At 71.7% G+C, this 445,344-nt stretch carries 465 protein-coding genes, 6 tRNA genes, 7 pseudogenes and 2 riboswitches (1 of these 480 cut by a window edge); of the genes and pseudogenes, 250 read left to right on the top strand and 228 right to left on the bottom strand.

The genetic code is table 11. From position 1 onward, the window contains the following. Nucleotides 1-703: 703 nt before the first annotated feature. From ML5_RS04815 to ML5_RS04790, 6 genes are all read right to left on the bottom strand, one after another. Nucleotides 704-777 (bottom strand) — tRNA-Ala (locus tag ML5_RS04815). Between the two features lie 179 nt (nucleotides 778-956). Then, nucleotides 957-1,739 (bottom strand): hypothetical protein, encoded by a 783-nt coding sequence (locus tag ML5_RS04810; RefSeq protein WP_187690761.1) that lies wholly within the window; start codon nucleotides 1,737-1,739, stop codon nucleotides 957-959. Nucleotides 1,740-1,907: 168 nt separating this feature from the next. Then, complete coding sequence (locus tag ML5_RS04805) at nucleotides 1,908-2,549, bottom strand: GNAT family N-acetyltransferase (protein ID WP_013283916.1); 642 nt, start codon at nucleotides 2,547-2,549, stop codon at nucleotides 1,908-1,910. Nucleotides 2,550-2,657: 108 nt separating this feature from the next. Continuing rightward, nucleotides 2,658-3,971 (bottom strand): gephyrin-like molybdotransferase Glp, encoded by a 1,314-nt coding sequence (gene glp / locus ML5_RS04800; protein WP_013473918.1) that lies wholly within the window; start codon nucleotides 3,969-3,971, stop codon nucleotides 2,658-2,660. Beyond that, complete coding sequence (locus ML5_RS04795) at nucleotides 3,968-4,957, bottom strand: UTP--glucose-1-phosphate uridylyltransferase (RefSeq protein WP_013283914.1); 990 nt, start codon at nucleotides 4,955-4,957, stop codon at nucleotides 3,968-3,970. The genes glp and ML5_RS04795 overlap by 4 nt, the downstream gene beginning before the upstream one ends. Before the next feature lie 9 nt (nucleotides 4,958-4,966). Further along, complete coding sequence (locus tag ML5_RS04790) at nucleotides 4,967-7,156, bottom strand: diguanylate cyclase (RefSeq protein ID WP_047890752.1); 2,190 nt, start codon at nucleotides 7,154-7,156, stop codon at nucleotides 4,967-4,969. An 82-nt stretch (nucleotides 7,157-7,238) separates the two neighbouring features. On the opposite strand from ML5_RS04790, the gene ML5_RS04785 reads away from it, so the two are divergent. Beyond that, complete coding sequence (locus tag ML5_RS04785) at nucleotides 7,239-7,886, top strand: 5-formyltetrahydrofolate cyclo-ligase (protein WP_013473916.1); 648 nt, start codon at nucleotides 7,239-7,241, stop codon at nucleotides 7,884-7,886. Between the two features lie 27 nt (nucleotides 7,887-7,913). Continuing rightward, a pseudogene (locus ML5_RS33070) lies at nucleotides 7,914-8,042 on the top strand (FmdB family zinc ribbon protein); the annotation flags it as partial. 62 nt (nucleotides 8,043-8,104) lie between these two features. Here ML5_RS33070 and ML5_RS32700 read toward each other — a convergent pair. After that, nucleotides 8,105-8,326: a hypothetical protein gene (locus tag ML5_RS32700; protein WP_041784115.1), complete on the bottom strand. Its 222-nt coding sequence runs from the start codon at nucleotides 8,324-8,326 to the stop codon at nucleotides 8,105-8,107. Between the two features lie 451 nt (nucleotides 8,327-8,777). On the opposite strand from ML5_RS32700, the gene ML5_RS04775 reads away from it, so the two are divergent. Then, nucleotides 8,778-9,254: a hypothetical protein gene (locus ML5_RS04775; RefSeq protein ID WP_013473914.1), complete on the top strand. Its 477-nt coding sequence runs from the start codon at nucleotides 8,778-8,780 to the stop codon at nucleotides 9,252-9,254. 5 nt (nucleotides 9,255-9,259) lie between these two features. On the opposite strand, the gene ML5_RS32530 is transcribed toward ML5_RS04775, so the two are convergent. Further along, a complete protein-coding gene (locus ML5_RS32530) occupies nucleotides 9,260-9,436 on the bottom strand; it encodes a hypothetical protein (RefSeq protein WP_174361685.1) in 177 nt (58 codons plus the stop codon). Between the two features lie 186 nt (nucleotides 9,437-9,622). Here ML5_RS32530 and ML5_RS31160 point away from each other — a divergent pair, with 186 nt between their 5' ends. After that, nucleotides 9,623-10,177, top strand: coding sequence for a hypothetical protein (locus ML5_RS31160; RefSeq protein ID WP_041784109.1), 555 nt, complete (start codon nucleotides 9,623-9,625; stop codon nucleotides 10,175-10,177). A gap of 10 nt (nucleotides 10,178-10,187) precedes the next feature. Here ML5_RS31160 and ML5_RS04760 read toward each other — a convergent pair whose 3' ends face one another. Further along, the gene (locus tag ML5_RS04760) at nucleotides 10,188-10,670 is read right to left on the bottom strand and encodes a DUF2231 domain-containing protein (protein WP_013473913.1); all 483 of its coding nucleotides are present in this window, start codon (nucleotides 10,668-10,670) and stop codon (nucleotides 10,188-10,190) included. A 161-nt stretch (nucleotides 10,671-10,831) separates the two neighbouring features. On the opposite strand from ML5_RS04760, the gene ML5_RS04755 reads away from it, so the two are divergent. Together ML5_RS04755 and ML5_RS04750 are read left to right on the top strand one after the other, a co-directional pair. Beyond that, nucleotides 10,832-11,260, top strand: coding sequence for a Fur family transcriptional regulator (locus ML5_RS04755; RefSeq protein WP_013473912.1), 429 nt, complete (start codon nucleotides 10,832-10,834; stop codon nucleotides 11,258-11,260). An 80-nt stretch (nucleotides 11,261-11,340) separates the two neighbouring features. Continuing rightward, entirely contained in the window at nucleotides 11,341-12,192 is an 852-nt protein-coding gene (locus ML5_RS04750; protein WP_013473911.1) for an oxygenase MpaB family protein, read from the top strand. A gap of 13 nt (nucleotides 12,193-12,205) precedes the next feature. Here the strand turns inward: ML5_RS04750 and ML5_RS04745 are convergent, their stop codons facing one another. The 11 genes from ML5_RS04745 to ML5_RS04700 all read right to left on the bottom strand — a co-directional run bounded on the left by ML5_RS04745 (nucleotide 12,206) and on the right by ML5_RS04700 (nucleotide 20,446). After that, nucleotides 12,206-13,039, bottom strand: coding sequence for a PD-(D/E)XK nuclease family protein (locus ML5_RS04745; protein ID WP_236619426.1), 834 nt, complete (start codon nucleotides 13,037-13,039; stop codon nucleotides 12,206-12,208). A 124-nt stretch (nucleotides 13,040-13,163) separates the two neighbouring features. After that, on the bottom strand, nucleotides 13,164-13,778 hold the full coding sequence (locus ML5_RS04740) for a MarC family protein (RefSeq protein ID WP_013283903.1): 615 nt from the start codon (nucleotides 13,776-13,778) through the stop codon (nucleotides 13,164-13,166). Between the two features lie 31 nt (nucleotides 13,779-13,809). Further along, the gene (locus ML5_RS04735; RefSeq protein WP_013473910.1) at nucleotides 13,810-14,676 is read right to left on the bottom strand and encodes a PHP domain-containing protein; all 867 of its coding nucleotides are present in this window, start codon (nucleotides 14,674-14,676) and stop codon (nucleotides 13,810-13,812) included. Between the two features lie 10 nt (nucleotides 14,677-14,686). Next, nucleotides 14,687-15,904, bottom strand: coding sequence for a hypothetical protein (locus ML5_RS04730; protein ID WP_236619363.1), 1,218 nt, complete (start codon nucleotides 15,902-15,904; stop codon nucleotides 14,687-14,689). Nucleotides 15,905-15,960: 56 nt separating this feature from the next. Next, nucleotides 15,961-16,656 carry a SigE family RNA polymerase sigma factor gene (locus ML5_RS04725; RefSeq protein WP_236619362.1) on the bottom strand — a complete coding sequence of 232 codons (696 nt, stop codon included), beginning with the start codon at nucleotides 16,654-16,656 and terminating at the stop codon, nucleotides 15,961-15,963. Between the two features lie 105 nt (nucleotides 16,657-16,761). Beyond that, nucleotides 16,762-17,613 carry a PH domain-containing protein gene (locus ML5_RS04720; protein WP_013473907.1) on the bottom strand — a complete coding sequence of 284 codons (852 nt, stop codon included), beginning with the start codon at nucleotides 17,611-17,613 and terminating at the stop codon, nucleotides 16,762-16,764. Between the two features lie 6 nt (nucleotides 17,614-17,619). Further along, complete coding sequence (locus ML5_RS32285) at nucleotides 17,620-17,778, bottom strand: hypothetical protein (protein WP_013283898.1); 159 nt, start codon at nucleotides 17,776-17,778, stop codon at nucleotides 17,620-17,622. A 118-nt stretch (nucleotides 17,779-17,896) separates the two neighbouring features. Next, nucleotides 17,897-18,583 (bottom strand): DUF6758 family protein, encoded by a 687-nt coding sequence (locus ML5_RS04715; protein WP_327652719.1) that lies wholly within the window; start codon nucleotides 18,581-18,583, stop codon nucleotides 17,897-17,899. Between the two features lie 102 nt (nucleotides 18,584-18,685). Beyond that, nucleotides 18,686-19,309, bottom strand: coding sequence for an RNA methyltransferase (locus tag ML5_RS04710; RefSeq protein WP_013473905.1), 624 nt, complete (start codon nucleotides 19,307-19,309; stop codon nucleotides 18,686-18,688). 34 nt (nucleotides 19,310-19,343) lie between these two features. Beyond that, the gene (locus tag ML5_RS04705) at nucleotides 19,344-19,835 is read right to left on the bottom strand and encodes a hypothetical protein (RefSeq protein ID WP_013473904.1); all 492 of its coding nucleotides are present in this window, start codon (nucleotides 19,833-19,835) and stop codon (nucleotides 19,344-19,346) included. A gap of 95 nt (nucleotides 19,836-19,930) precedes the next feature. Further along, nucleotides 19,931-20,446: a MaoC family dehydratase gene (locus tag ML5_RS04700; protein WP_013283894.1), complete on the bottom strand. Its 516-nt coding sequence runs from the start codon at nucleotides 20,444-20,446 to the stop codon at nucleotides 19,931-19,933. Between the two features lie 547 nt (nucleotides 20,447-20,993). Between ML5_RS04700 and trxA (ML5_RS04695) the strand changes: the two genes are divergently transcribed. The 3 genes from trxA (ML5_RS04695) (at nucleotide 20,994) to ML5_RS04685 (ending at nucleotide 23,961) form a co-directional block, all read left to right on the top strand. After that, the gene (gene trxA, locus ML5_RS04695; RefSeq protein ID WP_013283893.1) at nucleotides 20,994-21,356 is read left to right on the top strand and encodes a thioredoxin; all 363 of its coding nucleotides are present in this window, start codon (nucleotides 20,994-20,996) and stop codon (nucleotides 21,354-21,356) included. Between the two features lie 101 nt (nucleotides 21,357-21,457). Continuing rightward, the gene (locus ML5_RS04690; RefSeq protein WP_369752103.1) at nucleotides 21,458-23,512 is read left to right on the top strand and encodes an intein-containing Rv2578c family radical SAM protein; all 2,055 of its coding nucleotides are present in this window, start codon (nucleotides 21,458-21,460) and stop codon (nucleotides 23,510-23,512) included. A 41-nt stretch (nucleotides 23,513-23,553) separates the two neighbouring features. After that, a complete protein-coding gene (locus ML5_RS04685) occupies nucleotides 23,554-23,961 on the top strand; it encodes a CoA-binding protein (RefSeq protein WP_013473902.1) in 408 nt (135 codons plus the stop codon). Here the strand turns inward: ML5_RS04685 and ML5_RS04680 are convergent. After that, nucleotides 23,918-24,574, bottom strand: a complete 657-nt coding sequence (locus ML5_RS04680; RefSeq protein ID WP_013473901.1) for a TetR/AcrR family transcriptional regulator — start codon at nucleotides 24,572-24,574, stop codon at nucleotides 23,918-23,920. The genes ML5_RS04685 and ML5_RS04680 overlap by 44 nt on opposite strands. Nucleotides 24,575-24,663: 89 nt before the next feature. Here ML5_RS04680 and ML5_RS04675 point away from each other — a divergent pair, with 89 nt between their 5' ends. Next, nucleotides 24,664-25,317, top strand: coding sequence for a PH domain-containing protein (locus ML5_RS04675; RefSeq protein ID WP_013283886.1), 654 nt, complete (start codon nucleotides 24,664-24,666; stop codon nucleotides 25,315-25,317). Nucleotides 25,318-25,326: 9 nt separating this feature from the next. On the opposite strand, the gene ML5_RS04670 is transcribed toward ML5_RS04675, so the two are convergent. Next, complete coding sequence (locus ML5_RS04670) at nucleotides 25,327-26,523, bottom strand: acyl-CoA dehydrogenase family protein (protein WP_013283885.1); 1,197 nt, start codon at nucleotides 26,521-26,523, stop codon at nucleotides 25,327-25,329. Nucleotides 26,524-26,695: 172 nt separating this feature from the next. On the opposite strand from ML5_RS04670, the gene ML5_RS04665 reads away from it, so the two are divergent. Then, nucleotides 26,696-27,103, top strand: a complete 408-nt coding sequence (locus ML5_RS04665) for a DUF4190 domain-containing protein (protein WP_013283884.1) — start codon at nucleotides 26,696-26,698, stop codon at nucleotides 27,101-27,103. A gap of 3 nt (nucleotides 27,104-27,106) precedes the next feature. Here the strand turns inward: ML5_RS04665 and ML5_RS04660 are convergent, their stop codons facing one another. Continuing rightward, nucleotides 27,107-27,997 carry an SDR family NAD(P)-dependent oxidoreductase gene (locus ML5_RS04660; RefSeq protein ID WP_013283883.1) on the bottom strand — a complete coding sequence of 297 codons (891 nt, stop codon included), beginning with the start codon at nucleotides 27,995-27,997 and terminating at the stop codon, nucleotides 27,107-27,109. Nucleotides 27,998-28,113: 116 nt separating this feature from the next. Here ML5_RS04660 and ML5_RS04655 point away from each other — a divergent pair, with 116 nt between their 5' ends. Next, nucleotides 28,114-28,668: a DUF4190 domain-containing protein gene (locus tag ML5_RS04655; RefSeq protein ID WP_013283882.1), complete on the top strand. Its 555-nt coding sequence runs from the start codon at nucleotides 28,114-28,116 to the stop codon at nucleotides 28,666-28,668. A 42-nt stretch (nucleotides 28,669-28,710) separates the two neighbouring features. On the opposite strand, the gene ML5_RS04650 is transcribed toward ML5_RS04655, so the two are convergent. After that, a complete protein-coding gene (locus ML5_RS04650; RefSeq protein ID WP_013283881.1) occupies nucleotides 28,711-29,667 on the bottom strand; it encodes a CoA ester lyase in 957 nt (318 codons plus the stop codon). 124 nt (nucleotides 29,668-29,791) lie between these two features. Between ML5_RS04650 and ML5_RS04645 the strand changes: the two genes are divergently transcribed. Further along, nucleotides 29,792-30,616: an SDR family NAD(P)-dependent oxidoreductase gene (locus ML5_RS04645; RefSeq protein WP_162881502.1), complete on the top strand. Its 825-nt coding sequence runs from the start codon at nucleotides 29,792-29,794 to the stop codon at nucleotides 30,614-30,616. A gap of 18 nt (nucleotides 30,617-30,634) precedes the next feature. Beyond that, nucleotides 30,635-30,922, top strand: a complete 288-nt coding sequence (locus ML5_RS04640; protein WP_013283879.1) for a hypothetical protein — start codon at nucleotides 30,635-30,637, stop codon at nucleotides 30,920-30,922. A 2-nt stretch (nucleotides 30,923-30,924) separates the two neighbouring features. Here ML5_RS04640 and ML5_RS04635 read toward each other — a convergent pair whose 3' ends face one another. Next, nucleotides 30,925-33,057, bottom strand: a complete 2,133-nt coding sequence (locus tag ML5_RS04635; RefSeq protein WP_236619361.1) for an APC family permease — start codon at nucleotides 33,055-33,057, stop codon at nucleotides 30,925-30,927. 66 nt (nucleotides 33,058-33,123) lie between these two features. Beyond that, nucleotides 33,124-34,080 (bottom strand): DMT family transporter, encoded by a 957-nt coding sequence (locus ML5_RS04630; protein WP_013473898.1) that lies wholly within the window; start codon nucleotides 34,078-34,080, stop codon nucleotides 33,124-33,126. Between the two features lie 106 nt (nucleotides 34,081-34,186). Here ML5_RS04630 and ML5_RS04625 point away from each other — a divergent pair, with 106 nt between their 5' ends. Then, nucleotides 34,187-34,882, top strand: coding sequence for an HAD family hydrolase (locus ML5_RS04625; protein WP_013473897.1), 696 nt, complete (start codon nucleotides 34,187-34,189; stop codon nucleotides 34,880-34,882). A gap of 25 nt (nucleotides 34,883-34,907) precedes the next feature. On the opposite strand, the gene ML5_RS04620 is transcribed toward ML5_RS04625, so the two are convergent. Beyond that, nucleotides 34,908-35,441, bottom strand: coding sequence for a hypothetical protein (locus ML5_RS04620; protein WP_176921705.1), 534 nt, complete (start codon nucleotides 35,439-35,441; stop codon nucleotides 34,908-34,910). 41 nt (nucleotides 35,442-35,482) lie between these two features. Then, nucleotides 35,483-36,352, bottom strand: coding sequence for a PhzF family phenazine biosynthesis protein (locus ML5_RS04615; RefSeq protein WP_013473895.1), 870 nt, complete (start codon nucleotides 36,350-36,352; stop codon nucleotides 35,483-35,485). 33 nt (nucleotides 36,353-36,385) lie between these two features. On the opposite strand from ML5_RS04615, the gene ML5_RS04610 reads away from it, so the two are divergent. The 3 genes from ML5_RS04610 (at nucleotide 36,386) to ML5_RS04600 (ending at nucleotide 39,494) form a co-directional block, all read left to right on the top strand. After that, nucleotides 36,386-37,672: a magnesium transporter MgtE N-terminal domain-containing protein gene (locus ML5_RS04610; protein ID WP_013283873.1), complete on the top strand. Its 1,287-nt coding sequence runs from the start codon at nucleotides 36,386-36,388 to the stop codon at nucleotides 37,670-37,672. Further along, complete coding sequence (locus tag ML5_RS04605; RefSeq protein ID WP_013283872.1) at nucleotides 37,665-38,273, top strand: DUF1003 domain-containing protein; 609 nt, start codon at nucleotides 37,665-37,667, stop codon at nucleotides 38,271-38,273. The genes ML5_RS04610 and ML5_RS04605 overlap by 8 nt, the downstream gene beginning before the upstream one ends. A 72-nt stretch (nucleotides 38,274-38,345) precedes the next feature. Next, nucleotides 38,346-39,494, top strand: a complete 1,149-nt coding sequence (locus ML5_RS04600) for an Mrp/NBP35 family ATP-binding protein (protein ID WP_013473894.1) — start codon at nucleotides 38,346-38,348, stop codon at nucleotides 39,492-39,494. 59 nt (nucleotides 39,495-39,553) lie between these two features. Here the strand turns inward: ML5_RS04600 and ML5_RS04595 are convergent, their stop codons facing one another. Both ML5_RS04595 and ML5_RS04590 read right to left on the bottom strand, forming a co-directional pair. Continuing rightward, a complete protein-coding gene (locus ML5_RS04595; protein ID WP_013283870.1) occupies nucleotides 39,554-39,970 on the bottom strand; it encodes a Sec-independent protein translocase TatB in 417 nt (138 codons plus the stop codon). A gap of 72 nt (nucleotides 39,971-40,042) precedes the next feature. Next, nucleotides 40,043-41,347, bottom strand: a complete 1,305-nt coding sequence (locus tag ML5_RS04590; RefSeq protein ID WP_176739741.1) for a S1C family serine protease — start codon at nucleotides 41,345-41,347, stop codon at nucleotides 40,043-40,045. Nucleotides 41,348-41,559: 212 nt separating this feature from the next. On the opposite strand from ML5_RS04590, the gene ML5_RS04585 reads away from it, so the two are divergent. Beyond that, on the top strand, nucleotides 41,560-42,210 hold the full coding sequence (locus ML5_RS04585; protein WP_083395284.1) for an O-methyltransferase: 651 nt from the start codon (nucleotides 41,560-41,562) through the stop codon (nucleotides 42,208-42,210). A gap of 32 nt (nucleotides 42,211-42,242) precedes the next feature. On the opposite strand, the gene ML5_RS04580 is transcribed toward ML5_RS04585, so the two are convergent. Both ML5_RS04580 and ML5_RS31395 read right to left on the bottom strand, forming a co-directional pair. Continuing rightward, nucleotides 42,243-43,748, bottom strand: a complete 1,506-nt coding sequence (locus ML5_RS04580) for a M17 family metallopeptidase (RefSeq protein WP_013473891.1) — start codon at nucleotides 43,746-43,748, stop codon at nucleotides 42,243-42,245. A gap of 145 nt (nucleotides 43,749-43,893) precedes the next feature. After that, complete coding sequence (locus tag ML5_RS31395) at nucleotides 43,894-44,061, bottom strand: DUF3117 domain-containing protein (protein ID WP_013283866.1); 168 nt, start codon at nucleotides 44,059-44,061, stop codon at nucleotides 43,894-43,896. A gap of 190 nt (nucleotides 44,062-44,251) precedes the next feature. On the opposite strand from ML5_RS31395, the gene ML5_RS04575 reads away from it, so the two are divergent. Together ML5_RS04575 and ML5_RS04570 are read left to right on the top strand one after the other, a co-directional pair. After that, on the top strand, nucleotides 44,252-45,070 hold the full coding sequence (locus ML5_RS04575) for a PaaX family transcriptional regulator C-terminal domain-containing protein (protein ID WP_013283865.1): 819 nt from the start codon (nucleotides 44,252-44,254) through the stop codon (nucleotides 45,068-45,070). A gap of 3 nt (nucleotides 45,071-45,073) precedes the next feature. Then, a complete protein-coding gene (locus ML5_RS04570) occupies nucleotides 45,074-45,865 on the top strand; it encodes an enoyl-CoA hydratase/isomerase family protein (protein ID WP_013283864.1) in 792 nt (263 codons plus the stop codon). Nucleotides 45,866-45,887: 22 nt separating this feature from the next. Here the strand turns inward: ML5_RS04570 and ML5_RS04565 are convergent, their stop codons facing one another. Genes ML5_RS04565 through ML5_RS04550 form a run of 4 tightly spaced genes read right to left on the bottom strand, consistent with a single transcriptional unit; the run spans nucleotide 45,888 to nucleotide 48,325 of the window. Then, on the bottom strand, nucleotides 45,888-46,511 hold the full coding sequence (locus ML5_RS04565; protein WP_013283863.1) for a hypothetical protein: 624 nt from the start codon (nucleotides 46,509-46,511) through the stop codon (nucleotides 45,888-45,890). 36 nt (nucleotides 46,512-46,547) lie between these two features. After that, nucleotides 46,548-47,132, bottom strand: a complete 585-nt coding sequence (locus ML5_RS04560; RefSeq protein WP_041784439.1) for a DNA-3-methyladenine glycosylase I — start codon at nucleotides 47,130-47,132, stop codon at nucleotides 46,548-46,550. Between the two features lie 54 nt (nucleotides 47,133-47,186). Beyond that, nucleotides 47,187-47,687 carry an SRPBCC family protein gene (locus ML5_RS04555; RefSeq protein ID WP_013473889.1) on the bottom strand — a complete coding sequence of 167 codons (501 nt, stop codon included), beginning with the start codon at nucleotides 47,685-47,687 and terminating at the stop codon, nucleotides 47,187-47,189. Beyond that, nucleotides 47,684-48,325 carry a DivIVA domain-containing protein gene (locus ML5_RS04550; protein ID WP_013283860.1) on the bottom strand — a complete coding sequence of 214 codons (642 nt, stop codon included), beginning with the start codon at nucleotides 48,323-48,325 and terminating at the stop codon, nucleotides 47,684-47,686. The genes ML5_RS04555 and ML5_RS04550 overlap by 4 nt, the downstream gene beginning before the upstream one ends. A gap of 152 nt (nucleotides 48,326-48,477) precedes the next feature. Here ML5_RS04550 and folP point away from each other — a divergent pair, with 152 nt between their 5' ends. Continuing rightward, nucleotides 48,478-49,347 (top strand): dihydropteroate synthase, encoded by an 870-nt coding sequence (gene folP, locus ML5_RS04545; protein WP_013283859.1) that lies wholly within the window; start codon nucleotides 48,478-48,480, stop codon nucleotides 49,345-49,347. 17 nt (nucleotides 49,348-49,364) lie between these two features. Here the strand turns inward: folP and ML5_RS04540 are convergent, their stop codons facing one another. Further along, on the bottom strand, nucleotides 49,365-49,742 hold the full coding sequence (locus ML5_RS04540) for an NADH-quinone oxidoreductase subunit A (RefSeq protein ID WP_013473888.1): 378 nt from the start codon (nucleotides 49,740-49,742) through the stop codon (nucleotides 49,365-49,367). A gap of 125 nt (nucleotides 49,743-49,867) precedes the next feature. Between ML5_RS04540 and ML5_RS04535 the strand changes: the two genes are divergently transcribed. The 3 genes from ML5_RS04535 (at nucleotide 49,868) to ML5_RS04525 (ending at nucleotide 54,348) form a co-directional block, all read left to right on the top strand. Continuing rightward, nucleotides 49,868-51,277 carry a hypothetical protein gene (locus ML5_RS04535; protein WP_013473887.1) on the top strand — a complete coding sequence of 470 codons (1,410 nt, stop codon included), beginning with the start codon at nucleotides 49,868-49,870 and terminating at the stop codon, nucleotides 51,275-51,277. Nucleotides 51,278-51,473: 196 nt separating this feature from the next. After that, the gene (locus ML5_RS04530) at nucleotides 51,474-53,321 is read left to right on the top strand and encodes a 2-oxoacid:acceptor oxidoreductase subunit alpha (protein WP_013473886.1); all 1,848 of its coding nucleotides are present in this window, start codon (nucleotides 51,474-51,476) and stop codon (nucleotides 53,319-53,321) included. Beyond that, the gene (locus ML5_RS04525) at nucleotides 53,314-54,348 is read left to right on the top strand and encodes a 2-oxoacid:ferredoxin oxidoreductase subunit beta (protein WP_013473885.1); all 1,035 of its coding nucleotides are present in this window, start codon (nucleotides 53,314-53,316) and stop codon (nucleotides 54,346-54,348) included. Before ML5_RS04530 ends, ML5_RS04525 begins: the two co-directional genes overlap by 8 nt. A gap of 79 nt (nucleotides 54,349-54,427) precedes the next feature. Here ML5_RS04525 and ML5_RS04520 read toward each other — a convergent pair whose 3' ends face one another. Next, a complete protein-coding gene (locus tag ML5_RS04520) occupies nucleotides 54,428-55,075 on the bottom strand; it encodes an FMN-dependent NADH-azoreductase (protein WP_013473884.1) in 648 nt (215 codons plus the stop codon). A gap of 83 nt (nucleotides 55,076-55,158) precedes the next feature. Between ML5_RS04520 and ML5_RS04515 the strand changes: the two genes are divergently transcribed. Then, complete coding sequence (locus ML5_RS04515) at nucleotides 55,159-55,641, top strand: MarR family winged helix-turn-helix transcriptional regulator (RefSeq protein ID WP_174361689.1); 483 nt, start codon at nucleotides 55,159-55,161, stop codon at nucleotides 55,639-55,641. A 24-nt stretch (nucleotides 55,642-55,665) separates the two neighbouring features. Here ML5_RS04515 and ML5_RS04510 read toward each other — a convergent pair whose 3' ends face one another. Beyond that, the gene (locus tag ML5_RS04510; protein WP_013473883.1) at nucleotides 55,666-56,679 is read right to left on the bottom strand and encodes a TrkA family potassium uptake protein; all 1,014 of its coding nucleotides are present in this window, start codon (nucleotides 56,677-56,679) and stop codon (nucleotides 55,666-55,668) included. A 159-nt stretch (nucleotides 56,680-56,838) separates the two neighbouring features. Between ML5_RS04510 and ML5_RS04505 the strand changes: the two genes are divergently transcribed. Both ML5_RS04505 and ML5_RS04500 read left to right on the top strand, forming a co-directional pair. Beyond that, the gene (locus ML5_RS04505) at nucleotides 56,839-57,480 is read left to right on the top strand and encodes a helix-turn-helix domain-containing protein (RefSeq protein ID WP_013473882.1); all 642 of its coding nucleotides are present in this window, start codon (nucleotides 56,839-56,841) and stop codon (nucleotides 57,478-57,480) included. Nucleotides 57,481-57,605: 125 nt separating this feature from the next. After that, nucleotides 57,606-58,196 carry an ATP-dependent Clp protease proteolytic subunit gene (locus ML5_RS04500; RefSeq protein ID WP_013473881.1) on the top strand — a complete coding sequence of 197 codons (591 nt, stop codon included), beginning with the start codon at nucleotides 57,606-57,608 and terminating at the stop codon, nucleotides 58,194-58,196. A gap of 47 nt (nucleotides 58,197-58,243) precedes the next feature. On the opposite strand, the gene ML5_RS04495 is transcribed toward ML5_RS04500, so the two are convergent. Both ML5_RS04495 and ML5_RS04490 read right to left on the bottom strand, forming a co-directional pair. Then, on the bottom strand, nucleotides 58,244-60,043 hold the full coding sequence (locus ML5_RS04495; protein WP_013283849.1) for a hypothetical protein: 1,800 nt from the start codon (nucleotides 60,041-60,043) through the stop codon (nucleotides 58,244-58,246). A gap of 120 nt (nucleotides 60,044-60,163) precedes the next feature. Further along, on the bottom strand, nucleotides 60,164-60,940 hold the full coding sequence (locus ML5_RS04490) for an HAD-IIB family hydrolase (protein ID WP_013473880.1): 777 nt from the start codon (nucleotides 60,938-60,940) through the stop codon (nucleotides 60,164-60,166). Nucleotides 60,941-61,162: 222 nt separating this feature from the next. Here ML5_RS04490 and ML5_RS04485 point away from each other — a divergent pair, with 222 nt between their 5' ends. The 5 genes from ML5_RS04485 (at nucleotide 61,163) to ML5_RS04475 (ending at nucleotide 64,072) form a co-directional block, all read left to right on the top strand. Then, nucleotides 61,163-61,513: a hypothetical protein gene (locus ML5_RS04485; RefSeq protein ID WP_013473879.1), complete on the top strand. Its 351-nt coding sequence runs from the start codon at nucleotides 61,163-61,165 to the stop codon at nucleotides 61,511-61,513. A gap of 316 nt (nucleotides 61,514-61,829) precedes the next feature. Beyond that, nucleotides 61,830-62,003, top strand: coding sequence for a hypothetical protein (locus ML5_RS32280; protein ID WP_013283846.1), 174 nt, complete (start codon nucleotides 61,830-61,832; stop codon nucleotides 62,001-62,003). Between the two features lie 74 nt (nucleotides 62,004-62,077). Next, a complete protein-coding gene (locus tag ML5_RS04480; protein WP_236619360.1) occupies nucleotides 62,078-62,740 on the top strand; it encodes a DUF6882 domain-containing protein in 663 nt (220 codons plus the stop codon). Nucleotides 62,741-62,958: 218 nt separating this feature from the next. Beyond that, the gene (locus ML5_RS31390) at nucleotides 62,959-63,369 is read left to right on the top strand and encodes a hypothetical protein (RefSeq protein ID WP_236619359.1); all 411 of its coding nucleotides are present in this window, start codon (nucleotides 62,959-62,961) and stop codon (nucleotides 63,367-63,369) included. A gap of 313 nt (nucleotides 63,370-63,682) precedes the next feature. Further along, nucleotides 63,683-64,072 (top strand): hypothetical protein, encoded by a 390-nt coding sequence (locus ML5_RS04475; RefSeq protein WP_143766927.1) that lies wholly within the window; start codon nucleotides 63,683-63,685, stop codon nucleotides 64,070-64,072. Between the two features lie 169 nt (nucleotides 64,073-64,241). Here the strand turns inward: ML5_RS04475 and ML5_RS04470 are convergent, their stop codons facing one another. The 3 genes from ML5_RS04470 to ML5_RS04460 form a co-directional block, all read right to left on the bottom strand. Continuing rightward, entirely contained in the window at nucleotides 64,242-64,733 is a 492-nt protein-coding gene (locus ML5_RS04470; RefSeq protein WP_013283843.1) for a hypothetical protein, read from the bottom strand. 270 nt (nucleotides 64,734-65,003) lie between these two features. After that, complete coding sequence (locus ML5_RS04465; RefSeq protein WP_049800092.1) at nucleotides 65,004-65,399, bottom strand: hypothetical protein; 396 nt, start codon at nucleotides 65,397-65,399, stop codon at nucleotides 65,004-65,006. A gap of 560 nt (nucleotides 65,400-65,959) precedes the next feature. Further along, nucleotides 65,960-66,199, bottom strand: coding sequence for a winged helix-turn-helix domain-containing protein (locus ML5_RS04460; RefSeq protein ID WP_013473877.1), 240 nt, complete (start codon nucleotides 66,197-66,199; stop codon nucleotides 65,960-65,962). 137 nt (nucleotides 66,200-66,336) lie between these two features. On the opposite strand from ML5_RS04460, the gene ML5_RS31900 reads away from it, so the two are divergent. The 3 genes from ML5_RS31900 to ML5_RS04445 all read left to right on the top strand — a co-directional run bounded on the left by ML5_RS31900 (nucleotide 66,337) and on the right by ML5_RS04445 (nucleotide 67,761). Next, nucleotides 66,337-66,516 carry a hypothetical protein gene (locus ML5_RS31900; RefSeq protein WP_013473876.1) on the top strand — a complete coding sequence of 60 codons (180 nt, stop codon included), beginning with the start codon at nucleotides 66,337-66,339 and terminating at the stop codon, nucleotides 66,514-66,516. Between the two features lie 172 nt (nucleotides 66,517-66,688). Continuing rightward, complete coding sequence (locus tag ML5_RS04450; RefSeq protein WP_013473874.1) at nucleotides 66,689-66,997, top strand: hypothetical protein; 309 nt, start codon at nucleotides 66,689-66,691, stop codon at nucleotides 66,995-66,997. Between the two features lie 65 nt (nucleotides 66,998-67,062). After that, on the top strand, nucleotides 67,063-67,761 hold the full coding sequence (locus ML5_RS04445) for a hypothetical protein (protein ID WP_013473873.1): 699 nt from the start codon (nucleotides 67,063-67,065) through the stop codon (nucleotides 67,759-67,761). Nucleotides 67,762-67,769: 8 nt separating this feature from the next. Here ML5_RS04445 and ML5_RS04440 read toward each other — a convergent pair whose 3' ends face one another. The 21 genes from ML5_RS04440 to ML5_RS04345 all read right to left on the bottom strand — a co-directional run bounded on the left by ML5_RS04440 (nucleotide 67,770) and on the right by ML5_RS04345 (nucleotide 78,785). After that, entirely contained in the window at nucleotides 67,770-68,480 is a 711-nt protein-coding gene (locus ML5_RS04440; protein WP_013473872.1) for a hypothetical protein, read from the bottom strand. 144 nt (nucleotides 68,481-68,624) lie between these two features. Next, nucleotides 68,625-68,804 (bottom strand): hypothetical protein, encoded by a 180-nt coding sequence (locus tag ML5_RS04435; protein WP_013473871.1) that lies wholly within the window; start codon nucleotides 68,802-68,804, stop codon nucleotides 68,625-68,627. A 12-nt stretch (nucleotides 68,805-68,816) separates the two neighbouring features. After that, nucleotides 68,817-69,548, bottom strand: a complete 732-nt coding sequence (locus ML5_RS04430; protein WP_013473870.1) for a hypothetical protein — start codon at nucleotides 69,546-69,548, stop codon at nucleotides 68,817-68,819. Between the two features lies 1 nt (nucleotide 69,549). After that, on the bottom strand, nucleotides 69,550-69,942 hold the full coding sequence (locus ML5_RS04425) for a SprT-like domain-containing protein (protein WP_013473869.1): 393 nt from the start codon (nucleotides 69,940-69,942) through the stop codon (nucleotides 69,550-69,552). Continuing rightward, the gene (locus ML5_RS31155; protein WP_013473868.1) at nucleotides 69,939-71,213 is read right to left on the bottom strand and encodes a tyrosine-type recombinase/integrase; all 1,275 of its coding nucleotides are present in this window, start codon (nucleotides 71,211-71,213) and stop codon (nucleotides 69,939-69,941) included. Before ML5_RS31155 ends, ML5_RS04425 begins: the two co-directional genes overlap by 4 nt. Further along, on the bottom strand, nucleotides 71,210-71,386 hold the full coding sequence (locus ML5_RS32275; protein WP_013473867.1) for a hypothetical protein: 177 nt from the start codon (nucleotides 71,384-71,386) through the stop codon (nucleotides 71,210-71,212). The genes ML5_RS31155 and ML5_RS32275 overlap by 4 nt, the downstream gene beginning before the upstream one ends. Then, on the bottom strand, nucleotides 71,383-71,562 hold the full coding sequence (locus ML5_RS04415) for a recombinase family protein (RefSeq protein ID WP_013473866.1): 180 nt from the start codon (nucleotides 71,560-71,562) through the stop codon (nucleotides 71,383-71,385). The genes ML5_RS32275 and ML5_RS04415 overlap by 4 nt, the downstream gene beginning before the upstream one ends. After that, a complete protein-coding gene (locus ML5_RS04410) occupies nucleotides 71,559-71,891 on the bottom strand; it encodes a hypothetical protein (protein ID WP_013473865.1) in 333 nt (110 codons plus the stop codon). The genes ML5_RS04415 and ML5_RS04410 overlap by 4 nt, the downstream gene beginning before the upstream one ends. After that, nucleotides 71,888-72,511 (bottom strand): recombinase family protein, encoded by a 624-nt coding sequence (locus ML5_RS04405; RefSeq protein WP_013473864.1) that lies wholly within the window; start codon nucleotides 72,509-72,511, stop codon nucleotides 71,888-71,890. Before ML5_RS04405 ends, ML5_RS04410 begins: the two co-directional genes overlap by 4 nt. A 116-nt stretch (nucleotides 72,512-72,627) precedes the next feature. After that, nucleotides 72,628-72,828, bottom strand: coding sequence for a hypothetical protein (locus ML5_RS04400; RefSeq protein WP_013473863.1), 201 nt, complete (start codon nucleotides 72,826-72,828; stop codon nucleotides 72,628-72,630). A 121-nt stretch (nucleotides 72,829-72,949) separates the two neighbouring features. After that, entirely contained in the window at nucleotides 72,950-73,627 is a 678-nt protein-coding gene (locus ML5_RS04395; protein WP_013473862.1) for a hypothetical protein, read from the bottom strand. A 122-nt stretch (nucleotides 73,628-73,749) separates the two neighbouring features. Next, nucleotides 73,750-75,909, bottom strand: coding sequence for a bifunctional DNA primase/polymerase (locus tag ML5_RS31150; protein WP_013473861.1), 2,160 nt, complete (start codon nucleotides 75,907-75,909; stop codon nucleotides 73,750-73,752). Nucleotides 75,910-76,023: 114 nt separating this feature from the next. Next, nucleotides 76,024-76,335, bottom strand: a complete 312-nt coding sequence (locus ML5_RS04385; RefSeq protein ID WP_013473860.1) for a hypothetical protein — start codon at nucleotides 76,333-76,335, stop codon at nucleotides 76,024-76,026. Beyond that, nucleotides 76,328-76,513: a hypothetical protein gene (locus tag ML5_RS04380; protein WP_013473859.1), complete on the bottom strand. Its 186-nt coding sequence runs from the start codon at nucleotides 76,511-76,513 to the stop codon at nucleotides 76,328-76,330. The genes ML5_RS04385 and ML5_RS04380 overlap by 8 nt, the downstream gene beginning before the upstream one ends. A gap of 126 nt (nucleotides 76,514-76,639) precedes the next feature. Next, nucleotides 76,640-76,819: a hypothetical protein gene (locus ML5_RS04375; RefSeq protein WP_013473858.1), complete on the bottom strand. Its 180-nt coding sequence runs from the start codon at nucleotides 76,817-76,819 to the stop codon at nucleotides 76,640-76,642. Further along, nucleotides 76,819-77,277, bottom strand: coding sequence for a hypothetical protein (locus tag ML5_RS04370; protein WP_013473857.1), 459 nt, complete (start codon nucleotides 77,275-77,277; stop codon nucleotides 76,819-76,821). The genes ML5_RS04375 and ML5_RS04370 overlap by 1 nt, the downstream gene beginning before the upstream one ends. A 61-nt stretch (nucleotides 77,278-77,338) precedes the next feature. Continuing rightward, on the bottom strand, nucleotides 77,339-77,779 hold the full coding sequence (locus ML5_RS04365) for a hypothetical protein (protein ID WP_013473856.1): 441 nt from the start codon (nucleotides 77,777-77,779) through the stop codon (nucleotides 77,339-77,341). Continuing rightward, on the bottom strand, nucleotides 77,776-77,973 hold the full coding sequence (locus tag ML5_RS04360) for a hypothetical protein (RefSeq protein ID WP_013473855.1): 198 nt from the start codon (nucleotides 77,971-77,973) through the stop codon (nucleotides 77,776-77,778). Before ML5_RS04360 ends, ML5_RS04365 begins: the two co-directional genes overlap by 4 nt. Further along, entirely contained in the window at nucleotides 77,970-78,155 is a 186-nt protein-coding gene (locus tag ML5_RS04355; protein ID WP_143766926.1) for a hypothetical protein, read from the bottom strand. The genes ML5_RS04360 and ML5_RS04355 overlap by 4 nt, the downstream gene beginning before the upstream one ends. After that, nucleotides 78,155-78,418, bottom strand: coding sequence for a hypothetical protein (locus ML5_RS04350; RefSeq protein ID WP_013473853.1), 264 nt, complete (start codon nucleotides 78,416-78,418; stop codon nucleotides 78,155-78,157). Before ML5_RS04350 ends, ML5_RS04355 begins: the two co-directional genes overlap by 1 nt. 291 nt (nucleotides 78,419-78,709) lie before the next feature. Next, nucleotides 78,710-78,785: transfer RNA gene (locus ML5_RS04345), tRNA-Arg, on the bottom strand. 262 nt (nucleotides 78,786-79,047) lie between these two features. Here ML5_RS04345 and ML5_RS04340 point away from each other — a divergent pair. Continuing rightward, nucleotides 79,048-79,665, top strand: a complete 618-nt coding sequence (locus ML5_RS04340) for an IS5 family transposase (protein WP_085983661.1) — start codon at nucleotides 79,048-79,050, stop codon at nucleotides 79,663-79,665. Nucleotides 79,666-79,671: 6 nt separating this feature from the next. On the opposite strand, the gene ML5_RS04335 is transcribed toward ML5_RS04340, so the two are convergent. The 12 genes and pseudogenes from ML5_RS04335 to ML5_RS04285 all read right to left on the bottom strand — a co-directional run bounded on the left by ML5_RS04335 (nucleotide 79,672) and on the right by ML5_RS04285 (nucleotide 91,980). Next, nucleotides 79,672-80,931: a nucleotide sugar dehydrogenase gene (locus ML5_RS04335; RefSeq protein WP_013473852.1), complete on the bottom strand. Its 1,260-nt coding sequence runs from the start codon at nucleotides 80,929-80,931 to the stop codon at nucleotides 79,672-79,674. A 436-nt stretch (nucleotides 80,932-81,367) separates the two neighbouring features. Then, nucleotides 81,368-82,066, bottom strand: a complete 699-nt coding sequence (locus ML5_RS32695) for an IS3 family transposase (RefSeq protein WP_083816928.1) — start codon at nucleotides 82,064-82,066, stop codon at nucleotides 81,368-81,370. After that, nucleotides 82,047-82,124 (bottom strand): annotated as a pseudogene (locus tag ML5_RS33065) (hypothetical protein); the annotation flags it as partial. The gene ML5_RS32695 and the pseudogene ML5_RS33065, both read right to left, overlap by 20 nt. 208 nt (nucleotides 82,125-82,332) lie before the next feature. Then, complete coding sequence (locus ML5_RS04325; RefSeq protein ID WP_013473851.1) at nucleotides 82,333-83,418, bottom strand: IS110 family transposase; 1,086 nt, start codon at nucleotides 83,416-83,418, stop codon at nucleotides 82,333-82,335. Nucleotides 83,419-83,634: 216 nt separating this feature from the next. After that, nucleotides 83,635-83,922, bottom strand: a pseudogene (locus tag ML5_RS04320) (transposase); the annotation flags it as partial. 171 nt (nucleotides 83,923-84,093) lie between these two features. Next, nucleotides 84,094-85,086 carry a phosphotransferase gene (locus ML5_RS04315; protein ID WP_013473849.1) on the bottom strand — a complete coding sequence of 331 codons (993 nt, stop codon included), beginning with the start codon at nucleotides 85,084-85,086 and terminating at the stop codon, nucleotides 84,094-84,096. Nucleotides 85,087-85,290: 204 nt separating this feature from the next. Further along, entirely contained in the window at nucleotides 85,291-86,217 is a 927-nt protein-coding gene (locus ML5_RS04310) for a Gfo/Idh/MocA family oxidoreductase (protein WP_013473848.1), read from the bottom strand. Beyond that, the gene (locus ML5_RS04305) at nucleotides 86,217-88,217 is read right to left on the bottom strand and encodes a DegT/DnrJ/EryC1/StrS family aminotransferase (RefSeq protein ID WP_013473847.1); all 2,001 of its coding nucleotides are present in this window, start codon (nucleotides 88,215-88,217) and stop codon (nucleotides 86,217-86,219) included. Before ML5_RS04305 ends, ML5_RS04310 begins: the two co-directional genes overlap by 1 nt. Then, a complete protein-coding gene (locus tag ML5_RS04300; RefSeq protein WP_041784098.1) occupies nucleotides 88,218-88,907 on the bottom strand; it encodes a PIG-L deacetylase family protein in 690 nt (229 codons plus the stop codon). Then, entirely contained in the window at nucleotides 88,900-89,883 is a 984-nt protein-coding gene (locus ML5_RS04295) for an NAD(P)-dependent oxidoreductase (RefSeq protein WP_013473845.1), read from the bottom strand. Before ML5_RS04295 ends, ML5_RS04300 begins: the two co-directional genes overlap by 8 nt. 92 nt (nucleotides 89,884-89,975) lie before the next feature. Continuing rightward, a complete protein-coding gene (locus ML5_RS04290; RefSeq protein ID WP_013473844.1) occupies nucleotides 89,976-91,121 on the bottom strand; it encodes a Gfo/Idh/MocA family protein in 1,146 nt (381 codons plus the stop codon). A 31-nt stretch (nucleotides 91,122-91,152) separates the two neighbouring features. Beyond that, nucleotides 91,153-91,980, bottom strand: a complete 828-nt coding sequence (locus ML5_RS04285; protein ID WP_083816925.1) for an FkbM family methyltransferase — start codon at nucleotides 91,978-91,980, stop codon at nucleotides 91,153-91,155. Between the two features lie 89 nt (nucleotides 91,981-92,069). On the opposite strand from ML5_RS04285, the gene ML5_RS04280 reads away from it, so the two are divergent. Both ML5_RS04280 and ML5_RS04275 read left to right on the top strand, forming a co-directional pair. After that, nucleotides 92,070-93,026 carry an LLM class F420-dependent oxidoreductase gene (locus ML5_RS04280; RefSeq protein WP_013473842.1) on the top strand — a complete coding sequence of 319 codons (957 nt, stop codon included), beginning with the start codon at nucleotides 92,070-92,072 and terminating at the stop codon, nucleotides 93,024-93,026. 7 nt (nucleotides 93,027-93,033) lie between these two features. Further along, nucleotides 93,034-95,472 (top strand): amino acid adenylation domain-containing protein, encoded by a 2,439-nt coding sequence (locus ML5_RS04275; protein ID WP_168168211.1) that lies wholly within the window; start codon nucleotides 93,034-93,036, stop codon nucleotides 95,470-95,472. Here the strand turns inward: ML5_RS04275 and ML5_RS04270 are convergent. Genes ML5_RS04270 through ML5_RS04255 form a run of 4 tightly spaced genes read right to left on the bottom strand, consistent with a single transcriptional unit; the run spans nucleotide 95,469 to nucleotide 100,417 of the window. Further along, nucleotides 95,469-96,947 (bottom strand): FAD-binding protein, encoded by a 1,479-nt coding sequence (locus tag ML5_RS04270; protein ID WP_013473840.1) that lies wholly within the window; start codon nucleotides 96,945-96,947, stop codon nucleotides 95,469-95,471. The two genes, ML5_RS04275 and ML5_RS04270, sit on opposite strands and share 4 nt — an antisense overlap. A gap of 31 nt (nucleotides 96,948-96,978) precedes the next feature. Then, entirely contained in the window at nucleotides 96,979-97,800 is an 822-nt protein-coding gene (locus ML5_RS04265; protein WP_013473839.1) for a phytanoyl-CoA dioxygenase family protein, read from the bottom strand. Next, complete coding sequence (locus ML5_RS04260) at nucleotides 97,800-99,245, bottom strand: glycosyltransferase family 2 protein (protein WP_013473838.1); 1,446 nt, start codon at nucleotides 99,243-99,245, stop codon at nucleotides 97,800-97,802. The genes ML5_RS04265 and ML5_RS04260 overlap by 1 nt, the downstream gene beginning before the upstream one ends. A 20-nt stretch (nucleotides 99,246-99,265) precedes the next feature. Further along, nucleotides 99,266-100,417: a radical SAM protein gene (locus ML5_RS04255; RefSeq protein ID WP_013473837.1), complete on the bottom strand. Its 1,152-nt coding sequence runs from the start codon at nucleotides 100,415-100,417 to the stop codon at nucleotides 99,266-99,268. A gap of 277 nt (nucleotides 100,418-100,694) precedes the next feature. Here ML5_RS04255 and ML5_RS04250 point away from each other — a divergent pair, with 277 nt between their 5' ends. From ML5_RS04250 to ML5_RS04235, 4 genes are read left to right on the top strand one after another with little or no spacing between them, the layout of a single operon-like run. Then, nucleotides 100,695-100,961 carry an acyl carrier protein gene (locus ML5_RS04250; protein WP_041784091.1) on the top strand — a complete coding sequence of 89 codons (267 nt, stop codon included), beginning with the start codon at nucleotides 100,695-100,697 and terminating at the stop codon, nucleotides 100,959-100,961. 48 nt (nucleotides 100,962-101,009) lie between these two features. Then, nucleotides 101,010-102,029, top strand: coding sequence for an ABC transporter ATP-binding protein (locus ML5_RS04245; RefSeq protein WP_013473836.1), 1,020 nt, complete (start codon nucleotides 101,010-101,012; stop codon nucleotides 102,027-102,029). Further along, the gene (locus tag ML5_RS04240) at nucleotides 102,026-102,802 is read left to right on the top strand and encodes an ABC transporter permease (RefSeq protein ID WP_013473835.1); all 777 of its coding nucleotides are present in this window, start codon (nucleotides 102,026-102,028) and stop codon (nucleotides 102,800-102,802) included. Before ML5_RS04245 ends, ML5_RS04240 begins: the two co-directional genes overlap by 4 nt. After that, nucleotides 102,799-103,584 (top strand): ABC transporter permease, encoded by a 786-nt coding sequence (locus ML5_RS04235; protein ID WP_013473834.1) that lies wholly within the window; start codon nucleotides 102,799-102,801, stop codon nucleotides 103,582-103,584. Before ML5_RS04240 ends, ML5_RS04235 begins: the two co-directional genes overlap by 4 nt. Here the strand turns inward: ML5_RS04235 and ML5_RS04230 are convergent. Beyond that, on the bottom strand, nucleotides 103,559-107,587 hold the full coding sequence (locus tag ML5_RS04230; protein ID WP_168168210.1) for a non-ribosomal peptide synthetase: 4,029 nt from the start codon (nucleotides 107,585-107,587) through the stop codon (nucleotides 103,559-103,561). The two genes, ML5_RS04235 and ML5_RS04230, sit on opposite strands and share 26 nt — an antisense overlap. A 364-nt stretch (nucleotides 107,588-107,951) precedes the next feature. Between ML5_RS04230 and ML5_RS33060 the strand changes: the two genes are divergently transcribed. The 3 genes from ML5_RS33060 to ML5_RS04220 are packed head-to-tail and all read left to right on the top strand — an operon-like array spanning nucleotide 107,952 to nucleotide 109,732. Beyond that, nucleotides 107,952-108,077 carry a hypothetical protein gene (locus tag ML5_RS33060; RefSeq protein WP_255348694.1) on the top strand — a complete coding sequence of 42 codons (126 nt, stop codon included), beginning with the start codon at nucleotides 107,952-107,954 and terminating at the stop codon, nucleotides 108,075-108,077. After that, the gene (locus tag ML5_RS31145) at nucleotides 108,070-108,780 is read left to right on the top strand and encodes an HAD family hydrolase (protein ID WP_013473832.1); all 711 of its coding nucleotides are present in this window, start codon (nucleotides 108,070-108,072) and stop codon (nucleotides 108,778-108,780) included. Before ML5_RS33060 ends, ML5_RS31145 begins: the two co-directional genes overlap by 8 nt. Before the next feature lies 1 nt (nucleotide 108,781). Next, nucleotides 108,782-109,732 carry a hypothetical protein gene (locus ML5_RS04220; protein ID WP_013473831.1) on the top strand — a complete coding sequence of 317 codons (951 nt, stop codon included), beginning with the start codon at nucleotides 108,782-108,784 and terminating at the stop codon, nucleotides 109,730-109,732. Here the strand turns inward: ML5_RS04220 and ML5_RS04215 are convergent. Both ML5_RS04215 and ML5_RS31140 read right to left on the bottom strand, forming a co-directional pair. Next, entirely contained in the window at nucleotides 109,723-110,760 is a 1,038-nt protein-coding gene (locus tag ML5_RS04215) for a TRM11 family methyltransferase (protein ID WP_143766925.1), read from the bottom strand. The genes ML5_RS04220 and ML5_RS04215 overlap by 10 nt on opposite strands. Nucleotides 110,761-110,807: 47 nt before the next feature. Next, complete coding sequence (locus ML5_RS31140; protein WP_013473829.1) at nucleotides 110,808-111,590, bottom strand: HAD family hydrolase; 783 nt, start codon at nucleotides 111,588-111,590, stop codon at nucleotides 110,808-110,810. A 168-nt stretch (nucleotides 111,591-111,758) separates the two neighbouring features. Here ML5_RS31140 and ML5_RS04205 point away from each other — a divergent pair, with 168 nt between their 5' ends. After that, nucleotides 111,759-112,109, top strand: a complete 351-nt coding sequence (locus ML5_RS04205) for a hypothetical protein (RefSeq protein ID WP_041784087.1) — start codon at nucleotides 111,759-111,761, stop codon at nucleotides 112,107-112,109. Between the two features lie 120 nt (nucleotides 112,110-112,229). Here the strand turns inward: ML5_RS04205 and ML5_RS32690 are convergent, their stop codons facing one another. Next, the gene (locus ML5_RS32690; RefSeq protein WP_236619358.1) at nucleotides 112,230-112,913 is read right to left on the bottom strand and encodes a 4'-phosphopantetheinyl transferase; all 684 of its coding nucleotides are present in this window, start codon (nucleotides 112,911-112,913) and stop codon (nucleotides 112,230-112,232) included. Nucleotides 112,914-113,971: 1,058 nt separating this feature from the next. On the opposite strand from ML5_RS32690, the gene ML5_RS04195 reads away from it, so the two are divergent. Beyond that, a complete protein-coding gene (locus ML5_RS04195) occupies nucleotides 113,972-114,301 on the top strand; it encodes a hypothetical protein (RefSeq protein ID WP_236619357.1) in 330 nt (109 codons plus the stop codon). 253 nt (nucleotides 114,302-114,554) lie between these two features. Here ML5_RS04195 and ML5_RS04190 read toward each other — a convergent pair whose 3' ends face one another. Then, nucleotides 114,555-115,163 carry a TetR/AcrR family transcriptional regulator gene (locus tag ML5_RS04190; RefSeq protein WP_013473825.1) on the bottom strand — a complete coding sequence of 203 codons (609 nt, stop codon included), beginning with the start codon at nucleotides 115,161-115,163 and terminating at the stop codon, nucleotides 114,555-114,557. Nucleotides 115,164-115,261: 98 nt separating this feature from the next. Here ML5_RS04190 and ML5_RS04185 point away from each other — a divergent pair, with 98 nt between their 5' ends. The 3 genes from ML5_RS04185 to ML5_RS31895 are packed head-to-tail and all read left to right on the top strand — an operon-like array spanning nucleotide 115,262 to nucleotide 117,362. Further along, nucleotides 115,262-115,912, top strand: coding sequence for a hypothetical protein (locus ML5_RS04185; RefSeq protein WP_013473824.1), 651 nt, complete (start codon nucleotides 115,262-115,264; stop codon nucleotides 115,910-115,912). Between the two features lie 21 nt (nucleotides 115,913-115,933). Next, nucleotides 115,934-116,911 (top strand): CPBP family intramembrane glutamic endopeptidase, encoded by a 978-nt coding sequence (locus ML5_RS04180; RefSeq protein ID WP_013473823.1) that lies wholly within the window; start codon nucleotides 115,934-115,936, stop codon nucleotides 116,909-116,911. Nucleotides 116,912-116,930: 19 nt separating this feature from the next. Next, complete coding sequence (locus ML5_RS31895; RefSeq protein WP_143766924.1) at nucleotides 116,931-117,362, top strand: hypothetical protein; 432 nt, start codon at nucleotides 116,931-116,933, stop codon at nucleotides 117,360-117,362. Between the two features lie 99 nt (nucleotides 117,363-117,461). On the opposite strand, the gene ML5_RS32685 is transcribed toward ML5_RS31895, so the two are convergent. Both ML5_RS32685 and ML5_RS32680 read right to left on the bottom strand, forming a co-directional pair. Further along, nucleotides 117,462-117,770 (bottom strand): hypothetical protein, encoded by a 309-nt coding sequence (locus ML5_RS32685; protein WP_041784081.1) that lies wholly within the window; start codon nucleotides 117,768-117,770, stop codon nucleotides 117,462-117,464. 9 nt (nucleotides 117,771-117,779) lie between these two features. Then, nucleotides 117,780-117,950: a hypothetical protein gene (locus ML5_RS32680; RefSeq protein ID WP_236619356.1), complete on the bottom strand. Its 171-nt coding sequence runs from the start codon at nucleotides 117,948-117,950 to the stop codon at nucleotides 117,780-117,782. A gap of 336 nt (nucleotides 117,951-118,286) precedes the next feature. On the opposite strand from ML5_RS32680, the gene ML5_RS04160 reads away from it, so the two are divergent. The 3 genes from ML5_RS04160 (at nucleotide 118,287) to ML5_RS04150 (ending at nucleotide 121,283) form a co-directional block, all read left to right on the top strand. Then, nucleotides 118,287-119,786, top strand: coding sequence for a SulP family inorganic anion transporter (locus ML5_RS04160; protein ID WP_013473822.1), 1,500 nt, complete (start codon nucleotides 118,287-118,289; stop codon nucleotides 119,784-119,786). After that, complete coding sequence (locus ML5_RS04155) at nucleotides 119,786-120,238, top strand: MerR family transcriptional regulator (protein WP_013473821.1); 453 nt, start codon at nucleotides 119,786-119,788, stop codon at nucleotides 120,236-120,238. Before ML5_RS04160 ends, ML5_RS04155 begins: the two co-directional genes overlap by 1 nt. A gap of 262 nt (nucleotides 120,239-120,500) precedes the next feature. Then, on the top strand, nucleotides 120,501-121,283 hold the full coding sequence (locus ML5_RS04150; protein ID WP_013473820.1) for an IS5/IS1182 family transposase: 783 nt from the start codon (nucleotides 120,501-120,503) through the stop codon (nucleotides 121,281-121,283). Nucleotides 121,284-121,300: 17 nt separating this feature from the next. Here ML5_RS04150 and ML5_RS04145 read toward each other — a convergent pair whose 3' ends face one another. Next, nucleotides 121,301-121,504: a cold-shock protein gene (locus ML5_RS04145; protein ID WP_013283833.1), complete on the bottom strand. Its 204-nt coding sequence runs from the start codon at nucleotides 121,502-121,504 to the stop codon at nucleotides 121,301-121,303. A gap of 435 nt (nucleotides 121,505-121,939) precedes the next feature. Here ML5_RS04145 and ML5_RS04140 point away from each other — a divergent pair, with 435 nt between their 5' ends. Beyond that, nucleotides 121,940-123,133 (top strand): PP2C family protein-serine/threonine phosphatase, encoded by a 1,194-nt coding sequence (locus tag ML5_RS04140; protein WP_013473819.1) that lies wholly within the window; start codon nucleotides 121,940-121,942, stop codon nucleotides 123,131-123,133. Nucleotides 123,134-123,204: 71 nt separating this feature from the next. Here the strand turns inward: ML5_RS04140 and ML5_RS04135 are convergent, their stop codons facing one another. From ML5_RS04135 to ML5_RS04125, 3 genes are all read right to left on the bottom strand, one after another. Beyond that, on the bottom strand, nucleotides 123,205-123,552 hold the full coding sequence (locus tag ML5_RS04135; protein ID WP_235437409.1) for an STAS domain-containing protein: 348 nt from the start codon (nucleotides 123,550-123,552) through the stop codon (nucleotides 123,205-123,207). Further along, the gene (locus tag ML5_RS04130; protein WP_013283830.1) at nucleotides 123,549-124,013 is read right to left on the bottom strand and encodes an ATP-binding protein; all 465 of its coding nucleotides are present in this window, start codon (nucleotides 124,011-124,013) and stop codon (nucleotides 123,549-123,551) included. The genes ML5_RS04135 and ML5_RS04130 overlap by 4 nt, the downstream gene beginning before the upstream one ends. Before the next feature lie 248 nt (nucleotides 124,014-124,261). After that, entirely contained in the window at nucleotides 124,262-124,558 is a 297-nt protein-coding gene (locus tag ML5_RS04125) for a helix-turn-helix domain-containing protein (protein ID WP_013283829.1), read from the bottom strand. Nucleotides 124,559-125,217: 659 nt separating this feature from the next. Here ML5_RS04125 and ML5_RS32675 point away from each other — a divergent pair. After that, a pseudogene (locus tag ML5_RS32675) lies at nucleotides 125,218-125,586 on the top strand (transcriptional regulator); the annotation flags it as partial. A 245-nt stretch (nucleotides 125,587-125,831) separates the two neighbouring features. On the opposite strand, the gene ML5_RS04120 reads toward ML5_RS32675, so the two are convergent. Continuing rightward, nucleotides 125,832-126,857: a sporulation protein gene (locus ML5_RS04120; RefSeq protein ID WP_013473817.1), complete on the bottom strand. Its 1,026-nt coding sequence runs from the start codon at nucleotides 126,855-126,857 to the stop codon at nucleotides 125,832-125,834. Nucleotides 126,858-127,257: 400 nt separating this feature from the next. Then, nucleotides 127,258-128,643, bottom strand: a complete 1,386-nt coding sequence (locus ML5_RS04115) for a glycoside hydrolase family 6 protein (protein ID WP_013473816.1) — start codon at nucleotides 128,641-128,643, stop codon at nucleotides 127,258-127,260. Nucleotides 128,644-128,799: 156 nt separating this feature from the next. Between ML5_RS04115 and ML5_RS04110 the strand changes: the two genes are divergently transcribed. Further along, nucleotides 128,800-130,092, top strand: a complete 1,293-nt coding sequence (locus ML5_RS04110) for a GAF domain-containing protein (protein ID WP_013473815.1) — start codon at nucleotides 128,800-128,802, stop codon at nucleotides 130,090-130,092. A 75-nt stretch (nucleotides 130,093-130,167) separates the two neighbouring features. On the opposite strand, the gene ML5_RS04105 is transcribed toward ML5_RS04110, so the two are convergent. The 3 genes from ML5_RS04105 to ML5_RS04095 all read right to left on the bottom strand — a co-directional run bounded on the left by ML5_RS04105 (nucleotide 130,168) and on the right by ML5_RS04095 (nucleotide 132,564). Beyond that, nucleotides 130,168-130,365, bottom strand: coding sequence for a hypothetical protein (locus ML5_RS04105; RefSeq protein ID WP_013283824.1), 198 nt, complete (start codon nucleotides 130,363-130,365; stop codon nucleotides 130,168-130,170). Between the two features lie 138 nt (nucleotides 130,366-130,503). After that, entirely contained in the window at nucleotides 130,504-131,571 is a 1,068-nt protein-coding gene (locus ML5_RS04100) for a DUF2855 family protein (protein WP_013473814.1), read from the bottom strand. Between the two features lie 87 nt (nucleotides 131,572-131,658). After that, on the bottom strand, nucleotides 131,659-132,564 hold the full coding sequence (locus ML5_RS04095; RefSeq protein ID WP_013283822.1) for an oxidoreductase: 906 nt from the start codon (nucleotides 132,562-132,564) through the stop codon (nucleotides 131,659-131,661). Nucleotides 132,565-132,697: 133 nt separating this feature from the next. Here ML5_RS04095 and ML5_RS04090 point away from each other — a divergent pair, with 133 nt between their 5' ends. Further along, a complete protein-coding gene (locus ML5_RS04090; protein ID WP_013473813.1) occupies nucleotides 132,698-133,576 on the top strand; it encodes a helix-turn-helix transcriptional regulator in 879 nt (292 codons plus the stop codon). Between the two features lie 15 nt (nucleotides 133,577-133,591). Here the strand turns inward: ML5_RS04090 and ML5_RS04085 are convergent, their stop codons facing one another. Continuing rightward, complete coding sequence (locus ML5_RS04085; RefSeq protein ID WP_013473812.1) at nucleotides 133,592-134,068, bottom strand: TspO/MBR family protein; 477 nt, start codon at nucleotides 134,066-134,068, stop codon at nucleotides 133,592-133,594. 134 nt (nucleotides 134,069-134,202) lie between these two features. On the opposite strand from ML5_RS04085, the gene ML5_RS04080 reads away from it, so the two are divergent. The 3 genes from ML5_RS04080 (at nucleotide 134,203) to ML5_RS04070 (ending at nucleotide 136,896) form a co-directional block, all read left to right on the top strand. After that, the gene (locus ML5_RS04080) at nucleotides 134,203-135,360 is read left to right on the top strand and encodes a peptidoglycan DD-metalloendopeptidase family protein (protein ID WP_013473811.1); all 1,158 of its coding nucleotides are present in this window, start codon (nucleotides 134,203-134,205) and stop codon (nucleotides 135,358-135,360) included. 175 nt (nucleotides 135,361-135,535) lie between these two features. Further along, nucleotides 135,536-136,333: a trypsin-like serine protease gene (locus ML5_RS04075; RefSeq protein ID WP_013473810.1), complete on the top strand. Its 798-nt coding sequence runs from the start codon at nucleotides 135,536-135,538 to the stop codon at nucleotides 136,331-136,333. A 122-nt stretch (nucleotides 136,334-136,455) separates the two neighbouring features. Next, nucleotides 136,456-136,896: a hypothetical protein gene (locus ML5_RS04070; protein ID WP_013473809.1), complete on the top strand. Its 441-nt coding sequence runs from the start codon at nucleotides 136,456-136,458 to the stop codon at nucleotides 136,894-136,896. Nucleotides 136,897-136,903: 7 nt separating this feature from the next. On the opposite strand, the gene ML5_RS04065 is transcribed toward ML5_RS04070, so the two are convergent. The 5 genes from ML5_RS04065 to ML5_RS04045 are packed head-to-tail and all read right to left on the bottom strand — an operon-like array spanning nucleotide 136,904 to nucleotide 142,034. Beyond that, nucleotides 136,904-137,614, bottom strand: coding sequence for an ABC transporter ATP-binding protein (locus ML5_RS04065; protein ID WP_013473808.1), 711 nt, complete (start codon nucleotides 137,612-137,614; stop codon nucleotides 136,904-136,906). Beyond that, complete coding sequence (locus tag ML5_RS04060; protein WP_013473807.1) at nucleotides 137,611-138,579, bottom strand: ABC transporter ATP-binding protein; 969 nt, start codon at nucleotides 138,577-138,579, stop codon at nucleotides 137,611-137,613. The genes ML5_RS04065 and ML5_RS04060 overlap by 4 nt, the downstream gene beginning before the upstream one ends. Next, nucleotides 138,576-139,442 carry an ABC transporter permease gene (locus tag ML5_RS04055; RefSeq protein ID WP_013283814.1) on the bottom strand — a complete coding sequence of 289 codons (867 nt, stop codon included), beginning with the start codon at nucleotides 139,440-139,442 and terminating at the stop codon, nucleotides 138,576-138,578. Before ML5_RS04055 ends, ML5_RS04060 begins: the two co-directional genes overlap by 4 nt. Next, the gene (locus ML5_RS04050) at nucleotides 139,435-140,439 is read right to left on the bottom strand and encodes an ABC transporter permease (RefSeq protein WP_013473806.1); all 1,005 of its coding nucleotides are present in this window, start codon (nucleotides 140,437-140,439) and stop codon (nucleotides 139,435-139,437) included. Before ML5_RS04050 ends, ML5_RS04055 begins: the two co-directional genes overlap by 8 nt. After that, on the bottom strand, nucleotides 140,436-142,034 hold the full coding sequence (locus ML5_RS04045; RefSeq protein WP_013473805.1) for an ABC transporter substrate-binding protein: 1,599 nt from the start codon (nucleotides 142,032-142,034) through the stop codon (nucleotides 140,436-140,438). Before ML5_RS04045 ends, ML5_RS04050 begins: the two co-directional genes overlap by 4 nt. A 202-nt stretch (nucleotides 142,035-142,236) precedes the next feature. Between ML5_RS04045 and ML5_RS04040 the strand changes: the two genes are divergently transcribed. Further along, nucleotides 142,237-143,508, top strand: coding sequence for a PP2C family protein-serine/threonine phosphatase (locus tag ML5_RS04040; protein WP_049800134.1), 1,272 nt, complete (start codon nucleotides 142,237-142,239; stop codon nucleotides 143,506-143,508). Here ML5_RS04040 and ML5_RS04035 read toward each other — a convergent pair. Beyond that, the gene (locus tag ML5_RS04035; RefSeq protein ID WP_255348693.1) at nucleotides 143,491-143,841 is read right to left on the bottom strand and encodes an STAS domain-containing protein; all 351 of its coding nucleotides are present in this window, start codon (nucleotides 143,839-143,841) and stop codon (nucleotides 143,491-143,493) included. The genes ML5_RS04040 and ML5_RS04035 overlap by 18 nt on opposite strands. Before the next feature lie 271 nt (nucleotides 143,842-144,112). On the opposite strand from ML5_RS04035, the gene ML5_RS04030 reads away from it, so the two are divergent. Next, nucleotides 144,113-145,699, top strand: coding sequence for a mucoidy inhibitor MuiA family protein (locus ML5_RS04030; protein WP_013473802.1), 1,587 nt, complete (start codon nucleotides 144,113-144,115; stop codon nucleotides 145,697-145,699). A gap of 60 nt (nucleotides 145,700-145,759) precedes the next feature. On the opposite strand, the gene ML5_RS04025 is transcribed toward ML5_RS04030, so the two are convergent. The 11 genes from ML5_RS04025 to ML5_RS03975 all read right to left on the bottom strand — a co-directional run bounded on the left by ML5_RS04025 (nucleotide 145,760) and on the right by ML5_RS03975 (nucleotide 157,655). Beyond that, a complete protein-coding gene (locus tag ML5_RS04025) occupies nucleotides 145,760-146,029 on the bottom strand; it encodes a GlsB/YeaQ/YmgE family stress response membrane protein (protein ID WP_013473801.1) in 270 nt (89 codons plus the stop codon). Between the two features lie 111 nt (nucleotides 146,030-146,140). Continuing rightward, on the bottom strand, nucleotides 146,141-147,124 hold the full coding sequence (locus ML5_RS04020) for an ion transporter (protein ID WP_013473800.1): 984 nt from the start codon (nucleotides 147,122-147,124) through the stop codon (nucleotides 146,141-146,143). A 75-nt stretch (nucleotides 147,125-147,199) separates the two neighbouring features. Beyond that, nucleotides 147,200-148,306 (bottom strand): magnesium and cobalt transport protein CorA, encoded by a 1,107-nt coding sequence (locus tag ML5_RS04015; protein ID WP_013473799.1) that lies wholly within the window; start codon nucleotides 148,304-148,306, stop codon nucleotides 147,200-147,202. A gap of 58 nt (nucleotides 148,307-148,364) precedes the next feature. Then, nucleotides 148,365-149,045, bottom strand: coding sequence for a response regulator (locus ML5_RS04010; protein WP_013473798.1), 681 nt, complete (start codon nucleotides 149,043-149,045; stop codon nucleotides 148,365-148,367). Further along, nucleotides 149,042-151,588: a DUF4118 domain-containing protein gene (locus tag ML5_RS04005; RefSeq protein WP_013473797.1), complete on the bottom strand. Its 2,547-nt coding sequence runs from the start codon at nucleotides 151,586-151,588 to the stop codon at nucleotides 149,042-149,044. The genes ML5_RS04010 and ML5_RS04005 overlap by 4 nt, the downstream gene beginning before the upstream one ends. An 80-nt stretch (nucleotides 151,589-151,668) precedes the next feature. Then, a complete protein-coding gene (locus ML5_RS04000; protein ID WP_013473796.1) occupies nucleotides 151,669-152,550 on the bottom strand; it encodes a potassium-transporting ATPase subunit C in 882 nt (293 codons plus the stop codon). Continuing rightward, on the bottom strand, nucleotides 152,550-154,721 hold the full coding sequence (kdpB, locus tag ML5_RS03995; protein WP_013473795.1) for a potassium-transporting ATPase subunit KdpB: 2,172 nt from the start codon (nucleotides 154,719-154,721) through the stop codon (nucleotides 152,550-152,552). Before kdpB ends, ML5_RS04000 begins: the two co-directional genes overlap by 1 nt. Nucleotides 154,722-154,741: 20 nt before the next feature. Beyond that, nucleotides 154,742-156,397: a potassium-transporting ATPase subunit KdpA gene (gene kdpA / locus ML5_RS03990; RefSeq protein ID WP_013473794.1), complete on the bottom strand. Its 1,656-nt coding sequence runs from the start codon at nucleotides 156,395-156,397 to the stop codon at nucleotides 154,742-154,744. Continuing rightward, complete coding sequence (kdpF, locus tag ML5_RS03985; RefSeq protein WP_036311210.1) at nucleotides 156,397-156,486, bottom strand: K(+)-transporting ATPase subunit F; 90 nt, start codon at nucleotides 156,484-156,486, stop codon at nucleotides 156,397-156,399. The genes kdpA and kdpF overlap by 1 nt, the downstream gene beginning before the upstream one ends. Nucleotides 156,487-156,670: 184 nt before the next feature. Then, nucleotides 156,671-156,928 (bottom strand): hypothetical protein, encoded by a 258-nt coding sequence (locus ML5_RS03980; protein WP_013283800.1) that lies wholly within the window; start codon nucleotides 156,926-156,928, stop codon nucleotides 156,671-156,673. Between the two features lie 22 nt (nucleotides 156,929-156,950). Then, a complete protein-coding gene (locus ML5_RS03975) occupies nucleotides 156,951-157,655 on the bottom strand; it encodes a GAF and ANTAR domain-containing protein (RefSeq protein WP_013283799.1) in 705 nt (234 codons plus the stop codon). A 197-nt stretch (nucleotides 157,656-157,852) separates the two neighbouring features. On the opposite strand from ML5_RS03975, the gene ML5_RS03970 reads away from it, so the two are divergent. Both ML5_RS03970 and ML5_RS03965 read left to right on the top strand, forming a co-directional pair. Next, nucleotides 157,853-158,302 (top strand): STAS domain-containing protein, encoded by a 450-nt coding sequence (locus ML5_RS03970; RefSeq protein ID WP_013473793.1) that lies wholly within the window; start codon nucleotides 157,853-157,855, stop codon nucleotides 158,300-158,302. Between the two features lie 179 nt (nucleotides 158,303-158,481). Next, nucleotides 158,482-159,192, top strand: a complete 711-nt coding sequence (locus ML5_RS03965) for a GAF and ANTAR domain-containing protein (protein WP_013283797.1) — start codon at nucleotides 158,482-158,484, stop codon at nucleotides 159,190-159,192. Between the two features lie 8 nt (nucleotides 159,193-159,200). On the opposite strand, the gene ML5_RS03960 is transcribed toward ML5_RS03965, so the two are convergent. After that, complete coding sequence (locus ML5_RS03960) at nucleotides 159,201-159,419, bottom strand: hypothetical protein (RefSeq protein WP_013283796.1); 219 nt, start codon at nucleotides 159,417-159,419, stop codon at nucleotides 159,201-159,203. A gap of 84 nt (nucleotides 159,420-159,503) precedes the next feature. Here ML5_RS03960 and ML5_RS03955 point away from each other — a divergent pair, with 84 nt between their 5' ends. Together ML5_RS03955 and ML5_RS03950 are read left to right on the top strand one after the other, a co-directional pair. Next, nucleotides 159,504-160,259: a cyclopropane-fatty-acyl-phospholipid synthase family protein gene (locus ML5_RS03955; protein ID WP_013473792.1), complete on the top strand. Its 756-nt coding sequence runs from the start codon at nucleotides 159,504-159,506 to the stop codon at nucleotides 160,257-160,259. A 38-nt stretch (nucleotides 160,260-160,297) separates the two neighbouring features. Further along, nucleotides 160,298-160,723 (top strand): ATP-binding protein, encoded by a 426-nt coding sequence (locus tag ML5_RS03950; protein WP_013283794.1) that lies wholly within the window; start codon nucleotides 160,298-160,300, stop codon nucleotides 160,721-160,723. Nucleotides 160,724-160,743: 20 nt separating this feature from the next. Here the strand turns inward: ML5_RS03950 and ML5_RS03945 are convergent, their stop codons facing one another. Then, nucleotides 160,744-161,577: a DUF3152 domain-containing protein gene (locus ML5_RS03945; RefSeq protein ID WP_013473791.1), complete on the bottom strand. Its 834-nt coding sequence runs from the start codon at nucleotides 161,575-161,577 to the stop codon at nucleotides 160,744-160,746. A 139-nt stretch (nucleotides 161,578-161,716) separates the two neighbouring features. Between ML5_RS03945 and ML5_RS03940 the strand changes: the two genes are divergently transcribed. The 3 genes from ML5_RS03940 (at nucleotide 161,717) to ML5_RS03930 (ending at nucleotide 164,627) form a co-directional block, all read left to right on the top strand. After that, nucleotides 161,717-162,907 (top strand): DUF2786 domain-containing protein, encoded by a 1,191-nt coding sequence (locus ML5_RS03940; RefSeq protein WP_013473790.1) that lies wholly within the window; start codon nucleotides 161,717-161,719, stop codon nucleotides 162,905-162,907. A gap of 101 nt (nucleotides 162,908-163,008) precedes the next feature. Further along, a complete protein-coding gene (locus ML5_RS03935) occupies nucleotides 163,009-163,371 on the top strand; it encodes a YciI family protein (RefSeq protein WP_221489463.1) in 363 nt (120 codons plus the stop codon). Then, nucleotides 163,368-164,627, top strand: a complete 1,260-nt coding sequence (locus tag ML5_RS03930) for an RNA polymerase sigma factor (protein ID WP_013473789.1) — start codon at nucleotides 163,368-163,370, stop codon at nucleotides 164,625-164,627. The genes ML5_RS03935 and ML5_RS03930 overlap by 4 nt, the downstream gene beginning before the upstream one ends. 10 nt (nucleotides 164,628-164,637) lie before the next feature. On the opposite strand, the gene ML5_RS03925 is transcribed toward ML5_RS03930, so the two are convergent. From ML5_RS03925 to ML5_RS03885, 9 genes are all read right to left on the bottom strand, one after another. After that, a complete protein-coding gene (locus ML5_RS03925; protein WP_013283789.1) occupies nucleotides 164,638-165,081 on the bottom strand; it encodes a hypothetical protein in 444 nt (147 codons plus the stop codon). A 15-nt stretch (nucleotides 165,082-165,096) separates the two neighbouring features. Continuing rightward, on the bottom strand, nucleotides 165,097-165,576 hold the full coding sequence (locus ML5_RS03920; protein ID WP_013283788.1) for an EndoU domain-containing protein: 480 nt from the start codon (nucleotides 165,574-165,576) through the stop codon (nucleotides 165,097-165,099). Between the two features lie 36 nt (nucleotides 165,577-165,612). Next, nucleotides 165,613-166,107, bottom strand: a complete 495-nt coding sequence (locus tag ML5_RS03915; RefSeq protein WP_013283787.1) for a hypothetical protein — start codon at nucleotides 166,105-166,107, stop codon at nucleotides 165,613-165,615. A 2-nt stretch (nucleotides 166,108-166,109) separates the two neighbouring features. Then, a complete protein-coding gene (locus tag ML5_RS03910) occupies nucleotides 166,110-166,433 on the bottom strand; it encodes a hypothetical protein (RefSeq protein ID WP_013473788.1) in 324 nt (107 codons plus the stop codon). After that, the gene (locus tag ML5_RS03905) at nucleotides 166,433-166,849 is read right to left on the bottom strand and encodes a YbaB/EbfC family nucleoid-associated protein (RefSeq protein ID WP_013473787.1); all 417 of its coding nucleotides are present in this window, start codon (nucleotides 166,847-166,849) and stop codon (nucleotides 166,433-166,435) included. Before ML5_RS03905 ends, ML5_RS03910 begins: the two co-directional genes overlap by 1 nt. A 175-nt stretch (nucleotides 166,850-167,024) precedes the next feature. Continuing rightward, nucleotides 167,025-167,198 carry a CsbD family protein gene (locus ML5_RS03900; protein ID WP_013283784.1) on the bottom strand — a complete coding sequence of 58 codons (174 nt, stop codon included), beginning with the start codon at nucleotides 167,196-167,198 and terminating at the stop codon, nucleotides 167,025-167,027. A 67-nt stretch (nucleotides 167,199-167,265) separates the two neighbouring features. Next, a complete protein-coding gene (locus tag ML5_RS03895) occupies nucleotides 167,266-169,521 on the bottom strand; it encodes a cation-translocating P-type ATPase (RefSeq protein WP_013283783.1) in 2,256 nt (751 codons plus the stop codon). A gap of 17 nt (nucleotides 169,522-169,538) precedes the next feature. After that, entirely contained in the window at nucleotides 169,539-170,519 is a 981-nt protein-coding gene (locus ML5_RS03890; RefSeq protein WP_013473786.1) for a hypothetical protein, read from the bottom strand. Between the two features lie 36 nt (nucleotides 170,520-170,555). After that, nucleotides 170,556-170,762, bottom strand: coding sequence for a heavy-metal-associated domain-containing protein (locus ML5_RS03885; protein WP_013473785.1), 207 nt, complete (start codon nucleotides 170,760-170,762; stop codon nucleotides 170,556-170,558). Between the two features lie 80 nt (nucleotides 170,763-170,842). Here ML5_RS03885 and ML5_RS03880 point away from each other — a divergent pair, with 80 nt between their 5' ends. The 4 genes from ML5_RS03880 to ML5_RS03865 all read left to right on the top strand — a co-directional run bounded on the left by ML5_RS03880 (nucleotide 170,843) and on the right by ML5_RS03865 (nucleotide 174,235). Continuing rightward, nucleotides 170,843-171,142 (top strand): metal-sensitive transcriptional regulator, encoded by a 300-nt coding sequence (locus ML5_RS03880; RefSeq protein WP_013283780.1) that lies wholly within the window; start codon nucleotides 170,843-170,845, stop codon nucleotides 171,140-171,142. A 126-nt stretch (nucleotides 171,143-171,268) separates the two neighbouring features. Then, complete coding sequence (locus ML5_RS03875; protein ID WP_013283779.1) at nucleotides 171,269-171,478, top strand: SHOCT domain-containing protein; 210 nt, start codon at nucleotides 171,269-171,271, stop codon at nucleotides 171,476-171,478. Between the two features lie 164 nt (nucleotides 171,479-171,642). Beyond that, on the top strand, nucleotides 171,643-172,917 hold the full coding sequence (locus tag ML5_RS03870; protein ID WP_013283778.1) for a YibE/F family protein: 1,275 nt from the start codon (nucleotides 171,643-171,645) through the stop codon (nucleotides 172,915-172,917). 154 nt (nucleotides 172,918-173,071) lie between these two features. Continuing rightward, nucleotides 173,072-173,203: riboswitch (cyclic di-AMP (ydaO/yuaA leader) on the top strand. Nucleotides 173,204-173,206: 3 nt separating this feature from the next. Next, nucleotides 173,207-174,235 carry a hypothetical protein gene (locus ML5_RS03865; protein ID WP_013283777.1) on the top strand — a complete coding sequence of 343 codons (1,029 nt, stop codon included), beginning with the start codon at nucleotides 173,207-173,209 and terminating at the stop codon, nucleotides 174,233-174,235. Between the two features lie 57 nt (nucleotides 174,236-174,292). On the opposite strand, the gene ML5_RS03860 is transcribed toward ML5_RS03865, so the two are convergent. Beyond that, complete coding sequence (locus ML5_RS03860) at nucleotides 174,293-174,946, bottom strand: carbonic anhydrase (RefSeq protein WP_013473784.1); 654 nt, start codon at nucleotides 174,944-174,946, stop codon at nucleotides 174,293-174,295. A gap of 167 nt (nucleotides 174,947-175,113) precedes the next feature. Here ML5_RS03860 and ML5_RS03855 point away from each other — a divergent pair, with 167 nt between their 5' ends. Together ML5_RS03855 and mycP are read left to right on the top strand one after the other, a co-directional pair. After that, nucleotides 175,114-175,455 (top strand): helix-turn-helix domain-containing protein, encoded by a 342-nt coding sequence (locus tag ML5_RS03855; RefSeq protein ID WP_013473783.1) that lies wholly within the window; start codon nucleotides 175,114-175,116, stop codon nucleotides 175,453-175,455. A gap of 56 nt (nucleotides 175,456-175,511) precedes the next feature. Further along, entirely contained in the window at nucleotides 175,512-176,750 is a 1,239-nt protein-coding gene (gene mycP, locus ML5_RS03850) for a type VII secretion-associated serine protease mycosin (protein ID WP_225319582.1), read from the top strand. 61 nt (nucleotides 176,751-176,811) lie between these two features. Here mycP and ML5_RS03845 read toward each other — a convergent pair whose 3' ends face one another. The 7 genes from ML5_RS03845 to ML5_RS03815 form a co-directional block, all read right to left on the bottom strand. Then, complete coding sequence (locus ML5_RS03845; protein ID WP_013283773.1) at nucleotides 176,812-177,093, bottom strand: WXG100 family type VII secretion target; 282 nt, start codon at nucleotides 177,091-177,093, stop codon at nucleotides 176,812-176,814. 28 nt (nucleotides 177,094-177,121) lie between these two features. Continuing rightward, nucleotides 177,122-177,430 (bottom strand): WXG100 family type VII secretion target, encoded by a 309-nt coding sequence (locus ML5_RS03840; protein ID WP_013283772.1) that lies wholly within the window; start codon nucleotides 177,428-177,430, stop codon nucleotides 177,122-177,124. A 214-nt stretch (nucleotides 177,431-177,644) separates the two neighbouring features. Next, nucleotides 177,645-177,914: a hypothetical protein gene (locus ML5_RS03835; protein ID WP_013283771.1), complete on the bottom strand. Its 270-nt coding sequence runs from the start codon at nucleotides 177,912-177,914 to the stop codon at nucleotides 177,645-177,647. 12 nt (nucleotides 177,915-177,926) lie between these two features. After that, nucleotides 177,927-178,655, bottom strand: a complete 729-nt coding sequence (locus tag ML5_RS03830) for a hypothetical protein (protein WP_013283770.1) — start codon at nucleotides 178,653-178,655, stop codon at nucleotides 177,927-177,929. Nucleotides 178,656-178,686: 31 nt separating this feature from the next. Beyond that, a complete protein-coding gene (locus ML5_RS03825; protein ID WP_013283769.1) occupies nucleotides 178,687-178,980 on the bottom strand; it encodes a hypothetical protein in 294 nt (97 codons plus the stop codon). Nucleotides 178,981-178,998: 18 nt separating this feature from the next. Further along, nucleotides 178,999-179,409, bottom strand: a complete 411-nt coding sequence (locus ML5_RS03820) for a YbaB/EbfC family nucleoid-associated protein (RefSeq protein ID WP_013283768.1) — start codon at nucleotides 179,407-179,409, stop codon at nucleotides 178,999-179,001. 74 nt (nucleotides 179,410-179,483) lie between these two features. Next, nucleotides 179,484-183,449 carry a type VII secretion protein EccC gene (locus ML5_RS03815; protein WP_013473781.1) on the bottom strand — a complete coding sequence of 1,322 codons (3,966 nt, stop codon included), beginning with the start codon at nucleotides 183,447-183,449 and terminating at the stop codon, nucleotides 179,484-179,486. Between the two features lie 169 nt (nucleotides 183,450-183,618). Between ML5_RS03815 and eccD the strand changes: the two genes are divergently transcribed. Then, nucleotides 183,619-185,016 (top strand): type VII secretion integral membrane protein EccD, encoded by a 1,398-nt coding sequence (gene eccD / locus ML5_RS03810; RefSeq protein WP_013473780.1) that lies wholly within the window; start codon nucleotides 183,619-183,621, stop codon nucleotides 185,014-185,016. Here eccD and ML5_RS03805 read toward each other — a convergent pair. Continuing rightward, the gene (locus ML5_RS03805; RefSeq protein WP_013473779.1) at nucleotides 185,000-186,172 is read right to left on the bottom strand and encodes a type VII secretion protein EccE; all 1,173 of its coding nucleotides are present in this window, start codon (nucleotides 186,170-186,172) and stop codon (nucleotides 185,000-185,002) included. The two genes, eccD and ML5_RS03805, sit on opposite strands and share 17 nt — an antisense overlap. Before the next feature lie 162 nt (nucleotides 186,173-186,334). Between ML5_RS03805 and eccB the strand changes: the two genes are divergently transcribed. The 8 genes from eccB to ML5_RS03765 all read left to right on the top strand — a co-directional run bounded on the left by eccB (nucleotide 186,335) and on the right by ML5_RS03765 (nucleotide 192,840). Next, entirely contained in the window at nucleotides 186,335-187,804 is a 1,470-nt protein-coding gene (gene eccB, locus ML5_RS03800) for a type VII secretion protein EccB (protein ID WP_013473778.1), read from the top strand. A gap of 149 nt (nucleotides 187,805-187,953) precedes the next feature. Beyond that, nucleotides 187,954-188,292, top strand: a complete 339-nt coding sequence (locus ML5_RS03795; RefSeq protein WP_230651192.1) for a hypothetical protein — start codon at nucleotides 187,954-187,956, stop codon at nucleotides 188,290-188,292. Next, nucleotides 188,285-189,571 (top strand): WXG100 family type VII secretion target, encoded by a 1,287-nt coding sequence (locus ML5_RS03790; protein ID WP_013473777.1) that lies wholly within the window; start codon nucleotides 188,285-188,287, stop codon nucleotides 189,569-189,571. The genes ML5_RS03795 and ML5_RS03790 overlap by 8 nt, the downstream gene beginning before the upstream one ends. 159 nt (nucleotides 189,572-189,730) lie before the next feature. Continuing rightward, complete coding sequence (locus tag ML5_RS03785) at nucleotides 189,731-190,138, top strand: hypothetical protein (protein ID WP_013283761.1); 408 nt, start codon at nucleotides 189,731-189,733, stop codon at nucleotides 190,136-190,138. A 158-nt stretch (nucleotides 190,139-190,296) separates the two neighbouring features. Next, nucleotides 190,297-191,130 (top strand): hypothetical protein, encoded by an 834-nt coding sequence (locus tag ML5_RS03780; RefSeq protein WP_013283760.1) that lies wholly within the window; start codon nucleotides 190,297-190,299, stop codon nucleotides 191,128-191,130. Nucleotides 191,131-191,302: 172 nt separating this feature from the next. Then, a complete protein-coding gene (locus tag ML5_RS03775) occupies nucleotides 191,303-191,638 on the top strand; it encodes a YkvA family protein (RefSeq protein ID WP_013283759.1) in 336 nt (111 codons plus the stop codon). Between the two features lie 30 nt (nucleotides 191,639-191,668). After that, entirely contained in the window at nucleotides 191,669-192,082 is a 414-nt protein-coding gene (locus ML5_RS03770) for a pyridoxamine 5'-phosphate oxidase family protein (RefSeq protein WP_013473776.1), read from the top strand. A 146-nt stretch (nucleotides 192,083-192,228) separates the two neighbouring features. Next, the gene (locus ML5_RS03765) at nucleotides 192,229-192,840 is read left to right on the top strand and encodes a C39 family peptidase (protein ID WP_013473775.1); all 612 of its coding nucleotides are present in this window, start codon (nucleotides 192,229-192,231) and stop codon (nucleotides 192,838-192,840) included. 100 nt (nucleotides 192,841-192,940) lie between these two features. Here ML5_RS03765 and ML5_RS03760 read toward each other — a convergent pair whose 3' ends face one another. Further along, nucleotides 192,941-193,123: an antitoxin gene (locus ML5_RS03760; RefSeq protein WP_013283756.1), complete on the bottom strand. Its 183-nt coding sequence runs from the start codon at nucleotides 193,121-193,123 to the stop codon at nucleotides 192,941-192,943. Between the two features lie 130 nt (nucleotides 193,124-193,253). Here ML5_RS03760 and ML5_RS03755 point away from each other — a divergent pair, with 130 nt between their 5' ends. Continuing rightward, complete coding sequence (locus ML5_RS03755) at nucleotides 193,254-194,405, top strand: AI-2E family transporter (protein WP_013473774.1); 1,152 nt, start codon at nucleotides 193,254-193,256, stop codon at nucleotides 194,403-194,405. Nucleotides 194,406-194,417: 12 nt separating this feature from the next. On the opposite strand, the gene ML5_RS03750 is transcribed toward ML5_RS03755, so the two are convergent. Beyond that, complete coding sequence (locus tag ML5_RS03750) at nucleotides 194,418-195,071, bottom strand: dienelactone hydrolase family protein (RefSeq protein ID WP_041784073.1); 654 nt, start codon at nucleotides 195,069-195,071, stop codon at nucleotides 194,418-194,420. Nucleotides 195,072-195,476: 405 nt separating this feature from the next. Here ML5_RS03750 and ML5_RS03745 point away from each other — a divergent pair, with 405 nt between their 5' ends. The 3 genes from ML5_RS03745 to ML5_RS03735 all read left to right on the top strand — a co-directional run bounded on the left by ML5_RS03745 (nucleotide 195,477) and on the right by ML5_RS03735 (nucleotide 196,467). Beyond that, entirely contained in the window at nucleotides 195,477-195,869 is a 393-nt protein-coding gene (locus ML5_RS03745; protein ID WP_013283752.1) for a MerR family transcriptional regulator, read from the top strand. Beyond that, nucleotides 195,839-196,186 carry a thioredoxin gene (gene trxA / locus ML5_RS03740; protein ID WP_013283751.1) on the top strand — a complete coding sequence of 116 codons (348 nt, stop codon included), beginning with the start codon at nucleotides 195,839-195,841 and terminating at the stop codon, nucleotides 196,184-196,186. The genes ML5_RS03745 and trxA (ML5_RS03740) overlap by 31 nt, the downstream gene beginning before the upstream one ends. Nucleotides 196,187-196,287: 101 nt before the next feature. After that, on the top strand, nucleotides 196,288-196,467 hold the full coding sequence (locus tag ML5_RS03735; RefSeq protein ID WP_013283750.1) for a hypothetical protein: 180 nt from the start codon (nucleotides 196,288-196,290) through the stop codon (nucleotides 196,465-196,467). A gap of 42 nt (nucleotides 196,468-196,509) precedes the next feature. Here the strand turns inward: ML5_RS03735 and ML5_RS03730 are convergent, their stop codons facing one another. From ML5_RS03730 to ML5_RS03705, 6 genes are read right to left on the bottom strand one after another with little or no spacing between them, the layout of a single operon-like run. Next, entirely contained in the window at nucleotides 196,510-198,882 is a 2,373-nt protein-coding gene (locus ML5_RS03730; protein WP_013473772.1) for a glycoside hydrolase family 65 protein, read from the bottom strand. Further along, the gene (locus tag ML5_RS03725) at nucleotides 198,879-199,631 is read right to left on the bottom strand and encodes an HAD family phosphatase (protein WP_013473771.1); all 753 of its coding nucleotides are present in this window, start codon (nucleotides 199,629-199,631) and stop codon (nucleotides 198,879-198,881) included. The genes ML5_RS03730 and ML5_RS03725 overlap by 4 nt, the downstream gene beginning before the upstream one ends. Nucleotides 199,632-199,678: 47 nt before the next feature. After that, on the bottom strand, nucleotides 199,679-200,146 hold the full coding sequence (locus tag ML5_RS03720) for a DUF4442 domain-containing protein (protein ID WP_013473770.1): 468 nt from the start codon (nucleotides 200,144-200,146) through the stop codon (nucleotides 199,679-199,681). 48 nt (nucleotides 200,147-200,194) lie between these two features. After that, nucleotides 200,195-201,259 carry an ABC transporter permease gene (locus tag ML5_RS03715; RefSeq protein WP_013473769.1) on the bottom strand — a complete coding sequence of 355 codons (1,065 nt, stop codon included), beginning with the start codon at nucleotides 201,257-201,259 and terminating at the stop codon, nucleotides 200,195-200,197. Further along, the gene (locus tag ML5_RS03710) at nucleotides 201,256-202,164 is read right to left on the bottom strand and encodes an ABC transporter ATP-binding protein (RefSeq protein ID WP_013283745.1); all 909 of its coding nucleotides are present in this window, start codon (nucleotides 202,162-202,164) and stop codon (nucleotides 201,256-201,258) included. The genes ML5_RS03715 and ML5_RS03710 overlap by 4 nt, the downstream gene beginning before the upstream one ends. Beyond that, complete coding sequence (locus ML5_RS03705; protein ID WP_013473768.1) at nucleotides 202,161-202,574, bottom strand: GntR family transcriptional regulator; 414 nt, start codon at nucleotides 202,572-202,574, stop codon at nucleotides 202,161-202,163. The genes ML5_RS03710 and ML5_RS03705 overlap by 4 nt, the downstream gene beginning before the upstream one ends. Nucleotides 202,575-202,683: 109 nt before the next feature. Between ML5_RS03705 and ML5_RS03700 the strand changes: the two genes are divergently transcribed. After that, nucleotides 202,684-203,208: a hypothetical protein gene (locus tag ML5_RS03700; protein WP_013473767.1), complete on the top strand. Its 525-nt coding sequence runs from the start codon at nucleotides 202,684-202,686 to the stop codon at nucleotides 203,206-203,208. An 84-nt stretch (nucleotides 203,209-203,292) separates the two neighbouring features. On the opposite strand, the gene ML5_RS03695 is transcribed toward ML5_RS03700, so the two are convergent. Beyond that, entirely contained in the window at nucleotides 203,293-204,249 is a 957-nt protein-coding gene (locus ML5_RS03695; protein WP_236619352.1) for a sulfotransferase, read from the bottom strand. Here ML5_RS03695 and ML5_RS32270 point away from each other — a divergent pair. Together ML5_RS32270 and ML5_RS32265 are read left to right on the top strand one after the other, a co-directional pair. Next, a pseudogene (locus ML5_RS32270) lies at nucleotides 204,248-204,952 on the top strand (AAA family ATPase); the annotation flags it as partial. The gene ML5_RS03695 and the pseudogene ML5_RS32270 sit on opposite strands and share 2 nt — an antisense overlap. 27 nt (nucleotides 204,953-204,979) lie before the next feature. After that, complete coding sequence (locus ML5_RS32265) at nucleotides 204,980-205,360, top strand: nuclear transport factor 2 family protein (protein WP_168168231.1); 381 nt, start codon at nucleotides 204,980-204,982, stop codon at nucleotides 205,358-205,360. Nucleotides 205,361-205,384: 24 nt separating this feature from the next. Here the strand turns inward: ML5_RS32265 and ML5_RS33155 are convergent. Continuing rightward, nucleotides 205,385-206,849 (bottom strand): annotated as a pseudogene (locus ML5_RS33155) (NF041680 family putative transposase). A gap of 375 nt (nucleotides 206,850-207,224) precedes the next feature. Between ML5_RS33155 and ML5_RS03680 the strand changes: the two are divergent. Further along, nucleotides 207,225-208,379, top strand: coding sequence for a glutathione-independent formaldehyde dehydrogenase (locus tag ML5_RS03680; protein ID WP_013473764.1), 1,155 nt, complete (start codon nucleotides 207,225-207,227; stop codon nucleotides 208,377-208,379). 170 nt (nucleotides 208,380-208,549) lie between these two features. Here ML5_RS03680 and ML5_RS03675 read toward each other — a convergent pair whose 3' ends face one another. Then, nucleotides 208,550-209,443, bottom strand: a complete 894-nt coding sequence (locus ML5_RS03675; RefSeq protein WP_013473763.1) for an IS5 family transposase — start codon at nucleotides 209,441-209,443, stop codon at nucleotides 208,550-208,552. 234 nt (nucleotides 209,444-209,677) lie between these two features. Here ML5_RS03675 and ML5_RS03670 point away from each other — a divergent pair, with 234 nt between their 5' ends. Then, complete coding sequence (locus ML5_RS03670) at nucleotides 209,678-211,141, top strand: NF041680 family putative transposase (protein WP_013473762.1); 1,464 nt, start codon at nucleotides 209,678-209,680, stop codon at nucleotides 211,139-211,141. Between the two features lie 8 nt (nucleotides 211,142-211,149). Here ML5_RS03670 and ML5_RS03665 read toward each other — a convergent pair whose 3' ends face one another. From ML5_RS03665 to ML5_RS03650, 4 genes are all read right to left on the bottom strand, one after another. Next, a complete protein-coding gene (locus tag ML5_RS03665) occupies nucleotides 211,150-212,061 on the bottom strand; it encodes an aminoglycoside phosphotransferase family protein (RefSeq protein ID WP_013473761.1) in 912 nt (303 codons plus the stop codon). Then, complete coding sequence (locus ML5_RS03660) at nucleotides 212,058-212,246, bottom strand: DUF397 domain-containing protein (protein ID WP_013473760.1); 189 nt, start codon at nucleotides 212,244-212,246, stop codon at nucleotides 212,058-212,060. The genes ML5_RS03665 and ML5_RS03660 overlap by 4 nt, the downstream gene beginning before the upstream one ends. An 80-nt stretch (nucleotides 212,247-212,326) precedes the next feature. Further along, on the bottom strand, nucleotides 212,327-212,515 hold the full coding sequence (locus ML5_RS03655; RefSeq protein WP_013473759.1) for a DUF397 domain-containing protein: 189 nt from the start codon (nucleotides 212,513-212,515) through the stop codon (nucleotides 212,327-212,329). Continuing rightward, the gene (locus ML5_RS03650) at nucleotides 212,506-213,306 is read right to left on the bottom strand and encodes a helix-turn-helix transcriptional regulator (RefSeq protein WP_013283738.1); all 801 of its coding nucleotides are present in this window, start codon (nucleotides 213,304-213,306) and stop codon (nucleotides 212,506-212,508) included. The genes ML5_RS03655 and ML5_RS03650 overlap by 10 nt, the downstream gene beginning before the upstream one ends. A 157-nt stretch (nucleotides 213,307-213,463) precedes the next feature. Here ML5_RS03650 and ML5_RS03645 point away from each other — a divergent pair, with 157 nt between their 5' ends. Beyond that, nucleotides 213,464-213,733, top strand: a complete 270-nt coding sequence (locus ML5_RS03645) for a hypothetical protein (RefSeq protein WP_013473758.1) — start codon at nucleotides 213,464-213,466, stop codon at nucleotides 213,731-213,733. After that, nucleotides 213,730-214,077, top strand: coding sequence for a hypothetical protein (locus ML5_RS03640; RefSeq protein WP_013283736.1), 348 nt, complete (start codon nucleotides 213,730-213,732; stop codon nucleotides 214,075-214,077). Before ML5_RS03645 ends, ML5_RS03640 begins: the two co-directional genes overlap by 4 nt. Before the next feature lie 47 nt (nucleotides 214,078-214,124). Here ML5_RS03640 and ML5_RS03635 read toward each other — a convergent pair whose 3' ends face one another. The 6 genes from ML5_RS03635 to ML5_RS03610 all read right to left on the bottom strand — a co-directional run bounded on the left by ML5_RS03635 (nucleotide 214,125) and on the right by ML5_RS03610 (nucleotide 222,702). Further along, complete coding sequence (locus tag ML5_RS03635; RefSeq protein WP_013473757.1) at nucleotides 214,125-215,438, bottom strand: ABC transporter ATP-binding protein; 1,314 nt, start codon at nucleotides 215,436-215,438, stop codon at nucleotides 214,125-214,127. Nucleotides 215,439-215,595: 157 nt separating this feature from the next. Continuing rightward, nucleotides 215,596-217,779 carry a bifunctional glycosyltransferase family 2 protein/CDP-glycerol:glycerophosphate glycerophosphotransferase gene (locus tag ML5_RS03630; protein WP_013473756.1) on the bottom strand — a complete coding sequence of 728 codons (2,184 nt, stop codon included), beginning with the start codon at nucleotides 217,777-217,779 and terminating at the stop codon, nucleotides 215,596-215,598. Nucleotides 217,780-217,795: 16 nt separating this feature from the next. Beyond that, nucleotides 217,796-219,697 (bottom strand): DUF5941 domain-containing protein, encoded by a 1,902-nt coding sequence (locus ML5_RS03625; RefSeq protein ID WP_013473755.1) that lies wholly within the window; start codon nucleotides 219,695-219,697, stop codon nucleotides 217,796-217,798. Further along, nucleotides 219,694-220,437: an ABC transporter ATP-binding protein gene (locus tag ML5_RS03620; RefSeq protein ID WP_013283732.1), complete on the bottom strand. Its 744-nt coding sequence runs from the start codon at nucleotides 220,435-220,437 to the stop codon at nucleotides 219,694-219,696. Before ML5_RS03620 ends, ML5_RS03625 begins: the two co-directional genes overlap by 4 nt. After that, a complete protein-coding gene (locus ML5_RS03615) occupies nucleotides 220,438-221,265 on the bottom strand; it encodes an ABC transporter permease (RefSeq protein ID WP_013473754.1) in 828 nt (275 codons plus the stop codon). It abuts the gene before it with no gap. 66 nt (nucleotides 221,266-221,331) lie between these two features. Further along, the gene (locus ML5_RS03610) at nucleotides 221,332-222,702 is read right to left on the bottom strand and encodes an L-serine ammonia-lyase (protein ID WP_013473753.1); all 1,371 of its coding nucleotides are present in this window, start codon (nucleotides 222,700-222,702) and stop codon (nucleotides 221,332-221,334) included. Nucleotides 222,703-223,541: 839 nt separating this feature from the next. Between ML5_RS03610 and ML5_RS03605 the strand changes: the two genes are divergently transcribed. Then, nucleotides 223,542-223,745 carry a PspC domain-containing protein gene (locus tag ML5_RS03605; RefSeq protein ID WP_013473752.1) on the top strand — a complete coding sequence of 68 codons (204 nt, stop codon included), beginning with the start codon at nucleotides 223,542-223,544 and terminating at the stop codon, nucleotides 223,743-223,745. 80 nt (nucleotides 223,746-223,825) lie between these two features. Here the strand turns inward: ML5_RS03605 and ML5_RS03600 are convergent, their stop codons facing one another. The 7 genes from ML5_RS03600 to pdxH all read right to left on the bottom strand — a co-directional run bounded on the left by ML5_RS03600 (nucleotide 223,826) and on the right by pdxH (nucleotide 229,753). Then, a complete protein-coding gene (locus ML5_RS03600) occupies nucleotides 223,826-224,602 on the bottom strand; it encodes a DUF4230 domain-containing protein (RefSeq protein WP_013283728.1) in 777 nt (258 codons plus the stop codon). 133 nt (nucleotides 224,603-224,735) lie between these two features. Next, nucleotides 224,736-225,896 (bottom strand): acyl-CoA dehydrogenase family protein, encoded by a 1,161-nt coding sequence (locus ML5_RS03595; RefSeq protein ID WP_013473751.1) that lies wholly within the window; start codon nucleotides 225,894-225,896, stop codon nucleotides 224,736-224,738. A 31-nt stretch (nucleotides 225,897-225,927) separates the two neighbouring features. Further along, entirely contained in the window at nucleotides 225,928-226,233 is a 306-nt protein-coding gene (locus tag ML5_RS03590; RefSeq protein ID WP_013283726.1) for a type II toxin-antitoxin system VapB family antitoxin, read from the bottom strand. 53 nt (nucleotides 226,234-226,286) lie between these two features. After that, nucleotides 226,287-226,889 (bottom strand): nitroreductase family protein, encoded by a 603-nt coding sequence (locus tag ML5_RS03585; RefSeq protein ID WP_013283725.1) that lies wholly within the window; start codon nucleotides 226,887-226,889, stop codon nucleotides 226,287-226,289. 2 nt (nucleotides 226,890-226,891) lie between these two features. Continuing rightward, on the bottom strand, nucleotides 226,892-227,818 hold the full coding sequence (locus tag ML5_RS03580) for an aldose 1-epimerase family protein (RefSeq protein WP_013473750.1): 927 nt from the start codon (nucleotides 227,816-227,818) through the stop codon (nucleotides 226,892-226,894). Nucleotides 227,819-227,834: 16 nt separating this feature from the next. Next, nucleotides 227,835-229,127 carry an MFS transporter gene (locus tag ML5_RS03575; protein WP_013473749.1) on the bottom strand — a complete coding sequence of 431 codons (1,293 nt, stop codon included), beginning with the start codon at nucleotides 229,125-229,127 and terminating at the stop codon, nucleotides 227,835-227,837. Further along, nucleotides 229,124-229,753 carry a pyridoxamine 5'-phosphate oxidase gene (pdxH, locus tag ML5_RS03570; RefSeq protein ID WP_047892554.1) on the bottom strand — a complete coding sequence of 210 codons (630 nt, stop codon included), beginning with the start codon at nucleotides 229,751-229,753 and terminating at the stop codon, nucleotides 229,124-229,126. Before pdxH ends, ML5_RS03575 begins: the two co-directional genes overlap by 4 nt. A 273-nt stretch (nucleotides 229,754-230,026) precedes the next feature. Here pdxH and ML5_RS03565 point away from each other — a divergent pair, with 273 nt between their 5' ends. From ML5_RS03565 to ML5_RS03550, 4 genes are all read left to right on the top strand, one after another. After that, nucleotides 230,027-231,133 (top strand): citrate synthase 2, encoded by a 1,107-nt coding sequence (locus ML5_RS03565; protein ID WP_013283721.1) that lies wholly within the window; start codon nucleotides 230,027-230,029, stop codon nucleotides 231,131-231,133. Between the two features lie 282 nt (nucleotides 231,134-231,415). After that, nucleotides 231,416-232,543 (top strand): phosphoserine transaminase, encoded by a 1,128-nt coding sequence (gene serC / locus ML5_RS03560; RefSeq protein ID WP_013283720.1) that lies wholly within the window; start codon nucleotides 231,416-231,418, stop codon nucleotides 232,541-232,543. A 191-nt stretch (nucleotides 232,544-232,734) separates the two neighbouring features. Continuing rightward, a complete protein-coding gene (gene sepH, locus ML5_RS03555; RefSeq protein WP_013283719.1) occupies nucleotides 232,735-233,823 on the top strand; it encodes a septation protein SepH in 1,089 nt (362 codons plus the stop codon). A gap of 63 nt (nucleotides 233,824-233,886) precedes the next feature. Further along, nucleotides 233,887-234,873, top strand: a complete 987-nt coding sequence (locus ML5_RS03550; RefSeq protein ID WP_013473747.1) for an aldo/keto reductase — start codon at nucleotides 233,887-233,889, stop codon at nucleotides 234,871-234,873. A 68-nt stretch (nucleotides 234,874-234,941) separates the two neighbouring features. Here ML5_RS03550 and thpR read toward each other — a convergent pair whose 3' ends face one another. From thpR to ML5_RS03525, 5 genes are all read right to left on the bottom strand, one after another. Then, nucleotides 234,942-235,505 carry an RNA 2',3'-cyclic phosphodiesterase gene (thpR, locus tag ML5_RS03545; RefSeq protein WP_013473746.1) on the bottom strand — a complete coding sequence of 188 codons (564 nt, stop codon included), beginning with the start codon at nucleotides 235,503-235,505 and terminating at the stop codon, nucleotides 234,942-234,944. Nucleotides 235,506-235,509: 4 nt separating this feature from the next. After that, complete coding sequence (locus ML5_RS03540; protein ID WP_013283716.1) at nucleotides 235,510-236,019, bottom strand: hypothetical protein; 510 nt, start codon at nucleotides 236,017-236,019, stop codon at nucleotides 235,510-235,512. Nucleotides 236,020-236,094: 75 nt separating this feature from the next. Then, nucleotides 236,095-237,381, bottom strand: coding sequence for an MFS transporter (locus ML5_RS03535; RefSeq protein ID WP_013283715.1), 1,287 nt, complete (start codon nucleotides 237,379-237,381; stop codon nucleotides 236,095-236,097). Nucleotides 237,382-237,449: 68 nt separating this feature from the next. After that, complete coding sequence (locus ML5_RS03530; protein WP_030274920.1) at nucleotides 237,450-237,899, bottom strand: MarR family winged helix-turn-helix transcriptional regulator; 450 nt, start codon at nucleotides 237,897-237,899, stop codon at nucleotides 237,450-237,452. 61 nt (nucleotides 237,900-237,960) lie between these two features. Next, nucleotides 237,961-239,442 (bottom strand): NCS2 family permease, encoded by a 1,482-nt coding sequence (locus ML5_RS03525; RefSeq protein WP_013473745.1) that lies wholly within the window; start codon nucleotides 239,440-239,442, stop codon nucleotides 237,961-237,963. A gap of 92 nt (nucleotides 239,443-239,534) precedes the next feature. Here ML5_RS03525 and ML5_RS03520 point away from each other — a divergent pair, with 92 nt between their 5' ends. Continuing rightward, nucleotides 239,535-239,798, top strand: a complete 264-nt coding sequence (locus tag ML5_RS03520) for a DUF2530 domain-containing protein (protein WP_013473744.1) — start codon at nucleotides 239,535-239,537, stop codon at nucleotides 239,796-239,798. A 4-nt stretch (nucleotides 239,799-239,802) separates the two neighbouring features. Here ML5_RS03520 and ML5_RS03515 read toward each other — a convergent pair whose 3' ends face one another. Next, nucleotides 239,803-240,642 (bottom strand): DUF3027 domain-containing protein, encoded by an 840-nt coding sequence (locus ML5_RS03515; RefSeq protein WP_013283711.1) that lies wholly within the window; start codon nucleotides 240,640-240,642, stop codon nucleotides 239,803-239,805. Between the two features lie 87 nt (nucleotides 240,643-240,729). On the opposite strand from ML5_RS03515, the gene ML5_RS03510 reads away from it, so the two are divergent. Continuing rightward, complete coding sequence (locus tag ML5_RS03510) at nucleotides 240,730-242,346, top strand: MFS transporter (protein WP_013283710.1); 1,617 nt, start codon at nucleotides 240,730-240,732, stop codon at nucleotides 242,344-242,346. Further along, nucleotides 242,343-243,056, top strand: a complete 714-nt coding sequence (locus tag ML5_RS03505; protein ID WP_013473743.1) for a futalosine hydrolase — start codon at nucleotides 242,343-242,345, stop codon at nucleotides 243,054-243,056. Before ML5_RS03510 ends, ML5_RS03505 begins: the two co-directional genes overlap by 4 nt. A 55-nt stretch (nucleotides 243,057-243,111) precedes the next feature. Here the strand turns inward: ML5_RS03505 and ML5_RS03500 are convergent, their stop codons facing one another. Beyond that, a complete protein-coding gene (locus ML5_RS03500; protein WP_013473742.1) occupies nucleotides 243,112-244,095 on the bottom strand; it encodes an NAD(P)-dependent alcohol dehydrogenase in 984 nt (327 codons plus the stop codon). A 117-nt stretch (nucleotides 244,096-244,212) separates the two neighbouring features. On the opposite strand from ML5_RS03500, the gene ML5_RS03495 reads away from it, so the two are divergent. Together ML5_RS03495 and ML5_RS03490 are read left to right on the top strand one after the other, a co-directional pair. Continuing rightward, on the top strand, nucleotides 244,213-244,923 hold the full coding sequence (locus ML5_RS03495) for a TetR/AcrR family transcriptional regulator (protein ID WP_013473741.1): 711 nt from the start codon (nucleotides 244,213-244,215) through the stop codon (nucleotides 244,921-244,923). 34 nt (nucleotides 244,924-244,957) lie between these two features. Next, nucleotides 244,958-245,788, top strand: coding sequence for a 1,4-dihydroxy-6-naphthoate synthase (locus ML5_RS03490; protein ID WP_013473740.1), 831 nt, complete (start codon nucleotides 244,958-244,960; stop codon nucleotides 245,786-245,788). Here ML5_RS03490 and ML5_RS03485 read toward each other — a convergent pair. Continuing rightward, the gene (locus tag ML5_RS03485; protein WP_030503574.1) at nucleotides 245,749-246,135 is read right to left on the bottom strand and encodes a cold-shock protein; all 387 of its coding nucleotides are present in this window, start codon (nucleotides 246,133-246,135) and stop codon (nucleotides 245,749-245,751) included. The two genes, ML5_RS03490 and ML5_RS03485, sit on opposite strands and share 40 nt — an antisense overlap. A 28-nt stretch (nucleotides 246,136-246,163) precedes the next feature. After that, a complete protein-coding gene (locus ML5_RS03480) occupies nucleotides 246,164-246,787 on the bottom strand; it encodes an HAD family hydrolase (RefSeq protein ID WP_013473738.1) in 624 nt (207 codons plus the stop codon). Nucleotides 246,788-246,824: 37 nt separating this feature from the next. On the opposite strand from ML5_RS03480, the gene ML5_RS03475 reads away from it, so the two are divergent. Continuing rightward, on the top strand, nucleotides 246,825-249,287 hold the full coding sequence (locus tag ML5_RS03475) for a helicase-associated domain-containing protein (RefSeq protein WP_013473737.1): 2,463 nt from the start codon (nucleotides 246,825-246,827) through the stop codon (nucleotides 249,285-249,287). Between the two features lies 1 nt (nucleotide 249,288). Here the strand turns inward: ML5_RS03475 and ML5_RS03470 are convergent, their stop codons facing one another. Next, nucleotides 249,289-249,525, bottom strand: coding sequence for a hypothetical protein (locus tag ML5_RS03470; RefSeq protein ID WP_013283702.1), 237 nt, complete (start codon nucleotides 249,523-249,525; stop codon nucleotides 249,289-249,291). Nucleotides 249,526-249,669: 144 nt separating this feature from the next. After that, a complete protein-coding gene (locus tag ML5_RS03465) occupies nucleotides 249,670-250,545 on the bottom strand; it encodes a L,D-transpeptidase family protein (RefSeq protein ID WP_013473736.1) in 876 nt (291 codons plus the stop codon). 216 nt (nucleotides 250,546-250,761) lie between these two features. Between ML5_RS03465 and ML5_RS03460 the strand changes: the two genes are divergently transcribed. Beyond that, on the top strand, nucleotides 250,762-252,441 hold the full coding sequence (locus ML5_RS03460; RefSeq protein WP_041784416.1) for a DNA repair helicase XPB: 1,680 nt from the start codon (nucleotides 250,762-250,764) through the stop codon (nucleotides 252,439-252,441). A gap of 47 nt (nucleotides 252,442-252,488) precedes the next feature. On the opposite strand, the gene ML5_RS03455 is transcribed toward ML5_RS03460, so the two are convergent. The 6 genes from ML5_RS03455 to ML5_RS03430 form a co-directional block, all read right to left on the bottom strand. Further along, on the bottom strand, nucleotides 252,489-255,395 hold the full coding sequence (locus tag ML5_RS03455; RefSeq protein WP_013473734.1) for a hypothetical protein: 2,907 nt from the start codon (nucleotides 255,393-255,395) through the stop codon (nucleotides 252,489-252,491). A gap of 150 nt (nucleotides 255,396-255,545) precedes the next feature. Then, entirely contained in the window at nucleotides 255,546-256,499 is a 954-nt protein-coding gene (locus ML5_RS03450; protein ID WP_013473733.1) for a zinc metalloprotease, read from the bottom strand. Nucleotides 256,500-256,591: 92 nt separating this feature from the next. Beyond that, the gene (locus tag ML5_RS03445) at nucleotides 256,592-256,915 is read right to left on the bottom strand and encodes a hypothetical protein (RefSeq protein WP_013473732.1); all 324 of its coding nucleotides are present in this window, start codon (nucleotides 256,913-256,915) and stop codon (nucleotides 256,592-256,594) included. Beyond that, nucleotides 256,908-257,765: a GNAT family N-acetyltransferase gene (locus ML5_RS03440; RefSeq protein WP_013473731.1), complete on the bottom strand. Its 858-nt coding sequence runs from the start codon at nucleotides 257,763-257,765 to the stop codon at nucleotides 256,908-256,910. The genes ML5_RS03445 and ML5_RS03440 overlap by 8 nt, the downstream gene beginning before the upstream one ends. A gap of 287 nt (nucleotides 257,766-258,052) precedes the next feature. Then, nucleotides 258,053-259,132, bottom strand: a complete 1,080-nt coding sequence (locus ML5_RS03435) for an IS110 family transposase (protein WP_013473518.1) — start codon at nucleotides 259,130-259,132, stop codon at nucleotides 258,053-258,055. Between the two features lie 386 nt (nucleotides 259,133-259,518). Next, nucleotides 259,519-260,562 carry a glutathione S-transferase family protein gene (locus ML5_RS03430; protein WP_013473730.1) on the bottom strand — a complete coding sequence of 348 codons (1,044 nt, stop codon included), beginning with the start codon at nucleotides 260,560-260,562 and terminating at the stop codon, nucleotides 259,519-259,521. Between the two features lie 94 nt (nucleotides 260,563-260,656). Between ML5_RS03430 and ML5_RS03425 the strand changes: the two genes are divergently transcribed. The 9 genes from ML5_RS03425 to ML5_RS03385 all read left to right on the top strand — a co-directional run bounded on the left by ML5_RS03425 (nucleotide 260,657) and on the right by ML5_RS03385 (nucleotide 269,977). Further along, nucleotides 260,657-261,079, top strand: coding sequence for an ester cyclase (locus ML5_RS03425; RefSeq protein WP_013288670.1), 423 nt, complete (start codon nucleotides 260,657-260,659; stop codon nucleotides 261,077-261,079). 73 nt (nucleotides 261,080-261,152) lie between these two features. Next, the gene (locus ML5_RS03420) at nucleotides 261,153-261,743 is read left to right on the top strand and encodes an NADH-quinone oxidoreductase subunit I (protein WP_013473729.1); all 591 of its coding nucleotides are present in this window, start codon (nucleotides 261,153-261,155) and stop codon (nucleotides 261,741-261,743) included. After that, a complete protein-coding gene (locus ML5_RS03415) occupies nucleotides 261,740-262,288 on the top strand; it encodes an NADH-quinone oxidoreductase subunit J (protein WP_013473728.1) in 549 nt (182 codons plus the stop codon). The genes ML5_RS03420 and ML5_RS03415 overlap by 4 nt, the downstream gene beginning before the upstream one ends. Further along, nucleotides 262,285-262,665 carry an NADH-quinone oxidoreductase subunit NuoK gene (nuoK, locus tag ML5_RS03410; RefSeq protein WP_013473727.1) on the top strand — a complete coding sequence of 127 codons (381 nt, stop codon included), beginning with the start codon at nucleotides 262,285-262,287 and terminating at the stop codon, nucleotides 262,663-262,665. Before ML5_RS03415 ends, nuoK begins: the two co-directional genes overlap by 4 nt. Beyond that, nucleotides 262,662-264,587: an NADH-quinone oxidoreductase subunit L gene (locus tag ML5_RS03405; RefSeq protein ID WP_013473726.1), complete on the top strand. Its 1,926-nt coding sequence runs from the start codon at nucleotides 262,662-262,664 to the stop codon at nucleotides 264,585-264,587. The genes nuoK and ML5_RS03405 overlap by 4 nt, the downstream gene beginning before the upstream one ends. After that, nucleotides 264,584-266,089, top strand: a complete 1,506-nt coding sequence (locus ML5_RS03400; RefSeq protein ID WP_013473725.1) for a NuoM family protein — start codon at nucleotides 264,584-264,586, stop codon at nucleotides 266,087-266,089. Before ML5_RS03405 ends, ML5_RS03400 begins: the two co-directional genes overlap by 4 nt. After that, nucleotides 266,086-267,552, top strand: coding sequence for an NADH-quinone oxidoreductase subunit N (locus tag ML5_RS03395; RefSeq protein ID WP_013473724.1), 1,467 nt, complete (start codon nucleotides 266,086-266,088; stop codon nucleotides 267,550-267,552). The genes ML5_RS03400 and ML5_RS03395 overlap by 4 nt, the downstream gene beginning before the upstream one ends. 149 nt (nucleotides 267,553-267,701) lie before the next feature. Further along, complete coding sequence (gene htpX / locus ML5_RS03390) at nucleotides 267,702-268,580, top strand: zinc metalloprotease HtpX (RefSeq protein WP_013288662.1); 879 nt, start codon at nucleotides 267,702-267,704, stop codon at nucleotides 268,578-268,580. A gap of 137 nt (nucleotides 268,581-268,717) precedes the next feature. Then, complete coding sequence (locus ML5_RS03385; protein ID WP_013288661.1) at nucleotides 268,718-269,977, top strand: MFS transporter; 1,260 nt, start codon at nucleotides 268,718-268,720, stop codon at nucleotides 269,975-269,977. A 4-nt stretch (nucleotides 269,978-269,981) separates the two neighbouring features. Here the strand turns inward: ML5_RS03385 and ML5_RS03380 are convergent, their stop codons facing one another. The 4 genes from ML5_RS03380 to ML5_RS03365 form a co-directional block, all read right to left on the bottom strand. Beyond that, the gene (locus ML5_RS03380; RefSeq protein WP_013473723.1) at nucleotides 269,982-270,497 is read right to left on the bottom strand and encodes a hypothetical protein; all 516 of its coding nucleotides are present in this window, start codon (nucleotides 270,495-270,497) and stop codon (nucleotides 269,982-269,984) included. Beyond that, nucleotides 270,478-270,984: a SigE family RNA polymerase sigma factor gene (locus ML5_RS03375; RefSeq protein WP_013473722.1), complete on the bottom strand. Its 507-nt coding sequence runs from the start codon at nucleotides 270,982-270,984 to the stop codon at nucleotides 270,478-270,480. Before ML5_RS03375 ends, ML5_RS03380 begins: the two co-directional genes overlap by 20 nt. Before the next feature lie 65 nt (nucleotides 270,985-271,049). Continuing rightward, complete coding sequence (locus tag ML5_RS03370; protein WP_013473721.1) at nucleotides 271,050-272,537, bottom strand: MFS transporter; 1,488 nt, start codon at nucleotides 272,535-272,537, stop codon at nucleotides 271,050-271,052. Between the two features lie 178 nt (nucleotides 272,538-272,715). After that, a complete protein-coding gene (locus ML5_RS03365; protein WP_013473720.1) occupies nucleotides 272,716-273,210 on the bottom strand; it encodes a YajQ family cyclic di-GMP-binding protein in 495 nt (164 codons plus the stop codon). Between the two features lie 147 nt (nucleotides 273,211-273,357). On the opposite strand from ML5_RS03365, the gene ML5_RS03360 reads away from it, so the two are divergent. Together ML5_RS03360 and ML5_RS31365 are read left to right on the top strand one after the other, a co-directional pair. Beyond that, nucleotides 273,358-273,441, top strand: a tRNA-Tyr gene (locus tag ML5_RS03360). Nucleotides 273,442-274,253: 812 nt separating this feature from the next. Next, nucleotides 274,254-275,072, top strand: a complete 819-nt coding sequence (locus tag ML5_RS31365) for an abortive infection family protein (protein WP_143766923.1) — start codon at nucleotides 274,254-274,256, stop codon at nucleotides 275,070-275,072. 531 nt (nucleotides 275,073-275,603) lie between these two features. On the opposite strand, the gene ML5_RS31360 is transcribed toward ML5_RS31365, so the two are convergent. After that, nucleotides 275,604-276,469 (bottom strand): IS5 family transposase gene (locus ML5_RS31360; protein WP_143766977.1). Its coding sequence is split into 2 segments (ribosomal slippage): nucleotides 275,604-276,124 and nucleotides 276,124-276,469, totalling 867 coding nucleotides; the frame shifts between segments, so codons are not numbered across the junction. A 275-nt stretch (nucleotides 276,470-276,744) separates the two neighbouring features. Between ML5_RS31360 and ML5_RS03340 the strand changes: the two genes are divergently transcribed. Further along, nucleotides 276,745-277,272, top strand: coding sequence for a hypothetical protein (locus ML5_RS03340; RefSeq protein WP_013473718.1), 528 nt, complete (start codon nucleotides 276,745-276,747; stop codon nucleotides 277,270-277,272). Between the two features lie 465 nt (nucleotides 277,273-277,737). Here ML5_RS03340 and ML5_RS03335 read toward each other — a convergent pair whose 3' ends face one another. Next, a complete protein-coding gene (locus ML5_RS03335) occupies nucleotides 277,738-278,982 on the bottom strand; it encodes an IS256 family transposase (protein WP_013284934.1) in 1,245 nt (414 codons plus the stop codon). A gap of 277 nt (nucleotides 278,983-279,259) precedes the next feature. On the opposite strand from ML5_RS03335, the gene ML5_RS31355 reads away from it, so the two are divergent. After that, nucleotides 279,260-281,029, top strand: coding sequence for an ATP-binding protein (locus tag ML5_RS31355; RefSeq protein WP_085983658.1), 1,770 nt, complete (start codon nucleotides 279,260-279,262; stop codon nucleotides 281,027-281,029). Nucleotides 281,030-281,057: 28 nt separating this feature from the next. On the opposite strand, the gene ML5_RS03330 is transcribed toward ML5_RS31355, so the two are convergent. Next, on the bottom strand, nucleotides 281,058-281,840 hold the full coding sequence (locus ML5_RS03330) for an IS5/IS1182 family transposase (RefSeq protein ID WP_013473716.1): 783 nt from the start codon (nucleotides 281,838-281,840) through the stop codon (nucleotides 281,058-281,060). A 680-nt stretch (nucleotides 281,841-282,520) separates the two neighbouring features. Then, complete coding sequence (locus ML5_RS33220) at nucleotides 282,521-282,943, bottom strand: GntR family transcriptional regulator (RefSeq protein ID WP_168168209.1); 423 nt, start codon at nucleotides 282,941-282,943, stop codon at nucleotides 282,521-282,523. A gap of 673 nt (nucleotides 282,944-283,616) precedes the next feature. Here ML5_RS33220 and ML5_RS03325 point away from each other — a divergent pair. The 4 genes from ML5_RS03325 (at nucleotide 283,617) to ML5_RS03310 (ending at nucleotide 285,898) form a co-directional block, all read left to right on the top strand. Further along, nucleotides 283,617-283,829, top strand: a complete 213-nt coding sequence (locus ML5_RS03325) for a hypothetical protein (RefSeq protein WP_013473715.1) — start codon at nucleotides 283,617-283,619, stop codon at nucleotides 283,827-283,829. A gap of 10 nt (nucleotides 283,830-283,839) precedes the next feature. Further along, complete coding sequence (locus ML5_RS03320) at nucleotides 283,840-284,163, top strand: precorrin-4 C11-methyltransferase (protein WP_236619348.1); 324 nt, start codon at nucleotides 283,840-283,842, stop codon at nucleotides 284,161-284,163. Nucleotides 284,164-284,312: 149 nt separating this feature from the next. Next, nucleotides 284,313-285,134: a GntR family transcriptional regulator gene (locus tag ML5_RS03315; RefSeq protein ID WP_013473713.1), complete on the top strand. Its 822-nt coding sequence runs from the start codon at nucleotides 284,313-284,315 to the stop codon at nucleotides 285,132-285,134. After that, on the top strand, nucleotides 285,122-285,898 hold the full coding sequence (locus ML5_RS03310; RefSeq protein WP_013473712.1) for a glycosyltransferase family 2 protein: 777 nt from the start codon (nucleotides 285,122-285,124) through the stop codon (nucleotides 285,896-285,898). The genes ML5_RS03315 and ML5_RS03310 overlap by 13 nt, the downstream gene beginning before the upstream one ends. On the opposite strand, the gene ML5_RS03305 is transcribed toward ML5_RS03310, so the two are convergent. Next, complete coding sequence (locus ML5_RS03305; protein WP_013473711.1) at nucleotides 285,882-286,328, bottom strand: hypothetical protein; 447 nt, start codon at nucleotides 286,326-286,328, stop codon at nucleotides 285,882-285,884. The two genes, ML5_RS03310 and ML5_RS03305, sit on opposite strands and share 17 nt — an antisense overlap. A gap of 385 nt (nucleotides 286,329-286,713) precedes the next feature. After that, the gene (locus tag ML5_RS32260; protein WP_013473710.1) at nucleotides 286,714-286,881 is read right to left on the bottom strand and encodes a hypothetical protein; all 168 of its coding nucleotides are present in this window, start codon (nucleotides 286,879-286,881) and stop codon (nucleotides 286,714-286,716) included. A 471-nt stretch (nucleotides 286,882-287,352) separates the two neighbouring features. On the opposite strand from ML5_RS32260, the gene ML5_RS03300 reads away from it, so the two are divergent. The 68 genes from ML5_RS03300 to truA all read left to right on the top strand — a co-directional run bounded on the left by ML5_RS03300 (nucleotide 287,353) and on the right by truA (nucleotide 339,123). Then, nucleotides 287,353-287,748 (top strand): hypothetical protein, encoded by a 396-nt coding sequence (locus ML5_RS03300; protein ID WP_013473709.1) that lies wholly within the window; start codon nucleotides 287,353-287,355, stop codon nucleotides 287,746-287,748. Between the two features lie 300 nt (nucleotides 287,749-288,048). Then, entirely contained in the window at nucleotides 288,049-289,638 is a 1,590-nt protein-coding gene (locus ML5_RS03295) for an FtsK/SpoIIIE domain-containing protein (RefSeq protein WP_013473708.1), read from the top strand. Further along, nucleotides 289,635-289,889 carry a hypothetical protein gene (locus tag ML5_RS03290; protein WP_013473707.1) on the top strand — a complete coding sequence of 85 codons (255 nt, stop codon included), beginning with the start codon at nucleotides 289,635-289,637 and terminating at the stop codon, nucleotides 289,887-289,889. The genes ML5_RS03295 and ML5_RS03290 overlap by 4 nt, the downstream gene beginning before the upstream one ends. A 5-nt stretch (nucleotides 289,890-289,894) precedes the next feature. Next, nucleotides 289,895-290,086 (top strand): hypothetical protein, encoded by a 192-nt coding sequence (locus tag ML5_RS03285; protein ID WP_013473706.1) that lies wholly within the window; start codon nucleotides 289,895-289,897, stop codon nucleotides 290,084-290,086. Beyond that, nucleotides 290,083-290,643: a DUF2637 domain-containing protein gene (locus ML5_RS03280; protein WP_013473705.1), complete on the top strand. Its 561-nt coding sequence runs from the start codon at nucleotides 290,083-290,085 to the stop codon at nucleotides 290,641-290,643. Before ML5_RS03285 ends, ML5_RS03280 begins: the two co-directional genes overlap by 4 nt. Next, the gene (locus tag ML5_RS03275) at nucleotides 290,640-292,406 is read left to right on the top strand and encodes a replication initiator (RefSeq protein WP_013473704.1); all 1,767 of its coding nucleotides are present in this window, start codon (nucleotides 290,640-290,642) and stop codon (nucleotides 292,404-292,406) included. The genes ML5_RS03280 and ML5_RS03275 overlap by 4 nt, the downstream gene beginning before the upstream one ends. Before the next feature lie 17 nt (nucleotides 292,407-292,423). Beyond that, nucleotides 292,424-292,588 carry a helix-turn-helix transcriptional regulator gene (locus ML5_RS03270; RefSeq protein WP_369752099.1) on the top strand — a complete coding sequence of 55 codons (165 nt, stop codon included), beginning with the start codon at nucleotides 292,424-292,426 and terminating at the stop codon, nucleotides 292,586-292,588. Continuing rightward, the gene (locus ML5_RS03265) at nucleotides 292,585-294,021 is read left to right on the top strand and encodes a site-specific integrase (protein ID WP_013473702.1); all 1,437 of its coding nucleotides are present in this window, start codon (nucleotides 292,585-292,587) and stop codon (nucleotides 294,019-294,021) included. Before ML5_RS03270 ends, ML5_RS03265 begins: the two co-directional genes overlap by 4 nt. A gap of 58 nt (nucleotides 294,022-294,079) precedes the next feature. Further along, nucleotides 294,080-294,682 (top strand): hypothetical protein, encoded by a 603-nt coding sequence (locus ML5_RS03260; protein WP_201766722.1) that lies wholly within the window; start codon nucleotides 294,080-294,082, stop codon nucleotides 294,680-294,682. Nucleotides 294,683-294,963: 281 nt separating this feature from the next. Continuing rightward, nucleotides 294,964-295,323 carry a hypothetical protein gene (locus ML5_RS03255; RefSeq protein WP_013288656.1) on the top strand — a complete coding sequence of 120 codons (360 nt, stop codon included), beginning with the start codon at nucleotides 294,964-294,966 and terminating at the stop codon, nucleotides 295,321-295,323. Nucleotides 295,324-295,386: 63 nt separating this feature from the next. Next, complete coding sequence (locus ML5_RS03250) at nucleotides 295,387-295,644, top strand: hypothetical protein (protein WP_225319558.1); 258 nt, start codon at nucleotides 295,387-295,389, stop codon at nucleotides 295,642-295,644. A gap of 422 nt (nucleotides 295,645-296,066) precedes the next feature. Then, nucleotides 296,067-296,204: a hypothetical protein gene (locus ML5_RS32255; RefSeq protein ID WP_013288654.1), complete on the top strand. Its 138-nt coding sequence runs from the start codon at nucleotides 296,067-296,069 to the stop codon at nucleotides 296,202-296,204. A 50-nt stretch (nucleotides 296,205-296,254) separates the two neighbouring features. Continuing rightward, nucleotides 296,255-298,777 (top strand): bifunctional diguanylate cyclase/phosphodiesterase, encoded by a 2,523-nt coding sequence (locus tag ML5_RS03245; protein ID WP_013473699.1) that lies wholly within the window; start codon nucleotides 296,255-296,257, stop codon nucleotides 298,775-298,777. Nucleotides 298,778-298,873: 96 nt separating this feature from the next. Then, nucleotides 298,874-298,946, top strand: a tRNA-Thr gene (locus tag ML5_RS03240). 25 nt (nucleotides 298,947-298,971) lie between these two features. Then, nucleotides 298,972-299,044 (top strand) — tRNA-Met (locus tag ML5_RS03235). A 132-nt stretch (nucleotides 299,045-299,176) separates the two neighbouring features. Beyond that, nucleotides 299,177-299,344, top strand: coding sequence for a 50S ribosomal protein L33 (rpmG, locus tag ML5_RS03230; RefSeq protein ID WP_013288652.1), 168 nt, complete (start codon nucleotides 299,177-299,179; stop codon nucleotides 299,342-299,344). Nucleotides 299,345-299,464: 120 nt separating this feature from the next. Next, the gene (locus tag ML5_RS03225; protein WP_013288651.1) at nucleotides 299,465-299,911 is read left to right on the top strand and encodes a MaoC family dehydratase N-terminal domain-containing protein; all 447 of its coding nucleotides are present in this window, start codon (nucleotides 299,465-299,467) and stop codon (nucleotides 299,909-299,911) included. Nucleotides 299,912-299,915: 4 nt separating this feature from the next. Next, nucleotides 299,916-300,308, top strand: coding sequence for a MaoC family dehydratase (locus ML5_RS03220; RefSeq protein ID WP_013473698.1), 393 nt, complete (start codon nucleotides 299,916-299,918; stop codon nucleotides 300,306-300,308). Between the two features lie 127 nt (nucleotides 300,309-300,435). Next, a tRNA-Trp gene (locus ML5_RS03215) sits at nucleotides 300,436-300,508 on the top strand. A 213-nt stretch (nucleotides 300,509-300,721) separates the two neighbouring features. Further along, on the top strand, nucleotides 300,722-301,114 hold the full coding sequence (gene secE / locus ML5_RS03210) for a preprotein translocase subunit SecE (protein ID WP_013288649.1): 393 nt from the start codon (nucleotides 300,722-300,724) through the stop codon (nucleotides 301,112-301,114). Nucleotides 301,115-301,149: 35 nt separating this feature from the next. Continuing rightward, nucleotides 301,150-301,872, top strand: a complete 723-nt coding sequence (nusG, locus tag ML5_RS03205; protein WP_013288648.1) for a transcription termination/antitermination protein NusG — start codon at nucleotides 301,150-301,152, stop codon at nucleotides 301,870-301,872. Nucleotides 301,873-302,059: 187 nt separating this feature from the next. Then, complete coding sequence (gene rplK / locus ML5_RS03200) at nucleotides 302,060-302,491, top strand: 50S ribosomal protein L11 (RefSeq protein ID WP_013288647.1); 432 nt, start codon at nucleotides 302,060-302,062, stop codon at nucleotides 302,489-302,491. An 88-nt stretch (nucleotides 302,492-302,579) separates the two neighbouring features. Beyond that, a complete protein-coding gene (gene rplA, locus ML5_RS03195; RefSeq protein ID WP_013288646.1) occupies nucleotides 302,580-303,296 on the top strand; it encodes a 50S ribosomal protein L1 in 717 nt (238 codons plus the stop codon). A gap of 82 nt (nucleotides 303,297-303,378) precedes the next feature. Continuing rightward, nucleotides 303,379-304,266, top strand: coding sequence for an ATP-binding cassette domain-containing protein (locus ML5_RS03190; RefSeq protein WP_013473697.1), 888 nt, complete (start codon nucleotides 303,379-303,381; stop codon nucleotides 304,264-304,266). Next, nucleotides 304,263-304,952: a hypothetical protein gene (locus ML5_RS03185; RefSeq protein WP_013473696.1), complete on the top strand. Its 690-nt coding sequence runs from the start codon at nucleotides 304,263-304,265 to the stop codon at nucleotides 304,950-304,952. Before ML5_RS03190 ends, ML5_RS03185 begins: the two co-directional genes overlap by 4 nt. A gap of 316 nt (nucleotides 304,953-305,268) precedes the next feature. Next, on the top strand, nucleotides 305,269-305,817 hold the full coding sequence (gene rplJ, locus ML5_RS03180; protein ID WP_013288643.1) for a 50S ribosomal protein L10: 549 nt from the start codon (nucleotides 305,269-305,271) through the stop codon (nucleotides 305,815-305,817). A 54-nt stretch (nucleotides 305,818-305,871) separates the two neighbouring features. Beyond that, complete coding sequence (rplL, locus tag ML5_RS03175) at nucleotides 305,872-306,258, top strand: 50S ribosomal protein L7/L12 (RefSeq protein ID WP_013288642.1); 387 nt, start codon at nucleotides 305,872-305,874, stop codon at nucleotides 306,256-306,258. A gap of 574 nt (nucleotides 306,259-306,832) precedes the next feature. After that, nucleotides 306,833-310,264, top strand: a complete 3,432-nt coding sequence (locus ML5_RS03170; RefSeq protein WP_013288641.1) for a DNA-directed RNA polymerase subunit beta — start codon at nucleotides 306,833-306,835, stop codon at nucleotides 310,262-310,264. 80 nt (nucleotides 310,265-310,344) lie between these two features. Next, nucleotides 310,345-314,232 carry a DNA-directed RNA polymerase subunit beta' gene (locus ML5_RS03165; RefSeq protein WP_013288640.1) on the top strand — a complete coding sequence of 1,296 codons (3,888 nt, stop codon included), beginning with the start codon at nucleotides 310,345-310,347 and terminating at the stop codon, nucleotides 314,230-314,232. 114 nt (nucleotides 314,233-314,346) lie between these two features. Next, nucleotides 314,347-314,715, top strand: a complete 369-nt coding sequence (locus ML5_RS03160) for a hypothetical protein (RefSeq protein WP_041784065.1) — start codon at nucleotides 314,347-314,349, stop codon at nucleotides 314,713-314,715. A 350-nt stretch (nucleotides 314,716-315,065) separates the two neighbouring features. Continuing rightward, a complete protein-coding gene (locus ML5_RS32525) occupies nucleotides 315,066-315,437 on the top strand; it encodes a hypothetical protein (RefSeq protein ID WP_030269326.1) in 372 nt (123 codons plus the stop codon). A 500-nt stretch (nucleotides 315,438-315,937) separates the two neighbouring features. Continuing rightward, on the top strand, nucleotides 315,938-316,312 hold the full coding sequence (gene rpsL / locus ML5_RS03150; RefSeq protein WP_007465318.1) for a 30S ribosomal protein S12: 375 nt from the start codon (nucleotides 315,938-315,940) through the stop codon (nucleotides 316,310-316,312). Between the two features lies 1 nt (nucleotide 316,313). Beyond that, a complete protein-coding gene (gene rpsG / locus ML5_RS03145; protein ID WP_013288637.1) occupies nucleotides 316,314-316,784 on the top strand; it encodes a 30S ribosomal protein S7 in 471 nt (156 codons plus the stop codon). A 75-nt stretch (nucleotides 316,785-316,859) separates the two neighbouring features. Next, nucleotides 316,860-318,956: an elongation factor G gene (fusA, locus tag ML5_RS03140; protein ID WP_013288636.1), complete on the top strand. Its 2,097-nt coding sequence runs from the start codon at nucleotides 316,860-316,862 to the stop codon at nucleotides 318,954-318,956. Nucleotides 318,957-319,179: 223 nt separating this feature from the next. Further along, the gene (gene tuf / locus ML5_RS03135) at nucleotides 319,180-320,373 is read left to right on the top strand and encodes an elongation factor Tu (protein WP_013288635.1); all 1,194 of its coding nucleotides are present in this window, start codon (nucleotides 319,180-319,182) and stop codon (nucleotides 320,371-320,373) included. Nucleotides 320,374-320,728: 355 nt separating this feature from the next. Next, entirely contained in the window at nucleotides 320,729-321,037 is a 309-nt protein-coding gene (gene rpsJ / locus ML5_RS03130) for a 30S ribosomal protein S10 (protein ID WP_007073037.1), read from the top strand. An 11-nt stretch (nucleotides 321,038-321,048) separates the two neighbouring features. Beyond that, the gene (rplC, locus tag ML5_RS03125; protein ID WP_013288634.1) at nucleotides 321,049-321,714 is read left to right on the top strand and encodes a 50S ribosomal protein L3; all 666 of its coding nucleotides are present in this window, start codon (nucleotides 321,049-321,051) and stop codon (nucleotides 321,712-321,714) included. After that, nucleotides 321,711-322,376, top strand: coding sequence for a 50S ribosomal protein L4 (gene rplD / locus ML5_RS03120; protein ID WP_013288633.1), 666 nt, complete (start codon nucleotides 321,711-321,713; stop codon nucleotides 322,374-322,376). Before rplC ends, rplD begins: the two co-directional genes overlap by 4 nt. Then, the gene (gene rplW / locus ML5_RS03115) at nucleotides 322,373-322,675 is read left to right on the top strand and encodes a 50S ribosomal protein L23 (protein ID WP_013288632.1); all 303 of its coding nucleotides are present in this window, start codon (nucleotides 322,373-322,375) and stop codon (nucleotides 322,673-322,675) included. Before rplD ends, rplW begins: the two co-directional genes overlap by 4 nt. Nucleotides 322,676-322,687: 12 nt before the next feature. Then, the gene (gene rplB, locus ML5_RS03110; RefSeq protein ID WP_013288631.1) at nucleotides 322,688-323,527 is read left to right on the top strand and encodes a 50S ribosomal protein L2; all 840 of its coding nucleotides are present in this window, start codon (nucleotides 322,688-322,690) and stop codon (nucleotides 323,525-323,527) included. 12 nt (nucleotides 323,528-323,539) lie between these two features. Then, nucleotides 323,540-323,821, top strand: coding sequence for a 30S ribosomal protein S19 (gene rpsS / locus ML5_RS03105; protein WP_007073032.1), 282 nt, complete (start codon nucleotides 323,540-323,542; stop codon nucleotides 323,819-323,821). Between the two features lie 40 nt (nucleotides 323,822-323,861). After that, nucleotides 323,862-324,311 carry a 50S ribosomal protein L22 gene (gene rplV, locus ML5_RS03100; protein ID WP_013288630.1) on the top strand — a complete coding sequence of 150 codons (450 nt, stop codon included), beginning with the start codon at nucleotides 323,862-323,864 and terminating at the stop codon, nucleotides 324,309-324,311. Then, nucleotides 324,311-325,198, top strand: coding sequence for a 30S ribosomal protein S3 (gene rpsC, locus ML5_RS03095; protein ID WP_013473694.1), 888 nt, complete (start codon nucleotides 324,311-324,313; stop codon nucleotides 325,196-325,198). Before rplV ends, rpsC begins: the two co-directional genes overlap by 1 nt. 3 nt (nucleotides 325,199-325,201) lie before the next feature. Next, a complete protein-coding gene (rplP, locus tag ML5_RS03090) occupies nucleotides 325,202-325,627 on the top strand; it encodes a 50S ribosomal protein L16 (protein ID WP_007465292.1) in 426 nt (141 codons plus the stop codon). After that, nucleotides 325,627-325,863, top strand: coding sequence for a 50S ribosomal protein L29 (gene rpmC / locus ML5_RS03085; RefSeq protein WP_013288628.1), 237 nt, complete (start codon nucleotides 325,627-325,629; stop codon nucleotides 325,861-325,863). Before rplP ends, rpmC begins: the two co-directional genes overlap by 1 nt. Next, entirely contained in the window at nucleotides 325,860-326,135 is a 276-nt protein-coding gene (gene rpsQ / locus ML5_RS03080) for a 30S ribosomal protein S17 (RefSeq protein ID WP_013288627.1), read from the top strand. The genes rpmC and rpsQ overlap by 4 nt, the downstream gene beginning before the upstream one ends. Before the next feature lie 98 nt (nucleotides 326,136-326,233). Next, nucleotides 326,234-326,602 carry a 50S ribosomal protein L14 gene (gene rplN, locus ML5_RS03075; RefSeq protein WP_007073026.1) on the top strand — a complete coding sequence of 123 codons (369 nt, stop codon included), beginning with the start codon at nucleotides 326,234-326,236 and terminating at the stop codon, nucleotides 326,600-326,602. After that, on the top strand, nucleotides 326,599-326,919 hold the full coding sequence (gene rplX, locus ML5_RS03070) for a 50S ribosomal protein L24 (RefSeq protein WP_013288626.1): 321 nt from the start codon (nucleotides 326,599-326,601) through the stop codon (nucleotides 326,917-326,919). Before rplN ends, rplX begins: the two co-directional genes overlap by 4 nt. Beyond that, nucleotides 326,919-327,488: a 50S ribosomal protein L5 gene (rplE, locus tag ML5_RS03065; RefSeq protein WP_013288625.1), complete on the top strand. Its 570-nt coding sequence runs from the start codon at nucleotides 326,919-326,921 to the stop codon at nucleotides 327,486-327,488. Before rplX ends, rplE begins: the two co-directional genes overlap by 1 nt. A 1-nt stretch (nucleotide 327,489) precedes the next feature. Beyond that, the gene (locus ML5_RS03060) at nucleotides 327,490-327,675 is read left to right on the top strand and encodes a type Z 30S ribosomal protein S14 (protein ID WP_007073023.1); all 186 of its coding nucleotides are present in this window, start codon (nucleotides 327,490-327,492) and stop codon (nucleotides 327,673-327,675) included. A gap of 98 nt (nucleotides 327,676-327,773) precedes the next feature. Further along, a complete protein-coding gene (gene rpsH, locus ML5_RS03055; RefSeq protein WP_013288624.1) occupies nucleotides 327,774-328,181 on the top strand; it encodes a 30S ribosomal protein S8 in 408 nt (135 codons plus the stop codon). A 16-nt stretch (nucleotides 328,182-328,197) separates the two neighbouring features. After that, nucleotides 328,198-328,740 carry a 50S ribosomal protein L6 gene (gene rplF / locus ML5_RS03050; RefSeq protein ID WP_013288623.1) on the top strand — a complete coding sequence of 181 codons (543 nt, stop codon included), beginning with the start codon at nucleotides 328,198-328,200 and terminating at the stop codon, nucleotides 328,738-328,740. Beyond that, nucleotides 328,737-329,126, top strand: coding sequence for a 50S ribosomal protein L18 (rplR, locus tag ML5_RS03045; RefSeq protein WP_013288622.1), 390 nt, complete (start codon nucleotides 328,737-328,739; stop codon nucleotides 329,124-329,126). Before rplF ends, rplR begins: the two co-directional genes overlap by 4 nt. Nucleotides 329,127-329,159: 33 nt before the next feature. Next, entirely contained in the window at nucleotides 329,160-329,774 is a 615-nt protein-coding gene (gene rpsE, locus ML5_RS03040; RefSeq protein WP_013288621.1) for a 30S ribosomal protein S5, read from the top strand. Beyond that, entirely contained in the window at nucleotides 329,774-329,956 is a 183-nt protein-coding gene (gene rpmD / locus ML5_RS03035; protein ID WP_013473693.1) for a 50S ribosomal protein L30, read from the top strand. Before rpsE ends, rpmD begins: the two co-directional genes overlap by 1 nt. After that, nucleotides 329,956-330,399, top strand: coding sequence for a 50S ribosomal protein L15 (gene rplO, locus ML5_RS03030; protein ID WP_013288620.1), 444 nt, complete (start codon nucleotides 329,956-329,958; stop codon nucleotides 330,397-330,399). Before rpmD ends, rplO begins: the two co-directional genes overlap by 1 nt. A 238-nt stretch (nucleotides 330,400-330,637) precedes the next feature. Further along, the gene (gene secY, locus ML5_RS03025) at nucleotides 330,638-331,966 is read left to right on the top strand and encodes a preprotein translocase subunit SecY (RefSeq protein ID WP_013288619.1); all 1,329 of its coding nucleotides are present in this window, start codon (nucleotides 330,638-330,640) and stop codon (nucleotides 331,964-331,966) included. Beyond that, complete coding sequence (locus tag ML5_RS03020) at nucleotides 331,967-332,620, top strand: adenylate kinase (RefSeq protein WP_013288618.1); 654 nt, start codon at nucleotides 331,967-331,969, stop codon at nucleotides 332,618-332,620. A 97-nt stretch (nucleotides 332,621-332,717) separates the two neighbouring features. Continuing rightward, on the top strand, nucleotides 332,718-333,569 hold the full coding sequence (gene map / locus ML5_RS03015; protein ID WP_013288617.1) for a type I methionyl aminopeptidase: 852 nt from the start codon (nucleotides 332,718-332,720) through the stop codon (nucleotides 333,567-333,569). Between the two features lie 72 nt (nucleotides 333,570-333,641). Continuing rightward, complete coding sequence (locus ML5_RS03010; protein ID WP_030269335.1) at nucleotides 333,642-334,187, top strand: DUF1707 domain-containing protein; 546 nt, start codon at nucleotides 333,642-333,644, stop codon at nucleotides 334,185-334,187. Between the two features lie 232 nt (nucleotides 334,188-334,419). Further along, entirely contained in the window at nucleotides 334,420-334,641 is a 222-nt protein-coding gene (gene infA, locus ML5_RS03005) for a translation initiation factor IF-1 (protein ID WP_007073013.1), read from the top strand. A gap of 92 nt (nucleotides 334,642-334,733) precedes the next feature. Next, complete coding sequence (gene rpmJ, locus ML5_RS03000) at nucleotides 334,734-334,847, top strand: 50S ribosomal protein L36 (protein ID WP_012184307.1); 114 nt, start codon at nucleotides 334,734-334,736, stop codon at nucleotides 334,845-334,847. A 211-nt stretch (nucleotides 334,848-335,058) separates the two neighbouring features. Then, on the top strand, nucleotides 335,059-335,439 hold the full coding sequence (gene rpsM / locus ML5_RS02995) for a 30S ribosomal protein S13 (protein ID WP_013473691.1): 381 nt from the start codon (nucleotides 335,059-335,061) through the stop codon (nucleotides 335,437-335,439). Between the two features lie 18 nt (nucleotides 335,440-335,457). Beyond that, nucleotides 335,458-335,865, top strand: coding sequence for a 30S ribosomal protein S11 (gene rpsK, locus ML5_RS02990; protein ID WP_013288613.1), 408 nt, complete (start codon nucleotides 335,458-335,460; stop codon nucleotides 335,863-335,865). A gap of 14 nt (nucleotides 335,866-335,879) precedes the next feature. Beyond that, nucleotides 335,880-336,506: a 30S ribosomal protein S4 gene (gene rpsD, locus ML5_RS02985; RefSeq protein ID WP_013288612.1), complete on the top strand. Its 627-nt coding sequence runs from the start codon at nucleotides 335,880-335,882 to the stop codon at nucleotides 336,504-336,506. A gap of 95 nt (nucleotides 336,507-336,601) precedes the next feature. Beyond that, complete coding sequence (locus tag ML5_RS02980) at nucleotides 336,602-337,624, top strand: DNA-directed RNA polymerase subunit alpha (RefSeq protein ID WP_007073009.1); 1,023 nt, start codon at nucleotides 336,602-336,604, stop codon at nucleotides 337,622-337,624. 34 nt (nucleotides 337,625-337,658) lie between these two features. Further along, the gene (gene rplQ / locus ML5_RS02975; protein WP_013288611.1) at nucleotides 337,659-338,219 is read left to right on the top strand and encodes a 50S ribosomal protein L17; all 561 of its coding nucleotides are present in this window, start codon (nucleotides 337,659-337,661) and stop codon (nucleotides 338,217-338,219) included. Between the two features lie 70 nt (nucleotides 338,220-338,289). After that, nucleotides 338,290-339,123, top strand: a complete 834-nt coding sequence (gene truA / locus ML5_RS02970) for a tRNA pseudouridine(38-40) synthase TruA (RefSeq protein WP_013288610.1) — start codon at nucleotides 338,290-338,292, stop codon at nucleotides 339,121-339,123. Nucleotides 339,124-339,130: 7 nt separating this feature from the next. Here truA and ML5_RS02965 read toward each other — a convergent pair whose 3' ends face one another. Further along, nucleotides 339,131-340,336 carry a hypothetical protein gene (locus ML5_RS02965; protein WP_304412284.1) on the bottom strand — a complete coding sequence of 402 codons (1,206 nt, stop codon included), beginning with the start codon at nucleotides 340,334-340,336 and terminating at the stop codon, nucleotides 339,131-339,133. Between the two features lie 125 nt (nucleotides 340,337-340,461). Here ML5_RS02965 and ML5_RS02960 point away from each other — a divergent pair, with 125 nt between their 5' ends. From ML5_RS02960 to ML5_RS02945, 4 genes are read left to right on the top strand one after another with little or no spacing between them, the layout of a single operon-like run. Further along, the gene (locus ML5_RS02960) at nucleotides 340,462-341,067 is read left to right on the top strand and encodes a class I SAM-dependent methyltransferase (RefSeq protein WP_041784062.1); all 606 of its coding nucleotides are present in this window, start codon (nucleotides 340,462-340,464) and stop codon (nucleotides 341,065-341,067) included. A gap of 41 nt (nucleotides 341,068-341,108) precedes the next feature. Continuing rightward, complete coding sequence (locus ML5_RS02955) at nucleotides 341,109-342,788, top strand: ABC-F family ATP-binding cassette domain-containing protein (protein ID WP_013473688.1); 1,680 nt, start codon at nucleotides 341,109-341,111, stop codon at nucleotides 342,786-342,788. After that, complete coding sequence (locus tag ML5_RS02950; RefSeq protein WP_013473687.1) at nucleotides 342,785-343,591, top strand: nucleotidyltransferase family protein; 807 nt, start codon at nucleotides 342,785-342,787, stop codon at nucleotides 343,589-343,591. The genes ML5_RS02955 and ML5_RS02950 overlap by 4 nt, the downstream gene beginning before the upstream one ends. 21 nt (nucleotides 343,592-343,612) lie before the next feature. Further along, nucleotides 343,613-344,575: an aldo/keto reductase gene (locus ML5_RS02945; RefSeq protein ID WP_201766721.1), complete on the top strand. Its 963-nt coding sequence runs from the start codon at nucleotides 343,613-343,615 to the stop codon at nucleotides 344,573-344,575. Between the two features lie 455 nt (nucleotides 344,576-345,030). Here ML5_RS02945 and ML5_RS02940 read toward each other — a convergent pair whose 3' ends face one another. After that, nucleotides 345,031-345,942: a DUF559 domain-containing protein gene (locus ML5_RS02940; RefSeq protein ID WP_013473685.1), complete on the bottom strand. Its 912-nt coding sequence runs from the start codon at nucleotides 345,940-345,942 to the stop codon at nucleotides 345,031-345,033. Between the two features lie 118 nt (nucleotides 345,943-346,060). After that, nucleotides 346,061-346,172: riboswitch (TPP riboswitch) on the top strand. Here ML5_RS02940 and thiE point away from each other — a divergent pair. The 7 genes and pseudogenes from thiE (at nucleotide 346,167) to thiC (ending at nucleotide 352,055) form a co-directional block, all read left to right on the top strand. After that, nucleotides 346,167-346,793: a thiamine phosphate synthase gene (gene thiE / locus ML5_RS02935; protein ID WP_013473684.1), complete on the top strand. Its 627-nt coding sequence runs from the start codon at nucleotides 346,167-346,169 to the stop codon at nucleotides 346,791-346,793. Its footprint overlaps the riboswitch before it by 6 nt. After that, nucleotides 346,787-347,917, top strand: coding sequence for a glycine oxidase ThiO (thiO, locus tag ML5_RS02930; RefSeq protein ID WP_168168208.1), 1,131 nt, complete (start codon nucleotides 346,787-346,789; stop codon nucleotides 347,915-347,917). Before thiE ends, thiO begins: the two co-directional genes overlap by 7 nt. Next, complete coding sequence (gene thiS / locus ML5_RS02925; protein ID WP_013473682.1) at nucleotides 347,908-348,108, top strand: sulfur carrier protein ThiS; 201 nt, start codon at nucleotides 347,908-347,910, stop codon at nucleotides 348,106-348,108. The genes thiO and thiS overlap by 10 nt, the downstream gene beginning before the upstream one ends. Before the next feature lie 4 nt (nucleotides 348,109-348,112). Beyond that, nucleotides 348,113-348,886: a thiazole synthase gene (locus ML5_RS02920; RefSeq protein WP_013473681.1), complete on the top strand. Its 774-nt coding sequence runs from the start codon at nucleotides 348,113-348,115 to the stop codon at nucleotides 348,884-348,886. A 62-nt stretch (nucleotides 348,887-348,948) separates the two neighbouring features. Continuing rightward, nucleotides 348,949-349,626, top strand: a pseudogene (locus ML5_RS31345) (thiamine phosphate synthase); the annotation flags it as partial. A gap of 30 nt (nucleotides 349,627-349,656) precedes the next feature. Next, entirely contained in the window at nucleotides 349,657-350,445 is a 789-nt protein-coding gene (gene thiD, locus ML5_RS02915) for a bifunctional hydroxymethylpyrimidine kinase/phosphomethylpyrimidine kinase (protein ID WP_041784411.1), read from the top strand. Between the two features lie 17 nt (nucleotides 350,446-350,462). Further along, nucleotides 350,463-352,055 (top strand): phosphomethylpyrimidine synthase ThiC, encoded by a 1,593-nt coding sequence (gene thiC, locus ML5_RS02910; RefSeq protein ID WP_013473679.1) that lies wholly within the window; start codon nucleotides 350,463-350,465, stop codon nucleotides 352,053-352,055. Nucleotides 352,056-352,101: 46 nt separating this feature from the next. On the opposite strand, the gene ML5_RS02905 is transcribed toward thiC, so the two are convergent. The 4 genes from ML5_RS02905 to ML5_RS02890 form a co-directional block, all read right to left on the bottom strand. Continuing rightward, nucleotides 352,102-354,771: a hypothetical protein gene (locus ML5_RS02905; protein ID WP_013473678.1), complete on the bottom strand. Its 2,670-nt coding sequence runs from the start codon at nucleotides 354,769-354,771 to the stop codon at nucleotides 352,102-352,104. Nucleotides 354,772-354,845: 74 nt separating this feature from the next. After that, the gene (locus ML5_RS02900) at nucleotides 354,846-355,154 is read right to left on the bottom strand and encodes a cupin (protein ID WP_013288595.1); all 309 of its coding nucleotides are present in this window, start codon (nucleotides 355,152-355,154) and stop codon (nucleotides 354,846-354,848) included. Next, nucleotides 355,151-356,101, bottom strand: a complete 951-nt coding sequence (locus tag ML5_RS02895) for an LLM class F420-dependent oxidoreductase (RefSeq protein ID WP_013473677.1) — start codon at nucleotides 356,099-356,101, stop codon at nucleotides 355,151-355,153. Before ML5_RS02895 ends, ML5_RS02900 begins: the two co-directional genes overlap by 4 nt. Before the next feature lie 2 nt (nucleotides 356,102-356,103). Further along, the gene (locus ML5_RS02890; RefSeq protein ID WP_013288593.1) at nucleotides 356,104-356,886 is read right to left on the bottom strand and encodes an ABC transporter ATP-binding protein; all 783 of its coding nucleotides are present in this window, start codon (nucleotides 356,884-356,886) and stop codon (nucleotides 356,104-356,106) included. A gap of 284 nt (nucleotides 356,887-357,170) precedes the next feature. Here ML5_RS02890 and ML5_RS02885 point away from each other — a divergent pair, with 284 nt between their 5' ends. Both ML5_RS02885 and ML5_RS02880 read left to right on the top strand, forming a co-directional pair. Further along, complete coding sequence (locus tag ML5_RS02885) at nucleotides 357,171-358,199, top strand: ABC transporter substrate-binding protein (protein WP_013288592.1); 1,029 nt, start codon at nucleotides 357,171-357,173, stop codon at nucleotides 358,197-358,199. 163 nt (nucleotides 358,200-358,362) lie between these two features. Then, on the top strand, nucleotides 358,363-359,133 hold the full coding sequence (locus ML5_RS02880) for an ABC transporter permease (RefSeq protein ID WP_225319577.1): 771 nt from the start codon (nucleotides 358,363-358,365) through the stop codon (nucleotides 359,131-359,133). A gap of 167 nt (nucleotides 359,134-359,300) precedes the next feature. Here the strand turns inward: ML5_RS02880 and ML5_RS02875 are convergent, their stop codons facing one another. Continuing rightward, entirely contained in the window at nucleotides 359,301-360,482 is a 1,182-nt protein-coding gene (locus tag ML5_RS02875; protein ID WP_013473675.1) for an ABC transporter substrate-binding protein, read from the bottom strand. 447 nt (nucleotides 360,483-360,929) lie between these two features. Between ML5_RS02875 and ML5_RS02870 the strand changes: the two genes are divergently transcribed. From ML5_RS02870 to ML5_RS02855, 4 genes are all read left to right on the top strand, one after another. Next, the gene (locus ML5_RS02870; protein ID WP_013473674.1) at nucleotides 360,930-363,986 is read left to right on the top strand and encodes a nitrate- and nitrite sensing domain-containing protein; all 3,057 of its coding nucleotides are present in this window, start codon (nucleotides 360,930-360,932) and stop codon (nucleotides 363,984-363,986) included. Beyond that, nucleotides 363,983-364,390 carry a roadblock/LC7 domain-containing protein gene (locus tag ML5_RS02865; protein ID WP_013288588.1) on the top strand — a complete coding sequence of 136 codons (408 nt, stop codon included), beginning with the start codon at nucleotides 363,983-363,985 and terminating at the stop codon, nucleotides 364,388-364,390. The genes ML5_RS02870 and ML5_RS02865 overlap by 4 nt, the downstream gene beginning before the upstream one ends. 62 nt (nucleotides 364,391-364,452) lie before the next feature. Next, nucleotides 364,453-364,815: a DUF742 domain-containing protein gene (locus ML5_RS02860; protein WP_013288587.1), complete on the top strand. Its 363-nt coding sequence runs from the start codon at nucleotides 364,453-364,455 to the stop codon at nucleotides 364,813-364,815. After that, nucleotides 364,796-365,413: an ATP/GTP-binding protein gene (locus ML5_RS02855; protein ID WP_013288586.1), complete on the top strand. Its 618-nt coding sequence runs from the start codon at nucleotides 364,796-364,798 to the stop codon at nucleotides 365,411-365,413. The genes ML5_RS02860 and ML5_RS02855 overlap by 20 nt, the downstream gene beginning before the upstream one ends. Nucleotides 365,414-365,424: 11 nt before the next feature. Here ML5_RS02855 and ML5_RS02850 read toward each other — a convergent pair whose 3' ends face one another. From ML5_RS02850 to ML5_RS02830, 5 genes are read right to left on the bottom strand one after another with little or no spacing between them, the layout of a single operon-like run. Beyond that, nucleotides 365,425-366,513, bottom strand: coding sequence for a uroporphyrinogen-III synthase (locus ML5_RS02850; RefSeq protein WP_013288585.1), 1,089 nt, complete (start codon nucleotides 366,511-366,513; stop codon nucleotides 365,425-365,427). Then, nucleotides 366,513-366,860 (bottom strand): nitrite reductase small subunit NirD, encoded by a 348-nt coding sequence (gene nirD, locus ML5_RS02845; RefSeq protein ID WP_013288584.1) that lies wholly within the window; start codon nucleotides 366,858-366,860, stop codon nucleotides 366,513-366,515. The genes ML5_RS02850 and nirD overlap by 1 nt, the downstream gene beginning before the upstream one ends. Further along, nucleotides 366,857-369,388: a nitrite reductase large subunit NirB gene (gene nirB, locus ML5_RS02840; RefSeq protein ID WP_013473673.1), complete on the bottom strand. Its 2,532-nt coding sequence runs from the start codon at nucleotides 369,386-369,388 to the stop codon at nucleotides 366,857-366,859. Before nirB ends, nirD begins: the two co-directional genes overlap by 4 nt. Then, on the bottom strand, nucleotides 369,385-370,857 hold the full coding sequence (locus ML5_RS02835) for an FAD-dependent oxidoreductase (RefSeq protein WP_013473672.1): 1,473 nt from the start codon (nucleotides 370,855-370,857) through the stop codon (nucleotides 369,385-369,387). Before ML5_RS02835 ends, nirB begins: the two co-directional genes overlap by 4 nt. Then, on the bottom strand, nucleotides 370,854-372,965 hold the full coding sequence (locus ML5_RS02830; RefSeq protein ID WP_013473671.1) for a molybdopterin oxidoreductase family protein: 2,112 nt from the start codon (nucleotides 372,963-372,965) through the stop codon (nucleotides 370,854-370,856). The genes ML5_RS02835 and ML5_RS02830 overlap by 4 nt, the downstream gene beginning before the upstream one ends. Nucleotides 372,966-373,108: 143 nt before the next feature. Between ML5_RS02830 and ML5_RS02825 the strand changes: the two genes are divergently transcribed. Further along, entirely contained in the window at nucleotides 373,109-373,822 is a 714-nt protein-coding gene (locus ML5_RS02825) for a class I SAM-dependent methyltransferase (RefSeq protein ID WP_236619347.1), read from the top strand. Here ML5_RS02825 and ML5_RS02820 read toward each other — a convergent pair. Together ML5_RS02820 and ML5_RS02815 are read right to left on the bottom strand one after the other, a co-directional pair. Continuing rightward, the gene (locus ML5_RS02820; protein ID WP_255348697.1) at nucleotides 373,795-374,262 is read right to left on the bottom strand and encodes a PIN domain-containing protein; all 468 of its coding nucleotides are present in this window, start codon (nucleotides 374,260-374,262) and stop codon (nucleotides 373,795-373,797) included. The genes ML5_RS02825 and ML5_RS02820 overlap by 28 nt on opposite strands. 84 nt (nucleotides 374,263-374,346) lie before the next feature. Next, the gene (locus tag ML5_RS02815; protein WP_013473670.1) at nucleotides 374,347-374,814 is read right to left on the bottom strand and encodes a helix-turn-helix domain-containing protein; all 468 of its coding nucleotides are present in this window, start codon (nucleotides 374,812-374,814) and stop codon (nucleotides 374,347-374,349) included. A gap of 178 nt (nucleotides 374,815-374,992) precedes the next feature. Here ML5_RS02815 and ML5_RS02810 point away from each other — a divergent pair, with 178 nt between their 5' ends. From ML5_RS02810 to glmM, 6 genes are all read left to right on the top strand, one after another. Continuing rightward, nucleotides 374,993-375,250 (top strand): DUF6364 family protein, encoded by a 258-nt coding sequence (locus ML5_RS02810; protein ID WP_030269378.1) that lies wholly within the window; start codon nucleotides 374,993-374,995, stop codon nucleotides 375,248-375,250. Continuing rightward, nucleotides 375,240-375,533, top strand: coding sequence for a type II toxin-antitoxin system PemK/MazF family toxin (locus ML5_RS02805; RefSeq protein WP_013473668.1), 294 nt, complete (start codon nucleotides 375,240-375,242; stop codon nucleotides 375,531-375,533). Before ML5_RS02810 ends, ML5_RS02805 begins: the two co-directional genes overlap by 11 nt. Nucleotides 375,534-375,655: 122 nt before the next feature. Continuing rightward, complete coding sequence (locus ML5_RS02800) at nucleotides 375,656-377,023, top strand: MFS transporter (protein WP_013473667.1); 1,368 nt, start codon at nucleotides 375,656-375,658, stop codon at nucleotides 377,021-377,023. A 209-nt stretch (nucleotides 377,024-377,232) separates the two neighbouring features. Then, nucleotides 377,233-377,676, top strand: coding sequence for a 50S ribosomal protein L13 (gene rplM / locus ML5_RS02795; protein WP_013288574.1), 444 nt, complete (start codon nucleotides 377,233-377,235; stop codon nucleotides 377,674-377,676). Between the two features lie 20 nt (nucleotides 377,677-377,696). Next, nucleotides 377,697-378,161 (top strand): 30S ribosomal protein S9, encoded by a 465-nt coding sequence (rpsI, locus tag ML5_RS02790; protein WP_013288573.1) that lies wholly within the window; start codon nucleotides 377,697-377,699, stop codon nucleotides 378,159-378,161. 116 nt (nucleotides 378,162-378,277) lie between these two features. Further along, nucleotides 378,278-379,633 carry a phosphoglucosamine mutase gene (gene glmM / locus ML5_RS02785; protein WP_013473666.1) on the top strand — a complete coding sequence of 452 codons (1,356 nt, stop codon included), beginning with the start codon at nucleotides 378,278-378,280 and terminating at the stop codon, nucleotides 379,631-379,633. A gap of 57 nt (nucleotides 379,634-379,690) precedes the next feature. On the opposite strand, the gene ML5_RS02780 is transcribed toward glmM, so the two are convergent. The 3 genes from ML5_RS02780 to ML5_RS02770 are packed head-to-tail and all read right to left on the bottom strand — an operon-like array spanning nucleotide 379,691 to nucleotide 382,990. Beyond that, the gene (locus ML5_RS02780) at nucleotides 379,691-380,797 is read right to left on the bottom strand and encodes a low specificity L-threonine aldolase (protein WP_013473665.1); all 1,107 of its coding nucleotides are present in this window, start codon (nucleotides 380,795-380,797) and stop codon (nucleotides 379,691-379,693) included. Continuing rightward, entirely contained in the window at nucleotides 380,794-381,981 is a 1,188-nt protein-coding gene (locus tag ML5_RS02775) for a pyridoxal phosphate-dependent aminotransferase (protein WP_013288570.1), read from the bottom strand. Before ML5_RS02775 ends, ML5_RS02780 begins: the two co-directional genes overlap by 4 nt. A 31-nt stretch (nucleotides 381,982-382,012) precedes the next feature. Then, nucleotides 382,013-382,990, bottom strand: coding sequence for an MmpS family transport accessory protein (locus ML5_RS02770; RefSeq protein WP_013473664.1), 978 nt, complete (start codon nucleotides 382,988-382,990; stop codon nucleotides 382,013-382,015). Nucleotides 382,991-383,262: 272 nt separating this feature from the next. Here ML5_RS02770 and glmS point away from each other — a divergent pair, with 272 nt between their 5' ends. After that, nucleotides 383,263-385,176, top strand: a complete 1,914-nt coding sequence (gene glmS / locus ML5_RS02765) for a glutamine--fructose-6-phosphate transaminase (isomerizing) (protein WP_013288568.1) — start codon at nucleotides 383,263-383,265, stop codon at nucleotides 385,174-385,176. A gap of 119 nt (nucleotides 385,177-385,295) precedes the next feature. On the opposite strand, the gene ML5_RS02760 is transcribed toward glmS, so the two are convergent. Beyond that, the gene (locus ML5_RS02760) at nucleotides 385,296-386,918 is read right to left on the bottom strand and encodes an alpha/beta hydrolase (protein ID WP_013473663.1); all 1,623 of its coding nucleotides are present in this window, start codon (nucleotides 386,916-386,918) and stop codon (nucleotides 385,296-385,298) included. Further along, complete coding sequence (locus ML5_RS02755; protein ID WP_013473662.1) at nucleotides 386,915-387,217, bottom strand: type VII secretion target; 303 nt, start codon at nucleotides 387,215-387,217, stop codon at nucleotides 386,915-386,917. Before ML5_RS02755 ends, ML5_RS02760 begins: the two co-directional genes overlap by 4 nt. A 216-nt stretch (nucleotides 387,218-387,433) precedes the next feature. Here ML5_RS02755 and ML5_RS02750 point away from each other — a divergent pair, with 216 nt between their 5' ends. The 4 genes from ML5_RS02750 (at nucleotide 387,434) to tsaE (ending at nucleotide 391,667) form a co-directional block, all read left to right on the top strand. Then, complete coding sequence (locus ML5_RS02750; protein ID WP_013473661.1) at nucleotides 387,434-388,903, top strand: NAD(P)H-hydrate dehydratase; 1,470 nt, start codon at nucleotides 387,434-387,436, stop codon at nucleotides 388,901-388,903. An 84-nt stretch (nucleotides 388,904-388,987) separates the two neighbouring features. Continuing rightward, on the top strand, nucleotides 388,988-390,106 hold the full coding sequence (alr, locus tag ML5_RS02745; protein ID WP_013473660.1) for an alanine racemase: 1,119 nt from the start codon (nucleotides 388,988-388,990) through the stop codon (nucleotides 390,104-390,106). Continuing rightward, nucleotides 390,103-391,188, top strand: a complete 1,086-nt coding sequence (locus ML5_RS02740; RefSeq protein WP_013473659.1) for an alpha/beta fold hydrolase — start codon at nucleotides 390,103-390,105, stop codon at nucleotides 391,186-391,188. Before alr ends, ML5_RS02740 begins: the two co-directional genes overlap by 4 nt. Next, a complete protein-coding gene (gene tsaE, locus ML5_RS02735; RefSeq protein WP_013473658.1) occupies nucleotides 391,185-391,667 on the top strand; it encodes a tRNA (adenosine(37)-N6)-threonylcarbamoyltransferase complex ATPase subunit type 1 TsaE in 483 nt (160 codons plus the stop codon). The genes ML5_RS02740 and tsaE overlap by 4 nt, the downstream gene beginning before the upstream one ends. Here the strand turns inward: tsaE and ML5_RS02730 are convergent. Further along, nucleotides 391,664-393,046, bottom strand: coding sequence for a lipase family protein (locus ML5_RS02730; RefSeq protein WP_013473657.1), 1,383 nt, complete (start codon nucleotides 393,044-393,046; stop codon nucleotides 391,664-391,666). The two genes, tsaE and ML5_RS02730, sit on opposite strands and share 4 nt — an antisense overlap. Nucleotides 393,047-393,227: 181 nt before the next feature. On the opposite strand from ML5_RS02730, the gene ung reads away from it, so the two are divergent. Further along, complete coding sequence (ung, locus tag ML5_RS02725) at nucleotides 393,228-393,926, top strand: uracil-DNA glycosylase (protein ID WP_013288560.1); 699 nt, start codon at nucleotides 393,228-393,230, stop codon at nucleotides 393,924-393,926. Here the strand turns inward: ung and ML5_RS02720 are convergent. Next, nucleotides 393,915-394,640: a helix-turn-helix domain-containing protein gene (locus ML5_RS02720; RefSeq protein WP_013288559.1), complete on the bottom strand. Its 726-nt coding sequence runs from the start codon at nucleotides 394,638-394,640 to the stop codon at nucleotides 393,915-393,917. The two genes, ung and ML5_RS02720, sit on opposite strands and share 12 nt — an antisense overlap. A 213-nt stretch (nucleotides 394,641-394,853) precedes the next feature. Between ML5_RS02720 and tsaB the strand changes: the two genes are divergently transcribed. The 6 genes from tsaB (at nucleotide 394,854) to ML5_RS02690 (ending at nucleotide 400,838) form a co-directional block, all read left to right on the top strand. Then, nucleotides 394,854-395,531, top strand: coding sequence for a tRNA (adenosine(37)-N6)-threonylcarbamoyltransferase complex dimerization subunit type 1 TsaB (gene tsaB / locus ML5_RS02715; RefSeq protein WP_013473656.1), 678 nt, complete (start codon nucleotides 394,854-394,856; stop codon nucleotides 395,529-395,531). Beyond that, nucleotides 395,528-395,971: a ribosomal protein S18-alanine N-acetyltransferase gene (gene rimI, locus ML5_RS02710; RefSeq protein WP_013473655.1), complete on the top strand. Its 444-nt coding sequence runs from the start codon at nucleotides 395,528-395,530 to the stop codon at nucleotides 395,969-395,971. The genes tsaB and rimI overlap by 4 nt, the downstream gene beginning before the upstream one ends. 5 nt (nucleotides 395,972-395,976) lie before the next feature. Beyond that, nucleotides 395,977-397,023, top strand: coding sequence for a tRNA (adenosine(37)-N6)-threonylcarbamoyltransferase complex transferase subunit TsaD (tsaD, locus tag ML5_RS02705; RefSeq protein WP_013288556.1), 1,047 nt, complete (start codon nucleotides 395,977-395,979; stop codon nucleotides 397,021-397,023). A gap of 17 nt (nucleotides 397,024-397,040) precedes the next feature. Continuing rightward, nucleotides 397,041-397,295, top strand: a complete 255-nt coding sequence (locus ML5_RS02700) for a hypothetical protein (RefSeq protein ID WP_013473654.1) — start codon at nucleotides 397,041-397,043, stop codon at nucleotides 397,293-397,295. A 70-nt stretch (nucleotides 397,296-397,365) separates the two neighbouring features. Next, nucleotides 397,366-399,072, top strand: coding sequence for an ABC transporter ATP-binding protein (locus tag ML5_RS02695; RefSeq protein ID WP_013288554.1), 1,707 nt, complete (start codon nucleotides 397,366-397,368; stop codon nucleotides 399,070-399,072). Then, a complete protein-coding gene (locus ML5_RS02690; protein ID WP_013473653.1) occupies nucleotides 399,069-400,838 on the top strand; it encodes an ABC transporter ATP-binding protein in 1,770 nt (589 codons plus the stop codon). Before ML5_RS02695 ends, ML5_RS02690 begins: the two co-directional genes overlap by 4 nt. 53 nt (nucleotides 400,839-400,891) lie before the next feature. On the opposite strand, the gene ML5_RS02685 is transcribed toward ML5_RS02690, so the two are convergent. The 7 genes from ML5_RS02685 to ML5_RS02655 form a co-directional block, all read right to left on the bottom strand. Further along, entirely contained in the window at nucleotides 400,892-401,629 is a 738-nt protein-coding gene (locus ML5_RS02685) for a DUF4142 domain-containing protein (RefSeq protein WP_013288552.1), read from the bottom strand. 98 nt (nucleotides 401,630-401,727) lie between these two features. Beyond that, nucleotides 401,728-402,903 carry an ROK family protein gene (locus ML5_RS02680; protein WP_030269402.1) on the bottom strand — a complete coding sequence of 392 codons (1,176 nt, stop codon included), beginning with the start codon at nucleotides 402,901-402,903 and terminating at the stop codon, nucleotides 401,728-401,730. Nucleotides 402,904-402,934: 31 nt separating this feature from the next. Beyond that, nucleotides 402,935-404,194 (bottom strand): sugar ABC transporter permease, encoded by a 1,260-nt coding sequence (locus ML5_RS02675; protein ID WP_013473652.1) that lies wholly within the window; start codon nucleotides 404,192-404,194, stop codon nucleotides 402,935-402,937. After that, on the bottom strand, nucleotides 404,191-404,985 hold the full coding sequence (locus ML5_RS02670) for an ATP-binding cassette domain-containing protein (protein WP_201766732.1): 795 nt from the start codon (nucleotides 404,983-404,985) through the stop codon (nucleotides 404,191-404,193). The genes ML5_RS02675 and ML5_RS02670 overlap by 4 nt, the downstream gene beginning before the upstream one ends. A 122-nt stretch (nucleotides 404,986-405,107) precedes the next feature. Continuing rightward, nucleotides 405,108-406,211 (bottom strand): sugar ABC transporter substrate-binding protein, encoded by a 1,104-nt coding sequence (locus ML5_RS02665; RefSeq protein ID WP_013473650.1) that lies wholly within the window; start codon nucleotides 406,209-406,211, stop codon nucleotides 405,108-405,110. 203 nt (nucleotides 406,212-406,414) lie between these two features. Beyond that, the gene (gene ybaK, locus ML5_RS02660) at nucleotides 406,415-406,894 is read right to left on the bottom strand and encodes a Cys-tRNA(Pro) deacylase (protein ID WP_013473649.1); all 480 of its coding nucleotides are present in this window, start codon (nucleotides 406,892-406,894) and stop codon (nucleotides 406,415-406,417) included. A 55-nt stretch (nucleotides 406,895-406,949) separates the two neighbouring features. Then, complete coding sequence (locus ML5_RS02655; RefSeq protein ID WP_013473648.1) at nucleotides 406,950-408,182, bottom strand: methyltransferase domain-containing protein; 1,233 nt, start codon at nucleotides 408,180-408,182, stop codon at nucleotides 406,950-406,952. A gap of 254 nt (nucleotides 408,183-408,436) precedes the next feature. Between ML5_RS02655 and groES the strand changes: the two genes are divergently transcribed. From groES to ML5_RS02640, 3 genes are all read left to right on the top strand, one after another. After that, a complete protein-coding gene (gene groES / locus ML5_RS02650) occupies nucleotides 408,437-408,751 on the top strand; it encodes a co-chaperone GroES (protein WP_018222648.1) in 315 nt (104 codons plus the stop codon). A gap of 70 nt (nucleotides 408,752-408,821) precedes the next feature. Continuing rightward, a complete protein-coding gene (gene groL, locus ML5_RS02645; RefSeq protein WP_013288545.1) occupies nucleotides 408,822-410,465 on the top strand; it encodes a chaperonin GroEL in 1,644 nt (547 codons plus the stop codon). Nucleotides 410,466-410,588: 123 nt separating this feature from the next. After that, nucleotides 410,589-412,235 (top strand): sulfite oxidase, encoded by a 1,647-nt coding sequence (locus ML5_RS02640; RefSeq protein ID WP_041784059.1) that lies wholly within the window; start codon nucleotides 410,589-410,591, stop codon nucleotides 412,233-412,235. Nucleotides 412,236-412,407: 172 nt separating this feature from the next. Here the strand turns inward: ML5_RS02640 and ML5_RS02635 are convergent, their stop codons facing one another. Then, nucleotides 412,408-412,791 (bottom strand): WhiB family transcriptional regulator, encoded by a 384-nt coding sequence (locus ML5_RS02635; RefSeq protein ID WP_013288543.1) that lies wholly within the window; start codon nucleotides 412,789-412,791, stop codon nucleotides 412,408-412,410. Nucleotides 412,792-413,043: 252 nt separating this feature from the next. On the opposite strand from ML5_RS02635, the gene ML5_RS02630 reads away from it, so the two are divergent. Next, entirely contained in the window at nucleotides 413,044-413,862 is an 819-nt protein-coding gene (locus ML5_RS02630) for a response regulator transcription factor (protein WP_013288542.1), read from the top strand. A 12-nt stretch (nucleotides 413,863-413,874) separates the two neighbouring features. On the opposite strand, the gene ML5_RS02625 is transcribed toward ML5_RS02630, so the two are convergent. After that, a complete protein-coding gene (locus ML5_RS02625; protein ID WP_013288541.1) occupies nucleotides 413,875-414,279 on the bottom strand; it encodes a DUF5319 domain-containing protein in 405 nt (134 codons plus the stop codon). Between the two features lie 197 nt (nucleotides 414,280-414,476). Here ML5_RS02625 and guaB point away from each other — a divergent pair, with 197 nt between their 5' ends. From guaB to ML5_RS02605, 4 genes are all read left to right on the top strand, one after another. After that, nucleotides 414,477-416,039, top strand: a complete 1,563-nt coding sequence (guaB, locus tag ML5_RS02620) for an IMP dehydrogenase (protein WP_013288540.1) — start codon at nucleotides 414,477-414,479, stop codon at nucleotides 416,037-416,039. Nucleotides 416,040-416,070: 31 nt separating this feature from the next. After that, the gene (locus ML5_RS02615) at nucleotides 416,071-417,189 is read left to right on the top strand and encodes a GuaB3 family IMP dehydrogenase-related protein (protein WP_013473646.1); all 1,119 of its coding nucleotides are present in this window, start codon (nucleotides 416,071-416,073) and stop codon (nucleotides 417,187-417,189) included. Between the two features lie 88 nt (nucleotides 417,190-417,277). Then, on the top strand, nucleotides 417,278-418,672 hold the full coding sequence (locus tag ML5_RS02610) for a M1 family metallopeptidase (RefSeq protein WP_013473645.1): 1,395 nt from the start codon (nucleotides 417,278-417,280) through the stop codon (nucleotides 418,670-418,672). 89 nt (nucleotides 418,673-418,761) lie between these two features. Beyond that, nucleotides 418,762-420,219 carry a M1 family metallopeptidase gene (locus ML5_RS02605; protein WP_013288537.1) on the top strand — a complete coding sequence of 486 codons (1,458 nt, stop codon included), beginning with the start codon at nucleotides 418,762-418,764 and terminating at the stop codon, nucleotides 420,217-420,219. A gap of 5 nt (nucleotides 420,220-420,224) precedes the next feature. On the opposite strand, the gene ML5_RS02600 is transcribed toward ML5_RS02605, so the two are convergent. Next, entirely contained in the window at nucleotides 420,225-421,325 is a 1,101-nt protein-coding gene (locus ML5_RS02600) for an LCP family protein (RefSeq protein WP_013473644.1), read from the bottom strand. Between the two features lie 141 nt (nucleotides 421,326-421,466). On the opposite strand from ML5_RS02600, the gene ML5_RS02595 reads away from it, so the two are divergent. Both ML5_RS02595 and guaA read left to right on the top strand, forming a co-directional pair. Then, nucleotides 421,467-423,149, top strand: a complete 1,683-nt coding sequence (locus tag ML5_RS02595; RefSeq protein ID WP_013473643.1) for an FAD-dependent oxidoreductase — start codon at nucleotides 421,467-421,469, stop codon at nucleotides 423,147-423,149. A gap of 119 nt (nucleotides 423,150-423,268) precedes the next feature. Beyond that, nucleotides 423,269-424,825 carry a glutamine-hydrolyzing GMP synthase gene (guaA, locus tag ML5_RS02590; protein ID WP_013473642.1) on the top strand — a complete coding sequence of 519 codons (1,557 nt, stop codon included), beginning with the start codon at nucleotides 423,269-423,271 and terminating at the stop codon, nucleotides 424,823-424,825. Nucleotides 424,826-424,831: 6 nt separating this feature from the next. On the opposite strand, the gene ML5_RS02585 is transcribed toward guaA, so the two are convergent. Further along, nucleotides 424,832-425,194 (bottom strand): PspC domain-containing protein, encoded by a 363-nt coding sequence (locus ML5_RS02585; protein WP_013473641.1) that lies wholly within the window; start codon nucleotides 425,192-425,194, stop codon nucleotides 424,832-424,834. A gap of 144 nt (nucleotides 425,195-425,338) precedes the next feature. Between ML5_RS02585 and ML5_RS02580 the strand changes: the two genes are divergently transcribed. The 3 genes from ML5_RS02580 (at nucleotide 425,339) to ML5_RS02570 (ending at nucleotide 428,602) form a co-directional block, all read left to right on the top strand. Next, nucleotides 425,339-426,286: an NUDIX hydrolase gene (locus ML5_RS02580; protein ID WP_013288532.1), complete on the top strand. Its 948-nt coding sequence runs from the start codon at nucleotides 425,339-425,341 to the stop codon at nucleotides 426,284-426,286. Between the two features lie 144 nt (nucleotides 426,287-426,430). After that, a complete protein-coding gene (locus tag ML5_RS02575; RefSeq protein WP_013473640.1) occupies nucleotides 426,431-427,342 on the top strand; it encodes an NUDIX hydrolase in 912 nt (303 codons plus the stop codon). A gap of 345 nt (nucleotides 427,343-427,687) precedes the next feature. Beyond that, nucleotides 427,688-428,602 (top strand): phosphatidylcholine/phosphatidylserine synthase, encoded by a 915-nt coding sequence (locus tag ML5_RS02570; RefSeq protein ID WP_013473639.1) that lies wholly within the window; start codon nucleotides 427,688-427,690, stop codon nucleotides 428,600-428,602. A gap of 58 nt (nucleotides 428,603-428,660) precedes the next feature. On the opposite strand, the gene ML5_RS02565 is transcribed toward ML5_RS02570, so the two are convergent. The 3 genes from ML5_RS02565 to ML5_RS02555 all read right to left on the bottom strand — a co-directional run bounded on the left by ML5_RS02565 (nucleotide 428,661) and on the right by ML5_RS02555 (nucleotide 432,349). Further along, the gene (locus ML5_RS02565) at nucleotides 428,661-429,908 is read right to left on the bottom strand and encodes a phosphatidylserine decarboxylase (protein ID WP_013473638.1); all 1,248 of its coding nucleotides are present in this window, start codon (nucleotides 429,906-429,908) and stop codon (nucleotides 428,661-428,663) included. 156 nt (nucleotides 429,909-430,064) lie between these two features. Then, nucleotides 430,065-430,502 (bottom strand): hypothetical protein, encoded by a 438-nt coding sequence (locus tag ML5_RS02560; RefSeq protein ID WP_013473637.1) that lies wholly within the window; start codon nucleotides 430,500-430,502, stop codon nucleotides 430,065-430,067. Beyond that, nucleotides 430,499-432,349 (bottom strand): PspC domain-containing protein, encoded by a 1,851-nt coding sequence (locus tag ML5_RS02555; protein WP_013473636.1) that lies wholly within the window; start codon nucleotides 432,347-432,349, stop codon nucleotides 430,499-430,501. The genes ML5_RS02560 and ML5_RS02555 overlap by 4 nt, the downstream gene beginning before the upstream one ends. A 176-nt stretch (nucleotides 432,350-432,525) precedes the next feature. On the opposite strand from ML5_RS02555, the gene ML5_RS02550 reads away from it, so the two are divergent. The 7 genes from ML5_RS02550 to ML5_RS02520 all read left to right on the top strand — a co-directional run bounded on the left by ML5_RS02550 (nucleotide 432,526) and on the right by ML5_RS02520 (nucleotide 440,878). After that, nucleotides 432,526-433,776 (top strand): ATP-binding protein, encoded by a 1,251-nt coding sequence (locus ML5_RS02550; RefSeq protein WP_083816918.1) that lies wholly within the window; start codon nucleotides 432,526-432,528, stop codon nucleotides 433,774-433,776. A 1-nt stretch (nucleotide 433,777) separates the two neighbouring features. Continuing rightward, nucleotides 433,778-434,455, top strand: a complete 678-nt coding sequence (locus tag ML5_RS02545) for a response regulator transcription factor (RefSeq protein ID WP_013473634.1) — start codon at nucleotides 433,778-433,780, stop codon at nucleotides 434,453-434,455. 586 nt (nucleotides 434,456-435,041) lie between these two features. Beyond that, nucleotides 435,042-436,685, top strand: coding sequence for an ABC transporter substrate-binding protein (locus tag ML5_RS02540; protein ID WP_013473633.1), 1,644 nt, complete (start codon nucleotides 435,042-435,044; stop codon nucleotides 436,683-436,685). A 144-nt stretch (nucleotides 436,686-436,829) separates the two neighbouring features. Beyond that, entirely contained in the window at nucleotides 436,830-437,756 is a 927-nt protein-coding gene (locus ML5_RS02535) for an ABC transporter permease (RefSeq protein ID WP_013288523.1), read from the top strand. 75 nt (nucleotides 437,757-437,831) lie between these two features. Next, nucleotides 437,832-438,815, top strand: coding sequence for an ABC transporter permease (locus ML5_RS02530; protein WP_013473632.1), 984 nt, complete (start codon nucleotides 437,832-437,834; stop codon nucleotides 438,813-438,815). A 25-nt stretch (nucleotides 438,816-438,840) separates the two neighbouring features. After that, nucleotides 438,841-439,869, top strand: a complete 1,029-nt coding sequence (locus ML5_RS02525) for an ABC transporter ATP-binding protein (protein WP_013473631.1) — start codon at nucleotides 438,841-438,843, stop codon at nucleotides 439,867-439,869. Next, a complete protein-coding gene (locus ML5_RS02520) occupies nucleotides 439,862-440,878 on the top strand; it encodes an ABC transporter ATP-binding protein (RefSeq protein ID WP_013473630.1) in 1,017 nt (338 codons plus the stop codon). Before ML5_RS02525 ends, ML5_RS02520 begins: the two co-directional genes overlap by 8 nt. A gap of 85 nt (nucleotides 440,879-440,963) precedes the next feature. Here ML5_RS02520 and ML5_RS02515 read toward each other — a convergent pair whose 3' ends face one another. Next, nucleotides 440,964-441,317 carry a chorismate mutase gene (locus ML5_RS02515; RefSeq protein ID WP_013288519.1) on the bottom strand — a complete coding sequence of 118 codons (354 nt, stop codon included), beginning with the start codon at nucleotides 441,315-441,317 and terminating at the stop codon, nucleotides 440,964-440,966. Nucleotides 441,318-441,606: 289 nt separating this feature from the next. On the opposite strand from ML5_RS02515, the gene pcrA reads away from it, so the two are divergent. Further along, nucleotides 441,607-444,018, top strand: coding sequence for a DNA helicase PcrA (gene pcrA, locus ML5_RS02510; protein WP_013473629.1), 2,412 nt, complete (start codon nucleotides 441,607-441,609; stop codon nucleotides 444,016-444,018). A 70-nt stretch (nucleotides 444,019-444,088) separates the two neighbouring features. Here the strand turns inward: pcrA and ML5_RS02505 are convergent, their stop codons facing one another. Together ML5_RS02505 and ML5_RS02500 are read right to left on the bottom strand one after the other, a co-directional pair. Next, complete coding sequence (locus ML5_RS02505; RefSeq protein ID WP_013473628.1) at nucleotides 444,089-444,862, bottom strand: M23 family metallopeptidase; 774 nt, start codon at nucleotides 444,860-444,862, stop codon at nucleotides 444,089-444,091. Nucleotides 444,863-445,112: 250 nt separating this feature from the next. Beyond that, nucleotides 445,113-445,344, bottom strand: partial view of a M23 family metallopeptidase gene (locus ML5_RS02500; RefSeq protein ID WP_013473627.1) — the 3' end only. 479 nt of this gene lie beyond the right edge of the window; 232 of the gene's 711 nt are visible here — the last part of the coding sequence; its start codon lies off the right edge, out of view; the stop codon is at nucleotides 445,113-445,115.

The following is a 445,344-nucleotide window of genomic DNA, read 5'->3' as shown; positions in this document are numbered from 1 at the left end:
AGTCAGGAGTGCCGATCGAATCCCGGGGGGCCATTGCCGACAAACTGGATAACCCAAGCATCGGCAACAAGTCATAACATTTTCTTGAATAGCGAAGACTTCCGGTTGTCGCCGTCTCGGACGCTAATGCTCGGCAACAAACGCCCTCATAAACACCGCAAAGGGCGAGCGGCGACGCCGCCGAGCAGGTGGCCCAACCGACCTGGAAGACGGCTCGAGACGGCGCCGGGCACCCGACATCCGGCGCGCTGTTCGCCTGCTGGTCGGTGGCGGGACACAGCAGGTTTCGGGTCCTTCACCCTCGCGGTCGCACTTGACCCGCCCGACTACTGTCGCAGCGGCTGTTCCTGTCGTGTCGGCGTTGACCACTCAGACGTCTATCTCAACAGCTTCATGAGTGTGTCAGGGACTCGTGACGGGTCTTCTCGTAGGCGTCGGGGCTGACGTTACCCAGACGGCCGTGCCGGCGCCGTGGGCCGCAGAAGCCTTCGATGGAAGAGAAGACGACCGTTTCCAGTTCGTGCCGTCACGGCCAGGCGCGGGTGTGGACCAGTTCGGTCGTGAGGGTGGCGAAAGACCGTCTCGGCCATGGCGTGTCGCACCACCGCGGGGTGAGCGCCCACCTCACGATGCGCCCAAGCCACTTGCTGCAGAAGATCAGAAAAGGCCGTCCCCCACCACGGGAGACGGCCTTTGAACTGGGTGGAGCTGAGGGGATTTGAACCCCTGACCCCCTCGATGCGAACGAGGTGCGCTACCGGTCTGCGCCACAGCCCCTCCGCCGGCGAACCAGCGTCGGTCCCACCCGGCTTTCACCGGGCGGGCCGACGACAAGGCTAACAGGTCGCGCCCCCACGACGCGAACCGCCCCGCCGCCCCGTAGATCTTGGAAGGAAAAGGCCCCCGGAGGGGCCCGAACCTTCCAAGATCGCCACCAGCAAGGCGCCGGCACGAGGTCAGGCGCCTCGGCCGGACTGGTAGGGGCGTCCGCGCAGGCCGCCCGCCCGCCGGTAGGACACCGAGCCGCCGCTCGCCGCCGGTGGCAGGTCCGCGGGACGGTCCAGCCCCATCGCCGTACGCCGGACCGCCTCGCGCTGGGCGGCCAGCCGGCGCTGCGCCTCCCGTCGGGCCGCCGCGCGCCGGGCCTGCTCGCGGCGCACCTCGGCCTGGCGGGCGGCCAGCCAGGCCGTCTCCCGGGCGTCCGCGCGCCGCCGCCGGCGCTCGGCCAGGGCGCGCTGCCGCAGGTGTACGACGTACGCGACGAGCAGCGCGCCGGTGACCGAGACACTGATCCAGAACCCGGGTCCGACGAGCACCACGCCGCCCAATTCGACCAGGTTGAGCAGCAGCAGCGCGGCCAGCACCCGGCGCCGACGGTAGATCGCCGGGGTGTGCCGTCGCCGGGGCGGGTGCCGTCGGCGGGACTGGGCCGGCACCGCGGAGACGGGCCGGAGTCGCCCGGAGCGTCGGCGCAGTGGCGGTGCGGAGACCGGACGGGCAAGACTGCCCGTGTCGGAGTCTTCACTGAGGGTCACGACGAGGGAGCGCGGCGGGTGCAGCGGTCGCCGCCCGGGCACGGTGCGCCGTCGACGCCGGCGCTGGAGCACCCGCGCCGTCGACTGCGCCCGCTCCGCCACCAGCCGCTCGGTGGCGTCGTACCGGCGGACCAGCGCCGGAGCGAGGGCGAGCAGACCGGCGGCGGCGAGGACGGCGAGGAGCACCGACGTGGGCACCCTCACCCCTCCCGTCACCAAAGTTCTCCGGCGAGCGCCGCCGCCGCAACTTCTTCCGTCTACCGTCGTTTACGGCGCACTTCGTGCGGGCGGGCAGCGCTTGCCACAGCTTGCAGTTACTTGAGGTTACGGGCCGCCGACCCGGTTCACAGTGCGCCGCGCCGGGCGTTCGCCTCAGCGGCGGTTGTCACGTACGCGGTGCCACCGCGCCAGCAAGCCGCCCTCGGCTACTACTTCCTCGCCCGTCATCGCGTATCCGATGTGGTCCCGCCACGCGCCGTCGATGTGCATGTAGCGCACGTGATAGGCCTCCTCGCGGAAGCCGAGTTTCTCCACCACCCGCCGGGAGGGCATGTTCTCCGGCCGGATGTTCACCTCGATCCGGTGCAGACCGCCCGGTCCGAACGCGTGGTCCACGGCGAGCGCCACAGCGGTCGGGATCACGCCGCGACCGGCCACCCTGGAGTCCACCCAGTAGCCCACGTACCCGGAGCAGAACGCCCGCCGCACGATGCTGCCCACGTTCACGTGGCCGACCAGCCGCTCCTGCCCGTTCTCGCGGAGGCAGACGGCGAACGGCATGCCCTCACCGGTACGCGCGGACTTGCGCTGGTCGGCGTGCACCAGGCGGAACGCGGCGGGCGAGTTCGTCTCGTACCAGCCGCCGGGCACATGGGACTCCCACGGCGCCAGCCACTCGCGGTTCGCGCGCCGGATCTCCGACCAGGCGGCGGCGTCCGAACGCCGGTACGGCCGCAGTACCACCGGACCGTCCACCAGCACCGCCGGCCACCCCGGCGCTCGCCGGAACCTCACCGAGCTTGCCTTCCGCTCGCGACTGCGGGGCTCGCAAGCTCACTCCTCGCGCTCACCGAGCCGGCCTTTCGCTCGCGACTGCGGGGCTCGCAAGCTCACTCCTCGCGCTCACCGGCGCCGGTCCAGCAGGAGCACGTCCACCGTAGACCCGGCAGCCGCAGTGGTGACCCGCTCGCCGAGCACCAGCAGGCCGTTGGCCTCGGCCAGGCCGGAGAGCGTGTACGGGCCACCGGCGAGCGGCTGCACGGTGTACCCGCCGCCGCGCCGCTCGGCCACGTGCGCGGGCCGGAACTCGCGCAGCCCCACCGGGGACGAGACCGTCTCCAGCAGGTGCGCGCGGACGCTCGGCCGGAACACCGGCTCGGCCCCGGCCAGCAGCTGGATGGCCGGGCGGGCCAGCACCTCGAAGCCGATCAGCGCCGCGCCGGGCTCACCGGGAAGACACACCACCGGCACCTCCTCGGCGCCGACCGTACCGAACCCGAGAGCCGTTCCGGGATAGAGGGCCACCTCTGTGAAGGCGACCGGCCCGGCGCGCCCGCCGTCGCGGCGGGACAGGATGCGGCGGACCATGTCGCCGGGACCGGTGCCGGTGCCGCCGGTGGTGATGATCAGGTCGGCGCGCAGCGTCTGGTCCTCCAGCAGGCCGCGCAGCGCCTCCGGGTCGTCGTCGCAGATCCCCACCCGGTACGCGAGCGCGCCCGCCTCCGCCGCCGCCGCGGTCAGCGCGTGCGAGTTGGTGTCCACCACCTGGCCGGGCTGGCTGCCCCGGCCCACGTCCACCAGCTCGTCGCCGGTGGCCACGATGACCACGCGCGGGCTGGGCCGCACCACCACGTGCCCGATGCCGGTGGCGGCGAACACCGCGACCAGGGCCGGTGAGACGTACGCCCCGGCGCGGGCGAGCAGCGTGCCGGCGACCAGTTCATCCCCGGCGCGGCGCAGGCCGTACCCCCGTTTGGGGGCGCGGAAGATCTCGACGGCGGCCATGCCCTGGTCGGTCCACTCCACCGGGACGACCACGTCCGCGCCGATCGGCAGCGGCGCGCCCGCCGCGACCGAGAAGCAGGCGCCGGGGGTGAGCCGCACCGGTCGCCAGCTCGCCGCGCCCAGGTCACCCACCACGTTGAGGCGGATGCTGCGGCCGCCGGGCATACCGGAGGGGGCCGGGACGTAGCCCGGCCCCCGACTCCCACCGGAGATGTCCTCCCAGCGCGCGGCGTACCCGTCCACCGCCGCCTGGTCGAAGGCGGGGTACGAGTGCGGGGCGACCACGTCCTCGGCGAGCACGTTGCCGTACGCCTGGGTCAGGTCGAGGTCGAGTGGAGGCAGCGCGCGTAACCTGCGCAGCACACTGCCCAGGTAGTCGGCGAGCGGCGTCAACTCGTTCGCGGCCGCCTCGGCGTCGGCCGTCGCTGTCATGTATCGGCACCGCCGGACGCGTCGCGGATGCCGTTGAGGACCGCGGCGGTGACCGTCTCGTCGCCGTTGTTGACGAACTCGGTCAGCCACTTGCGGAACTCGGCCCCCAGGTCCTCCCGCTCGGCGGCGATCTGCACCACGGTCTGGAGGTAGCCGAGCGGCATGCCGGTGTCGTAGCGGGTGCCCCGGTAGACGATGGCGTGCACCGGCACCCCCTCGGTACGCAGCAGCTCCATCGCGTCGGTCAGCTGGATCTCGCCGCCGCTGCCCGGTCGGGTACGCCGGATCGCGTCGAAGATCTTCCCGGGGAGCACGTACCGGCCGAGGACGGCGAGGTTGCTGGGGGCGTCCTCCGGGCTGGGCTTCTCCACCATGCCGGTGACCTTGACGACCTCGGCGATGTCGGAGTATTCCGACTCGGCCGGCTCGACCGACGCGATGCCGTAGCGGCTAGTCTCGGCCGGGTCGACCTCGAAGAACGCGAGCACCACGCCGCCGGTGCGGGCCTGGAGTTCCAGCATGGCCGGCAGCAGCGGCTCGGAGGGCTTGACGAACTCGTCGCCGAGCAGCACCGCGAAGGGCGCGTCGCCGACGTGCGACTCGGCATACCCGACGGCGTGACCGAGGCCGAGCTGTTCCGGCTGGCGGACTGTGTAGATCGCTGCGAGTTCCTCGGTGCGCTTGACCTCGGCCAGCAGCTCGGGCTTCTTGGCGAGCCGTTCCTCCAGGTCCGGCCGGCGGTCGAAGTGGTCCACCATCGAGGTCTTGCCGCGACCGGTGATCAGCAGGATGTCGTCGATGCCGGCCTGGGCGGCCTCCTCGACGATGTACTGCAGCACCGGCCGGTCGACGACCGGCAGCAGTTCCTTGGGAACCGCCTTGGTGGCCGGCAGGAACCGGGTGGCCAGGCCGGCGGCCGGGATCACGGCCTTGACCGCGCGGGAGCGACCGGGGGCCGCTGAGGGGTTCGCTGAGTGCTCCGACATGTCGCGAGACTATCGGCCACGGCTCTGCCGCGGCGGGTGAGGACCGGAAGACGCGCCGCCCTGGACGGTGCCCGCCGGGTCCGCCGCGCCGGCCCGGGGCAGCCCGTCCGGCGGGCTGACACCGGCGGCCACCACCGGGATCTCCTGGGTGGGGACCGGATCGGGTGCCGGGGCGAGCCGGTAGCCGTCGCGTCCGGCGGCCTTCGCCGCGTACAACGCGTCGTCGGCGGCGTCGAGCACCTGCTGGCCGCCGGCCGCGTGGTCCGGGTAGACGGCGATGCCGATGGAGACGGTCACCGGCACCCGCACCGGCTCGTCGCCGCTCCCCTCGACCGCCACCGGCTGGTCGCGTACCACCGCGCCGAGCCGCTCGGCGACGATCGTGGCGCCCCGGGCGTCGGTCTCCGGCAGCAGCACCACGAACTCCTCGCCGCCCTGCCGGAACGCCAGGTCCACCTCGCGGATCACGCCGCGTACCCGGCGGGCGAACTCGACCAGCACGGCGTCCCCGGCGGCGTGCCCCCAGGTGTCGTTGACGTTCTTGAAGCGGTCCAGGTCGAGCGCGAGGACGCTGAGCATCCGGCCGAACCGGTTCGCCCGCTCCACCTCGCGGCGGATCGACTCGCGCAGGTAGCGGTAGTTCCACAGCCCGGTCAGCGGGTCGGTGAGGGAGAGCCGTTGCGCCTCCTCGTGCACCCGGACGTTCTCCACGGCGACCGCGGCGTGCCCGGCGAACGTCCGCAGCGTCACCACGTCGTCGTCATGGAACTCGTGCCCGCCGAGCCGGTCGTAGAGCACGAGCACGCCGAGCGCCGCGCAGGCCGAGCCGGGCGGGTCGCCGTCGGCGGGCGGATGGCCGGGCCGGTCCGGGCCGCGCGGTTCGGCGCCGCCGGGGGTGGCGAACGGCACCGCCACGTACGTCTCGCAGGACGGCTCCCCGGTCGGCGTGTCCGGCGGCGCCCACCGTCCGCGCAGCGGTTCGCCGGTGGCGGCCACCGCGCCGAGCACCCCGGCGCCGACCGGCACCCGCAGCGTCGCCGGGTCGGCCGGGTCGCCAGTCGGCCGGCGTCCGGTCAGACCTTCCACGCACCGGCCGACGAGTACGCCGTCGCCGTCGACCAGCAGCACCGCGCCGGCCCGGGCGCCGGTGGCGGCGATCGCGCTGTCCAGGATCACCCGCAGGATGCGTTGCAGGTCGTGCGTGCTGGCGAGCGTGTCGCCGAGCACTGCGAGGTGGTTGCGGAGCTGGTCGCGGCTGCTGGTCAGCGCCGTCACGTAGGTGCCGGTCTCCCGGGTCATCCGGTTGAACGCGCTGGCCAGCCGTCCGATCTCGTCGCGGCTGCGCACCGGCACCCGGGCGCTCAGGTCGCCGCGCGCCACCCGGTCCACCGCGCCGGCCAGCTCACCGAGCGGCCGGGTGGTCACCCGGGCCAGTCGCCAGGCCGCGAGCACTGCGAGCAGGGCGGCGAGCGCGACCGCGGCGATCAGCGCCCCGTACAGGCCGGGCGCACGTTCCCCCGGCACCGACAGCACCAGCGGCAGCGGCTGACCGGGAGAGGGGCCGACCCGGCGCACGTACCGGCCGTCGCCGGTCCCGGTCACCCGGTTCCCGTCCGCCTTGCCGGCGGCGGCCAGCACCGCTGCGCGTACCCCCTGGTCCTCGGTCGTGTGGGTGATGCCGCCGGGGTCGTCGAGGAGGGTGATCCCGACGCCGGTCACGGCGGCGAGCCGCGCCACGAAGGCCCGGTCGACGGGCTGGGCGGCGGCGACCGCGCCCAGGTCGGTGCCGGCCGGGTCGCGGAGCCGGACCTGGGCGGCCAGCGCGGCGACTCCGGTGGCGGGCGCGCCGGCGCAGTCCTGCCAGCGCCCGGCCGGGCCGCCGGGCGTGGTGTAGGTGGTGCGGCCGGCGGCGTCCGCGATCAGCACGGCGGCGGCCAGGCCCCGGGCGACCACCTGGTCGGCCGCGCGCGACCGGACGACCGGGTCGCCGACCAGCGCGACCGCGTCGGCCGCCGCGCGGAGTTGCTGGCAGAGCGCGTCGATCGAGGTACGGACACCGGCCGCGGCCAGGCCCAGCCGCTCGGTGGCGCGGCTGTGGTCGACGGCGCTGAGCGTCGCCCCGACGAAGAACGCGCCGAGCAGGACGGGGCCGAGGACCACCGCGAGGAAAGCCGCCGTCAACCGCCCGCGTAGCGTCAATCTTCCCCCCGGAAGTTCCGCTCCCTTGGTGCGATGCTGACACAGAGCGACCATTAGGCAAGCGTTGCGTCAGGAGTGTTGCGTGCCGGAATTTTCGGATGAAGCGCACGATGCGAAGCGGGAGATGCGCATCGCGCTACTCGCCGCGCGCCGGTCGCTGTCCGCGGCCGACCGCGCGGTGGCGGCGGCCGCCGTCCAGGCCGAGCTGGTGACGTTGGTACGCCGGCTGCGGCCGGCCAGGATGAGCGCGTACGTGCCGGTCGCCTCGGAGCCCGGCGGGGACGACCTGCCGGACGTGCTGCGCGCCGCGCTGCCGCCCGACGCCGAGTTGCTGCTGCCGGTGCTGCGCGAGGACCTGGACCTGGACTGGGCCCCGTACACCGGCCCGGAGTCGTTGCGCGCCGCCGGCCGGGGCCTGCGCGAGCCGACCGCACCGCCCCGGGGGCGTGCCGCGGTGGCCGGAGCCGCCCTGGTCGTGGTGCCGGCGGTCGCGGTGGACCGCCGCGGCATCCGGCTGGGCCGGGGCGGCGGCTCGTACGACCGCGCGCTGGCCCGGGTGCCCGCCACAGTGCCGACAGTGGCGCTGCTGCACGACGGCGAGCTGGTCGCGGCGGTGCCCGCCCTGCCGCACGACCGCCCGGTGCACTGTGTGATCACTCCGGCGGACGGGCTGGTGGCGGTCCCGGGTGTGGGCCCGGGCGCTTCCGCTGGACGAACCCGGGGGTCATGACGCACCATTGGCACTCGAAGTCCACGAGTGCCAGAAGGCCGTGCCGAAGATCCGGAGGAGAACGTGCCCACGTACCAGTACGCCTGCACCGCGTGCGGCCACCAGCTCGAGGCGGTGCAGTCCTTCTCGGACGAGCCGCTGACCGAGTGCCCGGCGTGTGAGGGGCGGCTGCGAAAGCTCTTCAACTCGGTAGGCATCGTGTTCAAGGGCTCCGGCTTCTACCGTACGGACTCCCGTCCGTCCGGCTCCGACAACGGCGCCTCGACGACGAGCAAGCCGGCCAAGTCCGAGTCGTCCTCGTCGTCGTCGGACTCCTCGTCCTCGTCGTCCTCCTCGTCCGGGTCGTCTTCCTCATCCGGTTCGTCTTCTTCGTCCGGATCCGGGTCGACGGCGAGCAAGGCACCGGCGGCGTCCAGCTCGTCCTGACCCGCTGCTCGCACGCGACACGTGGCCGTTCCCGCTCGGGGGCGGCCACGTTCCGTTCGCGGCGGATACTCGCCGGCTCGGCGAGGTTGCTGCTCGACCGGTGGCGGATGCTCGCCGGCTCGGCGAGATTGCTGCTCGGCCGGCGGCGGAAGCTCGCCACCTCGGGGAAGTTGCTGCTCGACCGGTGGCGGATGCTCGCCACCTCGGCGAGGTTGCTGCTCGGCCGGCGGCGGAAGCTCGCCACCTCGGCGAGGCTGCTGCATCCGCCAGCCCGGAAGCAGCAACCTCCCCGAGCTGGCGGTCCCAGCCGTACCGGACGTCCGCTGGTGACGGCGGGCCTCCCCCGGGGGAACGGTTTTCCACAGGGCGGCGGGTTATCCACAGGGGCGGGCGATGGGGCGGCGCGCGCCGGGAGGCCGGGCCTAGCCTGCGGGTCGGACGGTTGACCGGCGGCGGGAGGCAGCGGTGACGGATGGCGAGGCGACGTTGCGTCCGGTCCGCTGGCGCGGGCTGCCCCGGCGCCGGACGCTGCTGCGGGTGACGCTCGTCGCGGTGCTGCTCGGCCTGGCCGCTGCGGTGCTCCGGACGCCGCCGTCCTGCCCACCACCCCGCGTCCTGCCGGCCGCCTCGGCGACGGCGTCGCCGTCCGGCGGCACCCCCGCCCTGCCGGCCGGTGCGGTCGGCGTGCCGATCCGGCTGGCCGAGCCGGCCGCGCTCGCGGTGCTGCGCCCGGGCGCCCGCGTCGACCTGCTCGTCGTGCCGGCCGGCGGTTCGCCCGACCCGACGCTGCTAGCTCCGCGCGCGCTGGTGCTCGACGTGGTCGGCGCCACCGGGGCGGTCGACGGCTCCTCTGCGCTCTACCTGGCGCTGCCGCCGGAGCAGGCCAGGCGGGCGGTCGGGTTGCCGGAGGGCAGCCGCTTCGCCGTGGTGGTACGCGGCTGACGCGATCAGCCCCAGTGCGGGGGGCGTTCGGCGAGCAGCCAGTCGTCGTTGCCGCCGGGGCGCTCGCCCCAGCCGCGGTCGGTGTCGTCGCTGGTCTGCTCGGGCAGCACCACGAAGTCGTCGCTGAGGTCGACCACGCGGTCGTCGTCGTCGCGCGGTGTCCGGATGGCGGGGTCGGTCACGAGCAGCAACGATACCGCCGAACGGGGCGCCGGCTCGATCCCCGGGACCGGCCGGATCGTCCCGAGCCCGGCCGTACCGGGCCGGGAGCCGTCGGAACGCCACACACCGGGCGCGACGGGCCGGGGTGGCGGTGATCGACGCGTCGGGCGGCCGACCGGCCCGGGGCGTTGGTAGCGTCGGACGGCGTGACGACGCCGAGCGGTGGCAGCCCCGACGACGAGACCTGGCGACGCCCGGACCAACCGGCACCCGCCGGGGAGAACGCCCCCGGGGCGGTCCCCCGGGACGGCGCGGACAGCGCGGACGCCCACCCGGCCGGTACTGGAGCCCGGCCCGGTGACGCCGGTGACGCCGGCGGAGACCATGAACCGGACCGCACCGCCGAACCGGCCGGGACCGCCAGCCCGTGGTCACGCGAGGCGGCCACCGACAGCCCGTGGGCCCGGCCGGAGACGGCGGGCGGCTGGACGGTGGCCGGCGGCGCGTGGCCGGGGTCGCCCGGTGGTGGCCCACCGCCCTCGGGGTACGCGGGACCGCCGCCGAGCACGCCTCCGCCGCCCGGCTGGCGGCCACCGGTACACGTGCAGCCGTCACCGCCCCGACGGCTCCCGCCGCAGGACATGGCCGCGATGGACCAGGCGGAGCAGCGCGCGCAGCGGCTCACCTACGGCATCGGGGCAGCCGTCGCAGTGGTGCTGGTGCTGCTCACCTGCCTGCTCTGCTCGCGGGTGCTGTTCTGAGCCGTACCGGTCAGACGACGCCGTCCCAGACCATCTTGGCGCCGCTGTCCCCGGTCAGGTAGACGTACACGATCGCGAAGACCGCGAGCACCGCCACCACGACGGTGAGCACGATCGGGAGCCAGCGGGGCAGGTTCCGGCCCGCGACGAGGCGGCTCGTCGACAGCACGAGCAGCAGCGCCACGACGCCGAGCCCGAGCGCGAACCAGAACAGCGTGTCGCCGTACTCGGCGTGCTCGTGGATCTGCTGGAGCCGGTCCGGCGGATAGCCCTTCGCGCGCAGGGCCTCCTCCAGCTCCTCGCCGGACTCGGTCGCCACCCAGGCGACGATCGGGGTGGCCACGGCGAGCGCCGCGACCGCCCAGCCGAGGCGGGGCCGCCAGCGGGGCAGCACCCCGTACGCGACGGCGAGCAGTGCCAGCAGCGGCACCAGCACCACCGCCGCGTGGATGACGAGCACGTGGACGGGCAGACCGTTGATTTCCCTGAACACCGACACCTCCGGCGAGTGGGTGGTTTGGCGCGCTCAGCGTACGGCGTGACGCCGTCTTCTTCGATACACGCGGGCGCGGCGGTGCCGGTTCACCTGTGGCCCCGGCCACGGGTGAACAACGCTCGCTTGTCGGCCCGCCTGAGCCGTGCTGTCATGGATCCATGTCCACAGGTGAGGAGCTGCTCCGGTCGAGGGGCCTACGGGTCACCCGGCCGCGTCTCGCCGTGCTGGACGTGCTCTCCGCCGGCGGTCACCTGGAGGTCGACGAGATCACCCGGCGGGTCCGCCGGCGGATCGACTCGGTCTCCACCCAGGCCGTCTACGACGTCCTCGGCGCCCTGTCCCGGGCCGGGCTGTCCCGCCGGATCGAGCCGGCCGGCAGTCCCGCGCGGTACGAGGCCCGGGTCGGCGACAACCACCACCACGTGGTGTGCCGGGGCTGCGGGGAGATCGCCGACGTGGACTGCGCGGTCGGCAGCGCCCCCTGCCTGGACCCGAACGTGGCGCACGGCTTCGAGCTGGACGAGGCGGAAGTGACCTTCTGGGGCCTCTGCCCTACCTGCCAGTCCCGCCGCTCCGCCGACGACTGACCGCCGCACCGACGACCGCCGCACGTCGACTGGCCGCCGCACCGAGGACGGCCGACGACGGCGCGTGGCACTCTTGATCGGTGGACACCGAAGACCTCGGCCTCTTCGGTCCGGGATCGGTCACGTGGAAGGTGCACGAGGAACCGATCCTGATCGTCGCCGGCCTGCGCTCGCTCTACCTCCAGGCGCTGCACCCCCGCGCGATGGCCGGCGTCGCCCAGAACAGCAACTACCGCACCGACGCCTGGGGGCGGCTCGTCCGCACGGCGACGTACGTGGGAACGACGATCTACGGCACCACCGCCGAGGCGGAGGCGGCCGGGCGACGGCTGCGTACGCGGCACGCCCGGATGCGCGCCACCGACCCGTTCACCGGTGAGGAGTTCCGCGTCGACGATCCGGAGCTGCTGCGCTGGGTGCACGTCACCGAGGTCGAGTCGTTCGTGAGCACCGCCCGGCGGTCCGGGCTGGCGCTCACCGACGACGAGGTGGACGGCTACTACACCGAGCAGCGCCGGTCGGCGGCCCTGGTCGGGCTGGACCCGGACGACGTGCCGGGTACCGCCGCCGAGGTGGCCGACTACTACCGGGACGTACGCCCCCGGTTGCGGATGACCCGGGAGGCGGCCGAGACCGCGGTGTTCCTGACCGCGCCGCCGATCCCGTGGAAGCTCAGCCTGCCGGCGCGGGTCGGCCTGAACCTGGGTCCGCCGCGCTGGGCGTACTTCGGGATCGCCGCCACCGCGCTGGGGATGCTGCCGCCGTGGGCGTTGCGGCTCTACGGCGGGCTGGGCCTGCCCACCACCGCCCTGTCGGCGGACCTGAGCGCGCGGGCGCTGCGGCTGGCGCTGGCCGCGGTGCCCCGGCGCTACCGGGAGGGCCCGTTGCAGCAGGCCGCCAAGGAACGCGCCGCCCGCCTGACCGCGGCCTGACGGCGTCGCGCACTCACTCCGGGTCGGCGAAACGCTCGACTGCGGACCAAGGCTCCTTGCCCGGGGTCTGCGCGCCGGTCGGGCACGTACGCCGGTAGTCGCACCAGCCGCACCGCGGGCCCGGCTCAGTAGGGAACGCCGCGTCGGGGTCGGCGCCGTCGGCCACCGCGCGCTCGGCGGCCATGATGTCGCGGGCGGTGTCCTCGGCGCGGGTGAGCTGCCGGTTCAGGGACTCCGGCGTGTGCTCGTGCGCGGCGACGGTGCCGGTCGGCAGGTGGTGCAGCTCGACCCGGCGGCACGGCTTGCGGAACACCCGCTCGGCCGCGTACGCGTAGAGCGCGAGCGCCTGCGAGCCGCGCGCGTCGTCGGCGTCGAGCCCGGTGCGGCCGGTCTTGTAGTCGACGATGACCAGCTCGGGCCGCCCGTCCGGGCCGGGACGCGAGTCGATCCGGTCGGTGCGGCCGTTGAACGCGAGCACCGCGGTCTTGACTGCGACCACCCGTTCCACGCCGACCGGCTCGTCGGCCGGGTCGAGGCCCGCCACGTAGCTCTCCAGCCAGGTCAGCGCCCGCCGGAAGGCGTCGCGCTCCTGCTCGTCGTCGCGGTAGCCCTCGCGGACCCAGGTGCCCTTGAGCAGCGTGCCGAGCACCTCGGGGCGGCGGCGGTCGGGGGCCAGCGCGTACCAGTTCTTCAGCGCGGTGTGGACGCTCGCGCCGAGCGAGTTGTGCGCCCACGGCGGGCCCTTGGGCGGCGCGGGCCGGTCCACGTAGGCGTAGCGGTAGCGGCGGGGACAGTCCGCGTACGCGCCGAGTTTGCTCGGTGTGCAGACGAACAGGCGTTCCGGCATGCCCTCGAAGCCGAGCTGCTCGGACTGCTCGGCGCGGGGTCGGGGAGCCTTGGAGCCGCTGGCTGCTGACTGTCGTCGCACGCGGAGAATCCTGCCATCCGCATACGACAGCGGACGGACCCGCTCAGGCGTTGTTGAGGTACTGGGTCACGAACGCGGCGATCGCGTCGGCGATGAGCTGCACCGCGATGGCGGCCAGCAGCAGACCGGCGATCCGGGTCAGCACCTCGATGCCGCCGGGGCGCAGCACCTTGACGATCCCGCCGGAGAAACGCAGCACCACCCAGACGGTGACCATCACCGCGACGATGGCGAGCCCGATGGCGAGGTAGTCGACGGCGCCGCCGGCCTGCTGCACGAACAGCATGGTCGCCACGATGGCGCCCGGCCCGGCCAGCAGCGGGGTGCCGAGCGGCACCAGCGCGATGTTGGAGGTGACCTGGTTGCTCGGGTCGTCCGCCTTGCCGGTCAGCAACTCCAGCGCGACCAGGATCAGCAGCAGGCCGCCCGCCGCCTGGAGGGCGGGCAGGTCGACGTGCAGGTACGCCAGGATCGTCTGCCCCGCCACCGCGAAGATCACGATGACCCCGAGCGCCAGCGCCACGGCCTGCCAGGCGGCCCGGTTCCGGTCACGCGCGGGCAACGGCCCGGTCAGCGCGAGGAAGATGGGCATCATTCCGGGCGGGTCGACGATCACCAGCAGGGTCACGAAGACCTCGCCGAAGAGCTTGAGATCCACGCGGACACGGTAGCCGTGCCGTCGGATCGCTTCAGCTCGAAGCGACAGGGGTCACCCCGCGGGCCTGCGCGACGATCCGCTCGTACGCCTCGGGGTCGGTGGTGTGCGCGCCGAGCCGAACCGTCTTGTGCGTGCCGTGAAAGTCGGACGAGCCGGTGACCAGCAGTCCCAGGTCGGCGGCGAGCCCGCGGACGTGCGCCCGCTCGGCCGGGTCGTGGTCCTCGTGGTCGGCCTCCAGCCCGGCCAGGCCGGCCGCCGCCAGGTCCGCGATCAGCTCGTCCGGCACGATCCGGCCGCGCCTGCTGGCCCTCGGGTGGGCGAAGACGGGCACGCCACCGGCCGCCCGCACCAGCGCCACCGCCTGGAACACCTCGATGTCGTCCTTCGGCAGCCGGTACCGCTCGCCGAGCCAGTCCGGCCCGAACGCCTCGGTGGTGGTGGTGACCAGACCGGCCCGGATCAGCGCCTGCGCGATGTGCGGGCGGCCGACGGTGCCGCCGCCCGCGCCGGCCAGGATCTCCGTCCAGCTCACCGGGATGCCGTCCGCCTGGAGCAGCCGGACGATGCGCTCGCCGCGTTCCTCGCGGGCCCGGCGGACCCGGGCCAGTTCCGCGGCCAGGTGCGGCTCGGCCGGGTCGAACAGGTACGCGAGCAGGTGCAGCGGGATCGCCGGTTCGGCGCCGAACCACCGGCAGGAGATCTCCGCGCCGCGGATCAGGGTGAGTCCGGGCGGCAGGACGGCGACGGCGGGCGCCCAGCCGGCGGTGGTGTCGTGGTCGGTGAGTGCCACCACGTCGAGCCCGGCCTCGGCGGCGGCCCGGACCAGTTCGGCGGGCGTCAGGGTGCCGTCGCTGGCGGTGGAGTGGGTATGCAGGTCGATGCGGGCGGGGACGCTCACCCGCCCGACGCTACGCCCCGTCCGGCACCGTGGGGACGTCGGCCACCACCACCGGGCGGTCCTCCGGCGCCAGCCCTTCGACCTTCGAGGCCGTGGGCCGGTCACCGGCCAGCACCCGCTCGGGCTTGACCCGGACCAGCCCGCCGGTCGCGTCCACGTGCAGCGCCACGCCGCCCCGGGTCCAGGCCACGCCGCCGGCCAGCACCGGGCCGGCCGGGTGGGTGACCGGGCTGGCCGGGTCGCGCAGGTCGACCAGGAGGGCGGTGCGCGACGTGCCGTTCGCGAGCAGCCACCGGCCGTCGAAGGAGACGGCGCCGAGTCCGTCGGTGGCCAGCTTCAGGCCACATCCGGTACGCACCGGGGCGAGGTCCCGGGCCGGGTCGAGCAGGGCCAGGCAGAGCTGCTGATCCCGGCCGGCGGCGACCAGGCCGACCACCCGGCCGTCGGGCCGGGTGCCGTAGACGGTGCGGACGGCCGGGTTCACCGGGCCCGGCTGCCCGCCCAGCGCGCGGTTCCAGACGCTCATCCCGCCGTCGCCGGGCTGCCGGATCAGCACCGCGTCGCCGGTGAAGCCGACCGGCACGGCGCCCTCCGGCGCGGCGATCCGGACCGGCGCGATGAGCTGGCCGGCGACCACACCGGCGGCGATCACGTCCGTGCCGTCCCGCCAGGCGACCTGGCGGCCGTCCGGGGAGATCGCCACCGCGTCCGCGGCGGCGAGCATGACCTGCGGCGCGGCGCCACCGACCGGCACCCACCAGAGGGTACGGCCGGCGACGGTGGCCGCCGAGGTGAGCAGCCAGCCCTCCTGCTCGTGGATCCGCTGCGCCCGTTCGACGCCGCTCACACCGGTCAGCTGCCGCCGTTCGCCGCCGCTGGTGTCCAGCCGGTCACCGACGAGCAGGTCGAGTTCGGCGCGGACCGGCCCGAAGCGGGTGACCGAGGACGGCCCGGAGGGCGCCGGGGACGGGAAGAGGACGGGCGGGTCGCCGAGCACCACTGTGGGCGTGCCGCCGTCGCCGCCCGGTGCGCTGAACTGGACCACTCCGGTGGTGACGACAACGGTGGCGACCCCGGCCAGGGCCAGGCCGGTGAGCGTACGCCGCCGGCCCGTGCGCCGCGCCCGGCGCAGGATCTCCCCGGCCGGGTCGGCGGGCAGCGGGCGGGACGTCTCGACGCGGCGGGACAGGGTCTCCCGCAGCGCCCGCTCCAGCTCGTCGTCGCTCACGGGGAATGGACGCTCCGGGCTGCCCGTCCGGTTGTCACAGTGGTGCCGGGTGCCGCTCATCGGCTCTCCGCCGGGATCGGGACGGCGGGGCGGACCGGAGTCGCGGGTGGGGCCGGTCGGGGCACCCGGGCGGCGGGCCGTCGCGCTGGGGCACGGGTCGGCTCGGCGCCCCGGGCCGGCGGGACGGACCGGCCGGCTGCGGCGGGCGAGGCAGGCGGGGTCGCGGCGGGCGCGTCGGCCGGCGTGGGCAGGCTCAGGGCCGCCTCGGAGCCGAGCCGGCGGCGCAACGTGTTCAGCGCACGGGAGGTCTGGCTCTTGACCGTGCCCGGGGAGATCTCCAGCAGCGCGGCTGTCTGCGCCTCGGACATGTCCTCGTAGAAGCGCAGCACCAGCACGGCGCGCTGCCGGGCCGGCAGCGCCTGGAGGTGCCGCCAGAGCGCGTCCCGGTCGAGTTGCTGCTCGATCTCGTCGACGCCGGCGCGCTCCGGCAGCACCTCGGTGGGGCGCTCGCCGTGCCAGCGGCGCCGCCACCAGCTGGTGGACGTGTTGACCATGACCCGGCGGGCGTACGGCTCGATGGCGTCGATCCCGCCGAGCCGCTTCCAGGCGAGGTAGGTCTTGGTCAGCGCGGTCTGGAGCAGATCCTCGGCGGTGGCCCAGTCACCGGCGAGCAGGTACGCGGTGCGCAGCAGTGCGCCGGACCGGGCCGCGACGAACTCGCGGAACTCCTCCTCCAGCGGATCTCTGCTCACCACCACACTCATCTCCCCCCGTCCTGCCTGGCAGAATGCCACGGCCTGCCCGGTCGGGTCGATGGCGGAAGGTGTGCAGTTCATCCGATGTTCGGACGAAAAGTTTCAGGCTCCGTCGTCGGCCTTGGCCTCGTCGGCTTCCTTGCCCAGCCGCGCCTCGACCGCCTGCGGCTCGTACATCTCCTCGACCACGCGCAGGTAGAGCTCGTTCGGGTTGGGCAGGTTCTTGATCACTCGGAGTGCCTGTTCCTGACCGGCGGACTCCAGCACGAACGTGCCGTAGTTGAGGGCGCGGCCGGTCGGGCTCTGCTCGTACTTCATGTCGGTGACCCGGGTGAGCGGCATCATCGCGACCTGCCGGGTGATGATCCCGTTGACCACCATCACCCGCTTGTTGGTCAGGATGAACCGGTCGTACCACCAGTCGGCGACCTTCCAGGCCACCCAGCCCATCACGGCGAACCAGAGCAGCACGGCGACGGTGGTCAACGCGCCGACGTCCCGCCCGGCGAGGAAGCCGGAGAGGTAGCCGAGCACGAACGTGGCCGCCACGCCGACGATGATCGGGGTGGTGAGGTGGATCCAGTGCCGCTTCCACTCGCCCCGGTAGCGCTCGGTGGGGAAGAGGTAACGCGCCACGAGCGAGCTGGGCTCGTCCTCCAGCGGCAGCACCCGGCGGGGTGCCATGCCGGAGGCGTCGGACCGCAGCCCGGCCAGCTCGTCCTCGGAGATCGGCTGGTCCGGGAAGCCGTCCGGGTCACGCGTCCAGGCCCGGCCGGACCGCCCCTCACCGGTGTAGGCGCTGCCGTAACCGGCGTCGTCCGCGTCCGCGTACGGGCCGGGGCCGTAACCGGCCGGGTCGTCCGGGTCGATCCGGGGGATCGGCTCGGTGTCGCGCTCCCGGCGTGCCCGGTCGGGGTCGTCCGGGTCGAAGGGTGGACCGGAGGGGCTTCCCATGGGCGGCTAGGCGACGAGGTTGGTGAAGAAGTCGCCGAAGCCCTGCGCGATGTCCATGATGCCGCCGCCGAGAGACTTGAAGACGTCGGCGGCGGAGTTGGGCCGGTACGCAACAAAGAAGATCAAGAATGCGATGCCGGCCCAGGTGAGGACCTTCTTGACCATAGCGGGCCATCCTCTCGCGCGGCGCCGGGTCCGTTTACCGCAGCGGCACCCAGAGTATCAGCATGGTGTCTTACCGTGAATATCTGCGTCCGCTCTCCGACTAGCCGTGGCGAGCCGGTCAGGCCCGCCCGTGCAGGTACGGAGATGGTGCGCCGTACACGAGTTCGGGCGGTGTCCACTCGGTGAGGTCGTGCAGCACGACTTCTTCCGCGAGGAGGTGACCCGCACTCGCCGGCCAGGCTATCGCATGGAGCCACATTCCCCGAGCCTCGCCGGCGTACGCGCTTCGATCCGTTTCGGAGCGGACGAGCCACAGTGGAGTCGGATGGCCGCCCACCCGGATCTTCGCGTGCGGCAGGCGCTCGGGATGACCAGGGCCGGGATCGGTGAGCGCCTCCTCCACCTGTGGGCCGGGGTCGGGTCCGGGCAGTCCCGCGAAGCGGGAACCGAGACCGACGCCGGGTTCCTCGGCGACGAAGATCAGGTCGGCCGGCCCACCGTCCAGGGGGGCCGGACCGGCGCAGGCGACGAGCGTGGCCCGTACGCCCGCGCGGTCGTCGCCCGCCCACGCCACGCCGGTGAGCGTCCAGCCCGGCGGGAGCGGCCACGGGCACCACAGCGGCATCCGGAGCCGGCCTGCCGGGTCGGGGTCGGCGGCCATCCGCTCCACCACGCTGGCCATGATCTCGGCACTGATGTGCTCCGGCACGTGCAGCGGCGCGACCGGGCCGCAGCGCACGCACCGGTGCTCGGCGTGCATCAGATCCGGCTCGCGCACCGGGCCCGCGCACTTCGGACAACTCACCGCGACAGTCACACCCTCACCGTCACCCCGGACCCGCGAGGCGTCAAGCGGGGCGGGCCGACGAACGTGGGATTTCCGTCCGGCGGTGGACCCACGCGGCGTTCAGTCCGGCGGCGGCCCGGCGTACGACCGGATCCAGGCGTGCATGGCGATGCCGCTGGCCACGCCCGCGTTGATGGACCGGGTCGAGCCGTACTGGGCGATCGAGAACAGCGCGTCGCACGCCGACCGGGCCACCGCCGACAGACCGGGCCCTTCCTGGCCGAACAGGAGCACGCAGCGGCGCGGCAGCACCGCGGTCTCCATCGGCCGGGAGCCGGGCAGGTTGTCGATCCCGACCACCGGCAACCGCTCGTCGCGCGCCCACGCGACGAACTCCTCGATCGTCGGGTGGTGCCGGACGTGCTGATAGCGGTCGGTCACCATGGCGCCCCGCCGGTTCCACCGCCGCCGCCCGACGATGTGCACCTCGGCGGCGAGGAAGGCGTTGGCGTTGCGGACCACGGTGCCGATGTTGAAGTCGTGCTGCCAGTTCTCGATCGCCACGTGGAAGTCGTGCCGGCGCCGGTCCAGGTCGGCCACCACCGCCTCGCGCCGCCAGTAGCGGTAGCGGTCCACCACGTTGCGCCGGTCCCCGGCGGTGAGCAGCTCCGGGTCGTAGCGCGGGTCCTCCGGCGGGTCACCGGGCCACGGCCCCACACCCACGTCGAGCTGGTCGTCGGTCACGGTTGCCGAGGGTACGGCCCGGCGGCGTCCCCGGTCAGCGCAGGTCGAGCGCGCCGCCCAGCCGGTCGAGGAAGCGTGTGTCGGCGGGGCTCGACGCGGTCTGCCCGGCCCGGCACACCCGGGCGGCGACCGACTCCACCCACTGCCGGTACGCCGCCGAGTCGGCCGGGTCGGCACGGCGGCGCAGCACCCGTACCGCGGCCCGGGCGGCGGCCAGCAGGTCGACCAGGTCGGTGAGGCGCTCGTCCCGCTCGGTGGTCCCGTCGTGGCGGGCGTAGATGGCGGCCACCACGGCGCGGACGAGATCGCTGTCGAAGGCCCGGCCGGCGGCCACCGCGTCCAGGCCGGCCAGACCGGCGGCGACGCCGCGCGGCGGGCGCCCGGGTCCGGGTGAGGCGGCGGCGACGAGGACGCGGCCCGGCAGGTCGGTCAGCAGGTCCCACTCCGCCGCCGAGTAGGCGGCGGTGGTGAGCGGTGCGGCACGGCGACCGGCGGAAGGCGGCTCTCCGGCTACGGAGTGGCTCATGGGAACCTCCAGCCCGAGCATATGCCCCCGGACGAGGTCCGGGCCCCGTCCCCGCCGAACGGAGAACGAGGCCCGGTAGCCGGACGGACGCGAGGTCAGCGCGGCTCGGGGAAGCTGGGACGCTCCGGGTCGACGCCGTCCGGGACGGCGGCGGCCGCGTACTCCTTCTTGGGGACCATGACCTTGCGGCGGAACACACAGACGAGCGTGCCGTCCTGGTTGTAGCCGCGGGTCTCGACCGCGACCACGCCGCGGTCGGGCTTCGAGGCCGACTCCCGCTTGTCCAGCACCGTCGTCTCGCCGTAGATGGTGTCGCCGTGGAACGTGGGTGCGACGTGCCGCAGCGACTCGATCTCCAGGTTGGCGATCGCCTTGCCGCTGACGTCCGGCACGGACATGCCCAGCAGCAGCGAGTAGATGTAGTTGCCGACCACCACGTTGCGCTTGAACTGCGAGGCGGACTCGGCGTAGTGCGCGTCCATGTGCAGCGGGTGGTGGTTCATGGTGAGCAGGCAGAAGAGGTGGTCGTCGTACTCGGTGACCGTCTTGCCCGGCCAGTGCCGGTAGACCGCGCCGACCTCGAACTCCTCGTAGTAGCGGCCGAACTGCATCCTTGTCCCCTTCACGGGCGGCGATGGAGTTCGGCACAGCATGCCTTATCGCTTGTTAAGGCGAGGGGCGGGGCGCTCGCCCGGCGGAAATGTCACACCGGGGGCCACCGAGGTCCGGACGCAATGAGCGGCGGGGCCCTCCCCGGCACCCGCCGCCCACGCTCTGATGCGAAGAATTCTGCCGTACGACCACCCGTCGCCGACAGAGACGGAGGTCACATTTACCCTTTCGTAACACTACTCAAAGTAACCGACACGAGGTCGATAAGCGATCTCCGCAGGCCGGATAGATGCTCGTCAAGCCCGAAGTTACCGAGACGTAGCGGAAACTGAGAGTGATCTCCTTGGAAACGCTCCCATCACGTCCCGTCACGCAAGTGCGGCGTGCATTTGCGTTCCGCACGAACGGAGCGAACAGATGGTGTTCGATGTGCTCAGGGTCACCGTCCCGGCGCTCAGCGTTTCGTCACCCCCGCGGCGGGAATTCGGACGGACTGACCCTGGTTCCACCGGACGTACGACAATCCGCGGTGATCGGAGAGAGCAAATGGCAACGGTTGAGCTGACCACGGCCAACTTTGACGAGGTGACCGGGCGCGACGGGATCGTCCTGCTCGACTTCTGGGCGGACTGGTGCGGCCCGTGCAAGCGCTTCGCCCCGGTCTACGAGCGCTCCTCGGAGAAGCACCCGGACATCGCCTTCGGCAAGGTCGACACCGAGGCGCAGCAGGAGCTGGCGGCGAAGTTCAACATCAGCTCCATCCCGACGATCATGGCGATCCGTGACGGCGTGATCGTCTTCGCCCAGCCGGGCGCGCTGCCGGAGTCGGCGCTGGAGAACCTCATCGAGCAGGTCCAGGCGCTGGACATGGACGACGTCCGCAAGAAGCTGGCCGAGCACAACCACTGACGTTCCACACGCCACCGGCCGGTGCCCTGCTTCGGGCGCCGGCCGGCGGCGTTTCCGTACCGCGGCGGGCTCGCTTGCGCTTTGTTCGAACACGTGTTCGAATGAACCCCATGCGCTGGGACAACCTCTCCGCTCCCCCGGACGAGGGGACTCCCGATCGGGCGGCGCCGGCGGCTCCACCCCTGCCGCTGGCGCTGCCCGGCGCCGTCGCCCGCACGTTCGACACCCCGGGCTTCGCCGGTATGACCTTCTACGAGGTCCACGCCAAGTCGATCATCAACCGGGTGCCCGGCCAGTCACGCGTGCCGTTCGAGTGGACGATCAACCCCTACCGGGGCTGCTCGCACGCCTGCGTCTACTGCCTGGGCGGCGACACTCCGATCCTGATGGCCGACGGCCGCACCAGGGCGATCAGCGAGCTGGAGCCCGGCGACCGCATCTACGGCACCCGGCGGCGCGGCGCCTACCGCCACTACGTCGTCACCACGGTGCTCGACAAGTGGTCCACCGTGAAGCGGGCCTACCGGGTCACCCTCGCCGACGGCACCACGCTCGTCGCCAGCGGCGACCACCGGTTCCTCACCGAACGCGGCTGGAAGCACGTCACCGGGACCATGCGCGGCGGCGGACGCCGTCCGCACCTGACCACCCGTAACCGCCTGCTCGGCACCGGCGGGTTCGTGGTGGCGCCGAAGCGCTCGGCCGACTACCGCCGGGGCTACCTGCACGCTCTGGTCCGCGACGACCACCCCGCCGGTCACCGGCGCGACACCCGGTTCCGGCTGGCCACCGCCGAGGCAGAGGCGCTCGACCGGGCCGAACGCTATCTGGCCGACGCGGGGGTCACCGTCGAGCGGACCACCGTCGTCCGGGTGGGCCGCCGGGCGACGACCACTGTGGTACGCACTTCCGGCCCGGCCGACGTCGTCACCGGGCTGTTCACGCCACCCGACGAGGCGACTGGCGACTGGGCGCTGGGCTACCTGGCCGGCATGTTCGACGCCGCCGGCACCTGCCACCGGGGCGTGTTCCGGGTCAGCGTCGCCGACGACGAGAGCCGGGACCGCGCGGCCGCGGCGCTGGAGCGTTTCGACTTCCGGTGGGCGCTCGACGTGCCGGGCGCCCCCGGTGCGGCGCGGCAGCTCCGGCTGACCGGCGGGCTGCCGGAGCGGCTGCGCTTCTTCCACCTCACCGACCCGGCCGTCACGGCCCGGCGCTCGATCGAGGGCATGGCGCTCAAGTGCGCGGCGCAGCTCCAGGTGACAGCCGTCGAGGACCTCGGCCTGGAGCTTCCGCTGTGGGACATCACCACCGGCACCGGCGACTTCATCGCCAACGGCGTGGTCAGCCACAACTGCTTCGCCCGCAACACCCACACCTACCTCGACCTGGACCCGGGCGCCGACTTCGACCGCAAGGTGATCGTCAAGGTCAACGCCGGTGAGCTGGTCCGCCGCGAACTGGCCGCGCCTCGCTGGCGCGGCGCGCACGTCGCCATGGGCACCAACGTGGACTGTTACCAGCGGGCCGAGGGCCGCTACGGCCTGATGCCGCCGATCATCGAGGCGCTGCGGGACTTCGCGAACCCGTTCTCCATCCTGACGAAGGGCACGCTGCTGCTGCGCGACCTGCCCCTGTTGCTCCAGGCGGCCGAGGTGACACGGGTCGGGCTGTCGTACTCGGTGGGGTTCGTCGACGAGGCGCTCTGGCGGGCGGCCGAGCCTGGTACGCCGAGCCCGCGCCGCCGCCTCGACGCGGTCCGCACCCTCACCGACGCCGGTTTCTCCGTCGGCGTGCTGATGGCGCCGATCCTGCCCGGTCTCAGCGACGACGAGGAGTCGATCGACGCCACTGTCGCGGCAGTCGCTGCCTCCGGGGCGGCGAGCGTGACGCCGCTGCCGCTGCACCTGCGGCCCGGTGCCCGGGAGTGGTACGCCCGCTGGCTGGCCCGGGAGTTCCCCCACCTGGTGCCCCGCTACCGGCAGCTCTACCAGGCCGGCTCGTACGCGCCGCAGGCGTACCAGCGGGAGGTGACAGCGCGGGTGCGGATGGCGGCACGCCGACACGGGCTGAACCGCGGCGAGACCGGCGACAACAGACGGCTGCCCGAGACCCCGCCGCCCGCACCGGCCGCCGAACAGCTCTCCCTGCTCTAGCGACCGGGGGAAACCCGCACCGGCGGGGCTAGTCTCGGGGAATGCGTTCCGCTCAGCAGATCCTCGCCGACTCCGCCGTGATCGCCGTCGTGGGCGCCTCCCGTGATCCGGGCAAGGCCGCGCACCGCGTACCGCTGGAGATGCAGCGGCACGGGTGGCGGATCATCCCGGTCAACCCGACTGTGGACGAGCTGTTCGGCGAGAAGGCGTACCCGACGCTCGCCGACATCCCGCACCCGGTCGACCTGGTCGACGTGTTCCGCCCGGCCCGCGACGCGGTCGACGTGGTGCGGCAGGCGGTGGCGATCGGCGCCCCGGCGGTGTGGTTGCAGCTCGGGATCTTCTCGGACGAGGCGCGCCGGATCGCCGAGGAGGCCGGCCTCGACTACGTCGAGGACAAGTGCCTCATCGTCGAGCGGGCCGCCGCCGGCCTGACCCGTCGCGACTGACGGCTCCGGGCGGGGGTTCGGGCCCGAAGATCAGGTCGAGCTGGGCGTCGAGCGCGGCCAACGCGGTCTCCGGGGGGTAGTGACCGCCGAGCACGTAGATGCCGAGACCCTCCATCACCGCGAGCAGCCCGACCGCGGCCCGTTCCGGGTCCACCCGGCCGTCCGCGACGAACGGTGAGCCGGTGGCGATCTGCCCGGCCACGAAGGCCAGCAGCGCGGCCGTCTCGTCGTGCAGCGCGGCGGCCACGGCCGGCCGGACGGCGGTGTACGCGAGGAACGCCAGGGCCACCCGCCCGTCCGCCCGCCGGTCCTCGTCCAGCGGCAGCAGCTCGGCCAGCATGGCCCGCAGCAGCGCCCGGGGCGCCGGAGTCGCGCCGAGCGGCTCGACCGCCTTCCGGACCCGGGCCTCGTTGCGCTCGCGCACCACGGCGAGCGCGAAGACCATCATCTCGTCCCGGGTGCGGAAGTAGTGCTGCACCATCCCGGTGCTGACCTCGGCGGCGGCGGCCACGTGGCGCAGGCTGACCGCCTCCAGGCCCTGTTCGGCCGCGACCCGCATCAGCGCGTCGGCGATCAGCGCGCGACGCTCCCGGTGGTCGACCCGCTTCGGCATGCCCCCATGGTTTCACAATACGACTGCATTGACACCCCGCCGACACGCGTTTTACATTGCAGTTGTATTGAAGAAGAGGGGGTGCGGTCATGGGACGGGCGATCCGGCTGGCGCGGCGTGCGGTGGCGTACGAGTGGGGCATGTGGCGCAGCCTCACCCGGTGGATCCTGCGCCGCCCGTATCCGGTCGCCCCGGGCGCGGGGACGTACGCCTACGTCGGCGGCGTGCAGCCGATCCTGCTGGCCTTCATCGCCCTGTCCACGATCGAGATCCCGATCCTCGACGTGATCCTGCGGCACACGGTCGACCAGCCGACAGTGCGGCACGCGGCGATCGCGCTCGGCGTCTGGGGTGTGCTGTGGATGATCGGGCTGCTGGCCGCCCTCCGGATCCATCCGCACGTCGTCGACGACGCCGGCCTGCGGGTGCGCAACGGCACCTCGGTCGACGTCACGATCCCGTGGAGCGCGGTCGCCCGGGTGGCGGTCCGCCGCCGGTCGCTGCCGTCCAGCCGGGCCGTCCAGTACGACGCGGACGACCCGGCGGTGCTCAACCTCGGCGTCGGCAGCCAGACGGCGGTCGACGTGGTGCTGCGCGAGCCGCTGTCGGTACGGCTGCCGAAGGGGCCGAGCGAGCCGGTACGGGAGATCCGGCTGTACGCCGACGACCCGACGGCGCTGGCCGAGCACGCGCGGCGGCACCTGCCCGCCGCCGAGCAGGCAGCGCGCCGGCCCGAGCGGTGAGCCGGGCCCCTACTGCTTGTACTGCTTGAGCAGACCGCGCGAGATGATCGTCTTCTGGATCTCCGAGGTGCCCTCGCCGATCAGCAGGAACGGCGCCTCGCGCATCAGGCGCTCGATCTCGTACTCCTTGGAGTAGCCGTAGCCGCCGTGGATCCGGAACGCCTCCTGGACCACCTCGGCGCAGTACTCGGACGCGAGCAGCTTCGCCATGCCCGCCTCGACGTCGTTGCGCTGGCCGGCGTCCTTGAGCCGGGCCGCGTTGACCATGAGCGCGTGCGCGGCCTCGATCTTCGTACCCATCTCGGCGAGCTTGAACGCGACGGCCTGGTGCCTGGCGAGCGGCTGGCCGAAGGTGTGGCGCTGCTGGGCGTACGCGACCGCCAGCTCGAACGCCCGGATCGAGATGCCGCAGGCGCGGGCCGCGACGTTGACGCGGCCGACCTCGATGCCGTCCATCATCTGGTAGAAGCCGCGGCCGACCTTCTCCTCGCCGCCGAGCACGGCGGAGGCGGGCACCGTGACGCCGTCGAGCACCATCTCGGTGGTCTCGACGCCCTTGTAGCCCATCTTGTCGATCTTGCCGGGGATGGTGAGGCCGGGCGCGGTCTCGCCGAAGCCGGGCTCCTTCTCCAGCAGGAAGGTGCTCATGTTGCCGTAGACCGAGTCGGCCCCGGTGTCGGTCTTGACCAGGGTGGCCACCACCGACGAGTACGCCCCGTTGGTCAGCCACATCTTCTGGCCGTTGAGGACGTAGTTGTCGCCGTCGCGGACGGCCTTCGACTTGATCGCCGAGACGTCCGAGCCGCACTCGGGCTCCGACATCGAGAACGCGCCCCGCACCTCGCCGGTGGCCATCCGGGGCAGCAGCCGGGCCTTCTGGTCGGCCGAGCCGTGCTGCGAGATCAGGTACGCCACGATGAAGTGGGTGTTGACGATGCCGGAGATCGACATCCAGCCCCGGGACAGCTCCTCGACCACGAGCGCGTAGGTCAGCAGGGACTCGCCCAGGCCGCCGTACTCCTCGTCGATGGTGAGGCCGAACAGCCCCATCTCGCGCATCCCGTCGAGGATGTCGCTCGGGTACTCGTCGGCGTGCTCCAGCCGCTGCGCGTGCGGGATGATCTCCTTGTCGGCGAACTCCCGGACGGTTTCCAGGATCGACCGCTGCACGTCGGTCAGTCCGGGTGTCTGGGCGAGTCGGGCCATCTCAGCCTCCGGGGTCGGCGCCTTACTCATGGGTAACTGAACGCTCGGTCAGTATCGGTCCCGCGACCGGCCGCGCCAAGGTGACCAGTCCACACAACCGCTGTGAAAAGGTTCACCGCTGCGGGTAGCGTCCGCAAGAGAAAGGGCCGTCGACCTGGGGAAAGGGGCGCCCGTGACCGACGAGCAGCCACCGTCGCCGTACGAGCCGCCGTCGCACGGCCAGCCGTACGGGCAGCCGCAGTACGGCCAGCAGCACCCGCAGTGGGGCCAGCAACCCCCGTACGCACCGCAGCCGCCCTACGGCCAGTACGGCCCGCCCGGTCAGGGGCCGGGACCAGGCCCCCGTGGCACGAACGTGCTCGCCATCCTGTCGCTCGTCTTCGCGTTCGTCTTCGCGCCCGCCGGCATCGTCTGCGGCCACCTGGCCAAGCGGCAGATCCGGCAGACCGGCGAGGACGGCGACCAGCTCGCCAACTGGGGACTGATCCTCAGCTACATCTTCACCGCGATCGGCCTGCTGGTCTGCTGCGGCTGGATCGGGCTGGCGATCTGGGCCAACTCCGACAACGGCACCTACTGACAGTCAGCGGAACTGCGCCTCCCGGACACTGTTGCCGCCGTCGACCACCAGCATCTGCCCGGTGATGTACGACGCGGCCGGCGAGCAGAGGAACGCGATGGCCGCGGCCACCTCGTCCGGCGTGCCGGGACGCCCGACCGGCGTACCCAGGCCCTGCTTGATCTCGGCCATGGTGGACGCCGCGGTGTGGATGATTCCGGGCGCCACCGCGTTCACCGTCACCCCGTCGGCGATCATCTCCATCGCCAGCGCCCGGGTCAGCCCGACCACACCGGCCTTGGCCGCCGCGTAGGCCGCCTCGGTGGGCAGCGCGTTGACCGGCCCGGCGGTGGCGGCCAGGTTGACGATCCGGCCCCAGCCCCGCTCGGCCATGCCGCCGATGAACGCGCGGCTGCACAGGAACGCGGTGGTCAGGTTGCGGTCGATCTCGCCGCGCCACTCGTCGTACGTCAGCTGGGCCACCGGCCGCAGCACCTCCGGGCTGGCCCGGCTCGCCAGGCCCGCGTTGTTCACCAGCACCTCGACGTCGCCGAGCTGCTCGGCCACCGCGTCGGCGAGCGCGCCCACCTCCGACTCGTCGGTGAGGTCGGCGACGAAACCGGTGACGCCCAGCTCGCCCGCGCGTTCGTGGATGCGCCTCGTGGTGGACACGATCGCCACCCGGGCGCCCAGGTCGGACAGCCGGCGCGCGGTCGCGTACCCGATGCCGTCCGGACTGCCCGCGCCGGTCACCAGCGCGACCCGGCCGTCCAGGCGCATGGTGGCCGGTTCCGGCAGCGGCGCCGGCCGTTCGGAGTCGGCGGCGCCGGCCGGCTCGCCGGCGCGCGGGCGCCGCACCGACCCCGGCCGGCTCATGTCCCGTCGCGACCGACCCCCACGCGCGTCAAGTGCCATGCCGAGGATCCTGCCCCGTGCCGACCCCACGGGCAACGCGGTGGCCGGAAAGGGGACGTCCGTGTCGCGCGCAAGGTGGCTACCCTGAGCGCGACCACGTACCTGGAGATGATCAGATGACCTATCCCCCACCGTCCGGTGGCTGGCAGGACCCCTCGGCGGCCGGGCCGCAGTCGAGCCCACCGGCCGATCCGATGGCCGGCAATCCCATCCCGGCCCAGCCCACCTCGGCGGACCCGTACGCGTCCGCCGACCCGTACGCCGGCATGAAGTCCGCCGACCCGTACGCGGCGGCCGGTTACCCGCCGGGCGCCTATCCGCAGCCGGGCGCGTACCCGCCCCCGGGTGGTTATCCCGGATACGGGTACCCCTCCGGACCGAAGCAGAACGGCCTGGCCATCGCCGCGATGGTCATTTCGATCGTCGGCGCGCTCGGCCTCTGCGGTTACGGCCTCGGCGGCTACATCGGCGTGGTGGGCGCGATCCTCGGCCACGTGTCCCGTAAGCAGATCAGGGAGCGCGGCGAGGGCGGCGAGGGCTTCGCCACCGCAGGCATCATCGTCGGCTGGATCGCCACCGTGCTGGCCGTGCTGGCCACCGCCGCCATCGTGATCTTCATTGTCTGGGCGGCCAACCAGGACTCGTCCGGCTACGACAGCACGACCTACTGAACTCGGCGGGCCGCCCCGCGAACTCGGGGCGGCCCGGGCCGGTCACTCCGAGGGCGGGGTGAACGAGGAGGTACGGGACATGCCGGCGGCGCGTCCCTTGGCGGCGATCACCAGCGCCATCTTGCGGGACGCCTCGTCGATCATCTCGTCGCCGAGCATCACCGCGCCGAGCTTCCCGCCCGCCTCCGAGGTGTAGTAGTCGTACGCGTCGAGGATCAGCTCGGCGTGGTCGTAATCGGCCTGCGCCGGGGAGTAGACCTCGTTCGCGGCGTCGATCTGGCCGGGGTGCAGCACCCACTTGCCGTCGAAGCCCAGCGCCGCCGACCGCTTCGCCACCTCGCGGAACGCGTCCACGTCCCGGATCTGCAGGAACGGGCCGTCGATGGCCTGCTTGTCGTGCATCCGCGCGGCCATCAGGATGCGCATGAGGATGTAGTGGTACGGGTCGCCCGGGTAGTCCGGGATCAGCGCGCCGACCACCAGCGACTTCATGTTGATCGAGGCCATGAAGTCGGCCGGGCCGAAGATGATCGTCTCGACCCGGGGCGAGGCGCCGGCGATGGCGTCCACGTTCACCAGCCCGGCCGCGTTCTCGATCTGCGCCTCGATGCCGATCCGGCCCACCTCCAGGCCGAGCGTCTTCTCGATCTGGGTGAGCAGCAGGTCCAGCCAGTGCACCTGCTCGGCGTTCTGCACCTTCGGCAGCATGATGCAGTCCAGGTTCGCCCCGGCGCCCTCGACCACCTCGATGACGTCCCGGTAGGTCCACGGCGTGGTCAGGTCGTTGACCCGGACCACGCGGGTCTTGCCCGCCCAGTCGCCCTCGTTCAGCGCGGCCACGATGTTCTTGCGCGCGTCCGGCTTCGCCAGCGGGGCGACCGCGTCCTCCAGGTCCAGGAAGACCTGGTCGGCGGGGAGGCCCTGGGCCTTGCCGAGCATTTTGACGCTGGAGCCGGGTACCGCCAGGCAGGATCGGCGGGGACGACCGACAGCGGTCATGGATGCGCTCCTTCCAGCGTCCGGCGCGAGTGCCGGCGCAGCGGTGGATTTCGAGAACTTAACGATCCCAAAGGGCGTGGTGACGCCACGGTAACCTCGTGCCGTGACCGGGGTGAATGGACCTGTGGAAGATCTCACTGAGCGTCGGATCGTGGTGCTGACCGGGGCCAGCTCCGGCATCGGGCTGGCTGCCGCGGAGGAACTGGCGCGCCGCGGTGACCAGGTGGTGCTGGTCGGCCGCGACCCGGCCCGGCTGCGCGCCGCGGGCGAACGGGTCCGCGAGTGCTGCGGCGAGCAGCCGGAGCTGTTCCGCGCCGACTTCGCGGTGCTCGACGACGTACGCGGGCTCGCCGAGCGGTTACGCGAGCGGTACGACCGGATCGACGTGCTCGCCAACAACGCCGGCGCGATCGTGCTGGAACCGATCACCACGGTCGACGGGTTCGAGCTGAGCATGCAGGCCAACCACCTCGCCCCGTTCCTGCTCAGCAACCTGCTGCGGGACCGGATCGGGCGGATGGTGGTCACCGGATCGGACGCGCACCGCAGCGGTGTGCTGGACCCGGACGACCTCAACTCCGCGTTGCGCTCCTACCGGCCGTTCCGCGCGTACGGCACCAGCAAGCAGGCGAACATCCTGTTCACCGCCGAGGCGGCGCGACGCTGGCCGGAGGTGCCGGCGCACGTGTTCCACCCCGGCGTGGTGCGTACCCGCTTCGGCAACGAGAGCCGGATCGTGGCGCTCGGCATGCGGCTGCTGCCGTTCCGCAGCCCGGAGAAGGGCGCGGAGACGCTCGTCTGGCTCGCCTGCCAGGATCCGGCCCGGCTGATCGACGGCGGCTACTACGCCGACCGCAAGCCGCACCGGCCCCGGCCCAAGGCCGCCGACCCGGCGCTGGCCGCCCGGCTCTGGACGGCCAGCGCGAAGGCGCTCGGGCTGGACGCCTGACGGAACCGAGAGGAACACATGACCACGGAGCAAGCGGTCCTGCTGGTCGCGCTCGTCGACCTGAGCGCCGACGTGGACGCCGGGCGGCGGTACGAGGACGCGGTGCTGGCGCTGCTCGGCCGGCACGGCGGCGAGTTGGAACGTCGGCTGCGCACCGGGGACGGGGAGACCGAGGTGCACGTGATCCGGTTCGCCGCCCGCGCCGGGCTCGACGCGTTCCTGGTCGACCCGGAGCGCGTCGCGCTGCGCGCCGAGCTGGGCGACGCGGCCCCCGCCACCCGGGTGCTGGAGGTCCACGACGTCTGAGGTCACGACACGTGCACCGGGACGCTCGTGACCACCACGCCGGGCAGCGCGCGCAACGCGACCCGTAGCCGCTGCTCGGCGCGGCTGTGCAGCAGCCGGTACCGCCGCCGGCGCAGCACCACCTCCGGCACGATCACGGTGAGCGTCAGGTCCGGGCTCGCGGCGTGCAACGCCTCCAGGTAGTGCGCCAGCGGCCCGATCACCGACCGGTACGGCGACACGATCGTCTCCAGCCGCAGGTGGTCCCCCCAGGCCCGCCACTGTTCCCGGAACCGGTCCGCCTCGGCCTCCTCGGGAGCGAGGTGCACGGCGAGCGTCGGCCGCCCGAGTGACGTCGCGTACGCCAGCGCGCGCAGCGACGCCCGGTTCAGCCGGGCCACCGGCACGACCACCAGGTGGCGTACCTGCTGGGGCAGTTCGTCGCCCTCGGCGGGCGGCGCGGACGGCGGCGGATGCAGAGCCAGCGCGTGGTGCAGCCGGGCGTAGTGCCTGTGGATCCGGCGGAACAGCAGCACGAGCAGCGGCACGGCGAGCACCACCACCCAGGCGCCCTCGGTGAACTTGGCGACCGCTGCGGTCAGCAGCACCAGCCCGGACAGCGCCGCCCCGGCCGCGTTGACGGCGAGCCGGCGGCGCCATCCCGGCCCCCGGTGGCGCCGCCAGTGCACCACCATCCCGGTCTGGGACAGCGTGAAGGCGAGGAACACGCCCACCGCGTACAGCGGGATCAGCCGCTCGGTGTGCCCGCCGAACGCGACGAACACCGCCGCTGCGGTCAGCGCCAGCGCCACCAGCCCGTTGCTGAACGCCAGCCGGTCACCCATGTGCAGGAAGCGGCGCGGCGCGTGCCCGTCGCGGGCCATGAAGAACAGCAGCCGGGGGAAGTCGTTGAACGCCGTGTTCGCGGCGAGCAGCAGGATCAGCGCGGTGGTGGCCTGGAGGATCGCGTACCCGGGCCCGCTCGGGAACGTCACCCGGCCGAGTTGGGACAGCAGCGTCTCGTCCGCCCGGGGCACCAGGCCGTCGAGGTGGATCAGCCCGACCAGGCCGGCGAACAGCGTGACGAGCATGGCGACCATCCAGCCGAGCGTGGTGCGGGCGTTGCGCCACTCGGTCGGGCGGAACGCGGGCACCGCGTTGGAGACCGCCTCGATGCCGGTCATCGACACCGCGCCGGACGAGAACGCCCGCAGCACCAGCAGTAGGCCCAGGCCCTCGGCGGCGGGCACCGACGGCGGCGGCACCGGTGCGAAACCCCGCGCCGCGGCCTTCGCGTAACCCACAGCCAGCACCGCGAGCAGCACCACCACGAACGCGTACGTGGGCAGCACGAAGATGTTCCCCGCGGTGCGTACGCCGCGCAGGTTGCCGGCGAGCAGCACCGCGATCACCAGCACCCCGAGCGGCACCGCCCACGAGCTGAGCCCGGGTAGCGCCGAGGTGACCGCGTGCACCCCGGCCGCCACCGACACGGACACGGTCAGCACGTAGTCGAGCATCAGCCCGGCCGCGGCGGCGAGTCCCGGCGTACGCCCGAGGTTGTCCCCCGCGACGATGTAGGAGCCGGCGCCGTGCGGATAGGCCGGGATGGTCTGGCGGTAGGAGAGGCCGACGGCGACCATCAGCACCACGAGCACGGCGGCGAGCGGCAGGGCCAGTCCGAGCGCGGCGCTCCCGGCCAGCACCAGCACGGCGAGCATCGCCTCCGGCCCGTACGCCACGGAGCTGAGCAGGTCGGAGGAGAGCACCGGCAGCGCGACGAGTTTGCGCATCCGCTCGTACAGCACCGACGCGCTGGACAGCGGCGGCCCGAGCAGCGCCCGGCGGACCCGGGCGGCGGTCCGGCCGGCCCGGTCGCCGGGCAGGTCGGCCGCACCGGTGGCGACCAGTTCGTCCGGCTGCGCCACGGTGAACATGTCGATCGGCGCCAGCCGGCCGAACCGGGTGGGCGCCGGGTGCCGGTCGTGCCGCCCGAGCGTCGGGTCGACCGGCAGGTCGTCGGCGCGGCGCGGGCCACGCCAGCGCTCGCCGATCCGGCCGAGCGCCGCCCGTTCCTCGTCGCCGAGCGGCGGGAACTCGGCCGAGGGCGTGACGACGGTGCCCGCCTCCGCCGCGTCGTCCCGGTCCGCCCCCACCCTGAGCACTTTCGTGCAAACCGGACGGCCCGGTGGCCGGAACGGCGCGACTTCGCCCCGACCGGCTCAGTCGCCGAGCGGCGTCGGGTCGGCGGGGGCCGCGACCGGCGTGGCGCGACGGCCGGCGCGCGCGCCGCCGAGCACCACCACCGCCACGCCGGCCAGCAGCAGCGCCAGGCCCGGCAGCGCCAGCGGCCGGGGCAACTGCCCCAGCCACACCCAGCCGATGAGCGCCGCGCCGGGCGCCTCCAGCAGGATCAGCACGCTGACTGTGGTCGCGGAGACCCGGTGCAGGGCGTAGTTGAACATCGAGTGGCCGAGCAGCTGGGCGCCCGCCACCAGGCCGAGGATCGCCAGCCAGGTCGCGCCGTCGAAGCCGTGCAGGCGTACGCCGCCGACCAGGCACACCACGAGCAGGATCGCCGCGCAGACGCCGTAGCAGACGGTGGTGTAGGTGGTGGTGCTGATGCTGGCCCGGGCCCGCTCGCCGAACGCGGTGTAGACGGCCGCGAACAGTCCGCCGACCACCGCGAGCAGGTCGCCGGCGAACGCCCGGCCGGAGACGCCGAAGTCGGCGCCGGTGGCGAGCACCGCGCCGAGCACCGCCACCGCGATTCCGGCCCACACCGCCGTCGGCAGCCGCCGCCCCTGCCCGCGGGCGATCAGCCCCTGCCACACCGGCTGCGTCGCCCCGAGCGCGGTCGCGGCCGCCACCGAGGTGAGCTGCGCGCTCGGCATCCAGGTGGCGAAGTGGGCGGCAAGGGCGACCCCGGAGAGTACGCAGTAGAGCCCCTCGCGCCGGCCCGGCCCGACTGTCAGCGCCCGGAGTTCGGCGCGCCTCCTGGTCAACGCGACAGGGCCCAGGACCGCCACCGACAACGCGGTACGCCAGAACGCCACTGCCAGCGCCGACGCGGCGGCGAACGCCACGAGCGGCGCCGAGGACGAGACCGAGGCGACGGCCAGGGCGAGCGCGCCCACCGTCAGCGCGTCGAGCGGCGGGCGATGCGGAACGGTCGGCACGAACGGTAATCCTCACACGGACACCCGACCGACACGGAAAGTCAGCATTCCGTTACGATCATGCGCGTCCCGGCGATCCCCCCTCGACGTCCGGAGGCGTTCCCTCATGCCCGGATTCCAGGCGGTGCTGTTCGACTTCTTCGGCACCCTGACCCATGGCGTGCGGCGCGGAGCCGCCCACCGCGCCACCGCCGACATGCTCGGCTGCTCCACCGAGGCCCTGGTGGAGGTGCTGGACAGCAGCTTCTACGAACGGGCCAGCGGCTCCTTCGGGAACGCCGAGTCGACGATGCGCTGGGTGTGCGCCCGGCTCGGCGTCCGCCCGTCCGACGCGACCGTGCGCGCCGCCGTCGCCACCCGGCACCGGGCAGTACGCGCGGACACCCGGCTACGCGCCGAGGCGGTGCCGGTGCTGGCCGCGTTGCGCCACCGGGGCGTCCGTACCGGGCTGGTCAGCGACTGCACGCACGAACTACCGGCGTTCCTGCCGCAGCTCGCCGTCGCGCCGCTGCTCGACGCCCAGGTCTTCTCGGTACGCCTCGGACGCTGCAAGCCGGACCCGGCGCTCTACCTGGCCGCGTGTTACCGGCTCGGCCAGGCCCCGGCCGACTGCCTCTACGTCGGGGACGGCGACAGCCAGGAGCTGACCGGTGCGGAGCGGGCGGGGCTGAGCGCCGCCCGGTTGGCGGCACCGGATCTCGCCGACCACGTGGTCCTCAACGCCGACCACGGTTTCGACGGGCCGTCGCTGACCTCACTGAGGGGCGTGCTCGACCTGCTCAACCCGGTCCCCGTCGCCTGACCCGGCCCGCCGACGGTTCGCACGGTCAGCGGCGGCGGACGCGGTGCAGGCGGAACGGCTTGCGGACGGCCCGTACCACAGGGGTCGGTCGGGGCTGCTCGCTCAGCGAGCCGTCCGGCAGGTCGGCGCCGGACACCGCGGTGCCGGCGGGCGCGAGCCGGTTCAGCGCGCACCCCTGTGCCGCCCACCGCTCCACCAGCTCGGCGGCGGAGCCGGAGGCGTTGAGCCGCTTCGCCGCGACCAGCGGCGCGACGGTGTCCCACTCCTCGGTGCCCGGTTGCAGCCGGGTCACCCGCGCCGGCCAGCTGACGATCCGCCCGCCGTGGTCGCCGCGCAGCGTCACGTCGGCCGTGTCGCTGTCGGCCAGCCCGGGTGCGGCCTGCTCGCCGGGACCGGTGACCACCAGCAGGGTGCCCTCCAGCGGCAGGCACCACAGCGCGTACGCCGGGCCGCCGGCGGTGCTCACCCAGCAGACCGCGGCCTTCTTCACCGCCTCGTCCACGAGCGGCGGCGTCACCCGCTCGTCCACCTCGTCACTCACCCCGCCATCCTGCCCCATCCCCCGCCCACCCCACCCCGGAGAGGGCCACGGGCGGGCGGTCAGCCGATGAACGGGGGGACGGTGATCTCGCCTCGGGCCACCGGCATGACCTGGCCGGAGACGGTGGCGCCCACCGCCAGCCCGCCGGACGCGGTCACCGTGCAGGCGAGCGTCGACGGACGGTTGATCTCGATGCCCTGCCGGACGGTGTACTCCGCGCGGCCCTCGCCGGGCAGCAGGCCGCTGGCGACCAGCCACACGCCCAGTCCCAGGGCGGCCGAGCCGGTCGCCGGGTCCTCCGGTACGCCGAGCCCCGGCACGAAGACCCGGGCGTGTGCGGTTTGCGAACCGGGCTCCCAGGAGAAGAGGCTGACGTGCTCCACTCCGTACCGCTGCGCCGCCGTCGTGTTCAACCGTGCCCGGGCCACCGCGTCCGGGCGTACCGGAAGATAGGGGAATTCGAGGCCGCACCCGGCGACCCGCGGTGGCGGGCCGACGTGGTCGGGGCCGGTGAGGCCGACCATCTCCAGCAGCGGCTCCGGGTCGAGTTCCGGGCCGAGCGTGGGCGTGCCGCCGGTGAGCGTCGCGCCGGTGGCTGTCACCTCGATCGGCAGGACGCCGGCGCCGCACTCCTGGGTGACCCGGCCCGCGCCGAAGACGCCACGCCGGCTCGCGGTCACCGCGGCGCCGACGCTCGGGTGCCCGGCGAAGGGCAGCTCGTCGGCCGGGGTGAAGATCCGGGCCCGGTAGGTGGCGCCCACCTGCGTCGGCGGCAGCACGAAGACCGTCTCGGACAGGTTGAACTCCAGCGCGAGCGCCTGCATCTGCTCGGTGGCCAGCCCTTCCGCGCCGAACACCACGGCCAGCGGGTTGCCGGCGAACGGGCGGTCGGTGAAGACGTCCACGATCTCGTAGCCCAAGGTCGACATGCTGTTAGAGAGTAGGCCCTTAGGCTGGTGCCCGTGAGCACGCCGAACCGGGTCTACCTCGCTCGACTCGCCGGAGTCGCCGTTTTCGACCCGAACGGCGACCAGGTCGGCCGCGTCCGCGACGCGGTGGCCCGGATGCGGGCGACCCAGCGACCGCCGGAGGTGGTCGGTCTGGTCGCCGAGATGCCGATGCGGCGGCGCATCTTCCTGTCCATCAACCGGATCACCTCCATCGACACGGACGCGGTGGTGCTCGGCAGCGGCACGCTCAACCTGCGCCGGTTCGAGAAGCGCCCGAACGAACTGCTGGTGCTCCAGGAGCTGCTGGACCGCCGGGTCCAGCTCGACAGCGGGCAGGCCGGCTCGGTGGTGGACGTGGCGATGGAGTCCAGCCGCGGCGGCGAGTGGGCGCTGAGCCGCGTCGCCGTGCGCGAGCACACCGGCCGGCTCACCCGCCGCGGCCACCTCCACCAGGTCGACTGGGACCGGGTCCGCGGGCTGGGCGCGGTGGGCGACAACCGGGGTACGGCGAACCTGCTCGCCGTCCTGGAGGACATGCGCCCGGCCGACCTGGCGAACGCCCTCCAGGATCTGCCCGACGCCCGGCGCAACGAGGTGGCCGCCGCGCTCGACGACGAACGCCTGGCCGACGTGCTGAGCGAGCTGCCCGAGCGCGACCAGGTGGAGATCCTGGCCGCGCTGGACCGCCAGCGCGCCGCCGACGTGCTGGAGGAGATGGAGCCGGACGACGCGGCCGACCTGCTCAACGAGCTGCCCCCGCCGGAGCAGGACGTGCTGCTGGACCTCATGGAGCCGGACGAGGCCGACCCGGTACGCCAGCTGCTGCGCTACGCCTCCGGCACTGCCGGCAGCGTGATGACCTCGGAGCCGGTGATCCTGCCGCCGGACGCCACGGTGGCCGAGGCGCTGGCCCGGATCAGGGAGGCGCAGCTGTCCCCCGCGGTGGCGGCCCAGGTCTTCGTGGCCCGTGCCCCGCTGACCACGCCGACCGGCCGCTACCTGGGTATGGTGCACTTCCAGCGGTTGCTCCGCGAACCGCCGGCCGACCTGCTCGGCGGCATCGTGGTGAACGACATCGACCCGCTGCGCACGTCGACCCCGCTGCCCGAGATCACCCGGCGGATGGCCACGTACGACATGGTCGGCATGCCGGTGGTGGACCGGAACAACCGGCTGGTCGGCGCGGTGACAGTGGACGACGTGCTGGACCACTCCCTGCCGCGGGACTGGCGGGACCGGGACGCGGCCCCCACCTCGTCCGCCACCGACGACGGCACCCTGGACGGCGACGATGAGTGACCAGCGACGCGGCGACCGGCTCGACCAGCCGCGCGCCCCGCGGAGCCTGCACCTGCCGCGGATCGACGCGGAGACGTTCGGCCGCTGGGCCGAGGGCATCGCCCGGGGCATGGGTACGGCGAACTTCCTCGTCTACATGACGCTGATCCTGGTGGCCTGGTTCCTGTGGAACACGCTGGCGCCGGCGAGTCTGCGCTTCGACCCGTACACCTTCACGTTCTTGACCTTGATCCTCTCCCTGCAGGCGTCGTACGCGGCGCCGTTGATCCTGCTCGCGCAGAACCGGCAGGCGGACCGGGACCGGATCGCGATGGACGAGGACCGGCGGCGGGCCACGCTCCAGAAGGCCGACACGGAGTACCTGGCCCGGGAGATCGCCGCGCTGCGAATCGCGATGGGTGACGTGGCGACCCGGGACTTCCTGCGCTCGGAGCTGACCCGGCTGGGTGAGGAGCTGGACGAGGCGGCCGAGCGGCGGCGCAGGCGGGAGCGGCGGCAGCAGGAGCGGGAGGGCCGGCGGACGGGCGGCGGCGAGCCGCTGGACGAGCCCCGGGACGAGCTGGACAGCGACTACGCGCGGGACGGCCGGCGCGACGGCTGAGCGGTCATCGAATCGCTCACACCGCCCCCGCCAGCGGCGGGGGCCGATGACCCGCGACGTAGCATTGCGGGCATGTCAGCACCCGTCAGCACCGTCTCCGACGCGATCCAGGCCGCCCTGGCCACCGTCAACGACCCGGAGATCCGCCGGCCGATCACCGAACTCGGCATGGTCCAGTCCGCCGAGCGTGGTGAGGACGGCGTGGTCCGGGTGGAGCTGCTGCTCACCGTGGCCGGCTGCCCGCTGAAGGACAAGCTGCGCAGTGACATCACCGCCGCCGTCGGCGCGGTACCGGGCGTGAGCGGTGTCGAGATCATCTTCGGTGTGATGAGCCCGGAGCAGCGTCAGGAGCTCCAGTCGAAGCTGCGCGGTGGCGGTGCCACCGCCGAGCCGGTGATCCCGTTCGCCCAGCCGGGCTCGCGGACCCGCGTCTACGCGGTCGCCAGCGGCAAGGGCGGTGTCGGCAAGTCCAGCGTCACAGTCAACCTGGCCGCCGCGCTGGCCTCGCGGGGCCTGTCGGTGGGCGTGGTGGACGCGGACATCTACGGCCACTCGGTGCCCCGGATGCTCGGCGCCGACGGCGCGCCGACCCGCGTCGAGGACATGATCATGCCGCCGCAGTCGCACGGCGTGAAGGTCATCTCGATCGGCATGTTCACCCCCGGCAACGCCGCTGTGGTCTGGCGCGGGCCGATGCTGCACCGGGCGCTTCAGCAGTTCCTCGCCGACGTCTACTGGGGTGACCTGGACGTCCTCCTGCTCGACCTGCCGCCGGGCACCGGCGACATCGCGATCTCGGTGGCCCAGTTGCTGCCGAACGCGGAGATCCTTGTGGTCACCACGCCGCAGGCTGCGGCCGCCGAGGTGGCCGAGCGGGCCGGTGCGATCTCGCTGCAGACCCACCAGCGGGTGGTCGGCGTGATCGAGAACATGTCCTGGCTGGAGATGCCGGACGGCTCCCGGATGGAGGTCTTCGGGGCCGGTGGCGGCGCGGCGGTGGCCGAGTCGCTGACCCGCACGATCGGCGCGCAGGTGCCGGTGCTGGGGCAGATCCCGCTGGACACCCGGGTACGCGAGGGCGGCGACGCCGGTCAGCCGATCGTGCTGGCGCAGCCGGACGCCCCTGCCGCGAAGGCGCTGTTCGAGGTCGCCGACCGCCTGGCCGTCCGCCGCGAGTCCCTGCTCGGCAAGCCCTTGGGCCTCAAGCCGGCCGGCCGCTGACCCTCACCCACCGCTCCCTTCCCACCGCCCCTTCCCGCCGCACGCGGGAGGGGGCGCGGTCAGGTGGCGTCGTCGTAGGACGGGCGGGGGGCCGGGGGCGCGGGGGTCGGGGTGCTGGTCGCGACCCTCGGGGTACGCAGGTCGGCGGCCTTTGCCACGTCCTTCAGCTCGTCGTGCACGCCTGTGACGTCCGAGCGCAGGTTGTCGTACATGCTCTGGAGCGGCTTGCGGATCGCCTGCTCGTCGTCCTCGCTGAGCAGGTGCTTGCGGATGAACGCCTTGGGGTGCAGATCCTCCAGCTGGATGTCCGTACCCAGCTCGCGGCTCAGGTCACCGGTCGCGTTGCGCGCCATGTTGCGCAGGTTGCGGACCATCCGGAGGCCGTCGTTGATCACGTTGGGCAGCCGATCGCCGAAGATCAACAGCGCCAGGAGCAGCAGGACGCCGATCTCCCACCAGTTCAGGTTCTCGAACACCGCGGCCTCCTCGTCCGTGTGAGGGCAAGACTACGCACGTCAGGTGACCATCGGGGAGGGGGTGACGGGTCCTCACTTCGCATCCGCGGCGAGCGTCACCGACGCGTTCTGCCGCGACGACCCGCGCCGGTACTCGACTGTCACCACGGAACCGGGCGCGTACTTGCGCACGAGGGCCACCAGGTCGGTCGGATCGGTCATCGGATGGCCGTCCAGCCGGAGCACCACGTCCCCGGTACGCAGTCCGGCCGCCGCCGCCGGGCCGGCCGGCTCGACCGCGTTGAGGCGTACGCCGCCGCCGGTGGCGCCGGTGCCGCCGACCTGGGCGCCGATCACCGTACGCCGGGCCTTGCCGGTGCCGATGATGTCCTCGGTGATCCGCTTCGCCTGGTTGATCGGGATGGCGAAGGCGAGACCGATGTTGCCGGCCTCCTGCCCGTCGGCCACCAGCGACTTGATCGTCGAGTTCACCCCGACCACCCGCCCGGCGCCGTCCACCAGCGGGCCGCCGGAGTTGCCGTGGTTGACAGCGGCGTCGGTCTGGATCGCCGCGTAGTAGCGGGTCGGCCCGCCCGGCTCGCCGGCCTGCATCGTCCGGTCCAGCGCGCTCACGATGCCGGCGGTGACGGTGTTGGCGAGCGACAACGGCGACCCGATGGCGAGCACCGGGTCACCGACGGCGAGCGCGTCGGAGTCGCCGAACTGCACCGGGGTCAGCCCGCTGCGCGAGACCTTGATCACGGCGAGGTCCGACTCCGGATCCTGCCCGACCACGGTGCCGGCGGCGGTGCTGCCGTCGTTGAACACGACAGTGGCCTTGCCGGGGCCATCGGCGACCACGTGGTCGTTGGTGACGATGTGACCCTCGCTGGTCACCACGAAGCCGGAGCCCTCGCTGGTGCCGCCGAGGCTGACCACCCGGATGGTGACCACGCTGGGCAGGACCCGCTCGGCCACCCCGGCCAGCGACTCGGGCTTGCGCTGGGCCAGCGCCGGGGCCTGCCCGGTCTGCGCACCGATCGTCGGCACGTCACCGCCGCGCAGGAAGGCGTACGTCAGGGCGCTGCCGAGAGAACCGGCCAGCAGCGCCGTGACCAGGGAGATCAGCACCACCTGGCGCAGCCCCGGCCGGGTCGGCAGGTCCGGGTCGGTGACCGGCTCCGGCTCCCCCGCACCGGACGCCGGCGCCGCCGGGATCACCACGGCGGCGGGCGCGTACGGATCCCGCCACGGGTCGGCCAGCGCGTCGGACCACCACGGCGACGTCGCCTGACCCGGGGCGTCCTGCGGCGGTCGTCCGGACGCCGGCCCACCCGGTGCCGGCGATCCGCCGGGCCGCCGCCAGTCCCAGCCGTCGGTCACGTCGGTGCCTCCCACTCCGTCCCGCTGGCCCCGCGCCGACGGCCGGCGGAGCCGGACGACAGTGACGCGCGGGACGCATCCAGGATTACACGGATGACGCGAACGGAGTCAGGGGTTGCCGTCCGTGAGCACTCCGCGGCGGACTCGCGGCTGCGCCGGTACCGGCCCGCCTCTACGCTCACAGTGCATACCGCCCCTCGCACCAGTCCGCCCCTCGGAGGTGTCCCATCGCCACGGTCGCCGGTCACGGCAGTTCGACGGCCCAGGCGCTCCACTTCGCCGAGTCTTTCGTCACCGAGGATCTCGTGCTGCGCACGGCCCGCGCCCTCGCCCACGAGGTGGGGGTGGAGGCGGTCACGCCCGGGTCGGGTGCCGCCCTGCGGCTGCTCGCCGCCGCCGGCAACGCCCGGGCCGTGGTGGAGATCGGCACCGGCACCGGGGTGAGCGGCGTGTGGCTGCTGCGCGGCATGCGCCCCGACGGCGTGCTCACCACGATCGACGTCGAGGTCGAATACCAGCGCATCGCCCGGCGGCTGTTCCAGGAGGCGGGCTTCCCGTCGGGGCGTACCCGGATCATCACCGGCCGGGCGCTCGACGTGCTGCCGCGGCTCGCGGACGGTGCCTACGACCTGGTCTTCGTGGACGCGGTGGCGACCGGCTTCGCCGCGTACGTGGACGCGGCGCTGCGGCTGCTGCGCCCCGGCGGCGTGCTCGCGCTCAACGGCGCGCTGGCGGCCGGCCGGATCGGCGACCCGGCCGCGCGGGACGTCGAGACGGTCACCGTACGGGAGACGATCAAGGCGATCCGCGAGTCGGAGAACTGGGTGCCCGCGCTGCTGCCGGTCGGCCACGGTCTGCTCGCCGCCGTCAAGGCCTGACCAGGCTGATCAGGCGTGCCCTGCACGCCTGATCAGCCCAGCGTCGCCAGCCAGCGCAGCAGCCCGCGCACTCCCCAGCCGGTGGCGCCCTTGACCAGTTCGCCGTGCGTGTCGTCGGACCACGACGGCGCGGACATGTCCAGGTGCGCCCACCGGTCCCGCAGGTCGCCGGTGAACTCCCGCAGGAACAGCGCGGCGACCACCGAACCGGCGCCCTGCGCGGGGGAGCTGTGCAGGTCGGCGATCTCGCTGGCCAGGTACTCCACGTAGTCGTCGGCCAGCGGCATCCGCCAGGCCCGCTCACCCGCCGCGGTGATCGCGTCGAGCAGGCCGGCCGCGAGCGCGTCGTTCTCGCTGTAGAGCGCGGCGTGCCGCTTGCCCAGGGCGACGGCGTTCGCGCCGGTCAGCGTCGCCAGGTCGATCAGCAGGTCGGGCTTCAGCTCGCGGACCGCGTACGCCAGCGCGTCGGCGAGCACCAGCCGGCCCTCGGCGTCGGAGTTGGTGCTCTCGCTCGTCAGCCCGCCGTAGTGCCGGATCACGTCGCCGGGGCGGAACGCCGAGCCGCTGACCATGTTCTCGGCGAGCGGGGCGAGCGTGGTGACCCGGACCGGCAGGCGCAGTTCGGCGGCGCCGAGCGTCGCGGCGATCACGGCGGCGGCACCGGCCATGTCCTTGCGCATGAGCTTCATGGCCGGCACCGGCTTGATCGAGATGCCGCCGGTGTCGAACGTGATGCCCTTGCCGACGAGCACCACGTGGGTACGCGCGCCGTCGGGCCGCCAGTCCAGCTCCACCAGGCGCGGGCCGCTCGCGGAGCCGCCGCCGACGGCGAGGAGACCGCCGAAGCCCTCGGCCGCCAGTTCCTCCGGGCCGCGTACCCGCAGGTGCAGGCCGGGGCGCCCGGACGCGGCCTCGGCCACCTGCGCGGCGAACCACTCCGGGTTCTTGGTGGACGAGGGCATGTTGGTCAGGTCCCGGGCGAGCCGGGTCGTCTCGGCGGTGGCCCGGGCGGCGTCGAGCGTGCCGGCGAGAGCGTCCGGGTCGTCGACGAGCACCGACACCTCGGCCAGGACCGGACGCTTGCCGGCCTCGGTGAGACGGAATCGGTACGAGCCGAGCAGCAGCCCTTCGGCGAGGCCACGCAGCGCCGCCGTCGCCTCGCCGGGAAGTGCGATGGTGATCTGCGTCTCATCCTTCGCCGCGCGGGCCAGCGCCGCTCCGGCGGTGCGCCAGTCGCGCTCGTCGCCCTCGCCGACGCCCAGAAGCCACAGCCGCGCCGGGGAGCCACCGGGACGCAGGTGCTCGCGTACCTCGCCGGCCGCGCCGGTGAGCCGGGTGGCGGGCAGGACGGCTGCGGCCTCGGCAGGGACGTCGTCGCCGAGCGGCACGGCGGTCGGGACCAGGCGGGCCGTGGAGGCCGGCGAGACCGTGGGGTCCGGCGAGGCCAGGGAGTCCGGGGAGTCCGGCCCTCCGGGACGGACGGGCAGGACGAGAGCGTCGGGCCCTGCGGGCCCACTCACCAGACGAATGACCAGCACGCTGGACCGTACCTCCGAAATGGGTTGAACGGGCACATTCCCCCACGCAGCCGTCGAGGAAAGACCCTGAGCCACCGGGCATGCCGGTGGCTCAGGGTAGGACGAACCGCCCGCACGGCGGACGCCGTGCGGGACACTCCTCGAATCAGCCCGCGGCCGCCTTCAGCGCGTCACCGAGCGCGGTGGCCTCGTCGGGAGTCATCTCGACGACGAGCCGGCCACCACCCTCCAGCGGGACTCGCATGACGATGCCCCGGCCCTCCTTGGTGACTTCCAGCGGACCGTCGCCCGTCCGCGGCTTCATCGCCGCCATGTTGTCTCCCCTCAGACCTACACCAGGGTCGGTGAGTTGCCCCACAGCCACTTCGCCATCGCCATCCGCAACCATCGCGGAAGGCTCGACCAACGATTTTCCCTGATGAACACCGCCGGACCCAAACCGAAGCAGCATTGATGTAACAGCATCTAGCTTATCTTGGATAGGCCTGTCACAATGTGCGGTCATGCAGGCACGGTCGGCACTCTTCGACCTGTACGGCGACCACCTCCGGGCCCGGGGTGGCCGCGCACCGGTTGCCGCCCTGGTCAAGCTGCTCGCCCCGCTCGGGATCGCCCCACCGGCGGTACGCACCGCGGTCTCCCGGATGGTCCGTCAGGGCTGGCTGGAACCGCTCCGTCTGGCGTCCGGACCGGGATATTCGATCACCCCGAAGGCGGCACGTCGACTCGACGAGGCGGCGTCCCGGATCTACCGGACCGGACGGCACAGCTGGGACGGACGGTTCGATCTCCTGGTGCTCACCGCGCCCTCGTCCCGCCGGGACCGGCAGCGGCTCGCCGCGAACCTCGCCTTCCTCGGCTACGGCACGCTCGACGACTGCACCTGGGTGGCCACCCGCCCGGGTGAGGACGTCGACCTGCTGCTCGACGAGGCGGGCGTGCGCTACGAGCGGTTCACCGCAGCGCACGCGGCCGGCACCCCCGGCGCGATGGGCGTGGTCCGCCGCGCCTGGGACCTGGCCGAGATCGGGCGGGCGTACGAGCGGTTCGTCGCCGAGCAGAAGCCGCTGCTCTCCGGCGTCACCGTGCGCAGCAGCGACGAGGACGCGTACGCGGCCCGATTCCGGCTCGTGCACGCATGGCGTACGTTCCTGTTCCGGGATCCGCAACTGCCCCCGGCACTGCTGCCCGAGCGCTGGCCGGGCACCAGCGCGGCCAGCTTCTTCGACCGGCACGCGGCCCGGCTCCGGCCGGCCGCCGACCGGTACGTCGAGCAGTGCCTCGACACCGGCAACCGCCTCGCCCGACAGAAGGGTCGTTAGAACGTGACCGAGCCGCTGCTCGTCGACCGCACCGACGCCGTCGTCACCCTGACGCTGAACCGCCCGACGGCGATGAACTCGCTCGACGTGGCGCTCAAGGAGGCGCTCCGGGACACGCTGGCCGAGCTGGAGACCGACCGGTCCTGCCGGGCGGTCGTGCTCGCTGGCGCGGGCGGCTCGTTCAGCGCCGGGCAGGACCTGCGCGAGCACGTGCGGACGCTGGAGACCTCGGACGCCGACCCGCTGGCCACGGTCCGGGCGCACTACAACCCGATCGCCGCCCGGCTGGCCAACCTGCCCAAGCCGGTGGTCGCCGCGGTGCGCGGGATGGCCGCCGGGGCCGGCGCCTCGCTGGCGTTCCTGGCCGACTTCCGCATCGGCGGCCCGAAGACCCGGTTCCTGATGGCGTTCGCCGGGGTGGGCCTCGCCGCCGACACCGGCGCCTCCTGGACGCTGCCCCGCCTGGTCGGTCACGCCAAGGCCGTCGAGCTGCTCATGCTCGCCGAGCCGGTCGGCGCCGAGGAGGCCTGCCGGCTGGGCCTGCTGACCAAGCTGGTGGACGACGACGAGCAGGTGCTCCCGACCGCGCAGGAACTGGCCGCCCGGCTCGCCGCCGGCCCGACCGTCGCGTACGGGGCGATCAAGCGTCAGCTCTCCATCGCCGACGCGGGCACGCTCGCCGACGCGCTGGCCGCCGAGGCGCAGGCCCAGGCGATCTGCGGCGCCACCGCCGACCACCGGGCCGCCACGACGGCGTTCGTCGCCAAGCAGAAGCCGGTCTTCGAGGGACGCTGACCGCCCCGGTCGGCCCCGGAGGTCAGTCGTCCTCTTCCGGATCCTGGTTGGCCTCGACGCCGAGCACGAACGCCTGCATGGCCAGCTCGTCGCCGTACGGCGAGACGAACGCCGGCAGCTCCCGCGGGCCCAGCTCCTGCACGTAGGACCAGAAGATCCGCACCGCCTCGGCGCGCGACGCGGCCTCGATCGGCAGGTCCAGGCTGACCAGCCAGGTGCTGCGGGCGGGCGGCGGGCCGAGCCGGTCGGCCAACGACCGCCAGCGGGCCGGGTCGAGCGCCACGACCGGTCCGTCCGGCGCCGGGCCGTCGACCGGCACCGGCTCGTCGAGCACCCGCCGGGTGTACGTGACCACGAGCGACCCGGCCACCGCGTCGGACTGCGGATCGTCCGGGTCCTCCCGGGTCTCGGACGATGCGAGCGCGACCCGGCCGAGCGCGACCAGGCGCAGCGGCTCGTCGACGAGCACTGCCACCCGGTCACCGGGCCGGGGGCGGGCCGCCTCGGACAGCCCGGTCAGCTCCAGCGCGTCGTGGTGCACGAGCCGCTCGGCCTCGAAGCGCTCGGCGGGCAGCAGCACCGCCCAGGCTCCGGTCGTGGTCGCACCGTCTGTCGTCCCGCTCGTACGCGGCTCGGTGTCGGTCATGCCCCAATCCCATCACGCCGGAGGTGGCGCGCTCCGTCACACCCCGGCCCGGTCACCGCTCACGTGGCAGTCGGCCAGGTGGTCGTCGACCATGCCGGTGGCCTGCATCAGCGCGTAGGCGGTCGTGGGGCCGACGAACCGGAAGCCCCGCTTCTTGAGCGCCTTGGCCATCGCCACGGACTCCGGGCTGGTGGCCGGCACCTCGGCGAAGGACCGGGGACGCGCGGCCCGGGGCGGGGGCGCGAAGGACCAGAGCAGCGCGGAGAGGCCCTCGGGCAGCTCCGACGCGGCCCGGGCGTTTGCGATCGCCGCCTCGATCTTGGCCCGGTTGCGGACGATCCCCGCATCGGCCATCAGCCGGGTCACGTCGGCCTCGCCGTAGCGGGCCACCGACTCGATCCGGAAGCCGGCGAAGGCGTCCCGGAACGCCTGCCGTTTGCGCAGGATGGTCAGCCAGGACAGGCCGGACTGGAACGCCTCCAGCGTCAGCCGCTCGTAGAGCGCGTCGTCGCCGCGCAGCGGCCGGCCCCACTCCTCGTCGTGGTAGACGGCGTAGTCGGGGGTGCTCGCCCCCCACGCGCAGCGCGGCAGCCCGTCGGCGCCGGTCACCAGGTCAGTCACGGCGTCCACGATAGGCCGGGCCACCGACAGCCCCGCCGCGCCAACGACCGCCCGTCAGGGCAGGCGGCCCTGCTCGACCAGCCGGGCGAACTTCTTCAGCGCCTGGGTGAGGCTGAACTTCGAGCCGGGCCAGAGCACCGGCCACGCCACCCGGCCGGCCGCCCCGCCCGGCAGGTGGAACCACTCGTGCCAGACCACCTGCGTGCGGTCGCGGTCCATCGGGGTGCAGCGCAGCACGCCGGGGCCGCGCAGCAGTTTGCCGCAGTGCACCACGCCGACCTCGTAGGGCGCGTCGACCCGGACCACACGCATCTCGTCGCGGAGCACGGCCGGACCGAGTGCGGTGACCGCCTCGACCAGGCTCCCCTCGCCGCCGTCGCCCTCGACCACCCGCACCCGGGTCAGCGGGATCCAGTCCGACTGCCGCTCCCACGCGGTGAGCGCGGCGAACACCCGGTCGGCCGGGGCCTCGACGATCACCGTGGCGGTGACCTCGGCGGCACCCCGGCGGGACGCCTCGGCGAAGTCGTCGGCCGGCCGGCCGGCGCCGGTCACGCCGACTCCGAGCGGACCACCGAACCGCGCTCCCGGTCGTCGTCGGCCGGACCGGCCGCGATCCCGTTCGCCGGGGAGACGGTGTCCTCGGTCGCCGCGGCGGCGGGGGCCTCCGCCACGCCCGCCTCGGCCGGGGCGCGTCCGGCCCGGCCGTCGGCGTCGGTGCGGCCCGGCTGCCCGTCGGTGTCGGTCCGGGCCGGCGGCTCGGGCGCGGACAGGTCGATCACCACCGGCTCGGGGGTGGACGGGTCGGGTGCCTGCTCGGTCTCGGGACGGGTCGCGGCGGCCTCCTCGCGCGCCCGGCGCAGCGCGTCGGCGTCCTCGGTACGCCCGTCCCGCAGGGCCGCGTTCTCCGCCTCCAGGACGCCGATCAGCTCGGTCTTGTAGCCGATGTCGTACGCCGCCCGGCGCAGCGCCGCGTCGACCTGGCTCATCCGGTAGCCGCGCAGCGCCGTGTCGAAGCGGACGTCGGACACGTCCGACTCGTCGAGCGGACGGCTGCCGGGCAGGGGCACGGCCCGCCCGTCCGGCTCGGCCGGCGTGAGGCCCGGATCCTTGCCGGAGACGAGCACCGTCACCCCGAACACCACAGCCGCGACGGTCAGCGCGACGACCAAGAGGAGCAGAACCTCACCCATGCACAGATCGTGGCATGCGGGCCGGGATCGGGCGAGCCCTCCGGGACGTCCGGTCGGTAAATGCGTCCGGCGCACGGGACCGGCACGGGCGGCGCGGGCGGGACCGGATAGCGTCGGACCGGCCGGTGCGGTCCGGCGGCGAGGAGGCGGGCATGACCGGGGCGTTGCGGCTGGGCGGACGGGCGTTCGGCCCCGGTGAGCTGGTGGTGATGGCGATCGTCAACCGCACCCCGGACTCGTTCTTCGACCGCGGCGCCACCTTCGCCCAGGACAGCGCGCTGCGCGCGGTGGAACGCGCGGTGGACGAGGGCGCCGAGATCATCGACATCGGCGGGGTGAAGGCCGGGCCGGGCGACGAGGTGGACGTGGCCGAGGAGATCCGCCGGACGGTGGACACCATCGCGGCGGTCCGGTCCGCCTTCCCCGACGTGGTCGTCTCCATCGACACCTGGCGTGCCGAGGTGGCCGTGGAGGCGGTGGCGGCCGGCGCGGACCTGCTCAACGACACCTGGTCGGGGGCGGACCCGGCGCTGGCCCGGGTCGCCGCGGCGACCGGCGCCGGGCTGGTCTGCTCGCACGCGGGAGGGCTCGCCCCGCGTACCCGGCCGCACCGGGCCGCCTTCGACGACGTGGTGGCCGACGTGGTCGGCACCGTGACCGGGCTGGCCGAGCGCGCGGTCGGGCTGGGTGTGCGCCGGGACGGCATCCTGATCGACCCGGCGCACGACTTCGGCAAGAACACCCGGCACTCGCTGGAGATCACCAGGCGGCTGGCGGAGCTGACCGACACCGGCTGGCCGCTGCTGGTGGCCCTGTCGAACAAGGACTTCATCGGCGAGACGCTCGACCTGCCGGTGCCCGAGCGGCTGGAGGGGACGCTCGCCGCCACGGCGGTCTCGGCCTGGCTCGGCGCCCGGGTGTTCCGCGCCCACCAGGTCCGCGAGACCCGCCGGGTGCTGGACATGGTGGCGTCGATCCGGGGCGACCGGCCGCCGGCGGTGACCCGCCGCGGGCTGGCCTGACGGGCCGGTCCGGCGCGTCAGGTCCAGCGCAGGACGCCGCGCCGCCAGGCGTAGAGGATGCCGAGCGCGACGATCGCCACGAAGACGCCCATCTCCACGACTGTGGTGGCGCCGAAGCCGGGCCGGTCGAAGACCAGGGCCCACGGGAACAGGAAGACCGCCTCGACCGCGAAGAGCACGTAGAGATACGCGTAGACGTAGTACCGGATCTGCATCTGGGCCCAGTCGCCGCCGACCGGGTCGAGACCGCACTCGTACGTGGCCCGCTTGCCCCACGGCTCGGCCGGACGGCTCGGACGTAACACCCGGTTCGCGGAGAACGCCGTCACGAAGAAGAGCACGGCGGCGAGCAGCAGCAGACCGAGCGTGGCGTACGAGCCGAGATATCCGGTCACGACCGGAGCGTACCGGTCCCGTCCAGATGTCCCGGACACGTTACGAATTCGTTTCCTCGCAGGACTAGTGCTTGATGGCAAGTATCACCGAATAATGGGATCTCATTGATCGTCCCGGAGGACAGATGGCCCGCCCCCGCGTTGCGCCCGTTCGGCGGGTCGCGCTCCGCCGTACCCTCGCGCTGCTGGCGCCCGCGCTCGTCGCGGCGCTGGTGGCGGTGGCGCCGGCCGGGGCCGACGCCCACCCGGGGCCGGCCGCCGTGCTCCGGCTGATCGAGCCGGTGGAGCCGGGCGGTGAGCCCGGCGGCGAGCCGACCGAGCCCGCGCCCACCGGCGAGCCGACGGCCACCGCGACGGCCCCGCCGCCCACCGAGCCACCGCCGCCTCCGACCACGCCCCCGGCGCCGGTCACCACCTCGCCGGCCCCGCCGACGAGCGCGCCCGCCGAACCGGCGCCGACCACCGCCGCGCCGGCCACCACGGCACCGGCACCCCCGCCGGTCGTGCCGCCGGTCAAGACCCCCCCGCCACCGCCGGCGCAGCCGGCCGGCGGGCCCCTGGGGGTACGCGTGAACACCGACGACGTGGTCCTCCCGCCGGCCTACTGGAACGCCGACGCCACGGTGGCCACGCTGCGGGTGACGGTGACCAACACCGGCGGGCGGGCGGAGCGGATCAGCCTGGGCTACACGCTGCCGCCCGGCCTGACCGACGCGGGCACCCCGGGCTGCGAGCCCTCCGGCGGCGGCAACCACCGCTGCGTCGGGTGGGACGCGGAGCCGGGCGCCCGGTTCAGCGCGACCATCCGGGTCCGGGTCGACGGCGACGCCTGGCGGACCATGCCGCTGGCCGGGTCGGTCCAGGTCACCGCCGTCGCGCCCGGTGTGACCGGCGCGGCGTACGACGACGAGGGCTTCGCGGTGCTGTTCCCGCCCGGGCCGCCGGTGCCCGGCATCTCGCTGCGCGCCGACGAGGTGCTGTTCGACATCAGCGGCGCGCCCAGCACGCTCACCGTCCGGCTGGGCAACACCGGCAAGGTCGACGCGGCGGGCCGGATCGAGGTGCTCCTGCCCGAAGGGGTGACAGTGGCCGGCACCGAGAGCGGCTGCGCCCCGGTGTCGGCCGACCGGACGCGCTGCGAACTGGGCACGCTGGCGGCCGGGCGGACCACGACCGTACGGCTGACGCTGGCGGCCTCGGCGGAGGCGCAGCGACGGGCGCCCCTGTCCGGCGCGGTGATCGGCCGGCTCGACCCGCGTAGCGGGCGCGACCGGCAGGTGCAGATGAGCTTCCGGATCAGCGCGGCGGCGGCGGACGCCGTCCCGCCCGGCGGGGCGCCGGCCCCGACCGGCTCCCAGGGCGTGCTCGTCGCCGCCGGCGAACGGGACGGCGACGACACCTCGGTCCGGGGGACCGCCGTCGCGTTGATCGCCGTGTCCGGTCTCCTGGTCGTGCTCGCACTGACTCTGGCGACCCGTTCGCTGCGCCGCCGCAGCGACATCACCGTGCCGGAGCGTCCGATCACCGACCGGTGATCATGGATATGTGGTGATCTGGGTTACGGGCCCAGGTACTAAACGCTGCAAAGCAGGGCATACAGCGGCCCGATCCAGTCCCATACGTCGGACCTCGACCAAGGTGGCCCTAACGTGGCGACGTAGGCTCTGACGTGAGAATCGGAGCGGGCCGGGCCGGCGAGGGCGACGGCGCTCAGTTAAGCGAGGTGCGGGTGTGACCAAGCAGATCCGTCAGCTGGACCGGGTGGTCATCCGGTTCGCCGGTGACTCCGGCGACGGCATGCAGCTCACCGGCGACCGGTTCACCTCGGAGACGGCACAACTGGGCAACGACATCTCCACGTTGCCCAACTTCCCCGCCGAGATCCGCGCTCCCGCCGGGACTCTGCCCGGCGTGTCGAGCTTCCAGGTGCACTTCGCCGACTACGACATCCTGACCCCGGGTGACGCGCCGAACGTGCTGGTGGCGATGAACCCGGCCGCGCTGAAGGCCAACCTGGCCGACCTGCCGCGCGGGGCCGACATCATCGTCAACACCGACGAGTTCACCCGGCGCAACCTGGCGAAGGTCGGCTACGCGGCCAGCCCGCTCGACGACGACTCGCTCGCCGGGTACGCGGTGCACCCGGTGGCGCTCACCTCGATGACGATCGGCGCGCTGGCCGAGCACGACGTGTCCAAGAAGGACGCCGAGCGGGCCAAGAACATGTTCGCGCTCGGGTTGCTGAGCTGGATGTACTCCCGTCCGTACGAGTCCACGCTGCGCTTCCTGGAGCGCAAGTTCGCGGCCCGCCCCGAGCTGGTGGCGGCGAACGTGGCAGCGTTCCGGGCCGGCTGGAACTTCGGCGAGACCACCGAGGACTTCTCCGTCCGGTACGAGGTCAAGCCGGCCAAGATGCTGCCGGGCGCCTACCGGAACATCACCGGCAACGCGGCGCTGTCGCTGGGCCTGGTGGCCGCCGGGGTGCGCTCCGGGCTGCCGGTGTTCCTCGGCGCGTACCCGATCACGCCGGCCTCGGACATCCTGCACGAGCTGAGCAAGCACAAGAAGTTCGGCGTGGTCACCATGCAGGCCGAGGACGAGATCGCCGCGGTCGGTGCGGCGCTCGGCGCGTCGTACGGCGGCTCACTCGGCGTGACCACCACGAGCGGCCCGGGTGTGGCGCTCAAGAGCGAGACGATCTCCCTGGCGGTGGCGCTGGAACTGCCGCTGGTCATCGTCGACGTGCAGCGGGCCGGCCCGTCCACCGGCATGCCCACCAAGACCGAGCAGGCCGACCTGAACATGGCCCTGTACGGCCGGCACGGCGAGGCGCCGGTCGCGGTGATCGCGCCGAAGTCGCCGTCGGACTGCTTCCACGCGGCGCTGGAGGCGGCCCGGATCGCGCTGACCTACCGCACCCCGGTGATCCTGCTGTCGGACAACTACGTCGCCAACGGCTCCGAGCCGTGGCTGCTGCCCGACGTGGAGTCGCTGCCCGACCTGCGGGTCGAGTTCGCCACCGAGCCCAACGGCGAGGACGGCACCACGTTCCTGCCGTACCTGCGGGATCCGCAGACGCTGGCCCGCCCGTGGGCGGTGCCCGGCACGGCCGGTCTGGAGCACCGGATCGGCGGCCTGGAGAAGGCCGACAAGACCGGCGACATCTCGTACGACCCGGCGAACCACGACTTCATGGTGCGGACCCGGGCGGCCCGCATCGAGACCATCCCGGTGCCGGACGTCGAGGTGGAGGACCCGGACGGCGACGCCCGGGTGCTGGTGCTGGGCTGGGGCTCGACGTACGGGCCGATCGGCGCCGCCTGCCGTGGCCTGCGCCAGCGCGGGCTCTCGGTGGCCCAGGCCCACCTGCGGCACCTGGCCCCGATGCCGGCGAACCTCGGCGAGGTGCTGGGCCGCTACGACAAGGTGGTCGTACCGGAGATGAACCTCGGCCAGCTCGCCCGCGTGATCCGGGCGAAGTACCTGGTCGACGCGATCGGCTACAACCAGGTCCGCGGCCTGCCGTTCACGGCCGCCGAGCTGGAGACGATGCTGGAAGAGGTCCTGAAGAATGCCTGAGCCCGTCGCCCTCAAGCTCACCGCCAAGGACTTCAAGTCCGACCAGGAGGTGCGCTGGTGCCCCGGTTGCGGTGACTACGCCATCCTGGCGGCCGTACAGGGCTTCATGCCGGAGCTGAACATCCCCCGGGAGAACATCGTCTTCGTCTCGGGCATCGGCTGCTCGTCGCGCTTCCCGTACTACATGAACACGTACGGGATGCACTCGATCCACGGCCGCGCCCCGGCGATCGCCACCGGCCTGTCGGTGTCCCGGCCGGACCTGTCGGTCTGGGTGGTCACCGGTGACGGCGACGCGCTCTCCATCGGCGGCAACCACCTGATCCACGCGCTGCGCCGCAACGTGAACCTCAAGATCCTGCTGTTCAACAACCGGATCTACGGGCTGACCAAGGGCCAGTACTCGCCCACCTCCGAGGTCGGCAAGATCACCAAGTCGACGCCGGTCGGGTCGGCGGACGCCCCGTTCAACCCGCTGTCGCTGGCGCTCGGCGCCGAGGCGACGTTCGTGGCCCGGACGATCGACTCGGATCGCAAGCACCTCCAGTCGGTGCTGCGGGCCGCCGCCCAGCACGAGGGTTCGGCGTTCGTGGAGATCTACCAGAACTGCAACATCTTCAACGACGGCGCGTTCGACCCGCTGAAGGAGCCGGCCACCCGGGACGACTTCCTGATCCGGCTGGAGCACGGGCAGCCGATCACGTTCGGCAAGGACGGGCAGTTCTGCGTCGTCCACCCGCCCGGTGGCTTCGGGCTGGAGGTCCGGGAGACCGCGAACACGCCGGCCGAGGAGATCGTCGTGCACGACGCGGGCGTGGCCGACCCCGCGTACGCGTTCGCGCTGTCCCGCCTGCCCGGCCTGGACCTGAGCAACACCCCGATCGGGGTGTTCCGGTCGGTGGACCGTCCCTCCTACGACAGCGTGGTGCAGGAGCAGGTCGCGGCCGCCAAGGCCACCGTCGACCAGACCCCGGAGCAGCAGCTCTCCGCGCTGCTCGGCAGCGGCGACACCTGGACGATCCTCTGATCCGCCGCTGACCCGTCACGCCGAAGGGCGGGCCGTTCCCCCGCGGAACGGCCCGCCCTTCGCGTGTGTGCCAGCCCGGTCAGGCGGCCGCCGAGGCGGGCACCCACAGCTCGTCGACGGCCCGCTCGGCCGCGGCGAGGCTCTGCTCGAACAGCGGGATCAGCTCGGCCATGGCCGGGTTGACCGGGGCCAGGGTCAGCTCGGCGCAGATGAACCGCGGCTCCAGGCCGGTCAGGGAGAGGCCGTGCGGCAGCCACGGCTCGGCGTGGTCCCAGCCCTCCCGCGGGGTGCCCGCGCCGTACCCGCCGCCGCGGCTGACCAGGACGACGAACTGGCGGTCGCCGAGCAGCCCGGCGTTCGTGACCGGGTCGTACGCGATGCCGGGGGCGCTCAGGTGGTCGACCCAGGACTTCACGCTGCTGGGCGGGCCGTAGTTGTAGAGCGGGAGCCCGAGCAGGACCGTGTCGGCCCGCTTCACCTCGGCCACGACCTCCTCGGTCAGCCGCCAGGACGCCTGCTGCTCGGGCGTGTGCTGATCCGGCGGGACCATGCGCGCGAGGCCGCTCGCCGTGTCGAGGTGCGGAAGCGGGTTCTGACCCAGGTCGCGGTAGGTGACGGTGCCGTCCGGATGGGCGGCGCGCCACGCGGCGGCGGCGCGGGCGGTGAGCCGCCGGCTGACCGAACGCTCCCCGGTGATGCTCGAGTCGATGTGCAACAGGTGAGCCATTTCTTCCTCCTCCATCGATCGTTCGTGTAGGACCAACTATTTATAGCAGGTCGATGTTCCCCGGGCCGCGTAAACTGGGTCACATGTCCGCCGCACCGGTCGAGGAGTCCGAGCGCCGCTCCGGGCCTTTGCTCGACCACCTGGCCCGGCGGATGCGGCTGCGCTCGGAGTCGGTGCTCGCCCCGCTGGGCCTGCGCCCCCGCCACCTGGTGGCGCTCACCGTGCTGCGCGACGCCGGCGGAATCAGCCAGCAGGCGCTCGCCGGCACGCTCCAGATCGACAGCACGAACGTGGTCGGCCTGCTCAACGATCTGGAGGCGGACGGCCTGGCCGAGCGCCGCCGCTCCCCGGAGGATCGCCGCCGGCACGAGGTACGCCTCACCGAGGCGGGCACGAAGCGACTGCGCGAGGCGGAGTGCGCGCTCGCCGGGGCGGAGGAGGAGGTCCTCGGCGCGCTGGCTCCGGGCGAGCGGGACCTGCTCTACGACCTGCTGCGACGGGCCACCCAGGGCCGGTCGTCGACCTGCGGCGAAGTGATCGCGGAGGGCGGCCCGGGCGCCTGCTGACCGCTGGCGCTCAGCGGGGCCGGGTCAGATCGCGGTGGTGGCCTGCGGCCGGTCGTCCCGGACGTGGACGAGCATGTCGCCGGTCTCGATCACCGCGCCCGCGCGGTCGTTGAGCGTGACCACCTTGCCCCGGCGGACCAGCGCGATGACCAGCGACTCCAGCTCACGCGGGGAGCGCCCTACCTCGTCGCGCTCGGCCGACCGCATGGCCAGCGCCATGCCCTGACCCGGGGTGAGCAGGTCCTCCACCACGTCGATCAGGGGCGGGGCCGAGGTGGACAGGCCGAGCAGCCGCCCGGCCGTGGCCGACGAGACGATCACGTGGTGCGCGCCGCTCTGCTTGAGCAGCGGCGCGTTCTCCGCCTCCCGGACCGCCGCGATGATGCGTACCTGACCGGCGGTGAGCTGCCGGACCGTGAGCGCCACCAGCACCGACGCGTCGTCGCTGTCCGTCGCGATGATGACCGACTTCGCGGTACGCACGTGCGCCTGCTCCAACACCGACGAGCGGGTCGCCGAACCCTCGATCGTCACCAGCCCGTTGGAGGTGGCCTGCCGCAGCGCCGGCCCGCTCCGCTCGACCACCACGATCTTGGACTTGTCCGTGCCGTTCTCCAGCAGGGCGGAGACCGCGCTGCGGCCCTTGGTGCCGTAGCCGCAGATGATGACGTGGTCCTTCACGGTTCTCCTCCACCGCGACAGGCGACGGCCGGTGCGGTACTGCTCGGTCAGGACTTCCAGGGTGGTGCCGACCAGGATGATCAGGAACAGCACCCGGGCGGGGGTGATGAACAGGACGTTCGCCAGCCGCGCCGACGAACTGACCGGGGTGATGTCGCCGTACCCGGTGGTGGAGAGCGAGACCACCACGTAGTAGAAGCAGTCGAGCAGGCTCAGGCCGCTCTCGTCCACGTCGCGGTAGCCGTCGCGGTCGAGCCAGACCACCGCCACCGTGGCGAAGACCAGGCCGAGGGCGGCGAGCAGGCGCAGACTCAGCGCGCTCAGCGGCCCCCGCCGTTGCGCGGGAAAATGGATCACCGTCGGTCCTGCTCCGCCACCGTCGCCTGCACGCCCACAAGATATCGGGTACGTGGGGATTCGGCCCGCCGGGTGCCGAACGGAACGGCCGGGGCGCTTCCGGGGGCGTGGACGGGGCATGATGGGGACGTCCGGGACGGCGACCGCGAGGAGGCCGGCATGTCGTTGCTGCGACGCGTGATCGGCGGGGTGCTCCGGCGCATCCGCCTGCGCCAGGGCCGCACGCTGCGCGAGGTGGCCCTGGCCGCCGGCGTCTCCCTGCCCTACCTCTCCGAGGTCGAACGCGGCCGCAAGGAGGCCTCCTCCGAGGTGCTGGCCGCGATCTGCCGCGCGCTCGGCATCCACCTCGCCGACCTGCTCGAAGAGGCCCGCGACGAGCTGCGCCGGGAGCGTCCGGCCCCGGTCGGCCCCGGGGTCTCGGCGGCCCGCTTCGACCGGGTGCCGACCGCCCGCACCGGGCCACAGCTGCGGGTCGGGCCGCCGCGGCTGTCCGTCACGCGCCGCCCGGCCGTGTCTCCCCGCCCACCAGTGACCCGCCGGCCCGCCGTCTCGCTCCGGCCGCACGTCGGCCGCCGCCCGGTCACCGCCACGCCGCTGCTGGGCGGCGCGCTGCGGCCCTTCGGCCTGGTGCCGGCGCCGCTCGGTGCGCCCTTCGACGCCGCCACGCCGATCGGGTTCGCCGGCGGCATCCGGATCTGGCCGGCTCCCTCCGCCCCGGCCGTCCGCCCCCGTCCGCGTACCTCCGTCACTGTCGCCCGGCGGCGAGCCCGCGCGGGCCGGCGGCGGCCGGTCGCCGCGTAGCTTCTGCCCAGGGCGAATCTGCCGCCGGCAGAAAGCCTGGGCCGCACGGGTGCGCCCGGCGGACGCTGGAGACCGCCGGGTTCCCGGGCGGTCCCCCGCCCACCGGCGTACGGAGGTGGGCGGCGATGGGTGGCATCTGGATGCTCGACGAGGGGCAGCCGGCGTTCGGCGACCGGGTCTTCGAGCGGCTGCTGAAGGAGCGGATCATCTTCCTCGGCACCGAGGTCACCGACGCGTCGGCCAACCAGATCTGCGCGCAGATCCTGCTCCTCGCGGCCGAGGACGCGGAGCGCGACATCTTCCTCTACATCAACTCGCCGGGTGGTTCGGTCAGCGCCGGCATGGCCGTCTACGACACCATGCGGTACGTCAAGAACGACGTCGCGACGCTGGCGCTCGGGATGGCCGGCTCGATGGGCCAGTTCCTGCTCTGCGCCGGGGCGGCGGGCAAGCGGTTCGCGCTGCCGCACTCGCGGATCATGATGCACCAGCCGTCCGGCGGGATGGGCGGCACCGCCGCGGACATCACCATCCAGGCCGAGAACATGCTGCACGTGAAGCGCACCATGCAGGAGCTGATCGCCCAGCACAGCGGGCGGACGCTGGAGGAGATCCAGCGCGACTGGGACCGCGACCGCTGGTTCACCGCCGAGCAGGCCCGCGAGTACGGCCTCGTCGACCAGGTGCTCACCCGCGTCGACCAGCTCACGGCGTGAGCGGGCGCGGCCCGGCCGGTCCCGCACCGGCCGGGCCGCCCTCGCGGTCAGGGGTAGGTGACCACCGTGCTGGTGCCGTACGACCCGACGACAGGCGTGCCGATCTCGTTGATCGTGCGCTCGATGCCGCCGCTGCCGTCCAGGAACACGGTGATCGCGTCGTGGAACCGCACCCCGGCCCGGCGCGGCGCCTCGATCCCCCGGTCGCAGCGGATGTCCACGCCCTGGTTGAAGTACGAGTACACGCCCAGTCCCCACGCCTCGTGCGTGCGGACGTGGTCGGCCACCTTGTACGACGCCCAGCCGTTGCCGGTCGGGCTGCGCCAGGCCGCCTGGCTCGGCGGGTCGTAGGGCAGTTCGCTCTGGTAGAACACGGTCCGGCCGCGCTCGCCGTTCCAGATCGTCTGCCAGCGCTGGTAGTGCTCGACGAACAGCCCGTACGCGGTCACGTCGTCGCCGTTGACGATCACGCCGGTGGCAGCGGTGTTCACGGTCCAGCCGATCGTGCCGGCCCGGCCGTGGTCGCCGCGCCAGGCCCAGATGTTGTCGATGAGCGTGTGCCGGCTGTGCACCACCAGACTCGTCACCGCCCGCCCGGCGTACGGGCCGCCGATGCGGAAGAAGACGTCCTGCAGCGAGATCGGGTTCGTGGCGTGCGACCGGTGGCAGTGCCGCGTACCGACCTCGACCAGCACCGGCGACTCGACCGGCCCGGCGTCCACGAGCACCCCGGCGATGCGGACCCCGTCCACGTCCTCGATCCGCAGCGCCGCGTCCCCGCGGTCCGGCACCAGGCTCGGCATGCCGAGGCCGAGCACGACGGTGTCCGGGCGGCGTACCCGCAGGGCCCGGTCCAGGTGGTAGACGCCGGGGGTGAGCAGCAGGTGCCGGCCCCGGGCCAGTTCGGCGTTGATGCGCTTGGCCGAGTCGGTGGGCCGGGCCAGGTAGAACGCGGACAGCGGCAGCGACGGCACCGGCGCGCCGCCGGTGGCCCAGGTGGTGCCGGCGGTGTCGCGGCGCAGGCGCGGTACGGCGACCCGCCAGGCCCCGCGGGCGTCGACGAACAGGTACGGCTTCTCCCGGGTGACCGGGCTGGTCGGCAGCGTGGTGTACGGCGGGTCGGGGAAGCCCTGCGCGGGCGCGCCGATGACGCCGGAGAAGACCTGGTTCCACACGCCGTTCGTCCACTCGCCGCCGAGTTCGCTGTCCCGGGTGAGCCACTGCTGCTGGGAACCGTTGATGGTGATGCCGTCCACCTTGGAGTCGGCGATGTAGCCGCCGCTGGAGTAACCGCCGTTGCCGGGTTCCAGCCACAGCACGCCCTTGACGTGCACCCGGCGCATCGGTGACGCCTGCGAGACGGCCCATTGGTTCGACCAGTCGGTCGGGGTGACAGCGAGGTTCTCCGCCGAGCGCCAGAAGTTGGTGAGCGCGGAGATGCCGGCGGGCGAGTTCGGGTCCGGCTGCCCGACCACCCGGACCGCGCCGTGGATCTCCACGTCGTCCGGGTGGGCGCCGAGACCGGCCACAGTCGTGTAGTAGCCGAGCCGGGCGTCCACCTCGTAGCGGCCGGGCTTGAACAGTACGGCGTACCTGTCGAAGCCCATCTCGTTGCGTTCCTGGGCGGTGAACAGCCGGTCCAGCGTGGACTGGATCTCCTCGACCGGCGTGCTGGGGTCGTACACGAAGACGTTCGGGCCGAAGTCGGGCTCGCGACCGGGGCGCGCGGCCGGCGATGCGGCCGGGGACGCAGCCGCGGCGCCGGCCGGGAGGCCGAGGGCGGTGAGCGAGGCCGCGGAGGCGGTGAGCGTGAGGAAACGGCGGCGGGAGGGGTCGGGTGATCGCATCTGCCTGCCTGTTCGGTGATGGGACGGGAGAGCGCTCTCTCGGCTGTTCCTACCTCATCACCGTCGATACCGCCAGAGCCCGCCGGTTCCGGAACCGGCGGGCTCTGCTGCGGGCTGTGCTCAGGCGCGCTCGGCGCGCTGCTGCACCAGGTCGTCGACGAGCTTCTCGACGTAGTCGGCGGTCTCCTCCCAGCGGGTGACCGCGACGCAGCGGATGCCCATCGCCTTGACCGGGTAGTCGTTGCCACCCACGTCCAGGCGGTCACCCACGAAGAGCACGTTGTCGATCTTCAGGTCCAGGTGTTCCAGCAGCTTCCGCATGCCGTACGCCTTGTCGACGCCCTTGCGGGTGACGTCGATCGAGGTCGAGCCCCCGCCACGCACCTCCAGGTCGGGCAGCTTCGCCGCGACCGCGTCCCGCAGCCGCCGCTTCTTGTCGCCGTCCGGATCCCAGCCGTACTTCTCGGCCGGCGGGGCGGACTGCCCCAGCGCGGAGAACGTGATCTGGCTGCCCCGGTCCTCGATGATGTCGCCCCAGGTCTTCGCCTCCCACAGGCCCAGCGCCTGCGCCGACTCGGTGAGCGCGGTGACGACACGGGCCTTGTCGGCCTCGGTCAGATCCTCCGCGTAGACCTGCCGCCAGTCCCCGTCGGACCAGCGGTAGTAGCGGGTGCCGCAGGTCGGCATCAGGTGCAGCCGGTCGCGCTGCTCCTCGGTGAGGTCGAGGTGGGCGAGCACCTGCGACTGGAACTGCTCGAACCGGCCACCGGAGATGACCAGCACGTCCACCTCGGTGAGCAGGTGGCCGAGCAACTCCGCCATCCGACGATCGATCTGGGACTTGGAAATCGCCAGGGTGTCGTCGAGATCGAACGCCACCACTCGAAGATCGTTCACGAATACCTCATGTCGTCGCGGACAGGCCAGGACCTGCCAGGGTACCGACGGGTCCTGGCACCGGCCTGAGGGCCCGGCGGGTGACACGTCCCCTCGACGGAGCGTAACCCGGCAGGTCTCCGGGCAGCCCCGCTTCCCGCTCCCGGCGTCAGCGCTCCCCCCGTCGACGGGATCGTCGGCGTCGATAGCGTTCGGCCGACAAACACCTTCATCGATGGAGGAGTGCCGGTCGCCGCCGCGCCCGCCGACGACATGTCCACGCCGGCGGGTTCGTCCACCTTCCCGCTGGCCGACCCGGACACCCTGCTGGCGAAGGACGGCTCCTACATCACGTACGGCACCAGAGTCGGCGCCGGGACCGGCGCGCGCTGCGGCGCGACCGGCAGGCTGTACGTACTGGTCCTCACCCAGGGCTCCGGCAACAGCGTCGGCATGGTCGACTGTGCCTCGCACGACGCCCTGCCGTCCGGCCCGGGCGCCTGGGCCGTGGCGTGGCACTGGTGGAACGGCTCCACCCGCTTCTCGATGACCGGCGTCCTGACCCGCCCCTCCACCAGCTTCCTCGTCTCGTAGCCGGCGCGCCGCGGGTCGGGCCCGCGGCCTGGCGCGCCTGACGACACCGCTGCTCACCATGCGCTTTTGCGTGGTCACGCTGGGTTGAACTGCTTCACGGAAAATTGCATTTGGCAAGAGATGGCACCGAAATTTTCTCGATGCGATGCATCTGCTTGTCAGGTACCCGACAGTGAATTGCCCACTCTTGTGCTAGCTGTCGGCCGGGAGGATGCTCGAACGGTCGAACGGCACTGCGTCGCCTCACACAGAGGGCGGCGCCCGGCTGCCACCGGACGCCGCATTCGACTCCACCGCTGCAACGGAAGGAGTCACGTTGACTGTAATCCCTCACGGGTCAGACTTCGAGACACCAGAGGACGAGGACGAAACCGTTGCCGAGCCGACCGACCGGCACCGGCTCATCCTGGCGTACATCAAGACGCTCAGTCCGATCATCGCCGCCGTCGTCGCCTGCATCGGGACGCTGGTGGCAGCGCTGGTCCGCTGACCCGCCGGCCCCGCGCTCCGGCTCCGGCCGGACGCGGGGCCGTCCCGCGCTGAATGGTCTGGCACACTGCGGCGATGCCGACGTTTGATCGACTCTTCGCCGAACATGTCGGCACCGGCCTGGCCCGCCAGATGGCGCTGGCCGACCTGCTCGGCGAGCGCGACTGGCAGCTCGACGTGCCCGACGGCATCGCGACGTTCGGGACCGACCTGCGGTACCGCGTCCAGCTCCTCGGCACCGAGAGCCACGACAACGGCACCTGGCTGTGGGCCTGGGCCAACGAGGCCAGCAACCTCCCGCCGGCGCTACTGAATCTGGCCGGCTGGCTGCGCGAGTACGGGCACCGCCAACGGGTCGCCGAACTCACCGAACCCACGTTCCCGCTTCAGCGCGCCGACGGACACCGCCTCGCCCTGCTGGCGTCCGGCCTGAGCGGCCGCTGCTACTACCGCGGGCCGTACGACGGCGGCGCCGTCTTCTTCCACCTCGACGACGCCCCACCGCAGATCACCGCGCCGGTCCGGCCCGAGCGGGCGCTGACCGTCCTGACGCAGGTCCTTCAGTCCTTCCCGGTGGAGCACCGCGTCGCCGTCGAGTCGTTCCTGCACCAGCAGGGGTGGCGGCTGGATCGGGCGCCGATGTCGGTGACGGCGCAGGATCGAGGCGGGTCGGTCCTGCGTGTCGAGTTCGACGCGATGGGTCGGGTCAGCAACCTGTCGGGAACGGTCAGCCCGTAGGCGGAATGTGGTGCCCCCGGCAGGATTCGAACCTGCAACACACGGTTTAGGAACGATTTAGCGGCTACCGGGCCACCTGCCGCCCCACCAGAGGATTCGCGTGGAGGCTCCGCCGTGGTGTGCTTGATCGTTCCGCGTATGTTCCGGACGACTTCCTACCTCGCCCGCCGCCGCGCTCGCCCTTGAAGTTGGCAACCGACGCGGTTACCGTCCCGCGGGTGCTAGATGATCCACTTGATGCAGGCAGGCCGCGCGACGGGCTAGCCCTGGGCCTGCGTGCGGTGCTCATCTGGACCGTCCTCGGGCTGCCAGCGATTGGGGTCAGCTACCTCGTCTGGGATGTGACTGGCGGCTACTGGCTCGGGTATCTGGCGGGCTCCGCCATGCCGGTGGCGGTGACCCTATGGCTCGCCCCGCGGGTTTCCTACCGACGTCGGGATGCACTGATCGCTGTGATCGCGTGGCCGTATATGGCGGGCGTGATCGCATCTCGAATGGCGCTGCTGCCATACCGGGACTGGGCGCCCCGGACAGACGAGGTGCGGCGCTCGCGTTGGCACCACAACCCGCGATACGCCGGCTACTGGTGGATCTCCCAAAACCCGTCACCGTGGCCACCGAAGAAGTGAGACACCCGCGCCCGGTGCGCCGTCAAGTGCGTGTCCACCCTGCGGACAAAGAGCAGCCGCCGGACTCAGACGTTGAAGCGGAACTTAGACGGGCGGACGCGAGCCGAAGCCCTCCGCCGGAGGCGCCCTAACCGCAACCCGCGACCGCCGCCAGCTCGCCGATGTGGCCGGCGTCCGCTCCCCTACGCCGCGCGGGCTCGCGGCCGCGCGGCCCGGCCGGCTGCCGGCCCAACCCTCACCCGTCAACCGGTCTGTCGTTCTGCGGCGGCCCTCCGGGCTCCCCGCTCTCCACGCGTCCCACCAGATGCTTGACATGATCGCGGCGCTCTCAGTGGAGGCCGACCCTTGGCGATCCGTTGAGGTCGGGAACGATGAGGCCGTGGGCATGAGTGTGCAGGTTCATGAGTACAGCGGTGTCGTTGTCGAGCGGCTTACGGACGAAGCGGACGTCGGGCTTCTCTGCTCCTTCGCCGCATCGGAGCCGTCACGTTACCCGTTGCTCTCCGGGGTCGATCCCTACGACGACACCTGCTTCAACCCTCGCCAAAGCGTCAGCCTGGCGGCCGAACTTCGGTCGATCATTGAGCAATCCGAGGATGGCCGGGTGCGAGCGGCTGCCCAGGCGGTGGTTCAGCTCGCATCGCTCCTAGAGGTCGCGCCCCGACGCCCTCATCACAGACGGCTCCTGTTCATCGGCGACTGACTGAGAGAGTTCGCCAAGGCGCACCAGGTCATCTGTCAGCCATGTGCTGGGACGGATTAGTCAAACATGTGGTGGGATAGACACATGTCGTGTCCCGGCTGATGCTTTACACCTGCGTCCCACCAGATGCTTGACATGATCGCCGTGGGCAGCGTTGGCGGCGGGTGAGCTAAGCAGCCAGCGGCTTCCAGCGCTTGATGACAACCGGGTCAGCATGCGGGGCAGGCCATACCTGCAGTCGAAGCCGCTCCATGGTCGCCGGATCGTCGTCGGAATCAATGCCGAGAAGTTCTGCCTGGGCCAAGTTGCTTCTCGCGGCTCGTACGCGAACCGGTCCCGCCGCTACGCGGAACCGTGCGGCCTCCGGCTCGTAGTCGGTGCAGCCCATGACGACGAGTCGGCCCGAGGAAACTTGCAGGCTTGCCTCCACGACGTGGTCGAACTCCGCGCTGTCGTCCTCCGGCGCTGCCTTCAACACCTCCACGGTCACGGCCACGTTGACGTTGACGGTGGTGCCGACCGCCATGGCGTCCGTGTCGACGGCAAGGTTGTCGAGCACCGCCTCTTCGGTCCAGGCGTCGCCAAGATCGGTTACGGACCCGTCATCGAGCAGGTGAACCTGGTAGTAGTCCGCGAAGAGTTCCAGCTCCGTCGAGATCAAGGCACCCTCCCAGTCTTCGTGCCTTGCGAAGTCTCGTCGCAGACCAAGGTCGACTGTCAAGCATCTGGTGGGACGGATTCGTCAAGCATGTGGTGGGACTAGACAAAGATCGCCAAGGGCTAGCCGAGCGGCATCCGAGCGACGACTTGCCATTCGTACATGCGCCGCTCTCGATCTCGATCAGATCGACGTGGCTGATCGACACGGTGGCGGGGTCAGGAGCTACGGACTGCACCGCCTGAACGTAAGGCTCGGATGGGCCGTCGGCGGTCAGGTAGGCAACGCTGACGTGAGGTCGGTATCGGCTGGGGTCCTCGGAGACCTGGTCCTCACCGACGACGCGCCGGATGGCGGTCCGGGTAGCGGCTCGGTCCGGGTAGCGGCTCGTAGCCGTTGGACGGGCAGGGCGGGCATGACGATGGCCTCGTCAGCCACAACGATCGCGCCGAACTCGACAGCGACCGCGGGCAGTTGCGCGAGTTGCTTGCCCGCCTCCTCGATGACTGCGCCCAGTGTCGCGTCGCTTGTTTCGTCGGTGAAGCCGATGCCCTGCACGGTGAGGTGTAGCCACTGGTCCGGGATCAGCGTTGCGGTGGGAGCTGCGGCCACTGCGGACCGGTACGAGTCCGCTAGGCGGTACAGCTCGGGTTGGTCCTCGAAGGTCACATGGAAGGGCGTAAAAGCGGCGCCGCTTCAACCTCGCGGTACGGTCGGCTGGGCTGGTCGACGTGACGCCTCACGACCTACGGGCCACGCACGGGAGCTGGGTCGCGGACTCGCATGGCGTCCTGGTGGCCGCTCGTCGGCTCGGGCACGCCAACGCCAGCGTGACGACCCGCCACTACGCCCGTGCCGTTGACGGCCGCGACGCGGAAGTCGCTCAGCACCTGCACGCGAGCAGGGCGAAGATGGCGAGGCGATCGGGCACGCAAGCCCCGAAAGACGGAACAGTGATCGGTGATCAAGGGCCTGACCTGGTGCCCCCGGCAGGATTCGAACCTGCGACACACGGTTTAGGAAACGTACGACCCACCGAAACGCGCTCGCCTGACGGGTCGAGGTCCCGGCTGGTCCCGGCTCCGTCTTTTGCAGTTTCCGCAGGTCAGGCCGCATTTATGCAAGCGTAGGTCGATCCGTTGCACGCACCCCTACCTGCGCGGACTCTCGCCCAGCTCCGGACGCTCACCGGACGCGCCCGCAAAGGCGCGCAGTACCCGGTAGGGGTATCAGTCGCCCTCTCCGCCGGAGACGTAGGTGCCGCGCTGCGGCACGGTGAAGACCAACCCACGCTCCCGCAGCAGAGCTACGGCCTGCCGGACGGTGCCCCGGCCAACCCCGTACTCCCCGCGTAGCTGGGACTCGCTGGGGATTGGTCGTCGGGGTGCCAGCTTGCCCGTCTCGATCTGCTTAGCGATCAGGTCAGCAAGCTGCACATACATCGGCACCGGCGACAGCGGATCAAGCATGTCATCAATCCTCACCCGACGTCCTGAGACGTTCTGCCTTGAGTACGTCGGGGTACGTGTGGTGACGTGGGGCGACAAGACAGGACGAGTTGGATTACCTTCTGTAGGCGACTGCAAACCCGCTGGCAGGAGGACTCGTGAAGCTCTGGCCCTTCAAGCGTCGTCGCCCCGCCCCGCTCGACCGGACCGGCCCAGCGACCATCTACCACTCCCGGACCGGCGCATACCCGGCGGTTGGTGTCGCGCGAGTCGTCTACCCGCCGGAGCGGCCGTTGCTCACCCTGGCCGGGGAGCACCGGGCGGGGCTGTGGCGATGATCGAGCGGCGGGAGGTGCCGTTTCTGGTCCAGTCGGCGTGGTACTGCCTCGACTACCACCGCCACGCGCGCTGCTGGAAGTGCACCGACACCGGCTCCTGTGTGATGAGGGAAGCCGCACGCAACCGGATCAGGGAGTGGCGCAGGTTCCGTCACCTCTGGGGGTGGCCGCGATGAACCTCAAGGCAGGGGACCTCCTCCACGTCACCCGCGCTGCTAGCGTCCAATTCGGCAAGCCGATCATCTTCCGGCTGATCCGGGTGCTCCCTTACCCGACGTACGACCGGTGGGCCTGGCTCGACGGGTACCAGTTGAACGAGAAGGGTGATGCCGTCGAGCGCCGGGAGATATTCGTGCAGCCGGAAGGGCTACGGAAGCTCGCGGAGGCCAAGCCCTCTCCCGCCCCGCTCGCTCCACGCCTCGCGCCCCGGAAGGCTCCCGCCCAGACCTCGCCCAGGAGGACACGCGCAACGCCCGCCTAGGCCACGAAAGGCGAGGCAGTTGCCGTCGAGTGGTACAACCTCATCGGGGCTGAGGGAGGTATCGCGTGAGCACGTTGGAGGCCATCACGCTGTTGGTTGCGATCATCAGTGCGTTGACTGCGGTCGTGGCCGCCCTCTTCGCCGGGTCGCAGGCAGTGGCCGCAACTCACCAAGCCCGGTACGCCCAGGCGCAACTTTCCCTCGCGGAGCAGGTCCGCAAGGACCAGGCTCAGCCCTACGTCTTCGCGGACCTGCGGCCGGACGAGCAAGACCCGGTCAAGGTCATGCTCGTTGTGCACAACACCGGTTCGACCGTCGCCAAGAACATCCGCGTCACGTTTGACCCGCCGCTCTCCTCCGTCGCCATGCCGGACTTTGCCGCCGAGATGGAGGTGCTGAGGGGTGCCATCGCAACACTGCCTCCCGGGCGTGCGGTGAAGTGGTTCTTTGACATCAGCTTCCAACTCTTCGACACCCCGAACGCGCCCCGCCGGTACACGGTGACGGTCAATGCTGATGGCCCGTTCGGTCCCGTCGAGGAGTTGGTCTACGACATCAACCTGGACGACATCGGGCGTAGCGACGCGAGCAAGCCGCTGCTGAAGAAGGTTGCGGATGAGCTTGAGAAGTCGCGCAAGGCGCTCGACAAGATCGTCGTGCAGCATCAGAAAATTGCCAGCCGTCTCCCCGCTCCGGAGGTCCCGTCACAGCCGAGACGGACGGCAGCCGGCTCCGCCACGTCCGGGGAGCCGGCTGCTGAGTGATGGCGTAGCTACCCGGCCTCCGCGATCCGGCGGAGCGCCGCAGCGACGTTGAGCACCTTCTTGCCACCTACCCGGCTGTTCTTGTGGTCGAACGTCTTGGCGGTGAACCGCAGCTCAACCGGCCCGGTCGGGCACTCGCCGGTGAGCGTCACCCCGCCGTCGCGCTGCTCGCTGATCTTGAAGGCGGTGAGCTGCTGCGCGACCAACTCCGCCTTCTGGCGGCTGGTCATCTTGCGGGTTACGTTCACCTTCATCCCGGCGCGCGAGGTCCCGTAGCGTCCCTTGTAGTCGGCGCTCGCCCGGTTCAACTCCGGGTAGCAGATCCAGCATCCCGCCCGCTCTGCCGCGTCTTCTGGGAGCGCGTCGTGGCCGTGGTCGCTGTGGGCGTTCTCCCACTGCGCCTCCTCGTGGCACGGCACGCACAGCTCGACGGCGCGAGCCGCGTCCCGGTCGGTCGAGTCTCCGGAGCCGGTCCCGACGTTCCGCACGCCGCAGCTCCGGCAGCCCTTGTCCGCCTTCTTGGCCGGAGCGGGCTTGGCCTCGCTGGCCGCCTTCTCCGCCTCCGCCTTGGCAGCGGCCAACTCCTCCGCGTTGCGGCGGGTGACCTCCGCCGTAACGAGCGGCAGCAGGGTCGCCTTGTTCGCGGAGCCCATCCCCTTGATGCCCAGCTCGCGCGCCTGCTTGCGGAGGCCGGTGGTGGTGGTAGCGATCTCGATCATGGCTGCGGTCCCTTCTCAGTGCCAGCCGGTCAAGATCAACTATCCGCCAGTAGAGTGCAAATGGAAACCCTTTCCAACAGATCCCCTCAAAGCCGGCAGCCGGCTCCCGGTGGGTCCGGAGGCCGGCTGCTGGTCAGGCCGGGTCTAGCCGTCGAGCGGCCAGCCGTTGTAGTCGGCGTGGACCGGTGGCCGCTCGTTGACCGGCATCGGCCCGTACTGCCGGGCGTGCTCCCGCGTCAGCTCCTCCGCCCGGCGCTGGTCCGGGGTGATTGCCTCGCCCGGTAGCGCGTCGAACTCGCTGCCCGGCGTCTCCGGCTTGCTCATGTCTGCCTCCTCTCAGAAGGGATTGACGAGAAGCGAGCGGTTCTGGAAGCTCATGTTCTCGCTGTTGAACGCCGACACCTGGTACATCGCCTCGAAGGTGTAGAGGCCGTTGACCACCGGGAACGCGTATTGCGGAACCAGGGCAAAGGAGGAGTTGCTGGCGAAGAAGCTTGCATCTCCGTCGGTGTCCCAGGTCAGGGAGCGCGTGTCGGAGGCGTTGAAGGTCACCTGGCCGTCGGCCTGGTTGATGATCCGGAAAGACATCTTCGCCACCCGGTTGTTGTTTGAGTTCGGCGCGCTGCCCCAGATCATTTGACAGCCGAAGAAGACGGCAGCCTTCTTGCTGGAGCCGATGCGAACGTCAGTAACCCGAGGTCCCTGCCCGTCGGGAGCGGCTACCCACTGCGGGATGCCTCCCACTGACGTGTCATTGACCGTGATGACACTTCCCTGGTCGTCAGCCTTCATCCCAAAGGCCAACTGTGCGAGGTCTACCACCTCGCCCGTGTCGGGGTCACGGGCTGCCAGCCCGTACTGGCCGTCAGCGATCTCTCCGGCGATCACCTTGACCACGCCGTTCTCGTCACAGATCTCCATGCCGACGCGGCCGGTGCCGTCCGGGAGCTGCCCGAACCGGGCCATGACCCGCCCGTTGGGGTAGTAGAACTCCAGCCCGACGCGGGGCGGTTGGTTCTCACCGTCGAGGTATTGCGACAGCGCGACAACTTCTCCGGGTTGAGGCATCTCAAATCCCCTTCAGTAGGTGGGTTGGTGTCGGGTACGGCCAGGTGGTGGCCGTGGTCAGGGTTGGGGCTGGCACCCCGAATCCAAGCCGGGCAACGGCTTCCGCTCCGGTAGCGCAGAAGTCGAGGCCGTGCCCGTCGGAGCCGTTGGCCTGGTAGCAGGCCTGGTGCGTCATCTCGTGCAGCAACGTCCCGAAGAGGTGCTGCGGGTGGTCGAGGAGCGCGCGGTCAACCCCAATCGCCCACGCCTCCGCGTCCCAGGCTCCGGCGAGCCGGCTCCCGTCAGTTCGGCTGAGAATCCACGGCGCGAGCCGAATCAGCACCGGCCGCAGCCGCCCGCCGAAGCAGACCGCGTTGAGCCGGTCGTACAGCTCCGCTACCGCCTCCGGGTTCACTGCGCTCTCCGCAGCGGGCGGACGTTGCTCGACGCGGGAACCGTCGGGCGCGCAGCGAAGATGTGCGGCGCATCGTCGTCCGGCGGGATCAGGTGGGCGTAGAACTTCTGCGTGGTCTCATAGCTCGCATGGCCCATCTGCTCGGACAGGCGGTGGATGTCTCCGCCCGCTGACAGCCACAACGCGGCGAACGTGTGGCGGAGGTCGTGCAGCCGGGTCGCCTCCGGCAGTCCCGCGGCCTGCACAGCCTTCTTGAGGATGTTGCGGTAGAAGGCAGCCGGCTCGACCGGCTCCGCCCAGTTCAGCCGGAAGCCCTCCCGGACCTTCTTGCCCTGAGCGTTGGTCGTGTAGGTCGCGCCCGGCTTCCGGTTCGGGAACAGCGGCGCACCCGGTTCATCCGCCCGCTCGTGGGTGCCGGTCAGATAGGTGTGGAGGTCTTCCGCGAGCCACGGCGGCAGCTCGACGCGGCGAGTGCTCTCCTCGCTCTTGGGGGTGTCCGTGACCCACGCCCCGCCCTCTTTGCGACGGGTGCGGTGCACGTCCACGTACCCGCGCCAGGTGTCCTTGACCTTCCACAGCTTGACGTCGGCCACGTCGAGCCCGGCCAGCTCCGCCGCGCGCAGCCCGGTGTACGCGAGGAACCGGATAACCAGCCCGTACGGCTCCGGCGCTGCCCCGGCAGCCCGCTCGACCTCTCCCGCGTCGAGGAACACCGCTCGGAACTTGGCCTCACGGTTGGGCTTCCGCCCCGGTAGCTTCCGCAGCACGGCCGGGTTGGTCGGTAGGGCGTTGTCCTCCACCGCCAACTCAAGCACCGCCCGGAACGTGTTGTAGGCGTTGCGGACGGAGTTGCCCCGCGTCATCCGCCGTCGCTGCCGCGTCCCCTCCGGCAGGCATCCGCCGTCGGTGAGCTTCGCGCGGAACGCCCGGCAGTCGCTCGTGCGGATCTCCGACACCGGCCGACCCCGGAAGAACTCCCGCGAGTGGAGCAGGGCCGACCGGTACCGCTCGACCGTGCGCGCCTTGACGTTGACGGCCACCTCGGTGAGGTACTGGTCGGCGTAGGCGTCAAAGGTGAGTCGAGCGGCGCGCGGGTCGCGGTTGCTCTCCCCAGCCAGCTCACTGAGGATGAAGCCGTTGGCCTCCGCCTCCGTCGGGAACAAGCGCGCGGGTCGGTGCTCCCGGCCAGCGAGCCGGTACCGCCACCGCACCTCCCACTGACCGTCCGGACGCTGTCGCGGGGCAGGCAGCTTCTTGGGCTTGTGGATCATCGCCCCGCCTCCTCGCGCTTGCGGCTGGAATGACGGGAACGGAAGAGGCTGCGGACGTTCACCGTCCGGTAGTCGGTGCACCGGTAGCACCAGACGATGTCCCCCTTGAACGGGACCGGGTCAAACGAGACTCTGTGGCCGCAGGAGAGCCGCGACTCATGCACGTTGTTCATGCGAGGCCACCCCGCGTCGCGGTCCGGTAGACCCAGCGGATGAACTTCGCATGCCAGGGCCGCCCGTCGGGGCTCAGTAGACCCTCCTCGTTCAAGGCAGCCGCTACGGCGGTGTACGTCGCCCCCGCCCGGCAGTCGCGGACGATGCGGCGGATGAGGTCCGGGTCGAGGCTCATGCCGCCACCTCGAAACCTGGGCAGCGATCCGTCCACTTGTCCCGATGAACACGTATCGCCTTGTCCGGCCCGACGTACAGCTGCGAGCGCTGCCCGGTGACGTCGTGCTCCTCGCGCGGCACCACGAACTCAGTGAGGTGATCGACCAGCTTGGCCCGCGAGGTGAGCGTCACCTTGAGCCCAGGGATGGGGCGAGCCGTCGCCACGAGACACCACATCTCAGCGGTGAAGTACCTGCTCGGGACGCTTTCGACATCGAAACCTTCCGCCGCAAGGCAGTGCTCGATCTCGTGCATGAGTTCCAGCGCCTCGAATGTCCGCTTGGTCATGCTGCGGCCTCCCAGATCCGGGCGACCGTCGAGGCGTACCAGCGCTTGCCGCCTCCGGGAGTGGGGATGCCGTCCGCGTCGAGGCCGGAGGCGACCGCAGCGAAGCTCTTGCCCGCCTCGCGCTCCTGCTTGATCCGGGTCACGGTCGCGTCGTCTGCCTGGCGGGAGCGACCGAACCGCGCTCCTTGAGCCTTGGCCTCCGCCATGCCGTCGGCGGTGCGCTGCCCGATCATCTCGCTCTCCCACTGCGCGACCGCAGCGAGGATGTGGGCCACGAGCCGACCGTTGGGGGAGCCGGTGTCAAGGTCAAAGTCCAGCACCACAACGCTCCAGCCCTGCCGCTGAGACGCGGCGATGAAGGAGGTGAAGTGCTGGACCGACCGGGCGAGCCGGTCAAGCTTGCACACCATCAGCCCGTCTGCCTCACGGCGCTTGAGCCGGCGCAACGCCTCTTGGAGGCCGGGCCGGTTGTCCGTCCGCCCGGAGTACCCGGCATCCGTCACGATCTCCAGGTCATACCCCCGGCGCTCCGCCTCCTCGCGGAGGCGTTCCGTCTGCGCGTCGAGCGAGAAGCCCTCCTTGGCCTGCTCCCGCGTCGACACGCGGACGTAGCCCAGCATCAGCGGCCTACGTGGGGCGTCCGGTGCTCCCGTTCCACGCCTCGTGGGCTGCCGACGCTCGCGGGTCGATCCGGACACCCCCGGCCCTCCGGCAGCGCTACGGCCACGAGAGCCGGTCACCGCCCCGCCCCCGCCCGGCGAGCGCGACCGGTGCACAGCGGCCAGGCCACCTGGTTGATGACGAACAGCACCCCCAGCAGCGCCGCGATGAGGTCTGCGGTGGTGGCGAGGCTCCCTGCCCCAACCAGGATCACCGCAACACCCGCGATGATCGCCAGCTCAGCAAGGGCGACGCTGACGCCCGTCGGTACGGCCATCTCCTCCTCCTTCCGTAGCGTGAAGGGTCCATCACGCTCCGTGACCGACGGTACGCCAGCTCCACAGTGGACAGTTAGGGCAGAGACTCGCCTCTTCTGATTCCCTTGCAGGCCAAGGGGTCTAGCGCAGGCGAGCGCGCCCGTTGGTCGCTCGACGCTGCGGCATCAGCTCCCCTACGTGGACCACCTCCGGTTGCCCGCCCGCCTCCGGCTCCCAGGACAGCCCCAGCCGACTGGCAGACGGGAGAGCGGCCGGAGGCTCCGCCGCGTCGTCGTCTGCGTCGTCCCAGATCCCTTCCAGGACCTCCCGCCACGCCGGGTTGACGCTGACCGCCACATCCACCCCGCCCTTGAATCCCGCTCGCTCCAGCGCCCAGGTGATCGCCTTCAGCCGGTCAGAGGCGGACAGGTCCGCGTCCCGCGCGATCCCCAACAGCAGCTCCATCAGCTCATCCCGCGCTGCCTTCAACTGCTCCTCCGCCTTGAGTCGAGCCGGGGTGCCCTTAGCCGCTCCGTGCATCGGGCAGACGGTCGTCCCGTTCACTGCCCACCGACCGCACTGGTTCCCGGTCCTCTTGCTCTTGGCCTTGCACTTCAACTTCCTAGAGGTCACCGTCACCGAGAGGTGTTTGTCTGCCATCGCCTTCTCCTCCTCCTTGGGTTCGTGCACTTCTTTCAACCTCGCGTCGTACGTCGCCGACCCCCTTAAGGAGGGGTCGGGCCGTACTTGGTACGCCCCCAAGATCGCGTAGTTGGGCCGTAGTTGGCTCACGAAGTTGGGGGCGACCAGGGAAAACACATCAAGATCCGTTAAGCCGTCGTTGGTCCGTCGTTGGTCCGCGAAGTTGGTTTCCGGTCAAGATCCGCGAAGTTGGCCCCGACCAGGGGAAACGCGAAAACCGTCGTTGGTCCGAAGTTGGGTCACCCGTCCGCCTCGCCCGGCTCCCGGACGTACTGGTAGACCGCTGCCGTAGAGCCGGACGGGCCACCCTTCTTGCCAGGGATCTTGACGGCGCGCTCCGCCTTCACCATCGCGTCGAGCTGCCGGCGGATCTTGCCTTCCACCGCCTCCGACTCAACGCGGGCACCGCCGTAGATCCGCTTCACGACCTGCTTCACGGTCATCCCCTCGCGCGGTCCGGCCCGAAGCGCGGTGTCCGCCGTCATCTTGGGCGTGACCGTCTCGGAGCGGCCCAGCGAGTGGGAATGCGAGACCATCAGCGGGCCAACCTTGGCGAGCGGCTGCTTGAGGTGCTTGACCTCGACCTCTTCGGAGCCGGCTTGTCCGTCGAGGAAGACCACCGAGCCAACACCCGCCGTGATCCAGCGGGAGCCGTACACGTCGGACAACTCGTTGGGGGTCTTGTTCTGTCCGTTGGCCTTGCGCTGGTGATGGAGACCGACCCAGTTCATCCCCCGGGCCAAGACCTCCTGCATTGCCATGTTGAGGCCGGAGCCGGTCGCATCATCGGACAGCGACGCGGCCAAGTCCTTGTAGCTGTCCACGTACACGTCGGAGATGCCCTCGCCGAACTCCGCGCGGATCCAGTCCGCCATCGCGGAGGGCGATCCCATGATGTCGACCGGCAGGGGACCGTTCCACACCTCCAGGCGCTCCGCGAGCGTCGGCCGGTCCTCCTCCCGGACCATCCGCCCCAGCGAGCGGGCAGCCTGCGCCGGACGGTCCATCGCCAGGTACAGCCCGCGCCCCTCCAACGGAACCACCGGCAGATCCCAAAGCTCATCCCCAAGCCCAAGCCGCGCAAGGATGAGCTGTTGAAGAGTCGTTGTTTTGCCGACGCCGTCACCGCCGACAATTAGCAGCGCCTCGCCCGTGATCCACAAGACTTTCTGGTCCTCGCCCCAGATCGTCGGCAGACCCTCGCCCAGCTCCGTCAGGAATTCCGCCCCAGTCATCCGACGGCTGCGCTTGGACAGGCTCAGCAGCTCCTTGTACCGCTTGGAATCGAACAGTTTCTTGGCCTGGTGACGGTTCTCCATGTCCTGCACCAGGCGGAGCACCGCTGATCCGGAGTCGTCATCGTCCCCGCTGGGCTCATTAGAGGAGCCGAGCAGCTCGCACCAGTCCTCCTCGACTCGCGCGCCCAACTCGTGGATCGTCTTGGAGACGGCGGGGTTGAGCAGGCGGGTGAACTCCGTCTCCGCCTGGCCGGTGGACTCCCGGCGAGCCTTCCCGGAACCGCCGGTGACCTCCGCCAAGAACTGCTTGCGGAAGATGGCTACCGCCGTCTCCAACCCACGGTGCCCTTGGGCGCTGTCCCGGATGGCCTGCCATAGACCGTCACGGGTGATGTCGTGCGCGCCGGAGGAGCCACGCAAGGCCAGCTCCCCTGCCGTCTTAGTGATGAGCCTCGCCATCTGCGCGCAAGGTTCGGCGGAGTCCTCAGCGATCCACCCGGCAACCTCTGCGTCGGGCAACTCCGGCGCGTCCTCACCGACCACCGGGTCATCCCGCATCAGGTACCGGTCCCACGCCTCCGGGAGCCACGGCAGCTCCTCCGGGTCCGGAGCCTCATCCTCCAGCGCCTCGCCGTCCGGGCTGAACCACACGTACTGCCGGCCTGACGGATGGAGCGACGGGGCACAGATGACGTAGCGGTGGCCGTACTGGACGAACTCGATGCCGCCGCCATCCTCCGGCGCAGGGCTGCCACGCCTACGGCCAGGCCGGCAGCGGAACAGGTAGATGCCCGAGATGCCGTCATCTCGGGAGCTGGAGCGCCACGTAGGCGGAAGGTCGCCAAGGCGTTCCTGCAACACCTTGAAGGTTTCCGCGCCGGGCTTGTCGTCGTACGCGTCAACATCCACGCCGATCAGGCCGTGCCCCAGGCGGAGCGCGATGTTGCCGGCCCTGAGCTTGACGCCGTTCTTGGGGTCGACGGTGAATCGGCCGGAGGTCACCCACTCCTCGACCTGTTCCCGGCTGGGCTGCGGGTTGCTCCACCCCGTTACCGCGTCCGGAACCGGGGACTTCTTGCCAGGGGGCAGTGGGATCGGACGCCAGAAGTTCGGGTCTTCGTCCGCGTACGCCGCAGCGGCAACTTTGTATGGCGTGCCCATCAAGCACCGCCGCAGAGGACAAAGTTGCTGTTAGCGGCAATTCTGTCTTTCACGCTATGGTTCTCCTTGTCTTGGTGTTGCTCTGCCCCGGTTGCCCGCCGGGGCATTGCGCTTTCAGCCGACTCTGCGGACTTCCAGCCCATCGACCGCTTCCCGGCCCATCGCCTCGATGACCAGGAACAACCTGGACAGAACGGTTTGCGAGATGAGGTGGTAATCGCCTTCACCGAGCTTGTTGGAAATGCCAAGGTTCCGGAACCTGATGAGGTACAGGAACGAATCGATGGCCTTCTTATGCGGGTTGTCCGGCTCAACGAGAACAGCCACGAGGCTCCCCGTTGCCGCGCCCAGCTTCTGGCTGGTCCCATCCCACTCCAGACGCGATTCTCTGATCAAGTCCGGACCCATCCAAATTGCCTTAGGCATTGCTGTTCTCCTTCTGCTTGGCGGCGATGCCGGCGGTCAGTAGCTCCCGGATCACCCGCGCGTACGGGCGGTCAGTCCGCTCCGCCTCCGCCTGGATGTACTCCCACTGCTCCGGGGCCATGGGAATCCGCCTGCTCTTGCCGATGACCGGCCTGCCCGGTCCGCGCTTCTCGCTCATGTCAATCCCCCTCAGATAGACAGAAAGGGACCAGCCACTGCGGATTGTTAGCCCGCTAGCGGCTGGTCCCTTCTCGCTGAAACCGAGATTACCGGACCCAGGTGGGTCGCGGTTTTCTACAGAAACTCAGCGCCGTGCAGCTACAGAGGGCCGACGCTTGACCCGCTCGATCTCCGCCAGGACTTCCCACCGGTGCGGCGTGCGCCCCAGCCGCCGGTAGAGGCGGGAAGCCGCCCGGCACCAGGACGAGTGGATGTAGTAGACCCTGGTCTTGCCGTAGACCTTGGTGCACTTGCTGAAGCTCATCACGGCGCAGCCTCGATCTCCGCCGGACCGGCCTCCGCGAGGTCGCAGCCGGCCCCGTGCTCCAACGTGAAGTCGATGGCGCTGCTGTCCTCCGCGTCCTCCGTCGTAACCCACCGGCAACCCGGCTCGCACGGGTAGAGGTCCGCGATGCGGGCGAGGATGGCGGGGGTGTCCGGCAGCCGCACCTCCCAGAACGTGTCGCTGAGCCGCTGCACCAGCTCCCCGACATCGAGCCCGGACTTGTACCAGGAGAGCGGCAGGGGCAGAAGGATGTGCCGCATGGTCTGGGTGCGGTAGTCCTCCGCCCGCCGGTCGTAAGAGCTGGCGGAATCCTCGATGAGCAGGTGGAGCCCGATCAGCTCCGCCCGGAGGTGGTCGACCTCCATCAGGTACAGGACGACGCGGCTGCTGTCAGCCGCAACAACTGAGACGATTCGATAGGTTTGGCCGTACGACATCTCCACCCTCCTCCAGGGGGTTGACGGCCCGGCTGGCTCGCCTCCAGCCGGGCCGCGTCGTTCACAGATTGGGCAGGAACGGGCGCGAATGCGCCATGGCCGGGAGCCGGTCGTACATGCGCTCCGCCTCCGCGATCGGGTCGAGCCCGACCAGCCCGGCAGCCTCCTCGCGCAGCCGCTCGACCTCAGCGGGGATGCCCTGGCGCTGCTCGATGAGCTTCCGGGAAGCCTCGCGGAACGCCGCAGCGCCGATCCGCCCCTGCCGGGCGCGATCCTGGAGCACGCCCCAGGCGTTGCGGATGTTCTCCGCCTGGGCCGCCAGCTCCTCGACGGCGTGGTTGATCGACTGCCGCCGACCGGCGATGAGCTTCTGCCCGGCGGTGCGGTAGTGCTCCTCCGCCTTCCGCTCCAGCGCGTCGAACTCCTTCCACTGCGCCGGGCTGTACTTCCCCTGCGGGGTGTTCTCCTTGTCGGCGCGGTACTGCGCCAGCGTCCGGCTCACAGCGCCTCACCCCCGCCACGGCGGTTCATGCCGGGGAATCGGTCGGCCAGGTCCTCCCTGGGGGCGGTCAGAAGCTTGTCCGCCGCGTCGAGCGCGGGCAGCGCCTCCGTCAGTGCGGTCCGCTCCATGTGGACGATGTTCTCCAGTTGACGGCCGACGCTGTCCAGCGCCGCACCGAACGGGTCAGTGCTCACCTTTCACTCCTCGTGTTGTCGGTGCTCTCTCCGAGCAGCGAGGCCAACCCGGCCTCGATGACTACTCGCTTGGCTTCCTGCATTCCGCGACCGCGCATCGCTGCGACCAGCTCCACGCGGGTCCACGTCTCCTCCGTGACCGGGACCTTGATCGACCGGCCGTACAGCTTGGGCGCGCTCATCAGGACCAGCCCCACTGGCGCTCTCGTGGGTCCCGGTCCAAGATGGCCTGGCCTTCCGGCGTCTCGCTGAGAGCCGCGTCGATCTCCGCCGCGCGACGGGACAGTTGCGCCCGCTCCCCGACGGAGAGCGGAGTGCCCGGCCTGCCGTTGCCGTACAGCGGCCTCCGCGTCGAGCCGGGCTGCCTCCGCGCCGGGAAGGCCGGTGCCGTCTTGGGCGTCTGCCCCGCCTCGCGCAGGATCTCTGACGCTGCGTCGTTGGACATCTCTCCACCTCCCCATCCAGGGGCCCAGATCAGGGGCCCAAGATCAACTTGACCGTACGCTGAGGCGGGGCTGTTGATCTTGAGATGGATGAGCTGGTGAAGCGGTCACGAGACAGTGCTTGAGCCTCGCCCTCTCAAGGGGAAGGCGAGCGAGCCGGAAGGGTGCAGGAGGTCAGCGCTGCAAGCACATACCCGGAGGGGGTACCTGTCTCAGCGGGCAAGCTCCCGCGCTGCAACGGACGTGGAACGGACTTTCGATCTTGGCGAGCGCCGACGATCAAGCCTTTGACCTGGTGCCCCCGGCAGGATTCGAACCTGCGACACACGGTTTAGGAAACCGATGCTCTATCCCCTGAGCTACGAGGGCGCGAGCGCCTAGTCTAGCGACCTTGGGGTTCACCTGGGGTGGCAGGGAGTGGCCCGCGTTCACCCACGTCCCCCGACCCCTGTTCTCCCAGCCCAGGACCACACCCGGAGCACACGGACCCCGGGTTGCGACCGGCGGTCGGCCACGGTGACCCGCGTTTGCACCGGTTCACCCGGGTTGGCACCCGCTGGAGAGCACACACCGCGCACATCATCGAAGATCAACGGTGTTCCGTCCGTAGGGCCCACAGTCGGGGTCCGGGATGACCTGCTGGCGGCGGCTGGAGGAGTGGAACCGGGCCGGGGTGTGGCAGCGACTGCACGAGGTGCTGCTGGCCGAGCTCCAGGCCGCCGGGAAGCTGGACTGGTCCCCGCGCCGTGATCGACCCCTCGCATGTGCGGGCCGCCAGACGCGGCCCAAAAGCGGCCCGAGCCCGGTCGACCGCGCCCGCCCAGGATCGAAGCACCACATCCTGACCGAGGGCGCCGGCATCCCCCTCGCGGTGTCACTGACCGGCGGCAACCGCCACGACGTCACCCAACTGCTGCCGCTGATCGACAAGATCCGGCCCGTGCGTGGCGGCGTGGCCGGCCGGCCCCGCCAGCGCCCCGACCAGCTGTTCGCCGACCGCGCCTACGACCACGACAAGTACCGCAAGGCGGTACGAGGCAAGGGCATCCGCCCGCGCATCGCCCGCCGCGGTCAACCCCACGGCTCCGGTCTCGGCGCCTTCCGCTGGGTGGTCGAGCGCACCGTCGCCTGGTACCACGGCATGAAACGGCTACGCATCCGCTGGGAACGCCGCGACGACATTCACGAAGCCTTCCTCGGCCTGGCCACCTGCATCATCACGTACCGACATGTCGTACCACTTTATTAGGACCTCTTAGAGCCGGTCTGCTATCGCTCCCGAGGTGACTCCCCTTGTGTCGAAGAATCGTTTGGCAATCCCAGCAAGATGGTCGGCGTCGTACTCTCGGTGGTTCTGCACGAGGATCACAAGGTCGGCTGAGGCGATTGCGCCCTCAAGGTCATCTATTTTCGGGAAGTCGACTCCCGCCGCCGTCCAATGCTCGACGTGCGGGTCGTGGTAGCTGATCTTCGCGCCCAGAGCGGCGAGCCGGCGCGCCAGCGGCACCGCTGGAGACTCGCGCTGGTCGGCGATGTTGGGCTTGTATGTCACACCGAGCAGCAGAATGATTGCACCGTTGATGGCCAACCCGGCACCATTGAGGATGTTCTGCGCCCGACTCGCGACGTACGTCGGCATAGTGGCGTTGATTTCCTGCGCCAGTTCGACGAACCGGAACGGGTACCCGAGCTTTGCCCGCACCTTGTGGCTCAGATAGTTCGGGTCGATCGGGATGCAGTGGCCGCCTACGCCGGGACCTGGGTAGAAGGCCTGGAAACCGAACGGTTTGCTCGCGGCGGCGTGTATGGCGTCCCACAAATCGATGTCGAGTTCGTGGCAGAATCTGGCCATCTCGTTGACCAAGGCGATGTTGATATGCCGGTACGTGTTTTCGAGCAGTTTCGCCGTCTCGGCTTCCCGGGTTCCCTTGGTTCGGACGACCGTGTGGATGAACCGGCCGTAGAACGCCACTGCCCGCTCGGTGCTCTGTGTAGTGTCACCTCCGACCACCTTCGGCGTGTTGTGGGTGCCGAAACGCTCGTTTCCCGGGTCGATGCGCTCAGGGGAAAAGGCGAGGAAGAAGTCCACGCCTGCGACGAGACCGGACTGTTCGAGGATGGGGCGGACGATCTCGTCGGTTGTCCCGGGATAGGTCGTTGATTCGAGCACGACTAGCATGCCGGGACGCAGGTTACGAGCCACTGTGTGGGCTGCGGCCTTGACCGCTCCCAGATCGGGGCCGCCGTCCTTGGACAGCGGTGTCGGCACGCAGATGACGACCGTGGCCGCGGTGGCGATCTCCGCATGAGCAGTCGTGGCGCGGAACCCGGATCGGACCATTTCGGAGACGTCGGCGTCCGAAAGATCATCCACGTGTGAGACGCCGCCGTTGAGAGCCTCGACGACCGTCGAGCTGACGTCGAAGCCGAGCACGGACATGCCGGCCCTCAACGCCTGCTGAGCCAGCGGCAGTCCAACGTAACCGAGTCCAAGCACCACAAGATCGACAGACACGTGCCCGCTCCTTTCACACCCCGTGCGGAACGTCGTCAGCCGGTTGATGCTATGCGGCGATGGTGGCCCCGAGAAGATGTACTGCCAACCTGATGTTTCCTTGAGATGTCGACACCCGGTCGTCCCGCGACCTGTGGCAGGGTAGCTGGCTTCCCCCTGATATCGGGACACCCTGGAACTGGACGTTCGTCCAGAGGGAGGGCGCTTGGCTCCGGATGAGCCACGAGACGCTGCGGAACTGATTGCGCGCCGAGGAACCACGATCCCGGATCCGGCCGCTCCACCGGCACCGGATCGGCCTCACTCTGCTGTGGACGCAACCCACGACCTGTCCGGGTAGCTGCGTAAGGGACGGGACGATCCGGTGTATCGGCGGAGCCAGCGGCTCGCGAAAACTCCGCAAGGGCAGTCTGAACCGCCCCGGGTTTGGTAGCGGCTAGATGGGTTGGGTTTCCGGCTGGGTCTGCCGGTGTTCGGTGGGATCGTAGAGGGCTTCGAAGGCGGCTGGTGGTAGGTCCGCGGCTCCGCTGTGCGGGCGGCGGTGGTTGTACCAGTCGACGTACTCCAGGGTGGCGATCTCGACGTGGTCACACGTCCGCCACGGCCCGTGCAGTTTGATCAGTTCGGTCTTGAACAGGCCGATCGTGGATTCGGCCAGAGCGTTGTCGTAGGCGTCGCCGACGGATCCGACGGACGGGTCGACGCCGGCGGCGGCGAGACGTTCGGTGAACGCGATGGAGGTGTACTGGCTGCCCGCGTCGTTGTGGTGCACCAGCCCGGCCAGATCCGTGGCGCCCTGACGGCCGCGGGCCCAGATCGCCATTTCCAGCGCGTCCAGCACGAGGCTGGTCTTCGTCGTGGTGGCGGCCCGCCAGCCGATGATGCGGCGGGAGTAGGCGTCGATGACGAACGCGACGTAGACCATCCCGGACCAAGTAGGCACGTAGGTGAAGTCGGCGACCCACAGCCGGTTCGGCGCTTCGGTGGTGAACCGGCGTTGCACCAGGTCCGCCGGCCGGGGCGGCGTGTTCGTCGGCGATCGTGGTGCGTCGGGTCTTGCCCCGCACCACCCCGCGCAGGCCGAGCTGCCGCATGAGCCGCTCGACGGTGCACCGGGCCACCGGCACCCCTTCACGGTTCAAGCTCAGCCACACCTTCCGAGCCCCGTAGACGCCGTAGTTCGCCGCGTGCACCCGCCGAATCTCCTGCCCAAGCCAGGCGTCGCGGCGCGTGCGGGTGGAGGGTGTGCGCCGGGAGGCGGCCCGGTAGGTGCTGGCGGCGATCTGCCAGCCGTGCTCCGCAAGACCCGGCAGATCGGCTCGACGCCGAACACCTGCTTGTGCTCGTCGATGAACCTCACGAGCGCGGCTGTGGCCGGTCGAGCTCGGCGATGCTCCTATGTCAAGCCGCCGCGGTCATCGCGGTTCTCACCCTGGTAGGAGGCAATGTCGTGACGGTTCTGGTGGGCTGGGAGGTGCCGCGTTCGTCGGCGTTGAGGGCGGTGAAGACCCGGTCGGACAGCCGGCGGCGCAGTAGCCGGAGCGCTTCGGTGCGGGTGTTGCCGACGGCGAGTTGCTTGTCGACGTAGTCCTTACCAGGGCCGACGCCGCGGGCCTGGGTGACGGCGATCATGTGCAGGGCGGTGTTGACGACCCGGTTGCCGCCCCGGTTGAGCCGCACGCGCACGGTGTTACCTGACCAGACGGGGATAGGGGCGGTGCCGTTGAATCGGGCGTAGGCGTGCTTCGAGCGGAATCGGGCCGCGCCGGCGGTCTCGCCCAGGATCATGGCCGCGCCGAGGACACCGCAGCCTGGGACGGCGAGCAGGCTGGGCGCCAGGACGCGGACCAGGTCGCGTAGTTCCCGCTCCAAGCCGTTGATCTGCATCGTCAGCTCGCGGCATCGCACGAGGAGGTCCCGGGCGATCCGAGCGACCGTGCCTTCGGCATCGGAGAGCCGGTCGGTGAGTTCGTCGATGACGCAGTAGCGGCGCAGGCCTCGGGACGGGATCTGCAGGCCCGGGTCGAGTTCGTGTAGATGCCACCGCAGGCGGTTGACCAGCTTGGTCCGCTCCGCGACCAGGTCCCTGCGGTGATCCGACAGGAGCTTGACCTGCCGGGCCGGGCCGTCCAGTTGCGCCACCGGCAGGTCCGGTTCACGCAGCGCCGCATGCGCCACCGCCAAGGCGTCGATCGGGTCGGACTTACCCGCTTGCCGAGAGCTCCGACGCGCCGCGGCCATCAGCCGGGTTGGCACCCGCACCACCTGGTGCCCGGCGCGCAGGAGATCGCCCTCCAGGCGGCGGGTCAGGTGCCGGCAGTCCTCCAGCGCGAACCGGACCTGCGGCCATTGCGCCGCCCACTGCACCGCCTGCAGATGCCCATCGCTGGTCGTTCCGACCGTCCGCTCGCCGAGCTTGCGGCCCAACTCATCCACCGCCACCAGCGTGTGGCTGCGCTTATGCGCATCGACCCCGATCACGACCATATCGCCTCCCCTTGCCCGACCAGCTGGAACCTTCAGCCGGGCGGCGGGGGCACGCCTTCATCGAGCATCGGCACGCACCTATCAAGCCACACCGCGCCCGGCGCAGGTGTCCGACAGGGCCGCACATCGCACGAGAAGCCACCAAACCAGGATGCCGGGGCAGCAAAGAAACGAGCGAACCCCGCCGGACGACGATCAGGCTGGCATGAACGCGAAGAAAGCCGACGCCGCCTTCAGAATCTCGTTCGCCCGACGCAGTTCCGCGTTCTCCCGGCGCAGCCGCTTCAACTCCGCCGACTCGTCCGTGCTCACCCCGGCCCGCTGGCCGGCGTCGACCTCGGCCTGGCGCACCCACTTACGCAGCGTCTCCGCGGTGCCGATGCCCAGCTTGTGCGCCACCGCGCCGATCGCCGCGTACTCCGACTCATAGTTCGGCCGCACCTCAGCGACCATCCGCACCGCTCGCTCACGCAACTCACGGGGATAAGGGGAAGGGCGTGACATGGCTCGATCCTCCACAAGAGGTCGGGCCGCTACCAAACCCGGGGCGGTTCAGTCAGCGCCATGACGTGTGAGCCTGGCTGTCGAGGGCATGGATGGCGGGATTTCGCACCCGCCCCCGATCCGCACGAAGATCTTGGCCGCACCGGGGTCCCGAGGCCGGGGCCGGTCGCGCTAATACCGCTCCCATTCGGCGCTCAGCCCCATCAACGTCGAGGCATCTGGCAGGCCGTGCAGGAACCTGGGGATCTCGGCCGGGTCCAGCCGGTTGGCGCCGTCGAGTGCCGCCAACGCCAGGACGTACAGATAGTTGATGGTTGTCGCCAGGTACATCGAGAGCGCCGGGAGACCTTGCGGTCGGGCCTGGCCACCTGCCTCGCGGTAACGCCGCATGAAGGTGGAGATGGCACCAGCCGCGACGCCCGGATCAGTACCGGTCCAGTTCAGCATGGTGCAGACGAGTTCCCGGTCGCGGTCGGCCGGTCCCGCGTTGTCCCAGTCCACCAGCGTCCGCCGGCCGCTAGCCGTGATCAAGATGTTGGCCGGCTTGACGTCCAGATGGCAGCTGTAACCGGCAGGTGCAGCCGTCGGCACCACCCAACCCGAGAACTCGACCAGGTCCGCCCGGCGGACCCGCAGCGGCTCAGCCCACCGGGATCGGACGGCAGCCAGTCGAGCCAGCAGGGAGTCCCACTCGTCGGCGCTGGGCGTGATCTCGTACCACGGGTCGATGGCCCGATCGGTGCGGTGATCGGTGCCATGCAGGACAGCCAGAATTTCGGCGGCATCGCTCAGGTGGCGAGCGGCCGAACTGATCTGGCTCCCGTCGGCCCATGTGTACAGCCGGCCGTAGGCGACCCCGGGCAGGGCGGACGGTACGACAAAGCCACCATTCCTGGCGGCGATGCTTTGTGGGGCGGCCAGCCCGCGGGCCATCGCCAGTTCGGTGAAGGCCACCTCGGCGGCGACCCTGTCTGGGTCCGGATGGTCGTAGAACATCTTCAGCGCGTACGCGCGACCACCGGAATCGACCCGATACACCCGCCCCATCGAGCCGCGGGCGGCAAACGTGACCCGATCGGCATCGCCGAGCCCGAAGTGGTCACACATGTGGCGGAGGGCGTCGACCTCCGCGACTGTCGCGCGCGGATCCGTAACGCCGATCATGGGCGCTCCACATCAGTTCGGGCGGCATCGGGGGTTCCACGCGGGGCGGCCTGGTATTCCCCACTGCCCGGGAGTTCGCCGCCCGCCCGGAGGCAGCCGGACCTACGAATCACACGGTCTCTGATTCGAAACTTCCCGGCCCACCTGGACCACGTCATTGTGGCTGCGCCGGTCCGCCAGCCCCGCAGCGCACGACCGGCGGTATCAGGACGGACTCAGCGACAGTCGAGCCGCCACGGCAACGTCGATGCGCTGGCACACGCTCTCCGCCGCGACCGCATCCGACCAGGTGGCCAGGCGATCTCGACGACCGGCGATCAGCCCGAGGAAATTGTGGATCTCCTCGACGTACGCTTGCCGAAACCTATCCCGGAAGTCGGCGTAACGCTGTGGCGCCACCATTGACCGGGTCGAGAAGGTGGCCTGCTCACCAATCACCTCGGCGTAGACCTCACATCCGCCACCGCTGGTCCGCTTGCTGACCAAGGAGCAGGCCACTCCACCCGAGTGCCGCAGCGAGGTCAGCAATGTGTCGGCCACCCCGTCGAGATCGACCTGGACGGCGACGACGTCGGCCACCTCGGTCCCGAATGTCCACAGGGCGAGGTCGACGTCATGAATCTGCAGATCGAAGGCGAGGCTTCCACCAGCGACCTGGTAGCCGGTGGGGGGCGGAGCACCATCCAGGCTGGTGTACGTGGCCAGGGTGATCCGCTCGGTCCCGGACCGCACCAGGTCACGTAACGCCAGGTACTCCGGAGCGAACCGCCGCTGGAACCCGATCCGTAGAGCCACCCCGCGCTTCTCGGCCTCCTCGCCGAGCGCCTGGCTCGCCACCGGATCGGCGCTACACGGCTTCTCCAGCAGGATCGGGACGCGGTGCCGAAACAGGGCCCGGACAGACTCCTCATGATTGTCCGTCGGCGTACAGACGACCGCCCCGTCGAGCGCGCCCGGCTCCAGCGCGTCCAAACCGGCAACGGTCGGTAGCCCGAGCCGGTCCGCGACGGCGCGGGCCCGCATCGGATCGGGCTCCACGACGACGACCCGGGCCCGCGCAGCTGCCAGATTTCGCGCGTGCACCTCACCGATTCGCCCACCACCGACCACGGCGATTCGCGGCGCGACCATCAGCCGACCTCGCCATCGCTGGTGGACTCCGGATTCGACATGCCGCCGAGGCGGTACCGCAGCGAGGCCCTCCCGGTGCACCGCACCGGCACGCCGGCCTCCAGCAGCTGCTCGAGAATGATGTCGTCCTCGCCGAGCCGCTCGGCAACCTCTCGCTCGGTACGGGATCGCCCGAATCGCAGCTGGGACAGCAGCACCCGGTCGAACAGCCACTCGCCCATGTCCACCATGCCGGCGTCGGCACGGTCGCGGACCACACTGTCACCCGGCTTCATCACTCCCGCGGCTTCCATCGCGGCGAGCCGTTCGTCAGCTGCCGGCCCGGCCGGCAACCACGGGAACGCGCGTACCGGCGCATCCTTGCCGTCCTCGCCCACCAGGCGCCGCCAGGAGTGCACCGCCGGGAAGCCCGATCGCGCCGCAGCCAGCAGCATTGCCAAGTGGTCGGCGTCCCATACGTTGTCGTCGTCGAGAAACGCCACGAAATCGCCGGTAGCGCGGCCGGCCGCCAGCTGCCGCAGCGCGGAGATGCGCTCGAAGGGCTGCGCCGGAAGGACGCCGCCGCGTGCGCGCAACTCCGCGACGGGCAGGCCGCGTACGGCATCGTCGAGCCACGCCGGCCGCTCACCATCGGCCGCGAGGTCAAGCCATACGGTGATCCGTACATTCGCGTCGACCCGCTGCGCTCGGACGCTGTCCAGGGCGGCGGTCAGACTAGGCCGAGTACCGCCACTGATCACCACTACGTCAACGGTCGGGCGGGCCTGGACCGGTCGAGCCGACACCGGTCGTCCGATCATCGCGTCGGCCAGCCGGTCAATGTTGTCGAGCCCGGCCAGAAACGCGTGGTGCGGGACGACCACGTGCCGCTCGTGCCAGCGGCGGGCCACCGGGGTGGGCGGTGCGTGGTGGGCGATCCGCTCGTACTGCTTGACCGAGAAGGGTCGGAACAGCGGGCCTTCGGGCACCGGCGGATACACCGTGTCCAGCGACAGCCCCGCGTCGGTGACCACCTGCTCGATGAAGGTCTGGCGGTCGCCCCGCGCGTCGGGGACCTCCACCGCCATGCCGTAGAAATTCCCGGTCTTCAGCGCGCTGGCGGCGGCAAACACCCGCCAGCCGGCGTCGGACATCCGATCGACGAACCGGTGCGCGGCGTCGCTTCGGCGGGCAGCCTGGTCATCGAAGCGCTCGAGCTGGTCCAGCAGGAGAGCGGCTGATGCCTCTGACAACGCGTGGTTCGCGCCGTGCATCAGCAGTGCCGGTTCAAGCTCGTTGGTGGCGGTCCGCGCGGTCACCGCCGCCCGGCGCCGGGAATCCATCACCAGGGACTCCATCCGGGCGGCCAGCTCCGGGTCGTCGGTCAGTACGACGCCACCCTCGCCGCAGGCCAAGATCTTGGTGGCCTGCAGGCTCATGATGCTGATGTCGCCCAACGTCCCCACCCGACGACCGTCGTCGACGGCCGAGAAGTGACTGTGCGAGGCGTCCTCGATAAGGATGGCCGACGGGTACGCCGCGCGCAGCGCCCCGACATCGTAGTGCTGTGCATACAGGTGGATGCCCAGCACCGCGGCGGGCGAGACGTCCGGGGCCGCGCCGATCAGGCAGGGCGAGTCCGCCGTGCCGTCGAAGAAGGCAGGCATCGCGCCTACCCGCATGACTGCCGTGGCACAGCTGACCCACGTCGTCGCCGGCATCAGGACCGTATCGCCGGGCCCGATGCCGGCCGCCTGCAACGCGACCACGATCGCGCTGGAGCCGCTGGTGGTGAGGATCGCATGGCGGCGCCCCACGGTGTCGGCGATTCGCTCGGCGGCGGCCACGTTGCGCGACCGCCATCGACTGCGGGCGCCGCTGACCGCGAGTCGGCCGCTGAGGAAGGTCGTGCCGACGCGGCGGATGGTCGAGTCGTCGGTCTCCGGCCAGCGGGGCCAATCTTCCACCGTCACGTACCCACCCTCTCCGGTAATGCCCATGCCTCGATAGTGCTGGCTCATCTACAGAGTCGTCCGGTGCACTTCGAACGCCTCCGCGTAGTGCACCCCGATCTCAGCCCCACGCAGGCAGGCCAGTCCACGCACGGCCTCCTCGCTGCGGATGTGCGGTACTGCGCGATGCTGCGTGGCATAGGCCTGCAACGCGGCCAGCTTGGTGTCGAGCTGGTCGGTGATGTCGACGAATGCAGCCGCCCGCGGCAATGGTTCGGCCGACCACTGGATCTTGGTGATCTCGTAGCTGAACACGTGCGGTACCAGCCAGCGGCCAAACTGCCGGGCGATCGGTCGAGCGGCCGCGAAGCCGGCGGCAAACGTGGCGACATGATCCTGGTCGTAATCGTGCCCGCTGGGGAGCAACAGCAGGTCCGGCTCGAACTCGTCGGCGGCGGACTGGATCAGGTCAACCAGCTCGCGCCGCGGCACCGTGTCCAGTCGCTCGCACATGTCCTTGTCTGGGTAGGCTATGGAGTACTCGAAGCCGAGGATGCCGCGTACGGCTTCGATCTCGGCGACCCGCTCGGCGAAGCCGGCGCGACGGTCCAGGCCGGCGTGATGCATTCCATCCACCGACATGAACAGCACGCGCACGGCGGCGTTCTCGTCACGTAGCCGGGCGAGCAGGCCACCGCAGCCCAGCACCTCGTCGTCGGCGTGCGGTGCCAGGACCAGGACCCGTCGGAAGTCAGGCATGACGCACATCCCTACTCTGCCTGCTGCGGGCATACTCGATTGCATCCAGGATCAGGTTGTCCAGTCCGACCCGGGGCTTCCAACCGAGCTCGGTGGCCAGCGTCAGGTCGGGCATCTTGCGGAACGACTCGGCCTCGAAGTAACGCGGGCCGTGAATCGACTGGGAGTCGACAAGCGCGACCTCCGAGGTGCTGCCAGCCAACTCGCGAACCCGATGCGCCAGGCCCATCATGTCGATCTCGTTGCTGGTGCTGCCGATGTTGACGACGCCGACACCAGCGCCAATTGCCGCATCCATGTGGTGCACCACGAACTCAGCGAGGTCGGTCGGCGAGCAGAACGAACGCAGTTGGGTGCCGGAGGCGAAGACGGTGATCGGCTCCCCGGCCAGCGCCTGCCGGATGAAGGTCGGCAGAACGTGACCACCAGCCCCGGACTGGCGTGCGCCGGCCACGTTGAACGGTCGGATCACCAGCACGTCCAGGCCGCGGTAGCGGCTGTTGAGCGCCATCACCTCGGTCAGGGTCTTGCCGACGGCGTACTCGATCCGCGCGTTGTAGTTGGCCGGTACCCGGATGTCGGCGTCCTCGGCCAGGACGCCGCTGTGGCCATATACCTCGGCCGAGCTGAACACGCACAACTTGGCTTTAGCCCGCAGCGACGCCTCGATCACGGCGGAGGTGGAGACGACCAGGTCACGCCCCAAGGTGCCGGCGTGCTCGAGGATCCCGGCCGGGCCCAGTCGCGCCGCGCAGTGGATGACCCGCTCCGCACCCTGGAAGCCGTCCCCGTTGGCGAGGTACTCCTCCACCGGCGCGCGGACCACCGTCACACGCGGATCGTCGTCGAACAGAGAGTCGACGACCGACGACACACCGGAGTCGATGATCCTGACCTCGGTGCCCTCGGCCAGATACGCCTCCACAATGGTCGAGCCGATGAAACCCAGCCCCCCGGTTACCACAACCTCAGGCACAATCTTCCCCGTTCAACCGTCCGTCGGTCGCCAGGCGGCGATCGGATCCACGGGCGCAACGCATGCCGGATCCGCGAACTGAGCGATCGAGGCTACGTTGCGCCGTCATACAGTGCCTCCGCCGTCGCGATGCCGGCCACCCAGTCCGTCATCGCGCGCGTCGAGCCCGGCCCGTAGGCGGGGTCATACCGATCATCCATGATCGACTCGATGCTGACCTCCCGGCGTTCGACCGCCGACCGGTAGGCGGCCTCGATTGCGGCAACCACGTAGAGGTTGTCGGTGATCGAGCACCAGGGCGCCACACCCTCGGCCAGGGCGTCCTGGAAGTGCCGCATCGACAAGCCGAAGCCCATGGGAAACCAGTCACCGCTGATCATGCGCGGCCGCGTAATGCGATCGATGTTGCGGCGACTGTCCGAGCGCCGGGTCGATACCACCAGATCGCCGTCGGGCCGACAATCGACACCGCCGTCCGGTCCCTGGACCCAGATGAACTCCGAGCCGTGACTCACCTGGTGCGCGCCGTAGTAGGTGCCCGACAGGATGACCAGCGCCTGCATGCCGTTGGCGTACTTCAGGGCCAGGTGTCCGTAACCGTCGTTGCCGGTGACACCCGGCTGGCCGGGCTCGTGACCGATGAGGGCGTAGACGGTCTCCGGCGGCCCCAGCAGGTGGTGGGCGAGCGCCAGGTGGTGCACCCCCACCGCAGCGGTCCACCACCGGGTGTCCCGGCCGTACCAGGGATGGCGGTCCGTGTCGAACTTCGCTTCCGTCCGGATCTGCGCGTACGACGGAGTACCAATCAACCGCTCGACGCATACCAGGTGCTGCAGGCCAAGGAGGTTCGGCGCGAAGCACATGTTCTGGTTGACCATCACCGGCACTCCGAACCGCTCCGCCAGAACGGCGATCTGTTCGGCCTCTGGATAGGACACCGCCAGCGGCTTCTGCACCAACGCCGGCTTTCCGGCTTTCAGCACGGCCTCCAGCAGCTCGGTCCGGAGCCCCTGCTGATGCGGCGCGGCCACGTCCACCACGCCGACCGCGGGGTCGGCAAGCAGGGCGGACAGCTGGTCGTACGCGGCCGCGTCGGGGCGCTCCTCGCGAAAACCGGCCAGCGCGGCGGTGGCGATGTCGTAACCAGCGACTACCGAAAGGCCGAGGGCGTCATAACCTTCACGATGAGTGGCTGCGATGCCACCCACGCCGACCTGCCCGATTCCCAGGCTTTGCATGCGTTCCTCTCCGAGCCGGGCCGCGGCGCGGTCAACGGATCGCTCTCACGATGGCGGTGCCTGTCCCCAGACCCCGAAGGTCGCTGGCCCCATCGCCCATCAGGAGCTGGAAACCGCAGCGTCGAAGGTGATCGAGGGTTGCCTGAACCCGGTCGTCGCCGTCGCCTGACGAGTGCATCTCCAGCACGATGCGCCGTACCTGGACCAGAGCGCCCGCCTCGGCCAGTTCGGCGATGACACCATGCTCGCCGCCTTCGATGTCGACCTTGAGGAGATCGATCGGCCCCGGTATCAGCTCAGACAGCCGGCGCGCCGGAACGTCGACCGCCTCCGGTCCGCCGCGGTGCGCCTCGACGCTGGTGGTCAGCCGACCCGGCTTGGCCGCTCGACGGTACAACGCGACCGAACCACCACGGCCATGGGCAGCCAGGTGGTGGGTGGTCAGGTGGGTGGCCACGACGTTGCGGCGCAGATTGCGGTCCAGCAGTGCGAACACGTCCGGGTCCGCCTCAATGGCGGTAATCGACGCCCGCGGATAGCGGCGACGGAAGTAGAGCGACGCCAGGCCGATGTTGGCTCCCACGTCGACGATCGTGGGGCGGTCGCCCAGATCGCCCATCTCGTAGCAGCCGTCGACGAAGATCTCACGAACCAGGTAGCTCAACGTGTCGAGATTGAACGTCTCCACATCGGCCCCAGCCACCGTGGCCCATACGGGCGCCGACCGGTAGGGCTCGCCCCGACGCAGCCGCCGTCGCAACCACAGAGAGGCCAGGTCAGTACGCGCCCGACGCGACAGTCGTTGCGGCGTCCAGCCCGTAACCATGTCACCCCCGTAGTGCCGACGATCATGCGGCATCGGGCCACCCTACACACATCGTCGAGAGTTGACTATCCCGTGATTCGGGGTCCTTCGCAGCCGGGCCTGATGTGGCATATTGCTGCCCGATGGACGTGCGAATAGTGGCGGAACCGCATCAGGGCGCGACGTACGCGGACGTGCTGCGGGCGGCCCGGGCTGTCGAAGACGGCGGCTTCGGTGGGTTCTTCGTGGCAGATCACCTGATGGCCTTCGGGGACGGCGACGGCGAGCCCGGCCCGGTCGAAGCCTGGGTCACGCTGGCCGGCCTTGCCCGGGAGACCGACCGGATCCGGCTCGGCACGCTGTTGAGCGCCGCGACCTTCCGGCATCCGAGCGTGCTGGCCGTCCAGGTCGCTCAGGTCGACCGCATGTCCGGCGGTCGGGTGGAACTCGGGCTCGGCGCGGGGTGGTGGGCCGATGAGCATCGGGCGTTCGGGATCGGCCTCCCCGCGCCTTCCACGCGACTGGACCGGCTCTGCGAACAACTCGAAGTGATCACGCGGCTGTGGTCGTGCCGGATCGGCGAGCGGGTCACCTTCACCGGCCGCCACTACCAGCTGGTCGAGTGCCGCGGATTGCCCAAGCCGCAGCAGGACCGCCTACCGGTCATCGTCGGCGGCCTCGGTCCGCGACGAACTCCGGCGTTGGCCGCCCGGTATGCGTCCGAGTTCAACGTGCCGTACGCGACCGCCGCTGAGATGACCGACCAGTTCGCCCGGTTACGGCGCGCCTGCGAGGCGATCGGCCGTGATCCGGGCGAGCTGGTCTACTCGGCTGCGGTGGCAGTCGCGTGCGGACGGACCGAGCAGGAGTTCGCCGCCCGGGCATCGGCCGGCGGCTCGACACCGCAACGGTATCGGGAGCGCAAAGCCGGCGGCCGTCCGGACGAGGTGGTGAGGCGCGTCCGCGAGTACGCAGCGGCCGGCTGCGAGCGGATCTACCTTCAGCTTCCGGATGTCCACGATATCGACCACATCCGTCTACTGGCCGATGAGGTGTTACCGGAACTGCGTAGCGGCTCGACGGCACCGGCGGAGGTCTGACGGGCCGGTGCGCCCGGTCGCGAGCCGCTATCGTGCCAGATGTTCGGCAGGCCGGCGCTGGTCGATGGGGGCGGAAGTGCGTACAGGCGATGGTTCCAGTGTTTCAGCCGGATGGCGGCTGCCCGACCCGGAGTGGTTTCGCACTGAGCAGCCGTACGACGGATCGCTGCTCCTCGCCGAGCTGCTGGATCGCGCGGCCGCGCGGTTTCCGGACCGTCCGGCCCTGGTGGACGGCACGGGTGTCGCCTACACCCATGCCGCTCTGCGGACCGCGTCGGCTCAGGTGGCGGCCCACCTGAGCCGACGCGGCGTCGGGCCGGGGGAGTACGTCGGCTTCCTCTGCGGGCACCACACGGCCGGGATCCGAGGGCTGCTCGGCATCAACCGATCCGGCGCCGCGTACGTGCCGATCGACCCCCGATGGCCCCTGCCCCGGATGGCCGACGCGCTGAATCAGGCCGGTTGCCGGCATCTGGTGGTGGATCGCGCCCACGCCGGCCGCGTGCCGGGGCTGATCGAACTGGCGCCCACCCTGACCGACATCCACCTGGTCGACGGCGATCCACCCGATCTCGAGCGGATGCTCGATGCCGACGCGGTGGAGGACCTATGGGACACAGTGGCCGAGCAGCCGGAACCGCATCGCGCGGCCGGCTTCGGCCTCCGTGACGACACCGATCCTACGGCGGACATCGCCCGCGCCGACGCCTACCAGTGTCACGTGGTCGGCCTGGCCGCGCCGTTCGTCAACCCGGGGACACGCGTACTGGAAATCGGCTGTGGATCCGGGCTGATTCTGACCGAGCTCGCCGGATCGGCGGGCCACTACGTCGCCGTCGATCCATCCCGGGTCGCCCTGGCCCGCATCCGAGCCTGGGCTGACGGGACCGGAGCGTCCGTCGAACTCGTCCACGGCTTCGCGCACCAGGTCAGCGAGCTGGTTGACGGTCCCTTCGATCTGATCGTGCTGGCCAGCACGATCCAGTTCTTTCCCGGTACGCGGTATCTGACGGACGTCATGGACCAGTGCCGTCGACTGCTCGCCCCGGGCGGGCACCTCGTAGTCGCCGACGTCGTTGATCCGGTGTACGCCGACCGGCCCGAGCTACTGGCCGTTCCTCGGCGGTACTTCACTGGGCGCCATGCCGATCACGGCGGTGTCACGATCGTCGACCGAGCCGACACGCCGCTGCGCGACGACCCTTATCTGGGTCGCCGCTACGACGTGGTGCTCGGCCCGGGCGGCGCCGAGCCCAGGGTGGTCCGGCCTCAGCTGTGGGGCGCTCGGGACATGACGGCGGTCGAACCCCTTCCGGCCGCGGTCGGCCAGCCATCCGACCTGGCATACTGCATCTTCACGTCAGGCTCCACCGGCCATCCGAAGGGTGTCATGGTCACCCAGCGCTCGGTGGTCCATCTGATCGACTGGGTCAACCGGACCTTCGGCGTGACGGAGCAGGACATCCTGCTGTTCGTCACCTCGTTCGCGTTCGACCTCTCGGTGTACGACGTCTTCGGCACGCTCGCTGCCGGCGCAGCCGTCCGCCTGGTGGCGGACGATGAGCTAGCCGATCCCGACGCACTGCTCGACGCGATCGAGGCCGGCGGGGTGACGTTCTGGGACTCTGCGCCGGCCGCCATGGCTGTGCTGTTGTCGGCGGCGACGGCACGCGCGGCGGCCGGCGATGCCGGGCCGATCGAGTCACTACGGCGGGTCTTCCTCAGCGGCGACTGGGTTCCCCTGGCCATGCCGGGCACGATCCGGGAGTTCTTCCCCCGGGCTGAGGTGATCGCGCTGGGCGGCGCCACCGAGGCGACCGTCTGGTCGAACGCGTTCGTGGTCGACACGGTCGAGGACCACTGGCGCAGCGTCCCGTACGGCCGGCCGATGCAGAACGCGAGGTACCACATTCTCGATGCCGATCGGCAGCCCTGCCCCGTCAACGAGGCCGGAGACCTGTACATAGCTGGTATCTGTGTGGCCGAGGGCTACCTCGGCGATCCGGAGCTGACCGCACGGAAGTTCCTGCCGGACCCGTTCGGTGGTGGCGCTGCCCGGATGTACTGGACAGGCGACCGCGCCCGATGGCGGCCCGACGGCAACATCGAGTTCCTCGGGCGACTCGACGACCAGGTGAAGATCCGGGGATACCGGATCGAGCTCGGCGACGTCCAAGCCGCGATGTCGGCCCACCCGCTGGTGGACGAGGCTGTCGCGGTAGCCGATGACACCTGCGGGCACAGACGGCTGGTGGCATTCTACACCAGCCGCCGCGGCCAGCTTGATGTCGAGGCGATGCGGGTCCACCTGAGCCGGCTGCTGCCCGAGTACATGGTGCCGGAGGTGCTGCGAACCGTGGACGATCTACCGGTCACGGCCAACGGCAAGGTTGACCGGTTGGAGCTGCTACGGCTGACCGCAGCAGCTCCAACCGGCGGACGTTAGCGGTCCGCGCTGCCGGGCCGGTCGGCCAGGTGCGCACCCAGCCGTCGCGACAACGCCAGGGTCGTCAGGGTCGGGTTGGCCGCCCCCATCCGCGGGAACGTCGTCGGCCCGGCAGCGTACAGGTTGGCCACAGCGACGAACTGCTGGTCGCTGTCGAGCGTGTCGCCGATACGCACGAGGCAACCCTCGTGCTGGAGCGTCCCCAGTGTGCCCTTGCCGGTGTACGGGGTGCCGGGCGGTACGTCGGACGACGGTGACGCGGCGCCGTACTCCGCGAACTCAAGCCGGTGAGGCTTGAGGTCGTACAGGTGACGGACCGCTTCCCAGATCCGCTCGAGCTCTTCCTGTTGGGCTCGGAGCACGTCGCGATCTCGCGGACCGATCTCGGCCCGCACCCGCCATTGGTCACCGGCCTCGCCGGGCACCCGGATCAGCCCGTTGGCGCCCGGCTCCTGCTCACCCAGCGTGGTCACCGTGACACGCCACCGCCCGTCCTCGGTCGGTTCCACCTCGAGAAAGAAGTTCGACCGAGCCGATCCGTCGCCGACCGCGGTGAAGCTCCCCAACCGCAGTGGGCTGTCGGGTGCCGCGCCGGGCTCGACCTCGACCGCGAAGCCCTGAGCCAGGTGGTCGCTCAGCCCGAACAGGTGGGCCGGCGCCGAGGGCTCGGCCTGCTGGATCGCGTCGATGGCGAGTCGACCGCTGTCCACCGTGCCCGCGCAGAGCACCACCGCGTCGGCCGTGATGTCGTGGATCTCGCCGGTGTCGGCGCGGCGTACCCGTACCCCGGTCGCCCTGCCGCCGCCGACGACGACTGACTCGACCTCGGTATCGCAGGCCACCTCGACGCCGCCACGCGCACCCACCGACTCACCGGTCTGCGGATCCCGCCAATGGTCCAGCGGTGAGTAGGCGCACCACCGGTCGTCGGTACCGCGGTAGGCCCGAGGCGCCGGCCCGAACACGTGTCCGCCCAGGGTGATTGTCTCGGGCCCGGCATCGGCCGGGTCGATGTACCCGCGCAGCGGCACGCCCAGATCGTCCGACAGTCGGTCATAGAGAGACCGGCCGCCCCGCCACGACTCGGTGAGGTCGGCCACGATCGACGCTGGCCACGCCGACCCGGCCAGTGCCCAGGGCTCCAGCGGCAGCACCAGGCCGAACCAGTACAGCGATCGCCCGCCGAGGCGAGCGCGAAGTCCCGAGTTCCTGTCGTAGAACGGCGGCGAGTCGGAGGTCCACGACCGCCGGAAGTACTCGTCGGACTCCGGCTGAGAGCTCACCTCGGCAGCCTTTTCCGGGTCGTACGCGTACGACACGTGGCGCGGGTCGGCGGCCGGTCCGGCCTCGAGGACGAGCACGCCGGTCTGGCCGCGCCGCTCCAGCTCGGCGGCGAGCTCCAGCCCCGCCATGCCGCCGCCGACGATCACGATCCGGGCATGAGCGGGCAGCTCGGTGATCAGTAAGTTGGTCACAAACGTCCCCTGTTGTCGGCCAATGGTCGGATCAGCGCAATGATGCGGCGTAGTCGATCGCCCTCAGTCCGCGGGCGAACGGCCCGGTGTCATCGGTCGCCCAGTCCGGGTCGAAGTACGGATAGTTCTCGTCGTTGTACTCGTGGCCGGCTTCCATGAAGGACATGAGGTACGCCCGAACGGCGTCCCGTTCCTGGCCATTGGTAGGTTCAGCCACGTATGACACGCTCCACTGCGTGCGATCCCTGCCGCCGAGACTGGCGTGCCAGAGGTGCACGTCGAAGATGATCACGTCACCCGGCTGGGTCGCGAGGACCTGCCCCGGCCACCAGCGTTCTTCGACCGCTTCGCTGTCCGTTCCGGTCGACCACGGCCACGCCGCCCGGAACGCTGCCAGCTTGTCGAACAGGTCGGGCCAGTGCGAGCCCGGCATCACCTGCAGCGCGCCGGACGGACCGTCGAGGGCGTCGAAGTAGGTCACCACCTTGATGGCCTGAAGGTCCCGACTCAACGAGTCGCTGTGCCAGAACGAGGCGTCGTTGTAGAAGTTCCCCTTGGCGGGCTTAGGTATCACGCCGCCGCCCAGCAGTACCTGCGCGATCTCGACCAGCCGCTCGTCGGCCACCAGGGCACGGCTGACCGGCGTACGAGGACCCATCATGGGCAGGAAGACGCTGTCATCCCCGGTCGCCGGGCGACGATGCGCGGACGGTTCGATGGTGTAGTTCTCGCTCAGGCTCCGGCGTACCTCGGCCTCGAGCTCCGCGTTCAGCTCAGCGGACAGGAAGCCGCGAAGGACCAGAAATCCATAGGTGTGGAAGTAGTCGCGCTGCTGTGCGCTCAGGACACTCACTATTCGACCTCATCCCCATCATTCGGTCCGGACCGCCGTACGGTCACCCCATCGAGCGCGTCGGCAACGGTCGTCGTCAACCAGTCCCGCCCGGTGACCCGGTAGGACCGAACCCCTGCCTTTTCCTGCATCGCGGTGAACTGGAATTCGTGCAACTCACGCCGAAGCCGGACGGTGAACTCCCAGAACGGTCGGTCATGCACCGCCAACGCAGCGGCCAGGTCGGCATCGGGCACCGCTGGCGGTGCCGTGCTGACGTCGGCCAGCAGTATCACCTCCCGGCAGGTTCGCAGCAGCTCGTCCAGCACGCGGCAGAGCGTGCGCTCAGGCAACGACCGCCAGTAGTCGGTGATGATGCCGACTGCGAACTCCTGGTTGGCGTACGGGAGCCTCGCCCCGAGCAGTCGGTGCGTCACGTCGGGCCCGCCGGCCTGTCCCGGAAAGACGACCGCGTGCGGCGTTGCCGTGGTCGCCGGCCAGCCACCTGGATCCCCGAGCAGCAGCGTGCGGCCGTCTGCCGCATCGATGAGGGCCAGCACCTCGGCCAGATCGCCCAGTTTGGCGCAGTCGCCCGAGGTCGCCGGGAGCCGCTGCCCGAATGCGTGCAGGGCCGGGAACAGACCGCGGGCCGGCAGCACCCCAAAGGCACACACCGCCTCCACCTCGAGTTCCGGGTGCAGCGCCAACATGATGTGGTCGTTTCGCCGGTCCCGGATCAGCTCCATGTGCCTCGGCCGATCGTGCGGCTGGTGAAAACAGATGCCGTCGGGCAAGAAGTATGTGGGCAGGCCGATGCGCGCCATCCGGTAGGCCAGCTCCATGTCCTCGACGCCCTTCACCTCGAATGCGGTCTCGAAGCCACCGACATCATGAAACGCCTTGGCCGGTACGCTGGCCGCCGACGTCCAGAAGAACGCCCAGTCCGTCGCGGCCGGCTCGGCCAGCAGGTCGACCAGCGGATCGTGCAACAGCGGATTGCGCTCCACCGCCCGGAAGACCGTCTCGGTGTCCTCGAAGTCCCAGTCCGATCCGAGCAGGACGGGCCACTGCTCGGGCGTCAGTTCCCGGGCCGAGGTGTAGCCACAGTAGGAGGCCGACAAGAGTTGGTGCGCCCGCGCGTGAGCGGCCAGCAGCCCCGGGTGCGCCATACACTCGGCGTCCAGGAAAAGCAGCACTTCATGGCGGGCCCGGGCAGCGCCGATGTTCCGGGCCGCCGGCGCGCCGACGGCGGTGTCGTTGCGGATCACCTGGATCGATGGGCCGCCGGTCAACAGGTCGGCGATGTCTGGCTCCACCGGAACCGCCGACCCGTCGTCGACCACGATCACCTCGAACCAGTCGTTTTCGAGGTGCTGCCGGTGCAGTGACCGCAGCGTGGCCCGCAGCGGCGGGGTCCGGTTATGGTTGGGCACGATGACCGAAATACGGGGAAGCTCCTGCGACATGCCAACTCCTCGGCGCGGGGTCAGGCGTTGACGGTCAGTGGCAGGACCCGTCGGTGCGGTTCATCGGGCCCGACCGTGAAACCTTTGCAACTGGCCTGGTCGAGCATCACCCGATGCTCGGCGTACGGCGGGTACGACTCCTCATCGAAGTCGATGTACCGATTGCGATAACACCACCGGCACTCCTCGAAACGGTTGGACAGGACGCCGCCGCTGTGCTCGGTGCGCAGCCGTTGATAGAGTTCGCCGTTCCAGATCTCCGCGAACGAGTGCGTGGTCAGATCGCCCAGCAGGTACTGCTGGTCGGGCACGCCGATCAGATGATCGCAGAAGCCGACCTGGCCCCGGTAGTTGACGTAGCAGTACATCCACGGATGGGTGCAAGTCTTGTCGGCGTGCTCCATTAACGACCAGGACGGGTCGAGGGCGGTGTTGAGCTGAACGTCGACCTGTTCCGCTTCCGCTACCGCGGCCATCTCGGCCAGCGCGGCGGACATCTCGGCCCGGTGGAACCGCAGGTTGTCAGGGTCGTCGTGTCCGGTGGACAGCGGGTTCAGGTGGACCCGGATGCCCAACCGAGCGGCGTGTCGCACGATGCCGGTCAGTTCCGCGATGGCGGCCGGCTGAACCACGACGTTCAAGTGGATGCCGGCGGTGCCGACGCCGCTGACCGCCGCCTCATCGGCCAGAATCTCCAGGTTCCGCAGGATGACGTTCAGCTTGGCACCCGGTCGGAGAGCGGCGAACGTCTCGGGCTCGGCGGCGTCGAACGAGACCGCGATCAACGATCGCGTACTCACCAACCGACGCCACAGCACCTCGTTCGGCACGGTCAGGTTGGTCACCAGGCGGAGCCGGACACCGTAGTCGAGCGCCTTCTCCACGTAGGCGGGGAAGTCCTTCAGAACCGTGCTTTCGCCCCAGCCGCGGAGGTCGACGATCTCCGCCGTCGGGAACAGCTCGGCCGCGACCGCATCGAACAGCTCCGGACTCATGTTGCGGCTGCGGTCGAACGGGCCGTTGGAGCGACACATCGTGCAGGACAGGTTGCAGTTCTCCGTTAACTCGACGAACAACACCCGGGGAAGGCTCGACAGGACCGCCTGGCGCCGCTCGAACTCGCGGATGTTCAGCTCACGATTGCTGACCCGGGTCTCGCTGTCCATGTGCATTCTGACCAACCTTCGCTACTGACTGGCTGCCCTGCGTCTTGGGCATCGCGGCCACCCGCGGCCCGCGCCCACCAGGAGATTTGGGCCATGCTACCCCCGCCACGGTCGCCATGGCGCCCCGACGGAATCGATTTATCTCGATAGATGTGAGCCAGTGTGGACTTCCGCGATCCGGCGTTCATCGCTGAGAGGCGCAGTTGTCGCTCCCAAGAGCATCTGTTATACAAGCAGGGCCTGCGAGCCGGGCGCGGTGACCACGGGGGGAGCGAGGCGGGGGATGCACGAGCGCACCGGCGGGGCGACGGCCGATGTCGAAACGGTCGTCGTGGCGGCCTGGACCGAGCTGCTGGGGCCGGGAAGTGCCGCGCCGGACGCCGACTTCTTCAAGATCGGCGGGGACTCGCTACGTGCGGCCGAACTGATGGCCAAGGTCAGCCGCTCTCTCGGCCACCGGCTACGCTTCCGGTTGATTGCCAACAACCGCACGCTCAGCAGCCTTGTCGCCGCGATTCAGGCTGAGTTGGTCGTGACCGATCAGGCGTAGCGGCCGGCGTGGAGCGGCCGTGGACACCCCGATGCACTGGAGGCGCAATTGGCCGGCTCGGACGCCGCTGCGGTAAGCATCCGCAAGCTGGAACGTGGCTACACATCGTCCACGTTGCGGCTCGGCCGCGTCACCTACCGGCCCGCGCTGAGGGGCATCGACCTCGACATCGAGCGGGGCACGCTGTTCGGCCTGCTGGGGCCCAACGGGTCCGGCAAGACGACGCTGATCAAAGTGCTGTCGACTCTGCTGGTACCGAGCGCCGGAGCGGTGAAGGTGGCTGGGTTCGACGTCGTGTCGCGGGCACAGGCGGTCCGCCAACGGATCGGGCTGGTGCTGGGCGGCGACCGCGGGGTCTACGAGCGTCTCTCCGGTCGTGACAACCTGCGGTTGTTCGCCCATCTGTACGGGCTGGACCATCGCGAACAGAAGCGTCGCATCGACGAGATGGTCGACGTTGTCGGCCTGACCGCCGACGCCGACCGCCGGGTCGAAGGTTACTCGCGTGGCATGAGGCAACGGCTGCAGCTTGCCCGCGGCATGCTGCACCGCCCCGAGGTGCTGTTCCTCGACGAGCCCACCAACGGCATCGACCCGGTTGGCGCCCGCGAACTGCGCGAGGTCGTGGCCCGGTTGCGCTCGGCCGGCACCACCATCCTGCTCACGACGCACTACATGTTCGAGGCCGACGAGCTCTCCGACCAGATCGCCATCATCTATCAGGGTCTGATCATCGCGCGCGGCACGCCACAGGAGCTGAAGCGGACCGATGAGGGCCTGCGGATCCTTGACGTCGAGGCGTTCGGTGTGCCTGACGACGTGATCGCCCGGATCGAGGCCTTGCCCTCGGTAGTCGCCGTGACGGCCGGTCACCGTGGCGCCGCGCAGCTTCTCGAGGTCCAGACCCACGACCACGAGCGGACCGAGGCGGCGATTCACCAGCTGCTGGCCGGCGTTCGGATCGGCCGCGTGGTCACCCGGGCACCGAACCTCGAGGATGCGTACGTGACGCGGTTGGCGGAGGCCCAGCGGCAGGGAGACGCCGTCCGGAACCAGGTATCGGCGTGAGCCCCGGCAGCGGCTGGCTGTCGACCGCCTTCGTGATGGCCCGGTTGCAGCTACGCACCATCAGCGCGTCCGGCTTCTTCCTGCTCGCTGTGCTCGGCGAGCCTCTGGTCATCGCGCTGATCGTGATGGCGACCGCCGGCTCGGACACCGACCGGCTCAGCGTCGTCGGTGGGGTCGCCCAGATCGGAATCTGGAGCGCCGCGCTGTTCGGCTCGGCGAACATGTTCCAGTCGATGCGGGCCGAGGGCACGCTGGCCCACCTCGCGTCGTCGCCGGCCCCGTTCTACGCCATGCTGACCGGCGTCGGCATCGGCAGCTCCGTGCACGGCCTGTACGCCATGGGCGTAGCAACCCTGCTCGGCGTCTTCGCGTTCTCGGTATCGCTGCCAGGCCTGTCGGCTCTCCCGATGATACTCATCGCGCTGCTTAGCGCACTGATCGCGGTTGGCCTGCTCGGTGTACTGCTGGCCAACCTGCTCGCCCTGTATCCCCAGTCGAACGTCATCACCAACTTGCTCAGCTACCCGATCTGGTTGCTGTGCGGGTTCGTGACGCCGGTCGAGGACCTGCCGGCGGTGCTGCGGCCACTGTCGTACGCGCTCGCCCCGACCTGGAGCAACCGGGCGCTGGACCAGGCGCTGCACGGCGAAGCGGCACTGCAGTCGGTCGGTTGGGCCCTGGGAATATCCGCCGTCTACTTCGTGATCGGCCAATTCCTGGTCCGGCGGACCATGTTCGTGGCCCGGGTCCGTGGAACGCTGGAGCTGCTGTGAAGACTGTGCGACTGGCGATCGCGTCGGGCACGTTGGGCTACCGTGCGCTGTTCAACTGGATCGCGCCTAGCGCCTACATCCCCATCATGTTGCTGGGCCCATTGCTGCAGATCGTGTTCTTCGTGACGACGGGCAGCCGGTACGGCGTCGAGAGCAAGCAGTTCTACCTGGTGGGCAACGCGTTCCAGACTTGCACGACGGCCACGATCTTCGGTATGACCATGGCGATCGCCAACGAGCGGTCGACCCGAACACTGGCGCCGATCCTGGCGACCGGGGCCAGCCGCATCGCCGTCTTCCTCGGCCGGGGTGCCCCGATCATCCTCAACGGGCTGCTGGTCTCGACGTTCTGCCTGCTGGTGGGCTCGCTCATCACGGGAGTCCGGGTGCCGTACGCGACGCTCGGCCCGATCTTCGTGGCGCTGCTCTTCAGCGTGACGTCGTGTACCGCGCTCGGCGTTCTGGTCGGGTCGCTGGGCCTGCGGTACCGCGACGTCTTCATCGGCTCCAACCTGGTGAACATGATCCTGCTCGGCCTGACCGGAGCCAACATTCCGCTTGATCGGCTGCCCGACTGGCTGCGCGTTGTCTCCTCGGGGCTGCCGCTCACCCACGGCCTGGCCGCCGCCCGGGATCTGGAGCACGGTCAGACCTTCGGCGCCGTCCTGCCCGACCTGGGCGTCGAGCTCCTGGTTGGGGCGGGGTACCTGGTGGTCGGTCTGATCGTGCTGCGCCGGCTGGAGCACGCCTCACGGATCAAGGGCGTTCTCGACCTCTGGTAGCCGCGGTGAGCAACGCCGCCTGCGTCGCCACCGTCGGGTGGAGCAGGCAGTCCGCCGGGGCCACCGGTACGCCCGACTCCGCACTGAGCCGCGCGGCCAGTCGTACCGCGGCCAGCGAGTCGCCGCCAGCCGAGAAGAAGCTGTCATCGGGGCCGGCTCCGGGGTTACCGATGATCTCGGCCCAGATCGCTCGAACCCGGGCCTCGGCCGGGGACCACTGGACGTCGGGTGGGTTCGGTACCGCTTCGGGTAGGGCGGCGAGCAAGGCCTCCCGGTCCACCTTGCCGCTGGGGCGTAGGGGAAGGGAGTCGATGCGGGCGAAGCGGGACGGTGCCACCCCGGCCGGCATCCACCGGGCGACGGCCGCGGCGGCGCTGGCCCGGGTCGCTGCCCAGTTCGTTCCGTCGCTGACCAGAAAGGCGACAAGTTCGGTGCCGGCGGCGTTGGGCCGCGGGACGACGACGGCATCGCGGACGCCGGGGAGGCCGCGCAGCAGTGTGGTCAGCTCCGCGAGCTCGATCCGCACCCCGTTCACCTTCACCTGGTCGTCCAGCCGACCGCGCAGAAACAGCCGACCGTCATAGTCGTACGAACCGAGGTCACCGGTCCGGTACCACGGCGGCTCGGTCGCCGCCTCACCCGGAAGCCTGCTCGCCGGATCTGCGGTGGCGCCGAGATAGCCCAGCGACCGGTACCGCGTGCCGATCCACACCTCACCAGGCTCATCGGTGCCGCATCGCCGGCCGTCGGACGCCACCACCGCGAGTTCGGTTTCCGGCAGCGGCCAACCGACCGGCAACGGGTCCAGGCAGGCATCCTCAACCTCGTACCAGAACTTCGCCAGTGTGGTTTCCGTCGGCCCGTACAGGTTGATCACCCGGCATTGCGGGCCGAACGCAGCCTTCCACCGCCGCACGTCGTCGGCCTGCAACGGTTCGCCGGCGAAGAACACCAGCCGCAGCGGCGTCTCACCGGGACCGTCGCAGGTGTCCAACCAGGTGCGGGCCAGTGACGGCACAACGTGCAGCACGGTGACCGAGTCAGCCCGCACCCAGTCCCGGATCTGCTCACCGGTTTGCAGCGGGTCGCCGAACACGACGGTGCCGCCGACGGTGAGCACGGTCAGCACCTCGCGCAGCACGACGTCGAAGGTGATCCCGGTGATCGCGCCGACCCGGTCGGTGGCGCCGAACCGGAACTGGGTGGCCTGCCACTGCAGGAAGTGACTCAGGCCGGCCCGCGCGCCCAGGACACCCTTGGGTTGGCCGGTCGTGCCCGAGGTGAAGAAGACGTAGCCGGCCTCCGGGATGGCGGGCAGTGGCGAGGCAGGCCGGGCACGCCGGGTCGGATCGACCTCGAGCTGGGGCACGCCGGCGTTGGCCAGGTAGCGGGAGGTCGCCTCGTCGACGGTCGCGCCCACCGACATCACCAACCGGGGCCGAGCGATCTCACAGCACGCCTGGCACCGGGCCGACGGCTGGCCGGGATCGAGCGGGACGGCCACCGCTCCGACGGACAGGGCCGCCACCAGCCCGATCACGAACTCGGCACCCCGATGCGCGTACAGGCCGATCCGATCGCCCGGTCGCACGCCGGCCGCGCGCAGAGATTCGACGGCGCTTCCCGCCGCCTCCTGCAGTTGCCGATACGTCAATTCGCGACCGCGATCAACCACGGCCACCCGGTCCGGCCCGGCCGTCGCGGCCGCGACGAACCGCTCCATCACATCGTTCACCGCTACCGGCACCTCGGCCCGGGTCGCCGGGGCCCGATCGGTAGTCACGGCCGAGCGCAAGTGCCGCAGTTCGACGTGCGGGCGGGCGGCCGCGTCCGCCGCCAGCAGGCCGAACGCTTCGGCCCAACGGCCCAGTTGCCGATCGCTCAGCCCAGTGGTCCCGTTGATCAGGGCGATGCTCGTCCGCTCGCCAGTGCCGCGGGACGCGATCGTCAACGGAAAGCCCGCCCCGAGGTGGTGCTCGTGAACCCGGACCGCACCGTGCACGATCTCCGGCTCGGGCAGATGGTTGAGCAGCACGTCGAGCTGAATGCCCGGCCCGTTGGCGCCGCGCCGCGACGCCTCGACGATCGAGTCGTAACCCACTCCGCTGTGCGCCGCGGCATCTTCGAACTGCTCCTGGCACTCGTTGACCAGGTCCACGAACGACCGGCCTGACTGGACCCGGACACGGATCGGCAGGACCCCGACCAGGCAACCCACGAGGTCCCTCGTCGCCGGCGTACGGAAGTCGGCCAGGATGCCGATCGTCAGGTCGGTGCACCCGGTCAGCCGCGACAGCGCAAGGGCCGATACCGCCAACCGGACGACCGCCGGGCTGGCGTCGGCGGCGTGCCCGACACCGTCCAGCTGGGTCCAGGTGCGCGGCGCATCCACCACCGGAACCCACCGCGCCGGTGCCGGTCGGCCCGGGGGCACCAACCGCCCGACTGCGTCCGCCAGCCGCTCGGACCAGAACTCGTGGGGACCACTGTTTCGTCGCGGGTCGAGCGACTGCCGGTCCCGCAACGCGAGGTCGGCGTAGCGCACCGTGCTGTCGGCTGCCGCCTGGGTGGTGTCCGACGTCCCGGCCAGCAACCGCTGAAGATCTTCGGCGAGCACCGCCACCGCACGGCCGTCGGCGACGGTGTGATCAATGCGTACCTCGACGGCCGGCCCGCCACGGTCGGACAGGCGGAGGTCCCACAACGGAAACGGGCCCGGCGCCGAAGGCGGTCCGGCGTCGGCGGCGGTGACCGCGTCGACCGCGCGGGTCAGCGCCGGATGCTGCGGAGGATGGATGCGCTGCACAGGAACGCCGTCAAGGACCTCGATCTCGGTGCGCAGGGCCGCGTGCCGGGCGACCAACTGGTCGACCGCGCTCCGGACGTCGGCCGGAGTGACACCCGTTGGCAGGCTCAGCCGGACCGCCACCGGAGGTGTGGGCGCGCCCCGGACGGCCGTCGTGGCCCAGATCGCCAGTTGCCGACCGGTCAGCGGCGCGGTGAGCCCACGTGGGCCCGCAGGGCGGCCGCGCCCGGACACGTTCCGCAGGAGCGCCGAGAACGGTCCGTTGAATCGCGGGTCGGCGAACAGCTTGTGTTCGAAGTGCTCACCCCCGACGTAGTAGGTGTGCAGCCGGCCAACGTGGCGGCGCCATCGTTCCGTCACGTCGGCCGGGTGGGCGCCGAGGAAGAAATGCGCGTCACCGGGAAACCAGCCCGGCTCGTGGGTGGCGGTGGCCTGCAGGGTGCGAGCGAACACCTCAAGCCGACAGCGCAGCGAATCCGCGTTCGTGTCCAACGGATAAGCCTGCCGCTCCTGCAGAATTGCGTGCCCCTCGGCGATGGTCGGCGGCTGATCGTCATAGGTGATCGGATAACCGGTACGCCGCAGCAACCCGATCAGTCGGTACCGGATGACGTCCGACTGTGACAGCGGCGCCCGGTCTCGCGCGGGCGGCTCGCTGTCGAACAGCGCGAGCAGGTCGACCTCGTCGCCGGCCGCCAGCAGTTCGACAGCGATCGCATGGGCGATCGTGCCGCCAGCCGAGAACCCACAGAGCCGGTACGGTCCACGTGGCTGGAACGCCTTCAGCTGCGGAATGTAGTACTCGACGAAGCCCCGCACCGTGGTCGGAATCGGGCACTCGCCTTCGATCCCGGCCGCGCGGATGCCGACGATCCGGGCGGGTAGTGCCGGTCGGGCGGCACCCAGCGCGAACGCGTTGCCTGACGCGGAATGGATGTAGTAGATCGTCGGGGCGTCCGGAGGGGTGACGGTCGGCGCGGGCTGCAGGCACCATCGCCGGTCTGCGTGCCGTCGTAGGTGGACACTGAGCGTTGCGATCGTGCTGTGCTCATCGAAGCACGCGGCGAGGTCGCCCGACCCGAACACCTCGCGTATTCGGGCCAGGAACGCGTACCGGGCCACCGGGTCGACATACACCGGTCGCAGCGACTGCTGGGCACCAAGACTCCCGCACTCCACGCCGAACTCGCTGGCCACCTGGGCGATCGCGCTCTCGGTGCCGTCCCGGTGGCGAGCAGCAAAGAACTCGAGGTTCGCCAGGACAATCAGCCTCCCCGTACTGCGGTCAGCCCGTGATCTGGGTGCCGTCAGACGGAGGATACATACACTCGCTGCTATCGGCGGCCCCCGCCGACGCCGGCCCCGGATCGGCATAATGGCCGGATGCAGCTGCTGGACCAGGCGGGCGTCCACATCACTCAAGCGGGACCCAGGCACCGACAGCCGAGGCCGTCCGCGGTGAGGGCCGAGGATCCACGGCGGACGGCGGACGTCCTGGCCGGCTACGGCACCCATGAAGACGTGCGCGCGGACCGGCCGGCTCCGGGTACGGTAGCTGATCATGCAGCCGACCTCGTGGGTGAACTGGATCGCCACCGACGGCCGCCGCCCGGTGGAGAGCCCGGCGCGGCTAGTCAGCCTGATCGAGTCGGCCACATCCATCGCTTCGGGGGCAATCGATGACTGACATCCGCGCGGTACTGCTCGACTTCGGCGGCACGCTGTTCGCCATGCCGCCGGGCTACGGCCCGTATCTGCGGGCGGCCGAATCAGCCGGTGAGTCGATGACCGAGGATCAAGCCGCTGATCTGGCCCGGCGGTTCCAGCAGACGATGTCCGATCCCACCGTGATCGCGATGGAGGAGGTGCGGGACCGCTCGCCGCAGGCCCACCGGACCGCCCTGATCACCAGGTACCGCATGGCCGGGATGTCGGAGAAGTTGGCCGATGCGCTCTACGCGCAGCTGGTGGCGGAGGCCACGTGGGAGGTCTTTTCCGACACGGCCTCGACGCTACGGACCATGCATGCGGCCGGACTACGGCTGGCTGTGGTGAGCAACATCGGGTGGGACCTGCGGCGGCACTTCGTTCGGGCGAACATCCACGATCTCATCGACGCCTACGTGCTGTCCTGCGAGCTGGGGATCGAGAAGCCGCAGCAGCTCATGTTCACGACGGCCGCCCAGGCGCTCGGGGTGCAGGCCGAGCAGTGCCTGATGGTCGGGGACGACCCGTACTCCGACGGCGCGGCCATCCGGTTCGGCATGCCGACCCTGCTGCTGCCGCCGCATCCAGGCGGCGACCGGGGTCTGGGCCTGGTCCTGAGATGCCTCGGCCTGGCTGCCGGCGCGGACACCACCGACCGGCTCCGCGACGCGGTGGAGGCGTGACATGGAACGGATGACCTTCGCGGGTATGCAGATCCTGCAGCTCACCGACGCCGAGGCGGATCAGCTTGTGGCCGGCGGGCTCACCCCACCGGACGACGTCAACATGATTCAGACGGCCGTCCGCTACCCGGCCGACCAGCTGCGCCCCATGTTCGACACGAAGCCGACCTGGATCAGTTGGGTCAGCCCGATCCCGGACGGACGAGCCAGCTTGTTGTCGGCCCAGTCCGGGCGGGAACGGCGCCGGTCCCGGCAGGCGCTGGCGGCCTTCGACGGGCTCGACATCCGGTTCCACCCGACGATCGAGGCGGAGGTGTTCGATCCATGGCTGACCATCTACACCTCGATGGTCGACGGCATGGAGCAGGGGCTGAACATCGCCCGGGACTCGCGCGACGAGATCCTCGCACCCGACTCGCCACACCGGATGGCGACGGTCCACCGCGACGGCCGACTGGTTGGCGGCTGGGTCATGTATGACATGCCCGACTTCGACATCTTCCGGATGCGCTTCGCGGCCTTCGAGCCGGCCCTGCGCGATCTGGGTGCGGCCAGAGCGGCGATCCTCGTCACCGCCGACTGGGCCCGTGACCGTGGCCGCGCACTGTTCTCGCTGGGCAACGACATCAACTTCTACAGCAAACTCCTGAAGCCTGGCCTGCAGCATTTCAAGGTGCGCCTGGGTTTCCGGCCGACCCCCACCCATCTGCTGAACGATGTCGGCGAGATGGTGTGCGAACGGGTCGTCAACCTGGCCGGCTTGTCCTCGCTCGCGTTGGCGTACCTCGACGACGACCCGACCCCGTCAGCCACCGCCCTCGACTACCTCGACGGTACGTGTTGCCTGCAGCTCAATGCGTACGTCGAAGACGGTGCGGAGGTCGACCTTTCACTGTACGACGTGGACCCCCACCGTGTCCATTTCATTCCGCGGCGCGCCGATCAGCGCTGAACCGCCCGACTGTTGCCGCGCTTCACCACGACGTACGCCGACGGATGGGCCCCGCCCCGCTCAAGAAGGATCTCTTTGATCACCCGTAGCAGGGGCGTGCGTTGGACGGTCTCCCGGAACAGACGCTTGTCCTCGGTCAGCAGGACCGCCCTTCCCCGAGGCGTCATCACCCTGCTGATCTCACCCAGTGCCGCCGGGTACATCTGGATGTTGTGTTTGTGCGTGCCGACCCGCTTGCCGAACGGCATGTTGGCGATGATCCGGTCGATCGAGCCGTTGGGGAACGGCAGACGCTGGGCGTCGACGTTCAGCAGCGAACCGTCCAGCCCGCGGCTGTGTACGTTGGTCCGGGCCGCCCGGGCCCAGCTCGATTGGACGTCGCCGCCGATCAGCAGGCCGGGCTTGGCCATCTCGCCGGCCAGTACCAGTAGGGTTCCGGCTCCGCAGAACGGGTCGAGTACGGTCTGCCCGTCTTCGATCTTCGCCAGACGGACCATCACCGCGCCGATCACCGGATTGGTGGACGCCGGTGCCCGCAACAATGCTCCGAACCGCTCGGTCAGGTACAATTCGCCCACCTCGCCCACCAGTCCTCCGGGCGAGTCGACGACGTTGATGTCCCAGTTGCCGGCGCTGTTATGCCAGTGTGGGTCGGCCTCGAACTGGTCCCGGATGTCCCAGCGCGCCTCACCCAGGTCACCCACCCTGAACTGGATCTGCGGCGAGTCGCCGGTCAACGCGGCCAGGACACCACGCTCGGTGGATTCCCGTACTCGCCGATCCGGGTCCGGGTACAGGCAGATCGCTGCAGTGTCGAAGTAGCGGATCGCGGCCAGCGGACGCAGCGTTCCCCGGTAGGAGAGCTGCAGTGCGTCGCGCCGCCGGGCCACCACTCGCACCTCGGCACCGGAGAAGGTGCGCAGCTCCTCGAACAGGTAATCCACTGCGCCGGGCACCGTACGCAGCAGGATCTCGTCGTCGATCGACCGGTCTAGATCAAGTCGCCGGGGTCGACCATCGCTTGTCATATGTTGCATCTTACGGTTCGTGTCCGTGGCCATCGGCGGCCCGCCGGCTACGCCGGTACGCGGGCGGCCCGGCCAACCGGCGCGAGCAGCGCGGCGACCCGACCGAACCCGTCGGCAAGCCCGTCGAGCACGGCATCAGCTCCAGCCGCCAGAAGGTCACTGACCGTGGCCGGGCCGGTGGTCACCCCGACCGCGCGCAACCCTGCTCGGTGGGCGGCCGTGATGTCCTTGACCGTGTCGCCGATCAGCACGCCGCACCGGCAGCCGCCGGCAACCGCGTCCGACGCCGCCACCACGATGTCGTCCCGATCGACCGCACGGTCACCGAAGCCGCCGTCGATGAGCAGGTCGGCCAGGTTGGTCCGGCTCATCTTCCACCGCGCCACGGGGGCGGCGTTGCCGGTACACATACCGAGCGCGATACCGGCCTCCTGCAGTCGGGCGAGCATCACGCGGACGCCGGGCAGGAGATCGCCGGGGCCCCCGGCCTCGAGCGGACCCAGGTGCCCCGGCATGGATGCAACGATCGTCGGCAGGAGCCCGTCGATGTCGCGATCGGAGACGCGGTGTCGCCGGAGCATGACCCGGATCGTTCCAGCGTCGGTGCAACCGGCCAGGTCGACGCCCGCGTAGGACAGGTGACCGCGCTGGTATGTGAAGTCGAGGATCGGCAGCCCAGTGGCGGCCCGCACCGCGTCGGCCATCGCCCCCATGTGGGCGCGCTGCACGGATGAGCCCGGGCGGATCAACGTCCCGTCGAGGTCGAAGAGCACAAATGGCCGGCCGCAGGAGTCGTCGGGTTGATGGTTCCTGGGCAACCGCTGGCGCATTCGAAGTCCCCGCTCTGTCATCGTCATCCGGCGGCCCGACTGTAGTCCATCCCCCAGCGCGGCGTCGGCCCGCAGATCAGGCCCGACCCATCCCGACCAGCCCTCCCCGTCGAGCAGCGCATCGACCCCGAGAGCGGAGGCCAACCGTGTGCCTGCCACACGAGGCCGGTGCGGTTGATGTCGCGCCGGGCCGCTCCGGACAGTGACATCGGCATGCCTGGATTTCGTATTGAGGACGGTTATAAGAAGGAGGCTGGCGTGTGGCGTGACCAGGGTCTGAGAACCTCAGTGGCGATCGCCCTCATGATCGGTGGTGCCCTCGCGGTCGCACCGGCGACCGCCCATGCGCCCGTCTCCGCCGGTGCTGGGGATGTGTTCGCCGTGGATACCTGTGGTGCTTCCGGAATGACCGAGGTGCACGCGATGTCGCGGGCCGGCAACTTCCGCTCCTTCAGCCTGCATCCGGCTACCGACCTGGGCCCCGCCCGATCTGAACCGGTGGACGTTCGGCTTCGGTGAGTTCGACCCGGACAGGTTGAACGCGAACGTCTTCTCCAGCCCGACCAGCGTCGCCGGAGGGGAACTCCACGCGGATGATGCTGGCAGTGGCACCGGTGTCGGGCAATACCACTTTGCTTGTCATGCATCGCCGGTACACCGACGGTCTTGACCGGTCACGACCACTGCGGTGAGTAGCAGCGCTCGGACGATCCGCCAACGGCCGGTCAACACGGACAGCGGGCCGACGGCGACGCTCTCCCCCGCTTGGTGCACGGTCGCGGTGAAGGTCTCGGCGACCGGGTCGAAGCGCAAACTGGCGTCCTCGAAGCCGATCCAGCGCCGCACCAGCGGATACCATGCCTTGTAGACGGACTCCTTGGCACTGAAGGTCAGCCGGTCCCAATGCACGTCGGGTCGGGCCGAGCGCAGGGCGGCGAGACCGGGCAGCTCGTCGGGACGGGCGATCAGGCGCAGGAGTCCGTCGGGAAGTGGCTCGTGCGGCTCGGCGTCGATGCCGATCGAGTCCAGCAGCGTGACCGGAGCCAGCGCCGCGCCCCGGTACCCTGTGCAATGCGTCATGCTGCCCGCGATGTCGGCCGGCCAGATCGGGGCCCGGTCGGGGCCGCTCGGCACGGCCACCGGCGGCAGTCCCAGTTGGGTGAGCGCAAGCCGGGCACAGTGCCGGACGGTGGCGTACTCCAGGCGACGCTCCGGCACCGCCCCTGCGACGGCTGCCGCCTCCTGCGGGTACGGACGCGCTTCGGGCGGGTCGCACAGGAACTCCGCGACAGCTACGCCCTCCGGCAGGATCTTCGCGAGCACAGCCGATTGTGGTTCACGCCCGGCCCAACCGTCGACCCGGATCCCCACGGGCTCCGCCGGGGCGCGTAAGGCGACGACTCGCTGGAGATCACGTCGGATGCGGAGACAGGTGCGGCCCACGAACTGCGCCGGGTCCCCGTTTTCCGCCAGCAGTCGGGCGCAACGTCGGAGAAGCCCAGCGGTGACGACCTGCGACAATGGCAAAAAGCGGAGAAGGCGTTGTTGTCGGGGTTGCCGGCGGCGACTCCGCACGTGGTGCCCGACCCGCGGCTGGTCACCGCGAACGCGGTTCGGCGCCTTTGGGCGTTGCTGGGTACTCTGTCCGCTGCCGCGAGGGCGCTGGCACCGGGCGGCTCGATGATCAGGACCGGCAGCGGCGATCAGTTGGGTGCAGGCAGATGACTCGCGCTCGGGGGCGTAACACCGCAAGCACGCATCGCGGCGGGCGTCTGCCCGGTGCGGCGCGTCCCGAGGTGCCCGAGTGCGTCGACACCCCGTCGGACCCCACCCGCCGACCCGGCAGCCACGTCGGCGGATAACCACGCCGCTGACGTTTCCCAACGCAACGACGCCGCCATCCATCGACGGCACGAAGCCGAGGCGGCCCTACGGAAGGGGTCGCCAGAAGCGATAAGCACGCACACAGGGGCCACAGCGCTTCTGCTGATCTTCAGCAAGCGACCACAGCTACGCCGCGCTGCGACCAGCACACCAAGAAAGAAAACGAAGAGCCGCAGATCATCGGCCTGCGGCCACAAGCGGAGCGTCGTTTTAGGAAACCGATGCTCTATCCCCTGAGCTACGAGGGCGCGAGCGCCTAGTCTAGCGACCTGGGGTTCACCTGGGCTGGCAGGGAGTGGCCCGCGTTCACCCATGATCCCCGGACCGCTGTTGTCGCAGCCCAGGAGCACACCCGGAATCTCCATGTGACGCCGGTTGATCTTGACGGGCAGGGCGGGCCGGCCGGCAGGACCGGGGTCGCGTCGGCGAGGAGCGTGCTGGTTCAGGCCGCGGCGCGGATTGCCGGTGCCGGTCGGGTGAAGGTCTTGCGGTCGCGGATGAGTGCCCAGAGGACGTCGACGCGTCGTCGGGACGCCCCGAGGGTGTCGCTCTACTGGAACTGGCCCTATTTGCTGGTCCAGGCCGGCCCCGAACAGGCCCTCGCCTGGCGCACCTGTGGTCACATTCGCCACCCGCACGGCGCGCTACCCGACCTGTTCTTCCCCGCCGACCGGTCATGGCTGGTCTCCGCGCTCTGGGACGACACCTGGACCTGCGTCGGCGGCCCCGCACCACTGATCCACACCCTGGAGCGCGACCCCGTGGCCAACGCCCGCCAGGTCCAACTCGGCGAGGACGCGCTGCCACCGGGGCTGGTCCGCGAGTGACGACCCACGTCCCGGGTCGGCGGTCAGCCTCCGATCGTGGCTATCGCCCCCACTTCTCTCGGCAGGACGGCAGTCGCTGGTCGGTTTGCCGTAGATCCGCTTCCCGTCCGGGCCCGTGTAGCAGTGCTCGAGGTGGTCTTCGGCTTGGAACAGCGGGCGCCTGTCGATCTCTGTCCCGTGGCCGTCGTAGCTGACCAGTTCGGGGGCGTTGCCGGGGGCGCTGTCGGGATGCGGAGGATCGGCACGGGATGCCTCATGTGTTCGGGGCGTTGAGGACGCAGTCCACGGCCGTGTAGAGGGTTTCGGTTTCGGACTTCAGGATCGAGTCCTCGGCGGGCAGGGCTCGTTCGATGGAGAGCCCTTGGAGCACGGTGAGCAGGAATCTCACTCGGCGTGCGTGGTCTTCCCTGGGGAGCGCGCCTTCGTCAGCGAGAACCGTCAGCCAGTACTCGACACGGCGCCACCCTTCCCGCTCCAGGGCGAGATAGGCCGCGCGCACCTCCTCGGTCGGTTCGGGTGCGATGAACATCTGGTACGCCCTGCTCCACGCCTCACGTGCCTGCTCCCCGACACCGGTGGGGGAGAGCACCTGCCGGAGACAGTTGACCAGTCGATCCCGGGCGGACAGTGATCGGTCGTGGATCGGGTCATCAGGGAAGAGGTGGTCGTAGATCCTGGCGAGCACCGCGTCCTGCAGCGCCCGCTGGGTCGGAAAGTGGAACCTGAGCGAGCCTGTGCTCACCCCGGCCCGTGCCGCGACCGCACGCACGCTCAACCGCGCAGCCAGGTCCTCGGCGAGCATCGCCGCCGCAGCCGCGAGGATCCGCTCCCGTGAGCTGGTGCTCCCGTCGTCCCGTGTCACCTGCCACCTCCTGGCACATCGTACTAGCACGCCGTGCTAGCGTTGCCACTAGTACGGCGTGTTAGTGGACCCGGGCGATCGACGGTGAGTGAGGAAACGTGATCGAGGACTGGCGGCAACAGCGGGCGGCCAAGCGCATCAAGAGCGGAGACGGCCGGGCGTTGAAACGCCTCCGCTGGTGGCAGCTACCCTTCCGCACACTGTTCTACCTCGCACTGCCCAACGGGAACGGCCGGCAGACGGTGTACGCCGTCGACATCCCACGCCGGACCGACCCGGAGGGCGGCAAGGCGAGAGCGCACCTGTATCTCGACGGCAGACACCACGCCGAGTCCAAGCTCCCGGCGGCCTTCCCCGTGGAGGGCGGCACCATCGAGGTGGCGAACAGCGCATTCGGGCTCAAACGCTGCCACTACGTCATCACTGCGGGCGCCGAGTACCCCCTCTTTCCCGATCCGAGGTCCGCCGAAGGACGCCGTGCCCGCGTCGAACGCGAGCACCCGACGCTGAGCCGCTCGATCAGCCTCCTCTCGGTGCTGATGCTCGTCATCGGCGTGGGCCTGAACCTGCTGCAACTCGCCGGACCGGTTTCGCAGATCCCCCCGATCGCGGAGAACGTCGGAACGTTCGAATCGCCCGTCCGCCTACCGATCTGGCTCAACTTCGCCCTCGCCGTCGGGGCCGCACTGGGGAGCGCCGAGCGGGCACTCCGCCTGCGTTACAGCGTGCTCGACCACGCAGGGAAGTAACCCCATCCACAGGAGGACAGCATGACCGCGGCAACCAAGCCGAACTCACTACTCACTCCGGGCGAGCCCCGCAACGGGCCGTCAGCTCCCGCCGGGGTCGAATACCACCGGGTACTCGCTGGCGACGAACGCCGGATCGGCCGCGGCATTCTTGCGATCATCCTCCTGCTGGCCGGGTTCGTCATCTTCCCGACGGTCCTCGGCAGGGCGGCCGCGGCCATCGACGTACAGCAGGGCAACACCCCGCCGATCCTGGGCGGCACCGACTACACGCCGCTTTACCACGCCAGCACGATGCTCTCCCTCGGCCTGCTCATTCCGTGGAGCATGCTCATCCAGCGGTGGCTCTACGGCGTACCCGGTGCGTCCCTGCACTCCGTGACGTCACGGTTCCGCTTCGACCTGCTCAGCAGATCGCTGCTCGTCTTCGGTCCCGCCTGGCTGGTGGTCGTCGCCCTCGGATCTCTCGCGCCCGTCGACGAGGCCCCCTGGTCGCAGACCGACCTCGTCGCCATCTTCATCGCCACGATGCTCCTCACCCCGCTCCAGTCGGCGGGCGAGGAATACGGCGTACGTGGGTTGATCTTCCGCGTGATCGGAAGCTGGACCCGCAGCCGACGGGCGGGACTGGTCGCCGGGGTGCTGGTTTCGAGCGTGCTGTTCACGGCCGCACACGGAGCGACCGATCCGTACATCATCGTCTGGTACTTCGTGCTCTGGACCGGACTGGCCATCATCACCTGGCGCACCGGCGGGCTGGAGATCGCGGTTATGCTGCACGCCGTCCTCAACACGTTCTCCTTCATCCTGGCCACGTCCCTGCGGGTGGACCTCGGTAGTGCACTGCAGGACCGCTCAGCCGGAGTCGGCACGCCGTACCAGCTCGTCCCCGCCTTTGCGATCGTCGTCATCACCGCAATCATCTGGTGGCGCACCCGAAAGACAGGCCCAGCACTTACCACGGGCCGTCATCAAACATCACGTCACACCCGATCGTGACCTCGGCGAGGCAACGGCCGTGTTGCGCTCCCCGACGCCGCTGCGGCTCGGCGGGCAGCTCGAACCCTCGGTGGCCGGTGCCAAGTCCACTGTGGCCAAGGGCCGCGGCCGAGCCGACCGGCAACTCCTCGCCCGACTCTTCGTCAACCACCACCCCGCCGCACCCCGCGACGAGTACGACCTGCTCCGCGTCATCCTCCACAACGCCACCCGCACCGGCCTCGCCGCGCAGAACCGGACCGACCACCCCGACTTCGCTCAATACCTCGTCGGCGGAGTTCCCTGGGTCGGTCATCACCACCCGGCACGCGCAGCCAAACTCGCCACGCTGCTGGCCCACGCTGTCGCAGCACCGGAGACTGATGCGGCGCGGCAATTTCGCCGGATCCGACAAGGACGCGTCGAACCGACCGAAGCACGGCCTGAGCAGGACTTACGCCCGCTCTGCTGATCTTCGGCAAGCGAGCAACGCGCGCGTGCGACCCACTAACACGAAAACAAAATAGGAACCTGCAGGTAGTCAGCCTCCGGGTACAGATGGAGCGTCGTCTTAGGAGTCTCCATACGACTCCGGTTGATCTTGGCGGGGAGGGTGGAGTCTCTCGATGATCGGCGCCAGCGGGTGCTGGTCGAGTTGCTCGGCGATGAGGTCGTCGACAGCGGCGATGCGCTGTTCCAGGGCGGGGATCTCGGTAGCCAGCTGCCCGACGACCACGGCGGCGGCGCGTTGCCCGGGCAGGTTTACGGTCTGCTGCCGCGCGGCTGCCACCATCGCCTCGGCGACGTGGACAGCGTTCTTGACGTGGCCGCGTCGGAGCAAGGCGGTGATCCGGTCGACGCCGGCGTGCCGGATCGCCACCGGCGCCTGTCAGCACGCCAGGACCATCATCGGTCCCTTCCGGTTGAGTTCCACAGCCCGCTCCAACACCGGGCCGATCCCGGCGAGTAGTTCCTGCAGCCGGAACAGGGTCGCGACGCGCTGCCCGGCGAGGTCCGCCTCGAAGCTCAGCCACGATCCCGGCGAACACACGTCAGCCATCCCCGCTCCCGGCCCCGCAGGCACGGCAAGCCCGAGCCTGCCGCCGTCGCCGGCCGGCACCCCGGACAGGATGTGCGAGGAACTGGATCAAGGGCCTGGCAGCTGCGACGTCGTGATGATCAACACGTCCGGCCGACTCTTCTCTTACGTAAGGGTAGGTTCGGTACCGGTGAACCCGGGTGTGGCCGGGTGACTCCTGCGGCGGTCCTGACGAGTCCGGGCGATGAGGCCCGCAGACCGTCCAGACCGACTGTTGCTGATCTGTGAGTAGCTGCGTCCCGTGGTTCGGGGCGGGAGCTGTGCGCGTCCGTCAGGCACCCGAGTGGAAATGGCTTTATGTCTTCTGTGCTGTCCGCGGGCTCCCGGCCGCGTCTGTCCCGTCCGTCCTGGCTGTCGCCGAAGGTGTTCCGCACCGAGGTCCTCGCCGGTCTGGTCGTCGCCCTGGCGTTGATCCCAGAGGCGATCTCCTTCTCGATCCTGGCGGGGGTCGACCCGCGGGTGGGGCTGTTCGCCTCGTTCACGATGGCCGTCACGATCGCGATCTGCGGTGGGCGGCCGGCGATGATCTCCGCCGCGACCGGCGCGATCGCGCTGGTGGTGGCGCCGCTGGCCAAGGAGCACGGACTGGACTATCTGATCGCGGCGGTGATTCTCGGCGGGGCGATCCAGGTCCTGCTGGCGGTGCTCGGGGTGGCGAAGTTGATGCGGTTCATCCCGCGCAGCGTGATGGTCGGTTTCGTCAACGCCCTCGCGATCCTGATCTTCGCCGCGCAGGTTCCGCACCTGCTCGGGGTGCCGTGGCTGGTCTACCCGCTGGTCGCCGTCGCCCTCGCGATCATGGTTGGACTGCCCCGCCTCACCCGCGCGGTTCCGGCGCCACTGGTCGCGATCGTGGTGCTGACCCTGGTCACCGTCGTCGCCAGCGTGGCGGTGCCGACCGTCGGTGACGAAGGTGCCCTGCCGGACAGCCTGCCCACCCTCGGCCTGCCGCAGATCCCCTGGACCATGGACACCCTCACCCTGATCGCCCCCTACGCCCTGGGGATCGCGTTGGTCGGGCTGATGGAGTCGCTGATGACCGCCAAGCTCGTCGATGACATCACCGACACCCCGTCCAGCAAGACTCGCGAGTCCTGGGGCCAGGGGGTCGCCAACATCGTCACCGGGTTCTTCGGCGGCATGGGCGGCTGCGCGATGATCGGCCAGACGATGATCAACGTGAAGGCGTCCGGTGCCCGCACCCGGCTGTCGACGTTCCTGGCCGGCGTCTTCCTGCTGATCCTGGTCGTCGCGCTCGGCGACGTGGTCGCGGTCATTCCGATGGCCGCCCTGGTCGCCGTGATGATCATCGTGGCGGTGTCGACGTTCGACTGGCACTCCGTCGCCCCGGCCACCCTCAAGCGGATGCCGTACGGGGAGACGATCGTCATGCTCGCCACCGTGGTCACCACCCTGGCCACCCACAACCTGGCCATCGGTGTGGTGGTCGGCGTGCTCACCGCCATGGTGATCTTCGCGCGCCGGGTCGCCCACCTGGTCGAGGTCACCAGCGTCCTCGACCCCGACGGCGGCACCCGCATCTACTCGGTGCACGGTGAGCTGTTCTTCGCCTCCAGCAACGACCTCGTCGGCCAGTTCGACTACACGAACGACCCTGACGCCGTGGTCATCGACATGACCCACGCCCACGTCTGGGACGCCTCCTCCGTCGCCGCCCTCGACGCCATCACCACCAAGTACGCCGCACGCGGCAAGACCGTCGAGATCATCGAGCTGAACCAGCCCAGCGCCCGCATCCACGACACCCTCGCCGGCCGACTCGGTGTCGGCCACTGATGGCCTCCACCAGTCGCGACACCGGGCCGGAGCAGCGCGCCTCCGGCCCGGCCACCGGTCGCCTCATGCAGATCGGCGAAGCCGCCGAACGGGTCGGGCTCAGCATCCGCACCATCCGCCACTACGAGGAAGCCGGCCTGATCGTCCCCTCCGCCCGCAGTGACGGCGGCTTCCGCCTCTACACAGAACCCGACCTCGACCGCCTCGCCGTCGTCAAACGCATGAAACCGCTCGGGTTCACACTCGACGAGATGCGCGACCTCCTCGCCGTCCTCGACGCCCTCGACACCGCCACCGGCGTCGACCGCGCCGCTCTGCTCGACCGGCTCGACATGTTCCACACCGCCGCTACGACGCGGGTCATCGCACTGCGCGACCAACTCGCCATGGCCGAAGGCTTCGCTCGCGCGCTACGCGACGAACTCGACCACCACGGCGGCCCAACCGCCTGAGGCGCCGCCGCTGCCGATTGCCCATCAACCGATGGCCGGCCTTCTGCCGATCAGATGATTTTCGCGACGGCGTGATGAGCGCATGAAACGCCGAACGGCGGCCCGCTGAACCAGTCGGGCCGCCGTTCAGAGAATGAGCCTTTTTCATCCTGATCTTGCAGGTCAGCGTGGGTAGGCGGGGGCCGTAGATCGATGAGGGCGAGGCTCCAGGTAAGACAGCAAATCGACCAAAACCCGATGCCCCAACACGGGAGCCTCGCCTGTGCTGTCTTACCCGTCCACGATCTCGTTGTCCAGCCGGACCCTGAACCACCTCGCTGACCGTATCCGCCACCACCGTGACCAGCGTCGATCCAGGTGGCGGCGCCTCGACGCGGGACGGCAGGCACTGCTCGCTCTGGCTCACCTGCGCAACGGTGATACCTACACCCGGCTGGCCGCCGGGTTCGCCGTCGGCGTGAGTACCGCTTGGCGGTACGTGCAGGAAGCGATAGCCCTGCTCGCGATGGCCGCGAACGACCTGGCCACCCCCATCAACCGGATCCGCCGGCTGGCGTACGCGATCCTGGATGGCACCCTGATCCCGATCGACCGGGTCGCCGACCAGCGGCCGTACTACTCGGGGAAGCACAAGCGCCACGGCGTGAACGTGCAGGTCATCGCCGACGCGGCGGGCCGCCTCGTTTGGGCTTCGCCGGCGCTGCCCGGCTCTGTCCACGACCTGACCGCGGCCCGGACCCACGGCATCATCGAGGCGCTGACCAGCGCAGAGGTGACGACCTTCGCGGACAAGGGCTATCAGGGAGCCGGCGGGAGCGTGCGCACGCCGTTCAAGCGGCGCCGCTTCCGGCCCAAGCTGTCACGCCGACAGAAGGCCGTGAACCGGGCCCACGCGAAGATCCGCGCCCGCGGCGAACGGGCGATCGCCACACTCAAGACCTGGAAGATCCTGGTCAAGCTGCGCTGCTGCCCACGGCGGGCGACCACGATCGTGCAGGCCATCCTCGTTCTGCACCACGTCGAAGCCAACCGCTACGCAGGATGAAAAAGGCTCAATGTGGATCAGAGCGGGCGGATGTTCTCCGCCTGCGGACCCTTCTGGCCCTGGGTGATGTCGAACTCCACCTTCTGATTCTCGTCGAGGCTGCGGAAGCCGCTCGCCGAGATCGCGGAGAAGTGGGCGAAGACGTCGGCGCCGCCGTCGTCCGGGCTGATGAAGCCGAAGCCCTTGTCGGCGTTGAACCACTTCACGGTACCTGTAGTCATGTCTGCTCCTTCGCAGGCTGTTAGAGACCGCACTGTGCGGACCCTTACGCCGCCGCGTTGATCACCCGCGTCGAAACGACACGAAAAACGAAAAGCGCCTGGATGGGTTTCAGATGCCCCATCAGGCGCCGGAAAACGTCTACGGAAATCAAAACTGCAACTCGGCTACCGTAGCACATGATCCGTCGTCGATCCGATGGCGGTGAGTGGACCTGGCCGCCGGCCTTGCTCCCCTGCGGAGGCGCGCCCGGATCCAGGCCACCGCAACCGGCACCGACCGCGCCGACCTGCTGACAGGCTTGCCACGTTCCACACCCGCCGCCACTGCCCTATCGGGCGATTCCACCGTCGCGCACCAGAGCGTGATGGGTGGAGCGCCCGCGTACTCTGATCGCTCGGGCAGCCCCGTGTGGGCGGGGGCGAAGGTCGGTGGGCATGAGCGAGCGGGACGCACTGCGAGGTCTGCTGCGGCAGTCGCACCACGCCCGGCCCGAGGATCTGCCGGGGATGGCACGGCGGGCCGCCCGGCAGCTCGGCGCCGACGACATGATCCTCTATGTGGTCGACCACGAGCAGCGTCAGCTGCTCGCGCTGCCCGGTCCGGACGCACCGCGTCGAGTCTCGCTGGCCATCGAGGGAACCATGGCCGGCCGGGCGTTCAGCATGTTGCGCCCGTTCGGCGGCCCGGTGGACGACGGTGCGCGGTTGTGGTTGCCGCTGCTCAACGGTCTGGAGCGCGTGGGCGTCGCGGAGGTGGTCGCCGCAGCTGCCGTGCCTGACTCCGCGGTGGCCGCGTTCGAGGCGGTGGCCTCCCTGCTCGCCGAGCTGGTGATCACCCGATCGCACCACAGCGACACGATCGAGTCGGTCCGCCGCCGCGAGCCGATGCGCCTGCCCGCCGAGATGCTGCGCGCCCAACTTCCTCCGCTCACCTTCTCCACCGGTGGCGTGATCATCAGTGGGATCCTGGAGCCCTGCTACGACGTGGGTGGCGACGCCTTCGACTATGCGGTCAACGGCGACATCGCCCACCTCGCCCTGTTCGACGCCGTCGGGCACGGCTCCGGTGGCGGGATGCGCGCCGTGATGCTCGCCAGCCTGGCCCTGGCCGCGTACCGCAATGCCCGTCGGGGCGGGTTCGACCTGGTCGAGACCTACCATCACATCGACACCGCGGCGCGTGACCACGACCGGCGCGGACTGATCACCGGCGTGCTGGCCGAACTCGACCAGCGCACCGGCCGGCTGCGGGTCATCTCCGCCGGACACCCGGGCGGGCTGGTGCTCCGTCGCGGCAGGGTCGCCGCCGTCCTGCCCACGCCCACCGCCCTGCCGGTGGCCCTGGGCGACCGGCGTCCTCCGATGGTGGTCGAGGAAGCCCTCGAACCCGGCGACGACGTGCTCTTCTACACCGACGGCATCATCGAGGCCCGCTCGGCCGACGGGGAACGGTTCGGCACCGAGCGGCTGGTCGACTTCACCGTCCGAGCACTGGCCGACGGGCTGCCGCTACCAGAGACCGCGCGGCGTCTCGTCCACGCGATCCTCGCCTACCAGGATGACCGGCTGCAGGACGACGCCACCGTACTCATGGTCCGCTTCCGTGGGCCCACGGCAGGCAGAGCCTGACCGCCCCGCAGTCCCAGCGTCGCAACGGCTGTTCCGCCGCCCGCCGCGACGAGATTCCCCGCCTCGCGCACTCAGACCGCGGTGGGTGGCGGATCTGCCACCCGGCCGAACAGCTGCATGATGCCGGTCAGGTCGAGGATCCGGCGGACCTGCCCGGTGGCGTTGAGCAGGGTGAGATCCACTCCCCGGTCGACCGCGTGGTGGTGCGCTCCGACCAGGATGCTGAGTACGGTCGAATCGATGAAGGTCAACCCTGCCAGGTCGATCTCCACCGTCCCGGCCTGGGCGACGGTCTCGTGCAGCAGGTCATCGAGCCGATCGGCGCCCGACATGTCGATCTCACCGGACAGCGCCAGGACACGACGATCAGCACCGACGTCGACATGCCAGTGCCAGGTCTGCTCCGTGGCCACTGTCACCCTTCCTCGTACACGGTCGATCGGGGGCGCAGCTGCGCTGTCACCGAGGCGGTCGTTCCCTGTCCGGAGTTGTCGATCATCAGCCCTTCGGTGAGCTGCTGTGCCAGCCACAGTCCCCGGTGGCCGACCTCCCCGGGCGACGGCAGGGCGACGGCAATCTCACCCAGCCCGGGCCCGTTGTCGCTGACCTGGCAGGTCAGCAGGTCGTGGTGCTGCCACAGACGCACCTCGCCGCTGCCCCCGCCGTGGCGCACCACGTTGGTGACCAACTCGTGCACCGCCAATACGAAGTCCTCCAGCCCGTCGCCGACCAGACCCGCCGAACGGGCTGCCGCGGCGACCGCGTGACGCAGCGCCGTAACCCGCGCAGCGGTGATCTCTTCCGACAACAACGCCACGTCGCCGGCGCCGCGAGCGGTGCTCCACCCGGCACCCACGTCGTCCGTTCCGCCGCTGCCCATGATCGGACGCTACACGCAGCTGATCCGCCGCGCCCGGGCACGCCGGCCAGGCGTAGGACGGCGACCCCTCGGACCGCCGGTCACGCACAGCATCCCGGTCGCCGGCCGGATGTGAAGAGGTGCGACGAGCGGGGCTGCCCGGTCCGAGGCGGGAACCCAGGCGTTCGCCTGGTGGGCCGGCCGGCTCATCGCCCGCCGACGACCTCGCACGAAGGGTGGGCTGGTCAGTCCTGTCGCCGCGGCCCCCGCTACTGCTTCTCGTTCTGCCGGAGGGCTTCCTCGAGTTGGTCTTCCAGAATGATGATCCGGCAGGCGGCCTCCAGGGCGGTGCCGTCGTCGACCATTTCGCGGGCCCGGGCGGCCAGGCGCAGTTGGTAGCGGGAGTAGCGGCGGTGCCCGCCGCTGGAGCGCTGCGGATTGATCAATTTTGTCTCGTCCAGGCGACGCAGGAAGTCCTGCGTGGTGCCGAGCATCTCCGCGGCCTGCCCGATGGTGTAGGCCGGGTAGTTCTCATCGCCGAACATGTCTTCGGGGTTTTGCCCCATGTCACCTCCACGTCGAGGGCCCCGGCGCACAAGCGCCGGGGCCCAGGGTTACGGGTCAGAACACCATCTACCGACCGGAACGTCGGCTTGTCGTATCCGCACCAGCCGTCATCGACGGCTTCGGGTGCGAGGATCGCATATGCGTGACCGGAGACCACCTCTCGTTCGATGGAAACTGCGGTGTCCGCCCGGCCTGACATGACGGCCGACGGCGGGCGATCCAACGGTGTAAGGCCCTCCCTTTCCTCTGCGTACACGTTTCCCTTGCTGTCGTACGGTCCGCCGGCGCCGGAGCCCACGCGACTTCACAGCCCCGACACGTGCAGCGAACATCAGCCGGAGCCCTGAAAGAACCTTGGCCCCACCTGCACCCCGGCGTGTGTCACGCCGGAACTGACGTGCTCTTACTGCCTCTCAAGAGGAACGGTGAAGCATGTTCCTCTTCTATCCGCCCGTCGTGTCCTCACGGCCGGACGGCCCGTCTGCGTCTTGACGGATCTTTCCTCTCGACTTGAAGAAGAGTATGCCGTACCGCAGAAGATGTCTAGCCGTTCCAACCTAGATTTCCTGGCCGACGGTCCTCAGGATGACGGGTCCGCCGAGCAAGCAGGCGCGAGCCATGGCGACAACGACCCGACGCCGATGCCACCTACCGGCCGATGAAGACCGCCGCGCGGTCGACGACGTACCAGGGCCGGCCGCGTTGGTCGCGTTCACCGCCCACGACGCAGCCCTCCGGAGGCCCTCGCCGGCGGGTACGCGCTCGTCGCGGACCTGCGCGCGGCAGGCGGCCGGCATCCGGCCGACGAACGGCTCCGCGGCTGGTCGCGGAACTGCAGGCGACCAGTGACCGCTTCGCCGAGCTGTGGGAGTCCGGCGCCGTCGGCCGGCACGAGCCCGCCCGCAAGACAATCGATCATCCGTACGTGGGTCCGCTGACCCTGGACTGCGACGTGCTCACCGTGGCGGGCAGCGACCTGCGCATCATGATCTACACGGCCGAGCCGGGCACCGAGGATGCCGACCGCCTGGCCCTGCTCACTGTCGTCGGCACCCGGGCGCTCGCCGGTGGAGACCAGCTCGGTGTGGATCGCGGTGACACCACACCGGCCGGAGCCGACGTCCGGCGGCCCGGAGAGGTCTCCGGGCCGCCGGACGGTGGGCTACTTGATGCCGGTCAGGGCGCCCAGGGCGTTGGCGGTCCGGAAGTACGGGTTACGGCCCAGGTCGCCGACGGCGGTGATGATGGAAGGCATCCGTGAGGAGGAGTGGTTCACGCCTCCTCGTCGTCGCCGAAGGAGTCGAAGACCTCGTCGGCGACCATGCCGCCGGCGAAGCCGAGAGCGGCGCCGCCGACCACGCCCGCGGCGACCGCGCCCATGCCGGGACCACCATGACGCTCCTGGTGGTGCTCCTCCTTGTAGTGCCCGCCGGGGTGGCCGTACGCGGCGTGCCCGTAGCCGGGCGCGCCGTATCCCTGGGCGGGCGGGGCGTAGCCGTGGCCGTGGCCGGTGTGCAGGCTCTGGTAGCCGTCGAGGGCCTGGCGGACCCAGGTGTCGACCTGCGCGGCCCAGTCGACGCGGTCGGCGTCGGCGTGCGCGGCGTGGTAGCGGCCGTACGAGTCGTGGCCGCCGGTGAACAGGCCACCGCGCTTGTCGAACTCCAGCACCACGTCGACGCCGTGCTCGTTCGCGACGAAGGTCAGCTCGACCTCGTTGACGCCGTGGGCGTACTGCGCGGCGGCGTAGTACTCGATCTCCTGGTAGAACGGCAGGCTCTGGTGCAGCCCGGAGATGTGCCCGCGTTCCAGGTCGGCGCCCTTGAACCCGAAGCCGAGCCGGCCGAACGCCTCGAGGATGCGTTCCTGCACCGGCAGCGGGTGCACGTACACCGGGTCCAGGTCGCCCTTGTCGATCGCGCCGCGGATCGCCACCTCGGTGCGCAGGCCCATCGTCATACCGTGCAGATTCTGCCCGTACAGGTCGGTCACCGGGGTCTCCCACGGCATCGCCACCTGGAACGGCAGCGACAACTGCTGACCCTCGCGCAGGTGCAGACCACCCGCGACCTGTACGCGGTGGAACTCGACGAGGGCGTCGTACTCCTCCTCCGCGCCGTCGATCTCCACCCGGGTGACCAGCCCGACGGTGATGTGGTCGATCTCCACGTCGTGACTGCCGCCGGTCAGGTTCACCTGCCCGGCCAGCATCAGTCCCGGGCGGGTGCTCGGATTGGACAGGACCGTATCGACGCTGGGGCCGCCCACCCCGAACGCGCCCAGCATCTTCTTGAACACCACGAACCTCTCCCTCGACGACCGCCGTACGCGCGACACGAGGACCGTGAAACTTTCACGTGAAACCCTTGTGCCACAACGAGATCAACGGCGTCCATAATGGAAGCCGTCGAGCGGGGAAGCTACCAACGCCACCTGAGAAGTAGCTGAGTGAATCCAGGCGGTTACCCTCCGGCACCAGGGTGGAGTGCCGCGACGGCTCGCATGGCGACGTCGACGGAGGCCTGAAGGTCCTCGCGGCTCGCGCCGGCGTGGATCCGCCACGCGTACCAGAACCGCGACGAGCTGGCCCGCAACCTGAGGCGGGCACGGCGGTTCGTGAATCCGTTGCGGACAGCAGCGGCGAAGTGAGAGGCCCGGCGCGGAGAACGATCCTCCGCGCCGGGCCCCGGGTCGGTTCCGGTCAGGCGGCGCAGGTGGCGGTGGCGCCCTGGCCGGTGCCGGTGCCCTGGAAGCCGAAGTTGGTGGTCTGGCCGGCGCCGACCTGCCCGTTGTAGCCCACATTCGTGAACCGGACGGTGCCGCTGGTGCCGCTGGCCTGGGCGTTCCAGGTGCCGGTGATCGCGGCGCCGCCGGGCAGCGCGACGGTCACGGTCCAGCCGTTGATGGCCGCGGAGCCCGCGGTGACGTTCACGCTCGCGGTGAAGCCGCCGTTCCACTGGTTGATCGCGACCGCCGCGGAGCAGCCGTTACCGGCCGGCGGCGGGGTGGTCGGCGGCGCCGTGGTGGGCGGCGCGGTCGTCGGCGGAGCCGTGGTCGGCGGTGCGGTCGTCGGCGGGTTGGTCGTCGGCGGCGCGGTGGTCGGCGGGTTCGGCGCGCCATTCGCGAGGCTGAAGGCCAGGTCCGGCTGGAACGAACCGGCCGTGTAGCGGCAGCCGTCCGCCTCACCCGGGGGCTTCACCCAGAGGTACGCGTCGATGTTGGCGTCGCCGGTGTTCGTCGTCGGGTACTGCCCGATGCGCCGGTCGGTGTTGTCGTCGGCGCACCAGTCCCCGGCGGCTCCCCCGTTGCGGCTGGTGTCGATGACCTGCCGCTTGCCGGAGATGCCCATGCCGTTGAGCGCGGAGATGACGGCCCGGCCGAAGTTCGCCTCACTGGAGGTGGGGTTGAAGTTCGACACGTTGGTGAAGAAGCCGTCGGCGTACTGCACGCCGGCCGCGCGGAGCCGGTTGGCAGTGTCGTTGGCGCTGTTCCAGGTCGAGTGGCCGCCGTCGAGGTACACCTTGGCGTTGGGGTTGGCCGACTTGATGGTCTGGGTCGCCGTGGTGAGCGCCTGGTTGCGGGCGTTCAGCTCGCCGGTGCTCAGGCAGGTCTGGAGCGCGAGCGAGTCGGTCTCCAGGATGATCAGGACGGTCTGGTTGCCGAGTCCGCGGGCGAAGTTGGACACCCAGGTCTGGTACTGGTTGAGGTCCGGCGCCCCGCCGGCGCTGGCGCCGCCGCAGTCCCGGTTGGTGATCTCGTACACCGACAGCACCGGGATCTGCTGCGCCGCGTTGGCGGCGCCGATGAAGCTGGAGACCTCGGACTGGATGGTCGACGGGTTGAAGTTGGCGTACCAGCGCGCCTGCGGCTGGCTGGCGATCTTGTCGCGGATGACGGCGGCGCGCGAGTCGCCGGGGTTGGCGGCGACCCAGCGGACGACCGCCGAGGACGGGTCGCGGTAGAGCGATCCGGACACCGTGCCGGCGGATGCGCCACCGACGGCGAAACCGACGCCGGCCGCGGCGAGGCCCGCGACGGCGGCCACGCTGATGGCCGCTGATCTGCGGCGGGACGAGCGGATAGCCACGTCGTGTTTCCTCCTGATCACATAGACGTATCTAAGTTCATGGGAGCGTTCCCACGACGGTAACGGAGGCGGGCGTCGATGCCAAGATGTGAACGTCGGCCACTGCCCCGTAATCTGGCGACGGTCGACGAAGCGGGCGTGGGAGGAAGACCAGGCATGACGGCGCTACCAGGCCAGCATCTGCCCACGGCGGATCCGTCGGTCACCGGGCGGCCCGCGGACGAGGATCTGCGGACGCTGTTCGGCAAGTCCATCGCCGTCTTCGCGGCGCTCGCCGGGCCGACACACGTGGTGGAGGCGGCGAACCCGGCGTTCTTCACCGCCATCGGCGAGGAACGCGCCCGCACCGGGGTCGCGCTCGCCGAGCTGATGCCGGAACTGGACGGCCAGGGCTTCATCGCCCTGCTGGACGAGGTCTACCGCACGGGCGACTCCTACACCGGCCACGACGCCCGGATCATGCTCGGCACCGGGTCGCAGGCGCGGGAGGCGTTCTTCGACTTCACCTACGAGGCACGCCGCGACGCCGACGGCACGGTGACCGGGATCCGCGTGATCGGGGTGGAGACCACGCAGGTCAAGCACGCGCAACGGCTGATGGCCGAACACCGCGCGATGCTGGAGCAGATCGCCCGGCAGGCGCCGCTGGCCGAGGTGCTCGACGGGATGGCCCGCTGCATCGAGAACCTCGCGCCGCAGGAGGTGCTCGTCTCCGTCCTGCTCGCCGACGCCGACGGCCGGCACCTGCGCCACGGCGCCGCGCCCAGCCTGCCCGACTTCTACAACCAGGCCATCGACGGGATCGCCACCGGCGAGGGTGTCGGCTCGTGCGGCACCGCCGCGCACCGGCGCGAGCCGGTCATCGTCACCGACATCGCCACCGACCCGTTCTGGGCCGACTTCCGCGACCTGGCCGAGCGGGCCGGGCTCGCCGCCTGCTGGTCCACGCCGATCCTCGCCCGCGACGGCAGCCTGCTCGGCACCTTCGCCATGTACCACCGCACCCCGCGCGTCCCGCGCGACGCCGACCTGGCGCTCGCCCGGGTCTTCACCGGCACCGCCGCCCTGGCCATCGAACGCCACCACATCGAACAGGCGAAGGCCGAAGCGGACGCCCGCGCCCGGGCCGCGCACGACGAGCTGGCCCGGGTGGTGCGGGCGGAACGGGAACTACGGGCCGAGGCGGAACAGCGTGCCGCCGCGGCGGCGGAACTCACCGCCCGGCTGCGCGCCGCCGCAGCCGCGCAGGCCGCCACTCCGCGCCCCGAACGGTGTCAGCTCGGCGGCGGCGACGGCTGCACGGCACCCGCCGAGATCAAGATCGCTGACTCGTGGGGTGACTCGGCGTGGGGCTGCCCGCCCCACGTCGAGGAGGCAATCATCAACGTGCGTTCGGTCTTCATCGCCAACAAGGAACTCGGCGGCCTGGCCGCCTACCTGAACCGCTGACCACTCGACCGCGCCTGGCGACACCATCAAGGGGACCGGTGCGCGCGGCCGGGGCCGTCACGCCCGGCTGACGGCCTAGCGCCCGTCGGGCGCGCCGGCCGGCTCGCGAGCGGGTTGCGCCGCGGCGAACGGGCTCCGCAGACGGGTCATGGATTCGGCGCTGACGTCCGCGATCGGACTGCGCTCGTCGTCGGTGGCTCCGACCCCCTCCACACGGAAGGGGTTCAGGGCGAACGTGTTGTCGGGCACGAAGTGCTCCAAGGGAATCTGCACGGCAGCGCTCGACTCAGTCGTCGCGGCTGGGAAACCGTGGGAGAAGCAGGGGGTGGCGATCAGTCATCGGTACCCCGCGTCGTCAGCCTAGCGCGCATCGGCCGGGCGGGCGCGCCACGGCCGGAATCGGCGACGGGCTCAGAGCTGGACGACGTGGCCCACCCGGGGTGGCGTACGGCCCGCGAGGACGTCGAGCCACGCGTCCCGCAGCGCCTCCGGACCGGCGCCGACCCGCACGTCGAGCCATCCGCTCACCACCCGGGAGAACCGCTGCCAGGCGTCGGCGAACCGCTCGTCGAGCCCGTCGCGACCCCAGTCCTGGCTCCGCTTGCGGATGCGCACCGGCGCGAAGAAGACCTCCCCGGCGTCACCCGCGTTCGGCGTCTGCTGGGTGAGGCCGACGGCGATGTCCCGGACCAGCAGGTCGCCGAGGTGCGCGCGCAGGGCGGCGCGGGTGGCGGGTGAACCGGACAGGTCGAGATAGACGGTCGGTACGGCGTCGAGCGCGCCGATCTCGTCGTAGGAGAGGACCTCGTCGTAGCAGCCCAGCGACCTGGTGAAGGCGAGGTTGCCCCGCGAGGTGAGCCCGATCAGGCGCGGGCCGCGGCCGTGCAGTTCGAACGCGGTGGCGTACGCCGTCTTGCTCGACGCGGACGACAGCACCAGCGACCGCGCGCCGTAGGCGTCCTCGTCGATCACCTGGTCGGCGAGCATGAACGAGGTGAAGAACAGCGGCCGGAACAGGATCAGCAGGTCCTCCTGCTCCGCCCGGTAGGCGGGGTCGCCGGTGGTCGACCGGTAGGAGTTGTACGGCGAGGGCAGGCCGGCCCGGTGCGCGCTCGCGTCGCGGAACCCGGACGCGTCCACCCGGTCCGGGCGTACCACCAGGTGGCCGGCGGGCGGCAGGTAGCCGTAGACCCGGTGTCCCGGCTCGACGCCGGACACTGTGGACGCGACCACCTCGGCGAAGCCCCACAGCGGCGGGAGGCCCCACCGGTCGTCGAGTCCTCGGGGCTGCGGCGGGAAGAACTCCCAGTAGCGCATCGCCTCACCGAGCACCGCATACGTCACGTTGTTGGCGGTCAGGCCGACGCGGTCCACGCGCAGAAGCGCCTCCCCGTCGGCGAGGTCGGGCACAGCGCCGTCGACGAGTGTGGTGCGAACGAGGTCGTCACGGGCCACAGCGAACGTCCACGAGTCAGCCATGGCCTGACGCTAGGCAGCCGGGAAACCGGAGGCAAGTGCACTGGGAGTGCAAAATCCCACTCGACCGCATCGTTGCGCGCGGCCGGTTCAGAGGTAACGAACACCCGTCAGCTCCGCCGCCGCAGCCCAGAGGCGCTGACCGACGGCCGGGTCGGCGGCCTGCCGGTTCAGCCGCGCCTCGGCCACCGGGCCCCAGGTCTCGAAGAGCCGGGACGGGCCGAAGAACTGGCCGCCGCGTACCTCCGGGTCGGTCGCCGCCCGCAACTGCGGCAGGGCGCCCTGCTCGACCGGCTGGGTGGCGAGCAGGCCCAGCCGCCCGATCATTCGTCCCAGCCGGCCCCGGTGTTCCCAGGCCCGCGGCGTGAGGTTGCTGCGGGTGAGACCGGGATGCGCCAGCGCGCTGACGATCGGCAATCCGGCCGCGCGCACGCGACGGTCCAGCTCGACGCCGAAGACGGTGGTGGCGAGCTTCGAGCGGCCGTACGCAGCGGAGGCCCGGTAGTCGCGCTCGGACATCAGGTCGCCGAAGTCGAGCCGCGCGTTGCGGTGGGTGAGCGAGCTGAGGCTCACCACCCGCGCCGCCCGTGCCCCGGCGAGGGCGTCCAGCAGCAGGCCGGTCAGCGCATACGGGCCCAGCATGTTGGTGGCGAACTGGAGCTCGAAGCCGTCGGCGGAGGTACGGCGCGGGCCGAGCAGCACCACACCGGCGTTGTTCACCAGCAGGTCGATCGTCGGGTGGTCGGCGGTCAGCTTCGCGGCGAACGCGCGTACCGATTCGAGGCGGGCCAGGTCCAGCTCGCGTACCTCGGTGTCGCCGCCGATGCGGCCGGCGGCCTGCCGGCCGGCGGCGGTGTTCCGCACGGCCAGCACGACGTGGGCGCCACGGCGGGCCAGTTCGGTGGCGGTGACCAGGCCGAGGCCCGAGTTCGCTCCGGTCACGACGGCGACCCGGCCGCGCTGGTCGGGGATGCGGTCGGCGGTCCATCCGGTCATCTGCTGCTCCTCGGGTACGGCGGTTCGTGTCGAGCGATGACGCTAGGAGCGGTCGGGCCCGGCTCGGTCGTTCGCGGTTGCCTAGGTCCGCGGGACCTACCCTGGGCGGGCGGCGTCGCGGCAGACTGGCGGCATGAGCAGCCCGCATCCGTACGCACGCGAGCTGGGCGCCTTCCTGCGCGCCCGGCGCGGCCGGCTGCGCCCGCGCGACGTCGGCCTGGAGCCGGGCGGCCGGCGCAAGGTGACCGGCCTGCGGCGGGAGGAACTGGCCCTGCTGGCCGGGCTGAGCACCGACTACTACCAGCGGATGGAGCAGGGCCGGGAGGTACGCCCCTCGGACGACGTCCTGGACGCGCTCGCCGGCGCCCTCGGCTTGGACGACACCGAACGCCGGCACCTGTTCACGCTGGCCCGGGCCGCCCGGCGGCCGGTGCCCGCCCGCGTCGACCGGGAGCCGGAGCGGGTGCCGGACGGCACCCGGCGGCTGCTGCGGGTGATGGACACGCCGGCTGTCGTCCTCGGCCGGCATCTGGACCTGCTCGACTGGAACCCGATGGCGCAGGCGCTGCTCGGCGACCCGGCGGACCACCCGCCCGGCCGGCTCAACATGCTCCTGCTGCTGTTCGACGACGCGCTGACCGGGGGACGGAGCTGCCCGGACTGGGAGCGGCAGGCGCTCGACTACATCGGCATGCTCCGCGCCGCCGTCGCCGACGACCCGACCCATCCCCGCGCCACCGCGATCGTCGGCGAGCTGAGCATCCGCAGCGCGGAGTTCCGGCGGCTGTGGGCACGGCACGACGTCCGCGCCTCGGTGAGCGGCACGAAGACGTTCCGGGTACCAGGACTGGGCGACATCGTCCTGGACTGGGACACCTATCCGCTGCCGGGCAGTCCCGGCCCGGTCGTGCTCGTCTTCACCGCCGAGCCGGGCAGCCCGGACGCGGATCGGCTGCGGCTCCTGGCGTCGTGGCGCGCGACCCGCCCGGCGTCCGCCGACGGCCGACCTTGATCAGCGGAACGCCGGTCACCGTTCCCGGTTGAGGCCGACGATCGCGCCGTTGAGCGCGGTGGCGAAGAGGGTCCACGCGACGTACGGGGCGAGCGCCGCCCCGGCGGGACGGTCGGTTCGCGCCGCGCGGCGCAGCAGCACCAGGTTGGACGCGTTGAGCGCGGCGATCTCGGCCAGCGCGGCGCCGGGCCTGCGGGCGCCGAAGAACAGGGCGGTCCAGCCGGCGTTGAGCGCCAGGTTGAGCGCGTAGCCGCGGGCGAACGCGGCGCGCTCGGGCCCCTCGAAGCGGTCCAGCGCCCGCGCACCGGCGACCGCGATCAGCCCGTACAGCGGGGTCCAGACGAGGGGGAACGCGGCCGACGGCGGCTGCCAGGCGGGCTTGCGCAGATGGCGGTACCAGCGCGACGAGGTGCCGGTGGAGGTGGCGGCGGCGCCCGCGGCGGCGGTCGCGGTGACTGCTGCCGCGGTCTTGACCAGCGTCGGTACTCGCATACCGCTCAGCTACCCGGCCTGCCGCGAATCAACCCGACGCACAGATCCTTCACCGGAGCATGCGGAACTCGTAGACAATTTTCATGCCCTTCGATAACCTCGCCGTTCAGTGATGCTTGTCGATAGGAGGCCCCATGCGACGGCTCGTGCTCTCCTTCACGCTGGCGGCGATCGGCGCCTGGGCCGTGGTGCCGGCCCCGGCCTCGGCCGCGCCCCGCCCGGCACCCGCACCCGTCACCGACGCGGTGACCGCGAAACTCCTCGGCCAGGCCGACGCCGCGACCCGGACCGCCGGGCCGCAGCGGACCCGGGTCACCGTCACCCGGGCGAGCGGCGGATGGGCCTTCGGCACCGCGGTGCTGCTGGCGGACCGGTCCCGGGACGCGCACCCCACCGGGTCGGTCTTCCTCGCGCGGGCCGACGGCAAGGGCTGGACCGTCGCCTTCGACGGCGAGGCGTCGTTCGGTGACCTGGCCGCCGCGTCACCGCTGGTGAGCAAGGACGAGAAGGCGGTGTTCACCACGCCCGTCGCACCGATGTACGCGGGGAGCGACTTCCGGACCGGCATGGCGCTGCCCTTCGCGGTCGGGCAGACGTGGACGCTCACCGGCGGGCCGCACGGCTGGGGCGGCGGCGCGCCGTGGAGTTCCGTCGACCTCGCCGGCGGCGACCAGGTGGTCCGGGCCGCGCGGGCCGGAACCGCGTACACGATGTGCACCGGGTGGATCCGGGTCATCCACGACCGGGGCTACTCGACCGACTACTACCACCTGTGGAGCAGCATCTCGGTGAACGGCGCCGCCGTCGGGCAGGGCGCGTACCTCGGCTACACCGGCACCGACGTCACCTGCGGCGGCTCCGCCACCGGCCGGCACGTGCACTTCGGGCTGCGGCAGAACTCGGTCTACGTCCCGATCGCCGGGCACGGCATCGGCAAGTGGGACTTCGTCAACGGCGCCGGCGAGTACCAGGGTGGCGCCCGGCACGGATCCGCCTTCGCGGGCGTGGGCGGCGCCGTCTACAACTACGGCGCGCTCGGCTTCAACCAGGGAGTCGTCGACGCGAACGGCGGCGGCACGCTGACCCGGCGCTCCGGCCCCGGAACGGGGTACGGCGTCCTCGGATCGCTCGCGGACGGCGCCACGGTCACCGTCTCCTGCTCCGCCAACGGCACCTCGCACACCGGCCGGTACGGCACCACCGCGTTGTGGGACCGGCTCAGCGACGGCAGCTGGGTGTCCGACGCCTACCTGTCCACCGGCGTCAACGGGCCGATCAACGGCTGGTGCTGACCCCGGACTCCCGTCGTCCGGCGCGCGCCGGTGCCGAGCACGGCGCCGGCGCGCGCGGCGTATGACACAGACGGGATGCCCACATCCATTGCAGTCCATCGATGGATGTCCATAAGCTCCTGCCACCTCGAGTGCGGCCTGGCCGGGCGGCACACAGTCGATGTCGGGAGGGACCATGGTCCGTTGGCGTAGATTCCTCGGCCGGATGGCGGCCGTGTTGGCAGTGGTCACCGCGGGAGCGGTCGCCGTGACCGCGCCGGCCACGGCGGCCCCGGCCGGGGACATGACGCCGTACGTCGTCGGCGGCACCCGGGCCGCGCAGGGCGAGTTCCCGTTCATGGTCCGGCTCTCGATGGGCTGCGGCGGAGCGCTCTACAGCCCGCGACTGGTCCTCACCGCCGCGCACTGCGTCGGCCCCACCGGCGCCAACACCAGCATCACCGCCACCCTGGGCGTGGTGGACCTCCAGTCCTCCAGCCGGATCCAGGTCCGCTCCAACTACGTCTACCGCGCCCCCGGTTACAACGGCAACGGCGACGACTGGGCGCTGATCCGGCTCGCCTCCCCGGTCACCTCGCTCGCCACGCTCAAGATCGCGACCAGCACGGCGTACGACAACGGCACCTTCACGGTGGCCGGCTGGGGCGCCGCGCGGGAGGGCGGCGCACAGCAGCGCTACCTGCTCAAGGCCAGCGTGCCGTTCGTCGACGACACCACCTGCAACCGCTACTACGGCGGTGACGTCATTCCCGGCGAGGAGATCTGCGCCGGGTACGCCAGCGGCGGTGTCGACACCTGCCAGGGTGACTCGGGTGGCCCGATGTTCCGCCGGGACGCCGCCAACGCCTGGATTCAGGTGGGCATCGTGAGCTGGGGCAACGGCTGCGCCCGCCCCAACTACCCCGGCGTCTACACCCAGGTCAGCACGTTCGCCTCGGCGATCCAGTCCGCCGCCGCGAGTCTGGGCGGCTGACAGCGCGGGGCGCGGTGGCCCGGTCGCGGCGCAGCGGCCGGGTCACCGCCACGTCCGTACGGCCGGGCCGCGGCACCGTCGCCTGTGCACGTGGATGAGGGTGACTGCTACCTTCCGGACGCATGGACGACTCCCCTCGCTGGTACCGCCCCGCCCCCGACGCGCTGCTCCTGGTCGGCAGCGCCGCCGCGCTGCTCGGCTACCTGATCCCCTGGTTCCGCGCCAGCCGCCTCCATCAGTGGTCGTACTCGGGCTGGACCTACCTGGAGGCCGAGGGCGGTTGGACCTGGCTGGTCGTGGTGTCCCTGGTGATCGCCGTCCTCGCCGGTCTCTGGGCCGGGCGGAGCGTGGCGTGCGCCAAGCTCGCGGTCGGCGCGGCGGTGGCCGGGATGTTCCTCGCCGGTGCGGTGGTCGCGGTGAGCCTGGGCGCGCTGCCGGAGCGCGACAGCATCAACTGGGTCGGTGAGCTGCCCTTCGGGATGGGGATGCCGCTCATGGCCGTCGGATTCGGGGCCGTCGTCGCCGGGGCGCTGGGCGTCGTACGCCGCCCGGTGCAGGAGTGACGCGACATCACGCCGCCGGCAGGTCCACCACCCGGGTGGCCCAGCGGGCCATCAGCGCCGGGTCGTGGGTGATGACCAGGACCCCGGCGGAGTGCCGGCGCTGGTAGTCGGTGACGACGGCGGCGACGTGCGCCTGGGTGGAGGCGTCGAGCATCGCGGTGGCCTCGTCGCAGAGCAGGTAGTCCGGCCGATGCACCAGGGCGCGGGCCAGGCAGGCGCGTTGCAGCTGCCCGTCGCTCACCGCGTGCGGCCGGCGGGTCAGCAGGTCGGCGGTGAGGCCGACCAGGTCGGCCAGTTCCGCCGTACGGGCTGCCGCCTGCTCGCGTGATGTGCCGGTGGCGCGTAGCGGCTCGGCGATGATGTCGGCGAGGCTGAGCCGCGGGTCGGTGGCGGCGCGCGGGCTCTGGAACAGGATCGCGACGCGGGTGCGCAGGTGCGCCGGCAGGCGGTGGCGGACGCCGCCGAGCGGTTGACCGTCGATCGTGACGTGACCGCCGTCCGGGGCGTGCAGCAGGGCGAGGACGCGGGCCAGAGTGGACTTGCCGCTGCCCGAGGGGCCGCGCAGTCCGACCGTCTCGCCCGGGGCGACGTGCAGGTCGACCCGGTCGAGGACGCGCTGCCCGCCGTACGCGACGGAGACCTGGTGCGCGGCGAGCCCGGCGGCCGGCGCGGCGCCCGGGGCGACGGCGTCGGTGGCGCCGGGAACCGTGAGCGTCATGCCGGTACCTCCTCGCGCAGCGGGTGGTGGCAGGCGACCCGGCCCTCGCCGTCGGCGGCGAGGCGGGGCAGGGCGTCGCAGGTGCCGGTGGCGCGGGCGCAGCGCGGGGCGAAGGCGCAGCCGCCGGGCAGGTCGGTGAGCGCCGGCGGGTGGCCGGGTACCGGAACGAAGGCGCGGTCGGGCAGCGCGTCGAGCAGACCGGCGGTGTACGGGTGGGCCGGGTCGTCGAACAGCGCCCCGGCCGGGCGGTGTTCGACGATGCGGCTGGCGTACATCACGGCGACGGTGTCCGCGACGCGGCGCGCGGCGGTCAGGTCGTGCGTGATGAGCAGGACGGCGGCGCCGGTGTCGCAGCGGCGGCGCAGCAGATCCAGCGTGTGGTCGACGAGCGGCCGGTCCAGGCCGGTGGTGGGTTCGTCGGCGAGCAGCACCGGCGGGTCGGGCGCGAGGGCGAGCGCGGTGGCGAGCCGCTGGGCCATGCCGCCGGACAGCTCGTGCGGGTACCGGTTCAGGTCGGCCGGGTCGAGACCGACGTCGGCGGCGATCCGGTCGGCGGCGGCCGGCGCGTCGCGGCGGCTGTGTCCGTGGGCGCGCAGCGTCTCCTCCAGCAGCTTCCGCCCGGTACGCACCGGGGTGAGCGCGGTGGCGGGGCTCTGCGGGACGAGGCCCACGCCCCGGCCGCGTACGTGCCGGGCGAGGTGCCGCTCCCCCGCGCCGATCAGGTCGGCCTCCTCGCGTCCCGGCGCGTGCAGGCGGGCCTGCCCGGTGACGGTGGCGTTGCGCGGCAGCAGGCCGAGCAGGGCGTGCGCGAGGACGGACTTGCCGCACCCGGACTCACCGACCACTGCGAGCAGCTCGCCGGGCCGCAGCGTGAGGCTCAGGTCGGTGACGGCGTGCACGACCGCGTCGCGCAGCCGGAAACGGACGGTCAGCCCGTCGACGGTCAGCAGCGCCGGGGCGGTCACAGGTGAAGCTCCGCTCGTACGCGCGGGTCGAGGCGGTCACGCCAGCGGCCGGTGAGCACGGCGAGCGCCAGCGTGGCCGCCACCAGCAGGAGGCCGGGGACGATGCTGGCCCACCAGGCGCCGGTGAGCAGTGACCGCTGCCCGTCGTTGATCATGTTGCCGATCGAGGCCAGGTGCGGCGGCAGGCCGAGGCCGAGGAACGACAGCGCGGTCTCGTGCCAGACGGCGTGCGGCACCATGAGCGTGGTCGCCAGCGCCAGGCGCGGCAGCACGTGCGGCAGCAGGTGCCGGGTGAGCACCCGGACGCGCCCCGCGCCGCCGGAGATCGCGGCGTCCACGAACGGCCGGTTGCGCAGGCTGAGCAGCTCGGAGCGGACGATCCGGGCGGTGGACAGCCAGTGCGTCAACGCGATGGACGCGATCACCGCGCCCAGGCTGGGACGCAGCATCGCCACGATGAAGATGCCCAGCAGCAGGTGCGGCAGCGCGGCGACGGTGTCCACGACGCGCATGAGCGCCCGGTCGACCCAGCCGCCGACGCTGCCGGCGACGGCGCCGACCAGGCCGCCGATGACCGCCGCGACGAGCGCGGCGACCGCGCCGACGAGCAGCGAGACGCGCAGGCCGTAGAGGCTGCGCAGAGCCACGTCGCGGCCGAGGTCGTCGGTGCCGGCCAGGTTCTCCGGCGAGGGCGCGAGCCGGGTACGGGAGAGGTCGACGGCGCTCTGGTCGAGCGGCCACAGGACCGGGGCGAGAAGCGCGGCGGCGACGACACCGGCGAGCACGACGACGGCGACGGTCGTGCCGACGCCGCCGGGGAGGCGCAGGCGCCGGACGCGCGCAGGGAGGGCGAGGTCAGTCATCGAGGCGTACCCGGGGGTCGGCGGCGGCGTAGGCGAGGTCGGTGACCAGGTTCGCGGTCAGCACCACGACGGTGGTGGCCAGCGTCGTGGCCTCGAGCAGCGGGAAGTCGGCGCCCAGCGCGGCCTCGACGGTGACCGCGCCGAGGCCGGGCAGGGAGAACACGGTCTCCACCAGGACCGCGCCGCCGACGAGTTCGGGCAGGTGCGTGCCGACCAGGGTGAGGAACGGCAGCAGCGCGGTCCGCGGCGCGTGTCCGAAAAGGACGACCCGGCCGGGGAGCCCTCGGGCGCGGGCGGCCAGGACGTGGTCGTCGCGCAGGCTCTCGGCGACCGCGTCGCGGACGAACAGCACGAACCACGGCGCCTGAGAGATCGCCAGCACCGTCACCGGGAGCACCAGGTGCCGGGCCACGTCGGCCGGGTCGGTGCCGGTGGCGGTGATGTCGGTGAGCCCGCCGGCGGGCAGCCACCCGAGGCTGAGGGCGAACACGGCGATCGCCGCGAGGCCGATCCAGAAAACCGGCATGGACTGCACGGCGTACGCGACGGCGCGCAGCGCCCTGTCGAACCAGCCGCCGCGCCGGTACGCGGCCAGCGTGCCCAGCAGCACGCTCGCCACCAGCACCAGAGCGAGCGCGGTGCCGACGAGCAGCAACGTCCAGCCGGCCCGGGACGCGAGCACCGAGGTGACCGGCTCGTGCCGGCTCGTCGACCACCCGAGGTCGCCGCGTAGCAGGTTGCCGATCCAGCGGGCGTACTGCAGCGGCAGCGGGTCGTCGACGCCCCAGTTGGCGCGGATCTGCGCGAGGTTCTCCTCGCTCGTGGTGAACGCCGCCGCGCCCGCGTACTGCTGCGCCGGGTCGATCGGGGAGGCGGCGCCGAGGGCGAACATGCCCATGCTGGTGGCGGCCAGCACCGGTAGCGCCACCAGCAGCCGCCGGCGGACCACGGTGCCGGCCCCGGCCGGCCGCCGCCGGCCGGTCACGGCTGCCGTCACGGCTTCTTCGTCCAGGTGTGCACGTTCCACCAGATGCTGTTGGCGACGTCGTGCTCGTGCGGCTCGACCCGCGGCGTCACCCCGGTCACGGCGTCCTTCAGCACGTAGGTGTGCCGGAGGTAGGTGAGGAACACCCACGGCACGTCGGCGGCGAGCTGCTTCTGGAACGTGGCGTACGCGGCCTTACGGGCGGCCGGGTCGGCGTTGTCCCGGCCCTCCTGCAACGCGGCGTCGGTGACAGCCGAGCGGTACGAGCCGGGGTTGAAGAAGCCCTGCCCGGCGAAGGCCGAGCTGAACAGCTTGTACGAGACGAAGTCCGGGTCGTACGGCGTGCCGTAGCCCATCATCAGCGCGTCGTCACCCATCCGCGGGGTGATCGCGTCCCAGGTCAGGCCCTCCGGCGTGACTTTGATGCCGACCTTCTTCGCGTCGGCGGTGACGGCCAGGGCCAGTTCCTTGCGCAGGCTGTCGGTGGCCGGGTACATGAGCGCGAACGCGGCCGGCCGCCCGTCCTTCATCCGGATGCCGTCCGGGCCGGGCTTCCACCCGGCGGCGTCCAGCGCGGCGGTCGCCGCGGCGGTGTCGGCGGCGGGCCTGCCGGCGATCGACGGCTCGGCGTATTCCGACGTGGGCGGCACCGGGCCGAACGCGGGTTCGCCCGCGCCGCCGAGCACGCCTGTCACCATGGCCTGCCGGTCCACCGCGACGTTCAGCGCCTTCCGGATCGCGAGGTCGCCGGTGACCGGGTTGCCCATCGGCAGCATGACGCCCCGGTAGTCGGCGGTCGGCACCTTCTGCACCCGGTAGCCGTCCCGGCCCTCGAACCCGGACGCGAGCTTCGGTGCCAGCTCCGCCGCGTCGAACTCGCCGGCCCGCATCCGCTGGGCCCGGACGTTGTCGTCGGCGACGAACGCCACCACAACGCCGGAGTTCGCCGGCTTGCCACCCCAGTACGTCTCGTTGGCCGCGAGCACGAGCCGGTCACCGGGTGTCCACGAGGTGAACCGGTACGGGCCGGTGCCGACCGGCTTGCGGTTGAACGCGGCCTTGTTGACGTCCTGCCCGGCGAACGCCTTCGCCGGGACGATCCCCAGCGCCAGCCGTTGCAGGAACGGCGCGTACGCGTACTTGAGGGTGAACACGACCGTCGCCGGGTCGGGCGCGGTGACGGAGGCGAGCATGTCCAGATCGGACCGCAGCGTGGAGTCGACTCCCGGGTCGAGCACCGCCTGGTAGGTGAACACCACGTCCTGGGCGGTCAGCGGGCTGCCGTCGTGGAACAGCACGCCCTCGCGCAGCTTCGCGGTGACTGTCTTCCCCTCCGCCGAGACGGCAGGCAGTTCACGGGCCAGGGCGGGCACCAGCTCGTTGCGGGCGTCCCGGGCGACCAGCCCGTCGAAGATCAGCGATGCGCCGTCGACGCCGTAGTTGAGCACCGGGTTGAGCGTGTCCGGCTCGCCGGCGGTGGCGACCACGAGCGTGTCCGCGCCCTTCGGGCCGCCTGTCGAGGCCGTGGGCGACGAGCAACCGGCGGCGGCGAGCAGGGCGGCGGCGAGCACCGCGGCCACGCGTACGGGCTTGGGTCTGATCGCCACGGCAACCCCTCGAACACTCGTCTGCGGGTGGCAGCGGGCGGGCGCTCCGGCGAGGATCGATCATCGCGTGCCGGAGCGCCCACTACCGCCACTATTCGGTAGTTGCCAACTATATGCAATAACCTCTGGTCGATGACGGCGACCCGCCGCCCCCGGTGTCGCTCGCCAGGCGGACGTCCGGCGCGCTGAATATGCTCGGGTGGTGAAGGACAGCGAGCAGGCGGTGCTGGCCGGGATGTTGCAGTCGGCCGAGGACGCCGCCCCGGTGCAGGCGGTCGAGGCCGTCACCGGCGTCATCGCCACGGCGCTGAACGCGCGCGGCGTCTCGCTGCTGATCGCCGACCTCAGCGGCCGTGCGCTGGTCCGGCTGACGCACCAGCCGGCCGGCGGCGGTACCGGCCGGCGTCACGGCGAGGAGGACGCCGAGGTCCTCCCCTTTGACGGCGGGCCCTACGAGCAGGCGCTCCGTCAGCAGGCCCCGGTGGTCGTCCCCGGCGACGGCGCCTGGACCGTACTGGCGCCGGTCACCGACCGCGGTGAGGCGATCGGCCTGCTGGAGATCGAACTGCCCGACGACCCGGACGGCGACGTGGTGAACTGGGTCGCCCGTACCGCGCACGCGCTGGCGTTCGTGGTCATCGCCAACCGCAGGCACACCGACCTGTTCGAGTGGGGACAGCGCACCACCCCGTTCAGCCTCTCCGCCGAGATCCAGCGTCGCCTGCTGCCCGCCTCGTTCACCTGCGAGGCCGGCGCCTTCGCCCTCTCCGGCTGGCTGGAACCCGCCGCGAGCGTCGGCGGCGACACCTTCGACTACAGCCTGGCCCGGGACCTGCTGCACCTCAGCGTCACCGACGCGATGGGCCACGGCGTGGCGAGCGCGCTCACCGCCACCCTCGGCGTGGGCAGCCTGCGCAACAGCCGCCGCCGTGGCGCCGGCCTGGTCGCCCAGGCCGAGGAGGCCAACCGGGCCGTCGCGGAGAACGCGAACGTACGCGGCGCGTACGTCACCGCCGTGCTGGGCCGCATCGACCTGACCACGGGACGCTGCGAACTGGTGAACGCCGGGCACGTCCCACCGATGCTGGTCCGGGACGGCCGGGTCGTACCGGTGGACCTGCCGGGCAACTTCCCGTTCGGGATGTTCCCCGGCGAGAGCTACCGCAGCGGGGAGCTGCCACTGCTACCCGGCGACCGGCTGGTGGTGGTCACCGACGGCATGCGCGACCGCAACGCCGCCGACCTCGACCTGCCCGCCGCCCTGCTCCGCCTCTCCCACCTGCATCCCCGTGAGGCGGTCCGGGCGCTGTCCGACGCGGTGCTGGAGATCGCCGGGCCGGCGCTGGCCGACGACGCCACACTGCTCGTCATCGACTGGTACGGCGACCACGGGCCCCGGCGCAGCACCGCCGGCGCCGACCTCGCCCGCGCGAGCGGTCGATCCGGTGAGGAGCGCTCACGGCACCAGCGGTGACGCGTCCTCCGCCGCCGCCACCGTGTCGAACAGCGGGATCACCCGGTCCACCGAGGTGATCGAGAAGACCCGGCGCACTGACGCACGGACGCCGGCCAGGCCGAGCCAGCCGTCCCGCTCCCGCAGGCTCTTGTAGCCGACCACGAGCGCGCCCAGGCCGCTGGAGTCCATGAACCCGACCCCGGCCAGATCGACGACGACGACCCGGGCGCCGGCCTCCGTCAGCTCGTACAGCCGGTCGCGCAGCTGCGGGGTGGTGCTCATGTCCAGGTCGCCGGCGACTTCGATCACCGTGCCGACACGCCCCCGCCTGCTCGTCGCCGAGAACTCCACCACTCCCCCCTCAACCGCGCACCTCGCTACCCGACACCGTGCCAGAAGTCGGGCGCTGCCGCCTCCCGTGGGCAAGCGCCGGCTCAGCGGTCTTCCCGGGAAGTGGTGGACGACACCTCGGTGCCGGTCCGCCGCACCGGAGCGGGGATCCGCACCGCTCGGGCGGGCACCCGGTACGAGCAGGCCGCGCGACCTGGCCGCTGTCACCGTCGACCAACGGCTCCATCTGCGGTAGCGCCGTCGCGGGCGCGGCTGAACTACCCTCGCCGCCGTGGACACTCTGGAGATCGATGCGCCTGTCGTCGGCGTGACCGTCTACCCGGACCGCGCCCGGGTCACCCGCCGCGGCCGCGTCCGGCTGGCCGCCGGCGACCACCGGGTACGCGTCGCCCCACTCCCGCTGGGCCTGCGCCGCGACTCGATCCGGGTGGGTGGTCGGGGCGCGGTGACGGTGCTCGGGGTGGACGTGGCCGCGTGGCGGCAGGCCCGCAGCACCGACGCCCAGGTCATCGAGCTGGAACAGCGGCGGCGCGACCTGGCCGACGAGCTGGCCGAGGTCGGTGACACCGACGCGATCGAGGACCAGCGCGGCGAGTTCCTCACCCGGCTTGCCGAGCGCGCGGGTGGCACGTACGCCCGGGCGCTGGCCGCGGGCGACGCGGCCCCGGCCGACGTCGCGGCCTTCACCGACTCGGTGGCCGGTCAGCTCGCCGAGTCGCGGGCCCGGCGGCGCGGGCTGGCCCGGCGGCGCATCGAGCTGGCCGAGGAACTGGCCGCCGTCGACCGGGAACTGGACGCGGCGCGCGGCAAGCGGGAGCCGGACCGGCTGGCCGCCGAGGTGTCCGTCTCGGTGGAGGCCGACGAGACCGAGGTGGAGCTGGAGCTGACGTACCTGGTGGACGGCGCCCGCTGGACCCCCTCCTACGACCTGCGGCTGGTCGAGGACACCATGACTGTCACCTGGTTCGGGCTGGTCAGCCAGGGCACCGGGGAGGACTGGCCGGAGTGCGAACTCCAGCTCTCCACGGCCCGCCCGGCGGCGGCGAGCGGCGTACCCGAATTGTCGCCCTGGTATCTCGACCGGTTCCGGCGGCAGCCGCCGATGGCCGTGTCGGCCGCGTCGTTCGGCGGCGTGGTGCCGCCCCCGGCGCCCGGCGCGGCGCCGGCGGCGGGCCGTCCCCGCGCGGCGCGGGCCGCAGCGCCGGCGGTGCGGGAGAGCGTCGCCGAGGTGGAGCAGGGCGTGACGGCTGCTACCTACCGGCCCGCGCGTCCGGTGGCGGTGCCGGCGGACGGCAGCGCGCACCGGGTGACGATCGCGGTGCTGGAGCTGCCGGCCCGGCTGGACCACGTGAGCGTGCCGGTGCGCGCCGCCGAGGCGCACCTGCGGGCCACGGTCCGCAACACGTCGGACCACACGCTGCTGCCCGGCCCGGCGTCGGTCTTCCACGGCGCTGATTTCGTGGCGGCGACGCGGCTGAAGACGTGGGCACCGGGCGAGGAGACCGAGCTGGCGCTCGGGGTGGACGACCGGCTGCGGGTGGAGCGGAAGCTGTCCCGGCGCACCGAGAGCAAGGCCACGCTCGGGTCGACGCGGCGACGGGAGGTGGAGTACCGCATCACTGTGGCGAACCACACGCCCCGGTCGGCCACTGTGGAGCTGCGGGATCAGCTACCGGTGTCCCGCGACGAGTCAGTGGTGGTACGCGAGACGGTGCTGACGCCGCCGCCGGCCGAGCGTACGGAGCTGGGCGAGCTGACCTGGCGGCTGTCGCTGGCGCCGGGTGAGAGCGGCGAGATCGCCCTGGGCTTCCGGGTGGAGCTGGCGAAGGGCGTCGAGCTGACCGGCTGGCGGGAGTAGGCGTTAGGAAGGGCCCCTTCTTATGCACGAGGCGTTAAGAAGGGGCCCTTCCTTCGGTTCTCAGATGCGGCGGCGGCCGTAGAGGCCGGCGAAGACGGCGACGCCGATGGCGGCGAAGCCGACCTGGAGCAACAGCTCGATCCAGTCGATGCCGGGGGTGTCGTCGACGCCGAACGCGCCGGCCACCAGCGTGCCGATGAACGCGGCGACCACACCGATGAGCAGGGTCAGCCAGATCGGGATGTTCTGCTTGCCCGGCACCACAAGGCGCCCGAGCGCGCCGATGACGAGGCCGATGATGAGCGCGGTGAAGAAGCCCGTGATCTCCACGAGAGGCGTCCCTTCCCTCAGATGTGTTGGCGTCTGGCTGGTTGCCCCGATCAACCAGCCGGCCAAACCCGGGAGCCGCGTTCGTCACGGAACTGTCATGACCGTCCCTGATCAGTGGTCCGAGGGCTGGCGGCGGCGCGGCGCGCCGGGCGGCTCCTCCCGGTCGATGCGCAGTTCCCGCTCCAACTCGGCGATCACCATCCGCAGGTCGTCCAGTCGCTGGCTGATCGCGATCCGGTCCACCTCGTCCGGTATCCCGTCCCCGTCGGAGTCGTAGTCGGAGGCCAGCCCTTCGGTCATCTCCAGCCGGCGCGCCTCCTCCATCGAGTTGACGATGACGGCGATGAGGATGTTCAGCAGGAGGTTGACCGCGATCATCACGAAGCTGACGTAGTAGAGCAGCGTCCACGGCGACACCTCCAGGCCCTGTTCCAGCAGATCCGGCAGCGTCTCCAGGGACAGCAGCACGAACAGCGTGACGAGCGAGCGGCCGATGTCGCCGTACTGCTCGGGGTAGCGGTCGCCGAAGATCAGCCAGCCCGCCATGCCGTACACGTAGAGCGTGACGGCGGCGAGCGCGAGGAAACCCGCGACGCCTGGGAGGCTGCGCCACAGCGCCGCGACGATGGTCCGCAGGCCGGGTGAGAAGCGCACGAGGCGCAGCACCCGGGCGACCCGGATGAACCGCAGCACAGCCGAGTCGCCGTGCAGGCCCGGGACGAATATGGCTGCTGTCACCAGCAGGTCGAAGACGTTCCAGCCGTGCCGGAAGAAGTCCTGCGGGCGGCGGCCGTACGCGAGCACCCGGATGGTGATCTCCACGACGAAGACCGCCCGGAACATCCACTCCGTCCACCGCAGCACCGGCCCGGCGGCCCCGAGGTTCGGGTACGTCTCGATGCCCAGCACCACGCCGTTGGCCATGATGAGCACCACGATGGCCACCTCGAACGGCCGGGACGCGACGATCCGTGCACAGTGGCCGGCCAGCCCGCGCTTTCCGTCACTGGTCCGGCGCCCGCCGCGCGGTGCCGGAACCGTGTCCCCGATCAGCGTTCCCCTCCGGGGCGCCGGAGCCGGACCACGCGCGAGCAACGGGGGGTAGCCACCCGGACACTCTAGTGGATCACCACGGGCGGGCGGCCCGGGCCGAGGTGCGCAGGGCCCGGATCACAGCCAGCCGCGGCGTTTGAACAGCAGGTAGAGCGCGCCGCAGACGGCGAGCATCAGGGTGACCGCGAACAGGTAGCCGTACCGCCAGTCCAGCTCCGGCATGTGGGTGAAGTTCATCCCGTAGACGGTGCCGATCAGGGTGGGTGCGAACAGGATGGCCGCCCACGCGGAGACCCGTTTGATCTCCTCGTTCTGCTCGAAGCTGGCAGCGGTCAGGCTGCGCATCTCCTCGTTCTGCGCCTGCGACACCAGTGTGGCGTTGACTGTGAGGATGTTCTGGAGCAGGTGCCGGAACCCGTCCACCCGCTCCACCACCTGGGTCAGGTGGTCGGCCACGTCGCGCAGCCGGCGGCGTAGTTCCTCGTCCGTGCCGTACCTGTCGAAGCCGTGCGTGAGCGCGTCGACCACCTTCAGCAGCGGCCGGGCGGCCCGCTGGAACTGGATCACCTCGCGGCTCAGCTCGTAGATGCGGCGGCTGGCGTTCGGGTCGCCGCCGAACACCTCGGTCTCGATCTCGTCGATGTCGTTCTCCAGCCCGGCCACCACCGGCGCGTAGCCGTCCACCACCCGGTCGAGCACGGCGTAGAGCACCGCCTCCGGGCCGAGCGCGAGCACCTCGGGTTCGGCCTCCAGCCGCCGCCGTACCCCGGCCAGGTCCGGCGTGCCGCCGTGCCGCACGGTGATCACGAAACCGGGACCGAGGAACAGGTGCAGCTCGGCGAACTCGACCGCCTCCCGGGCGTCCAGGTAGCGGGCGGCGCGCAGCACCACGAACAGGGTGTCGCCGTAGCGTTCCAGCTTGGGGCGCTGGTGGGCGTTGATCGCGTCCTCGACGGCCAGGTCGGGGAGGTGGAACTCGGCGGCGAGCGAGGCGACCTCCTCCCGGCCCGGGCGGCGCAGCCCGATCCAGGCCATCGCGTCGTCGAGGTGTTGCAGGCAGCGGAACGTGTCGGCGAGGGTGACCGGCGACGCCCGGCGTACGCCGCCGACGTAGACGCCGCTGTCGACCAGCCCGTCGGGTCGCTCCGGCTCGGCCGCGCCCGCGTCGATGGCGTGCTCGTCCAGGCGGCGGCCGAACCCCTCCGAGGACCGGTTGTCCGCCATGCCCCTCCCCCGCTGCTCGGCCGGGTCGCCGAGTCCCCCGCCCGCGCTCGCGCAAACGTCAGGGGCGGTAGCGGTAGCCCATGCCCGGTTCGGTGATCAGGTGGCGGGGCCGGGCCGGGTCGTCCTCCAGCTTGCGGCGCAACTGGGCCATGTACTGCCGCAGGTAGTTCGTCTCGTGGTGGTACTCCGGCCCCCACACGTCGTGCAGCAACTGGCGCTGGCTGACCAGCTTGCCCGGGTTGCGCAGCAGCTTCTCCAGCATGGCCCACTGGGTGGGGGTGAGCTTGACCTCGACGCCGTCGTCCCGGGTGACGGTCCGGTCGGCCAGGTCGACGGTGTTGCGGCCGATCCGCAGCGCGGGCACGGCGGGCGTGGCCGGGGCGAGCCGCCGGGTCACCGCGCGGATGCGGGCCAGCAGCTCGTCCACCCCGAACGGCTTGGTCACGTAGTCGTCGGCGCCCGCGTCGAGCGCGGCCACCTTGTCCTCGCTGCCGGCCCGTCCGGACAGCACGATGATCGGCACGGCGGTCCAGCCGCGCAGGCCCCGGATGACGTCGGTGCCGTCCAGGTCGGGCAGGCCGAGGTCGAGCACCACCAGGTCCGGCGGGTGCCCGGCGGCGGCCTTGAGCGCGGCGGCGCCGCTGTCCGCCACCTCGACGTCGTAGCCCCGGGCGCGCAGGTTGATCCGCAGCGCGCGCAGGATCTGCGGCTCGTCGTCGACGACCAGGATCCGGGTCATTCCTGCGGCTCCTCCGGCTGGGTGGCGGCCGGCAGCCGCAGCACCATGGTGAGACCGCCACCGGGCGTGGTCTCCGGGGTGATGCTGCCACCCATCGCCTCGGCGAGTCCCCGGGACAGCGCCAGCCCCAGGCCCACCCCGGTCTGGTTGTCCCGGTCGCCGAGGCGCTGGAACGGCAGGAAGACGTGCTCCCACTGGTCCTCCGGGATGCCCGGGCCGGTGTCGATCACCCGCAGCTCGACCTGTCCGGCGTGCGCGCTGCCGGTGATCGCCGGCGGCCGGCCGGGCGGGCTGTGCCGCAGTGCGTTCGCCACGATGTTGACCAGCACCCGCTCCAGCAGGCCCGGGTCGGCGAGCGCCGCCGGCAGGTCGGCCGGGATGTCGGTGGTCACCTCGGCCGCCGCCGGGCCCAGCTCGTCAAGCGCCAGGGGTACGGCGTCCTCCAGCCCGATCGCTGTGGCGCTCACGCCCAGCGCGCCGGCCTGCAACCGGCTCATGTCGAGCAGGTTCGCCACCAGCCGGCCCAGCCGGTCCAGCGACTCGTCGGCGGTGGCGAGCAGTTCCTCCCGGTCGTCCGCGTCGAACTCGACGTCGTGGCTGCGCAGGCTGCTCACCGCCGCCTTGGCCGACGCCAGCGGCGTACGCAGATCGTGGCTGACCGCCGCGAGCAGCGCGGTCCGCATCCGGTCGGCGGCGGCGAGCGGGCGGGCGGTGGCGGCCTCCTCGGCCAGCCGTTCCTGGCGCAGCGCGACGGCGGCCTGCGCGGCGAACGCCTCGACCACCCGCCGGTCGGCCGCCTCCAGCCGCCGGCCGGCGAGCACCACGCTGAGCCGGTCGTCGACCGGCACCACCGTCTCGCCCGCGCCCGGGCTGCCGGGCGGCCGCTCGCCGACGCTCGCCACCACCCGCCAGGCGTCCGCCCCCCGGGCGCGCGCCGGGCGTCCGCCGGCCTCGTCGGTCAGCTCCAGCACGCTCACCGCGCGCAGCCCGAACGTCTCCCGCAGCCGGTCCAGCAGCGCGGGCAGCGGCCGCTCGCCGCGCAGCACGCTGCCCGCCACGGTGGCCAGGGTCTGCGCGTCGGCGGAGGCCCGGGCCGCCTCCCGGGTACGCCGGGCCGCCACGTCGACCACCCAGCTCACCGCGATGGCGACGCCGACGAACACGCCCAGGGCGAGCAGGTTGTCCGCCTCGGCGATGGTGAGCGTCCGGTACGGCGGGGTGAAGAACCAGTTGAGCAGCAGCGAACCGCCGAGCGCGGCGACCAGCGCGGGCCACAGCCCGCCGACCAGCGCCACGCCCACCACACCGGCGAGGAACAGCAGGATGTCGTTCGTCAGGGTGAGGTCGGGCAGCGTCCGCAGCACGAGCGTGAGCAGCGGCATGCCGAGCACCGCGAGCGCGTACCCGATCAGTCGCCGGCGTCGGGACAGCGCGGCGGGCACCGACGTGCCCCGGCGCCCGCGCCCCGCCTCCGGGTGGGTGACCAGGTGCACGTCGATCGGGCCGGACAGCGCGGTGGTGGTCACCCCGACGCCCCGGGAAAACACCTGCGCGAACCGGCCCCGGCGGCTCGCGCCGAGCACGAGCTGGGTGGCGTTGACGCCCCGGGCGAAGTCCAGCAGCGACGCCGGGATGTCGGTGCCGAGCACCTGGTGGTACGTGCCGCCGAGGCTCTCCACCAGCACTCGCTGCCGAGCGAGCTGGGCCGGGTCGGCGCCGGCGAGCCCGTCGCTGCGGGCCACGTGCACGGCGAGCAGGTCGGCGCCCTTGCTGCGGGCGGCGATCCGGGCCGCCCGGCGGATCAGCGTATCGCCCTCGGGGCCGCCGGTCAGCGCGACCACCACCCGTTCCCGCGCCTCCCAGGTGTCGGAGATGCCCTGCTGGGCGCGGTACGCGTCGAGCTGCTCGTCGACCTTGTCGGCCAGCCAGAGCAGCGCCAGTTCGCGCAGCGCGGTGAGGTTGCCGACCCGAAAGTAGTTGCCGAGCGCGGCGTCGATCTTGTCGGGCCGGTAGATGTTGCCGTGCGCCATCCGGCGGCGCAGCGCCTCCGGCGTCATGTCCACCAGCTCGACCTGCTCGGCGGCCCGGACCACCTGGTCCGGCACGGTCTCCCGCTGGGTGGTGCCGGTGATCTGCGCGACCACGTCGTTCAGCGACTCCAGGTGCTGCACGTTGACAGTGGAGAGCACGCTGATCCCGGCGTCGAGCAGCTCCTGCACGTCCTGCCAGCGCTTCTCGTGGCGGGAGCCGGGCACGTTCGTGTGCGCCAGTTCGTCCACCACGACGACCTCGGGCCGCCGGGCCAGCACCGCGTCCAGGTCCATCTCGGTGAACTCGACACCCCGGTACGTCATCGACCGGCGCGGCACCACCTCCAGGTCGCCGATCATCTCGGCGGTGTGCCGGCGGCCGTGCGTCTCGACCAGGCCGATCACCACGTCGGTGCCGCGCTCGGCCCGGCGCTGGGCCTCTTCGAGCACGGCGTACGTCTTCCCGACGCCCGGAGCGGCACCGAGATAGATCCGCAGTTCACCCCTGCCCACGCCCCCATCCTCCCCGAGTGCAAGGAAGGGCCCCCTGTTAACGCCTCGCGAGGTGAAGGGGGCCCTTCTTAACACTTCCGTCAGCGCGCCGGGAACGCCTCGTCCAGCGCCAGGTTGAGTTCCAGCACGTTCACACCGGGCTCGCCCATGAAGCCCAGCGCCCGGCCGGTGGTGTGCTCGGCGACCAGCCGCCGTACCGCCGCCGGGTCCGCGCCGCGCTCCCGCGCCACCCGGGCCACCTGGATCCGGGCGTACGCCGGGGAGATGTGCGGGTCGAGGCCGCTGCCGCTGGCGGTGACCGCGTCGGCCGGCACGGCCGGGCGGGCCGGGGCGTCCCCGCGTACCGGGGTGACGATGCCGCCCTCGGCCACGTAGTCGTGGCCGGGCTGGGCCGCCTCCACCGGCACGCCCTGCCAGGTGGCGACGAACGGCGTCGCGGGCGCGGCCTGGTTGACGCTCACCACGCGGGTGACCCGGCCGGTGAGGCCGTCGGCGCGGAACACGGCGAGCACCGCGCCCACCCCGTCCGGCGTGCAGTACGGGCGCCGCCCGTCCACGCCGTCGAGTTCCCCGACCGCCTTGCTGCGGGCGCAGACCTGGGTGAGCAGGCTCTGCGCGGAGGTCTCCTCATCGCCGGTGAGCGTGTCCACCACGCTCTCCGGGCCGAGGTTGCCCGCCGCGGTGGCGGTCGGGTCGTAGCCGTCCCCGGCGGCCGACGGGCGGGACTGGAAGTAGCGCGGGACCGGGTTGCCGTCCGCGTCGGTGAACGACTGGCCGATCAGCGAGCTGCCGACGGTCCGGCCGCCGACGGTGAGCAGTGAACCGTCCGCCCTGCCGTCGAGGCCTGGGAGCCGACCGACGGCGACCAGGGCGAGCGGGTAGACCAGGCCGAGCAGCACGGTGAAGACGAGCACCGCGCGCAGGGCGGCCAGGTGCTGGGAGAGCCAACTGGGAAGGCGCATCACGAGATCCCCGGGACGAACTGGACGAGCAGGTCGATGAGCTTGATGCCGACGAACGGCACCACGATGCCGCCGAGGCCGTAGAGCCACAGGTTGCGGCGCAGCAGCGTCGAGGCGCTGGCCGGGCGGTAGCGCACGCCGCGCAGGGCCAGCGGGATCAACGCCACGATGACCATCGCGTTGAAGACGACGGCGGAGAGGATCGCCGACTCTGGGCTGGCCAGGCGCATGATGTTGAGCCGGTCCAGCGACGGGTAGATGCCGGCGAACATGGCCGGGATGATCGCGAAGTACTTCGCGATGTCGTTGGCGATGCTGAACGTCGTCAGCGCACCCCGGGTGATCAGCAACTGCTTGCCGATCTCCACGATCTCGATCAGCTTGGTCGGGTCGGAGTCGAGGTCGACCATGTTGCCGGCCTCCTTCGCGGCCGACGTGCCGGTGTTCATGGCGACGCCGACGTCCGCCTGGGCCAGCGCGGGCGCGTCGTTGGTGCCGTCGCCGGTCATGGCGACGAGCCGGCCGCCCTCCTGCTCCTTCTTGATCAGCGCGAGCTTGTCCTCCGGCGTGGCCTCGGCGAGGAAGTCGTCCACGCCCGCCTCGTCGGCGATGGCCTTCGCGGTACGCGGGTTGTCACCGGTGATCATCACGGTGCGGATGCCCATCCGGCGCATCTCGTCGAAGCGCTCCCGCATCCCGGCCTTCACCACGTCCTTGAGGTGGATGACGCCGAGCGCCCGGGCCGGTTCCCCGGCCACGTGCTCGGCCACCACGAGCGGCGTGCCGCCGGTGCCGCTGATCCCGTCGACCAGTTCACCGACCTGTTCGGTCGGGTGGCCGCCGTTGTCGCGTACCCACTTCATCACCGCGGCGGCCGCGCCCTTGCGGACGTGCCGGACGCCCCCGTCGGCGTCGAGGTCGACGCCGCTCATCCGGGTCTGCGCGGTGAACGGCACGAACGTGGCGTGCGGGATGAGACCGGGCTCGCGCTCGCGCAGCCCGTACTCGTTCTTCGCGAGCACCACCACCGAGCGGCCCTCGGGGGTCTCGTCGGCCAGGCTGGACAGCTGCGCCGCGTCGGCGAGCGTGGCCGCGTCCACGCCGGTCACCGGCAGGAACTCGGCGGCCTGCCGGTTGCCGAGCGTGATCGTGCCGGTCTTGTCCAGCAGCAGCGTGTTGACGTCGCCCGCCGCCTCGACCGCCCGGCCGCTCATCGCCAGCACGTTGCGCTGCACGAGCCGGTCCATGCCGGCGATGCCGATCGCGGACAGCAGCGCGCCGATCGTGGTCGGGATGAGACAGACCAGCAGGGACACGAGGACGACGCCGGTGACGCCGGAGTCGGTGATCGCCGCGGTGTCGGGCGCGGCGGCCTGGTAACCCTTGGCGAAGATCGCCATGGGCTGGAGCGTGACGACGGCGAGCAGGAAGATGATCGTCAGCGCGGCCAGCAGGATGTTCAACGCGATCTCGTTCGGCGTCTTCTGCCGGTTGGCGCCCTCGACCAGCGCGATCATCCGCTCGATGAAGCTCTCGCCCGGCTTCTGGGTGATCCGGACGACGATCCGGTCGGAGAGGACCCGGGTGCCGCCGGTGACCGCGCTGCGGTCGCCGCCGGACTCCCGGATCACCGGGGCGGACTCGCCGGTGATCGCCGACTCGTCGACGCTGGCGATTCCCTCCACCACGTCGCCGTCACCGGGGATGACCTGCCCGGCCTCGACCAGGACGACGTCACCCTGCCGCAGTTGCGGGGCGGGCACCGCCTCGTCCCGGTACGCGTTCGCGGCGGCACCGGGCGTCCAGCCGACCAGGCGGGTGGCGATGGTGTCCTGCTTGGCCCGGCGCAGCGTGTCAGCCTGCGCCTTGCCGCGTCCCTCGGCGACCGCCTCGGCCAGGTTCGCGAAGATCACGGTCAGCCAGAGCCAGACGGTGATCGCGACCGCGAAGACCGACGGGTCGGCGACCGCGAGCACAGTGGTGAACAGCGCGCCGATCTCCACGATCAGCATCACCGGGTTGCGCCACAGGGTGCGCGGGTCGAGCTTGCGCAGCGCGTCCGGCAACGACCGGAGCAACTGGCGAGGGTCGAGCAGTCCGCCGCCGACCCGGTCCCGGCGGCCCGGCGTGCCCGGAGCCGGCGCGTCGGCAGTCTGCACAGGCGCGGTCATGTCCTTGTCTCTCATGGTTGTCACAGCCCTTCGGCCAGCGGGCCGAGCGCGAGTGCGGGAAGGAAGGTGAGCGCGACGAGGACGACTGTGACGCCGACGACCATGCCGACGAACAGCGGCCGGTGGGTCGGCAGGGTGCCCTCGGAGGCGGGTGTGGGTTGCTGGCGGGCCAGCGAGCCGGCCAGCGCGAGCACGAAGATGATCGGCAGGAACCGGCCGAGCAGCATGCAGAGCCCGAGCGCGGTGTTCCACCACTGTGTGTTCACGGTGATGCCGGCGAACGCGGAGCCGTTGTTGTTGCTGGCCGAGGTGAACGCGTAGAGCACTTCGGACAGTCCGTGCGGCCCGACGTTCAGCGCCGTCGAGGCGTTGCCGGTGGCGAACGCGGCGGCGGTGCCGGTGAGCACCAGGGCCGGGGTGATCAGGAAGTACATCGAGGCGAACTTGATCTCGCGCGAGCCGATCTTCTTGCCCAGGTACTCCGGGGTGCGCCCGACCATCAGCCCGGCCACGAACACCGTGATCACCGCGAGGATCAGCAGCCCGTACAGGCCGGCGCCGACCCCACCGGGAGCGACCTCGCCGAGCATCATGTTGCCCAGCGTCATCATGCCGCCCAGCGCGGTGTACGAGTCGTGGAACGAGTTGACGGCGCCGGTCGAGGTGAGCGTGGTGGCCGCCGCGAACGTGGCCGAGTTCGACACGTCGAAGCGCACCTCCTTGCCCTCCAGCGCCGCGCCGACCGCCTGCGGCACCGTGCCGTCGCCGGTCAGCTCGAAGACGTTCGTCAGCGTGATGCCGGCGAGCGCCAGGATCGCCATGACGGCGACGATCGCGTAGCCCTGCCGCTTCTGCCCCACCATCCGGCCGAAGACCCGGGGCAGGCTGAACGGGATCACCAGGATCAGGAAGATCTCCAGCCAGTTCGTCCACGCGGTCGGGTTCTCGAACGGGTGGGCGCTGTTGACGTTGTAGAAGCCGCCGCCGTTGGTGCCCAGCTCCTTGATGACCTCCTGGCTCGCCACCGGCCCGCCGGTGACGGTCTGGGTGCCGCCGGTCAGCGTGGTCACGTCGGTGCCGCCGGACAGGTTCTGCACCGCGCCGCCGAGCATCAGCGCGAGCGCGCCGAGCACCGCGATCGGCAGCAGGATCCGCAGCGTGACCCGGGTCAGGTCGACCCAGAAGTTGCCCAGCTCGCCGGTGCGGCTGCGGGCGAAGCCCCGGACCAGCGCCACCGCCACGGCGATGCCGACGGCGGCCGAGACGAAGTTCTGCACCGCCAGGCCGGCCATCTGCACCAGGTGGCCCATCGTCGACTCGCCCGAGTACCACTGCCAGTTCGTGTTGGTCACGAACGACACAGCGGTGTTCCAGGCGCCGTGCGGCACCACCGGGTCGAGTCCCAGCGAGAGCCACAGGTGGTTCTGCAGGCGCTGGAACGCGTACAGGAACAGCAGGGAGACGGCCGAGAAGGCCAGCACCGAGCGGGCGTACACGCCCCAGGTCTGCTCGGCGGCCGGATTGACCCCGACCAGGCGGTAGATCCCCCGCTCGACCCGGGACGACCGGGTTCCGGCGACCACGCGGTGCATGTAGTCGCCGAACGGCCGGTGCACGGCGACGAGCGCCACCACCAGGGACAGGACGAAGAGCACGCCGGCTGTCGTCATGCTCATCAGAAGCGCTCCGGGAACAGCAGGGCGGCGACCAGGAACACGCCCAGGCCGATCGCCAGCACCAGGCCGACGGCGTTGACGGCGTTCACAGCTTCTCCACGCCCCTCACCACGAGGGCGAGAGCCGCGAACAGCCCCACCGTCAGCAACACGAACAGCACGTCAGACACGGCTGATCTCTCCTAGCGGAAGATGTCCTCGCGACCGCCTCCCGGCCGCGCCGGGCAATCACAGCGCCGTATCCGCCGGACGGACAGGGGTCTTGACGCGACCATCACGCGCGGCCGCGGTTTCTTGACGCGCTTTTCACGCCGCCTCCGCGGCCGGTGATCCGGGTCACCGGACGGGCCTCGACGCCGATCGACCGGAGGTGCCGGTAGCCGGCGCCGAGCACCGCGGCGAACCCGATCGGCACGGCCCGGGACCAGGCGTCACCCGGGCCGGTCAGCTCGCCGTAGCGGTGCGCGAGGAACCCGACGAAGACCGCCGCACCCAGCGCGGCCACCGCCGCGACCGCGCGCAGGTCGGCCATCGCGAGCGGCGAGGCGCGGACCTCAGCGGGCGGCGGCGCGGGAGACGAGCGCCTCGGCCACCTCGCGCAGCTTGCGGTTGGAGTCCTGGGAGAGCTTGGCGAGCAGCGTGAACGCCTCCTCGGCGGAGCAGCGCCGCTGGCCCATGATGATGCCCTTGGCCTGCTCGATCACCGCCCGGCTGCGCATCGCCTCCTGCATCTGCCGGGCCAGCGTCGCGGTGCTCTCGTAGAGGTGCGCGTTGGCGAGCGCCACCGCCGCGTACGCCGCGAACTCCTCCGCCAGCTCGATCGACGACTTGTCGAACGCGCGCGGCGCGCCGCCGTGGATGTTCAGTGCCCCGGTGACCGCCTCCTGGATCGGCAACCCGATCGACAGCGAGCTCTGCACGCCCGCCGCCCGGGCCCGTGCGGCCCAGCCCGGCCAGCGCGGCTCGTCGGCCAGATCGGGCAGGCAGATGCTCACCGCGCTCATCGAGGCGTCCAGGCAGGGGCCGTCGTCGTGCGCGTACTGCCACTCGTCGAGGCTGCGGGCCAGGTCGCTGGTGTAGGCGATGGCCCGGTTCGCGCCCGCCTGCACCAGGGAGACGGACACGTGCGCGCTGCCCGGCACCGCCCGGTTCGCCAGTTCGGCGACACGTGCCAGGACGTCGTCGAGCGCCACCTCGTCGAGCCGGATCCGACTCAGCTCCGCGAGGGCGTCGGCGGGTTCCATGCTGGCGGATTCCATCCTCGTGTCCTGTCCTGGCGGGGTCATCGGCGTCTGTCGTTCCGCTGACGGTACCCGGCACGGGCGGGTCCGAACGCCTCCCACGCTGCGATGTCCACCCGGTCGACGTATCGTCGGGTACGGGTCAAGACATGTGCCCTCCCTGCTCGCGGCGTGCCTCGCCGCGGGCTTCCTCAATCGGTGAGGTCGGAGGTGACATGTCGGACGAACGGCCGGTCTTCGGCTGTCATGACGTCCCCACGGCGTCCGGGGCGTTCCGCCGGGACGAGCCGATCATGTGGCTGAGCTGCGACGCAGGCGTGGACATGACATGGATCTCGGTGGCCGGCGAGGTGGACCTCAGCAACGCACACCTGCTCACCGAACTCGTGGAGTCCGCCGTCGCCGCGCCCGCCCCGCTCGTGGTGATCGACCTCGCGGAGGTCAGCTTCTTCGGCGCGTACGGGACGAACGCGCTGGTGCTGGCGCAGCGGGTGCTCACCGGGCACGGCCGTCGGCTGGTCCTGCACCGGCCCTCCCCGGTGGTCCGGCGCGTCCTCGGCGTCACCGGCACGCTCACCGCGTTCGAGGTCGTCGATCGGCCCGCGTTGCCTGCCGCCGGCGACGGGTCGGCACGTCCCGTCGTACCCACCCGCTCCGGGTCGTAGAGTTGTCCCGGTAGTCGACGTCCCGTCGGGGGCGTCACGAACGAGCGTCAAGAAGCGGCGCAGGTCCCGATCCATGCCGGAATCGGGATGCTGGTCCGTCACCACGGGCCGATCCCCGTCACCAGCCGTCCCGGCCTACCGGGCCGACGGCGTCGCTTCGCACAAGGACGTCACAGCTCATGCCGCAGGCCCACCCCGACCTCGCCGCTGCCTTGATCAGACTCGGCCGGATCAAGTACGACGAAGTCGACCTCGACGTGGTGTTGTCGACCATCGCCCAGGTCGCCAAGGACACCCTGCCCGGTACCGCCGAGGTGTCGGTCACCCTGGTCCAGGGCACGGAGGCGCACACCGCCGCGTACACCGGCGAGCTGGCGCTGACGCTCGACGAGTGGCAGTACGCGCAGGGCCGCGGCCCGTGCCTGGACGCCGCCACCACCGGCACCGCCATGCTGGTGCCGGACATGGCGGCGGAGAGCCGCTGGCCGGAGTGGGCGGCCCGGGCGCACGCGGCGGGCGCGGCCAGTTCGCTGTCGATCGGCCTGCCCATCCAGGAGGCGATGGTCGGCGCGCTGAACATCTACGGCGCATCGCCCGGCGTCCTGGACCGCCAGGTCGAGCTGGCGCAGACGCTGGCCGGGTACGCCGCCATCGCGCTCGCCAACGTCCACCTCTACGAGAGCACGGCGACGCTGGCGCAGCAGATGCAGGAGGCGATGCAGAGCCGGGCCGTGATCGAGCAGGCGAAGGGCATCATCATGGGGCAGCGGCGCTGCTCGGCCGACGAGGCGTTCGCCATCCTGGCCCGGGTGTCCCAGGACTCCAACCGCAAGCTGCGTGAGGTCGCCGAGTCACTCGTCGATCGCGCGGTGCACGGGCCTCGTGACTGAGCGTGAGGTCAGCGCGGCATCTCGCGCCAGCCGGAACCGCTCGCGCGCCATGCCCCGGCCAGGATCGTCGCCGAGCCGCGGCTCGGGCACTGCTGGATCCGGGACCGGCCGCTCGCCCCGCCGATCTGCGCCTGGACCTGCCACTGGCTTCCGTCGGTACGGATGTAGACGTCGCGCCGTCCGCGAGGGTTGCTGACGCCGTTCCACCAGTGTTCCTCGACCACCATGCGGTGACCGTACCTCAGGAGACCCGGACCGGCCCAGACCGGAATTCCGTTGCTCCGCGTGACCGGGCGGCGCACCCTCCACGAATGACCTCACCGGACCTGCCGCGCCAGTTCACCATTCGCGAAGGCGAGCTGCGCATCCTCAACCCGTTCGACGACGTCAAGCTGGCCACGCTGGGCCGGGCGATCCGGCTGCGGCCCGGCGACGAGCTGCTCGACCTGTGCAGCGGAAAGGGCGAATTGCTCTGCACCTGGGCCCGTGACCACGGGATCACCGGCACCGGGGTCGACATCAGCACCGCCTTCACCGCCGCCGCCCGGCAGCGCGCCGCCGAACTCGGCGTGGCCGGCCGGGTACGTTTCGTGCACGGCGACGCCGCGGCGTACACCCCGGAGCGGCCGGTCGACGTGGCCGCCTGCGTCGGCGCGACCTGGATCGGCGGCGGGGTGCCCGGGACGCTGGAACTGCTCGACCGGGCGCTGCGGCCGGGCGGCATGGCGATCGTCGGCGAGCCCTACTGGCGGCGTGACCCGCCCGACGACGAGGCAGTCACCGGCTCGCACGCCCGGTCCCGCGACGAGTTCAAGGATCTGCCCGGCCTGGTCGAGTCGTTCGGAGAGTGCGGCTGGGACCTGGTCGAGATGGTCCTCGCCGACCAGGACAGCTGGGACCGGTACGCCGCCTCGCACTGGCTGAACCTGCGCCGCTGGCTGGACGCCAATCCGGACGACGAACTGGCCCCGGAGCTGCGGCGGGAGCTGACCGAGGACCCGGTGCGGTACGTCCGTTTCCAGCGCGAGTATCTGGGGTGGGGCGTGTTCGCACTGCTGCGGCGCTGACCTGCTTAACGAACGGCTACGCAGGGTAAAGACAGATCATGGGACAGTTGCGCACCTCGCCGCCGCCGCCGCAGGCCTCAGAGCTGGAGCGGTGGGTGCTGGACAGTCCCGAGGATCTGCGCGGCCTGCGCGCCTCCCTACGCGACGCGCTGAACCGGCACGGCCTGGTGCAGGGTGCGGACCTCGACGAGGTGCCGCACCTGGTCGTGCTGGTCGCCACCGAGCTGGCCAGCAACGCGCTGCGGCACGGTCGCCCGCCCACCATCATCACGCTGCTCGCCACCGACGACCGGTTCCTGCTCGACGTGGCCGACCACGACGTCAGTTCGGTGCCGGAGCTGACCGACATCCACCCGATGGACTCGGGCGGGCGAGGGCTGTTCCTGGCCCAGTCGGTCTCGCTCGACGTCGGCTGGTACGGCACCGAGAAGACCAAGAACATCTGGGCCTCGTTCTCCCGGTGACGACCCGGCCGACCGGCCGCTCAGCGGTCCCCGGCCGGGATCGGGTCGTCGTACTGGCCGGACGGCCCGGCCAGCGGTTCGCCGCCCACCAGCGGCCACGGGTTCGGGGTGCAGCCGTGCAGGCCGAGCGTCTGCTGCACCATGACCGGCGCCGGGCCGCCGGCCCGGGGGCAGCGCTCGTGCCCGCGGCCCAGCCGGTGGCCGACCTCGTGGTTGAGCAGGTACTGCCGGTAGCGGGAGAGATCGGTCACGTGCGGCACCCCGTACACCCAGCGGGCCACGTTGATCACCACCTGGTCGCCGTTGCGGCAGGACGTGTAGCGGTCACTCGGGTCGCCGCAGAGCCGCCCCCGGGTGACAGGCGTGGTGAGCAGCACTGTGAAGTCGGCCGGGTCGTCGCGGCCCACCCGTTGCAGCCGCCACCGGCCGTCGCCGGTCCAGCCGCGCCGGTCGGCGAGGGTGGCGGCGACGTCCCGGGCGAACCGCTCCACGTCCACGTTGCGGATGCCGTCCTCCACCGCGACCCGGTAGCGCAGCAGCTCACCGGAGCGGCCGGCGACCGCGCCGACCGTGTCGGCGGTGCGGAAGGTGCCGTCGCCCCGGGCCGGATAGCCGATGCCGGGGGCCACCCGGCCGGCCGCCGGGACCGGCGTCGGCGCGGCGCGGGCGCCCGCTGGGGGCGCGCTCGGTGCCGCCGCCGGCACGGTCCGCCGCACCTCGATGCGGTCCAGCAGGTCCGGGTGCCGGGCGGCGTACCCGCCGGCGGCGAGCGCGGCCGCGACCAGGACCACCGCCAGGAACCGCCCTGATCGCGATCTCCGCCGCCGGTGCAGCCCCCGCTCGTGCCCGCCCACGCCGATCTCCGTCCGTCGCGCCGCCCCGCTTCGGGCAGGAGTACGGACGCCGGGCCCGGACGGTTGAACGGGCGGGCCGGGTACCGTCGGTGCCGGGGTGGGCGACCTGCCGCCTGTCGGAGTCCAGGGAGAGCCACCCGTGTCACCAGCCGAGCGACTGCTCGACGCCGCCGTCGCGACCGCGCGCGGCACCGACGTACGCGCTGCCGAGCGAGCCCTCGACGGGCTCGTCGTGGCCGACGGCGCGGCGGTGGACGCGGCGCTGCTCGCCCGGCTCACGCGCGACGTGGGCCGGCTCTGGCCGCGGGGCTGGCAGCCCGCCGACCTGGACCGGCTCGCCACCCGGCGGCTCACGCCGCGCGGCGCCCGGCTGCTGCGCGACGTCATGGCCGCGCAGCGGCGCACCCTGCCCGCGCCGGTACCGGCCTGGTTCGACGACCAGCTCACCGGCACGGGCGCCCGCTGGGACGACGACGCGGGCTGGCTGGACCGGCGCGCCGACGGGGACCGGATCACCGCGTTGCGGGACGCGGTCGACGCGGCCGTCCTGGTGGCGGGGCTTCCGCCGGTCGCGGCGCTCCGGCCGCCGCCCGGCTCGGCGGGCACCGCACTCGCCGCCGTGACACCGAGCGGTTCCCGGATGCTCGACCGGGTACGCGCACTGCTGGCGAAGGCCGAGTCGACCGGCTACCCGGCCGAGGCGGAGGCGTTCACCGCGAAGGCGCAGGAGCTGATGGCCCGGCACAGCATCGACGCGGCGCTGCTCGACGCCGGGGCCGAGCGGTCCGGCGGCCCGGGCGGCGTGCGGATCGGCGTCGACGCCCCGTACGCGGCCGCGAAGGCACTGCTGATCCAGGAGGTGGCGGCGGCGAACCGGTGCGAGTCGGTCTGGTCCGACGACCTGGGCTTCGCCACAGTGCTCGGTTTCCCGGCCGACCTGGCGGCGGTCGAACTGCTGCACACCTCGCTGCTCGTGCAGGCCACCGCCGCGATGCTGCGCGGCCGGGGCGAGCGCGGCAGGGCCGGCGGGCGGCGCACCAAGGGCTACGACGAGTCGTTCCTCAACGCGTTCGCGCTGCGCATCGGCGACCGGCTGCGGGAGGCGAGCGCGGCGGCGGCCGAGGAACTCGACGACGACCGGCTGCTGCCGGTGCTCGCGGCCCGCTCAGATGCCGTCCGGGAACGCGTCGACCAGCTCTTTCCGGGCACCACCCGGCACCGCCTCCAGGTGCGTGACGAGCAGGGCTGGGTCTCCGGCACCAGCGCCGCCGACCGGGCCTCGCTCGACCCGGGCCGCCCGGCACGCCGTCCGCTGCGCGGGGGCCGCTGACCTTTCCCGGGGGATGATGTCGGATCGGGCGGACCGGCTCCGACCCGTCTGCGAGGCGCCACCGCCGGTGGCCCGCACCCGAGGAGTGCACCGTGAAGTACATGCTGCTGATCTGGAACCGGCCCGGCTTCGTGGAGGAGCTGTCCGAGGCGGAACGCACAGCCGTCTTCGGTGAGGTCGACGAGATCATGAAGGAGCTGACCGAGTCCGGCGAGCTGGTCGGCGGCGAGGCGCTCGCTCACCCCTCGCAGACCCGTACGGCCCGTCCGGCCGCCGGTGGCGGCGTCGAGGTCACCGACGGGCCGTTCATGGAGAGCAAGGAGCAGTTCGCCGGCTACCTGACTGTCGACTGCGAGACCCCGGAGCGGGCCGCCGAGATCGCCGCGCGCTGGCCTGACGTACGGCACGGTTTCGGGGTGCTGGAGGTGCGCGCGGTGATGGAACAGGCCGGGACGGAGATGTGACAGCAACTGTGGTCGAGGACCTGCTGCGTACGCTCGCGCCGCAGGTCCTCGGCGTGCTCGTCCGCCGCCACGGCCAGTTCTACGCCTGCGAGGACGCCGTGCAGGAGGCGCTGCTCGCCGCCGCCGTGCAGTGGCCGGAACAGGGCTTGCCGGACCGTCCCCGCTCCTGGCTGGTCACAGTCGCCACCCGGCGGCTCACCGACGAGTGGCGCAGCGAGCACGCCCGCCGGGAACGCGAGGTGGCGGTGGCGGTCCGGCAGCCCGCGTACGCGACTGTCGCCCCGCCCGCCGACGAGGATCCGCCCAGCGGGGACGACACGCTGCGGCTGCTGCTCCTCTGCTGCCATCCGGTGTTGCCGGTCAGCGGGCAGGTGGCGCTCACGCTGCGTGCCGTGGGCGGGTTGAGCACCGCCGAGATCGCCCGCGCGTACCTGGTGCCGGAGGCGACGATGAGCCAGCGGATCCGCAGGGCGAAGCAGCGGATCGAGGCGTCCGGCGCGCGTTTCACGCTGCCGTCCCCGGCGGACCGGGACGAACGGCTCGCTGCCGTGCTGCGGGTGCTCTACCTGGTCTTCAACGAGGGTTACACCGCGTCCAGCGGCGAGGCGCTGCACCGGGCCGAGCTGACCGGAGAGGCGATCCGGCTGACCCGGGAGCTGCGCCGGCTGCTCCCGGACGACGGCGAGGTGGCCGGGTTGCTGGCGCTGATGCTGCTCACCGACGCGCACCGGGCCGCCCGTACCGGGCCGGACGGTGAGCTGGTGCCGCTGGCGGAGCAGGACCGCAGCCGATGGGACCCGGACGCCGTCGCCGAGGGGGTGGCGTTGGTGACCGAGGCGCTCACCTGGTCGGCGCCGGGGCCGTACCAGGTGCAGGCGGCCATCGCCGCGGTCCACGCGGAGGCGCCCGCCGCCGAGGACACCGACTGGCGGCAGATCGTCGCGCTCTACCGGGTGCTCGCGCAGGTCGCGCCGAACCCGATGGTCACGCTCAACCAGGCCGTCGCCGTGGCCATGGTGGACGGCCCGCGTGCCGGGCTGTCGCTGCTGGCCACGCTCGACGCCGACGACCGGACCGCGGGCCACCACCGGCTCGCCGCCGTCCGCGCGCATCTGCTCGACATGGCCGGTGACCGTACGGAGGCCCGGGCCGCGTACCTGGCCGCTGCACGGGCCACCACGAGCCTGCCGGAGCGGCGTTATCTGGAGGTACGCGCCGCGCGCCTGGCCGGCGACAGCGGAGACCGGCCGGGCTGACCGGCGCGGATCAGAACAACCGTCCCCGGTACGGATGCGGCCGACCCCACCGCTCCTCCCACTGGAGCAGTTCCGCCTGCCATCGCGGCAGGTCGGGCCGGTATTCGCGGATCAGTTCACGGTTCTCCGGGCGGCCGGCCAGGAACCGCCAGTAGGACTCGACCGCCTCGCGGGTCTCGTCCAGCGAGTAGCGGCCCCGCTCGTCCGCGACCCACTCGTTGACGAACTCGACGCCGGTGGGGGCGAAACTGACCTCGTACTTGTCGCTGTCCCACCCCTCGTCGAGCGGACGGCCGTTCGCCACGTCGTCGATCATCTGCAGGGCGTCCAGGCATGCCGAGTAGGAGACGGAGACGTCGGTGATCAGCCACGCGCCGAGAGCCCGATAGCGCTGATCGGTCACGTTGAACAGCGGGAGCCGGTACTCATCGACGGAGAAACTGATGAACGCCAACGGAAGTCCTCTGGATCATGGGATGACGACCGGCCATCCGTGGGTGAAGCCGCCCGAGCCATTGTAGAAACCCTCGATCACCAGGCCCTTGTGAGTGCCACGCCACATGCTGGTGCCGGGCACCGGCTTCGCATTCTGGAAGGCGCCGGTGATGGCGTTGTCGACCTGGGCCGGCGTCCAGTCGTCGGGGAAGAACGAGCTTTCCCCGCCGTTGCCCTTCTTCGGCTTCCAGGCCCCGTGCGGCGGGTTCAGCGTCGGATCGAAGAACTCCGGTTTGGCGGTGTAGGCCCCGGTCTTGGGATCCTTGACGACACTGCCGGGCTGAAGCCGGCGACCGGGGAAGTCCTCACCGCCGGGCCGGTAGTGGTAGCCCGACCCCTTGGGCATGCCCGGCTTCACGTGGCCGCCCATCACGTGCTCGGTGAAGTGCGGGTTCATCCGGTCGGGCCGGTTACGCGTCTTCGTCCGCTTGAGAAAGCGCAAGGCGGCGCGCATCAACCGGCCGCCTGCTCTACCCCCGCCCATGTCACCTCACCCGTCGACGAGTTTCCAGAGGGCTTCCTGGACGAGGTTGCCGACGATGGTCCGGGCCAGCGCATGGAAGATCGGTATCTCCAGCAGCGAGGCACCGAAGGTGACAGCCGCGGTGGCGATCGCCTGGGCGATCTGGATGGCCAGGACGACCAGTTGCACGATGACGGCGACCTTGAGGGCGAGCACGATCGCGCCGCAGATGATCAGGCCGGTCCCGGTCAGGACGGCGGCGGTGACACCGTCGCGCAGGCTGTCGGCCGGGCTGTCCTCCTTGTTCCACCAGCTCTGGAACGCGGTGATGTCCTGGCCGGTGTGCTGGGTCCAGACCGTCGCGGCGCCGGTGTTCGCCTCGGTGACCACGCCGGAGAGGGTGCCGGAGAACCCGATCCAGGCGTTGCCCATCTCGAAGAGTTTGGTCTCGTCCGCCTCGGGCCAGGTGTAGCCGAGGACGCCGAGCAGCGACCGCAGCTCGCCGGGTAGCTCCATGCCCATGCTCAGCCTCCCAGCTTCCGCCGCAGGCCGTCGAGGTTGCGGGTGATGGCCGCCTCGGTCTCGGCGTAGCGGACGGCCATCCTGCCGAGGTCGGCGCCGGCGGCGGCGATCTCGTCGAGCGCGCTGTCGAAGCACTCGAACGCGAACGCGGAGACCTCGTCGTGGGCGGCGCCGATCAGTGAGCCGATGTCGTCGGCCCCCCAGGGACGGCCGAAGCCGGCCAGCTCGGCCCGGAAGGCGGTCAACGCCGCACCGAACCGGGTGGCGACGCCGTCCAGCGCCGACCCGGAGGCACCCAGCCGCTCCGGATCGACCTCGACCGGCATCAGCGCCCGTCCTGGCGGGCGAGCCGGTCCTGGGCCTGCATCAGAGCGTCGGTGAACATGGTGAACTGGCGCCCCGCGTCGGCCTGGATGCGGCGCAGTTGCTCACCGAGCGAGCCCAGGTCGACCTCGCCGGGGGCGGTGGCGGCCTGCTCCCGCAGGTCGGCGAGCGCGGCGTTGACCGCAGCTTCGATCTCCTCGGCGAGGGCCTCGCTGGCCATCCGCATCACACGGGGGTCGAGCGTCAGCCCGGTGACCTGTCCGGGTGGGCCGGCGGTGACCCGGATCAGGCCGTCTGCGGCCTCACCGACGCCTTCCGGCGGTGCCACCTGCTCGCCCGCATCGGTCTGCCGCTGGAGCGCGGCCATGGTTTCGGACAGCACCCGGCCGAAGCCGGACGGGTCGGCGGGATCGGCCATCGAGGAGCTCCTCCGCATTCGAGGTCGCCTCGCATCCTATGCACCGGAGCCGATCCCGGTGGTCCCGCCGGATCGATGTGGACGGTGGCATCCGCCACTCGGGATCGTCACCGTCCGTACACAGCACTCCGGGCCGGCCCGCGGGCCGACCCGGTGGTGTGTGTGCGTCGCGTACTCAGCTCTTGAAGGCGTCCTTGATCTTCTCGCCGGCCTGCTTGAGCTTGGCGCCCGCCTGGTCGTTGCGGCCCTCGGCCTCGAGGCGCTCGTTGTCGGTCGCCCGGCCGACGCCCTCCTTGACCTTGCCCGCGGTGTCCTGGGAAGCGTTGTCGATCTTGTCGTCCAGACCCATGATGACCTCCACTGATGCGGTTGCCTGACGACAACTGGTTACCCCGTCGGCCGTCGGCTCAATCCCCTCACCCGATCGGGCGGAAGCTCCGCAGCCGCAGGCTGTTGCCCACCACGAACACCGACGAGAACGCCATGGCCGCCCCGGCGAGCATCGGGTTGAGCAGTCCGGCCGCCGCCAGCGGCAGCGCCGCGACGTTGTAGGCGAACGCCCAGAACAGGTTGCCCTTGATGATCGCCAGCGTCCGCCGGGAGAGCCGGATGGCGTCCGCGGCGGCCATCAGGTCGCCCCGGACCAGCGTCAGGTCGGCCGCCTCGATGGCCGCGTCCGTGCCGGTGCCCATGGCCAGCCCGAGATCGGCCCGGGCCAGCGCGGCGGCGTCGTTCACCCCGTCGCCGACCATGGCGACCACGCGGCCCTCCCGCTGGAGCCGCTCGACCACGTCGACCTTGTCGGCGGGCAGCACCTCCGCGATCACCTCGTCGATGCCGACCTCGGCCGCCACCGCCTTCGCCACAGTGGTGTTGTCGCCGGTGAGCAGCACCGGCTTCAGGCCCAGCTCACGCAGCCGCGCGACAGCAGCCCGGCTGGTCGGCTTCACCGCGTCGGCCACCGCGAGCACGCCCCGGGCCCGCCCGTCCCAGCCGGCCAGGATCGCCGTCCGCCCGGCGGCCTCCGCGCCGGTCGCGGCCCGCTCGACCTCCTCGGGTACGTCGAGACCCCGCTCCCGCAGCAGCCGGGCCCGGCCGACCACCACGGTCCGGCCGTCGACGGTGCCGGTCACGCCCAGCCCTTCGGCGTTGGCGAACTCGCCGACCGGAGGCAGCGGTCCGGCCTCGGCCGCGGCCTCGGCGACGGCCCGCGCGATCGGGTGCTCGGAGGCGGCCTCCAGCGCGCCGGCCACCCGGAGCAGTTCGTCGGCGTCCTCGCCGTCGGCGGGCAGCACCTCGGCCAGCGCCATCCGGCCGGTGGTGACGGTGCCGGTCTTGTCCAGCACCACTGTGTCGACCCGGCGGGTGGACTCCAGCACCTCCGGCCCCTTGATCAGCACGCCGAGCTGCGCGCCGCGCCCGGTGCCGACGAGCAGCGCGGTCGGGGTGGCCAGGCCGAGCGCGCACGGGCAGGCGATGATCAGGACGGCCACCGCGGCGGTGAACGCGGCGGTCGGCCCGGAGCCGGTGCCGAGCCACCAGCCGAGCGTGCCGGCGGCCAGCGCGATCACGATCGGCACGAAGACGCCGGAGATCCGGTCGGCGAGCCGCTGCACCGCCGCCTTGCCGGTCTGTGCCTGCTCCACGAGTCGCGCCATCTGGGCGAGCTGGGTGTCCCCGCCGACCCGGGTGGCACGGACCACCAGCCGGCCGCCCGCGTTCACCGTGGCACCGACCACGGCGTCGCCCTGGCCCACCTCGACCGGCACCGACTCGCCGGTGAGCATGCTGGCGTCGACTGCGGACGTACCCTCCTCGACCACACCGTCCGTGGCGATCTTCTCGCCGGGCCGGACCACGAACCGGTCCCCGACCGCGAGCCGGCCGACCGGGATCCGGGTCTCCTGCCCGTCGCGCAGCACCGCCACGTCCTTGGCGCCGAGTTCGAGCAGGGCGCGCAGCGCCGACCCGGCGGTGCGCTTGGAGCGCGCCTCGAAGTACCGCCCGGCCAGGATGAACACGGTCACCCCGGCGGCGGCCTCCAGGTAGATGTTGCCGGCACCGTCGCCGCGGGTGATGTCGAGGCTGAACGGGTGCTTCATCCCGGGCATGCCGGCGTCGCCGAGGAACAGCGCCCAGAGCGACCAGCCGAACGCGGCCAGCGTGCCGAGCGAGACGAGCGTGTCCATGGTCGCCGCGCCGTGCCGCAGGTTGATCAGCGCGGCGCGGTGGAACGGCAGCCCGCCCCAGACCACCACCGGGGCGGCCAGGGTGAGCGAGGCCCACTGCCAGTAGTCGAACTGCCAGGCCGGAACCATGGCGAGCACGATCACCGGCAGGGTGAGCACGGCGGAGACCCAGAGCCGGGTACGCGCGGTGCGCAGTTCGTCCACCGGCTCCCCGGCCGCTGCCGCCTCCGCCTGCTCGGGCGGCGGCGGCACCACAGCGGTGTAGCCGGTCTTCTCGACGGTGGCGATCAGGTCGGCCGGCGCGATGTCGTCGGCGTACCGGACGGTGGCCTTCTCGGTGGCGTAGTTCACAGTCGCCTCGACGCCGTCCATCCGGTTGAGCTTCTTCTCGATCCGGGCGGCGCAGGACGCGCAGGTCATCCCGCCGATCGCCAGTTCGATCAGGTTCGGCGCGGTGGGCAGCGCCTTTCCCGTGGCAGTCATCGCGGCACCTCCGGCGCTCAACTGTGCCCGTGACCCGGGGTGCCGTGTCCGGCGTCCGGGGTCGGTGCGGTGGTGGGTGCCGGCGCGGTGGGCACCGGCGCGGTCCGGTCGCCGGCCAGGACGGTGAACTCGGCGGTGTGCACCGCGTCGCCGTGCCGGAAGTCCAGGTAGAGACGGTACGCCCCGGCCGAGGGAACCTCGGCGGCGAACGTGATCGCCGGCCCGGCCGGTGTGCGCCCGTCGCCGGGCGTGCCCTCCGGGTGCACGTGCAGGTACGCCAGGTCGCCCTGCCGCAGCGCCACCAGGTGCCCGTACGCGCCGAGGTAGGGCGCAAGGTCGGTGACCGGCCGCCCGTCACGGCTGACGGAGAGCGTGAGCCGGCTGGTGCGGCCCGGCTCCGGCGTGCCGGTCAGGGTGACCGTGTAGCCGTCGACGGTGGTGCTGGTCGCCGGTGCCGGCAGCGGCCGGGCGGTCAGCTCGCCGGGGACCGTGACGTCCAGGCCGAGGGTCAGCGGCTCGCCGCCTTCGGGGGTGAAGTCGGCGAACGCCCGCCAGACGCCGGGGCCGCCGAGCGGTGAGGCGACCCGCCAGGTGCCGTCGCCGGCCATCTCCGGATGGACGTGCCGGAACCCGGAGAGGTCCCGGCGGGCGACGATCAGGTGCATGCGCTTGTCGTGGGCCACCTCGAAGCGGGTGACCGGCGCGCCGTCCGGGCCGGTGATCCGGAAGGCGAACTGCCCGGCCGGGGCGCCGGCGGGCTGGAACGTGTAGCCGCGCTCGGAGACGAGCAGCCCGCCGGGCAGGTGCGCGGAGGCGCCGCCCGCCTGGCTCTCGTCACCGTGGCCGGTGTCGCCGGCCCCGTGGTCGCTGTCGGTGTCGTCGTGTCGGGTCTCGGCGGCCGGGGCGACGGGATCGGCCAGGTTGCCGATCCCGTACGCCGCGCCGAACACCGCCACGAGGCCGAGCGCGAAGCCGCTGAGCTTCGTCGCCGTGTTCATGGTGTCTCCTCGGTTGTCGCGGGTCCGCCGGACCCGTCACGCACCGACGAGGTCGTAACCGGCCTCGTCGACCGCCGCGCGGACCGCGTCCACGTCCAGCGGGTTCTGACTGGTGACGGTGACCCGGCCGCCGGCCAGGTCGACCTGGACGTCGGTGACGCCCGGAAGTGCGCTCAGCTCGGTGCTCACCGAGTTGACGCAGTGCCCGCAGGTCATGCCGTTCACCTGGTAGGTGGTCTCCATCTCGCCCTCCGATCTGATACCCCCCAGGGGTACGTCCCGAACGTTAGCATACCCCCGAGGGGTACGCTATCCTCGGTTTCATGACCGCGCCGTCCAGCCCGACCCGGGGCTACACCGCCAGCAAGGACCAACTCCTCGCCCGGCTCCGCCGGATCGAGGGCCAGGTCCGTGGCATCGAGAAGATGGTCGAGGACGACCGTTACTGCATCGACGTGCTGACCCAGATCTCGGCCATCCAGGCGGCGCTGGACAAGGTCGGCCTGGGCCTGCTCGACGGCCACGCCCGGCACTGCATGCACGAGGGCGCCGCCGAGGGCCGGGCCGACGAGATGGCGACCGAGATGATGGCCGCCGTCGGGCGCCTGATGAAGCGCGGCTGAGCGGGGACCTCCGGCCCTCGGGACCAGGGCACATCGACCCGTGCCGACGCGCCCGGGCGGACGTACCGTCGAAGTGGCGGGCAGGCCGGACCGGCGGACCCGCGGCGACGGACGGAGGGCGGCCCGATGATGTGGCAGAGCCCGATGATGGGCTGGATGTGGATCTGGTCTCTGCTGGTGCTCGGGGTGCTGGCGGGGCTCGTCTGGGCGGCCGTGCGGTGGACCGGCCCGCAGTACCTGGGCCCGACGACGGCCCGGCGCATCCTGGACGAGCGGTACGCCCGCGGCGAGATCGACGAGGACGAGTACCGGCGGCGCCGGGCGGGCCTGGCCTGACCCGAGCGGGGCGCGCGTCACCGGTCGCGCCGCCCGGGAGCGGCCGACCGGGCTGCCTACCATGGCCGGGCGACGACCCGGACGTGGTCGACACGTCCGCGCCGGCCGGGTGACCAGACCGGTCCGGCGGACCAGGCGTCGCCGCGACCGTTGGGAGAGACGCCATGGGTGCCGACCACACCCGCCCCGCACCCGCTGCGCCGCCGGGCGTACGACGGCTGCTCGTCGCCGTGGTGGTGCCGCTGTTCGCGCTCACAGTGATCGCGGCGCTGGTGCTCTGGCCCGGGCAGGACCGGGAGCCGGTCGGCGGCGCTGACGTCCCCCGCTACCACGGCACCGTGACCCGGGTGGTCACCGAGCCCTGCCCGCCGACCCCGGAGGCCCCGGAGGGCGGGGGTGGCCCCTGCGGCACGGTGACGGTCACCGCCGAGCAGGGCCCGGACGCGGGCCGGCAGGTCGAGACGCCGATCCCGGCCGGGCCGGGCGCACCCCGGGTCGCGGTCGGTGACGAGGTCGTCCTGGTCGAGCTGACCGACCCGGCCGACCCGGCGGTGAAGTCCTACAACATCGCCGAGCACCAGCGCGGCACACCGCTGATCTGGCTGATGGTGCTGTTCGCCGCCGCGATCGTGGCGTTCGGCCGGTGGCGCGGGCTCGCCGCGCTCGGCGGCCTGGTGGCCAGCTTCGCCATCCTGCTCGGCTTCGTGCTGCCGGGCATCGGCGCCGGCCAGCCGCCGCTGCTCGTGGCGATCGTGGGCGCCGCGTTGATCATGTTCGTGGTGCTCTACCTGACCCACGGGATCACCGCGCAGACGTCGGTCGCGGTGCTCGGCACGCTCGGCAGCCTGGTGGTCACCGGCGTGCTCGGCCTGCTCGCCACGTCCGCCACCCACCTGACCGGCTTCGGCAGCGAGGACGCCACCACGCTGTCCATGTTCCAGGGCGACGTGGACCTGCACGGGCTGCTGCTGGCCGGCATCATCATCGGCTCGCTGGGCGTGCTGGACGACGTCACAGTCACCCAGGCGGCCACCGTCACCGAACTGGCGCACGCCAACCCCGGGCTGTCCCGGCGGCAGCTCTACCGGGCGGCGACCCGGGTCGGCCGGGCCCACATCGCGTCCACCGTCAACACCATCGTGCTGGCGTACGCGGGCGCCTCGCTGCCGCTGCTGCTCCTCCTGGTCGCCGACTCCCGCCCGGTGAGTGAGATCCTCACCAGCGAGTTCCTCGCCCAGGAGATCGTCCGCAGCGCGGTGGCGACGCTCGGCCTGATCGCCGCCGTACCGCTGACGACCGGACTGGCCGCGATCGTGACCACCGCCGGGCGGCGCTCGCGCGGCGCGGAGCCGGCGCCACCCGCGGCCCGGCCGCCGGCCGGACGCGACGACGCGCTGGAGGCCCTGGGCGGCGGGAAGAGTACGGAGGCCGCATGGTGACACTCCGCAGCGTGACCATCGATTTCAAACGCGACGCTGGTCACGGTGCGCCACGGCGAAATCTCGCTATTGGTCGGCTTCCGGACGTAGATCCTCAGGAGTGCTGTCAGGTAACCTCGCTGCCGGTCACCGCCGAAGGCGCGCACCGGCGCCAGCGGTGCCGCCGCCCAATCGCCTGCGGGCGAACCGGGGAACCAGGTACATGGGGTGAATCCGCGACAGCGGTAGGGGCCACTTCCGTCCCGAACCCGTCAGCTAACCCGGTCGGCGGCCGACGGAAGGGAACACTGTGACGGCACCCCTGCGCCGCTGGCTGACACCCGTGGTGGCCGTGCTGGCCTCGCTGGCCGTGCTGGCCGGGCCGACCCCGGCGACCGCGGCCCCCACCGCGGCGGCCCCCGGCAACCCCTCGGGACACGAGGAGGACGGCGAACCGCCGCTCATCACCGAGGCGATCGACGCCGCCAACCGGGCCTTCCTCCAGGCCAAGGCGAAGCTCGCCAAGTCCCAGGACCGCCAGCGGCGGCTGGCGGCCGAGGTGAAGACGGCACAGGCCGAGCTCGAAGCGCTCAGCCCGCAGGTCAACCAGCTCGCCGCCCAGTCCTACCGGACCGGCCGGATGGGCGCGATGGCCATGCTGCTGGAGAGCAACTCACCCGACTCGTTCGTCCGCCGGGTCAACGCCCTGGACGAGCTGAACCTCCTCAACGCGCAGCGCCTAGCAGCCATCAACGCGGTCAAGACCCGCGCCGAGCAGGCCAAGATCGCGCTCGACGCCGAGGTGCGCGAGCAGGAGAAGCAGAAGAACGCGATGGAGCGCGAGAAGGTGCAGGCCGAGCGCGCGCTGAAGCTCGTCGGCGGTCTCGGCTTCACCGGCGGCCTGGTCTCCGCCACCTCACCGGTCGCCAAGATCGGCCCCGGCCGCACCGCCGACGGCGGGTGGAAGGCGGAGTCGTGCAGCGAGGACGACCCGACCACCTCGGGCTGCGTCACGCCGCGCACGCTGCACGCGTACAAGGAGGTCCGGCGCGCGGGCTTCAAGCGCTTCGTGGGCTGCTACCGGCCCGGCGGGCCGTGGGAGCACCCCAAGGGCAAGGCGTGCGACTGGTCGCTCCAGAACAGCGGCTTCGCGCCCTGGCACAACAACGACACCCGCCGGTACGGCAACGAGGTGGCCGCCTTCCTCATCCGCAACGCCGACCGGCTGGGCATCTACTACGTCATCTGGAACCGGCAGATCTGGTTCCCGGCCACCGGCTGGAGTTCGTACAGCGGACCCTCGAACCACACCGACCACGTCCACATGTCGATGCTCTGACCCGGACACCACGAAAAGGGGCCGCCCTCGGGCGGCCCCTTTTCTCGTCCGTACGGGTCAGCTCGCCAGCGCCGGGTCGGCGGGCGCGGCCGGGGCGGGCAGCGGGGCCGGGGCCTGCGCCACGGTCCGCACCTCGCCACCGGCGAGCCGGTACGACATGCCCACCACCGTGCACCGCCCGGCGGCCACCCGCTCGGCCAGCACGGCGGACCGGGCCAGCAGCGTCTCCACGGTCTGCGCGATGTGGACGTCGACGATGCCGTCGAGGTCCTCGACCCCCTGGCGGGCGGCGCGCAGCAGGCTCGGCGAGACCGCGTCCACCACAGCGCCCAGGTGCCCGGCCGGGGCGGCGCCGGTCCGGACCCCCTCCCGGGCGGCCTGGACCGCGCCGCACGAGTCGTGCCCGAGCACCACCACGAGCGGGGTGCCGAGCACGGTGACGGCGTACTCGACGCTGCCGAGCACCTCCGGCCCGGCGGTGTGCCCGGCGGTACGTACCACGAAGAGGTCACCGAGACCGCGGTCGAAGATGATCTCGGCGGCGAGCCGCGAGTCGGAGCAGCCGACGATCACCGCGAACGGGTGCTGGCCGTCGGCCACAGCCGCCCGGTGCCCGGCGTCCTGATTCGGATGCTGCGGGACGCCCGTGACGAACCGGTGATTACCGGCACGCAGTTCGGTCAGTGCCTGCTCCGGGGTGCTCGGCGTCATGTCCCTCACCTCGTCTACCTGGGGAACCACCAGGCCGAACGGCCTCGCGACCCACGGTCACACGCACCTGGGGGCACGTCAAGATTCGTGATACGCATTTCATACTTTCCCGTCGGCGCCCCGCCCCGGACCGCGCCGATTCGGCAGGTGGCGGACGTGGCCATAGCATGACCACCATGGCGACCACACCAGTTGAGGACGGGAGCCGCCGTAACTGGACCTTCCTCACCAACCACGGCCACGTGCTGCTGGCGATCGCGCGCAACCCCACCGCCCGGCTGCGGGACGTGGCCGACGAGGTGGGCGTGACCGAGCGGGCGGCCCAGGCCATCGTCGCCGACCTGGAGGCCGGGGGCTACCTGCGTCGTACGCGGGTGGGACGGCGCAACGAGTACACGATCAACCCGAAGGGCCGCTTCCGGCACCCGGCCGAGGCCGACCAGCAGGTCGGCGCGCTACTGGCCCTGTTCGCCGCCGAGTCGGCCGGGGACGCTGCCGCCGACAGGTGACCCGGGCCGGCACCACGTGTGCCCGCGCGGGCGGGCGAGGCGGGTAATCTCACCGCGTGCGCGACAGCTTGCGGCCGGGCGCGACCACGGGACGCGTCCGGGCCGGACACCGGATCAGGTCCGTCCTCTCCGGAGCGGCGGTGACCGCCCTGCTCGGCGGCGCGCTGGCGGTGCCCGCGCCCGCGCAGGCCGCCCCGAAGTGCGGCCCGGCCGGCGGCCCCGCGCCCACCGAGGTGCCGTGGGCGCTGAGCCGCCTCGACCCGGCCGCCGCGTGGCGGATCGGCAAGGGCGCGGGGGTCACCGTCGCGGTGATCGACTCCGGGGTCTCGCCCGCCCATCCCCTGCTGCGCGGGCGGGTGCTGCCGGGTGAGGACTTCAACCAGCTCGTCCGCCTCAAGGGGCAGTGCGACCTGGTCGGCCACGGCACCATGGTCGCGGGCATCATCGCCGGCCGGGAGGGCACCGGCTCGCCCTACACCGGCATTGCCCCGGAGGCGAAGATCCTGCCGCTGCGGGTGCTGGCCGAGAACAAGGAGAACTTCGACCCGGACGTGCCGGCCGAGATCGGCAAGGCGATCCGCTGGGCTGTCGACCACGACGCCGACGTGATCAACCTGTCCCTGGTCACGCTCGACGACCCGGCGCTGAAGTCCGCGGTGCAGTACGCGCTCGGCAAGGACGTGGTAGTCGTCGCCTCCGCCGGCAACCGGCAGGAGAACCGGGAGGACCGGCCGGCCTATCCGGCGGCGTACGACGGTGTCGTCGCCGTCGCCGGGATCGACGAGCAGGGCGGGCACGTCGGCAGCTCGGTCAGCGGGGACTATGTGGACATCGCCGGCCCCGGCCTGAACATCGTCGGGCCCGCTCCGCAGGGATCGGGCTACCGGGCCGAGCCGCAGGGCGGGACGAGCTTCGCCACCGCGTACGTCTCCGGGGTGGCCGCGCTGGTGCGGGCCGCACACCCGGACATCAGCGCCGACGAGGTCGCCTACCGGCTGACCCGTACCGCCGACAACCCGCCCGACGGGCACAACGCCGAGGTCGGCTTCGGGATGGTCAACCCGTACCGGGCGGTCACCAGCCTGCTGGGCACCCGGGAGGACCCGCCGCTGGGCGCGATGCCGCCACCGGCGCCGCCGGCCGACCCGCTGGCCTGGCAGCGCACCGTCGCGATCTGGGTCGCTGTCGTCGGCGCGCTGCTGGCCGGCGTCCTGCTGACGTTGCGCCCCATCCTGGTACGCGGACGGCGGCGCGGGTGGCGTCCCGGCCGCCGCGACGTCCCGCAGGACGCCTGACAACACACGACGGCTCCGCCCGGCACGAGCCGGAGCGGAGCCGCTGTGGACCGGTCGGGGGTCAGTTGCCCCAGACCTTGGAGTTGCTCATCTCCGTGGTCATGTAGTTCTCGCGCGCGATGCCCACGGCACCGCCGATCTCGTTCAGGACCTTGTTGATGTCCCGCACGGCGGCATCCCACTGGGCCTGGTGCTGCTGGTAGGCGGCCCGGTCCTGGCCCTCCCACTCGAGCTTGGTCAGCATCGCCCGCAGCGTGTCGAGCTTCTCGTCGATGGTCCGCGAGATGGCCTGCATCTGCTGGTTGCTGCTCTCCAGAACAGCGTAATCAACCTTGATGCTCATCGATTCCTCCTCTGCCTGTCTTCGCGGATCACGGGTTGAGAGCAGCGTGGAACTTGTCCAGCATCTGCTGCTGCTCTTCGTCGTTGACCTGGTGCGTGGTGCCGGACTTGTCGAGCAGGTCCGCGATGTTGTCCATCGCGGTCAGCAGCTTCGTAGTGTCCTCGTTCCAGCGAGTCATCAGGCTCTGGAAGCCCGTGGACGCCTGGCCCTTCCAGGCCATCGCCAGGTCGTCGACCACGTTCCACAGCTTCTTGAGCTCGCCGTCGACGTCGCTGCGCGTGGACCGCACGTCACTCGCGGCGGTGTGCAGAGTCGCTGCACTGACCTCGAACGCCATGCTTCACACCCTTCCGTCATCTTGTGGCGGCGGTTCCGCCGCGCCCTCCCCCGCGGCAAGGCGTACACACCCCACCGACGGACACTTCATCCGAACCGTAGCGGACGATGTCCAACCCGCGCAGCCCTGCTGTCCCATGGTCGTATTCCGACATCCCACTGTCGACAGACGCGATCCGCGGCCCTCAGTACGAGGTGGACGGTCGAGGCCGAGGTCACGACCGCTCGCGCGAGGATTTGACGATCGTCGACACGCCGAAGACCAGCACCGCGACCAGCAGCACCACCACGGCCCACAGCATCGGCTTCTCGAAAGCGCGCTGGAACGACAGCACCAGCAGTGCCGCGCAGGTGCTCAGCGACACCACCTCGGCGGCCCGCCGCAGCCGCGCCGAGCGGGTCAGCGCGGCGAACAGCATCAGGACCACGAAGACCGGGATGGTCAGCAGGACGTACAGCAACAACGAGAAGAGCAGGGTTTCCATGCGTCGCTCCCGTCACCCGTAGAACTTGGCGTCCCGCACCCAGTCGATCTTGATGTCCTTGATGTCCGGGTCCGAGCCGGTCGGCGCCCAGCCGGGGCGGGAGTCCGCGGTGAAGGTGAACCGGTTGTCGGTGTGGAAGGCGGCCAGCAGCGCGTGCAGCAGCGCGCTGATCTCACCGAAGACCAGGACCAGGACGGCGGCGGTGGCGGTCAGACCGACGATGCCGATGGCCTGCGCCAGCGCGGTGGTGGCGGGGAAGAACTGGAGCGCGATCGAGGCGATCACCGCGACCAGGATCGGCATGAGCGCCTGGGCCAGGCCGGAGATCGCGTCGTTGTACGCGTCCCGGGCCGCGGTGAGCGTGTCCCGGTTGGCGGCGAACGCCTCGGCCAGCGAGTTGATCTCCGCCCCGAGCTTGCGGAGGAACAGGTCGAACGCGTCCCGGTCGTCGAAGTCCCACTCCGCCGCGTCCGGCGGAACCGCCGCCATGGCCGCGCCGAACTGGTCCGCGCCGAGCAGGCGGGCCGCCTCGTCCCACTTCTTGATCGACTCGTTGACCTGCTGGTTGTCGAACGACTCCAGGTAGAGGATCGCGCCGATCAACGCCGCCGAGGCGACGATCCAGACCAGGTTGCCCTTGGCGACGGCCGCCGCCGACCGGACCGGAGCCGTGGTCTCGGCGACCGTCACGGTGCCGGTCACCGTCCCCGAGGCGTTGGCGATGAGGATCTCCGGCGGCATCAGGCGTCCTTCCCGTGGCGGGCCCGGCCGGTCACTTGACCACCCAGGGCTGATCCGACCTCTCCCAGTTCTTCGCGCTCTGTTCGAGCTGCGCGGCGGCCTTGCGCAGATGCTCCACGCCGGTGCGGACGTTGTCCAGGTGCCCGTCCACAGCCGCGTTGTGCCGCTCGACCGCGCCGGTGCCGAACCAGCTCAGCGCGCCGCTGGGCAGCTTCACCTCGCCCAGCAACGTCTCGACGTTGCGGAGGTATTGGATCGGGCCGTCCGGGGCGTCGAGCATCCGGCCCGCCTTCCGGATCGCGTCGACGTCGACAGTGTTCGGCATCGTCGGCCTTCCTCTCGCTCAGCGCCGCAGGTTGCGGGTCGGGTCGGACACGTCCACCCCGAACTGACGGAACCAGTCCTCCGGGGTCAGCGTGCCGTCCTGCGCACGGCGGACCATCTCGGAGTCGCCGAGCATCTCGCTCAGCATCTCGCGCTGCCGCTCCTCGAAGGCCGCGTAGGCCGCGTCGATCGCCGCCTGCATCGCCTCGGACAGCGAGAAGCTGTCCAGCCGCATCGCCCGCGCGTTCAGCTCGATGTCGCCGACCTTCATGCCGCCGTCGACAGTCACCCGCACCAGCCCGTCCGGGCTCTCCCCGGTCACCCGCAGCTCGGCGCGCTGCCGCTGGAGATCGGCCAGCCGGCGCTGCTGTTCCTGCGCCTGCCGCAGCAGGCCCTCCATGGCCGCACCGAAACCCGACGGGCTGCTCACGTGCGCGCCCCTCTCCACTCGCGACGATCGATCGGGCCGACGCTACCGGACCGGGCCGCCCGGCGTCCGTCCCGTCAGGCCGGCTCCGTCCACGCGGTCTGGATCAGCTGCTGGCCGTCGCGGCGACGGACGAGCGTGCCCCGGCCCGGCGGCTGCGGCGTCGGCCGCAGGTTGCCGAAGACCGCACCCTCCTCCCGGCTGCCGGACATCAGCAGGCCGGGCGAGTCCAGCTCGCGCAGCCGTTGCAGCACCGGCTCGTACAGCGCACGGGCCACACCGCCGACCCGGCGCGTGATGATCAGGTGCAGGCCGATGTCCCGCGCCTGCGGCAGCAGCTCGTGCAGCGCGCTCAGCGGGTTGCTGCCACCGGAGGCGACCAGGTCGTAGTCGTCCACCAGGATGTACAGGTCCGGACCCTTCCACCAGCTCCGGTCACGCAGCTGGGCGGTGGTCACGTCCGGGCCGGGCAGCCGGTTCTGCAACGCGCTGCGGATCGAGCCGAGGCCCTGGCTGAACACCTGGTTCGACGGCGCGTAGTCGAGCAGGTGGTCACCCTCGACCGCGCCCAGCAGACCACGCCGGTAGTCGGCGATGACCAGCCGCGCCCGGGCCGGGGTGTACCGCTCGGCGATCCCCCGGGCGATCAGCCGCAGCAGGTTCGTCTTGCCGCACTCGGCGTCGCCGAACACGGTCAGGTGCGGCTCGCCCGCCAGGTCCAGGTAGACCGGGGCGAGCGCCGACTCGTTGACGCCGATCGGGATGCCCGGGGCGGACCGGTCGACCACCTTCGCCAGCTCGGTGACCGCCAGCTTGCGCGGCAGCAGCCGGACCTTCGGCGCCGGCTGTCCCGGCCAGTTCGCCGCGACGTGACCGGCGAGCGCCACCGACGCCTCGGTCAGGTCCTCGATGTCGCGCTTGCCGTCGATCCGGGAGATCGCGGTCAGGAAATGCAGCTTGTCCCGGGTCAGACCGCGACCGGGCGCGCCCACCGGCACGTTCTGCGCGGCCCGCCTGTCGATCTCCGACTCCGACGGGTCACCGAGCCGCAGCTCCAGCTTGGTGCCGAGCAGGTCCCGCATGTTGATCCGGATCTCCGCCCAGCGCACCGCCGTGATCACCACGTGGACGCCGAAGCCGAGGCCCCGGTTCGCCAGGTTGGTGATCGTCTGCTCCAGCTCCTCGTACTCCTGGCGCAGCGTGTTCCAGCCGTCCACGACGAGGAAGACGTCACCGAACGGGTCGTCGGCGAACTCACCGGCCGCCCGGCGGCGCCGGTAGCTCGCCACCGAGTCGATGCCGTGCTGGGTGAACCGGTTCTCCCGCTCGTCGATCACGGCTACCACCTCGGCCACCGTCCGCCGGACCGCCTCGACGTCCCGCCGGCCCGCGACACCCGAGGTGTGCGGCAGCCCGTCCAGGCTGCGCAACGCGCCACCGCCGAAGTCGAGGCAGAAGAACTGCACCTCGCGCGGCGTGTGGGTGAGCGCCAGCGACGCCAGCATCGAGCGCAGCATGGTGCTCTTGCCGCTCAGCGACGCCCCGACGATCACCACGTTGCCGCCGGCCCCGGCCAGGTCGACCATCATCGGGTCGCGGCGCTGCTCGTACGGGCGGTCCACGATGCCGACCGGCACGGCGAGCCGGCCGCGGCCCGGCCAGTCGGCGGTGGTCAGGCCGTACGTCGGGTGCACGCTCAGCTTGGGCAGCAGCTCGGCCAGCCCGGACGGCTCGGCCAGGGGCGGCAGCCACACCTGGTGCGCCGGCTTGCCGCGGCCCTTGAGCTGGTCGATCAGCACGTCCAGCATCGCCACGGCCTTGCCGTCGCCGCTCTGCTCCGGCTCCGGGGCGGCCTCCGCCGGGCTCGGCGCCGCCGGCACCGGCACGTAGTCGATGCCGTACGGGACGATCCGGCGTTGCACCTGCGCCCGGGTGGAGCGCTGCACCTGCCCCGGCGCCCGGTACGGGCCGGACACGTACGCGGCGCGGAACCGCAGCATGGTCGCGGTGTCGGTCTTCAGGTAGCCGTGACCGGGCGCGCTGGGCAGCTCGTACGCGTCCGGCACGCCGAGCACGATCCGGCTCTCCACAGCCGAGAACGTGCGCAGACCGATCCGGTACGACAGGTGCGTGTCCAGGCCGCGCAGCTTGCCCTCCTCCAGCCGCTGCGAGGCGAGCAGCAGGTGCACGCCGAGCGACCGGCCGAGGCGGCCGATCATCACGAACAGGTCGATGAAGTCCGGCTTGGCGGCGAGCAGCTCGGAGAACTCGTCACAGATGATCAGCAGGCTGGGCATCGGCTCCAGCGGCTCACCGGCGGCCCGCGCCTTCTCGTAGTCGTACCGCGAGACGTAGTTGCCCGCCGCCCGCAGCACCTCCTGCCGGCGGTTCATCTCACCGGCCAGCGCGTCCCGCATGCGGTCCACCAGCGGCAGCTCGTCGGAGAGGTTGGTGATCACCGCGCTGGTGTGCGGCAACGCGTCCAGCGACGCGAAGGTGGCGCCGCCCTTGAAGTCGACGAGGACGAAGTTCAGTTCCTCCGACGAGTGCGTCACCGCGAGCGCCGCGACCACCGTCCGCAGCAGCTCGCTCTTGCCGGAACCGGTCGCGCCGATGACCAGGCCGTGCGGGCCCATGCCCTCGTGCGCGGACTCCTTGAAGTCCAGCTCCACCACGTTGCCGTCCGGTCCCAGGCCGAGCGGGATGCGCAGCCGGTCGCGGTGGCTGCGCGGACGCCAGGTCTGCCGGGTGTCCACCGTGGCCGCGTCGCCGACGCCGAGCAGGTCGGGCAGCTCCATGCTGCGGGCCAGCGGCTCCTCGGTGCTCGCGCCCTGCTGCTGGGAGAGCCGGAACGGGGCGATCTGCCGGGCCAGCCCTTCGGCCGCGCTCAGGGAGAGCCGGTCCGGGCGGCCGAGCCGCGACGTGGCGGTGCCGCGGACCAGGTCGAGGCCGGTGCCGTCCCCGGCGTCCAGGCAGAGCAGCCAGCGCCCGGCGTCACGCGGGACCGCGCCGGACAGGTCGAACACGGTCGTGCCGAGCAGGCCCGGCCCGGTCAGCGCGCAGGTCGCCGAGACCTCGCCGCCGTCGAGCACCACCACCACGTGCGGCGCGGTGGTCAGCGGCTTCGCCTCGGGCGAGAACCGGGGCCGCCCGCCCAGGTCCTGGGCCAGCGCGGTCTCCGCCTCGTCCAGCGCGGCGAACACCATCCGGCGCGCGCCGGCCGCGTCCGTACGCCCCGGGTGCTGGGCGTGCGGCAGCCACTTCACCCAGTCCCAGGCCGCCTGCCGGTCCGGCGCGGCGACCACAACCACCAGGAGGTCCTCCGGGGCGTGGAACGTGACGAGCTGGCCCAGCGCGGCCCGGGTCAGGTCGAGCACCGGCTCCCGGTCGCCGCGCAGCGCGATCCGGCTGAACGCGCGCAGCGACAGCGCGGTCGGCAGGTCCGGCACGCTGGAGTGGGCCCGGACGAACCGGCGCAGCGCGATCGCGCTCATCGGTTCCAGGTCCTCCACCGGCTTGGTCTCCGGCGGCACGATCTCCACCGCCAGCCGCTGCGGGCCGAGCGCGATCCGTACCTCGCCGAAGTCGTCCTCGGTGATCCGCCGCTCCCAGAGCCGGCGCGAGGCGGCGATCGACCAGAGCGCGTCCGGCTCCGGGTGCCGCCAGGTCATCGCGGCGCGCTGCTGCTCGGCCGCCCGCCGGGTGCGCTTGCGCATCTGCGCGAGGTAGCGCATGTAGTCGCGCCGCTGGGCGTTCAGCTCGGCCTTGTCGTTGCCGCCGTTGCCGAGCGTGCCGATCGCCATGCCCAACATGGACACACCGAACAGGCCACCGGCGACGTACGTCATCATGCCGCCGCCCCGGCCGGCGTAGAGGAACGCCATCGCGCCGACGCCGCAGAGCATCGGCAGGATCATCAGCACCTGACCCATGCCCTTGGCCTGCGGCTCCGGCAGCTCGGGCGGGGACTCCAGCAGCACCTCGCCGCGCGGCAGCGCGGGCCCCGGTTGACGCGGAAGTCGGCGGAACACCACCGTACTCACGGCTCTCCCCTCCCCAGAAGCGGCCCTGATCGTGGTCTGCCACCGCCGGTGAGCGTCGGGTGGGCAACCTGTGCGACCGCCATCGTAGGTAATCTCCCGGTGGCGTCGTGGACCCGTGGGGGCGGCGCCGACGGCCCAGCGGATCGTATGCGAGCACGAGGAGGCCACTGTGGCGACGAAGACGGCGACCGGTGGGCTGAGCCGGATCACCATCGTGGCGCCGCGTACCAGGATGGATCTGGCGCTGCCGTCCGACGTGCCGCTCGCCGACCTGCTGCCCACGCTGCTGCGGTACGCGGGCGAGGACCTGGCCGACGAGGGCGTGCGGCACGGCGGCTGGGCCCTGTCCCGGCTCGGCGGTCAGCCGTTCGACGGCGGCCGGACCGCCGCGCAGCTCGGCGTCCGCGACGGCGAGGTGCTCTACTTCAACCCGCGTGCCGCGACCGCCCCCGAGATCGTCTTCGACGACGTGGTGGACGCGGTCGCCACCTCCACCACCCAGCGGGCGGGCGCCTGGCAGGTCGGCACCACACGGGTGTTCGCGGTCCTGCTGGCCGCCTCGGCGCTCGCCGCGGGCGCGGTGGCGACGCTGCTCACCGGCCCACCGCAGCTACCCGGCGCGGCGGCCGCGTTCGTGGTCGCGGTGGCGCTGCTGGTCGGCGCCGCGGTGCTGTCCCGCGCCGCCGGCGACAGCCGCACCGGCGCGGTGCTGGCCCTGGTCGGGATCGGGTACGCGGGCGTCGGCGGCCTGCTGGTGCTCGCCGGTGAGCGGACGCTCGGCGAGCTGGCCGGTCCGCACGTCCTGCTCGCCGGCACCGCTGTGGTGGTCTTCGGCGCGATCGCCGCGCTCGCCGTCGGCGACCGCCTGCCGCTCTTCCTCGGCGCGGTGGGTGTGGGCGCGGCGGTCGGCCTCGGCGCGGTGCTCAGCCTGGCCTTCGACATCGGCGCGGCGGCGTCTGCGGCGGTGGTGTCGACAGTCGCGTTCGGCGCGCTGCCCGCCCTGCCGATGCTCGCCTACCGCCTGGCCCGGCTGCCGGTGCCGTCCATCCCCACCGGCCCGGACGACCTCAAGACCGACACCGAGTCGGTGGACGGGCCGTCGGTGCTGCGCAACAGCGAGCGCGCCGACGCGTTCCTCACCGGTCTGCTCTGGACCGTCTCGCTGCTGGTGCTCGGCGGCGAGGTGGTGCTGGCCGAGAACGGCCGGCTCCCGGCGGTCCTGCTCTGCCTGGTGCTGGCGCTGCTGTCGCTGCTGCGGGCACGCCCGTTCCTCAGCCGCGCCCAGCGCACGCCGGTGCTGCTGTCCGGCACCGTCGGCCTGGGGCTGGTCGCCGCCGCCACGTTCGCCGCCGGCTCGCTGGCGGTACGCCTCGGGCTGATCCTGGGCGGCCTGGCCGTGCTGGCCGTGATCAGCCTGGTCTACGGCCTGACCGTGGCCGGCAAGCGGATCTCCCCGGTCTGGGGCCGGACCCTGGACATCGTCGAGATCCTGCTCATCATCGCGCTGGTGCCGCTGGCCGTCTGGGTCTGCGGCGCGTACGGCTGGATCGTCAACCTTCGACCGTGACGGTCCCCATCGCGGTGCCGACCGGCGCGGTGGCGTAGACGCCGGGGCCGTGCTGGCCGTCCAGCGGGCGGGCCGGCACGCCCGCGCGCCGCGCCATCTCGCGGACCGCCTTCACCAGCGCCTCGGCGTGCCCGTCCATGGCTGCCACCCGCAGCAGCGGCGGCACCCGCCGGCCGCCCGGGAGCACCACGGCGGCGACCGTGTGCGAGGGCGCGGAGGTGGCGGTGACCGCGTCGACCAGCGCGCCGAGTGAGCCGTTGGGGCGTACCCGCAGGGCCAGGCAGCGCTGCGTCCAGCCGCCCCCGCGCAGGCTGGTCCACGTCTCCACCGGGGACTCCGGTGCCAGGTCGAGCCCGGCCCCGGACACCACCGCCGCGTGCAGCTCGTTCCGGTCGAGCACCCGGTGACCGAGGCCGGCGGCGTTGAGCGCCTTGCCGAGCCGGCCCACCCCGGCCGCCACCGTGCGGTGCACGCCGCGCAGGCCGCCGCCCCGGCTCACCGCCTCGGCCCGCGCGTCGGACACCGACAGGCGCAGCGCCACCCACACGGTCCGGTACGCGGACGGCGGCGCGCCGGGCGCCGGGTACCAGACCAGGGTGTGCGAGACGACCTGGGTCTGGGTGACCGGGCCGGAGAAGTCGGCGAGCACCGCGAGCGCGCGGTCCACCACCGCCGCCTCGATCGAGCCGGCGGGCGCGCCGGGCCGGCCGGTCAGCGCCAGCGCGGCGAACCAGCCCCGGTCGTCCTGCCCGATGCCGAGCCGGGTGCCGCGCTCGGTCAGCTCCACCACTGTCAGCTCCGGGGCGAGCGCCGCCAGCCTCGGGTCACCACCGGGCGCCGCGCCCCGGGCGCGGTCGCGGCGCCGGCGCAGCCGGCGGCGGAGCATCAGGTCCTCGTACCACCAGCGGCCGCCCCGGCGCGCGAACGCCGCGGCCACCGCCAGCAGCGCCAGGACGGCGACCACCGCGAGCAGCCACGCCGGGCCGGCGGTGGCGAACCAGACCGCGAGCGCCGCGCACTCCACCACCACGAGCTGCCCGACCACGACCGGGCCGAGGCGTCCCCGGCGGCGCTTGTCGGCCGGGGTGACCGGCCGGTCCGGCGGTACGGCGGGAGTGGTGGCGGTACGACCGGGTGGCGCCTGGAGCTGCGTCATCGGTGTGCGTCCCTTCTGGACATCCTGGGCATCCGCCGGGCGGGTGCGGTCGTTCGGTCGGCGGACGGGGTCCGGCGCACCCCCGACGGCCCCTTATCGTAGGGAAGCCCGCGGCGCTGTTCGGACCTGTCGCCGCGGACCCACCCCCGCCGGAGGTTAGTCATGCGGACCCGCCGCGATCAGGTGCAGGCGTACCGCTTCGTCACCCGCCGCATCGTCTCGGCGCTGCTCTCCGGTGATCCGGAGACGAACGACCTGCCGATGCGCCGCCTCGGCATGGCGGTGTTCGGCAGCGTCATCGCGGCCGCAGTGGTGCTCGGCGGCGTGGGCGCGTACGGCCAGCTCACCAGCAACTCCGCGCCGCTGGAGCCGAACACGCTGGTGATCGAGCGGGAGACCGGCGCGACGTACTACTTCGGCGAGGACAAGGTGCTGCGCCCGACGCTCAACTACGCCTCGGCGCGGCTGATCGTCAACGACGCCGCGGCGCAGCCACGCACCATGTCCCAGGCGTCGATCAAGGACCGTCCACGCGGGCGGCTGGTCGGCATCGTCGGCGCCCCGGACGACCTGCCGGATCGCAAGTCGCTGGTCGGGCTCCCCTGGTCGGTGTGCGACGTGCCGGACCCGAACGACCCGCGGCGCTCCACCACCCACCTGGTGATCGACCGCGCGCTGCCCGGCGGCACGGCGCTCACCGACCGGGCCGTGGTGGTGCGGACCAACGACGCGCGTTACCTGCTCACCGGTGGTTCCCGGCTGCGGGTGGCCGGCGACGAGCAGGCGCTGGTGGCGTTGAAGATGGCCGGCGCGACGAACCTGACCGTCGGGCAGCAACTGCTGAACGCGGTGCCGGCCGGGCCGGTGCTGCGCAAGCCGGCGATCGCCGGGGACGGCGGCGCGAGCGGGCTCACAGTGGCCGACCGGCCGGCCCGGATCGGCCAGGTCTACCAGGCCGCCGGCCAGTACTACGTGCTCACCCGGCAGGGCCTGGCGACAGTCCGCGAGGTCACCGCGCTGCTGCTGCTCGGCGGGGGTGGCGAGGTGACGCAGATCACTCCGGATGAGGCGGGCCGGCTCCTCACCGACCAGCGCCTCGACGCGGACGGCCTGCCTGCCCGGCTGCCGACGCTGCACGAGGTCCGTCCGGGACGGACGGTGCTCTGCGCCACCTACCGGCCCGGCCCGGCCGGTCAGCCGCCGACCACCACGCTGGAGGTCTTCGACTCCCCGCCGGCCGAGCTGACCTCGGCGACCGCGATGCCCGCGCGGCAGGGCGCCCGGGACGCGGTACGCACCGCCGAGAGCGTGCTGCTGCCCGGTGGCAAGGGCGTACTGGTGCAGGCCACGGCCGGGGAGAGCGGCAAGGCGGCGGCCGGTTCGACTGTCTACCTGATCACCGCGCAGGGCATCCGCTATCCGCTCGGCACCGCCGGGGGCGACGCGAAGAGCGCGCTCGGGTACGGCGACGTGACGCCGCTCGCCGTACCCGCCTCGCTGCTGGCGCTGGTGCCGACCGGACCGACGCTGTCCCGCGAGGATGCGATGACCTACTTCGATGCGTCGACGCCTCCGGGGGCCACCGCGACACCGTCGGCCGGTGGCGCGGAGGCGCAGGTCCAGGGCGGTTGACAGGCCCTGCGGCGATCCGAAGTGGAGGATCTCCGTCACGGGTCGCCCGGGTTGGCTCGCTTCGACTAACCTGAGTACGGCGAACGGTTATCGACGATGACTACGGGGATGCAGCCATGACGGGGCGCACGACAGTAGACGTACTGTCCTTGGAGGACTTTCACCAGCGGCTCGAGCGGCGTCTGCACGAGGCGGAGTCGGTGTTGCGCAAGCTCAACACCCAGATGCAGTGCCGCCCGCCGGCCCTCGGCACGTTCACCGACGCGACCGACAACGCACGTCGCTACTCCGAGACCCACCAGAGCTACGTCAACCACGTCGACCGGCTGCGCCGTGCGATCCTGGCCGCCCGCGAGGCGACCCACAAGATCATGACGAACTACAAGACCGCCGAGGCCCGCAACGCCGCCGCCGCGGCCGACATCGCCGCCGCCCTCTCCGGGCTGAACGAGGCGATGAAGCAGCCGAAGGAGGACCCGCGTGTCTGAGTACACCCGGCGCTACGAGCACGTCAGTCACGAGGAGCTCTACCAGGGCGTCAACGCCGGCGACCCGAAGCAGATCGAGGCGCTCAGCGCCCAGTGGACCTCCCTCAAGGGCACGCTCGACGATCTCGGCCGCGACCTGACCGCCGACCTGGAGGCGCTGGCGAAGACCTGGACCGGCGACGCCGCGCGGGAGTTCCACCGCCGGCTGGACATGGTCGTCCGCTACTCCGGCAACCTCGCCGAGGGCATGACGGGTATCCGACAGGGCCTCGACATGATGTCCAGCGAGCTGCGGGCCGCGCAGTCCAAGGCGGAGAGCCCGGAGAAGACCGACGACAACGACAAGCTGCTCTCCGGCGCCGGCAAGGGCTTCCTGATCGGCGGCGCACCCGGCGCGGTGATCGGCGGGATCGTCGGCCACCAGCAGGACAAGGCCGAGCAGGAGAAGGCGCACCAGCGGATGGTGCAGGTCGTGGCCAAGCTCGCCGAGGGCTACGACTTCTCGGCGTACGGCCGGATCGTCGTACCGGACCCGCCGGAGACCGAGCTGCCCGGCCACACCGGCAACGGTGACCCGACGCTGCAGAACGGGCCGTCGGTGAAGACGCCGTCGTCCGGCCCGAGCCTGGGCAGCTTCGGCCCGGGCGCCAACGCCACCGCCACCACGTCGGGCGTGCACCACACGGCCCCGACCGGCGGCACGCCGGGCGAGGGCACACCGGGTGCGGGCACTCCGGGCGGCCAGCCGGGCGCGGGCGCTCCGGGTTCGGTGCCGACCGGCGGCACCGTCGACCCGACCGGCACCTCGCTGGCCGGCGCCACGCCGCTGACCAGCACCGCGGGCGGTCCGACGATCGGCGGCGGCCCGGGCTTCGGTCCCGGCGGCGCCGGACCGACGACGATGGGCGCCGGCGGACCGGGTGGCGGGCTCTACGGCGCCCCCGGTGTGCTGAGCACCGGCTCGCTCGCGGGCACCGGCGCCAACTCGGCGTCCTCGGCCCGCTTCGGCGGCATGTCCGGCGCGGAGAACCGCTCGGCGGCCGGCACGGGCCGGCTCACCTCCGGCCGTGGCCTCGTGGTCGACGCCGGGAGCAAGTCCGCCGAGCGCACCGGCGGCGCCACCGGGCGGCCCGCAATGGCCGGCCGCAGCGGCGTGCTGGGTGGGCGCGGCGGCCACGGCGACGACGAGTCCGACGGCCGGCTGACCTGGCTCACCGAGGACGAGATGGTCTGGGGCGACGGAGACGCCGCTCCGCCGCCGGTGCTCGGCGGCAACTGACCCGGCATCCACTGGACGGCGCGGCACCTCGGCAGGGGCGCCGCGCCGTCGCACGTCCGGCCCGCGTGGGTCTCCGTCCACACCGACCCGTGGGGTGGCTCACGTAAACCGCAAGATCCTTGAGCTGCGGGATCGTCCGTCGACCGATAGGTTGAATAGGTGCTGCCCGTAGCGTTCGCCCCGTCCACCTGGACAGCGACGCTGCGCCGGATCGCCCGCACGGCTGTGGCCGGCCTGGTGCTGATCGCCGGCCTCCAGGGCATCACCGCCGCACCCGCCCACGCCGCCGCGGCCTCGCACGCCACAGTCGCCTCGCACGCCGTCGCCTCGCACGTCGCGGCGATCGAGCACGTCGCGACGCGGCAGGCGGTCACGGCCGGCGCCGCGGAACTCACGGCGGCCGACGCCACGACCGCCGCCCTGCGGACCACCGGCCCCGGCACCCGCCCGGCCGGCACCGAAGGCCTTTCCGCCGACTCCGCCGGGCGCGTTCCCGGCGTCGAGGTCGTCGCCGCCGCCGACCCAGGCCGGGCGCACATCGCCCGTCGCGGTCCGCCGCGCGCCTGACCGGGCAACCCTTCCGGTACGCCCCGGCGCGGTCCCACGGGCCGCACGCCTCGCGCCCTGCCGCGCGTCCCGTCGCGTCCGAGTCACGACGCGCACCCGCCCGGATGTCCGGGCCACAACCGTCGATCGTCCTACGTTCCACCCACGAGGTGCTGGTAATGCAGACCGTCTTCTCCTCCGTCCTGCCCGACATGCCCGCGGCCGCCGTGATCTGGCTGGTCCTGCTCGCCGTGGCCGCGACAGTGGTCGCCGCGCTGATCGTCCGCCCGTCCCGGTTCCGTTCGGAACTGGTCGACCGGATCAGTGACGCCGCCCGCCCGAGCAGCATCGAACGCGCCGAGCGCGCCCGCGTACGGGACCAGGAGCGGATCCGCTACGCCGACGAGGTGGCAGTGGCCGCCTCCCGTGCGACGGCGACCGCCGAGCGGAGCCGCGCCGAGTGGCTGACCGCACAGGAGGAGGCCGAGGCTGCCTGGCAGGCGTACCAGGCGGCCGAGGAGGACGTCCGGCGCCTGACCGCCGCCGCGGCGCTGCCGCTGCCCCGGACCGCCCGGACCCCGGCCGAGTACGCGGACCGGGAGCGCTGGCTGCACCGGGCCGCGATGGACGCCCAGTGGCGCGACGAGATCACGGTGCGGCAGCTCAGCGACATCCTCGGCGGCAACGGCTGGGATCCGAGCCGGCACCCGGTGGAGCAGGAACTGCTGCTGCGCCGGCTGGTCCGGGACAACATGGCGGCACGGCACCGGGCCGCCGCGCAGCGGGAGCAGGCCGCCTGGCAGACCGCCGAGCTGGCCGCGGCGGCGGCGCAGAGCCTGCGCGACGAGGCGTTCGCGGCGCTGCACCCGGTCGCCGAGCCGCAGACGGAACTCTCCATCGTCGGGTTCGCCGGGCCCGAGGCCACCCGGGAACTGCCGACCGGAACGGCGAGCCCCGAGGTCACCCGCGAACTGCCGCCGGTGGCTCGCGGCCGGGCGGCCGTCGCGGCCTGAAAACCCGTCGCCCGGCAGCGGCCCGACAGGCCGTCGTCCGGCAGCGGCCCGACGGGTCGTCGCCCGGCAGCGGCCCGACAGGCCGTCGTCCGGTGCGGGTGCCGAAGGCGAGCGCCCCCGCGGCGGGGACGACCGCCGGGCGTGGCGGGCTCGGCTCGGCTAGCGTGGTGGCGTGTCCCGTGAAGCCTGGGTGCTGGTCGTCCTCGCCGCCGTCCTCGCGGCGGCCATGCTGGCCGGGGCGGTGCTGCTCGCCATCCGGGTGGTCCGCACCCGCCGCATGCTCGGCGCGCTCGGCGCCGGTGGCAAGGTCGCGTTCTACGGCGCGCTGATCTACACGATCCTGCCGGTGGACCTGCTTCCCGACCCGATCTACCTGGACGACATGGGCGTGCTGGCCGGCGCACTGTTCTACCTGGGCCGGCTGGTCGCCAAGCACCGCGCCGAGCAGCGGGCCGCCGGGGAATCCCCGGTGGCGACGTTGCCGCCCGGCGCGGCGCCCCGCCGCTGAGACGTCACCGGCACGGAACGAGGAGACGACATGGCGGCACGGCATCGGTTGGATCCGAGCGACGAACGGGTGGCCCGCTTCTTCGCGGATCGGCACCTCGCCACGCTCACCACACCGCGTGCCGACGGCACCCCGCACGTCGTACCCGTGGGGGTGACCTTCGACCCCGCGGCCGGGCTGGCCCGGGTGATCACCTCAGCCGGGTCGGCCAAGGCCCGGCACGTCGCGGCGGGCGGGCCGGACGGCGTCCCGGTCGCGGTGTGCCAGGTCGACGGCCGCTGGTGGCTGACCGTGGAGGGCCGGGCGGTGCTGCGCCGCGACCCGGAGTCGGTGGCCGAGGCCGAGCGCCGGTACGCCGAGCGCTATCGCACGCCGCGTCCGAATCCGGAGCGGGTGGTCATCGAGATCGCGGTGACAGGGCTGCTGGGAAGCCTGCCCGGCTGAGGCGTCTGTCCGGTTCCGCGGTGGCCCCGGTCACGCCCGGAAATGGGCTGCCGAGGCAGAGCGGTTGAACTCTCCGTACGCCGAGCGCCACTCCTGGTGCCGCGTCTCCCGCACGGAGCCGTCGACCCCCGAATGGAGCCTCGACCATGAACCCGATCATCCGTAAGTGTGTGCTGTCCGTCGCCGGTCTGGCCGCGGCCGGCGGTGCCGTCGCCGGTCCGGCCGCCGCCGCCCACGCCGCCCCGGTCAAGGGCAAGGGTGACCGCGCCGCCGACTACGAGTACCAGGCGCAGCCGAACTTCTTCTACTGCGGTCCCGCCTCGACCCGGATCGCGCTGTCGGCCGAGGGCAAGGACGTGAGCCAGGACGAGCTGGCCGCCAAGCTCGGTACCACCGAGAACGGCACCGACTCGGCCATCGACATCACCCGGGTCCTGAACGAGTACACAGGTGGCAAGTACCGGACCACCGAGATCCGCGACGACGTGGCCACCCGGGAGCAGGTCGACCGCCTGCGCGCGGACATCCGTACCGCTGTGGACGACGACCGGCCCGTGGTGGCGAACATCCTGGGCGGCGCCCGGGACGTCGACGGGGTGGAGCACAGCTACCCCGGCCACTACGTGACAGTCGTGCGGTACGAGGGCGACGGCGACCGGGTGCTGATCGCGGACCCGGCCCGGCCGGACGTGCCGACGTACTGGATGGACGTGACCGAGCTGGCCAACTGGATCGCCGGCCGCGGTTACAGCTCCTGACGGACGGGCCGGTCTCCCCTGTGGAGGCCGGCCCGACACGACGGCGGCCACGCTCCCCACCCGGGGGCGTGGCCGCCGTCGTGTCCGAAGCGGGTGTACGTCAGCGACCGGTGTCGCCTTCGCCGGTGCGCTGCTGCGCCATGTCGACGCCCTTGTCGATCTGGTTGTCGTACTTGCCGCCGGTGCGCTTGTCCGCAGCGTCACCCGCCTTCTCGATGCCCTGGTCGACCTGCTTGTCGTGCTTGTCCGCGAAGTCCTTGGCCTTGTCCATGAAGTCGCTCATGTCGGATCTCCCTTCGATACGTTGAATGCCTTCCCTAAGGCCGGGGGCACAAACGCCGGGTGGGCGGTTGCGGCCTTGGTGTCGGATCGGCTCGCGTCGGGTACCAACGGCCTCGATCGAGGAGGGCGACGTGGACGACGACGCTGGTATACCCGGGCGGGCACCGACCGCCGGACCGCGGCAGACCTGGGCCGGACTGCCCTGGCCGGTACGGACGGCGGTCACCTGGAGCGCCTGCCTGCTGGTGGTGACGGCCGGGCTGTGGCTGCTGGGGCAGATCGCCGTGCTGCTCGCGCCGCTTGCGGTGGCGCTGGCCGGCACGCTCTTCCTCGCCGCGCTGCTCGACCCGGTCCTGGTACGCCTGCGCCGGCTGCGGGTGCCGGCCGGGCTCGCCGCGCTGCTGAGCATCCTGCTGCTGCTCGGCATCCTGGGCGGTGCCGGCGTCCTGGTCTGGAACCTCACGGCGAGCCAGTTCGGCGAGCTGAGCCAGCAGCTCGACGAGGGGTTGCAGCGCACCCGCGACTTCGTCACCTCCAGCCTGCCGGTCACCGACCAGCAGCTCGACCGGCTCGTGGAGCAGATCCGGCAGGGCCTGAGCAGCGGTGCGCCCGACCCGGTCGCCGGGGCACGCAAGGTCGCCGAGGTCGCGGGCGCGGTGCTGCTCGCCCTGGTGCTGCTGTTCTTCCTGCTCAAGGACGGCCGCTCGATGTGGCGCTGGGTGCTGCGGCGGCTGACCGGCCCGCGCCGGGAGCTGACCGCCGAGGCGGGACGGGCGGGCTGGCGGACGCTCGGCGCGTACAGCCGAGGCACGATGATCATCGCGGCCATCGACGCCATCGGCATCGGGCTGGCCCTGGTCGTGCTGCGTGTCCCGCTGGCCCTGCCGCTCGCCCTGATCACGTTCCTCGGCGGGTTCGTGCCCATCATCGGCGCCACGGTGGCCGGTGCGGTGGCGGTGCTCGTCGCGCTCGCCGCGAACGGTCCCACCACCGCGCTGCTGACGCTGGCCGCGGTGATCGCCGTGCAGCAGATCGAGGGCAACCTGCTGGAACCACTGGTCATGCGGCGGCAGGTGCAGCTGCACCCGGCGGTCATCCTGGTGGTGGTCACCGCCGGCACGCTGGTGGCCGGGGTCGCCGGGGCGTTCGTGTCGGTGCCGATCGCGGCGGTGCTGTGGCGGGTGCTGGACACCGTGCAGCGGCACCGCGCCGCCGAGCGGAGCGGCTCCGACGTTCCCGCACCGACCGCCGACCCGGGCCGCGCCGCCGAGGCAGCCGGCTGATTCCGCCGCCGGTCAGGCGGGGTGCGGCTGGCGCAGGTGCGTGGTGAACCACGTACCTGCCTGGTCGGCCACCTGCTCCAGCGTGCCGGGCTCCTCGAACAGGTGCGTGGCGCCGGGCACGATCCGCAGCTCGGCGACCTCGCCCAGCGCGTCCCGGGCCTGCTCGTTGAGTGCGATCACCTGCTCGTCCAGGCCGCCGACGAGCAGCAGCGTCGGTGCGCGTACCGCAGTCAGTGAGCTGCCGGCCAGATCGGGCCGGCCGCCGCGGGAGACCACAGCGCCCACCCGGTCCGGCCGGGCCGCGGCCGCGACCAGCGCGGCGGCGGCGCCGGTGCTGGCGCCGAACAGCCCGATCGGGAGCCTCCCCAGTTCCGGGTCGGAGCCCATCCAGTCGACGATCCCGGCGAGGCGCTCGGCCAGCATGCCGATGTCGAAGCGCAGCTCGGCGGTGATCTCGTCCCGGGCCTCCTCGTCGGCGGTCAGCAGGTCGACGAGCATCGTGCCGAGCCCGCGCTCGTTGAGTGCACGCCCGACGGCCATGTTGCGCGGGCTGTGCCGCGAGCTGCCGCTCCCGTGCGCGAACAGCACCACCCCACCGGCTCCCGCCGGCACCACCACGTCCCCGACGAGTCCGCCGTCCACCACAGGCACCGAAACCTCACGCATTCCCCTCACCGCCCCTCCCGCTCTCCCCCTCCCCTCACGCATACCCCCCACCCCGACGATCATGAAGGTGACGGCCCAGAAAGCGCTCCCCCACCCCGCCAACTTCATGATCAATCCCACCGGGGAAGGCCCCGGGGCAGATCTTGGTACGGAACGGCCCCTGGAGGGGCCATTTCGTACCAAGATCCACGAGGGCAGCACCCCAACCCCGCACCCCGCCCCGGACAGGGTTGATCATGAAGTTGGCGGCAGATTCCGAGATCGAAAACGCCGCTAACTTCATGATCGACGGGGACAGCGGGGAAGCCCGGGGGACAGCCCGGGGGAAAGCGCACGCGTGCGGGTTGCGTTGACGTCGGCGGCAAGGTTTAGCGTCAACCTGGCAGTGAGGGACGGGGGCGGCGGATGCGGATCGGGGAGCTGGCGCAGCGGGCCGGTACGAGCACCCGCACCCTGCGCTACTACGAGGCCCACGGGCTGGTCCGGCCGAACCGGTCCGCCAACGGGTACCGGGTGTACGACGAGGCGGAACTACGCGTCGTCCGTGAGATCCGCTCCCTGCTGGCGATCGGCTTCGGCCTGGACGACATCCGCCCGTTCGTCGCCTGCCTGCGCGCCGGGAACGACTCCGGTGACGTCTGCCCCGATTCGGTGGCGGTGCTGCGGCGCAAGCTCGCCGAGGTGGACGACTACCTCGACCGGCTGGGTGACGTCCGCCGCCGGCTGCACGACCAGCTCGCCCACGCGATCGCCCAACGGGAGGAAACATGCCTCAGGACACGGGGACCGGCCGGCTGAACCCGGTCACCGACGACACCTTCGCGGCCACAGTGCTGGCCGCCGACCGGCCGGTGGTGGTGGACTTCTGGGCCGAGTGGTGCCCGCCGTGCCGGGTGGTGTCGAAGCACCTGGCCGAGCTGGCCGAGGAGTTCGGCGACGCGCTGCGCTTCGTCACCCTGAACACCGACGAGAACCCGGCCACCGCGCGCGCCCACCGGATCATGTCCGCGCCGACCATGCTGGTGTTCCGGGGCGGTGAGGTGGTCGGCTCGATCGTCGGCTCCCGCCCCAAGGACCACCTGCGGCGCAGCTTCGCCCAGCACGTGGACGGCTGAGCCCTCGCCTGGACGGCTGAGCCCTCGCCTGGACGGTTGAGCCGCCGCCGGGCGGGAACGCGCCGGGTGACCACGGACCCCGACCGATCGCGAGGATCGTCATGGCGAAACAGGACAGGTCCCGGGAACAGGAACTCACCGACCAGGAACGCCGCAAGCAGGAGCTGAAGCGCTCGCCGGACTGGGCCGACCGCGCCTCGACGGCGCGGACGTCCGACGATCCGCGGGCCACGGCGCCGCGCGACGCCGGTGGGCGTCCGTCCAACGGCCGCCAGTTCTGAGGTACGCGTACCGAGCGGTCCCGCCCTTCGTGGCGGGGCCGCTCACTCCATCCGTTCGGGCAGGTGCATCAGCGGCGCGCGGCCCTGCGGCTGCTCCGGTTGCGGCCCCCTCGGGTGTGTCGGCGGCACGGCCACGGTGACCGGCTGCGCGGAGGTGACCTGCAGCGGCTCGCCGTGGTGCCGCAGCTCCACGACGGTGTCCGGACCGCCGTTGCGCAGCGAGTACGTAGTCTGGTGCGGCCGGACGTCGACCCGCAGCCGCATCCCGTGCCACTGGAGCGAGAACTCCAGGCGGCTGAGGCGGCTGGAGAGCCGGGGCGCGAAGGAGAGCATCCCGTCGTGGTCCCGCAGCCCGCCGAACCCGGCGACGAGCGCGATCCAGGCACCTGCGAGTGACGCCATGTGCACGCCGTCGCGGGTGTTCTCGTTGAGGTCGTGCAGGTCCATCAGCGCGGCCTCGCGCAGGTAACGGTGGGCCAGTTCGAGGTAGCCGACCTCGGCCGCCAGCACCGCCTGGGTGCAGGCGCTCAGCGACGAGTCACGTACGGTGCGGCGCTCGTAGTAGACGAAGTTGCGCAGTTTCTCTGCGGCGCTGAACGCGTCGCCCCGCCAGTGCATGGCGAGCACCAGGTCGGCCTGCTTGACGACCTGCTTGCGATAGAGGTCGAAGTACGGGTAGTGCAGCAGCAGCGGGTACTTCTCCGGCGGCGTGTGCTCGAAGTCCCACTCCTGGAAGCGGGTGAACCCCTCCACCTGCTCGTGCACCTCGGTCTCCGCGTCGTACGGGACGTGCATGTCGTTCGCGGCGTCCCGCCAGGCGGCGGCCTCCTCCTCGGTGACGCCGAGGTCGAGCGCCTGGTCCCGGTAGCGCATCGCGCAGTCCGCGGCGGTACGCAGGTTCCGCTGAGCCATCAGGTTGGTGTAGACGTTGTCGTTCTTCACCGCCGTGTACTCGTCCGGGCCGGTCACGCCGTCGATGTGGAACCGGCCGGCGCGGTCGTGGTGGCCGAGCGAACGCCACAGCCGGGCGGTCTCGATCAGCAGTTCCAGCCCGATCTCCCGTTCCAGCGCCTCGTCGCCGGTGACCAGCACGTAGCGGCGCAGCGCGTCGGCGACGTCGGCGGCGATGTGGAACGCGGCGGTCCCGGCGGGCCAGTACGCCGACGACTCCGGCCCTTCGATGGTGCGCCACGGGAAGGCGGCGCCTTCGAGGTTCAGCGTGCGGGCGCGTTCCTGGGCCTGCGCCAGCGTGTCGTACCGCCACTGCAACGCGTCGCGCACCGCGCCGGGCTGCGTGTACGTGAGCACCGGCAGCACGAACATCTCGGTGTCCCAGAACGCGTGGCCGTCGTACCCCGGGCCGGTGAGGCCCTTGGCCGAGATCGGCCGTCGTTCCGCGCGGGCGCCGGCCTGGAGGACGTGGAAGAGGCCGAACCGGACGGCCTGCTGCACCTCGGGGTCGCCTTCGACGCGCACGTCGGCGGCGTCCCAGAACGCGTCCAGGTATTCGCGCTGGGCCCGGCGCAGCCCGTCCCAGCCGTCGAGCCGGGCCGCTGCCAGCGCCGCGCCGACCTGGTCGCGCAGGGCCGGGAGGGACCGGCGGCTGGACCAGCCGTACGTGAGGTACTTGACCACCCGCAGCGTCTGGCCGGGCTTGAGCACGCAGCCGATGGTGGTGCGGACCCAGTCCTCGTACCCCTCGCTCTCGATCGTGGTGCGTTCGGGTCCGTCCACGTCGTGGCCCATCGCGGCGGCGACCCGCAGGCCGCTGACCTTGGTGCGGTGGATGAGCTGGCCGCCGTCGTCGGTGGTCAGCTCCTCCTCTGCCTGCAACGGCGACTCCAGGACGGCGGCGACCCGCGGGTCGCGGCTCTGCGGCGGCAGCGACTCGTTGGCGACCAGCTCGGACTGGAGGATCAGCCGCAGCGGCCCGTCGACCGGCTCGACCTCGTAGTGGATGGCCGCCACCGAGCGCTGGGTGAACGACACGAGCCGGGTGGTGCGGACCTTGACCTCGCGGCCGGCCGGGGAGCGCCAGTGCAGTTCCCGCTGGAGCGTGCCGGCACGCATGTCGAGGACCCGCTCGTGGGCGAGCAGTTCGCCGTAGCGCACGTCGAGCGGCTCGTCGTCGACGAGCAGCCGGATCAGCTTGCCGTTCGTGACGTTGACGATGGTCTGCCCGGATTCGGGGAATCCGAAGCCGGCTTCCGCGTAGGGCAGCGGGCGCAGTTCGTAGAACGAGTTCAGGTAGGTGCCGGGCAGCCCGTGCGGCTCGCCCTCGTCGAGGTTGCCGCGCAGCCCGATGTGCCCGTTGGACAGCGCGAACACCGACTCGGACTGGGCCAGCACGTCCATGTCGAGCTGCATCTCCCGGACGTGCCAGGGCTCGACCGGGTACGCCCGTTCCCGGATCACGCGGCCGGCTCCGGGGCGAGCAGGTCGGCGAGGTCGGTGACCACCACGTCGGCGCCGTGCGCCAGCAGCTCGTCGGCCTGGCCGACCCGGTCGACGCCCACCACGTACCCGAATCCGCCGGCCCGCCCGGCGGCGACGCCGGCGAGGGCGTCCTCGAAGACGGCGGCCTGCGACGGTTCGACGCCGAGCAGCCGCGCGCCTTCCAGGAACGTGTCCGGGGCCGGTTTGCCGCGTAGCCCGTTCGCGCGGGCGACCACGCCGTCCACCCGTGCCTCCAGCCAGCGGTCCAGTCCGGCGGCGTGCACCACGGCGGCGCAGTTGGCGCTGGCCGAGACGACAGCGCGGCGCAGTCCGGCCGTGGTGGCCGCCTCCAGGTAGCGCACCGAGCCCTCGTACACCTCGACGCCGTCGTGCTCGATCCGCTGGAGCAGGACGACGTTCTTGCGGTTGCCGAGGCCGTTGACGGTGTCCGCCTCGGGCGGGTCGTCCGGCGATCCCTCGGGCAGCGTGATGCCGCGCGAGGCCAGGAATGTGCGCACCCCGTCGGCGCGCGGTCTGCCGTCCACGTACCGGTTGTAGTCCGGTCCGCTGTCGAACGGGTGGAACGGCTCGCCGGTTTCGGCCGACCGGCGTCGCAGGTACGCGTCGAACGTCTCCGCCCAGGCGGCGTTGTGCACCTTGGCGGTCTGCGTCAGCACACCGTCCAGATCGAAGAGACAAGCGTTCACGTGCGCGGGGAGGCCCAGCATCGCTTGAATCTATCCAGCCCTCGCCCCGGGCAAACCCCGTTCGGGGCTCAGCGGTTCGGGCGGAGCGTCCAGATCACTGTGAGCGAGGAGGTGACCGTGCCGTCCTCGGTGTGGACCTCCACCTCGACCGGGAACTCCGGCCGCCGCCCGGCGTCCAGCTCGGCAAGCACCTCGGCGGGTACGCCGCCGAGCCGCGCGGTCGCCAGCACCGGCCCCACCGCCACCTTGAGGTAGCGGATGGTCGCGGTCACGGCCAGGGGTACGGCCCGGTCGAGCGCCTGCCCGAACGCGGCCAGAACAACCGCGCCCGAGGCGGTCTCCCCCAGCGTGAACATGGCTCCGGCGTGCGGGCCGCCCACGTGGTTGTGGTGCGCCGGGTCGTCGGGGAGCCGGACCACGGCCCGGACCCCGCCCTCGGCCTCGGGCGCCACCTCGACGAACTCGATTCCGAGCGTGCGGGCGAACGGCACGGCGTCGAGGAGACCGGCCGCCACCTGGCGAGAGTCGATGCTCATGCCCGAACGCTACTCGCCAGTAACAACACCGGCAAGGCCGATCCCTGGTCAGCCCGCGCTCAGGTCGGTACGGCGGACGATCCACCAGACGACGAGGAGTGCCAGCGCGGTCAGGCCCAGATAGCCGCCGGCGACGATCAGGTGGAACTCGGGGATCCGGCTGCCCGGCTGGTACTGGAGGTGCTGCTGCAGGTTGTGCTCGACGAAGCAGGCGAGCGTCCGGCCGGTGCCGTTGTCGGGCGGGCAGAGGCGTTGCAGCTCGACCCCGGTGAGCTCACGCCCGGAGGCGTCGAACGCGCCGGACGGCCCGTCGATCCCGTAGTCGATCATGCCGCCCTTGACGACCAGGGCGTTGTCGCGCAGCACACCCACGCCCGGCCCGCCGATGACGCGGTGCGCGGTCAGCGGCTCCATCAGCGTGGGGTAGCGCCACCGGACGAGATAGGTCAGGCCGACGAAGCCGACGATCACGCCGAACACGGCCGGGAGCGTGCGCTTGATCGCGGCGCCGAGCGCGACACCGACCGCGAACCAGCAGAGGCTGATCACCGCCGGAAGCATCGCGGTGTTGAGGAACGGCCCGTACTCGAACAGGCTCACCGGTGCGACCCGGGCCTGGAGTCGCTCCAGGTGGTCGCTGACACCGGCGACGGCCGAGGTCACCGCCGCCACGAACAGGCCGAGCAGGGCCAGCCGGGTCCAGAGCCACCGCTGCGGGGAGACGTCCTGGCTCCAGGCCAGCAGCAGGGTGCGCTGCTCGTGTTCCCTGGTCAGCACCGGGACGCCGACGAACACACCGATCAGCAGCGGCATCCACTGCACCACCTGCGACAGCACGGCCAGCGTCAGGACCAGGCCGGATGAGCCACCGAGCCGCCGGCCCTGCGGCGACTCCTCCGCGCAGAACGTCTCGTGACACTGGTGCCACAGGCTCGTCAGCTCCACCGACAGGTAGGTCATCCAGCCCACCAGGACCGCGGCCAGGACCAGCGTGCCGATCACCGTCCAGCGGTGCTGACGCCAGGTCAGCCAGAGCAGACCGCGTACGCCCCCGGCGTACCCGGGGTCGCTCCGGCGGTTCGTGGGTGCGGACAGCTGGCCGACCGGGCTCATGCGGCTGCCTCCCGCTCGTGCGGCGCGGCGGCCGACGCTCTGAGGTGGGTCAGGATCAGCTCGTCCAGGGTGATGGGCTGGGCGGTCCAGCCGGGTGCCACGACGGCGTGGGCCGCCGGTGTCGCCGGCCGCCGGAGGACGAAGGTGGACTGGCGGCCGGTGTGCTGGGCCTGGACGACCGTGCCCGGCCCGGGTGGCTGGTCGGCGCGGGGCCCGGTCAGCCGGACGTGGCTGTCGAGGAGTTCCTCGACGTCGCCGGCGAGGACGGGCCGACCGGCGTCGAGCAGCAGCAGGTGGTCACCGACGCCGCTCAGCTCGGCGACGATGTGGGTCGACAGCATGACAGTCATGTCGTCGTCGGCGACCTCCGCCAGCAGCTCGCCTGTCACCTCGACGCGGGCCAGCGGATCCAGGTTCGCGAGGGGTTCGTCCAGCAGCAGCACCGCCGGGCGGGAGCCGAGCGCGACCGCCAGCGCGACCTGCGCCCGCTGCCCGCCGGACAGCTTGCCGCAGCGGCGGTCCAGCGGGACGGCGAAGCGGTCGAGCCACGACAGCGCCCGCCGCTGGTCCCACACACGGTTCGTCGAGCGGCCGAAGCGGAGCATGTCCGACACGGTGAAGTCGCGGTAGAGCGGCTTGTCCTGGGCCAGGATCGCCACCCGGCTGCCACCGTCGGCGGACCCGCCCCGCACCACCTGCCGGCCGTGCACCGACACCGTGCCGCCGGTGGCCGCCAGGGTGCCGGCGATGATGCTCAGCAGCGTCGACTTGCCCGCGCCGTTCGCGCCGACCAGCGCGACGACCCGGTTGGCGGGCAGCGCGAACGAGCACTCCCGCAGCGCCCACACGGCGCCGTAGCGCCGGCTCAGGTCACGCGCCTCGACGGCGACCGGCTCGCCGCTCACGCCGCGCCCTCCGCGTTCTCTCTCCTCGCGGGTGCCGCGTTCGCCGCGATCACCGAGGCGAGCAGCGCCTGGACGTCCTCGTCCTCCAGACCGGCCTCCCGGGCCTGGCCGAGCCACCGGGCCAGGCTGCCGCGCAGGCGGGCCATGACGTGGGGATCGGCGTGCCCGAGCGTCCCGCTGACGAACGTGCCCGCGCCCTGCCTCGCCTCCACCAGGCCGGACAGCTCCAGCTCCCGGTAGGCCTTGAGCACAGTGGTCGGGTTGACGGTGCACGCGGTCACCACGCTGCGCACGGTGGGGAGCTGGTCCCCGGGCCGCAGCGTCCCGATCCGCAGCGCCTCACGGACCTGCCGCACCAGCTGGGCGTACGCGGGGACGCTGCTGGACCGGTCGACATGAAAGTTGATCACTCTGGTGACCCTCCGTCAGATTGTTATGGTTAAGTAGAACACCAGTTAAGCGACATGGCAACGACCGGACGGCGTTTCGGAGGCTGCCGACTCCGGGTAGCGAGTGGCCATGAACCGCGATCTCGCGCGCGGGCTGACGGTGGCGTGGGCGCTGCCGGAGTTCCGCGACGGGCTGCGTCACCTCGTCGACCTCGACGAGGTGACGGTGCTGCTGGCCGCGCTGTCCCTTCCGGACCGTGACCGCGAGGTCGAGCGGAGCGCGCTGGGCCTGCTGCGGTCCGGGCTCGACAGCACCGAGGTCCGGGAGGCGGTGTTGCTGCTGCTGGAGCGGGACACCGTACGCCGGCCGCTCGTCGCCGCGGCGGTGGAGCCGCTCGCCGACCGGCCCGGCCTGGTCACCGCCGTCACGTCCGCGGCCGAGGACCCCGGGGTACGCCACGAGGTGCGGGCGATGCTGGACAGCGCCGGCGTACGCGAGCTGATCTGGCGGGCGGTCGACGATCAGGTGAGCGACAACCGGTTCGGGCTGATCCGCCGGGCGGCGGTGCTGTTCGTCAGGCACCCCAGCGCACGGCGCCTGGGGTGGGCGCTCCGCCGGCACGGCGTGCTCCGCGAACTGCGCCACAGGGCGTGACCCCTGATCTGCGGTTGCCCGGTCGTGTCACCTCCGAGACCTTCGGGCTCTACTGTGCCGGCTCCTGCTGAGGTCGCTCGGCCGTCACTCGTATCCCATCGCGGGGATGATCTCGCCCAGTTCCCGCTCGACGTACGCGCGGGTGCCGGCGTCGAACTGGTCGTCGCGGTGCGCGAGCTTGTCCGCCTGGAACGTCGACGCGGTGACGGCGTCCTCGACGCCCAGCCGCTCGAACAGGGCCCGCCGCTGCCCGGGCCAGTCGGCCGCCAGGTCCTCCGCCTTCACCTCGACGTATCGCCGGGTCGTCAGGTCGGCCGCGTTCCTCCAGGCCAGCCACCTGTCGTAGACCGGCAGCAGGTAGGCCAGCACACCGTCGACTGTGGACGGCGCCCACGGCTGGGCCAGGTGGGAGGCGAGAACCGAGATCGGGTGACGCTTGATGTGCACGATCGTCGCCTCGGTCACCAGTTCCCAGAGGAAGTCCAGGTAGAAGAGGTTGAACGGCGTCTTCTCGCACCAGGTCGGCTTGCCCGCGTCGGCCGCCGCCCCGCCGAACAGGGTGTCGACCAGGCCCCGCAGGACGCCGATCAGTTCGCTCCGGTCACGGAAGTACCTCGGGACGACCCGTCGTCGGCTGGCCGGCCCGAACGGCCCGGAGGGCCGGTCGCCGTCGCCGAAGCCCTCCGCGGGCGCGGGCTCCTCGAAGGCGTGCACGATCACCTGCGGCCAGAGCCGGTGTACGGCGTCCCGATAGCGCCGCTCGCCAACCAGCTCGGGCACTGTCTTGCCACGGTCGTCACGCCGGCCGGGCACGCGTACGGTGAGGAAGTCGCTCAGCCGGTGCAGCGCGTCCTCACCGACGATGGGGTCGTACCGGTCGGTGAGCGCGCCGGCCAGGTCCCGCAGGCCACCGGGTTCGACGAGGAACTTGGTCTCCATCGGGATCCGGTGGATCAGCGGATGCTGGCCGATGACGTCGGCGATCCGCGACGTGCCCGAACGGCCCGTACCCGCGACGAAGACCGGTGAGGGGGACGACATGGACGGCAGTCAAACTCCCGGCCCGGCGCAGGGGCAATCCAATTATCCCCGCCGCGATCAGCTGATCGCCCTCCTGGCCGAGGCGGTCGGGTCCGTCACAGTGGCGCACCCGACGCGGGTCGCCGTCGACGGGCCGCCCGCCGCCGGCAAGACCACGCTCGCCGACGAGCTGGCCGCCGTCCTGCGCGCCCGCGGCCGGTACGTCATCCGGGCGACAGTCGACGACTTCCTCTTCCCCCGGCATCGGCGCTACCGACGGGGTGAGTTCTCGGCGCAGGGCTGCTACGTCGACACCCACGACCACGGGACGCTGAAGCGGGTGCTGCTCGATCCGCTCGGCCCGGGCGGCGACCGGCGCTTCCGGCACACGGTCTACGACCACGCCACCGACGCGGTGCTGTCCCCGCCGCTCACCACCGCTCCCGCCGACGCCGTGCTGGTGTTCGACGGCGTCTTCCTCCTGCGCCCGGAACTGCTCGACCGGTGGGAGCTGCGGGTGCTCGTGTCGGCCGCGCCGGACCGTACCGTGGAGCGTGCGGTGGTCCGGGAGAGCCCGGTGTCGTCCCGGGCCGACGTCGAACGGCGCTGGCGGGAGCGTTACCTTCCCGCCCAGCGGCTCTACTTCGCCACGGCCCGCCCGGCCGAGCACGCCCACGTCGTCGTGCACAACGACGATCCCCGGCAGCCGATCTGGGAGACCCGGACACACCCGGATGGCAGGCTGGCGACCATGAACAGGAATCGGGTGGCCGCTTGGATCGCGGCGTACGAGCAGGCGTGGCGCACACCGGGAACGGCGGCGCTCGGCACGATGTTCACGGCCGACGCGAGCTACCGGCAGGGGCCGTACCGGGATCCGGTCGTCGGCCTGCCCGCCATCACCCGCATGTGGGACAGCGAGCGCGACGGACCCGACGAGGTCTTCGAGATGACATCGGAGATCGTCGCGGTCGACGGCGACACCGCTGTGGCACAGGTGCAGGTCCGGTACGGCGACCCCGTCCACCAGGAGTGGCGCGATCTCTGGATCATGCGGTTCGCCGAGGACGGCAGGTGCCTGTCGTTCGAGGAGTGGCCGTTCGCGCCGGAGAAGCGGGCCGCCGCCGGGTGAGAGACGGGCCGTCTAACTTGATTTTTAACACGTGCGGCGTGGGCGGGGATTGACGGATTTCGTCTTCTTTCCGGCTGCTGTCTTGGCGTTTGTGGTGGTCGCGATGTGGACGTCGTAGCGCGGGGTGGGGTGGTCGTTGCGGCGGCCGGGTGGCCGTCCTGGTCCTGGCCGGGAGGGTTTGGGTGCACCGGCCGGACAGGTCGCCTTCGTGCGCAGGTGCCGAAACCCGCGGCGGACGCGGGCGGGTGACAGACGCTGCGGTGGTGCGGGTTTCTCCCAGGGGCGGCGCAGGTCGGCGGCGAGGGCGCGGGCGAGACGGAGCTGGGTGTAGGCGGCGAGGATCATCCAGGTCCACCGGTCGGCGGCCTGTGGCGTGCGGATCTTGGGGCAGGTCCAGCCGAGGGTCTGCTTGAACAGGCGGAATGTGTGCTCGATGTCAAAGCGACGTAGAAACGTTTGCCAGAGCCGGTCGACATCAGCGGCGGTGGCGTCGACGCCGGACCACCACAGCCAGACCGGCTTCGGGGTCGCGCCGCTGGGCAGATGGTCGACCTCCAAACGGATGACGGTTCCCTCGATGACCGGCAGTACCTTCGCCGCAGCGGTCCAGGCGGATCGATGGGTCAACCGTGGGTGCAACCGGTCCCAGGCTCGGGCCCGCGCCGTGCCGTAGAGGCGGGTGTCGGCGACGGTGGCAGCGTCCGGCTCACCCCAGGTAGTGGGATCGCCGAAGACGAACTCGTCGCCGTGCCTGCGCGGTCGGCCGATCGTCCCGGGCTGCCGGGGGCGGCACTGCCCGGCGTAGCACCCGGTCCGAACGCATCCGAGCCAGGACCTGCACCGGCAGGTCACGCAGGAGGAACGCCAGTCGGGGTGCGTCGTAGCCGGCGTCGGCCACGACCAGGATCTCCAGGTCCCCGGCCTGCCACTGCCCGGCCGCGATCAGCCGGCCCACGATGTCTCGCAGCTGACCAGCGGTGACCGTGGCCGCGTCGTCACCAGGCGCCAGCCGCACCGCGTCCAACGGCGCGGTCCACGAACTGCGACCAGATTCCAGGGCCACGACCATCGAGTACGGCCAGCCCGGGATCATGATGGTCTGATCCTTGCCGCGACCGTAGGTGTGACACAAGATCCGCTGCGGCGAGGTGTGCGCGTCCGGCCGCAGCCAGCAAGTGATGTCGACCGCCAGGACGAGACGACCATCAGCTGCCCGCGGCAACGACACCCCGGCGAGGGCCGTGCGCAGCCGATCGACGTCCAGCCGCCCGCAAGCGAGGGCGTCATACAACGCCCCGTGACCGCGGCGGTGCTCACCCACCAGCGACAACTCCACCAACGACCGGACCGGCCCGTCGGCGCACAACACCGCGTCCGTCAGGTCGAACAACGCGTCAGCCCGAGCGGTCAGGCAGTCGTAGAACTCTCGCCGGAACCTGTCCAGCTCCCCGACGACATCAGCCCGACCACGGTCATGCACACTGGTCACCAGAACAGCCCTTGGTAATTGATGCTCTTCCCTAGACAAGAAGATCATCGACCAAGGGCTGTTTCTGTGATCGGCCAGGGTCCCCACAGGACCTTCGGAGGTTAAAGATCAAGCTAAGGCGTGTTTGGTAAGTGCAGCCACTCACCCGGGGAGATAGTCGACGATCTGCGCTACCTAGCCCCAGCGCTGCCTGATCAGCCCGAAATCCGGGCGACAAGCTTAGAGCCCGGACCGCTTGCGGCGCGGCGGGCGTGCCTCAACCGGATTCAATTGGACTAGGCGGTTCAAACGGTAACCTAAGGGGTAGGCGGCCCGGTGGTGAAGCTCCACCAGCCCGAGCCCGGGCGAAGGGGCGCCTGCTACGAGGAGGTAATCATGAAGGCAGTGGTATACGAGGGGCCGCGGCAGATCAGCGTCAAGGACGTACCGGACGCGCGGATCGAGCGCCCGACCGACGTCCTGGTACGGATTACTTCGGCGAATATCTGTGGCTCGGACCTGCACATGTATGAGGGCCGGACGGACTTCGAGCCCGGCCGCTGGTTTGGCCACGAGAACCTGGGCCAGGTCATCGAGGTCGGTGCCGGCGTCGACAAGGTGCGGATGGGTGACTGGGTCGTGCTGCCGTTCAACATTTCGTGCGGACATTGCAAGAACTGTGAGCGTCAGCTGACGAACTACTGCCTGACCGCGCAGCCGGAGCCGAAGATGGCCGGTGCCGCGTACGGCTTCGCCGACATGGGGCCGTGGGCCGGAGGGCAGGCCGAGCTGTTGCGGGTGCCGTGGGGTGACTTCAATTGCCTGCGGCTGGGCGAGGACGCCGAGCAGCGACAGACCGACTATGTGATGCTCGCCGACATCTTCCCGACCGGGTATCACGCCACCGAGATGGCTGGTGTCAAGCCCGGCGATCAGACGGTGATCTACGGGGCGGGCCCGGTGGGTCTGATGGCCGCTCTCTCGGCGACCATCCGAGGGGCGAGCAAGGTGATGGTTGTGGACCGGCACCCCGACCGGCTGCGGCTGGCCGAGTCGATCGGTGCGATCGCCATCGACGACTCGAAGGTCGATCCGGTGCAGGCTGTTCTCGAGCAGACGATGGGGCTGGGCGCGGACAACGGCTGCGAGTGCGTCGGTTACCAGGCGCACGAGCCTAACGGTCAGGAACAGGCCAACCTGACAATGAACCGGCTGGTCGCCTCGGTGCGCTTCACCGGCAAGATCGGCACCGTGGGCGTCTTCGTGCCTCAGGACCCCGGGGCCAGCGACGAGCTGGCCAAGCAGGGCAAGCTTGCCTTCGACTTCGGCATGTTCTGGTTCAAGGGCCAGCACATCGGCAGCGGCCAGGCTCCGGTCAAGAAGTACAACCGGCAGCTACGCGACCTGATCGCCGCTGGCAAGGCCGAGCCGTCGTTCATCGTCAGCCATGAACTGCCCCTCGACAGTGCCCCGGACGCTTACCAGCATTTCGACAACCGCGACGACGGCTGGACGAAGGTCGTCCTGCACCCGGCAATGGCGGGTGCCTGACATGGCCGAGAGCCCCTAAACCTCAAGACGGGTTATAGGTGGTCGTGCGCTCCCGGCACGGCCGGTGACGGGCGGCGTGCTCGGGGCTGGTTGTCCCCGCCACGGCGGTGTCGAATCTGTGGCGGGCCACGCCGCACGGTTGGCATAGTCGCCCGCTCCGACCGAGCCGGTCATAGCCACTCGCAGATGATGACGATGGTCAACACAGCTTGGAACCGGACGGCCAACTTGTCATACCGGGTGGCCACGCCGCGGTGGCGTTTGAGTCTGGCGATGCCGTTCTCGACGGCGTGTCGTAGCCGGTAGAGGTCTTTGTCGAATTTGGATGGGCGGCCGCCTTTGGAGCCTTTGGCCTTGCGGTGGGCGTCCTGGTCGGCCTTACTCGGGATGCATGCCTTGATCCCGCGCGAGCGCAGGTGGCCGCGGTTGCCGCGACTGGTGTAAGCCTTGTCGGCTAGGACCAGGTCGGGGCGGGTTCGGGGCCGACCCACTCCGAGGCGGGTCACCCGGATCCGGCCCAGGACCGGGATGAACTGCGAGCTGTCGCCGCGATGCCCCGCGGTTACGACCAGGGACAGGACCCTCTGGCCCTGCTCGCAGGCGAGGTGGGTCTTGGTGGTCAGGCCACCGCGGGAACGGCCGAGTGCGTGATCGACGGGTTCGTCGTGAATCCCGCCGGGTGGTTCCTTTTGCAGGTGACCGTCCTTGCGGGCGCCGGCGGCGTGCTGGTGGGCGCGGCTGGTCGTCGAGTCGATGCTGACCGTCCAGACGATCCGGCCATCGGCATCAGCGTCGGCCTGCGAGGCGGACAGGATCTGGTCCCAGGTCCCGTCGCGCTGCCAGCGGCGGAACAGGCCATAGACCGTCTGCCATGGCCCGTAGGTGCCCGGGACGTCACGCCACGGCGACCCGGTCCGGATCCGCCAACGAATCCCGTCAATGAGCTGCCGTTTCTCCCACTTTGGCGGACGACCGGTCGTCGACGCGGCAGGCAGCAGCGGGGCCAGGACGGCCCACTGCCGGTCGGTCAAGTCATGCCGTCTCGTCACCGCAACGCTGGGCACGAAGTCTCCGGTATGAAGTTCTTGCTTGGTCGCAGAACCAGCTACCGGAGACCTCTTCAGCTATCGATCACCGCCACGCGTGACTTCGATCAACCCGACTACGTTTTGAAACACGCCTTAGCTTGATCTTTAACCTCCGAAGGTCCTGTGGGGACCCTGGCCGATCACAGAAACAGCCCTTGGTCGATGATCTTCTTGTCTAGGGAAGAGCATCAATTACCAAGGGCTGTTCTGGTGACCAGTGTGCATGACCGTGGTCGGGCTGATGTCGTCGGGGAGCTGGACAGGTTCCGGCGAGAGTTCTACGACTGCCTGACCGCTCGGGCTGACGCGTTGTTCGACCTGACGGACGCGGTGTTGTGCGCCGACGGGCCGGTCCGGTCGTTGGTGGAGTTGTCGCTGGTGGGTGAGCACCGCCGCGGTCACGGGGCGTTGTATGACGCCCTCGCTTGCGGGCGGCTGGACGTCGATCGGCTGCGCACGGCCCTCGCCGGGGTGTCGTTGCCGCGGGCAGCTGATGGTCGTCTCGTCCTGGCGGTCGACATCACTTGCTGGCTGCGGCCGGACGCGCACACCTCGCCGCAGCGGATCTTGTGTCACACCTACGGTCGCGGCAAGGATCAGACCATCATGATCCCGGGCTGGCCGTACTCGATGGTCGTGGCCCTGGAATCTGGTCGCAGTTCGTGGACCGCGCCGTTGGACGCGGTGCGGCTGGCGCCTGGTGACGACGCGGCCACGGTCACCGCTGGTCAGCTGCGAGACATCGTGGGCCGGCTGATCGCGGCCGGGCAGTGGCAGGCCGGGGACCTGGAGATCCTGGTCGTGGCCGACGCCGGCTACGACGCACCCCGACTGGCGTTCCTCCTGCGTGACCTGCCGGTGCAGGTCCTGGCTCGGATGCGTTCGGACCGGGTGCTACGCCGGGCAGTGCCGCCCCGGCAGCCCGGGACGATCGGCCGACCGCGCAGGCACGGCGACGAGTTCGTCTTCGGCGATCCCACTACCTGGGGTGAGCCGGACGCTGCCACCGTCGCCGACACCCGCCTCTACGGCACGGCGCGGGCCCGAGCCTGGGACCGGTTGCACCCACGGTTGACCCATCGATCCGCCTGGACCGCTGCGGCGAAGGTACTGCCGGTCATCGAGGGAACCGTCATCCGTTTGGAGGTCGACCATCTGCCCAGCGGCGCGACCCCGAAGCCGGTCTGGCTGTGGTGGTCCGGCGTCGACGCCACCGCCGCTGATGTCGACCGGCTCTGGCAAACGTTTCTACGTCGCTTTGACATCGAGCACACATTCCGCCTGTTCAAGCAGACCCTCGGCTGGACCTGCCCCAAGATCCGCACGCCACAGGCCGCCGACCGGTGGACCTGGATGATCCTCGCCGCCTACACCCAGCTCCGTCTCGCCCGCGCCCTCGCCGCCGACCTGCGCCGCCCCTGGGAGAAACCCGCACCACCGCAGCGTCTGTCACCCGCCCGCGTCCGCCGCGGGTTTCGGCACCTGCGCACGAAGGCGACCTGTCCGGCCGGTGCACCCAAACCCTCCCGGCCAGGACCAGGACGGCCACCCGGCCGCCGCAACGACCACCCCACCCCGCGCTACGACGTCCACATCGCGACCACCACAAACGCCAAGACAGCAGCCGGAAAGAAGACGAAATCCGTCAATCCCCGCCCACGCCGCACGTGTTAAAAATCAAGTTAGTCGGCGGATATCTCCCCGAGAACGCGTTGCGCCTCGGCCGATTCCTCCGCGTCCTCGGGGTCGTCGACCGTGCGGGAGTAGGTGGACAGCGTCTTCCAGAGCGCCCAGCCACGTCCGCGCGCCCAGGTCGCGTCGTCCACCGACAGCCGCTCGCGGAATGCCGCCCGGCCCTCGACGCTCAGCAACGTCCAGGCGATCGCCAGGTCGCAGGCCGGGTCACCGACGCCGCATGTCCCGAAGTCGATGACGGCCGCCAGTCGGCCGTGCGCGAGCAGCAGGTTTCCCGAGGCGATGTCGCCGTGGAACCAGCGGTCCACCCCGTCCCAGCGGGCGCCGACCGCCCGCGCCCAGATCTCGCGTACCAGCGCGGCATCGACGCGGCCGTCCAGCGCCAGGAGCGCATGCTCGACCTTCTTGTCGTACGTGCGCAGCGTGCCGCCCCGGAACCAGTTGTGGACGCCCGGCTGCGGACCACCGGCGGCGTCGACGTCCTGCAGGGCCGCGAGGAATCCGGCCAGGTCGAGGGCGAACCGCACCGGGTCGGCGATCCGGTCCACGGCCGCGGTCTCGCCGTCGAGCCAGCGGTAGATCGACCACGGATGGGGGTAGCCCGCGCCCGGCTCGCCCTTCGCCAGCGGTGCGGGGATGGGCAGTGGCAGCCGAGCGGCGAGGGCCGGGAGCCACAGGTGTTCCTTCTCGACAGCCAGGGCGTACTCGGCAGCGCTGGGCAGGCGCACCAGCAGCTCGGGGCCGAGGTGGAAGGTCCAGTTGTCCCAGCCGCCCTTGGCGACCGGTTCGATCCGGAGGTCGGCCAGGTGCGGGAACTGGTCGGCTACCAGGCGACGCACCTGCTCCACGCCGACGGCGGTGCGCCGTGGCGGGGGACCGAGATCCGGTACGTCACTCACGCCCGTTTGGTGTACGCGACGAACGCCGCCCAGCTCGACGGCGTGAACGTCAGCGCCGGCCCCTGCCGGTCCTTGCTGTCCCGCACCCCCACCACACCGGGCAGGTTGTCCGCCACCTCGACGCAGTTGCCGGAGTTGCCGCTGCTGCGGGTGCTCTTGCGCCAGGTCGCGCCGGTCAACTCCATCGCTTCGCCGCCTCCGAAATCGCCGCCAGAGTCGCCCCATGCGGCATCGCCTCCGCGCAGGGGGAGAGCTGTAACCAGGGTCAGGTGCGCTTGGTGTGCGCGACGAACGCCGCCCAGCTCGACGGCGTGAACGTCAGCGCCGGCCCCTGCCGGTCCTTGCTGTCCCGCACCCCCACCACACCGGGCAGGTTGTCCGCCACCTCGACGCAGTTGCCGCCGTTACCGCTGCTGCGGGTGCTCTTGCGCCAGGTCGCGCCGGTCAACTCCATCGCTTCGCCGCCTCCGTGATCGCCGCCAGAGTCGCCCCGTGCGGCATCGCCTCCGCGCGAATGGACTCCCACGTCTGCCGCAGTGAGTTCACGTCCACCGTGCGCTCCACGATTGTGCCGTGCAACGGGTTATCCAGATAGCCCAGATCGTCGCCGTCGGCCGGGGTGGCGAGCACGAAAGCACCGTTGAGCCCCGGATAGGCACCGACCGTCTCCGGCACCAGGTGCAGGTGCACCCGGGGCCGCCGTGCCATCTCGATCAGGTGCTCCAACTGCTCCCGCATCACCTTCGGCCCGCCGACCGGGCGAGCCAGCGCCGCGTGGTCGAGCACCACCACGAACTGCGGCGGCGTGGGGCCGTCCAGCACCGCCTGCCGGGCCAGCCGGGCCGCCACCTGCTGTTCGACCGCCTCGCCGACGAACTGCGCGGCCCCTTCGTAGAGCGCTCGGGCGTACCCCTCGGTCTGCAGCAATCCGGGCACCACGAGTGGCTCGTAACTGCGTAACGCCGTCGCCTCCTGCTCGATGCTCACCCACTCGCGGAACCACGGCATCAGCGCCTCCTGCATCAGCGCGTCCCGGATCCGCACCAGCAGGCCGCCGCCGTTCAGCACCTCGTCGCAGCGCTCGGTGAACTCGGCGCGCGGCGCCCGGCGGCACTGCTCGACGGCCGCCACCAGCGACGCCGAATAGCTCACCCGCTCGCCCAGCGCCTCCTGGGTCAGCCCGGCATCGGTACGTAACCGGCGCAGCTCACCGGCGAACAGTTCCCACAACGGCACACGGATCATCTGCACACCTCTGCACACGGCTGCACACGGAAATCGGCCGGTCGGACGGCCAGGAAGGTGGGGGTGGAACGCCTTCCGACACTAGCGGCGCGGTGACGAGACTGTCACGCAGTGGAGCCGAATTCGTCCGGTTCCCGCTACCGAGAGGAGTTGCGCCGTGCGACTGCGCTGGTTCCGCTGCCGGGGTGCGTCGGCACCGACACTGCCCCACCGGGTACGGGGCGACAACCTGCCGGAGTGGATGCGGCAGCCGACGCGTCCACTGCCGACGATGGGCCCGGGCCGGGTCGGCAACCTCACCCCGGCGCAGCAGTGGCGGGCGAACGGCGGTCGCTGGTCCGTACCGGAGCAGCGCGGGAACGGCGGCGGCCATCGGTCCGCCCCGGAGCAGCGCCCGGGAGACGGCCACCACGAGGAGCGCCGGTGATCAGCCACCAGCTCGGGCAGCCGCCGGACGGGCCCAGGCCGGATCGCCCCCGGCCGTACCCGTTGCACGCCACCCCGCACACGCCGCTGCGTCCGATGTGGTGTTGCCGGGCCTGCGGCCAGCCGTGGCCGTGCCCGATGGCCCGCCTGCTGCTGCGCAGCGAGTACGAGGACAACCGGATCGGGTTGTCCATCTACCTGTGCGGGCTGCTGTACGAGGCCACGCGCGACCTCTACCGGCTGAACCCGAACGACGCGCCGGCCCCGGCCGACATGTTCGCCCGCTTCGTCGGCTGGGGCCCGTACCGCCGTCACCGGCCCGTCCCACCGGGCGGCGACTGTTAATAAGGGGCCCTTCCTCTACCGGAGGCGTTAATAGGGTGCCCCTCCTTTCACCGCCAGCCGACGTCGATGCGGTCGCCTCGCTCGTCGAAGAAGTGCAGCGCGTCCATCCGTACCTGCACGGCGAGCGGGTGCCCGGGCGACACCTGCGGGTACGGCGCGAGCCGTACCGCCAGTTCCGCCGGACGACGGTGGTGGCGGCCCGGGTCGGGCAGCACGCTCGTGCGGTTGCCGCCGCCCCCGCCGGCCTCCGGGGCCGGGGCCGACGACTCCGTCGCGCGGCCGGTGAGCCGCTGCATCACCTGGTTGAACCGGCGCAGGCCGCGCTGGCCCGGTGCGGCCTGCTCGACCGGCGTGCCCATCTCGTCGACGACGATCGCGGTGGCGCCGATGTCGAGGAAGGCGAGCGACTCGTGGCCGTGGTGCTCCAGGTAGCGGATGCGCCCGTGCAGCACGTCACCGGCGGTGTCCGGGGCGACCGGGGTGAGCGCCTCGGCGCGCATGCCGACCACGATCCGCTCACCGTGGTAGTGCGCCACCGCACGGCTGCGGATGTCGTCCCAGGGCAGGTAGAGCGACTGCTCACCGAGGTTCAGCGCGACGTACCGGTCGAGGTGGACGTAGACCGACGCCTCCAGCAGGTTCATCCGGGGGCTGCCCAGGAACGCGGCGACGTAGAGCGTCGCGGGCCGGCCGTACACCTGGGTGGGGGTGCCCACGTCCTGGAGCACGCCCTTGCGCATGATGGCGACGCGGTCGGCCATGGTGAGCGCCTCGGCCTGGTCGTGGGTGACGTAGATGGTGGTGACGCCCAGCTCGCGGGTGAGGCCGGAGATCTCCGCCCGCAGCTCGGCGCGCAACCCGCTGTCCAGGTTGGAAAGTGGCTCGTCCATGAGGAACAGGCCGGGCCGGCGCACTATCGCCCGCCCCATGGCGACCCGCTGCCGCTGGCCGCCGGAGAGCTGGCTGGGCTTGCGCCCGAGCACGTCGCCGATGCCGAGCGCGCTCGCCACGTCCTGGATCCGCTCGCCGCGCGGGCCGGGCTCGACGCCGCTCAGGCGCAGCGGGAAGCCGATGTTGTCGCCGACCGTCATGTGCGGATAGAGCGCGAAGTCCTGGAAGACCATGGCGATCTTCCGGTCCCGCGGCGGCAGGTCGTTCGCCAGCTCACCACCGAGCATGATGGCGCCGGAGGACGGATCCTCCAGTCCGGCCACCATGCGCAGCACTGTCGATTTCCCGCAGCCCGACGGGCCGAGCAGCACCATGAACTCGCCGTCGTTGACGTCCAGATTGATGGTGTCGACCGCGACTGTTCCGTCCGGGAACACCTTGGTGACATCCTTGAGCGCGACGGTCGCCACCGCCACCTCCCCAGCTACTCGCCCCAAACCCGGGAATGACTGTGACCAGGATCATCTGATTCGCACATCGGGTAAACGTGCCATGTTCAGCTCGTGACAGTCCTATTAACCGGTATTCGCCGGGCTCCGCAGTTAAGTGACCTGCCGGTAACCACTTTTACGGCGTTTCGCCGAGGAACACGCGGCGCACCACGCGCTCGGCGGCGTGCCCGTCGTCGAGCGCGCAGAACCGCGACCGGAACGCCGTCCGGGCCCGCTCGGCCGCCTCGTCGTCGACCGCGCCGGAACGGAACACGTCGAGCAGGCCGGGGAAGTCCAGCGCCACCGCGCCCGGCGGCTCGGCCAGGAGGTCGAAGTAGACGCCCCGGGCGACCCGGTAGGCGTCCCAGTCCGGCGCGTAGACCACTATCGGCCGGTCCAGCACCGCGTAGTCGAACATCGCCGAGGAATAGTCGGTGACCAGCACGTCCGCCGCCAGGTAGAGGTCCTCCACCCGGTCGTACGCGCTCACGTCCAGCACGCCGTCCGCGGCCGGTCCCCGGGGGTGCCGCTCCCGGTCGTGGAAGTAGTGGCTGCGCATCAGCAGCCGGCCCCGGGGCCCGAGCACGTCGAGCATCCGGTCCGGGTCGAACGGCGGCCGCCACCCGGGAAGGTGCTCGCGGTGCGTCGGCGCGTAGAGCACCACGTACTCGTCGGGTGCGATGCCCAGCGCGGCGCGGACCTGGCCGCGGTCCTCGGCGGTGGCCAGCGCCAGCCGGTCGTTGCGCGGGTAGCCGACCTCAAGCGTGGTGTAGTCCGCCGGGTACGCCCGCTCCCACATCTGCGTGGAGAAGCTGTTCGAGGTGATGCTGTAGTCCCAGCGGTCGACGCGGCGCAGCAGGCCGGCGAAGTTCATCCCCATCGCGCCCACCGGGTAGCGCTGCTGGTCCAGGCCCATCACCTTCACGGGCGTGCCGTGGTGGGTCTGCACGTGCACCGAGCCGGGGCGCTTGCGGACGAAGTCCGGGAAGTTGACGTTGTTGACGAGCCAGCGGGCGCGGGCCAGCACGCGGTGGTACTCGCGGCTGCCGGCCACCACGTACTCGACGCCCGGCGGCAACGTGGCCACCCGGTCGCGGCGGACGATCCACACGCCGCGCACCTGCGGCGCGAGCCGTCGGGCCGCCTCGTAGATCACCGCCGGGTTGCACGAGTAGCCCCGGTACCAGTAGGCCGCGTACACGGCGAGCGTCGGGTCGATCGGCCGGTGCAGCTCGGCCCGGTAGTACTCGCCCAGTGCCAGGTCACGGGCCCGCCGGGCGGTACGCCGCACCACCGGCGTCACTCGCCGCCGCGCCCTCCGCGCGGTACGCCGGGCCGTCTCCCCCGCCTGGTGCGCCTCGCGCAACGCGCTGAACGTCCGCCAGCGCCCGGCCGCCACCAGCCGGTGCTTGAGCCCTTCCGGGCCGGACGGGACCGGGTAGCCCTCGGGCGGCAGGAACCGCACGTAGTCGGCGTGCATCTGGGCGAAGAACGGCGCCCGCAGTTCGGGGGCGATCCGGTCGCCGTTGCCGAGCACCGTGAGGTAGTGCCAGATCATCCGCTCGAAGACGGCCGGCCGCAGCCCGGTCACGTGCCAGCGGTCCATCAGCCCGAACACGCGGTGCCACTGGGCGAAGACCTCGAAGTGCCGGTCCCCCCGGGTCTTCGTGATCGCGCCGGTGCGGCGCTGCCGGTAGTTCAGGCAGATCCGGTCGAGTACGCCGATCCGCCCGGCCGCCATCAGCGCCGGATAGCTGAACGACACGTCCTCGTACCAGCCCGGCTCGAAGCGCAGCCCGCGTTCGAGCAGGAACTCCCGGCGTACCACCCGGTTCCACGCGGTGTGCAGCAGCTTCAGCGTCTCCGGCCGGTCCCGCAGCGTGAACGTCGTCGCGCCGGGCGGGTCGGGGAACACGTCCCGCATCGCGCTGCGGGTGCCGATGTTGTTCCAGTGCGCCCGGACGTGATCGACGATCAGCACGTCCGGCGCGGTGTCGCGGAGCCGGTCCGCGACGTGCGGCAGGCAGCCGGGCACCAGCCAGTCGTCCCCGTCGACGAACCACACGTACTCGCCGACGGCCCGGTCCAGCCCGATGTTGCGGGCCGGACCGAGCCCGACGTTCTCGGCGAGGCGTACCGGGCGGACCCGGGGGTCGCGCAGCGCGTACTCGGCCAGGATCTCGCCGCTGTCGTCCGGCGAGGCGTCGTCGACGCCGATCACCTCGATGTCGCCGAACGGCTGGCCGAGGATCGAGTCGAGACATTCCCGCAGGTAGCCCTGCACCTTGAAGGCCGGCACGACGAAGCTGATCAAGGTCACCCCGGCCCGCCCTCCGTCAGCCCGGCGAGCGCACACCCCCACGGGCGCGGGCCGGCAGGACCACCCAGGCGAGGACCACGCTCGCGACAAAAACCACGAGAAGGTACGCACCGATTGTAGCTAGAGCGATACTCGCATATCCGGCGATCAGCCCGATTGCCAGCAGCAGCGAACGCCCCGGCCAGCCCAGCGTGGCCGCGTGCAGCGGCGGCGCCGACTGCCGCTTCTCCAGCCGCGCGGTCAGGTCGTAGTGCAGCAGCGTGAGCACCAGGACGTACCCGAAGATCAGCCAGGCCGGGGCCCGGCCCGCCACCCCGACCGCGATGGCGAACAGGTACTCGGCGGCCCGCAACGCGGCCGGCACCAGCCAGTCCAGCGACCCGTCGTGCGGCGCCCGCGACGCCTGCGCGGCCCCCAGCAGCAGCACCAGCGCGAGCACCGGCACGAAGACCGGCAGGTCCCCGCCGCCGTGCACCGCCAGCAGCGCCCACACCAGCGTCCCCGCCGCGCCGAGCGCGCCGAGCACCGCCAGCAGCAGCGGCCGTCGCGCGGTCGGCAGCGTCCGCACCAGCAGGCCGTCGTCACGGTGCAGACCCGCGTCCACAGTGGTCAGCACCGGCACCCGCATCCACCGCGCCCGCAAGGTCCGCAAACCCCCTGTGTACGCGAACGCCAGCGTCCCCCAGACCAGCACCGCGACCAGCGCCACCAGCGGCCCGAACAGCGCGGCGGCGATCGCGATGAGCGCCCACCGCTCACCGATCGGGAACACCACTGTGCGCTTCAGCCAGTACGACACCGAACCCGTGTCCGCCTGCACCCGCGTCGACGCGGCGTTCAGCTTCCCGCCGATGCCGCCCGCGTCGGCGCTCACCACCTTCGGCCGCCGGGCCGCCTCGTCGTGCAGCGCGCCATACCACGTGTCCGTCATGTGCCGCACTGTCTGCAACGTCATCGCGGCGAGCGCCAGCGCCCAGCCGTACCGGAACCCGGCGTGCGTGGCGCCGAAGCCGAGACCGGCGTAGACCACGTACTCCTTGAACCGGTCGGCCATCGTGTCCAGCCAGCCGCCCCAGGCGCTGAAGTGCCGGGTGTAGCGGGCGAGCTGCCCGTCCACGCAGTCCAGCACGAAACCCAGGTAGAGCAGGACCGCGCCGGCCACCAGCGCGGGCCGTCCACCGGCGCCGAACAGCACCGCCGCGGCCACCGCGAACGCCACCGAGACCATGGTGACCCCGGTCGGGCCGATCCCGATCCGGGCCGCCGCCTTCGTGACGTACGGGGACCAGGTGCTGACGAAGAACGTGGTGAAGAAGTCGTCCCGCTCCTTCACCGACAGCTTCAACTCGGCGCGGTCCTCGTCGACGGCGGCCACCGCCGACTCGGCCGCCACCCGCTGCGCCTCGTCGCCGACCCGGTGCGCCACGAGCAGACGTACCCGATGGGCGAAGATCAGCGTGCCGCGGGCGGCGAGGTCGGCCACGAGCCGGTCCACCGCGCCCAGCGGCCCGCCGCCCGCGGCGCGGCGGGCGGCCTCGGCGAGCGCCGGCAGGTCCGCCGCGCCCACCCGCAGCGCGCCGCCGAACACGCCGCTCGCCTCGGCGGCGCCGACCTCGACCACCTGCCCACGCTCCTCACGCACGGTGGCCTGCCCGGGAGCGGGCGGATCGGTGAGCACCAGCGCCACCGTCGGCCCCACCGGGCTGGTCGCGAGATGCTTGAGTACGGCGGTGTGCGCCACCAGGTCAGCGCCGCTGACCAGCACCGGGCCGGTCGCGGCGGCCACCAGATCGGCCAGCTCGGTCAGGTCGGCGGCGATGCGCACGTCGTCCGCCCCGGCCCGCCGCCACTGCGCGGCCAGCCGTTCGGTGAGGTGGCCCGCCGCCGGGTCGGCGGCGAGCACGATCGCGAGCGTCACCGCTTCGCCGCGTCGGCGTAGGCGGCCAGCGCCTCGTCAATCGTCCCGTCGACGATCAGCCGTCCGGCGTCGAGGTAGAGCCCCCGACGGCAGAACCGGGTGAGGTCCTTGTCGTTGTGTGACACCAGCACCAGCGTGCGCCCTTCCGCGAGAAGTCGCTCGATGGTCGCATAGCACTTCGCGCGGAACTCCGCGTCCCCGACCGCTGTCACCTCGTCCACAAGCAGCACCGGGTGCGGCAGGTGCGCGATCACCGCGAAACCCAGCCGCACCTTCATCCCCGACGAGTAGTGCCGCACCGACGTGTCGATGGCGCGTTCCACCTGCTCACCGGCGAACGAGACGATCTCGTCGAAGTGCTCCCGCAGGTACGCCGACGACAGCCCGTGCAGCCCGCCCACCAGGTAGAGGTTCTCCCGGCCGGTCAGGTCGCCGGAGAACCCGGCGGACAGTTCGAGCAGCGGCGCCACCCGGCCGTGCACCCGGATCGAGCCCTCGTCCGGGATGAGCACACCGGCGATCAGCCGCAGCAGCGTGCTCTTGCCGGTGCCGTTGCGGCCCACCACGCCCACCGTCTCGCCCGGCTCGACCCGGAACGACAGGTCACGCAACGGCCAGAACCGGCCCGCGTCCGGGTCGCGGGCACCCCGGTGCACGATCAGCTCCCGCAGCCGTAGCTGACGGCGCCGGTTGCGGACGAACCGGATGCCGAGCCCGTCCGCCTCGATGATCGGGGCCATTCAGAGTTCCTTCAGCACTGCCGGTTCGAGGCGGTGGAACGCCCACCAGCCGAGCGCCAGCACCAGCACACTGCCGGTCACCGTGATCGTGAGCAGCCGGGCATCAGGGAACTCGTCCGGATACCAGACCGCGTGGTGCAGCTGGAAGATCCCGACCAGCGGGTTCAGCTCGTACCCGATCTTGAGCCAGCCCGGCATGCCCGACTCCCGCACCAGGTCGAGCGGGTAGATGATCGGCGTCGCGTAGAACAGCAGCCGGATGACCAGCCGCATCGTGCGTTCGATGTCGCGCATCAGCACGTTGCCCGCCGACAGCAGCAGCGCCAAGCCCACCAGCAGCACGAACTGCACCGCCACCGCCAGCGGCAGCGCGAGCAGGCTCCAGCCGGGGCGGATCTTCCCCTGGCTCGCGTAGATCGCCGCGACGGCGGCCAGGATCGGCAACCCGGCCAGGTACTCGGCGAACCGTCCGGCGACCCGCCCGATCGGGAAGATCGGCCGGGGCAGGTTCATCGTGGTGATCAGCCGGGACTGCCCGGTGAGCGCGTTCGCCGCCTCGGTCAGCGCCGAACTCGCCCACATCCAGGCGAAGATCCCGGTGATCAGGAACAGCGGGTACGACCCGGCCGCCTCGCCCAGGTGCCGCCGGGTCGCGCCGGAATAGAGCACGCCGAAGACGAACCAGTAGATCAGGCCCATGCCGAGCGGCTCGATCAGCGACCAGAAGTAGCCCAGCACCGACTGCTGGTACTTCACCGCGAGATCCCGGCGGACCAGGATGCGCAGCGAGGTGCGGGCGGACCAGAGCGCCGCGACGCCTGACGTCACCGCATGATGGTCGCTTTGTCAGTCGCGCTCCCGGGCCGGGTGCGGGCCGGGGTCACCCCAACGAGGTCAGCACTCGATCACGTTGACGGCGAGCCCGCCCCGCGCGGTCTCCTTGTACTTGACCTTCATGTCCGCGCCGGTCTCCCGCATGGTCTTGATGACCTTGTCCAGCGACACGTGGTGCACCCCGTCGCCCCGCAACGCCAGCCGGGCCGCGGTGATCGCCTTGATGCTCGCCACCGCGTTGCGCTCGATGCACGGAATCTGCACCAGGCCACCCACCGGATCGCAGGTCAACCCCAGGTTGTGCTCCATGCCGATCTCAGCGGCGTTCTCCACCTGCTCCGGCGTACCGCCCAGCGCCTCGGCCAGCCCGGCCGCCGCCATCGAGCACGCCGAACCCACCTCACCCTGACAGCCCACCTCGGCACCGGAGATCGACGCGTTCTCCTTGAACAACACACCGATCGCGCCCGCCGCCAGCAGAAACCGGACCACGCCCTCCTCGGAGGCACCCGGCACGAACCGGGTGTAGTAGTGCAGCACAGCCGGGATGATCCCGGCAGCACCATTCGTCGGCGCGGTGACCACCCGCCCGCCGGCCGCGTTCTCCTCGTTGACCGCCAGCGCGAACAACGTCACCCAGTCCATCGCGCGCAGCGGATCCCCGCTGCCGGTCTCCGCCTCCAGGCCGCGCCGCATCTCCGCCGCGCGCCGCCGGACCTTCAACCCACCCGGGAGTACGCCGTCACGGGTGCAGCCGTTCTCCACGCACTCGCGCATCACCCGCCAGATCTCCAGCAGCCCGGCGCGCACGTCCGCCTCGCTACGCCAGGACACCTCGTTGGCGAGCATCACCTCACTGATCGACAGCCCGGTCTCCGAGGTGACGGTCAGCAACTCCGCACCGGTCAGGAACGGGTGCCGTACCCGGGTGCTGTCCGCCTTGATCCGGTCCGCCCCGGCCGCCGCCTCGTCCACCACGAACCCGCCACCGACCGAGTAGTACGTGCGCGTCCGCACCTCGCCCCCGGCCGCGTCGTACGCCGCGAACGTCATCCCGTTCGGGTGATACGGCAACGACCGCCGGCGATGCAGCACCAGATCCGTGTCCGGATCGAAGTCGACCCCCTGACTGCCGAACAGGTCGAGCCGCCGCTGCGTGCGGATCCGCTCCACCCGCGGCCCGACCGAGTCCGTGTCGACAGTCTCCGGGACCTCACCCTCCAGCCCCAGCAGCACCGCCCGGTCACTGCCGTGCCCGTGGCCGGTCGCGCCGAGCGAGCCGAACAGCTCCGCCCGTACCCGCGCCACATCCGCGAGCATCCCGTCGGCCTTCAGACCCGCCACGAACGTACGGGCGGCCCGCATCGGCCCGACGGTGTGCGAGCTGGACGGCCCGATACCGACGCTGAAAAGATCGAAAACACTGATCATTTGCTGCTTTCCTCGCCGTCGTCCCCGTTGTGCGGATCCGAGCCGGTGCGTGGGTGCCGCGCCCGCCGGGCGGGTAGACGGCCGGCGCCCGGGGTGGGGGCGCCCGACCGGCGAGCCTACCTCGCCCCCGTGAATACCCGCCCCCACTCCGCCACATACCCGACCCGGCGCACACGCCCACCCCTCCCCGTTCCACTCCCGCCGTCGCCCACCCGCTCCCTCCCGCCCGCTCAGGCCCGCGCCCGCCCCGCCCGCCCTCGCGCTACTGCCGCCGACTCCCGCCCCGCTCCTCCCCGTCGATCTTGGAGTTATGGCGCCCAGGATGCCCGATTAACGCCATTCGCGAGGTGCCACAACTCCAAGATCGACGCGCCGTGGCCTGCCCCCGGGGAGATCTTGGTACCGAATGGCCCTCATAGGGGCACTTTCCTACCAAGATCTCCACTGATCCCAGTCGACGGAACATCCGTCCCGCGAGGCGGAAAGTGCTCGACGCAGCACCCCTCGCCGAGCAGGGCTCCCGCCCCACGCCACCCCACCACTCCCGCGATCTTGCAGTTGCGGCCCTGAACAACTGCGCGAATCGGGCACAACGGGGGCCGCAACTGCAAGATCGCGAGGGTTGCGCGGGGCAGCGCGAGGGCTGCGCGGGGTGGCACGACGGCGGCACGGGGCAGCGCGAGGGTGAGGCGAGGAGCGGGGGCGTTGGTGAGGAAGCGCCGGGGTAAGCACCTACGGGTGCCCGGGTCGCCGATCCTCCTCGGGGCTGAGGGCGCGACGCGTACCCCTTTCTACCGTGGAATCAGCGCGGCGGATCGCCGCAGAAGTGGGAGACGACGATGAGTCGCAAACTGGTCCGGCCCCGCCAGGGGCGCATGATCGCCGGTGTCTGCGCCGGCCTGGGGCAGCGGTTCGGCATGTCGGCCGGCATGGTCCGGCTGCTGTTCCTGCTGTCGCTGCTGCTGCCCGGCACACAGGTGATCATCTACCTGATCCTGTGGATCCTGATGCCGAACGAGGACCGCTACCTCGCCACCCGCTGACGCGACACGAGCCGGGACGCCGGCACACACGCGACGCGCCCGCCCCGGATCATCGGGGCGGGCGCGCGGCGTCAGAGCGGTCAGGGAGCGGTGTACGTGACCGTCACCTTCTCGTACCCGAGGGAGCGCAGCAGCCCTTCGAGCATCTTGCGGGTGTTCTCCTGGGCCCGGGCGGTGAGCCCGCTGTCCCGGGCGGCAGCGGTGATGCGGTCCTCGGCGAGCTTGTAGACCTGCTGCTGCCGGTTGGGATCGCCCGCGACCAGGTCGTTGAGCCGGTTGATCAGGCCGCGCTGCTCGGCGAACACGTAGCTCTTGTCCATGTCCAGATCGGTCTCGCCGAGCTGCGGCGCGGGCAGCTTGATCTCGGCGGACTTGCCGTCCTCGGAGACCACCACGGCACCGTCGGCGATCTTCCCGAAGTCGACGTACGCCTCGACCCGGCCCGCCCCGACGAACAGCGTGCGCTCGTTGAGCAGGAAGTCGGGCACGTTGCGCCTGTCGTTCTGCACGTCGACCACGACCTGGAAGTTGCCCTCGGCGGCGACGTAGCGGCTCAGGTCACGGATCGACTTGAGCAGCGGCGGCTGGCTGCGGTCGGTCTGCTCCTTGGCGAACGGGTTGCGGAAGTCGGGCAGCAGACCGGTGGCCTGCACGCCGAGCAGCACCACGACCGCCAGCGCCGCCGCGCCGAGCACCCAGAGCAGGCCGCGCGCCGGGCCGCCGCCCGACGCCGGGGCACCGGGGGCGTACTCGCGGTCGTGGTCGGGCGAGCCCTCCGCCCGGTCGCGAAGGGACTCGCTGGTGGGGTAGTCCGGGAACTCCCGGGTGGGCTCGTTGATGTCACCGTCGCGGGCCATCGCCCTCACCGTCCTCGTCCGACACTTCCTCGTCCGACACATCGATCCTCAGCCGACACATCGACTGACAATGACGGTACGGCCACCGTGCGACAGTCGCTCGCCGAGCGCCCCGATCGGGTGAAACCGCAGGTCAGGCGAACGCGGACAGGCCGGTGAGCCGCTGGCCGATGACGAGCTGGTGGATCTCGGAGGTGCCCTCGTAGGTGAGCACGCTCTCCAGGTTGTTGGCGTGCCGCATCACCGGGTACTCCCCCGAGACGCCGTTGGCGCCGAGGATCGTGCGGCACTGCCGGGCGATGGCGAGCGCCTCACGGACGTTGTTCAGTTTGCCCACGCTCACCTGGTCGGGCCGCAGCGTGCCCGCGTCGGCGAGGCGGCCCAGGTGCAGCGCGAGCAGCATGCCCTTGTTCCACTCCACCGCCATGTCGGCGAGCTTGGCCTGGGTGAGCTGGAATCCGGCGAGCGGGCGGCCGAACTGGGTGCGCGTGGTCGCGTACTCCAGAGCGGTCTCCAGGCAGTCGCGGGCCGCGCCGAGCGCGCCCCAGACGATGCCGTGCCGGGCCTCGGTCAGGCACCCCAGCGGCGCTTTGAGCCCGATCGCCTCGGGCAGTCGCGCATCGGCCGGCAGCCGGACGTCGTCGAGGGCGATCTCGCCGGTCAGGGACGCGCGCAGCGACATCTTGTGCCGGATCTCGCGCGCCGTCACCCCCGGCGTGTCCATGGGTACGGCGAAGCCGCGCACCCCGTCGTCGGTACGCGCCCAGATCACGCCCACGTCCGCGATCGGCGCGTTGGTGATCCACAGTTTGCTGCCGTTGAGGATCCAGTCGTCGCCGTCGCGGCGGGCGCGGGTGGCCATCGAGGCGGGGTCGGAGCCGTGGTCGGGTTCGGTGAGCCCGAAGCAGCCGATCGCCTCGCCGGCCGCCATGGCGGGCAGCCAGCGCTGCTTCTGCTCCTCGCTGCCGTAGCGCCAGATGGCGTACATGGCGAGCGATCCCTGCACCGACACCAGCGAGCGGACGCCGGAGTCGCCGGCCTCCAGTTCCAGGCAGGCGAGCCCGTAGGCGACCGCTGACGCGCCGGCGCAGCCGTAGCCGGTCAGGTGCATGCCGAGCAGGCCGAGCTTGCCGAACTCGCGGGCCAGTTCCCGGGCCGGGACCTGGCCGTCCTCGTACCAGCCGGCGACGTGCGGGCGTACCCGGTCGGTCACGAGCCGGCGCACGACGGTGCGGATCTGCCGCTCCTCGTCGCTGAGCGACGCATCGATGTCGAGCAGGTCGAGAGGAGTCATGGCGTCACCTTAACCAAGACTCAGGGAGGCGTCACTCGCCCTGGTCACCGAGCACGAGCACCCGCGCGTGGATCTGGTTGCGCTGCTGGAGCGCCGCGCGCAGCGCCCGGTGCAGGCCGTCCTCCAGGTAGAGGCCGCCGTTCCACTGGACGACGTGCGGGAAGAGGTCGCCGTAGAAGGTGGAGTCCTCCGCGAGCAGCTTGTCCAGCGCGAGTTCGCGCTTGGTGGTGATGAGCTGGTCAAGCCGCAGCGGGCGCGGCGGAATCTCGGCCCACTGCTTCAGCGTGAGGTTGTGCTCCGGGTAGGGACGCCCGTCCCGGACCGCCCTGAAGATCACGGCGTGCTCTCCTCCCCAGGCCAGGCTGACAATGTGGATGTCAGCCTAACCGCTCAGGTCCACCGTCCCCGCCGCACCACATCCTGCACCGGACGCCGCCCTCGGCGCAGCGACGGTGACCGGTGGTCGACAGCTCGGTAACCTACTGTGATCGCACCGATCGGGTGCAGTTCCGGCGGTACCCCGAACGCCTCCCGGTACGCCCCGATGCGCTGCGGCGGGATGCCGAAGAAGCAGGCGCCCAGCCCCTCGTCCACGGCGGTGAGCAGCATCAGCAGCGCCGCGAAGCCGGTGTCCACGTACCAGTAGGGCACCGGCCAGCGGTCCTCGGCGCGGTCCGACCAGCCCTTGTCCGCCTCGGCGTAGCGGTCCAGGTAGGCGTCGCGGTTGGCGTGCGGCACCACGATCAGCGGAGCCCGGCGCATCCCGGCCAGCCAGCGTTCCCGGCCGCCGCCACCAGGCGTGGTCGCGGCCCAGAACCGTTCCCGGTCCTCGGGTTCCTCCAGCACCAGGAAGCCCCAGCCCTGCGAGAACCCGGCCGACGGGGCCCGGACGGCGTGGTCGAGCAGCCGGTCCACCACCTCCGGCGGCACCGGCCTGTCGGGGTCGTAGTTGCGCACCATCCGGCGGCGCCGGACGACGTCGGCGAACTCCACGCTCAGACCTCCGGGCGGACGCCCCAGGCGCCCCGCCAGGTCTGCCCCGGCTCCAGCATGATCAGGTCCTTCCCGGAGCGGAACGCGTCGGGCGGGCACGTCATCGGCTCCACCGCCACGGACCGGCGGTGCCGTTCCCCGCCGAGCGTGTCGCCGGTGAACACCTGCCACCAGCCGAACTCGCGGTCCGCCCAGATCCGCAGCCCGGACGAGCCGTCCGGCGCGCTCAGCACCACCGCCGAGCCGCCGTCGGCGTCCCGCTCGACGTCACCGAACGCGGTGTCGAGCACCAGGTCGCCGATCGGGCGCGGGCTGGTGAAGTCGAACTCGGAGCCGGTCACCTCGGCGGCGGCGACCGGCAGCAGGCGGCTGTCCACCAGCACCCGCCGCCGGGCCGGTACGTGCAACCGCAACTCGTCCACGCCGACCTTCGGCAGTTGCAGGTAGGGGTGCACGGAGAAGCCGAACGGCGCGGGCTCGTCGGAGACGTTCGTCGCCTCGTGCTCGGCCCGCAGGCCGTCCGGGCCGACGCTCCACCGGGCCCGCAGCCGCAGTGCCCACGGGTAGCCGGGGCTCGGCGGCAGGTCGTAGCCGACGGTCACGCTGTCCGCGGACTGCTCGATCGGCTGCCACCGCACCCAGTTCACCAGGCCGTGCAGGGCGTTGTGCCGCTCCGGTTCGGTGAGGTCGAGCTGAAACGACCGTTCCCCGACCGTGTAGACGCCGTCCCGGACGCGGTTCGGCCACGGCGCCAGCACCTGCCCGGCCGAGCCGGGGCAGACCTCGTCCTCGGCGTACCCGTCGAGGTGGTCCACGCCGTCGTAGCGGTAGGCCCGCAGGCCGCCGCCCACCTCGACCACGACGGCCTCGTGGCCGTCGGCCGCGATGGTCCACTGTGTACCGGACGGAGGCTGCACGTCGATCCCCATGTCGGCGACCCTACCGTCAGTGCCGGTCCTCGGCGGGAGTGGTCGAGCGATAGCGCAGCAGCGCCGGGAACGCCACCACCAGCAGCACCGCGAGTACGGCGGCGGCCAGGCCGCCACCGACCATGGCGAAGCCGGTGCCGAAACCGGCGGCCATCGCACCGGCCCGCAGGTCGCCCAGACGCGGGCCACCGGCCACCACGACCGTGTTCACGCCCTGGAGGCGGCCACGCATCCGGTCCGGCGCGTAGACCAGCAGCATCGACTGGCGCAGCGTGGCGCTGACCAGGTCGGCGGCGCCGGCGACGCCCAGCAGCACCACCGCCACCCACAGCTGCCCGGCCAGCCCGGCGAGCGCGATGGCCACGCCCCAGCCGACCACCGCCACTGTGAGCGCGAGGCCCTGCCGTCGTACCCGGCCGATCCACCCCGAGGTCAGGCCGCCCAGCATCGCGCCGATGGCGATGGAGCTGTAGAGCCAGCCCACCGCCGAGGCACCGCCGAAGCGTTCCTGCGCCAGCTCCGGGAACAGCGCCCGCGGCATGGCCAGGATCATCGCGATCAGGTCGATGGCGAAGGAGAGCAGCAGCACCCGCGTGGTCGCCAGGTAGCGGAAGCCGTCGACGATGCTGGCGAACCCGGCCTTGCGGACACCGCCGTCCGGATCCGGCGCGGGCGGCATCGCGGGCAGCCGCAGCGTGGCCCAGAGCGACGCGGTGAACAGCAGCGCGTCCGCCGCGTACGCGATGGGCAGCGCCACCCCGACCTGCCACGCGGCGAAGATCAGGCCGGCGGCGAGCGGGCCGAAGACGGCGGCGGCGGTGAACGTGGTGAAGTTCAGCGTGGTGGCCGCAGGGACCAGCTCCGCGGGCACCAGCCGGGGCAGGATCGCGCTGCGGGCCGGCGAGGTGATCGCGAAGGCGGTCGACTGGAGGCCGACGAGCAGCAGGAGCAGCAGCGGGCTGCGCGCACCGGCCAGCGACTGCACCAGAAGCCCGAGCGTCGAGACCCAGAGCACGCAGCCGCCGACGAGCAGCACACGGCGGCGGTCCCGGGCGTCGGCGACCGCGCCGCCCCACAGCCCGAAGATCAGCAGCGGTACGAAGCCCGCGATGCCGAGCAGACCGACCCAGAGCGAGCCGCCGGTCAGGTCGAACATCTCCACCGGCACCGCCACGGCGGTGAACTGGAACCCGAACATGGCGATCGCGTTGCCGGTCCAGACCCGCCGGTACGCGGGCACGCGCAGCGGACGCAGGTCGATCGCCCAGCGGCGCGCGCCCCGCCGCCGGGCCTGCGTGACGTCGGTCACGGCGCGAGCCGCTCGACGACGAAGAACCCGTCCCCGGTACGCCGGAAGCGCAGCCGGTCGTGCAGCCGGCTGGCCCGGCCCTGCCAGAACTCGACAGTCTCCGGACGGACCCGGAACCCGCCCCAGTACGGCGGCGCGGGGATCGGGTCCACGTCGGCGAACCGCTCGGCCGCCGCCCGGTACGCCGCGTCGAGCGCGGTCCGGTCCGGCACCACCGTCGACTGGGCGCTGGCCCACGCCCCGAGCTGCGAGCCGCGCGGCCGAGTCGCGAAGTACGCCTCGGTCTCGGCCCGGTCCACCTGCTCGACCCGGCCGGTCACGATCACCTGCCGCTGCATCGGGAACCAGGGGAACACCAGGCTGGCCCACGGGTTCCCGATCACCTCGGCGCCCTTGCGCGAGCCGTGGTTGGTGTAGAAGACGAAGCCCTCCGGGCCGTATCCCTTGAGCAGCACGGTGCGCCCGCTGGGCCGGCCCCGGTCGTCGGCCGTGCCGAGCACCATCGCGTTCGGCTCGGGCAGCTGATGGGCCACCGCGTCGGCGAACCAGCGGGCGAACTGGGTGTGCCAGTCCGGCGCCAGGTCCGTCTCGGTCAGGCCCAGATCGGCCGCGTACTCGTTACGCATGCCGGCCGGGGCGGGTGTGTCGCCTGTCACTGTGGTAGTCCCTCTCCCGGGCGTGCCGGCGTCCCCCGACGCTGGCCAGGCCCCGGTACCCAGTCTTCTCCTCCCCGAACGGGCGTCCACCGGCGGGGATGTCGCGTGGCGCACAGTGGCTGTGGGTCGCGCAGCGCGTTACCCACCGGGCAAGATGTCACGAACCACATCCCTGAAGGGTCGCCTGAGCTGCGGGGCTCGATCAGCCCGCCCGGGCGCGCCGAGCCGAAGCCAGGAGACGACATGTCCGATTTCAAACCGGGCCTGGAGGGCGTCGTAGCCTTCGAGACCGAGATCGCCGAACCCGACCGCGCGGGGGGATCACTGCGCTACCGGGGCGTGGACATCGAGGACCTGATCGGCCAGGTCTCGTTCGGCAACGTCTGGGCACTGCTGGTGGACGGCCGGTTCGGCCCGGGCCTGCCGCCGGCCGAGCCGTTCCCGGTGCCGGTTCACTCCGGTGACATCCGCGTCGACGTGCAGTCCGCGGTCGCCATGCTGGCCCCGTACTGGGGGCTCAACCAGCTTCTCGACATCTCCGACGAGCAGGCCCGCGAGGACCTGGCCCGGGTGTCGGTCACCGCGCTGTCATTCGTCGCCCAGTCGGCGCGCGGCCTGGGCCTGCCGGCCGTGCCGCAGAAGGAGATCGACAAGGCGGAGACCATCGTCGAGCGGTTCATGAAGCGCTGGCGCGGTGAGCCCGACCCGCGGCACGTCAAGGCCGTCGACGCGTACTTCATCTCGGCCGCCGAGCACGGCCTGAACGCCTCCACCTTCACCGCCCGGATCGTCGCCTCCACCGGCGCGGACGCCGCGGCCTGCATCTCCTCCGGCATCGGCGCGCTCTCCGGCCCGCTGCACGGCGGCGCCCCATCCCGGGTGCTCAGCATGCTGGAGGCGGTCGAGCGCAGTGGCGACGCCGACGGGTACGTCAAGGGCGTCCTGGACCGGGGCGAGCGCCTGATGGGCTTCGGCCACCGGGTCTACCGGGCCGAGGACCCGCGCGCCCGTGTGCTGCGGCGTACCGCCAAGGAGCTGGGCGCGCCCCGCTTCGAGGTCGCCGAGGCGCTGGAGAAGGCCGCGCTGGCCGAGCTGCAGGCCCGCCGCCCGGACCGCGTCCTCGCCACCAACGTCGAGTTCTGGTCCGCGGTGGTGCTGGACTTCGCCGAGGTGCCGGCGCACATGTTCACCTCGATGTTCACCTGCGCCCGGATGGGCGGCTGGTCGGCGCACATCCTGGAGCAGAAGAAGCTCCAGCGGCTGGTCCGGCCGTCGGCCACGTACGTCGGCCACGGCCCGCGCAAGCCGCAGCAGGTCGAGGGCTGGGACGCCATCCCGCACGGCGTCTGACGTGTAAGGAAGGGGCCCCGCTTAACGCCTCCGGTAGAGGCGGGGCCCCTTCTTAACGCCCGGCTCCGTGCCCACGAGGCGCTGCGCCGCTGTGGCGCACGACTCAGCGCCGACAGTGGGACCAGCCGCCGGTCCGGGCCGCCCGGGTGGGAGGATGAAGGCCGGCAGCGCTGCCGGCCGGGTTCGGACCCCGGCCGCCTCGTGCGCCCGGCGCACGCCCGGCCATCGGTCCGCGCCCGCACCAAGGGCCCGTCCCGCCCACGCGGAAGGATCAAGACAACCGTGGCTGACGCACCGACCATCCGGATTCCCGACGAGATCAGGCCCGCCGACGGACGATTCGGCTGCGGCCCGTCCAAGGTCCGTCCGGCCGCGGTCTCCGCCCTCTCCGACGTCGCCACCAGCTACCTGGGCACGTCGCACCGGCAGAAGACGGTCCGCGACCAGGTGTCCCGGCTGCGCCGCGGCCTGGCCGAGTTCTTCTCCCTGCCCGAGGGGTACGAGGTGGTGCTCGGCAACGGCGGCACCACCGCGTTCTGGGAGGTCGCCACGTTCGGCCTGATCCGCGACCGGGCCCAGTTCGCCAGCTTCGGCGAGTTCGGCGCCAAGTTCGCCAAGTCGGTCAAGGACGCGCCGTTCCTCGGTGAGCCGACCGTGCGCAAGTCCGACGCGGGCAGCGCCCCGTCGCTCGTGGCCGAGGCCGGCGTGGACGTCTACGCCACCCCGCACAACGAGACCTCCACCGGCGTCGCGGTGCCGATCAGCCGGGTCGCGGGCGCCGACGAGGGCTCGCTGCTGCTGGTCGACGCCACCTCCGGCGCGGGCGGGCTGGACGTTGATGTCGCCCAGACCGACGTCTACTACTTCGCGCCGCAGAAGTGCTTCGGCTCCGACGGCGGGCTCTGGCTGGCCCTGATGTCGCCGGCCGCGCTGGCCCGGGCCACCGAGGTCAAGGAGTCCGGCCGGTACATCCCGGCCTTCCTCGACCTGGTCACCGCGATCGACAACTCGCGGCTGGAGCAGACGTACAACACCCCGGCGCTGGCGACCATCTTCCTGGCCGCGGAGCAGACCGACTGGATGAACTCCCAGGGCGGGCTGGCCTGGGCGGCCAAGCGCACCGCCGAGAGCGCCGGCATCGTGTACGGCTGGGCCGAGCGCTCGTCGTTCGCCACGCCGTTCGTGTCGGACCCGGCGCTGCGGTCCAACGTGGTCGCCACCATCGACTTCGCCGACGAGGTGGACGCCACGGCGATCGCCAAGGCGCTGCGCGCCAACGGCATCGTCGACACCGAGCCGTACCGCAAGCTGGGCCGCAACCAGCTGCGGGTGGCGCTGTTCCCGGCCGTCGAGCCGGCCGACGTCGAGGCGCTCACCGCGTCCATCGACTACGTGGTGGAGCGACTCTGATCACGTCGTGACGGTGCGTGGCCGTCGGGGCCCCGGCGGCCACCCACCGTGATCGTTACCGCAGCTCAGTCACGACATGCCGGGGTGTCGCAGTCCCCATCGGCGGGTAGATGAGCGTACGGTGGTGCGAGACGCCCGGGTGGCCGGCTCCCGTGGCGTGACGGCCAGCGAAGCGGGACGGAGGCAAGCCCATGCGCCCAGTACGCTTCGTCGCCCTCTCCGAGGACGGCCAGGCCCTGGTGCTCGCCGACGAGGTGGGGCGCCTGCTGGCGCTGCCCATCGACGAGCGGATCGCGTCGGCGCTGCACGCCGAGCCGGGCGCCCCGCCGCTCGCTGTGGTGCCGAGCGCCACCGACCCGACGCCGTCGCTGTCCCCACGCGACATCCAGGCCCGGATCCGGTCCGGCGAGTCCGCGGAGGACGTCGCCCGCATCGCCGGCGTACCAGTCGACCGGGTGCTGCGTTACGCCGGTCCGGTGCTCCAGGAGCGGGCCATGCTCGCCCAGCACGCCCGCCGCACCCGGCTCAAGGGCGCGGAGAAGCCGACCCCGCTGGCCGAGGTCGTCAACGGCCGGCTGGCCCAGCACGGCATCGACACCGAGAAGATCTCGTGGGACGCCTACCGCCGCGACGACGGCACCTGGCGGATCATCGCGACCTGGCCGTCCGGCAAGGCCACCGCTCAGGCGGTGTGGGATCTGGACAAGACCCGGCAGAACGTCGCCCCGCACGACGACATGGCGCAGTACCTGTGCGCCGAGCGGCCCACGCCGATCCTCGGCCAGGAGCCGGCGCCGGAGCGGGGCGGTCACGCGCTGCCCGGCCCGTCGCGCGGCGAGCCGAGCCGGGGTGGGCACGGCCTGCCGGCTGCCTCCGAGCACGCCCGTCCGGGGCGTGACCCGATCCGCGCCGGCCGGGACGCGTTGCTCGCCTCGCTGGACCGGCCGCTCGGCGGCACGTCCGGGCGTGGTCTCGACACCCGCTCCCCGGCCGCGCTGGCCGGGCAGGAGGCGCCCCGCCAGCGGGCCGTCGCCGGTGGTGCCGCCGCGCTGCTCGGTGGTGGGCAGGGTTCGGCCTTCGACGACGACTCGGACGCGCCCAAGGAGATCCCGGCCGTACCCTCGCTCGCCGTGCTGCGGCCCCGCCGCACCGGCCCCGCGGCGGCGACCGGCGGTGCGGCAGCCGAGTCCACGGATGCCGGTGGCAAGCCGCGCAAGCGGTTGCCGAGCTGGGACGACGTGCTGTTCGGCACCGGCCCGGCGGCCCGCGAATCATCCTGATCCACCGCTCCACCCTGGCTCGTTGAGAGGGCACTCTAAGTGCCGGCGTGCCAGGGTGGAGTCATGGAGTACACGAACCTGGGACGCACCGGTCTGTCCGTGAGCCGACTCTGCCTCGGCACGATGAACTTCGGTCCGCAGACCGACGAGCCGGACAGTTTCGCCATCATGGACCGGGCGCTCGAACACGGGATCAACTTCTTCGACACCGCGAACGTCTACGGCTGGAAGCTCGGTGAGGGCGTCACCGAGCAGATCGTCGGCCGCTGGTTCGCGCAGGGCGGCGGGCGCCGCGACAAGGTCGTCCTCGCCACCAAGGTGTACGGCAAGATGGGCGAGTGGCCCAACGAGCAGGGCCTGAGCGCCCGGCACATCATCCGGGCCTGCGAGGACTCGCTGCGCCGGCTCCAGACCGACACGATCGACCTCTACCAGATGCACCACATCTCCCGGACCACGCCGTGGGAGGAGATCTGGCAGGCGATGGAGACGCTCGTCGCCCAGGGCAAGGTGCTCTACGTCGGATCGTCCAACTTCGCCGGCTGGCACATCGCGCAGGCGCAGGCCGCGGCCGGCAAGCGCAACTTCCTCGGGCTCGTCTCCGAGCAGTGCATCTACAACCTGCTGACCCGGTACGTCGAACTGGAGGTCGTCCCGGCCGCGCAGCACTACGGGCTGGGCATCATCCCCTGGTCGCCGCTGCACGGCGGGCTGCTCTCCGGCATCATCCGCAAGATGGCCGAGGGCAGCGCGGCGCGCGGCACCACCGGCCGCTCGGCCGACGCGCTGGCCGAGCACCGGAACACCATCGAGGCGTACGAGAAGCTCTGCGCCGACCTGGGCCACGACCCGGCGGATGTGGCGCTGGCGTGGCTGCTGTCCCGGCCGGGCGTGACCGCCCCGATCGTCGGCCCGCGCACCATGGACCAGCTCGACCGCAACCTCGGTGCCCTAGACGTCCAGCTGGACGAGTCGACGCTGACCCGCCTCGACGAGCTGTTCCCGCCGGTCGGCAACGGCGGTCCCGGCCCCGAGGCCTGGGCCTGGTAGGTGTAAGGAAGGGCCCCTTCTTAACGCCTCCGGTAGAGGAGGGGCCCCTTCTTAACGCCCCGCCCGAATCAAGCCCCCGCCGCCAGCGCCCACGCGGCGACGGGGGTGTAGCGCGGCGTACGGCCCAGGTGGCTGCGGATCAGGAGCACCTCGCCGGCCGTCCACTGCGGCCCGGCGTAGTCGTGCAGCGTGTGCACGTCCGAGCGGACGTCGGCCTCGGGCACCCGGTCGCCGGGGCGGGCGATGGTCAGATGCGCCCGGAACGGCTTGTCGTCGCAGGGCAGCCCGGCCTCACGCAGCCCCTCGCGAATCGACAGGGCGAGCGCGTCGAGCACCTCGACCTCGCCGCGCACGTCGACCCAGAGCACAGTGGACCGGCCCTCACCGAAGCGGCCGCCACCGGCCAGGCACAGCCGCGGGGAACGAGCCGTCCGGGCGGCCGAGGCGAGCGCGTGCTTCACATCGGGCAGCCGGTCGTCCGGCACCTCGCCGAGGAAGGCGAGCGTGAGGTGCAGGTTCGCCGGGTCGGCGAGGCGGGCGTGGCGGGCGGCCGCGACCCGCAGGCCCTTCATCCGGGCGGTCAGGTCCGCGACGACCACGGCAGGTGGGTAGATCGCCGCGAAGAGACGCACCCGGTCAGCGGTGCCGCTGGTGGTGCGCGGCGCGCGCGGCCGGCAGGGTCAGCCCGGCGGCGTGCAGCAGCCCTTCGACGCGTACCCGTTCGATCTCCCGGTCGACGCCGTCCAGCTCGGCCAGGTGTTCGGCGATGCCGAGCGCGTGGCAGGCGGCGCGCAGCCGTTCGTCGTACGCCTCGATGACCGCGCCGTGCCACACCACGCTGCGGTCGGCGGCGGCGAGCCGGTGGCCGCCGAGCCGGCGCAGGTCGGTGGCGAGTTGTTCCAGCGGGCGGCGGCCGTCCTTGTCGAACTCGGTGAGGTCGATGTCGCGGGTCAGCGCCTCGGCCTCGATGGCCCGGTCGAGCCGCGCGATGGTACGGCGTTCCCGGCGCTGCTCCCGCCACTCGGCCCATCCGCAGGCGACCCGATCGATGATCTCGTCGGCGCAGAACAGCAGCGCGAACAGGGCAGGCAGGCAGCAGACGGCGAGGATCGCCAGCGCCAGCAGCAGTCCCTGCCCCACTTCCACACATCGACGCTAAGCCCTGCCGCACCGGCCCGCCACCCGTTTGGGTAATCGGGCCGGTACGACCGGCTATCAGGGCTACTTGGCGCCGGGCGAAACCACGTAGAAGCGAGGCATCGGCAGCACCCGCATCCGCAGCCGGGCGCCGGAGCGGCGCAGCTGCCAGGTGAGCGCCAGCAGCGCGGCGGTCAGCGAGATCAGGCCACCGGCCCAGATGCTCGCGCCCGCGCCGTACGTCTCGGCGACCCAGCCGATCAGCGGCGCGCCGACCGGGTTGGTGCCCAGGAACACCAGCACCCACAGCGCCATCACCCGTCCCCGGAAAGACGCGTCGACACCGAGCTGTACGCGCTGGTTGGCGGCCTGGGCAAAGTAGATCATGAAGAACCCGGCGGGCAGCAGCAGCGTCACGACCATCCAGTACGCCGGGGCGAGCCCGACGAGCGTGCCGAAGATCGCGCAGCCGATCGCGGCGCCGAGCACGAGCCAGACCGAGGGCCGGCTGCGCCGTCCGGTGCCGGCCAGCGCCCCGACCAGCGCGCCGGCCGCGAGGGCGGTGCTGAACAGGCCGAACGAGGCGGCGCCGGTGTTGAACACGGTCTTCGCGAGCGCGGCGAGGGTGAGCTGGAAGTTGAACAGGCTCATCCCGATCACCGACATGAGGACCATCGGCAGCAGGATGTCCGGGCGGCGTGCCACGTACCGGAGGCCGTCGACCACCCGGGCCTGGTCCCGCTCGCCGACCGGCGGCAGGTCCTTGCGGTGCAGCTCGTCGGTACGCATCCGGACCACGTTGACCAGCGGGGCGATCGAGCTGAGCGCGGTGACCAGGAAGACCGGGCCGACGTCGACGACGGCGATGGCCAGGCCGGCGACGGCCGGGCCGACGATCCGGGCGGAGTTGAACACTGCTGCGTTGAGCGAGAGCGCGTTCGGCAGCAGCGGCATGCCGACCAGCTCGGAGACGAAGGCCTGGCGGACCGGTGTCTCGACCGCGTTGGCGACGCCGAGCAGGGCGGCGAACGTGAAGACGTGCCAGAGCTGCACCAGGCCGGTGAGGACCAGGATGCTCATGGCGAGCGACAGCACGGTCCAGAAGGCGTTGGCGACGAAGAGCAGCATCCGCTTGTCGTAGCGGTCGGCGAGCCGGCCGGACAGCAGCGTGAGCAGGAGTACGGGGGTGAACTGCAACGCGGTGACCACGCCGAGCGCGGTCGCGGAGTTGTCGCTGAGCTCGAGGACGAGCCAGTCCTGGGCGATGAACATCATCCAGACGCCGATCAGTTTGATCAGCTGTCCGGTGGCGAAGAGTCGATAGTTGCGGACTCGTAGGGACTGGAACATCGTGCTCAGCTTGGCCTGCACTCTAGGTGCGCCTCCTCGCATCGGTACGCTTCATCCACAGCTGACGAAGCGAACCGCGGGCGGCGGTGTCAGGCGCGAGCGATGCCCTGGAGGATGTCCGCTGCTCGCCGTAGCGTCTCGCGTTCGTCCTCGGTCAGCGCGGCCAGCCGGGTGGCCAGCCACTCGTTGCGGGCCCGCTCGAACTGGTCGAGTACGGCCCTTCCCCCTTCGGTCGCCGCCAGGATGACCTGCCGTCCGTCGGTCGGATGGGGGGTGCGCTGCACGAGGCCGCGCTCCTCCAACTTCGCGACGATCTTCGTCATCGTGGGCGGCTGCACCCGTTCGACATCAGCCAGTTCCCGTGGCGTGAGGGCGCCCGCCAGGTTGAGGCTGGTGAGCGCCGACAGCTGGGTGACCGTGAGGTCGCCGACCGGCCGGGCTTGTCGGACCCGCCGGTTGAGCCGGGTGATCGCATCTCGCAGCTGAGGAGCCAGCTGCGCCGGTGGCACGCGTTTCGCCGTCACCGTCCGCTCCGTCACACTAGTTAGCCTAACTAATGAGCCTGGCTAACGACATGCGTTATGACCAGGCTCACCAGCGTCAGAGCAACACGGACTCGACCGGCCCGCGCAGGAAGTACACGATGAACAGCACGGCGACCCCGTACAGGAGCGGGTGGACCTCCCGGGCCTTACCCTTGGCCACCTTCAGCAGCACGAAGCTGATCACGCCGGCCCCGATGCCGTTCGAGATCGAATAGGTGAACGGCATCAGCGCGATGGTGAGGAACGCCGGGACGGCGATCTCGTAGTCGGTCCAGTCGATCGTGCGGACCGCCGTCATCATCAGGAAGCCGACCACCACAAGCGCCGTCGACGCGGCCTCGAACGGCACGATCAGCGACAGCGGCGCGAGGAACATAGCGAGCAGGAACAACGCGCCGGTGACCAGGTTGGCCACGCCGGTCCGGGCACCCTCCGCGACGCCTGCGGCGCTCTCGATGTACGACGTGTTGCTGGACACCGAGGCCGCGCCACCCGCGGCGGCGGCGATCGAGTCGACCAGCAGGATCTCCTTGGCCTTCGGCGGGGTGCCCGTCTCGTCGAGCATGTCCCCTTCCTGGCCGATCGCGACCATCGTGCCCATGGTGTCGAAGAAGTCCGTGATCAGCAGCGTGAAGATGAACATCAGCGGCACCAGCCAGCCGACCCGGCTCCACGAGTTCAGCACGTTGAACTGGCCCAGCAGCGACAGGTCGGGCAGGTCCACGATCTGTTTGGGCAGCTCGGGCACGTTCAGCGCCCAGCCCTTCGGGTTCGGCTTGCCGTCGACGAAGGACGGGCCGACGTCGGCGATCGCCTCGACCACGATGGCCAGCACGGTGGAGGCCAGGATGCCGATCAGGATCGCGCCGCGGACCCGGCGTACCACCAGGACCAGCGTGATCAGCAGGCCGACCACGAAGACGAGCATCGGCCAGCTGACGATCTTGCCGTTGATGCCCAGCCCGACCGGCACCGTGGAGTTCGCGGCGTCCGGCACGCGCCTGACGAAACCGGCGTCGACCAGGCCGATGATGGTCAGGAACAGACCGATGCCGACGCCGATCGCGGTCTTGAGCTGCGTGGGCACCGAGCGGAACACCGCGGTACGCAGTCCGGTGAGCACCAGGATGCCGATCAGCACACCCTCGATGACCACCAGGCCCATCGCGTCCGCCCAGGTCATCTGGGGCGCGATCTCATAGGCGACGAGCGCGTTCACGCCCAGGCCGGCCGCGAGCGCGATCGGGAACCGGGCCACCACGCCCATCAGGATGGTCATCAGGCCGGCGACCAGCGCGGTCGCCGCGGCGAGCGCCGGGATGGCCAGCGAACGGCCGTCGCCGTCCTTACCGCTGCCCAGGATCAGCGGGTTCAACACCACGATGTACGCCATCGTGAAGAACGTGGCGAAGCCGCCTCGCAACTCCCGGCTCAGCGTCGACCCGCGCGCCGAGATCAGGAAGAAGCGGTCGAAGGCGTTTCGTGGATGCGCGGGATCGGGCGGTGTGCCGTGATCCGGCGGCGGGGCAATGGACATGGTTCCTCATCTGGTCATCGGCCGGGTTTTGTCGCGCGCATCGTCCCAGATCACCTGGCAGGCAGGGAAGAACGATCACGTAGGCTGGGCCGGTGTCACAGGAGCAACAGCCGCGGCCGGAGCCGCTCGACCCGCCGATGGTGCCGTTCGCCGTCGCCGGGCTGATCGCCTGGGCGGTGGCCGGCCTGGTGCTGCTGATCTTCTTCCGGGACTGGCTCACCGAATCCGGGCGTCAGAACTGGCTCTGGACCTGTCTGGCCGGTTTCCTGTGGGGCTTTCCCGGCTTGGCGGTGATGATGCGGCACGACGCCAACCGGCGTCGCCGACGCGCTGCCGACGCGCAGCGAGCGCGCTGACCCGTCAGGGGTGGCCGTACGGCTCCGCCGGTTCGGCCGCCTCCACCGAGCCCGGGGCCCGGCTGACGGTCATGGCCTCGACCGCGCTGTCGTCGTAGACGGTGGGCAGCTCGTCCACGGACGTCTCGGCCGCTTCGATCATCGTCTCCGAGTGCGCGCCGCAACCGTGGTCGGCGCTCACCACCCGACCGTCGTCAGGGGCGTAGAAGTTGCCGCAGGCGCCGAACGCCAGGCGCAGCGAACCGGCGAGCGGCAGGTAGAAACCGCAGGTGCCGCAGCGTGCGGCGGCCGGCGCGGCGGCCGAGATGGCGGCGTCCGGGCCGTGGTCCCCGTCGTACCACCGCTGGGCGGCCTCGGCGCGGCCCTCCCGGGACAGCACCCGGGCCCGGCCCAGGCCCAGCTCCCAGGCGGTCTCCTCCACTGCGGGGTCGTCGGAGAGCAGGTAGCCGGGGGCGAGCCGCTCGTCGTCGGCCGGGGTGGGCAGCAGGTCGCCCGGACCCAGGTCGCCCGGCTTGAGCCGCTCCTGCCAGGGCAGCCAGCCCGGAGCGAGAAGCGCGTCCGGGCCGGGCAGCAGCACCGTCTCGCAGATGGTGACGTGCCGGCTGCGCGGCACCCGGGTCACAGTGACGGCCCAGCGCCAGCCGCGGTAACCGGCCATCCGGCATTCGAAGTAGTGGGTGACGACCCGGTCGCCCTCGGCGACCGCCTGGAGATGATCGCCGATGTCGGTGGGCTCCACCTCGGTGATCGCGTCGCGGGCCACCTCGACGGCGGCGGCGCAGACCTGGTCGAGCCGGGGAGCGCGGGCGGAGGCGGGCCTGGTCACCTGACCATTGTTCCCCATGCCCGTCCACGGGCGACAGGCACTCCCCGGAGTCATTCTCTCCGGGTGATGCGGCACACGCGGAGCGGATGGGCGAGGATGGGACGCATGGCGCTGTCCTCCCGCTCCGGCCGCTCCTTTCTCGGGCGGACCGTCGGCACCGGCATCCGCGCCACCCGGCTGCTGCTGCGGGGCTCGCTGCACGGCGGACGCTGGATGACCCGGCGTGCCGGCACGGCCCGGGCCCGCAGCGCCGGCAACGAGGTGGGCATGGTCCGCCTGTTCGACCTGCACGCGCTCTCCTGCGCCGGTGACACGCTCATCGCGATCGGCCTGGCCGGGACGATCTTCTTCGACGTGCCGCTGGGCGAGGCGCGCAACAAGGTGGCCCTCTACCTGCTGGTGACCATGGTCCCGTTCGCCATGCTCGCCCCGGTGGTCGGCCCGCTGCTCGACCACTTCCGCCACGGCCGGCGGTACGCGCTGGCCACCACCATGCTGGGCCGGGCCTTCCTGGCCTGGTTGATCTCCGACTACATCGGCGGCTTCGGGCTCTACCCGGCGGCGTTCGGCGTGCTCGCGCTCTCCCGGGCGTACGGGGTTGCCCGCTCGGCGGCGGTCCCCCGGCTGCTCCCGGAAGGGCTGGGGCTGTCCCAGGTCGGGGCGCGCGCGAGCGTCTACGGCACTGTGGCCGGCGCGCTCGTCGCACCGATCGGCCTGGCCGCGTTCTGGTTCGGGCCGCAGTGGCCGCTGCGGGTCGCCTCGGTGATCTTCCTGATCGGCATGGTGATCTCGCTCCGGCTGCCGCCGAAGGCCGACTCCGAGCCGCCGGAGCGGATGCCGCACCCGCTGCGCGCGCTGCGCCGCCGCGACGGCGAGCGCCCGCTGGGCCGGGGTCGCCCCAGTGGCCGGCTGGTGATCGCCACGCTGATCGGCGCGGCGGCGCTACGCGGGCTCTACGGCTTCCTGCTGCTGTTCCTGGCCTTCGCGATCAAGGCCGGTGACCTGACCACCGACTTCTTCGGCCGCGACCTCGGCGCCCAGGGCGCGCTGGGCCTGGTCGGCGGCGCGCTGGCGGTCGGCACGTTCCTGGCCACCGCGCTCGGCACCCGTCTGCGCATCCACCGGCCGACAGCGCTCCAGTCCAGCGGCACGATCGTGGTGGCCGGTGTGGCCGTGCTCGCCGCGCTGAAGTTCTCGCTGCCGATGGTGGCGCTGCTGTGCCTGGTCGCGGCGATGATGAGCGGGATCGCCAAGCTGGCGGTGGACGCCTCGATCCAGGAACGCATCCCGGAGCGGCTGCGCGCCAGCTCGTTCGCGCACTCGGAGACCGCGCTGATGCTCGCGTTCGTGGCCGGGGGCGGGCTCGGGCTGGTGCCGTTCACCGGCCTGATCGGGGTGACCGTCGCCGCCGCGGTGGCCGCGCTGGTGGCCGTACGCGGCGTGCTCGTCGCCGGCAAGCTGCGCGGTGAGCACCTGGCCGGCCGGCCGCTCGGCGACGAGGAACTGGCGGCGGAGCAGGCGACCCGCGCCGAGAAACCGGCCACCACCTCGTTCGACGACCCGGCGCCCACGTCACCGGCGCCCCAGCGCTCCGGCCCACCGCCGGACGACGACGGGCTGGCCCCGCCCGGCTTCCACATCTACCGGCCGTCCTCCTCGGTGGGCGGGCCGGGCGGCGTCGAGGACACCGAGCGGCGCGACCCCCGGGGGCCGGTGGCGTGACCGGTCTGCTGGTGGTCACGGCCGTGCCGGCCGAGGCCGAGGCGATCCGTGCCGGCCTCACCGCACCGGCAGCGCCGAACGGGACGGCAGCGCCGGACGGGACTGCACCGCCGGACGCGACTGCACCGCCGGACGTGACGGTGCTGCCGGTCGGGGTCGGTCCGGCCGTCGCCGGGGCCGCCACGGCACGGCTGCTGGCGCTGGCCGAGGCGGCCGGGCGGCCGTACCGGGCGGTGGTCAGCGCCGGCATCGCCGGAGGGTTCGTCGGCCGGGTCGCGGTGGGCGGCACTGTGCTCGCCGACCGCAGCGTCGCCGCCGACCTCGGTGCCGAGTCACCGGCCGGGTTCATCCCGGTCGAGGACCTGGGCATGCCTCCCGAACTGCTGGGCGGCGGCCGGATCGTGCTCGCCGACCCGGGCCTGCTGGCCCGTCTGCGCGCCGCGCTGCCGGGGGCCACCGTCGGCACCGTGCTCACCGTCAGCACGGTGACCGGCACCGCCGCGAGCACGGCGGCCCTCGCCGAACGGCACCCGGACGCGGTGGCCGAGGCGATGGAGGGGTACGGCGTGGCGGTAGCCGCCGCTCAGGCCGGCGTGCCCTTCGCCGAGCTGCGTACGGTCTCCAACCCGATCGGACCGCGCGACCGGAGCGCGTGGCGGATGCGGGAGGCGTTCGCCGCGCTCACCGCCGCGGCGGCCGCCCTTCAGTGATCCATCCACCTGTGGACAACCCTGTGGATAAGTCGCCGGGCTGGGGACGGCGGGCTCAGATCGTGATGACGACCTTGGCGCGCGCGTGCTCGGTTTCGAGGTAGCGGACGGCCTCGGGCACCTCGCGCAGCGGATGCGTCCGGTCGACCACAGGCGTGAGCCGGCCCGCCTCGGCGTGCTCGCGCAGCACGTCGAGGTGGGCCCGGCCGGGTGACGTGGCGAGGACGACGACGCGCTGCCTGATGACCGGCGCGAGGAGCCGTCCGCGCGCCAGCAGCCCGATCGGGCCGAGCAGGCTGCCGCCCCGGTAGACGCCGCCACCGGAGAGCACGAGCGTCCCGTCCGGCGTGAGCGCCCGCCGCAACGCGGTCAGGGAGCGGTTGCCGACCAGGTCGAACACCACGTCGTGGCGGCGCCCGTCGCGGGTGAAGTCGTCGCGGGTGTAGTCGACCACGTGGTCGGCGCCCAGGGAACGGACCAGCGCGACGTTGCGGGTGCGGCACACGCCTGTCACAGTCGCGCCGAGTGCCTTCGCCAACTGGACGGCGAGCGTCCCGACGCCGCCGGAGGCTCCGTTGATCAGGACGCGGTGGCCGGGCCGGACCTGCCCGGCGTCGCGCAGGCCCTGGAGCGCGGTGACCCCCGCCAGCGGCAGTGCTGCCGCCTGCGCCGCCGTCAGGTTCGCCGGCCGCGGCGCGACCAGGTGCTCGGGCACGCACACGTACTCGGCGAACGCGCCGTCGGCCTCGCCGAGGTCGCCGAAGACGGCGTCGCCGGGGCGTACCTGCCGCACCTGGGCGCCGACGGCCTCGACCCGGCCGGCGAAGTCGCGGCCACGGATGCGGGCGCGGGGCCGCGCGAGGCCGAGCGCCAGCCGCGACAGCCGGGGGTCGCCGCGCATGACGTGCCAGTCGTACGCGTTCAGCGCGGCGGCCTCGACCCGGACGAGGACGTCGCCGGGGCCGGGCGCGGGCGTCTCGACGTCGGCGAGCACGAGTGTCTCCGGGGGGCCGTACCGCTCCTGGACGATCGCCTTCATGTCGCCACTCCCTCCCAGGTGTACGGCGTACACCATGATGGGACAAGGCTAGGTGTACGCCGTACACCAGTCAAGACGGTTACTGTGTCAACGGCCTTCGGGAGGACTGGGGACGACATGGCGGAGCAGACGGAGACGGTGCGCCGGACACCCCTGACCAGGGATCGCGTCCTGCGTACCGCAGTCGTGCTCGCCGACCGGACCGGCATCGAGTCGCTGAGCATGCGCAACCTCGCGCAGGATCTGGGCGTCGTGCCGATGGCCCTCTACAAGCACGTCGCCAACAAGGACGAACTGCTCGACGGCATGATCGACATCGTCGTCACGGAGATCGACCCGCCGGCGCCCGGCGACTGGAAGCAGGCGATCCGCCGGCGCATCCTGTCGGCGCGGCAGATGCTGCTCCGCCACCCGTGGGCGTCGCTGGCGATCGAGTCCCGGACCACGCCCACGCCGGCCGTCCTCGCGTACCTCGACTCGACAGTGGGCGCGCTGCGGGCGGGCGGGTTCTCCACCGACCTGGCCCACCACGTCATGCACGCGCTGGGCAGCCGGGTGCTGGGCTTCAGCCAGGAGCTGTTCGACACCTCCCGGCAGGCGGGCCGGTCCGGCGCGACGAGCGCCGACCCGCCGGCGGACCTGCCGCCGGAGGCGGCCGCCCGGTTCCCGCACCTCGCGGCCATCGCCACCGCCGCGTCCCACGACGACGACTCGGTGGTCGGCCCGGGCTGCGACGACCAGTTCGAGTTCGAATTCGCGCTGGACCTGCTGCTCGACGGCATCGAGCGGCTGCACCGGAACGGCTGGACGTCACACCGGACGGGGTGACGGGCCGCCCGGCCGCCGGGGTTACGGTGGGACCGTGGCGCTCTCCCTGGCGATCTCCCCCTGCCCCAACGACACGTTCGTCTTCGACGCCCTGGTGCACGGCCGGGTGCCGGGCGCGCCGGCGGTCGAGGTGACCTACGCGGACGTCGACGTCACGAACACCGCCGCCGAGCGGGGCGCGTTCGACCTGGTGAAGGTCAGCTACGCGGCGCTGCCCTGGCTGCTCGACGACTACCACCTGCTGCCCTGCGGCGGCGCGCTCGGCCGGGGCTGCGGCCCGCTGGTGCTGACCCGTGGCGACCGGACCGACCTGTCCGGCGCGACGGTGGCGGTGCCCGGCGAGCGGACCACCGCGTACCTGCTGTTCCGCCTCTGGGCGGCCGACCAGGCGCCGGCGCGCATCGAGGTGGTGCCGTTCCACGAGATCATGCCGGGCGTGGCCGCCGGCCGGTACGACGCGGGCCTGGTCATCCACGAGGCGCGCTTCACCTACCCGCGGCACGGGCTGACCGCCCTGGTCGACCTGGGCGAGTGGTGGGAGGGCGACACCGGGCTGCCGATCCCGCTCGGCGCGATCCTGGCCCGCCGGGGCGCCGTCGACCCGGTCGAGGCCGCCGCATGGATCCGCGAGTCGGTACGCCAGGCGTGGGCCGACCCGGAGGCCAGCCGCGAGTACGTCCTTGCGCACGCTCAGGAGATGGAGCCCGACGTGGTGGACCGGCACATCGGCCTCTACGTCAACGAGTTCACCGCCGACCTGGGAGAGGCCGGCTTCGCCGCCGTGGAGGCGCTGCTGGGCCGGGCCGCCGACGCCGGGCTCGTCCCTCAGACCTCCAGCTCGCGCGCCACCGCGTGGACCAGCTGAGCGATCTTCTGGGAGGTCTTCCGATCCGGGAAGCGACCCCGGCGCAGGTCCGGCTGGACCTTCGCCTCCAGCACCTTGATCATGTCTTCCACCAGGCCGTGGAGTTCCTCGGCCGGCCGGCGGCGCAGCTCCGCCACGGACGGCGGCGCCTCCAGCAGCTTGACCCCCATCGCCTGGGCGCCCCGCCGGCTGTCGACCACGCTGAAATCGACCCGCTGGCCACCCTTCAGGTCGGCGACACCCGCCGGTAGCGCGCCCTTCGGCAGGAACACGTCGCCACCCTCGTCACTGGTGACGAACCCGTACCCCTTGGCGGCGTCGTACCACTTCACTCGACCCGTCGGCACCTGTTGAACCCCGCTCCACTCGAACCGTCTACCCCTCCAAGGCTAGCCCGATGATCCGGTCCAGCGCCCTCGGGAATTCGACGAGATCATCAAGCACCAGGTACGCCCCGGCCTCGGTCAGTTCGTCGGCCGAGCACGGGCCGGTCGCCACTGCCACGCCCGGGATTCCCGCGGCCCGCGCGGCGGCCATGTCGGCCACGTGGTCGCCCACGTAGAGCGTCGCGCCGTGCTCGCGCAACGCGACCGCCTTCTGCTCGGCGAACACGTCCCCGGCCAGCTCGTCGACCGGTAGCCCGAGGTGGTCCAGGTGCAGCTTCGCCAGCCGGCCCATCTTCGCGGTCACCACCATCGTCCGCCCGCCGCGCGCCTGCACCGCGCACAGCGCGGCCTCCGCACCCGGCATCGGCACTGTCGGCGTGATCGCGTACGCCGGATACAGCTCCCGGTAGAGCGTCACCGCCTCCTCGACGCGCTCAGGCGGGAACCAGTGCGCCAGCTCGGTACGCAGCGGCGGGCCCAGCCGGGAGACGGCCAGTTCCCCGTCCACGTGCACGCCCGTGCGCGCGGTGAGCGCCCGGAACGCGGCGGCGATCCCGGGCCGGGAGTCGACCAGGGTCATGTCGAGGTCGAAGCCGACCATCAGCGGAGACATGCCGAGAACCTACCCAGCGGGCTAGCGTGGTACGACGATGACCACCTCACTCGCCGACCACCTGCGGGCCCTCCCCGACGAGTCGCTTGCCGCCCTGCTCCAGCTGCGGCCGGACCTCGTCGTGCCGGTGCCGGCCGACGTGTCCGCCCTCGCCCTGCGCGCCCAGTCCCGGGTCTCCGTGGCCCGGGCGCTCGACGGGCTGGACCAGTTCACCCTCCAGATCCTCGACGCCGCCCGGCTCACCCGCGGCCCCGAGGGCGCCACCTCCACCGACCAGATCCTCGCCATGGCCACCGCCGGGCCGCAGCCGCCCGCCCCGACAGCGGTCCGCGCCGCCGTCGACCGGCTCCGGGCCCGGTTCCTGCTGTACGGCCCCGAGCACGACCTGTGCGTGGCCGGCGGCATCGACGAGGTGTCCCCGTACCCGGCGGGGCTGGGCCGGCCGGCGGCGGAGCTGGACCCGCGCGCGGCGGCGCTCTGCGCGGACCCGGCGAAACTGCGGCGGACGCTGCTGTCCGCGCCGCCCTCGGCCCGCGCGGTCCTGGACCGGCTCGCCGCCGGGCCGCCGGTCGGGACCGTGGCCCCCGGTGCGCTGGAGGCCCCCGCCACCGGCGCCGAGGACGTGCTCCCGCCCGACCTGGTGAACGGCGGCGCGCCGACCGGCTCGCCGATCCGCTGGCTGGTCGAGCACCGGCTCCTGGTCCGGATGTCCGGCGGCCGCAACGGCACCGTCGAGCTGCCCCGCGAGGTGGGGCTGGTGCTGCGCCGCGACGCCGGTCCGCTCGGCCCGCTGCGCACCAGCCCGCCGGTGGTGTCCGGCCCGCCGCGCGAGGTGAAGTCCGTCGACTCGGCCGGCGCCGGGCAGACCATGGAGGTGGTCCGGCACACCGAGGCGATGCTGGAGGCGCTGACCGCCGAACCGGCACCGGTCCTGCGCTCCGGCGGCGTCGGCGTACGGGACCTGCGGCGGCTCGCCCGTGGCCTCGGGCTGGACGAGCCGACCACCGCGCTGCTGTTCGAGGTGGCGTACGCGGCCGGGCTGACCGGCGAGATGGAGCTGACCGGCGCGGCCACCACCCGGTACGGCGGCGACCAGCAGATCCTGCCCACCGGCGGATACGAGGTGTGGCGCGCGGTGTCGCTGGCCCAGCGCTGGGAGCAGCTCGCCCGCGCCTGGATGTCGATGCCCCGCCAGGCCGGCCTGATCGGGCAGCGCGACGACCGGGACCGGCCCATCTCGGTGCTCTCCGCCGAGGCGGAACGAGCAGGGGCGCCGGCCGCCCGGCGTGCGGTGCTCGCCGTGCTGGCCGACCTGCCACCCGGCACCGCCCCGACCACCGACGAGGTGCTGGAACTGCTGGACTGGCGCGCGCCGCGGCGGGCCCGGGGGCGGGAGACGGCGCACCGGGAGGTGCTCGCCGAGGCCGCCACGCTGGGCGTGACCGGGCTCAATGCGCTCACCTCGTACGGGCGGCTGCTGCTCGCCGAGCTGACCGAGGCCGACGAGCGCGGTGACGACCCGCTCGGGCTGCGCTCCGACGCCGAGTCGGGCGACGCGTCGACGACGGTACGGGCGCTGGACGGGCTGCTGCCCGCCCCGGTCGACCACGTGCTGGTGCAGGCCGACCTGACAGTGGTGGTGCCCGGCCCGCCCGACCCGGCGCTCGCCGCCGAACTGGACGTGGTGGCCGAGCACGAGTCGGCGGGCGGAGCCAGCGTGCACCGGGTCACCACGGCGAGCATCAGGCGGGCGCTCGACGCCGGCTACACCGCCGACGACCTGCACGCGCTGTTCCGCCGCCGCTCGCGTACCCCGGTGCCGCAGGGCCTGACCTATCTGGTCGACGACGCGGCCCGCAAGCACGGCGGGCTGCGCGTCGGGTCGGCCGGCGCGTACGTGCGCAGCGACGACGAGACGCTGCTCAGCGAGGTGCAGGCGGACCGGCGACTGGAGCCGCTGGCGTTCCGCCGGCTCGCGCCCACGGTGCTGGTCACCCCGTACCAGGTCAACCGGATGCTCACCGCGCTGCGCGACGCCGGGTACGCCCCGGTGCCGGAGGACGCCAGCGGAGCGACTGTGCTGGCGCGGCCGAAGACCCGGCGGGCGCCGGCGCGTACCGCGATCGGCCGTGCGGTCGACCCGCTCGCCACGCCGAAGCTGCCGATGCCCCGCCTGCTCGGCGTGGTGGAGCAGATCCGCCGGGGCGAGGCGGCGGCCCGGGCGGCGCGGCGGGCCCCGGCGGTGGTCCGCGGTGCCCCGGCGGCCGGCGGTCCTGCGCCCGTGTCCGGGCACGGCGACGCGCTGGCGGTGCTCCAGCAGGCGGTACGGGACAAGGCGCTGGTCTGGGTCGGCTACGTCGACGCGCACGGGGCGACCGCGTCCCGGCTGGTCCGGCCGGTGTCGATCGGCGCCGGCTACCTGCGCGCCGAGGACGACCGGACGGAGATGCTGCACACGTTCGCGCTGCACCGGATCACTGCGGCGGTGCTGGAGGAGTGAGCTACTCCCCGTTGCGGCGCAGCGTGCCGATCACCGACACGGCCAGCAGCAACGCGAACGCGGCACCGGCCGACTCGCCCACCGAGTCGACGAAGCCCTGCTGCTGCACCAGCAGCCCGAACAGGAACCAGCCGAACACCCCCGCCGCGGCGGCCGCGTAGGCGAGCACGACCGCCGTGGGCACCTCCTGCTGCCGCGTCCGTTCGTCCTCGGGAAGCACGTCCTGGTCAACGGTCATGGCAGTCCCTCCCCGTCCCGGCATGGACCCGGCTTCCAGGGTTACACCAACCGGACCGCGCGGACAGGGGTTAAAACCCTGATCCGGGCGCTCCGGTCACGGGTGGGACGAGTTCCGGGCCGGTTCAGGTGCCGGGCGGCGCGCTCAGGTTCCGGGGCGGCGGCCGATCACGACCACGCGGGTGCCGACCGAGCCCAGCTCCCACAGGCGTACCGCGTCACGGTGCAGCAGGTTCACGCAGCCGTGTGAGCCGATCGCGCCGTTGTGCAGGTAGGTGGTGGTCTCGTGGAAGCCGATCCCACCGTTGAACTGCTGCCAGTACGGCAGCCACACCTCGTACGGGTTGGACCACTCGCGCGGGTTCTTCCGGCCCACCGAGTACGTGCCGGCCGGGGTGGCGTAGCCGGACATGCCGGTGCGGGTGACTGTCGGGCCCATCACCACAGTGCCGCCGCGCATCGCCCAGACCGTCTGCCGGGTCAGGTCGACGCAGAAGGTGAGCCGGGAACCGGCCCTGCACCGCGCGGTGTCGGTGGCGGCGAGCCGCTTCGCCACGTCGTACGTGGTGGGGCCGGCGCGACCGGAGGACGGGCTGATCCCGTACCGGATCTGGAACTTCTTGATCGCCGCGCAGTCGGCGGCGGACTGCTCGCCGTCCACGGTCAGCGTCCCGAAGCCGCCCAGCCTGGTCAGGTACGTCTCCACGGCCCGCTGGTGCTCCCCCTGCGGGCACCCGGCGGACGCGCTCGGCTTCGGCTTGGGCTTCGTCGTCTTCGTCGCCTCCGGCGACCGGGAGGGTTTCGGCGAGGCCGTCCGGCTCGGCTGCGCCGACGGGGACGTGACCGGCTGATCCGGCGTGGGCGACGCGCTCGCCCCCGATGCTCCCTCCGTCAGCCCGACCGGGCCGGGGGTGCTCCCCCCGGCGCCTTCCGCCTGCGGATCGAGCGCACAGGCGCCGACACCGACCAGCACGACCACCGCCAGGGCGGTGACCCGGGCGAGAAACCGGACACGCTGCATGGGCCCTCCCTGGACAGTTGTCCCGCTTGCTAGACGTGTGGGACGAGTATGACGTTGCCTGTCCAGCGAGACTTTTTTGCGGCGCCCTCCGGCGTGCAACACTGGATGGTCGGCCTGCGGCAGGTCAGCCGGGGTGCGGACGGGATGCCGGGCGACCGGGTTCCGGGCGACGAGTTTCCGGGCAGCGGGTTCCGGGCGATGCGAGAGGACGCTGGCGTGAGCGGTGGACCACTGATCGTGCAGTCGGACAAGACGCTGCTGCTGGAGGTGGATCACCCCGACGCGCAGGCGTGCCGGATGGCGATCGCGCCGTTCGCCGAGCTGGAACGCTCCCCCGAGCACGTGCACACCTACCGGCTCACGCCGCTTGGCCTGTGGAACGCCCGGGCCGCCGGCCACGACGCCGAGGGCGTGGTCGACTCGCTGATCAAGTATTCGCGCTACCCGGTGCCGCACGGACTGCTCGTCGACGTGGCCGAGACGATGGACCGGTACGGCCGGCTCCAGCTCGCCAACGACCCGGTGCACGGCCTGGTGCTGCGCGCGCTCGACCGGGTGGTGCTGATCGAGGTCGCCAAGAGCAAGAAGCTCGCCGGCATGCTCGGCGCGAAGCTCGACGACGACACCGTCGCGGTGCACCCGTCCGAGCGGGGGCGGCTCAAGCAGGCGCTGCTCAAGCTGGGCTGGCCGGCCGAGGACCTCGCCGGGTACGTGGACGGCGAGGCGCACCCGATCGAGCTGGCCGAGTCCGGCAAGGACGGCGGCAAGCCGTGGACGCTGCGGTCGTACCAGCGGGAGGCGGTCGAGGCGTTCTGGGCCGGCGGGTCCGGCGTGGTGGTGCTGCCCTGCGGCGCCGGCAAGACGCTCGTCGGGGCGGCGGCGATGGCCGAGGCGAAGGCGACCACGCTGATCCTGGTCACCAACACGGTGGCGGGACGGCAGTGGAAGCGGGAGCTGATCGCCCGCACGTCGCTGACCGAGGAGGAGATCGGCGAGTACTCGGGCGAGCGCAAGGAGATCCGCCCGGTCACCATCGCCACGTACCAGGTGCTCACCTCACGGCGCGGCGGCGCGTTCACCCACCTGGACCTGTTCGGCGCCCGCGACTGGGGCCTGGTCGTCTACGACGAGGTGCACCTGCTGCCCGCGCCGATCTTCCGCTTCACGGCGGACCTCCAGGCCCGTCGCCGGCTCGGCCTCACCGCGACTCTGGTACGCGAGGACGGCCGCGAGGGCGACGTGTTCAGCCTGATCGGCCCGAAGCGGTACGACGCGCCGTGGAAGGACATCGAGCAGCAGGGCTGGATCGCCCCGGCGGAGTGCACCGAGGTACGGGTGACGCTCACCGACGCCGAGCGGCTGGCGTACGCGACGGCGGAGGCCGAGGAGCGCTACCGGATGGCGGCGACCGCCCGCACGAAGCTGCCCGTGGTGCGGGCCCTGGTGGACCGGCACCCGTCCGAGCAGGTCCTCGTCATCGGCGGGTTCCTCGACCAGTTGCACCAGCTCGGCGAATACCTGGACGCGCCGATCGTGCAGGGCTCCACCACGAACAAGGAGCGCGAGCGGCTGTTCGACGCGTTCCGCTCCGGCGAGATCCGCACCCTGGTCATCTCCAAGGTCGGGAACTTCTCCATCGACCTGCCGGAGGCGGCGGTGGCGATCCAGGTGTCAGGCACGTTCGGCTCCCGGCAGGAGGAGGCGCAACGGCTCGGCCGGGTGCTGCGCCCGAAGGCCGACGGCCGGCAGGCGCACTTCTACACGGTGGTCTCCCGGGACACCATCGACACCGAGTACGCCGCGCACCGGCAGCGGTTCCTGGCCGAGCAGGGGTACGCGTACACCATCGTGGACGCCGACGACGTGCTCGGGCCGTCGCTGCCCACAGTCGACTGAGCGACCGGTGGGCCGCCCCTTCCGGGCGGCCCACCGTCACGACCGGGTCAGGAGTAGTTGACCAGGAAGTAGTAGCTCGTCGTGTCGGTCCACACCCCGTCGGCGGTCCGGCCGCGCACCCGCATGGTGTACGAGCCGGCCGAGGTCGGGGTGAAGGTCGCCGTGGCGACTCCGGCGGCGTTCGCGGCCACTGTCACCGGCTGCCCGTCGTCGACTGCGTACTCGAACTCGGTCACGCCCGGGCTGCCCTGCGTGAAGGTGAACTCACCGGCCACCCCCACACCGCCGGACCACTGACCGGCCGGGTAGGTGCCCGACGCGACGAGCGGCGCCGTGCCGACCAGGAACGGGTAGTCGGTCTGCGGCGTCTGGTCGCCCGAGGCGGTACGGCCCCGCACCGAGATGAGGTTCGCGCCGTTGCGGTCCATCGTCACGGTGATGTCCGTGACAAACGCATCAGGCTTCTTCGGCACGCTCTGCCAGGCGCCGCCGTTGAGCTGGTACTCGAAGGTCGTCACCTCGCTGATCTCGGTGTACACCCCGAACGTGCCGACCGACCCGACCCCGCCACGCGGGCTGTACTCGTCGTACGCGCTGCTGACGTTGACCCGCGGCTCACGGACCCGGAAGTAGTACCGGCGCTCCGGGCTGACCGTGCCGTCGGCCGTCCGGCTGGTGACCGTCAGCAGCGTGTAGCCGGAGTGCGTCGGCGTGATCTCGATGGTCGCCCGGCCGTCCGCGCCGGCGGCAACCACCTGCTCCTCGCCGCTGTACTCCAGGACGTAGCGGTACTCCGTCACGCCGGGACGGCCGGGGTTGAAGGTGAACCGGCCGGTCTGGCCGGGCTGACCCGCCGAGTCGTTCTCCGGGTAGTCGCTCGACGTCACCACAGGCGCGTCGCTGACCTCGAAGGTGTACGTCCGCGTCGGCGAGAAGGAGCCGTCCAGGAACCGGGTACGCACCGTCAGCATGTTGCTGCCGGAGCGGTCCGGCGTGAGCATCACCCGGGTCCAGCTGGAGTCCGTGTCCACGACCTGCTCGGGCCCGTCGTTGAGGCGGTAGACGTAGGCGTCGACGTCGGGCATCACGGTGTCGAACTGGAACTCACCCGGCATGCCGACACCGCCCCAGGCGCCGTACTCGTAGTAGGTGCTGGAGTAGACGGACGGCTTGGTGTCGATGACGTTGAACTGGTGCTCCTGCGTCTCCGAGACCGTGCCGTCGGCGCTGACGCTCCGCACGGTCAGCGCGTACCAGCCCGGCTCGGTGGGCGTCCAGTGCAGCACCGCGGTGCCGTCCGCGGCCGCGTCGACGCGCAGCAGATTGCCGTCACCGAACGAGTACTCGTACGCCACGACAGCGGTCCGGCCGGGCCGGAACGTGAAGCTGCCGGGACGGTCCACCACGCCGTCGTGCTCGGGGAAGGAGAAGTCGGCCGACTCCACGGTCGGCAGGTCGCGGACCGACACGTTCTCGGTGTACCCGCCGACGAACTCGCTGCCGACGTAGCTGCGTACCTCGACCTTGACGAGGCCCGCCTCGGCGAACGTCACCGGGATCTCGGTCGGGCCGTCGGGGTTCACCGGCACCCTGGTCTCACCGCCGGCACCGATCCGGTAGCCGAACTCGGTGACCCCCTCCACATTCGTCGACACCGCCAGCTTGCTGGGCAGCCCGATGCCGGCCATCGTCACCTGCACCTCCGGCGCGGTCGACTTCACCCAGAACTCGTAGCGGACCGTCTCGGACGAGTTCGACGCGCTGTCCACACTGCGCACGCTCAGCGAGTCGGAGAACGAGGTCGGGGTGTATTCGAGGGTCACGTCCGCACCGGGCGCGGGCGCGGGGATGTAGTTGTACGCGTCGCCGAAGCGCCCCCAGTAGTAGCCGACCACGTCCGGCGAGCCGTTGGCCTTGAACGTGAACGTCCCCGGCACTCCCGCCCCGCCGTGCGGCAGGCCGTCGTTCGGGTACTTCTCCGAGGTCACCACGGGGGCGGCGGGTCGCTGCGCGTCCACCTTGACGTAGCACGGCTCGGCCCACGGCGAGAAGTCGTGATCGTCGTAGGCGCGGGCGGTCCAGGCCACCACGGTCCCGTGCGGGTACTGCGACATGTCCCAGTCGAGCTTCGAGAGGGCGCCGCCGTAGCTGTAGCCGAACTGCTCGGCGCGCTGGTCCTCGTGGCCGACCGGCCATGCCGCGAACTGCCCCCGGTAGTTGGCGTCGTTGCTGTCCGCGTCCGCGCCCTTGACCATCAGGCCGTGGTTGCGCGGCCCCACCGGCTGCGGCTCGGTCTTGGTCCCGCAGGCCCAGGCCGGGAAGTCGATCCCGATCTGCCCGACCGTCGGCGCGTGGTTCGCCTCGCTGTTGATCACCGGGAACGGGCGGAGCTTACGGCCGTGGGAGAGCTTGCCCTCGGAGCCGTGCGGCACCCGGATCTCGACGGTGAGCGTCTGCTTGCCCTGATCCGCGAGCTTCTGGAGGGCGGGCATGATGTCCCACGCCAGATAGCCGGGGCAGGCCGCCTCCCCGCCGGCCTGCACCGTGCCGAGCAGCTCGCGACGACGCGGGCTCGACGCCCAGCTCGTGGTCGCGGTGATCGGGTCGGTACGCCACAGCTCGACCGGCTGGGCGGTCGCGCAGTCCGCCGCGGAGCGCTCCGCGACGACCAGGTCCGCCTTGTGGACGACGGTCCCGCGGAAACGCGAGATGTCGAAGGTGAAGTAGGACCGGGACTTGTGCTTCGTGCCGGTCGCGTCCGTCCAGGCGCCGACCGGCGCGTCCCCGTCCGTGTTGACGAACGACTTCCTCGGCTGTTGCGAATCCGTGTAGGCCCAGCCGGACTTGCCGGTGGTCCGGTGCTCGTAGGCCTGCGCCGGAGCGGTGTCGACACTGATCAGGCCGGCACCGAGCACAATGCCCAGTGACGCGGCGAGCATTCTTCGTGCGCGCACGACGATGCCCCTCCCCCCGTTGGACAACGGCGTGCATCGCCGTCGAGTCGCATGAGGGTATCGAGAAGGGACGACATCTGAGTACGCCGATTCGGGTGGGCTCCGGTCGACCGGGCGGACCGCGTCGTCACGGCCCGCCCGGTCTCGCGGTCAGCCTCGTCCGCCGGCGCGGAACGCGACCCAGGCGTCGCTCATCCGGTCGGCCTGGCCCGGGGTGAACATGTTCATGCAGGAGTCCTGCGTGTAGTCCATGAAGTTGTGGATCGGGTCGAGGCCCGGCGCGGTGCAGGTGTCCGCCCCGATCGGGCAGTTGAACTGCGGCGCCGCCTCACGCGGGGTGTCGGCCACGAAGTCGCCGGACGCGGAGCAGCCGTGCGCGAACGTGTGCTCCAGCATCAGCCAGTGCCCGACCTCGTGCGTGAGCGTGTCACCGAGCGCGTACTTGCCGGCCGTGCCGCCCGGCATCGACTCGTCGAGCATCACCACGCCGTCGATGTAGTCGCGGCCGTTGTTGTAGCCCTTCGGGAAGTACGCCCAGCCGAGCAGCCCGTCACCGATGTTCGCCGCGTAGACGTTCAGCGTGCGGGAGTCGCCGGTGTAGAGCGCCTTCTTCATGTCCCGCTCGCTCTTGCCCGGCACCACCGTGTACCAGGAGCTGTTGACGGTCCACGTGGTGTCCACGAGCGAGAAGCGGAACGGCGTGTCCGACGCGTCGGCCGCGGTACGACCCGCGAACGAGTCGTTCAGCACAGTCATCTGCGCCGAGATGAGCGTGTTCCAACGGGCCTTCTCGGCCGCGCTCAGCTCGTGGTCCGAGATCATGTGGAAGATCGTCGGCACTGTGACGCTGCCGTTCGCCAGGCGCGGCGAGTCCTTGATGACGCCGTACGCCTTGGCCTCGTTCGTCGAGTAGAGCTCGGGCTCCTTGACGGTGGCGCCCTCGCGTACCCGGGCGGCGCTGTGGTTGTCGGCGCCCGGGTCGCACTCGGCGACCGCGGGAGAGGCGGCCACGGGTGCCGTCGTGGCGGAGGCTCCTCCGGCGGTCAGGAAGGTGGCGGCGGCAGCGACGAGCACTGCCAGGTGGATCGTCGGTTTCCTGTGCATCGTTGCACCTTTCGCGAGGCATGAAAGGAGTACCGACGCGGGGTTGTCAAAGCTGCGGATCGATGACGTCGTCGTTCCGCCATGAGACCACGTCACCGGGCGTCCGCAACAGCCCCCGGCGGCTCGGTCGATGTCACGGCGTCGGCGATGGCGCGCGCCACGCACTCGTAGTCGCGCACCAGCGGCCCGACCAGCTTGGGGTCCGGCTCGAACGCGGCGACCAGTCCGCGTACCAGATCTCTGAGCCGGTCGTCCGGGCCGAGCCGCCGCCCCCGGTGCCGGCGGGCGACGCTGCGCCACCGGCGCAGACCGACGTCGGCGAGCCGTTCGCGGAGTTCGGGCGCGGGCAACGGGCAGCCGTTCGCCCACAGGTCGGCGAGGGCCCGCAGAATCGCCTCCCGCGTCGGGTCAGCCATGCAGATAGCGGGCGCGGCGGCCGAAGTCGCGGAAGCCGAGCCGCCGGTACAGCCCGGCGGCCGGGTTGTCGTCGTTGACGCAGAGCCACGCGGCGTCCGCGCCCGCGTCGGCGAGGCCACGCAGCACGCGCGCCACCAGGTACGCGCCGACCCGCCGCCCGCGCCACCCGGGCACCACGCCGACCTGGTCGATCCAGTTGTCGAGCACGGTGACGAAGCCGGCCGGCGCACCGTCCGGGCCGCGTGCGAGCAGTGTCAGCTCCGGGCGGAAGTCCTCGTCGTCACGCAGGTCGCCCAGCCACTCGCCGGCCTCCGGCTCGACGAATCCGGGCCGGTCGGCGAACGACGCGCGGTAGGTGGCGAACAACTCCGGTCCCAGCGTCGCAGGCTCCACAGTCACGCCGTCCGGCGCGGCGACCTCGGGCAGCGCGTCGAGGTCGTGCCGCAGCACCCACTCCAGGAACGTCCGCGTGTAGCCACGCGCCGCGAACAACTCCTCCGCGCCAGCGGTCCACGTCTCCGTGGTGACCAGCAGGCCCGCACCTTCCGCCTGCTTCTCCGCCCGGTCCAGCAGCGCGCCGCCGAGCCCGCGCCCGCGCCACGCCGGGTGCACGAGGCCGGTGGCGGTGGCGGGCGTCCGTCCGGTGCCGACCCCGACGGCCGCGACCAGGTCGTCGCCGGACCAGACGCCGTGGGTACGCGTCTGGAGCAGCCGCGCCCGCGCCAACGGGGTACGCCCGAACAGCGGCAACCCGCCGTCAGTGGCGAGGCACGCCTGCGCCAGGCCGGTCAACGCGGGCAGGTCGTCCTCGCCGAACTCCCGCCAGACCAACGCATCCGTCCCGTCCACGCCCGCTCCCGCCACCCCGCCCGACCCCCACGGTCCAGCACCCCGTCGAAGTAGGCCCCACCCCTCCCCCCGAGGTCAACCACTTTCCCCACCCACCCCGGCCCTCCGGGCCACCCACCTTGAGACAGACGCCCCACGGACCGGGATCGGCCGAGATCTTGGAAGCACCCTCCGCGATCTTGGAGTTGTGGCACCTCACGAATACCGCTAATCCGACCATCTGGGCGCCACAACTCCAAGATCGACGGAAGCGCCCCCACCACCCCGTTGATCTGTGAGTGGGGTTGTCAAGGGGTTTGGTGGTGGGTGGTGATGGTGCGGTAGAGCTGTCGGGCGATGTAGCGCTTGAGGCAGCGGGTGATTTCTCTGGTGGTGCGGCCTTCGGCGTGGCGTCGGGTGATGTAGTCGCGTGTTTCGGGGTGGATGCGTCGGCGGGTCAGGGCGATGGTGTGCAGGGCGCTGTTGAGGGTTCTGTCGCCGCCGCGGTTGAGGCGGTGTCGGTCGGTGCGGCCGCTGGCCACGGGGATGGGGGCGGCGCCGGCGAGGGTGGCGTAGGCGGCTTCTGAGCGGACGCGGCCGGGGTGGGACCAGGCGGTGAGGGCGATCGCGGCGGTGACGGGTCCGACTCCGGGTTGGTCGAGCAGGGGCGGGCACAGTTCGGTGACGAGGGCTCGTAGGCGCTGGTGGTTGTCGGCCAGTGTGGCGTCGAGGATGTGGATGTGCCGGGCGAGGGTGACCAGTTCGCGGCGGCGGGTGTGTTCCTCGCAGGGCAGGGCGGTGGTTTCGGGCAGTTCGAGGGCGGCCAGGCGGGCGATCTGGATGGTGGTGGACAGCCCGCGTAGCGCCTCGCGCAGAGTGTCGTCAGCGGTCAGGATCAACGCTTTGACCAGGTTGACCGCGGCGGTGCGGGCATCGGTGTGGTGCCGGCGGCAGATCAGCAGCAGACGCAGGGCCTCGCGTGGGCCGTCGCTGCGGGGCACGGCGATGCGCTCAGCGGGCAGCGCCAGCACCGTATGGGCGGCGGCGACCGCGTCCAGCTGGTCGGACTTGCCGCCCCGACGACGGGCCGCAGCGGGGGGCTTGGGTGCCTCGCAGACGGGTTCGTCAGCAGCGGTCAGCAGCCGGCACAGCCCTTGCCCGTGTGACCGGGTGCCCTCCACCGCCCACAACCGGCGCCCCTGCGGTGGGGTGTGCGCGACGGCGAAGGCCAACAACCGGCTCAACCCGTCCGGGTCAGTGGACACCGTGACCTGCGCCAACACCCCACCGAGTCGGTCCACCACGGCGGCGGTATGCGTATCGGTGTGAGTATCGACCCCCACCACCACGTCATAGCGATCCGCGACCCGTTCTACGATCCTTCTCATCTCGGATTGTTGCTCCTTTGCCAGCGACGACCGGGACAGTCGGCGTCGGCTCGGGAAGACATCACCTCGGCGGCAAATCTGTGATGGGCCACGTGTGCTCGCACGGGCAGGCTTCTGATCAGGCCAGCAGGGTGGGCCGGGCCGGCGCCGACGATCACCCGGGGACAGGTCTTGCACAAGGCACACCCACACCACAGGCGGCCGGATCAACGAAGAGCCACCCAAGTGATCACCAACGCCGAACCCTAACGGCAATCAGCCGAACCGATCACCACAGACATAGAAGCGTCTTGCACTTCCTGCCCCGGCGAAAGGGGCAAGACGCCCAGGTTCCGGGCCCAAAGTGCAAGATCGGCGAGGCGAGACGGGGCGGGGGAGGGAGCGGGTCAGCGCAACGGGGTGTGGGACGGGTCCACCCGCTCGGACGGGGGTGGGGGCGGGGGTGGGGTGCCGTCGCCGAAGGGACGACCGCCCAGCTCCTCCCGCCCGTGCGGGATCAGCCAGTTGCTCAGGTCGGGGCCGAGCGGCACGATCCCCGTCGGGTTGATGTCCCGGTGGACCTCGTAGTAGTGCCGCTTGATGTGGTCGAAGTCGATCGTGTCGCCGAACCCGGGCGTGGTGAACAGGTCCCGCGCGTACGCCCACAGCACCGGCATCTCGCTGAGCTTCTGCCTGTTGCACTTGAAGTGCCCGTGGTAGACCGGGTCGAAGCGCACGAGCGTGGTGAACAGCCGTACGTCCGCCTCGGTGATCGTGTCGCCGACCAGGTACCGCTGCCCGGCGAGCCGCTCGCTCAGCCAGTCCAGCCGGTCGAACAGCCTGTGGTACGCCTTGTCGTACGCCTCCTGGCTGCCGGCGAAGCCGCACCGGTAGACCCCGTTGTTGACGTCGGCGAAGACGACCTGGTTTACCTCGTCGATCTCGCCGCGCAGCGGTTCCGGGTAGAGGTCCGGCGCGCCCGGCCGGTGGTGCGCCGTCCACTCGGTCGTGAGGTCCAGGCTCATCTGCGCGTAGTCGTTCGTCACCACCTGCCCGGTGGGCACGTCGACGAGCGCCGGCACTGTGATGCCGCGCTCGTAGCCGGGGAAGCGGGCGAAGTACGCGTCGGCCAGCCGCTCGATGCCGAGCACCGGGTCCTTGCCGTCCGGGTCGAGGTCGAACGTCCAGCTCCGCTTGTCGTGGGTGGGCCCGGCCACGGCCATCGAGATGGCGTCCTCCAGCCCGAGCAGGCGCCTGATGATGATCAGCCGGTTGGCCCAGGGGCAGGCCCGGCTGACCGCCAGCCGGTAGCGCCCCGGCTCCACCGGCCAGCCGTCCCGCTCGTCGGCGGTGATCCGGGTGGCGATGTAGCGCTGGTCCCGGGTGAACTCACCACCCGGCTCCACGTACTTGCCGCCGGTCCGGTCCAGGACCTCGTCGTCGCTGCCCACACCCACCTCCGAGTTCGCCTTTCGTTCCCATCATGGTCGCTCCGGCGGCTCCCGGCAGGGCGAGTGCCCCGGAGAGGGGCATAGGCTGCCCGCCGTGACCGATGTGGAGGCGGCAGCCCGGCGTTTCGTCGCCGACGTGTGGAACGCGGGGCGCGAGGAGAGCGCGTACGAGCTGGTGGCGGCGGACTGCCCGGGCCTGGGCGGCACCGGCCCGGCGGCGATGCTGGCGTGGCACCGGGACCGGCGGGCGTCGTTCCCCGACCTGCGCTACAAGATCGTCGACGTGGTGGCGACCGGTACGCGGGTGGCGGTGCGCTGGCGGGCCGCCGGCACCCAGGCCGGCCAGTTCGGCCCGGTGCCGCCGACCGGCCGCGTGGTCAGTTATTCGGGCGCGACGTTCCTGCGCTTCGACGACGACGGGCGGATCGTGGACGTGTGGAGCGTCAACGAGCTGTTTCAGGTGCTCCAGCAGCTCGGCGTGGAGATGCTGCCTCCGCTCACACCCGGCGAGGCGTGATCCGGCCGCCCGCGCGGGCCAAAGCGCCGGGTGGTGGTCGCGCGCGCCCGGGCCACAGGGCAGGATGGGCGGCATGAGCGAGCACGGTGGAGTGCCCGGCGGGGGCCTGGTGAAGGGCCTGGCGGTCACGTTGAAGACGATGACCCGCCGCTCGACCACCCAGCAGTACCCGGACGTCGAGCCTGAGCTGCCGCCCCGCTCCCGTGGCGTGATCGCGTTGCTGGAGGAGAACTGCACCGTCTGCATGCTCTGCGCGCGCGAGTGCCCTGACTGGTGCATCTACATCGACTCGCACAAGGAGGAGGTGGCGGTGCCCGGCGCCGCCCGTCCTCGCCAGCGCAACGTGCTCGACAAGTTCGACATCGACTTCTCGCTCTGCATGTACTGCGGCATCTGCGTCGAGGTCTGCCCGTTCGACGCGCTCTACTGGTCGCCCGAGTTCGAGTACGCCGAGTACGACATCAAGAACCTGCTGCACGACAAGGACCATCTGGGCGAGTGGATGGCCACCGTGCCGCCGCCGCCGGCTCACGACCCGCTCGGCGACCCCTCCAAGGAGGAGACCACCGCCGCCCGGAAGGCGGCGGGTCCGTCGGCCCGTCCGGCTCCTTCCCGGGTACGCCCCGACGCCGCCACCGATCCGGGCGGAGGCACTGCCTCATGACCGGTGCGGACGTCCTGCTGCTCGCGCTGGGCGCGGTGGCGGTGGGCGCGGGTGCGCTGGTGGTCGCGACCCGCCACCTGGTCCGGGCCGGGTTGTGGCTGGTGGTGTGCCTGGGCGCGCTGGCCGGTGACTACCTGGTGCTGACCGCTGAGCTGGTGGCCTGGGTGCAGGTGCTCATCTACGTGGGCGCGGTGGTGGTGCTGCTGCTGTTCGCGGTGATGCTGACCCGCGCGCCGATCGGCCCGTCGGACGACCTGGACCGGCCGGGCTGGGCCGCAGCGCTCGTCGGCGCGGGCAGCGGCCTCGGCCTGGCGGTGCTGCTGATCGACGCTTTCCGTTGGTCCCGGGTGGACCTGCCCGTCGCCGGCACCGCCGAGCGCCTCGGCGAGCAACTGTTCCGTTCCTGGGTGCTGCCGTTCGAGGTGCTGTCGGTGCTGCTGCTGGCCGCGCTGGTCGGCGCGATCGTGCTGTCCCGCCCGGACATCGGCCGCCGGTCCACCGACACCAGCGCGGCGCAACCAGCCGACGAGGGCAGGCGCCCGTGAGGCCGGTCATCCCGTACGTCACCGCCGCGCTGCTGTTCGGCCTCGGCGTGTACGGCGTGCTGCGCCGCCGCAACGCCGTCCTGGTGCTGATGGCGGTGGAGTTGATGCTGAACGCGGTGAACCTGGTGCTGGTCACCGCCGACACCACCGTCAAGGCCGTGCTGCCGCACTCCGGGCAGGTGTTCGCGCTGTTCGTGATCGTGCTCGCCGCCGCCGAGATCGGTGTCGGGCTCGCCATCGTGCTCCAGCTCTACCGGCTGCGCGCCAGCGTCACGGTCGACGACGTGCCGCTCGACGAGCCGGCGCCGGCGGTCGCGGTGGCCCCGGGCGGGCTGCCGACGCCGGAATCGCCGGGTACGGAAGGAGCGGTCCGGTGAGCACGCCGACGCTGTGGCTCGCCGCGGTGCTGCCGGCCGCGCCGCTGGTCGCCAGCCTCCTGGGCCTGCTGCTGCCGCCCGCCCCGCGCCAGGACCGGGCGGCGGCCCGGCGGTCGGCTGTCGCGCTGGGCGTGGCCGGGGCGGCCGTGTCGCTGCTGGCCGCGCTGGCGTTGCTGGTCCGCGTGGACGCCCCGGTCGAGGCGTCCACCACCTGGGTCGACCTGGGTGGGCTGCGGGTCACGCTGGGCCTGCGGCTGGACGGCGTGGCGGTGCTCGTCGCCACCGCCGTCGCCGCCGTCGCGCTCGCAGTGCAGGTCTACTCGATCGGCTACCTGCGCCGGGGCCCGCACGACGACGTGGACGTCGACCACCGCTACCCGCCGTACGCCGCCCAGCTCAGCCTCTTCACCGCCGCCATGCTCACTGTGGTGGTGTCCGGCGACCTGATCATGCTGCTGGTCGGCTGGGAGGTGATGGGCGTCTGCTCGTACCTGCTCATCGCCCACGACCGGCGGCTGCCCGAGGCACCCGGTGCGGCGGTCAAGGCGTTCCTGGTCACCCGTGTGGGTGACGTCGGCTTCCTGCTCGGCATCGCGCTGCTCGGCGTGGGCGCGGGCAGCTTCCGGATCGCCGACGTGCTGGCGCACGACTACGGCACCGGCACGCTCACCGCAGCCTGTCTGCTGTTGCTCGCCGGGGTGGCGGGCAAGAGCGCCCAGTTCCCGCTGCACACCTGGCTGCCGGACGCGATGGCCGGTCCCACGCCGGTGTCCGCGCTGATCCACGCCGCCACCATGGTCGCCGCCGGGGTGTACGCGGTGGCCCGGCTGTTCCCGCTGTTCGAGCGCGCACCGGCCGCGCTCGCCGTGCTGGGCGTGATGGCCGCGATCACGATGCTGCTCGGCGCGTTCGCCGCCACCGCGCAGGACGACATCAAGCGCGTGCTCGCCTGGTCGACCGTGTCGCAGATCGGCTACATGACCGGGGCGCTGGCGGTCGGCGCACCGGCTGCCGCGCTGTTCCACCTGCTCACCCACGCCGCGTTCAAGGCGTTGCTGTTCCTCGCCGCCGGTGCGGTGATCCACGCCGTCGGCACCACGCTGATGTCCCGGATGGGCGGCCTGCGTACCGCCATGCCCGTCACGTTCTGGTGCATGGTGGTCGGCCTGGGCGCGCTCGCCGGCGTACCCCCGCTCTCGGGTTTCTGGAGCAAGGACGGCGTGCTCGCCGCCGCCGAGGCGGCCGCGCTCGACGGCGCCGGGCCGACCGCCGCCTGGGTGGGCTGGCTGGTCTGGCTGGCCGGGCTGGTCGGTGTGGCGGTGACCGCCTGGTACGCGACCCGCCTGCTGCTGCGCACGTTCCTCGGCCGGACACGCACGCCGCTGCTGCGCCCGCACGACCCGCCCGCGCTGCTGCGCTGGCCGGTGCTGCTGCTCACGGTCCCGGCCGCGCTGCTCGGCCTGGCCGCGTTCGCGCCCTGGTTCGCCGACCGGCTGCGCGTGCCCGGCGACGACACCGCCGAGGCGGTCGAGCTGGTGCACCTGGCGCCGAACCTGATCCTGCCGTTCCTGCTGCTGCTCGCCGGGGCGGGCGTCGCCTGGGCGGGCTGGCGCCGCGACCTGGCCGCCGACCCGGCCCGCTTCCTGGGCCCGCTGCGGCCGGTCTTCGCCCGCGCGTTCCGGCTCGACGACGTCCAGCACGCCCTCGTCGTACGCCCGGCGGGCGCGCTCGCGCGGGTCGTGCGTACCGGTGACGAACTGGGCGTGGACGGCCTGGTCGAGGGCAGCGGCCGGGCGGCGGTCGAGGTGGGCGGCGGCCTGGCCGCGCTGCACCGGGCGGCGCTGCCCCGCGCGGCGGCCGGGGTGCTGGCCGGCGCGCTGCTGATCGGCCTCGCGGTCGCGCTGATCGGAGTGACCTCATGACGTTCGGGCAGGTCCTGCTGGTCTCCGTGGTCGCGGTGCCGGCGCTCGGCGCGCTGGCCACGGCGGTCGTGCCCGGTGACCGGGCCGGGCGGGTGGTCGGCACCGTCGCCGCCGCGTTGACGTTGCTGGCGACGTTGCCGCTGGTCGGCGGCGACCACGGCTGGTTCGGGTACGGGCCGCGCCCGGCGGTGCAGCCGTGGCACCAGGTCGACCTGACCTGGGTGCCCGGGCTCGACCTGCGCTTCCACCTCGGCGTGGACGGCATCTCCTGGCCGCTGGTGGTGCTGACCGCGCTGCTCACGCTGCTGTGCTGCGCGTACACGCTGTGGCGGGTGCCGACCGGTGGCGGCAGCGGGCGCGCGCTCGTGGCGCTGCTGCTGGTGGTCGAGGTCGGCATCCTCGGCACGTTCCTCGCGCTCGACCTGGTGTTGTTCTTCCTGTTCTTCGAGGTCGTCCTGCTGCCGATGTACGCGGTGATCGCCGGCTGGGGCGGCGCGGACCGCCGTCGGGCGGCCCGCAAGTTCGCGCTCTACACGCTGTTCGGCTCGGTGCTGCTGCTGGTCGGCGTCTACGTGGTGGTGGCCGCCGCGGGCACCGCCGACCTGGTCACGCTCACCGGCGGCGCAGGGCTGTCCCGGGGCACTCAGCTCGCCGCGTTCACGCTGCTGGCGCTGGCGTTCGCGGTGAAGAGCCCGCTCTGGCCGCTGCACTCGTGGCTGCCCGACGCGCACACCCAGGCGCCCACCGTGGGCAGCGTGATCCTCGCCGGGGTGCTGCTCAAGATGGGCACGTACGGGCTGATCCGGGTCGCCGTCGGCGTGGCCCCGGAGGGCGCCCGCTGGGCCGCGCCGGTGCTCGGCGTGCTCGCCGTCGCCGCGATCCTGGTCGGTGGCCTGGTCTGCCTCGCGCAGGACGACCTGAAGCGGCTGATCGCGTACTCCAGCGTGGGACACATGGGCTTCGTACTGCTCGGGGTCGCCACGCTCACCGCCACCGGGATCCAGGCCGCGCTGATCGGCAACATCGCCCACGGTGTCATCACCGGCCTGCTGTTCTTCCTGGCCGGGGCGGTCAAGGACCGCGCGCACACCGGTTCGCTGGCCGAGCTGTCCGGGCTGCGGGAGACCGCGCCCCGGCTGGCCGGGCTGCTCGGCTTCGCGGCTGTCGCCTCGCTGGGGCTGCCCGGTCTGGCCGGGTTCTGGGGTGAGGCGTTCGCCGTGGTCGCCGCCGTGCAGCGGGGCGGCCCGCTCTGGCTGACCCTGGCCGTGCTGGCCGCGCTGGGCGGGGCGCTCACCGCCGCGTACTTCCTGCGGCTGCTGCGCCGGGTCACCCACGGGCGGCCCAGCCCGGCGGTGGCGGGGCTCGCACCCGGGCTGGCCGGGGCGGAACTGACCGCCTGGGCGCCGCTGGTGCTGCTCGCGCTCGCGGTCGGCCTGGCCCCGGCGCTCGTGCTGTCGTACGCCTCCGGTCCGGTGGAGGCGCTGCTGGGGGTCGTCCCATGAGCCTGGTGCAGAGTGTCGACAACGTGGCGATGCTGCCCGCGTACCTGGCCGCCGGCACGGCCGTGCTGGTGCTCCTGTTCGACCTGCTGGTGGCCCGGCCCGCCGTCACGGTGGCGGTGGCGGCGCTCGGCGCGGCCGGCACCGCGGCCGGCGCGGCACTGGTCGGGGCGGCCGGTGAGCGGCGCACGTTCTGCGTGGGCGCGGACTGCTCCTGGGTGTGGGGTGGCCGGGCCGCGCTGGTCGGGGCCGTGATCGCCCTGCTCACGCTCGGCGTGCTGGCGCTGTCCGGTCCGCTGCTGCGTGCCGGGCGCACCCCGGTCGGCGAGTACTGCTTCCTGCTCGCCTGCGCGATGACAGGCGGCGTGGTGCTCGGCGCCGCGGGTGACCTGATCACGCTGATCGTGGCGCTGGAGACGCTGACGCTCCCGCTGTACGTGCTGGTCGGCCTGCGCCGGGGCAGCCTCGCCGGTGCCGAGGCGGCTGTGACGTTCTTCGTGGTGAGCGTGGTCGCCACCACAGTGACGCTGCTCGGCGCGGCGCTGCTCTACGCGGTCACCGGCACGCTGCACCTGGACCGGCTGGGCGCCACACTGGCCGCCCGCGACGACCTGACCGATCTGCCGCTGACCACAGTCGCTGTGGCGCTCGTGGTGGCCGGGCTGGCGTTCAAGGTCGCCGCCGTGCCGTTCCACGCCTGGGCCCCTGCCACGTACGACGGCGCGCCGCTGCCGGTGGCCGCGTACCTGTCGACCGCCTCGAAGCTCGGTGGCGTGGTGGCGCTGCTGGCTGTGGTGCAGCGGGCGCTGCCCGGTGACCTGACCGGCCCGGTGCTGGCGGCGCTGGCGGTGCTGACCATGACCGTCGGCAACCTGGTGGCGCTGCGCCAGCGGCGTACCGTGCGGTTGCTCGCCTGGTCGTCGGTGGCCCAGGCGGGGTACATCCTCGCCCCGCTGGGCGCGCTGGCGCTGGCCGCGGGCCGCACCGGCGACGCGCGGGCGGCCGCGTACGCCGCAGCCGTCGCGTACGCGATCTTCTTCGTGCTGCTGGAACTGGCCGCGTTCGCCGCTGTGGTGGCGTTGCGACCGGCGGACGGCGACGGCGGCACGCTCGCCGACCTGCGCGGCGCGGCGCGGCGGCACCCCTGGGTGGGCGGCGCGTTCGCGCTGGCGCTGATCGGGCTGGCCGGGCTGCCGCCGGGCCTGGCCGGGCTGTTCGCCAAGGTGACGGTGGTACGCGCGCTGCTGGCCGGGAACGCGGGCTGGCTGGCGCTCGTGGTGGCGCTGAACGCGGTGATCGGCCTGGCCTACTACCTGCGGGTCACCGCCTCCCTCTACGCGACGCCGGCCGGCGTGGCGACGGTCCGGCCCGCCCGGACCGTGGTGCTGGCGCTCGGCGTGGCCACGGTCGCCGCGGTGGTGATCGGTTTCGCACCGCAGCTCGTGCTGGACGTGGCGGCGCGCTGACCGGTTCCTGCCCGGATGGGCGACCGCTTCAGCCTGCGCACAGCAACATCCAGGCAACTTTCAGCCATGAGCCGGATGGTTGACGGGTACCGGTGTGTTGAACCGGTCAGCGGGCCTCCCGCAAGGGCCCGTGCACCGAAGGAGAGATCGTGCATCACAACCGTCTCAAGACCGCAGCGCTGCTCGGCCTGTTGACCTCGCTGATCCTCGCGGTCGGCTACTGGTTCGGCGGTAGCGGCGGTCTCGTCATCGCCGTCGTCGTCTCGTTGCTGATGAACGGCGTCACCTACTTCTACTCCGACAAGCTCGCACTGCGCTCGATGAAGGCGCAACCGGTCAGCGAGGCACAGTTCCCCGAGCTGTACCAGATGGTGCGGGAGCTCTCCACGCAGGCCGGCAAGCCGATGCCGCGGCTCTACGTGAGCCCGACGTCGCAGCCCAACGCGTTCGCCACCGGTCGTAACCCGGAGAACGCGGCGGTCTGCGTCACCCAGGGCATCGTGGAGATCCTGGACTACCGGGAGCTGCGTGGCGTGATCGGCCACGAACTGTCCCACGTCTACAACCGGGACATCCTGATCTCCAGCGTGGCTGCCGGCCTGGCCGGCATCATCACCATGCTGGCCAACCTGGCCTGGTTCATCCCGCTGGGCTCCTCGGACGACGAGGACGCCCCGAACCCGGCCGTGCTGCTGCTCACGCTGATCCTCGGCCCGATCGCCGCCACGGTGATCCAGCTCGCGATCAGCCGGAGCCGGGAGTTCCAGGCCGACCAGTCCGGCGCCGAGCTGAGCCGCGACCCGCTGGCCCTGGCCAGCGCCCTCCGAAAGATCCACATGGGTACGCAGGCGCGTCCGCTGGCGCCCCAGGGCCAGCTCGCCAGCACCGCCCACCTGATGATCGACAACCCGTTCAAGCGGGGCGGCGGCATCGCCGCGATGTTCGCCACCCACCCGCCGATGGAGCAGCGGGTGGCCCGCCTGGAGCAGATGGCCCGCAACTCCGGGCCGGTGCAGTTCCAGCGCTGACCCGCCGTACTCCCCACCGCGCCCGCGTCCCACGACGCGGGCGCGGTGGTGTGTCCGGGCACAATGCGTTTCCCCCGGTCAGGTCACGCCGTTAGGGTCGAAACGTCTCCCGCTCATTACCCTCCTGGAGGTCGACTGTGGCCGCACTGCGCCAGTACCAGGGCGTCTGGCGGATCCCCGGCGCGCCGATGCTGCTGATCCTCGGCATCATCGGCCGGCTCGGGATCGGCATGACCCCGCTGGCGCTGCTGCTCGTCGTCGAGCAGGTCACCGGCCGGTACTCCCTGGCCGCCGTCGCCGGCGGCATCTACGCGCTCTCCGGCGCCGCGCTCAGCCCGGTCGCCGGCCGGATCGCCGACCGGGTCGGACCCACCCCCGTCCTGCTGCTCACCGCGGTCACCCACCCGCTCGCCCTGATCGGGCTGCTCGTCGCCACCCGCTCCGACAGCGGCAACCTCGGGCTGATCTACCTGGCCTCGGGCGTCGCCGGAGCCACGTACCCGCCGCTCACAGCCGCGATCCGGGGCGCCTGGAACGACCTCACCGCCCCCGCCACCGGCCGGGCGCACCTGCGCAACACCGCGCTCGCCGCCGAGACCACCCTCTTCGAGGTCGTGTTCGTGATCGGGCCGCTGCTGGTAGCCGGCTTCGTGCTGCTCGCCGACGCCTCCGCCGCGCTCGTCGGCGCCGCGGTGGTCACCCTGATCGGCACCGGCACCGTCGCGCTCGGCCGGGTCATGCGCGGCTGGCGCCCGCACCCCCGCGAGCACCACGCAAGGGGCCTCGGCCCGCTGCGGCTCGGCGGCTTCCCCGCGCTGCTGCTCTGCGTGGCGAGCCTCGGCATCGCGTTCGGCGCCTCCGGCGTCATCGTCCCGGCCTTCGCCGGGAACTCCGGCGCCGACGACCCGGAGAGCCTTGCCGGCGTGCTGCTCGCCGTCTGGGGCATCGGCAGCGCCATCGGCGGTTTCTGGTTCGGCGTACGCAAGCCCGCCGCCAACATGACCCGCCAGTTCGCCTGGCTGCTCGGCACCGTCGCGGCCAGCTTCGCCGTCTTCGCGGTGATGCCCGGCCCGGCCGCGCTCGGCGTCGCGCTGGTGCTCGGCGGCGCGGCCATCGCCCCCGCGCTCACCCTGGAGAACACGCTCGTCGGGCGGATCACCCCGGCCGGCATGCTGAACGAGGCGTACACCTGGGTGGTGACCATGTCGGTGGCGGCGAGCGCCGCCGGCGGCTCGATCGCGGGCCTGATCATCGACCACGCCGGCGGCGTCTCGTGGGCGTTCGTCTTCGCCGGGGTGGCGGTCGCCGTCGGAGCCGCGGTCGCCGCGCTGCCCGGCGGCCCGATCGCCCGGGCCGAGGCCACAGCGGTACGCGCCGAGCAGACGCTCGCCGCCTGACCGCTCACCCGCCGGCGGTCACCACCCGCTCCACCCCGGGCAGCTTCTCCACCGCGGCCCGGATCGGCGCCGGGTCCTCACCCTGCGCGAGCAGCACCGACAGGACGACCCGGCCGTCGCCGTCCGGCCGGGCCGCAACCGTCCTGCCACCGCAGCGCAGCCCGGTGTCCCCGCGCGCCTGCCCGATCCGGTAGTCGACCTCCCCGATCTGCGGCGTGCCGGCGCCCGGCCGGAAGACGACGTCCAGCCGTACCGGAGGGTCGGCCTGACACGCGGCCGACGCCGCGGCGGAAGGGGTGGCCGCGCCGCCGCCGGCCGGCATCGGCGTCGCCGGTCCGGACAGCGTCGCCATGGTCGCGGCACCGCCGGTGACTGTCACAGCGGCCACCCCCGCCAGAACCGCGGCCCGGCGCCGGCTCCTGGCGCGCCCCCGTGCGCGCACCTGGGCCGCCGGGCTGAGCCGCAGCCCGGTCATGTCCTGCTCCAACTCCCGCAGAGCCTCACCAATGCGTGCCGACATCGACTTCCTCCTTGTCGTCGGTCAGTAGAACGGCGAGCGCGGCACGGCCCCGGGACAGGTACGACTTGACAGTCCCCTCCGGCATGCCGGTGGTCCGGGCGATCTCCGCCACCGGCAGGTCGTGGAGGTGGTGCAGGACGACGACCAGCCGTTGCGCGTCGGGCAGTCGCCGTAACGCCGCCAGCAACGCCACCCGGTCCGGGTTGGGCCCGGGCGCCGGAGTCTCCCGGCCCAGCCGGGCCCGCGCGGCGAACCAGCGCCGCAGGCCGCGCCACCGGTTGGCCGTCAGGCGCCAGGCCACCGTCCGGACCCAGCCCTCCGGATCCTCGTACGCCCCGACTGTCGACCAGCGCTGCCAGGCCCGCGCGTACGCCTCCTGCGTCACGTCCTGGGCCTCGGCCAGGTCGCCGCAGAGGGCGTAGACGTGGTGCACGACCCGCCGCGCGGTCGCCGTGTAGAAGGCGTCGAAGTCCTCGGGGCCGTCCATGCCCACCTCCCGTGTCCGCTCTCACCACTCGACACCCCGATGCGGCTCCGGCGGTTGCACCCGGATCAGGACGCTCCGGGTCGTACCCGATCCGGCACCTTCACCCGGCCGGGCCGGTCGTGCGGGCCCGTCGTCTGCGGTCCGGGCCGGTCACGCGGGCCTGTCGTCTGTGGGCCGGGCCGGTCGTGCGGGCCCGCCGGCCCGGTCTGCTCTGTGTTGTGCGCTCCGGGGCCGGGGCGCGCGGCGGACACCGCGGCGACCAGACCCAGCGCGAGGATCGCCACCGCGCACGCCAGGAGCGTGGGACGTGCCCCGAACGCGGCGGTCGCCGGACCGCCGAGCATCGTGCCCAGCGGTACCGCCAGCACGGTGACCGCCCCGTTGGCCGCCAGCACGCGGGGGAGGTCCACGGTGCCGGAGCGGCGCTGGAACAACGCCGTCGCGGTCGGCTGGTAGGGCGCCCAGACCAGGCCGGCGAGCGCGAACGCGGGCAGCGACAGGACGACCGGCGCGCCCAGGCCGAGCGGCATCAGCGCGGCGCCGAACAGCACCACGATGCCGGCGAGCGTGGTCCGCAGCGGCCGTCCGCGCAGGTGACCCGTGAGCAGCCCGCCGAGCAGGGAGCCGACGCCGAACGCGGTGTAGTAGGCCGCGAGCGTCCCGGCGGAGGCGTGCAGGTCGTCGGTGACGTGCACCGGCATGGCGACGTAGAACGGCCCGAAGAGGAAGAAGAACGCGAAGGTCAGCGCCAGCAGTCCGAGCAGCGACCGGTCCCGTCCGATGATCCGGAATCCCGACGTACGCGACGGCCCCGCCCCGGCCGGGGCGTTCCGGTACCGACCGTTGGTGTCCCGGTCGTGGACGGTCGCGGTGTCTCCGTCACGGACGGCTGCGGCTTCTCGGTCACGGACGGCGGCGGTGTCTCGCTCACTGACGGCCGCGGCTTCGCGATCGCGGACGACCAGGCGGTAGCTGACGGCCAGCACGGCGAAGCTGGCGGCGTCGACGGCGATCACCCACACCGCGCCGACCCAGGCGATGAGCAGGCCGGCCAGCGGCGGGCCGACGATCGTCGCGGCCTGGCCGAACACGCCGAGAAGCGCGTTCGCGGCCAGGTGGTGCCGCTGCGGCAGCAGCTCGGCCACGAGCGTGAACCGACCGGCCGACCCCCACGGGTGCAGCAGCGAGGACACCGCCAGCAGGGCAACGTAGAGACCGACGTCCAGCACCCCGGCGAGGTGGGCGACGGGGATCGCCCCCAACGCGGCGGCCCGCACCGTCGCGTCCCAGCCGGCGAGCTGAGCCCCGCTCCGTGCACCCAGCCACCGACCGAGCAACAGCGTGCCGGCCGCCCCCGGCAGCGTGTACGCGGCCACCGCGAATGCGGTCCACGTGCCGCGTTGCCCGACGGGGGCGAGTTGCAGAGCCAGCCACGTCACCGCGACCAGGGCGAGCCCGTCACCGAGAGCGGATGTCGCGAGACCGGGCAGCAGCCGGCGCAGTACCGGTTGACCGAGCACCGGGCGATAGGGGAGGAGCATCGCGGGGGTCATGGCTCCCAGCCGACCTCACGACCGGCCCGTACCCCAAGGAAGTCGCCTGACGGCAGAAGGAACCGCAGCTGTTCGCGGCCGAGATGCAGGCCGTGCGTTCCGGCCACTGCGGATGCCTGATCCCGCACCGTGGCAGGTGACCATGCCGGTCACCTGCCACGCGACTCGATCGTCGTGCCTACCGGTAGTTGGTGAACTGGAGCGCCAGCCCGAAGTCCTCACCCTTGAGCAGGGCGATGACGGCCTGGAGGTCGTCCTTCTTCTTGCCGGTGACGCGGAGCTGGTCGCCCTGGATCTGCGCCTGCACGCCCTTCGGGCCCTCGTCGCGGATCTTCTTGCTGATCGCCTTGGCCTTGTCCGAGTCGATGCCCTGCACCACCTTGGCGTCGATCTTGAAAATCTTGCCCGACTGACGGGGCTCGCCGGCGTCGAGCGACTTCAGCGAGATGTTCCGCTTGACCAGCTTCTCCTTGAAGACGTCCAGCGCGGCTCGGACCCGCTCCTCGGTCTCCGCTTGGAGGCTGATCGCCTCCTCGCCCGACCAGGAGATCTCCGCGCCGGTGCCGCGGAAGTCGAACCGCGTCGAGAGCTCCTTCTCCGACTGGCGGACGGCGTTGTCGACCTCCTGCCGGTCGACCTTGCTCACGATGTCGAACGACGGGTTCGCTGCCATGCTCATGCTCCTGCTGTCCGGCGGTCTGTCCTGGTCCGTCCCGCGCTGACCAGCGTGGGACCTCCTGACGGTACCCGGTTGCGGCAGTGCCGGGGGCAACCGCTATCCTTGCTTCCGCTGCCGCGTTGCGACGCGGCGGTGTGCCCTGGCGGGTTGCCCGAGCGGCCAATGGGAGCGGACTGTAAATCCGTCGCGAAAGCTTCAGAGGTTCGAATCCTCTACCCGCCACCAGGTGCAGATACGGCCCCTGACCAGCAGGAATGCTGATCGGGGGCTGTTGTCGTTTGTCTGGCCGAGTCCGGCTGGGTCCAGCCGTCTACGACTGGTTGTGGGCAGATGGTGGGCAGGTCGATCTTTCCCGGTGAGGGCCCTTCTGAGGCTGCGAACGCTCGGGTTGGTGGCCAAACCGTGTCTGCCGGGGGCAGTGCGTGTAGCGACCGGGCTGAGGGTTGCGGCGAGGTGTCGGCCGCGTGGGCGAGAGGGGCCGGGGGCAAGCCAGTCCCGGGGTTGGACTGGCGCGGCAGTCGGAAGCCCTGACCGCCGATTGTGCCGACTGATTCGGCTTCCGTACCGCCTGCCGTCATCGTCCTGGAGACCGGATCAACAGACTCGGGGCGGCGGTCCGGCGGCAGTCGGTGGCTCTCCGCCCCGGCGCCGAAGGCAGCCGGGGCGGCTTGCCGCCGGCCGGGTTCCCGCCCGCGTCGCGCAGAGCGCGACGCCTTGATCCAAAACAGAGGAGATCGGCAATGAAGCCATTCGGCTTCCGCCCCCGGATGCCGCACGCTTCTGCTGCCAGGGACTCGAACCCTGAACCCCTCCGGCCGTCTATGGATCATCTCAGATCGGGCAGATCGGTGCCCGGACCTGGGCGGCGTCTCTCGTTGCCTTACAGCGGTTGACAGCCCTTGTCGGCGTCAGTTATGCCCGATGATCTCGTCCAGCCCGGCCTGAAACAGGTTGGTACGGCGGCCCGACCGGGTGGGATGCTTGCTGCCGGCAGATCGGGGTCTGGAAGCGCCTGCCGAAGAAGGTTGGAGCATCAGGTGTTACGTGACGATGTGAATCCCGAGACGGTCATCCTTGCCGTTGCGAAGGCCATCGAGGCGACATTCGACCGTAGTTCTTGGCTCGAACTGGCACTTTTAACCAATACCCGGGACGTTGTTCTGAGCCATCACCGGCTGCTTCGCAGCATGGACTGGGGTGACCCCGACTACTTCGGGAACATTGCCGAAGTAGTCCCTCAGATGTTGGGCGAGGGTCGGCAACGACGAAGCCGAACAAGTGCTCGAACCAGCTTTCCGAACTTCAAGATCGTGGAGGACTTCCTCGACCTACCCAACTGGCTCCGTCGTTCCGTGCCAGACCTGTACGCGAAGCTGTATGGCGGTCCAGTGCCCGTGGATGCCCTCCAAGCCGCCGCCACCGAGCTAGGCATCACTGACGTGGATGAACACGCCGCCCGCATCAGGCGCGGTCTCCATGACGACCCGGCACAAGCGATCGGGTCGGCGAAGGAACTGTTGGAGACGGTGCTCAAGTCAATCCTCGGCCTGCACGGCACCGGCAGAGAGACCAGGCTCGACATTCCCGAGTTGCTGAAGAAGGCGAATGTCCAGCTGGGGCTGGATCCTGCAGGGGTCCGAGCTCGTGACCCCGGCGCCGAGCAGCGGCGGAAGGCGCTGGGAGCACTCACTCAGTTGGTGGTCTCGACTGCTGAGCTGCGTAATGCTGGTTTCGGCACGGGCCATGGCGTCAGCCAGCGGCCGGAGTTGGACGTGGCAACCGCCCGGCTGGTGGTCGCCGCGGCCACTGCAGCGGCCACCTTCTACCTGGAAGCACACGCCGCAGACGACGACTAACCTGGCAGCGCTACCAGCACTAGAAACTCCCCGGGCTACCTGTGCGGATGAGCGCGGCGGCCGAGTCTTGACGATCTTGCCTCAGCGGCACGCCCTTCGCGTCCTCGTGACGCCTCGCTTACAAGCTCTGTGCGGACCGTCCGACGTCGTCTGTCCGTGTTCGCGGCCTCGGACGACTGTCCGCGTCTGGCCGCTGCCGGCCGTTCTCGTCCCGGCCGGTTGCTGTCGCCGTTGCTGTCGACAACTACCCTCGCTGCGATCCTGTCGGCTGGTACGGGCCGCACACGCCCTGACTCTGCCGGCACACTCTGGGCGTGTAGACACCCGCCAGCCCTGACCCTTGCGGCGCAGCCACCTCCACGGTGTGGGTCTTTCACGGCTCGAACGCCGGCGAGGTTCAGCCGGGCCGCGCCGAACGAGTCGATGATCAACCAGCCCTGGCTGCCGTCCGGTATGGCAATCTGCTGCTTGGTGCTTTCGCGGGGACCGGTTAGCCATCCCATCGGGCTGTCCTAGGGCCTGTCCTGTCGATCATGGAAGCCAGATGACAGCGGCGATGAGGATCAGACTGGCTCGGTAGAGGGATGCGCGTTTGGCGTAGCGGGTGGCCAGGTCACGCCATTGCTTGAGTCGGTTGAAGCAGCGTTCTACGACGTTGCGTTTGCGGTAGGTCGCCTTGTCGAAGGCGGGTGGTCGCCCGCCGGTGCTGCCCTTGGCGGCGCGGCGGGCGATCTGGTCGGCGCGTTCGGGGATGACGTGCCGGATCCCGCGTTGGCGCAGGGCTCGACGGGTGGAGTCATGGGCGTAGCCCTTGTCCGCGATCAGCACGTCAGGGCGCTTGCGGGGCCGGCCCGGTCCGGGCTGGTTGACGCGGATCGCGTCGAGCAGGGCGAGGAGCTGGGGGTTGTCGCCGGCCTGGCCCGGGGTGAGCAGGATCGACAACGGCCGGCCGCGTCCGTCGACTGCGAGGTGGATTTTCGTGCTCAGTCCTCCGCGTGATCGGCCGATGGCCTCGCCATCTTGCGCACCAGGCGTCGCCGGACTTGTCGGGGAGCCCCCTTTTTGCGGGCGCCAGCGGCATGCTGATGCGCCCGCACGATCGACGAGTCGATGCTGATCGTCCACTGCACCGGTGTGCCGTCGTCGTGCACCTGCGCCGCCGCGAGGATCCGATCCCATGTCCCGTCGGCGCTCCACCGACGCAGCCGCTCATGGCAGGTCTTCCACGGCCCGAAACGTTCGGGCAGGTCACGCCACGGCGCACCCGTGCGCAGCTTCCACAAAATCCCGTTGATGACCTGCCGGTGATCTCGCCACCGCCCACGAGCACCGCCCGGCTCCGGTAGCAGCGGCGCGATCACCGCCCACGCCTCATCGGTCAACTCACCACGACGCACCACCGACACATCGTCAACGACCAACCCCTACAAGATCGGCAGGACACGCCCTAGGCGTTCCAGCCGGACAGGGGGCTCGCACCCCAACGCCACTCCAGCGGCCACCAGGCCGAAACCGACACCGCCGATCACGCCGACACCCACGGCGGTCAGCACCACCGTCACCTGCTGTCGCCGTAGGCCAGAGCCCCGGCGTGTTCACGGACCGCGCTGATCGAGCGCGCTGGCGTTACCCTGCTGTCCCGGGGAACGAGCAGAGAGGACCCGCGCCGACCATGGGTAGCTTCAACGAGCCGCTGTCACGTCTGACCAGCAATCGTCTAAACAACCTGAAGTCCGAGCTTGAGCGCTGCGGCTTGGAGCAAATCACCAATGAGGAGTACGTCCAGCACCTGGTCGCCGAACTAAGTCTGGCCGCGGTTACGCTTTCCGACGGCTTGCCACCCGAGGTTACAGAGGGAAAGGATGGGCTCAAGGTCCTCGTCAAGACGCCGGCTTCAGCGGGGCCCGTTGAGCTGTTGGACAAGTACGACGTTGAGAAGCCGTCATACAACGAAGTCCTCTACATCCGTGACAAGGCCGTGCATTCAGTCAGGACCTTCCCCCACGACGCCGCCACTGACGACGTTCGAGCGTGGGTGAAGGCCGAACGCGAGCGGCACCACCGAATCGTGAAGGGCTTCAACGATGCAGCACTCGCACTGAACGGACAGCTGCAGGAGATGGCGCAGAAGATCGCTGCGAAGCGGCGCGCCGCAGGAGGCCGCGCTTCCCAGCTGGCCGCCGACATCCAGGATCTTTAGACGGTCCCGCGCCAAGCCGGAACCTTCCGATTACAAGCTCGGCGGTCGCGTCCAGAGCCGTGCTGACGCCAGCCCTGAGGCGGGGACTTGAACCCTGAACCCCTCCGGTGGCTTGTGGATCATCCCAGATCGGACGGATCGGCACCCTGACCTGGGCGAGGTCTCTCGTTGCCTTACAGCGGTTGATAGACCTTGTCGGCATCAGTTGTGCCCAGCTTGTGCCCGACGATCTCGCCAGTCCTTCGCTGGCCGTCGAGGTTCCGGCATCAGCGGCGACCTCCGCCGGGGGATGCGGTCGCAAGCTGGCGACTTCTGCCGACTGTTAGCAGCTAACATCGATGAGCAGGGGCCGGACCTCGTCGCTTCGCCTTCAGGTCCCGTCCCTCATCAACGCCGACGCTGCCTTCTTGGGTCGCGTCCGCGCTGGTGGTGTAAGAGACGGCCATCGCGTGATCCGGTCTGATGTTATGCGGCGATCGAGGTCGGGTCGGTCTGGTCGGTGGCGTGTTGGTCTGTGTCGATGGTGATCAGGCGGGCTTTAGCGAGTAGTTCGAGGCCCATGTAGCGGCGTCCTTCGGTCCACTCGTCGGTCTGCTCGGCCAGGACGGCGCCGACGAGGCGGATGATCGCCGCCCGGTTCGGGAAGATCCCGACGACGTCGGTGCGACGGCGGATTTCCTTGTTGAGCCGCTCCTGTGGGTTGTTCGACCAGATCTGGCGCCAGATCTCGCGGGGGAAGCCGGTGAACGCCAGGAGGTCGTCGCGGGCGGCGTCGAGGTGCTCGGCCGCGGCCGGGAACTTCGCTTCGATCGTGGTCACGACCCGGTCGAACTGGGCGCGGACAGCGTCGGCGTCGGGCTGGTCGAAGATCGTGCGGACCAGGGTGGCGATCCACGGCTGCGCCGACTTGGGCACCTTCGTCAGCAGGTTGCGCAGATAGTGGGTCCTGCACCGCTGCCACGAAGCTCCCGGCAAAGCCGCCCCGATCGCGGCCACGAGGCCGGCGTGGGCGTCGGAGATGACCAGGCGGACACCGGACAGGCCTCGGGCGGTCAGGCTGCGCAGGAACGCCAACCAGCCGGCGCCGTCCTCGTCGGAGGCCACGTCCAGGCCCAGCACTTCACGGCCGCCGTCGGCGTTGACCCCAACCGCGATCAGGGCGTGGACGTTGACGGTCCGGCCGTGCTCGCGGACCTTCATCGTCAGGGCGTCCATCCACACAAACGTGTAGTGGGCGGCGTCCAAGGGTCGGTTGCGGAACGCCTCCACCTGCGCGTCCAGATGCGCGGCCATCTCCGAGACCTGCGACTTGGACAGCTGCCGGATCCCGAGCTGCTCGACCAGCTTCTCCACCCGCCGAGTCGACACCCCCAGCAGATAGCTCGTGGCCACGACCGAGACCAGGGCCTGCTCGGCCCGACGCCGGTGGGTCAGCAACCACTCCGGGAAGTAGCTGCCGTGTCGCAGCTTCGGGATCGCCAGGTCGATCGTGCCGGCGCGGGTGTCCCATTCCCGAGGCCGGTAACCGTTGCGCGAGTTGACCCGCTCATCGCTGCGCTGCCCGTACCCGGCGCCGCAGATCGCGTCGGCCTCGGCGGACATCACCGCCTGCACGAACGTCTTGATCATCGCTTGCAACACGTCCGACGACGCGCCCTCGATCTGCTCGCGCAGCAGGTCAACAGGGTTCACACTCTCTGAAGCGGCCATCGCGTCCTCTTCTCCTTCTCTGACTTGGTCGTCTTGAAGGATCGACGCGATGGCCGTCTCTCATCTACGCAACACGCCCATCACGGGCAAGTCGTACACCACTCCCGTGGACGCAACCCCTTCTTGCTGCCTCACTGTGCGTCACATGTCGCTGCAACGGCGGCAACCCCAGCTGCACCTTCATACTCAGACGTCAGCCTGATAGGGTCCCTGCTCACCTTCCTGCTAACCTTCCTGCTAATCACCGATGAGCAGGACCATGCCGGGAAGGCCTGCAGTGAACACTGAAGAACTAGCCGAGATCGTGGAAAATCTCCGCGTCCTGGGCAGCGATGTAGCAGACGTTGAGGTCAAGAAGGCGCTTGGCGGCCTACCTCGAAGCGTCCGAGAGACCCTGTCATCCTTCTCAAATACACGTGGCGGCGTCATCATTCTTGGCCTGGATGAGAGCGAGGGGTTTGCCGCTACCGGCTTAAGTGACCCCGCTACGATGGCTGCCAACTTCGCCTCCACCTGCTCCGATGAGATGGAGCCTCCCGTCCGCGCATTGGTGCAGATTCAGGAGTTCGAAGGCGCACAGGTATTGGTCGCCGAGATTCCCGAGATTGATCGGAGCCAGAAGCCCTGCTACTACAAAGGAGCAGGGCTGACAAAGGGTGCCTACATACGGGTACATGACGGCGATAGACAGCTGTCCAGCTACGAAGTTCAAGTAATGCTGTCTTCCCGCGGTCAGCCGCTCGACGATTCCCAGCCGGTGCCGGGCGTCGGCCTTGAGGCACTCGATCGCCATCTAACGGCTTCTACAATCCTGCGGCTTAGAGAAAGTCGGCCCTACGCATACCGGGACCTCGACGTAGAAGGAGTTCTGCGGAAAGCGAAGATTCTGGTGCCGGACGGCAATGGGGACGACGTAGTATCGCTAGCCGGACTGCTTGCGTTGGGCCAGTACCCTCAAGAACATTTCCCTCAACTCATGCTCAGCTTCGTGCATTACCCATCCGACTCCGGGCCAGATAACGAGACCGGAGTCCGCTTCCTCGACAGCGTTGCCATTGAAGGACCAATTCCCGCCATGGTCCGGGACGCTATGAGCGTCATACGTCGCAATATGGTCCGCCGGTCCATCGTTACTGGGGCTGGAAGACAGGATATCTGGGAGTACCCCGAAACGGCCCTCAGGGAGGCAATAACTAACGCCCTAGTACACCGTGACCTATCGCCAGCAGCGCGGGGGACGCAGGTGCAGATCGAGATGTTCCCCAACCGCCTAGTAATAAGGAATCCGGGAGGACTGTACGGCCCGGTTACAGTGGAGAACCTAGGCGAAGAGGGGGTCTCCTCCTCACGAAATGCCTTGCTTCTCCGAATTCTGGAAGATGTGCCAATCCCGGGAGAGGAGCGAACCGTCTGCGAGAACAGAGGCTCCGGAATCAGGGCGATGGTCGGCTCACTACGTCGGGCAGGAATGACTGCGCCAAGCTTTGATGATCGAATCTCGGCGTTCATAGTTGCATTCCCCAATCACTCGCTGCTGAATGACGAAGCAGTGCAGTGGATCGCGAGCCTCGGCGAGGCCAACCTAACCGATAGCCAGTGCTTGGCATTAGCCATCCTCCACAACGGTGCTTCGCTCGACAACGCCACCTACAGGAAGGCCGCAGGACTGGATTCCAGGGTAGCGACGATCGAACTTCAGGACCTTGTAGCACGCGAATTAGTGGAGCAGATCGGCACTCGGAGATGGGCGCGATATAGGCTGCCGCCCCGCATCGAAGAGGACGCAGAGCATGGAGGTCGTCCACGTCGCAGATCCCCTGCTGACCGACGGCAAGAGATCCTGGATGCCCTTGGAGCCCAGACACTGTCTCGCGCTGAATTGGCTGAAGCGACAGGATTGACTGATCAAACTGTGCGTCGTTGGCTGCTAGTTCTCCGACGCGAGGGCTTAGTAACGACGACTGAGGGCTCGACTTCAAGCAAGAACACGAAGTATCGCCGCATTCCTGGAAGACAACTAGGCCAGCCATTGCCATTCACGAGCTGACGGCCGCAATCGGTTCATAGAGCCATTTTCATCCTGCGTGGCGGTCGGCTTCGACGCGGTGCAGGACGAGGATGGCCTGCACGATCGCGGTCGCTCGGCGTGGGCAGCAGCGCAGCTTGACCAGGATTTTCCAGGTCTTGAGGGTGGCGATCGCGCGTTCGCCGCGGGCGCGGATCTTCGCGTGCGCTCGGTTGACGGCCTTCTGCCGGCGTGACAGCTTCGGCCGGAAGCGGCGCCGCTTGAACGGGGTGCGCACGCTGCCGGGGGCGCCTTGATAGCCCTTGTCCGCGAAGGTCATCACGTCGGTGCTGGCCAGGGCGTCGATGATGCCGTGGGTGCGGGCGGCGGTCAGGTCGTGCGTCGAGGCGGGCAGCGCGGCCGAGGCCCAGACGAGACGCCCGGCCGCGTCGGCGATGACCTGCACGTTCACGCCGTGACGCTTGTGTTTTCCGGAGTAGTACGGCTTCTGGTTGGCGACCCGGTCGATCGGGATCAGGGTGCCGTCGAGGATTGCGTAGGCGAGCAGACGGATCCTGGTCATGGCCGTGGCCAGGTCGTCGGCGGTCGCGGCGAGCAGGTCGATGGCCTCGCGGACATAACGCCAGGCGGTCATGACGCCGATGTCGAATCCGGCGGCCAGGCGGGTGTAGGTGTCGCCGTTGCGCAGGTGGGCCAGGGCGAGCAGGGCTTGCCGGCCGGGGTCGAGGCGTCGCCACCGAGACCGTTGCTGCTGGCGGCGGGTTCGGATGAGGGCGGCGAGGTGGTTCAGGCTGCGGGTGGACAACGGAATCGCGGCAGGGTAAGACAGCACAGCGAGGCTCCCGGTTGGGGCATCTGATCTTGGTCGATTGCTGTCTTACCGGGAGCCTCGTCCTACCTGGACACCGGCCTCCCACACCGCCCGTGACCTGCGCCGTCACGATGAAAATGGCTCATAAGAGGAGGGGCGCAGAGCCTGACAAGGGGATTGCCATCCCGTCTGCCGTCGACCCGCCCTCCTGGGGAGCGGGCCGCCGCCCGGCCCGCCACGTCAAGCGGACCTTGACGCCCGAACGGACGCTGGCGGGCCGGGCGGGGGTCTGCTCGGCTCGCCCGGGTCGAGGGCAGACCGGATGGCTTACCGCAACCACCCACGGACCGCGACCCGCCGACTTAGCCCCGGCCATCCTGGAGCCGGAGCGCCCCCGCCGGAGGCGCAGTAACCGCAACGCGGCGACCGCCGCCAGCTCGCCGACGCAGCTGGCGTGCGCTCCCCTACGCCGCGCGGGCTCGTGGCCGCGCGGCCCGGCCGGCTGCCGGCCCACCACCACCCCGGTCGACCGCCTGTCGTTCTGCGGCGGCCCCTTGGGCTTCCCGCTTCCGCGCCAGCCGCCGGGCGTGTTGCGTGGCCGGAGTCGGAGCGCCAGCGGAGCGACGGACGCGCGCCCAGGCGGCGGCGCGTGCGGCCCGTTCAGGGCCGCCTTGAGGACGTATCGAAGCCTCGAACACGGGTTACTGCCTCGGCCGAAGCAATCTGTAAGTTCTGACGACTGCTTCGACGGTTCCGCGTGATCGATCAATGCTTTGTTGTTCGACTAGGACCGTACCCACCTCGACGGCGAAGAGGGCTGCAAGCTCCGGGTCTGCGGCGACTTCGCGCCGTGCGGTCGTGGGCAGACGGGCTGTGGTTTCCCCGCCTGCCGATAGGCCGAGGCTTGCATAGGTGCCGCGACCGTGTTCGGTGGTGACGTAGCCATCGGCCCGCAAGGCGGCTATCGCCTGGCGGACTGTGCCGCGGGCTGCCCGGAATTCGGCGGTTAGGGTGCTCTCGGTTGGTAAGAGTGCACCCGGCGGGATTGCGCCCCTTTCAATGCGTTCCCTTAGCTCATCAGCGATGACGCGATAGCGGGGCTGTCCGTATTGCGGGGTGGGCACGGCTTCACCGTACCTGGCACTTGTCTTGCCAAGTGCCAACCAAGTGACCCGTTTCGACGTATGGACAACACGTCCACTTGTAGGTACCTTTCCCGGTGTGTGACCAGGGTGACGGTTCGTATCAGGGGTGGTGCCGTGCCAGCCCTGGTCGCACCTGACGCGCGGCGTCCTGTCGGACCGGTTGCGGTAGCCGCGCGGACAAGTTGGCTCGGCGATACCCGACCCGTCTGTGTCGGACGGTGCGCCGTGCCTTCATCCGGGCCGGTGGCCGGCTGCATTCCCGCGTAGCTGGCCACCGGTCCCCGCCTACCTGTGGAGGTGCGATGTCCGGCGCTCATCGTCGGCGCGGTTGGTTTTCGTCCTGGTGGTCCTCAAGGCGTTCGCGGGCTGTTGTCGCAGACAGCCGCGTCTCGCCGATGCGGCGCACGCCAACCAATGCCGCGCCGACGTACTGGTGGGCTGGGGTACCGACTCGGGAGTTGCCTACGTTGCGCTACGCGCCGTTGATGACGCTGGCGCAGTCCTACCGAGGCAATGGTGGGCGGTGGACTCATTGAGGCGGCCGAACAAGTCGAGCGAGACTGCGGGTCACCCGGGCTGGTGCGCGCCGGATCGCTGCGGCCATTTGGTGCCCCCTGTGATGGCTCACATGGCCCGGCGTCATCGAGGACCGATGTTCCGGGTTGGTGACGTCCGATCGAGCGGAGTCGTCGTCACCTATCTCATCGGTGCTGACGCCTTGGCGCCGTTGGTTGCGCTGCACTCGACGTGCCGAGTGGGAAACTGCTGGGCGGAGTTGTCCCTGTCGCAGGTGACCGAACTGATCGAGCATCTGCGCGGCCTGGTGGAGCAGGCTAACGGTGACCGTGGAACCAGCGATGAGTGAGGGCCGGCCCATGACCGAGAGCGCTACGGCGTCGGCCACGTCGGCCGTCTGTCCGGGATGGTGCCGAGGCTGCGGACCGAACGACCCGATGCACCGCGGCTTCATCGCCACCATCGGCCGGGAGCGAACCGGCTGGGTCAGCCTTCAGCTACTCATCGACCGGTTCGAGCGCCGCGACCTGGCCGTCAAGCTCGACGCGACCCGCTACGGCGCGACGCAAACCGTGCTTCTCTCGGCGGCGCAGCTTGACCGGCTGATCGACGAGCTAACGCGCGCCCGTGACGTGATGCGGGCACCGGTCAGTCACGGCCATCGGCCGGGGGAGACGCGATGAACTCCGGCAGCCGTCGGCGCATCGCCGTTCCCCGTACTCCTGGCCCTCGTCGTGGGCAGCCGCCGCGAGCAGCGGTAGCGGTCCCTCCGGTTCCCCACCGGCCAGCGGGCGGGACCACCTGGCAGACGTTGGAACGTCTAGGGGGTACGGTGACCGGTGTGCATGGCCGGGACTGGCGCCCTCGATACCTGCAACTCGCGGAGGAGTTGCGGGTAAAGATCATGAGCGGAGAGATGGCCCCGGGCACCCTCATGCCCAGCGAAACCGAGCTGGCCGAGTCGTCCGGCCTCTCCCGTACCAGCGTCCGCAACGCCATCCGGCAGCTCCGCGAATGGGGCCTCGTCCGGGCCGAGCAGGGGCGCGGGACCTACGTCCGGGCACCTCGGCAGCGGGTACGCCGTCGCAACAGCGAGCGGTACCAGTGGGAGAAGGATCGGGTTCTGCTCGACGAGGCCGAGCGGTTGAAGACCGGTGCCACCGAGCACGATACCGGCCTGACCGTCGATGACCTGAAGTTCCATGCGGAGTACTCCCGGGTGGAGGCGGATGCGGAGATGGCGGCGGCCTTGCAGGTCGAGCCGGACACGCCGCTGCTGCGCCGGGTCTACTGGACTTCCTCCCGCCACGAGAGCGCGCCGCTGACCGTGTCGTACTCCTACCTGCCGTACGACCTGGTTGCCGCGAACCCGGACCTGCTCGACGAGAGCAAGGAACCATGGCCCGGCGGCACACAGCACCAGCTCTACACGCTCGGCATCGAGCTGGATCGGATCGACGACGAGATCCGAGCGCGTCCACCATCCCCGGATGAGGCCGAACTGCTCGACATCGACCCGGGCGTCTCCGTGCTCACCGTGCGGAAGACCTCGGTCGACACCATGGGCCGGGTGGTCGAGGTCGCCGACGTGGTGATGCCGGGTGACCGGACCGAGCTTGTCTACTCCCACAAGCTCCAGCGGTGGAAAACTTGACGCAGTTCGTCTCGGTCATCACTCCGGTCCACGCGCCCAGCATCGAGCACCTTGCTGGCGCGTACGAGTCGTTGGCGAAGCAGGAGATGCCGGCCGGGTGGGACTGGCAATGGCTCGTCCAGGAGGACGGGCAGACCGGCGCCCTGGTCGACGCGCTGCCTGACGATCCCCGGATCAGTCTCGGCACCGGCCGCCCCGGCGGGCCTGGCGTCGCCCGTACCCTCGCCCTTTCCCGGGTCTCGGGTGACCTCATCAAGGTCTTGGACGCTGACGACCAGTTGACTCCCGGCGCGCTCGCCCGAGACATCGCCGCGTTCGACGTGCACCCGCACATCGGTTGGACCACCTCGCGGGTACTCGACCTGCTGCCCGACGGATCGACCGCCGGATGGGACAAGGACCCAGATGGCGGAGTCGTCGACCGCGGTGAGGTTCTGTTGTTCTGGCAAGCCAACGACTACCGAGCATCGGTACACCCGGCAACGCTGTGCCTGCGGCGAGACCTCGTCTTCGCCCTGGGCGGCTGGATGGCCCTCCCTGCCTCCGAGGACACGGGCCTGCTGCTCGCCGCCAACGCCATCAGCGCCGGCTACTTCACCCGGGAGTACGGGCTGCTCTACCGCAAGTGGCCCGGCCAGGTGACCAGCCAGGCCGCACATCGGGAACCGGCCGAGTATCAGGCCCGAATGAGGATCATCGAGGCCAGAGCCAACGCCCTGACCTCGATGCTGCCGAACGGTCTACCGCTCACGCCTCTGGCGTAGCCTCGTGCCCCGGCATGCCGTGGGTACGCCGCCGCTCCTTCATCTCGGCCTCGTAGATGTGCCGCCGTCCGCCGGCTAGCTTCTCCCGAGCGTCCCGCTCGATCTCCTGGAACGCGGCGTAGTAGCCGTCGTCGAATTCCTCCATGATCTGGAAGGTCCAGCGGCCGGGGAGCAGGTTGCGCCCCAACAGCTCGTGCTCGACCCGGTCGGCCGTCTCGTCGTGCCCGGCCTCGCGGAGCAGCTTCACCACCCGGTCGAGGGTGAGATCCGCACCGCCCACGAGTTGGTGCGCCGAGTACAGGTGGCCTCGTACCCGGTGGACCGTCTCCAAGGCCTTGCTCAACTCGCCTAAAGCCTCGACTGTCGTATCATCGACGTTCGCAGGTCGCGAGTGGTCCTGATCGACGGCTCGGCCATGATCGTTCGCCATAGCCGTACGAGTACCCGGCAATCATGGTCTGAACGCAGTTGCGTCGCCGGTGACGTTGGAACTCTCCGGCGGTACGAGGTAGCGAAAGGCCCTCCCACCACGCCTCCGACAGCCCGGCGAACAAGGAGGCAGCTCTGGCTGGCGGGGAGAGTCCTGCGGCTGGTCGGGCGAGTCGTAGCTGGTGTGGCGAAACGTGCGCCTGAATCTTTGGCATCACGTCGTGGATTTATCGTGCGGCGAGTAATCTCCTCCGCATTGGTAGGTGCTGTCCAGCGGCGCGGAGTTGGACATTCGCGTCGCTAGACATGAGAAGACCTCCGCCCCAGGTGTGGGAGCCGCGAGGCGGAGGCCTTCCCCGTAGGGCGGGCCCAGTTGACCGGTCAGGTCAGTTGGGCCCGCACCCCTTCCCGGCCAGCGTCGCCGCGAGCCAGAGCGCGTAGGCGAGCACCCGCAACGCGGGCACCACCCACTCGCTAGAGCGCCTGGTCTGCTCGGCGTCAGCCTGCCGGGTCTTCGTCGGGACTTGGCGTCCCTTCTTACGCACGGACTTCACCGCCCTCTCACTGAGATGCGTCCGGGAGGCCGGGTTGCCCCCCGGCCGGCCGGAGGGGCAGCTGTGCCAACTGAACCGCGGTGAGCGGTCTGCCAGTGCGTCGGGAAGAACGATAAGGCTTCTCGCGAGGTGACGTGGCAAGTCCGTTACACGGAGCGGAAGTATTTCCCCCCATGCAAACCGTGCGACCTGCCGGATGCCTGTCGCATGGCGGTTGACTTGCGGCTCTTCATTCGGTACCGCCTGGCTTTTTGACCAAAACGCATATTTAAGGCTTATACATCTTTTGTGGTAGCCAGTTCAAATGCCCGATTTACGAATCATGAGTCAGTCGCCTGTCGCCTTCCTCGTCCATTCGCTGGCCGCGTGAGGTAATGGCCGCCCTCTGGTTGAAGTTATTGACATGTCTGCCAAGTGCCGTCTACGTTGGACCGCAACTTGGCAGACAAGTTAACAAGTAGAGGTTGAGCGATGGCTCTGCGAGGCGGCACGCGGTTCGCGGTGCGGTTCGAGGACGTGTTCCCGGCGGGGTGCGCGTTGGTGCCCGAGTCGATGGGTGAGGTCGAGGACTACGACGAGAAGACCGGCCGGCGTAGCCCGGCGAAGGACAAGGTGACTGGCCAGCGGGTGTGGCAGGTCCGGGTGATGGACCTGGACCCGGAGCTCGGCAAGCGCTCCCGGGAAACGACGGTGAAGATCTCCGCCGACTACCAGCCGGTCCCGCCGACGGGTGCGCCGTTCGAGGCGGTGGAGTTCGAGGGCATGACGGTCACGCCGTACGTGTCGAACAACGGCCGGATGGCGTACTCGCTGCGGGCGACCGGGATGCGTGCTCCGGCGGGCGTGGCCAAGAAGGCGGCGGCGTAGCCGCATCGGGTGGGGGCGGGGCTGTCAGGTCTTGGTGGACGGCAGCCCCGCCCTCTGTCTCTTCCCCCGCTCTGTCGAGAGAGGTAGTGACGTGTCCAAGCGTAGGCGTTCGCCTGCCCCGGCTCAGCCTCGGTGCGGCGTGTGTCAGTCCCGGTTCGACCCAGTCGGCGGCGCGGCCGACCGCTGCCCGCTCTGCGTCGAGCAGCTCGTTCTCCCGTTCCCTCCGGTCCGCGACTCGTCGGGTCGGTTCGTGTCGCTGCGGGCTGCGCGATGATGCGCCGGCCGCGTGGCGAGGTGGTGATGACGACCGCCGGGGATCTGCTGGTGATCCGGCCGAAGCGGTTCGTCCTGCCGATGTGGGCGGTCGTGCTCGGCCTGCTGCTGCGCTGGTTCGCCAGGGGCTGCTGGTGGTGCCTGCGCCACCCGGTCATCGTCGGCCTGGTCGTGCTCGCCGTGGTCCTCTACGCCGACTACGGCTGGGCGGGCCTGGTCGTGCCGCTGGTCCTGGCGTCTGCGGTCTCGGCTGTGTGGCGATGGCGCGATGAGGCGTCCTGGTGGCGGTGGTGCGCCGGGCCGCTGCTCGGCCGGTTCCGTCAGGTCTTCGTGTATCGGCGGGCGTGGCGCGAGGCCATGACTCTGTGCGGCCTGGCCGAGACGTACGACCGTCGCGCCGTCCTGCCCGAGCTGCTGCGCGTGCGTTCAGATCAGGCCCTCGATGTGCTGACCATCCGCATGGTCCGCGGGCAGACCCCGGCCGACTTCCAACGGGTCACAGCGAACCTCGCGTACGCCTTCGGTCGGCGGCACGCCCGGGTCTACTCCGAGCGGCCCGACGACCCGACGACCCGTACCGGCTACTGGGCGCTGCTGCTGGGGTGGGTGGACCGGGTGCGGTTCCGGGACCGGCCGACTGTGGTCTACCTGGTCCTCGTCCGCACCGACGCCCTGCGGCCGGTGGTGGCGCCGTTTGACGCCCCGGCCGTACCGGACCTCACCGCTCTGCCGCTGGCGCGGCGGGAAGACCTGGGCACCTGGTCCCTGCACCTGCTCGCCACACATGTTCTCATCGGCGGGGCCACCCGGTCTGGCAAGGGCTCGGTGCTCTGGTCGCTGGTTCGCTCGCTGGCCGGCGGCATCACCTCGGGCCTGGTCCGGCTCTGGGTGATCGACCCAAAGGGCGGGATGGAGTTCGCCATGGGCCGGCCGCTGTTCGCCCGGTTCGCCTGCAAGTCGTTCGAGGCCATGGCCGACCTCCTTGACGAGGCCGTGACGGTCATGCGGGAGAGGCAAACCCGCCTCGCCGGCAGGGTCCGCGTGCACACCCCGACCGAGGCTGACCCCCTGGTCGTGGTCGTCATCGACGAGATGGCTGCGCTGACCGCGTACCTGCAAGACGCCGAGCTGCGCAAGCGCATCGCCGGCTCGCTCGGGCTGCTGCTGTCGCAGGGTGCCGGTGTCGGCGTCCTGGTGGTGGCCGCGTTGCAGGACCCCCGCAAGGAGGTGCTGCCGTTCCGGGACCTGTTCCCGACCCGCATCGCGCTCGGCCTGACCGAGGCCGCTCAGGTTGACCTGGTGCTGGGCGACGGTGCCCGCAACCGGGGCGCCCTGGCCGACCAGATGCCCCGATGGGCAAAGGGCGTCGGGTACGTGATCCTCGACGGCACCCCGGAACCGATGCGGGTCCGCTTCTCGTACGTCACCGACGACCACATCCGCGACCTCGCGCGCGAATACCCGGCTCCGGCCGACGCTGCGGACATCCTCGCCCAGGTCGGCCGCGAGTCGACACCGGCACCGGTCCGGCCGGCCCTGCCCCGGCAGCGTCGCGGGCCGCTGCTGCCGGACGCGCTGCGCAACATCCTCGACGCCGACGGGGGTGAGTCGCGGTGACCGCCCCGACCTTCTACCGGCTCCGCGCACCGAACCCGGACGGCGCGAGCAGCACGGCGGTATCCGTCCGCGTCGACCCCGACCGGCCCGACCCGTACCCGGTCTATCTCGCCGTCGGCGGCAGCCGGCGCCGCATGCACCTGACCCCCGACGAGGCGTGGGCGCTGTGGCGCTGCCTCTCCGAAGCGGTCGCCTCCCTCGGCGAACCGCCCGACCACATCCGTACCCGCGTCACCCCGGACCGGAGGTAGCCCCGATGTCCCTCAAGCGCTTCTTCCTCGGCACCCACCGCATCAAGCCGCTGAACATCGACCTCGACGGCTCTCCGGACCGGCTCGCCGCCGCCCTGCACGGCCTGGCGCACATGGTCCGCCGCCGGGACGACCTCGACGGGCAGCGCATCCGCATTACCGTCACCATCCGCATCCCGGAGGGCGACTTCGAATGATCCGCCACCGAGCCGAGTCCGGCATCCGGGTGCTGATCCTGCTCACCATCGGGATCATGGCCGGTGCCGCCGCCTTCACCCACGTCCACGATCTGACCGTGGCCCACGGGCAGCCCGACTGGATCGGCTGGGCCAACGCGGTAGCCGTCGAGCTGATGGCGATCTACCTCGGCCTGGAGATCCGCGCCCGCCGTCGCGCCGGTCGCCCGGTCGGCCTGGTCGGCGTGCTCCTGGTCGCGTTCGCCCTGCTCTCCCTCGCCGCCCAGGTCGCGGAAGCCGAACCGTCCGTGTGGGGCTGGATCGTGGCCGCCGTGCCATCCCTGGCGTTCCTCGCCCTGGTCAAGGTCGTCCTGTCCAGCGCACCCGCCCCGGCACCCGAACCGGACCAACCGCCGGTCGACTGGACCTACGAGGTTCCCGAGCAAGTTGTCACCGAGCCCGAGCCTCAGCAGCCGACCGCGCCCGATCCGGCGGTCCGCCCGGCACCGGCCGCGGTGCTGCCTCCGCTCGGCGTCGTCCAGCCCAACCGACCCCAGGTCGTCGGGATCATCCGATGACCGCTCCCACCCTGCCCGGCCTCGGTCCCGCCGCCCCGACCCCGGTTGCTCCTCGGCCGGGGTCGCGGGCGGCCCGCATGGCGTTGCCCCGCTCGGTCGACGTGCTCAAGGAGATCGCCGCCGAGTACGGCGTCTGCGTGCGCCCGCTCGCCATGCGTCGCACCGACCTCGATACCGGCCTGACCGAGGTCATCGACCTGCCCTGCGGCGCGACTCGCGAGGACAAGTGCGCGCCGTGCGCCAAGAAGAACCGCCGGCTACGGCAGGCCCAGATCCGCGAGGGCTGGCACCGCGACGACGAACCGCTACCCGGCCCGGAACCCGCGACCGAGGCGCAGAAGTCCCTGATCCTGTTCCGCGCACACCTGGAGTTCTCCCGCGACGAGGCCGTACGCGGTGCCCAGTGGGACCAGGTGACCGACCTCGACGAGGCGATCCGCGAGGTAGAGGAAGCCATCGCCGCCGAGGGCCTGCGCGGGCGCGTCGGGCCACCCCACGCCACCGCCGACGAGGACTCCGATGACGAGCCCGGCCGCCGGCGCAAGCGCTCCACCAAGCGGCGTCAGGACGCCCCCGAGCTACCTCGGCGCAAGGTCGAGCGGCGCACCATCGGCAAGACCTACACCGCTCCGGACGGCGCGACGTTCCGGCCGTCGATGTGGCTCACGCTCACCCTCGACTCGTACGGCCCGGTCCACCTCGACGGCACCCCGCTCAACCCCGACCGGTACGACTACCGCCGCGCAGCCTGGGACGCAGTCCACTTTCCTCGACTCCTCGACCGGTTCTGGCAGAACCTGCGCCGCTGTGAGGGCTGGAACGTTCAGTACGCCGGCTGCGTCGAGCCACAACGCCGACTCGCCCCACACGCGCACTTCGCCATCCGGGGCACCATCCCTCGGGACGTGCTCCGCACCGTGGCGGCGGCCACCTATCACCAGGTGTGGTGGCCGGCGGTCGACGTGCAGCGCTACACCCTCGACCGGCTACCCGTCTGGGACGAGCAGGCGGCGGCCTGGGTCGACCCCGACACTCGGGAGCCGCTGATCACCTGGACGGAAGCCCTCGACGCCATTGACGACGACCCGGACTCCGAGCCGGTGCACGTCGTACGCTTCGGCGCCCAGGTCGACGCCCGCGGCGTCATGCCCGGCACCGAGGACGCCGAACGGACCATCCGGTACGTCACGAAGTACATCACCAAGCACACCGGCGACGTCCACAAGGCGACTACTGACCGGCAGCGCAAGCACCTCGACCGGCTCTGGCAGCAACTCCAGGTGACGCCCTGCACCGACCGGTGCGCCAACTGGCTGCTCTACGGCGTCCAACCCAAGAAGGCACACGCCAAGCTCAAGCCTGGCCGCTGCAAGGGCAAGGTTCACCAGCGCGACACCCTCGGCATCGGCGGCCGGCGCATCCTCATCTCCCGCGACTGGTCCGGCAAGACCCTCGCCGACCACAAGCACGACGTACGCGCCTGGGCCCGGGCACTGCTCGGCGCCACCACCGACAGCGCCACCGCCGGGCAGCTCGTCGACGACCAGGGCGCCACCGCCGAACGGATTCGGCACGCCTGGGAACTCGCCCGACCCGACGACCCCGACGTGGGACCGCTGGCCCACCGGCTCATGCGCTCCATCAGCGAACGCGCCCGCTGGCGGTCCGAACTGCTCGCCGCCAAGGACCGGGCCGCGCAGGGGTCCACAGATCTTTCGGCAACTCAGCACAGCGCACAGCACGACGGGGAGGGGACGCAGTGAACGAGGAGTTGTTGACCGTGCGGGAAGTGCTTGCCGAGCTGCGCGTACCGCGCTCGACCTGGTTCTACTGGCGGCAGACCGGTAAGGGGCCACGGGTCATCAAGCTCCCGAACGGGCAGCTTCGGGTCCGCCGGTCGGCGCTCGGTCGGTGGCTCGGTGAGCTGGAGCAGGACGCCGCATGAAGAGCTACGAGGTCCAGATCTGGGAGATCGGCAAGCGCGCCGACCGGAAGGCTCGGCCCTGGCGGGTCCGCTGGGCGGTGAGCGGCCAGCGCTTCGAGGAGATGTTCCGCACCAAGGCCCTGGCGCACTCGTTCCGCGCCGAGCTGGTCCAGGCAGCCAACGCGGGGGAGCCGTTCGACCCGGCCACCGGCCGCCCGGTTTCCGACGCCAGAACCAAGAACCCCACCACCTGGTACGCACACAGCCGCGCGTACGTCGAGATGAAGTGGCCCCGGGCGGCGGCCAAGACCCGGCGGTCGATCGTCGAGGCGCTGACCTCGATCACGGTGACCCTGACCCGCCCGGCCAAGCGCGGCCGACCGGCTGAACCCCTGCTCCGTGAGGCGCTGTACCTCTACGGCCTCAACCCGCGTCGCTGGTCCGACGAGATCCCTACCGAGCACGCGGCGGCGCTGGCCTGGCTGGAAACCGCGTCCCTGCCGGTTGTCGAGCTGGACTCACCCGCGATGGTCCGCCGCGTCCTCGACAGCCTCTGCGTACGCCTCGACGGCAAGCCCGCGGCTGCCTCCACCGTCCAGCGGAAGCGGGCCACCTTCTACAACGTGCTCGGGTACGCCGTCGAGCTGGAGCTGATCGACTCCAACCCGGTCGACAAGGTCCAGTGGACCGCTCCCGAGGTGGCGCAGTCCATCGACCGGCGGGTGGTGGCGAACCCGGCCCAGGTCGCCACGCTGCTGGAAGCGGTGAGATCTCTCGGCAAACGGGCCGACAAGGTCACGGCGTTCTTCGGCTGCCTCTACTACGCGGGCATGCGGCCCTCCGAGGCGGCCGACCTGCGGCGGGAAGACTGCGACTTGCCCGGCCGTTGCGTCGACTGCGGCGCCGACTTCGACGACCTGGCGGCGGTCAAGCCATCCCGGTCCTGCGACCACGAGAAGATCGAACACCGGTGGGGCCGCCTGGTGCTCGCCGGCACCTCGCCGCGCGCCGGGTCGCACTGGACCGATGACGGCGGCTCCCACGAGCGGCGTGGACTCAAGCACCGGGGGAGGGCTGAGACTCGTACGGTGCCGATCCCGCCCTGGCTCGTCGAGTTGCTGTGCGTGCACGTCGAGAATCACGGGGTCGGTCCGGACGGTCGGTTCTTCCGGGGTCTGCACGGTGGGCCGCTGTCCGAGTCAGTCTACGACCGGTGGTGGAAGCTCGCCCGCGAGAAGGCGCTGACGGAATCGCAGGTCGCCTCGCCGCTCGTCCGCCGACCCTACGACCTTCGACACGCGGCGGCCTCGCTCTGGCTGAATGCTGGTGTCCCCCCGACCGAGGTAGCTCGGCGCCTGGGCCACGGCGTCGCCGTCCTGCTCCGCGTTTACGCCAACTGCATCGACGGCGGCGACGACACCATGAACGACAAGATCACAGATGCGCTCCCCTGAACATGGCCGGCGAGCTGTCCCGACTGCCCACCGGCAAGCGGCACGGTACGGTTCCGACGTGTTTACCGGGGCTGGTGCCAAGATGGGCGTTGAGGCGGCTCAGCGCCTCGCCGCCTTGGGCTGCTGCGAGATCGAAGATGGGCTGACCGACGCCGAGTTTGCTCGCATTGAGCGGGAGTTCGGGTTCGAGTTCGCGGAGGACCATCGAGCCTTCCTCGCAGTTGGGCTTCCAGTGTCGTCCGCGCCGGAGGACGGCGCGACGTGGAGTAACCCGTGGCCCGACTGGCGGGGCGGTGACCCGGAAGCCCTGCGAATGCATGTCAACTGGGAGCTCGACTTTCTGATCGAGCGAGTTGAGGACGGCGAGTGGGACCCGCGCTGGGGTTCTCGACCGAGCACCCGCGACATGGCTTCCCGCGAGGCCCGTCGGGTGCTCTTGGCTGCGCCGAAGATGGTCCCCGTCTACGGTCACCGCTTCCTGCCAGCCGGTCGGGGTAGCTACGGCCATCCTGTGCTGTCGATGTGGGGGTGGGACATCATCGTTTACGGGGCGGACTTGCTCGACTACATCGGCAATGAGTTCGACCGGACCTACGACGACCGGCAGCAGGCGGAGGTGACCGTCCCTTTCTGGCGGGACTACCTACCTACTCAGGCGTGAGGGCGGGCGGCTGGGGCACCTGCAGTGGGCGTGGGCAGATGGTGGGCGGTTGACTGACCGACACCCGCCAGAGGGAGTGAACCGGCAGCTCAGCGGTAGTGGTCGGACCAAGATCACGGACGCCCTGTAAATCCGTCGCGAAAGCTACAGAGGTTCGAATCCTCTACCCGCTACCAGGTGCAAGAACGGCCCCGTGAGCTGCGAAACGCGCTCCGGGGCCATTCTCGTTCAGGTCGTACTTTGCTCGTCAGCCCTGTCGGCTTGCGCCGTTAAGCTGAGCCATGATCGAAGCGGGCAGTCGCATGCGCGGTCAAGCGCCTCCGCCCGCCGTCGTCTTCGAGGCGCTGACCGAGCCCGACCGCGACCCGGCACGCCCGTGGCTGCGGTTGCTCGACGACGAACAGCGACCGCAGATCCTGCGCCGCGAACGCCCGAACCTGGTCGTCTGGTCATCGCTGTGGTCAAAGCGACCCGACGCGCAGGTGCGCTTCGATCTCGCGTCCGACGGGCATCAAGGCACTCTGCTTCGGTGGACGTTGCTGCTCGCCGAGCCTCTTCCCGACCCCTCGCTGCTCGGGCATCTGCGTAGGCGACTGAACGAGCTGATCAACGCGAATCTGCGGTACACCTTCGGCCAGTAGCCGCGTGACCGGTCCGCCGGGCCGCGTCCTCCGGCGGACGGGCCGGTAGATCGATACTGGGTCGTGGATCAGGATGAGGTTCGGGTGCTGGCGACCGCCGAGTTCACCAGACGGATGCGCGCCGGCAAGCCCCGAGGCGGGTTCCAGATCGACGACTGGCAGATCTCCGAGCCGTACGAAGCGCAGGTGCGAGGACTCCGCGGAACCGAGCGTCTGCTGGTCGTCGACTTCGTCCCCCGTGGGGAGACCCGAGCCCGGGGGCACTGCAAGCTCAGCGTGGCGGTCGATCCGGACACCGGCGTGGCGGACATGCTCAGGTGACGTACGCCGAAGGCGCTGAACGTCCCTGGTGAGCCCACTGAGCGGTTCCGGCGTGAATGAGGGAATCATCCTCTGGCGTTCATGACACGGGCAGGTATGGTGGTCAATGCCCGCGGGTCCGGTGGTGTTCCACCGGGCGGATCGGCCAGGTCGAGCCGGCCGGGCGACCCAGGGTTGGTGGTGTGGGGTTTCGCGTGACTTGATCCCCTTCGTGGGTGAAGGTGGGAATCCGCAATGGACGAAGCGGCTGACGTCCCTTCACCCCCATGACCTGGCTGCGTGTCGTGGGTGGCCGGGCCGAACGGCGGAACCTGACAGCTACTCGGGCTGGGCGGGTCCTCTCCGCTTTTCTGCCCCTCAGGCTTGTGGCACGATCGGGAAACCTTCACTATCCCTGTGGCAATCTCCCGACAGGAGCAATCATGTCTGGTCGAACGCTGGGCCGGCTGCTTGGCTCGCTCCTCGTGCTCGCCGCCATCGCAGGCGCCTTCGGCATCCTCCCCGGCACCAGTAGCGCGCAACTCGCCGACATCGTCTGGACGATGGACGCCCCGCGCTGAATCATCGAGTCGTCCGCCGGCCGGCGGACGACGTCTCGGGTAGGAGGGGCATGGCAAGCCAGGGCCGACCTCGTAGGTCAACGGAACGTGCCTGGCTCGTCACCGCCCCTCTGGCGCTGCTGGCGGTGGTCTTCAGCACCTGCATCGCCCTGGTGGCGGACCACCCGTTCGGCAAGTGGCCGCTCGCCTTCGTGTTCTTCGTCGTCATGGCGGGGATCAGCTTCGCGGTGCTGAACGTCTACGTCCGGCGCCAGTCGGTGGGCGTGACGCTCACCGAGGTGCCACTGATCGTGGCGCTCTACTTCCTGCCGCCCTTGAGTGTCGTACTGATCTACACACTCTCGGTGCTGATCTGGAGTGCCTCGCACCGTTTCGGCGCGGCGAAGCTCTGGTTCAACGTCGCCAAGGCCGCCGCCGCCACCTCGCTGGCCAGCCTCGTACTCCTGGCGCTGCCGCCGCTGCGCGGTGTCGGGCCGGGGACCTGGGGCTCGCTGTTCCTCGCCGTCTGCGTGGTCACGCTGGTCAGCCTCGTGAGCGTGGTCGGCGTGCACGTGCTGCTCCAGGGCTGGCAGGCCGGGCGGGACGCGCTGCGCAGCATGCCGACCGCTCTGCTCACCGCCGCCATCAACGTGGCGATCGGCCTGCTCGTCCTGATCGCCCTGAAGACGACGTGGTGGTCGGCTCTGCTGCTCGCCGCCCTCTTCAGCGGCCTGGTCCTGGTCTACCGCTCCTACTCCCAGTTCTTCCGCCAGCACCGCACGCTGGCCGGGATGTACGAGCTCACCCGCCTTCTCGCCTCCGGCACCGAGCGGTCACTCGCCGACATCCTCCTCGACCGGGTACGCGCGCTGATGCAGGCCGAGTACGCGACGCTCTGGCTGCCCGCCCAGGGCCGGCATCCCGAGGTGCTGCTCACCGCCCGGGTGGACACCCCCGGCCTGCTGGACCTGGCGCCCACCCCGGCGAGCCTGCGCCAGCAGGTGCACAAGAAGGGTCGTACCCTCTCGATCGGCCGCTGGCTCGGCGGCGATCCGGCGTTGCGGCAGGCCGCGGGGGAGGAGCGGGTCAAGGACGCCATCGTGGTGCCGCTGCGCTCCGGCCAGGCCGTGATCGGCACGCTGGAGGTGACCAACCGGCTCAGCGACATCGGCCACTTCGCCCCCGGCGACATCCCCGTCTTCGAGACGGTCGCCGCGCACGCCGCTGTGGCGCTGGAGAACTCCCGCCTGGTCGACCGGCTGCGGCACGACGCCGACCACGACGCGCTCACCGGCCTGCCCAACCGGCGGCGCCTCACCTCGTCGGTGGCGGAGGCGGTCAAGATCCGCGCCCCGGGTGAGGTGGTGGCGCTGCTGCTCTTCGACGTGGACCGGCTCCGCCAGGTGAACGAGTCGCTGGGTCACGCCGCCGGCGACAAGGTGCTCATGGAGGTGGCCGAGCGGCTGCGCTCCTGCGCGCCCTCCTCGGCGCTCGTCGGCCGGGCCGGCGGTGACGAGTTCCTGGTGACGCTCCGGCTGGAGAGCACCGAGGCGGCCCTGGAACTGGCGGCCCAGCTGCGGGAGCAGATCCGCGACGAGATGGTCTTCGACGCGCTCACCCTGGACGTGGACACGGTCGTCGGGGTGGCCGTGCACCCGGACCACGGCAGCGACGCGGTGGCGCTGCTGCAACGCGTCGACCTGGCCGCCACCGCGGCCAAGTCGGTACCGGGCAGCGTGCAGCTCTACAGCCCGGCGCTGGAGTCGCGGTCGCTGCGCCGGCTCGGCCTCGCCGGCGACCTGCAACGCGCGCTGGACGAGGGCGAGCTGGAGGTCTACTTCCAGCCGAAGGTCACGCTGCGGGACCGCCGCCTGGTGGGCGTGGAGTGCCTGGCCCGGTGGGAGCACCCGGCGCACGGCAGTGTCGCCCCGGACGACTTCGTGGCGGTGGCCGAGCACACCGGCCAGCTCGGCCGGCTCACCGAGTTCGTGCTCCGGGAGAGCCTGCGGCGCAGCCGCGACTGGAGCCACGGCGAACAGCCGCTGTCCGTCGCGGTCAACCTCGCCGCGCGTACGCTCACCGACCAGCACTTCCCGGCGCTGGTACGCGACCTGCTGGCCGAGTACGGCGTACCGCCGCAGCGGCTGACGCTGGAGGTCACCGAGGCGGGTGTCCTGGACGGCACCGACCGTCCCATACCCACCCTGCGCAGCCTGCGTGACCTCGGTGTCCGCCTCTCGGTGGACGACTTCGGCACGGGTAACTCGTCGCTGGCGCAACTGCGCCGGCTGCCTGTGCACGAGGTGAAGGTGGACCGGTCGTTCGTGCAGGGCATGGCGACCGATCCGGGCGACCTGGCGATCGTCAACGCGGTGGTGACGCTGTCCCAGCAGTTCGGCCTGGCGGTGGTGGCCGAGGGCGTGGAGAGCGAGCTGACGCTGGAGCTGCTCCAGGACATCGGCTGTGAGATCGGCCAGGGATTCCTGTTCAGCCGCCCTCTGCCGTACGAGCGGCTGGAGGCCTGGTTCGGCGCCCAGGTCGACCCGGAGACGGTGGTCGCGGGGGAGCTGCCGCGCCTGCGAGTGGTGCCCTGACCAGGGCGGACACGCACTCGGGGGATCCGATTTCACCTGCGCGACGCGGTCGTGTACTGTTTCCCCTGCGCGACACCCCCCGGGGTGATCGAGCAGGCCCCCTTAGCTCAGTCGGCAGAGCGTCTCCATGGTAAGGAGAAGGTCTACGGTTCGATTCCGTAAGGGGGCTCAGAGGGTCCGGCTGGACCCGCCACGGCGGTGTAGCTCAGATGGCAGAGCAAGCGGCTCATAATCGCTGTGTCGCCGGTTCAAGTCCGGCCACCGCTACTCTCGTCCTCCGGGCCCAGCCCGGTGGCCGGTGGGATGGGCGCCACAGGCGCCCACTTTGCATGTCCGCGTCGTCAGCGCGTACGCTGACACGCCGTAGTTGATATCCGTGAGCGAGGAAGGCACTCCGCCGTGGCGAAGGCGACCGATGTCCGGCCGAAGATCACTTTGGCGTGTGTGGAGTGCAAGGAGCGCAACTACATCACGCGCAAGAACCGCCGTAACGACCCGGACCGCATCGAGCTGAAGAAGTTCTGCCCCCGGGACGGCAAGCACACCGTCCACCGCGAGACCCGCTGACCGCGGCTGGCGCAGCCGGCACCGCAACAGCTTCTCGAACGCCGATCCACCTGACGGGTGGCCTCCGGGCCGCCCGACCGGGCGGATCGGCGTTCGTGTTTTCCGTGTAGGTTCGGCGGCATGTCCCTGGACCCGTCCTTCGTCGGCCGGACGTACCCGCCGACCGCCCCCTACCAGGTGGGCCGAGAAAAGATCCGCGAGTTCGCCACCGCCGTCGGCGCCACCGACCCGGTCCACCACGACCCGGAGGCGGCCCGGGCGCTCGGCCACCCCGACGTGGTGGCGCCGCCGACGTTCCCCGTGGTCGTCACCATGTCGGCCAGCCGGCAGATCGTCGAGGACCCGGCGCTCGGCGTCGACTACAGCCGTGTGGTGCACGGCGACCAGCGGTTCGCGTACACCCGGCCGGTGGTGGCCGGGGACGAGCTGGTGTGCGTGAACACCATCGAGGAGGTCACCACCCGGGGCGGGCACGGCTTCCTGACCACCCGCACGGACGTGAGCACGGTGGACGGTGAGCCGGTGGTCGCCGTGTGGTCCAAGATCGTCGTACGCGGGGAGGCCTGAGGACATGGAGCTGCCCACCCAGACGTACCGGGTGACCCGCGCGGACCTGGTCCGCTACGCGGGCGCCTCGGGCGACTTCAACCCGATCCACTGGAGCGACCGCACCGCCACCGGCGTCGGGCTGCCGGGCGTCATCGCCCACGGCATGTTCACCATGGCGCTGGTCGGCCGGGCGGTGGCCGGCTGGGCCGGCGCGCCGGACGCGGTGGTGGACTTCGGCGTCCGGTTCACCCGCCCGGTGGTCGTCCCGGACACCGAAGAGGGCACCGAGATCGAGGTGTCAGCGGTGGTCAAGGAGGTCACCGAAGAGGGCCTGACCAGGCTCGACATCACCGCCACCTGCCGGGGTGAGAAGGTGCTGTCGCAGGCTCGGGCGCTGATCCGCACGACGCGCTGAGGGTTCGCCCGACGCGCGAGGGGCAGACCGGTTGGGAAAGTCGCACGACTACCCGTACACTGGTCCGCCGTGGGGCAAGTGACCCCCGCTCGGCACAGCGTGTCCGGGTGGAGGTGAGTTGCCGCACAGGGGTGTAGCTCAATTGGCAGAGCAGCGGTCTCCAAAACCGCAGGCTGCAGGTTCAAGTCCTGTCACCCCTGCGCCTCAGGCCTGACCGTTCCGTGGGTCGCGCCGCCCTCACCGGCGGCGTCCGGCCCGTGGTGGTGGCATCGGTGGGGTGGTTCCGAGGCGTTCGGGCCCTCCCGGCCGGTCCGCCGGCCGCGGCCCGTCGCGGGACGGTTGGTCCGGCCGGCGTGACCAACACGCCGCGCACGCCGCCCGGCGTGCGACCCCATACCCGCACGGAGGGCGAAGTGGCCGAGAGCAAGCGCCGCGGCGAGGACGACGGCGACGAGCGTCTGAACGACGACGCGACCGTCGACGACGTGGCCGACGACGACGCCACCGACGCGGACGAGCCGGTCGCCCGGGGTGGCACCGCGACCCGCAAGCGGGCGCAGGCCGAGCCGGCCGAGGGCCGGAAGACCCGCAAGGACACCGAGCGGATCGGGCTGTTCGCCCGCATCGCGCGGTTCTTCCGCGAGGTCGTGGCAGAGCTGCGTAAGGTCATCTGGCCGACCCGCAAGGAGCTGCTGACCTACACGGCCGTGGTGGTCACCTTCGTCGCGGTGATGCTGGCGATCGTGGCCGGCCTGGACTACGGCTTCGCCAAGGCGGTGCTGTGGGTCTTCGGCGAGTCCAGCTGACCTGCGGACAGCGATACTGACGGAAGTGAGCGAGCGTGCCTGAGTACGACGAGACCGCCGGAACCCCGGACGAGCAGTCCACGGTGGCGACGGCGGCCAACAACGAGTCGGTCGAGGCCGCCAGCGAGCCGGAGTTCCCGACCACCGAGCCGGCCCCGGACGAGGACTTCGACCCGGTCGCCGAGCTGCGCCAGAAGCTGCGTTACGCGCCCGGCGACTGGTACGTGGTGCACTCGTACGCCGGCTACGAGAACAAGGTCAAGACCAACCTCGAGACCCGGATCACCTCCCTCGACATGGAGGACTTCATCTACCAGGTCGAGGTGCCGACCCGGGAAGAGGTCGAGGTCAAGAACGGCAAGCGGTCGCAGGTCCAGGCGAAGGTCTTCCCGGGCTACATCCTGGTCCGGATGGAGCTGACCGCCGAGTCCTACTCCTGTGTCCGGAACACCCCGGGGGTCACCGGCTTCGTCGGCGCGACCGACCGGGCCGACCGGCCGGCGCCGCTGAGCCTCGACGAGGTGCTCAAGTGGCTGGCCCCGGCGGTCGAGACCGAGCAGAAGAAGGCCAAGCCCGAGATCAAGGTCCTCGACTTCGAGGTCGGCGACTCGGTCACCGTCACCGACGGCGCGTTCGCGTCGCTGCCGGCGACGATCAGCGAGATCAACGCCGACCAGCAGAAGCTCAAGGTGCTGGTGTCGATCTTCGGCCGGGAGACGCCGGTCGAGCTGAACTTCAACCAGGTCGCCAAGATCTGACGTACGTCGGCACCGGCGGCCCGCCCCTTCCCGGGTGGCCGCCGGTGCGCCGTTTCGCCATCCGCCGACCTCGGCGCGGGGGGTGGCCGACGGCTGCGCTACCCTAGAACGTCGGCTGTCCGCACCGTGCTGACCGTGCGCGCCCGCGGACCGGCGAGAATCCCAGTTCCAAGCCCCAGGAAGAGACATGCCTCCGAAGAAGAAGCTCGTCAAGACGTTCACGCTTCAGCTGCCGGCGGGCCAGGCCACCCCGGCGCCGCCGGTCGGCCCCGCGCTCGGCCAGCACGGCGTGAACATCATGGAGTTCTGCAAGTCCTACAACGCGCAGACCGAGTCCCAGCGGGGCGACATCGTCCCCGCCGAGATCAGCGTCTACGAGGACCGCACGTTCACCTTCGTGCTGAAGACCCCGCCCGCCGCCCGGCTGCTGATCAAGGCCGCCGGCGTGCAGAAGGGCTCGGGCGTCCCGCACAAGGAGAAGGTCGGCTCGGTCACCCGCGCCCAGCTGCGCGAGATCGCCGAGAAGAAGATGGCGGACCTCAACGCCAACGACATCGACCAGGCCGAGAAGATCATCGCCGGCACCGCCCGGTCGATGGGCCTGACCGTCGCCGACTGATCTCGCTCCACCGCTCCACCCGATCTTTCTGTTCGTGGGAGGGCCGCGTACGCCGCGCGCCCGCCAGAGACCACAGGAGTCACCAGAAATGCAGCGCAGCAAGAGCTACCGCAAGGCCGCCGATGTCATCGACCGGTCGAAGCTCTACACCCCGGTCGAGGCCGTCAAGCTGGCCAAGGAGACCACCAACGTCAAGTTCGACGCCACGGTCGAGGTCGCGATGCGCCTCGGCGTCGACCCCCGCAAGGCGGACCAGATGGTCCGCGGCACGGTCAACCTGCCGCACGGCACCGGTAAGACCGCCCGCGTGATCGTCTTCGCCGCCGGCGCGAAGGCCGAGGAGGCCGTCGCCGCGGGTGCGGACGAGGTGGGCACCGACGAGCTGGTCGCCCGTATCCAGGGCGGTTGGCTGGACTTCGACGCGGCGATCGCCACGCCCGACCAGATGGCCAAGATCGGCCGGATCGCGCGGATCCTGGGCCCGCGCGGTCTGATGCCGAACCCGAAGACCGGCACCGTGACCATGGACGTCACCAAGGCCGTCTCGGACATCAAGGGCGGTAAGATCACCTTCCGGGTGGACAAGCACTCCAACCTGCACCTGATCATCGGCAAGGCCTCCTTCTCGGAGAACCAGCTGGTGGACAACTACGCCGCGGTGCTGGACGAGGTGCTGCGGGCCAAGCCGTCCGCGGCCAAGGGCACGTACCTCAAGAAGGTCACCCTCACCACCACGATGGGCCCGGGCGTCCCGGTCGACCCGAAGGTCGTGAAGAACTTCCAGGAGGGCTCGGCCGAGGGCTGAGCACGCGTACTCCCGAACGGGGCCCCGCCACCACGTCGTGGCGGGGCCCCGTTCGTCTGTCCGGTGTGGCACTCTCGGGCGCATGCGGCTCGACGGCGTCTGGCTCCGCTACCACAGGCACGGCCCGTGGGTGCTGCGGCAGGTCGACGTCGCGATCGGCTCGGGTGAGGCAGCGGTCGTGCTCGGCCGCAACGGCGCCGGCAAGTCCACTCTGCTCCAGCTCGCCGCCGGGGTGCTGCGCCCGAGCCGGGGCCGGGTCGCCGACCGGCCGCCGGTCGTCGGCTGGGTGCCGGAGCGCTTCCCCGCCGACCAGCCGTTCACAGTCGGGGCCTACCTGTCCGCCATGGGCCGCGTCGCCGGCCTGCCCGGTCCCGCCGCCGACCGGGCGGTGCGCCACTGGGTGGAGCGACTGGGCCTGACCCGCTTCCACGACGTGCGCCTGCCGCGGCTGTCCAAGGGCACCGCGCAGAAGGTCGGCCTGGCGCAGGCACTGCTGCGCCCGCCCGGCCTGCTGGTGCTCGACGAGCCCTGGGAGGGGCTGGACGCCACCGCCCGCGAGTCGGTCCCCGAGATCATCGGCGAGGTGCTGGCCGACGGCGGCACGGTGCTGGTCAGCGACCACCGCGGCGAGACGGTCCGGCTCCCCGGAGCCCGGCACCTGTCGGTCACCGACGGCACGGTGACCGAGGAGGCGTCGTCGGGCGGCGCGGCCGTCGCCGTGGTCGAGCTGGCGGTCCCGGCCGCCGGGCTGGCCGCCGCCGTCGCCCGCCTGCGCGCCGACGGCCACCAGATCCTTCGGGTACGCGAACACGCCGTCCCGCCCCCGGCCACGCACCCGGTGCCGGCCTCCGCCGGGCCGTCGGGCACCCGCGGGTCGGTCGGCGCGTCCGCCGCTGGTTCCCCGGACCAGGCCGGTGCCGAGGCCGGGGACTCCGCCCGGCCCGGGCCGGCGCCGGAGGTGGCCCGATGATCGCGCTGGTCCGGCTGCGGCTGGCCGGCTTCGTGCGTACCGGACGGGCGCTGGCGCCGGTGCTGGCCGGCCTGCTCGTCCTCGGCGTCCTCTACGGCGGTGGCCGGGCCCGGCCGGCGGAGGCCTACGGCGTCTCCGCCGTGGTGCTGTTCCCGGTGCTGGCCTGGCAGACCAAGATCCTGCTGGACGTGGAACCCGACGTGCAGCGCCGGATGGCCCGGGTGGTGGCCGGCCCGGCCCGGGAACGGGCGGCCGGGCTGCTCGCGGCACTGGTGGCCGGGCTCGCCGTGGTGCTCGTCGCGCTGGCGCTGCCGTGGCCGCTCGGCGGGGTCACCGCTGCCGTCGGGCCGGGGGAGCGGCCGGTGCTCGTCGGGGTGGCCCTGGGGCTCTGGGCGCACCTGCTCTCGCTGCCGGCGGCGGTGGCGCTCGGCGCGCTGGCGAGCCGGGCCGTGACCCGCAGCGCCGGCTACGGGGTCGCCGTGCTGGTCACCGGCGCGGTCGGGGTCGTGGTGCTCGGGCTCTCCGGCTCGGTCGTGCCGTGGCTGGCCCCGCCGGTCATGGCGACCGCGCGGGCGGTCACCGGGCCGGTCGCGGCCGGGGCCGGTCTGCTGCTCACCGGCTGGGCCCTGGCCTGGACGGCGGTGGCGCTGACCGGCTACGCCTGGGCGCGGCGCACCCGGGCCTGAGCCCTGGTGACCGGGAGCACCTCCGGCGATTTGGTGCTGCGGCGCACGTCGCGTAACCTGGTGCGGTAGTTCCACCCAAAGACCGCTGGTCACCGTGCTCCGGCACGGTCGAAGGTCCCGCGACGACGGGCGACCCGCGCAGGGCGGTAAGCGAAACTCGGTTTCACGCACGGTCCGCCGACTGTGCCCGTGTCCCCGGCCCTCGCCCCGTGCGCCCTGCGCCGGGGCTTTTTCGTTGTCGTGATGCCTCCGCCGCCGTCGTCGAGCCTCGGCTCGCCGCCGGCGTACCAGCTCCGAGCAACGAGAGAGGAGGGACATGGCGGACAAGCCGATCCGGGCCGACAAGGCCACGGCCGTCGCCGAGCTGACCGAGAGCTTCCGCAACGCGGGAGCGACCGTGCTGACCGAGTACCGCGGGCTCACGGTTTCGCAGCTCACCCAGCTGCGGCGCTCGCTCGGCAAGGAGACCAGCTACACGGTCGCGAAGAACACGCTTGCCAAGCGTGCCGCGGCCGATGCGGGCATCTCCGGGCTCGACGAGCTGTTCTCCGGTCCTACCGCGCTGACTTTCGTTTCGGGCGACGTCGTCGAGGCGGCGAAGGGGCTTCGCGACTTCGCGAAGGCCAACCCGAAGCTCGTCATCAAGGGCGGTGTCTTCGAGGGCAAGGCCATTTCCGCGGCCGAGGTCACGAAGCTCGCCGACCTGGAGTCCCGCGAGGTGCTGCTGGCCAAGCTGGCCGGCGCCATGAAGGGCAACCTGAGCAAGGCCGCGGCCCTGTTCCAGGCTCCGCTCTCCAAGGCCGCCCGCGCGGCGGCCGCCCTGGCGGACAAGAAGCGCGAGCAGGAGGGCGCCGAGGCGGCCTGAGGCCCTCCCGGCGCACCACGTTCTTAGTTTTCATTGCGAGAAAGGACGCCAGACATGGCGAAGCTCAGCACCGACGAGCTGCTCGACGCGTTCAAGGAGATGACGCTGATCGAGCTCTCCGAGTTCGTGAAGCAGTTCGAGGAGACCTTCGAGGTCACCGCCGCCGCTCCGGTCGCCGTCGCCGGCCCGGCCGGTCCGGGTGCCCCGGCCGCCGAGGCCGAGCCGGAGAAGGACGAGTTCGACGTCATCCTCGACGCCGACGGTGGCAAGAAGATCCAGGTCATCAAGGTCGTGCGCGAGCTGACCGGCCTGGGCCTCAAGGAGGCCAAGGACCTGGTCGAGGCCGCTCCGAAGGCCGTCCTGGAGAAGGCCAACAAGGAGACCGCCGAGAAGGCCAAGGCCAAGCTCGAGGGCGAGGGCGCCAAGGTCACCCTCAAGTGACCTTGCTCCACCTGACGCGCGTCCGGCTCACGTGAGCCGGGGCACATCGCGTCGCGGCGGGCGGTGATCCGGGAGACCGGGTCACCGCCCGCCGTGTTGGTGCCGCCCGCCGGCGAACGGCGTGAGCAGGGCGTACAGCGTCCTCTCATCGGCCGGTCAGCGACGTCTGTCGGTAGCCCGTCGGTGGGAAAGACACCCCGAGCAGTAACCGGCCCTTGACGCGGCACGGGCCTGCCAGGCACGCTGAACATCAGCAAGACCTTCCGCGCTTGCAACGGCCGCCTCTCGGGTAAGGCAACGGCAGCACCGCCGCCGCGGCTCCCGGGCGGACCGGCAGGAGCGTCGCGTTCCGAGCGGCCCGGTCGACCCGGTTTTCCGAGGTCCCAGGGCTTGTTCCGCGACGACCTGCGGGGTGGGCTGGACAGCGGTTAGCCTCTCGGCTACACTGCTAGTTTGCGCTGCCTTCCGACTTGACCCCTGCTCGGAAATGTCCGATTGTGGATATTTCTGGTGGGGTCATTGGAGTGCACGCGTACCAGCCGTTCTGCAGCACCGGTCCTCGGAAGGACGCATCTTGGCAGCTTCCCGCCCTGCGAAGACCAGTCGTACGTCGAGCGCATTCGCGCCCCGCCGAGTTTCTTTCGGTCGGATCACCGAACACCTCGAGGTCCCCAACCTCCTCGCCATCCAGAACGAGTCCTTCGACTGGCTCGTCGGCAACGAGGCTTGGCAGGGCCGGTCGGCGGACGACCCGCACGCACGCTCGGGTCTCGCGGAGATCCTCGACGAGATCAGTCCCATTGAGGACTTCTCCGGCACCATGTCGCTCTCCTTCTCGGCTCCGCGCTTCGACGAGGTCAAGGCCTCGATCGAGGAGTGCAAGGAGAAGGACCTGACCTACTGCGCGCCGCTGTTCGTGACCGCGGAGTTCACCAACAACACCACTGGCGAGATCAAGAGCCAGACGGTGTTCATGGGTGACTTCCCGATGATGACGCCGAAGGGCACCTTCATCATCAACGGCACCGAGCGCGTCGTGGTCAGCCAGCTCGTCCGCTCGCCGGGCGTGTACTTCGACAAGCAGCCGGACAAGACCTCCGACCGCGACCTCTCCAGCGTCAAGGTCATCCCGAGCCGGGGTGCCTGGCTGGAGTTCGACATCGACAAGCGCGACACGGTCGGCGTTCGCATCGACCGCAAGCGCCGCCAGGCCGTCACCGTCCTGCTCAAGGCCATCGGGTGGTCCGCCGAGCGCATCCGTGAGAAGTTCGGCTGGTCCGAGCTCATGATGACCACGCTCGAGAAGGACCACATCGCCGGCCAGGACGAGGCCCTGCTCGACATCTACCGGAAGCTCCGCCCTGGCGAGCCGCCGACCCGTGAGAACGCCCAGACCCTGCTCGACAACCTCTTCTTCAACCCGAAGCGGTACGACGTCGCCAAGGTCGGGCGCTACAAGTTCAACAAGAAGCTCGAGCTGGACGTGCCGATCACCACCGGCACGCTCACCGAGGACGACATCGTCGCCACCGTGGAATACCTCTGCCGGCTGCACGCCGGTGAGGAGGGCTACGAGGCCGACGACATCGACCACTTCGGCAACCGTCGCCTGCGTACCGTGGGCGAGCTGATCCAGAACCAGGTCCGGGTGGGTCTCTCCCGGATGGAGCGGGTCGTCCGCGAGCGGATGACCACCCAGGACGTCGAGGCGATCACGCCGCAGACCCTGATCAACATCCGCCCGGTGGTGGCGGCGATCAAGGAGTTCTTCGGTACGTCGCAGCTGTCCCAGTTCATGGACCAGACCAACCCGCTGGCGGGCCTGACCCACCGGCGCCGGCTGAGCGCGCTCGGCCCGGGTGGTCTGTCCCGCGAGCGGGCCGGCTTCGAGGTCCGGGACGTGCACCCGTCCCACTACGGCCGGATGTGCCCGATCGAGACGCCGGAAGGCCCGAACATCGGCCTGATCGGCGCCCTGTCCACGTTCGCCCGGGTCAACCCGTTCGGCTTCATCGAGACGCCGTACCGGAAGGTCATCGACGGCCGGGTCACCGACCAGATCGACTACCTGACCGCGGACGAGGAGGACCGGTTCGTCAAGGCGCAGGCAAACGCCCCGCTGAAGTCGGACGGCACCTTCGCCGAGGACCGCGTCCTGGTCCGCCGTAAGGGCGGCGAGACCGAGGACGTCGCGCCGGGCGCCGTGGACTACATGGACGTGTCGCCGCGGCAGATGACCTCGGTCGCCACCGCGATGATCCCGTTCCTGGAGCACGACGACGCCAACCGCGCGCTCATGGGTGCGAACATGCAGCGTCAGGCGGTGCCGCTGGTCAAGGCCGAGGCTCCGCTGGTCGGTACGGGCATGGAGTACCGCGCCGCGGTCGACGCCGGTGACGTCGTCGTCGCCGAGGTCGGCGGTGTGGTCGAGGACCTGTGCGCGGACTACATCACCGTCCACCAGGACGACGGCCACCGCCGTACGTACCTGCTGCACAAGTTCCGCCGCTCCAACGCCGGCTCCTGCGTCAACCAGAAGCCGGTCGTCTTCGAGGGCGACCGCGTCGAGGCCGGTCAGGTCATCGCCGACGGTCCGTGCACCGACGAGGGCGAGATGGCGCTCGGACGCAACCTGCTGGTGGCGTTCATGTGCTGGGAGGGCCACAACTACGAGGACGCGATCATCCTGTCGCAGCGCCTCGTGCAGCAGGACGTGCTCACCTCGATCCACATCGAGGAGCACGAGGTCGACGCCCGGGACACCAAGCTCGGCCCGGAGGAGATCACCCGCGACATCCCGAACGTCAGCGAGGAGATGCTCGCCGACCTCGACGAGCGCGGCATCATCCGGATCGGCGCCGAGGTCGTCCCCGGCGACATCCTGGTCGGCAAGGTCACCCCGAAGGGTGAGACCGAGCTGACCCCCGAGGAGCGGCTGCTCCGCGCGATCTTCGGTGAGAAGGCGCGCGAGGTCCGGGACACCTCGCTGAAGGTGCCGCACGGCGAGACCGGCACGGTCATCGGTGTGCGTACCTTCTCCCGCGAGGACGGCGACGAGCTGCCCCCGGGCGTGAACGAGCTGGTCCGGGTCTACGTGGCCCAGAAGCGCAAGATCCAGGACGGTGACAAGCTCGCGGGCCGCCACGGCAACAAGGGCGTCATCTCCAAGATCCTGCCGATCGAGGACATGCCGTTCCTGGAGGACGGCACCCCGGTCGACATCGTGCTGAACCCGCTCGGTGTGCCGTCCCGGATGAACATCGGCCAGGTCCTGGAGACCCACCTCGGGTGGGTTGCCAAGACCGGCTGGAGCGTGGACGGCGACGACGCCGAGTGGAAGCGCCAGCTCCGCTCGATCAACGCGCACGAGTCCGAGCCGGACACCAACGTGGCCACGCCGGTCTTCGACGGTGCCCGCGAGGAGGAGATCTCCGGCCTGCTGGCGTCGACCCTGCCCAACCGGGACGGCAACCAGCTCATCGGGGGCAGCGGCAAGGCGCAGCTGTTCGACGGTCGTTCCGGCGAGCCGCTGCCGGACCCGATCGCGGTCGGCTACGTCTACATCCTGAAGCTCAACCACCTGGTCGACGACAAGATCCACGCCCGGTCGACCGGCCCGTACTCGATGATCACGCAGCAGCCGCTGGGTGGTAAGGCGCAGTTCGGTGGCCAGCGCTTCGGTGAGATGGAGTGCTGGGCCATGCAGGCGTACGGCGCCGCCTACGCCCTGCAGGAGCTGCTGACCATCAAGTCCGACGACGTCCTGGGCCGGGTCAAGGTCTACGAGGCGATCGTCAAGGGCGAGAACATCCCCGAGCCGGGCATCCCGGAGTCGTTCAAGGTGCTGCTCAAGGAGCTGCAGTCGCTGTGCCTCAACGTCGAGGTGCTCTCCAGCGACGGTGTGGCCCTGGAGATGCGCGAGACCGACGACGAGGTGTTCCGGGCGGCGGAGGAGCTGGGCATCGACCTGTCCCGGCGCGAGCCGAGCTCGGTCGAAGAGGTCTGAGGTGGTGATCCGGGGCAGGGTCACCCTGCCCCGGATCCCACTCGTTAGCTAGCAGTACAGACGACGACATAGGGGACATAGTGCTCGACGTCAACTTCTTCGACGAGCTGCGCATCGGCCTCGCCACCGCTGACGACATCCGTCAGTGGTCCCACGGCGAGGTCAAGAAGCCCGAGACCATCAACTACCGCACCCTCAAGCCGGAGAAGGACGGGCTCTTCTGCGAGAAGATCTTCGGTCCGCAGCGGGACTGGGAGTGCTACTGCGGTAAGTACAAGCGGGTCCGCTTCAAGGGCATCATCTGCGAGCGCTGCGGCGTCGAGGTGACCCGCTCCAAGGTTCGCCGGGAGCGGATGGGTCACATCGAGCTGGCCGCTCCGGTGACCCACATCTGGTACTTCAAGGGCGTGCCGAGCCGGCTGGGCTACCTGCTGGACCTCGCCCCGAAGGACCTCGAGAAGATCATCTACTTCGCCTCGTACGTCGTGACGAGCGTGGACGCCGAAGCGCGTCACCGCGACCTCTCGACCATCGAGAACGAGATCCTGGCCGAGAAGCGGCAGGCCGAGAACAGCCGCGACTCGGAGATCGAGAAGCGGGCCGCCAAGCTGGAGGCCGACCTGGCCGAGCTGGAGGCCGAGGGCGCGAAGGCGGACGTCCGGCGCAAGGTCAAGGAGGGCGGAGAGCGCGAGATGCGCCAGATCCGCGACCGGGCCCAGCGCGAGATCGACCGCCTCGACGAGGTCCTCGACACCTTCCGCAAGCTGGAGCCGAAGCAGCTGGTCACCGACGAGCTGCTCTACCGCGAGCTGCGCGACCGCTTCGGTGAGTACTTCACCGGCAGCATGGGCGCCGAGGCGATCAAGGCCCTGGTCCAGAACATGGACCTGGAGGCCGAGGCGGAGAACCTGCGCGAGACCATCCGCTCCGGCAAGGGCCAGCGGAAGATCCGTGCGCTCAAGCGGCTCAAGGTCGTCGCGGCCTTCCAGAACACCCGCAACTCGCCGCTCGGCATGGTGCTGGACTGCGTCCCGGTCATCCCGCCGGACCTGCGCCCGATGGTGCAGCTCGACGGTGGCCGCTTCGCGACCTCCGACCTGAACGACCTGTACCGGCGTGTGATCAACCGGAACAACCGCCTCAAGCGGCTGATCGACCTCGGCGCGCCCGAGATCATCGTCAACAACGAGAAGCGGATGCTCCAGGAGGCCGTCGACGCGCTGTTCGACAACGGCCGCCGTGGCCGTCCGGTCACCGGCCCGGGTAACCGGCCGCTGAAGTCGCTGTCCGACATGCTCAAGGGCAAGCAGGGCCGGTTCCGCCAGAACCTGCTGGGCAAGCGCGTCGACTACTCCGGCCGTTCGGTCATCGTGGTCGGCCCGAAGCTCAAGCTGCACCAGTGCGGCCTGCCCAAGCAGATGGCGCTGGAGCTGTTCAAGCCGTTCGTGATGAAGCGGCTGGTCGACCTCAACCACGCGCAGAACATCAAGTCCGCCAAGCGGATGGTCGAGCGGCAGCGGCCGGTCGTGTGGGACGTGCTGGAAGAGGTCATCGGCGAGCACCCGGTTCTGCTGAACCGCGCGCCGACCCTGCACCGTCTGGGCATCCAGGCCTTCGAGCCGCAGCTGGTCGAGGGCAAGGCCATCCAGATCCACCCGCTGGTCTGCACCGCGTTCAACGCCGACTTCGACGGTGACCAGATGGCGGTCCACGTGCCGCTGTCCGCCGAGGCCCAGGCCGAGGCGCGGATCCTGATGCTGTCGTCGAACAACATCCTCAAGCCGGCCGACGGCAAGCCGGTCACCATGCCGACCCAGGACATGGTCATCGGTCTGTACCACCTCACCCACCTCACCCCGGGTGGCAAGGGCGAGGGCCGGGCGTTCAGCTCGGACGCCGAGGCGCGGATGGCGTACGACAACGGCGAGCTGCACCTGCAGACGCCGGTCCGGATCCGGCTGCGTGACGTGGTCGGTGTGGACAACGGCGCCGGCGCCGAGCCGTGGACCGCCCCCGAGGGCTGGACCGAGGGCGAGCCGGTGACCGTGGAGACCACGCTGGGCCGGGTCCTGTTCAACGAGACGCTGCCCCCGGGCTACCGCTTCGTGAACTACGAGATCCGCAAGGGCCAGCTCTCCGCGATCGTCAACGACCTCGCCGAGCGCTTCCCGAAGGTGGCCCTGGCGGCCACCCTGGACGGGCTCAAGGAGGCCGGTTTCCACTGGGCCACCTGGTCCGGCGTCACCATCGGCATGGAGGACGTCATCGCTCCGCCGCGCAAGCGGGAGATCCTGGAGCGGTACGAGAAGGAAGCCGACCGGATCGACAAGCAGTACCAGCGTGGTCTGATGACCGCCGAGGAGCGCCGCGGCGAGCTCATCGAGATCTGGACCAAGGCGACCAACGAGGTCGCCAAGGAGATGGACACCGCGCTGCCGCAGGAGAACCCGCTGTGGAAGATGATCAACTCGGGTGCCCGCGGTAACCTGCTCCAGCTCCGGCAGATCGCGGCGATCCGTGGTCTGGTGGCCAACCCGAAGGGCGAGATCATCCCGCGGCCGATCAAGGCCAGCTACCGGGAGGGTCTGTCCGTGCTGGAGTACTTCATCTCCACGCACGGTGCCCGCAAGGGTCTCGCGGACACCGCCCTGCGTACCGCCGACTCGGGTTACCTGACCCGGCGTCTGGTGGACGTCTCGCAGGACGTCATCATCCGCGAGGAGGACTGTGGCACCGACCGCGCCATCCCGATGCAGGTCGGTGAGCGCATCGACGGCAAGCTGGTCGTGCACGAGCACGCCGAGACCAGCGTGCACGCCCGGACGCTCGCCGACGACATCAAGGGGCCGGACGGCACCGTGGTGGCCCACCGCGGCCAGGACATCAACTCGATCCTGGTGGACGCGATCGTCGCCGCCGGGACCGAGACGGTGCGGGTGCGCAGCGTGCTCACCTGCGAGTCGAAGCTGGGCGTCTGCGGTGCGTGCTACGGCCGCTCGCTGCCGACCGGCAAGACCGTGGACGTCGGCGAGGCGGTCGGCATCATCGCCGCCCAGTCGATCGGTGAGCCGGGTACGCAGCTGACGATGCGTACCTTCCACACCGGTGGTGTCGCGGGTGAGGACATCACCCAGGGTCTGCCCCGTGTCCAGGAGATCTTCGAGGCCCGGGTGCCGAAGGGTAAGGCGCCCATCGCCGACACCCCGGGTCGCATCCGGATCGAGGACGGCGAGCGGTCCCGCAAGATCGTGGTCATCCCGGACGACGGCAGCGACGAGATCGTGTACGACAAGATCTCGAAGCGGGTCCGGCTCCGGGCGCACGACGGCGACCACGTCGAGGTCGGCGAGAAGCTCACCGAGGGCACCATCGACCCGCACGAGCTGCTGCGCATCCTCGGCCCGCGCGCGGTCCAGGTCCACCTGACCCAGGAGGTCCAGGAGGTCTACCGCTCGCAGGGTGTGCTCATCCACGACAAGCACATCGAGATCATCATCCGCCAGATGCTCAAGCGGGTGACTGTGATCGACTCCGGCTCGACCGAGTTCCTGCCGGGCGTGCTGGTCGACCGGGCGCTGTTCGAGTCGGAGAACCGCCGGCTCGTCGGCGAGGGTGGCGAGCCCGCCGCCGGTCGCCCGGTGCTGATGGGTATCACCAAGGCCTCGCTGGCCACTGACTCCTGGCTGTCGGCGGCCTCCTTCCAGGAGACCACCCGGGTGCTGACGGACGCGGCGATCCACGCCCGCAGCGACTCGCTGATCGGCCTCAAGGAGAACGTGATCATCGGTAAGCTCATCCCGGCCGGTACGGGCATCAGCAAGTACCGCAACGTCCGGGTCGAGCCGACCGAGGAGGCGAAGGCCAAGGTCTACTCGATGACCGGCTACCCGGAGACCGACTACGGCTTCGGGCCGGCCAGCGGCCAGGCGGTTCCGCTGGACGACTTCGACTTCGGGTCGTACCGCTAAGCAGTAGGAAACGACGAGGCCCCCGGCATCCGCCGGGGGCCTCGTCGCGTCCGGAGTGCCGGGACCGGCTGCCTTCCGCCGGGACGGACGGCCGGGTCGGGGCATGATGGAGGCATGACGACCGTGCCCGGGCAGGCGCCCGTCGTGCCGCAGGCGTACCGCCATCCGTACGACCCGGAGCCGGTCCGCTCCACCAAGGCCCGCGCCGTCTTCGCGCTCGGGCTGATCGGCGTGCTCACCGGTCTGTTCCTCGGCGGCGCGGTGCCGGCCACGATCGCGCTCGTGCTCGCCCGGCAGGCGCGCCGGGAGGCGTACGCCTCGGGTGGTTATCTCACCGGCGCGGACTGGCTGCGGCGCGGCGAGCAGATGGCGCGGACCGGTCTGGTGCTGACCGCCGCCGCGGTGGTCGCGGCGGTGGTGATCGGCGTGGTCCGGGCCGCGGACGCCTCGTTCGGCCACGACTTCGCGCCGAACTTCGACTGACCCGGTGGGGGAGCGGGCCCGCGCCCGCCCACCCCGCAATGATCGGCGGCGGTAGCCTGGCCGGTGTCCGCCGCGCGGCGGGCGCGTGTGGACAGGAGGACCCCGTGACGGAACCGGCTCCGCCGGGAGGCGACCAGCCGCGCCCCGGGCCGTACCCGCCGGGTTCCGCGTCCGCGCCGGCGCACCAGCCGGGGCCGTACGGGGCGTACCCGGGGAGTCCGCCGGCGCACGGCGGCGGGTGGCCGGCGCCGGCGAGCGTGCCCGGCCACGGCGGCTGGGGTCCGCACGGCGGGCCGGCGCTTCCGCCGCCGCCGGCCGAGACGCCGCGGCCGCCGAAGCGGGTCGACGCGGTGCCGGGTACGCCGTTCGGCGTGGTCCACCTCGACGTGCCGCCCGTCACCTCCGGCCTGGCGATCGGGTCGCTCGTCGCAGGCATCGCCGCGATCGGGGTGTCGCTGCTGGTGTTGTGCTTCGGTCTGGCCGGCCGCGACGTCGGCGGCGCCTGGGCGGCCGGCGCGTTCACAGTGCTCGGCGGGCTGATCGGCGCCGGCGCGGTGGTGGCCGGGCTGCTCGCCCGGCGGCAGATCCGGCGGCCGGCGCCGCCGCCGTCGGTGCGCTTCACCGGCGCCGGCCTGGCCGTGGCGGGAATCTCCTGCGGGGCGGCGGGGGTGCTGTTCGGCCTGATCGGGCTCGCGCTGGCTCTGGTGGTGCAGATCACGTGACGCCGCGTCTGCGACGCCTGCGGCCGGTGACCTGGGTTGAGCGGTATGTCCGGGTGTCCGAAGGCCGGGCGGTGTCGGGGCCGCCGGGTCGCGCGGCGGACGAGCCGGTACACTTGTCACTGTAGGTGCCCATCACCGGCGCATCGGCGACCCGGAGACCGGGCGGCGGACCGCACAGCGGTCCTTCCCGACCCATCCGTTTTGACCGGCGCGGCTGTGGTAGGTACTCTTTCCCCTTGTGCCCGGGCCCGCCCGGGCAATGCGTGCGTGCGCTGGAACCGGTCAGCCGGTGATCGCGCGGTCGCACCACCAAGACCGGAAGATCCGGTACGACGCGTGAGCGGCCGGCACCGGAACCGTGACTCGGGCGACACGCCCGACCGCGGGTGCTGGGGAGCCGTCAGGCGGCCCTGGTTGAAATGTAGGAGAGCCGCCCATCCGGACGGCTGGAGCAGACGGCGCGGTCGCCTCGCAGCGGCCGAAGGGAGCGGAGAAACCCGGTGCCCACCATTCAGCAGTTGGTCCGAAAGGGCCGTCAGGCCAAGACGACCAAGACCAAGACCCCGGCGCTCAAGGGGTCTCCCCAGCGGCGCGGCGTGTGCACCCGTGTGTACACCACCACCCCGAAGAAGCCGAACTCGGCGCTGCGCAAGGTCGCTCGTGTCAAGCTCAGCAGCCAGATCGAGGTGACCGCCTACATCCCGGGCGTCGGCCACAACCTCCAGGAGCACTCGATCGTGCTCGTGCGCGGCGGTCGTGTGAAGGACCTCCCGGGCGTGCGGTACAAGATCGTGCGCGGTTCGCTGGACACCCAGGGTGTCCGCAACCGCAAGCAGGCTCGCAGCCGCTACGGCGCGAAGAAGGAGAAGAGCTGACATGCCGCGTAAGGGACCCGCTCCGCGGAAGCCGCTGGTCGCTGACCCGGTGTACAACTCGCCCCTGGTCACCCAGCTGGTGAACAAGATCCTGCTGCGCGGCAAGCGTCAGCTCGCCGAGCGCATCGTGTACGCCGCCCTGGAGGGCTGCCGCGAGAAGTCCGGCACCGACCCCGTCGTCACGCTCAAGCGCGCGATGGACAACGTCAAGCCGACCCTCGAGGTGCGCAGCCGCCGTGTCGGTGGCGCCACCTACCAGGTTCCGGTCGAGGTCCGGCCGTCCCGCGCGACCACGCTCGGTCTGCGCTGGCTGGTGACCTACTCCCGGGCGCGGCGCGAGAAGACCATGGTCGAGCGGCTGATGAACGAGCTGCTGGACGCGAGCAACGGCCTCGGCGCCGCCGTCAAGCGGCGTGAGGACACGCACAAGATGGCCGAGTCGAACAAGGCCTTCGCGCACTACCGCTGGTAACACCTGAGGTTCCGGCGCCCACCGGCGCCGGAACCGCCACCAGTTGTGTCGAGACGACGATAAGTAGGGATTGAAGTGGCCGCCGCAGACGCGCTCGCCAACGTACGCAACATCGGCATCATGGCCCACATCGATGCCGGTAAGACCACTACCACCGAGCGAATCCTGTTCTACACCGGCATCACGTACAAGATCGGTGAGGTCCACGAGGGCGCCGCCGTCATGGACTGGATGGAGCAGGAGCAGGAGCGCGGTATCACCATCACTTCCGCCGCCACCAAGTGCGAGTGGAAGGGCCACACGATCCAGATCATCGACACGCCCGGCCACGTCGACTTCACGGTCGAGGTCGAGCGGTCGCTGCGTGTTCTGGACGGTGCGGTCGCGGTCTACGACGGCGTGGCCGGCGTGGAGCCCCAGACGGAGAACGTCTGGCGGCAGGCGGACAAGTACAACGTCCCCCGGATGTGCTTCGTCAACAAGCTCGACCGGACCGGCGCCGACTTCTTCCGCTGCGTGCAGATGATGATCGACCGGCTCAACGCCACCCCGCTGGTCCTCCAGATCCCGATCGGCGCCGAGTCCGACTTCATCGGCGTGGTCGACCTGGTCGAGATGCGTGCGCTGACCTGGCGCGGCGAGACCCAGAAGGGTGAGGACTACGCGGTCGAGGAGATCCCGGCCGACCTCGCCGACTCGGCTGCCGAGTGGCGCGAGAAGCTGATGGAGACCCTCGCCGACGTCGACGACTCGGTGATGGAGAAGTACCTCGAGGGCGAGGAGATCTCGGTCGACGAGATCAAGGCCGCCATCCGCCGGTCCACCATCGCCGGCAAGGCCAACCCGGTCCTCACCGGTACCGCCTTCAAGAACAAGGGCATCCAGCCGATGCTGGACGCGGTCGTCGCGTACCTGCCCTCGCCGCTGGACATCCCGGCGATCGAGGGTACGGCCACCGACGGCGAGACCCCGCTGCAGCGGAAGCCCTCGGTCTCCGAGCCGTTCTCCGGGCTGGCCTTCAAGATCCAGACCGACAAGCACCTCGGCAAGCTGACGTACGTCCGGATCTACTCCGGCACGCTCGAGTCCGGTTCTCAGGTGATCAACTCCACCAAGGACCGCAAGGAGCGGATCGGCAAGATCTACCAGATGCACGCCAACAAGCGGGAGGAGCGCAGCTCCGCCCAGGCCGGCGACATCATCGCGGTGCAGGGTCTGAAGCAGACCACCACCGGTGACACCCTGTGCGACCCGGCGAACCCGGTCATCCTGGAGTCGATGACCTTCCCGGAGCCGGTCATCGAGGTGGCCATCGAGCCGAAGACCAAGGCCGACCAGGAGAAGCTCAGCACCGCCATCCAGCGGCTGGCCGAGGAGGACCCGACCTTCCGCGTCAAGCTGGACGACCAGACCGGTCAGACGGTCATCTCCGGCATGGGCGAGCTGCACCTGGACATCCTGGTCGACCGGATGCGCCGCGAGTTCAACGTCGAGGCGAACATCGGTAAGCCGCAGGTGGCGTACCGCGAGACCATCCGCCGCAAGGTGGAGAAGGTCGAGTACACCCACAAGAAGCAGACCGGTGGTTCCGGCCAGTACGCCCGCGTGATCATCAGCGTGGAGCCGCTGCCGCTCGGCAACGACGCCCCGACGTACGAGTTCGCCAACGCGGTGACCGGTGGCCGCATCCCCCGGGAGTTCATCCCCTCGGTGGACGCGGGCGCGCAGGACGCCATGCAGTACGGCATCCTCGCCGGCTTCCCCCTGGTGGGCGTCAAGCTCACCCTGGTGGACGGCCAGTACCACGAGGTCGACTCGTCGGAGATGGCGTTCAAGATCGCCGGCTCGATGGCGATGAAGGAGGCGGCCCGCAAGGCCGACCCCGCTCTCCTCGAGCCGATGATGGCCGTTGAGGTCACCACTCCTGAGGAGAACATGGGTGACGTCATCGGCGACCTCAACTCCCGGCGTGGCATCATCCAGGCGATGGAGGAGCGCAGCGGCGCTCGCGTCGTCCGGGCTCTGGTGCCGCTGTCGGAGATGTTCGGCTACGTCGGCGACCTGCGGTCGAAGACCCAGGGCCGGGCTAGCTACAGCATGCAGTTCGACTCCTACGCCGAGGTTCCGAACTCGGTGGCCAAGGAGATCATCGCCAAGGCGACGGGTGAGTGACGCTCACCCTCGGCTGACCCGATGACACGAGGGCGGTCGCGGGAGGGTTCTCCCGCCCGCGGCCACCTCGATCGGATTGCGTGAGACCGGGCCTGTAGGCTTCATCGCCGCAGAACCCACAAAAGCTCTCCGGCCTTCCGGCCGGAAAGGCTGTCGACAGAGTCCTAAGCGCCGAACGGCGCGCCGGGGCGAACGAACCAAGAAAGTCCACAGGAGGACACCAGTGGCGAAGGCGAAGTTCGAGCGGACTAAGCCGCACGTCAACATCGGCACCATTGGTCACATCGACCACGGTAAGACGACGCTGACGGCGGCCATCACCAAGGTCCTGCACGACCAGTACCCGGACCTGAACCCGTACACGCCGTTCGACGAGATCGACAAGGCGCCGGAGGAGAAGGCCCGCGGCATCACGATCTCCATCGCGCACGTCGAGTACCAGACCGAGGCGCGTCACTACGCGCACGTCGACTGCCCCGGTCACGCCGACTACATCAAGAACATGATCACCGGTGCCGCGCAGATGGACGGCGCGATCCTGGTGGTGGCGGCGACCGACGGCCCGATGCCGCAGACCCGCGAGCACGTGCTGCTGGCCCGTCAGGTCGGTGTGCCGTACATCGTCGTGGCGCTCAACAAGAGCGACATGGTCGACGACGAGGAGCTCCTGGAGCTCGTCGAGCTCGAGGTCCGTGAGCTGCTCTCCTCGCAGGAGTACCCGGGTGACGACCTGCCGGTCGTCCGGGTCTCGGCGCTGAAGGCCCTCGAGGGCGACCCGGAGTGGACCGGGAAGCTCCTGGACCTGATGAACGCCGTGGACACCGCGATCCCGCAGCCGGAGCGCGAGACCGAGAAGCCGTTCCTCATGCCCATCGAGGACGTCTTCACCATCACCGGTCGCGGCACCGTGGTCACCGGTCGCGCCGAGCGCGGCATCCTCAAGCCGAACGAGGAGGTGGAGATCGTCGGCATCCGTGAGAAGTCGATGAAGACCACCTGCACCGGCATCGAGATGTTCCGCAAGCTGCTCGACGAGGCCCGCGCGGGTGAGAACGTCGGTCTGCTGCTGCGCGGCATCAAGCGCGAGGACGTCGAGCGCGGCATGGTCGTCATCAAGCCGGGCACCACGACCCCGCACACGGAGTTCGAGGCGACGGTCTACATCCTCTCCAAGGAGGAGGGCGGCCGGCACACCCCGTTCTTCCAGAACTACCGCCCGCAGTTCTACTTCCGGACCACGGACGTCACCGGCGTCGTCACGCTGCCCGAGGGCACCGAGATGGTCATGCCGGGCGACAACACCTCGATGACGGTGAAGCTGATCCAGCCCATCGCCATGGAGGAGAACCTGAAGTTCGCGATCCGCGAGGGTGGTCGTACGGTCGGCGCGGGTCGCGTCACCAAGATCATCAAGTGAGCTGGGTAACCCCGATTAGCGTTGCCGCCGGTCGTGCGGCATACTAGTCAGGTTGCGTAACGACAGTCGGTCACCTGCGTCCGGTTGACGCTGGACCTCCGGGAGTCAGACTGTCTCGCGTAGGGTGGTTGGCCGCCATCGGCGGTCAACCACCCTCGCGCGGCGTCCAGGTCGCGGTCACCGCGATCGGCGCCATGACCCACCGCGTGGTCAGAGAATCGCTCCGGAGTCCCGGGGCGGAGCCTGGCCCACGGGCGCGACACGCCCGACCGCGGGGGTCGGCGGAAGTGGGCCTGTGCCAGCCGGTACAGGCGCCCGCAACACAGCGGCATCGAGAGAAGGAACAGAAGCCACCATGGCGGGACAGAAGATCCGCATCCGGCTCAAGGCCTATGACCACGAGGTCGTCGACTCCTCGGCTCGGAAGATCGTCGAGACGGTGACGCGTACCGGGGCGCAGGTCGCTGGCCCGGTGCCGCTGCCCACGGAGATCAACCGTTTCTGCGTCATCCGCTCGCCGCACAAGTACAAGGACTCGCGCGAGCACTTCGAGATGCGTACGCACAAGCGTCTGATCGACATCATCGACCCGACCCCGAAGACGGTCGACTCGCTCATGCGCCTCGACCTGCCGGCTGGCGTCGACATCGAGATCAAGCTGTAGGGACCGGACAAATGGACAGGCAAGTCAAGGGGATCCTGGGCGCCAAGCTCGGCATGACCCAGGTCTGGGACAACAACAAGGTTGTGCCCGTGACCGTGGTTCAGGCCGGCCCGTGCGTCGTGAGCCAGGTTCGTAGCGCCGACAAGGACGGCTACTCCGCGGTCCAGCTGGCGTACGGGGTCATCGACCCGCGCAAGGTCAAGAAGCCGATCGCCGGGCACTACGCCAAGGCGGACGTCGCGCCGCGCCGGCACATCGTCGAGCTGCGCACCTCCGACGCCGCGGACTACGCGCCGGGCCAGGAGGTCACGGTCGAGGAGTTCCCGGCCGGCGTCGTGATCGACGTGACCGGCAAGACCAAGGGCAAGGGCTACGCCGGCCCGATGAAGCGGCACGGCTTCCACGGTCTGCGTGCCAGCCACGGTGTCGAGCGCAAGCACCGCTCGCCCGGCTCGATCGGCGCCTGCGCGACCCCGGGTCGCGTCTTCAAGGGCACCCGGATGGCGGGCCGGATGGGTGGCGTGCGCTACACCGTCCAGAACCTGACCGTCCAGGCGGTCGACACCGAGAACAACCTCCTGCTCGTCCGCGGTGCCATCCCCGGCCCGAAGGGCGCGCTGGTCCTGGTCCGCACCGCGGCCAAGGCGAAGGTGAAGAAGGGCGGTGCGGCCAAGTGACCACCGTTGACGTCATCAACGTCGAAGGCGCCAAGAGCGGCTCCGTCGAGCTGCCGGCCGACATCTTCGACGCGCAGGCCAACATCGCCCTGATGCACCAGGTCGTGGTGGCCCAGCTTGCGGCGGCCCGCCAGGGTACGCACAAGACGAAGACCCGCGGCGAGGTCTCCGGTGGAGGCAAGAAGCCGTACAAGCAGAAGGGCACCGGTCGTGCCCGCCAGGGCTCGACCCGCGCGCCGCAGTTCGCCGGCGGTGGCGTGGTCCACGGCCCGGTGCCGCGCGACTACAGCCAGCGCACCCCGAAGAAGATGAAGGCCGCCGCCCTGCGTGGCGCCCTCTCCGACCGGGCCCGCGCCGGCCAGGTGCACGTCGTCGAGGCGTTCGTCTCCGGCGAGAAGCCGTCCACCAAGGCGGCCCTGGCCACGCTGACCAAGCTGACCCAGGCCCGTCGGGTCCTGGTCGTGCTGAGCAGCACCGACGAGCTGAACTGGGTGTCGCTGCGGAACCTGCGCAACGCGCGGGACAGCCGGGTGCACCTGATCGAGGCCGGCCAGCTCAACACCTACGACGTGCTGGTGGCCGACGACGTGGTCTTCACCAAGGAGGCCCTGGACGAGTTCCTGGGCGTTCCCGCCGAGACCACCGAGGAGGATGGCAAGTGAGCACGATCGCCGATCCGCGTGACGTCATCGTCGCGCCGGTCGTCTCGGAGAAGAGCTACAGCGAGCTGAACCGCAACTGGTACACCTTCCTGGTGCACCCGGACGCCAACAAGACGGAGATCAAGATCGCTATCCAGCAGATCTTCAACGTCCGCGTCCTGACGGTCAACACGCTCAACCGCGAGGGCAAGCGCAAGCGGACCCGTACCGGGTTCGGCAAGCGCAAGGACACCAAGCGCGCGATGGTGAAGCTGGCTGACGGTGACCGTATCGAGGCCTTCGGCGGCCCGGTCAGCTGAGGGGTGTAGACAATGGCTATCCGTAAGTACAAGCCGACGACGCCGGGCCGGCGTGGCTCGAGCGTTGCCGACTTCGCCGAGATCACCCGGTCGACGCCCGAGAAGTCGCTGCTGGCTCCGCTGCCGAAGAAGGGCGGACGCAACGCCCACGGCCGGATCACCACGCGGCACCACGGTGGCGGCCACAAGCGCCAGTACCGTCTGATCGACTTCAAGCGGGTCGACAAGGACGGCGTGCCGGCGAAGGTCGCCCACATCGAGTACGACCCGAACCGCACCGCGCGCATCGCGCTGCTGCACTACGCCGACGGCGAGAAGCGTTACATCATCGCGCCGAAGGACCTGAAGCAGGGCGACCGTGTCGAGTCCGGTCCGGGCGCCGACATCAAGCCGGGCAACAACCTGCCGCTGCGCAACATCCCGGTCGGTACCACCATCCACAACGTGGAGCTGCGTCCGGGCGGCGGCGCCAAGCTGGCCCGCTCGGCCGGCGTCGGCATCCAGCTGCTCGGCCGTGAGGGCGCGTACGCGACCCTGCGTATGCCGTCCGGTGAGATCCGGCGCGTGGACGTGCGCTGCCGCGCCAGCATCGGCGAGATCGGCAACGCCGACCAGTCGAACATCAACTGGGGTAAGGCCGGCCGTATGCGGTGGAAGGGCAAGCGCCCGACCGTCCGTGGTGTCGCGATGAACCCGGTCGACCACCCGCACGGTGGTGGTGAGGGTAAGACCTCCGGTGGTCGCCACCCGGTCAACCCGCAGGGTAAGCCCGAGGGCCGCACCCGTCGTAAGGGCCAGCCGAGCGACCGGCTGATCGTCCGCCGCCGCTACGCCACGCGTAAGCGCGGCTGAGGGAGATAAGACATGCCTCGCAGCCTGAAGAAGGGCCCGTTCGTCGACGACCACCTGCTCAAGAAGGTGGAGACGCAGAACGACAAGGGCTCGAAGAACGTGATCAAGACCTGGTCGCGGCGCTCGACGATCATCCCGGAGATGCTGGGTCACACGATCGCCGTGCACGACGGACGCAAGCACGTCCCGGTCTTCGTGACCGAGGCCATGGTCGGGCACAAGCTCGGCGAGTTCGCGCTGACCCGCACGTTCAAGGGTCACGAGAAGGACGACCGGAAGAGCCGCCGGCGCTGACGCCGCGGGCATACGGATAGAGGAACAAGGGGTTACAGCGATGCCAGGAAAGGGCGACGCTCCGGTGCTTCCGGGCGCGCGGGCGGTTGCGCGGCACGTGCGCATCTCGCCGATGAAGGCGCGCCGGGTGGTCAACCTCGTCCGCGGCCTGCCCGCGAAGGAGGCGCTCACGGTGCTGCAGTTCGCGCCGCAGGCTGCGAGCGAGCAGGTGTACAAGGTGCTCGCGAGCGCGATCGCCAACGCGGAGAACAACGAGCGGCTGGACCCCGACGCGCTGCTCGTCAGCGAGGCGTTCGTCGACGAGGGCCCGACCATGAAGCGGTTCCGGCCGCGTGCGCAGGGCCGGGCGTACCGGATCCGCAAGCGCACCTGCCACATCACCGTGGCGGTCGAGGCGGTTGCGGCGGCCACGCCGAAGAAGTCGGCGAAGAAGGCCGCTCCGGCCAAGCCGGCCGCTGAGGAGCAGAGCACGACGGAGGGTGCCGAGTAATGGGTCAGAAGGTTCACCCGACCGGGTTCCGGCTCGGCATCTCGACCGACTGGAAGTCCCGCTGGTTCGCGGACAAGCTCTACAAGGACTACATCGGCGAGGACGTCAAGATCCGCCGCATGATGTCCAAGGGCCTCGAGCGCGCCGGCATCTCCAAGGTCGACATCGAGCGCACCCGTGACCGGGTCCGCGTCGACATCCACACCGCCCGGCCGGGCATCGTCATCGGCCGTAAGGGTGCGGAGGCCGACCGGATCCGCGGCGAGCTGGAGAAGCTCACCGGCAAGCAGGTCCAGCTGAACATCATCGAGGTCAAGAACCCCGAGTCGGACGCGCAGCTGGTCGCCCAGGGCGTCGCCGAGCAGCTCTCCAGCCGGGTCAGCTTCCGTCGGGCCATGCGCAAGGCGATGCAGTCCGCGATGAAGAACCCCGCCTGCAAGGGCATCCGGGTTCAGGTCTCGGGCCGTCTCGGCGGCGCCGAGATGAGCCGGACCGAGTTCTACCGCGAGGGCCGGGTTCCGCTGCACACGCTGCGGGCCAACATCGAGTACGGCTTCTTCGAGGCCCGTACCACCTTCGGCCGGATCGGCGTGAAGGTCTGGATCTACAAGGGCGACGCCGTCCCGGGCCGTGAGGCCCCGGCCGAGGCCGCCCCGTCGCGCGGCCCGCGCCGTGACCGTGGCGACCGGCCGGACCGGCCGCGCCGTGGCCGCTCGGGCTCGTCCGGTACGACCGCCGGTGGCACCGAGGCCGGCCGGGCTGCCGCGACCACCATCGCGCAGCAGGCGGAGACGCCGGCCGGTGAGCCGGTCGACAGCAGCGCTGTCGCCGCAGCCGCCTCGGCTCCGGTCGGTAACCAGCCGGCAGAAACGCAGCAGGAGGGCTGACAGATGCTGATGCCGCGCAAGCCCCCGAAGGGCTTCCGCAAGCCGCACCACCCGGACCGCAGTGGCGCGTCCAAGGGTGGTAACCGGGTGGTGTTCGGCGAGTTCGGGATCCAGGCTCTCGAGCCGGCGTACGTGACCAACCGCCAGATCGAGTCGGCGCGTATCGCGATGACCCGCCACATCAAGCGTGGCGGCAAGGTCTGGATCACGATCTTCCCGGACCAGGCCCTCACCAAGAAGCCGGCCGAGACCCGGATGGGTTCCGGTAAGGGTTCGCCCGAGTGGTGGGTCGCCAACGTGAAGCCGGGGCGGGTTCTCTTCGAGATGTCCTTCCCCAACGAGCAGATCGCGCGAGAGGCGATGCGTCGCGCGATCCACAAGCTCCCGATGAAGTGCCGCATTGTTACGCGCGAAGTGGGTGAATCCTGATGGCAGCGGGCGTCAAGCCCTCCGAGCTGCGTGAGCTCTCCGAGGAGGAGCTGGTCACGAAGTTGCGCGAGGCGAAGGCGGAGCTGTTCAACCTCCGCGTGCAGGCCGCAACCGGGCAGCTGGACAACAACCGGCGGCTGCAGGTCATCCGTCGGGAGATCGCCCGGATCTACACGATCATGCGTGAGCGTGAGCTGGGTCTCTCGGCCGCGCCGACTGAGGTGACTGCATCATGAGTGAGAACACCACCGCCCCCGCGCGGTCCCGCCGCAAGGTCCGCGAGGGCCTCGTGGTCAGCGACAAGATGGACAAGACCGTCGTGGTCGAGGTCGAGGACCGCGTCAAGCACGCGCTGTACGGCAAGATCATGCGCCGTACGAGCAAGCTGAAGGTGCACGACGAGCAGAACTCGGCCGGCATCGGCGACCGGGTCCTGATCATGGAGACCCGGCCGCTGTCCGCCACCAAGCGCTGGCGGCTCGTGGAGATCCTCGAGAAGGCCAAGTAGCGAAGGCTCGAGCTCGGCCGGGTCTCGGTCGGGCGCAGGTTCCGCCAGGCTCCGGCCGCCCCGAGCGGCCGGAGAACCGGCAGACATAGGAGATAGACGTGATTCAGCAGGAGTCGCGACTGCGCGTCGCCGACAACACGGGTGCCCGGGAGATCCTGTGCATCCGGGTGCTCGGCGGCTCCGGTCGGCGCTACGCGAGCATCGGCGACGTCATCGTGGCGACCGTCAAGGACGCGATCCCCGGTGCCGGTGTGAAGAAGGGCGACGTCGTCAAGGCCGTCGTCGTTCGGACCGCCAAGGAGAAGCGGCGGCCGGACGGGTCGTACATCCGCTTCGACGAGAACGCCGCCGTCATCATCAAGGACGGTGGGGACCCGCGCGGTACCCGCATCTTCGGCCCGGTGGGCCGGGAGCTGCGGGACAAGCGGTTCATGAAGATCATCTCTCTCGCGCCGGAGGTGTTGTGACCGTGAAGGTCAAGAAGGGCGACACGGTCGTCGTCATCGCCGGCAAGGACAAGGGTGCCAAGGGCAAGGTCATCGCGGCCTACCCGAGGCAGGACAAGGTCCTGGTCGAGGGCGTGAACCGGGTCAAGAAGCACACCCGCATCAGCACCACCCAGCGTGGCGCCAAGACCGGTGGCATCGTCACCCAGGAGGCCCCGATCCACGTCTCGAACGTGATGGTCCTGGACTCCGACGGCAAGCCGACCCGCGTCGGCTACCGGATCGACGACAACGGCCAGAAGGTCCGCATCGCGCGTAGCACCGGTAAGGACCTCTGATGACCACGGCTACCGAAACCAAGACCCTGCCGCGCCTCAAGGAGCGGTACCGCAACGAGATCGTGGGCGAGCTGCAGAAGCAGTTCGAGTTCGCCAACCCGATGCAGGTTCCGCGGCTGGTCAAGATCGTCGTCAACATGGGTGTCGGCGAGGCCGCTCGCGACGCCAAGCTGATCGACGGGGCCGTTCGCGACCTGGCCACCATCACCGGCCAGAAGCCGCAGGTCCGGCGGGCCACCAAGTCCATCGCGCAGTTCAAGCTCCGCGAGGGCATGCCGATCGGCGCGAAGGTCACCCTGCGCGGCGACCGGATGTGGGAGTTCCTGGACCGGCTGCTCTCCATCGCGCTGCCGCGTATCCGTGACTTCCGCGGCCTGGACGGGCGCAAGCTCGACGGGCACGGCAACTACACGTTCGGCCTGACCGAGCAGTCGGTGTTCCACGAGATCGACCAGGACAAGATCGATCGCCAGCGGGGCATGGACATCACGGTGGTCACGACCGCCACGACCGACGACGAGGGCCGGGCGCTGCTCAAGCTCCTGGGCTTCCCGTTCAAGGAGAACTGAGATGGCCAAGAAGGCGCTGATCCTCAAGGCGGCCGCGAAGCCGAAGTTCTCGGTTCGCGCGTACACCCGCTGCCAGCGGTGCGGGCGTCCGAAGGCGGTCTACCGCAAGTTCGGTCTCTGCCGGGTGTGCATCCGGGAGATGGCCCACCGCGGTGAGCTGCCCGGCGTGTCCAAGGCTTCCTGGTAATAGCCCGGCGCGCTCCGGCGCGTCAGCTGAACTGTCTCTTCGCCGTAGGCCCCGGGCCTGGCCCGGGGAACCCCGGCGAGAAAGGTTGACGAGTTTTCATGACGATGACCGACCCGATCGCAGACATGCTCACGCGTCTGCGTAACGCCAACCAGGCGTACCACGACCGGGTGACGATGCCCTACTCGAAGATCAAGGCGAACATCGCCGAGGTCCTCAAGGCCGAGGGTTACATCGCCACCTGGTCGGTCGAGGAGCCCGAGGAGGGCGCCGTCGGCAAGCGACTGGTCGTCGAGCTGAAGTACGGCCAGAACCGCGAGCGGAGCCTGGCCGGCATCAAGCGCGTGTCCAAGCCCGGTCTCCGGGTGTACGCCAAGTCGGACGGGCTCCCGCGGGTGCTCGGCGGGCTGGGCGTGGCGATCATTTCGACGTCCCAGGGGCTGCTCACCGACCGGCAGGCCCGCAAGCGGAGCGTTGGCGGGGAAGTCCTCGCCTTCGTCTGGTAACGGGAGACAGGTAGAAATGTCGCGTATTGGACGTAAGTCGATCCCGGTGCCTGCCGGCGTCGACATCACGATCGACGGCCGGACCGTCAAGGTCAAGGGCCCCAAGGGCGAGCTGAGCCACGTGCTGGCCGAGCCGATCACGGCGGAGCGGGGCGAGGACGGCGAGCTGCACGTCAACCGGCCCAACGACGAGCGCAAGGCCAAGGAGCTGCACGGCCTGAGCCGTACGCTGGTGGCCAACATGATCGTCGGTGTCACCGAGGGCTACCGCAAGAGCCTGGAGATCGCCGGTACCGGTTACCGCGTGACCGCCAAGGGCAAGGACCTGGAGTTCGCGCTCGGGTTCTCGCACCCGGTCCTGGTTCCGGCGCCGGAGGGCATCACCTTCACGGTCGAGAAGCCGACGCTGTTCCACGTGGCCGGCATCGACAAGCAGCAGGTCGGCGAGGTCGCCGCCAACATCCGGAAGATCCGTCCGCCGGAGCCCTACAAGGGCAAGGGCGTGAAGTACCAGGGCGAGGTCATCCGCCGCAAGGCTGGAAAGGCAGGTAAGAAGTGAGCGCCACGCTGCTCAAGCGCCGCCGCGGCGTCGCCGCCAAGCGTGCCGTCGGGCGTGCGCGTCGGCACTTCCGGGTCCGCAAGAACGTCAGCGGCACCGCCGAGCGTCCCCGCCTGGTCGTCACCCGCTCCCTGCGCCACGTGGTGGCCCAGGTCGTGGACGACACCAAGGGTCACACCCTGGCGTCGGCCTCGACCATGGACGCCTCGTTGCGCGGCGCCGAGGGCGACAAGAGCGCCCTGGCCGGCAAGGTCGGCGCCCTGCTCGCCGAGCGCGCCAAGGCCGCCGGCGTCTCGAAGGTCGTCTTCGACCGTGGTGGCAACCGGTACGCGGGGCGTGTCGCCGCGCTTGCCGACGCCGCCCGCGAAGCCGGGCTCGAGTTCTAGAAACCCCGTCACGAGAGAGAAGGAAGGCTGCTGATGCCAGGTCAACAGCGCCGTGGCGGCGGGTCCGGTGGCAACGAGGGTGGTCGCCGCGACAACCGCCGTGAGGGCGGCCGCGGAAACGCGCCCGTCGAGAAGACCCCGCACCTCGAGCGGGTCGTCGCGATCAACCGCGTCGCCAAGGTCGTGAAGGGTGGTCGTCGCTTCAGCTTCACCGCCCTGGTGATCGTGGGCGACGGCGACGGCACCGTCGGTGTGGGCTACGGAAAGGCCAAGGAGGTGCCCGCGGCGATCGCCAAGGGTGTCGAGGAGGCCAAGAAGCACTTCTTCAAGGTGCCGCGGATCGGTCAGTCGATCCCGCACCCGGTCACGGGCGAGGACGCCGCCGGTGTGGTGCTGCTCAAGCCGGCCTCCGCCGGTACGGGCGTCATCGCCGGTGGCCCGGTGCGTGCCGTGCTGGAGTGCGCGGGCATCCACGACGTGCTCTCCAAGAGCCTCGGCTCGTCCAACCCGATCAACATCGTGCACGCCACGGTGGCGGCCCTGAAGGGGCTCGAGTCCCCGGAGCAGGTCGCGGCCCGTCGTGGTCTGCCGGTCGAGGACGTCGCGCCGGCCGCCATGCTGGCGTCGCGGGCGGGGGTGGCGTCCTGATGGCACGCCTGAAGGTCACCCAGGTCCGGTCCGAGATCGGGACCAAGAAGAACCAGCGTGACTCGCTGCGTTCCCTCGGTCTCAAGCGGATCAACGACGTGGTGGTCAAGGAGGACCGGCCGGAGATCCGCGGCATGATCTTCACGGTCAACCACCTCGTGAAGGTCGAGGAGGTCGAGTAATGACGATCAAGGTGCACCACCTGCGTCCGGCTCCCGGCGCCAAGACCGACAAGACCCGTGTGGGTCGCGGTGAGGGCTCGAAGGGCAAGACGGCCGGTCGCGGTACCAAGGGTTCCAAGGCCCGCAAGAACATCTCGGCGGCGTTCGAGGGTGGGCAGATGCCCATCCACATGCGCCTGCCGAAGATGAAGGGCTTCAAGAACAAGTTCAAGGTCGTGTTCCAGGTGGTCAACCTGGACCGGCTGGCCGAGCTGTTCCCGAACGGCGGCCAGGTCGGCCCGGTCGAGCTGGTCGAGGCCGGCGCGGTCCGCAAGGGTCACCCGGTCAAGGTGCTCGGCACCGGCGACCTCGGCGGCGTGTCCCTCCAGGTGTCGGCGCACGCGTTCAGCGCGTCGGCCAAGGAGAAGATCACCGCCGCCGGTGGCTCGGTCACCGAGCTGTAAGACGATGTTCATGGCGCCCGCTCAGTTGTTCGCGACTGGGCGGGCGCCATGGTCTACCGGCCACGTGTGCGCCGGGTAACATCGGATTCGGTTTATGTAGCCGGGCGCATCTGCCCGGACCGGGACCGGGCTGTTAGAGTCCGTTCCCAGCCATGGATTCCGGACACTCCGTCCGGCACCACACCCCGCCCCGCCAGGGACTCGTCACCGGCGGCCCGCGTCGCGCAGGAGGAAGAAGTTGCTGTCCGCCTTTCTCAGTGCGTTCCGTACGCCTGACCTGCGCAAGAAGCTGCTGTTCACAGTAGGCATCATCGCGGTCTACCGGCTGGGCGCCACGCTGCCCAGCCCGGGCGTCTCGTACGGCAACGTGCAGAAGTGCCTCGACACGATCCAGGGTGGCAGCACGGGTGTGCTGAACCTGCTGGATCTCTTCTCCGGTGGTGCGCTGCTCCAGCTCTCGGTCTTCGCGCTGGGCATCATGCCCTACATCACCGCGTCGATCATCCTTCAGCTGCTGACGGTGGTGATCCCGCGTCTGGAGCAGCTCCGCAAGGAGGGCCAGGCCGGGCAGGCCAAGATCACGCAGTACACCCGCTACCTGACGCTGGGCCTGGGTGTCCTCCAGGCCTCGGCGTTCGTGGCGCTGGCCCGCTCCGGGCAGCTGTTCAACAACCAGTGCGACCAGTTCCCGATCGTGCCCGAGGGCACCGGCATCCCGAACTGGCTGACCCTGAGCATCCTGGTCATGACCATGACCGCCGGCACCGGCGTGGTGATGTGGCTCGGTGAGCTGATCACCGACCGGGGCGTCGGCAACGGCATGTCCGTGCTGATCTTCACCTCGATCGCGGCCCGCCTCCCCAGCGAGGGCTGGAAGATCAAGACCACCAAGGGCTGGGGGATGTTCCTCCTCGTCATCGCCCTGGTGCTGGTGGTCATCACCGCTGTCACGTTCATCGAGCAGGCGCAGCGCCGCATCCCGGTGCAGTACGCCAAGCGCATGATCGGCCGGCGGATGTACGGCGGCACGTCGACCTACATCCCGCTGAAGGTGAACCAGGCGGGCGTCATCCCGGTCATCTTCGCCTCGTCGCTGCTCTACCTGCCGCAGCTCGCGCTCCAGTTCTTCGATCAGAACGACCCGGGCAAGGTCCAGGCGTGGATCCAGAACCACATCGTGAAGGCGAGCGCGCCGGAGCACATCGCGATCTACTTCCTGCTGATCATCTTCTTCACGTACTTCTACGTGTCGATCACGTTCAACCCGACCGAGGTCGCGGACAACATGAAGAAGTACGGCGGCTTCGTGCCGGGCATCCGCCCCGGCAAGCCGACCGCCGAGTACCTCGACTTCATCCTCAGCCGGATCACCCTGCCGGGCGCGCTCTACCTGGGCATCGTCGCGATCCTGCCGAACTTCTTCTTCATCTGGCTCGACAACCAGCAGTTCCAGAACTTCCCGTTCGGCGGCACCGCTGTGCTCATCATGGTCGGCGTCGGTCTGGAGACCGTGAAGCAGATCGAGAGCCAACTCATGCAGCGGAACTACGAAGGGTTCCTGCGGTAGATGAGACTCGTTCTGGTTGGCCCGCCGGGCGCGGGCAAGGGCACACAGGCGGAGTTCGTCGCCGCGCACCTCTCGGTGCCGAAGATCTCGACCGGTGACATCTTCCGGGCGAACGTCTCCCAGGGCACGCCGCTGGGCGTCGAGGCCAAGCGGTACATGGACGCCGGCAAGCTGGTTCCGGACGAGGTCACCATCAACATGGTGCGGGACCGGCTCGCCGAGCCGGACGCGAGCGAGGGCTTCCTGCTCGACGGCTTCCCGCGGACCACGCCGCAGGCCGCCGCGCTGGACAAGCTCCTCGCCGACCTCGGCACCGCGCTGGACCTGGTGCTGGAGCTGGTCGTCGACGACGACGAGGTGATCCGGCGGCTGTCCGGCCGGCGCACCTGCCGCGGCTGCGGCAAGATCTGGCACGTCGAGTTCGACTCGCCGAGCAGGGAGGGCGTCTGCGACCGCTGCGGCGCCGAGCTGTTCCAGCGCGACGACGACAAGCCGGAGACCATCGCCGCCCGGCTGCGGGAGTACGCCGAGAAGACCGCGCCGCTCGTGGACTACTACGGCGCCCAGGGCAAGCTGGTCGGCATCGACGCGACCGGCCCGGTGGAGGACGTCACCGTCCGCGCCATCGACGCGCTGCGCTCGTACGGCGGCTGAGGTCCCACCCGCCACCCGGCGGATAGAGTGCGAACAGCGGGGTACGTGCGACGTGCCCCGCTGCTCCGCGTACGCGTGACGAAAGGTAACCACCACCATGCGCCGTCCCCAGCTGGACATCCAGCTGAAGACCCCCGAGCAGATCGAGCTGATGCGGGCCGCCGGTCTGGTCGTCGCCCGTGCCCTGCGCCGGATGCGGGAGGCGGTGGCGCCGGGCGTGTCGACGGCCGACCTGGACGCGATCGCCGAGTCGACCATCCGCGAGGCGGGCGCCGTGCCGTCGTTCAAGGGCTACCACGGCTTCCCGGCGTCGATCTGCTCCTCGGTCAACCGGCAGGTGGTGCACGCCATCCCGTCGGCCGAGCAGGTGCTGCGCGAGGGCGACCTGATCTCGATCGACTGCGGCGCGGTGCTGGACGGCTGGCACGGCGACGCGGCGGTCACGGTGCCGGTCGGCGAGGTCGACCCGGCGCTGCTGAGGATGACGGCGGTGGCCGAGGACGCCATGTGGGCCGGGATCGCCGCCGCGGCGCGCGGTGCGGCCTCCGGCAAGGGCCGGCTCACCGACATCTCCCACGCGGTCGAGACGGCGGTCCGCAAGGGCGGCCGGTACGGCATCGTCGACGGCTACGGCGGCCACGGCATCGGCACCGAGATGCACCAGGACCCGCACGTGCTCAACCACGGGCGTCCCGGTAAGGGGCCGCGCCTGGTGCCGGGCCTGGCGCTCGCGATCGAGCCGATGATCACGATGGGCTCGCCGCGTACCGTCGAGCTGTCCGACGGCTGGACCGTGGTGACCCGGGACGGGTCGATGGCGGTGCACGTCGAGCACTCGATGGCGCTGCTGGACGACGGCGTGTGGGTGCTGACCGCCGAGGACGGCGGACGGGCCCGCCTGGGCGACCTGGTGACCAAGCGGCAGACGTCGGTGGACTCCCCGGCCTGATCGGGGCCCCGGCCGCGCCGGATGACCGGCCACGTCGTGCCGGGCTGGCGATCGGGTGACATGCTTGCTCCCATGGAGGAGCGCAACCGCATGCGGGCGGCCGACGCGGACCGTGAGGCCACCGCGGAGCGACTCCGGGCGGCGTTGAACGAGGGCCGGCTCGACCTGCACGAGTACGACGACCGGCTGCGCCGGGCGTACGGGTCGAAGACCTACGGCGAGCTGGACGAGCTGCTGACCGACCTGCCCGGCGCCGGCCCGGCCGGGCGCCCCCTGCCGGCGCCTCGCGCGGCCGGGGAGGGCGGGGTCGCGGTCCCGGGCACGGAGGCCGTGAGCGGGGCGCGCAGCGCCTGGCTGCTGGGGGTCTGGGGGCCGTGGCTCAAGGTGGCCCTGATCCTCACCGCGATCTGGTTCGTCTCCCAGCTGGCTGAGGGCGAGTTCGAGTTCGACGACTACTGGCCGCTCTGGGTGCTCGGCCCGTGGGGCGCCGTGTTGCTCTACCAGACCGCGCAGGGGCTGGCCACCGGAGCGCCGGAGAAGGACGCCGAACGCCGGCGGCGCAAGCAGGTCGAGCGGGAAGCCCGCCGGCGGGCGAAGCGCGAGCTTCCGGAGACGTGACCTGCGTCATATCCGAGCCGTCCGGGTGACTGTCGCGCCGGTCGGTTTGGCGAGCACGTACGGGTCGGCGTACACTTTCTGATCGGCGCACAGCGTCCACTCCGCCATGCCCACCCTGCGCTTCGGTGGGAGTCGGAGCCGCGGCTGGCGCGGGTTTCCTGATCTTGGTCAGTTCACCCGTGTAAGACGTTGTGGGCCGTCCGGAGTAACCGACGTCAGGACAGCGGAGGACATGCCGAAAAAAGACGGAGCCATCGAGATCGAGGGTCGGGTCATCGAGCCCCTGCCGAACGCCATGTTCCGGGTGGAGCTCGCGAACGGTCACAAGGTGCTGGCTCACATCAGCGGCAAGATGCGGCAGCACTACATCCGCATCCTGCCGGAGGACCGGGTCGTCGTCGAACTCTCGCCGTACGACCTGACCCGCGGGCGCATCGTCTACCGCTACAAGTAAGCCTGACGGCGGCCGGGACGTTTCCGTGTCCGTCTTCGACGTCCGGGTCGCGCTGTGTCGCGGGTCCGGGCCAGATGGGAAGTAAGGCAACCGTGAAGGTCAAGCCGAGCGTCAAGAGGATCTGCAACAAGTGCCGGGTGATCCGCCGGCACGGCCGGGTCATGGTCATCTGCACCGACCCGCGCCACAAGCAGCGCCAGGGCTGACGCCCCACACATCACCAGCTCGTCCCAGCCGCGGTCGGGTGCGCAGCGCGTACCCCCTCGTGGTTGACCCCCGGTCGGAGGCCGGGGCCCGCTCGGGCAGCGACCGATCCCGGTCGCCGGCGTTCTTGACGCCGGAAGGACAGGGACGGCCGGTAGCGGGGTGGGACGGGTCCACACCTCCGCCACAACATCACGAGGAGTACGCCCGCACATGGCACGTCTAGTCGGCGTGGATCTCCCCCGCGAGAAGCGGATGGAGATCGCGCTCACCTACATCTTCGGGGTCGGTCGCACCCGCGCCCTGGAGACGCTCGCCGCGACCGGCATCTCGCCGGACAAGCGCGTTCGGGACCTCACGGACGAGGAGCTCGTCGAGCTCCGGAACCACATCGAGGGCAACTACAAGGTTGAAGGCGACCTGCGCCGCGAGGTCGCCGCTGACATCCGCCGCAAGGTCGAGATCGGCTGCTACGCCGGTATCCGGCACCGCCGCGGTCTGCCCGTGCGTGGCCAGCGCACCAGGACCAACGCGCGGACCCGGAAGGGCCCGAAGCGGACCGTGGCCGGCAAGAAGAAGCCCGGCAAGAAGTAACTAGGAGCGCACAGACTTATGCCACCGAAGGCTCGTGCCGGAGCCGCCGTCAAGAAGGTCCGGCGCAAGGAACGCAAGAACGTCGCCCACGGGCAGGCGCACATCAAGAGCACCTTCAACAACACCATCGTGTCCATCACGGACCCGACCGGTGCGGTCATCTCCTGGGCCTCCTCCGGCCAGGTGGGCTTCAAGGGCTCCCGCAAGTCGACTCCGTTCGCCGCGCAGCTCGCCGCCGAGGCCGCCGCGCGCCGCGCGATGGAGCACGGCATGCGCAAGGTCGACGTGTTCGTCAAGGGCCCCGGCTCCGGCCGGGAGACCGCCATCCGTTCGCTGCAGGCAGTCGGCCTCGAGGTCGGGCAGATCTCCGACGTCACGCCGCAGCCGCACAACGGGTGCCGTCCGCCGAAGCGTCGCCGGGTCTGAGAGGTTAGAGAGAGATGGCTCGTTACACCGGTGCTGACTGCCGCCGTTGCCGGCGGGAGAAGATGAAGCTGTTCCTCAAGGGCAGCAAGTGCGATGGTCCGAAGTGCCCGTTCGAGTCCCGGCCGTTCCCGCCCGGGCAGCACGGCCGCGGCCGCACGAAGGAGACGGAGTACCTGCTCCAGCTCCGTGAGAAGCAGAAGGCCCGTCGTGTCTACGGCGTGCTGGAGAAGCAGTTCCGCGGCTACTACGAAGAGGCCGTGAGCAAGGAGGCCAAGACCGGCGAGGTCCTGCTGCAGATCCTCGAGTCGCGGCTGGACAACGTGGTCTACCGGGCCGGCTACGCCAAGTCCCGGGACATGGCCCGTCAGCTGGTCAAGCACGGCCACTTCACGGTGAACGGCAAGAAGGTCGACATCCCGTCGTACCGCGTCAAGGAGCACGACATCATCGAGGTGCGTGCCAAGAGCAAGGAGCTCACCCCGTTCCTCGTGGCGCAGGGTGAGGCCGGCTCGCGGACCGTTCCGGCGTGGCTGGAGGCGATCCCGAGCCAGATGAAGATCCTCGTGCACTCGCTCCCGGCCCGCCAGGTGATCGACACCCAGGTCCAGGAGCAGCTGATCGTCGAGCTCTACTCCAAGTAAGGGCTCGTTGCGGTGGCCCGTCCTCCGGGGCGGGCCACCGGAACAGTTGTGTCGTGGGCGTCAAATAGCGGGCGCCCCGGAAGAGAAGAGAAAAGATGCTCATCAGCCAGCGACCGTCTCTCTCCGAAGAGTCGATCAACGAGACCCGCTCCCGGTTCACCATCGAGCCGCTGGAGCCCGGCTTCGGCTACACGCTGGGCAACTCGCTGCGGCGTACGCTGCTGTCCTCGATCCCGGGTGCGGCGGTCACCTCGATCAAGATCGACGGTGTGCTGCACGAGTTCACCACGATCCCCGGTGTCAAGGAGGACGTGGTCGAGCTCGTCATGAACATCAAGGAGCTGTGCGTCAGCTCCGAGCACGACGAGCCGGTCAGCATGTACCTGCGCAAGCAGGGCCCGGGCGATGTGACCGCCGGTGACATCCAGCCCCCGGCCGGTGTCTCGGTGCACAACCCGGACCTGAAGCTCGCCACCCTCAACGGCAAGGGCCGGCTCGACATGGAGCTGACCGTCGAGCGGGGTCGCGGCTACGTCACCGCGGCGCAGAACAAGCAGGCGGGCGCCGAGATCGGCCGGATCCCGGTCGACTCGATCTACTCGCCGGTGCTCAAGGTGACGTACCGGGTCGAGGCGACCCGTGTCGAGCAGCGGACCGACTTCGACCGGCTCATCATCGACGTCGAGACCAAGCCGTCGATGGGCCCGCGTACCGCGCTGGCCTCGGCCGGTTCGACGCTGGTGGAGCTGTTCGGGCTGGCCCGGGAGCTGGACGAGACCGCCGAGGGCATCGACATCGGGCCGTCCCCGCAGGACGCCCAGCTGGCGGCGGACCTGGCCCTGCCGATCGAGGAGCTGGACCTCACCGTCCGCTCCTACAACTGCCTCAAGCGCGAGGGCATCAACTCCGTTGGTGAGCTCATCGGGCGTACCGAGGCCGACCTCCTCGACATCCGCAACTTCGGTCAGAAGTCGATCGACGAGGTCAAGATGAAGCTCGCCGGGATGGGCCTGGGGCTGAAGGACTCGGCTCCGAACTTCGACCCGGCGCACGTCGTGGACGCCTTCGGCGAGGCGGACTACGACACCGACGACTACCGCGAGACCGAGCAGCTCTAGTCCGCGCTGCCGCCACACCTGAGGAGCACCAAGCATGCCCACGCCCACCAAGGGCCCCCGCCTCGGCGGCAGCCCCGCGCACGAGCGGCTGATGCTGGCCAACCTGGCCACCGCGCTGTTCCAGCACGGCAAGATCCAGACCACCGAGACGAAGGCCCGGCGGCTGCGTCCGCTGGCCGAGCAGCTCATCACCAAGGCCAAGCGCGGCGACCTCGCCTCGCGCCGCCGCGTGCTGGGCGTCGTCAAGGACAAGGACGTGGTCTACGCCCTGTTCGACCAGATCGCGCCCCGGTACGCCAACCGCAACGGTGGCTACACCCGGATCGTGAAGACCGGTCCGCGCAAGGGTGACGCCGCTCCGATGGCGATCATCGAGCTGGTGGAGGAGCTTCAGGTCGCCGAGCCGAAGGCGAACAAGAAGACCGCCGCCCGCAAGGCCGCCCAGCAGGACAAGGTCGAGGCCCTGGCCCCGGCCGAGGAGACCCCGCGCTCCAGCGCCGGTGACCAGGACGCCGAGGCGCCGGTCTCCGCGTCGGGTGACACCGCCGCCGCCCGTGAGGACAGCGACGAGGCCACCGAGAACGACAAGGCCTGACATCAGGCTCGACCGGGCCCGGCATCCCTTCGGGGGTGCCGGGCCCGTCGCCGTCGACAGGAGGGACGAGGTGGACGAGCGGACCCGGCTGCGGCTGGACGTCTCGTACGACGGCACCGACTTCTCCGGCTGGGCGCCCCAGCCGGCCCGGCGCACAGTGGCCGGCGTGCTCATGCAGACGCTGGACCTGGTGCTCGGCGCGGGCACGGCGACCGGCCTGACGGTGGCCGGGCGTACCGACGCCGGTGTGCACGCCACCGGGCAGGTCTGCCACCTCGACCTGCCGACTCCCGTGTGGCGGGAGCACGAGGGCCGGTTGTTGCGCCGGCTGGCCCGGCTCCTGCCCCCGGACGTCCGGGTACGCGCGATGACCGAGGTACCCGCCGACTTCGACGCCCGGTTCTCGGCCACGTTCCGGCGCTACGAGTACCGGGTCACCGACGCCCCGTGGGGCGCCGAGCCGCTGCGCCGCGGGGACACCCTGGCCTGGCCGAAGCCGCTGGACCTGGCGGCCCTGAACGCCGCCGCTGCCGGGCTGGTGGGCGAGCACGACTTCGCCGCGTACTGCCGGCGCAAGGAGAACGCCACCACGCTGCGCGAGGTGACCCGGCTGGACTGGCGGCGCGACCCGGACGGGATCCTGGTCGCCACCGTGCAGGCCGACGCGTTCTGCCAGAACATGGTGCGCAGCCTGGTCGGGGCGATGCTGGTGGCGGGCGACGGGCGGCGGCCGGTCCAGTGGCCGGCCGGCCTGCTGACCCGCCGCGAGCGCTCCAGCGAGGTGACCGTGGCGCCCGCGCACGGCCTCGCCCTGGTCGCTGTGGGCTACCCGGGCGACCCGGCCGAGTACGCCCGCCGCGCCGAGGAGACCCGCCGGTTGCGGGTGCCGGTGGCCGAGGGCTGAGCCAGCCTCAGTCCGTGCCCCGCTGACCGGCGCTGTCCTCGGCCGAGTCGGCGTCGGGCTGCCCGGCCGTGCCGGCCGCCGCGCGACGGTCCAGCACACCCCGGTTGAGGTGCAGTTCGACCAGGTCGTACATGATCTCGCGGGCGGTCGCGTCGTCGCTCGGGATGCGTTCCCCGTCGGCGCGGGTGACCAGGCAGAAGGCGACGTAGTGTCCGCGTACCTGCCAGGCGACCCGGGCCGCGGCCTTCTCCACCGCGTCGGTGTCGTCGCCCGCCGCCATGCCACGGAACCGTCCCTGGCGCGCGTCGAGCAGCGGCCGGATGCGGTCGCGTACCCGCTGGGCGGTGGCCACGTCGGTGAGGTTGAACAGACCGGCGGTGATCAGGTGGTCGCCGTCGGGGGAGCGGAGCGTGCCCCGCACCACCTGGTTGCAGCCGAGCCGGACCAGCAGGTCGGCGATCTCGCCGGTGGCCGCGACCTGGCACTTCGTGCTGGCCTGGGTCTTCAGCACCCGGTAGGCCGGTTTCCCGTCGGTGACCACCAGGTCCTTGGTCGGGAAGACCTCCTTGGCGGTGAGCGATGCCTGGTCGGTGTCCCGGGAGTCCAGGTCGGTGCCACCGGACGGCGTGCTCGACTCGGTCGGCTGCGGGGTCGGCTGGCCCGCCGGCGGCGTGGTGGTGCGTTCGTCGAGCAGGGCCGCGACGGCGAGCCCGGTGAGCGAGAGCAGGAGCAGTACGGCGGCGCCGCCGACGAGCGTCTGCCAGAACCGGCCGCCGCCGCGGCGTTCGGCGCGCCGGGTCCGGGGCAGTTCGGAGACGTCGGCGGCGCGGGCGGTGGGGCTGGCCGGGATCGGCACCGTCGGCCGGTTCGCCGCCGCCGGTACGGGTGCCGGCATGGGCGGCGCGGGCTGCGGCACCGGGGAGGGCTCCCGTGGTGGGGCAGGCCGTCCCGGTGTCGGCGCCGGGGCCGGTGGCGCGGGAACGGGTGCGCGGGCGTCGTCCGCCACCGCCTGCCCGCCGGGGTCGGCCTGCTCGGTCGCGCCGGTCGGCGGCAGCGCCGCTTGCGGGCGCGGCGGCGGGGGCAGCGACGGCGTGGGGAAGCGGGAACGTGACGGACCCGCGGGCGGGGGCGTGGCTGCGGGCCCGTTCGGGGCCGACCCGGGCTTCGGGTACTCCAGGAAGGCGTCCTCATCGGACTCGTACCGGTACACCATGTGGCATAGAGTAGGGCTGATTGTCCCTTTCAGGGGTAATATCGGGAAATTCTGGCGGAGTGGCGTGCGACCCCGCCCGTGACACCGTCGCCGGAACCCCTGCGGCCCGGTGCGAGAATGCGGGCGTGACCGGCGACCACTACTTCACAGCTGAGCCCTCGACCCCGGCCCGCCCCCGCGAGGTCGAGTTCACAGTCGCCGGGCGCGACTACACGCTCGCCTCGGCCGGCGGCGTCTTCTCCGCCGACCGGCTCGACCCGGGCACCGCCGTACTGCTGCGCAAGGCCGACCTGCCGGCCGCCGACGTCACCGGCGCGCTGCTCGACATCGGCTGCGGCTTCGGCCCGATCACCTGCGTCCTGGCCACTGTCGCGCCGAAGGCCACCGTCTGGGCCGTGGACGTCAACGAGCGCGCCCGCGCCCTCACCACCGCCAACGCGGCAAGGGTCGGTGCCGCCGACCGGGTACGCGCCGTCGCGCCGGACGAACTGCCGGACGACGTCACCTTCGCCCAGATCTGGTCCAACCCGCCGATCCACATCGGCAAGCCGGAACTGCGCGGCCTGCTGCTGCGCTGGCTGCCCCGCCTCGCCCCGGACGGCGTGGCCTGGCTGGTCGTCGCCCGGCACCTCGGCGGCGACTCGCTGCACCGCTGGCTGGTCGAGCAGGGCTGGTCGGTCGAGCGGCACGCCAGCCAGAAGGGCTACCGGGTGCTGCGGGTCACCCGGTAATCCGGTGTCGTCCACCGACCCGGCTCGGGCAGGATGCCCGCGTGGGATACGTGGACGTGGCAGGAGTAGGGCACATCCTCCCGGACGGGCGTGAGCTGTTCAGCGACGTGTCGTTCCGGGTCGGTGAGGGTGCCAAGGTGGCGCTGGTCGGCCCGAACGGCGCCGGCAAGACCACGCTGCTGCGGATGGTCGCCGGTGACCTGCCGGTGAAGACCGGCGCTGTCGCCCGCTCCGGTGGGCTGGGCGTGATGCGGCAGTTCATCGGCATGATCGGCGACGAGTCCACGCTCGCCGACCTCGCCCTGTCGCTGGCGCCGCCGGCGCTGCGCGACGCCGGGCGGCGGCTCGCCGAGACCGAGGCGGCCATGCGGGCGGCCGAGGTCCGCGGCAAGTACAGCTCCGCCGCCGCCAAGACCCAGCTCGCGTACGCTGAGGCGCTCGCCGCCTGGGGCGAGACCGGCGGGTACGACGCCGAGGTCCTCTTCGACACCGTCGCCACCATCGTGCTCGACCTGCCCTGGGACAGCGCCCGGGAACGGCCGGTCCGCACGCTGTCCGGCGGCCAGCAGAAGCGCTTCGCGCTGGAACTGCTGCTGCGCGGCCCCGACGAGGTGCTGCTGCTCGACGAGCCGGACAACTTCCTCGACGTACCCGGCAAACGCTGGCTGGAGGCGCGCCTGCGCGAGTCGGGCAAGTCCGTGCTCTACGTCTCGCACGACCGGGAACTGCTGGCGCAGACCGCCGACCGGGTCGTCGCGGTGGAGGGCGGCAGCGCCTGGGTGCACCCGGGCGGCTTCGCGAGCTGGCACGAGGCACGGGTGGCCCGGCACGCCCGCCTCGACGAGCTGCGCAAGCGCTGGGACGAGGAGCACCAGAAGCTGCGCGAGCTGATGCTGATGTACAAGCAGAAGGCCGCGTACAACGACGGGATGGCCTCCCGCTACCAGGCCGCGCAGACCCGGTTGCGCAAGTTCGAGGAGGCCGGGCCGCCGCCCGTACCCCCGAAGGACCAGGACATCCGGATGCGCCTGACCGGCGGGCGGACCGGCAAGCGCGCGGTGATCGCCGAGCAGTTGGAGCTGGACGGCCTGACGTACCCGTTCGACCTGGAACTCTGGTACGGCGACCGGGTCGCGGTGCTCGGCGCGAACGGCACCGGCAAGTCTCACTTCCTGTGGCTGCTGGCCCGGGGCGGCACCGACCCGGAGCCGGGCAACACGCCTGTGGACGGCGCCGCCGCGCTCGCACCTGTCGCCCACGGCGGCGTGGTCCGGCTCGGCGCACGGGTCCGGCCCGGGCACTTCTCGCAGACCCACGACCGGCCGGAGCTGATGGGCAAGACGCTCGTCGAGGTGCTGTGGCGCGGCGACGACCACCGGGCCGGCATGGACCGGCACGCCGCGATGGCGGCGCTGTCCCGGTACGAGCTGGCCGGCCAGGGCGACCAGCGGTTCGGCACGCTCTCCGGCGGACAGCAGGCGCGGTTCCTGGTGCTGCTGCTGGAGCTGTCCGGGGCGACGCTGCTGCTGCTCGACGAGCCCACCGACAACCTCGACCTGGCCTCGGCGGAGGCGCTGGAGGCCGGGCTGACCGCGTTCGAGGGGACTGTGGTCGCGGTGACACACGACAGGTGGTTCACCCGTACCTTCGACCGGTTCGTGCTGTTCCGGGGCGACGGCGACGTGGTGGAGACGCCGGAGCCGGTCTGGGACGTGGGGTGATCGACAGGGACCTGGCCGACCGGCTGTGCGCGGTGGACGGCGTGGTCGCGGTGGCGCTCGGCGGCAGCCGGGCCCGCGGCGACCACCGGCCCGACTCCGACTGGGACGTGGGCCTCTACTACCGGGGCGCGCCGGACCTGGCCGGGCTGCGCGCGGTGGCCGCCTCGATCGCCGACGGGCCGGTGGACCTCACCGCCCCGGGCGGCTGGGGGCCGTGGGTCGACGGGGGCGGCTGGCTGCGCGTCGGCGGGGTGGCGGTGGACTGGATCTACCGCGACCTGGACCGGGTGCACCGGGTCTGGGCGGACTGCCGGGCCGGCCGCTACACGGTCGAGGCGCAGGCCGGGCATCCGCTCGGTTTCTACTCGCACGCGTACGCCGGGGAGGTGGCGCTCGGGCGGGTGCTCGGCGACCCGACCGGTGAGCTGACCGCGCTGCGGGCCGAGACCTTCGACTACCCGCCCGCGCTCGGCGCCGCGCTGATCGCAGGTGGCTGGGAGACCGGGCTGCTGCTCGACGGCGCCGCCAAGGGCGCGGCAGGGGGCGACGCCGGCTACGTGGCGGGCTGCCTGTTCCGGGTGGTCGGCGTGCTGGTCCACGCGCTGCACGGCCGGGCCGGGCGGTGGCTGGTCAACGAGAAGGGCATGATCGTCTCCGCCGGGCGCCTGCCCGGTGCGCCGCCGGACTTCGCCGAGCGGGCGCAGGCGCTGCTGGGCGCGGTGGGGCGTACCCCTGAGGAACTGGCGGCGACGATCGGTGCCGCCCGGACGCTGGCCGACCAGGTGCTGCCGCTGCCCGGATGACACCCGGGCAGCGGGCATAGGGTGGATCTCGTGAGTGAGATGACCTATCGCCGGCTGGGCGACTCCGGGCTCGTGGTGTCAGTTGTCGGTATCGGCTGCAACAACTTCGGCCGCAAACTCGACCTCGACGGCACCCGGGCGGTGGTGGACGCCGCGCTCGACGCCGGGATCAACTTCTTCGACACCGCCGACATCTACGGCGAGCCGCAGGGTGCCTCCGAGGAACTGCTCGGCCGGGCGCTCAAGGGCCGCCGCGACGACGTGGTGGTGGCCACCAAGTTCGGCATGGACATGAACGGCGCGAACGGGCCGGACCACGGCGCCCGGGGCGCCCGCCGCTACATCGCCCGCGCGGTCGAGGCGTCGCTGCGCCGGCTCGGCACCGACCACATCGACCTGTACCAGATGCACGAGCCCGACCCGGGCACCCCGATCGACGAGACGCTCGCCGCGCTGGACGACCTGGTGACCGCCGGCAAGGTGCGCTACCTCGGCAACTCCAACTTCGCCGGGTGGCAGATCGCCGACGCCGACTGGACCGCGTCGTCGCAGGGGCGTACCCGGTTCATCTCCGCGCAGAACCACTACTCGCTGGTGGAGCGCGGGGTGGAGGACGAGGTGATCCCCGCCTGCGAGCGGTTCGGCCTCGGCATGCTGCCGTTCTTCCCGCTCGCCAACGGGCTGCTCACCGGCAAGTACAAGCGCGGCGAGGCGCCCCCGGCGGGCAGCCGCCTGGCCGGTGGCGGCCGGTACGCCGAGCGGCTGGCCGCCGCGCGCTGGGACGTCATCGAGGCGATCGAGGCGTACGCGGCCGAGCGCGGCATCAGCATGCTCCAGGTGGCCATCGGCGGCCTGGCGGCCCGTCCCGCCGTGACGTCGGTGATCGCCGGCGCGACCACTGGCGAGCAGGTGAAGGCCAACGCCGAAGCCGGGACGTGGCAGCCGTCCGACGAGGACCTGACCGCCTTGGACGCCATCCTCTGACCGTCCCTGCCGGTACATATGCGCCCGCTCGCGCGTCGGGGGTGCGCCCGCTTGTCGGCGTGCGAGCGTCGGGGCTTGCCCCGCGCGGCGTGCGCCCACCGTGGCCCGCCCGCCCGCGCGCCCGCCCGCGGAGGCACCCGTGGCGTTCCACTCAGAGGCAGCGCTCACGATGAGTGGAACGGTATGGGTGTCAAGAGGGCCCACAGACACCCACGGCGTTCCACTCGTCGCCAGATTCAGTCGCGAGTGGAACGCCATAGGTGTCTGTGGGCGGCCTCCTGACGCCCGTGCTGTCTTGGGCGGCCCGCTCCGGCCAGGTGGCGGGTGGCGGCCGGGGGCGCGGCGGGGCGAGACTCGGGCCTGCGGGGCTGCGGGGCTGCGGGGCTGTGGGGCTGCGGCTGTGGGGCTGCGGGCTTTGGGCTGCGAGCCGGGGTGCGGGGGGCTGCGGGTGCGGATCAGTGGTTTGCCGCGGCGGCGCGACGTTCTGCCAGGGCCTGGCGCACCAGGGCGACAGTGGCGTCGGGCCGGCGTAGCACGTCGTCGACGGTGAACCGGAGCACGACCCACCCGGCCGCGCGGAGCGCGTTCAGGCGTGCCACGTCCCGCCGGAAGTGAGCCCGTTCCCGGTGGTGGTCGCCGTCGTACTCGACCGCGAGGCGGAGAGCCGGCCAGGCCAGGTCCACCCGGGCCACGAAGCGTCCGCCGGTGCGCACCTCGTGCTGGGCGGTCAGCGGGCCGAGACCGGCGTCGAGGAGGAGCAGCCGTAGCCGCGTCTCCATCGGGGACTCGCTCAACGGCTCGGCCATCGCCAGTACCTCGCGCAGCAGCGGAGCGCCCGGCCAACCCGGCCGGTCGGCGGCGTAGGCCCGCAGGACGGGCAGCTTCACGACCCGGCGACGCAGCAGCGCGTCAACGGCGACCAGCGCCTCGGCGAGTGAGCCCTGCCGGCCCAGGTCGAACGCGGTACGCAGCGGGGTCGTGACCGGCAGCCCCGCGAACCGGGTGCGGTCCGACTCGGGCAGGGGCGACCGGGTCACCAGCAGCCGTGGATGAGGACGCATGCGGGCCGGGCTCGGCAGCAGCACGGTGACCGGCGCGTCGCGGCTGAGCACGTCCGTGCCGAACAGCCAGGCGGCGCTGCGTCCCGCCAGTGCGGCACCCGGCGGCAGGCGCAACGCCACCGCCTCGCACCACATCCGGTGGTCGTCGGCGCGGTATCCGTCCCGGTGCACGTACACGTCCGGCAGCAGGCGGATCCAGGTCGGCCCGCGCAGCATCGTCCAGGTGAGCAGTCCTTCGGAGACGGCATGGCTGCCCCGGAACGGCAGGATCGCCAGGCGGCGCGGGACACGGGCGGGAACGGACATCCCGGCAGCGTGTCGTGACGAGACGATCACCTGTTGCCCCGGTACGGCATGTGAACGGTTCCTGGGAAAAACCTCACCCGGGGTTCCGTACGGGCGGGAGGCGTCGTACGGTAGGCCGCAAGTGACCCACGGGAGCCCGGTGCGGACCGGGCTGAGAGGGGGGCTGGGAGCCCCCGACCGTCGAACCTGATCCGGGTAATGCCGGCGCAGGGAGGAGCGTTGCCGTGCTGTCCCTGGGACGACTGCATCTCATCACCGACACCCGGCCGGGGCGTGACCCGCTCGCCGTGCTGCGTGCCGCCCTGCCCGTGGCGGGCGCCGAACTCGTCGTGCAGGTGCGCGTGGAGGACGACGCCACCGACCGGGAGGCGTACGAGCTGGCGTGCCGGGTGACCGAGGCATGCCGGCCGTACGGGGCACAGTTCCTGGTCAACGACCGGCTGCACGTGGCGCTCGCGGTGGACGCCGCCGGGGGCCACGTCGGTGCGGACGATCTGCCGGTCGCAGCCGCACGCCGGGTGCTCGGCCCGGACGCGGTGCTCGGCGCGACCGCCCGGGGGCCGGTGGGCGCCCGTACGGCCGTGGATGCGGGCGCGAGCTACCTGGGCGTGGGCCCGTGCCACGTCACCACCACCAAGTCCGGCCTGCCGGACCCGATCGGCCCCGAGGGGATACGCGCGGTCGCCGAGGCGGTCAGCGTCCCGGTGATCGCGATCGGTGGGGTGACGGCCGCGAGCGTGCCGGCGCTGCGGGCCGCCGGGGCGTACGGGGTGGCGGTGGTCGGCGCGCTCAGCCTGGCTGCCGATCCGGCGCACGCCACCGCCGAGCTGCTGCGGGCGCTGACGTGTTAAAAGGGGGCCCTTCCTCTACCGGAGGCGTTAACAGGGGGCCCTTCCTTACCGACGTGGCGGTGGTGGGCGCCGGGCCGGTGGGACTCGCGATCGCGTGGCGGTGCGCGCAGCGCGGACTGCGCGTGGTGGTGCACGACGACCGGCCCGGGTCGGGCGCCTCGTCGGTGGCCGCCGGGATGCTGTCGCCGGTCGCCGAGGCGTACTTCGGTGAGCACGAACTCACAGCGCTTCTCGTCGGGTCCGCCGCCCGCTGGCCCGGCTTCGCGGCCGAGCTGACCGAGGCGAGCGGCGTCGACCTCGGCTACCGCACCGAGGGCACGCTCGTGGTCGGGCTCACCGCCGACGACCTGGCCGAGGCGGGGCGGCTGTGGTCGTACCAACGGGGTCTGGGACTGCCGATCACGCCGCTGCGGCCCTCGGAGCTGCGCGACCGCGAGCCGGCGCTGGCACCGCGCGTGCGCGGCGGCGCGGTGGCCCCCGGCGACCACCAAGTGGATCCGCGACGGCTGGTCGCCGCGTTGCGGACGGCCGTGGAGCGCGCCGGCGTGGAGCTGCGCCCGGCCCGCGTCGGCGCGCTGTCCGAGGTGGACGCCCGGGTCACAGTGGTCGCGGCCGGCTGCGGCGCGGCGGGCCTGACCGGCCTGCCGGTCCGGCCGGTCAAGGGCCAGGTGCTGCGGCTGCGCGCGCCGGGTGGCGGTCCGCCGGGCTTCCGGCACGTGATCCGGGGGTACGCGGACAGCGAGCCGGTCTACCTGGTGCCCCGGGACAGCGGTGAGGTCGTGGTCGGGGCGACTGTGGAGGAACGCGCGGACACCGAGGTCACCGCCGGTGGCGTGCTGACACTGCTGCGCGCCGCCGCGGAGCTGGTGCCGGAACTCGTCGAGTACGAGCTGGTGGAAGCAGTCGCCGGGCTGCGCCCCGGTACGCCCGACAACGCGCCGATCATCGGGCCGCTCCCCGGGCGGCCGGGCGTGCTCGCCGCGACCGGGCACCACAGGCACGGCATCGTGCTCACGCCGGTCACCGCCGACCTGGTCACCGAGCTGATCGTCACCGGCGAGCCGGATCCCGCGCTCGCCCCCTTCACCCCGGACCGCTTCGGGAAGGAGCGCACGTGGAACTGATCGTCAACGGCACCGGCCGGACGTTGCCCGAGGGCGTCACCGTCGCCGAGGTGGTCCGCACCGTCACCGACCGGGAGCGCGGGCTCGCCGTAGCGGTCAACGGCGAGGTGGTGCCACGCGGCGGCTGGGCGGCGAGCGTGCTGCGCGACGGCGACCGGGTCGAGGTACTCAGCGCCACCCAGGGCGGGTGAACGGATGTCCACACTGGAGATCGGCGGGGTCGCGTTCGGCTCGCGGCTCATCCTCGGCACCGGCGGCGCGGCCAACCTGCACGTGCTGGAGCAGGCGATCCGCGCCTCCGGCACCGAGCTGGTGACGTTGGCGCTGCGCCGGGTGGACACCACGCCCGGCGGCTCGGGCGGCCTGCTCGACCTGGTGGAGCGCTGCGGCGTACGGCTGCTGCCGAACACGGCCGGCTGCCGCACCGCCGTGGAGGCGGTGAAGACGGCGCACCTGGCCCGGGAGGCGTTCGACACCGACTGGGTGAAGCTGGAGGTGGTCGGCGACGAGCGCACGCTCCTGCCCGACGGGGTGGAGCTGCTGCGCGCCGCCGAGGAATTGGTGGCCGACGGGTTCACAGTGCTGCCGTACACCTCGGACGATCCCGTGCTGGCCCGGCGGCTGGCCGACGTGGGCTGCGCGGCGGTGATGCCGGCCGGGTCGCCGATCGGCTCCGGGCTGGGCATCGGCAACCCGCACCACATCCGGCTGATCCGGGCGGCTGTGGACGTGCCGGTGGTGCTCGACGCGGGCATCGGCACCGCCTCCGACGCGGCCCTGGCGATGGAGCTGGGCTGCGACGCGGTGCTGCTGGCCAGTGCCGTGACCCGGGCCGCCGACCCGGTGGCGATGGCCACGGCCATGCGGTACGCGGTCGAGGCCGGGCACCTGGCGTACGGCGCGGGCCGCATCACCCGCCGCTTCCACGCCTTGCCGTCCACCCCCGACGAGGGACGGCCCGACCTGTGACCGCTCTACGCGTTGCGGATCCTGGTACGGAGGCGCCCCTGGAGGGGCGGCCGCGCACCAGGATCTACACCGGCCCGACCGGGGTCGTGCTGCTCACCGATCGGCGGGTCGCCAAGGGGGCGCTCGTCGACGTGGTCGCGGGGGCCGTCGGCGGGGGAGTGCGCTGGGTGGTGCTGCGGGAGAAGGACCTGCCCCGCGCCGAACGCCTCGCGCTCGCCGTCGAGCTGCGCGCGATCCTCGCCGAGGCAGGCGGCACGCTCGTCGTGGCCGGACCCGATCCGCTCGACGGGGACGCGGTGCACCTGCCCGCCGCCGGCCCGTACCCGCCGCCCGCAGTCGGACTGGTCGGCCGGTCCTGTCACGACACCGCCGAGCTGGCCCGGCTCACCACCGAGCACTACGCCACGCTGTCCCCGGTCTACGAGACAAGAACAAAGCCCGGCTACGGCCCGGCGTTACGGCCGACCGGGTTGCGCGAGCTGATCGCGGCAAGCAAGGTGCCCGTGCTGGCACTGGGCGGCATCGAAACCACAGCCCAGGTCACCGCATGCGTAGAGGCAGGTGCCACCGGAGTAGCAGTCCTGGGCGCCATCATGCGCGCCCCAGACCCCACCGAAACCGCCACCACGCTGGGCAGAGCTTTCGAGGAGGCGGCCACCCGTGTGGCGCGCACCCACCCCGCGCGATCCGACCAAGGCCCGCACGCCGCAGCCCCGACCGCAACCACTGTCGGCCGCAGCCGTCACAGCAACCACCGGAGAAGAGAACCAGTGACGCCGAAAACAGTTCTCAGCATCGCCGGCTCCGACTCCGGAGCAGGAGCGGGCATCCAGGCCGACCTCAAGACGTTCGCCGCGCTCGGGGCGTACGGCACGAGCGTGCTCACCGCCGTCACCGCGCAGAGCACCCGGGGCGTGGACGCCCTCCTACCGCTGCCCCCGCAGACAGTGCGCGACCAGATGGACAGCGTCCTCGGCGACTTCGACGTGCGCGCCGTGAAGACCGGCATGCTCGGCACCCCCGCGGTCGCCGACGCGGTGGCCGAGGCGGCCCGGGCCGGGCGGCTGCCGCACCTGGTCGTCGACCCGGTACTGGTCGCCACGAGCGGGCACCGGCTCGGCGTGGTGGAGGCGGTCGAGCGGCTGCTGCCGTACGCGGAGGTGGCGACACCGAACTGCGCGGAGGCCGCGGCCCTCACCGGAGGCCCGGTGGGCACCGTCGAGGAGATGGTCGCGGCGGCGGAGGCGCTGGCGGCGCGCGGCCCGGCGTTCGTGGTGGTGACCGGCGGCGACGTGGACGCCGACGGCGAGTCGGTGGACGTGCTCGCCGGCGGCGGGACGACCCGCCTGCTGCGCGCGCCCCGGGTGGACACCCGGCACAACCACGGCACCGGCTGTTCGTTCTCGGCCGCCGTCGCGGTCCGGCTCGCCGCGGGCGACGCGGTGCCGGTCGCGGTGGCGGCCGCCAAGGAGTACGTCACCCGCGCGCTGACCGGCGCGCGGACCTGGGAGCTGGGCGCGGGACGCGGCCCGCTGGACCACTTCGGCTGGTCCGCATGAGCGACAGGGAGGCTGTCATGCAGGCACGTCGCAAGGTGTACGTGGAAGGGTCACGCCCGGACGTCCGGGTGCCGTTCGCCGAGGTGACGCTGACCGGGGACAACCCGCCGGTACGGCTCTACGACACCTCCGGTCCCGGCTCCGACCCGGAGGTGGGGCTGCCCGCGCTGCGCGGAACGTGGATCGCCGAGCGCGGCGACGTGGCCCCGGTACGCGGCGCCGGCACGCCGCTGGCGGGTGTGGAGGGGAAGCGGCCGACGCAGCTCGCGTACGCCCGGGCCGGGATCGTCACTCCGGAGATGGAGTTCGTGGCGGTCCGGGAGTCGGTGGCGCCGGAGTTCGTCCGGGACGAGATCGCGGCCGGGCGGGCCGTGCTGCCGCTCAACGTCAACCACCCCGAGTGCGAGCCGGCCGTCATCGGCAAGGCGTTCCTGGTGAAGGTCAACGCCAACATCGGCACCTCGGCTGTCACCTCGTCGGTGGCCGAGGAGGTGGAGAAGCTGACCTGGGCCACCCGGTGGGGCGCGGACACCGTGATGGACCTGTCCACCGGCAAGCGCATCCACGAGACCCGGGAGGCGATCGTGCGGAACGCGCCGGTGCCGATCGGCACGGTGCCGATCTACCAGGCGCTGGAGAAGGTCGGCGGCGACCCGGTGAAGCTGAGCTGGGAGGTGTTCCGCGAGACCGTCATCGAGCAGGCGGAGCAGGGCGTCGACTACATGACCGTGCACGCCGGGGTACTGCTGCCGTACGTGCCGCTGGCGGTGGACCGGGTCACCGGCATCGTGTCGCGGGGCGGCTCGATCATGGCGGCCTGGTGCCTGGCGCACCACGAGGAGAACTTCCTCTACACGAACTTCCGGGAGCTGTGTTCGCTGCTCGCGAAGTACGACGTCACGTTCTCCCTCGGTGACGGCCTGCGCCCCGGTTCCATCGCGGACGCCAACGACGAGGCGCAGTTCGCCGAGCTGCGCACGCTCGGTGAGCTGACGAAGGTCGCCTGGGAGTACGACGTCCAGGTGATGATCGAAGGCCCCGGGCATGTGCCGATGCACAAGATCAAGGAGAACGTGGACCTCCAGCAGGAGTGGTGCCACGAGGCGCCGTTCTACACGCTCGGCCCGCTGACCACCGACGTCGCGCCCGCGTACGACCACATCACCTCCGCGATCGGCGCGGCGATGATCGGCATGTTCGGCACCGCGATGCTCTGCTACGTCACCCCGAAGGAGCACCTCGGGCTGCCCGACCGCGACGACGTGAAGGCGGGCGTGATCGCGTACAAGATCGCCGCGCACGCGGCCGACCTGGCCAAGGGGCACCCCGGCGCGCAGGCGTGGGACGATGCGCTGTCCAAGGCCCGGTTCGAGTTCCGCTGGGAGGACCAGTTCAACCTGGCGCTGGACCCGGAGACCGCGCGGGCGTACCACGACGCGACTCTGCCCGCCGAGCCGGCGAAGACCGCGCACTTCTGCTCGATGTGCGGGCCGAAGTTCTGCTCCATGAAGATCACGCAGGAGTTGAAGGACTACGCGGCGCGGGGCATGCGCGGCAAGTCGGAGGAGTTCGTCGCCTCCGGGTCACGGGTCTACCTGCCGCTGGCGTGAGCGAGGCCGGGGTCGGGTCGCTTCCGGCCCGCCCCCGGGCCGCCGTTCACTCGCGGTGGTGCCGCCCGGTACGCAGCGAGCGGGCGTCGTCGGCGTTGTCGTCCGAGGCGAGACCGGCGACCCAGTCCACGTACTCGTCGTCGGCCTCGGCACCCGGCTCGGCCGTACGGTCGGCCGGCTCCGGGTCGCCCTTGGCCCGGTTGCGCCGGAACAGGCCGCGCCGGGTCTTCGGCTTCCCGCCGGACGCGTCGGCGTCGTCCGGTTCGGCGTGCCGCCCGCGCCGGGAGTCCGCCTCCGTCTCCGCGGCGGCGGCCTCGGGCAGCGCGGCACCCGCCTCGCCCGGTGCGGCGGTCGCCGCCTCGGGCCGGGCGACAGGTCTCCCCGCCTCCGGCCGGGCGAGCGGCCCCGCCGGGCGGGCGTTCGTGGCGAGCGCGTCCCATCCGGTGCTCGCGCCCGGCTCGGGCAGGCCACGGTGGCGGGGGCGCGGCGCCGGCTCGGCCGGGGCGGACGCCTCCGCGTCGTCCCGGGCCGGTGCGTCCGGTTCGGTGGTGGCGCGGTGCGGGCGGGCCGCCGGGGTGATCGGCCAGGCCGGGCGTACCTCGCCGGGCGCTCCGGTGACGTCCTCGAACATCGGGAACCTGGGCCGGGACGACGGGGTCGGCGCCGGGTCGTCGAAGAAGAAATTGCGTCCGGGACGCCCGGTCGGTGCGACATCCCCCGTGGGGGCATCGGTGCGGGGAGCCGGGCTGCTCGGCGTCGTCAGCGGGGCGTCGGCCGGGCTGCTCGGCATCGTCGACCTGGCGTCGGCCTGCTCGATCGGCGTCGTCGGCGCGGCGTCGGCCGGGCCGGAGCCGGGGGAGGCCGGGCCGGTGGCACGCGGTCCGGCCTTCGGGGCGCGGGGGCGCCGGGAGCGGGTGGAGCGGCCCGTGGCGCCGGTGTCTCCGGTGGCCTCGGCCGGTGGCGCGGCGGGGGTGTCGCTGTCCGCGTCGGCCGTGACCGGTCCGGCGAGCGCGCCGCTGTCAGTACGCGGGCCGGGAACGTGGCCCTCGGCGGTGCCGCCGGTGGCCGGTGACGTGGCTTCCGAGGTGGTGCCCGCAGCGGCGCTCGGGGAGGCGGCATCCGCTGGGCGGGGTGCTGTGGCGTCGGCGGGTGACGTCGATCGGTCGGTGGTGCCGCTGGACCGGCTGGCGCGGGTACGGCGCGGCCGGGTCACCCGTGGCGTGGTCGCCGCCGCTTCCTGGGGCGGTTCCGGTGCGGCATCGTCCGTGCCGGCTGCCGAGCCGGTGCCCGAGGCGGCCTCGCTGTCCGGGACGCCGGTCGCCTGCCCGGACGTTGCATCGGCAGGTTCGGAACCGGCAACGGCCCGGTCGGCGGTGCCTGCGCGGTCCGTGGTGACCGCCTCGCCGGTGCCGCCCGCGTGGGCGGTGCCCACGTCCGTGCCCGGAACCGGACCCGTGCCCATGTCCGTGCCCGGACCCGCGACCGGGACCGGGTCGGGGCGGCCCGCGGCGAGGACGTCGATGGCCGAGGTCCGGCGCCCCGGGGGCAGCAGACCCGGCATGGGCTGGCCGTGGCCCGTGTCGGCGACGGCCGGGCGCTCACCCGCCGGCCGTTCCGCAACGGCCGGCTGATCGACGGCGGGCCGATCCGCGAGGGCCGGCCGGCCGGCGGCGGGAAGATCGGTACCGGCCGGAGCCGTCGCCGTGGCCGAGCCGCCGGGCTCCGGCCAGTTCCAGTGCGCCGGCGCGGCGGCGCCGCTCGTCACCGGAGGCGCGGGCGGGGCGGCCGGGGCGCCCGGAGTGGACGAGTGCGGCAGCGGCGCGAGGATGTCGGTGGCCTCGACGGCGTCGGGGTCACCGGTGGCGGTGACCGGCCGGGGCAGCACTGTGGTGGCGGTCGAGCCGAGCGCACCGGCGATCACGGCGATCAGCGCGCCGTAGTAGGGCGCGACCTGGTAGCGGTCGGTGGCCGAGCCGGGACCGGCGGTCAGGTAGGCGAACGCGACGAGCACCGGGCCGGCCGCCCCGGCCGCGCCGCCCACCAGCGGCGGCCATTCGGCCCGGCGGGCGAGCACGCCGACCGCCCCGCCGGCCAGCAGCGTGAGCACCGGCAGCAGCAGCATGGACAGGCGTTGCGCCGCCTCCGGATCCAGCCAGGAGGGTTCGAGGACGCCGAGCCGTACCGTGGCCAGCGGCCGGCTGGACACGATCGTGGGCGCGACGGAGAGCAGCGCCATCAGCCAGACGATCCCGGCGGTGATCGCCACGCCCCAGCCGAACGGCGGCTTGAGCAGGACGGCGATCGCGGCGCCCGCTCCGACCACCGCGCCGAGGGCGGCGCAGATGCCTGCGGCCCAGACCGGGTCGACGGATCCGCCCAGCTCGGCCGCGCGGGCCGGTTGCATGCACAGCGGGGCGACCACCGTCGCGCCCAGCGCGCTGACGCCGGCGATGGAGAGCAGTTCGGTGGTGCCGCCGGGACTGTCGTCGCGACGGGCGAAGCGCTCGGTGAGGACGGCTCCGGCGACCGTGGCGACAGCGGCGAACCAGCCCACCCAGACGAGCTGGGCGGGCCACCGGTTGACCGAGACGTCCACGAACGCGCCGTCGAGGCGTACGACTCCGAAGCCGTACGCGATCCCCAACTGGCCGGCCCCGGCCAGCACGCTCACCCCGAGCGCCGTGAGCAGCAGCCTGCCCCACGTCCGAAAGGCCATGTCGGGCACGTTACGGCCCGGTGCCCCCGATCGCCACCTTGCCGCCGCGCGGCGCGGCGAACCTGCCGGTGCGGCTACTTCAGCTCGACCAGGCGCGCGAGGTAGGTGGTGTCGCCGACGTTCGTCAGCATGTGCACCGCGCCCGGGTCGCGGTAGACCACGCCGCCGGTCGGCTCGTCGGCGTCGATGGTGGTGCCGTCGATCGTCTGCACGACGTTCTTGGCGCCCTGGATCGCCACCACCAGGTACGGGTGGTCGTGGCGGTGCAGCGGCTGCCGCTCACCCGGCTCCAGCCGGATGTGCCAGACGCGTACGCGGTCGTTCTCGTACACGATCTCCTGGCCCACCGGGCCGAGTTCGAGGTCGGCGGAGAGTTCGGTCATCGTGTTCCGTCCAGTCGGGGGAGCACCTCGGCGGCGATGAGCTCCACGTGGTCGAGGTCGTCGAAGTCGATCAGGCGCAGGTGCACCCGGGTGGCCCCGATCGCGGCGAACTCGCCGATCCGGTCGACCAGCTGGGCGGGGGAGCCGACCACCGGGTCCTCCGGCGGCAGCGCGCTCGTGACGTGCAGCGGCGCGGCCCGGCGCTGCGCCTCGGCGTCGGTGCGTCCGATCGCCACCACGATGCCGGCGGAGAGCGTCAGGGGCGCGCGGCCGGCGGCGTCCCGCCCGGCGCGGTCGCACGCCTCCCGCACCCGCTCGTACGCGGCGGCGGTCTCGGCCACGCTCTTGAACGGCATGTTGAACTCGTCGGCGTAGCGGGCGGCCAGCTCGGGGGTGCGCTTCGGTCCCCGGCCGCCGACGATCACCGGCGGGCCGGGCTGCTGCACCGGCTTGGGCAGCGCGGGCGCGTCGACCAGCCGGTAGTGCTCACCGGTGAAGCTGTACGTCTCGTCGGACGGCGTACGCCACAGCCCGGTGACGATCTCCAGTTGCTCGGCCAGCCGGTCGAAGCGCTCGCTGACCGGCGGGAACGGGATGCCGTACGCGGTGTGCTCGCGCTCGTACCATCCGGCGCCGATGCCCAGCTCGACCCGGCCGCCGCTCATCCGGTCGACCTGGGCGACCATGACGGCGAGCGGCCCGGGAAGCCGGAACGTGGCGGATGTGACGAGCGTGCCGAGCCGGATCCGGGAGGTCTCCCGGGCCAGCGCGGCGAGCGTCAGCCAGGCGTCGGTGGGGCCGGGCAGCGCCGGCTCGTCCCCCATGGCCCGGTAGTGGTCGGCCCGGAAGAAGCCCTCGAAGCCGGTCTCCTCGACCAGCCGGGCGAACCGGAGCTGGTCGTCGTAGTCCGCACCGCGGTGGGGTTCGGTGAACACCGAGACCCGCATGGTCACCGGCCTCCCACGGGTACGCCGGGGGCGTCCCGCTCCATCAGCAGTTCGTGCAGCTCGGCGCTGATCCGCGCGACGTCTTCCAGGTGTTCGTGGCGGCCCAGCGTGCGCGGCCGGGGAACGTTCACCTCGACCACCTCGCGGATGCGGCCGGGGCGCGGGCTGAGCACGACTACCCGGTCGGCGAGCAGCACCGCCTCGTCGATCGAGTGGGTGACGAAGACGATCGTCGCCTTCGTCTCCATGTGCACCCGCTGGAGTTCGCCGGAGAGTTCCTCACGGGTGAGCGCGTCGAGCGCGGAGAACGGCTCGTCCATGAGCATCACCCGGGGCGAGCCGATCAGCGACCGGCACAGCGACACGCGCTGCTGCATGCCGCCGGACAGCTCGTGCGGGAGGCGCTTCTCGAAGCCGCCCAGCCCGGCCATCTCCAGCAACTGGCGGGCCCGGTCGCGGTGCTCGGCGCGGCGCCAGCCGAAGATCTCCACCGGCAGCAGCACGTTGTCCAGCACCGAGCGCCAGGGCAGCAGCGCCGGACGCTGGAACAGCATCGCCACGTCGCGGCGGGGCTTCGTGATCGGCGTACCGCCCACGGTGATCTCACCGCCGGTGACCGGCAGCAGGCCGGCGATCATGCGCAGCAGCGTGGACTTGCCGCAGCCGGAGCGGCCGAGGACGGCGACGAACTCGCCTTCGGCGACGTCGAGGTCGATGCCGCGCAACGCCTCCACCCGCCCCGAACGGCCGTCGAAGGTGCGGGACACCCCGGACAGTCGGATCATCTTCCGCCGGCTCCCTTCCACGTCGTCCGAACGCGAGCCGGGCTAGCGTAGCGGACCGTGCTTATAGCACCGTCCGGGGTGGACGTCAGTCCGCTTTCCGTCACGCAACTTCGTTTCCGTTCCGCAACCGGGACGGCGGCGGCAGGTCATCTGGCTTCTCGTACGCTGTTGCGCGCGAAGAGTCCCCTCACGACGGTCCAGTCGGCCGAACCCACCTGCCGACCCCGTCGGACCCACGACCCGACCGGCGAAGAAGTCCTGGTCGGAAAGGACATGGTGCACTGATGAGAAGGCTGACCCGTACGGTCGCCGCCGCGGCTATGGCCACCGCCCTCGCCCTGGTGGGCGGCTGCAGCAGCGACTCGGAGAAGTCCGAGAGCGGCGGCGGCAACGGCGCGGCGCTGGAGAAGGTGACGTACCTCACCTCGTTCGGCAACTTCGGGCGTGACTCCTACGCCTGGGTGGCGAAGGACAAGGGCTTCTTCAAGGAGGCCGGTTTCGACGTCGACATCAAGCCCGGTCAGGGCACCGGCTCCGTGATCCAGACCATCACCGGCGGCCAGGCCGACTTCGGCCCGATCGACCTGACCGGTGGCATCCTTCAGCTCGGCAACGGCCAGGCGAAGGACTTCGTGGCGGTGGCCGCGATCCAGCAGCGCACCATGGCCGCCATCGTCACGGTCGAGGGCAAGAACATCGCCACGCCGAAGGACCTCGAAGGCAAGAAGCTCGCGGACACCCCGACGTCCGTCGTGCGCAACCTCTTCCCGACGTACGCCCGGCTCGCCGGCATCGACGGCAGCAAGGTGACCTGGGTCAACGGTGAGGCGCAGGGCCTGATCGGCATGCTCGGCTCGGGCTCGGTGGACGGCATCGGCCAGTTCGTCGTCGGCCAGCCGACGGTGGAGACGGTGACCAAGAAGAAGCCGGTCGTCCTGCCGTACAGCAACGTGATGCAGGACCTCTACGGCAACGCGCTGATCACGTCGTCGAAGATCGCCAAGGAGAAGCCGGAGATGGTGAAGAAGTTCACCGCCGCGCTGCTCAAGGGCCTGGAGTACTCGCTGGCCAACCCGGACGAGGCGGGCGAGATCCTGAAGAAGAACGTGCCGGCCGCCGTCCCGGCTGCGGCGTCCGCCGAGCTTCAGCTGATGGCCGCGTACGTCCGGTCGAGCAACTCCGGCACCGCGATCGGCACGCTGGACAGCGGCCGGGTCGCCAAGAGCATCGCGCTGCTCCAGGGCGCCGGTGCGCTGAAGCAGAACCTGACCCCCGACCAGATCATCGACTTCAACCTCGCGCCGAAGGCCTGACCGGTCCGCTCGGGCCAACGGGGGTGCGACCCGCCGGACACCCCGGTGGGGCGCACCCCCTTCCCGTGCCGGTCACACCGACCGGCGCAGAGAGGAGGACACGTTGACACAGTCGACCGAGGCCCGGCCGGAGGCGCCGCCGCGCCCGGCGGTCCGGCGCGGGATGGCCGTACGCCCGGCGGCGGTCGGATTGCCGGCGCTGGGACTGGTGATCGCGGTGGCGGCCTGGTGGCTGGTCACCTCGGGCCTGAACCTGGTGCACCCGGCCGCGCTGCCCCCGCCGCAGGCGGTGGGGAAGTCCCTCGCCGGCACCACCGAGGTGCTGCTGCCCGCGCTGGGCATCACCACCTGGATGACAGTGTTCGGCTTCCTGCTCTCGTCGGCGGCCGGGGTGCTGATCGGGATGGCGCTGGCCGCCTCCCGCCGGGTGGAGCGGATGTTCGCGCCGCTGCTGGTGGCGGTGAACGCGGTTCCGAAGATCGCGTTCGGGCCGCTGCTCGTGGTCGCGGTGGGCTGGGGGCAGAAACCCATCCTGACCATGGTGTTCCTGCTCTGCTTCTTCCCGATCGTGCTCTCCACCGCCACCGGTCTGACCACCACCCCGGCGGACCTGGCGGAGCTGGGCCGGTCGCTCAACGCCTCGTGGTGGCAGTCGTTCCGCAAGGTGCGCTTCCCGGCGGCGCTGCCGCAGATCTTCGTCGGGCTCAAGGTGGCCATGCCGCTGGCCGCGATCGGCGCGGTGATCGGGGAGTTCTACTCCGACCGTCCGGGTCTGGGTTACCAGATCCTCCAGTACAACGGCGTCGGTGACACCGCGACCGCCTGGGCTGCGATCGTGCTGGTGGCGCTGATGAGCATCGTGCTCTACGCCGTCCTGAGCCTGGTCGAGCGGCTGGCCCTGCCCTGGGTGCGGGCCACCACCTCAGCCCGCTAGCCACTGACCCGAAGACCCGGCGTCGACCGGACACCCGGAAGGAAACCTCAACCCGCGGGTGCTGGCCGCCCACGACAGGTGTGGCCCCACCGCAACCGGCGCAGGGATCAAGCTTGACCGCCCGGAGCCGGTTGCGGTGGGGCCACACCCCCACCGCAACCAAGCAATCAGCCAGCGAGCCGCCAACGACCACCACGAGCCACCAGCGTCGTCAACGCCTGCGGCATCAACCCGGAGTGGTTGTCCGGCGTCATCCGGATCGGCCCGGACAGCCCGTCGAGCTGCGAGGTCTCCAGCACGTCACGCAGCGCGTCCCGGTCGACCTTGCCCGGATCGCCGCCGGCCCGCTGCTCGGCGTCGGCGATCAGCTGGACCGCGTCCGCCGCGAACGAGGAGAAGCCGTTGTAGCCGCCGAACCGGGCGGTGTAGTCCTGGAACCACTGCCGGCGCGCGGCCTTCGCCGGGGTGGTGGCGATCACGTCGTCGATCACCATGGTCTGGGTGAAGATCAGCGTGGCCTCCTCGGTGGAGCGGGCCGACGGGCCGAGGAAGAGGTCGCCGGCGGCCGTGGCGTCGAAGAACAGCGAGCCGCGGAACTTGCTCTGCCGGGCGGTGGTGGCGGCGAGCGTCGCCTGCTCCGGCGTGGTCCACAGGACCAGGGCCTGCGGCTTGCGGGCGATCAGCTCGTTGATCTGCGTGCCGACCTCGGTGTCGGTGGCGCGCACCGACTCGTTGCCGACCAGCTTGACCGTGGTCTTGCTCAGTTCGCGGCGCAGGGCGGTGAGCCCTTCCTGGCCGTAACCCTCGGCGCTGTGCAGCAAGGCCACCTTGCGGACGCCGCGCCGGTCCAGTTCCGCGGCGAGCGCGGCGGCGCTGTCGGTGGCGTTCGGGGCGAGCTTGAAGACATATCGGCGCTCGGCCACCGGCTCGGTGACCGCGCTCGACGACGCGAGTGCGATCGTCGGAATGCGCTTCTCACCGATCGTGCGGGCCGCGCCGACGGCGCATTCGTTGCAACCGCCCATGATGACGGCGCTCACCCGTGAGTCACCGCTGAAATCATTGATGTTCCGCAAGGATTCCGCGGCGTCCGAGCGGTTGTCCTTGACCCGCAGATCGATCTTCCGGCCGCCCAGTGCGCCGGAGGCGTTCAACTGCTCGACCTTCAGTTCCAGAGCCCGTTGGTAGACCTTGCCGACCGGCGCCGAGGCGCCGGAGAGTTCCAGGTCGGCGGCGATCACGATCGGGCTGGTGTCCTGCGGTTCCCCGCCGATCCCGCAGCCGGTGAGCGTGGTGGCCAGCACGGCCGATGCGAGCGCCGCGATGCGCGCGGAGCGGATGGGGCTCAACTCAGTCCTCCAGGTGCGGCGCGGGCCGACGCCCGATCACCGCCGCTCGTCCGTCCTCAGTGGAGGAACGGGATTGGTTTGCCGTACGGTGTGCGCGAAGCCTGCAAAACCTTGCCAATGCCGGGGCCTGTGGTCAAGCCGGGCCGTCGAGTGCTGTTTCGGGACAGCCATCCCACATGCTGGGGACACGGAACATTAACTGACAATTACTGCACAGATGCGTGTGACCACTCTGGAGTGACATCCCCTGATCAGGGGGTCGGAGAAAAGAAGGTATTAGGTGATCGGATCACGGGTTGCGTCGACCGCGACCGTTTCCTGCCTCACCGCGGCTTCCCAAACAGGATCTCGTCTGATGAAATCGCGGCCGTGCCGCGCGTGGCGCTGGCCGCTGCACCAGGCACGGGTCAGCGGGTCACGCGTGGAAGAAACGACGGAGGCGATGTCGTGAGCACCGGACCTACGACCCTGCCCGGGAGCCCCAACGCCGAACAGCGGAATCGGCGCCGGCTCCTGCCCAGGCTGCGCGACGCGCGGATCCGCTCCAAGCTCGCCCTCATCCTGGTCGTTCCGGTCGCAGCTGTCATCGCGCTGGCAACTATCCGACTCATCTCGGTGGGCCAGGGCGCGTACGAGGCGGACCAGGTCCGGTCGCTGAGCGCGGTGTCGGTCGACATCGCGGCGCTCACCCAGGACCTGCACAAGGAGCGCATGGCGGCGGCGGTCTTCCTGGCCGACCCGAACCAGAAGCCGGACGCGTACAACCTGCGGGTGCGTCAGACCGACGAGCGCATCGCGGCGTACCAGGACGAGCGGGGCAAGCTCGGCGACGTGACGGGCGCGATCAGCAACCAGCTCAAGGTGATCGACGCCCACCTGTCCACGTTGAACGGCACCCGCCAGGAGGTGCTGGACCGGCTGCAGATGCCGGTGGCCGAGGCGAGCCTGCGCTACGGCATCGTGCTGGACGACCTGGTCGCGTACAGCGACGCCCTGGCCCAGCAGCCGGGCGCGGACAGCCTGGCCGACGCCCGCCGCGCGGTGGCCGCGTTCGCCCACGCCAAGGCCGAGGTGGCCGAGGAGCAGGCGGTGGCCTTCACCGCCCTCGACGGCGGAAGGATCGACGAGGAGCAGTTCTCGTCCTTCGTGGCCACGCTGACCGGTCAGCAGGAGGCGCTGCTCACCTTCTCCCGGTCCGCGACGCCGAGCCAGCGGGCCCTGGTGGACCGCACCGTCTCCGGTGACGCCGTCCAGCTCGCCGACCGGGTCGCGGGCGACATCTCCCGGTCCATCGGGCGTCAGGCGCTGGTCACCCGCGACGAGGCATCGGCCGCCATCGGCGCGGTCGACGACCTGATGCGGTGGGCCGAGATCCAGCTCCTGGACGACATGCTGGCCGACGCCGACGAGGCACGCGCCGACGTGATCCGGCAGGCGATCGTGGAGAGCCTGCTCGTGCTGCTCACGCTCGCGGTCGCGGTGACGCTCGCCGTGGTGCTCGCCCGCTCGCTCAACGACTCGCTGCGCCGGCTGCGCGAGGGCGCGCTCGCCGTGGCGAACCACGACCTGCCGGACGCGGTGAGCCGGCTCCAGAACGTCAACGCCATCGGTGACGGCGGTGTGGACGAGATCGTCCAGCAGGTACGGGATCCGATCAAGCTGAGCAACCGCGACGAGGTCGGTCAGGTGGCTGTGGCCTTCAACGTGGTCCACCGGGAGGCGGTCCGGGTCGCGGCCGAGCAGGCCGCGCTGCGGACGAGCGTCTCGGCGATGTTCCTCAACCTGGCTCGCCGCTCGCAGAGCCTGGTCGACCGGATGATCGGTGAGCTGGACGCGATCGAGCGTTCCGAGGAGGACCCGAAGCGGCTGGCGCAGCTGTTCGAGCTGGACCACCTGGCCACCCGGATGCGCCGCAACGACGAGAACCTGCTGGTGCTCGCCGGCGCCGACTCGGCCGTACCGCGTCGCGACGACGCGCTCCTGGTCGACGTGCTGCGCGCCGCGCAGTCCGAGGTCGAGCTCTACAACCGGATCGAGTTCGGCACCGTCGACACCGACATCTCGGTGGCCGCGCACGCCGTCAACGACGTCGTCCGGCTGGTCGCCGAGCTGCTCGATAACGCCACCCGGTTCTCGCCGCCGAACACCACAGTGGTGGCCGACGGCCGCCGGATCCGCGACTACGTGCTGATCCAGATCGAGGACCGCGGTCTGGGCCTCAGCGACGACCAGCTCGACTCGCTCAACCGGCGACTGGCCGCGCCGCCGACCGTCGACGTGGCCGCGTTCCGGCTGATGGGTCTGGCCGTGGTGAGCCGGCTCGCCTCCCGCTACGGGATCCGCGTCGAGCTGCGCCGCAACGTCGAGGGCGGCACAGTCGCCCAGGTCACGCTGCCGAACTCGACAGTGGTGCTGCCGGCCAACCGGGGCCAGGCCCCGCTGACCCGGCCGCGTCAGCCGCTCGCCGTCGAACAGTCGCCGCTCAGCCAGGTCGGCGCGGCTGACGCGCTGGCCGGCGCCGGGCGGGGTGCGGCCACGGCGACGCTCGCCGACCAGTGGCGCGGGGCGACCACCGCTCCGCCGTCGCGGTGGCAGACGCCCGGCGAGACGCGCGACACCACGCCTGCCGTACAGCTGGGTGGGGCGACCGGTGCGCTGCCCACCGTGGCGGCGCCCGCTCCGGTGGCGGCGGCGCCCGCTACCGCGCCGGCTCCGGTCTCCGGAGCAGGCTGGTCGGCCGGGGGACCGACGGTGGCGTACCCCGCGCTCGACCCGCTGCCCAAGCGGACGCCGGGTGTCGAGACCGCGCAACCCGCGACCCAGGCCGCGCCTCCGGCCTACCAGCCGCTCGCGGCGGCGCCGGCGGTGGAGAGCACCCCGGCGACGCCGGTGGTGGCCCGGCCCGAGCAGCGGGCCGAGGCGCCGATATTCCGTGAGATGGAGGCGGTCTGGTTCCGTTCGCACGGAGAGGACGAGACCACCATCTTCACCCGTCCCACGTTCGACGAGCCGCCCGCGCCGGCACAGCCGGCGGTGGCGCCCCCAGCGGCGCCGGCGCGTCCGAAGCTGCCCACCCGTACCCCGGGGGCCCAGGCGTCGGGGCTGACCACGTCGACCACGCCGTCCGCGTACAGCCCGCCGGAGGATCCGTCCACGCCGCCGGCGGCCGCGACGCCGCCCCCGGCGCCACCCGCCGCCGCGCCCGCGCCCGCGCCGCCGATCGACCCGGAGGCCTGGCGTACGGCGGCCGACGAGGGCTGGTCCCGGGCCAGCCGTGCCGCGGAGCCCACCACCGGCGGCACCACCCGCTCCGGGCTGCCCAAGCGGGTGCCGCAGGCCCAGCTCGTGCCCGGCGGGATAGAGCCGAAGAGCGGCCGGGACCGCAGCCGGCGCACGCCGGACGAGGTACGCGGTCTGCTCTCCGCCTACCACCGTGGCGTCCAGCGGGGCCGTACGGCCGGCGCCGACCTGAACAGCACCTCGACCAAGGAGACGAACCGATGAACAGGCCGGCGGCCATGCAGGACATGGGGTGGCTTCTCACCAACTTCGCCGACAGCGTTGCGGGTATCGCGCACGTGGTGGCGGTGTCCGCGGACGGGCTGCTGCTCGCCTCCTCCCGGGACCTGCCCGGTGACCGGGCCGACCAGCTCGCCGCGATCACCTCCGGCGTGGTGAGCCTGACCGAAGGCGCGGCGCGGATGTTCAGCGCCGGCGGGGTGTTGCAGACCGTCATCGAGATGGACAGCGGCTACCTGTTCCTGATGTCCATCAGCGACGGTTCGTCGATGGCCGTCCTCGCGGCGCGCAGCTGCGACGTCGGCCAGGTGGGTTACGAGATGGCGCTGCTGGTCGAGCGGGTCGGCCAGGCACTGGTCCCGCTGCCGAGAGACGCGGTCCGGTCCTGATCGGACCGGGGAGCTGACGACCGGAGCCGGTGCGGCTCCGAACGAGGGGAGGTGATCGCGAGATGGACCCGCGACGTGATCCACGTGGCGCGCTGGTGCGGCCGTACGCGGTCACCCGGGGCCGCACCGAGCCGTTGCAGAACATCGCGCTCGAAGCGGTGCTGTCGAGCACGCCGACGCAGTCGGCCGAGGCGCGCTTCGCCGGGCACGACAAGTACCGCATCTCCTCGGTCTGTGAGGGCCGGGCGCAGTCGCTTGCGGAAATCGCCGCTTACACCCGGATGCCGCTGGGCGTCACCCGGGTGCTGGTCGCCGACATGGTGGCCGAGGGCCTGCTGACGCTACACACTGCCGCTCCCGCGACGGGTTTCGCGGCGCGGATGAACCTGCTTGGAAGGGTGCTAAGTGGACTTCGCGAACTATGACCCCGACGGGGTGAACCGCGGCCGGGAGATCATCTCCGCGAAGATCGTGATCGCGGGTGGCTTCGGCGTGGGCAAGACGACACTTGTCGGAGCGATCTCCGAGATCCAGCCGCTGACCACCGAGGCGCTGATGACAGCGGCCGGCGTGGGCATCGACGACGCGTCGAAGGTGCCGGGCAAGGAGACCACCACGGTCGCCATGGACTTCGGCCGTATCACCATGGCCGAGGACCTGATCCTCTACCTGTTCGGCACGCCGGGCCAGACCCGCTTCTGGTTCATGTGGGACGAGATCATCCGGGGCGCGGTGGGCGCGGCGGTGCTGGTGGACACCCGCCGGATCACCGACGCGTTCGCGCCGCTGGACTACTTCGAGAACCGCAAGCTGCCGTACGTCGTGGCGTTGAACCGCTTCGGCGACGCGCCGCACTACGAGCTGGAGGAGGTCCGGGAGGCGCTCGCCATCTCCCCGGACGTGCCGATGGTCCTGTGCGACGCCCGCCAGCGGGACTCGGTCAAGCAGGTGCTGGTCACGGTGGTCGAGCACGCGATGCTCCGCCTCCAGGCCGAGCACGGCTACCCGGCCTCGGTGGGCTGACCGCCTGCGGGTCAGTCGACCCGCAGGCGGTACCCCCGCTTGACCACCGTCTGCACCACGCGGGGCGCCGTCAGCCCCGCCCGCAGGCGGGCGACCGCCATCTCCACCGCGTGCTCGTCGGCGCCACGTGGCAGCGTCCGCAGCAGCGCGGTGCGGGAGAGCACCTTCCCCGGCGACGCGGCGAGCGCCCGCAGCACCGCCATCGGCGCCGGCGCCAGCTGGCGCAGCTCCCCGTCGACCACCGCGGCGTGCCCGCGCAGCGTCAGCACGTGCCCGGCCGCCTTCACCGAGACCGTGCGCCGGGGCAGCTCCTCGACGATGGTGCGAACCAGGGCGCCCAGCCGGGCCCGGCTCGGCGCGCTCACCGGCACCCCGCGCCGCACCAGCGGCTCGGCGGTGACGGTGCCGACGCACCCGGCCAGCACGTCGCCGCGCAGCGCCTCCAGCACCGTCTCGGTACGGTCCCCGGCCGCGCGCAGCAGCGCCTCGGCCGCCGGGGCCGAGGTGAACGTGACCGCGTCGACGAGACGCCCGGCCACCAGGTCGATGAGCCGGTGCAGCGGCGCCGGGTCGGCCGGCGGCGCCCACCGGTACACCGGCACCTCGATCACCGTGGCGCCGGCCGCCACCAGCGCGTCGGCGCACTCGGGCTGCCGCTCGCCGTGCAGTTGCATCGCCACGACCTGGCCGGCCACTCCGCGCCGGACCAGGTGCTCGACCACCTCGTCGCAGCTCTCCGAATCCGGGGACCAGTGCTCGCGCAGCCCGGCGGCACGGATCGCGCCGGTCGCCTTCGGACCGCGGGACACCACGTACGCGCGGGCGAGCGTGGTGCGCAGCGGCTCGGCCAGCCCCCAGCCCTCGGCCGCCTCCAGCCAGCCCCGCATGCCGATGCCGGTGTTGGCCATCAGCACGTCCGGCGGGTGTTCCAGGCAGGCCCGGGTGGCCTCACGCAGGTCGGTGTCGTCGGCCAGCGGGACGATCCGCAGCGCCGGGGCGAGCACCACCCGCGCACCGCGCCGCTGGAGCAGCGCGGCCAGTTCGTCGCGCCGCCGGTCGGCGGTGACCCCGATGGTGAAGCCGGCCAGCTCGTCCCGCATCATTCCTCCTGCCGTAACCGCACCTCGACCAGGCCGTCCCGGCAGCGCACCGGATGCCGGCGCAGCGTCACGCCCGGTAGGTCCAGGCACCGCCCGGTGGTGAGGTCGTAGACCTGCTTGTGCAGCGGCGAGGCGAGCGTGGGCACGCCGCCCCGGCTGCCCACCAGACCCCGGGACATGACGTACGCGCCGCCGACCGGGTCGAGGTTGTCCACCGCGTACAGCCCGTTCGCGGTACGGAAGACCGCCACCTGTACGCCGTCGACGAGGGCGGCCACGCCCCGGTCGGGGTCGAGCCGGTCCAGCGGGCAGACCGGGGTCCAGTCCAGCGTGACGACGGGGCTCATCGGCGTACCTCCGGCAGGCCCAGCGCGACGGGCTGGCGGCGGTGTCCGCCGTCCGGGGGCGCGCCCCGGGCCGGCACCGGCTGGCCCCGCTCCTGGGTGAACGTGATGGACGGGTCGGGCACCTCGGGCGCGTTGACGAAGGAGGTGAAGCGGCGCAGCCGGTCCGGGTCCTCCAGGACGTCGCGCCACTCGTCGGAGTAGCTCGTGACGTGCCGGGCCATGGCCGCGTCGAGGTCGGCGCAGAGCCCGAGCGAGTCGTCCACGAGCACCGACCGGAGGTGGTCCAGGCCGCCGTCCATGGCCTCGATCCAGGCGGCGGTGCGCTGCAACCGGTCGGCGGTGCGGATGTAGTACATGAGGAACCGGTCGATCAGCGTGACCAGCTCGGTGGTGCTCAGGTCGGTGGCGAACAGGTCGGCGTGCCGGGGCCGGAAGCCGCCGTTGCCGCCGACGTACAGGTTCCAGCCGCTCTCGGTGGCGATGATCCCGAAGTCCTTGCTCCGGGCCTCGGCGCACTCCCGGGCGCAGCCGGAGACCGCCGACTTGAGCTTGTGCGGCGCCCGCAGGCCCCGGTACCGCAGCTCCAGCGCGACCGCCAGCCCCACCGAGTCCTGTACGCCGTAGCGGCACCAGGTGTCGCCCACGCACGACTTCACCGTGCGCAGCGCCTTGCCGTACGCGTGGCCGGACTCGAAGCCCGCGTCGACGAGCCGGCGCCAGATCTGCGGCAACTGGTCGACCCGCGCGCCGAACAGGTCGATCCGCTGCCCGCCGGTGATCTTCGTGTACAGCCGGAAGTCGCGCGCCACCTCGCCGATCGCGATCAGCTTCTCCGGGGTGATCTCCCCGCCGGGAATCCGCGGCACCACCGAGTAGCTGCCGTCGCGTTGCAGGTTCGCCAGGAAGTGGTCGTTGGTGTCCTGGAGCGACGCCTGCTCGCCGTCGAGCACGTGCCCGGTGCCCAGCGAGGCCAGGATCGAGGCCACCACCGGCTTGCAGATGTCGCATCCGCTCCCGCGCCCGTGCTCGGCGACGAGCCGGGAGAACGTGCGGATGCCCCGCACCCGGATCAGGTCGAACAGCTTCTGCCGGCTGTGGTCGAAGTGCTCGCACAACGCCGTCGACTGGCGTACACCGGCGGCGTCCAGCAGCTGCTTGAGCATCGGCACGCAGGAGCCGCAGCTCGTACCGGCCCGGGTGCACGCCTTCAGCGCCGGCACGTCGGCCGCGCCGCCGGCGATCGCCGCGTCCAGGTCGGCCCGGGTCACCGCGTTGCAGGAGCAGACCTGCGCGCCGGCGGGCAACGCGCCCGCACCGGCGCCCGCGCCGCCGGCCGGCGCCAGCAGGGCCAGCGGGGGAGCGGGCAGCGGCCCGCCGACACTGGCCCGCAACGCCGGATACGCGCTCGCGTCCCCGACCAGCACGCCGCCCAGCAGCGTCCGCGCGTCGTCGGAGAGGACCAGCTTCGCGTACGAGCGGGCGGCCGGGTCGGTGTACGTCACGTCGAGGCAGCCCGGGGTGACGCCGTGCGCGTCACCGAACGAGGCCACGTCCACGCCGAGCAGCTTCAGTTTCGTCGCGGTGTCCGCGCCGGGGAACGTGGCCGCGCCGCCGAGCAGCCGGTCCGCCACCACCTCGGCGGTGGCGTACCCGGGCGCGACGAGTCCGTGGCAGACGCCGTCCACCGCCGCGCACTCGCCGACCGCCCAGATCCGCTCGTCGGCGGTCCGGCAGGCCGCGTCCACCAGCACGCCGCCGCGCGGGCCCAGCGGCAGCCCGGCCGCGCGGGCCAGCTCGTCGCGCGGCCTGATTCCGGCGGCGACCACCACCAGCTCCGCGTCGAGCGTGCGCCCGTCGGCCAGGTCGAGCGCGGCCACAGTGCCGTCCGGCCCGGGCCGCAGCGCCGTGGTGGCCACCCCGAGGTACGGCGTGACGCCCAGCTCCTCGACGTACCGCCGGAGCATCGCGCCGCCCGCCTCGTCCACCTGCACCGGCATCAGCCGGGGCGCGAACTCGACCACGCTGGTGGCGAGCCCGAGCAGCCGCAGCGCGTTCGCCGCCTCCAGCCCTAGCAGACCGCCACCGATCACCGCGCCGGCACGGCGGCCCCGGGCGTGCTCCCGGATCGCGGTCAGGTCGTCCAGCGTCCGGTAGACGAAGACGCCGGGCAGGTCGGTGCCGTCGACCGGCGGCACGAACGCGTACGAGCCGGTGGCGAGCACCAGCGCGTCGTACGGGTACTCACCGGCCGCCGTGGTCACCACCCGCCGGGCCCGGTCGACGCCGGTGGCCGGTTCGCCCAGGCGCAGGTCCACTCCGGCGTCGGGGGTGTGCACCGTCAGCTCGTCGGCGTCCACCCCGTCGAAGACGGCCGAGAGCCGCACCCGGTCGTACGCCGGACGCCGTTCCTCGGCGAGGACCGTGACCCGCCACCGCCCGTCGGTGTCCCGGGCCCGCAGCGCCTCGACGAAGCGCTGCCCCACCATGCCGTTGCCGACGACGACCAGCCTGCTGATCCGCTCGGTCATGACGCCACCTCCACCGTCTCGCGTACCTCGTCGGTTGTGGACGGATCCGCCTCGGCGAGCCAGCCGGCGATGCCCGCCACCGCGTCCCGGCAGCTGCCGCAGCCGGTGGCGGCCCGGGTCGCCGCGGACAACGCCGCCGCTGTCCGGGCGCCCGCCCGCCAGCACGCCACCAGCGCGCCCTTGCTCACGTCGTTGCACCGGCACACGGTCGCGGCGTCCGGCATCAGCGCCGGTGACGCGGCCGGCCCGGCCGGCGTCTCGCCGAACGCCCGGCCGAGCAGCAGCGAACGCCGGTCCGCCGGCACCGGCGCGCCCCTGTCGAACAGCTGCACCACGGTGCCGACCGCCGGGTTGTCGCCGAGCAGGATCGCGCCGGTCAGCCGCTCGTCCCGGATGCGCAGCCGGGCGTAGGTGCCACGGACCGGGTCGGCGAAGGTCAGCTCCTCGACGGGCCCGCCCGGGTCGCCCGTGCCGGCCACGTCGCCCATCGCGGCCAGGTCGATGCCGGCCGCCTTGAGCCGGGTCACCGCCGGCCGGGGCCGGTAGCGGGCCAGCGGGTCCGCACCGGTCAGCACGTCGGCCACCACCTGGGCCTGTGCCCAGGCGGGCGCGACCAGCCCGGTCAGCGTGCCGTCGTGCTGCGCGCAGTCGCCGATCGCGGAGATCCGCCGATCACTCGTCCGCATCCGGTCGTCCACCACCACGCCCCGCTCGACGGCGAGCCCGGCCGCCGCGGCGAGCGCGGTGTCGGGGCGTACCCCGCAGCAGAGCACCAGCAGGTCGGCGGCGAGCGTCTCGTCGTCGCCCAGGTGCAGGCGGACGCCGGTGGCGTCGGCGGTCACGGCGGTGGCCGCCACCCCGAGCCGGGACCGGACGCCCAGGCCGGCGAGCGTGCCCGCGAGGACCGCGCCGGCGGGCGGGTCGAGCTGGCGTTCCATCAGGTGCCCGACCGGGTGGACCACAGTCACGTCGAGACCCCGGGCGGCCAGCCCGCGGGCCGCCTCCAGCCCCAGCAGCCCGCCGCCGAGCACGATCACGCGTCGCGCGCCCTCGGCGGCGGCGAGGATCCGGCGGCAGTCGCCGAGCGTGCGGAACGGGACGACCCGCTCGGGCAGCGGGGCGAGGCCCGGCAGCGGCGGCACCACGGCCCGGCTGCCGGTGGCGAGCACCAGGTGGTCGTACCCGTGCCGCTCGCCGTCGTCGGTGACCACCTCGCGGGTGGCCCGGTCCACGGCGGTGACCGCCGCGCCGGTGCGGACCCCGACCTCCGGCCCGATTGCTTCGACCAGCTCCACGTCCGGCTCGCCGATGCGTCCGGCGAGCAGCGTGGAGAGCATGATCCGGTTGTACGCGCGGTGCGGCTCCGCCCCGAGCACTGTGATCCGCCGGTCCCCGCCGCGCGCGTGCAGCTCGGCGGCGAGGCGGGCGCCGGCCATGCCGTAGCCGACGACGACGATGTGCTCGCTCATGCCGCCTCCACCCGGACCGCGCAGATCTTGAACTCGGGCATCCCGGAGACCGGGTCGAGGGCGTCGTTGGTGACCGAGTTGGCGCGTTGCGCGCCGGGCCAGTGGAACGGCGCGAAGACGGTGTCCGGCCGGATCGCGGTGCTGAGCCGGGCCGGTGCGCGCAGCTCACCCCGGCGGGAGACCACCCGTACCGGCGCCCCGTCGGTCACGCCGATCCGTGCCGCCAGGTCGGGATGCAGCTCGACGAAGCCGCCCGGCGCGGCGCGGCGCAACGCGGCCACCCGCCGGGTCTGCGCGCCGGACTGGTACTGCGCGAGCACCCGGCCGGTGGTGAAGTGCAGCGGGTAGTCGGCGCACACCGGCTCGGCGGCCGGCCGGTGGGTCACGGCGTGGAACCGGGCCCGGCCGTCCGGGGTGGGGAAGCGGTCGGCGAACAGCCGGGGGGTGTCCGGGCCGTCCCGGTCCGGACAGGGCCAGAACACGCCGGTGTCGGCGTCGATGCGGTCCCAGGTGATCCCGGCGTAGTCGGCCGGCCCGCCGGCCGAGGCCCGGCCCAGCTCCGCGAACACCTCGCGCGGGTCGGCCGGCAGCGGCGTCCCGCCCCCGGTCAGCCGTTCGGCGAGCGCGGCGAGGATCTCCAGCTCGGTACGGACCCCGGCGGGTGGTTCGCGCAGCGCCCGGCGGCGCAGCACCCGGCCCTCCAGATTGGTCATCGTCCCGTCCTCCTCGGCCCACTGGGCGACCGGCAGCACCACGTCGGCCAGCTCGGCCGTCTCGGAACGGACGAAGTCCGCCACCACGAGCAGGTCCAGGGCGCGCAGCCGGGACTCGACCCGCGCGGCGCGGGGCGCGGACACGACCGGGTTGGAACCGAACACCAGCAGCGCCCGCGCGCCGGACGGCGTGCCGAGCGCGTCGAGGAGCTGGTACGCCGGCACCCCCGGCCCGGGTAGCGAGTCCGGTTCGACGCCCCACACCCCGGCGACGTGCTCGCGGGCCGCCGGGTCGTCGATGCGCCGGTAGCCGGGAAGCTGATCGGCCTTCTGCCCGTGTTCCCGGCCACCCTGCCCGTTGCCCTGCCCGGTCAGGCAGCCGTAGCCGGAGCCGGGGCGGCCGGGCAGGCCCAGGGCCAGGGCCAGGTTGATGAAGGCGGTGACCGTGTCGACGCCCTTGGCGTGCTGCTCGGCGCCCCGGGCGGTGAGGACGACCGCACGGTCCACAGTGGCAAGTGCGCGGGCGGTCGCGTACAGGTCGGCCACCGGCACGCCGGAGAGCCGTTCCACCTCCGCCGGCCAGTAGCCGGCCACCGTCCGCCGGACGTCGTCGAATCCGGTGGTCCGCTCCGCCACGTACGCGCGGTCCAGCCAGCCCTCGGTGAGCGCGATGTGCAGCAGCGCGTTCGCCACCGCGAGGTCGGTGCCGGGCAGGGGTTGCAGGTGCAGGTCGGCCTGGCGCGCGGTGGCGGTGGCGCGCGGGTCGACAACGATCAGCCGGCCGCCGCGTTCCCGCAGGTCGGCGACGTGCCGCATCAGCGGCGGCATGGTCTCGGCCGGGTTCGCGCCGACCAGCAGCAGCGTGTCCGCGTGCCCGAGGTCGGCGAGCGGGAACGGCAGTCCCCGGTCGATCCCGAACGCCCGGTTCCCGGCCGCGGCGGCCGACGACATGCACCAGCGCCCGTTGTAGTCGATGTGCCGGGTCCGCAGCGTCACCCGGGCGAAGCGGCCCAGCGCGTACGCCTTCTCGTTGGTGAGCCCGCCGCCGCCGAAGACCGCTACCGCGTCCGGCCCGTGGTGGTGCTGCACGTCCTTGACCCCGGCGGCGACGCGGTCGAGCGCCTCGTCCCAGGTCGCCGGGCGCAGCTCGCCGCCGGGCCGGTCGCGCAGCAGCGGGGTGGTGAGCCGGTCCGGGTGGTCGAGCAGGTCGGCGGCGGTCCAGCCCTTCTGGCAGAGCCCGCCCCGGTTGGTGGGGAAGTCGCGGGCGCCGACCTCGACACCGTCGCCGGTGGCGCGTAGCACCATGCCGCACTGCAACGCGCAGTACGGGCAGTGCGTGGCGGCCTCGACGAGGCGTGACCCCGTTCGCGTCGCCGTGCGTGCACCGTCTGTCATGTCGGAAAAGCGTGCCGTCGGGCGGTTTCCGGTCCGGGTCTGCTCTGTTTCGGTCCTGTCACGAGCGCTTCACACCGCACGCGGGTGACGAGACGCTCCGCAGGGCTTAGAATGTGGGACAACAATCTCATATAACGGGAGGCATGATGAGCGTGGCGGACGCGTTCGACGCGGTGGCCGGCAGCTACGACCAGGCCCGGCGCCGCCTTGTGCCCTGCTTCGACGCCTTCTACGGCACCGCTGTCGAGGTGGCCGCACCCCCGCTGCGCGCCGCGCTCGCCGCCGGGCGTACCCCCGAGGTGCTGGACCTGGGCGCGGGCACCGGCCTGCTGTCCCTGCTGCTGACCGCGGCCGTCCCCGGGGTCCGCCTGACGCTCGTGGACGGCGCCCCCGGCATGCTCGCGGTGGCCGCCGGGCACCTGGACGCCCGTGGCGTGCCGCACCGCACTGTCCACGCCGACCTGGCCGGCCCGCTGCCCGCCGGCCGGTACGACGCGGTGGTCTCCGCGCTGGCCATCCACCACCTCGACGACGAGGGCAAGCGGGCGCTGTACAAGCGGGCCGCCGACGCGCTCGTCCCCGGCGGGGTGTTCGTCAACGCCGAGCAGGTCGCCGGGCCGACCCCCGCGCTGGACCGCCGCTACGACGAGGTGTGGACGGCGCGGATCACCGAGCTGGGCTCCGACGCCGAGGAGATCGCCGGCGCCCGCGAGCGGATGCGGCACGACCGGCCGGCCCCGGTGGCCGAGCAGTGTCGCTGGCTGACCGAGGCGGGCCTGGTGGACGTGGACTGCTTCTTCAAGGAATGGCGTTTCGCGGTCTTCGGCGGTCAGCGGCCGGACGGATCGGCGAGGTGATTCTCGAGCCGATCGGCGAAACGGGACGCGCCGGCCTTCCTTAGGTGGGCGATCAGTTCGACCGCGTCCTTGTCCTCGGCGACCAGGCTGCGCCGGTAGTAGTCGATCTGCCGCGCCAACGTTCTCATGACCAGAGGCATCGAACGGTCGGCCACCCAGTTGAGGAACTCGTCGCCGGTGCGGACCGACAGCGATTCCCGTACGCATTCCGGCGGAAAGGCGCGCCGGTCGTCGGTCACCAGGATGTCGGCGCGGCCGTGGACGGCGGCGGCCAGCACGTGCCGGTCGTCCGGGTCCGGCGGGCACGGAACGTCGTTCGGCGAATAGCCGGTGACGAGGCCGTACGGGAACGCCTGGACGAAGCGGCGTCGCTGCCCGCCGATCGCCTGCTCGGAATGCTCGGGCCGCTTACGGCGCAGGCGATACATCCATTCCGCCAGAACGTCCTCGCGTCCAGGAACACCAGTGAGGCGCTGGGGATCACAGTGGACACCCTACCCAGCGCCCCCTGGCCGGGCCCGGAACTACACGTCGTCGGTGAAACCCAGCGCGTCGGATTCCCACATCAAGGCCTCGTACGACTTCCGTCGCTCCTCCATCTGCCGTTGCCGGAATGCGAGGACGTCGCGGAGGAAGAGGCGCCGGTGGCTGCCGACCCGGTGGGACGCGATCGACCCGTCCTCCAGGAGGCGGACGAGTGTGGGGCGGGACATGCCGAGCAGCTTCGCCGCCTCGGTCGTCGTCAGTTCGCGGGAGATGGCACTGATCGCGACGCCGTCGCCGCGGGCGAGCATCGCCGAGATCTGATGGAGGACGTCGAACATCTGGGCGGGCACCTCGACCTCTTCGCCGTCCGCCGAGACGAGGCGGGCCACGCCTCCGCCCGCGGCGAGGGGGTGCCGCACGAGGAACTCCTCCATGGCGGCCGCCTTCTGGCGCTCCGCTCCCTCGGTGGGCATGACCGAGGCGGCCATGCCGGTTCTGAGGCTCATGACGGCTCCCTGTGGCAGATGCGGCTTGTGTCGTCCCAGCCGTTCGGACCTGCTCTATCGTCGCCCCCAAGTGCAATATCCGCAACCGGCTTCCCTTGTTTCACCTGCAGGTGTCCGATTCCGCGATCGGCGGGGACGAGGATGACTGGCGGTCATACCGATGGGTAGTCTTCGCGGCATGACCGCCAAGGTGACGCTGTCGTTCTCCGACGAGACGATCGAGGAGGCGCGCCGGTTCGCCAAGCGGGAAGGGCTCTCCCTCTCCGCCTGGATGGACCAGGCCGCCCGGGAGAAGGCGCTGCGTGAGGTCTTCACCGCGCACGCCGACGCGGTCGGCCGTGCCGGCCTGGACCTGGAAGCCGCCGCCCTGGCCGACGCCCAGGAGGTCGCGCTCGTCGACGACGCCCTGTTCGGCGGGCGTCCGCGTGCTGCGTAGGGGTGAGGTCTGGCGCATCTCCGGCGCCCGGGAGCGGTTCGGCCTGGTGATCAGCTCCGACGTCTACAACGCCACTGCGGTACCGATCGTGATCGTGGCCGAGGTGGTCGAGGAGTCGCTGCTGCGCGACTCGCCGCTCGCCGTGCCGATGGGCGCGTACGTGGTGATGCCCGACCGGATCTCCTCGCCGATGAAGAAGTGGTTCACCGAGTGCGTGGACGTGGCGGACACCGAGACCATGCAGCGGGTCGGCCGGGCGCTGCGGATCCTCCAGGATCTGTGACCGCCTCACCGGCGCCGTCCGGCGGACGTGCGATCTCCGTTGCCGGGCCGACGCGTGTGGGGCACGCCGGGGAAACCACGGGCTGAGAGCGTCGCCTCGTCATCGACGAGGAGGAGTCGCCCGTGAGCACGCTCGTTTCCGCACCGACCACGCCTCCGGCCACCACCGCCGGCCGGCTCACCGAATGGCGGCCGGAGGACCCGGCGTTCTGGGCGGCCGGTGGCGCCCGGGTCGCCCGGCGCAACCTGTACGTCTCGATCTTCGCCGAGCACGTCGGCTTCTCGGTGTGGAGCCTCTGGTCCGTCACGGTGCTGTTCCTGGGCCCCGAGTACGGCATCGACCCGGCCGGGAAGTTCCTGCTCACCGCCGTACCGGCCGCGCTGGGGGCGGTGCTGCGGCTGCCGTACACGCTCGCGGTGGCCCGCTTCGGCGGCCGGAACTGGACCATCGTGAGCGCGCTGCTGCTACTCGTGCCGGCGGTGCCGATGGCGGTGCTGATCGAGCCCGGGGTGTCGTACGCCACGCTGATGGTGCTGGCCTGCCTGTCCGGCGTCGGCGGCGGCAACTTCGCCTCGTCGATGGCGAACATCAACCTGTTCTTCCCGGAGCGGCTCAAGGGCCGGGCGCTGGGGCTCAACGCCGGCGGCGGCAACCTGGGCGTACCGGCCGTGCAACTGGTGGGGCTGGCGGTGCTGGCGACCGCCGGCGCCGCGTACCCCCGGCTCGTGCCGGCGGTCTACCTGCCGCTGATCGTGCTGGCCGCGCTGGCCGCGGCCCGGTGGCTGGACAACGTGCCGGGGGCGCGCAACGAGCCGGGCGCGCTGCGCGCGGCGGCCCGCGACCCGCACACCTGGGTGATGTCGCTGCTCTACGTGGGCACGTTCGGATCGTTCATCGGCTTCGGGTTCGCCTTCGGCCAGGTGCTCCAGCTCCAGTTCCACGACCGGTTCCCGACCCCCGTGGACGCGGCCTGGCTGACCTTCCTGGGGCCGCTGATCGGGTCGCTGATCCGGCCGGTGGGCGGTCAGCTCGCCGACCGGCTGGGCGGGGCGCGGGTCACGTTCTGGAACTTCGTCGCGATGGCCGCCGGGGCCGGGCTGGTGCTGTACGCCGCCAGGGAGAAGTCGTTCCCGCTCTACCTGGCCGGGTTCCTGGCGCTGTTCGTCTTCTCCGGCATCGGCAACGGGTCGACGTACAAGATGATCCCGGCGATCTTCCGGGCCCGGGCCGTCGCGGAGAGCGAGCTGACCGGCGACCCGGAGGCGGCACAGCGGCGGGCCCGGCGGCTGGCCGGCGCAGTGATCGGCATCGCCGGGGCGGTCGGCGCCTCGGGCGGGGTGCTGGTGAACGTGGCGTTCCGGCAGTCGTTCCTGGCCTCCGGCACTGCTGATGCCGCCTACCTGGCCTTCATCGGCTGGTACGCGCTCTGCTTCCTGGTCACCTGGGTGGTCTACCTGCGTCCCGGACCGCGTACGCTGGTCGGCGTGTGACCTGTGCCATGACGAACCCGCAGGCCACGCGCGGCGCGACCCCGTTTTGACCTGCCGCCGGGCGGCCGGGTATCGTTGCCTGCTGTTGTACGACATTCTTAGGCGTGCCGCATCAGGTACGCTTGGTCGTTCGTGCGCGCTGGTCCGGCTGGGTACTCCTGGTCACCTCGGCGCGCGACCCCAGACCGACGACGAGACAAGGTAGACCTGTGCGTACGTACAGCCCGAAGCCGGGTGAGATCGAGCGTCAGTGGCACGTCATCGACGCCTCTGATGTCGTGCTGGGCCGCCTGGCGACCCACGCCGCCACGCTCCTGCGTGGCAAGCACAAGCCGACTTTCGCGCCGCACGTCGACACGGGCGACTTCGTCGTCATCGTGAACGCGGGCAAGGTCGCGCTGACCGGCAACAAGCGCCAGACCAAGGTCGCTTACCGCCACTCCGGTTACCCGGGCGGCCTGAAGCGGGTCGGCTACGACGAGCTGCTCACCAAGCGGCCCGAGCGGGCCATCGAGCTGGCCGTGAAGGGCATGCTCCCGCACAACAAGCTGGGCCGTCAGCTTCTCAAGAAGCTGAAGGTCTACGCCGGTGCCGAGCACCCGCACACCGCGCAGCAGCCGGTGCCGTTCGAGATCAAGCAGATCGCGCAGTGAGCGCGGGCGAAGGAAGCAGCATGACCGACATCACCGCCACCGAGGTCGCCCCCGAGGCCACCGAGGCGCCGGCGCCCGTCGCGCGCGCGCCCCGTGGTGACCGCCCGATCCAGACCGTGGGTCGGCGCAAGGAAGCCATCGTCCGGGTCCGGATCATCCCGGGCAGCGGCAAGATCACCTGCAACGGCCGCGACCTCGAGGCCTACTTCCCGAGCAAGGTGCACCAGCAGCTCATCAAGGACCCGCTGGTCACCGCCGAGAAGCCCGAGGCGTTCGACGTGATCGCCAACCTGCGTGGCGGCGGCACCACCGGCCAGGCCGGCGCGCTGCGGCTCGCCATCGCCCGGGCGCTGATCGTCAGCGAGCCCGACGACCGCCCGGCCCTGAAGAAGGCCGGCTTCCTGACCCGTGACGCCCGGGTCAAGGAGAGCAAGAAGTACGGCCTCAAGAAGGCCCGCAAGGCTCCCCAGTACTCGAAGCGCTGATCATCACAAGCGTCTTGTACTTCTGACGGACGGCCGGTCCGCTTCCCCTTCCCGGGAGGCGGACCGGCCGTTCCGCGTTTCTCCTCTCATCGGCAGTTCCACGGAGGTTGGCGGGTATGGGCCGGTTGTTCGGCACGGACGGCGTACGCGGGCGGGCGAACGCGGATCTCACCCCGGAGTTGGCGCTTGCGGTCGCGGTGGCCGCGGCCCACACGCTGGCCGAGACCGACAAGAGCCATCCGCCGCTCGCGGTGGTCGGCCGGGACACCCGGGCCAGCGGCGAGATGCTGGAGGCGGCGGTGGTCGCCGGGCTCACCAGCGCCGGCGCCAACGTGGTCCGGGTCGGCGTGCTGCCCACCCCGGCGGTGGCGTTCCTCACCGCCGAGGCAAAGGCCGACCTGGGCGTGATGCTCTCCGCCTCGCACAACCCGATGCCGGACAACGGCATCAAGCTGTTCGCCGCCGGCGGGCACAAGCTGCCCGACGAGATCGAGATGCGGATCGAGGAGGCGGTGAAGGCGAACGCCACCACCGCCTGGAAGCGCCCCGTCGGCGCCGGTGTCGGCCGCGTGCACGACCTGCTCGACGGCGCCGACCACTACGTGCAGCACCTGGTCGGCACCGTGCCGCACCGCCTCGACGGGATCAAGGTCGTGGTCGACTGCGCCAACGGCGCGGCCGCCGACGTCGCACCGGTCGCCTACCGGGAGGCCGGCGCCGAGGTGATTGCCATCCACGCCGAGCCGGACGGGCTCAACATCAACGACGAGTGCGGCTCGAACCACATCGAGGCGCTGCGCGCCGCGGTGGTCGAGCACGGCGCCCACCTCGGCATCGCCCACGACGGCGACGCCGACCGCTGCGTCGCGGTCACCGCCGACGGGAACGAGGTCGACGGCGACCAGGTCATGGCGATCCTCGCGCTGGCCATGCGGGACGCCGGCGAGCTGACCCAGGACACCCTGGTCGCCACAGTGATGAGCAACCTCGGTCTCCGGCTGGCCATGTCCGAGCACGGCATCCGGCTGGTCGAGACCAAGGTCGGCGACCGGTACGTGCTGGAGGAGCTGCGCGCCTCCGGCCTGGCGCTCGGCGGCGAGCAGAGCGGCCACATCGTGCTGCCCGCGTACGCCACCACCGGCGACGGCGTGCTGACCGGCCTGCACCTGATGGCGCGGATGGCCGCCACCGGCACCTCGCTGGCCGAGCTGGCCGCCGTGGTCACCAAGCTGCCCCAGGTGCTGATCAACGTGCCGGTCGGCGACCGTACCGTCGGCGCCGCCGCACCGGCCGTCCGGGCCGAGGTCGAGCGCGCCGAGGCGGAGCTGGGTGAGACCGGCCGGGTGCTGCTGCGCCCGTCCGGCACCGAGCCGCTGGTGCGGGTCATGGTCGAGGCGGCCACCGAGGACACCGCCCGCGAGGTCGCCGAGCGCATCGCCGAGCAGGTCCGCACCGCCAGCCCGGTCGCCTGACCGACCCGGGGCCGCCTGCTCTTCCTCCTCGCCGGTCAGCTCGGCCGGACGCGGCGGTCAGTTCGCCTGGACCCGGCGCAGGAAGCGGGCGGCCAGGTCGGCCACCGCGCCGGCGTCCAGCTCCTGCGCCGGCCCGGCCACGGTCACCTCGGCCAGCGCCAGCCCGGGTACCTCGGTGTCCCGCCAGCCGCCGACGAACCACGCGCGTTCCTCCTCGGCCAGCGCCAGGTTCGCCGCGTCGAGCACGGCCGCCGGGTACGGCAGCCAGAACCGGAACTGGTGGGTGTGCGGCGGCGCCGGGTACACCCGGGCGCCGGGCAGGGCGGCCAGCGCCTCGGCCACCACCCGGGCGTGCACCACGTACCCGGGGAGGCGGGGCAGCTCCCGGGTCAGCCCGGCGAGCGCTGCGAGCGCCGCCGGCCACTGCTGGAACAGCGTGCCGCCGTAGCGGTGCCGCCAGGCACGCGCGTACCGGATCAGCTCCGCGTCGCCGGCCAGCGCGGCACCGGAGATGCCGCCCAGCGACTTGTAGAACGAGACGTACGTGCTGTCGGCCAGCGCCGCGATCTCGGCCGGCGAGTAGCCCAGATGGACTGACGACTCCCAGAGCCGGGCCCCGTCGAAGTGCACCCGGGCGCCGCGGGCGCGCGCCGCCGCGACGACGGCCACCAGCTCGTCCCAGGTCGGCAGCACGAACCCGGCGTCCCGCAGCGGCAACTCCAGGAAGAGCGTGCCGATCGGCTCGTCGAGCGCCGCCACCTCGTCGGCAGCCGGGTTGCGCGGCGCGCTCGTGGTGCGCACCGCGCGTACGCCGGCGAGCAGCGCGTACGCGTCCCGCTCGTGCGTCAGCGGATGGCTGAGCGGGTGCAGGCCGACACCGGCGCGGCCGGTCAGCTCCGCCCCGTGACGCATGGCCACCTGCTGCGCCATCGTGCCCGACGGGAAGAACGCGGCAGCCTCCGCGCCGAGCAGCTCGGCGACCCGCAGCTCCAGCTCCGCCACCGGCCCGCCCTCGCCGTACAGGTCGGGCGGGTCGTCCCCGGCCACCTGATCGAGCGCGGCGAGCTGTTCCCGTACGGAGGCCGGGCGTACGCCGGAGAGCATCGTGTCGCAGTCACGCTGGGCGGTGAACCGGCGCAGCCGCGTGGCCTGCTCGTCGCTCATCCGTCCGCCCGGAGCCGGCGCAGCCGGGTCACCGCCTCGGCCAGCACCTCCGGCCGTTTGCAGAACGCGAACCGGATCAGCCGGCGCCCGGCCTCCACGTCGTCGTAGAACACCTGCGTCGGCACCGCCACCACGCCGCAGCGCTCCGGCAGCGCCCGGCAGAACTCCACCCCGTCCCGGCCGCGCAGCGGCGTGACGTCGGCGGTGACGAAGTAGGTGCCCTCCGGCGCGAGCACGCCGAACCCGGCGTCGGCCAGCCCGGCGGCGAGCTGGTCCCGGCGGCGTTGCATGTCGTCCCGGAACCCGGTGAAGTACGCGTCCGGCAGCCCGAGCGCCACAGCCACCGCCGGTTGCAGCGGCCCGGCGTTGACGAACGTGAGGAACTGCTTCACCCGCAGCACCGCCGCCACCAGCGGCGCGGGGCCGCTCACCCAGCCGACCTTCCAGCCGGTGCAGGAGAACGTCTTGCCGGCCGACGAGATGCGCAGCGTCCGCTCCCGCATGCCCGGCAGCGTGGCCAGCGGTACGTGCGGCGCGGCGGCGTCGGTGAACACCAGGTGCTCGTAGACCTCGTCGGTGACCGCGTACACGTCGTGTTCCCGGCACAGCTCGGCCACCGTCGTCAGCTCGTCGGCGGTGAAGACCTTGCCGGTCGGGTTGTGCGGCGAGTTCAGCAGCACCAGCCGGGTACGCGGCCCGAACGCGGCGCGCAGCTCGTCCGGGTCGAACGCGTACCTGCCGTCGGGGCCGGGCCGCAGCGTCACCGGGCGGCGGACCGCGCCGGCGAGCGCGATCGAGGCGGCGTACGAGTCGTAGTACGGCTCGAAGCAGATCACCTCGTCACCCGGCTCGCAGAGCGCGAGGATGCTCGCCGCGACCGCCTCGGTGGCGCCGGCCGTCACGACGATCTCGCCGTCCGGGTCGTACTCCAGGCCCCAGAACCGGCGCTGGTGCCCGGCGACGGCGGCGCGCAGCGCGGGGATCCCCGGGCCGGGCGGGTACTGGTTGTGGCCGGTACGCAGCGCCTCGGCCGCGGCGGCGAGCATCTCCGGCGGGCCGTCGGTGTCCGGGAAGCCCTGCCCGAGGTTGACCGCGCCGGTGCGCACGGCCAGCGCGGACATCTCGGCGAAGACGGTGGTGCCGAACGGCCGCATCCGGGCCACCAGGGGATCGGTCGTCGTCACGGCGGCCAGCCTACGGCCCGCCGCCGACCGCTCACCAGCCGAAGCAGGTCGCGCCGTACTCGCCCGAGTCCGTGGAGACGACCTTGCCGTTGACGGTGATCCGGCAGGTCACCTCGCCGGACTCGACGGGGCTGGCGATGATCTGCACCCGCTCGCGGTCGTTCGCGGTGAGGCTCAGCCGCCAGGGCGTGTCCACGGCGCCGGGCTGGTGGAAGTTCGCGTCCGCGTCGTAGAACTGCACCTCCGCCTCGCCGTCGGTGGCTGTGACCTCGTACAGGACGGTGAACCTGCCGGGTCCGCCGGACGGGGTGGTGACCGGTCGGGCCGGGGGACCGGTGGGCTCGTCGGCCCATCCGTCGGGCTCGCCGTACAGCGGCCCGTCGTACCGGTCGCCGGAGGCCGTCCCGTCGGTCATGGAGCGGCCGAGGAAGGACAGCCCGACGCAGCCGCAGACGATCAGCGCGAGGACGGTGACGATGCCGATCACCAGACCGGCCACCCAGCCGCCGCCGCTGCGGCGCGGCGGCATGCCCGGATACGCGTACGGCGGCGGGTAGGGCCCGGGCGGGTAGGACCCGGATTTGTGAGGGCCGGGCGGGTAGGCGCCCGGTGTCCAGGCCGGCTGTGCCGAGAAGTCCGGGACGCCGGGCTGGGACGGCCAGCCGGGCGTGGCCGGGAAGCCTGGGGCCTGCGGATCGCCGGAGGCCGGTGGGACGGCCGGGCGTGGCGTGGCGGCCGGGTCGGCCGGAGCCGCCCACCCCGGTTCGCCCACCGGCCGGCCCGTGCCGCTCGGGGACGAGGCCGGGTCGGTTCCGGACGCGCTCTCCGGGCCGGCTGCCGCCCAAGGGCTCGGTGCCGGGGGCGGCGACCAGGGCGCGGGCGGCGTCCACGGCTGCGGGGCGGCCAACGGGTCCGGCGGCGTCCAGGACGAGGGCTGCGGCGTGGCCGGCGCGGCGGTCGGGTCGCTCGGTCCGGAGGCCGGTTCGGGGGCGGGGGTCGTCTCGGACATGGGCTCAGCTCACAGGGGTACGGCGCGGACGACCGCGGAACGGTGGGGCCGGGGGACGGCGCCCGGCCTCAATGTAGGCGGTGGCGACCAGCCGTGCGGTCCCGGCCGGCGGTCCGCGCCCCGCGTCCCGAACCGGTCCGGACGGGCGGAACGACCTGGATGGTGCTTTGTCCGGTAATCGCATCCCCGGCGCTCGGTTCGCTCAAGTTCAGTGATCGTTAACCGCCTTTCCGAGCACGCACGATGAGCGAAACTCGGTTAGGCTGCGGACCATGTGTGGAATCGTGGGTTACGCCGGTGCGCGCCCGGCGCTCGGCATCGTGCTTGACGGACTGCGGCGTCTCGAATACCGCGGCTACGACTCGGCCGGCGTCGCCGTGGTCTGCGAGGACGAGCTGCTGACCGAGAAGAAGGCCGGCAAGCTCGCGAACCTGGAGAAGGTCCTCTCCGAGCGGGCGGCCGACAACCCCGAGGACTGCGCCGCCAGCCCGATCGGCATCGGCGACGGCACCACCGGCATCGGCCACACCCGCTGGGCCACGCACGGCGGCCCGACCGACCGCAACGCCCACCCGCACCTCTCCCCGGACGGCCGGGTCGCGGTGATCCACAACGGCATCATCGAGAACTTCGCGAAGCTGCGCGCCGAGCTGGAGGACGAGGGTGTCGAGTTCGCCAGCGACACCGACACCGAGTGCGCCGCGCACCTGATCGCCCGCGCGCTGGCCGACCTGCGCTCGGCCGGCGAGACCGACAGCCCGGCGCTGCTCGCCGCCGCCATGCGCGTGGTCTGCGCGCGCCTGGAGGGTGCGTTCACGCTGCTCGCCGTCGACGCCGGCATCCCCGGCGCGGTGGTCGGCGCCCGGCGCAACTCGCCTCTGGTCGTCGGCCGGGGCGACGGCGAGAACTACCTGGCCAGCGACGTCGCCGCGTTCATCGAGCACACCCGGGACGCGGTCGAGCTGGGGCAGGACCAGATCGTCCTGATCACCCCGGACAGCATCGACATCACCGACTTCCACGGTCAGCCGGCGAGCGGCACGGACTTCCACATCGACTGGGACTCGTCGGCCGCCGAGAAGGGCGGCTACGACTGGTTCATGCTCAAGGAGATCGAGGAGCAGCCGCAGGCCATCGCCGACACGCTGCTGGGCCGGCTCACCGAGACCGGCGAGATCGCCCTCGACGAGGTCCGCCTCAGCGAGCAGGACCTGCGCGACGTCGACAAGATCTTCATCGTCGCCTGCGGCACCTCCTACCACGCCGGCCTGGTCGCCAAGTACGCCATCGAGCACTGGACCCGCATCCCCTGCGAGGTGGAGCTGGCCAGCGAGTTCCGCTACCGCGACCCGGTGCTGGACCGGTCCACGCTGATCGTGGTGATCTCGCAGTCCGGCGAGACGATGGACACGCTGATGGCGCTGCGCCACGCCAAGGAGCAGAAGGCCCGCGTGCTGGCGATCTGCAACACCAACGGCTCGACCATCCCGCGCGAGTCCGACGCGGTGCTCTACACCCACGGCGGCCCGGAGATCGCCGTCGCCTCCACCAAGGCGTTCCTCACCCAGGTCGTCGCCTGCTACCTGATCGGCCTGCACCTGGCCCAGGTGCGCGGCATCAAGTTCGCCGACGAGGTGGGCGCGGTGGTGGCCCAGCTCCAGGAGATGCCGGGCAAGCTGCGGGAGCTGCTGGACCGCATCGAGCCGGTCCGTGAGCTGGGCCGCGAGCTGAAGTCCGAGCCGACGGTGCTGTTCATCGGCCGGCACGTGGGCTACCCGGTGGCGCTGGAGGGTGCGCTGAAGCTCAAGGAGCTGGCGTACATGCACGCCGAGGGCTTCGCCGCCGGCGAGCTGAAGCACGGCCCGATCTCGCTGATCGACCAGGGCACGCCGGTGATCTGCATCGTGCCCTCCCCGGTGGGCCGGGGCATGCTGCACGACAAGGTCGTCTCCAACATCCAGGAGGTCCGCGCCCGCGGCGCCCGCACCATCGTGATCGCCGAGGAGGGCGACCAGGCGGTGGTCCGCTACGCCGACCACCTGATCTACGTGCCGCGTACGCCGACGCTGCTGGCGCCGCTGGTGACCACGGTGCCGTTGCAGGTGCTGGCCGCCGAGATCGCCGCCGCCCGCGGGCACGACGTCGACCAGCCCCGGAACCTGGCCAAGTCGGTCACTGTCGAGTAGCCGATCTCGTCCACGGTCCCTCCGCCCGCACGACGGGTGGAGGGACCGCGTCGTCTCCGGCCTGCCTCACGGGCGGCCGCCGGACGGCCGCGGACCGGTCGCCGGAGGGCCGCGGGCGGTCATCGGCCCAGCACGATCCGGGCCATGCCGTCCAGCGCCGGGTTGTCCGGATCCCAGTAGCCGGTGTGGCCGTGCGGAGCGCTCGGGAAGCGCCTCCCGCCGAAGTCCGGCGCGCTCGGGTCGGCGCCGAACCAGAGTCGCTCGCCGTGCGGGTCGAGCACGGCGAGCGCCGGACCGAGCGGCGTACCCGCGAGCAGCGCGCGGCGGGCCAGCTCGTCCGGTGGGCGGGCCAGCCGGATCACGTCGTCCGGCGCGGTCGACGACCAGACCTGACCGGCGGGCATCCGCAGCTCGGCGGCGTGGTCGACGCCGACCCCCGGCGAGCCGACGAAGACCAGCGCGTCGGCGCCCAACCCGTGGTCGCGGGCGGCGGTGCCGACCACGAGCGAGCCGTAGCTGTGCCCGAGCACCGTCTGCCGGGCCGGTGGGCCTTCGTGCGCGGCCCGCAGCCCGTCCTGGAACCGGTGCAGCGCCGGGCCGGCGTCCTCGGCCTGCCGGGTGCCCGCCGCCTCGGTGAGGAAGCCGGGCGCGTCGTAGTCCAGCCAGAGCACAGCCGCCGCCTCCTCGCCCGGCCCGAGCGCCGCGCATCGCTGCAACACCCGTGCTGCCCGGCCCAGCTCGGCCGGCGCGTCGGCGAGATCCGAGGTCATGCCCGGGACGTACGTGAGCACCGAGGCGGCGCGGTCCGGGTTGCCGAGCGCCACCACCGCGCGGCCGTCGCCGGCCGGGTCGAGCCCCAGCAGGTACGCCCGCGGCGCCCCGCCCGCGGCCAGCCGCTCGCCGAGCCCGTCCAGCCCGCGCAGCGCCGCCTCGACAGCGGCGAGCCGGACCCGCCGGGACGCCTCCAACGGCCCGGCCGGAAGCGGATGCAGCAGCCCGAGCCGGCGCGCGAGCAACTGCTCCCGCCGGTCGCCGAGCAGTAGCCGGTTCGCCTGGTCCCGGACGGCGGCCGGAAGCCCGTCGAGGCGCCCGATCCGGCCCGGTTCCCGCCCCACCAGCCAGCGCCGCTCGGCCGCGCTCAGGCCGGCCCACCAGCGGCTCACCTCGGCCGGCCCGGCGCCGGGACCGGGCCGCCACGCGGGCGGGACGCTCACCCAGCCGCGTACCGCAGCGGTGGTCAGCTCCGCCAGCCGGCCGGCCGCCTCGCGGTCGGCGGCGCCGGCGAGCGTCAGCGCGCCCCGGATCCCGGCCCGCGCGTCGACCACCGCCGGCCCGGTCTGCCCCGGCGGCCGTGCCGGGTCGGGCCGGACCGCGCCGGTGCGGTCGACGAGCAGGCCACCGGACTCGGCGCGGGCCACCTCGGCGCCGAGCCGGGCCTTCGCCGCGCCCAGCCGGGCGCCGAACTCGGCGAGCACCTGATCGACCTCGACCAGTGCGGGCAGCACGTCGGTGAGATCGGTGCGCAGATCCCCGATGCGCCGCTGCGCGGCAGTCGAGGCCGCACCCGACCACCCGGGGCGGAGCGTGCCGATCCGGGCGGTCAACGCGTCGGCGCGCTGCCGTACCGGCGTGGTGATGCCCCGCCACGCCGCCCCGGCGGTGGACCAGGCGCCCGGATCGGCCCGCCAGAGCTGCGCGTAGCCGACCGGCACATCCACGGCGTCGGCCGGACCGTCGTTCACCGGAGCACCCCGGTGAGGCGGCGGGCGGCGCGTTCGTCGACCGCCTCGTAGCCGTCCGCGCCGCGGCGCAACGCCTGAGCGGTGTCGGCCACCCGGGCGCCGAGCGCGCCGGACCAGCGCCGCACGGCCGACTCCAGTTCGGCCAGCGCCACCGCGGATCGCCAGCCGTCCGGTGCCGCCACCAGCAACGACTCCGGCGCCGCGCCCGGCCCGCGGGCCAGCCGGTACGCGTCGTCGGCCAGCTCGCGCGCCACCGATCGCAGCAGCTCCGGGTCGACGTCGAACGGTTTCTCCACCACGTGCCCTCCCTCGCCCGGCGCCACCGGCCGGCTCCGGACACCGGGACGCTAGGCGGCACCCGGCAATGGCCGCCGACCCCTGTGGACAACGGTCCGGGTTATCCACAGGGCTTGTTCGCCAGCCGGTCCCGGGCGCGTACCGCCGGTAGGGTGAGGCCGTGATCGGGGGAGCCGCGAGCGGATGCTGAGCCGGCGCGACGAGCGGGGCGGGGTGGCATGAGACAGGTGTGGCGGGTCGCGGACGTTCGTGCGGCAGAGGCGGGCCTGATGGCCACCCTCCCGCCCGGTGCGCTGATGCAGCGGGCGGCGGCCGGGCTGGCCCGCCGCTGCGCGTTGCTGCTCGCCGACCGGGGCGGTGTCTACGGCGCCCGGGTGCTGGTGCTCGCCGGGTCCGGCGACAACGGCGGCGACGCGCTGTTCGCGGGCGCGCATCTGGCCCGCCGGGGCGTGGCGGTGACAGCGCTGCTCCTCACGCCGGGCCGGGCACACGCCGAGGGCCTGGCCGCCCTGCGCGCCGCCGGCGGCCGTGTGGCCGACCGGCCGCCCGCTGTGGTCGACCTGGTGCTCGACGGCATCGTGGGCATCGGCGGCGCCGGAGGGCTCCGCGAGACGGCCGAGCAGCTGGCCGCGAGCCTGACCGGGCAGCGCGGGCGCGGCGGCACGCGCGCCACCGTGGTCGCGGTCGACGTGCCGAGCGGCGTCGCTGTCGACACCGGCCACGTCCCGCTCACCGACGCCGGGCGGCCCCGGGCGGTCCGCGCCGACGTGACAGTCGCCTTCGGCGCGCTCAAGCCCGCACTGGTCGTCGGGCCGGCCGCCGAGCTGGCCGGCGAGGTCGAGCTGGTCGACATCGGGCTGACGCCGTGGCTGCGCGGCACGCCTGCGCTCCAGGTGATCGAGCAGACGGACGTGGCCGACTGGTGGCCGGCGCTGGGCGCGTCGTCGGAGAAGTACACCAGGGGCGTAGTAGGCGTCGCCACCGGGTCGGCCACCTACCCCGGCGCCGCCGTGCTCTCGGTCGCCGGAGCGCTCGCCGGTCCCACCGGCCTGGTCCGCTACGCCGGGAGCGCCGAGGGCGAGGTGCTGCACCAGCATCCGTCGGTGATCGCCACCGGCCGGGTCGCCGACGCCGGCCGGGTGCAGGCGTGGGTCTGCGGCTCCGGGCTCGGCACCGGCGAGGACTCCGCCGCCGAGCTGCGCGCGGTGCTCGCCGCGCCGGTGCCGGTGGTGCTCGACGCGGACGCGCTGACGCTGCTCGTCGACGGCAAGCTGGCCGACCGGCTGCGCGGCCGGGACGCGCCGATCGTGGTGACGCCGCACGACCGGGAGTACGCCCGGCTCTGCGGCGAGATGCCGGGGGACGACCGGGTCGCCGCCGCGCTGCGGCTGGCCGCCTGGATGAACGCGGTGGTGCTGCTCAAGGGCGACCGTACGGTCATCGGCACGCCCGACGGCCGCGCGTACGTGAACCCGACCGGCACCCCGGTGCTCGCCACCGGTGGCACCGGCGACGTGCTGGCCGGGCTGCTCGGTTCGCTGCTCGCCGCCGGGCTGGCCCCGGAACGGGCGGCCGCCGCGGCGGCGTACCTGCACGGGCTGGCCGGGCGGGAGGCGGCGCGCGGCGGTCCGGTGACCGCGCCCGACGTGGCCGCGGCGTTGCGTCCGGTACTGGCCCGGCTGGGCTGATCCGGGCGGCGGCGCCCGGTGGCGGCGGGCACCGCCCGCTCGGCTCACGGCGCTGATGATCACTGACGGAAGTAGGCTGAGGACATGTGGCAGTCGGAGGTGCGCGTCGACCTGGACGCGATCCGGGAGAACGTGACCCGGCTCAAGGCCGGCACCAGCGCCGAACTGATGGCGGTGGTCAAGGGCGACGGGTACGGCCACGGCATGGTGCCGGCCGCCCGCGCGGCGCTCGACGCCGGGGCGGACCAGCTCGGCGTCTGCACGCTGGACGAGGCGCTGCGGCTGCGCGAGGAGGGCATCACCGCGCCGGTGCTGGCCTGGCTGCTCAGCCCCGGGCTGCCGCTGCACGACGGGATCACCGTCGGCGTCGACCTCGGCTGTGCCGGCCTCACCCAGCTCGACGAGATGATCCAGGCGAGCCGCCGGGCGGACCGCCCGGCCCGGCTGCACCTCAAGATCGACACCGGGCTGGCCCGGGGTGGCGCCACCGTCGCCGACTGGCCGGCGCTGCTGGAGGCCGCCGCGAAGGCCCAGGCCGACGGTCTGGTCGAGGTGGTCGGCGTGTGGAGCCACTTCGTGTACGCGGACTCGCCCGGTCACCCCACCACCGACCGCCAGCTCGCCGTGTTCCAGGAGGGGCTGGAGATGGTGACGCGTGCCGGTCTGCGTCCGCGCTACCGGCACCTGGCCAACTCGGCCGCCACGTTGACCCGGCCGGACACCCACTTCGACCTGGTCCGGCCCGGCATCGCCGTCTACGGCCTGTCGCCGGTCGCGGGCGAGCAGTTCGGTCTGCGTCCCGCCATGACCGCCCGCGCCCGGGTGATGCTCACCAAACGGGTGGCGGCCGGCACCGGCGTCTCCTACGGCCACACCTACCTCACCGAGCAGGAGGCCAACCTCGCGGTGGTGCCGCTCGGCTACGCCGACGGGGTGCCGCGGCACGCCTCCAACACCGGCCCGGTGCAGCTCGCCGGCAAGCGCCGGACCATCTCCGGGCGGGTCTGCATGGACCAGTTCGTGGTCGACTGCGGCGACGACGAGGTGGCCGACGGCGACGTGGCGACGCTGTTCGGCAGCGGCGCGGACGGCGAGCCCACCGCCGACGACTGGGCCGAGGCGGTCGGCACCATCAACTACGAGATCGTGACCCGCTTCGGCGGTGTGCGCGTGCCCCGCGTCTACGACGGCGAGCACGCATGAGTGTCCGGTTGCCGCGACCGCGTACCGCTGCCGGCAAGGTGGCCGGGCTGGTCGGCGCCGCCGTCGGCGTTGCCGCCGCCGGGCTCGCGGCGGGCGTGGTCAGCGAGCGGGTGCTGGTCCGCCGGCTCAAGAACGATCCCACCGACCGGTACGCCGACGAGGTCTTCGGTGAGCAGCGTTACGACGAGGCGTACCGGCTGGAGATGCCGGACGGCACCGACATCCACGTCGAGGTGGTCGAGCCGACCCGCCCTGTCGCAGGGCACCCGACTGTGGTGCTGGTGCACGGGTTCTGCCTGGACATGGGCACGTTCCACTTCCAGCGCAAGCGGCTCGCCGAGCGCGGCGACTACCGGGTGGTCGCGTACGACCAGCCGGGGCACGGCCGTTCCGGCCGGCTGGAGAGCGGCGAGTACGACCTGACCGCGCTGGGCCACACGCTGCGCCGGGTGCTCGACGAGGTGGCCCCGGACGGCCCGCTGGTGCTGGTCGGGCATTCGATGGGCGGCATGACGATCATGGCGCTGGCCGAGCTGTACCCGGAGATGTTCGGTGACCGCGTGGTCGGCACCGTGCTGATGGCCACCTCGGGCGGCCTCGCGGCGGAGACCAAGCTGGTGGCGCCCGCGCTGCTCGGCCGCGTCGGCTCGCCGGTGCTCTACATGATGAGCAACGCCACCCGGTACGGCGGGACCGTGATCGACCGGGCGCGCCGGTCGACCTCGAACGTGGCCTGGCTGCTCACCCGCAAGTACGGCTTCGGCACGTCGAAGCCGAGCCCGGCCCTGGTGTCGTACGTCGAGATGATGAACTCGCGCACCTCGGCCGACACGGTCACCCGCTACCTGCGCACGATCGCCACCCACTCCCGGTTCCCGGCGCTTGCGGCGCTGGCCGGCACGCCGGTGCTGGTGATCGTGGGCGACAAGGACATGATCACGCCGGTGACGCACTCCGAGGAGATCGTCCGGCGGCTGCCGCACGCCGAGTTCGTGAAGATCAACGACAGTGGGCACGTGGTGATGCTGGAGCACGCCGACGAGGTGAACGTGGCGCTGGAGAGGTTCCTGGACTCGCTATGACAGTGGTCGTGGAGCTGAAGACGGTCGAAGACACCCACGAGTTCGGGCGGCGGCTGGCCGGGGTGCTGCGGGCCGGTGACCTGCTGCTGCTCAGCGGCCCGCTCGGCGCCGGCAAGACCGCGCTGACCCAGGGCATCGGCGCCGGCCTCGGCGTACGCGGGGACATCACCTCGCCCACCTTCGTCATCGCCCGGGTGCACCGGCCCGACCCGGCGCGGGGCGGCCGGGTGACGCTCGTGCACGCCGACGCGTACCGCCTGGGTGAGGCCGCCGACCCGCGCGCGGAGATCGACGACCTCGACCTGGACGCCTCGGTTGACGAGGCGGTCACCGTGGTGGAGTGGGGCGAGGGGATGGTCGAGCAGCTGGTCGACGCGCACCTGCGGGTACGCATCGACCGCCGCGACGACGACACCCGGGCGGTCACGCTGGAGCCGGTCGGCGGCGACTGGACCGCCCGGGTCGCCGAACTGTCCTAGGGCTGAAGGGGCATCGTCCAGCAGTTGGAGTAGGCGGTGCGCCCGGCGAGCCGGTCGGTCAGCCAGGCCACCGCGTCGCCCTGGTCGGTGATGAGCGGCGCCAGGTGGTTGGTGAGGAGCTTGTCACCGAGGTTGGGCAGGCTGACGGCCTGGTAGGTCACGTTGGCACCCTTGCGGCACCAGTCGACCGCCAGTTGACGGGCCTGCCGGTGGGGCACGATGTCGTCCTGGACGCCGGTCGCCACGCGTACCGGCCCGGCGGGCTTGAGCGTGCCGATGCGCTGCCGGTCGAGGACGGCGGCTGCCTCGGGCGAGGCGGCGATGACAGCGGTGAGGGACCGGCCGCCGGTGATCCACCTGCTGCTCTTGGTGAACGCGTACCGGAGGATGGCGTCACCGACGCACATGGTCGAGGTGTCGGTGAGCGCCGCCCGGCCGGCGTCGTTGACGTTCGCCTCGATGACGTCCCGCACCGCCGGGTCGGACTGGGCGAAGCCGTTGAGCGACCAGCCCAGCGCCCCGGCCAGCGCGCTGCCGTCGATGCCGCCGATGACAGCGGTCAGGTCGGCCGGCGGCGCGCCGACGTAGGTGCCGGCCAGCGGCACGTCGGGCGCGTAGGTGGGCTGGAGTTCGGCGGCTGCGGCGCTGGCGCCGCCACCCTGGCTGTAGCCGTACAGACCGACGCGGGACCGGTCGGTGACCGACGCGCCCGGCACGGTGCGGGCGGCGCGGGCCGCGTCGAGCAGGGCACGTCCCTCGTCGAGGCGGTTGACGTACGTGTGCAGCCGGTCGGTCGCGCCCAGCCCGACGTAGTCGGTGACGACGACCGCGGCGCCGGTGGCGAGGAGGCGGTAGATCGCCAGGGCCTCGTAGCCGACGGACAGGGTGTCGCCGGTGAGGGTGAGCGGGTGTTGCAGGGCGAACGAGGGCGCGCACTGGTCGCCCTGCCCCATCGTGCCGGAGGCGACGGCGACCAGCGGGCGCGGGCCGGCGCCCCGCCACGCCGCCGACGGTTCGATGTAGGCGCCGGTCACGCCGACGGCCCGGCCGTTGGAGTCGGTGGACCGGTACATCAGGCGGGTGGCGGTGCCGGGCATCGGGCGGCCGTCGAGCCCGGGGATGCTGAGCCCGAGCGGCAGCGGCTCGGTACGGATCAGCGTGCCGTTGGTGGCGGGCAGGTCGGCGGGCGGGTGGTAGAAGGCGGGGATCGTCACGCCGCGGGAGACCACCGGCGTGGTGCCGTCGGCGGCTGCGGCTGCGCCGGATCCGGCCAGGTAGGTGGCTGCCGCCGCGGCGACGGCCAGCATCCGGAGGCCGGTCGTGCGGCGGGGGGAGGGGGCGGCGGAGGGCGTGCGGGGACGGGTGTTTCTCCTGCTCACGGGCACTCCTAGCGAGCATCGATGGTGGTGGATGCAAGCTAGCAGTGGCGGTGTGGCGTAAGTAACTTGCCAGTAGGTTACGCTCCGGTAACTTTTCCCGTCCAGTACCCGGCCCTGCCGCCGCCCGGGAGTGTCGGTCGCGGCTGGTAAGAAGATGGCGACCGACGAGGAGAGGTTGCCGATGCCCGACGCCCCCACCCTGGACCTGCCGGCGCTGCTGCCGGAGGCCTGGCGTGCCGTGCTCACCCCCCACCTGGATCCGGCCCGCACCGCGGCGCTGGCCGAGTTCGTCGCCCGGGAGTACGCGACCGCCACGGTCTTCCCGCCGCTGGAGGACCTCTTCTCCGCCTACCGGCTGTGCGGGCCGGCCGACACCCGGGTGCTGATCCTCGGGCAGGACCCGTACCACAAGGCGGGCCAGGCGCACGGGTTGAGCTTCAGCGTGCGCGAGGGGGTGGCGGTGCCGCCGTCGCTGCGCAACGTCTTCAAGGAGCTGGGCGAGGACCTGGGTGTGCCGAAGCCGCGCAGCGGCAACCTCGACGGCTGGGCCGCGCAGGGCGTCCTGCTTCTCAACTCGGTGCTGACGGTCCGGCAGGCCACGCCCGGCTCGCACGCCAACAAGGGCTGGGAGGAGTTCACCGACGCCACCATCCGGGCGCTCGACGCGCTCGACCAGCGCGTGGTGTTCCTGCTCTGGGGCGGCTACGCGCGCAAGAAGGCGGCGCTGGTGACCAACCCGCAGCACGTGGTGCTGGAGGCCGGGCACCCGAGCCCGATGAACCCGCGCGGCTTTCTCGGCAGCCGCCCGTTCAGCGCTGCTAACAAGGCGCTGGCCGACGCGGGGCTGCCCACCGTCGACTGGGAGCGCTCAGCCGGCTGACCCGCCCGGCGCCTCGCCCGCCGCGGCGAGGCGCCGGCGGTACCGGGACAGCAGCTCGGCCGTGCGCCGGTCGGTCACCTCCACCTCGACCAGCGGCTCGACCGGGTACGTACGTTCACCGAGGCGGACCTCGATGGGCTCGGGCAGTTCCTCGCACATCCGGGCCCGCAGCTCGCCGTAGCGGGTCAGCCAGCGGTGCTCGCCCGGCTCTTCGGGCTCCGTGTGGATGCCGCCCCACACCTGCCATCGAGCGTCCCAGCGCTGCGCGTAGATCCGATCGAGGAGCGCGCTGAACTGCGGCGAGTCCCGCCAGCGCACCGCGATCTCGACCGCGTCCACCGGCAGCGGCGCGCCCTGCAGCAGTGCCGCCGTGCCGCCCGACAGCACGTACGGCAGGTCGCCCAGGGCGTCCATGATCCGGTCCAGCCGGAGGACTTCGATCCGCTCGGCAAGCACCGTCCCGGCCATCTCGTCCAGCGCGGCGTCCAGGTGGCTGTCCAGCGGCTCGACCTCGATCCGCAGTTGCCGGCCGAGCGCGGCGAGCAGGCGTTCCGCGGCGGTCAGGCTCGGCAGCCGGTCGCCGCGTTCGATCCGGGCGATGGCGGCCTGACTGAGCCCGGACCGGGCGGCCAGAGCCTGCTGGGTGAGCCCTGCCTGCTCGCGTTCACGCCGCAAGGTCCGGGCGATTTCTCGAACGAGGCGACTCTCCGTCATCTCCGGAGAATGGCAGTCCTCTTCTTGGCCTTATGCCCCTGAGTCATATTTATGACCCAGAGGCATAAGGCTCTCACCTCTTCTCTTTGATCCGGGCGCTACGCATCGTGACCGGACGAGCGGCGAGGGCGTGCCGAGGGCGTGCCGGGGGCGTGCCGGGGGCGTGCCGGGGGCGGACGGGGCGGACGGAGCGGACGGCTAGGCTGGCTTACCGTGCTGGTACTCGTGGTGGACTCCTCGACGCCCGCGGTGACCGCGGCCCTTGCCGAGGTCTCGGCGGACGGCGTCGCGGTCCGCGCGTCCCGGTGCACCGTCGACGCCCGCGCCCACGGCGAGCTGCTCGCGCCGCAGGTCGACGCCGTGCTGGCGGACGTCGGTGCACGGCCCGCCGACCTGGCCGCTATCGTCGCCGGCCTCGGCCCGGGCCCGTTCACCGGGCTGCGCGTCGGGCTGGTCACCGCCGCCACCATGGGTCAGGTGCTCGGCGTACCCACGTACGGCGTCTGCTCGCTGGACGGGCTCGGCCACCCGGCGGCCGCCGGCGAGCCGGTGCTGGCGGCGAGCGACGCGCGGCGCCGGGAGATCTACTGGGCCGTCTACGACGGCGCCGGCCGGCGCCTGGCCGGGCCGGAGGTGGCCGCCCCGGCGGTGGTCGCCGAGCGGGCGCGCGACCTTGCGGTCACCGTCGCGGTCGGCGACGGCGCGCACCGGTACGCGGACGTGCTGGGGCTGCTGGTACGCGACGAGCCGCACTACCCGGACCCGCTGGCGCTGGCCCGTCTCGCCGCGCCGCGGATCCGCGCGGGCGCGCCCGGCGAGACGCTCACCCCGCTCTACCTGCGCCGCCCGGACGCGGTCGCGGCCACCGGCCACAAGCCGGTCCTGCCATGAGGCTGGGCCGGTTCCGCTGGTGGCACATCGACGAGGTGCTGCCCATCGAGGCGGACCTCTTCGGCGCCGAGCAGTGGTCGGCGGCGATGTTCTGGAACGAACTCGCCAACGGGCACTTCTACCTGGTCGCCACCGACGACGACGGCGCCGTCCTCGGCTACGCCGGGCTGGCCGTGTCCCCGCCCGACGAGGCGTGGGTGCAGAACGTCGCGGTCCGCCGGGACGCCCACCGCCGGGGGATCGGCCGGCTGCTGCTGGAGGCGCTGCTCGCCGAGGCGGTCCGGCGCGGCGCCCGCAGCACGCTGCTGGAGGTCGCCGCGGACAACGCGCCCGCGCAACGGCTCTACGCCACCTACGGCTTCGAGCCGATCGGCGTACGGCGCGGCTACTACCAACCGAGCAACACCGACGCGCTGGTCATGCAGCGCAACGAGGACTGACGCGCATGGCTGACGAACCCCTGATCCTCGGCATCGAGACCTCCTGCGACGAGACCGGCGTGGGCATCGTGCGCGGGCACACGCTGCTCGCCGACGCGCTCGCCTCCAGCGTCGAGGAGCACGCCCGGTTCGGCGGCGTGGTGCCCGAGGTGGCCAGCCGCGCCCACCTGGAGGCCATCGTGCCGACCATGGACCGGGCTCTGCGCGAAGCCGGCGTCACCATCGCCGACATCGACGCCATCGCCGTGACCTCCGGGCCGGGCCTGGCCGGCGCACTGCTCGTCGGGGTCGCCGCCGCCAAGGGGTACGCGGTCGCGGCGGAGAAGCCGGTGTACGGCGTGAACCACCTTGCCGCGCATGTGGCGGTGGACACGCTCGAACACGGCCCGCTGCCCGAGCCCGCGATCGCGCTGCTGGTCTCCGGCGGGCACTCCTCGCTGCTGCGCGTCGACGATCTGGCCCGCGACGTGGTCCCGCTCGGCGCCACCATCGACGACGCCGCCGGCGAGGCGTTCGACAAGGTGGCCCGGCTGCTCGGGCTGCCGTTCCCCGGCGGGCCGTACATCGACCGCGAGGCGCGCGCCGGTGACCCGGCGTCGATCGCCTTCCCGCGCGGGCTGACCGCCGCGAAGGACCTGGTCGGACACCGGTACGACTTCTCCTTCTCCGGCCTGAAGACGGCTGTGGCCCGCTGGGTGGAGGCGCGGCAGCGGGCCGGTGAGCCGGTGCCGGTCGCCGACGTGGCGGCATCCTTCCAGGAGGCGGTCTGCGACGTGCTCGTCGGCAAGGCGATCGACGCCTGCCGCAGCAGCGGCATCGACACGCTGGTGATCGGCGGCGGAGTGGCGGCCAACTCCCGGCTGCGGGCGATGGCCGAGCAACGGGCCGGCAGGCACGGCATCCGGGTGCGTACGCCCCGGCCGAAGCTCTGCACGGACAACGGCGCGATGGTGGCCGCGCTCGGCTCCCACCTGGTCGCCGCGGGCGTCGCGCCGAGCCGGCTGGACCTGCCGGCCGACTCGGCGATGCCGCTGACAGTGGTCAGCGTGTGAGCGGGGAGGGGACCGACATGATCGTCCGCATGTGGGAGGCCAAGGCCGAGCCGTACGGCTTCGCCGACCTGATCACCTGGGTCTGCGAGACCGCGCTGCCCGAGTTCGAGCACGACCCGATGCACGTCTCCAGCGAGGTGTTCTCCTCCACCGACCACCGGCTGGTGGTCATCTCCAAGTGGCGGAACAGCCCTCGGGATCTGCCCGAGCCGCCGGCGCGCCTGATCGCCCGCCCGCCGCACAGCTGGGACTTCACACAGGTCGACCGCTGACGCGAGGGTCGTCACGACCGCCGGAATTGGTTGGCGCGCGGGTCGCCCCGGCACCTAGCGTCGGTGCGCCATGCGCTTCTCACCGGCCGGCGATCCCGGCACCCCCGACGCGCGGTCGGCCACTCGATATCTCGTGTGGCTCGCCGGGCGACATCCCGTCATCTTCGGCGCCGGGCTCGCGCTCGGCGTGATCTGGATGCTGGCCCAGGCGCTGGTGCCGGCCGTGCTCGGCCGCGCCGTGGAAGCCGGCCTGGCCCAACGCGACCCGGACGCGCTGGTGCGCTGGAGTCTGGCCCTGCTCGGGCTGGGTCTGGTGCAGGCCGTCGCCGGGATCCTGCGCCACCGCTGCGCGGTGCACAACTGGCTCGGCGCCGCCTACCGCACCGTGCAGGTCACGGTGGACGCCACGAACCGCCTCGGCGCGGCGCTGCCCCGGCGGGTCGCGGCGGGCGAGGTGGTGAGTATCGGCACCGCCGACATCGAGCACATCGGCAGCGCCATCGACATCACCGCCCGGGGCGCCGGCTCGGTGGTCGGCATCGTCACCGTGGCGGTGATCCTGCTCAGCGCCTCCCAGCCGCTCGGCCTCGTGGTGGTGCTCGGGGTGCCGCTGCTGATGGCGCTCGTGGCGTTGCTGATCCGCCCGCTGCACCGGCAGCAGGCCGCGTACCGGGACTCGACCGGCCGGCTCACCGCCCGGGCCGCGGACATCGTCTCCGGCCTGCGCGTGCTGCGCGGAGTCGGCGGCGAGCCGGTGCTGTCCGAGCGCTACCGGCAACGCTCGCAGGCGTTGCGCGCGGACGGGCTGCGGGTGGCGCGGGTCGAGTCGCTGTTGCAGGCGGCGCAGATCCTGCTGCCCGGCGTCTTCGTGGTGCTGGTGACCTGGCTGGGCGCCCGGTTCGCGCTGCGCGGCGAGATCAGCGCCGGCGAGCTGGTCTCGTTCTACGGCTACACCGCGTTCCTGGTCAGCCCACTGCGCAACCTCACCGAGGCGGCCGACAAGCTGACCCGGGGACACGTCGCGGCCCGTCGGGTCGTCCGGTTGCTGCGGCTCGCGCCGGAGTTCACCGACCCGGCCACCCCGGTGCCGGTGCCGGCCGGGCCGGGCGAGCTGGCGGACGTACGTTCCGGACTGGTGCTGCGACCGGGCCGGCTGACCGCGCTGGCCGCCGCCACCCCGCAGGACGCCACCGAGATCGCCGACCGGCTCGGCCGGTACGCCGACGGGGACGTCACGCTGCACGGCGTACCGCTGCGGGACGTGGCGCTGGCGACGGTGCGGGAGCGGATCCTGGTGGCCGACAACGACGCGCAGCTGTTCAGCGGCGTGCTGCGCACGGAGCTTGACCCGCACGACCGGGCCGAGCCCGGCGCCGTGGCGGCGGCGCTGGCCGCGGCGAGTGCCACCGACATCGTCGAGGCGCTGCCCGGCGGCCTGGACGGCGAGGTCGCCGAACGCGGCCGGGAGTTCTCCGGCGGGCAGCGGCAACGGCTGCGGCTGGCCCGCGCGCTCGTCGCCGACCCGGAGACGTTGATCCTGGTCGAGCCGACCAGCGCGGTGGACGCGCACACCGAGGCGCGCATCGCCGAACGGCTCGGCCCGGCCCGCCGCGGCCGCACCACGCTCGTCTGCACCACGAGCCCGCTGGTGCTCGGTCACGCCGACCACGTGGTCTTCGTCGAGGACGGCAAGGTCGTCGCCGAGGGCCGGCACGAGGAACTGCTCGCCGGCGAGCCGCGCTACGCCGCCACGGTGAGCCGGGAGGAGGACCGATGAGCAACGCGCTGCCCGTCGCCGACATCGCCCAGGTCCGCCGGTACGTGCGCGAGCTGATCCGCCGTCACCCGCGTGGCCTGGCCGTCGCGCTCGGCCTGCACGCGCTCGCCGCCGGCGCCGGGCTCGTCGCCCCGCGCCTGCTCGGTGACCTGGTGGAGGGGATCTCCCAGGGCATCGCCGCGACGACTGTGGACCGGGTCGTGGCGGCCATCGCCGCGTTCGTGGTGGTGCAGGCGGTGCTGGTCCGCTTCGCGCACCTGGCCTCGGCCCGGCTCGGTGAGCGGGTGCTCGCCGAGCTGCGGGAGGAGTTCGTCGACCGGGTGCTCGCGCTGCCGCTCGCCACTGTGGAGCGGGCCGGCACCGGCGATCTGCTCACCCGCACCTCGCGGGACGTCGCCGCGCTGTCCCGCACGGTCCGGTTCGCCGGGCCGGAGACGCTCATCGCCGCGCTGACCGTGCTGCTGATCCTGGGCGCGCTGGTGCTGACCGGCCCGCTGCTGGCGCTGCCCAGCCTGCTGGCGGTGCCGGTGCTGTGGGCCGGCACCCGCTGGTACCTGCGCCGCGCGCCGCAGGGCTACCTGCGGGAGAACGCCGCCTACTCGGACATCACCGACGGGATCAGCGAGACGGTCGAGGGGGCGCGGACCACCGAGGCGCTGCGGCAGGCGGCCCGCCGCCGGGCCCGCGGCGACGCGGACATCAGCCGGTCGTACGCGGCCGAGCGCTACACGCTCTACCTGCGGACCGTGTTCTGGCCGGTGGCCGAGTTCGGCTACCTGGTGCCGATGGTGGCGACCCTGCTCATCGGCGGCTGGTTCCACCTGAAGGGCTGGGCCAGCCTCGGCCAGGTCACCGCCGCCACGCTCTACGCCCAGCAGCTCACCGACCCGATCGAGCGGCTGCTCGGCTGGCTGGACGAGTTCCAGGTCGGCGGCGCCTCGCTGGCCCGGCTGCTCGGGGTGGCCGCCGAACCGGACGAGCGCGCCAAGGCATTCGCCACGCCGGACGAGCGCGCCGCCGCTGCGGGCAGTGCGGGCGGCGCGGGCCGGCTCGCCGCGCACGACGTCCGGTACGCGTACCGCCCGGGTCACGACGTGCTGCACGGCGTGACGCTGGAACCCCGGCCGGGTGAGCGGCTCGCGATGGTCGGCCCGTCCGGGGCGGGCAAGTCGACGCTGGGCCGGCTGCTGGCGGGCGTGCACGCGCCGAGCGCCGGCACTGTGACAGTGGACGGCCGGCCGCTCGCCGGAATGCCCCTGGCCGAGCTGCGTACCCATGTCGCGCTCGTCAGTCAGGAGCACCACGTGTTCATCGGGACGCTCGCCGACAACGTGGCGATGGTCCGGCCGGACGCCGACCCGGCTCGGGTACGCGCGGCGCTGGCCGCGGTCGACGCGCTGGACTGGGCGCTGGCCCTGCCGGACGGGCTCGACACGGCGGTCGGGGCGGGTGGCCACCCGCTCACCCCCGCGCAGGCGCAGCAGCTCGCGCTGGCCCGGCTGGTGCTCGCCGACCCGCACACGCTGGTGCTGGACGAGGCCACCTCGCTGATCGACCCGCGGGCGGCCCGGGCACTGGAACGGTCGCTGGCGGCGGTGCTGCACGGCCGTACCGTCGTCGCCATCGCGCACCGGCTCTTCTCCGCGCACGACGCGGACCGCGTGGCGGTGGTCGCCGACGGGCGGATCACCGAGCTGGGATCACACGACGAGCTGGTCGCGGCCGGTGGCTCGTACGCCGCGCTGTGGCGCTCCTGGCACGGCTGAGAACGCGCGACGGGCCCCGGCACACGTGCCGGGGCCCGCTCGACGGCCGGGGGTCACGTGCGGCGGGTCAGCCGCCAGGTCGCGTACCCGCCGGTGCCGAGCGCGATCAGGAACACCGCCCACACCACACCGGTGCCCACCTGGAGTCCACCGCCGCTGCCCACGTTGGCCTGGGCGGCGGCGACGAGCGAGTCGCTCTGCGCGGGCGGCAGCGCGGCCGGCGGCAACTGTTGCCAGCGCACCAGCCCGGTGCTCTCCAGCATGGTCATGTGGTCGTTGACGAACGTGTTGGCGTCCTCGGCCAGCTTGCGCACGATCGGGTCGCGGGTGCTGGCCCGGACCGCGCCGATCACCGGGAAGATCTTGCCGTGGGCGACCCGCAGCCGGGTGACGAAGATCTGGTCGAACCGGGCGCCGGTGGCGTTCTGCATCTCGGTCAGCCACCCCTTCTGCTCGGCCGTCGGATCCGTCGGCAGGGTGGCGCCCAGCTTGTTCGCGGCCTCGACCACCAGCAGGTCCAGCTCCGCGTGCTGCTTGGCGATCTCCGCGCCGACCTCGCGTACCCGGGCGGACTGGCCCTTCTCGGCCGCCATCTGCCCGGCCGGCATCTCCCACAGCCCGGCCAGCCGTACGCCGTTGAGCAGCGTCATGTCGGCGGCGTTCATCTGCACGCCGGGGTTGGGTGCGGCCTGTGCCGTCCCGGGAATGACGCCGATCCCCGCGCCCAGCGCGGCGAGCAGCAGTACCACCCGGTGCGCCAGCTTGCGGCGTGCGGATTCCAGCGATGCCATGGTTGCGGTGCCTCCTCGGTCCGGACCGGTACGCGGGGTCGTGGACGGCCGCGCAAGCCGGCCGCCCGTCCGCACACTGGTACGGATCGGCGGGCCGATCAGTTCAGCGGGTCGGCGAGGAGTCGTTCGAACGCCAGCTCGGCGGCGCCGATCAGCGCCGCGTCGCCACCGAGCTTCGGGGTACGCAGCCGTACGTGCTCCAGGCACGCGGGCAGCCCGTTGGAGTTGAGCCGGCTGCGTACCTGCGCCGCGGAGGCCAGGTATAGGTCACGCATGGTGCCGCCGAAGATGACCATCTCCGGGTTGAAGATGTTCACCAGGTTCGCGACGCCGAAACCGAGCCAGTCGCCGGCCTGCCGTACCGCGGTCTGGGCGCGGGCGTCGCCGCGGTCGGCGGCGTCGAAGACGGCGAGCAGGGCGTCCCGGCCACGCGCCTCGGACCGGCCGGCGGCGCGCAGCAGCCCGTGCTCGCCGATCTCGGTCTCCCAGCAGCCGCGCCGGCCGCAGTCGCAGCGCACCCCGTCGCGGACCACCACCATGTGGCCGACCTCGCCGCCGTAGCCGCCGTGCCCTCTCAGCCGCCGGCCCCCGGCGATGATGCCCGCGCCCACGCCGACGTCGCCGTAGATGTAGATGACGTTGTCGCAGCCGACCGCCGCGCCCCGGGCGTGCTCGGCGTACGCGGCCACGTCGGCCACGTTGCCCACCGTGATGGGTACGTCTATCCCCAGCTCGACGGCGAGCGCCGCACCGATCGGCTCGTCCACCCAGCCGGTGGTGGGGCTGAGCCGGACCAGTCCGTCCTCCCGGCGGACCATGCCGCACACGGCCACCCCGGCGCCGACGCAGATCGCGTCCGGCGGCACCGACTGGTGCATCTCCTTGACCGCGCCGGCGAGCAGCGGGGCGGCCTCCCCGGCGACCAGGTTGCGCGGCCGGTCCATCTCCCGGCGGTCGAGCACCTCACCGCCGAGCCCGACCCGCGCGGCCCGCAGCCGGTCCACCTCGACGCTGTACGCGTACGCGTAGACCCGCCCCGACTCGGGCCGGACGACGAGTGACGGTCGTCCGGCCCGGCCGGTCTCCTTCGGCGTCCCCTCGCTGACCAGACCGGCGCCGGCCAGGTCCGCGGTCAGCGCGCCGATGGTGCTGCGGTTGAGGCCGAGCGCTGTGGTCAGCTCGGCCCGGGTGGTGGCGCCGTGGACGTGTACATAGCGGAGCAATGCGCCCAGGTTCTGCCGACGGATCTCGTCCTGACTGGGGCCCGCGCGCATTGCCACTGCCATGGTGTTCCCGTACCCCGGGTCAGCGCGTGCCGGTGGCGGCGGCCCGCCGACGCGACAGCGCGTCGATGGTCGCCGCGGCGAGCAGCACCACGCCGGTGACCACGAACTTGACGCCCGAGCTGTATCCCATGAGTCCCATACCGTTGTCGATGACCGCCACCACTGCGCCACCGAGCACGGCGTCGAGGACCCGGCCCTTGCCGCCGAAGAGGCTGGTGCCGCCGATCACCGCCGCGCCCACGGCGTAGAGCAGTACGTTACTGCCCCCGGTGTTGGGGTCGACCGAGTTGGCCCGGCTGGCGGCCACGATGCCGCCGATCGCGGCCATCGAGGAGCAGATGATGAACACGGAGATGCGGATCCGGTCGACGTTGATGCCGGCCCGGCGGGCCGCCTCGGCGTTGCCGCCGACCGCGTAGATGTGCCGCCCGTAGCTGGTGCGCTGGAGCACGAACGTCCAGACGACGAGCAGGATCGCGATGATCGGCACCACGATCGGCACGCCCTTGAGCGAGACGACGAGCACGTTGCGGCTGCGCTCCAGGTTGAGCACGTAGACCGCCACGCCGAGGATCACGGCCAGACCGGCGATCCGCGCGGCGACCACCGCGATCGGGTCGGTGAGCAGGCCGCGGGCGGCACGGTTGCGGTGCCGCAGCAACTGCACGGCCGCGTACCCGGCGACGGCGACGGCAGCGAGCGACCAGCCCAGCACGGGCGAGAGGTTGCGGTTGGCGATCGCCACGAGCACGTCGTCCCGGACCGCGATGTTGGCGCCCTCGTCCATGAGCGTCAGCACGACGCCCTGGAAGGCCAGGAACCCGGCGAGCGTGACCACGAAGGAAGGGATGCCGACCTTGGCGACCAGCAGGCCCAGCACGGTGCCGATCACCACGCCGGTGACGACGGCGGAGAGCACCGCCACGTACCAGGGGTAGCCGAGTACCGTCACCACGTTGGCCAGGATCGCGGCGCAGACGCCGCTGGCGAAGCCGGCGGAGAGGTCGATCTCGCCGAGCAGCAGGACGAAGACCAGACCCATCGCGATGAGCGTGACCGCCGCGCCCTGGGTGAACAGGTTCGCCAGGTTGCCGGCGGTGAAGAACGACGGGCGGGCGATCGAGAAGCCCACCGCCAGCGCCACGAGCATGACCACGGCGGGGAGCGCACCGATGTCGCCGCCGCGTACCCGGCGCCAGTAGTTGTTCACGTGGCTGCCGACGGTCGGTGTCGGGGTGACGCCGGCCGGGCCTTCCTTCTTCACGACGATGGCGGTCATCGGACGGCTCCTGGAGTGGTGTCGGCGGGCGCGGCGCCGTTGCCGCCCGGCTCGCCGGTGAGGCCGAGGCTGCCGGAGCGGCCGGCGGTGATCAGCTCGACCACCTGCGAGTGGGTGATGTCGGTGGTCTTCACCTGGGCGACCATCTGGCCGAGGTAGAGCGCGGCGATCCGGTCGGATACGGCGAAGACGTCGTTCATGTTGTGCGAGATCAGCACCACGGCCAGGCCGTTGTCGGCCAGCCGGCGGACCAGCTCCAGCACCTGGGCGGTCTGCGCGACGCCGAGTGCGGCGGTCGGCTCGTCCAGGATGACGAGCCGGCTGTTCCAGAGCACGGCCTTGGCGATGGCCACAGTCTGCCGCTGGCCGCCGGAGAGGCTGGCCACGTGCTGGCGCAGCGACTTCACGGTGCGCACGCTCAGGCCGGCGAGCGTCTCGGCGGCCATCTGCTCCATGGTCGGCTCGTCGAGCACGATGCCGCTGCGCTTCTCCCGGCCGAGGAACATGTTCTGCACGATGTCGAGGTTGTCGCAGAGCGCGAGGTCCTGGTAGACGACCTCGATCCCGAGCGCGGCGGCGTCCCGAGGGCTGTTGATGGTCACCGGGCGGCCGTCGAAGACGAACTCGCCGGCGTCGGTGGGGTGGATGCCGCTGATGCACTTGACCAGGGTCGACTTGCCGGCGCCGTTGTCGCCGACCAGCGCGGTCACCTCGCCGGCGTGCGCGGCGAAGGCGACGTCACGCAGCACCTGGACGGGACCGAAGCTCTTGTCGATCCCGCGTAGCTCCAGCAGGGGGGGTTGCGGACACGGGGTTCTCCTTTGGGCGGAGGGAGGTCTCGGATCCCGTCCGGCGCGGGCGCCGCCCGGCACGGGGAACCCCGTGCCGGGCGGCGCCGCCTGAGGCGGGTGGGTCAGCTCACGCCGGCGTCGGTGCAGAGCTTCGCGAAGGCACCGGTGCAGAGCTCTTCCTTGGTGACGTATCCGTCGGCCACCACGTCCTTGACGTTGTCCTTGTAGATGGCCTTGGGCTCCAGCAGCACCGACGGCACGTCCCGGCCGCCCTCCGGGTCCTTGACCGTCTGGCCGGTGTCCTTCCGCTCACCCTTGGCGAGCGCGATGGCCAGCTCGGCGGCGGCGTCCGCCTCCTTCTTGACCGCCTTGTAGACAGTCATGCACTGGTCACCGGCGAGGATGTTCTGCAGGCCCTCCTTGGTGGCGTCCTGACCGGTCACCGGAACCTTGCCGTTGAGCTTGTTCTTCTTCAGCACCGAGATGGCCGCGTTGCCGAGACCGTCGTTGGCGGCGAGCACGCCGTCGATCTTGCCGCCGGCCTTGGTCAGCTGCTGCTCGAAGATCGTGGCGGCCTGCGCGTTGTCCCAGGCCGGCACCGAGTCGTCGGCGACCTTGGTGTACTCCTTCGAGTCGAACTTCGGCTTGAGCACCGAGTCGTACCCGTTCTTGAACAGGGTGGCGTTGTTGTCGGTCGGCGAGCCGTTGAGGTACGCGATCGACGGGTTCTTGACGCCCTTGTCGGTCAGGCACTTGCTCAGGCCCTCGCCCTGGAGCTTGCCGACCGCCTCGTTGTCGAAGCTGACGTAGTACTGGGCGGAGCCGCCCAGGGTCAGCCGGTCGTAGTCGATGGTCGCGACGCCCTGCGACTTGGCCTTGTCGAGCACGGCCTTGCCGGTGCCGGAGTCCAGGTTGACGATCATCAGGACGTTGACGCCGTTGGTGATCATCTGGTCGGCGATGGTCTGGAACGCGGTCTTGTCGTTCTGCGCGTTCTGGATGTCGGACTCGACGCCGGCCGCGTCGAACGCCGCCTTGAGGTACTTGCGGTCCGCGCCCTCCCAGCGGGCGGAGGACTTGCTGTCCGGCAGGATCACGCCGATCTTCGGCTTCTTGGCGTTGGAGCCGCCGGCCTCGTCGGAAGAACCGCCGTTGTCACCGCAGGCGGCCATGCTGCCGGTCGCGAGAAGACCGACGGCCGCGAAGGTGAGGAAGCCCTTGCGCATGTGCAGGGTCCTTTCGGAGGTGGGGGAGTGGTGATGTTTTGTTGTGCCCGGCAACGTATTCCCCGCTTCCCATGCGCCGCAAGACTGCCGAGGTCAGAAGTTTGTTGGCGGCGGTAACAATTCAGCAACGCGGTTGTCACCCGCGGGACACCGCCGGGAGAGCGCGTTCCGGAAACGCTCCCACACGTACCGTCACGAGCCGCTCAGGCAGTGGCGATCGACGCCGTCGTCGCCCCGGTCAGCGCCACCAGATCCGTCGGCGCGAGCTGCACCTGCAACCCCCGGCGACCCGCCGAGACGTACACCGTCGGGTGCGTCAGCGCGGAGGCGTCGATGACAGTCGGTAGCCGCTTGCGCTGCCCGAGCGGGCTGATGCCGCCGCGGACGTATCCGGTCGCGCGCTCGGCCGTCGTGCGCTCCGCCATCGTCGCCCGCTTGCCGCCGGCCGCGGCGGCGAGCGCCTTCAGGTCCAGCTCGCCGGTCACCGGCACCACCGCCACCGTCAGCCCGCCGTCGACCTCGGTGACGAGCGACTTGAACACGCGCTCCGGCGCCACGCCGAGCGCGGTCGCCACGAGCGCGCCGTAGTTCGGCGCGCCCGGCGAGACGTCGTAGGTGTGGGTGCTGTGGGCGATCTTCCGCTTGCTCAGCAACGCGATCGCCGGAGTGCCAGGGCCCGCCACGGGCTCAAGCTAACCCGCGCGCCGCGACACCGCGAGCCGGAAACGTGAGCCGGGGTCAACCGCCGGGCGGAACCGGCCGGCAGACGAGCACAGTGGGGTCGCCTGCCACCCGGGTCAGCGCCAGACCGGCCGCCTCGTCACCGGACAGCCGCAGGTCGCGGCGCAGCTTCTCCGGCTCCAGCGCCGAGCCGCGCTTACGGATCTCGACCCGGCCGACGCGCCGCTCCCGCAGCAGGGCGCGCAGCCGCTTCAGCGAGAACGGCAGCACGTCGGTGATCTCCAGGCAGCGGGCGAACGGGGTGGGCCGGGCCTCGTCGGCGTACAGGTAGGCGATCGACGGGTCGGCGAGCGTGGCGTCGAGGTCGGCGGCCAGCTCGGCGACCAGGTGCGCGCGCACCACGGCCGGATCCGGGTCGTAGAGGAACCGCCGCACCGGTCCCACCGGCGCCTCCTGCGCACCGGTCCCGGTGAGGTGATAGGAAGGGACCCTTTTACTACCGGAGGCGTTAAGAAGGGGCCCTTCCTTCTCGCGCAGCAGGGTGGCGCGGCGTGGGACCTCGGCCAGCTCGCCGCACCAGAGCGCGGCCTCGACCAGGTCGCCGTCCACGCTCACCCACTCCGCCTCGGCGCCGGCCGGGATCAGCGCGTGGTCCAGCCCGGGCGCCACCTTCACCACTGTGCGCGGCACGCGTGCGGCCAGGCCGGTGACGAAGTCCCACGGCGGCGAGTAGGCGTTCGGGTCGAACACACGCCGCCCGGTGCCGGCCCGCCGCCGCGCCGGATCGCAGAACACGGCGTCGACCCCTGTCGCGTCGAACGCTGTGGCGTCACCGCGCTCGACAGTCACCAGGTCGGCCAGCCCGGCCGCCTCGGCGTTCGCGGCCGCCATCGCGGCGGTCACCGGGTCGGCCTCCACCGCGTACACCCAGATGCCGGCGCGGGCCGCGGCGAGCGCGTCGGCCCCCAGCCCGCACCCCAGGTCGGCCAGCGTGGTCACACCCGCGGCCCGCAGCCGCGCGGCGCGCCGGTCGGCGACCGCGCGGCGGGTGGCCTGCTCCAGCCCGGCCCGGGTGAGGAACATCCCGGCCGCCGCCGCGCCGAACTTGCCGACCGCCCGGCGGCGCAGCTCGGCCTGGGTGAGTGCGGCCGCCGCGAGCCCGCCGGGGATTCCGGCCGAACGCAGCGCGGCCGCCGCCGCCAGCGGGTCGCCGCCGGCCACCCGTTCGGCCGCGGCGAGCGCGGCCGACCCCTCGGGGGTACGCAGCGCGGCGAGCTGGTCGAGATCCACGCGCTCATTCTCCCGGCCCGGTTCCGGCGCGACACGGAGGGCGACGCGTTGGCACTCTCCTTGACGGAGTGCTAGCCGAGGAATAACCTGCGATTAGCACTCTCACCCTGAGGGTGCCAACGCCCGAGCCTCGTGCCCGGGGGTTGAGCGCCAGGCGGACCGGCACCCGCGACGACGGCCCCGCCCGGTGGCATGTGGCAGATTGACGCTGGTCGGCATGCCGGCCGGCAACGACACCAAGTACCCGGGAGGGTATGCCCGTGACTACCGCGACCAAGGTTGCGATCAAGCCGCTCGAGGACCGCATCGTGGTCCAGGCGAACGAGGCCGAGACCACCACCGCCTCGGGCATCGTGATCCCCGACACCGCCAAGGAGAAGCCGCAGGAGGGCACCGTCCTCGCTGTCGGCCCGGGCCGGATCGACGACAAGGGCAACCGCGTGCCGATCGACGTGAAGGTCGGCGACACCGTCCTCTACTCGAAGTACGGCGGCACCGAGGTCAAGTACGCCGGCGAGGAGTACCTGGTGCTCTCCGCCCGCGACGTCCTCGCGGTCATCGAGAAGTAAGCAACCGATCAGTGTCGTTGCCCCGGTCCGGCTCGCCGGGCCGGGGCGACGTCGCTTCGAAGGGATACTGATGGCGAAGATCCTCAGCTTCTCGGACGACGCCCGGCACCTGCTCGAGCACGGTGTCAACGCCCTCGCGGACGCGGTGAAGGTCACCCTCGGCCCGCGCGGGCGCAACGTCGTCCTGGACAAGAAGTTCGGTGCGCCCACGATCACCAACGACGGCGTGACCATCGCCAAGGAGATCGAGCTCACCAACCCGTACGAGAACCTCGGCGCGCAGCTGGTCAAGGAGGTGGCGACCAAGACCAACGACGTCGCCGGCGACGGGACCACCACCGCCACCGTGCTGGCCCAGGCCATGGTCCGCGAGGGCCTGCGCAACGTGGCCGCCGGCACCAACCCGACCGGCCTGAAGCGGGGCATCGACGCGGCGGCCGCCAAGGTCTCCGAGGCGCTGCTCGGCAAGGCCGTCGAGGTCGCCGGCAAGGAGTCGATCGCGCACGTCGCGACCGTCTCCGCGCAGGACGCCGCCATCGGCGACCTGATCGCCGAGGCGATGGAGAAGGTCGGCCGCGACGGCGTCATCACCGTCGAGGAGGGCTCCGCGCTCACCACCGAGCTGGAGGTGACCGAGGGTCTCCAGTTCGACAAGGGCTTCATCTCGCCGAACTTCGTCACCGACCTGGAGGCGCAGGAGGCGGTCCTGGAGGACCCGTACATCCTGATCACCACCCAGAAGATCTCGGCGATCGAGGAGCTGCTGCCGCTGCTGGAGAAGGTTCTCCAGAACAACAAGCCGCTGCTCATCGTCGCCGAGGACGTCGAGGGCCAGGCCCTGTCCACGCTCGTGGTCAACGCGCTGCGCAAGACCGTCAAGGTCTGCGCCGTCAAGGCCCCCGGCTTCGGCGACCGCCGCAAGGCGATGCTCCAGGACATGGCGATCCTGACCGGTGCCGAGCTGGTCGCCCCGGAGCTGGGCTACAAGCTCGACCAGGTCGGCCTGGAGGTGCTCGGCACCGCCCGTCGCGTCGTGGTCGACAAGGAGAACACCACAGTCGTCGACGGTGGCGGGCAGGCCTCCGAGGTCGCCGACCGGGTCGCGCAGATCCGCAAGGAGATCGAGGCCTCCGACTCCGAGTGGGACCGGGAGAAGCTGGCCGAGCGGCTGGCGAAGCTCTCCGGCGGCATCGCCGTGATCAAGGTCGGCGCGGCCACCGAGGTCGAGATGAAGGAGCGCAAGCACCGCATCGAGGACGCCATCGCCGCGACCAAGGCCGCGGTCGAGGAGGGCACGGTCCCGGGTGGCGGTGCCGCCCTGGCCCAGATCCTGCCGGCGCTCGACGACGACCTGGGCTTCACCGGTGACGAGAAGGTCGGCGTCTCGATCGTGCGCAAGGCGCTCGTCGAGCCGCTGCGCTGGATCGCCCAGAACGCCGGCCACGACGGCTACGTGGTGGTGCAGAAGGTCGTCGCCCAGGACTGGGGTCACGGCCTCGACGCCGCCACCGGCGAGTACGTCGACCTGGCCAAGTCCGGCATCATCGACCCGGTGAAGGTGACCCGCAACGCGGTCAGCAACGCCGCCTCGATCGCGGGCCTGCTGCTCACCACCGAGAGCCTCGTGGTGGAGAAGCCGGCCGAGCCGGAGCCGGCCGCCGGTGGGCACGGCCACTCGCACGGTCACGGCCACCAGCACGGCCCGGGCTTCTGACCCGACCGCACGGCCCGACGTCAGGGCACACCGCCGACCCGGTGGTGTGCCCTGACGCGTATGCCCTTACGGAACGCTGACGACATTGGCAGCCGGGCCGGCGGGTCGACCAGACTGGACGCCGTGAGCACCCTCTCCCGTCGCCGCGCGGCACTGGCCGGTGTCGTCGCCGCCGTGGTGGCACTCGGTACCGCCGAGCCCGTGGCGGTCCTGACCGGCCCCCGGTCCGCGCCGCTCGTCGCCGTCGGCGGACTCGTCGTCGACCTGGTGCCCGAGCCGGTCAAGCAGTTCGCCATCGACGTCTTCGGCACGTACGACAAGATCGCCCTGCTGGTCGGGACGGCGCTGCTGCTGGCCGCCTTCGGGGCGCTGCTCGGCCTGGCGGCGGCCCGGCGGCTGGTGGTCGGCCTGGCCGGCGTCGCCGCGTTCGCCGTGCTCGGCGTCGCCGCCGCGCTGACCCGGGCGGGCGCGAACGCGTTCGACGCGCTGCCCTCCCTGGTCGGCGGCGGACTCGGCGCGCTGACGCTCTGGGCGTTCGTGGCCGGACCGCTGGGCGCCGGCCCGGCACGCCGGGAGCAGGCCGGGCGCGACCGGGCCGACGCGGCGGACCGGCCGCCGTCGGCGCCGCCTCCGGCGGTCGCCGCGCTCGCGGGGGAGGAGAGGACCCCGGGTGGCTGGGAGCCGGTACGGCACGACGACGACGCGGAGTCGCGGCGGCGGTTCCTGCGCGGCGCCGGGCTGCTCACCGGCGCTGCGGCGGTGGCCGGGCTGGGCGGGCACTGGCTGGCCGGGCGGCGCGGCGTGTCGGCGGCCCGGGAGGCGGTGACGCTGCCCGCCCCGGCCGTGCCCGCCCCGCAGGTGCCGGCCGGAGCCGACCTGTCACTGCCCCGGCTAGCGCCGTACGTGACGCCGAACCGGGAGTTCTACCGGATCGACACGGCGCTGGTGGTGCCGCAGGTGGACCCGGCCACCTGGCGGCTGCGGATCCACGGGCGGGTGCGCAACCCGATCGAGCTGAGCTTCGACGACCTGCTGGCCCGCCCGATGGTCGAGCGGTACGTGACGCTCGCCTGCGTCTCCAACGAGGTGGGCGGCGACCTCATCGGCAACGCGCGCTGGCTCGGCGTACCGATCAGGGAACTGCTCGACGAGGCCGGCCCGGAGGAGGGCGCGGACCAGGTGGTCGGGCGCGCGGTCGACGGGTGGACCTGCGGCACGCCCACCTCGGTGCTGCGCGACGGGCGGGACGCGCTGCTCGCGGTCGGCATGAACGGCGAGCCGCTGCCGATCCAGCACGGCTTCCCGGTGCGGATGGTGGTGCCCGGCCTCTACGGGTACGTGTCGGCCTGCAAGTGGCTCACCGAGCTGGAGCTGACCAGCTTCGCCGACTTCGACGCGTACTGGGTGCCGCGCGGCTGGTCCGCGCAGGGACCGATCAAGACGCAGTCCCGGATCGACACGCCCCGGCCCCGCAGCCGCCCGGCCGCCGGCCCGGTGATCGTGGCCGGTGTGGCGTGGGCGCAGCGCCGCGGCATCCGTCGCGTGGAGGTACGCGTCGACGGCGGCCCCTGGCAGGAGGCGACGCCGGCCCCGGCGGTGTCGGCGGACACCTGGGTGCAGTGGTCCTGGCGGTGGGACGCGACGCCGGGCGAGCACACGCTCCAGGTGCGGGCGACCGACACGACCGGTGAGACCCAGACGGAACAGCGCGCCCCGGTCGCCCCGGACGGCGCGACCGGCTGGCACACAGTGCGGGTCACGGTCACCTGACGACCGCCCCACCCCGAAAGATCAACACCAGTTCCCCGAAGTGGTGGCATCAGAGGCTCCGCGATATGGCCATTTCGCCGAGCTGGTGTTGATCACGCGGGGGGCCGGGGCGGGACGACACGACGCCGCGCCCCGGGGGTCCGGGGCGCGGCGTCGGGGGTCGTGAAGCCGGTCAGGCGACCTTGCGCTGGTCCGGCACGGCGGTGTTGTGCGGCCGGCCGAGGCGCGCCTCCAGCCGGGCGATGTCCACCTTGGTCTGCCGGCGGTCGGCCAGGTCCTCCCAGCCGAGGGCGAGCAGCCGCAGCCGCTCGGACTCGCTGAACCCGCCCCAGACGCCGTACGGCTCGCGTACGGAGAGCGCGTGGGCGGCGCACTCGGCGCGTACCGGGCAGGCGCGGCAGACCGACTTTGCACCCATCTCGCGGCGCAGCCGGGAGGAGCCGCGCTCGCCGTCCGGGTGGAAGAACTGCGCGCTGTCGCGGCCACGGCAGGCTCCGAGCCGCTGCCAGTCCCAGAGCTCGTCGATCGGTCCAGGCAGCCTACGTACGTTCGACATCAGCACCCCTCCTCCCGCGCGGCACCGCGGAGAATGTTCGTTGCCAGCTACCGGGCGGCGGTCCGCGCGGGATGCCGGTTCCGGATGAACCCCTCGGTACCCGAGCGGTCCGCGGCTCACACATCTGTGATCGAAAACCTCGGACACTCGGCGGCATATGCCCCATCTGTCGGAAAAGTTCGGATGATTGCCCGGAACCCCCTCCCGAGCCCACCTCCGCATGGTCTGCTCTGAGTCGGAGAGGAGACCACTGTGCGTAGTGTTCTTGTGTGCGTTCGGACACCATTGGCGGCCCAGCATCTGACCTCCGCGGCGGCGCGGCTCGGGCTGTCCGGCGTCGTCCGGACGGCCGTCTCCGATCCGGAGGTGATGTTGCGGCTCGCCGAGCGCCCGGTGGACGTGGTGCTCGCCGACACCGCCCTGACCCGTCCGGACAGCGCCGGCTTCGTCCGGCGGGTGCTGGCCCGTGCCCCGCAGGCGGCGGTGCTGCTGCTCGGCGCCGAGGAGTCGGAGTCGGCGGCGGCCACCATCAGCGCCGGGGCGCGCGGACTGATCCAGAACGCCGACCACGACCTGACCAGCGCGGTCGCCAAGGCGCTGCTGCTGCTCTCCGCCCCCGGGCGGAGCAACAGGCACCGGGTGGCGGACACCGCCCGGGACGCGGCGGCTGTGGGCGGGCCGACCCGGCCGGCGGCGCCGGGGCGTACCCAGGGTGGGCCCGGCTGGCCGGCGACGGCGCCGGTGGACGCGGCGGGCCTGCCCACAGTGGTGCCCGTGCAGCGGGGTGAGGACCCGGACGACCCGGCGGCGGCCGACGGCGCGGAGGCGCCCCGGCCCGGTGCGGCCCAGCGGCCGGCGCGGTCGCCGCGCAGCGCGATCGGGCTGACCGAGCGGGAGCTTCAGGTGCTGCTCGGCATGGCCGAGGGCAAGAGCAACGCGGAGATCGGGCGGGAGCTGTTCGTCTCCGAGGACACGGTCAAGACGCACGCCCGGCGGCTGTTCCGCAAGCTCGGCGCGCGCGACCGGGCGCACGCCGTGGCGGCCGGGTTCCGGGCCGGCCTGGTCGCCTGACCCGCGCGGGGATCACTCCTGCGCGGAGTCGTCGGTGCCCTCGGTGAGCGTGTCGTGCACGCCGTCGGCGTAGCCGCGGGCGTAGTCCCAGCTCACGTAGTGGTCCGGGTCGGGGTCGTAGGCCGGCTCGTGCACCCGGGGACGCCCCGAGTTGAGCAGGTGGCGCAGGTTGCCGCGCAGCAGGTCCCAGTCGAAGTAGTGCGGCTCGCGGCAGTCCTCGCACTCGATCACCAGGCCGCGCACACCGATCGGCTGGAGCAACGCCTGGTAGATCTCCAGATCGGCGAGATCCTCCAGGACGTCCTGGCGCTCGACCTCGCTCAGCGGGTCGAGCGCGTCGTCGTCGCCGGGATCGTGCAGGCCGGCAGCCGGATCGGCCGGGTCGCCGTTGAACGGGTCGATGGGCTCGTCGTGCACCCCTTCACCGTAGACCCCGCGCCGCCGGAAAGCCCGCCCCAGCCCGTGCTGTGGCCCGGCCTACCCTCGGGCCCGCCGCTTCCCGGGCGCGCACGGGCAAGTGGGTACGATGAGGCGACGCGCCGTCACCAGGCGCCTGCCGGTGCCCCCGCGCGCCGCCTCGCTGCAGCCCGTACGACCAGCTCAGGGGAGCAATCGTGGAGAATTCGCCCAGCACCGAGATCCCGGCCGGCACCGACGGCGGGGAGTTGGGTGGCCATCTGCCCGAGCTGCCGGCCGGTTCGGCCCGGGTGGTGCCGCTCGGGCTGACCTTCGACGACGTCCTGCTCCAGCCGGGCGAGTCGGACGTCGTGCCCAGCCGCGTCAACACCCGCACCCGCCTCACCCGCAACATCGAGCTGACCGTGCCGCTGCTGTCCAGCGCGATGGACACGGTCACCGAGGCGCGGATGGCGATCGCCATGGCACGCCAGGGCGGCATCGGCGTGCTGCACCGCAACCTCTCCGTCGAGGACCAGGCGCTCCAGGTCGACCTGGTGAAGCGCTCCGAGTCCGGCATGATCACCAACCCGGTGACCGCCAGCCCGGACGACACGCTGCGCGAGGTCGACGCGCTCTGCGGGCGCTACCGCATCTCCGGCGTGCCGGTGGTGGACGGGCAGGGCCAGCTGGTCGGCATCGTCACCAACCGCGACATGCGGTTCGTCTCCGACCCGGCCACGCCGGTGCGCGAGATCATGACCCGCACCCCGCTGATCACCGCCCCGGTCGGCGTGAGCAAGGACGACGCGCTCGGCCTGCTGCGCCAGCACAAGATCGAGAAGCTGCCGATCGTGGACGCGGGCGGCAAGCTGCGCGGCCTGATCACGGTCAAGGACTTCACCAAGAGCGAGCAGTACCCGAACGCCACCAAGGACGACGCGGGCCGGCTCCGGGTCGCCGCCGCGGTCGGTGTCGGCGAGGACGGCTACAAGCGCGCCCGTGCCCTGGTCGACGCCGGCGTGGACGTCGTCATCGTCGACACCGCGCACGGCCACCAGCGCGCCGTGCTGGAGATGGTCGCCCGGCTCAAGCGGGACGTCACCATCGACATCGTGGGCGGCAACATCGCCACGTACGCGGGCGCGAAGGCGCTCGTCGAGGCCGGCGCGGACGGCGTGAAGGTGGGCGTCGGCCCGGGCGCCATCTGCACCACCCGGATCGTGGCCGGTGTGGGCGTACCGCAGATCACCGCGATCATGGAGGCGGCCCGCGCCGCCGGCCCGGCCGGTGTGCCGGTCATCGGTGACGGCGGCATCCAGTACTCGGGCGACATCGCCAAGGCGCTCGTCGCCGGCGCCGACACGGTGATGCTCGGCAGCCTGCTCGCAGGCTGCGAGGAGAGCCCCGGCGAGCTGATCTTCATCAACGGCAAGCAGTACAAGGCGTACCGGGGGATGGGCTCGCTCGGCGCGATGCAGTCGCGCGGCCAGGGCAAGTCCTACTCCAAGGACCGCTACTTCCAGCAGGACGTGCTCGCCGAGGACAAGCTCGTCCCGGAGGGCGTCGAGGGCCAGGTGCCCTACCGGGGGCCGCTCTCCGCCGTCGCCCACCAGCTCATCGGCGGGCTGCGCGCCGCGATGGGGTACGTGGGCGCGGAGAGCATCCCGGAGCTGCACCGGCGTGGCCAGCTCATCCGGATCACCGCGGCCGGGCTCAAGGAGAGCCACCCGCACGACATCCAGATGACCGTCGAGGCGCCCAACTACCACTCCCGCTGAACCACCACCCCCAAACCACCTGGAGTCCCCCATGCGTGACGTGGTCGAGATCGGGCTGGGCAAGACCGCGCAGCGCGGCTACCACCTGGACGACATCGCCATCGTGCCGAGCCGCCGCACCCGGGACGTCGACGACGTCTCCACCGCGTGGCAGCTCGACGCGTACCAGTTCGGCATCCCCTGCGTCGCGCACCCCTCGGACGCGACCATGAGCCCCGCCTCGGCGGTCCGGCTCGGCCAGCTCGGCGGCCTCGGCGTGCTCAACGTCGAGGGCCTCTGGACCCGGTACGAGAACCCGGCCAAGATCCTGGAGGAGCTGGCCGGTCTCGGCGAGGACGCGCGGGCGACCAAGCGCCTCCAGGAGGTCTACGCCGAGCCGATCCGCCCCGACCTGATCGCCGAGCGGGTACGGGAGCTGCGTGAGGGCGGCGGCACGGTGGCGGTACGGGTCTCCCCGCAGCACACCCTGGCGCTGGCCCCGGTGATCCTCGACGCCGGCGTGGACATCCTGGTCATCCAGGGCACGCTCGTCTCGGCCGAGCACGTCTCCACCACCGACGAGCCGCTCAACCTCAAGGAGTTCATCGCCGACCTGGACCTGCCGGTCGTCGTCGGCGGGTGCACCGACTACAAGACCGCGCTGCACCTGATGCGTACCGGCGCGGCCGGTGTGATCGTGGGCATCGGCGGCGACGACTGGTCGACCACCGAGTCGGTGCTCGGCATCCGGGTGCCGATGGCCACCGCCATCGCCGACGCCGCCGCTGCCCGCCGCGACTACCTGGACGAGACCGGCGGCCGGTACGTGCACCTGATCGCCGACGGCGACATGCAGACCTCCGGCGACATCGCCAAGGCGCTCGGCTGCGGCGCGGACGCGGTGATGCTCGGCGAGCCACTGTCGTTGTGCGAGGAGGCGCCGGCCGGGGGCGCCTGGTGGCACTCCGCGGCCAGCCACCCGTCGCTGCCCCGTGGGGCGTTCGAGGTGGCCGGTGAGCCGCTCGGCTCGATGGAGCAGCTGCTGTTCGGCCCGGCCGACGAGCCGGACGGCCAGCTCAACCTCTTCGGCGGCCTGCGCCGCGCGATGGCCAAGTGCGGCTACCGCGACCTGAAGGAGTTCCAGAAGGTCGGGCTGGTCCTCGACCGCTGAGCATCGGCTGAGCACCGCGCGACGGCGCGGGCGGCGGCCCGGACGTGTTCCGGCCCCGCCCGCGCCGTCGCGCGTCTAGGCTCGCCGGGTGGGACGGGGGCGGGTCTGGGCGGCAGGGCTGGTGACGGCGGCGCTCGCGCTGAGCGGGTGCACCGGCGGCGACGACAACGGGTTCCGGCCGGGCGCGGCGGACGCCGGTGACCCGTACGTGCCGGGGGCCGGCAACGGCGGCTACGACGTGGGCCACTACGCGCTGGACGTGCGCTACGACCCCGCGAGCGACCGGCTCACCGGCACCGCCACGCTGACCGTCACCGCCACCCGGGCGCTGTCCCGGTTCCAGCTCGACCTGGCCGGGCTGGACGTCGAGCGGGTGCGGGTGGACGGAGAGGCGGTGAAGCACCGCCACGACGGCGCCGAGCTGATCGTCACCCCGTCGGGCGGGCTGCCGTCCGGGCGGCGGTTCACTGTCGAGATCACGTACGGCGGGGTGCCGAAGCCGCTGCCGAACGCCGAACTGGGCGACGGCGGATTCCACGCCACACCGGACGGTGCGATAGCGCTCGGTCAGCCGGAGTCGGCGAGCACCTGGTACCCGGTCAACGACCACCCGTCGGACAAGGCCACCTACGACCTCGCGGTCACCGTGCCGGACGGCCTCGCCGCGCTGTCGAACGGCGTGCCGGAGGGGAGGACGTCGAGCGGCGGCTGGACCACCTGGCGCTGGGCGGAACGCGCGCCGATGGCCAGCTATCTGAGCACGCTGGTGATCGGCGACTACCGGGTCAGCAGCGGCACCCACGCCGGCAAGCCGCTCGTCACCGCCGTCGCCGCGGCGCTGCCCGCGGACGGTCCGGCCGCCGCGTCGGTGGCCCGCACCGGCGAGGTCGCCGACTTCCTGGCCGCGCGCTTCGGCCCGTACCCGTTCGAGGCGTACGGCGGCGTGGTGGTCGCCGACGAACGCATCCGGTACGCGCTGGAGACGCAGAGCCGTCCGGTCTACGGGCCGGCGTTCTTCCGCGGGGACCGGCCGAACACCGAGGTGGTCGCGCACGAGCTGGCGCACCAGTGGTTCGGCGACAGCGTCTCGGTGGCCCGGTGGAGCGACATCTGGCTCAACGAGGGCTTCGCCACGTACGCCGAATGGCTCTGGGCCGAGCACGACGGCGGGCGCACAGTGGCGCAGACCGTCGTCGAGCGCTACGCGGCCACCGACTGGTCGAGGCCCACAGTCGACCCGGGCCGGGCCGGGATGTTCGGCGACGCGGTCTACCAGCGGGGCGCGCTCGCGGTGCACGCGCTGCGCCGCGCGGTGGGCGACGAGGCGTTCTACCGGGTGCTGCGCGGATGGCTGGCGCAGCACCGCGACGGCAACGTCACCACTGCCGATTTCATCGGGTACGCCGAACGAACGTCCGGGCGGCCGCTGCGGGCGCTGCTGGACGCCTGGCTGGTCGGGGGCACGCCACCGGGACTGCCGTGACGCACGCGTGACCGCCGCTGGGTAGGCTGCCGCGGTCGGAGCGGCCCGTGGACGGGGCCGCCGAACGGGCCCCGGGAGGGATCGAGGCGATGACGCGGCGCGGCGCACGACGACGGATCGGGTTGCTGACCTGCGGCACGCTGCTGCTGGCCGGCTGCGGTTCGGCCGAGCCGGACCCGGGCCCGTCGTCCCCGGCCGGTCCCGCGCCGGCGACCTCGCGCAGCTTCGCGCCGGGCGCGGCCGGAGCCGGCGACGCGTACTTCCCGAGCTACGGCAACGGCGGGTACGACGTCGCGCACTACACGGTGAAGGTGCGCTACGACCCGGAGACGGACAAGCTCAGCGGCACCACCACGCTGCGGGCCACCGCGACCGCCGACCTGTCCGCGTTCAACCTGGACCTGGCCGGGCTGACCGTCCGCTCGGTGACTGTGGACGGCACCGCCGCCCGGCACAGCCGCACCGAGGACGAGCTGGTGATCACCCCGGCGATCGGGCTGACCTCCGGCAACGGGTTCACCGCCGAGATCCGGTACGACGGCAGGCCGGAGGCGCTGCGTACCGAGGCGCTGGGCGAGGGCGGCTGGCTGCACACCGTCGACGGGGCGATCGCACTCGGGCAGCCGGAGTCGGCGAGCACCTGGTTCCCGGTCAACGACCACCCGTCGGACAAGGCCACCTACGACATGGAGATCACCGTCCCGAAGGGACTCACGGCGGTCTCCAACGGCGTGCCGAAGGGGAAGGCGACCAGCGGCGCCTGGACCACCTGGAAGTGGTCGGAGACCGCGCCGGCCGCCAGTTACCTCACCACCGTGGCGATCGGGAAGTTCCGGGTCACCACCGGGCAGCACAAGGGACGGCCGGTCTACAGCGCGGTCACCACGCAGGTCGCCCAGGGGGCGCCGGACCGGTCCGTCGCGCGCACGGTCGAGGTCGCCGACTACCTGGAGAGCGTCTTCGGGCCGTACCCGTTCGACTCGTACGGCGGCGTGGTGATCGCCGACGAACGCATCCGGTACGCGCTGGAGACGCAGAGCCGTCCGGTCTACTCGGCGAGCTTCTTCCGGCAGGGCGACAACACCGGCGTGGTCGCGCACGAGCTGGCCCACCAGTGGTACGGCAACAGCGTGTCGATCCAGCGCTGGCAGGACATCTGGCTCAACGAAGGGCTGGCCACGTACGCCGAGTGGCTGTGGGCCGAGCACAGCGGCTCGACAACGGTTCAGCGCATGTTCGAGCAGAGGTACGCGAACGCCGGCGGTCAGGTGTGGCGTACGCCGCCGGGCAAGCCGGGCGTGGCGAACCTGTTCAGCCGCTCGGTCTACGACCGGGGCGGGATGACCGTGCACGCGCTGCGGGTGGCGGTGGGCGACACCGCGTTCTTCACCATCCTGCGCACCTGGGCGGCGGAGCGGAAGAACGGCAACGCCACCACCGCCGACTTCGTGGCGCTGGCCGAGCGGATCTCCGGCAAGAAGCTGGCGAAGGTCTTCGACCCGTGGCTGTACGGCACCGAGCGCCCGCCCGCCCCGAAGCCGCTGTAGGGCCTCTAGTTCTTGACGCGCAGCGACGGGTGGGCGGCCAGGAACGCGTCGGCCCGCCTGCCGCGCAGCGCGGTGAGGAAGTCGCGGCCGAGCGGCTTGAGCTGCTCACCCCGGTACGCGCCGCCGCTGCTCACCCCGGCGCCGGGCAGCACGACGAGCGTGAGCCGGTCGGCCGGCAGGCCACCCAGGACGTACGCGTAGTCGATCAGCTTCCGGCCGCCCCCGGCGTACACCAGGGTCTTGCCCAGCGCGGCCACCACCTGCTCGACCCGCTGCGGGTCGCGGGCCGTGCCCTGGTCGAGGATCTTGCGGGCCAGCGCCCGGAGCAGTTGCTGCTGGTGCCGTTGCCGGGTGTAGTCGCCGCCCGCGGTGTAGCGCTGCCGCGCGTAGTCGAGCGCCTGCCAGCCGGTCAGGTGGCGGGTGCCCTTCTCGTAGACCATCTGCGGCCCGGTGTAGCCGCCGCCGGTCAGCGTCCGCATGGTGCCGTCCGGGCGGCGGTGCCGGGACTCGACCCGCTGGTCGACGTAGAGGTCCACCCCGCCGAGCGTGTCCACCAGCTTGTCGAAGCCGCCGAACGTGATCACCGCCCCGGCGTCGATGCGCAGGCCGGTGTAGCGGGAGACGGTGGTGCGCAGCAGCTCGTACCCCTGGGCGGTGCTGGGGTTGCGCTTGTCGCCCGGCACCCGGCTGCCGTAGCTCATCGCGTGGGTGAGCTTGGTCCGGCCGCCCGGGTAGCGGGCCTTCGGGTACGGGGGGATGTCCACGACCAGGTCGCGGGGGAGCGAGAACAGGTACGCCTTGTCCAGCCCGGCCGGTACGTGCAGCAGCAGCACCGCGTCGGCGTGCGGCTCCCAGCCGGGGATGCTGACCCGGGTGTCCACGCCGACGAGCAGCAGGTTGAGCGGGCCCTTCAGGTCGGCGCCGGGCGGGGGTGTCGGACTGGCGGTGGTCGGGGCGGGCGTCGGTGAGGCCGGCGGCGCGGTGCTCGGTCCGGCGGCCGGGGCGGCCGGGCGGTTCGCCACCAGCCGGGTGGTCACCACCGCTCCGGTGGCCACCAGCAGCGCCGCCACCAGTGCGGCCAGGCCCAGCAGGCGTCGTCTCGTCACGTTCGTTCCTCCCCGTGGTGTTCGACGCGCCGGGGGCCGCCGGAGGTTGCAGCGGCGGGAATCCCGGCGAATCGAGCGCTCTGCATGATCTGCGAAAAACACTTGCTGGCGCCATAGCTACCGGTCGGTAATGATGCGTTCATGCGTTACGACGTGCTCGTCATCGGTTCGGGCTTCGGCGGCAGCGTCACCGCGCTCCGGCTGGCCGAGAAGGGCTACACGGTGGGCGTCCTGGAGGCGGGGCGGCGCTTCGCCGACGACGAGTTCCCGCGTACGTCCTGGCGGGCGCGACGGTTCCTCTGGGCGCCCCGGCTCGGCTGCTTCGGGCTCCAGCGGATCACGCTGCTGCGCTCGGCCGACCGCAAGGCCGGAGGCGGCGTGCTCGTGCTCTCCGGCGCCGGGGTGGGCGGCGGCTCACTGGTCTACGCGAACACGCTCTACGAGCCGCTCGACGCGTTCTACGCCGACCCGCAGTGGCGGAACATCACCGACTGGCGCGACGAGCTGGCCCGCCACTACGACCAGGCGAAGCGGATGCTCGGCGTCACCACGTACCCGATCGACACCCGCGCGGACCAGGCCGTCCGCGCGGTGGCCGAGCGGATGGGGGTGGCGCACACCTACCACCCGACGCCGGTCGGGGTGCACATCGGGCGCCCCGGCGAGCGGGTGGCCGACCCCTACTTCGGCGGGGCCGGGCCGGACCGCACCGGGTGCAGCCACTGCGGGTCGTGCATGACCGGCTGCCGGCACGGCGCCAAGAACACGCTCGTGAAGAACTACCTCTGGCTGGCCGAGCGCCTCGGCGTGCAGGTGCACCCGCTGACCACGGTCACCGCCGTACGCCCGGACCCGGCCGGCGGCTACGCGGTGCACACCGAGCGCACCGGCGCCTGGCTGCGCAAGCGGCGCGAGGTGATCCACGCCGACCAGGTGGTGTTCGCGGCCGGCGCGCTCGGCACCCAGCGGCTGCTGCACGAGATGAAGTCGACGGGTGCCCTGCCGGCGCTCTCGCCCCGGCTGGGCGAGCTGACCCGCACCAACTCCGAGGCCATCCTCGGCGCCTCGGTGGCGCCCGGCGCGGCCCGGAAGCGCGGCCTCGACTTCACCGAGGGGGTGGCGATCACCAGCTCGTTCCACCCCGACGCGCAGACCCACATCGAGCCGGTCCGCTACGGCAAGGGCTCCAACGCGATGGGCCTGCTCCAGTCGCTGCTCGTCGACGGCGGCCCCCGCCGGGTCCGGCGCTGGCTCGGGAGCATCGTCCGGCAGCCCGTGCTGGCGGCGCGGATGCTGTCGGTACGCCGCTGGTCCGAGCGCACCGTGATCGCGCTCGTCATGCAGTCGGTCGACAACTCGCTGACCACCCGCTACCGCAAGGGGCGGCTGGTCTCCGGCCCCGGCCACGGCGCGCCCAACCCGACCTGGATCCCGGCCGGCAACACGGCGGCCCGGCTGCTCGCCGAGGAGATCGGCGGCACCCCCGGCGGGGCGGTCACCGAGCCGTTCAACATCCCGGTGACGGCGCACATCCTCGGCGGCGCGGTCATCGGCGCCACCCCGGACGAGGGGGTGATCGACCCCTGGCACCGGGTGTACGGCCACCCGGGGCTGCACGTGGTGGACGGCGCGGCGGTCTCGGCGAACCTGGGCGTCAACCCGTCGCTGACGATCACCGCGCAGGCCGAGCGGGCCATGTCGTACTGGCCGAACAAGGGCGAGGCGGACCCGCGCCCGGCGCTCGGGTCGGCGTACACCCGGGTCGAGCCGGTCCCGCCGCGGCGGCCGGCCGTCCCCGCGCACGCCCCCGCCGCCCTGCGGTGAAAGGAAGGGCCCCTTCTTAACGCCTCCGGTAGAGGAAGGGCCCCTTGTTAACACGTTCACCCCGCCACACCGCCGGGGCGCGTCCGCGCGGCCGGTGACTGTCGGTAGGCTTTGCGCACATGAGCACGCCTCGCCCCGTCCTCGTGGTGGACTTCGGAGCCCAGTACGCCCAGCTCATCGCGCGCCGTGTCCGCGAGGCGAAGGTCTACTCGGAGATCGTCCCGCATTCCATGCCGGTGTCCGAGATGCTGGCCAAGAACCCGGCCGCGATCATCCTGTCCGGCGGCCCGGCCAGCGTCTACGCGGCTGACGCGCCGCAGATCGACGCCGGGATGTTCGACGCCGGGGTGCCGGTCTTCGGCATCTGCTACGGCTTCCAGGCCATGGCCCAGGTGCTCGGGGGCACCGTCGCGCGCACCGGCAACCGCGAGTACGGCGGCACGCCGCTGCGCCCGCGCCTGACCGAGCCCGGTGTGCTGCTGCGCGACCTGCCGGCCGACCTGCCGGTCTGGATGAGCCACGGCGACTGCGTCACCGAGGCCCCGGACGGCTTCACCGTGACCGCCGAGTCGGCGGGCGCCCCGGTCGCCGCGTTCGAGGATCTGGCCGGGCGCCGGGCCGGCGTGCAGTTCCACCCGGAGGTCGGGCACACCGCGCACGGCCAGGAGATGCTCAGCCGCTTCCTGTACGACATCGCCGGCATCGAGCCGACGTGGACGCCGTCGAACATCATCGACGAGCAGGTCGCCCGGATCCGCGAGCAGATCGGCGACAAGGAGGTCATCTGCGGCCTCTCCGGCGGTGTCGACTCGGCGGTCGCCGCCGCGCTCGTGCACCGTGCCGTGGGCGATCAGCTCACCTGCGTGTTCGTGGACCACGGGCTGCTGCGGGCCGGTGAGGCCGAGCAGGTCGAGAAGGACTACGTGGCGGCGACCGGCATCAAGCTCAAGGTGGTCGACGCGCGGGAGCGGTTCCTCGGCGCGCTCGCCGGGGTGACCGACCCGGAGCAGAAGCGCAAGATCATCGGCCGGGAGTTCATCCGCGTCTTCGAGGCCGCAGCCCGGGAGATCGCCGCGCACGGCGACGTGGAATACCTGGTGCAGGGCACGCTCTACCCGGACGTGGTGGAGTCCGGCGGCGGCACCGGCACCGCCAACATCAAGAGCCACCACAACGTCGGCGGCCTGCCCGAGGACCTGAAGTTCGCCCTGGTCGAGCCGCTGCGCACGCTGTTCAAGGACGAGGTCCGCACGATCGGCCTTGAGCTGGGACTGCCCGAGGCGATGGTGTGGCGGCACCCGTTCCCCGGTCCGGGCCTGGCCATCCGGATCATCGGCGCGGTCGACGAGGAGCGCCTCGCCGTGCTCCGCAAGGCCGACCTGATCGCCCGGCAGGAGCTGACCGCGGCCGGTCTGGACCGGGGCGTCTGGCAGTTCCCGGTGGTGCTGCTGGCCGACGTGCGCAGCGTCGGGGTGCAGGGCGACGGGCGCACCTACGGCCACCCGGTGGTGCTGCGCCCGGTCTCCAGCGAGGACGCGATGACCGCCGACTGGTCCCGGCTGCCCTACGACGTGGTGGCCCGGATCTCCACCCGGATCACCAACGAGGTCGCCGAGGTCAACCGCGTGGTCCTGGACGTGACGAGCAAGCCGCCGGGCACCATCGAGTGGGAGTGACGCGGCTCAGGCCGCGGGCGGCGTCTGCGGGCCGGCCTGCGGCCCGCCCGGCGTCCGCGGCTCGGTCGGCGTACCCGGCGGGACCGGCCCGGCCGGCGGGACCGGCGGCCACCCGGGCGCGGTGCCCGGCGGGTGCGGCCAGGCGGGCGCGCCGGCCGGCTCCTCGGGCATCAGGAACCACATGATCGGGTACGCGAGCGCGGCGAGCCCGCCGGTGAGCACGGTGGCGGTCGCGAAGATCACCCGGATCAGTGTGGGGTCGGCGGCGAAGTAGCGGCCGAGGCCGCTCGCCACACCGGCGATCATGCGGTCGCTGACCGGCCGGCGGAGCTGCTTGTACGGGGCCTGGGAGGGGTTCGGGAAGGTCATGTGTCAACGGTCCCGCGCGCCGCGGCGGGCGACCTCGGTGACCGCCCGGACGCCTACCCTGAGCTGCCCCTGAGACGCCAGCGGAGAGTCAGGAATCTGACTCTTTTCGATGTCGGTAACCCGCTACGGGGAGAATTTGCTCCCGTGACCACCTCGCTGGAGCCGCTCCGCAGGATCGCGGCATACGCAGTTTGTGCTGACTCAAACGGCCGAGTGTTGCTGGTCCGCGCATCGGAGCGCTCCGGCACCCCCGGCACCTGGTCGCTCCCCGGAGGAGCGGTCGACCACGGTGAGGACCCCAAACACACGGTCGTCCGGGAGACCGCTGCCGAGACCGGGCTCTCGGTGGCGGTCGCCGGCCTCCAGGACGTGCTCGCCGACATGCGGGCGTTGCCCGAGCGGCACATCACGATCCACACCGACCGGCTTCTCTACACCGTGTCGGTCCGCGGCGGGACGCTCACCGAGCGGGTCGACCGCCCGACCGACCTGGCCCGCTGGTTCACCCTCGACGAGGCCCGGGAGCTGCCGCTGCGGTCGTTCACCGCACGCGCCCTGGGCCTGCCCACCTCCACCGACGACATCGTGCCGGAGGAGGTGCCCGAGTTCCCCTCGTTCTACGCCGTCCCCGGCCCGGACGGGCTGCACCGGGCGCAGCGTTTCGCCGCGTACGCGGTGGTGACCGACCCGGAGGAGCGGGTGCTGCTGACCCGGGTGTCCGACGGCTACCCGGGCGCCGGCTGCTGGCACCTGCCCGGCGGCGGCACCGACTACGGCGAGCAGCCGGGCGCGGCGCTGATCCGGGAACTGGTCGAGGAGACCGGCCAGACCGGCCGCCTGGTCGAGCTGCTCGGGGTGGCCAGCCACCGGGACGCCGCCTCGCTCGGCCCGGAGGGCTACCCGATCGACTGGCACGGCGTACGCGCCTTCTACCGGGTGGTCGTCGACCAGCCCGCGCCGCCCACCGTTGCCGACATCGGCGGTTCGACCTGCGAGGCCCGCTGGTTCCGCCGCGAGGAACTCGGCGCCCTCCCCACCGACCGCCTCACCGAGGTGACGGCCGAAGCAGTCCAGGCCGCCCACCTCCTCTGACCCACCCACCCCCGCCCTCCGGGCGCCCACCCCGGCGATCATGAAGTTGACGGCGCGAAATGTCCGCCTCGGTACCGCTAACCTCATGATCGACGGAGTGGGGCGCGGGGAGTGCGCGGGGGCGCGCGGGCGGGGGAGGGTGCTGTGGAGCAGCGGCGGCGGGTCGGGGCCTACGGGGTGCTGCGGGACTCCGACGGGCGGGTGTTGCTGGCGCGCGGTTCGGCGAGGTGCCCGTACCCGGGGGTGTGGCAGTTGCCCGGCGGCGGCGTCGAACACGCCGAGCACCCGGCCGACACGGTGGTACGCGAGTTCGCCGAGGAGACCGGCCTGACCGTCGCGCCCGGCGCGATCCGGGCCGCGGTGGCCGACGTGGCCGCGTTCGCCGACCTGGGGATCGCGCTGCACACCGATCGGTTGGTCTTCGAGGTCGAGGCGCGCGGCGGGCGGCTGCGGCCGGAGCCGGCCGGTGGCAGCGACGAGGTCGGCTGGTTCACGCCCGACGAGGCAGCCGCCCGGCAGCTGATGCCGTTCACCGCCGAGCTGCTCGGCCTGCCTGTGACTCCGCTGCCGGCCGACCTGCCCCGGGCGCTGCCCGCCGAGCCGGCCGGGCCGTCCGTCGACCGCCGGCAGCGCTTCGCCGCGTACGGGCTGGTCACCGACCCCGCCGACCGGGTGCTGCTCACCATGATCGCCGACGGTTATCCGGGCGCGGGCCGCTGGCACCTGCCCGGTGGCGGCACCGACCACGGCGAGCAGCCGGCCGCCGGGCTGCTGCGCGAGCTGGTCGAGGAGGCCGGGCAGCTGGGCCGGGTGGTCGACCTGATCGCCGTGGACAACCTGCACAACCCGGCCGCGCTCGGCCCGGAGGGCCGCCCGCTGGACTGGCACGGCGTCCGGGTGATCTACCGGGTACGGGTGGACGCGCCGACCGACGCGGTGGTGACCGAGCTGGCCGGCGGCTCGACCGCGCGGGCCGCCTGGTTCGCCCCGGAGCAGGTCACCGGTCTGTCGATGACCGACGTGGCGGCGCGGGCCACCGGGCAGCGGGTGAGCTGAATCGCTCGCCGAGCCGCCCTGGGTGACCTCCGGTACAGTCGGAAGTACGGCTGACCGACGAAAACGGGCGTTGAGGCCCGAGATGGGAATGAGTGGGCGGTTCGCGCGGTTAAGGGAGATATAAGTACCGCCGGCAGCTATCGCCAAGCCCCTGTCCCCTGTGCAATGGTGTACTCCGCAAAAGGGCTGCCGGACCCGAAAGGTCCGGCACGAGACAGCCGGACACCCGCCCCGCAGTGGGCGGCCAGCCGATCCGGTGATGGAGGAAACGTGCCGAGAGCCCCATGGCGCCGGCGTCGTACGACTGACAGTCCGCGCCCCGCAGGGCGTCGCTGGGCGGGCAGGTTGCGCCGCAGCAGTACGTTCGCCCGCCAGGTGCTGCTGGTCCGGGTGGGCCGCCGGGACGGCGCGGCCGTCTCCGGGACCGACCTGGTCACCCCCGACCACCGTTACGCCGACCGCCAGCGCCTCCGCTACGGCCGGCTCGACACCGACATCGAAGCGGTACGGCCCATCAGCCCGGCGCTTCCCCCGGCGACACCCGTCGACGACGAGTCCCCGGCGATGTCGATCCCGCTCCTGCCGGGTGAGCGCACCGCCGCCCGCCGGGCCAAGTTCGCGCTCGTCAACGCGTGCACGCTGAGCAGCCTCATGCTCGGCATGCTGGCCATCTTCCTGGCCATGCGCGGTGAGGTGCAGATCGCCGCGATCTGCCTGATCGCGTGCGTCGCGTTCGACGGCCTCGACGGCGCGCTGGCCCGCAAGCTCGGTGTGGCCAGCCCGTTCGGCGCGCAGATGGACTCGCTCGCCGACATGTGCTCGTTCGGCCTCGCCGCGCCGGTCGTGGTCTACGCCTCGCTCGCCGGTTCGGTGCCGCCGGCGGCCGCCGCGGTCTCCTGCGCGCTCGTCGCCGCGTGCGCGGCCGTCCGGCTCGCCCGGTTCAACGTCTCGCCGAAGGACGGCCGCTTCTTCTGCGGCGTGCCGACCACCATGGCGGCGGCAGTGCTCGCCCTGACCGTGGCCATCGGCGTGCCGGTTCCCGGCCTGGTCATGGTGGCCGGCGTGGCGCTGCTCGCCTTCGCCATGGTGTCCAGCTTCCCGTATGCGAAGCTCGCCCGGCTGCTGAAGCTGCCGCCGTGGCTCTGGCTGGCCCCGGTGGTCGGCGCGCTCGTCGACATCCGGCTCACGTTCGCCCTCGTGGTGGTGGGCTACCTGGTCAGCGGGCCGCTGCTCTGGCTGCACCAGCGCCGTACCGCCTGACCCGAGAACGACAGAAGGGGCGCCGCGAGAGCGGCGCCCCTTCTCTCATGTCCGGCGCTCAGCGCCAGCGGGCGATCACCGTCGCGCCGCCGACCACCTTGTCGCCCGGCCCGACGAGCGGGTCCGCGGCGTCGGCCGGCAGGTAGACGTCGGTACGCGAGCCGAACCGGATCAGGCCGAAGCGCTCACCCCGGGCCAGCAGCGAACCCACGGGCGCCCGCTGCACGATCCGGCGGGCGATCAGCCCGGTGCGCTGCGCCACCACCACGGTGCCGTGGTCGGTGTCCAGCACCGTGTACGCCGCCACGTTGTGCTCGGCGTCCGGCTTCATGGCGTTGACGAACCCGCCGTCGGCGACGAAGTAGTCGACCACCTTGCCGGCCACCGGAGCGCGGTTGACGTGCACGTCCAGCACCGACAGGAAGACCGCGATCCGCAGCCACTCGCCGTCACCGAAGCGCTCGTCCTGAAGGCGCTGCACGGACAGCACCTGACCGTCCGCCGAGGCGACCACCGCCGACGGGTCCTCCGGCACGTCCCGCTCCGGGTCGCGGAAGAACGCGGCCACCGGCGCGGCGGCCAGCGCCGGCAGCAGCCAGAGCTTCGACTTCGGCCGCGCGGCCCGGGCCAGAGCGGCCAGGCCGAGCGTGATGCCGGCCGCGGCCACCCCGTTCGAGTCGATGTGCATGCCCCGGGTCAGCGGCACGCTCGACGGCCGGTACGCAGGGGACAGCGAGGCCGCGAGCGCGACCGGCGCCGGGGTGAACCGCAGGTGGTGCACGCGTACCGGCGGGGTGTTGCGCAGCACCAGGTCGGTGCGTACGCCGTGCAGCACGCCCTGCCGGTCCAGCTCGCCGTCGGCGCCCTCGGTGCGGAACAGCGGCGCGGCGACGCTCAGCACCGCGCCCTCGGCGAGGTATTTCGCCAGCCCGTCGATCGCGACGCGCGCCTCGTCCGCGGTGCCGGTGAACGGCTCGGCGACGACCACCACCGCGGCGGCGTCCGCCTCGGCGAGGGTGTCGACCACGCGTACCCGGTCGGCGACCCAGCGGCCCTGCGCGGTCACGTGTTCGCGCAGCGCGGCCGCCGCGGCGCCCTCCGCCGGCACCACTGTGAGCCGGTCGCCGGGGAGCAGCGCCTCGATCGCGGCGGCCAGCACCGCGGACTCCGGGGTCGCGCCGACCAGCAGGCCGGCCTTCGGGTCGTTACGCCGGGCGAACTCGCTGACGAGCGTGCGGGCGGCGCGCTCGCCGATGCGGACCGCACCGGAGGGAGCGGTGACGCGCACGGCGGGGGACTGGGTCATGTCGGACGGGCTCCTGACGAGATAGCGAACGGACGGGGCGGCTCCGGCGACCCGGCCGGCGGCTCCGGCATGGTCGGGGTGCGCGGGCCGGCCGGCGGAGACGAGATCTCCGCCGACCAGCATAGGCCGCGTCCGGAGGGCGCCGCAGTGGCGCGGTCAGGCCGGATCCCCCGGCGTACGGCGCTGCGGAGCCGCCTCGTCGGCCGGTGGATCGAGCGGCGGCAGTTCGCGGGTGGCCGGTTCCGCGGAGTCGGTCGTGGCCTCGGTGGCCCACTCGTCGGCGCGGTCGGGCGTCTCCGGGCCGGCGATCGTCTCCGCGCCGCCGGCGGTCTCCGCGCCTGCGGCCGGGGAGCCGTACGGCGCCGAGACCGTGACGTCCGGCGCGGGCTGCGTGGTGGGCTGCTCCGGGGGGCGGCCCGAGCGCAGCGCGCCGATCAGCCCGAGCAGTCCGATCAGCACCAGCCCGCCGGCCAGGAACCAGCCGACCGGGGGTACGGAGAGGCCGAGGATCCGGGCCAGCAGCCACCAGACGGACAGGCCGAGGAAGACGAGTCCGAAAGCGAACGACACGATGTCGGTACGGTGTGCCTTCACCGGGTCACCTCCAGCTTGCCGGCGTTCACGTGGACGTAGAGGCGCAGCTTGCCGCCACCGGGACCGTCGGCGCCCGGGTCGGTGGTCTCCCACTGACGACCGCCGAGCCCGCCGCTGCGCCGGCCGAAGACAGTGGCGTCGCCGGCGTTCACGTCGGCCACAGTGGTCACGTCGACGTCCGGCGGTACGACAACTGTCGCGTTGCCGAGGTTCACGTCGACAGTCACCTGGACGTCCTGCTTGTCGAAGTCGATCCCGCGCAGGTCGAGCGTCGCGTCACCGAGGTTGTTCTCGTACCGGTCGGCCAGGTCGCGCAGGTCGGTCGGCGCCCAGGTGACGTTGCCGTCGATGCCGCGTACCCGGTCGTAGGACTCGGCGACGGTGGCGATGCCGAGCGCCGCCGCTGTCACCAGGCCCAGGGCGATCAGCCAGCGGGCCCGGCCGAACCAGGTGCCGACGAGCAGACCGAGGCCGATGGTCGCGAGTACCGCGGCGAAGTAGCCGGCGGCGCCGACCGGGAAGACGTCGAGCAGGTCGAGCATTGCGACCATGCCGAGCGCCAGGAAGATCAGCGAGAACGTGATCGCGCCGAGCGGCGAGCGCTCCTTGGGCCGCTTCGGCGGTCGCGGCGGCCGGACCGGTGGCGGAAAGGGCGGCGGGACGGGCGGCGATCCGGCGTACGGGCCGTGCGGGGCGAACGGCGGCCGGTAACCGCCGGGCGGCAGCGGTGCGCCCACCGGCGCGGGCGGCGGCACGGCGGCCGGCTCGTCCAGCCGGGCCCCGGCGTCCCGCGCGCCCGGCCAGGCCGGGTTCGCGCCGTACGCGGGCCAGGTGGCGGTGTCGGCGACCGGGCCGGTCACGTGCTGCATCGCGACGGTCGTCGGCTCGGACGGGCCCGGCCGGGTGCCGGCCGCGGCGGGCCAGCCCGGCGCCGGCAGCGTCGGGTAGCCGGTAGTAGGCCCGGGGTGGCCCGGCTCGCGCTCCGCGTCTGACGTGGCCGGGTGCCCCGGCTCGGACGGCGCCGCCGGCGGGTAGCCCGGCTCGGACGCGGACACCGGCGGGTAGCCGGGCTCGGAGGCGGGCGCCGGCGGGTAGCCGGGCTCGGCGGGCATGCCGCCGGACGGCGCCGCCGCGGGGTGTGCCGGTCCGGCGGGTGTGCCGGTCCACTGTGCCGCGGGGGGAGCCGCGGTCCAGGTGCCCGGCGCCGGGGCCGGCGGCGCGGGCCAGGCCACCGGTGGTACCGGACCCGGCGGGGGACCGTGCGGCGGCGCTGGCTGAGCCGGCCGCTGCGCCGGGCCGCGCTGCTCGCGGTTGAGCAGGAGCGCGCCGCCGATCAGGATCACCGCGCCGAGCAGGATCGCCCGGAACCCGTCGGTGACGACGTAGGCGAAGCCGAGCGCCACCACGATGCCGAGCACGATCACCGTGATCGGGGACATGCTGGACCGGCCCCGGCCGAGCATGGCCTCCACCGGCGAGGCGGTGTCGCCCTCGCCGGGGATGATCAGCCAGCCGGCGACGTACACGATGATCCCGATGCCGCCGAAGAAGCCGAGCACGGCCAGCAGCACTCGCCACAGCACCGGGTCGGTGTTCGTGGCCCGGCCGATGGCGGCGCACACCCCGGCCAGGTAGCGGCCCTCACGGGGGCGTACCAGGCCGTACCGGGTGGTGAAGCCGGCGGCGCCGGGCGGTGGGGCGTATCCACCGGGTGGCGGACCGCCGAACGGCGTGCCGCCGCCGGGCGGCGGGGGCGCCTGGTCGGTGGGTGCCGCTCCCGGCGGGGGCGGCGGGGCGTCCTGTGCTGCCGCCCAGGGGCGGGGCGGACGGGCAGCGTCCTCGTTCATGCCTTCGATACTGCTGCCCCGGCCGCCCGAGCAGCCTCCGGACCCGACCCTGACCCCCCCCTGAGATCCTCCGCCGGTGAAACTCCGGGGCGTCCCCGTGGTCCCGGGCGTCGCGGCCGTGTGACGATCGGGGCGTCGGCGCCGCCGGCGCGTCCGCCTCGACCTGGGAGCCTCCGATCAGCAGCACCCCCGCCCCGCACGCCCCGCGCCTCTACCGGGCCACCGACCACCGGCTGGCCGCCGGGGTGGCCGCGGGCATCGCCGAGCACCTGGGCATCCCGGTGCTGCGGGTACGCGTGGCGTTCATGGTGCTGCTCGGGCTGAGCGGTCTCGGCCTGTTGCTCTACGCCGCCTTCTGGGCGGTGGTCCCGCCCCGCCCCGGCGACACCGCCGTCCCGCCCCGCCGCGACCTCGCCCAGCTGCTGCCGTTCGTGGTGATCGGGCTCGGCGTGCTGCTGCTCCAGGTGGTCGCGTTCAACTCGGTGGGCGCGGCCGGCACCGCCGGCTGGCTGGTGGCGATCATCGCGGTCGGCGCGGGCGTCATCTGGCACCAGTCCGCCCCGGAGCGCCGCCGGCAGTGGGGCGACTCGGCGGTGCCCTGGCTGGGCGCGGTGGTGGAGGAGAGCGACAGGCGCGCGTTCGTGCTGCGCTTCATCGGCGGCGGCGTGCTCGTCGCGGTGGGCATCATCGGCGTGGCGGCCGTCTACTCGCCGGCGCAGAACTTCGACGCGGTGCTCAACGGCGTGATCTTCGCGCTGGTCGGGCTGGCCGGCGTGGGTGTGGTCACCGGTCCGGTGCTCTGGCGCACCTGGAACCAGCTCCGCTCCGAGCGGGAGGGCCGCATCCGTGAGCAGGAGCGCGCCGAACTGGCCGCGATGGTGCACGACCAGGTCCTGCACACGCTGGCCCTGATCCAGCGCAACGCCAGCGACGTCAAGACGGTGCAGCGGCTGGCCCGGGGTCAGGAGCGCTCGCTGCGCAACTGGCTCTACAAGCCGACCGCCTCGCCCACCGAGCGCTTCGCGGCCGCCCTGGAGCAGGCCGCCGCCGAGGTGGAGGACACGTTCGCCATCACCGTCGAGGTGGTGGTGGTCGGCGACCGGGAGACCGACGAGCGGGTGGGCGCGATCGTGGCCGCCGCCCGGGAGGCCCTGGTCAACGCGGCCCGCCATGCCGGTGTGCAGACCGTGTCGCTGTACGCCGAGGTGGAGCCGGAGCAGGTGAGCGTGTTCGTCCGGGACCGGGGCAAGGGCTTCGACCCGGATACGGTGGAGAATCACCGGCACGGCGTCCGGGGCTCGATCATCGGACGGATGAAGCGGCACGGCGGCCGGGCGGAGATCCGGTCCGAGCCGGGGGAAGGGACCGAGGTCCGGCTGATCCTGCCGATCAGCGGCTCCGGCTCCACGGCGGAAAGGGACAAGTGACATGTCCGAGCAGGAACCGGTCGAGGGTACGGCGCCGAGCGGGCCGCTGCGGGTGTTCCTCGTCGACGACCACGCGATGTTCCGGGCCGGCGTCCGCGCCGAGCTGGGCACGCGCGTGGAGGTGGTCGGTGAGGCCAGCTCGGTGGCCGAGGCGGTGACCCGGATCGCCGCCACCGCTCCGGACGTGGTGCTGCTCGACGTGCACATGCCCGACGGTGGTGGCCGCGCGGTGCTGGAGGCGATGCGGCGTACCCACCCGCAGGTGCGGTTCCTGGCGCTGAGCGTCTCCGACGCCGCCGAGGACGTGATCGGCCTGATCCGCGCCGGCGCGCGGGGGTACGTCACGAAGACGATCTCGCCGGAGGAGCTGACCGACGCGATCCGGCGGGTGGCCGACGGCGACGCGGTGTTCAGCCCGCGGCTGGCCGGGTTCGTGCTCGACGCGTTCGCCTCCCGGCCGGACGCGCCGGTGGCCGACCCCGAGCTGGACCAGCTCACCAACCGCGAGCGCGAGGTGCTGCGGCTGCTCGCCCGGGGGTACGCGTACAAGGAGATCGCCAAGGAGCTGTACATCTCGATCAAGACGGTCGAGACGCACGTCTCCAACGTGTTGCGCAAGCTCCAGATGTCGAACCGGTACGAGCTGTCCCGGTGGGCCGCCGACCGCCGGCTGGTCTAGGAACCGACGCCCGCCCGGGGGCGGGGCCTCGGCGACCTCGTACCCCGGGGGTGCCGGTGGTGCCCGCTCGGTCGGCATGGCATCATCCGGACGGACAAAAAACCCGGCAGTCGGGTGCTCGCGAAGGGGGCCGACGCCGGCGCGGTGAACGTCACAGCCTCCCGTGTCGCAGGGACGTCCGTCGACCTGTCTGTGCCCGTCTTGCCTGTTCAGGGCCCTATCGTCCGTGCGCTTTGTGATCTTTTCTCAAGTATCGGCAACGTGGCGACCAACTAACGGCTTGATAACGGCACCTTCACGGAAAGGGCCGGTTGGTGTCACAGTGGCAGCACCTCACCCCCCGGTGTGAGGCATCTCGTCGGGCCTGCCGACCACGTGACGCCGTCTTTCGCGCCGCCGCGTGGTCGCCGACCCTGCGCGGTGTCTCGTCCAGGGTGTGGCGCCCGGCGGATCGGTACCCCTGGGGTGTCCCGAATTCCTCTGCGGTAAACCGGCGTCCTGCGGTTCGGGTCGCCGGTGGTGTCACCCCCAAAGACGTGCGTGAAACTCACGACGGAACCAGGTTAGAAAGAGGAGGCCCCTCGGAATGAGAGTCTCGAAGCGGGCGAGCGGCGCGCTCGCGGTGGGCGCGGCATTCGCGCTCGTCGCGTCCGGCTGCTCCAGCGGGAACAACGACGGTGGCGACGCCGGCGCCAGCAAGGACGGCGCGATCGTCATCGACGGCACCCAGCCGGAGAACCCCCTGGTTCCGGCGAACACCACCGAGACCGGTGGCGGCGCGATCATCGACTGGATGTGGAGCGGTCTGGTCGAGTACCCCAACAACGGTGGGGCGCCGCAGAACCTGCTCGCCGAGTCGATCGACACGAGCGACTCGAAGGTCTTCAAGGTCAAGATCAAGCAGAACACCAAGTTCCACGACGGCACCACCGTCAAGGCCGAGAGCTTCGTCAAGGCCTGGAACTGGGCTGCGTACGGCCCGAACGGCGCGCAGAACGCCTCCTTCTTCTCCGACATCCAGGGCTTCGACGAGGTCTACACCGAGGACCCGGACGGCCCGGACGGCCCGCAGAAGGCCCCGGAGCCGAAGGCCAAGGAGATGTCCGGCCTGAAGGTCATCGACGACTGGAACTTCGAGGTCACGCTCTCCGCGCCGACCGCCGTGTTCCCGACCAAGCTCGGCTACAGCGCCTTCGTGCCGCTGCCGGACGCGTTCTTCTCGTCCACCCCGGCTGACTTCGGCAAGAAGCCGATCGGTAACGGCCCGGTCAAGCTCGTCTCCTGGCAGGACGACGTCGAGATCAAGCTGACCCGCTTCGACGACTACAGCCTGCGCGACAAGATGAAGATCAAGGACGTCACCGTCAAGATCTACCAGGACGACGTTGCCGCCTACAACGACCTGGTTTCTAACAACCTGGACTTCCAGCAGCAGGTTCCGGTCTCCGCGCTGGCCGGTGAGAAGTGGAAGACCGACCTGGCCGAGCGGGCCATGGCCTCGACGACCCCGTCGACCGGCATCATCGCCTTCCCGATCTACGACAAGCGCTTCCAGAACCCGAAGCTGCGCAAGGCGATCTCGCTGTCCATCGACCGGCAGTCGATCACCGACAAGATCTTCTTCGGTACCCGTAAGCCGGCCGACAGCTGGGCCAACCCGCTGACCCCGGGCGCCGAGCCGGGCAACTGCACCGCCTGCAAGTTCGACGTGGCCCAGGCCAAGCAGCTCCTCCAGGAGGCCGGTGGCTTCCAGGGCAAGCTGACCCTGTCGTACAACGCGGACGCCAGCCACAAGGAGTGGATGGAGGCCGTCGCCCAGCAGATCAAGACCAACCTGGGCATCGACGCCGTTGCCGTCGGCGTGCCGACCTTCGCGGTCTTCCGCGCCAACATCAACGCCTACAAGATGACCGGTGCCTACCGGGCCGGCTGGCAGCAGGACTACCCGGACGTGGAGAACTGGATCAACCCGCTCTACGTCACCGGTGGTTCCTCGAACGACGGCAAGTACAGCAACCCGCAGGTGGACGCCCTCGCCAAGGAGGCCTCCGCGGCCCCCAGCATCGAGGAGGCCCACAAGAAGTTCGCTGAGGCCGTCAAGCTCATCGACCAGGACGTCCCGTCGATGCCGATCTACTTCGGTGGCCAGCAGTCCGGCCACTCGGAGAAGATCAAGAAGCTGGAGCTGACCAACGTCGGCGAGCTCGACATCACCTCGGTCGAGCTCTGATCCGAACGGTCTGACCCCGGGTCGGGCTCGCCTACCGGTGAGCCCGACCCGGGGCCGTTCCGCGAGGGGGTGTACAACGGACCCCTCGCACGTTGTCGCCGCCGCGCCGGCTCACCCGGCGCTCCCTGTCTGGAGGACCACCCCATGGGCCGTTATCTCTTGAGACGGCTGCTGCAACTCGTGCCGGTGTTCATCGGCACGACGTTCCTGATCTACTGGCTCGTCTGGTCGGTGCCCGGTGACCCCTTCGCCGGCAAGTGCGGCGACCGCGGTTGCCCCCCGAACTACCGGGCCATGATGACCGAGAAGTACAACCTCGACGAGTCGATCTGGGTGCAGTACGCCAGCTACATGAAGAACCTTCTGCAGGGTGACTTCGGTATCACGTTCGGCGGTCGCGAGATCAGCGACATCATCGCCACGTCGTACCCGAACACCCTGAAGCTGGCGGTGGTGGCCCTCGCCATCGAGGCCGTGATCGGTCTCGGCGCCGGCATCCTGACCGGTCTGCGGCGCAACGGCTTCCTGGACAACCTGGTCCTGGTCTCCACCCTCTTCCTGATCGCCCTCCCGGTCTTCGTCATCGGCTTCGTGCTGCAGTGGCTGCTCGGCGTGAAGTGGGGCATCATCAACCCGACCGTGTCCAACGAGATGCGGTTCAGCGAACTGATCGTGCCGGGCTTCGTGCTCGGGAGCGCATCGATGGCGTACATCGCCCGGGTGGCGCGTACGAGCATCGCCGAGAACCGGCGTGCCGACTACGTCCGCACCGCGATCGCCAAGGGTCTCCCGATGCGCCGCGTGGTCGGCGTGCACCTGCTGCGCAACTCGCTCATCCCGGTGGTCACCCTGCTCGGCACCGACCTCGGCGCGCTGATGGGTGGCGCGATCGTGACGGAGGGCATCTTCGGCATCAACGGCATCGGCCGGCAGGTGCTCCGCTCGATCGTCACCAAGGAGAGCGCTACCGTTGTCGGCATCGTTGTGGTGCTGGTGCTCGTCTATCTCATCATGAACCTGGTGGTGGACCTGCTCTACGCCGCCCTCGACCCGAGGATCCGCTATGAGTGACCGCCGCAGCGTACGAAACGTCCCAGCAGTCTGCGCGGGCAACCACGCCCGTGCCGAGCGCAGCGAGGTACGGGCATGAGTGACCCGAATACCGCGTCGATCGTGTCGACGCCGCCCGCGACCATGCCCACCGAGGCGGGGTCGGGCGCGCCCACCAACGCGGGCCTGCCGGAGAGCGCGAAGCAGAACAAGCCGCGTGGCCTGCTCGGTGACGCCTGGATCGACCTGCGCCGCAAGCCGCTGTTCTGGATCTCGGCGACGATCATCCTGGTCTTCCTCGTGATGGCGGCCTTCCCGTGGCTGTTCACCTCCGGCGACGCGGTGAACGGCTCGCTGGACCGCAGCCGGGTCGAGCCGTCGTCGGCCGCCTGGTTCGGCTACGACGTGCAGGGCCGCGACGTCTACGCCCGGGTCATCTACGGCGCCCGCGCCTCGATCGTGGTGGCTGTGGTCTCCACCTTCCTGACGCTGCTGGTCGGCGGCACGATGGGCATCATCGCCGGCTACCGCGGCGGCTGGGTGGACGCGCTGCTCTCCCGCATCGCGGACATCTTCTTCGGCCTGCCGTTCGTGCTCGGCTCGATCGTCATCCTGACCACGTTCAACGGGTCCGGCACCGACAACGGCGAGTGGACGATCATGGGGCTGGTCATCCTGTCCCTGAGCGTGCTGAGCTGGCCGGTCGTGATGCGGCTGATGCGCTCCTCGGTGCTCGCCACCAAGGAGGCCGACTACATCGTCGCGGCCCGCGCGCTCGGCGCCGGCACCGGCCGGATCATCCTCAAGCACCTGCTGCCGAACTGCCTGGCCCCGCTGCTGGTCTACGGCACGATCATGGTCGGCTCGTTCATCGGCGCGGAGGCCACGCTCTCGTTCCTGGGCATCGGCCTGAGGCACCCGGTCGTCTCCTGGGGCATCATGATCAGCGAGGCGCAGAACTACATCCGGGTCTCGCCCTACCTGCTGTTCTTCCCCGCCGCGTTCCTCGTCGCCGCCGTGCTGAGCTTCGTCATGCTCGGCGAGGCGGTCCGCGAGGCCCTCGACCCGAAGCTCCGATAGGGGAACTGAGTTGTCCGACATTCTCGTGTCCGAGCAGTCCGCCCCGGGCGCCGACGGATCCGGCCGCCCCTCGGGCCGCCTGCTCGAGGTCGACGACCTTCGGGTGGAGTTCCGCACCCGGGACGGCGTCGCCAAGGTCATCAACGGAGTCACGTACCACGTCGACGCGGGGGAGACCCTCGCCGTGCTCGGCGAGTCCGGCTCCGGCAAGAGCGTCACCGCGCAGACCATCATGGGCATCCTGGACACCCCGCCCGGCTTCGTCACCGGCGGAAAGGTCCGCTTCCACGGCAAGGACATGCTCACCATGTCCCCCGAGCAGCGGCGGCGGATCCGGGGCGAGGGCATCGCCATGATCTTCCAGGACTCGCTCTCGGCCCTCAACCCGGTTTTCACAGTCGGCTTCCAGATCGCCGAGCAGTTCCGCATCCGCCGCGGCATGAGCCGCTCGGACGCCAAGAAGCGCGCGATCGAGATGCTCGACCAGGTGAAGATCCCCAACGCCAAGGGCCGGTTCAGCAACTACCCGCACCAGTTCTCCGGCGGTATGCGGCAGCGCGCCATGATCGCCATGTCGCTGGCGCTGGACCCCGAGGTGCTGATCGCCGACGAGCCCACCACCGCGCTCGACGTGACCGTGCAGGCCCAGATCATGGACCTGCTCGGCGAGCTCCAGCGGGAACGGCAGATGGGCATGATCCTGATCACCCACGACCTCGGCGTGGTCGCCGACGTCGCGGACCGGATCGCGGTCATGTACGCCGGCCGGATCGTCGAGGAAGCCGACGTCTACGACCTGTACCGCAAGCCGGCGCACCCGTACACGCTCGGCCTGCTCAACTCGATCCCGCGGATGGACGAGAAGGGGCAGGAGCTCCGCACCATCAAGGGCCTTCCGCCGAACCTGATGAACATCCCGACGGGCTGCGCGTTCAACCCGCGCTGCCCGATGGCGCAGCCGATGTGCCGGGAGAAGGTCCCGCCGCTGCTGCAACTGGGCAACGGCCGGGCCAGCGCCTGCCACTTCGCCGAGGAACTGGTGAACCGTGACTGAGAACATCATCGAGGTTCGTGACCTGGTCAAGCACTACCCCGTGACCCGGGGCGTGGTGTTCAAGAAGACCATCGGTCACGTCAAGGCGGTCGACGGCGTCTCCTTCGACCTCAAGGCCGGCGAGACGCTCGGCGTGGTCGGCGAGTCCGGCTGCGGCAAGTCGACGCTGGCCCGGGTGCTGATGAACCTGGAGAAGCCGACCGGCGGCCAGGTGCTCTACAAGGGCCAGGACATCTCCAAGCTCTCCGGTGGCGCGCTGCGGCGGCTGCGCCGGCAGATCCAGCTGGTGATGCAGGACCCGTACACCTCGCTGAACCCCCGGATGACGGTGGGTGACCTGATCGGCGAGCCGTTCGAGATCCACCCCGAGGTGGCCCCGCGCGGCAGCCGGCGCAACAAGGTCAAGGAGCTGCTCGACCTGGTCGGCCTCAACCCGGAGCACATCAACCGGTACCCGCACCAGTTCTCCGGCGGTCAGCGGCAGCGCATCGGCATCGCCCGGGCGCTGGCGCTGCGGCCCGAGGTGATCGTCTGCGACGAGCCGGTGTCGGCCCTGGACGTCTCGATCCAGGCCCAGGTGATGAACCTGCTGGAGAAGCTCCAGACCGAGTTCGGGCTGTCGTACGTCTTCATCGCCCACGACCTGTCCGTGGTGCGGCACCTCTCCGACCGGGTCGCCGTGATGTACCTGGGCAAGATGGTGGAGATCGGCACCGAGGACGAGATCTACGAGCGGCCGACCCACCCGTACACCCAGGCACTGCTGTCGGCGGTGCCGGTGCCGGACCCGACCGTACGGGAGAGCAAGGCCATCATCCGGCTCCAGGGCGACGTGCCCTCGCCGGTCAGCCCGCCCTCGGGCTGCCGGTTCCGCACCCGGTGCTGGAAGGCGCAGGACGTCTGCGCCCAGGAGGTGCCGCTGCTCCAGATCCGGCCGGGCTCGGACCACCCGAGCGCCTGCCACTTCGCGGAGAAGCGGGAGATCGTCGTCACCCACGAGGTGGCCTGATCCGTTCCGGACCGCCTGCCGGCGTCAGCCCGACGCCGGCAGGCGGTTCGTCGTCTCCGTGGCCGTCACAGCGCCTCCGTGGCCGTCACAGCGGGCCGCGGCCGGCGCGCAGCAGCAGGAGCGCGAGCTGGGTGCCGTCGGCGCCGAGTTCGGACCGGAACCGCTCCAGGATCTCCCGCTCGCGGGAGAGCACCAGCCGGGTGCCGCCGGACGCCATCCGGGTCGCGCCGACCTCCTGGGAGAGCGCTGCCCGCTCCTGCCAGAGCGCGATGAGGGTGCGGTCGATCTCGTCGATCCGCCGCCGGATCTCGCCGATCCGTTCCGCCGCCGCCGCGTCGTCGGTGCCGGTCCGGGCCGCCGCGGCGCCGGTCGGGTCGCCGCCGGCCGGCCGGTCGTGCCGCGCCAGGCTGCCGCTGGACTCCACCACGTCAGTCATCATCGTCGTCCCTCTCGGGGCTCGGGCCCGGTACCCGGATCCCGGGACGGAAAAGCCCCGGGCTCGGGGAGCCCGGGGCGTTTTCGTAGGTCTGTGATCAGGCGCGACCCACGGCTGCCGGACTCCCGGTGCCGTAGTAAAAGTAGAAGCGCTGATCGAACACGTCGTCGAGTATGCCGACCACCCGGGCGGGCGCGCAAGAAGACGCACCAACAGGTGAGACGTGACGGCGTGCGCCGGGCGGCGGCGCGGGCGGGGAAGTGTCCGCCCGGCGGCATAGACTCGGGCTGCGATGCATCCTCTCTTCGACATTCCCACATCCCCGCCCGCGCCGGAGTCCCCGCCCGCGCCGGAGTCCCGGCCGACCCCGCCGCGCCGTCCCGGGGGCGCCGGGTCGGACCCGGCCGCCCTCCTCGACGGCCTGAACGGCCCCCAACGGGACGCGGTGACCCACGCCGGCTCCCCGCTGCTGATCGTGGCCGGCGCCGGGTCCGGCAAGACCCGGGTGCTGACCAACCGGATCGCCTACCTGCTCGCCGCCCGCGACGTGCACCCCGGCGAGATCATCGCGATCACGTTCACCAACAAGGCCGCCGGTGAGATGAAGGAGCGGGTGGCCGCGCTGGTCGGCCCGCGCGCCCGGCTCATGTGGGTCTCGACGTTCCACTCCGCCTGCGTACGCATCCTGCGGGCCGAGCACGAGCACGCCGGCCTGAAGTCGACGTTCTCGATCTACGACGCGGACGACTCGCGCCGGTTGATGCAGATGGTCGCCCGCGAGCTGGATCTGGACCCGAAGCGCTACCCGGCCCGGGGCCTGGCCGCCCAGGTGTCGAACCTGAAGAACGAGCTGGTCGACCCGGAGGAGTTCGCCGGCCGGGCCAAGGGGCCGAACGAGCGGGCGCTGGCCGAGGCGTACACGCTCTACCAGCGGCGGCTGCGCGAGGCGCACGCGCTGGACTTCGACGACCTGATCATGACGACTGTGCACCTGCTCCAGTCGCACCCGCACGTGGCGGAGAGCTACCGGCGCCGGTTCCGGCACGTGCTGGTGGACGAGTACCAGGACACCAACCACGCCCAGTACGTGCTGATCAAGGAACTGGTCTCCGGTACCGAGGGGATCCCGCCGGCGGAGCTGTGCGTGGTCGGTGACGCCGACCAGTCGATCTACGCGTTCCGCGGCGCGACCATCCGCAACATCCTGGAGTTCGAGCGGGACTTCACCGACGCCCGCACGATCCTGCTGGAGCAGAACTACCGCTCGACCCAGACCATCCTCAACGCCGCCAACGCGGTGATCGACCGCAACACCTCCCGCAAGCCGAAGCGGCTGTGGAGCGACGCCGGGTCCGGCGAGCAGATCGTCGGGTACGTCGCCGACACCGAGCACGCCGAGGCCGACTGGGTGGCCCGGGAGATCGACCGGCTGGTCGACGACGGCGAGACCCGCCCGGGCGACGTGGCGGTGTTCTACCGCACGAACGCCATGTCCCGTGTGTTCGAGGAGGTGTTCATCCGGGTCGGCCTGCCCTACAAGGTGGTCGGCGGGGTGCGCTTCTACGAGCGCAAGGAGGTCCGCGACGCGCTCGCGTACCTGCGCGCCGTGGTCAACGACGACGACACGGTCAGCCTGCGCCGGGTCCTCAACACCCCGCGCCGGGGCATCGGCGAGCGGGCCGAGGCGTGCGTGGAGGCGCTGAGTGCCCGGGACCGCATCTCCTTCGGCGCCGCGTTGCGCCGGGCCAAGGACGCGCCGGGCATCTCCACCCGGGCGGCGAACGGCATCGCCGAGTTCGTCGCGCTGCTCGACGCGGCGCGGGAGCTGGCCGGCACCGGCACCCCGGAGGAGGTGCTGGAGGCGGTGCTGACCCGCTCCGGCTACCTGGCCGAGCTGGAGGAGAGCCTCGACCCACAGGACGCCGGCCGGGTGGACAACCTCCAGGAACTGGTGAGCGTCGCCCGGGAGTACACCGAGCGGATCGAGGCGCTCGGCGCCGACGACGAGCGAGCCACGCTCGCCGGCTTCCTGGAGCAGGTGGCGCTCGTCGCCGACGCCGACCAGATCCCCTCCGACGACCCGGACCACCAAGGGGTGGTCACGCTGATGACGCTGCACACCGCCAAGGGCCTGGAGTTTCCGGTGGTCTTCCTGACCGGCCTGGAGGACGGCGTCTTCCCGCACCTGCGCTCGCTCGGCGACACCCGCGAGCTGGAGGAGGAGCGGCGGCTGGCGTACGTGGGCATCACCCGGGCCCGCCAGCGTCTCTACCTGTCCCGCGCGGTGACCCGGTCGGCCTGGGGCGCGCCCGCCTACAACCCGCCGTCGCGGTTCCTGGAGGAGCTGCCGCCCGAGCTGGTCCGCTGGGAGCGCACCGAGGGGTCGTACACCTCGTGGGGCGGCGGAGGCGGGGGCGTCGGCGGCCGGGCGGACCGGCTGGGCCGCAGCGGCTTCGCCGGCGGCACGCCCAAGGCGACCGAGCTGGCGAAGCGGCTGGGCGTGGACGCCAGCCGGCTGGCCACCGCGAGCGAGCTGAAGCAGGCTCCGAAGGTCGCGGTGGGCGACCGGGTCAACCACCAGCGGTACGGCCTGGGCCGGGTGCTGGCGGTGGAGGGGGCCGGGCCGGGTGCCCGGGCCCAGATCGACTTCGGCGACCAGACCATGTGGCTGGTGCTGCGGCACGCCCCGATCGACAAGCTCTGAGCGTCAGGCGGACGGACCGCAGGCGCGGCCGGGCAGGAGACCGGCCCGGCCACGCCGGTGGACCACTGCGTCAGCAGGCCACGCCGATGCCCCGGGCACGCAGGAACGGCGCCGGGTCGATCTGGTTCCACATCGCGCCCTGGTGCACCTCGAAGTGCAGGTGCGGGCCGGTGGAGTCGCCGGTGGAGCCCTCGTACCCGATGACCTGACCGGCCTTGACCGTGTCGCCGACGCCGACGGCGAGCCGGCTCTGGTGGGCGTAGTGGGTCAGGTAGCCGTTGTGGTGGTCGATGAAGACCGAGATGCCGTAGCCGTCGCCCACGTCACCGGCCTTGACCACGGTGCCCGCTGCGGCGGCGTGGATCGGCGTGCCGGCCGGCATGGCGAAGTCGATGCCGGCGTGCTGGGTGCCCCAGCGGGGCCCGTAGCACGACGTGATGTCGGCGCCCTTCATCGGGATGACCCAGGTGGGCTTCTTCGCCACTGTCGTCTTCTTCGGCTTCGGCTTGGGTTTCGCCGTCGCCGTCTTCTTCGGTGCCGGGCTGGTCGCGCTCGCGCTCGGGCTCGGCGACGGGCTGGCCGGTACGGCGGACGGGGTGACCGGCTCGCGGGCCGAACGGTCGGCGCGGTCGGCGTCGTCGGCGCGGGCCGCTACGCCGAGGTCGACGGCGGCCGGCGTCGGGTCGGACGGGGCGGTGGTGACGACCACGCCGCCGATGCCGAGGCCGAGCAGGGCCACCGCGCCGGTGACCACGTAAACGGTGCGCCGGGCGCGGCGCGGGCGCCGGTGCCGGGCGGGAGCGTTGTCCGGGGTGGGGCTGCTGTGCTGCACGGGATCCTTCATCGGTTCGAGGGGCACGTGACCTCGAAATACTGGTGTCGGTGCAGGTCGCAGCGGGTATCGGGGGTGCGGAGGCGGTGGCCCGCGCCGCCACCGCGCGTCCGGTTTCGGACCGGCCGGCCGGTTCGATCGAAGAGACGATCATTCGGTGATGTGCTCCCGCTCACACCGGCCGGTGTGACGTGGCAGACATCGGCACAGACGAAACCGCCCGGACCGTGCGGTCCGGGCGGTGACGGGGCGGTACGGAGCGTCAGGACGCGGCTACGTCGCTGTAAACTGCCTCGACTTCGAGCTGAATGTCCACTCCGCGATCCTTGAGGAACGCCACCGGGTCCTGCGGCTGGCCCTTGACATGGATCTCCAGGTGCAGGTGGGAGCCGTAGGAGTGGCCGGTGTTGCCGACCAGGCCGAGCTGGTCGCCGGCCTTCACCTCCTGGCCCTCCTTGACCGTCACCGCGGAGGAGTGGCCGTAGATGGCCTCG

This window comes from Micromonospora sp. L5, from assembly GCF_000177655.2.
In the GTDB taxonomy this organism is placed as follows: Bacteria; Actinomycetota; Actinomycetes; order Mycobacteriales; family Micromonosporaceae; genus Micromonospora; species Micromonospora aurantiaca.
Note: the sequence above shows the minus strand (reverse complement) of the source record. Positions and strands in the feature narration are given on the sequence as shown.

Excerpts from the sequence above, each read along its gene's own strand:
- ML5_RS04350 (WP_013473853.1), bottom strand. The coding sequence starts at position 78,418 with ATGTCCAACGACGCAGCGTCAGAGATCCTGCGCGAGGCGGGGCAGACG.
- ML5_RS03855 (WP_013473783.1), top strand. The coding sequence starts at position 175,114 with ATGACCACCATGGCGACCACACCAGTTGAGGACGGGAGCCGCCGTAAC.
- ML5_RS03725 (WP_013473771.1), bottom strand. The coding sequence starts at position 199,631 with ATGCTGGGCCTCCCCGCGCACGTGAACGCTTGTCTCTTCGATCTGGAC.
- ML5_RS04680 (WP_013473901.1), bottom strand. The coding sequence starts at position 24,574 with ATGCCGAAGCGGGTCGACCACCGGGAGCGTCGCGCGCTGATCGCCGAC.
- ML5_RS04705 (WP_013473904.1), bottom strand. The coding sequence starts at position 19,835 with ATGAGCCACTCCGTAGCCGGAGAGCCGCCTTCCGCCGGTCGCCGTGCC.
- ML5_RS04500 (WP_013473881.1), top strand. The coding sequence starts at position 57,606 with ATGGGTGGCATCTGGATGCTCGACGAGGGGCAGCCGGCGTTCGGCGAC.
- ML5_RS02515 (WP_013288519.1), bottom strand. The coding sequence starts at position 441,317 with ATGATGACTGACGTGGTGGAGTCCAGCGGCAGCCTGGCGCGGCACGAC.
- ML5_RS02615 (WP_013473646.1), top strand. The coding sequence starts at position 416,071 with ATGCGTGACGTGGTCGAGATCGGGCTGGGCAAGACCGCGCAGCGCGGC.
- ML5_RS03780 (WP_013283760.1), top strand. The coding sequence starts at position 190,297 with ATGCAGACCGTCTTCTCCTCCGTCCTGCCCGACATGCCCGCGGCCGCC.
- ML5_RS04280 (WP_013473842.1), top strand. The coding sequence starts at position 92,070 with ATGGACGTGCGAATAGTGGCGGAACCGCATCAGGGCGCGACGTACGCG.
- ML5_RS03395 (WP_013473724.1), top strand. The coding sequence starts at position 266,086 with ATGAGCCTGGTGCAGAGTGTCGACAACGTGGCGATGCTGCCCGCGTAC.
- ML5_RS04600 (WP_013473894.1), top strand. The coding sequence starts at position 38,346 with ATGTCAGCACCCGTCAGCACCGTCTCCGACGCGATCCAGGCCGCCCTG.
- infA (WP_007073013.1), top strand. The coding sequence starts at position 334,420 with ATGCCGAAAAAAGACGGAGCCATCGAGATCGAGGGTCGGGTCATCGAG.
- ML5_RS02940 (WP_013473685.1), bottom strand. The coding sequence starts at position 345,942 with ATGTCCGTTCCCGCCCGTGTCCCGCGCCGCCTGGCGATCCTGCCGTTC.
- ML5_RS02740 (WP_013473659.1), top strand. The coding sequence starts at position 390,103 with ATGAGTGTCCGGTTGCCGCGACCGCGTACCGCTGCCGGCAAGGTGGCC.
- ML5_RS02965 (WP_304412284.1), bottom strand. The coding sequence starts at position 340,336 with ATGGTGTACCGGTACGAGTCCGATGAGGACGCCTTCCTGGAGTACCCG.
- rpsG (WP_013288637.1), top strand. The coding sequence starts at position 316,314 with ATGCCGCGTAAGGGACCCGCTCCGCGGAAGCCGCTGGTCGCTGACCCG.
- ML5_RS03600 (WP_013283728.1), bottom strand. The coding sequence starts at position 224,602 with ATGGCCCGCGACGGTGACATCAACGAGCCCACCCGGGAGTTCCCGGAC.
- ML5_RS04325 (WP_013473851.1), bottom strand. The coding sequence starts at position 83,418 with ATGGTCGTGATCGGGGTCGATGCGCATAAGCGCAGCCACACGCTGGTG.
- ML5_RS03550 (WP_013473747.1), top strand. The coding sequence starts at position 233,887 with ATGGAGTACACGAACCTGGGACGCACCGGTCTGTCCGTGAGCCGACTC.
- ML5_RS04130 (WP_013283830.1), bottom strand. The coding sequence starts at position 124,013 with ATGGGCAGCGGCGGAACGGACGACGTGGGTGCCGGGTGGAGCACCGCT.
- ML5_RS04255 (WP_013473837.1), bottom strand. The coding sequence starts at position 100,417 with ATGCACATGGACAGCGAGACCCGGGTCAGCAATCGTGAGCTGAACATC.
- rplF (WP_013288623.1), top strand. The coding sequence starts at position 328,198 with ATGTCGCGTATTGGACGTAAGTCGATCCCGGTGCCTGCCGGCGTCGAC.
- ML5_RS03495 (WP_013473741.1), top strand. The coding sequence starts at position 244,213 with ATGGCGGAGCAGACGGAGACGGTGCGCCGGACACCCCTGACCAGGGAT.
- rpsC (WP_013473694.1), top strand. The coding sequence starts at position 324,311 with ATGGGTCAGAAGGTTCACCCGACCGGGTTCCGGCTCGGCATCTCGACC.
- ML5_RS03220 (WP_013473698.1), top strand. The coding sequence starts at position 299,916 with ATGGAGCTGCCCACCCAGACGTACCGGGTGACCCGCGCGGACCTGGTC.
- kdpA (WP_013473794.1), bottom strand. The coding sequence starts at position 156,397 with ATGAGCATGACGACAGCCGGCGTGCTCTTCGTCCTGTCCCTGGTGGTG.
- rpmD (WP_013473693.1), top strand. The coding sequence starts at position 329,774 with ATGGCACGCCTGAAGGTCACCCAGGTCCGGTCCGAGATCGGGACCAAG.
- nirD (WP_013288584.1), bottom strand. The coding sequence starts at position 366,860 with ATGAGCCCCGTCGTCACGCTGGACTGGACCCCGGTCTGCCCGCTGGAC.
- ML5_RS03415 (WP_013473728.1), top strand. The coding sequence starts at position 261,740 with ATGACCGGTGCGGACGTCCTGCTGCTCGCGCTGGGCGCGGTGGCGGTG.
- ML5_RS02565 (WP_013473638.1), bottom strand. The coding sequence starts at position 429,908 with ATGACCCAGTCCCCCGCCGTGCGCGTCACCGCTCCCTCCGGTGCGGTC.
- ML5_RS03420 (WP_013473729.1), top strand. The coding sequence starts at position 261,153 with ATGAGCGAGCACGGTGGAGTGCCCGGCGGGGGCCTGGTGAAGGGCCTG.
- ML5_RS04700 (WP_013283894.1), bottom strand. The coding sequence starts at position 20,446 with ATGCAGTTCGGCCGCTACTACGAGGAGTTCGAGGTCGGCGCGGTCTAC.
- ML5_RS02905 (WP_013473678.1), bottom strand. The coding sequence starts at position 354,771 with ATGGCCTTTCGGACGTGGGGCAGGCTGCTGCTCACGGCGCTCGGGGTG.
- ML5_RS04400 (WP_013473863.1), bottom strand. The coding sequence starts at position 72,828 with ATGGCCGTACCGACGGGCGTCAGCGTCGCCCTTGCTGAGCTGGCGATC.
- ML5_RS31155 (WP_013473868.1), bottom strand. The coding sequence starts at position 71,213 with ATGATCCACAAGCCCAAGAAGCTGCCTGCCCCGCGACAGCGTCCGGAC.
- ML5_RS04385 (WP_013473860.1), bottom strand. The coding sequence starts at position 76,335 with ATGCCTAAGGCAATTTGGATGGGTCCGGACTTGATCAGAGAATCGCGT.
- ML5_RS03885 (WP_013473785.1), bottom strand. The coding sequence starts at position 170,762 with ATGGAGACCACCTACCAGGTGAACGGCATGACCTGCGGGCACTGCGTC.
- ML5_RS04405 (WP_013473864.1), bottom strand. The coding sequence starts at position 72,511 with ATGCTGGGCTACGTCCGCGTGTCGACGCGGGAGCAGGCCAAGGAGGGC.
- ML5_RS04075 (WP_013473810.1), top strand. The coding sequence starts at position 135,536 with ATGGTCCGTTGGCGTAGATTCCTCGGCCGGATGGCGGCCGTGTTGGCA.
- rpmC (WP_013288628.1), top strand. The coding sequence starts at position 325,627 with ATGGCAGCGGGCGTCAAGCCCTCCGAGCTGCGTGAGCTCTCCGAGGAG.
- ML5_RS04000 (WP_013473796.1), bottom strand. The coding sequence starts at position 152,550 with ATGCGCCTTCCCAGTTGGCTCTCCCAGCACCTGGCCGCCCTGCGCGCG.
- ML5_RS03565 (WP_013283721.1), top strand. The coding sequence starts at position 230,027 with ATGTCCGATTTCAAACCGGGCCTGGAGGGCGTCGTAGCCTTCGAGACC.
- ML5_RS03830 (WP_013283770.1), bottom strand. The coding sequence starts at position 178,655 with ATGCCGCCGGAGATCCTCATCGCCAACGCCTCGGGGACGGTGACCGGC.
- ML5_RS03955 (WP_013473792.1), top strand. The coding sequence starts at position 159,504 with ATGACCTCACCGGACCTGCCGCGCCAGTTCACCATTCGCGAAGGCGAG.
- ML5_RS03610 (WP_013473753.1), bottom strand. The coding sequence starts at position 222,702 with ATGATCAGTGTTTTCGATCTTTTCAGCGTCGGTATCGGGCCGTCCAGC.
- ML5_RS04340 (WP_085983661.1), top strand. The coding sequence starts at position 79,048 with ATGACCTGCTGGCGGCGGCTGGAGGAGTGGAACCGGGCCGGGGTGTGG.
- ML5_RS02890 (WP_013288593.1), bottom strand. The coding sequence starts at position 356,886 with ATGATCCGACTGTCCGGGGTGTCCCGCACCTTCGACGGCCGTTCGGGG.
- rplP (WP_007465292.1), top strand. The coding sequence starts at position 325,202 with ATGCTGATGCCGCGCAAGCCCCCGAAGGGCTTCCGCAAGCCGCACCAC.
- ML5_RS03835 (WP_013283771.1), bottom strand. The coding sequence starts at position 177,914 with ATGGAAACCCTGCTCTTCTCGTTGTTGCTGTACGTCCTGCTGACCATC.
- ML5_RS31395 (WP_013283866.1), bottom strand. The coding sequence starts at position 44,061 with ATGGCGGCGATGAAGCCGCGGACGGGCGACGGTCCGCTGGAAGTCACC.
- ML5_RS04720 (WP_013473907.1), bottom strand. The coding sequence starts at position 17,613 with ATGGGAAGCCCCTCCGGTCCACCCTTCGACCCGGACGACCCCGACCGG.
- ML5_RS04290 (WP_013473844.1), bottom strand. The coding sequence starts at position 91,121 with ATGCAAAGCCTGGGAATCGGGCAGGTCGGCGTGGGTGGCATCGCAGCC.
- ML5_RS32265 (WP_168168231.1), top strand. The coding sequence starts at position 204,980 with ATGAACAGGAATCGGGTGGCCGCTTGGATCGCGGCGTACGAGCAGGCG.
- ML5_RS04525 (WP_013473885.1), top strand. The coding sequence starts at position 53,314 with ATGCCTGAGCCCGTCGCCCTCAAGCTCACCGCCAAGGACTTCAAGTCC.
- ML5_RS03340 (WP_013473718.1), top strand. The coding sequence starts at position 276,745 with ATGGGTAGCTTCAACGAGCCGCTGTCACGTCTGACCAGCAATCGTCTA.
- ML5_RS02880 (WP_225319577.1), top strand. The coding sequence starts at position 358,363 with ATGGCCGTACGCCCGGCGGCGGTCGGATTGCCGGCGCTGGGACTGGTG.
- ML5_RS02530 (WP_013473632.1), top strand. The coding sequence starts at position 437,832 with ATGAGTGACCCGAATACCGCGTCGATCGTGTCGACGCCGCCCGCGACC.
- ML5_RS03605 (WP_013473752.1), top strand. The coding sequence starts at position 223,542 with ATGAGTCGCAAACTGGTCCGGCCCCGCCAGGGGCGCATGATCGCCGGT.
- ML5_RS03255 (WP_013288656.1), top strand. The coding sequence starts at position 294,964 with ATGATCGAAGCGGGCAGTCGCATGCGCGGTCAAGCGCCTCCGCCCGCC.
- ML5_RS03370 (WP_013473721.1), bottom strand. The coding sequence starts at position 272,537 with ATGACCCCCGCGATGCTCCTCCCCTATCGCCCGGTGCTCGGTCAACCG.
- rplO (WP_013288620.1), top strand. The coding sequence starts at position 329,956 with ATGACGATCAAGGTGCACCACCTGCGTCCGGCTCCCGGCGCCAAGACC.
- ML5_RS03875 (WP_013283779.1), top strand. The coding sequence starts at position 171,269 with ATGATGTGGCAGAGCCCGATGATGGGCTGGATGTGGATCTGGTCTCTG.
- alr (WP_013473660.1), top strand. The coding sequence starts at position 388,988 with ATGTGGCAGTCGGAGGTGCGCGTCGACCTGGACGCGATCCGGGAGAAC.
- ML5_RS03285 (WP_013473706.1), top strand. The coding sequence starts at position 289,895 with ATGTCCCTCAAGCGCTTCTTCCTCGGCACCCACCGCATCAAGCCGCTG.
- ML5_RS02505 (WP_013473628.1), bottom strand. The coding sequence starts at position 444,862 with ATGAAGGATCCCGTGCAGCACAGCAGCCCCACCCCGGACAACGCTCCC.
- ML5_RS04615 (WP_013473895.1), bottom strand. The coding sequence starts at position 36,352 with ATGTCGACCTTGGGCTACGAGATCGTGGACGTCTTCACCGACCGCCCG.
- ML5_RS02825 (WP_236619347.1), top strand. The coding sequence starts at position 373,109 with ATGATGAGCGTGGCGGACGCGTTCGACGCGGTGGCCGGCAGCTACGAC.
- kdpB (WP_013473795.1), bottom strand. The coding sequence starts at position 154,721 with ATGACCGCGCCTGTGCAGACTGCCGACGCGCCGGCTCCGGGCACGCCG.
- ML5_RS04145 (WP_013283833.1), bottom strand. The coding sequence starts at position 121,504 with ATGACTACAGGTACCGTGAAGTGGTTCAACGCCGACAAGGGCTTCGGC.
- ML5_RS04440 (WP_013473872.1), bottom strand. The coding sequence starts at position 68,480 with ATGATCGAGATCGCTACCACCACCACCGGCCTCCGCAAGCAGGCGCGC.
- ML5_RS04795 (WP_013283914.1), bottom strand. The coding sequence starts at position 4,957 with ATGTCGGAGCACTCAGCGAACCCCTCAGCGGCCCCCGGTCGCTCCCGC.
- ML5_RS02535 (WP_013288523.1), top strand. The coding sequence starts at position 436,830 with ATGGGCCGTTATCTCTTGAGACGGCTGCTGCAACTCGTGCCGGTGTTC.
- ML5_RS04655 (WP_013283882.1), top strand. The coding sequence starts at position 28,114 with ATGACCTATCCCCCACCGTCCGGTGGCTGGCAGGACCCCTCGGCGGCC.
- ML5_RS03975 (WP_013283799.1), bottom strand. The coding sequence starts at position 157,655 with ATGGAATCCGCCAGCATGGAACCCGCCGACGCCCTCGCGGAGCTGAGT.
- ML5_RS04370 (WP_013473857.1), bottom strand. The coding sequence starts at position 77,277 with ATGTCGTACGGCCAAACCTATCGAATCGTCTCAGTTGTTGCGGCTGAC.
- ML5_RS04300 (WP_041784098.1), bottom strand. The coding sequence starts at position 88,907 with ATGCCTGACTTCCGACGGGTCCTGGTCCTGGCACCGCACGCCGACGAC.
- ML5_RS02585 (WP_013473641.1), bottom strand. The coding sequence starts at position 425,194 with ATGACCTTCCCGAACCCCTCCCAGGCCCCGTACAAGCAGCTCCGCCGG.
- ML5_RS04085 (WP_013473812.1), bottom strand. The coding sequence starts at position 134,068 with ATGCGAGTACCGACGCTGGTCAAGACCGCGGCAGCAGTCACCGCGACC.
- ML5_RS02555 (WP_013473636.1), bottom strand. The coding sequence starts at position 432,349 with ATGAACGAGGACGCTGCCCGTCCGCCCCGCCCCTGGGCGGCAGCACAG.
- rpsM (WP_013473691.1), top strand. The coding sequence starts at position 335,059 with ATGGCACGTCTAGTCGGCGTGGATCTCCCCCGCGAGAAGCGGATGGAG.
- ML5_RS03825 (WP_013283769.1), bottom strand. The coding sequence starts at position 178,980 with ATGCCGAACACTGTCGACGTCGACGCGATCCGGAAGGCGGGCCGGATG.
- ML5_RS02540 (WP_013473633.1), top strand. The coding sequence starts at position 435,042 with ATGAGAGTCTCGAAGCGGGCGAGCGGCGCGCTCGCGGTGGGCGCGGCA.
- ML5_RS04675 (WP_013283886.1), top strand. The coding sequence starts at position 24,664 with ATGGGACGGGCGATCCGGCTGGCGCGGCGTGCGGTGGCGTACGAGTGG.
- ML5_RS02920 (WP_013473681.1), top strand. The coding sequence starts at position 348,113 with ATGTCCACACTGGAGATCGGCGGGGTCGCGTTCGGCTCGCGGCTCATC.
- ML5_RS02695 (WP_013288554.1), top strand. The coding sequence starts at position 397,366 with ATGCGCTTCTCACCGGCCGGCGATCCCGGCACCCCCGACGCGCGGTCG.
- ML5_RS03765 (WP_013473775.1), top strand. The coding sequence starts at position 192,229 with ATGAACCCGATCATCCGTAAGTGTGTGCTGTCCGTCGCCGGTCTGGCC.
- ML5_RS04110 (WP_013473815.1), top strand. The coding sequence starts at position 128,800 with ATGACGGCGCTACCAGGCCAGCATCTGCCCACGGCGGATCCGTCGGTC.
- ML5_RS03715 (WP_013473769.1), bottom strand. The coding sequence starts at position 201,259 with ATGAGCCCGGTCGGCCAGCTGTCCGCACCCACGAACCGCCGGAGCGAC.
- ML5_RS04315 (WP_013473849.1), bottom strand. The coding sequence starts at position 85,086 with ATGATCGGCGTTACGGATCCGCGCGCGACAGTCGCGGAGGTCGACGCC.
- ML5_RS03400 (WP_013473725.1), top strand. The coding sequence starts at position 264,584 with ATGACGTTCGGGCAGGTCCTGCTGGTCTCCGTGGTCGCGGTGCCGGCG.
- rpsJ (WP_007073037.1), top strand. The coding sequence starts at position 320,729 with ATGGCGGGACAGAAGATCCGCATCCGGCTCAAGGCCTATGACCACGAG.
- ML5_RS03185 (WP_013473696.1), top strand. The coding sequence starts at position 304,263 with ATGATCGCGCTGGTCCGGCTGCGGCTGGCCGGCTTCGTGCGTACCGGA.
- ML5_RS04080 (WP_013473811.1), top strand. The coding sequence starts at position 134,203 with ATGCGACGGCTCGTGCTCTCCTTCACGCTGGCGGCGATCGGCGCCTGG.
- ML5_RS03365 (WP_013473720.1), bottom strand. The coding sequence starts at position 273,210 with ATGGCAGCGAACCCGTCGTTCGACATCGTGAGCAAGGTCGACCGGCAG.
- tsaE (WP_013473658.1), top strand. The coding sequence starts at position 391,185 with ATGACAGTGGTCGTGGAGCTGAAGACGGTCGAAGACACCCACGAGTTC.
- ML5_RS04450 (WP_013473874.1), top strand. The coding sequence starts at position 66,689 with ATGAACCTCAAGGCAGGGGACCTCCTCCACGTCACCCGCGCTGCTAGC.
- ML5_RS03580 (WP_013473750.1), bottom strand. The coding sequence starts at position 227,818 with ATGGGGATCGACGTGCAGCCTCCGTCCGGTACACAGTGGACCATCGCG.
- ML5_RS04515 (WP_174361689.1), top strand. The coding sequence starts at position 55,159 with ATGTCCGCCGCACCGGTCGAGGAGTCCGAGCGCCGCTCCGGGCCTTTG.
- ML5_RS03475 (WP_013473737.1), top strand. The coding sequence starts at position 246,825 with ATGACCACCTCACTCGCCGACCACCTGCGGGCCCTCCCCGACGAGTCG.
- ML5_RS04070 (WP_013473809.1), top strand. The coding sequence starts at position 136,456 with ATGGACGACTCCCCTCGCTGGTACCGCCCCGCCCCCGACGCGCTGCTC.
- ML5_RS04155 (WP_013473821.1), top strand. The coding sequence starts at position 119,786 with ATGGCCTCCACCAGTCGCGACACCGGGCCGGAGCAGCGCGCCTCCGGC.
- ML5_RS03895 (WP_013283783.1), bottom strand. The coding sequence starts at position 169,521 with ATGACTGCCACGGGAAAGGCGCTGCCCACCGCGCCGAACCTGATCGAA.
- ML5_RS31150 (WP_013473861.1), bottom strand. The coding sequence starts at position 75,909 with ATGGGCACGCCATACAAAGTTGCCGCTGCGGCGTACGCGGACGAAGAC.
- ML5_RS03190 (WP_013473697.1), top strand. The coding sequence starts at position 303,379 with ATGCGGCTCGACGGCGTCTGGCTCCGCTACCACAGGCACGGCCCGTGG.
- rpsH (WP_013288624.1), top strand. The coding sequence starts at position 327,774 with ATGACGATGACCGACCCGATCGCAGACATGCTCACGCGTCTGCGTAAC.
- ML5_RS02605 (WP_013288537.1), top strand. The coding sequence starts at position 418,762 with ATGACGCGGCGCGGCGCACGACGACGGATCGGGTTGCTGACCTGCGGC.
- ML5_RS03980 (WP_013283800.1), bottom strand. The coding sequence starts at position 156,928 with ATGGCCGACCTGCGCGCGGTCGCGGCGGTGGCCGCGCTGGGTGCGGCG.
- ML5_RS02885 (WP_013288592.1), top strand. The coding sequence starts at position 357,171 with ATGAGAAGGCTGACCCGTACGGTCGCCGCCGCGGCTATGGCCACCGCC.
- ML5_RS03720 (WP_013473770.1), bottom strand. The coding sequence starts at position 200,146 with ATGAGCATCGACTCTCGCCAGGTGGCGGCCGGTCTCCTCGACGCCGTG.
- ML5_RS03020 (WP_013288618.1), top strand. The coding sequence starts at position 331,967 with ATGAGACTCGTTCTGGTTGGCCCGCCGGGCGCGGGCAAGGGCACACAG.
- ML5_RS04380 (WP_013473859.1), bottom strand. The coding sequence starts at position 76,513 with ATGAGCGAGAAGCGCGGACCGGGCAGGCCGGTCATCGGCAAGAGCAGG.
- ML5_RS03910 (WP_013473788.1), bottom strand. The coding sequence starts at position 166,433 with ATGCCGGTCGAGGTCGATCCGGAGCGGCTGGGTGCCTCCGGGTCGGCG.
- ML5_RS04310 (WP_013473848.1), bottom strand. The coding sequence starts at position 86,217 with ATGGTCGCGCCGCGAATCGCCGTGGTCGGTGGTGGGCGAATCGGTGAG.
- ML5_RS02685 (WP_013288552.1), bottom strand. The coding sequence starts at position 401,629 with ATGGCATCGCTGGAATCCGCACGCCGCAAGCTGGCGCACCGGGTGGTA.
- ML5_RS03965 (WP_013283797.1), top strand. The coding sequence starts at position 158,482 with ATGCCGCAGGCCCACCCCGACCTCGCCGCTGCCTTGATCAGACTCGGC.
- ML5_RS03620 (WP_013283732.1), bottom strand. The coding sequence starts at position 220,437 with ATGGCCCCGATCATCGAGGCGGACGGGCTCGGCATCCGGTTCGTCCGC.
- ML5_RS02860 (WP_013288587.1), top strand. The coding sequence starts at position 364,453 with ATGGACCCGCGACGTGATCCACGTGGCGCGCTGGTGCGGCCGTACGCG.
- rpsK (WP_013288613.1), top strand. The coding sequence starts at position 335,458 with ATGCCACCGAAGGCTCGTGCCGGAGCCGCCGTCAAGAAGGTCCGGCGC.
- ML5_RS03245 (WP_013473699.1), top strand. The coding sequence starts at position 296,255 with ATGGCAAGCCAGGGCCGACCTCGTAGGTCAACGGAACGTGCCTGGCTC.
- ML5_RS03275 (WP_013473704.1), top strand. The coding sequence starts at position 290,640 with ATGACCGCTCCCACCCTGCCCGGCCTCGGTCCCGCCGCCCCGACCCCG.
- groL (WP_013288545.1), top strand. The coding sequence starts at position 408,822 with ATGGCGAAGATCCTCAGCTTCTCGGACGACGCCCGGCACCTGCTCGAG.
- ML5_RS03845 (WP_013283773.1), bottom strand. The coding sequence starts at position 177,093 with ATGAGCATCAAGGTTGATTACGCTGTTCTGGAGAGCAGCAACCAGCAG.
- ML5_RS04550 (WP_013283860.1), bottom strand. The coding sequence starts at position 48,325 with ATGGGTGAGGTTCTGCTCCTCTTGGTCGTCGCGCTGACCGTCGCGGCT.
- ML5_RS02635 (WP_013288543.1), bottom strand. The coding sequence starts at position 412,791 with ATGTCGAACGTACGTAGGCTGCCTGGACCGATCGACGAGCTCTGGGAC.
- ML5_RS04125 (WP_013283829.1), bottom strand. The coding sequence starts at position 124,558 with ATGGGGCAAAACCCCGAAGACATGTTCGGCGATGAGAACTACCCGGCC.
- ML5_RS04090 (WP_013473813.1), top strand. The coding sequence starts at position 132,698 with ATGAGCAGCCCGCATCCGTACGCACGCGAGCTGGGCGCCTTCCTGCGC.
- ML5_RS03335 (WP_013284934.1), bottom strand. The coding sequence starts at position 278,982 with ATGGCCGCTTCAGAGAGTGTGAACCCTGTTGACCTGCTGCGCGAGCAG.
- ML5_RS03700 (WP_013473767.1), top strand. The coding sequence starts at position 202,684 with ATGAACCGCGATCTCGCGCGCGGGCTGACGGTGGCGTGGGCGCTGCCG.
- nirB (WP_013473673.1), bottom strand. The coding sequence starts at position 369,388 with ATGACCGAGCGGATCAGCAGGCTGGTCGTCGTCGGCAACGGCATGGTG.
- ML5_RS04260 (WP_013473838.1), bottom strand. The coding sequence starts at position 99,245 with ATGTCGCAGGAGCTTCCCCGTATTTCGGTCATCGTGCCCAACCATAAC.
- ML5_RS04010 (WP_013473798.1), bottom strand. The coding sequence starts at position 149,045 with ATGACCCGGATCCTGGTCGTCGACGACGAGCCGCAGATCCTGCGCGCG.
- ML5_RS02700 (WP_013473654.1), top strand. The coding sequence starts at position 397,041 with ATGATCGTCCGCATGTGGGAGGCCAAGGCCGAGCCGTACGGCTTCGCC.
- ML5_RS04660 (WP_013283883.1), bottom strand. The coding sequence starts at position 27,997 with ATGGCACTTGACGCGCGTGGGGGTCGGTCGCGACGGGACATGAGCCGG.
- ML5_RS02690 (WP_013473653.1), top strand. The coding sequence starts at position 399,069 with ATGAGCAACGCGCTGCCCGTCGCCGACATCGCCCAGGTCCGCCGGTAC.
- ML5_RS04435 (WP_013473871.1), bottom strand. The coding sequence starts at position 68,804 with ATGAGCAAGCCGGAGACGCCGGGCAGCGAGTTCGACGCGCTACCGGGC.
- ML5_RS02675 (WP_013473652.1), bottom strand. The coding sequence starts at position 404,194 with ATGACCGCCATCGTCGTGAAGAAGGAAGGCCCGGCCGGCGTCACCCCG.
- ML5_RS03305 (WP_013473711.1), bottom strand. The coding sequence starts at position 286,328 with ATGGCGAACGATCATGGCCGAGCCGTCGATCAGGACCACTCGCGACCT.
- rimI (WP_013473655.1), top strand. The coding sequence starts at position 395,528 with ATGAGGCTGGGCCGGTTCCGCTGGTGGCACATCGACGAGGTGCTGCCC.
- ML5_RS03805 (WP_013473779.1), bottom strand. The coding sequence starts at position 186,172 with ATGACGCAGCTCCAGGCGCCACCCGGTCGTACCGCCACCACTCCCGCC.
- ML5_RS02815 (WP_013473670.1), bottom strand. The coding sequence starts at position 374,814 with ATGAGCCTCAGAACCGGCATGGCCGCCTCGGTCATGCCCACCGAGGGA.
- ML5_RS04415 (WP_013473866.1), bottom strand. The coding sequence starts at position 71,562 with ATGAGCCTCGACCCGGACCTCATCCGCCGCATCGTCCGCGACTGCCGG.
- ML5_RS03900 (WP_013283784.1), bottom strand. The coding sequence starts at position 167,198 with ATGGGTCTGGACGACAAGATCGACAACGCTTCCCAGGACACCGCGGGC.
- ML5_RS03920 (WP_013283788.1), bottom strand. The coding sequence starts at position 165,576 with ATGCGCGCCGCCTTGCGCTTTCTCAAGCGGACGAAGACGCGTAACCGG.
- ML5_RS04220 (WP_013473831.1), top strand. The coding sequence starts at position 108,782 with ATGGAACGGATGACCTTCGCGGGTATGCAGATCCTGCAGCTCACCGAC.
- rplJ (WP_013288643.1), top strand. The coding sequence starts at position 305,269 with ATGGCGGACAAGCCGATCCGGGCCGACAAGGCCACGGCCGTCGCCGAG.
- ML5_RS31140 (WP_013473829.1), bottom strand. The coding sequence starts at position 111,590 with ATGCGCCAGCGGTTGCCCAGGAACCATCAACCCGACGACTCCTGCGGC.
- ML5_RS04620 (WP_176921705.1), bottom strand. The coding sequence starts at position 35,441 with ATGGGGCAGGATGGCGGGGTGAGTGACGAGGTGGACGAGCGGGTGACG.
- ML5_RS04505 (WP_013473882.1), top strand. The coding sequence starts at position 56,839 with ATGTCGTTGCTGCGACGCGTGATCGGCGGGGTGCTCCGGCGCATCCGC.
- ML5_RS04355 (WP_143766926.1), bottom strand. The coding sequence starts at position 78,155 with ATGAGCGCGCCCAAGCTGTACGGCCGGTCGATCAAGGTCCCGGTCACG.
- ML5_RS04495 (WP_013283849.1), bottom strand. The coding sequence starts at position 60,043 with ATGCGATCACCCGACCCCTCCCGCCGCCGTTTCCTCACGCTCACCGCC.
- ML5_RS03510 (WP_013283710.1), top strand. The coding sequence starts at position 240,730 with ATGGCGCTGTCCTCCCGCTCCGGCCGCTCCTTTCTCGGGCGGACCGTC.
- rplC (WP_013288634.1), top strand. The coding sequence starts at position 321,049 with ATGGACAGGCAAGTCAAGGGGATCCTGGGCGCCAAGCTCGGCATGACC.
- ML5_RS03660 (WP_013473760.1), bottom strand. The coding sequence starts at position 212,246 with ATGGAGTTGACCGGCGCGACCTGGCGCAAGAGCACCCGCAGCAGCGGC.
- ML5_RS04250 (WP_041784091.1), top strand. The coding sequence starts at position 100,695 with ATGCACGAGCGCACCGGCGGGGCGACGGCCGATGTCGAAACGGTCGTC.
- ML5_RS02665 (WP_013473650.1), bottom strand. The coding sequence starts at position 406,211 with ATGCGCAAGGGCTTCCTCACCTTCGCGGCCGTCGGTCTTCTCGCGACC.
- ML5_RS03060 (WP_007073023.1), top strand. The coding sequence starts at position 327,490 with ATGGCCAAGAAGGCGCTGATCCTCAAGGCGGCCGCGAAGCCGAAGTTC.
- ML5_RS03960 (WP_013283796.1), bottom strand. The coding sequence starts at position 159,419 with ATGGTGGTCGAGGAACACTGGTGGAACGGCGTCAGCAACCCTCGCGGA.
- ML5_RS03265 (WP_013473702.1), top strand. The coding sequence starts at position 292,585 with ATGAAGAGCTACGAGGTCCAGATCTGGGAGATCGGCAAGCGCGCCGAC.
- ML5_RS04640 (WP_013283879.1), top strand. The coding sequence starts at position 30,635 with ATGACCACGGAGCAAGCGGTCCTGCTGGTCGCGCTCGTCGACCTGAGC.
- ML5_RS02680 (WP_030269402.1), bottom strand. The coding sequence starts at position 402,903 with ATGCGCGCGGGCCCCAGTCAGGACGAGATCCGTCGGCAGAACCTGGGC.
- rplA (WP_013288646.1), top strand. The coding sequence starts at position 302,580 with ATGCAGCGCAGCAAGAGCTACCGCAAGGCCGCCGATGTCATCGACCGG.
- ML5_RS03010 (WP_030269335.1), top strand. The coding sequence starts at position 333,642 with ATGGAGGAGCGCAACCGCATGCGGGCGGCCGACGCGGACCGTGAGGCC.
- ML5_RS04755 (WP_013473912.1), top strand. The coding sequence starts at position 10,832 with ATGTCCACAGGTGAGGAGCTGCTCCGGTCGAGGGGCCTACGGGTCACC.
- ML5_RS02835 (WP_013473672.1), bottom strand. The coding sequence starts at position 370,857 with ATGAGCGAGCACATCGTCGTCGTCGGCTACGGCATGGCCGGCGCCCGC.
- ML5_RS03325 (WP_013473715.1), top strand. The coding sequence starts at position 283,617 with ATGTTCCGGGTTGGTGACGTCCGATCGAGCGGAGTCGTCGTCACCTAT.
- glmM (WP_013473666.1), top strand. The coding sequence starts at position 378,278 with ATGGGCCGGTTGTTCGGCACGGACGGCGTACGCGGGCGGGCGAACGCG.
- ML5_RS32275 (WP_013473867.1), bottom strand. The coding sequence starts at position 71,386 with ATGAACAACGTGCATGAGTCGCGGCTCTCCTGCGGCCACAGAGTCTCG.
- ML5_RS04575 (WP_013283865.1), top strand. The coding sequence starts at position 44,252 with ATGCAGGCACGGTCGGCACTCTTCGACCTGTACGGCGACCACCTCCGG.
- rpsI (WP_013288573.1), top strand. The coding sequence starts at position 377,697 with ATGACCGACATCACCGCCACCGAGGTCGCCCCCGAGGCCACCGAGGCG.
- sepH (WP_013283719.1), top strand. The coding sequence starts at position 232,735 with ATGCGCCCAGTACGCTTCGTCGCCCTCTCCGAGGACGGCCAGGCCCTG.
- rplK (WP_013288647.1), top strand. The coding sequence starts at position 302,060 with ATGCCTCCGAAGAAGAAGCTCGTCAAGACGTTCACGCTTCAGCTGCCG.
- eccB (WP_013473778.1), top strand. The coding sequence starts at position 186,335 with ATGCGGACCCGCCGCGATCAGGTGCAGGCGTACCGCTTCGTCACCCGC.
- ML5_RS03380 (WP_013473723.1), bottom strand. The coding sequence starts at position 270,497 with ATGTCGGCACGCATTGGTGAGGCTCTGCGGGAGTTGGAGCAGGACATG.
- ML5_RS04670 (WP_013283885.1), bottom strand. The coding sequence starts at position 26,523 with ATGGCCCGACTCGCCCAGACACCCGGACTGACCGACGTGCAGCGGTCG.
- ML5_RS03770 (WP_013473776.1), top strand. The coding sequence starts at position 191,669 with ATGGCGGCACGGCATCGGTTGGATCCGAGCGACGAACGGGTGGCCCGC.
- ML5_RS03525 (WP_013473745.1), bottom strand. The coding sequence starts at position 239,442 with ATGTCCATTGCCCCGCCGCCGGATCACGGCACACCGCCCGATCCCGCG.
- ML5_RS03300 (WP_013473709.1), top strand. The coding sequence starts at position 287,353 with ATGGCTCTGCGAGGCGGCACGCGGTTCGCGGTGCGGTTCGAGGACGTG.
- ML5_RS03915 (WP_013283787.1), bottom strand. The coding sequence starts at position 166,107 with ATGGGCATGGAGCTACCCGGCGAGCTGCGGTCGCTGCTCGGCGTCCTC.
- ML5_RS02850 (WP_013288585.1), bottom strand. The coding sequence starts at position 366,513 with ATGCGGGACGAGCTGGCCGGCTTCACCATCGGGGTCACCGCCGACCGG.
- ML5_RS03595 (WP_013473751.1), bottom strand. The coding sequence starts at position 225,896 with ATGACTCCTCTCGACCTGCTCGACATCGATGCGTCGCTCAGCGACGAG.
- ML5_RS02900 (WP_013288595.1), bottom strand. The coding sequence starts at position 355,154 with ATGACCGAACTCTCCGCCGACCTCGAACTCGGCCCGGTGGGCCAGGAG.
- rplL (WP_013288642.1), top strand. The coding sequence starts at position 305,872 with ATGGCGAAGCTCAGCACCGACGAGCTGCTCGACGCGTTCAAGGAGATG.
- ML5_RS03745 (WP_013283752.1), top strand. The coding sequence starts at position 195,477 with ATGCGGATCGGGGAGCTGGCGCAGCGGGCCGGTACGAGCACCCGCACC.
- ML5_RS03735 (WP_013283750.1), top strand. The coding sequence starts at position 196,288 with ATGGCGAAACAGGACAGGTCCCGGGAACAGGAACTCACCGACCAGGAA.
- ML5_RS03480 (WP_013473738.1), bottom strand. The coding sequence starts at position 246,787 with ATGTCTCCGCTGATGGTCGGCTTCGACCTCGACATGACCCTGGTCGAC.
- ML5_RS04305 (WP_013473847.1), bottom strand. The coding sequence starts at position 88,217 with ATGAGCCAGCACTATCGAGGCATGGGCATTACCGGAGAGGGTGGGTAC.
- ML5_RS04475 (WP_143766927.1), top strand. The coding sequence starts at position 63,683 with ATGATCGCGGCGCTCTCAGTGGAGGCCGACCCTTGGCGATCCGTTGAG.
- ML5_RS32255 (WP_013288654.1), top strand. The coding sequence starts at position 296,067 with ATGTCTGGTCGAACGCTGGGCCGGCTGCTTGGCTCGCTCCTCGTGCTC.
- ML5_RS04745 (WP_236619426.1), bottom strand. The coding sequence starts at position 13,039 with ATGCCGGAACGCCTGTTCGTCTGCACACCGAGCAAACTCGGCGCGTAC.
- ML5_RS04140 (WP_013473819.1), top strand. The coding sequence starts at position 121,940 with ATGAGCGAGCGGGACGCACTGCGAGGTCTGCTGCGGCAGTCGCACCAC.
- ML5_RS03465 (WP_013473736.1), bottom strand. The coding sequence starts at position 250,545 with ATGCAGCGTGTCCGGTTTCTCGCCCGGGTCACCGCCCTGGCGGTGGTC.
- ML5_RS03880 (WP_013283780.1), top strand. The coding sequence starts at position 170,843 with ATGACCGCGCCGTCCAGCCCGACCCGGGGCTACACCGCCAGCAAGGAC.
- ML5_RS04285 (WP_083816925.1), bottom strand. The coding sequence starts at position 91,980 with ATGCCGCATGATCGTCGGCACTACGGGGGTGACATGGTTACGGGCTGG.
- ML5_RS04535 (WP_013473887.1), top strand. The coding sequence starts at position 49,868 with ATGGCCCGCCCCCGCGTTGCGCCCGTTCGGCGGGTCGCGCTCCGCCGT.
- ML5_RS04015 (WP_013473799.1), bottom strand. The coding sequence starts at position 148,306 with ATGGCGGACAACCGGTCCTCGGAGGGGTTCGGCCGCCGCCTGGACGAG.
- ML5_RS04480 (WP_236619360.1), top strand. The coding sequence starts at position 62,078 with ATGCCGACGTTTGATCGACTCTTCGCCGAACATGTCGGCACCGGCCTG.
- ML5_RS02750 (WP_013473661.1), top strand. The coding sequence starts at position 387,434 with ATGAGACAGGTGTGGCGGGTCGCGGACGTTCGTGCGGCAGAGGCGGGC.
- ML5_RS02780 (WP_013473665.1), bottom strand. The coding sequence starts at position 380,797 with ATGAGCGACGAGCAGGCCACGCGGCTGCGCCGGTTCACCGCCCAGCGT.
- ML5_RS03905 (WP_013473787.1), bottom strand. The coding sequence starts at position 166,849 with ATGGCCGATCCCGCCGACCCGTCCGGCTTCGGCCGGGTGCTGTCCGAA.
- ML5_RS03655 (WP_013473759.1), bottom strand. The coding sequence starts at position 212,515 with ATGGAGTTGACCGGCGCGACCTGGCGCAAGAGCACCCGCAGCAGCGGT.
- ML5_RS02980 (WP_007073009.1), top strand. The coding sequence starts at position 336,602 with ATGCTCATCAGCCAGCGACCGTCTCTCTCCGAAGAGTCGATCAACGAG.
- ML5_RS03445 (WP_013473732.1), bottom strand. The coding sequence starts at position 256,915 with ATGGCTGACCCGACGCGGGAGGCGATTCTGCGGGCCCTCGCCGACCTG.
- ML5_RS04650 (WP_013283881.1), bottom strand. The coding sequence starts at position 29,667 with ATGACCGCTGTCGGTCGTCCCCGCCGATCCTGCCTGGCGGTACCCGGC.
- ML5_RS04685 (WP_013473902.1), top strand. The coding sequence starts at position 23,554 with ATGCGTTCCGCTCAGCAGATCCTCGCCGACTCCGCCGTGATCGCCGTC.
- thiC (WP_013473679.1), top strand. The coding sequence starts at position 350,463 with ATGCAGGCACGTCGCAAGGTGTACGTGGAAGGGTCACGCCCGGACGTC.
- ML5_RS02830 (WP_013473671.1), bottom strand. The coding sequence starts at position 372,965 with ATGACAGACGGTGCACGCACGGCGACGCGAACGGGGTCACGCCTCGTC.
- ML5_RS04690 (WP_369752103.1), top strand. The coding sequence starts at position 21,458 with ATGAACCCCATGCGCTGGGACAACCTCTCCGCTCCCCCGGACGAGGGG.
- ML5_RS33060 (WP_255348694.1), top strand. The coding sequence starts at position 107,952 with ATGCAGCCGACCTCGTGGGTGAACTGGATCGCCACCGACGGCCGCCGC.
- ML5_RS03295 (WP_013473708.1), top strand. The coding sequence starts at position 288,049 with ATGACGACCGCCGGGGATCTGCTGGTGATCCGGCCGAAGCGGTTCGTC.
- ML5_RS03280 (WP_013473705.1), top strand. The coding sequence starts at position 290,083 with ATGATCCGCCACCGAGCCGAGTCCGGCATCCGGGTGCTGATCCTGCTC.
- ML5_RS04460 (WP_013473877.1), bottom strand. The coding sequence starts at position 66,199 with ATGCTTGATCCGCTGTCGCCGGTGCCGATGTATGTGCAGCTTGCTGAC.
- ML5_RS03970 (WP_013473793.1), top strand. The coding sequence starts at position 157,853 with ATGTCGGACGAACGGCCGGTCTTCGGCTGTCATGACGTCCCCACGGCG.
- ML5_RS03840 (WP_013283772.1), bottom strand. The coding sequence starts at position 177,430 with ATGGCGTTCGAGGTCAGTGCAGCGACTCTGCACACCGCCGCGAGTGAC.
- ML5_RS04565 (WP_013283863.1), bottom strand. The coding sequence starts at position 46,511 with ATGACCGACACCGAGCCGCGTACGAGCGGGACGACAGACGGTGCGACC.
- map (WP_013288617.1), top strand. The coding sequence starts at position 332,718 with ATGCGCCGTCCCCAGCTGGACATCCAGCTGAAGACCCCCGAGCAGATC.
- glmS (WP_013288568.1), top strand. The coding sequence starts at position 383,263 with ATGTGTGGAATCGTGGGTTACGCCGGTGCGCGCCCGGCGCTCGGCATC.
- ML5_RS03950 (WP_013283794.1), top strand. The coding sequence starts at position 160,298 with ATGGGACAGTTGCGCACCTCGCCGCCGCCGCCGCAGGCCTCAGAGCTG.
- ML5_RS03225 (WP_013288651.1), top strand. The coding sequence starts at position 299,465 with ATGTCCCTGGACCCGTCCTTCGTCGGCCGGACGTACCCGCCGACCGCC.
- ML5_RS03375 (WP_013473722.1), bottom strand. The coding sequence starts at position 270,984 with ATGGACGGCCCCGAGGACTTCGACGCCTTCTACACGGCGACCGCGCGG.
- ML5_RS02720 (WP_013288559.1), bottom strand. The coding sequence starts at position 394,640 with ATGACGGAGAGTCGCCTCGTTCGAGAAATCGCCCGGACCTTGCGGCGT.
- ML5_RS03750 (WP_041784073.1), bottom strand. The coding sequence starts at position 195,071 with ATGCGTGAGGTTTCGGTGCCTGTGGTGGACGGCGGACTCGTCGGGGAC.
- ML5_RS04375 (WP_013473858.1), bottom strand. The coding sequence starts at position 76,819 with ATGAGCTTCAGCAAGTGCACCAAGGTCTACGGCAAGACCAGGGTCTAC.
- ML5_RS03890 (WP_013473786.1), bottom strand. The coding sequence starts at position 170,519 with ATGAACACGGCGACGAAGCTCAGCGGCTTCGCGCTCGGCCTCGTGGCG.
- ML5_RS02595 (WP_013473643.1), top strand. The coding sequence starts at position 421,467 with ATGCGTTACGACGTGCTCGTCATCGGTTCGGGCTTCGGCGGCAGCGTC.
- groES (WP_018222648.1), top strand. The coding sequence starts at position 408,437 with ATGCCCGTGACTACCGCGACCAAGGTTGCGATCAAGCCGCTCGAGGAC.
- ML5_RS04095 (WP_013283822.1), bottom strand. The coding sequence starts at position 132,564 with ATGACCGGATGGACCGCCGACCGCATCCCCGACCAGCGCGGCCGGGTC.
- ML5_RS04065 (WP_013473808.1), bottom strand. The coding sequence starts at position 137,614 with ATGACGCTCACGGTTCCCGGCGCCACCGACGCCGTCGCCCCGGGCGCC.
- ML5_RS04100 (WP_013473814.1), bottom strand. The coding sequence starts at position 131,571 with ATGGCTGACTCGTGGACGTTCGCTGTGGCCCGTGACGACCTCGTTCGC.
- rplE (WP_013288625.1), top strand. The coding sequence starts at position 326,919 with ATGACCACGGCTACCGAAACCAAGACCCTGCCGCGCCTCAAGGAGCGG.
- rplV (WP_013288630.1), top strand. The coding sequence starts at position 323,862 with ATGCCAGGAAAGGGCGACGCTCCGGTGCTTCCGGGCGCGCGGGCGGTT.
- ML5_RS04055 (WP_013283814.1), bottom strand. The coding sequence starts at position 139,442 with ATGACTGACCTCGCCCTCCCTGCGCGCGTCCGGCGCCTGCGCCTCCCC.
- ML5_RS03435 (WP_013473518.1), bottom strand. The coding sequence starts at position 259,132 with ATGAGAAGGATCGTAGAACGGGTCGCGGATCGCTATGACGTGGTGGTG.
- ML5_RS32285 (WP_013283898.1), bottom strand. The coding sequence starts at position 17,778 with ATGGTCAAGAAGGTCCTCACCTGGGCCGGCATCGCATTCTTGATCTTC.
- rpsS (WP_007073032.1), top strand. The coding sequence starts at position 323,540 with ATGCCTCGCAGCCTGAAGAAGGGCCCGTTCGTCGACGACCACCTGCTC.
- trxA (WP_013283893.1), top strand. The coding sequence starts at position 20,994 with ATGGCAACGGTTGAGCTGACCACGGCCAACTTTGACGAGGTGACCGGG.
- guaA (WP_013473642.1), top strand. The coding sequence starts at position 423,269 with ATGAGCACGCCTCGCCCCGTCCTCGTGGTGGACTTCGGAGCCCAGTAC.
- ML5_RS04430 (WP_013473870.1), bottom strand. The coding sequence starts at position 69,548 with ATGCCTCAACCCGGAGAAGTTGTCGCGCTGTCGCAATACCTCGACGGT.
- ML5_RS04410 (WP_013473865.1), bottom strand. The coding sequence starts at position 71,891 with ATGACCAAGCGGACATTCGAGGCGCTGGAACTCATGCACGAGATCGAG.
- ML5_RS03320 (WP_236619348.1), top strand. The coding sequence starts at position 283,840 with ATGACCGAGAGCGCTACGGCGTCGGCCACGTCGGCCGTCTGTCCGGGA.
- ML5_RS04180 (WP_013473823.1), top strand. The coding sequence starts at position 115,934 with ATGACCGCGGCAACCAAGCCGAACTCACTACTCACTCCGGGCGAGCCC.
- ML5_RS03870 (WP_013283778.1), top strand. The coding sequence starts at position 171,643 with ATGGGTGCCGACCACACCCGCCCCGCACCCGCTGCGCCGCCGGGCGTA.
- ML5_RS04520 (WP_013473884.1), bottom strand. The coding sequence starts at position 55,075 with ATGGCTCACCTGTTGCACATCGACTCGAGCATCACCGGGGAGCGTTCG.
- ung (WP_013288560.1), top strand. The coding sequence starts at position 393,228 with ATGCCCGACGCCCCCACCCTGGACCTGCCGGCGCTGCTGCCGGAGGCC.
- tsaD (WP_013288556.1), top strand. The coding sequence starts at position 395,977 with ATGGCTGACGAACCCCTGATCCTCGGCATCGAGACCTCCTGCGACGAG.
- rpsQ (WP_013288627.1), top strand. The coding sequence starts at position 325,860 with ATGAGTGAGAACACCACCGCCCCCGCGCGGTCCCGCCGCAAGGTCCGC.
- ML5_RS03935 (WP_221489463.1), top strand. The coding sequence starts at position 163,009 with ATGCTGCTGATCTGGAACCGGCCCGGCTTCGTGGAGGAGCTGTCCGAG.
- ML5_RS03515 (WP_013283711.1), bottom strand. The coding sequence starts at position 240,642 with ATGGGGAACAATGGTCAGGTGACCAGGCCCGCCTCCGCCCGCGCTCCC.
- ML5_RS04160 (WP_013473822.1), top strand. The coding sequence starts at position 118,287 with ATGTCTTCTGTGCTGTCCGCGGGCTCCCGGCCGCGTCTGTCCCGTCCG.
- ML5_RS03760 (WP_013283756.1), bottom strand. The coding sequence starts at position 193,123 with ATGAGCGACTTCATGGACAAGGCCAAGGACTTCGCGGACAAGCACGAC.
- ML5_RS03680 (WP_013473764.1), top strand. The coding sequence starts at position 207,225 with ATGAAGGCAGTGGTATACGAGGGGCCGCGGCAGATCAGCGTCAAGGAC.
- ML5_RS02865 (WP_013288588.1), top strand. The coding sequence starts at position 363,983 with ATGAACAGGCCGGCGGCCATGCAGGACATGGGGTGGCTTCTCACCAAC.
- ML5_RS03695 (WP_236619352.1), bottom strand. The coding sequence starts at position 204,249 with ATGTCGTCCCCCTCACCGGTCTTCGTCGCGGGTACGGGCCGTTCGGGC.
- ML5_RS32680 (WP_236619356.1), bottom strand. The coding sequence starts at position 117,950 with ATGGCTGACGTGTGTTCGCCGGGATCGTGGCTGAGCTTCGAGGCGGAC.
- pdxH (WP_047892554.1), bottom strand. The coding sequence starts at position 229,753 with ATGCGTAACGAGTACGCGGCCGATCTGGGCCTGACCGAGACGGACCTG.
- ML5_RS03500 (WP_013473742.1), bottom strand. The coding sequence starts at position 244,095 with ATGAAGGCGATCGTCCAGGAGCGGTACGGCCCCCCGGAGACACTCGTG.
- ML5_RS03160 (WP_041784065.1), top strand. The coding sequence starts at position 314,347 with ATGACGACCGTGCCCGGGCAGGCGCCCGTCGTGCCGCAGGCGTACCGC.
- rplB (WP_013288631.1), top strand. The coding sequence starts at position 322,688 with ATGGCTATCCGTAAGTACAAGCCGACGACGCCGGGCCGGCGTGGCTCG.
- ML5_RS03860 (WP_013473784.1), bottom strand. The coding sequence starts at position 174,946 with ATGACGCCGAGCACCCCGGAGCAGGCACTGACCGAACTGCGTGCCGGT.
- pcrA (WP_013473629.1), top strand. The coding sequence starts at position 441,607 with ATGCATCCTCTCTTCGACATTCCCACATCCCCGCCCGCGCCGGAGTCC.
- ML5_RS04195 (WP_236619357.1), top strand. The coding sequence starts at position 113,972 with ATGAGTGCCCAGAGGACGTCGACGCGTCGTCGGGACGCCCCGAGGGTG.
- ML5_RS02770 (WP_013473664.1), bottom strand. The coding sequence starts at position 382,990 with ATGTCCGAGACGACCCCCGCCCCCGAACCGGCCTCCGGACCGAGCGAC.
- ML5_RS03450 (WP_013473733.1), bottom strand. The coding sequence starts at position 256,499 with ATGCACAGGAAACCGACGATCCACCTGGCAGTGCTCGTCGCTGCCGCC.
- rplQ (WP_013288611.1), top strand. The coding sequence starts at position 337,659 with ATGCCCACGCCCACCAAGGGCCCCCGCCTCGGCGGCAGCCCCGCGCAC.
- trxA (WP_013283751.1), top strand. The coding sequence starts at position 195,839 with ATGCCTCAGGACACGGGGACCGGCCGGCTGAACCCGGTCACCGACGAC.
- ML5_RS02895 (WP_013473677.1), bottom strand. The coding sequence starts at position 356,101 with ATGCGGGTCTCGGTGTTCACCGAACCCCACCGCGGTGCGGACTACGAC.
- glp (WP_013473918.1), bottom strand. The coding sequence starts at position 3,971 with ATGACAGCGACGGCCGACGCCGAGGCGGCCGCGAACGAGTTGACGCCG.
- ML5_RS04605 (WP_013283872.1), top strand. The coding sequence starts at position 37,665 with ATGAGTGACCAGCGACGCGGCGACCGGCTCGACCAGCCGCGCGCCCCG.
- ML5_RS04625 (WP_013473897.1), top strand. The coding sequence starts at position 34,187 with ATGCCCGGATTCCAGGCGGTGCTGTTCGACTTCTTCGGCACCCTGACC.
- rpsE (WP_013288621.1), top strand. The coding sequence starts at position 329,160 with ATGCCAGGTCAACAGCGCCGTGGCGGCGGGTCCGGTGGCAACGAGGGT.
- rpsD (WP_013288612.1), top strand. The coding sequence starts at position 335,880 with ATGGCTCGTTACACCGGTGCTGACTGCCGCCGTTGCCGGCGGGAGAAG.
- ML5_RS02545 (WP_013473634.1), top strand. The coding sequence starts at position 433,778 with ATGTCCGAGCAGGAACCGGTCGAGGGTACGGCGCCGAGCGGGCCGCTG.
- ML5_RS03650 (WP_013283738.1), bottom strand. The coding sequence starts at position 213,306 with ATGATCCGTGTGCCGTTGTGGGAACTGTTCGCCGGTGAGCTGCGCCGG.
- folP (WP_013283859.1), top strand. The coding sequence starts at position 48,478 with ATGACCGGGGCGTTGCGGCTGGGCGGACGGGCGTTCGGCCCCGGTGAG.
- ML5_RS04215 (WP_143766925.1), bottom strand. The coding sequence starts at position 110,760 with ATGACAAGCGATGGTCGACCCCGGCGACTTGATCTAGACCGGTCGATC.
- ML5_RS03470 (WP_013283702.1), bottom strand. The coding sequence starts at position 249,525 with ATGACCGTTGACCAGGACGTGCTTCCCGAGGACGAACGGACGCGGCAG.
- ML5_RS31145 (WP_013473832.1), top strand. The coding sequence starts at position 108,070 with ATGACTGACATCCGCGCGGTACTGCTCGACTTCGGCGGCACGCTGTTC.
- ML5_RS02810 (WP_030269378.1), top strand. The coding sequence starts at position 374,993 with ATGACCGCCAAGGTGACGCTGTCGTTCTCCGACGAGACGATCGAGGAG.